The sequence below is a fragment of the Paenibacillus methanolicus genome (assembly GCF_008124765.1).
Taxonomy (GTDB): Bacteria; Bacillota; Bacilli; order Paenibacillales; family Paenibacillaceae; genus Paenibacillus_Z; species Paenibacillus_Z methanolicus.
Map to the genome: position 1 here is coordinate 1 of NZ_VNHS01000009.1, position 413,647 is coordinate 413,647.

Consider the following 413,647-nt stretch of genomic DNA (forward strand, 5'->3'; position numbering starts at 1 on the left):
TCGATCGCCCCATGATTATTGGGGATTAGCCAAGCGGTAAGGCAACGGACTTTGACTCCGTCATGCCAAGGTTCGAATCCTTGATCCCCAGCCATGTTTGCGGAAGTGGCTCAGCGGTAGAGCATCGCCTTGCCAAGGCGAGGGTCGCGGGTTCGATTCCCGTCTTCCGCTCCATTTATACGGCGCCATAGCCAAGTGGTAAGGCAGAGCTCTGCAAAAGCTTTACCCCCAGTTCGAGTCTGGGTGGCGCCTCCACCTTTTTAACACATGTGCCCTTAGCTCAGCTGGATAGAGCGTTTGACTACGAATCAAAAGGTCAGGAGTTCGAATCTCTTAGGGCACGCCAATTGTATATGCCGGTGTGGCGGAATGGCAGACGCGCGCGACTCAAAATCGTGAGGGAAACCGTGGAGGTTCGAGTCCTCTCACCGGCATAAAAAGTAGTACTTGAAAAGACGCTGATGGAGCACTTCCACAGCGTCTTTTTCTGTATTCAAAAATTCGTCTCAGTTTATTCTCACTTTAGCACGGAAGCTGCTAATGACTTATAATTGTTCCGTAGCAAAGATCAACTATTACCGTCATGAACGAAGCTGAAGAGGGACAGTTACAGACAATTTAGTTGGGGATTTTAAGCGTATGGCATTTACATCCGCACCAGATATGTTACTATGAAGGTGAATCTATACTTGGTGCATGGAGTTGGTTAAGATGCCAAATAAAGAGACTGTAAGTAGTGTAATCCGCGATTTAATAAAAAAGGAAGAAACACCTCGTGCTATCCTAAAAAAGAACGTCAGATTTTCTGTTACACTGACAGCATTACAAAATAAACGGCTTGAAATTCTTGCAGGAAAGATTGAGACGACAAAACAGGACTTGATATCCAAGGTGCTAGATGCAGCAATGGTAGAACTTGAGGATCAATTGGGGCTTATTGATATGAGCCATATGGATTCTCTCGGACTGACCACCTACCAATACCAATCGAGGTACGTTAGGGAAATTATTGAAGCTCTTGGCATCAGTGAGGGAGACTGGGATGATATTATTGATAAAGACTGGAATAGGCTATGAAAGAGATGACAGGACGTGCAGCGTATAGCATTCGAAATGCTCACTACCGCGCAGCACAATCGCCACGTATCCTTCTAATTGCACCCTAACCTTTTCACTACTCCACGCGGGGCTTTCGCGTAGCAGGTCGAAGGGGATGAGACGAGCATTGGTGTGATAGATCCGAACTGGGGCACGTGGCGGCAACAATCAGTACGTTCGAAGTTATCTCGCTGGTCGCCAATCAATAGCCCTAATTGCACCTTTGTAAGTAGGGTTGACCGCGCAATGCCTTATAAATAGCTATCGTGAGCTTTCGTGGTAGGGCGAAAGCTGAGAAAGACGCTAACGTAGATAATGCGACTTTATATGAAGAGAGAATGAAGGGTGCGCGCTATAAAGACAAAGCTGCGCTAAGGGAGACAACGGGTCATGGACTATGTCCTATTTGTTATTGGGGCGACGATTGAGTATTTCTCGTTATTCATTTTTATGTTAACTCTGTTTCGCTTTCGAATTAAAAAGCGTATTGTTCACGCGGCGCTAGTGTCGCTATTGATGAGCCAGGTATCGTATTTTACGCGAATTGATCCGGATATCGGCTCTATGTCATCGTTTTTGCAAATCGCTCTTTCCATCGTTGTCTTGTGCATAATATTTCGTACACCAATCCGTTGGTCGGTGGTGATGAATTTTGCGTCGGCGATTTTTGGCTTTGCCGTACAGGGAATTCTACTGCTGGTTCTATGGTTCGGTATGGGGCTGACACTCGAGACCGTTCAAAGTGATCGATTAACCGGAGCGGCTGCTCAGATCGCATCTTCAGTATTGTTTCTGGCCGCCAGTAGAACGGTTGTAACATTTAATCTTGGTTTCAACTACGTACCAATTGATGTCCGTTCGTATGAGCGAGTAACAAGGTCGAGTGCAATCATCATTTCGTCAGTCTCCGTAGCCATGGTCGCTGCGTGCATTACGGCCTATATGTTCCGAAATGATGTACAGGATTACTTTTTTATCGCGTTAGGCATTTTTGTTCTTACACTTCCGCTTTTCCTGTACTATTCGTTCCGGAAGGATGAGGAAGATGTTCGATAGAGCCGGAATTGCCTTACATTCCCGAATGGTCGCCGCCAAAGTTGATAACCCCCCCTCGGCGGACGTCTTGCGCTATTTCCTCGAGATAATCGCGAATACGGCCGGAGTTATTCTCCTATCGCTCGGAATCGGTTTATGTACGAGCCATTTTGCGGAAACAGTATTCGTTCTTGCGGCTTTTGCTACTATACGATTTATTAGCGGCGGATACCACTTAAAAGCATCCTGGGCATGCGTAATCATTTCGACATTTATTGTGAGTGTGATCCCTTTTGTGATCGTTAGTGATTTGTTGAATTACATAATTACGGCGGGATCATTAACGGCTATGCTCGTCTGGGCGCCGGCTAATTATGACTATTACGCGAGGATATCAAAACGGTACTATCCGCTGATGAAAACCCTAGCTTGCGCGGTTGTTGCGCTCAACTTCGTAATCGTATCGGATGTCCTGGCGATTACATACATTGTACAGGCCGCGCTTCTGTGTATTTTCGGAGGTGAACGTACATGAAACAACGTTTATACAAAGTTGTGGCTGCAGTTGCGATCGGCGTAACGTCTCTATTCTCGCTCACGGGCTCGTATCTTTGGATCAACCAGCCGCGCATTCCGGATGAATTAGCGAAAAAGGAAGTGGTCTAAACGTGTTACACGTCGTAAAGAGAATGGGAAGGAAAGAGTTTGAAATCGTGGCGATTGCGCTGAAAGAAATTGCGCATATCTATATCGAGGACGGCACGCTCCATTACCAGTCGCTTGACGGACAAGTCTATTCGCAGATTACGCGACTTGAGGAAATGGAACGGTTTGCGCAGATGAAGGGTTTCTGCAAGGTTGAACGCGGTTATTTGGCGCAGACCGATAAAATCGTATACTACAATCCGGAGACACATAATGCATACTACGAAGACCCGCCAGCGAGAAAGGGTGCTACGTATACGCCAATCGGCCGGCCATACGTGAAGTTGTTGGAAGAGAAGGGGATTATGTTTGCAACCAATGATTCTGTAAAAAGTAAACAAAAGTTCATACCATTCAATGCAACGATCAAGAAATGAAATGCACCGACATGGGTTTCGAATGTTTGCGAAAGACATTTCCGCAGTGATCATTTTTATTTCGTAAATGGTACAACCATCCCATCCCTAACGTGAATTCAGCCAAGCCATAACTCAAGTGAAAAGCATCCGTAATGGAACGGGTGCTTTTTGCCGTACCTTTGAATAAGTAAATTGTAAATTTTTTGTATAATGCTCGCCTAAATATATGCGATACCACCCTGTTATCATCTAAAGCACCATTCTACCCTTAATTTGTAATGCTAGCTTACGAAATCACTCGCACCTCATAAGCAAGGGCGGGTCACCTCTCCGCAAATGGTGTTGTGCATGGGTGTGTGGGAGGTAAGTACATTATGTAATTTTATCCGTATACCGCGTATGTTTAAATAGGATACGCTCCTCTGCGTCATCGATAACGAAGAAATTATACGAGTCCCGTCCGTACCATTCTCCGTTTAATTTTACGAAAATGCCCGTGAGTTCTTCGATGAAGCCGTCACCGACCGGTAGGCCACATTTATAAGCGATAACGTATTTCCCGTCATGGGCTGCGATATGTAGTTGGGTAGCGGAATTAGCCGGTTCCAAGCGTATTACACCTCTCCTAAACTGTATCCGGGAATATTCGACAATTATGGCGCATTTTCCTGCATAAATCAGCGAATAAATTAAAGAAAATGACTTTGGTATGGGAAAACCAAACGGGTAGTGACTGAATCCGTTTTATCTCGATCTACCTAACCTCAAGCTTGCTCCACCTTCGGTCCATCAAGGACTGGACCGAGGTCTAGGTGCAAAAACCGCCTGGGGTCCGTTTTGAAAACATCGCCAAACACCTAAACTATAAACATAAGCAAGGCAATGAAACAAAGCAGTGGTCAAGAACGTAATGAACAATATGAGCAAGCGGAGAGGCGGTGACAACAATATGAACGGTAAAACGGCACTGGGCGTCATTCTTGTTGTGGTCGGTGGATTGATGGTTTGGAACTTTTTCGGACACGGATTGTCCGGATTAATCGGGTTCCTGATGCCTTTCATTCTGATCGGACTCGGCGCAGTCGGACTCAAGAACAACAGCAAAGTAATCGGTTCGATTTTGGTGGCGGTGGGCGCATTGATGCTGCTCCCTAAACTGATGGGGATCGTAAGCTTGCTGATCGCGGTCGGCATCATCGTATGGGGCGTATCGATGTTCAGACGCAGAAGAGAATTTTAATCGAACACGAAATCATTATAGGAGGGGCAAATATGAGCATCATTCGTCGAGTCCGCGATATTACGGCCGCCACGTTGAACGAGCGGCTGGAGAAAGCGGAAGATCCGGTTAAGCTGATCGATCAGTTCCTTTGGTCGACTCGCGAGGAGATCATTAGCGCGGAGCGCTTGTATCAACAATACAGCGGCCACAGCAACCACTTGAAAATGCAATGGCTGCAGGCGGAGCAACAAAAGGAGAAGCGCGAGCAGCAAGCGCTGACGGCCCTCAAAGCGGGCGAAGAACATATGGCTCGCGTCGCGCTTCACGATAAAGCGGCTAGCGAAGAACGGGCGGCGCAGTACCGCGATTTGTATGAGCAGTCCAATACGAGTCTCGTCGAGCTGGAAGAGCAGCTTCGCGAACTGCGCAGCGAATACCAGACGGTCTATGACAAGCGCGAGTATTACTCGGCACGGATGGAATCGCTTCGGTTGCAGCAGCGGATGAACGCCAGGTATGCAGGCCAAGGCATCCATAACCAGGGACTTGGTCAACAGCCATCCGGGATGTTCCGTCGCTTGGACGATCGCATTTCGGATATGGAACTTGAAGCGAGAAGCTTGCGTGATCTTCGCCGGTCCGGTCAAGAGTTTCTGAGCGAGGCTGGAGCTGTCCTTCAATCCGCGATCGAACGCGAAATGGAACAGTTGAAGCGCAAATTACAGCAGGAAGGATGGAAGTCGCAATGAAGAAACTGTATCGGTCGCGCCGGGACAAGAAGCTCTTCGGTCTATGCGGAGGCATTGCCGAAGCGTTGAATGTGGATGCGACATTACTGCGGATTCTTCTGATCGTACTCACCGTATTTTCGGGCGGAGCCGTTATCATCGTGTACATTCTGGCCGGTTTGGTCGTTCCGAGCGAGCCGCCTAGCTACCCTAATTTCGATCCGCGGTATGGCCATGGTCCATATAACGGTTACCAAGGCGGTTATGGCGCAACGCCGCCGCGTCAGCCGCACAACTATGGCGGACCTTATGCCGGAACAACGCCGCCGCAGCCGGATTCTGGCGCGTTCAACGGCGGTTGGCAAAACCCGCCGCAGGCTCAGCCTGCAGCGCATCTTGATGGCGTGATGGACGATCTGGAGAAAAAAGTATTGCGCAGAGAAATCGAAGAACTGCGCGCTAAACTAGCCAAGTACGAGAAGGGAGAATAATACAATGAACATTTTCAAACGGATGAAGGACATGACGAAGGCATCGGTGCACGAACTGCTGGATAAAATGGAAGACCCTGTGGTAATGTTAAATCAGTACTTACGCGACATGGAGGCCGAGATCCATACGGCTGAGGTAACGGTCGCGAAACAAATGGCGAACGAGCGCCGCATGAAGCAGCGCCTGGACGAAGTTGCCCGCAATGCGGCTGACCGCCAAGCGAAAGCAGAGACGGCGATCCGTTCCGGCCAAGAAGAACTGGCGCGCAAATTGCTGGAAGAGAAGATTTATTTCGACCAAAAAACATCGGAATACCTTGAGCTGCACGGTCAAGCCAAAGGCCAAGCCGACGATCTGATGCACCAGCTGCACACGATGAAAGACGAGTTCTACCAGCTCCGCAACAAGCGCAACGAGCTTGCGGCCCGAGCCCAAATGGCGAAAGCGAAAAAGCAAATGGCTCAAGTGACCGCGGTTCATTCCTTGGAAAGCGGCAGCGCTTCGCGCGGATTCAGCCGCATGGAAGAGAAGATTATTCAACTGGAAGCGGAAGCCGATGTTGTTCGCGTGCCATACGGCTCCACGGGCGGAAGCTCTTCGCTGCACAGCACGGTGGACGTCTCGAAGCAGCTTCAAGTGGAAGAGCAGTTGCAGGCGCTTAAATCGAAGCTGCAAAAGCCTGCTGCCGAGGAAGAATAGTCGTAGGTTTAGACATCGCTAGGTAAATCGCGGTTTTTCTGCCGGCCGGTAAGTCTGGTTAGGGGATTGCGCTACTCAAGCTAGTCTGCGAGAATTAGGCTATACGCTTATAGGAATAGCATAGAGCGATCGTCTATGGTCGACCGTGACAGACGTCCCACACCGGGGCGTCTGTCTTCGGCTGTAGGCCGCTTACCTACATAAAATGGGAGGGCAATTAGTCGAATGGCAGATCAGTCGGATCCGAATCTTAGCAAGGATCGCGCGCAGCATCGGGGAGGGCCTTCGGGGGAACGGCGAAGAGGCGGCAATATCGCGGAAACGATCATTTGGCTCCTCGTCATCTTAGGACTGCTTGTGCTGGTCTTGCAGGGCACGGGTTATATCAAGCTGTTCCAGTTCCAGAGCAAAGCCGCCGCGATCGGACTCGGATTTATCGCGGTTGCATTGGCGCTCGCCGCGGCGTACAGTTATTTGCAGGGGATTAAACTGAAGACCGCGATTCAGCGCTTGACCGAAATGCAGCTTCGCGGCAAACCGAAGCCAAACGTGACGCTTCCTCCGGTTGCGACCGATGGCTCCGAGGACGTAGGCGAACAGGAAGCGGATGACCTCTATACGGAGCAAGTTCGTTTCTCCGCGGTCATCGAAGAACGTCAGCGGCTGGCGAGAGAGCTGCATGATGCGGTGAGCCAACAGTTGTTCGCGATCTCGATGACGGCTACGGCGGTCAGCCGGACGCTGGAGAAGGATTGGGAACGCGCCAAACGCCAAGTTCAGCTAATCGAAGAAATGGCGGCCGTGGCGCAATCCGAAATGCGCGCGCTGCTGCTGCATCTTCGCCCGGTTCATTTGGACGGCAAGAATTTCGCGCAGGCGCTTCACAGCTTAGTCGATGAACTCAAACAGAAGGTTCCGATGGCGATTACGCTGGATGTCGACGATTCGATCTGCTTGGACTCGGATGCGGAGGATCACTTGTTCCGCATCGCGCAGGAAGCATTGTCTAACACGCTTCGGCATTCGAAGGCGGATCAGATGGAGATTCGGCTTCAACGGATTGACGGCGTCGCTCAGCTGATGCTGCGAGATAACGGCGTCGGCTTTGATCTGGAATCCAAAAAGCAGGCGTCATACGGGCTGTTGACGATGGAGGAACGCGTCAATGTGCTTGGGGGATCGCTTAGAATCGTGACGGAGCCGGGGGCAGGCGTGACGATCGATATTCGGGTGCCGCTCGCGGCATAGAAGGAGGAGCAGCTGGAATGGAGGCTTTGGAGCAAATGGAAGCGTTGGAACAACCGATTAAAGTGCTGCTGGTGGACGATCACGAGATGGTGCGCATCGGCCTGGCGGCCGTGCTCAATACGGAGGATGGTATCGAAGTCGTCGGGGAAGCGAGCAATGGCATGGAAGGCATCCGATTGGCGACTGCTTATGAGCCTGACGTGGTGCTGATGGATTTGGTCATGGAAGGCATGGACGGCGTCGAGACGACCCGCAAAATCATGGAGCTCTATCCGGATTGCCGCGTTATTGTGCTGACGAGTTTTTTGGATGATAGCAAAATGTATCCGGTCATCGAGGCCGGGGCGTTCAGCTACTTGCTAAAAACGTCGCGGGCGACCGAAATCGCCGATGCGATCCGCGCCGCGGCCAGGGGACAATCCGTACTGGAGCAGCAGGTGGCGGCGAAAATGATGAACCGGTTCCGCCAGCCGAAGGTGGAGGCCAAAGCGGCGCTGCACGAGCAGCTGACTGAACGCGAAATGGAAGTGCTGCTGCGGCTTGCGCGCGGCATGTCCAATCAGGAGATCGCGGAGGATTTGTTCATCGGCATCAAGACGGTGAAATTCCACGTTACGAATATTTTCACGAAATTACACGTGGACGACCGGACGCAAGCGGCGATCTATGCGCATAAGCACGGTTTGGCCGAGTAGTATTCCCCGGCGACATGGGGAGATGGAAAGTTTACGCTAAGGTTCACGCTGACAACATGCTGATTGGCTTGCTTCCACGGAACGCGGATGCAGCATTCGGCTCCATAGAGAAATTTGGGGAGGTCGCGGCGCGCGGCCTTTTTGCGTTACGCGGATGATGGCGAGAGGAGAAACGACGGGAACCAATAGAGCAGCGTAGATAGGGAAACGAATACGTTGCGATGGCCTCTGTCGGAGCTGAAAGCGAATGATGAGGGAATGCGGAGGTTGGAAGCAGTCGGCAACGAGTTTGTAGGGAGTTTGCGGTGAGTCTAAAGGCAAGGCAGCCTGGCGCGAGGATACACGATGGATCGTATAAGTTGTGTTGCAGCGGATGAGGATGAAATCATAATGATGGGAACGAGAAGGCGGTAGTAGTTGATGGTGTGTATATAAAATTGAACAGGGCGGGGTTGTCCGAGCAGGCGTGCCGCTGAAATAAATCAAAGTTGTCATGATTGCGGCTGGCGTTGAAATCGAAGGGGTATCGAGTAATGGGGGAAGATCATACCGGATAAATCAACAGAAAGAACTGTCGTCGGACAAGAGGATGGCCGTATTGGAATACTACGGTTGGCGTGGTCCGTCGCCACGTTTGTTCGCGAGCAACGGATAGGCGGGAGTGTCGATATAGGCGGGATGATTAGTTACGGAACATAGGGACGTGTTCAGTCAAATCTCTTACGGGCGTGTGGCGTCCTCCAGTTGCTTCAGATAGGCGTATGCGTGCTCGTTCGTCGTGCCGCACATCTCGAGATTAGGCGTGAGACTCCCGCACACCTCGGGTCGATCTGGCTTGCCGAACAAGCGGCACAGGTTCTGGTCGGTCAATTGCAAGCAGCGAACGCCTGCTGGCTTGCCATCCGGCATGCCGGGGATGGCGGACGATATGGAAACGACGGTGCAGCAGGCTGCGCATCCTAATCGGCATTCCACGGCAATCAACTCCTCTCTAGTCGGGTCGCGCGAAGGATAGCGGCATAGATGGAGGCCGTTTCCTCGAGTCGAATTATGGGAATATCGTAGCTAGCGCCGGATGCCCATGCTTCCATCTCCGGCCATATGACGACGACGTGAATGTTCGCCAATAGATCGAGCAAAGGGAGGTCGTCTGCTTTTCGAATGAGGACGAGTTTCGGATACCGCTCTTGCTTAAAGCCTTCAACGAGCACGACATCCGTCTCAGCCATGTGCGCCATTAGCGTGTTTAGCGCCGCCGGTCTGTTCGTTAGCACCGCGGCGCGGCGGGAGGAGCTGATGGCCGTGACGTCGGCTCCCGCCTCCTGATGCTGCCACGTATCCGTGCCGGGGTAATCCATTGTAAAGTCGTGCGCGTCATGCTTGACCGTGCCTACTCGATAGCCCTCGGCTTTCAGCAGGCGGACGAGCGCCGCGACGAGCGTGGTTTTGCCGCTGTTTTTGTAGCCGATGATCTGAAGAACGGGCGGGGAATGCGACTGGGATGGCGTCATGGAACCCGGCCTCCTTGCTAGTGTTATAGGATTAGTATAACACAGGCCGGGAGAGGAGCGGATTTGACGGGGGCTGTGGAGCGGTCGGTGCTCTTCTGCTACAATGGAGATACATACAGAAGAGCGTCAGGACATAGAGAAAGCAGCAGGAGCAGCCGCATGGCGCAGGGGGAGAAACCAACGTGGAACAGCTTCAAGGAGCGTCGCGCTTCAACCGAAGGGCCATCAAAGTCGAAGAAGCGCAGCGCCGCATACTACATGCTAGCGAGAATGGCCGCGTCGAACACGTCCCGATCGGACAAGCTGCCGGGAGGAGAGTGGCCGCTTCGTTAACCGCGACGAGCGATTGGCCGCCTTTCGCGCGATCCGGATTGGACGGCTATGCGGTGATAGGCGCGGATACGGGCAGCGCCAGTCCTAACCAACCCGTCGAGCTGTCCGTCGTCGATCAGGTGGCCGCCGGCGGACAAGCGAAGCGCCGCGTGCTAGCGGGAACGGCCGTGCGAATCATGACCGGCGCCATGGTGCCGGAAGGCGCCGATGCGGTCGTCATGCTGGAGCAAACGTTAGAGCTGGAACGTGATGGCGAGATTCTGGTAGGCATCAAGCAGCCTGCGGTCGCCGGGCAGAACGTGGCCAAGGCCGGCCAGGAATTCCGCGAAGGAGACGCAATCGCCGCTAGCGGCGAGCTGCTCAGACCCGGCCATCTCGCGCTGCTGGCGACTTTCGGCTATGAGACGGTGCCAGTCTTCGCGCGTCCGCGCGTCGGTATCTTGTCGACGGGAACCGAGCTGCTGCCGATCGGCGCCGAGCTTGCGCCAGGGCTGATTCGCGACAGCAATAGCGTCATGATTGCGGCGCTGGTGCAGGAAGCGGGCGGCGAATCCTATTCGCTCGGGCGGATCACGGACGATATAACGGCCGTGAGAGAGGCCTTGCTTCAGGCGGCGTGCGAATATGACCTGCTGCTTACGACGGGCGGGGTATCCGTAGGCGATTATGACGTGATGGCGGCATTCATGCGAGAGCTTGGTAATGACGGTCAAGAGGATTGGGGAAATTCGCTCATCGGCGGGCAAAGTCGAGCGTTGGGCGATGAAGGGGACGCGAAATCGCCGCCAAGAAGCCTTACGGGTGACGAAGCCCTAGGAGAAGAACGAGAGGATCACGTCGTAAGCGAAGAGGCGGTCGGGCAAAGGGCAGCGGAATCGCCAGAGTCCGGGCGGAGCGATCGATCCGGCGGTGCACTGTTGTTCAACAAAGTCGCGATGCGTCCGGGCAGTCCGACGTCCGCCGCGACTGTCCTTGGCAAGCCGCTCATTGCGTTGTCGGGCAATCCGGGCGCGTGTTATGTAGGCTTCGAGCTGTTCGCGCGACCGGTCATCAAGCGGCTTCAAGGCGTAAGCGCGGATCGGGCGCTGCCTCAAGTAACAACGGCGACGCTGACGGCGGATTTTGAGAAGGGGAGTCCGCACGAACGGTTCGTCCGCACCCGCTTGTTCGTTAAGAACGGCGTTCAGTTCGCCGATCCGCTGGCGTTCAACAAGTCGAGCATGATGGCCTCGCTCCCGGCGTCGGATGGCTTCATCCGGATACCGGCCGGTCCTTCCGGAACGTCGGCGGGATCGCTCGTGGAAGTGGTCGTGCTGCGCGATTATACGTAGCGGTTCAGCCAGAAGCCGTTCCAAGGAACCGGGGAGTTCTGATAGGGCGTATCGTTGTAATAGTACTGGCGAAGATGGAACGAGAGCGTGCTCGATTGCAATAGATCGGAGAAAGGCAGGTTGCGAATCTCGTCGATCGCGTCGATCAGCTGACGTGCGATGCCTTCGCCGCCGGACCATGCGCGGATCGCCGCGAACGGATGCGAATCAAAGGCGGCCTGAAGCTGCTCCTCATCCAATGCCCACTCTCCGGCGGCTGTCCGGCGGGTTAAGCCCGTCCGCCAGGAAGCGCCCCGAGCGAAAGTCGCGTCGATCGCTTCTTGAAGCATGGGATGGAGCGAGCCATCCGCGGCCTTGAAGACGGCCTGAAGCGCGTTGGCCTCCTGGACGAGCGATTGGATGCTCCGAACCCATTGGGATTGAACGTCGGATTCGGCGCGTAAGGAAGTTACGCGGAGCTCGGCAACCGCCTGGGCGGCTTGGCGCGCGCGCAGGCTTTGTTTGAGCCAACGGTTCGTCTGTTCGATCGCGTCCTTGGCTGCATGAAGCATCTCGAGCGGCAGTCCCCCGCCATAGGGTTGTCGATCGGGATTCGCCGCCAAGTCTTGGCGCGCGATGGGGCGCACCGGCAAGATCGCATCGATACGGTCTACGATCGGTGGATGAATGGATGGAATACGCATGAAAAGACCTCCTTGAATATATCGTTTCCCTTAATTTTTTCGCGTGTCTATGTATACAGATTGTAACATTGATTGGTGATAAAAGGGAAGGATAATGACAGAAGACCTGCAAATTGGCAGGTCTTCCGCCCCGATAACTGCATTTCACGATACGTTTCGGAACGCATTATAGTGCTTTTACAGAAGCAGGAACAGGAACGCAATTAACGAGAGGTCGATGGCGAAGGTTTCGCCGAACGGGTTATACGGCCGATATGGAACGGGATAAGGACCTGGTCCCGGATACGGGTAGAACGGATCGAACGGATAGGCTTGTATCTCCGCCTTTGCCGGTACGGCGGCCGCTTTTTTCGTTTCGGCTTTTTTGCCTTTTTTCGCGTGTTTGTCTTTCGCTTTCTTCTCGTCGCCGACCGGCGTCTCCGAGCTGATGGCAGGGCCGGCTTGGTCGCCGTTCAGCGTGATTCGTCCGCCGCGGCAATGCGACAATATTCCGATATGGCGCGTGCCTTCCTTAGTGATGATGCATACGGGCATGCCGCAGAACATATTGATACGCTCCTCATGGAGCGGGAAGATAGGTTCCATCGTCTCTACGCACCTCCTGGGTTTCCTGCAAGCAGTATATTCACCTAGGGGCGGATGCGTATGGTTATTTACCCAGATCGTCGTTTCGTCGAACAGAAGGACACCGGGCGGGCGAACGGAAAACCGCTTGGCGCGGCGGATTGCGAGCATTTAGAGATCAGCTGTAAGGGGAGACACGAATGGTTGAACAAGGAGGCGCGATGACCTGATGCAGACGGCGGAGCAAAAGCGGGGATTGCGCACGGCAACCGGCGTCGTGTTGGCGCTGGTAGTCCTCGTATCGGCAGTGGGCTGGGCGTTATGGAGCAAACGTGCAGAGGGCGGTGCGAAAAACGGCGATCAAGCGAGCATCATGCGCGATTTTCGCGAGGTATGGACCTGGAGCGACGCGTCGTTTCAGGATGGGGCTGCTTCGGCGGCTTGGTCGTTCCGTTTCGACGGACGATGGACGCAAGTCCAAGCGAGGTGGATCGCGGAGGCGCTTGGGATCGAAACGGCATTCGCGGAGGACGAGCATACCTATTCCGGCGTCTCGACTACCATCGGTCCGAATCCGGGCAAGACGACGTTGTGGTACCGCCTGCCTGATACGGCTGACCTGGAGACGGGAAGCGAGGATGCCGGGAGCGTGGACGGAGGCGAAACGGATTCAGGCAGCGCTGTCTACGCGGATGTGGTACTAATGATCGAATTCGGCGCAGGGGTGGAGCTTGCGTCAATTGGCAATGCTGTAGTAGAGCTGGAGACGATGCTGGGGAAGGACGGGCTCGCTTACCGGGGCGGTTTCGTCGGTCGCGGCAAGAAGAGCGCTCTGGCGGAAGACGCGGCCGGCGCGATCGCGCTTCGGGCGGAGGCGGCGCGCAAAGAATCGTACGATGACGGGCATACGGCGAGCATCGCCTATTACACCTCGAAGTTGGAAAGCGGGGTGGAGAGCGGCGGCAAGCGGGTTAACCTTCAGATCGCGCACAACCGGGGGGCGAAGCCTGAATTGGTCGTCGGCGTACCGTTGATTACCGGGGATTACGCGTCGCAAAATTAGCAAAGATTAGGTAAGCGATCAGTATTTTTTATGTGCCAATGAATAGCAATTGGGCCCGGCAATATGCTAAACTACAATACATGATCGAGACAAAATGGATAGTGGAGTAGAAAAAATACATAGGAAAGAATGAGGCATATGACCGACGTGAGCAAGCAAGAATCGATTGCCGCCGCGGGAGCGGTATACTACTTATTCGGTGCAACAGGCGATTTGGCCCGGCGCAAGCTGTTCCCTGCGCTGTTCAGCTTATATAAGGAAGGCAAGTTGGCGGAGGATTTCGCGGTGGTGGGTCTTGCCCGCCGGCCGCGCACGAACGAAGAATTCCGCCAGGACGTCTACGAGTCCATCGTGGAATTCTGCCGCTACAAGGCGGACGACCAGCAGCTGTGGGAGAAGTTCGCGGAACACTTCGTCTATATGCCGCTGGACATCAACAACGTCGACGGTTTCCGCGAGCTCGGCAAGCTGACGCTTGAGCTGGACGCCAAGTTCGGCATACCGGGCAACCGGCTGTTCTACCTGGCGCTGGCGCCGAACTTGTTCGGACCGGTGTCGTTCAACCTGCGCGACGGCGGACTGCTCGAGACGAAGGGCTGGAGCCGTCTCGTCATCGAGAAACCGTTCGGCTACGATCTGGAATCGGCGAAGAAGCTGAACGATCAGCTGAGCCAAGTGTTCAACGAGGAGCAAATTTACCGCATCGACCACTATCTCGGCAAAGAGATGGTCCAGAACATTCAGGTGTTGCGTTTCTCCAACGCGTTCTTCGAGCCGCTGTGGAACAACAAGCACATCGCGAACGTGCAAATTACGCTGGCGGAGACCGTCGGCGTCGAGGAGCGCGGAGGCTATTACGATAAATCCGGCGCGCTGCGTGACATGGTGCAGAACCATCTCCTTCAGATGCTCTCGATGATCGCGATGGAGCCGCCGAGCCGCCTGCATCCTGAAGATATCCGGGACGAGAAGGTGAAGGCGCTGCGCTCGCTGCGTCCGTTCGCGTCCGACGAGGACGTCGCCCGCAATGTCGTTCGCGGCCAATATGGCGCCGGCGCGTTGAAGGGCAAAGAGCTTCCGGCGTATCGGCAGGAAGATTCCGTCGCGTTAGAATCGAAGACGGAGACGTACGTGGGCGCCCGCGTATTCGTCGACAATTTCCGCTGGGCCGGCGTGCCGTTCTACATTCGCACGGGCAAGCGGCTTCCGGTGAAGACGACCGAGGTCGTCATCGAGTTCAAGAACGTGCCGGACAACGTGCTGTTTGCGAACCGTCATGATTTGTCACCGAACTTGCTCGTCATTCGCGTCAACCCGATGGAAGGCATTTACATTAAGATCAATGCCAAGAAGCCGGGTTCGGACAACGCGATCCAGCCGGTCGTCATGGAATTCTGCCAAAGCTGCTTGATCGGCATCAATACGCCGGAAGCGTACGAGCGCCTGATCTACGACGCGGCGCGCGGCGAATCGACCTACTTCACCCGCTGGGATGAAGTCGCGCAGGCATGGGCGTTCGTCGACCGGATGGCGCAAGCGTGGAAGGAAGAGACGTCCGAATTGCACGGCTACGCGGCCGGTTCGTGGGGCCCTGCCCGCATGGATGAGCTGCTGGGCGAAGACGGCTTCTTCTGGTGGCCGGTCAACGGGCAGGACGAGGACAACGTCATTTGGATTTCCGGCAGTCCGAAGTAAGCAATCGCGGCAGAAATGTCGTATAATAGAGAAAACGCGAAGCCGATTCCATCGCCGGGCCACCCGCCCGGCGAAAGGAGCGGCGTTTTGCGTGTTAAAGGCCTGCACGCACTAATCGATAACCATACCGCTCAAGCGTTCACCCCGGGACCGGGCAATTCCCGGCCGTTCGCGAAGGGGCGGCATGTGGTCCACGAAGGGAATGTACCATGAGCAAACCGTTAACCGAAGAATTACAGCGCGAAGTCGATAAACGGCGCACGTTCGCCATTATCTCTCACCCGGATGCGGGTAAAACGACACTGACCGAGAAGCTGCTCCTGTTCGGGGGCGCGATCCGCGAAGCCGGTTCGGTCAAGGCGCGCAAAGCGAGCCGTCACGCGACAAGCGACTGGATGGAAATCGAGAAGCAGCGGGGCATCTCCGTTACGTCCTCGGTCATGCAGTTCGATTATAGCGGCCATCGCATCAACATTCTGGATACGCCGGGTCACCAAGACTTCAGCGAAGACACATACCGCACGTTGACCGCGGCCGACAGCGCGGTCATGCTGATCGACGTCGCCAAGGGCGTCGAGGCGCAGACGATCAAGCTGTTCCAAGTGTGCAGCCGGCGCGGCATTCCGATCTTCACGTTCATCAACAAGCTGGACCGCGAAGGTCAAAGCCCGTTCGACCTGATGGAAGAGCTGGAGCGCGTGCTCGGCATCCGTTCGGTGCCGATGAACTGGCCGATCGGCATGGGGCGCGAGCTGTGCGGCGTCTACGACCGGTTGAAAAACCAGGTCGAGCTGTTCCAAGGCAACGACCATTCGAAGATCGAAGTGCGCAAGGTCGCCGACTACCGCGACCCGATTATCCGCGAGATGGCGGGCGACTACTTGGCCGACCAGCTCATTAACGACCTGGAGCTGCTCGACGTGGCGGGCGATCCGTTCGATCTCGAGAAGATCGGCAATGGCGAGCTGACGCCGATCTTCTTCGGCAGCGCCGTCAACAATTTCGGCGTTCAGACGTTCCTGGAGAACTTCTTGGAGCTTGCGCCGAAGCCAACGACGCGCGTCAGCGTGAGCGGTCCGGTGGAGCCGACGAACGAGAAGTTCACGGGCTATGTGTTCAAGATTCAAGCGAACATGAACCCGGCGCACCGCGACCGGATCGCGTTCCTGCGCATCGTCTCCGGACGGTTCGACCGCGGGATGAGCGTGCGTCACGTGCGCGCCGGCAAGGAAATCAAGCTGTCCCAGCCGCAGCAGTTCCTCGCGCAGGATCGGGATATCGTCGAATCGGCGTATCCGGGCGACATTATCGGCCTGTTCGATCCGGGCATCTTCCGGATCGGGGATTCCTTGTCGCAGGGCGGCGAGATCGTCTTCGACGAGCTGCCGACGTTCTCGCCGGAGCTGTTCGCCAAAGTGACGGCCAAGAACGCGCTCAAGCATAAGCAGTACCAGAAGGGCATCGACCAGCTGACCGAGGAAGGCACGATACAAGTGTTCCGCACGACGAGCTTCGACGATACGATTCTCGGCGTCGTTGGCCAACTCCAGTTCGAGGTGTTCGAATACCGGATGCGAGCCGAATACGGCGTCGAAATTCAGCTGCAGCGGATGCCGTACCAATTCGCGCGCTGGATCGTCGACGAGAAGATCGATCCGTCCAAGTACCGCATCAACTCCACGCTCGTGAAGGACAAGAAGGACAACTACGTCGCCTTGTTCGAGAGCGAGTACGCGATGCGCACGGCGATGGAGAAGAACCCGACCTCCAAGTTCCTGGAGATGGCGCCTTAATAATAAACAAAACGCATGCTTTCCCATCGGGGGAGGCATGCGTTTTGTTTAGGTTGCCTATTGATGGTAAAGCTGCGACCGGGCCAGTCGGTATCGGCGTGCATAAGTTACCGTGCGTCCAATGAGCAGGAACATCTCCTTGCCAGCAGGCTGTCTACCGCACGAACGCATCCAGCAGCGGGTCGTACACGCCGTGCAGGAACAGATAAATCAGCGCGCCAAGCCCGGCCCCGACGAGCGAGCCGTTAATGCGGATCCGGTTCAAATCCTCGCCGACCTTATCCTCGATGAAGGCGATGAGCCTCTGCTCCGTAAAGGCGTTCAGCGTCTCGCGCGCGACTTGGCCGATCACGCGGTGCTCCGCGTCGACCAGTTTGCCGAGCAGCGATTTGATGAAGCCGTCGACCCAGGCTTTCTTCGCGGCATCTCGCTTGAAGGCTTCCCAATAGTCCGTCGCGAAACGCTCGGTCCATTCGCGCAACTCCGTCATGGCCGGCTGTTGGGCATGCGTGGCAGCGACGTTCCCGCCCTCGTCCTCGCCGGCCTGTGCCTGGCCTTCGTTCTGCGGCAGCGCCGTCAGTTCCTCGTCCAGCAGCTGCCGGAACGTGCGCAGGATGCCCTCGACCGACGGAGCGAACGAAAGGCGGGCAAGGACGTCGTTCTTCCAATTCTCCAGCGTCTCCGACAATGCGGTATCCGCTTCCAGCTGGTCGGCCACTTCGCCGAACATGCGCAGCAGCAGCAGACGCAGCTCGTGATCGTGCCGCTTCAGATCGTCGAGGAAGGCCAGCAGATCGGTATGGATGGCCCCCGCCGCATCCTTCAAATTAAGCGCGTCCGATTCTTCGGCGAAAATAAACGCGGCCTTCTTCAGAAATTGCATGAAGCCGCCGCCTTCATTCAGCTGCTTATCTTTCTCCTCCTCCAAAATGCGGAGGATGGCGTCCTTGGTTTCCGGCGACGCGGCGGCTTTCTCCGCCTCGGCCACGAGACGGTCGAGCAGCAGGTGAACGTCTTCGTTCTCGAGGAGCCAACGAAGCGACCTGCCGGCGTACGGCGTGATATCGGTTCGACGTAGAAGCTCCTTCAGTCGCTCGTCCCAGTCGGCGCTCATGCGCCCGAAGTCCATGCGGCTCAGCAGGCCGCCAAGCAGACGCCAGCCGGCGCGTGCGAGTTCGCCGCCCGGGAATCGCCGATCGATCCAGCCGATCGCGATCTCCGCGAGCGGCGCCTGCGCCAGCTTGAGCTTGAGCGTATCCGGCGGCAGCAGCTGCGTCTCGACCATGCGGACGACGCCGTCGATCAGTTTATCGCGGTTACGGGGAACGATCGCGGTGTGTTTGCCTTTCATCCCGAGCGGATGACGGAACAGCGCGGTCACCGCGTACCAATCGGCAAGCCCGCCGACCAGACCGGCTTCGGCCATATAGAAGAGCAGGCTGGACCACCACGCGTCCGGATAGGCATAGCGCAGCCAAGCGGCTGCAAGAAAGACGAGAAAGACGGCGGCGAGCACGACGTTCGCAATGCGTTTGTTGGACATGTCGCCGCTCACCTCCCCGTCCAGCCGGTCGCCAGAAATAGGAGCAGGCCGATCAGCCCGCCGACGACCGTGCCGTTCAGTCGGATGAATTGCAGATCGCGGCCGGCTTTCTCGTGGACGAAACGGATAAGTTCGGTTTCGGTGAACTGGTCCAACCCTTCGCGGACGAGCCGGCCGATGGCGCCGTGCTTTTGCTCGAAGCCCCGCATGGCGGCTTGCTTGAGCGCGCCGTCCAAGCTTTCGAGCGCGGCGCGGCTGCCGCTGAACTTGCGGACGAAATCGGCGATTCTGCGGTGCAACCAGTCGGCGCGTTCTTGTTCCGCGGAGCCGGGTTCGGCACCAGCTTCGGCGACAGCGGCCGGATCGGGCTTCAGCCGGCGCAGCCATTCCTCCAGCATGGCGCCGAAGTCCAGATGCTCCCGGGCGAAGGCGATGAGCTGCAGCTTGCCGCGTTCGACCTTCTCGCGCAGCGTAGCTTCTTCGCGCAGCCGGCGGGCGTATTCCGCAAGCATTTCCTTAATGCGCAGCCGCTTCGGATTATCCGGACGCAGCAGCTGCTGAAGCGCGAGCGCGAGCTTCATCTGGACGACGTGACTCATGCTGACCGGGTTGATCCCGGCGACGGAATTGACGAATTTGCGGTTGTTGCGGTCGCCTTCGTAAGTTTTCAAGGCCGAGGCGATTAATTGCTCCACCGCTTGGCGCAGCTCGCCGGTCTTGACCAGACGGATGCCTTCGCGAATGAGGAAGTCGAGCAGCTTATCGTCGTAGCCGTTGCGAATCGTCCAATCCGCGACATCCGCCAGCAAGTCGGAGGCTTGGAAGACGTGCGCATGGTCGAGAAGGAACGCTTGCACGTTGCGGGCCAGCTCGCCGACGTCGGCACCCTCCATCGCTTCGGACGCGAATCGCTGCAGCAGCCGGGTCAGATCCGCTTCGCCGCCGTGTTGGGACAAATACGTCTCCAGCATGTCGGCGACGTTGAAATGCTCGACTTTCCGCCGAATGCTCGGCAGCGACAGCAGCTCATGCTGCACCATATCCACGATCTCGTTAATAAGCCGGTCGCGGTTGCGCGCGATAATGCGGGTCCCCATGAAGCGGGGCCACGGAATGCCGAGCGGCTGCCGGAAAAGGGCGCTGACCGCGAACGTGTCGGCCAAGCCGCCGATGGTCGCCGCGCTGAAGCCGGAATAACACAGGCCGCCCCAGAACGTATGCTGAAAGGGATAGGCGGCTAGCGTGCCCACGAACGAGAGCGTGAGCGCGGAGTCGGCGTAACGCTTCACATGGTCTTTTTTGATCATAGGGTTGCTCCAATCCAGTATTGCCTTAGGGTCTGCAGGTTTGGTTCTAATTAAACAAGCTGGCGCCTGCCGCTAACAGAACCAAACTCGATTCGGGAGAAGAAAGAATAAACGTAACCAGTATAAGGGAAGGGGGATTTTTCCACAACCGGCCGAGGGCGGGCGTTCGGGTGCCGGAAGTCGGGGAAAAGCCGACGGGATAAGGAGCGGAAACGCGGTTGGCGCGCAAAAGGCGCGATTGGAGTGCTTGGAGTGCTTGGTAGATGCTTGAACGGATAGCATGGGCTGAAGCACAATTGCCAGGGCCTGTTTGACAGGACTGAAGAGGGATTGCAGGGGGCTGACTTTCCGAGGCTAGCGTGGGAATTGCTGGTCCGGAGTGTAATAGGCCGGCTCAAGCGCGTGGTTTGTTGACCGAGAGAAATAAGGCGGCGAGTAAGGAAACGATCGGAAAATAATTTGCCCGATGTTTGCGCAATGCGGTTCATCGTTCAAAGAAGGGCGTGCGGGGCGCTTGGTTCTAGAAAGGGAATGCTGTCCCAAGCGCTGGCCGTCTCAGGTCGTCTGGCGGCTAAAACGCTTGGAATCAGCGAACGCTACATACGGATGAATTTCATTATCTAAGCGGGAGTCCAATCAGCTCGGGCTAGGGTTCGCGACGCTCTCCGCCTGATGGATATGATCATAGAGCGTTTGCACCATTTTCTGCTTGTCCTCTTCGGCGCTTTGTTCCCAAATCACTTCGAACAGGACGCCAAGACCGGGCAGCGCCATTTCGTCGCCGCCGATCGAATCGGTGATGACGCCGCGCAGTTCATCGCCTGATTTATTTTGGACCCGGTTCATGATGGCTTGCCGCAAATCGAGCGTAACCTTCACACGTATCCCTCCATCATCGTTATCGCGTTTAATATGGCCTTGGCGGGAACCTTTCATGCTGGGCGCGGTTTCGGATCGAACGCCGATTTATGGTATAATGGGCAAGATGCAGGTTTATCCGAAGGGGGATTTCGGGCATGGCGAAAAAGCAATTCGCGGTCATCGGCATGGGGCGATTCGGCTCCAGCGTCGCGGGCGCATTGACGAATCTGGGGTTTGAAGTGCTTGCCATCGATCGGGATGAGCAAAAAATTCAGGACATCGCGGACCAGGTGACGCATGCCGTATCCGCGGATACGACGGACGAGGACGCGCTGCGCGCGATCGGCGTCCGGAACTTCGACGTCGTGGTCGTGGCGATCGGCGCCGATATTCAAGCGAGCATTCTGACGACGCTCATCTTAAAGGACCTCGGCGTGCCGAGGTTGATCGTCAAGGCGCAGAACGAGCTGCACGGCAAGGTGCTCGGCAAGATCGGCGCTGACAAGGTCATCTATCCCGAGCGGGACATGGGGCTTCGCGTGGCGCACCATCTAATCTCGCCGAACATTCTCGACTACATCGAACTGTCCGACGCCTACAGCATCGTCGAGATGAAGGCGCCTTCCCAGGCGATCGGACGCAACCTGAAGCAGCTGGACGTTCGCGCCAAATACAAGTGCAACGTGCTGGCGATCAAATCCGGGGAGCACATGAACATTTCCCCTTATGCAGAAGACATCATCCGGGAGCAGGACATCCTCGTCATCGTCGGCAAGAACGAGGATTTGGCGCTACTGGAAATCGAATTCGCGGAAGGCTGAGCAACGAACAGTGAGCATGGACCGAATTATAACCATTACCTCCGCGCAGAACGACAAAGTCAAAGCGATGGCGTCGCTGCTGGAGAAGAAGCACCGAGATCGAAGCGGGAAGTTTATTATAGAGGGCATTCATCTTATACATGAGGCGATAGAGGCCGGAGCGCAGCTCGAATCCGTCGTCTATGATATGGAGCGGGGCGTGCCGGACGAACTACGAGGCTCGCTGGCGCAGGCGAACGGCCGCTTCGAGATCATCGAGACGACGAGGGCGATCATCGCCAAATGCACCGGCACGGACTCGCCGCCGCCGGTGTTCGGGATCGTGCGCAAGCTAGAAGCCGATCCGGCGTCGCTATACCGGGCGAATGGTCTGGTCGTCGTGCTCGACGGCGTGCGCGACCCCGGCAACGTCGGCACGATCATCCGCAGCGCGGACGCGGCCTTTGCCGATGCGGTCGTGCTAGGCAAAGGCTGCGTGGATCTGTACAACCCGAAGACCGTGCGTTCGACGATGGGGTCGTTGTTTCACGTGCCGGTGGTGGAAGGGGATCTGAGCGAGCTGCTCCCGGCGGCGAAAGCCCGCGGCATGCGGCTGGTCGGGACAAGCCTCCAAGCATCCGCCAACTGCTATGCGCACGACTGGCGCGGGCCGACGTGGCTGCTCATGGGCAGCGAGTCGGACGGGTTGTCGGAAGCGGCGCTCGCGCAGCTGGACGATCACGTCATTATCCCGATGAAGGGACGGTCGGAGTCGCTGAACGTGGCGATGGCGGCGACGGTGCTGTTGTATGAGGCGCTAAGGCAGCGGGATTTTCAAACAACAATAATTCCTGACCCCCCTACGAAATAAGTGTCCAGGAATAAAAATTAGTGTCCAAGAGCGACCAAAGACTGGAAAAGGATCGGTGAATCCCTCGACCCTTATTCCAGTCTTTTTTACGCCGCGGCGGCGAAACAGAAGCGGGAAAATGATGTGAGTAAAGCAGGAAAAGACAGGGGGAAGGGAGAAGATATAGGGAGTGAAACCCAGAAGGGATAAGGGTTTGAGGCTTCTGGACGGGCTCAGAATCGATCCTAAACTCTAATCTTAACTCGATCCTTTCCTCGATGATTTCTTTGGTCTAAACCCTAACCCTGAGCTCTTTTAAGACCTTTACCCTCGATCGTGAGGACACTAATTATTATCTCGTTTCGTTCACAATTCGGCCGGTTTTAACCCTATTCTCTCGTCCCATTTTCCTGATCCAAGGACAGTAATTATTATCTCGATTTTTAACCGCAAATGCCTCTAATGCCTTGTGGGGCAAGGCTTTGAGGGACTTGGTTGGAGCGGGCGAGGGAGGACAGTAATTTTTATCGCTTTACAGGGATTTCGGGTAGGTAGAACAATGCCGAGTACATAGGTATCAAAGGTTGAGCAGAAAATCCGCCGTTATGGCGGATTTTTTTATTTCCCGGGGACGCAGGAGAGAATGGCCATATCATGCTACTTCTTGACTCTATTATCAAGGAGATGTCATCAAGGCGATCGATATAATGCTAAATGAACGGAGCAGCAAGAAATGACGAGGTAAACATGACGATGCTCGGACGGAGATTATCGAAACCGGTTACAACGACGATCGAGGAGGGGCTTGAACATGACCAAACAAAGAATGTGGCCGGGGCTGCTGTTGGCCGCGACGATAGTGGGCGGACTGCTGGCGGGCTGCAGCGGGGCGAACGACCCGAATACGGCCGGCAACGGAAATACGCCGAGTAACTCGAATGCGGCGGGCGGCGATACGGCCGGCGAAAATTCGCAACCGCTTACGCTCAGTTTCTACAGCGAGGATCCGAACCCGAACTGGTCGGATATGCAGGATGAAGTCGGCAAGGCCATCACGGCGAAAACGGGCATCGCGCTCGAAGCCGAGTTCGCGGTCGGCGACCCGGTGCAGAAGTCGGCCTTGATCGCGGCCAGCGGCGATTATCCCGACCTCATTAGCGCGAAGGGTAGCATCAACAAGTTCGTCGATGCCGGAGCGGTGCTGGATTTGACCGATCTGATCGAAGAGCATGCGCCCAATATCAAGAAAGTCTACGGCGAGCAGCTGAAGCGCGCGCGTTACAGCAACGAAGATCAGGCCATCTACGCGCTGCCGACCTACGCGGGCGTCAGGCAGACGAGCTTCAACGCCGGCGGCGGCTTCGGGCTGCAGCACCGGGTCGTCAAGGAACTCGGCTATCCGAAGATCCGCACCGTGAAGGATTTCGAGAACGCGATCAAGACGTACCTCGAGAAGCATCCGACGGACGAGAAAGGCAACCCGAACATCGGCTTGTCCTTGAACGCCGATGATTGGCGGATGTATATTTCCGTCACCGATCCGGCCCCGATGGCGACCGGCGCGCCGGGAGACGGCGAATATTTCATCGACTTCGACACGCAGGAGGTCACGTACCATTTTCGCCGTCCCGTCGAGAAGGAGTACTTCCGCTGGCTGAATCATATGAACGCCGAAGGGCTGCTCGATCCGGAGAGTTTCGTGCAGAAGTACGATCAATATAAAGCGAAGATCGCGTCCGGCCGCGTGCTCGGTCTCATCGATCAGGATTGGAACTACGGCGACGGCGAGAAGGCGCTCAAAGCCGAAGGGAAGTTCGAGTACGGCTACGGCCATTACCCGGCTACGCTATCGGAGGAATACAAGGATACGAGCTTCTGGCCGACTGGTTTCATGGGCGGTTACGGCATCGCGATCTCGGTCGATAACCCGGATCCGGTGCGCACGATCAAGTTCCTCGACTACCTCGCCTCCGACGAAGGCCAAGTGCTGATGAACTGGGGCATTGAAGGCAAGCACTACGAGGTCATAGACGGCAAACGCACGATTCCGCAAGACGTGAACGACCGGAAGATCAACGATGCCGCCGCGTTCCAGAAGGAGTCGGGCATCGGGCATTATTTGAATCTGGCCCCGCACTACGGAGATGGGGTGAAGGATCCGAGCGGCAACTACTACACGACCCAATTCCCGGAGCAGATCGCGGCCGATTTTAACGAAGTCGAGAAAGAAGTGCTGCAGGCGTACGGCGCGACGACATGGAAGGATCTGTTCCCGAAAGAAGAAGAGTTCCCGGTTCGTCCGTGGGGCGCGGCCTGGAATATCCCGGTTCCGGGGGACAGCGAAATTGTGGTGCTCGACGAAGAAGTTGAAAAGCATCACGTGGAAGCGAATTCCGGAGGCGATCCTCGCCAAGCCGGAAGACTTCGACCGGATCTGGACCGATTATATGGCGGAACTTGAGAAGGCGGGCGTCGAGAAAGTCGAGGAGCTGCGTCAATCGCTGGTGAAAGATCGCATCGAGCTGTGGAAATAGACTGGCGGAGGAGCCTGATCATCGCATCGGGCCCTCTCTTATTTGCGGGGGAATCCGCTTGATTATTAGCCGCCCTGGCTCGCGGCGACGTGCTGCGTTCGAAACAAGCGGGGAGAAACGCCGTACGCCTTCGTGAACTGGCGGGTGAAATAGTTGCTGTCGTTAAAGCCGCATTCGTACGAGATTTGCGTCACCGGCCGATTCGTCTGCTTCAACAGATGGAACGCGCGCTCCAAGCGAAGCCGCAGCAAATACGAGATCGGCGTCAACAGGTAATAGGACCGGAAAATCCGGTTCAGGTGCCGGACCGACACGTTGGCATGCTCGGCGACCGACTGGAGCGACAGCGGCTCCAAATAATGATCTTCAATATAGGAGATCGCGCTTGCCAGATGCAGCAGATTGTTGGCATGCCGATTCTCTTGGCCATCGTATTGCCGGGATAGATAGACGACGAGCTCCATGAAACGCGACAGCAGCATCGTCTGGTAGCCTTGCGCCCGCCCTTGATATTCTTCCATCAGTCCGGAGATGAGCGAAGCGACGTATTCCAGGCTGGGGATCGGCAGGCTGAGCTTGCTCTGGTAGGCTTGAATGCTGCGATAGTAAGGCTCCAAGACGAACAGCGCTTGATAGCCGTTGGACGTCCGCAGATCCGGACCGGCGAACCGGAGCATTTCCGCGCGGTACATGATGTTGCAAATTTTGAACTGATGCGGGTCCTTATAGCCGTGGGGCGTATCCCCGTTGATGACAAAGACGTCGCCTTTCTTGATGAACGAGGTCTCGTTGTTCACGATATGATCCGCATGGCCGTTCAGCACGATGACGAGCTCGGAGAAATCGACGTGCCGATGCAGCTCCGTATCCTCGTCGTGTCCGCCGTATTGGATGAAGAACGGGAATTGTTCGTCGGTCGTAAACCAGGTTAAATACACGTTGCTCAAAGGTATTCGCTCCCTTCGCCCAAATCTCATGATGCTATCATCTCTCTTCCTATCCGCAAGATCAAGACCAAATGCCGCGCGTTGGCAGCCGCTCGAACAGGTGCTAGCCATGATTGCGCGCAGCATCAAAATGAACAAGAGGAGCATGTCCATGCATTATCGCAATCCCGTCATCGGCGGCTTTCATCCGGACCCGAGCGTGTGCCGGTCGGGCGAGGACTATTACTTGGTTACGAGCTCGTTCGAGTATTCGCCGGGCGTGCCGTTGTTCCACAGCAAGGATCTCGTGCATTGGGAGCCGATCGGCCACTGTCTGACGCGGCCGGAGCAGCTCGATCTGAGCAAGGCGTGGACCTCGGGCGGCATCTATGCGCCGACGATCCGTGTCCATGAAAGAACCTTCTATATGACGACCACGAACGTGTCGGGCGGCGGCAATTTCATCGTATATACGGACAATCCCCGGGGAGGCTGGTCGGATCCGATCTACGTCGATCAACCCGGGATTGATCCTGATCTGTTCTTCGACGACGACGGGACCGTCTACTTCTCGACCTCTTGGGATCGGGACGGGCAGGGGATCTATCAAAGCCGGATCGATCCGAGAACGGGACGGCGGCTCTCGGACATCCAGCTCGTCTGGAAAGGAACGGGCGGACAATTCCCCGAGGCGCCGCATCTGTACCGGATCGGCGAGTGGTATTACCTGCTCATCGCCGAAGGCGGCACCGAGTACGGACATATGGCGACGGTGGCCAGGAGCAACCGGCCGGACGGTTCGTTCGAGAGCTGTCCGCATAATCCGATCTTGACGCATCGCAGCCTGCAGCGGCCGATCCAGGCGACGGGACACGCCGATTTCGTGCAGACGCCGGACGGACATTGGTGGGCGGTCTTCCTCGGCATTCGGCCGGCGGGTTATCCGATGCGCCACCATTTGGGCCGGGAGACGTTTCTGGCGCCCGTCTCGTGGACGGAGGATGGTTGGCCGATCATCGGCGAGGGCGGCACAGTCTCGGAAACGATGCGGGCGGATGGTCTCGCGCTAAGCCCGCTTCCCGCGCCTCCGGTCCGGGACGATTTCGAAGCGGCGTCGCTTGCGCCGGCATGGACGCTCTTGCGCACGCCGAGCTCGCCGCGCTGGACGCTTGCGGAGCAAGCGGGCTGCCTGACGCTTCGCGGTACATCGGCCACGCTGAACGACGGGGGCGCGCCGGCGTTCGTCGGCCGGAGACAGCAGCATTTCGCCTGCCGGGTTTCGGCGCGGTTGGCCTTCGATCCGCAGCGGGATGGAGAAGAGGCTGGACTAACCGTGTTTATGAACGAACGGTTTCACTACGAGATTGCGGTGACCCGAATAGGCGGGGAGCGCAAGGCGTTGTTCCGAAGAAGGATCGGCAGCTTGTGGAAGGTGGAGCACGAGGCGCCATGGGGCGAGGAATCGATCGTGCTGACCGTGCGGGCGGATCGGGAGCATTATGCATTCGGCTTCGCGAGCGGCGAGGATCGGGAACCGTTCTGGTTCGGCCGGGGGGGAATGCGCGATGCTGGCGACGGAATTGGCGGGCGGATTTACCGGCGTCATCCTAGCGATGTACGCGACCGGCAACGGCGCGGAGTCGCGAACGCCGGCGCATTTCGATTGGTTCGATTATGAAGCGTTGGAATAGAGCCGCGCGCAGATGAAAAGGGTTAGCGACCGCATCGAAAGATGCATCGCTAACCCTTGTTCGTCGTTATGCCCGAGCGTTAGGCAAGAGAATTAATGAGCCGCTTTCGGCCGCTCCGCCGGCTCCTTCGCCGTGACGAAGGAGGCGACCTCGGCGCGTTTGCTTTGATAGAACAGCCAGTTCAGCGCGATCGCCACGACGTAGAAGCCGATGAAGACGTAGAAGGCGGTCACGTAAGAGCCGGTGGCGTTGATCGACCAGCCGAACAGCTTCGGAATGAAGAAGGAGCCGTAGGCGGCGAAGGCCGCGGTGAAGCCGAGCACCGGCGCCGCTTCTTTCACCGGGAAGATGTACGGAATCATCTGGAAGGTCGAGCCGGAGCCCGTGCCGGCCGCCAGGAACAGCACCAGGAACGAGATCAGGAAGCCCGCGAAGCTGCCCTGCTGGATGAAATAGATGACCGCGAGCGAGCCGAGTCCCATGACGAACAGCGTAATTGAGGTCACCTTGGCGCCGCCGAATTTGTCCGAGATGAAGCCGCCGAACGGACGGGCCGCCGCGGCGATGAAAGCGCCCAGGAAGGCGAGCGAGACGTGCTCCGGAAATTGCGACTTGAGCAGCAGCGGGAACGCCGCGGAGAAGCCGATGAAGGAACCGAAAGTCGCGACGTACAGGTAGGTCATGATCCAGGTGTGCTTCCGCTTAACGATGGCGAACTGACTGGCGAACGACTGCTTGGCGCCCGGCAAATTGTCCATGCCGAAGAAGGCGATGACGGTCATGAGCACGATCGGGATGACCCAGATGAAGGCGGCGTTCTGCAGCCACATCTGCCCGCCGTCCTGCAGCGGCTGCCCGTCGCCGGACAGCGCGGCGAAGGTGCCGGTCGTGATAATGAGCGGCGTGACGAATTGGACGACCGAGACGCCCATGTTGCCGAGCCCGCCGTTGAGGCCGAGCGCCGTGCCTTTCTCTTTCTTCGGGAAGAAGAGCGAGATGTTGGACAGCGACGAGGAGAAGTTGCCGCCGCCGAGGCCGCACAGCGCGGCGAGCAGCAGCATGACGGAATACGGGGTGCCCGGATCTTGAACCGCCACGCCGATCCCGATCGCGGGGATGAGCAGGAGGGCGGTCGAGACGACCGTCCAGTTGCGCCCGCCGACGATGCCGACCGCGAACGTGTAGACGAACCGCATCGTTGCGCCTACCAGACCCGGAATCGCGGCGAGCGTGAACAGCTGGCTCTCCGTGAATTGGAAGCCGACATCGTTCAGCCGGACCGCCACGACGGACCAAATTTGCCAAACGATGAAGGCGAGCATGAGCGAGGGGACCGAAATCCACAGATTGCGCGTGGCGTGGCGCTTGCCTTCCCGAGCCCAGAATTCGGCGTTCTCGGGGTTCCATTGATTAATTCTTGCCATACGAGTGCCTCCCGTCGGATGCGGAACGTACCGTCGTCGTTCGCGTGCCGCATCGTGCTTTAATGGCCCCAGTGTAACAAAGGCGAACGGCGACGCTCTGTAAAATAGATCACAGTTCTTGTTGAAAATAAACAACCGGTATTGGCAATCGGTCGCAACGTGAGGCTTAGGTATCATCGGAAAGAGACGAAAAGGGCTGTGATTTACGTTACAGCGCCAATGGATGCGGGCGTAGTAGGATCGAGCCCATAAAGTAAGTAAAAATTTTCACGATTAAGGGCGGGACGAAGGGTTGTTTATACCGCTTACTGTTAACCTGCCTGGTTCATTTATGTATAAAAGCATTCTTCGCGTTATTCATTCACGTCGTTAAACGGAGGAGATTCCTTATGCTTCATCTATCGCTTACGGCCATTATCCTGCGGTTCGCGCTCGGCGGCGCGGCCGTCGCCGCGGCTTCGCTCTAATCGAAGCGGGTCGGCGGGGCCATCGGCGGCATCTTCGCCGCGTTCCCGGCCGTCATGATCGTGGCCGTCATGATGGCGGGCATCAGCCAAGGGTCGGACAAGGCCGCCGCGATCGCCCGCGGCTCGGTGTACGGCATGACGGGCTGCGCGGCCTGCGTCGTCACGGCGCTCGCCGTCCTGCGCGCTACGGGATCGTGGTGGTTCAGCCTGCTGCTCGGCCTGGCGGTCTGGTTCGCGAGCGGGTTCGCGCTTCAAGCTGCGCGATCGATTGCAGGCTGCCCGCTCCAAGACGTAAGGCGAGCTTCTCGCGAACGATCGCGATTCCGGGTGACATTAATCACAGCGGGCCCCCCGGGCGTTGTGGTCTACTACTTACAGAAACGTTGGAAGCGGGGGGCAGTGAACATGAATCGAGCTTTTGCTTCGAGATGGGCGAGAAACGTCTTCGCCGCGGTGTGCGCGTTGGCGGCGCTCATGTACATAGGATCGCGTTTTTTTACGCACTTGGATTTGGCTTTATACGGCTACATGGTCGGCACGGTCGTCTTCATCGGCGGCTTCTTCTACCGGTTCATGGCTTGGGCGGAGCGTCCGCCGACCCGTATCTTGCTGCGCAAGGGAATCCGGCTGATCTTCCGAAGGTCGACGCCCGCCGTGGCGGCGGATCATCTAGTCGTGCATCGGTTCATCTGGAACCGGGGCTGGTACCGCTGGCTGCAGCATATCCTGCTCGGCTGGGGCTGCATCCTGTCCGCGTTCGTGACGTTCCCGCTCGTGTTCGGATGGATGTATTTCACGATGGCGGACAACGGCACCTACACCGTCGTCGGGTTCGGCATCGACCTGTTGCGAGTTCCGGCGGACGGCTGGATCGCGTTCCTCTTCTACAATGCGCTTAATATTACGGCGTTCATGGTCATCGGCGGCGTCTGCATGGCGCTGTACCGGCGGATCCGCCATAAGCAGGCGCTGGCCGAGCAAAGCTTCGCGTACGATTTTCTCCCCTTATACTTGCTGCTGTTCATCTCGGTGACGGGGCTGCTGCTGACGTTCAGCAATATCTTTCTGCACGGTTTCGGCCATCCGGTCATGTCGCTCGTCCACCAGTGGGCTGTCATTCTGACGCTGCTCTATCTGCCGTTCGGCAAGCTTGCGCATATTCCGATGCGGCCGCTCAGCGTGCTGGCGAGGAATTATCGCGACCATTACGGCCAGGCGGAACCCAAAGCATGCAAAGTGTGCGGCACGGAATTCGTATCGGCGGAACAGTCGCGGGACGTCGTCGACGTGCTCAAACAGAACCGCCTGGAATTCAAGACGGAGGAAGGCGCGCACTTGGCGGAATTGTGCCTGCCCTGCCGCCGCAAATACCGGATGTCCCGGTTCACGGGCATACCCACCCATCAAATCCGCGCGAAGGAGGCGAACCAGGATGCCAAAGGATAACGGAGCCGTCAAGGCGCCCATTGCAAACAAACATCATCCGGGCGAAAAGCTCGTTCCGACTCACTGCTCCTATTGCGGCATGCAGTGCGGCATGAATCTGCGCGTCAACACGGCCACGAATACCATTATCGGCGTCGAGCCGCGCTACGACTGGCCCGTCACGCTGGGCAAAATGTGCCCGAAAGGCGTCACCGCCTACCAGCAGACGAATCACGGCGATCGCCTCATGACGCCGCTCATTCGCGACGACCGGTCGCTGCGGGGAACCAAGGAAGGATTCCGCCAAGCCTCCTGGGAGGAAGCGTACGACTTAATCGTGCGCAAGTTTAAATCGCTGCAGGACAGCTACGGTCGGGATGCGCTGTCGGTGTTCAGCGGCGTGTCCATGACGAACGAAAAATGCTATCTGACCGGCAAGTTTGCCCGCGTCGGCCTGCAAACCCGGTACATCGATTACAACGGGCGATTCTGCATGTCCAGCGCGGCCGCCGGCTTCTTGCGCACGTTCGGCATCGACCGGGGATCGACGCTGCCGTGGACGGATCTGAACGAGACGGACTGCCTGTTCATCGCCGGCAGCAATACCGCGGAATGCCACCCGACCTCGATGTTCCGCATCTGGGAGGTGCAGAACCGGGGCGGGTATCTGATCGTCGTCGATCCGCGGGAGACTCCGATAGCAAGGCGCGCGGACGTTCACCTGGATTTGCGGCCGGGAACGGATCTCGCGCTGGCCAACTGCATGGTGAATCTGTTGCTGGCGGGCGGCTACGCCGACGAGGCGTTCATCGGGGCGCATACGAACGGGATCGAGGAGCTGGCCGAGACGGTGAAGCTCTTCACCCCCGAATACACGAGCGAAATTACGGGCGTCGCGCCGGAGAAGCTGATCCGCGCCGCGGAGCTGTACGGCAAGGCGCCGAACGCGGTCGTCATGTTCGCGCGCGGCATCGAGCAGCAGCACAAAGGCTCGGACAACGTGTCCGCCTATACGAATATGTGCTTGGTGACGGGCAAGATCGGACGGCCCAAGTCCGGCGTGGCCACCTTCACGGGGCAAGGAAACGGTCAAGGCGGCAGGGAGCATGGGCAGAAAGCCGACGCGCTCCCCGGCTACCGTAAAATCGCGAATCCGAAGCACGTCGAGGACGTCGCCCGCGTATGGGGCATCCGGCCCGACGAGATGCCGCAGCCCGGCGTTTCGGCGTACGAAATGTTCGAGCTCATGACCAACAAGACGATCCGGAGCCTCTACCTGCTGTGCTCGAACCCGGCCGTCTCCGCGCCGAACCTGAACGAGGTGCGGGCCGCGCTCATGAGCCTCGATTTCATGGTGTGCTCGGATATTTATCTCTCCGAATCGGCGGAGTTCGCCGACGTCGTGCTGCCTTCCACGACCTGGAGCGAGGACGAGGGCACGGTGACGAATTTGGAGGGCCGCATCATCAAGATCAACAAGGCGCAAGAGCCGGTCGGGCAGTCGAAGCCGGATTGGCTCATGCAGGTCGAGCTGGCGGAGCGGCTCGGCAGAGGCGATTATTTCCGCCACCTGACCTCGGCGCGGGCGATCAACGACGAATTCCGTCTCGCGTCCAAAGGTGGCTACGCCGATTATTTCGGCGCGACGTGGGAGAAGATCGACCGGCAGCAGGGCGTGTTCTGGCCGTGCAAAGACGAGAAAGACCCCGGCACGCCCCATATGTTCCTGGATAAGACGTTCTATCATCCGGACGGCAAAGCGAAGCTGTGCGCGCTGCCGTACCGGCCGCCGGCGGAAGAGCCGTGCGAGCAATACCCGCTGCGCCTGACGACAGGAAGGGTCGTCTATCACTACTTATCCGGCAATCAGACGCGGCGCATTCCGTTCCTGCACGCGATGTGTCCGGAACCGTTCGTCGAGGTCCATCCGGAGACGGCGGCGAAGTACGGCATCGCGCATGAAGAGCTCGTGCGGCTTCATACCCGGCGGGGCGAGGCGCGCTTCAAAGTGAAGCTGACGGAGGCGATCCGCCCGGATACCGTGTTCGTGCCGTATCATTTCGGCCATGACGACTCGGTCAATCTGCTGACGATCGCCGCGCTCGATCCGATGTCCCGCATGCCGGAGTTCAAGGCGTGCGCCGCCCAGATCGAAAGGATCGCGATGGCATCACAATCATCGCCCGCGCAGACAGGAGGCTTCCGATGAAGCATTATCTCTATATCGAAATGGACAATTGCGTCGGCTGCCGCAGCTGCTTGGCGGCTTGCACGCAATGCGGCGGGCACGACGAGCGCAACCGCAACTACGTGCTCGACGTGAATCCGTTCGTAGACCGGCAGACGATCCCGCTCATGTGCCTGCACTGCATCGACCCGGCGTGCGCGCGCAGCTGCCCGGCGCAAGCGATTCAAGTGACGAAGGAAGGGGCGGTGCTCTCGGCGCTGACCGAGAAGTGCGTCGGCTGCCAGAATTGCACGATCGCCTGCCCGTACGGCATTCCGAAGTTCGACCGCGCGCAGAACCTGATGTACAAATGCGATCTGTGCTACGACCGGACCAAAGAAGGCATCCCGCCGATGTGCGCGTCGGTCTGTCCGACCAATACGCTGCAGTGGCTGACCGAGGAAGAATGGAAGACCAAGGAGCAGCGGCACGCCATCGGGCAGTGGAGCGCGAGCCGTTCCCCGGAGAGTCCGCTCGAAGGCGAGACGAACGTCAAAATCAGCCTGCCGGGCATTCTTCAAGGCATACAAAAGCTGTATTAAGGAGGCCACCAGCATGAGCGAGGACAACCAAAAGAAAACGCCGGCGCAAGGCGTGCCCCTGAACGAAGATAATTACACGCACAACATCCGCAAGTTCCATGAACGGAAGCTGGACCGCCGCAGCTTCCTGAAGACGATGGTCGGCGCAGCCGGCGTCTTCGCCGTCTCGACGCTGCCGTGGGGCGCGATCGCGGCGAAGCACCTGGCGGAGGGGAGCAAGCGCGTTTACCCGGAACGGGTCATCGGATCGGCTGCCGATCTGCCGGTAGGAGAGGCGCTGGAATTCGCGTATCCCGGCGAGCACGATACCGCCCTGCTGGTACGCTTAGGCGATGGCGAATACAAGGCGTACCACAATGCCTGCACGCATCTGAAATGCCCGGTATTCTGGGACAAGGCGGAAGGCGACCTGCTTTGCCCGTGCCATCACGGCGTCTTCGACGTGCGGACCGGGAGGCCGAAGGCGGGCCCGCCAAGGCGGCCGCTGCCGGAGATCGAGCTCGCTGTGAAGCAGGGGACGATCTACGCCACCGGGGTGAAGCGATATGAAACGTAGCTACCGGGGCGTCGTCTATTTGAGTCTTGTCCTGCTGCTGAGCATCGTGTGCACGCAGCAGGTCGTGAACGCGTTCTTTTATGAACGCTACGCGCTCACGCTCGTAGTCGCGGGCTTGAACGTGCTGCTGTTTCCCGCCGCGCTCTGGCTCTATCGCAGGGAACGCGATGCGGAGTAACGAGGGAAGGAAGTGGCGCGGATGACGTGCGAATACAACGCCGGTCTTTGCTTTATACGCCCGGCCGGATGGGGGGGACGCGTCTTGATCGACGACGTGGAGGCGCTGGCCCGGAAGCTGTTCGCCGGCGCGTCGATCGAGATCGAGACGAGTCTGGAGGACGGGCTCGACGTCGCCGTCGTCCGTGCGAACGGGCTGGCCGCATGGCGGTCGGAGGCGGAGCTGATGGATTGGCTCGACGACAAGCTGCCGGAATCGTGGTGGATTTGGCTGGCGGGCATCAAGGCGGCGGTCATTCCGAAGGCGGATTACGGGCCGTGCCGGTTGAAGAAGCGAACGCCTGGCGAAGGACGGACGCCTGCCGAACGACGAGCGCAAATATAGGTTCTCCCGCGTGATTTTCATCACAGGCAAGCCGAACCGCTTTCCTTATAATGAACCCAAGACCAAGAAGATTGGGAAGTGATGATCATGACCGGAACGAACAACAAGCGGCGCAAGCTGGTTCTCATCGGCAACGGCATGGCCGGCATCAACGCGCTGGAGCAAATTTTGAAGCTGACGAACGCCTTCGAGATTACCGTGTACGGCGAGGAGCCGTATCCCAACTATAATCGCATTCAGCTGTCCTACGTGCTGGAAGGCAGCAAGACGATCGACGACATTATTCTGAACAGCCGCGAGTGGTACGAAGAGAACGGGATCGCGCTGCATACGGGCACGAAAGTCGCGCGGATCGATACGGCGGCGAAGCGGGTGCATACCGAAGCGGGCGATAACGCGGCATACGACGTGCTGATCATCGCGACCGGCTCTAAGCCGTTCGTGCTCCCGATTCCGGGCGCGGACAAGAAGGGCGTTATCGGCTTCCGCGATATTGCGGACTGCGAGGCGATGATCGGCGCGGCCGGACGCGTGAAGCAAGCGGCGGTGATCGGCGGGGGCCTGCTGGGCCTCGAGGCGGCCAAAGGACTCGTGCAGCTGGGCATGGACACGACGGTCGTCCATCTGATGGATACGCTCATGGAGCGTCAATTGGATCAGACGGCGGCGGGGCTGCTGAAGGCGGAGCTGGAGCGCCAGGGCATCAAGTTTCGGATGGGCGCCAAGACCGTTGAAGTGCTGGGGGGGGCGGAGGCGAGCGGTCTGCGGTTCGAGGGCGGCGAAGAGCTGGACGCGCAGCTGGTCGTCATGTCCGCGGGCATCGTCCCGAACGCGGAGCTGGCGAAGGCGAGCGGCATCGAGACCGGACGCGGCATCAAGGTGAACGACTACATGCAGACGAGCGCGCCGGACGTGTACGCGGTAGGCGAATGCTGCGAGCATCGGGGCGTCTGCTACGGCCTGGTCGCGCCGCTGTTCGACCAAGGCGCGGTGCTCGCGAAGACGATCGCGGGCGCGAACACGGCGCCGTACGAAGGCTCTTCGGTATCGACCAAACTCAAAATATCCGGCGTGGACGTGTTCTCCGCCGGCGAATACCTCGATGCCCCCGATCACCGGGTGCTGCGCATCCACGACGATTGGCGCGGCGTCTACAAGAAGGTGCTGCTTCGCGGCAATCAGATCGTCGGCGCGGTCATGTACGGCGACGTGAAGGACGCGCCGCTGCTCACCCGTCTGGTGCGGGAGGGCGACGCGATGACCGACGAGCTGTACGCGGACTTGTTCGGCGGCGGCTCGGGCTGCTGCGGGGGCGGCGGTACCAAGAGCTCGGCCGTCCAGAGCATGGCCGACGAGGAGATCGTCTGCGGCTGCAACGGCGTCACGAAGGGAGACATCGTGCGGGTCATCCGCGAGGACGGTCTGTCGACCGTCGATCAGATCAAGGTCAAGACGGGCGCGACGCGCTCGTGCGGCGGATGCAAGCCGCTCGTCGAGCAGCTGCTGCAGTTCGTGCTCGGCGACGAGTTCCAAGCCAAGGAAGAGACCAAACAAGGCATCTGCGGCTGTACCGATTGCACCAGGGACGAGATCGTGGCGGCCATCAGGGAGAAGCATTTGACGAACGTGCGCGAAGTGATGGCGGTGCTGGATTGGCGGCAGCCGGAGGGCTGCTCGAAGTGCCGGCCGGCGCTCAACTACTATTTGGGCATGGCATGGCCGACGGAGCACGAGGATGAGCGCGATTCCCGGTTCGTCAACGAGCGGCTGCACGCCAACATTCAGAAGGACGGCACGTACAGCGTCATCCCGCGGATGTATGGCGGCGTCACGACGTCTGATCAGCTTCGCCAGATCGCCGACGCTGCGGACAAATACGGCGCCAAGATGGTGAAGGTCACCGGCGGACAGCGAATCGACTTGCTGGGCATCGCCAAGGAAGATCTGCCCGCGATCTGGGAAGAGCTCGGCATGCCGTCGGGATATGGCTACGCGAAGGCGCTGCGGACCGTCAAGACGTGCGTCGGCAATCGCTTCTGCCGTTTCGGCACGCAGGATTCGATCGGCATGGGCGTTCTGCTGGAACAGAAATTCGAGCGGCTCTGGATGCCGGCGAAGTTCAAGATGGCGGTCAACGGCTGTCCGCGCAACTGCGCCGAATCGGGCACGAAGGATCTCGGCATCGTCGGCAACGACGGCGGCTGGGAGGTCTACGTCGGCGGCAACGGCGGCATCCGGATGAAGGAAGCGGAGCTGTTGTGCAAAGTGAAGAGCGACGAAGAGCTGGTGGACATCTGCGGCGCGTTCATTCAGTACTACCGGGAGACCGGCAATTACGCGGAGCGTACCTCGGATTGGCTCGAGCGGATCGGTCTGGAGCAGGTGCGCAAGCTCGTCATCGAAGACGCCGAGAACCGGAAGGCGCTGATCGCGCGCGTGGAGACGGCGCTGGCGAAGCTGCAGGACCCGTGGCGCGAAGTCGTGGAGAGCGGCAAGCTGCAGCAGGCGTACTACCACCGGATCGAAGTGGCGAGAGACTGAGAGTGGTTAAAGGAGGCTGATGAACGATGAGCGTACAGACGCAACGCGCGTACAGGGCGGTCGGCCCGCTGCTCGCCTTTCCCGTGGGAGCGGGGAAGGAGGTGCGGATCGGTACTTTGGAGTTGGCGGTATTCCGCACGTCGGATGGAGGCGTATTCGCTCTCGAGAACCGTACGCCGCACCGCAAGGGCGGACCGCTCGCGGAGGCGATCGTAAGCGGGCATTACATCTATTGTCCGTTGCGGGATTTGAAGATCTCGCTCCGGGACGGCATGGTGCAGGAGCCGGACACCGGCCAAGCGCGGACGTACCCGGTCAAGATCGAGGATGGCTGCGTGCACATCGAGGTGCCCGAGTAAATTCGGGCGCGAAGGGGGATGCCGGAATGTACGGGCGCATCCTTCTTCTTGTCCAATACAACGATATGGGGGGAAGAGGATGCAAGCGATGGCAAACCTTCAACACACGCTAGAGAGGCTACGGGAGGATCACGGCAGGATTCGGGAGGCGGCCGCGCTGGCGTGCCGAATGGCCGAAGAGGTGAAGCGCTGCCCGGTAGAGGCGGCGCAGTCGCGGGTCCGGCAGGTGGAGCGTTGCGCGCGGACGCTCGGCGAGGAGCTTGTGCGGCATGGGCAATGGGAGGGCGAAGTGTTGTTCCCGCTGTTGTCCGACTTATATCCGATGGAGAGCAATCCCGATTTGCCGACGTCGCTCTGGATGCTGGAGAAGGAGCATCAGACCGCGGCCCAATGCTATCGCGCGTATCTTCACGACATGCAGTCGTACTTCGAGCTGCGAGACGAACAGCTGCTGCGGCTCGGCATGACGGAGCTTGCGCACGCGTGCCGCTTGATTCGCGGACATTTGGATTCGGAGACGGAACTGCTCGTGCCGCTGTGCGAATCGCGGGTAGATATGTGATTTATTTCACATTACGAAGGTTTCTCGGCCTTTGCGCGGAAGACAGCGAAATGCTAAAGCAAGGAGGCGTGTGGGGCATGAATCGGATCGAATTCGTTTACCGCCGGCTTGATGGCACATACGGACATCTCGATGCGGAATAAAGCGATCAAAGTGATTAAAGGACCGAAGCGGAGGCGAGAGACCATGCCGATGACGACGAGCAAGGCCGCGGCGTTCGAGCCGGGCGATTCGGCCCGCGCCAGCGGGTTCATGGAGATCGCGATGCGCCTGAAGCGCGAGCACGAACAATTGAAGCTTCAGTGCGACGCGCTGTGCGAGCTCAGCAGCCGGACGGCTTCCAGCACGAGTCTCGCCGGGGCAATCGCGATTCTTGCGGAGCTGCGGGCCCAAGCGGCGTCGCTGCTCGCGCTGCTTGAGCGCCACTCGGCTTGGGAGGACGAAGAGGTATTTCCCTTCTTCTCCCGTTATTACAAGCTGAAGATGGAGCCGACGATCATGCCCTCGCTATGGGTACTGGAGAAGGACCACGAGCTGGCGGTGCAGTTTTTCGAATCGTTCCTGCAGGCAAGCGACGCGCTGCTCGGCTTGATGGGCGTGGATGCACCGTGGACCGCGCTGACGGAGGTCAAGCAAAGCTGCGACGATTTGACGCAGGGCTGCTTGATTTTGACGAGTCATTTCGAGATGGAGGAAGAGCTGATCTATCCGATGGCGGAAGATATTTTGACGGATATGGATTATTTATTCTCGTAAAGGAGGCTAGAGGCGATGATCACCTGCGAACAATGCGGGCGGACGAGAGGAGACGGCGCGGCGCCGGGGACGAGCTGGATTTGCGCGGACTGCCGCGTGGAGTCCGGTCAACCGGGCGATGCGAACAAGGACGATGCATGAATGTGATACGAATACCGATTAACGGAAAGCCCGCCTGTGCGATAGATCGCAGCGGGCCTCTTTTGCTGAATCTCGAATGACTGCATGCGGCCGGCATCGGATATGGGGCTGGGTAGGTAATGCGCCGTGACGGATCTCACTGCGCGCCCGCACGAAGCGTGGTGATATGAAAGGGCAAGCGTACGTTGCCATTCGATAACGAAAGGATTGATTCCTATGCTGTCCGGCGTCATATTGGCTGGGGGCGGGCATGCCGCCACCCAGGGAGAAAACCGGGCCTTCTACGTGCTGGAAGGCCAAATGCTGATTCAAAAGCAAATCCGGGAAATGCAGGCTTGCTGCAGCGAGATCACGATCGTCACCGATCAGCCCGGGGCCTTCCTTCGCGCGGTCGACAGGAGCATACGGATCATCAGCGATTATTATCCGGGAAGCGGGCCCTTAAGCGGCATGCACGCCGGCCTCGCGCTCGCGAAGAACCGCTCCGTCTGGCTGCTCGGCTGCCATATGCCCTATCCTTCGGCCGTCGCCGCCAAGCTGCTCTGGGAGCGGCAGGAGCAGGGCATGGACGCGATACTTCCATGGGCGGAGGGCGGTCCCCATCCGCTGCACGGCATCTACAGCCGCGACTGCGCGGATCGGCTCGAAGCGTTGCTGAGCCAAGGCAGCACGACGAAGGCCGATCTGTTGGAGACGATTCGCTGGCAGCGGCTGGAGGAATCCGAGTTCCGGGCGCATGGCATCGGCAGCCGGTTCGTGAGCGCGATCCAGTCGCCGGCGGATTGGGCGCGCATCGCCGCGGAGCAGCCGGGGAACTTGGCCAGACGGGCCTTTCCGGCAAAATCCCGCCCCAGTGTGAGCAATGTCATAGTGAAGCGGCGCTAAAGCCTGTAATTTAGAGCTATAGAACAACGGAGGTGCGTAAATCATGGCGATGAAAGAACGAGAGGTTAAAGAAGCGTTGAATCGGCAGGAAGCATGGCGCGGATTCGCGGCGGGAAGCTGGCGGGAGCGGATCGACGTCAACGCCTTTATCGAGCTCAACCTCACGCCGTACGAAGGCGACGAGGCTTTCCTCGCCGGCCCGACGGCGGATACGGTTTCCTTGTGGGAGCGGGTCAGCGAGCTGTTGAAGGAGGAGCGCGAGCGGGGCGGCGTCCACGATATCGACGTTGATACGGTGTCCACGATCACCTCGCACGAACCGGGCTACATCAACGAGGCGCAAGAGCGCATCGTCGGCCTGCAGACCGACGCGCCGCTCAAGCGGGCCGTTCAGCCGTACGGCGGCATCCGGATGGCGGCGGACGCCTGCGAGGCGTACGGCTATAAGCTGAATCCCGAGTTGGACCGGCTCTTCACGGAAATCCGCAAGACCCACAACCAAGGGGTATTCGATGCTTACACGACGGAGATGAGGGCCGCGCGCAAGGCGGGCATCATCACCGGTCTGCCGGATGCCTACGGCCGCGGACGCATCATCGGCGACTACCGCCGGGTGGCGCTGTACGGCGTGGACCGGCTGATCGCCGGCAAGAAGGAAGAGCTGCTGGAGCTGGAGAAGGGCGCGATGACCGAGGACGTCATTCGTCTTCGCGAGGAGCTATCCGAGCAAATTCGCAGCCTCGCCGAGCTGAAGAAGATGGGCGCTTCCTACGGCTTCGACATCTCCGCGCCGGCCGGCAACGCCAAGGAAGCGGTGCAATGGCTGTACTTCGCCTATCTGGCGGCGGTCAAGGAGCAGAACGGCGCGGCGATGAGCCTTGGCCGGGTATCCAGCTTCCTCGATATCTTCATCGAGCGCGACCTGCAAGAAGGCGCGCTGACGGAGAGCGAAGCGCAGGAACTGGTCGACCACTTCGTCATGAAGCTGCGTATCGTGAAATTCCTGCGCACGCCGGATTACAACGAGCTGTTCAGCGGCGACCCGACTTGGGTGACCGAATCCGTCGGGGGCATGGGCTTGGACGGCCGGACGCGCGTGACGCGCAACTCCTTCCGGTTCCTGCACACGCTCTATAACCTGGGACCGGCGCCCGAGCCGAACCTGACGATCCTGTGGTCGACGAAGCTGCCGGACAACTTCAAGCAATATTGCGCCCGCGTATCGGCGGAGACGAGCTCCATCCAGTATGAGAACGACGACCTGATGCGTCCGTATTTCGGCGACGATTACGGCATCGCCTGCTGCGTCTCCGCGATGCGAATCGGCAAGCAAATGCAATTCTTCGGCGCCCGCGCCAATCTGGCCAAAGCGCTGTTGTACGCGATCAACGGCGGCGTGGACGAGAAGCTCGGCGCGCAGATCGGGCCGAAGCTTGCGCCGATCACGTCCGACGTGCTCGACTATGAGGAAGTTAAGGCTAGGTTCGACGAGGTGCAAGATTGGCTCGCCGGGCTCTACATGAACACGCTGAACGTCATCCACTATATGCACGACAAATACTGCTACGAACGCATCGAGATGGCGCTGCACGACCGGGACATCGTCCGGACGATGGCATGCGGCATCGCCGGCCTGTCGGTCGTCGCCGACAGCTTGAGCGCGATCCGCTACGCGAAGGTGCGTCCGATCCGCAACGAGCAGGGCATCGCGGTCGACTTCGAGATCGAGGGCGACTATCCGATGTACGGCAATAACGACGACCGCGTCGACGAGCTGGCCGTCGAGCTGGCCGAGGGCTTCATGAACCGGCTGCGCCGGCATAAGCCTTATCGCGACGCCGTTCCGACGATGTCGGTGCTGACGATTACGTCGAACGTCGTCTACGGGAAGAAGACCGGCAGCACGCCGGACGGCCGCAAAGCCGGCCAGCCGTTCGCGCCGGGCGCCAACCCGATGCACGGCCGCGACCGCAAAGGGGCGCTCGCTTCGCTCGCGTCGGTGGCGAAGCTGCCGTACGAGCATAGCCTGGACGGCATCTCGAACACGTTCTCGATCATTCCGAAGGCGCTCGGACGGGAAGACGCGGTCCGCTTCAATAATCTGGCAGCGCTGCTGGACGGTTATACCGCGAGCGGCGGGCACCATCTGAACGTCAACGTCTTCAACCGCGAGCAGCTGCTCGACGCCATGGAGCATCCGGAGAATTACCCGCAGCTGACCATCCGCGTCTCGGGCTATGCCGTCAACTTTATCAAGCTGACGAGAGAGCAGCAGCTCGACGTCATTAGCCGCACGTTCCACGGGGAAATTTGACAGCTAGACGTGCATCATGGAGAGGAGCATGGCCCGCATGAAAGGCCGCATACATTCGATGGAAACCTTCGGGACGGTGGACGGCCCCGGCATCCGCTTCGTCCTCTTCATGCAGGGCTGCGCGCTGCAATGCCGGTTCTGCCACAACCCGGACACGTGGGACACGGCGGGAGGGCGTCAAGTAACGGTCGAAGAGATCTTGGCCGAGATCGAACCGTATATCCCCTACTATAAAGGCTCGGGCGGCGGCATCACGGTGACGGGCGGGGAGCCGACGCTTCAGGCTCCCTTCGTCGCCGAACTGTTCAAAGCATGCAAGGAACGATTCGGGCTGCACACGGCGCTGGACAGTTCGGGATTCTGCGAGGCGGCCCACGCGGCGGCGCTGATGGCGCATACCGACCTGGTGCTGCTCGATTTGAAGCAGATGAACAAGAAGAAGCACGAATGGCTGACCGCCCAGCCGAACGATCGCATCCTCAAATTCGCGCGCTGGCTCTCTTCGCTCGGCAAGCCGACGTGGATCCGCCACGTGCTCATTCCCGGCATTACGGATAACGCGGAGGACCTAAGCGCCTTGGGCGAATTCATCTCGCTGCTGTCCAACGTCGAGAAGCTCGAGCTGCTACCCTACCATCGCATGGGGGTTTACAAGTGGCAGGCGCTGGGCCGCGAATACCCGCTCGAGGGCGTGCCGGCCCCGACGGATCGGGATGTTCGGCGGGCCAGGGAAGTCATCGACCGGGCCAAGAAACACATCGTGCGGTAATAAAAGGCGAAGAAGGCGCATTCCGCGCCTTTTTTTGCGTCGGCCGCAAATCGTTCAACCGCCGGGTCCGTCAGGGTTTACCCGCATAGAACCGGCCGGACGAGAAGACGAATGGGGGGAATTAACCGCCGAAATCGTGATTTCCCTCACAGCGGAGCGGGGGAAACCCCGCCGTAAAGATCAGGGGAGTCCCCGATGTTCGGCATTGGCCGCTTCGCGATATGATGAATGCAACAAGGAAGCCCGGTCGGGGCTCGGAAGGGGACGGACGAGAATGGGAACGACGGTCAATCGCGCGGAGGGCCTGGAGCCGATATTATCGAACGAAAGCTTCGAACTGCTTAAGAGTATCATGTATATCAAACATGCCGAGAAAGGCAGCAGCCTGTTCTGGGAAGGGGATAAGGCGGATAAATTGTTCTTCATTTTCGGCGGCCGGGTCAGAACGACCAAATCGTCGGACAGCGGACGGACGCTGACGCTGTACTTGCATCAGAAGGGCGATCTGGTCGGGCAAATGGATCCGTTTCACGACTCGGTGCACGGCTTCAGCGCGGAGGTGACCGAAGACGCGAAGGTCGGCGTCATTCAGCGCAAGGACCTGGAGGTGCTGTTGTGGCAGCATGGCGATCTGGCGGTGGAGTTCATGAAGTGGATGGGGCTGATGCATCGGCTGACGCAGACCAAATTCCGCGATTTGATGATGTTCGGCAAGACCGGCGCGCTGTGCTCGCTGCTCATCCGGCTTGGCAACTCCTACGGCAAAGACAAGGACGGGGGCATCTTCATCGATTTGAAGATCAACAATACCGAGATGGCCGACATGATCGGCGCCACGCGAGAGAGCGTTAACCGGATGCTGAGCGACCTGAAGAAAGAAGATGTCATTCAATACGCCGACGGGCACTTCACGATCAAGGATCTGCGCTACCTGCGCGAAATTTGCCATTGCGAGAACTGCCCGAAAGAAATTTGCCGCATGTAGGGACCGGAAGGCGCATGCCATAAGACGGGCAAAAGGCACGATCGGATCGGCAACCGCACGCGAGAAATTTCACAGCTCCTCCCCCGTCGGCGGGCGCGAATGGGGAGTCCCTTACATACAAGCCGCCGCGAACATTTTAAAATATTGAGAGCAACGAACCTGGGTCAACCGGCGGAAAGAAGGGTGAAAAACCAGTGAATGGTTCGTATATTAGAGAACGGCTCGCGCTGGAATTGGAACAGCTTCGGGCGAGCAGCCGCAGCGACTTCGCGGCGATCGCGCTGCCGGCGGCGGACGTCCGCGCCATGCGCTGGCAGATCGTGCTGGGCGGCCGCAAGGGCAAAGTCGAACAGATCCGGATTAAACCGGGGATCGGCCTTGGCGGTATGGTGCTGCGGCACGGAACGATATACACTGTTAACGACAGGGAGAACGCGGATCTGCTGGAAGCGTGTCCCGTCATGCTCGCCGAGGGGCTCGGGACGGGAATCGCCTGCCCGTTGCTCGAGAGCGCGACAGGCTCGGCAGCCGGCATTCTGCTATTCGGCAGGAGAGGGAATGAAGCCTACGCGAAGTTCGAGCTGTCGCGAAGGGGGGAGGACTCCCGCCTTTCGCTCCTGCTATCCGGCATCCAGGGCGGCGAGATCGGTTAGAGCAGGTTACGTTACATCGGAAAGAGGGATCGGAATGATAACAATCTTGATCGTGGACGATCACGCCATGGTCCGCTCCGGGATGCGGCTGCTGCTGGGCGGCAAGGACGATATCGAAGTCGTCGGCGAAGCGTCCGACGGCGATGAAGGCATTCGCGCGGCGGAATCGCTGCGTCCGAACGTCGTCTTGATGGATTTGAGCATGCCTCACGGCAAAGACGGCCTGACGGCCGCCGCGGAGTTGAAGGAGCGGATGCCGGAGACGGCCGTCCTCATCTTGACCATGCACGACGACGATGAATACTTATTCCGGGCGATCCATGCGGGCGCGGCGGGTTACGTGCTCAAGAGCGCGCCGCACGAGGAGCTGCTCACCGCGATTCGCTCCGTCGCCAAGGGCGACGCCTACCTGTATCCGACCGCAACGAAGCGGCTCATGAACGAATACGTGGAGCGGATGAAGCGCGGCGAGAGTACGGACGTGTTCGACACGCTGTCGGAGCGGGAGAAGGAAGTCCTGGCGTTGGCAGCCCAAGGCTACGCGAACAAAGAAATCGCGGAACAGCTCGTGATTAGCGTCAAGACTGTGGAAACCCATAAAAGCAACGTGATGGAGAAGCTCGGGCTGAAGACGCGGCCGGAGCTGATCAAATACGCGATGAAGAAGGGGCTGCTGCAATTTGACTAACGATCCGATGTACCCGGAACGCGACGTCATCGCCGAGCATGTCGAGGCGCTGCTCGCCCGGCTGGACGAGCAGCTGGAGGAGGGCGCGTTCCGCGCCGATTTGAGGCAGTCCCTCAAACAGCTCGCCGACGTCAAATCGGCGCTCGACGCGTCCTCGATCGTCGCCGTGACGGACCATAAAGGCAAGATTCAATACGTGAACGATAAATTTTGCGAGATATCGGGGTACTCGCGCCATGAGCTGCTCGGTCAGGACCATCGGATTCTCAACTCCGGCTATCACGGCAAAGCGTTCATGCGCGAGCTGTGGGAAACGATTCAGACCGGGAAAGTATGGAGGGGAGACATTCGCAACCGGGCGAAGGACGGCTCCCATTACTGGGTGAACACGACGATCGTTCCTTTCGTGAACGAGAACGGCAAGCCCTATCAGTATTTGGCTATCCGCAACGAGGTCACCCGGCTGAAGAAGGTGGAAGAAGAGCTGCAGGAGACGCTGGCTAAGGTCATGACGGTGCAGGAGGAGGAGCGGCGCAAATTCTCCCGCGAGCTGCACGACGGCATCGGGCAAAGTCTGTTCTCGATGCTGATCGGGCTGGATCGCGTCATCTCCGCCGTAGCGCCGGAGAAGCGGGAGCTCTCCATGATCCGCGAGCAGGTCGCGGGCATTATCGAAGAAGTGCGGGGGCTGGCATGGGAGCTGAGGCCGTCGGTGCTGGACGATCTCGGCATCGTGCCGGCCTTGCGCACCTATATCGATAATTACGCCTCGCATTATGGCATCAAGGTGGCGTTCGATTGCCGCCTGCGCGGCCGTCTCGGCATCGCCGCAGAGACGGTCATCTACCGGATCGTGCAGGAGGCGCTGACGAATATCGCCAAATACGCCGATGTCGATGTTGCCGAGGTAAGCGTCGAAGAGCGGGACGGAGCGGTTACCGCGCGCATCGTTGACCAGGGGAGAGGCTTCGATCCGAAAGCGGTCGCCAAGGGCGTCGGCCAGTCCAGCATGGCGGAGCGGGCGCGAATCGCGGGCGGAACGCTGTCCGTGGATACCGCCCCGGGGGAAGGATGCGTCGTCACGCTGCGGCTGCCGGACGGGCCGGCGAAGGTGTGACGCCGATCACGGCATAGTTTGCTGAAGCGGGTATAATAGTCATAAGGAGATGAGGCAGATGAGCGAGAAAGCATTCGTGATGATTAAGCCCGACGGCGTCAGACGCGGATTGATCGGCAAGATCGTCAATCGGTTCGAAGAGAAGGGGCTAACGCTTGCCTGGGCGGAAATGATGAATGTGTCGCGGGAAACCGCCGAGACGCACTACGGACATTTGAGGGACAAGCCTTTCTTCGGCGAGCTCGTGGACTACATTACATCGGGTCCCGTATTCGCGATGATCGTGGAAGGCAGAGGGGCCGTCAAAAACGCGAGATCGCTGATCGGACCGACCGATCCGGCGGCCGCGCCACCGGGAACGATACGCGGCGACTACGGATTGGATGTCGAAGAGAACGTCATTCACGGGTCCGATTCGCCCGATAACGCGACCCGGGAAATCGCTTTGTTTTTCAACCGGATGTGAGATGGATCACAGCGAATCGTGAGTTGATCGCGTAAAATAAAGACATAAAGAGGAAGCAGCGGCTGCCGGCAGCAAGCAAAGGCGAGCGTCATCGGCGGGCGGCTCCGCTTACTCTACCATACTATGTGAATTAATTCACGTAAATCGAGGGGTGAGTGTCATGATGAAATTTCTGCGCGAAAACGCGTACGCCGCCGGTCTGCTCGTACTTCTTCGGATCTATGTCGGCTGGCAATGGCTCGATGCGGGCTTCCACAAACTGAAAGACGGCTTCGACGCCGCGGGTTTCCTGAAAGGGGCGATCGCGAACCCCGTCGCGGACCGCGCAACGGGCGAACTGGTCTATCCGACCTTTACGACATTCATCGAGCACGGGGCGCTGCCGAACGTGAAGCTCGTCAACCTCGTCATACCGCTTGGCGAAGCGCTGGTCGGGCTGGGCTTGATCGTCGGCGGATTCACCGCCGCGGCCGCGTTCTTCGGCCTTCTGATGAACTTCATGTTCCTCTTCGCCGGCACGGTCAGCACGAACCCTTGGCTGATCTTGTTGGGCGGCATCGTGATGATTGCCGGCGCGAACGCCGGCCGCTTCGGTCTCGACTACTACCTGCTGCCTTTCATTCGCAAGCATGTCCGACGCCATCGCAAGGACGGGGGCGGAGAAACGCCGCCGGTCAAGCGAATCCCGCCGCAAGCCGCACATTAATGCGCGTGAAGGATATACCGGGCGGAATGGCATCGCATGCAGGCATGCGAACGGCATTGGGGAAGAAGCAGCGGAAGCCGAGCAGACGACGGAAGGCTGCTTGCCTTATATGCGCTATAGATTCAAGTAGGTCAATATTTGAACAGAATTAACGCGATGAATGGGGCTGGCGCCGAAATAAACGGTGCTGGCCTTTTCGATGCCGGGGGCTTTCCGTCTGCACGCTCAGCCTCGTGTGGGTATTTTGGACGCGGCCTAATATATGACAAATTTTCTAGTAATATAGTCGCATGGCGTCGGGATTTGGTATAATGGTAACATCTGTATGCGCATGACCTCATGACCACATGAAGAGAAGGGGATGCACGCACGCTTTGGGGGAATCGAGAATGGACAGCTTATTGGGACTCAAACTGAAGAACGACGTGACAACCGCATACGGACTAACGATTATACCGGCTCTCACGATTATGGAAGAAAGACATTTAGCCCTCTTGGCCAAACACGGGATCACCCCGGACTCGCTCGTTTACGTTGAACATTCGCGGGATTCGAAGCTTCGGCGGGAATCGGGAGCCGGCAAGCAAGACGCAGCGGTACGCCAGGCGGTAAAGGCTTCGAAGGCGCTATTCGCGAAGATGCAGGAAACGCGCAAAATCCCGGTTATGGAACTGCGGGACGAGGTGCTCCCGATCGTTCAACAAGCGGCGGAAGCACCGGATGTATTCGGACTGTTCGAATCGATCAAGGCCAAGGACGATTATACCTACGAACATAATATCGGCGTCGGCGTGCTTGCGACGCTCATTGGCAAGTGGATGAATCTGAACGAGACGGAATTGTCGGTGCTTGCCATGGCCGCTACGCTGCACGACGTCGGCAAAGTGAGAATCCCGACGGAAATTTTGAACAAGCCCGGCAAGCTTACGTCCGAGGAGTACGCGATCGTCAAGCAGCATACGGTGATTGGCTACGAGATGCTGAAAGGGGCGACCGGTCTAAATGGCAGAGTCGCGCTCGTGGCGCTGCAGCATCATGAACGCAGCGACGGCGGCGGCTATCCGCTGGGACTGACCGGGGAGCAAATCGATCCGCTTAGCCGAATCGTCGCCGTGGCCGACGTCTTTCATGCCATGTCTTCGCGAAGGCCCTATCATGAGCCGCTCCCGTTCTATGACACATTGAATCAAATGCGCCAAGGCAAGTTCGGATTTTTCGATCCCCAGATCGTGTCGATTTTTTTGGAAAACATGGTTGGGCGCATGGTTGGCCGGAAAGTCGTGCTGACGGATGGCAGGTCGGGAGAAGTGGTGTATTTAAATCCGCATTCGTTGGAGAGGCCGCTGGTACGACTTGAGGACGGGTTCATCGATTTAAGCAAGGTGATCGACGTGCATATTCTTAGAGTGAGCATCTAAATTTATGCAGAGGGAAGAAGAGGAGCGGCGGGGCTGCTCTTCTTGTAAAATTAAGTCTTTTCATGACGAAAAATATTGTGTACAATGAGAAGAGAATAGTCCGAAAGTAGGACATATGTCAGCTGAGGCGGATATTTACATTACTTGCTTCTCGGACGAAGCGGACGGATGTTGTTCCTCGGTTTGAAGATTCAATGTTTTCCAGGCCTCGAAGAACTTATTCGAAATGCCCAGGTGCTCGATGATTTTCTCCGCGGAAATAACGATTTTTTCATTCATGGTTATAATTCCTCCTGAAAAAAGATAGACCACCCCCATGTAAATGAGAGATGGTCGGTTGCACTACTAGCTCCACCGCATCCAAGTGCCCACATACAGATGACGGCTTCATAGCTCCCATATAATAAAGGCATGTACGACAGGTTCGACTGGATCTAGAATAGCACCCGTTTTTAATCGCTTTGTTAAGCGCGGCTCACTTATTGATAAAATTCGCCTAATCTTATGCAATTTCCTATCTTCTGGTCTGCTCAACCGAGAAGAATTCTCATCGCTTAATGGGATTAAACATCAGCACAGGAAGAGTGAACCGATCATGGTGATGTTTCACAAGTTGTTCAAGAGCATCCCTATTTTTGCAGGGCTCGATATGGAAGAGCTGAAAGCCATCGAACCGCTCTTCAAAAAAAGAACCTATACCCGAGGCACGATCCTATTCATGGAAGGTGACTTGGGGGACGAATGTTTTGTCATTGACAGCGGTCTAGTGAAGATCTTTAGGGTCGACGAATCGCGCGAAATTACGCTGGCTCTTCTGCATGAAGGCGACTATTTTGGGGAAATGGCCATGATTCGGAAAGGAATGCCGCGGTCTGCAACGGCTGAAGTAATTGAAACCGGGATGTTGTACTCGTTAAGCCGGACAGACTTTATGTATTTCTTGGAAAGTAACCCCAAAATGTGCCTGAAGCTGCTGGAAGAGACCATGGAGCGTCTCCGCAACGCCAATGAACAAATCTACGATTTAACCTTTCTGGATTTGAAAGCCAGACTTCATAAAGTGCTTGTCCGCATGGCGGACGAGAAAGGCGTTCCCGTCGACGGCGGCGTGATGATCCCGTTCAAGCTGACTCATCAGCAGCTGGCGAACATGGTAGGCTCCATACGAGAGTCGGTCTCCAAGATGTTGATCGAGCTTCAAGACGAACAATTAATTAGCGTCAAGAACAAACAGTTCACGATCTATCGCCGTTAATCGTTACCTAAACTCATTACCATTATTGTACATGACGGCCCTTTTTGAAACTGTATGCTGGCATACAAAATGAAACGAAACCTTGCAACGAGGGCGGATAAAGCTTCCAATGTCCCGTGGCTGCGCGGTTCTCATCGATTTACATCCAATGCTAAAGATTCGATAAAGTAGGCTCTTGCGAACTGAAGGCATATAAATAATTTACCATAAGAATCATTCGCTTACAAATAGTGGATGATTCTTTTTTGCCTTCCAGCGCTGCGGTCATGCACGTATAATATTCGGATAATTTCGTTTTTTGAGGGGGCGAGCTTCAAAATTTGGAGGAATTTTCCCGGAGCCGTCCCGCGCCGCCTAACGCGAGGGCTTCTTCTTTTTTGGACGGACCGTGCATAAGCTGTGATGGAGAGCGCGGACGAGATCTGATGAAAGGGGCCGCCGATCGTATGGCTAGGTGGGGAAGGCGAGGATGGCGCAGCAGACGGGTGAAGCGGGGCAAGCTGGGATTGCCGCGCCTTGGGCGCAAACAATTTTGGCTGATCATGCTTGCGCTTGCCGCGGTGCTGCTCTTTCAATTCTTTGTATTCGTGGAGCGCAACCTGAAGGGACCGCTCATGAATGTCGCCACGATTCGGGTGAAGCAGGTCGCGACGCAGGCGATTAATAAAGCGATCACCGAGCAGGTGGCGGGCGGGACGGAGACGGAGAAGCTGATCGACTGGAAAATGAACGCAGCCGGGAAAACGTCCGGTTTCATGATCAACTATGCCGAGCATATGCGGATTCGGTCGGAGACGACGCAGACGGTGCAAGATACGCTCGGCGAGCTGGGCGAAATTCCGGAGCACATCCCTGTCGGCCAAGCGCTAGGCAGCGCAATTATCGCGTCCTTCGGCCCGAGGGTGCCGGTGAAATTCGAACCGCTCGGCTCGGTTAAGGTCGATTTATTTACTCGGCAGAAGGAAGCGGGCATCAATAATATTCTCGTCGAAGTGTATATGCGGATCATCGCGGAAGTTTCGATTATCATTCCGTTCGACACGAAGCCGGAGATGGTCGAGACCGAGATTCCAATCTCGTATCTGCTCGTCGTGGGCGATGTGCCGATGTATTATTACGACAACAAGGGCAATCCGGTCGGCGACTCGGCCCAAGGGGCGCCGAGCATTACGCTACCTTCCGGCAATGCCGACGGCGTCACGACGACGGTGCCGGAACTTTCGGACGAGGAGCTGGACGCACAATCGGTCGAAGACGAAGCGGGAGCGGGCGAAGACGCGCAACCGGACGATGCCCACGCGCAGGAAGAAGATGCTTCCACCGAGAGCCCGACCGACGGGGGAGCGGAGTAAGGCAGGCGGCAAGATGAATCGGTAGGGTATGGTTATTACGCGATTATTCTAAGCAGCAAGCTAAGAGGCGCAGCCCGGCGTATTCGCGCCGGATTGCGCCTTTTTGCATTGCGGGGGCCACAGCCAATATTATTTTTTCTTGCGCAGACGCCGGGCTTCTTCCTTCTCCCACCGGTGGAGCAGCGGGTAAGGGTCGAACGACCATTCGATTAGCCCCCGGTCGCGGTAGACCCCGTAATGGAGATGCGGCGGGAATTTCCCTGACGTGCCGGGCTTGCCGTAGCCGGAGCTACCGACCCAACCCAGCGTCTGGCCGGGCTTGACGACGGTGCCGACCTGCACCGATTTATCGTAACCGGACAGATGGGCGTAATAGTGGTAAATGTTGTTCAGATCGCGTACGCCGATGCGCCAGCCGCCATAAGGGTTCCACCCTTTCGTTTCGACGATGCCGTATGTCGTGCTGCGTACCGGTAATCCATGATCGGCGAAAATATCGGTCCCTTCGTGGATCCGGTAGCCGCCCCAGCTGCGCTTGGTACCCCATGTGCCCCGGTAGGAGTAGTGGCTGCCGATCGGGAGCGGGAAGGCGTGTCCGTCCAAATCGAGCTTGCCGTACGTCTCGTAGATTTTGGCGAATTGGCCGATTCGCTGAACGGCTCTCGTATTGTGGTAGAACTGCCATAAAGCGATCGCGAAATCATCGTCGGACGGTCCGAATTGCATCATGTGGCTAGCGACCGCGTACAGCAAGTCCGCGTCGCTCGTCCGCTTGGCCAGCCCGTCGCCGTCGCCGTCCTTGCCGAGCCCATTGAACCATCGGATCGTGGCGGGCAGTTCATCTTCGATATTCGGGTTCATGGCGCCGGCCCAATCCGCGTCGGACATGTAAATGCCGATCCATTGGCCGAGCTGACCGCGCGACTTCGGTCTGGCTTTCGTGATGGTGCGCTCGTACTGGTCGATAGCGGCTAGTCTGTACCACGGAATATGGGTCGCCGCGCCCATCCATTCGTACAACTCGCGGCGTTTCTCGAACGGGTCGGCCGCTTCCTGCGCGACGCCGCCGCTATGGGCAGGGACCGGGGCCGCGACGGAACGCTCGGCCGGCGCGCGATTCACCTGGGGCTGGGGCTCTCCCGCCCAGGCCTGGGCGTTCGTCCAGGGCAGCAGGCAGAGCGCGCAGACCGCCGCCGTCAACCGGAACCGATTGCTTTTCAAAACGAGAGTCACCTCCTGGCTGCGAAAATGGAGTCAATTCATCATGCATGAGGATAGTCGATAGCATTTGCAATCAGCCGTTTTTTATCCGAAAACGAAAACGAAGACAGGCCAGAAGCGGCGCCGGCGATGGGCGCGCTTCTAGCCTTCGTCTACCAGGACGTATTGGTTGCGTCCTTTATGTTTGGCCGCGTACATGGCGGTATCCGCGAGCCGGAGCACGGCTTCGGGATCGTCGTAATTGACGGCGGTCCGGCTTAGGCCAATGCTTGCCGTGACCTGATGAGGGATGCCGGAGCGCTCGGATGGCTCATTGAACCGATCAAGCAGCTGCTGGGCGGATCGGCACGCCGCCGCGACATCCAGACGAGCGGGGAACAGCACCGCGAATTCGTCGCCGCCGAGCCTTGCGATGCACGCATCCGCCGGGACGGCTTCGCGAAGGAAGCCCGCGACGCGCGCGAGCAGGTCATCGCCGGCCGCGTGTCCGAGCGTATCGTTCACCGACTTGAAATGATCCAGGTCGATCAGCATGACGGTAATGGCCTCCGCGTCCATTGCGCTCTGTTGTACGGCGACAAGCGTCTCGTAGAACCGGCGGCGGTTGGCCAAACCGGTCAACGGATCGTTATAGGCCAGCACGGAGAGCATGTCTTCGTGCTTTTTTTGCACCGTGATGTCCTTGACGATCCAATAGGTCAGCAATTGGCCTTCCGCTTCGATGTAGGTCGTATGCACCTCGAGCGTGCGCTCGGCCTGACGGTAATTCTCGATGACGAGCTCTTGTTGGATCTTCCGGCGTTTCGCGTAGGCTTCGCCTAACCGCGCATAGGTTTGCGGGTCGAGCTTGATGTACCGAGCCGGATTTTTGCCCATCCATTGCTCTTTGGCAAAGCTGTTCATACCTAGGATACGAAGAAACTCCTCGTTAGCCTGCAGCATCCGGTTCTGCTCGTCAAGCAGCACGATGCCGAGCATGGAATTGTCGAACAGAATCTCGTACCGTTTGGAGGCGGTCGCCAGAAAGCCATGATTCATCACCACGTAGCGGATGAACAGAGCGAAGAATATGGCCGCGTACGCCGACGCGGTGGCGTTCGGCAGGAACGGCAGCCATTCGCTGGCCGATTGGCGGGTGAGGAACGCGAGAATCAGCCATGCGCTCGATACCAGGGCTCCGTACAGGATGAGCCGCAGCCGCTTCAACTCCAGCTTGGCGTCGCCATGGTGTCGGTTTGCGCGGATCGCTCTTATAAGGAAGAACAATAAACCCGTTAACGTGTAGGCTGCCATACCGGTGACATACCAGTGAAAACCGCTGCCGAACACCCCTTGCCGCCAATACGCGCCTTGTTCTATTTGCAGCTGCACCCAGGAAGGGAACAGCCATAGCACGAACGGTCCGCTAAGCGGGATGCCCACTAACAGCAATCTTATAGGGAGCGCGGTCGGCGTACGTCCGAGTTGGCTGAAGAACAGCAAAGCGGCCGACATTATGACAAAACCCGAAGGCAGCATCACATATCGAATGAGCGGCTCCGCTTCCGGATAGGGCACGATATTCGAGAGGAATTGTCCAAGGAACATAGCGCTCACGCTAAGCAGCAGCATCGACGTGGACCGATGAAGTCCGTTATGTTTATCGCGCGTGTAAATTTCCACCGCCATATAGAACAGGAACAGAAACGGCGGCAGCTGAAACAGATACGGCCATACCGTCATCCATGATCATCTCCAAATTCGGGGGTACAGGTAAAGCGTGTTCACAAATGATATCATAGACCTATGCGGAAAGGTGCTTTCGCATCTGGAAACGACGCCAGGGAGTTAAAGAGTATTGCGTCAGCGCCTGCAATGCCAAATCTATCTTTGCGCTGGAGGCCTTCGCTACCTTATAATAAAACGATGGAACAACCACGTAATGGACAAGAAAGCGGGTATGACAATGAAGACGAAACAGCAGGCGTTACCTAAGCCGGACTGGCTTCGGATCAAACTTACGACCGGCGGCAACTATGCCGAGATTAAAGATATGATGGGCTCCAAAAAACTGCATACCGTATGCGAAGAAGCGCGTTGTCCGAACATTTACGAATGCTGGGCGAACCGGACCGCAACGTTCATGATTCTGGGCGATATTTGCACGCGCGCTTGCCGCTTCTGCGCGGTGAAGACCGGCATGCCGACGGAGCTGGACTTGGAAGAGCCGAAGCGCGTCGCCGAAGCGGCCGAGCAGATGGGGCTTCGCCATTGCGTCGTCACCTCCGTCGCGCGCGACGACCTGAAGGACGGGGGCGCGATGATTTTCGCCGAGACGGTGAAGGCGATCCGCGCGCGCTTGCCGTTATGCAGCGTGGAAGTGTTGATTCCCGACTTCATGGGAAGCGAAGAATCGCTGCGCGTCGTCATGGATGCGAACCCGAATATACTTAACCACAATATCGAGACCGTGGCGCGGATGTCGGACCGGGTGCGCGCCAAGGCGAAGTACCCGCGCTCGCTCGAACTGTTGAAACGGGCAAAGCAAATGAAGCCGGACATTCCGACCAAGTCCAGCATTATGCTCGGCGTGGGCGAGACGTATGAAGAAATTTTGCAGGCGATGGACGATTTGCGCGCGGCGGACGTCGATATTCTGACGCTGGGCCAATACCTGCAGCCGACGCCGAACCATATGCCGATCGTGCGCTACGTCCACCCGGACGAGTTCGCCAAGCTGAAGGAAGAGGGCTTGAAGCGCGGCTTCAGCCACGTGGAATCGGGACCCCTCGTCCGCAGCTCGTATCATGCGCATGAACAGGTCAAGTCGGCAAGCGAAGCCAAGGCCCAGGCGGCTACCCTGTAAGAAGGAGTGACGAACAGCATTGATCCATATCGGCGGCAGAACCTATGAATTGGTTTACGATCACAAGAACGGATGGAATCCCGAGGCGTTCCGCAACCGGTACAGCGACGTGCTGGAGCGTTACGATTACGTCATCGGGGATTGGGGCTATAATCAGCTAAGGCTGAAAGGCTTCTTCCGAGACACGCATCCGAAAGTAACGGCCGGCAGCTCGTTCGCGAGCATGTCCGACTATATTAACGAATACTGCAATTTCGGCTGCGCGTATTTCGTGCTGCAGAAGCAGACCGGCGCGAAGCGCGAGGGCGAGAGCGAAGGCGACATCTATCTCGACGAGATCGATATGTCGGAGCGGTTGACGGGCACGGGAGATAACGCGGAATCGGCGTATCGTCAAGCGGTGCCGGCAGCGGCGGCTCAGACGGCAGCCGCATCCGAGGGCGGCGAAGCGCCAGCGCCGGTAAGACGGGAGCATGCGAGAGGGCCGCGCGGACCGCGAAACGATCACCGCCGCGACGGGCACCGCTCGTCGTATGCGAACCGACGGGACCAAGACCGCGATCAGGATCGCGGCGGCGAACAAGGATCGGCATCGGAACGCGGAGAGTCCGGCGTTCGTCCCGAGCGGGCGAATGAAGGGCGCAAGCCTTATAATAAGGATCGCGACCGCTCGCGCGGAGATCGCGAGCACAACCGCCAGCAAGGCGGGCACAGCTCGGGCGGCGACCGCAGCGGCGGCGGAGATCGTCCGCGGCAGAAGCGGCAGCATTTCCCCTCCAAGGCGCCGGTCGCGGCCGCGTCCGAAGGCCAGCAACCGCGCAGCCGCGACAACGCGGGCGGACCGAAGCCAAGTCCCAATGCGAATGCGAATGCAAACTCGAACGCGAACGCGAACAAGAGCGACGCCTAGTCGACAACAAAAGCCATCCGGCCCCTATTGCGGGCAGCGGATGGCTTTTGTTGATTTTGCTAGAAGGGGGCCAGTCGATGGGCGAGCTCGCGATTAGTCGAGATGCTGCACCCGATATAAGCGAGCATAAGCGCCATCCGCCTGCATCAGTTCATCGTGCGTGCCTTGTTCGATAATGGCGCCGTGCTCGAGTACGACGATTCGATCCGCATGCGTAATCGTGGACAGCCGATGCGCGACGATGAGCGTAGTTCGGTTATGGGCGAGCTCCCCGAGCGAGGCTTGGATCGCGTGTTCGGATTCCAGGTCCAGCGCGGACGTCGCTTCATCGAGTACGAGGATGGCCGGATCCTTGAGGAACACGCGGGCGATGGCGATCCGCTGCTTCTGCCCGCCGGACAGCTTCACCCCGCGTTCGCCGATCTCGGTGTCGTAGCCCGCCGACAATCCTTCGATGAACGCATGCGCGCTCGCTTGGACGGCGGCTGCTCGAATGTCCTCGTCCGAGGCGTCCGGCCGACCGAGTCGGATGTTATCGCGAACGGTGCCGCTGAATAGGATGTTATCCTGCAGCACCATGCCGATTTGGCCGCGAAGACTGCTCTGCGTCACGGTCCGAATATCGCGTCCGTCAATGGAGACGACGCCTTCCTGGACGTCGTAGAAGCGGGCGAGCAGGCTGACGATCGAGGATTTGCCGCCCCCGCTCATGCCGACGAGCGCGAACGTATGTCCGGCTGGGATATGAAGATTGATGTCGCGAAGCACCCTAGCTCCGTCGTCCAAGTATCGGAACGACACGTCGCGGAACTCAATGTCTCCTCTTACGCGGGCGAGCGGCTCGGCGCCTGGCCGATCCTTGATTTCGGGCTCCTCCTCGAGCAATTCCACGACCCGTTCAAGCGAAGCGGACGCTTGCGTCAGCTCGGTCGAAGCGTTCACGAGTCTGCGCAGCGGGGAATAGAGGCGGTCGAGATAGCCGTAGAAGGCTACGAAGCCCCCGAGCGACAGGTAATTCATTGCCACGAGATAGCCCCCATAAGCGAGCACGAGCAGCGGCGCGATCTCCGTCAGCGTATTCACGATCGATTGCGTGAGCGCGTTCCAGCGGGTCAGGGCGAGCGCGCGATCCAGGAACGCGCGGTTGCGTCGCCGGAACTGCTCCTCCTCGTAGGATTCCAGCGTGAAGCTCTTGACGACCGGGATGCCGTTCACGTGTTCGCCTAGATACCCCTGCATCTCCGCCAGCGCCTGGCTTCTGGCGCGCGAGTATTCGCGCAGCCGGCGGTACAGCTTCTTGACGGCCACGCCGTAGAAGGGGAGCACGGCGATCGAGACCAACGTGAGCGTCGCATCCATATGAAACATGACCGCCAGCGCCAGGATGAGCGTGAAGATGTCCAGCCAGACGTTCATCAAGCCCGTTTCGACGAGCGACTTCGTCTGTTCGGCATCGTTGATGATCCGGGAGATGATCTCGCCGGATTTACGGTTTTGGTAGAACCGCAGCGACAGCCGCTGCAGATGGCTCTGCAGCCGGGTGCGCAGGTCGAACAGAATGCGGCTGGTCGTCATTTGGGCAAAATATTGGCGGAAATATTCGATCGGATAGCGGAGGACGACGAAGACGAAGAAGGCGACCGCGATCGCCTTCATCAACCGGGCGGCCTTCTCCTCCGGCGCTTGACCCGATAACAGAATATCGTCGATTACGTATTTCAGGAAAAGCGGGAACGCAAGCGGAATCGCGAACTTCAAGGCCCCTATAAGCAGCGTCAGGCCGATCAGCCACTTATAAGGCTTCACGACCTGTAGATATACGGTAAATGGGGTAGACTCGCGCCTTTTCATTATTTCACGTCGTAGCCGAGGAACGCTTCTCGGACCCTTGTCCAGAACGGGAACGGTCGGTACCGGGCGAAGCTGATCTTGTGCGCGGCCACGCTGCATCTAATGGAGCGGATATCCGAGCTCATCATGTTGATATGGTCGAACGAGAGCTGTAGACGCTGCTGCTTGCGCGAGATGATATCGCAATGGTGATGCTGGGGCAGTATCGCGGACGAGCCCAGCGTCCGGTATACCCGGTTATTAATGGACGCGATCTCCGCGATCTGGATCGCTTCCAGCGACGGGTGAATGATTGCGCCGCCCAAGCTTTTGTTGTAGGCGGTGCTGCCCGATGGCGTCGAGACGACGATGCCGTCGCCGCGGAACATCTCGAACAGTTCGTCGTTAATATCGATCTGCGCGACGAGCGTGCCGTCCACGCCTTTGATCGTGAATTCGTTCAGCACGAGACGGTTCACGATTCCCTCCGCCGTGTCTAGTTCGATCTGCGCGAGCGGATAGCGGATGATGCGGGGCGCGGCCTCCGTCATCATGCGCACGAGCTCCTCTAGCTCGTCTGCTTTCCAATCGGCGAAAAAACCGAGATGGCCGGTATGGACGCCCACGAAGGCAACCTCGGCGATTCGGTCGCTGTAGGAATGGAACGCCTGCAGCAGCGTGCCGTCGCCGCCGATGGAGATGACCATCTCAGGTGCCTTCTCGTTCAGCGTCATGCCGCTTGCGCCAGCCAGCTCATGAAAACGCGCCGCCAGCTGCTTCGACAGCTGATCGCCTCTGTCCACTACGACGTAATTCAAAGCCCATTAGCCCCTTCCGGTCGGATATTACCTCGATCATAGCGGAAAATGCCGGCAAACACAACGTTAGCCGGCCGGGCCGAGATAGCTCCACAGCGCATATACCAAGAGGGCGGCTAGGCAGCCATGCGCGAGTCTGGCGATCAAGAAAGGCTTATATCGCAGGGCTGTCCGGCTGAGAAGACTGACGACCTGCGCATGGACCGATAGGCCTCCCCAGGAGAGAATGAAGGCCGCGATCGCCGTTTGATGGAGGAGTCCGCTGCCGGCGGCCGCGCCTGCCGTCTTGGCGCCAAGCGTCACTTCGAACAGGCCGTTCACGACCGCCTCGGCCAGCGCCGCCGGCATGCCGACCGCATGCATGAAGGCACTGATCCCCGAAGCGATAGCGTGCAGCAGACCGATGCTTGTGGCGAGCTCCATGACCACGGAGAAGAATACGACGAGCCCGCCGACGACGACCATCAGCTTGAGCGCGGATTGTACGGCATCCTGGAGCAGCGCGCCGACCGGACGTCCGTCTAGCAGGCGAGCGCGGTGCATGGCGGTGAAGGCTTGGGCCATGCGCGGTCTGCTGCGGGATTCGGAGCCGGCCTCGCGCACCGGGGTGCCCGTCTCCCGGCGGTCGTGAAACCGCATCAGCAGGCCGATAATCATCGCGCCGCCATAGTGCGCCGCGGCCAGCACCGGGGCGAGCGCGGCGTTGTGGAAGAAACCGACCGATACGGCGCCGATCAGGAAAATCGGGTCGGACGTCGTCGTGATCGCGACCAAACGTTCCCCCTCGGCACGGGAAATAAGACGCTGATCCCATAGCTGCGAGGTGAGCCGCGCGCCGACCGGATAGCCGGAAGCAAAGCCCATGGCGAATACGAACGCTCCGCTGCCGGGAATCCGGAAGAGCGGACGCATGAGCGGGTCGAGCAGGGTGCCGAAGAAATGGACAATGCCGAATCCGATCAGCACCTCGGAGATGACGAAGAACGGGAACAACGCCGGGAACAGCACCTCCCACCAAATCGACAGCCCCCGTACCGCGGCTTGCAGCGAAGCGGAAGGAAAGGCGGCCAGCAGAAGCGCCAAGAGGACGGCGGTCCAGGCGGGGATGACTTGAGGACGAAACAGAAAGCGGACATGCTGCACGGAAAGTCCCTCCACATCGGGTATTGGCGTACAAGCCGAGGCGAGTCTCTATCGTTATATGCGGGGAGCGGGACAATCCATGACAATTGTGAACCGAAGCAGGCATAAAATTCAATAAAATTGGGTAAAATGAAAGTAGTAAACGCTTGCAAAAAGTGCTGTTATTTCGCCATGTTTGTGGTAAAATATTGATACAACCAAACGTTGGGGTGATGAATGATGAGTTTTGTTGCAGGCATCCTCGTTTGCGCTTTCGTATATGTCATCCGCGAGTCGCTGTTAGCGCCGGGCGAAGAGGACTACGAGAGCTAGTCAATTATGACCGAAGTACCATATAGTCGCAGAATGCCCTTCACCGGAGGGCATTTTTTTTGTGCGGTAAATTGTTGCATCTCCGCACAGATAAGCTTTTTGTGTTATACTACAAAAGACCTAAAGAAAGAGGTTGTACTTACCGATGAACAACTATAGAACTATTTACGAAGCGGTTGGCGAATATGATGGAATAGGTCGGATTGTCGGGTTATTTTATCCTAAAGTTCAGCGGCATCCGCTGCTGGGGCCATTGTTTCCTGAAGATATAATTCCGGTTATGGAGAAACAGCAGCTGTTTCTCACTCAGTTTTTCGGCGGACCCACTTTATACTCCGATGCTTATGGACATCCGATGATGCGAGCGCGCCATCTGCCGTTCCCGATTACGCCCGAGCGAGCGGAAGCCTGGCTCTCGTGCATGCGCGAAGCGCTGGCGGAGACGGGAATGCCGGAGGAACTGCAAGAAATCGTGATCGAGCGGCTGTCCGGGCCGGCGCATCACTTTGTGAACACTACCAACGAACGGGAGACGTGACCGTCATGGAACCGCTTTACCAGTCCACGATAACGTGCATTTGCTGCCAAGCCCAATTTCAAACGTCGCGGGTTCGTCCAAGCTTCAAGCGGGTCGTGTCGCGGGATACGGACTTTTGCGCGTATTACAAGAACGGGATTAATCCGGACTTCTACGTCGTTCGGGTATGCCCTTCCTGCGGGTACGCGTCGACGGAGAACGGCACGCAGCAACTAACGGACGTAAAGCGGAGATATTACTACGAGCGGTTCGGCTCCTCTTGGGTTCACCGCGATTACGGCGGCGAGCGCACGGTGGAGCAGGCGCTCGATACGTACAAGCTCGCGCTCATTTGCGCCCAGGTGGCCGGCACGAGCGAACGCGTCATGGCCGGGCTGCTGCACCATATCGCTTGGCTGTACCGCTATATGGGCAATAAGGCGCAAGAAGAACGTTTCCTGCAGTTCGCGCTGCAGTCGTATACCGCGGTGTACGAGACGGAAGGCGGTTCGGTCAACGACGCGAAGCTGATGTTCTTGCTCGGCGAGCTGCACCGTCTGCTGGGCGACCGCAACACGGCCGTGCGCTGGTTCTCGCGCGTCGTGAACGACAAGCGCATCGTCGACGCGACGATGATCCGGGCCAGCCGCGAGCAGTGGCAGCTCCTGCGCGAAGAGATGAAGCGGGAAGGTTTGTACATGGAGGAAGAGCGGCTGAACGCGTAAGAGCGGAGGCCTGATGACCGTGCGGTCCCTTAGGGGCTGCACGGTTTTCTTTTTGCGAAAGGGCACCCGTATGCAACGTCAATCGTCGTTGGCCTACGCGGATGAATAACGAAACTCCGGTGCCGCGAAGGACCGGAGTTTGGAGTTTCATGCGATGAATTATTTGATATAAATGCTGCCGAACGGCAAGACTTCGCGCAAAATTCGCTTAATGACGCTGTCTCCGCGGAGCTGGTCCTCCAGCTGCGGGTCGCGGGAGCCGGTCTGGATCAGCACGGGGCCTTTGCCGGTTAGCTCCCATTGCACCTGCATATGCTGGCTGGCGAGCGGGTTCCCGTAGACGGTCAGCTTGACGTTGGCCTTCTCGGGATACGCGACGAGCGAGCTTTTCTCCACATACAGCGGGCGGTTCTCGTCCAGCTGCAGCACGGCCAGATCGCCGGTAACGAGGATGCCGAGCGTACCTGGACCGCTGAAGCGCATTCGTACCCATTCATGGGTGATCCAAGCGGTTTTGAATTTCTGGATGCGGCTCTTCATGCCCATGCCTTCCGAATAGAGGAGCACATGTCGAAAATCGAACATGAGGTCGCTGTCCGCCGGAATATCGATCGGCTCGAGGGTGCAGCCTGCGGGCAAGCCGAGCACGAATTGGGACGGTCCCTGCATGCGCGAACGAATCCATTTCTTCTTGCGGTACATGCCGGCCAGATCCATGAATTTGTCCTCGCGCAGCGTCGGCGCGCCCTGGAACGCGATAATCGAGCGGGGGTGCAGCACGTGGACGGCTTCTTCCTCCGTTAACTCCACCATGGCATGTCCGACGGGAGCCGGGGCGTTCACTTTCATTCGGAGCCACCTCCCGCGGAACGGTTGCTGCGCCACGCCCGGTATCGCCATATGCGAACCGAGACGATGTACAGCAGTCCGGCGCCGGCGAACACGAGGACGGATGCGGCGATTTTGCGGTAGAACCGTTTGCGCTCCGATTGATCGTTCTCCAGCTGTTCCATTCGCGTCAGCAGCGTTTCGTTTTGTTCCATGAGCGCCTCGTTCTGCTGCCGGTACGTTTCGTTCTCCCGCATCAGCTTCAGCTGCTGCTGCGCGTACTCGTCCGCTTTGCGGCGGGCTTCGTCGAGCTCTTCCTGGGTCTGGACGAATTGCTGCTGCAGCTCGTCCAGCTTCTCGGGCGCATTGTAAATATCTTTGAACCGGTCGATGACGCTGCCGTCGGCCGAAGGGGGCGCGCTCGCGAGCAGCCCGGCCGCAACCACGGCAGCCATCCCGATTCGCGCGTAACGTTTCATCGTCATCACCTCGGTTGCCTTGCGGAACGTTTGTTTCATTGTACCCCGCGGTTTCTCGTTTGAACAGCGGGGATGGACCGCGGGAGCAATTGGCATGTCGGCATATACGCTGCCGATTGCGGGCCGATCCGGCGGCTACCCTTTGCGCAGCTTCGTGTCCGTCAGCAAATAGTCGGCGTCCGCGTCCACCACCGTCACCCGGCCGTGGCAGCAGGGGAACACGAGCAACCGTTTCTTCCCGGTCTTGATGTCCTTCAGCTCGGCTGGCCGCAGCGGCAGCAGTACGTTGTCCGCGCCGCAGAAGGGGCAGGAGGGGACGTACACGTCCTTCATCTGGATATCGTAGGGCCAGGCCCGTTCGAACGGAATCAAGGCTTGTCCTCTCCTTTGGCGTCTAGACCTTCGGATGCTGCAGGCGAGGCGGATTTCGCGGCCAGTTCGGCCATTTTCTGCATCAAAATATGTTTGGGCATATGCATCAGATGCTCGATCGGCACATTTAATTCTTTCGACAGCCGGATTGCGGTCTCCGGCGAAATTTGAAGCGGTCTGGACATGGGGGTACAACTCCTTTGGTCGGCGGAGGCCGTCCCGGTTCTCGGGAAATGGGTGAAAAGGTTGGCAATGCGGCGCTCCGTTTCAGTATAATTCAGTTATACACCGCTTCGAGGGAGCGCGCAACGGAAGCGGCCGTTCCGGCGGGCGAAGATGCATGTACATATGGGTTTCCAATTCGATTTTGTTGCAGCAGGATTGTAGAAGCAATGCTACACCAAAACAAAACTTATGCTTCCGAAGCGATTTTTTGTTGCGCAGCAAAATCGAAGAAGCAATGCTCCACAAAAAATTTTAGGAGGTTCAATCATGACCTTTCCCCAAGTTTGGGATCTAGATGTCATCTACCCGGGCGGTTCGAAATCGTCTGCTTTCGTCCAGGAGCTGGACGGCATGGAGCGGGATATCCGCGCGCTGGAAGAGGAACTTCAAGCGGCTAAAGGCGATTCGCCTACGGCGGCGCAGCTGGCAGGCTGGACAGCCGTGGTGCAATCCGTGCTCGGTCGCGTTCATCAGGCGGATTCGTTCGTCGGCTGTCTGCTCGCCGAGCAAATGAAAGATACGGCGGCCGTCGCGCTGAACGATCGCGTTCGCACGATCGCGGCGCGGTTCAATACGGCGCTGACGAGCTTCGACGAGCAGCTGAGCGCGGCTTCTGACGCCGACTGGGCCGGGTTCCTGGCGCAGGATGCGATCGCGCCGGTCGCCTTCCGTCTGCAGGAGAGACGCGACGACGCGAAGGAGAAGCTGGCGCCGGCGCTGGAGGCGCTGGCGGGCGAGCTGGCCGTCGACGGTTACCACGGCTGGGGCGAGTTTTACAATACGGTCGTCTCGCGCACGCAGTTCCATACCGTGGACAAGGACGGGCAGGCGAAGACGCTGTCGGTCGGTCAAATGGCGAATAAGCTGTCCGACGGCGACCGCGCGGTTCGCGACGAGGCGTTCGCGCATTGGGAGCGCGTCTGGGGCGAACAGTCCGAACTTTGCGCCGAAGCGCTGAACCGGCTGTCGGGCTTCCGGCTGAAGCTGTACGAGAAACGGGGATGGGCTTCCGTGTTGAAGGAGCCGCTCGCGATTAACCGGATGAGCGAGGCCACGCTGAACGCCATGTGGTCGGCGGTGAACGAAGGCAAGCCGGCGCTGGCGCGATATCTCGACCGCAAGGCGAAGCTGCTTGGTCTGGAGAAGCTGGACTGGCACGACGTCGACGCGCCGCTCGGTTCGGCATCCCGTACGGTCTCTTATGACGAAGGGGCGGCTCTAATCTTGGATTCGTTCCGCAAGTTTAGCGCGGACCTGGCCGACTTCTCGGAGATGGCGTTCAAGGACGGCTGGATCGAGGCGGAGGACCGCGCCGGCAAGCGTCCCGGCGGGTTCTGCACGTCGTTCCCGCTCAGCGGGCAAACCCGGATTTTCATGACCTATTCCGGCACGATGAACAACATCTCCACGCTCGCGCACGAGCTAGGTCACGCGTACCATCAGCATGTGTTGAACGATCTCCAGCCGTTCGCCCACGAATACGCGATGAACGTCGCGGAGACGGCTTCCACGTTCGCGGAGCTTATTCTATCCGATGCGACGATGGCGATGGCGAAGGATCGGGACGAGAAACTCGGCATGCTCGACGATAAGCTGCAGCGCTCGGTGGCGTTTTTCATGAACATCCACGCGCGGTTCTTGTTCGAGACGCGGTTCTATGACAAGCGCCGCGAAGGCATGGTGACCGTCGAAGAGCTGAACGAGCTGATGACGGAAGCGCAGAACGTAGCCTACAGCGGCGCGCTCGGCAAGCTGCACCCGCATTTCTGGGCGGCGAAGCTGCATTTCTACGCGACGGACGTGCCGTTCTATAACTTCCCGTATACGTTCGGTTACTTATTCAGTTGCGGGCTGTACGCGATCGCCCAAAAGGAAGGGCCTTCGTTCGCGGATCGCTACGTCGCGCTGCTGCGCGATACGGGATTGATGACGGTCGAGGAGTTGGCGCAGAAGCATCTGGGCGTGCGCCTGGACGAACCGGGGTTCTGGCGCGGGGCGGTGGCGCTGACGACGGCGGACGTCGAAGCTTTCCTGACAATGACCGCCGAATAGTACATTCGAACCGCGCTCGTATCCTTAAGTGAGAGGAGTTCCGGATTTTCGTTAACCCCGTGAATGAATTGTGGGGATTAATGGAAAACTGGATAGTGAGACTGCGGCGGCGGCATCATGTTGTAGGGCTGCCGGCCGTATGGGAAACTCGAACTCTGCTTGAACGAAAGGGGACGACCGCATCATGGAACGCACGTTTGTCATGGTTAAGCCCGATGGCGTCAAAAGAGGATTGATTGGGGACATCGTGTCCCGATTCGAGCAAAAAGGCTTCACGTTAAGAGGCATTAAGCTGCTGCATATCGACCGTCCGCTTGCGGAACGGCATTACGGCGAGCACCGGGAGAAGCCGTTCTTCGGAGAGCTTGTCGATTATTTAACGTCGGGCGAAGCGTGCGCGATGATTTGGGAAGGACAGCACGCGGTCGCGAACGCCAGAAGTCTCATCGGCAAAACGAATCCGGTCGAGGCGGTGCCCGGCACGATCCGCGGGGATTTCGCGATGGACGTGGCGAGCAACGTCGTGCATGGCTCGGATTCGCCGGAAAGCGCGGAGCGCGAAATCTCGCTGTTCTTCGGCGAGAGCGCAGCCGTTTATATGTTCCCGAACCCGCCGATCACGCATTCCGCGAACGCAGCGCATTAAGATCGAGACGAGAAAACCGGATTGTCCGGACCGTCTGCTGGAGCGTAATGCTCGAGCGGGTTGGTCGGCATTCCGGTTTTTTTCTAGCAATCTGTCTGTTCGGTTGGTCGGTTATGCGTGAGAGAGTATAGCAAAAAGCCGTCTCCCGGCGGAAGACGGCTTGCAAGCGGCGATGCCGCAAACAATTTAGAACGATTCGTTGATGACGAGCTCGCTCAGCGGCAGACGACCGGACGCGCGAGCGGGTTTCGCCGCTTCGCCGATTGGAACGAGCATGACCGGGAAGAAACGGTCCGGGATGTTCAGTTCTTTCACGAGCGCTTCGGCGTTGAAGCCGCCCATTGGCACGGTGTCGTAGCCTTTCGCTTTCGCGGCCAGCATCAACTGCATCGAAGCGAGACCGGCATTCTTGTTGGCTTCGTCGCGCGCAACTTGGGCGGACGTATAAGCGCCGTCGATTTGGCCGACGAGCGTGTCGCGAACTTGCTGCGGTACGGCGCCCGCTGCAACCGCGGCGTCGTAAATTTGGTGGCCCGTCAGGTTGGCTTGGAGGTCACCCAGGACAACGACGACGACGGAAGCGTCGGAAACTTGCTTCTGGCCGTATGCGATCGGGAGAAGGCGGTCTTTGTTCGCTTGCTCCTTCACGACGAGGAAACGCCATTGCTGCAGGTTCCAAGAGGACGGCGCGCTCGCGGCCAGCGTCAAGATTTCGTTCAGCGTTTCTTCGGGAATAACGACGTCGCGGTTGTATTCGCGTACCGAATGGCGTTCGAGCATTACTTGTTCGGCGTTAAGAGCGGTGTTGGATTGAGTCATGATTTTCTCTCCTTTTATCTTCTGTGTTTTGTAAGCTAACGATAGTATAATCAACTATATTATTTTTAGCAACTGATTTTTCACGCAGAGCTTACGCAAGCGATCTGTAGAAAAAAGGTTGACCTGGTTAGACGGACCATGGTAAAGTATGGACAAATTTAACTGAGTAGCTGCGGCCAAACTTGGCCGTTGCTTATTACGGAAGCACCGTAAGTTACGCGTACTAAGCGTAGTTTATGGTGCTTTTTTGCGTTTTCTTTCATACATCGAACTTCAGGAAAGAGGTGGATGCGCATGCACAAGCAGCAGCTTGTCGCCGCCGTGAGGGAAGCGGATTATCTCGAGCGCCTGGCCGACTACATCCGGCATTCGGCATTCGGCGAGCGGTGGCAATTAACGGCGTTTACGAATCCGCAGGCGCTTCGCCAATATTTAAAATCCGGTTATCCGGTTGATCTGCTCGTCGCGCAGACGGCCTTCTCGTCGCAGATCGAAGAATCGGGCGTCTCCTGCCGAACGGGGCTGTTCGTTCCCCTCGGCCATGCGTGCGGCGAGCGGGAGATCGCGCAATTTCAACCGTTGCCAGCGCTGCTTCAGGCGTTCGAGGCGTTGTATTCTTCTGGCGCGCCGGGCGGGAATGGAGCGGTAAGGGGAACGAAAGAGAGCGCGGTGATCACGGTGTGCGGCGCGGGATCGGGGATCGGAAAGACGACGCTGGCCCTCCGGCTTGCTCAAGCCATGGGCGCGCGAGGCGGCAGCGCCTTCTACTTGAATCTCGAACAGTGGAACGCTTCCGAATCGTGGCTCGGCCGCGAAGGCAGGAAGGATGCGCTGTCGGAGCTGCTCTATACGCTGCAATCGGAGCCGGAACAGGCAGCCGGCCGGCTGAACGAGCTGAAGTGCCGGCACGCCGGATTGAAGATCGACTATATACCGCCGTGCCCGAATCCGGAGGAGCGGGAATCGATGACGGCCGAACTGTCGGAGCTGCTCATTCGAACTGTAAGGGAGAGCGGCCGCTACGACCTGCTTGTCATCGATACGGACGGACGGTTCGATTCCGTCGCGATCCGGGCGATGCAAGCATCGGATACGATGCTGTGGATGACGGAGCCTAATGCCGCTTCCCGAATCAAGACCGAGATGGCATGGGCTCATCTCAAAGGCAGGTGGGGAGAACGGGCCGCCGAACTAGCGCAGCGCATCAGCTGGATTGCCGTTCAGCCAGAAGGAGCTGGCGCCGAGCGATATGCGGAGACTAGGGTTCGAATCGACCACGTCCTGCCGCCGGCCAAGGAGGGAAGCCCAGGGGCGGGGGCAAGCGCGTCGCCCGCTTACCGGGCCGCTATCGAGCATATATTAGAGCGCCAGCTGACGCGGGCAAGGGGGCGGTAGCGGTGGAAGAAATGGTACAGCTGCTGAAAGCCGATATCCGGGGCGGCCTCGATATGGAACATGCGATGAGCGATCACGATTTCCATTTGCTGATCGAACAGTACGTATTCAAATGGAGTCAATCTCATCCGCTGACGGCGATCCAGAAGGTGCAGCTCGTCCGTAGACTATACCATGCATTTCGCGGATTGGATATTCTGCAGCCGCTCATGGACGATCCGGATATAACGGAAGTGATGATTAACGACTACGACGAGATTTTCGTCGAGCGGCGAGGTCGTCTCGTCAAGCTGGCCTTATCGTTCGAGAGCCGCGGCAAGCTCGAGGATTTGATCCAGCATATCGTGGCGGGCGTCAATCGGGTCGTGAACGAATCCTCGCCGATCGTGGACGCGAGGCTCAAGGACGGCTCGCGGGTCCATATCGTCCTCCCGCCGGTTGCCCTTAAGGGGCCTTGCGTGACGATCCGGAAGTTTCCCGAGCGTCCGCTGCGAATGGACTCGCTGGTCGAGCTCGACGCGCTGACGCAAGAAGCCGCGGACTTCTTGAAACGGTTGGTAACCGCCAAATACAACATTTTCATCAGCGGCGGCACCGGCTCGGGCAAAACGACGTTCCTGAACGCGCTGTCGGCGTTCATTCCGCCGGATGAACGGATCATTACGGTGGAAGACGCCGCCGAGCTGCAAATTCGCACGATCCCGAATCTGGTGTCGCTGGAGACGCGCAACGCGAACACGGAAGGCAAAGGCGCGATCTCCATACGCGAGTTGATCCGGGCCTCCCTCCGGATGCGGCCGAACCGCATTATCGTGGGCGAGGTGCGGGGCGGGGAGGCGATCGATATGTTGCAGGCGATGAATACCGGCCATGACGGGTCGCTCAGTACGGGCCATGCCAACTCGGCTCGCGACATGCTGACCCGGCTGGAGACGATGGCGCTTGGGGGCGCGGACCTGCCGGTGCCGGTCATTCGCCAGCAAATCGGCTCCGCGATCGATATGATCGTGCATCTGTCGCGGCTGCGCGACCGGAGCAGGCGGGTGACGGAGATTTCCGAGATTACGGGCGTAAGCGGCGGAGAAGTGCAGCTTTCGACGCTGTTCCGATTCGAGGAAGAAGGCGAGCGGGAGGGGCGCGTACTGGGGAGCCTTCGGCCGACGGGAACGAAGCTTGCGCGAACGTGGAAGCTGCGAATGGCGGGGCTCGCCGGTGAGGCGCCGTGAGCGGGTTGACCAGACGAAAGGATGAGCTGGCGGCGCGGCTGGGCTCGCCTGGACGGGAAGCAGGGGCGGCTGCCGGGGGCTTGCCGGATTATCGGAAGCTTGAGCTGACGAGGAGACAATTTGTCGGTGCCGCATCGCTCGGCGCGGCGATCGTTTTTGCGGCCGCTTACTTGTTCTATCATTCGTGGGCGTTGTCGCTCCTCTTATCCGTCGCGGGCATTGTCGCGCCGAGGTTCTATCGGCGATCGCTCTTGGCAAGGCGGCGCCTCCGGCTGACGCTTCAATTCAAGGAGGCGCTGTACTCGCTGACGGCTTCGCTCGCGGCGGGCCGGTCGGTGGAGAACGCCTTCGCGGCCGCGCTGGACGACCTGAAGCTGCTGTATCCGAATCCCGATGCCGAGATCCGGACCGAGTTCGAGATTATCCGCACCAGGCTCGCTTACGGCGAACCGATGGAGCAAGCGCTGCTCGACTTCAAGCAGCGGGCGGATATCGAGGACATTTCGCAATTCGTCGACGTATTCGTTATTTGCAAGCGGACGGGCGGCGACCTCGTCGAGGTCATCCGGCGCACGTCTCAGACGATCGGGGAGAAGCTGGACGTTCAGCAGGAGATCGCGGTCATGGTGGCCCAGAAGAAATTCGAATCGCGCATTATGATGAGCATTCCGTTCGTGTTTATGGCGTTCCTCAGCTTCGCGGCGCCGGATTATATGGAGCCGCTCTACGGCGGCATCGGGTATGTGCTGCTTACGGTCGGGCTTATCATGCTGGGCGGGTGCTATTGGCTGATGTCCAAGCTGATGAACATTCAGGTTTAGTTGGCTATGAGGCGGGTTGCGTTGCCGCCATGGGTACAATGCCGGCGAATGAATATGGGGGAGAACGGAATGGTGATCATCTGGGTTAGTTTGCTCGCGGTCGGATGGGCGGCATGCGCAATAATGGCGCGGCGGCTTCCGGCGGCATCCCGTGAAGCGGCCAAGATGCTGGAGGGCGGAGATGCCCAGCGGATTTTGTTGGCGCTGCCTTTCCGGTACGCGCTGGAGCGTCTGGGGATGTACGACCGGCTGCAGATGCAGCTCGGCGAACTGCATGGCAAGCTGCTAATCGTGAAGGGGAGTTCGTGGACGTTGGAGGCAACCCGCTTGCATGCCGCCTCGGCGGTCGGCATTGGGTATGCGGCGGCCTGCATCGGGGCGGGAGCAGGCGCGGCTGGCGAAGAACCGACGATCTGTCTAATGGGACTGCTGCTCGGCGTGCTGCTTCCGGTCGTCAAATGGCGGGAGCCCGCCAAGCTGGTCGAGCGGCGCAAGCAGGACATGCTCATCGCCCTCCCGGACGTGCTAAGCAAGCTGACGCTGCAGCTCGCCGCCGGCGAGACGATGCAGCGCGCGCTTACCCGCTGCATCGTTCGGGCGCCCGGCAAGCCGGCTCACCCGCTACATGAGGAGTTGGCGAAAGCGTGCGAGGCCGTTCGCAACGGGGAATCGTTCGCCGCGGCCATGGAAGGCTTCAGCCGGCGCTGCGCGCTGCAAGAGGTGTCCTTGTTTACGACGACGCTGCTGCTGAATTACCGGCGGGGCGGCGACAAACTCGTTCTGTCGCTGAAGGAGCTGACGTATTCGCTTTGGGAAAGGCGCAAAGCGATTGCCAGGTCGCGCGGGGAAGAAGCCTCTTCGAAGCTGGTTTTTCCGCTGGTCGGTATATTCGTAGTGCTCATGATTCTCGTAGCCTCGCCCGCCGTCCTGTTGATGGGCTGGTAGCGGGGGCGCAATACAATTTTGATAGAAGAGGAGCGTGTCCGTATATGTTGACGGTCATGAAGAAGAAGGCAGGCGCGTTTTGGCGCGAAGACGAAGGGCTTGGAACGCTCGAAATCATTCTTATTATCGCGGTGGTCATTATTATCGCCCTGCTGTTCAAGGATTGGATCATCCAGCTGCTGGAGAACTTGATGGGCAAAGCCGATGACCAAGCGAACGAAATTTTCGCCGATTAGTCGCCTCAAGGCTTGGATGCGCGGCGAAGAGGGGAGCTATGCGCTGGAGGCTTCCTTTGTTTTCCCTGCTTTGTTCACGGTCATGGTGGCGCTGTTGTTGTTTGGCCTATATGTGTACCAGCAGGTCGCGGTCTATTATGTCGCTTCGGTCTCTGCGGAACGGGCGGCTTTCGTCTGGAACAACAGCCATCGCGATCCGGATAGCGGCATCGCGCCGGTCGGGGCATACGACGGCTTGTACTGGCGCGTAGGCGACGACGGCGCGCTGCAGTCGATATTTAAGCTGGCCGGCGCTTCGGGCTCTAGCGTCGAGGTTCCTATCGGTAACATTGGAGGCGACGACCGAGAGCCGGAAGCAAGCGAATCGCTTCCGGCTCGCAAGCTGGTCCGGATCACGGCTGGCGTGCCCGCTTTTCGGGAAGGACAGCTCGCTTATCTGAACCGGCTGCTGACGAAGGAGGTTGAGAGCGGTTTGTCGCCGCCGATGAACATCCCCTTGCTCGATCAGCTCGGACATCGGGTTTCCTTGCAGACGGCTAGCCGTGCATCGATCGTAGATCCTGTCGAGCTCATTCGAAACGTCGATTTGGCTCGTTATTACGCCGCCAAATGGAACAACCGCGCGGATGCCGTTCTTACGCGGGCGAATGCGGCTGTGGTCATCCAGCAGAAGGCTGCGCCTTAACAGGAAGCGGGAAGGAGAGAGCTGGTTTGAAGCAAGCAGGCAGTAAGTTTCCGGCCCGGCGTGGATTTTTCGCGCGATCGGAAGGTTCGGTCTCCATCTATATGATCGCCGCTACGGCCGCGCTCGTGCTCGTCATGAGCGTGCTGATCGATTACGCGCGGATCGCCGCATTCCGCAAACAGACGGAGATCGCGGCGCATGCCGGCATCCGCTCGGCGCTCTCCGCTTACGACGGGGAGCTGTACATGCGATACGGCTTGTTCGGCGCGGGCGGCAGCGACCGGAACGAACTGTTCGCGCAGGCGGCGAAGGGGCAGTGGCCAACGGAGAAAACAACCGGAGCCTTTCGCCTCGTGAACGGGCGCTACGAGACGTCGAAGGTTAATCTGCACGAGACGCTTGGCCGTCACGATATTTTGAAGCGCCAGATCCTGGAGGAGATGAAATACAAGGCGCCGGTCGATTTTACGCTGGAGGTCGCTTCGCAGTTCGCGCCGGCCGCGTCCGCCATGAAGGAAGCCCATGCCGCGATGACGATGCTGGAGAACGTGCGCAAGCTATACGACAAGCGAGAAGCGCATTTGCAGGCGGTGCTGGATTTGCAGAAAGCGATGCGGGATGCCGCCGGAGACATAGGAGCGATCATACCGTTCCGGAACCGGGACCTCGCCCAATCGCAGACGGTATTGAATGTCGTTGCCCGCTACCCGCATTATGTGGCGATGATGGAGGCCGACGCTTATTTAGAGAAGGATGAATATCCCGCTTATACCGCTCAGATCGCTTCGTACCGGGACGAGGCCAGAACCGTAACAAGCGAGCTGTTTCGCCAAAGCATGCTGGCGCTTCGCCGCCATCAGAATTTGGAGCGCCGGGCGCTCGAAGAGCTGGGGAAGGCGGAACGATTGAACGAGGAGATGCGCGCGGTCATCGCGCAGAACGAGCAGCAGCTCAATTCGGGTTATGACCGGGTGCAGAAATCGAAGGTGCCCGGAACGGCGGCCGGTTCTCCATCCGCGGCGGAGGTATCGCAGTTGGAGCAAGCCGGGCAGTCCGCGCAGCAGCTGCCGATGGCGCGGGAGTGGTTCGCCCGCTATGCGGAAGAACTCTCGGCGCAAACCGCGAATTACGCGTCCTTCGACGCCGAAGCGGCGGGCTTCCAGTCGTCGATGAACGCCGCGCTTGCCGGCTCGGGCTCGGCGGCGCTGCTGACGGAGAACGCGGCGCAGCTGCGCATAGCCTACGAACAGTATGACGCGAAGTACGGATTGAACGGGACGGTGATGCTGGAGCGGACGCAAGAGCTCGAAGCCCGTCAAGCGTCCGATCGGGAGCGGAAGAAGCAGGAGGCGAAAGCGGAAGCCAAGTGGAACGATATCCGGCGGATGCTCCATAACCTAACGGCTGTTCCGCAAGTTGCGGAGCATCAAGAGCAATTCGACCGCGTCAAGAAGCGTGCCGAAGCAAGTTTGGCCTTTAACGCGCTGAGCAATGAAGCGGGCTCGGATGCAATCGGACAGCTGCTGGAAGAGCCGAATGACGCGGCCGAGCAATCGATGCATCAGACCGGGGGCGTCTTCGACGGTCTGGCCGACATGCTCGAAGGGACGCGCGACACGGTATATATGAATGAATACGTCATTAACCGCTTCTCCATGTTCGACCCGCAGAAAATGCAGGGCGCGCTGCTCAACGGGGATGCGAGCGAATATGCCCATGCGCTGAGCTTGAATAACCAGGAGACGGAGTATATCTTGTACGGCTTCCACAGCCCCGCCGCCAATGTGGCCGCGGCGGCCGGCGAGGTGTTCGCGATGAGGCTTGCCATCCGGACTATGGAAGGGCTGATCGAGTGCAGAACGATGATGCACCCGCTGCTCATTTTGGCGGGCGCGGTCCTTTACGGCCTCGAACATGCGGCGGCGGATATGATCCGACTCGTGCAGACCGGCACGACGCCATTGTCCAAGTATGCGCCCGTAGAGGTCGCTTACCGGGACTATATGCGTCTGTTTCTATTGCTGCATGACGATGGGCCGAAGCGATTGGCCCGCATGGCGGCCGTTATGGAGCAAAATACGGGATTGCAGCTGGCGCGGGTCGGAACGGGTTGGACGGGGGAGCTGCGCGCATCGGTCAACGTGTGGTTTCTTCCCGGCGTCATGAATCGGTTCGCCGAATGGGGACTGCTCGACGGGAAGGTGGCGGACGGACGCTATGAGATAGACCGAACGGTCGGCATGTCGTACAGCTAACGTTGCCTCGCTTTTGCGAAGCGGCGGGCGGGTCTCGAGGCGAATGAAGCGAAATCGGGACGGGATGGGGAACGAAGCGGGAGGAATCGTGGTCGAGGCCTCTTTGATCGCGCCGATCGTCATGATGGCGATCGTTCTCTTCATCTGTCTCGTTCGGCTGGCCGCCGTACAAATGGCCGTTCACGGCGCGGCCTCCCAGGTGGCGCGGCAGACGGCCGCCGGCATGTATCCGGTGTCGCTCGCCTCGGCCCATGCCGCGCAGGCGCTTCCCGCGCTGCCCGGGGGCGTGCAGCTGCCTGGAATGGAGCAAGCCGGCGTGGCGCTGAAAGAATGGCTGCCCGCTCCGGTAGGCCCGATGTTGGGCGCGATACTTCAGGGGAACTGGCAGGAGGCGGGCAATGCCGCCGGGTCGGAAGTAGCGAAGACCGCGTTATTGCCGCTGCTGCGTCAATCCGCGGACGAACGCGTGCTGGATCCCGGCCGGATGACGATATCGTATGTCGCGCTTCCGGATTTCTCGGGCGATTCCGGCTCGAACGTGGTCATTGAAGCTGAGTACCGTTTCCCGCTGCATATGCCGTTTACGAGGAAGAACATTATCTTGAAGGAGCGGGCGGTGGAGCGCGGTTGGTTGAGCGACTCGACGCCTGCCGCGCGGGTGGGCGATTCCGATTCCGAAGGGACATCCACGCTCCAGATCGCTTCCATCGAACCGGATCCGCTGCGGCCTGGCCGCAAAGCAACCGTCACGGCGGTCGCCGATCCGGGAACGGCGGTTTCGGTATCCGTCCGCTATAAGAGCGGCGCGAGCACGGCCAAGCATCTTGGCGACGCGACGGTGGGAGCGGACGGTACCGTGTCCTGGACCTGGCATGTATCGGGCAACACGACCCCAGGGGTATGGGAGCTCGTCGTGACGGCGGCGGACGGCACCCGTGTCGCGCGTCATTTCGTCGTGGAGAGAAAGGCCGCAGACAACGAGTAATGAAAGGAGATTGATATGATGACTATTACCGGCACGGGAGCTGCTATTGTACTAGCGTGCGCGTTCGCGACGGATATGCGCGCCATGCGCATTCCGAACCTGCTGACGGTCATCGGCTTTGCGTCCGGCGTGATCTGCCAGCTGCTAACGGCAGGCTGGCATGGCGGTCAGATTGCGCTCGTAGGCGCATTAGCCGGATTTTTGCCCTTCTTCCTCCTCTATCTGTTCAAGGGCATCGGCGCAGGTGACGTCAAGTTGTTCGCCGCGCTCGGCGCTTGGTTAGGGGCGGCGGCGGTGCTGAACGTCGCCATGTACGCGATTTTGTATGCTGGCGCCCTAGGACTGCTCTACATGCTTGCCTCGCGTCCGTTCTGCCGGCGGATGTTGGGCGGCATGGCTGTTCTGCTGAGTCCGGGGGCTGCTGGCAAACGGGAGGCGCTCCATGGCTGGGAAGCGGGAGCGAAGCGGTTTCCCTTCATGATCGCCGTGCTCCCGGCCGCTATATCCGTCTGGGCGATGGGAAGTTAACAGGAAGGAGAACGATAATGGACATGGACGAACTGCGCATCGATTTTGCAATGAACCATGAGCACGAGATGGTCATCGACCGTGCGGGAGGCATTGCTCGAGAGGAATTGGACGAAGTCGAGATCGCCATGCTTCAGGGCGGTCGGTCCATTCCGCGGTTGCTGCGCATGGAATGGAGCGATATGGACGGCAACGTCGTGTTCTGCTATCCCTTAACGGGCCGAAGACTGCTGACGCATCGGATGCGGACGCAGCCGGTCGGGATGATGGACTACTACGCGATCCTGTTGGCGCTTGTGGAGGCGATCGACGATTGTAAAGATTATATGCTTCGGCCGGAAGGCTTTCTGCTGCAGGAACAAGCGATTTTTACCGGCGACCGGCTTGACGATTTGGCGCTCTGCTACGTGCCGCTCCGCCAGTCGAAGGCAGGTTCGCAGCGCGTTTCCGAAATCGTGCTCGCGCTCGCCGTCAAGTGGCTGGGCTATGTCGGCCAGCCGGACGGGGAGGGAATGAAACAAATATTCCGGCATCTTCGCGAAGAGTATGTGGCTTGGCGGGAACTTCGCCAGACGCTGCTGCGATTAATTGGCGGCATCCCGACAGATGGACCAGGGCAGGCGGAAGCGTCAGCGCAAGTAGAAGGGCTCGTCGAACAGGCTCTAGAACCATGGCATGCCGAGCCAATTGCGAGAACGCCCGGTCATTCGGAAGGATGGAGGTCGTCCGGCGGCATGCTCGAGCAGCCTTGGCAGGCGCAGCCTTTCGCTGCCATGGGATCGCAATCGGCTCAAGTCGACTATCCGGAGCCGCAGCGCGTAAGAAGCGAACCGGCCGATACCGGCGGCACGAACGCTCCGCGCCAGCAATGGATGCTCGGGGCGGCTTTGATTGTCGGCCTCGCTTGCGCGTGGCGATTTGTTTATTTTGCCGGGCCTTCCTCTACGTCTCTGAAAATCTCGCTAGGCCTGACCGCGATCGCCGCGGCAGCCGGCATTATTGCCGGCAGAAGAATGATGGGCGGCGCTCAAGCGGGGCGGCTTGAAGAAGAGGAGGGGATTGCCGCGCCGGATGACCAGCCGGAACATCCTGCCTGGTCTTGGAGGGCGGAACAAGGCGCGACTCCAGATGCTTCCGTGGTCAGGCAGCAAAATGACCCGTTCGGCGATTCGGAGCGAAGGTTCGGGGAGGCATGGGAAGCGGATGTGAAGACGCGAAGCGACGGCGTTCTTTATGGAGGGGCAGGCCAGACGTTGCAAGCCGCGATGCCTAGCGGCCGGCTGCCGGCGGCCGCTTCCCCGGAAGCGACCGTTTGGCTTGGGCAACCCGGCGGCAATGAAGCGGCCGGCGGCCTCGTTGCGGGACAATGGCTGGAACGGCAAACGGAAGGCAAAACGGAACGAATCGACGTTGCGGGGAGTCTCGTGATCGGCCGTTCGGGCGACGGCGTACAGTATGTGGATGCGGCGCCCGGTATTTCTCGCGTACATCTGGAGATTCGGGCCAGCGGGGCGAGCTGGTCCGCCAAAGATGTCGGATCGCGAAACGGGAGCACGCTAAACGGCGTGATGATGATTCCCTACAAGGCTTATCCGCTGAACGCCGGCGATGTGATGCAATTGGCCGGGGATAAGGGACCCAGGTACATCTGCAAAGCTGGGTAGTTGGTGACGATGGCGGGACATTCTGGCGGATCCGAGCATTCATCCGCTCCGCCCATACGGCATACGAACAAAAAGACGCGCTCAACCTCATGCTGCGAGCATGCGATTGAGCGCGTCTTCTTTTGTCGCCAAGTAGGAGGGTAGCGGGATGCAAACAGCTGGCTGTTGCTTACGTCCGCGTCCTCTTTCCGACCAAATCGACCATGGCGCTCTCGATCGTCGGATAGCGGAAATCGAATCCGTTCTGCTGCAGCTTGGCGGGCAGGATGCGCTGCCCTTGAAGCAGCAGGGACGACATTTCGCCCAGCACCGTCTTAAGCAGGAAGGCGGGGACCGGGAACCAATGCGGTCTTCGCATCGCTTTGCCGAGCGCGCGGCCGAATTGGTCGTTCGTCACCGGCTGCGGCGCACATGCGTTCACCGGACCCGCAATATCGCGCTTGTCGATGCAGAAGAGCAGCATCCGGGTCATGTCCTCGGCATGAATCCAGGACATCCATTGGCGGCCGCTGCCGACTCTGCCTCCGCCGAACAAGCGATAGGGCAAGGCCATAAGCGGGAAGGCGCCGCCGCCATTGCCCAGCACGAGACTGACGCGCACGAGCACGAGCCGTTCCGCCGGAATGGTGCGCGCCGCCGCTTCCCACTGTTCCACCACGCTTCCGAGGAAATCGTTGATGTGCGCGGGACTCTCTTCGTCGAACGTCTTCGTGTCGGATGTGCCGTAGATCGAGATGCCGGAGGCGTTCACGACCGTATCCGGCTTCTGCCGGAGTTCGCCGACGAGCTTGGCGATGCGCGCGGCCGCGTCCGTGCGGGAATTCAAGATTCTCGTCTTGGCGTTGGCGCTCCAGCGCTGATTGATCGATTCGCCCGCTAAATTCACGATGCATTGGGTCCCTTCGAGAAGCGCAGGTTCCTGCTCCAGCTGCCGCCACGTCGCATAACGCAGCCGCTCCTGCCCGGGGCGAGCGTCAGCGGGTTTGCGGGAGATGATCCACACTTCGTCCCCTCGGGCGAGAAGCGCCAAGACGAGCGCTTGCCCGACGAAGCCGGTCCCCCCGGTTACGGCGATTTTCATGCTATGACTCCTTCCCGCCGTCAAAGCCGGGCGCGAATGCCCGGTTAACGTTCTTGGATGCCGGTTAACCAGCGTTCTACGTATTTCTCTCCGCCGGCTTCGATTTCCTTCCGCGTATAGGAGAACCTAACGGGCGTGCCGTCCGCATGATCGTCAATCTTGCTCAGCTTCTCTTCGATCGTCTCGTCGATTTGGAATACCGTCGGCACGCCGTTGATATTGATCTCGACCGAGTGGGAATCGATTTGGCCCATGTAGAGGCCGTTGCCTCTCAATTGCCCGGTTGGCAGCGCCGCCGCTTTCGTTTGGTCCGCGGCTTGGGCAGCGATGCCGGAGAGGGCCGTCTTGGGCGCGGAGGCTGCGGCCGTACGGGAGGTTTTGGCCGAAAGGGGCTGAACCTCTTCCGCTATTCCGGATGCCGGCTTGGGATGGATGGTTGAGGCGGTGCCGGCCGATGCCGTTTCCCGCTGACCCGGTTCTTCAATCATCCGCTCGGACCTGTCGCCCGCGGGCGTTGGCTTAAGCGTCGGCTTAAGCGTGGCCCGGTCGGCCGGATCGCCGTTTCGGGCGCTGGCCGTCAACCCGGAAGCGGGCGGAGCCTCGTCTAATTCCGCTTCTCCGGATTCGGAACCTAAGACGCTGGCCGTCGTGCCGGCCGGCGACAGCGCGGAGGCTTGTCCTTCTTCCTCGGTGGCTAATCTAGCGCCGCAACCAACCGTAGCGGCAAGCATGAAGCAGAGCAGGGCGAGTACGCCCGCGCGCGCTGTTTGTGGTTTTCTCGTCCGTCTCATTGTCATCGTCTCCTCCTGATGTACTTATCCTATGTATACCCATCGCGCATTCAGTACAACCCTGCCGAGACCGTGACAAATAGGAGAGAGACGCAATGAAATACATAGGAAAATAAATCAAGCAGGGCCTGCGTTTTCATCGTAGAGCGGCTAACGAGGAAGAAGTGTGGCAGCGGAAGAAGGCGCGGAATCATTCGTAACGAACGGCTGCGTATGTGTATATTCGCCTAGCGGGCGGATGGCGCGGGAAATCCGAGTGGCTTAGTATCGCGGCTCTATTTCATTCCGAACATCTCGATCTAACAAAAAACGCCGCCGGCTAGGCCGGCGGCGTTGATAGGCGCATGGTTAAGGCGCTATCGGTTGAACAAATGCTGATAGGGCTGATAATCGATGCCCCGCTTGTCCAAGAACGAGATTAAGCTGCGATAGTCGCGTTTGGGCGTCGCTTTAATATAACCGGCGATGCAGTGGTTGCGCGTGACTTCTTCCGCCCCGCTCTCGATGGCGTACTGCGCGATGCTGGCCGCGATCGAGTGCTTCGCGATATCGCGGAACGGTCCCGGTACCGGCTGAACCAGCTCGTCGAGGAATGCCTTGGAATCGTCCGGCCACATGTGACGGCTGCGGTCGACCCAGTAATTTTGCCAGTCGAGCTTGGACTTGCCGTCTCGCTTCGGCAGCACTTTCAAAAATTTGCGGAACATGAAATATCCGCCGATCGCCATGGCGCCGAGCATGACGAACGCCCAAAATACGATGAAAAACATAAACCAATCCGGAGCATTGCCCATTCGAGTCGTTCACCTCATTAACGATATGTTACGTTGACCGCCTAAAGCGGCACCGGAGCGTGCTTCATTCATGTACAATAATTTCTTTGCGAATCGGCCTCTGAATAGGAGCTGCCCGCGCCGCGCCGACATTGAACGGCGGGCGAGCGCTTGTCCGCGGCCGCGCGTCCATTTTGCCTGCATCCATTATAAGTCACCGGCGAGTCCAGCCGCAACCGCAAACAGCTGACTTTACCAGCGCCCGTACGCCTAGATTTATTTATCCGTTGCCTGTAAAATAAGGGGATACGCGTTTCAATACGAAAGGGGCGAATATCGTTGCTCAAAATCGGATCTCACGTTTCGTTTTCGGACAAGGGCTTGCTCACGGCGACCAAAGAAGCGGTTTCTTACGGTTCCAACTCGTTCATGATTTACACGGGCGCTCCGCAGAACACGCGGCGCAAGCCGATTGAAGATCTATATATCGAAGAAGGCAAAGCCGCGATGGCGGAAGCGGGCATCGAAGAGATCGTCGTCCATGCGCCGTACATTATCAACCTCGGCTCCTACAAGGAAGATACGTTCGACCTCGCGGTCAACTTCCTGCAGGAAGAGATTCGCCGCACCGATAAGATCGGCGTGCGCAACATCGTGCTTCATCCGGGCGCATACACGGATAAGGACGCGGAATACGGCATCGCGCGCATCGCCGAGGGCTTGAACCTCGTGCTCGAAGGCACGAAGGAGACGAAGGTCAACATCGCGCTCGAGACGATGGCGGGCAAAGGGACTGAGATCGGCCGCAGCTTCGAGGAGATCGCGGCGATCATCGACAAGGTGCAGGCCAATGAACGGCTCACCGTCTGCATGGACACCTGTCACATGCACGATGCCGGCTACGACCTGAACGACGACCTGGACGGCGTGCTGGAGCAATTCGATAAAATCGTCGGTTTGGACCGCGTCGCCGTCGTGCACGTGAACGACAGCAAAAATCCGCGCGGCGCCGGCAAAGACCGTCATGCTCCGGTAGGCGCGGGCTGGCTCGGATTCGATACGATCCGCAGCATCGTGCATCATGACGCGCTCAAGGGCCGCCCGTTCATCCTCGAGACGCCATGGATCGGACAGAACGACAAAACGGTCCGCCCGATGTACGAAGCCGAAATCGCGCTTCTGCGCGGCGATGCGGAGAACCGTTTCGGCGGCGAATTTTTCGAGGACGTGGAGCGCTTGGCCTTCTTCTTCAACAAGCAGGAGATCGATCGCCGCGCTTACGTGCTCTCGACATGGGACGTGCTCAAGTCGGATGCGAAAGCACGGAAAGCCGATCCGCGCGAGCCGATGGACAGGCTGTTCGATCTCGTCCAGGAGCACCGGGTGCTGCCCGAGCTCCCCGAAGAAGCGGTTAATCACCGCATTACGGCATGGTTTGCCGGCAAGGCGCTGCTCGTGAACGTCTAAGGCGTGTCGGATCAACCGGCCGGGAGCCTTGCGGCATTAACGTTTTATACAGCGAATCAATCGTTCAATGGGGAAGGAAGAAATCGTTTTTATGTCAAACACGTATCAAGCCAAACAACCCTCGCAGCGTCCGGATAACGCGAACCGCGCGCGCATGCTGATCTCGTGCCCGGACCGTCCGGGCATCGTGGCGGCCGTCTCGCAATTTCTGTACGAGCACGGCGCCAACATCGTGCAATCCGACCAATATTCGATGGATCCGGGGGGCGGCATGTTCTTCATCCGTTTCGAATTCGATCTGTCGGATCTGGAGAAGGAGCTGCCGGTGCTGCAGGAGGACTTCGCCCGCGTCGCCGACCGTTTCGAGATGAAATGGCACACGTTCCGCGCAAGCCGCCGGAAGCGCCTGGCCGTGTTCGTATCGAAGGAAGATCACTGTCTGCTGGAGCTGCTGTGGCAATGGCAGGCGGGCGATCTGGACGCGGACATCTCGATGGTCATCAGCAACCATCCGGACATGCGCGAGCTGGTCGAGTCGTTCGGCATCCCGTATCTGCACATCCCGGTTACCCCGGATACGAAGGCGGAAGCGGAGAAGCAGCAGCTTGAAGCGGTCGTCGGCAAAGCCGACCTGATCGTGCTGGCACGTTACATGCAGATCATCACGCCGAAATTCATCGAGCAGTTCCCGAACCGGATTATCAACATTCACCATTCCTTCCTTCCGGCGTTCGTCGGCGGCAAGCCGTATCAGCAGGCGTACCAACGCGGCGTCAAGATCATCGGCGCGACCGCGCACTACGTCACCGAAGAGCTGGATGGCGGACCGATCATCGAGCAGGACGTGCAGCGCGTCAGCCACCGGGACAACGTCGAGGATCTCAAGCGGATCGGACGGACGATCGAACGCGTCGTGCTCGCGCGCGGCGTGAAGTGGCACGTGGAAGACCGCATTCTCGTACATCAGAACAAGACGGTTGTCTTTAATTAAATCGGCATATTCTAGGGCGTCGGCGATAAGCCGGCGCTTTTGCTTTGTGCAGATACGCTCGGCTTGAATGGTTGTGAAAGAAGTTGTGAAAGATTCATAAGGGCTTCATGTTCTCTTCATCAACTCTTCATGAAAACGGCCGAAGCTGAATGGTATCATTTAAATACAAAATCGTACGATAATTGGCGAAATTGCGGAAATCCTTCGGTTTTTATAAGCGAATTTTGCATTCTGCTGGTTACGTGCGAGCATTTTGTCGCTTTACGGTTTAAAAGATGGAAATGGCCGGGGCGTAGTGGTACAATATTTCAAAGCCAGTGCGCGAAAAGCGCTATAGAGAAGAGAGAAAAACTAACGGAAGCAAGGAATAGGAGGAATTTTCTGTCATGACAGTCACGCAAAAATCGATCGACCAGCTTTCCATTGACACGATCCGCACGCTCGCGATCGATGCCATCGAGAAAGCGAATTCCGGACACCCGGGTATGCCGATGGGCGCAGCGCCTATGGGCTATCAGCTGTTCGCAAAAAGCATGAGACACAACCCGGCTAACCCTAGCTGGATTAACCGCGACCGCTTCGTGCTCTCCGCGGGCCATGGCTCGATGCTGCTGTACAGCTTGCTTCACCTGAGCGGCTACGATCTTCCGATCGAAGAGCTGCACAATTTCCGTCAATGGGGTTCCAAGACGCCGGGCCATCCGGAGTTCGGCCACACGGCGGGCGTAGACGCGACGACAGGTCCGCTCGGCCAAGGCGTAGCGATGGCAGTCGGCATGGCGATGGCGGAAACGCAACTCGGCGCGACTTATAACCAAGATAACTTCAACGTTATCGACCACTTCACATATGCAATCTGTGGCGACGGCGACTTGATGGAAGGCGTAGCAAGCGAAGCAGCTTCGCTCGCGGCGCACCTGAAGCTTGGCAAGCTCGTTGTTCTGTACGATTCGAACGACATCACCCTCGACGGCGAAGCGAATCTGTCGTTCTCCGAGAACGTGCAAGGCCGCTTCGAAGCTTACGGCTGGCAAGTCATCCGCGTGGAAGACGGCAACGATCTGGACGCGCTCGCGAAAGCGGTATCGGCCGCTCAAGCGGATCTGTCCCGCCCGACGCTGATCGAAGTGAAGACGGTTATCGGCTACGGCAGCCCGAACAAAGGCGGCAAAGGCGGACATGCAGGTCCTCACGGATCCCCGCTCGGCGTCGAAGAGACGAAGCTGACGAAGCAATTCTACGCGTGGGAGCATGACGAAGCCTTCACGGTTCCTGCCCAAGTGCGCGAGCATTTCGCGGCGGTTAAAGCAAGCGGCGAGCAAGCGAACGCGGCATGGGATTCAATGTTCGCTTCTTACAAAGAAGCTCACCCTGCGCTTGCGGCGCAATTCGAAACAGCGGTGAACGGCCAGCTCCCAGAAGGTTGGGATCGCGATCTGCCGGTCTACACGACGGAAGACAAACCGGTCTCGACTCGCGTAGCTTCCGGTAACGCGCTGAACGGTCTTGCGAAGAACGTGCCGAACCTCGTTGGCGGTTCCGCCGACCTTGAGAGCTCCACGATGACGCACCTGAAAGGCCTTCCGGTATACAAACCAGGCAACTACAGCGGTCGTAACATCTACTTCGGCGTACGCGAATTCGGCATGGCCGCGGCGATGAACGGGATCAGCCTCCATGGCGGTCTGCGCATCTACGGCGCGACGTTCTTCGTCTTCACGGACTATCTCCGTCCGGCAGTTCGTCTGTCCGCGCTGATGAAGCAACCGGTTGTTTATGTGCTGACGCATGACTCCATCGCGGTTGGCGAAGACGGCCCTACGCATGAGCCGATCGAGCAGCTGGCATCGCTTCGCATCATTCCGGATGTAACGGTTCTTCGTCCGGCCGACGCGAACGAGACGTCCGCGGCATGGGCATTCGCGCTCGAGAACCAATCGAAGCCGGTCGCGCTCGTTCTGACGCGTCAGAACTTGCCGATCCTCGAAGGCACGAACACGAACGCGCGCGAAGGCATCAAGAAAGGCGCTTACGTCGTATCCGAAGCGGCTGGCGACGTGCAAGCGCAAATCATCGCGACGGGTTCCGAGGTTCAATTGGCGGTTGACGCTCAGAAGGCGCTCGCGGCGGAAGGCATTCACGTTCGCGTTATCAGCATGCCAAGCTGGGATCTGTTCGAAGCGCAGCCGCAATCCTACAAGGATTCGGTTATCTTGCCTGAAGTTAAAGCCCGTCTTGCGGTCGAAATGGCTTCGCCGTTCGGCTGGGAGCGCTATGTAGGCGACAAAGGCGCGATCCTCGGCATCAACACGTTCGGCGCTTCGGCACCGGGCAACAAAGTAATCGCAGAGTACGGCTTTACGGTAGAGAACGTCGTCAGCAAAGTCAAAGGCTTGCTGTAATCGAAATTTTCGCCTAACCGCACCAGGTTGTTCATAGCGGGGCTGGCGCCGTCTTCGGGCGGTATCCAGTCCCGTTTTTTTGAAATTAGGATTCTTCCGCGCAGGAAAGCTTTAGATGATTAAAGCAATCATTCAACTTCGACGTTATGAAGGAGCTGTCAACAGACCATGTCCCAATTCGAGAACGTAACCGCAGTGAAGAAAGCCAACATCTATTTCGACGGCAAAGTGACGAGCCGTACGGTCGTTTTCCCCGACGGCACGAAGAAAACGCTGGGCATCATGCTGCCGGGCGAATATGAGTTCGGCACGGACGTGAAAGAAATCATGGAAATTCTCGCGGGCGAGCTGAAAGTGCTGCTCCCGGGCGATTCCGAGTGGATCACGATTTCCGGCGAAGGCGAGTTCACGGTGCCGGCGAACGCGAAGTTCAAGCTTCAAATCGAGACGGTTACCGACTACTGCTGCTCGTACATTCAAGAATAAGCCGATGACAAAAGGCTGCTTCCCGCTCGCGACCGGCTACGATGGCGAGATGGAAACAGCCTTTTTGACAAGGGCGTTGCACGCTAGCGATTAATCAGCCGTCGCGCCTTGCTTGCTAATGTAATCTTCCAGCTGCAGGCGCTGATAAGGCGCCAGTCCAGCGAGCAGGCAGCCGTAACGGAACTCGGCTCCGCTTGGTTCGATGCGGATGATGCGTCCCGTTACCGGCGGAAGCTGCGAATCTTGCGGGAAGTGGATGACGATGAACATGTCCCGCTCAAGCGGTCGGCTGCTGGCGATCTGAACGCCGCGGTCCGATAGATCGACCAGGACGCCATCGATAAAGTGGCCGGAGAACGAGCCTTCCTGCTCCCACTGGTAGACGGACAATTTGAGCGGAACATGCAGCGACAGACGCTCGCTTTTGCGGCGGTCCGAATTGTCCGAGACGACTTCCGCGGCGACGGGCGAAGGCGGCGCAATCGGCTCTTCCGACGAAGCGCCGGGACCGCTGAACCGCTTGTTCGTCCATTCCTCGTAGCAGTTCACGAGCGCGGCCATGTCCAGGTTGCCAAGTCCCATCGATTCGCCGACCTGGAACACGCTCTTGACCGCTTCTAGCACCGGCGTCGGCGTGCGCAGACTGTCCGACAAGGCGGAGGAGAGACGCAAGTCCTTCAACATGAGCGACAGCGAGAATTGCACGCTGAAGTCGCGGTCGAGCAATTTCGGCGTCTTCAATTCCGCGAAACGGCTGTTCGCCGCGCCGGCTTGCACGAGGTCGAGGAAAGCGGCGGCGTCGATTCCGCCGTTCGAGGCAATCGCGAGCCCTTCCGCGAAGGCGGCCGCGTGAATGCCGACCATCGTGTTGTGGGCAAGCTTAGCGGTCTGGCCGCTGCCGCTCGGACCCATGTAGATGATTTTGCGCGCCATTGCCATGATCACGTCATGGGTCTGGGCGAGAATATGCTCGTCCCCGCCGACCATGAACACGAGCGTGCCGCTCTCGGCGGCCGGCTTGCTGCCGGTTACCGGCGCATCGAGGAAGTCGCTGGATTTCGCGGCAATGTCCGCGTACAGCTGCTTGGCGAGCGAAGGCGAGATCGTGCTGCTGTCCATGACGATCGTGCCTGGCATAAGCGAGGCGATAATGCCGTCCTTGCCATAATAAACGTCGCGAATCGAGTCGTCGTTGCTCACCATCGTAATGACGAGTTCGCTTCCGCCGACGGCCTGCGCCGGCGTGTCGGCGAATTCGGCGCCGAGCGCGATCAGTTCGTCCGCTTTGCCCGGCGTGCGGTTGTACACCGTCACGACGTAGCCCTTGCGGAGCAGGTTGGCAGCCATGGGCGCACCCATGACGCCGAGTCCGATAAAGCCGATTTTGTTCATCGTATCTCATCTCCCAGAACGCGTTGGTCAAGCTTTTCCCATCTTACCACAAACTTTGTCGAATGCGGTAAATGGGACCGGGCTTGCTTGTCTTCGGCAGGGAAATCCATTATTCTTAGGTTGCGTTTTAAGAAGGGGACAGGCATCTTGTCTCTACGTTCGAGGGGAATCAATTACATTATTTTTAGGAGGATTCACGATGTCCAAACCCGTACAATTCGACTATAGCAAAGCGCTGGCCTTCCTGGGCCAACACGAAGTAGATTATTTCGCGGAGCAAGTTCGCGTCGCTCACGAGCAATTACATAACGGCACGGGCGCCGGCTCCGATTACCTCGGCTGGATCGACCTGCCGCACAACTACGACAAAGAAGAGTTCGCCCGCATCCAGCAAGCGGCGAAGAAGATCCAATCCGACTCCGAAGTGCTGATCGTCATCGGCATCGGCGGTTCGTACCTCGGCGCGCGCGCGGCGATCGAAGCGCTGTCGCATTCGTTCTACAACATCCTGCCGAACGGCCAGCGCAAGACGCCTCAAGTGCTGTTCGCGGGCAACAACATCAGCTCGACGTACGTGAACCACCTGCTGCAGGTGCTCGAAGGCCGCGACTGGTCGATCAACGTCATTTCCAAATCCGGCACGACGACCGAGCCGGCGCTCGCGTTCCGCGTGTTCCGCGAAGCGCTGGAAGCGAAATACGGCAAAGAAGAGTCCCGCAAACGCATCTACGCGACGACGGACAAAGCGAAAGGCGCCCTGAAGAAGCTGGCGACCGAAGAAGGCTACGAGTCCTTTATCATTCCGGACGACGTAGGCGGCCGTTACTCCGTCCTGACGGCGGTAGGCTTGCTGCCAATCGCCGTAGCCGGCATCGACATCGAGTCGATGATGAAAGGCGCGGCCGACGCGGCAACGGAATACAACAACCCGAACCTGGCGGAGAACGAAGCGTATCAATACGCGGCGGCGCGCAACGCCCTGTACCGCAAAGGCAAAGTAACGGAAATCCTCGTCAACTACGAGCCGTCGCTTCATTTCGTCTCCGAGTGGTGGAAGCAGCTGTTCGGCGAGAGCGAAGGCAAAGACTATAAAGGCATCTATCCGGCATCCGTGGACTTCTCGACGGACCTGCATTCGATGGGCCAATTCATCCAAGAGGGCAACCGGAACATCTTCGAGACGGTTATCCAAGTGGAGAACGTATCCGAGCAGATCACGATCGGCCATGACGCCGACGATCTGGACGGATTGAACTACCTGACGGGCAAGACGATGGACTTCGTCAACAAGAAAGCGTTCGAAGGCACGCTGCTCGCGCACACGGACGGCCAAGTACCGAACTTCATCGTGAACATCAAAGACCTGACGCCGTACACGTTCGGCTACCTCGTCTACTTCTTCGAGAAAGCATGCGGCATCAGCGGCTACCTGCTCGGCGTCAACCCGTTCGACCAACCGGGCGTCGAAGCGTACAAGCGCAACATGTTCGCGCTGCTCGGCAAACCGGGCTTCGAGAAGGAAAAAGCGGAGCTGGAAGCACGTCTGTAAGGCACGTTCGGCGCATGCCGCAAGGAGCGTGATAGCAGCATGTTGAACCGATACAAGACGCTGCGGAAGCAAGCACACCAAGAGATCGTCATCAAGAAGTCCCGTTTCATCGGCTACGGCAAGCCGGTCGAGTCCGAAGAAGAAGCGATCGCGTTCATCGAGGAGATCAAGAAGCTCAACTGGAACGCGACTCACAACTGCTCCGCGTACATGATCGGCGAGCGCGACGAGATTCAGAAGCAGTCCGATGACGGGGAACCGAGCGGCACGGCGGGCAAGCCGATCCTGGAAGTGATCAAGAACCAGGGGCTTAAGAACGTCGTGATCGTCGTGACCCGTTACTTCGGCGGCATTATGCTCGGCGCGGGCGGCCTGATTCGGGCGTACACCGACGGCGCCGTGGCGGCGTCGGAGGCGGCCGAAGCGATCACGCAGGTGCTGCACCGCGAAGTGATCGTCGACGTCGACTATACGTGGTATGGCAAGCTGGAGAACGAGCTGCACGGCAGAGGCGTTCGCGTCGGCGGGACGGCATTTACCGACCGCGTCATCGTGACGTGTCTGCCCGAAGCGCCGGAGGCGGAGCGGTTCGCGGCGTGGATGACGGATCTGACGCAAGGACAGGCGGTCATCGCGATCGGCGAAGAGCGGTATTTTATCGATGGCGAATAGCGTTTCGGCTAACTTCCGTTAGCGTAAGACCCCCGGTATGAACGAAAGACGTTCATGCCGGGGGTCTTTCCTATGCCGGATTTCCGGGCTTACCGGATAAAGGACTGGCTTGATATGGAAGAATACATGACAGTATATTTCGGGGCGTGGGCTTTTTCGCTATGGTCTAGCACCATTTATCAGCGATCGCTATAAACTGCATTAGTTTCGTTGATTTCAGGATTGACGGAACGTCCTTTATTCGGATAAAATAAACCAATACCTAGTAAGTTCATAGGAATTGATAGGTCGCATCCCGCCATTCCACGAGGAAAGCGTCAGGAGGTAAGCCGGTTTGAATATTAGGTTTCGCAGCCGTTGGTGGAGCTTCGGATTCCGGTCCACGATTATGCTCTACTTCGTCCTGCTCATCGTATTGCCGATTATCGGCATCTATACCCAGTCGTTCAAGCTGGGCTGGACGCCGTTCTGGGAAAGCATTAGCGATCCGCTTGCATGGAAAGCCGTGCTGCTGACCCTCAAACTCGCCATTATCGCGACCGTCATTAATATATTCCTGGGGACGATGATCGGATGGGTGCTGATCCGTTACCGATTCCCCGGACGAAGGCTGCTAAACAGCCTCGTCGATCTGCCGTTCGCGCTCCCGACCGCCGTCGGCGGCCTGATGATCTTGTTATTGCTCGGCCCGAATAGTCTCGTAGGCTCGATTGCCTCGGGAATGGGCTTCGATATCGTATTCCACGAACCCGCGATCGTCGTCGCGATGGTGTTCGTGACCTTCCCGTTCGTCATCCGCGCGGTGCAGCCGCTGCTGGAAGAGATGGACAAGTCGGAAGAGGAAGCGGCGTATACGCTCGGCGCTTCCAAGTCGCACACGTTCTTCAACGTGATTTTTCCCTCGATGCTGCCTGGCATCTCGAGCGGCGCGATGCTCGCGTTCTCCCGTGCGCTTGCGGAGTTCGGCGCGGTCGTGCTTGTCGCCGGCAACATCCCGGGCAAGACGCTGATCGCGTCGGTGTACATTTTCGGAGAAATCGAGAGCGACAACCCGCAGGGCGCGGCGGCCGTATCGGTTATGCTGCTGACGCTGTCGTTCCTCATTCTCTGGGCCGTTAACCTTGTGCAGACAAGGAGGCTCGGCAAATGAAAAAGGTATGGATTCCGCTCACGTATCTTGTCTTTATCGTACTGCTCATTATTCCGATTCTCAAAATTTTCACCGGCTCCTGGGCCGAAGGTTGGAGCGGTTTCATCGAGGCGCTGACGCGCAAGCAATCGCTGCACGCGCTCATGATGACGGGCATCATCGTCGTCGTCGTCACCGTGCTGAACACGATTTTCGGCGTCATGTTGGCGCTCTACCTCGTTCGGGCGACTTGGCTCGGACAGCGGATCAAGAATTTACTCAACAGCCTGGTCGACCTGCCGTACGCGGTATCGCCGGTCATCGGCGGCCTGATGATCGTTCTGATCCTCGGACCGAGCACGGCGCTCGGCGCGTTCTTCGAGGATATCGGGTTCAAAATCGTATACGCGCTGCCTGGCATGATACTGGCGACGCTGTTCGTCACCTTCCCGCTCATGGTACGCGAAGTCATGCCGGTGCTGCAGGAGATCGGCGCGCAGCAGGAGGAAGCGGCTTCGACGCTAGGCGCGTACTCGTGGTATACCTTCTGGCATGTCACGTGGCCTTCGATTCGATGGGGCGTTATTTACGGCGTGGTATTGACGGTCGCCCGCTCGCTGGGCGAATTCGGCGCGGTGCTGGTCGTATCGGGCAATATTATGAACAAGACGCAGACGGCGACGACGCTCGTCTATCAAGATGTGGAGAACTTCAACGTCGTGGCGGCCAACGGCGTGGCGCTCGTGCTGGCGGCGTTCTCGGTCGGCTTGCTGCTGCTGATGGAATGGGCGAAGAAAAGAAAGGAAGTGCATTAGACGATGCATATCGAGGTGCGCGGGTTAAACAAGCAATTCGGCGATTTTCATGCGGTGCGCGATGTCGGCTTCGAGATCGCCAAAGGCCATCTAATCGGCTTGCTCGGTCCTTCCGGGGGCGGCAAGACGTCCATTCTTCGGATGCTGGCGGGGCTGGAGAGCCCGACGTCGGGCGACATCATTTTCCACGGCAAACGGGTGAACGACCTGCCGCCGCAGGAGCGCGGCATCGGCTTCGTCTTCCAGAACTATGCGTTGTTCAAGCATATGACGGTATTCGATAACGTCGCGTTCGGCCTGAAGGTCAAGAAGCAGTCGAAGGATCAAATCCGCGACCGCGTCATGCAGTTGATCGAGCTGACGGGGCTGAAAGGCTTCGAGCATCGGTATCCGCATCAGCTCTCCGGCGGTCAGCGTCAACGCGTCGCGTTCGCTCGCGCCCTTGCGCCCGAGCCGCAGCTGCTGCTGCTCGACGAGCCGTTCGCGGCGATCGACGCGAAGATCCGGACCGAGCTGCGTACGTGGCTCAAAGAGATGATCGAGCGCGTCGGCATCACGTCGATCTTCGTCACGCACGACCAGGACGAGGCGATCGAGGTCGCGGACGAAATCATGATCATCAACAAAGGGCGGCTGGAGCAGAAGGGCTCGCCTTGGGATATTTATAAGAACCCCCAAACGCAATTCGTCGCCAGCTTCATCGGCGAATCGACGATGGTCGAACAGGTGGAACGGCTGCGCGGCTTCGAGGAAGCGGCCAACTGGCCGGGAACGCAAGCGCTTATCCGTCCGGAATATATCGAGATCGGCAAGCGGCATGAGTTCCGCATTCCGTCGGCGACCGTGCAAGGCCGCGTGAAACATCTTCACTTCCGCGGCAGCGAGTGGATGGTCGAGGTCGAGGTCGGCGACATCAAGCTGATTACGTACCGCTCCTTGGAGAAGGACGTGCTGCAGCCGGGCGAAGAGGTGCATGTTCTCATTCACCGCGCGTATCTGTTCAACGACAACGACACGTGGATTATGGAGAACAAGCTGAAGGAAGATCCGATGCCGGTGCATATTTGAAAATACAAGCATTGATATGCGGAATGCTGCATTCCAGGTCTTACGACCGTGAACGCAAACCAATCCGCTTCGTTTCACGCGTATCAATCATCTTGTATTTCGCTATCGCTCCTATCGAACCTTTTAATAGAAAGCGTTGTGTGCACGAATGAAACCTACCCTGACCAAAGGATGGAGAATGCTCGGCATCGCGCTCGCCGCGGCGGCACTGCTCGCGACGACTGCTTGCAGCGGGGGGAACGAGCCGGCGACGGAGGGCGATGTCCAGCCGAAGGGCGACGTGACGCTCGTCATCGGCGCCTACTCGGTCGCGAAGGACGCGTTCGCCGAGCTGCTGCCCAAGTTCCAGGCGAAGTGGCAAGCGGAGACCGGGCAGAAGCTCGTGTTCCAGGAGTCGTATGAAGCGTCCGGAACGCAGGCGAGAGCCATCGCGGGCGGCTTCGAGGCGGACGTGACCGTGCTCGCCATGGAGAGCGACGTCGACAAGATTCAGAAAGCCGGGTTTATTACGCACGACTGGCGCCAAGCGACGAACGGCGGCATGATAACGAACTCGATCGTCGTAATGGGCACGCGGGACGGCAATCCGAAGGGCATCCGCGACTGGGAAGACTTGACGAAGGACGGCATCAAGGTGCTGTACCCGAATCCGAAGACGTCCGGCGGCGCGCAGTGGGACATCAACGCGATGTACGGCGCGGGATTGATGAAGTCGGAGGAGGAGACCGGGACGATGGATCCGGCCTACGCCAAAGCATTCCTCGAAAAGATCCACGCTAACGTGGAGTCGCTGGATAAGAGCGGACGCGCGTCGATGGCCGCCTTCGAATACGGCGTCGGCGACGTCATCGTCACCTACGAGAACGAACTGCTGGCGCGCCTGAAGCAGGGCGTCAAGTATTCGATCGTCGTGCCCGAGTCGACGATTCTGATCGAGAATCCGGCGGCAGTCGTCGACGTCAATGCGGTTAAGCACGGCGTGCGCGAGGCGGCGCAGGCGTTCGTTGATTACATGCACGGCGAGGAAGCGCAGCGGATATTCGCGGATTACGGGTTCCGTCCGGTCAACGAGACGGTGGCGAAGGAAGTCGAAGGCAAGTTCGCGACGCCGCCGAAGCTGTTCGATATCGACTACCTCGGGGGCTGGCCCGAAGTGCGCGAGAAGCTGTATTCGCCCAAAGGCATCTGGTATCAAGTGCTGGCGGGATTGTAGCGGATGCGGCAGGGCCGTGGTAGCAGTCGTCTCCGACTCCTGGTCTGCTGCCGCACCGGACCCCCGAGTTTGCAAGGCAAGATATCAATAACCGTTTATGCTGACTCCTGGGACAGCATGAACGGTTTTTTTGCATTTGAATCGAGGTTGCAGGCATTCGCGCTGTAGGCGGCGGAACGCTGAATATCGCTTCCTATCCTACCGCATCTTCCGTTAAATGGAAGATGCGATATCCATATGAATCAGAATCGAGGGACATCCATTGAACGACGAATACGGCAATCGCCTGCGGACGGTGCTCGAATATATAGAGGCGAATTTGCAATCGGCTTTGAGCCTGGCCGAGCTGGCCGAGGCGTCCCATTTCTCCAAGTATCATTTCGTGCGACTGTTCTCGGCGCTGCAAGGGCAGGCGCCTATGGCTTATGTTACCGAGCGGCGTCTGCTCCGGGCGCGCGAATATTTGCGCACGACCGACAAAACGATGCTCGATATCGCCTCCTTATGCGGATTCGGCTCGCTCTCGCGATTTAACGCCGCGTTCAAGAAGCGCTACGATACGACGCCCAGCCAGATGAGACGGAAGATGAGGCAACCGAGCAATTTACGGCAAGCGGACGGCAAGATCCGAGAAGAAGCGGCTCCAATGGAATCGTATGATGGAACTAGCAACAACCATCGCGGTTTTATGAGGAGAGTGTGGGGCATGAACATTGAAGTTATGGAGCTGCCAAGCTGTAACGTGGCGTACGTCACCCATGTGGGCAGCTATCTGGATACGTACAAAGCATGGGGAACGCTCGGCGCATGGGCGGAGAACCATCGTTTGTTTCCGCCCGGGCAGCAATTTATCGGCATTTCGTTGGATAATCCCGGCGTTGTCGACGAGGATGGGTGCAGGTACGAGGCATGCGTCACCGTGCCGGACGAGCTTCTCGCGGCAGGCAGCGGCAATTCCCAGGTGGCGTACCAGATGCTGCCCGGCGGGTTATTTGCCCGCTACAAGTTCTACGACACGATCGATAAATTCGCGTTCGCGTATCAAAGCGTCTACGGGGGCTGGCTGCCCGATAGCGGATACGAGCCGGACGACCGGCATGCGCTCGAATTTTGCATGAACAATCCCGCGACTGATCCGGAAGGGAAGGCGAAGGTGGATTTGTACGTGCCGATTCGGCGCCTGGGCGGCTAGGCCGTACAATTTAATTAAAGCCGTTTTTTACGAATCGCACGCCGCGGATTTCGATTACACTGAGTCTAAATCAATGATGAAGACGGAAGTGGTGCGCGTGGATAAGAAGCTAAAACAGCTGTTCAACTCCGAGGTTCTGAGCGAAGCGGCGGAACGATTCGGCATTCGTCCAGACACGCTGCGCGAATTGAACGGTTTTCAAAATTTCGTCTATGCCGGCATTGCGGGAGAGCGGGAAATCATTCTTCGCATTGCCTTACGGGCACATCGGGACGCGGCGGCCACGCGGGCGGAGTTGGAGTTCGTGACGTATCTGTCGGAATCCGGCCTGCCCGTGCCGAAGCCGGTAAGATCTGTAACGGGCGAAGAGATTCATCTCGTTCACGATGAATTCGTCGCCACTGCATTCGAGAGGGTGCCGGGACGGCATGTCCGCATCGCCGAGGAGAGCAATGCTTACTACGAGGATCTGGGCCGATTGGTAGGGCGAATACATCAGATGTCGCGCCGCTATGCGCCCCGGCAGCCTCGACGGTATGAATGGCGCGAGAACGCCTTTTTGACCAGGTTCAAATCCTACTGCCCGCCGGCACTGCACGATTCGTTCGACCGCATCCTGAAGGAAGTGAGCCTGCTTCCTCAAGAGAACGATGCGTACGGCCTTATTCACGGCGATGTCAGCAGCGGCAATTATTTGAACGAGGGCGACAGGGTGCATTTGATCGATTTCGATCAAGCGGAATACAGCTGGTTTGTGTCGGATATCGCGACGCCGCTCTTCTACGAGATTCCGATTCCGTGGGTGGTCGATGGCGAGCGGCGGAAGGAGATCGCGAAGCGATTCTTCGTCAACTTCCTGAACGGTTACAGCGCCATAAGCGGCGCCGTGCCCGATGCGTGGTTGAAACAGATTCCGCTATTTCTGGCGCTCAAGCAAGCGATCGTGTTGTCCGCGCTGTATCGCAGCCGGGATTTTCAAGCCCCCGATTGGAGCGGATGGGACGAGCAAGCACGGCGTTTCTACTACGGGAACATGTTGAATAGCGCGCCTTACATTGACCTGGACTTCTCGCGGATTTGAGTAGAGACGATGCGCGGCCGCAAATAATTGACTAGCTTTGTGTTAGATATGGGTTTGGTGCGCGCGTTTACAGGGTGGTAATATTAAACCAGATATCATCTGCTAGACGCACTTCATTCCCATAGAGAAGAATGTGATCCCAGTGACTCAGCCTCAGATACGGGCGCGGACCCAAGGTCTGCTGAACAAGCATCTCTCCGGCGCCTCGATGGATTACCGGAAAGTGTTCGCTCTTTTTCTTCCGATCTTGATCGACCAGGCTTTTATCATCGGCTTCAACGTGATGAACACCGCCATGATCAGCTCGGCGGGGGTGGCCGCGGTCAGCGCGGTGAGCACGGTGGATTCGCTCAATATTTTTCTGATCAACGTGTTCGTCGCCGTGGCGACCGGCGGGACGGTCGTCGTGGCGCAATACAAGGGCAGCCGCAATGATGCGATGGTGTCCAAGGCGGCAAGCGCGAGCATTGCGTCAGTGGCTATGCTCGCGCTGGGCATCGGCGTCATCGTCATGGCGCTGTACGACCCGCTGCTTCATCTGCTCCTCGGATCGGCGTCGCCGGACGTGATGGCCCACTCGAAAGTGTATTTGATCGGCAGCTGCGCGTCTTTCCTGGGCATTGGCGTCGTCCAAGCGGTCAGCGGCATCATGCGCGGCATCGGGCGTTCCCGCGTATCGCTCGCGCTGTCGCTCATCATGAACGTGCTGTACGTGCTGCTCAACTTCGTGTTCATCGCCCTGCTCGACATGGGCGTGCTCGGCATGACGATCGCCGTTAATATCGCGCGGTATGCGGCGGCGATCTGCGCGCTGTGGTATATCATCCGGATGGACGCGACGCTTCATCTGCGGCTGACGGCGCTGCTCCGTGTCCCGTGGTCGATGCTGAAGAAGATTATGACGATCGGCATGCCATTCGCGGCCGAGCAAATGTTCTTCAACGGCGGTAAAATGCTCACCCAGGTGTTCATCGTCAGTCTGGGCACGCACGCGATCGCCACGAATGCCATCGGCGGGACGATCGCCATGCTGTACCAGATCCCGGCGGTGGCGTTGTCGATCACGCTCGTGACGGTGGTCGGCCAGTGCATCGGCGCGCGCAACGTCGAGGATGCCCGCAAATTTATCCGGTCGTTCCTCTGGCTGGGGTGCTGGTCGTTCGTCATCATGACGGCGATTCTGCTGCCGCTGTTCCATCCGCTCGTCGCGCTGTTCCAGCCGCCTGCCGAAATCGTCGACGATCTGTTCTGGGTGCTGCTCATCAACGCCATCGCGCAAATTCCGCTGTGGGCGATTAGTTTTATCCTGCCTGCGGGCTTGCGGGCGGCGGGCGATTCGCGCTTTACCTCGATCACGTCGATGCTGACAATGTGGCTGTTCCGCATCGTGCTGGGGTACGTGCTCGGCATTACGCTCGGCATGGGCATTATCGGCGTTTGGATCGCGATGAACTGCGAATGGGGCGTGCGGGGCGCGTTATTCTATTGGCGGTACCGGGGAAGCAAGTGGTATGCGCATAAGTTGGTGTGACGGCCGGCGGGAGAGCTTGACGATGAAATGCGAGTCTGCCGCGGAGATCCATAACCGTATAACGAAGCGTAAACAGCCGGCGAAGAGCCGGCTGTTTTTGTGTTCCTGGCGATCGCTGGGGAGCAGGAAGGGCAGGGCTTGACTTTGAGCTGAATGTCAGAGGTAATTGGCCGAGAAAAAACGCAGCGGGCTCCAGCCTGCTGCGCTCCCCTTGCCGTCTATGCTAGCTCTGCACCGGATTCAACACGAACTTCTCGATGACCTCCGCCACGCCGTCTTCGTTGTTGGAGGCGGTGACGTAGTCGGCGATCTCCTTCAGCTTCGGCAGCGCGTTGCCCATCGCCACGCCGAGGCCCGCGACTTCGATCATCTCGTGGTCGTTCCACGAGTCGCCGATCGCGATGACCTCGTCCAGCGTGCAGCCGATATGCTCCGCCATGAAGGAGATGGCGTGGCCCTTGGTGCCTTCTTTATGCGTGAACTCCAGGTAATGCGGTTTCGATTTCGTAATATGGACGCGATCGCCGATGATCGGGGCGAGCTTGGCCGCGACCTCGTCGAGGTAATCGGGATCGTCGATGATGAGCATTTTGGTCGAAGGCTGATCCAGCAGCTTGTCGTAATCCGGCTCGACGACGAACGGGATTTTGGATAGCGCGGAGTAGCGGCGTGCCTTCTCGTTGTCTTCTTGGACGATCAGCTCGTCGTTGATGTACAGCTGCAGGTGCAGATCGTGCTCCTTGCAGAACGCGAACAGCTCCTTCGCCGCGTCCTTGGGCACGCTGCGCTCGTACAGCACTTGCTCGTCGAACAGCGTCTTCACAAGCGACCCTTGGTAGGTGATGATCGGCACGTTCAGCTCGACTTGGGCCGCAATCTTCTTCGCCGACGGGAACATGCGCCCGGTCGCGAGCGTGACGAACACGCCTTGGGCAGCGGCTGCTTTCAGCGCCGATTTCGTGGCCTCGGTCACGATCAGCTCGTCGGAGAGCAGCGTATCGTCGATATCGATGGCGATTAACTTGTAAGGCATGGTTGTTCCGCTCCTTTGGTTGTCTATGTTTGCCTTTGATTGTAGCCCAAATCCAGGAGGGGAACAAGATTTATTCACCGTTTCGCCACGGCTGCCTCGGGCCTCGCCGCTTGCTTGGCGCGGTCCATGTGCGATAAAGTGAGAGAATCAGCATGCTGTTGAGAACGGAGAGAGATGCGATGAACAGATTTGGCGAAGAAGCGGTGGCGCAGCGCAAGCGCACGATCCGGGGGATCCTGCTGCTCGTGGCGGTCGCGGCCGTTTTCCTGGCGGGCCGGTATTCGATGGTGATGCAGCATCCGATTTTGAAGGCGGACAATTTCGAGAATTTAAGCTATGCCTACAATGAAATCATAAATGGTTACTTGGAAGGGGCCGAAGGGAAGAAGCTTATCGACGGCGCGGTCGAAGGGATGGTTGCGTCGCTGGAAGATCCGTACTCGGTTTATTTGACGGGCGAAGCGGGCAAGGCGTATATGGAATCGTACGAAGACCATTTCGTCGGCATCGGGGTGGAAGTGCGCGAGGAGGACGGCGCGTTTATTATCGAGAAAGTCATCGAAGGCGCGCCTGCCAAGAAGGCCGGAGTGAAGGATCATGATACGATCGTGGCGGTCGACGGCCAAGCGGCCAAGGGCATGGCGTCCGATAAGCTGCTCGGCATGGTCCGCGGCAAGGAAGGCACGACGGTCAAGCTTACGCTATTGCGGGCGGGGGCCGGTCAGCCGATCGAGCTGTCGGTGAAACGCGGTTCGGTGCCGATCAAGACGGTGGAGTACGACATGAAGGCGAACGGCATCGGCCAAATTACGATCGAGCGGTTCGCGGACAAGACGGGCGACGAGTTCGACAAGGCGTTGGAGGCGTTGACCGCCAAAGGCATGAAGGGGCTGCTGCTCGATCTGCGCGGCAACCCGGGCGGCCTGCTGGATCCGACCATCCAGATCGCAAGCCGGTTCCTACCGAAGGGCGAGAAAATCCTGCAAGTCGTCGGCAAAGACGGGAAGCATGTCGTTACGCATAAGTCGGAAGAGGAGAAGCCGCTGAAGCTGCCGATCTCCATTCTCGTGGACGGTCATACCGCCAGCTCCTCGGAAGTGTTGACCGCCGCGCTGAAGGAGAAGGCGGGGGCGACGGTAATCGGCGAGAAGACCTACGGGAAGGGCATCGTGCAGCAGTTTACCCAGTTGAACGATGGCTCGGTGCTCAAAATCACGAAGGCGCAGTGGCGTACGCCGGCTGGCAGCTGGATCCACAAGAAGGGCATCGAGCCGACGACGACGGTCGAGCCGCCCGCTTATACGCTGCTGCCTTCGCTGCCGACGGGACTGTCACTCCAGAACGGCGACTACGGCGATCAAGTGAAGACGGCCGAGCAAATGCTCAAGGTGCTCGGCTACTTGCCGGGCGAAGCAGGCGGCGTGTTCGATGACGCGATGGAGCTGGCGGTCGAGCGATTCCAACGCAGCCAGTCGCTGCCGGAGACCGGCATTGTGAACGACAAGACCGCGTATCGGATGACGACGCTGCTCGCCGAACGGTACAACAACGAAGATCCGCAGCGGAAGAAGGCGGAGGAAATGCTGAAGGCGGCCACTGCCGATACCGTGAAGTAGCGGCAGGCGATTCGCGATAGGTCGGGCGTGCAGCGATACGAGCCGCCCTGTGAGGACGAGCGCGGCATCACGGCGGACATAACTCGGTTCGGCACGGTAGGCCGGACTGCGAACCGTTCGCCGCGTGCGTCAACGCAAAAAGCAAAGCCCGCAGCCGCAAGTGCAAGTCTTCATGCCCGCGTTGCGCGCGTGGATGCTCCATATGCGAAGAAGCCGCTATTCGGCATGCCCTGGGGCATCCGCATCGCGGCTTCTTTCGCGTCTAACGTCCAGGCAAGTAGCCCAGAAAACGGCTGGCGGCGGACGATAGCGGTACGCCTTTCAACGTCGCGATCCCGATGTGACGGGCCGGAATAGGCGGGTGCAGCGGAATCTCGACGAGCTGGCCGGCGGCCAGTTGGTCCGCGACGTATTCGCGCGCGATGACCGTGAGACCGAAGCCGCTCTGCGCGAATTGCGCCAGCAGGTCGAGGCTGCCAAGCTCGAATTCGGGCGTTAGCTTCACGCCGCAGGCTAGCGCAAACTCGTCGAGGTACCGTCTGGTGCTCCCGCCGGATTCGAGCAGCAGAAGCGGGTACCGGTGCAGCTCTTCGATCGGCACCGGGCTCGCGGCAAGTTCTCGATAGGCAGGACCGCCGACGAGGCAGTCATGCAGCGGGGCGCTCGGGCGTAATTCCACCTTCGCATCGTTCGCCGGCAGGTTGACGAGGCCGAAGTCGATCCGTCCTTCCTTTAGCAGCGCGAGCGTCTCCGGGGTCGTCCGGTTCGTCACCTTCACCCGGATGTCCGGGTACTGCCGGTGGAACCGCTCCAGCTGCGGCAGGAGGAAGTGCCGGCACAACGTGTCGCTCGCTCCGATACTGATCTCCCCGTAATCCAGATTGTGCATTTCGGCAAGTTTCCGCTCCCCGACATCGATCAGCTGCATCCCCTGCTCCACGTAACGGAACAGCATCTCGCCCTCGCCGGTTAACGTAACGCCTTTCGCCGTCCGGAAAAACAACGGTCCGCCGAGCCCCGTCTCTAGCTGCTTGAGGGTATGGCTGACGGCCGGCTGCGTAATGTGCAGCTGCTCCGCGGCCTTCGTCAGACTGCCGAGCTTCGCGGTCCAATAGAATACGCGGTACCATTCCAAGCTGAATTCCATAGACATTACCTCATTTTATGACAGGTATTAGTTATATCCATTTTATTAATGACCTCTCCCGAAATTATAATAAGCCTTGAAGAGGAAAACAAGAGACTCGGGAGGCGAAGGGCATGACGGCGACGGCGATTGTAGGCGCCAATTGGGGCGACGAGGGCAAAGGGAAAATGACGGACGCGCTGGCGGCGAAATCCGATTACGCGGTGCGGTTCCAAGGGGGAAGCAACGCGGGTCATACGATCATCAACGAGTACGGGAAGTTCGCGCTGCGTACGCTGCCATCCGGCGTGTTCAATCCGGAGGTAACGAGCGTAATCGGCCCGGGGACGGCGTTGGACGCAGACATTCTCATGAAGGAGCTGGCCATGTTGGCCGAGCGGGGCGTTCCGGCGCCACTATTACGAATCTCCGATCGGGCACAGCTCGTGCTGCCCGTACACCGGCTGTTCGATGAGCTGGAGGAGCAGCGGCTTGGCGACCGGAGCTTCGGTTCGACGCGAATGGGCATCGCGCCGTTCTACGCGGACAAATACGCGAAGCTTGGGATCCAGATCGCCGATCTATTCGACGCGGATCGGCTTCGGGAGCGGCTCGCGCAATTGCTGGAGGCGAAGAACGTGCTGCTCGTCCATCTATACGGGCGCGATCCGATTGCAGCGGACGATCTGCTGCCGGAGTTGATGGAGACGGGAGAGCGGTTACGCCCCTATCTGTGCGATGTGTCGCACCTGCTGGCGGAAGCCCTCGAACGCGGCGAATCGATCCTTCTCGAAGGCCAGCTGGGCGCGCTTCGCGATCCGGATCATGGCATCTATCCGTATTCGACGTCGTCCTCGACGCTGGCCGGATTCGCGCCGGTCGGGGCCGGCCTGCCCCCGCATGCGATTCAGAACGTGTTAGCCGTCACCAAGGCGTATTCCAGCTGCGTCGGAGCGGGACCGTTCGTCACGGAGCTGGCAGGCGGCGAAGCGGAAGAGCTGCGCCGGCGCGGCGGCGACGCGGGCGAATACGGCGTCAATACGCGGCGTCCGCGCCGGGTGGGCTGGTTCGATGCGGTGGCGACTCGTTACGGTTGCGCCGTTCAAGGAGCGACGTCGGTCGCGCTCACGAATCTCGACGTGCTCGGGTATCTAGACGAGATTCCGGTCTGCATCGCTTACGAGCTGGCGGACGGTACGGTAACGGACCGGTTCCCGGCCGGAGCGAGGCTTGCGGGGGCGAAGCCGATCTGGCGGAAACTCGCGGGCTGGCGCGGTGACATCTCGGACGCTCGCGCGTTCGAAGAGCTGCCGCCGGAAGCTCGGAACTACGTTGCGTTCATGGAAGCAGCCATCGGCGTGCGCATCTCGTATGTTTCGGTCGGTCCTAGACGCGATCAATTAATCGTACGAGAAGAATAAAGCGGCGCGAAAGCGTCCGGAAGCGGAAAGAGCTTGATGACGATCAGGCTCTTTTTGACGTGCAAGGACGTTACGGCGAATGCGTATTCGGCGGACGGCGGATAGACGTAACCGGGGAGCCGCCGATATTGTCAGTTTGACGGTCGGGCCGGTGCATGCCTACATATCGTAGCATCGGCTTGGCTGTTCCATGGGCGCGGACTGAAGTATAATTTGGTAGAGGGGTATCGTCGCGTTTTTTGGGGAGGACATACAGATGAGATTCACGTTCAAAATAGGCAGCTTGGCTTTCATGACGGCGATGCTTCTGCTGGCGGCGCTGCACTGGCAGGTCGGAATAGCCCGGGCGGACTCGCCGCTCACGTCGACGGCTTTCCATGAAGCCTACGCGAATGTCGCGAAGGTGAACGAGGCTCGCAAGAGCGGATTGACGAAAAGCGTGGCGGCGTTTCTGGCGTCGGAGAAAACGGCGCTCGCCGAGAAGGCGGCCGCGATTCATGCGATCTACGCCGGCGCGGGCGCGTGGGAAGAGCGGGACCTCGCTTCGCAATATGCGAAGCTTGCTTACGGCAAGGCCTTATCGTCGCTCGCGGCGAAGACGCTCCGGCCGGACGAGGTGTTCGTCGTCGGCTATTTGAAGGCGATGGACCGCTACTTGGCGCCCGATACGGCATGGCTGGCGGCGGCCAAGGACGCCATGCCAGGCAGCATGACGGCCGCGCTCGTCTATGCGCTGGCGCAATCGCAGGCGCAGCCCGATTCGGCGTTGTACGGGTGGTGCGCGATCGAGCGCGTGCTGAACGACGCCTCGCTCAAGAAAGACATGCGCCAGGATGCGATCGACCGGATCAAGAACTATATGATGCTGTACAAGAACGGCGAGTGCAAGGACGAGCTCGCCTTGCTGTTGGAACAGTCGGTCGCCTTAACCATCGAAGGGCCGGCGGTGCTGATCTACGGCAAGCCGGGCACCGTCGACTCCGAGGACGCGGCCGCCAAGCCGCACGTGCAGGATGGCGTGACGCTGGTGCCGCTGCGATTCGTCGCGGGCGCCTTCGGGGCGAAAGTCGACTATGACGCGAAGAAGCGGGAAGTCGCGGTGGCGTACGCGGGAGAGCGGCTGATCTTCGTCGAGGGTGAAGGCGGAGAGCGCCCCCTTCGGGTACTGAACGGTCGGACGTTCGTCCCGCTGCGGACGATCGCTGAGGCGCTCGGGAAGCAGGTCTATTACGACCAAGGGTTGATTATCCTCTCGAATGGCATCAGCCTGAATCCGCAGGATGGGCATGACCGGGCGCTGGCGGAGCAAGTGCGGAAGCGGCTGGCCGAATTAAACACTGCTTGATGGCGTCATGAAGATCGGGTGCGAAGAAGCGCGGACGAATTGTCCGCGCTTCTTCGCGCATCGGGTTAGCGCGGTTGGCAAGAAGGCTCCTGATATCCGAGGGGAGCGCCAATCGCCGTGAGCTTAGAATTATGCATACGAACATCTTCGTTCCGTCTATCCCGGCATGCGTCGCGAACCTGTATGATCGTGTAGACCGGCCGTACTTATTCAGGAGGAGAGAGACGATGCTATCCAATCAACTAAGCGGGGAGATGCGCCCCGTCCGATTCTTGACCAGCGATTCGCGGACGAGGATGAGGAGTCTGCCGGACGATCGAAGGACCGGGGAGGGGGTCGAGCGATGACCGCCTTGCGAACGGTTAAGCCGGCCGAGGATACGACCACGTTCTTTCGCAGCCCCGCCATGGGCTGGGTTCTCTATATCGACGCCTTCTCCATGGGCGAAATTCAGAGCTTCCCGGAAGCGCGCGACTATTGGGCGATGCAGGACGGGAACGCGGAGATGGCGAGCATCTTCTACTTGCGCGTGCCCTGGTCGATCATGGAGCCGGAGGAGGGCCGGTATGCGTGGGAGGAAGACGAGAACTATCGCCTCATGATCCGCATGGCCTTGGATCGCGGATTGAAGCTCGCGTTCCGCGTCTACGTGGACAGCAAGGACGCCTTCGTGCAGGCGACGCCGCGTTATGTGTTCGACGCGGGCGCCAAGGGATTCGCGAACGACGATGAGCGGCCGAACTTTTTGACCCCTTACGTGCACGATCCCGTCTTTCAGCGCAAGCTGGCGAACTTCGTCCAAGCCTTCGCGGCCGAATACGACGATCCGGCCATCGTGGACTTCATCGACGCGCAGGGACTGGGCTGGTGGGGCGAGATGCACGGACTGGACTATCTGACGGATGATCAAGGCCGGCAGGTGTTCGAGTGGCTGACGAATATGTACGGCGATAGCTTCCGCCGGGTCCTGTTGGGCGCCCAATATGGGGAAGGCAATTTCCCGATCGCCTTGCAAGACTGGGCGCTGCGGGAGAAGGGCTACGTCATTCGGCGCGACAGCTTCGGCAGTCCGGTCTGGTTCGGTCGGTCGCACAAAGACAAGCTGCTTCCGCTGTGGCCGCGCGTGCCGATCTTCGCCGAGAATTGCTACCACGGGTTCAAATGGCGGGGCGAATGGTACCAAGAAGACGGCTTCCACACGCTGCGCGACATGATGCGCCAGGTCGTGGCGGACGCGGAGGAGCTGCATGCCAATACGCTGGACTTGCGTTACCCGCAGGATGCATCGCTATGGCTGCGGGAAGCGCCGGACCTGGTTCGCGATTTCGCGCTTCGGTGCGGATATCGGCTCGTGCCGACCGATGTCGAATACCCGGCGTCCGTCGTCGGCTCCGGTTCGTACAAGATCAGGCACGCGTGGAAAAATGCCGGATTCGGCGTGCTGCCGAACCATAACCCGAACTGGAAGCGAAAATACAAGCCGGCGTTCGCGCTGCTGGAGCCCGAGACGGGCAGCGTCGCGTATCAGTTGACCGACGTCGCGGAACCGTCGGATTGGATTTACGGCCATGCGTACGCGTACGAGACGCCGGCATCCTTCGACGGCGTATCCGCGGGCGAGTATCGCTTCGCGACGGCCATCGTCAACCGGGACAACGGGGGAGCGCCCGAGATCCGGCTGGCGATCGAGGGCGAGCGCACCGCGGAAGGTTGGCATATTCTCGGGACGATTACGGTCGATTGACCGAAGCAACTCGATGCAGACTGACTTGAAGCGGCAATGGGAAAAGGCAAGGCGTCACAGGTGCAGGCAAGCACCATGTGACGCCTTTTTGCTTCCTAAGGGCAATATTATCCAACGAAAGCCGCAAAGGACCTCCGCGGCGCTTCTCCCTTAGTGCGTATACGTATAATGCGGCGAGTCGTACTGCGGTCCGGATTTCTCGTAGGTGAACCACAGCTCGATCGTCTGGCCGGCGCTAAGGCCGCTAATCGTGTGTTCCCACGTGCCGTTGTTGTTGATCATCCGCACGTTCTGCTGGATCGCGCCGTTCACCGTGTAGTGGATATCCACGTACAGGGCGGCGGTCGTCGGCTTGAACGTGATTTTCTCCGAGGAGGAGGTCGGTTTCGTCACGGTAGCGGTGAAGTCCGCCGTCACGTATTGGCCGCTGCCCGCATTCGTCGTGACGCTGTGCGCCGCGCTCGCCGCCGAGACGTTGCCCGCCGCGTCCTTCGCGCGGACCGTGTAGCTGTAAGCCGTGCCCGCCGCAAGGCCGTTGTCGGTGTAGCTCGTCGACGCCGAAGAACCGATCAGAGCGCCCCCGCGATAAACGTCGTAGCCGGCCACGCCGACGTTGTCGGTCGATGCGTTCCAAGTGAGCGTGACGCTAGCGCTCGTCTTCGTGGAAGCGAGGTTCGTCGGCACGGAAGGCGCCTGCGTATCGCCGCCACCGCCGCCGCCGCCGTTGCCGGTGTTGAAGCTGTTCGCCGGGATGTTCACGACCGTGCCGTCGGAGAACGTGACCGTAATCGGCGAATTGGTCATGTTATAAGCGATATACGTCTTGACGCCGTTCTTGTTGAACACCGCGTAGAGCGGCGTATTCGCCGTGATCGTCGGATCGGCGTTGCCCATCGCGTCCAGGTTGTAGATCCAGTGGTAGGCATTCGCCTTGGAGTTGCCGGCTTCCGCGCCGAGCGCCGCGCCGCGGGCGTTCCAGAAGTTCTTCGCCTCGGTCGGGTTCGAGATGGCGCGGTACATATAGATCAGATCTTCCCACGCGTCGAAATTCGTGCCGCCGTTCTCGCTGACGAGCGCGTTGTAGTTCTTGTTCGTGTAAGCCGGATAATGGGTCAAGTACAGCGAAGCCGACGTGAACGGCAGCCAGTTGATGCCGTGCACTTCCTCCGGGTTGCCGGTCCACCACGTGCCGTCGCCTACCGTCTTGCCGCCCCATACCATGCTCGCGGTCGAACGGGTGAAGCTGGCCGGACGGTTCGTGTTCGCCACGTCGAACCAGTATTCGTTGATCGCGTTCATCTCCGTCGTGTAGAGCGCGATGCCGGCGTCGCGGACGGCCGCGTCGCCCGTCGCCTGACCCCACAGCACCATGCCGGCCCACGCGTTCATCCCCTCGGAGGACGATTCGTTGTTGTTGCCGTCGCCGAAGCGGGCGTGGCCGGAAGCCCAGGAGTGGCCGGCATACGGGTCGAAGTTTCGCAGGAACGGGAACATCGAATCGCCGCGGTTCGTATTGGCGATGTCGCGGATGAGCAGGTTGACCATCGGCCCCCAGCTTTGCGCCCACGATTTGTCGACGCGCGCGACTTCGGCCGCCGCCTTAATGAAGTAACCGTAGTGGAAATGATGGTCGTTCAATTCCTCGCTCGAGCCGTAGCTGGCCGGGTAGCCGATGACCGTTCCCCAGTTGCTGTTGTAGTAGAAGACGCTTTGGCTCTTCAAGTTGCCCGCCGCGTCGCTCGCTTTGAACCAATTTTGCAGGATGGATTTGATTTCATTGCGGAATTTCGTCGCGGCGACCGTATCGCCTACTTGATCGGCGATCGGCGCGAGCGTCGCGAGCTTGCCGAGCCGTTTGCCGACCCAGTACGTATCGGCCGTACCCGTGTAGGTCTCGGCTTCCGCCTCGTTGACGTATTGCTGCAGCGTCGTTTTGTTGTACGAGCCTTTGTCCGGCAGCGTCGGGAGGACGCCCGTGAATTTCATAGTCGTCTGGAACGAGGTGCCTTCCGCAGCTTTCATCGTGCCGCGTACCGAGTTGTACGTGTACGGGAGCAGAGCCTTGGAAGAGTTCTTCCATTGATGCGGGTAGAGGGCGAAAATCGTGCCGGTCTGCGAGCCTTGCTTCGCCTGCGTCGTGTACGTGTACGTCGTCGTCACTTGGCTTGCCGCCGCGTTGAACGCGTAGCTAACCTGCGTGCCCGTTACGTGCGAGTAGGCGTATTGCGCGAATTTGTTCAGCGTCGCCTGCGTGTTGTCCGGGAGGACGGCGACGGAGAAGTACGAGCTGCCGTTATTCGTCAGCGTTTTGGTGCCGATGCCGCTCCACGTACTGCCATTGGCGCCGAACAGGCCGTAATGCGCGCCTTCCATCGTAATGCCGAGCACCGGCGTCGAAGCGCTGCCCGACCATACCGTCGGCGCCGTGTAGAAGGAGAGCTTCGGATTGCCGCCCGCGAAATTAAAGTAGACGTAAGGCGAGCCGTGCCCGTACGAGACGTTCATCGCATTAGATCCGCTCTGGTAGTTCGCCTTGACGAACCAGTCGCTGTAGCCGTCGACTTTGGCATCCGGGAAGGTTGCGACGGCGGTGTGGCCGACCGTAAAGTCGTGGATGTCGTTAATCCACCCGCAGACGCAGGAGGAGTTCGCCGTGATCCGGCTGCCGGGATAGAAGATGCGGAAGCCGTCGGATTGATTCTTCACCGCGAGCGGGTGCGGGTATTGCGCTACGGAGTAGGTATCCCAGGCGAGGTTGCTCCACCAATCGTTGGTCGGCATGGGTCCGGAGACGTTGCCGGTCTTGTAGATCGTGCCTTGCGTATTCGTAGCCCCGGGCGGCAGCACGGTCGAGTACGAGCCCGAGCCGAGCGGGACCTCGCCGCTGAACGCGCCGGCTTGGGCCGGGAGCAGCGTCGCGATGAGCGTGACGAGCAGCAGATAGACGGATATTTTTTTCATTAGAACCTCCTAAAGTATATGATAACGCTTACAAAAAACGTGGTCCCTCCTTTCCATGCGACTTTCGAGGGCGACTGACGCGACGCGAGCGATGTCCAATCCTGGCGTGACCTTGCCGCGCGTACGATTAACCGCTTAAATGATTCGCAGCCCGAATGGTTCATGCCGTGAATACGGATACTGGACGAAGCCGTCGGCTTTCGCCGTGTTTCTATCGTATCAGCGGCGCGCAGGCGGCTGAATAGCCAAATTGTTGTGATCGATGCCAATTATTTGTGGGAAATCGAGGGAATCGCAAATGGTCAAGTGAATGGATGTCGAATTGGGGCGCGTAGCGAGATGCAAGTCGGAGAGAAATTCGGACGGCTAGAGCGAGACGTATCCAGATAAGAATCAGAACGTGAGATAAACAGATTGCATCAAAGGCGGGGTGCGAACAGTCCATGCGAAGCGGAGCAGCGGGCGCGGCGGGTCATCTTATTGCTAGTACGCCGTTTCTGTAAATTTGCAGGAATACATCTGCCCGTTGTACTAACCTCCGATAGGACGCCAGCCGCCGCCGTCGTACAGTCCTAGACGGAATATTCAAGTCTTGGTCCGCCGCTGTTTCAAGTTCCGTCCGAGACTTGTTGATTCGAACTGTCCTGGCTTCAGTCCCCGAAAGAGCTACGATAACGTCTCCCACTTCTCCCACATTTCACGAGGGTTGCGCTCGTAAATTTCGTTGTCCCGGAACAAATACGCATGCATGATGAATTCGCGGCGGATCGTGGCGAAGTCGGGGTGGAACGCTCCGATGAAGGCATTGATCTCCTTTTCGGTATAGCTTCGTCCCGGCTCGAGCTTCTCGGCGAGAAATTGGAGGACGATGCGTTTTTTCTTCAATTGCGAAGGGATGTGCTTCAACTTTCCGTCCGCGGTGAAGAAGTTTTTGATGACGGACAACTTCAGCCGATCGTTCTTGTCATCCGTCGGTTCCTGTTCTTCCGAAGCGGGACGCGTATGTCGGTCGGCGACGAGCTGCTGCATCGCTTTCGCGTACGCATCCATGAAGTAATGGTCGAGCGTAAAATAAATCGAATTCTTGTCGCGCCGTTCTTTCACGAGACTGACGGCCCGCAGCTTGGCGGCGTGGTGCGTGACGGTGGCGGGGGAGATGCACAGCTTCTCGGCCAGCTCTTGCCCGGTCAGCTCGCCCTCGGTCAGCAGAATGATCATCCGCATGCGCGTCGGGTCTCCGAGCGCTTTGTGGTAGCTGACGATTTTATCCAACTGTATCATATACGTTCACTCCTTTTGGAGTTAGGCTATCATCTAATTAGATGAGTGTCAAATGGAAGGCGGGTTAGAGGGGGAACTCAATGGGAATAACGTCATCGCGAAGAAAAGTAAGCTTTGTCGAAGGGACAAAAGCGTGCCTCGCTCGAAAGAAACCGCCAACCTCGATCCAACGAGCCGGCACGAACAGGGGAGTCCAGAGGGCCAAGCCCTTTGGGGCCTCCTCGGCGGAGGAGGTGGGAGGAGGGACCAAGTGAAAAGGGATTTCAATTGTCCGAAGACAACTGAAACCCCTGGCTGTACTTGATCGACCTATTCAATTGCCTTTGACACGCTCCGTTCGACAACTTGCGTTGCTTAAAATGGGTGATGTTAATCCGTTCAAAGCCGATTACCGATTAAACAAAGGTTCCGTTTCTGCTGCTCGACTTGAGTTCCCGCATGTCTTATGCCGTTCACAATGTAGGAGATGACTCCTTTCCGCATAATGCAGATAACCGCTAGCGCTGGCTGGGTTACCTATACGAAACCTGCGCGCCTCAGATGGGGAGGGCGAACCGGTTAGATTCAAGACATGCTTCGCTTGCTTACTTCAATGGACTATCCCCTTTCGCTGTGGATTCCATCCGATCCGGCCGCCATCCTTGGGAGAAGCTTGTCGCCGGTGTAGCTTGTACCGGATGTTATGGTTTTATTGTAAACGCGGATTATAATTTTGTAAATATTCAGAAAATTGAATTAAATGGCATCTAGGCAAATGAACACGTGGTTTTCTCGCCTATGCTGCCGTTTTGAAGGAATTTCGCTTGATTTCGCTCATTTTGATTACCCACCTTAACGATTAAGGTTGTGATCATCGGCTCGGGGGGGAGCGCAAGCGCATGAAAAAACCGGCTCCCCGAGAAGCCGGCCCGCGTGCATTCGTCAATCTTTCACTTGCTTGAACTTGCGGATCCATAATGCGATCGCATATGCGAGAAGCAATCCAGCCGCGATCAACGCCGCCGTCGCGACGGATCCATGAGACTGCTGCTTGTAGGCGATCGCGATATAAGCCCATACGAACACGAGTACATAATAAGGATCCGTATACATGCCGCCGATTACGAATGCCAAGATCGTTCCGAGCGCCAGCACGATAACGGTCCACGCGACATCGGAGAGACCGAACCCATCCCAGCCGGATTTGTAGATCGCGACGGAAATATTGACGATCGTGGCCACGCTGATCCAGCCCAAATAAATGCTAAAAGGAAGCCGGACGAGAAGGCTCTCGCCTACAGTCGGTCGATCCGTCGAGGTATGCGTCTTCACATAGAGCGCAATAAGCGAAAGAAGCAGCGCCAGCATGACCGCCACGCTCGCATAGACGTATTCGTAGTGCCACACGAGAATCCAACCGATGTTGAACGCGCAGCTGAGGATAAACCAAGGCCCGATACGCTGCACCGTCGGCCGTTCGATGGAGCGGGAGCGCGCCTGATAGATGACGAAGCCGGCAAGCAGCGCATAGATGAGCGACCAGATCGAAAAGGCGTACCCGGCCGGCGTGACGAGCACCGGATATTTGGCGGACAATTCGCCGGTCGTCAGGCCGTTGATCGGCAGCAAATTAGCCAGCGCGTTCACGGCGACGACCGCAACCAAGCCAATCACGTTCAGCCACCGGAAAGGATGGCGCGTTTGCATGGCAAAACCCCCTCGCAATGTCGGGCGGCCAAGCTGGCCGCCCCTTGTAATGGTATATATTCACCAAAGGGGTATTTGATTAAAACCCGCTGATTGGTTTGCACGCCTGGTAGGGCGGGCAGCATTCAGCGATCTACTTGGTTTGCACGCTTAGTAGGGCGGGCAGCATGTAGCGCAGAGATTGGTTTGACCACCCGGCACGGTGGTCAGCATTCAGCGATCAACTTGGTTTGCACGCCCGACAGGGCGGGCAGCATGTAGCGCCAGGATTGGTTTGACCACCCGGCACGGTGGTCAGCATTCAGCGGTCTACTTGGTTTGCCCGCCTACTCCGCCTCCACAGCCCTCGGACGCATTTCACTTTAGGAAAAGTGTGGTAACATATGGAGGATTAACGCCGTCTATGCGTAGAGAAGCGAATTTTGCGAAATGGAATCTGAAGGCGCTAGGAGGGGAAATAATGAGAAAGGTATGGCTGCTGGCGGTACTAGCCTGCACGCTTGCGGGCTGCAGCTCGAATAACGACCAAGCGGCGCAGCCGACGCCGCAACAGAATGGGCAGGCGGATAAGGCGACCGCCGATACCGGGAATGCGGCCGCCGATACCGGGAATGCGGCCGCCGAGGAGGAGACGAACGCCGGCGCGAAAGCGGACGAAGAAGAAGCGTCAGAATCGGCGATGAACCGGGAGAAGCTGGGCAAGGGCGCGTTCGCGTTCGCGGATGAGACCGGCAAGCGACTGATCACGATTGGGGATACCGAAGCGAAGAAGGATCATTACGATTTGGCGGTAGGCAGCAACGGCGCGGTGCTCAAGGTGAAGTTCGAGAAGAAGCAAGCTTCGGACGCGGAGGATACGAGCAGACAGAGCATGTACAATTTCGACCATATCGCCGGGCATGTCTATTCGGTGGCCGAAGGCGAAGCGCAGCCGGACGACACCTACCTGATGACGACGTCGGACGTATGGCTCCCGGGCGCGGCGCTGGCGATCGATGCGGCCGGGCATGGACAGCCCGTGGACGAGAAGGTCGTACAGGCGGTCGAGGCGAAAAAGCAGCGGGGCGTCCTGCAGGGCGGGAAAATCGCGGATATCGGAGCCGATAGCGCGTTGTATCTCATTCAGTTCGAGCGGCAGGAAGACGATATGCTGGCCAGTCTCGTGCTGGCGCGCGGCAACGAGCTGTTGTTTTGCGATTTTCCCGCGACGTATGAGCCAAGCTCGACGTGGCGAGTGGATGACGGCGGCGAGATCAGCGTCGATCAGTTCGAGCTCATGTTCGCGGCGAACACGGACAAAGGGCTTGTCCTATCGGTCAACTGGCTCGGCGCGGAAGGCATCACGAGCTTCTTCATCGGCGAAGAGGGTGAAAGCGGCTTGAAGCGTTTGGATATCGGCGTTGCGCGTTACACGGCACCGTTATAGTCCATCGAGCGTCCGCATACAAAGAAGGCTCGGCAGCGATCGACTGCCGAGCCTTTATCTATATACAAGAATTTATAAGTTACACGCTTATAAATGAATGAAACGCGCTTCGTCGCAAAGACGGCGTTAGCTGTTTCACCTGGATTCGCGGCGACTGGCGGCACGCCTGCTAAGCAAGTTCGCGCCCCTCGATCCAGTTGAGCCGGCCGATCTTCATGCTCGCCAGCTGCGATTCCGCCGCGGCGTGCGCCGTCTCGGTCCGGCCGACCATGCCGCGCACGACTTGGAGCGCGCGGTGAATGACTTCAACCGCGCTCAGCAGCCGGCCGTGATCGATCCAATCCGTAATCAAACCGTCGATCCACTCGTCCGTCAACCGCAGCAGACCATCCGGATCGAGACCGAGATCCGACGTGCGCTTCACCTCGGCCAGCTCGTCGCGGTAGGCGGCTAGCAGGTGCTGCGCATGATGGGTGTGGCTTTTGGCCTCGTCGATATCGTTGTAGGGGAGAGGTTTGCTGCCGAAACCGCCGCGAACGGGAGCATCCCAGCCGCCCCAACGCTCCGCCTTCCCGAGCATCCGAGTGACGTCCTCCAGCGAAGCGACCGCCCGGCGCCCGGCGGCGCAAGTCTCTTGCAGCTCCTTGGCCAGCGCGGCCTGGGTGGCGATCGACTCGTCCATCTCGGCCAAGTCGTACGTAAAAGTGGGCGAGGTGCGCAAGAGCGCCTCTTTCTCGGCCATCAGTTCGTCGTATTCGCGCGCGGCGTTGCGGTAGTGGCTTAAGTCGACGCCGACTTGGTGCAAATCCGTCTCCGTATCGGCATGCAGCTGCCTGGCGGCTTGAAGCTGCAGCGCGGCCGCCAACGCCTGCCGACGTTCCGGCTTCAGCTGCTCCTTTTCGCTGCGCAGCAGCGTTTGGAACAGATGCGCGACCGGCAGGCGCAGCAGCTTGCCGTAGTCGGGCGATTCGGCTTCGAGCGTCATTTCGTGCCGCATGATGAGCCGCTCCTGCTCCCGGAGCCGCTTCTGGAGCTCCTCTTTGCGACGCTGCGCCTTCTGCAGCCGAAAGACGCGTTCCTTCGCGCCGATCAACCGTTGATGCACGGAATCCGACATGATGATCCCTCCCACACTGGACTTGAATGAAGTTTTCCGAATTTCCGATCCATGTTTGTTTCTCCGGGCTTCGCAAAACCCGCATACATATAGTTTCCGCACGAGAATGCCGCTTTCCTTCTACCTGATGGCAAAATAGGAAGCATCTCCCGGTTACGGATTTCGGCACACGGGACTTGCCGCCTATTCTGCAGCGTCCGGCTGCATTCCGGCTCTCTTCATCTTTCGCTTGGGGCGGCGGAGAAGCTTAAGCGGGCGTACCTTTCGTAAGGAAAAGAATTAAGGCTAGAAAGCTTCGGGGCGAGTACGAAGCGCGGATGTTGTTCAACCGGAAATGGGAGTGCATTCTAAATACCGTTGTTGGAATGCCGCGCTTCTGTCATCGCGAAATCCTGCCGCCAATTTCGAACGAAAAATGCGCTGCGATGCTCACGAGCGCCTGATGCGGGGCGAGAAACCGGGCATCGTGCCGAAACGCGCCATTGCCGCTGCGGAGAGCGCGGAACGAATTTGTCATTTCGGGCATTATTTCCCCGGAAATAGACAGCGTTCGTTCATTTTATCTTCATCTTCGCGTGATACGATGGTGGCAATTCTATTTTCGACTCGAAGGGGACGGGGCATGAGACCGATCAAATTGCTCACAATCGACGACGACGAGCATGTATGCGAGCTGATCCGGCTGTACGCGGAGCTCGAGGGATATGAGGTATATGCGGCGCATGACGGCGCGGGCGGCCTGGAGCTCGTCTATGACGAGTCGCCCGACATGATCGTGCTCGACATCATGATGCCCGAGATGGACGGATGGGCGGCTTGCGAGCAAATTCGCAAAGAGTTCGCCACGCCGGTCATCATGCTTTCGGGCAAAGGCGAAAGCTACGACAAATTGCGGGGGTTCGAGCTGGGCGTCGACGATTATATCGTGAAGCCGTTCGACCCGAAGGAGCTGATGGCCCGCATTCGCGCGGTGCTGCGCCGGACGAACCCGTCGCTGTACCATGAGGAGATCGTCAAGCTGGACGAGCTGTTATTCGACATGCGCCATTTGCAGCTGACGGTGAACGGAGAGAACGCGATGTTCGCGCCGAAGGAGATCGAGCTGCTTTATTTTCTGGCGTCGAACCGCAACCGCGTCTTTACCCGACAGCAGCTGCTCGACCAGGTGTGGGGCTTCGATTACGACGGCGATCCGCGGACGGTGGACGTGCACGTGAAGCGAATCCGCGAGAAGCTGCGCCAATTCGGCATCGAATGCAAGGTCGAGACGATTCGGGGCATCGGCTACAAATACGGGGAGGGCGGCGGATGAAGATGAGGACGATTTTCGCCAAAATGTTTCTCAGCTTCCTGCTCATCACGTTCATCTCGTTCGGGTTGTCGAGCCTGTTGTCGGCGACGATCTTCAAAAGCAACCTGCGGAGTTTCATTCGCGCCGGGTCGGAGCAGATGCAAGACCGCGTCATCGAACGGATCAAATACGGCTACTCCAAAGGATGGGATCAAGAGACGCTTGTCGAATCGTTGCAGTGGGGCATGGGCGGGCCAGAACGGACGTATCAGCTGTACGGCGCCGACGGTCGGCTGCTGTATACGCTCGGTAATCACGGCAAAGCCATCCCGCTCGAAACCGAGATCGTTAGCGATGCGCTGGGCGGGAAACGAGTATCGGAGGAGACGTATTCCGACCAGACGCGCGTGCTGCTCACGGCCAAGGCGATTCCGGGAGCGACGAACATGGAGGAGAAAGCGATCGTAAGTCTCTCCTTCGAGTTCGAGCGCGACGTGAATCGGTTCGTGCAGCCGTATTTGCTCAGCATGCTGGTGACGATTCCGCTCGCGGTGGCGATCTACTTCGTGCTCGGCCGCAGGCTCGCAAGGCCCCTGCGCGAGATGAGCCAGACGGCGCTGCAATACGCCAAAGGCGACTTCTCCCGCAAGGTCGAGGTGCGGACGGAGGACGAGATCGGCCAGCTCGGGCAAGCGATCAACTACATGGCCGAGGAGTTGGGGTCGCTCGAGAACCAACGGCGGGAGTTTCTGGCCAACGTGTCGCATGATTTGCGCGCGCCGCTGACGTCGATCAACGGGTTCCTGACCGCGCTTACCGACGGGGCGATTCCGCCCGAGAAGCAGCGGCGCTACCTGGAGCTGATGAAGGAATCGTCGGACCGGATGATGAAGCTGGTCGGCGATCTGCTCGACATGGCGCGGATCGAGGCCGGACAATTCCGGCTGGAGAAGATCCGCTTCAATCTGTCGGAGCAGACGCGCAAGACGATCGCGCGCATGGAGCCGCTGTTCGCGCAGCATCGCGTGAGCGTCGGTCTCGACGGTCCGGCGGAGGATCTGTTCGTGATCGCGGATCCCGACCGGATCGACCAAGTGGTGGCCAATTTGCTGCAGAACGCGATCCTCTACTCGCCGGCGGCCAGCCGGGTGGACGTGTCGCTGCGGGAGGAGGATGGACTCGCGCGCATCATCGTCCGCGATTACGGCATCGGCATTGCGCCCGAGGAACTGACGCGGATTTGGGAGCGGTTCTACAAAGGCGACAAATCGCGCAGCCGCAAGGTGGGGACGGGCATTGGCCTGTCGATCGTCAAACATATTCTGGATCTTCACGGCGCTCAGATCGAGGTGGAGAGCGAAGTCGGGCAAGGCACGACGTTCGCGATTACGATCCGCGCCTGATGTCGAAGCAGGAAGCCGTCCCGCCGGGACAATGTCATTAAGCGAAGTCTAATCTTAATGACATTGCCCGCTGGGATGGCTTTTTTGGCATGCGCGCGCCTAGCCCGCTCGCCGCCGACAAGGCTGATGGACGCCTACTCGCACCGCTGTTCGGCATCCTCCGGCGCGGCGCGCATGTTCACCGATCGTTCATATTGCCCTGCTATGCTAAGAAACAGAATTCAGAGCGAGAGGTGGACATGCGCTAGTGGCGATACGAATGAAATGGACAAGCGTCGGGGCGGCGTTCGCGCTGACCGCCCTGCTAGCGGGCTGCGGTAGCGGAGACGGCCAGGGGGCCGCGACGAATACGGTGACCGAAGCCGGCGCGTCCGCGCAGTCGGCGAACGGAGCGGAGGGCGTGGGCATGCCGGAGCGGGCCGGCGATCTGATGGGCAAAATCGTCAGCGTAACGGCCGATTCGGTCGTGATTCAGAAGTCGAACGTGCAGCCTTCGGATATGCCGGGCGGCGACATGGGCGAGGGACGGCGGCCGAACGGGCAGGCACCGGAAGGTTCGGCTCCGCAAGCGGGCGGAGGATCGGGAGATGCGCTTCCCGCGCAAGACGGGAATCCCGGAGCCGATGCTCCGGCCGGAGACGGCGCGCAAGGCCAGCAAGGCGGCCCGGGCGGCGAACCGCCGGCGGACGGACAAGGCCAACGGCCGCAGGGCGGGCGCGGCGGGTTCGGCCAGATGGAATTTACGGACGAGCAGGTAACGGTAACATTGAACTCGGAGACTGCGATTTCCGCGATGAGTTTCGGGCAAGACGGCATGTCGAATACGCCGATGGAGGCTTCGGCGCTTAAGGCGGGCGATATCGTGACCGTATGGCTCAATCCGGACCAAACGACGGCGCAATCGCTGCAAGTCCGGTCGATGCCGGCCAATAATGGAGAGGCGGGAGAACAGCAATGAGAAAGTGGTGGCTGCTAGGCATCGGCGTCGTCCTGGTGGGCGGAGCGGTAACGGCCTATTTTGTCATGAATAAAGAAGAGCAGGTCGTGGCGGCGTCGGTGGCGACGACAAAGGTGTTCAAAGGCTCGATCGAAGTGACCGTATCGGGATCGGGCAGCATCTCGCTGGCGAACCGGGAGACGGTGAAGGCCGGCAAGTCCGGTACCGTTACCGAGGTTAAGGTGAAAGAAGGCGACACCGTCAAAGCCGGCGACGTGCTGGTCGTGCTGGCCGGCGAGGACAATGCCGATTCCATCAAGTCGAAGGAAGTCGACCTCGAGAAGAAGCTGATGGAGCTGACCAATCTGCAGGAGAGCTACAAGACGGCGGCGGATGAAGGCGCGCAGAAGAAAATCGATCTCCAGATGAAGCAGCAGAAGATGGACATCGAGCTCGCCCGCTCGACGATCGCCGAGCTGAAGGAGAAGAGCGCGTCGTCGACGATTACGGCGCCGATCGGCGGCACGGTCGCGACGATGAACGTGTCGGTGGACGACGAGTTGAACAATACGGCGGACATTGGCGAGATTGTCGATTACGACAACATGGAGCTGGTCGTCTCTGTCGACGAGCTGGATATTCCGCAGGTGGAGCTGGGACAGACCGCCGCGGTAGCGGTCGAGGCGCTGGAGGACGAGACCTTCACGGGTAAGGTAACGGATATTGCCAAAGAAGGCACGAGCAGCAACGGCGTTGCTTCGTTCGATGTCACCATCACGGTCGACAAAGGCGAGAGCAAGACCATTAAAGCGGGCATGTCGGCGGAAGCGAGCATTACGATCGACAAGAAAGACGACGCGCTGCTGCTCCCGATCGACGCCGTTCAATCGATGGGCGACCGATATATGGTCGTGCTACCGACGGCCGAGCAGACGGCGGCCGCGGATGCGGCTACGGCCGGACGCCGCCAGTGGGCGGGCCAAGCAGGCGGTCAAGGCGGAGAAGGGGGCGGCCAAGGCGGCACGGCGGGCGAAGCGCCAGCAGGCGGTCAAGGCGGCGCGACGGGCGAAACACCAGCAGGCGGTCAAGGCGGCGCGGCAGGCGGAACGCAGACGGGCCAGACAGGCAACGGGGGCCGAGGCGCCCAGCAAGGCGGTCGCGGCAACATGCAATTCATCGAAGTCGGTCTGCATAACGAAGACTATATCGAGATCGTATCCGGCTTAAGCGAAGGCGACGCGGTTGTCGTGCCGACCATGGTGACGAGCGCGTCTTCTAACCAGCAGCAAATGCAAGGCGGCATGGGGATGGGCATCATGGGCGGCATGACGGGCGGCTTCCCTAGCGGTGGCGGCGGTTTCCAAGGCGGAGCCGGCGGAGGCTTCCAACGTCCTTCTGGCGGTACAGGCGGAACTGGCGCTACGGGCGGCGGAGGCGGAGGAGGTCGGGACTAGATGGAAGCGGAGCAGAACGGGAACCAACCGCTCATTCGGATCGAACAGCTGAATAAGCAGTACAAAATGGGCGGCGAGATCGTCCACGCGCTCAGTGGTATTTCGCTGGAAATCGCGCATGGCGACATGCTCGCGATCATCGGGCCGTCGGGCTCGGGCAAATCGACGCTGATGAACGTCATCGGATGTCTCGACGGCCCGACCTCCGGCAGCTACTGGATGGACGGGGAAGAGGTTAGCCGGCTCCGGGAGAACCGGCTGGCCGAGATTCGCAATCGCAAGATCGGGTTTATCTTTCAAAATTTTAACCTGCTTAACAAACTGACCGCGCTCGAGAATGTCGAACTGCCGCTGATCTACCGGGGCGTGCCGGCGAAGCAACGGAAGGATGCGGCGATGGAGGCGCTGGCGAAAGTCGGTCTCGATTCGCGCAGCAAGCACCGGCCGAACGAGTTGTCCGGCGGCCAGCAGCAGCGGGTCGCCATCGCGCGGGCGCTGGCGGGCAATCCGCCGATTTTGCTCGCCGACGAACCGACGGGGGCGCTCGACACGAAGACGGGCGTCGAGGTGATGGGGCTGATCAAAGAACTGAACGCAGCGGGACATACGATTATTTTGATCACGCACGATTTGTCGATCGCCCAGCAAGCAGGGCGCGTCGTCCGCATCTCGGATGGGCGGATCAGCGAGGAAGGCGGTGGCGCGGGTGCATATCGGGCAAGCGTTTAGAATGGCCGCCAAGAGCATTCTTGGCAACAAGATGCGCGCGCTCCTGACGATGCTCGGCATCATCATCGGGGTGACGGCGGTCATTTCGCTCGTGTCGCTCGGGCAAGGGGCGACGAAGTCCGTCACGGATTCCGTCGCCGCGCTGGGCAGGAACTCGTTGACGGTCAACATCAGCGGGCGAGGCAGCACGACGACGATCGACTATAAGGAAGCGTCGGAATTCGCCGAGCTTGAAGGCGTGGAGGACTCCGCGCCGGCGAACCGCCAGAACGGCACGGTCAAATTCGGCACGACCAGCGTGAGCGTCAGCGTGCTCGGCGTGACGCCGGATTACACGAGCGCGCAGGATTATCAGCTGTCGGCGGGGCGTTTCGTCTCCCAGATCGACCTGGACTTCTATCAGCGCATCGCGGTTCTCGGCTCGAGCACGGCGGAGGAGTTGTTCGGCACCGAGAACGCGGTCGGCCAGCGGATACTCATCAACGGCATTCGGTATAAGGTCGTCGGGCTGCTCGCGTCGAAGGGTTCCTCGCTCAGCGGGTCGAACGACGACATCGTCATGATTCCGATTACGAACTCGGAGCGGCTGTTCAAGTCGAAGGGCGTCAGCACGGTCTATATCAAGGTCGAAGACGGCGCGGATATGGATGTAGTGACGCTGGAGCTTCAGAACGCGCTCTACAAAAAATTCCGCGGCAACGAGGACGCGTACAACGTGTTCAACCAGGCGGACGTGCTCGAGACGTTCAGCAGCATATCGGATACGCTGTCGATCGCGCTGGGCGGCATCGCGGGCATCTCGCTGCTCGTCGGCGGGATCGGCATCATGAACATCATGCTCGTATCGGTGACGGAGCGGACGCGCGAGATCGGCATTCGGAAGGCGATCGGCGCGAAGAAGAAGGATATCATGATCCAGTTTCTGATCGAATCGGTCGCGCTCAGCGGGTTGGGCGGGTTGCTCGGCGTCGGCTTCGGCGTCGGCATCGCGCTCATCGTCTCGAAGACGACGACGCTCGGCGTGGAGTTATCGTATCCGATCATGGGCTTGGCGTTCGGTTTCTCCGTCTTCATCGGCATCGTCTTCGGCATGTTCCCGGCCAACAAGGCCTCGAACTTGAAGCCGATCGACGCGCTGCGGTTCGAGTAGCGGCGGAGCGAGCATGGATTTTCAGCGACGTAGATATTGAACGACGTAGATATTGAATGACGCAGATATTGGATGGTATAGATATTCAATGATATAGGCAACGAATTGCACCCTGATTGCGTGATCAGGGTGTTTTTGTGTCGCCGTAATTGGGCTGTAGAAGGAGAGACTTGGAAGGCGAGCTGAATCTAGTGGGCTGTGCGCGACTATTGGAGAAGGTTCAATGGGTCTGGAGTTCAATAGTGGGCTGTGCGCGACTACTGGAGAAGGTTCGACGGGTCAGGAGTTCAATAGTGGGCTAGGTGCGACTACTGGAGATAGTGTGACGGTTCAGGGGCTCAATAGCGGGTGTGCACGACTATACGCATGGTTGCGGCTGCGAGGAGCAATTGCGGGTTGCGGCGCGGACGCCCAACGGACAGTCGCGGCACGAGCAATAGCCCCTAACGTTCGACCCGACGGGGACGTAACGATTAAGGGCTGCCGCGCGATGCTATACGCGCCTGCCGGGCTCGCGCCTACCGAGCCTACTGCGCTTCCGCCGCCACGGCGACGGTCTGGCGGGCGCGCTGGCGCTTCAGCACGATGGCGGCGCAGATGAGCAGGACGCCGTTGAGGATGAACACCCAGCGGATTGGGATGGAACGCCCGAGCACGCCGCCGATCATCGGGCCGAGCATGGTGCCGATCTGGTTGGCGGATTGGCCGAGGCTGAAGGCGCGGCCGCGGAACTGCGGCTCGGTCACCTTGACGATCGTGGCGTTCAGCGACGGATAGACGCCGGCGAAGAACAAGCCGTACACGAAGCGCAGCACGCCGAACTGGGCGTAATGCGTGACGAAGAACTGCAGCATGTTGCCGATGCCGCCGCCAAGCAAACCGATGTAGAGCACCTTCTGGTATCCGATCCGGCTGCCGATCTTGCCCCATTGCGGCGCGGCGATGAGCGTCGCGATGCCTACGGCCGAGAATACGATGCCGGAGGTGAGCGAAGCATCGCCCTGACCGACGCCGAGCTGCAGCATGTACACGGTGAGCAGCGGCTCGAGAATCATGACCGAGAACGTCGTGATGGCCAGCAGCGCGAGCGTGCTCATGAACAGACTGTTCTCCATGGCATGCCGCATGTCGCCGCGAATGCTCGAGCGCGCGGCGGAGCGGTTGAACGTCTGCTCCTTGGCGAAGAAGGTGGCGATGAGGGCCGCGACCAGCACGACGGCGCCCGAGATCAAGAACGATTCGCGGTTGCCCAAGTAGTGGCTGGCGACGCCGCCGACGAGCGGCCCGAGAATCCCTCCGGTCGCGCCGGCCGTCGCCATGATGCCGAGCGCGTAGCCGGTCTTGTTCTCCGGGGTGTTCGTGCCGATGAGCGCGATCGCGGCGGGAACATAGCCGGCCAGCAGCCCTTGGAAAATCCGCAGGATGAGAAACAGATACGGGTCGTGGATGAAATACGTTAGCACGTACAGTACCGCGAGCGAGTAGCCGGAACGGATGAGCATCGGCTTGCGCCCGTATTTGTCCGCGAGCGACCCCCAATAAGGCGCGATCAAGGCGCTGGCGAGAAAGGTAATGCCGAACGCGAAGCCGGACCAAAGCTCCAGATTCCGCTCGATGCCGAGGTCGTGATGCAGAAACAGCGGGATAAACGGGATGGAAATCGAATAAGCCGTACTGCAAAAGAACACGCCGGTCCATAACACGATCAGGTTGCGTTTCCACGAATATTCCATGCAGTCATCTCCTTATGTCCATCATACACCTTGAATGCAACCGGGAATAAAGGGGTTCTCTTCCGATTAGCGCCGTAAAATCCGGCGGATGCTCGTTTAAGCTGGGTCTGCTGCGGGATAATGATGCTTATGGAATCTTGCGCCGTTGTCGATTGGATGAACTGGAAACGAAAGGATGATTCGCATGACTTATGATTGCATTATCGTCGGCGGCGGATTGGCCGGTCTTCAAGCGGCGATCCAGCTGGGACGTTACAACCGCAGCACGCTCGTCGTGGATGCGGGCGACGGCAGGTCTACGCTGTGCAGACGGTACAACAATATTTTGGGCTGGTCGGAGGGCGTCAGCGGGAGAATGCTGCGGGAAGCGGGGAAGGAGCAGGCGCTGGCGCACGGCGTCCGGTTTCTAGAAGGAAAGGCGATCGGCGCGGAGACAACGGCAGTTGGTTTCGTCATTACGACGGCGAACGGGGATCGCGCCGCCGGCAGGCGGCTGTTGCTGGCGACGGGCGTCGTCGACCGGCTCCCCGAGCTGCCGGGGCTTGCGGCATGCTTGGGCACCAGCATCTACGTGTGCCCCGATTGCGACGGGTACGAAGCGACCGGCCAGCCGTCGCTCATTCTCGGCGCCGGCGATGCGGGGGCGCATATGGCGCTGACGGTCCGGTATTGGACGGACAAGCTAACGTACGTGAACCATGAACGGGCGCCGGTAGGCCCCGCGCTGCGCGAACGGATGGAAGAGCAGGGCATCCTCTACATCGAGGAGCCTATCGCGCGCGTCGAGATGGACGAAGGAAATGACGCGGCCATGACGGGAATCACGCTGCAGGACGGACGGCGGTTGCGAGCGGCGACCGGGTTCGCGGCTTTCGGGGGCAACGAGGTGCGGGCCGAGTTGGCCGAGCAGCTGGGCGTCCAGTTGTTCAAGAACCGGCATATTCTTGTCGACGCCCGGACGAAAATGACGAGCGTGCCCGGCGTCTGGGCCGCAGGCGATATCGTCGCCCATTCGGAGCAAACGGTCATCGCGATGGGCGACGGTTCGCAGGCCGCGATCTGGATGCACAAGACGCTTCTGCACGAAGAGCTGCTGGAGCGGATCCCGAAGCCGGAGCCGTTCGTCGACCTTCGCGCCTAAGGATATGAACCGGCTAAGAGGCTTCCATCCCTTCAGGGGAAGGAAGCCTCTTGCACGAGAATTCCGTTGCGGCGGATGCCGAAAGGTGCTAGGGTTGAAACCAACGACATTTTACAAATATAGAGAGAATCAGGAGGGCTTGACCGTGCTTCGGCGTTTTGCATCTTACTATTTGCCGTACAAGAAACTATTCCTGCTCGACTTCGGCTGCGCCGTCGTGGCCGCGCTGCTGGAGCTCGCTTACCCGCTCGCGGTGCAGTGGATGGTCGACGATCTGCTGCCGAAAGGCGACTGGTCGATGATCGCCGCGGCCGGCGCCGCGCTGCTGCTCGTGTATCTGATGAGCATGGGGCTGCAATTCATCGTCAACTACTGGGGGCACAAGCTGGGCATCAATATCGAGACGGACATGCGCCAGCAGCTGTTCAATCACGTGCAGAAGCTGTCGTTCCGCTTCTTCGACAACAACAAGACGGGCACGATCATGTCGCGGATGACGAACGACCTGTTCGAGATCGGCGAGATGTCCCACCACGGTCCGGAGGATGCGTTCATCGCGCTGATGACGTTCGCCGGCGCCTTCTCGATCATGCTGACGGTCAACTGGCAGCTGGCGCTCATCACGTTCATCGTGGTGCCGTTCCTCATCTGGATCATCGTGTACTTCAACCGGAAGCTGGACCGCGCCGCGACGAATATGTTCGAGCGGATCGCCGAGGTGAACAGCCGCGTCGAAGACAGCGTCTCGGGCATCCGCGTCGTCCAGTCGTTCACGAACGAGCCGCACGAGCAGGAGCAATTCCGCGTCAACAACCAGCTGTTCCGCGCGGCGAAGCTGCGCTCCTACTTGGCCATCTCCTTCAGTTCGTCGGGCATCTACATGATGACGAAGCTGATCTCGCTGATCGTGCTCGTCTGCGGCGCCTGGTTCGCGCACGAAGGGAAGCTGACCAGCGGGGAGTTGGTCGCCTTCTTGCTGTACGTCAACATTTTCTTGAAGCCGATCGACAAGATCAACGCCTTGATGGAGTCGTACCCGAAAGGGATGGCCGGCTTCAAACGGTTCCTTCAGCTGCTCGACACCGAGCCGGACGTGAAGGACGCCCCGAACGCCGTGCCCGTCAACGGGCTGCGCGGCGATATCGAATTCCGCAACGTGACCTTCAGCTACGAAGGCCATGCCGATGTGCTGAGCGGCATAAATTTGAACATTCGCGCAGGCGAGACGGTGGCGCTCGTCGGGCCGTCCGGCGCGGGCAAATCGACGCTGTGCAGCTTGATCCCGCGTTTCTATGAGGTGGATGGCGGAGACATCGCGATCGACGGCATCCGCATTCGCGACATGCAGCTGCGGTCGCTGCGGGCTCACATCGGGATCGTCCAGCAGGACGTGTTCCTGTTCGCCGGGACGATTCGCGAGAACATCGCATACGGCCGCTTGGGCGCCAGCGAAGAAGATATCCGCGACGCGGCGCGCCGGGCCCACCTGCTCGAGATGATCGAGGGATTGCCGGAAGGGATGGACACGGTCATCGGCGAGCGGGGGCTGAAGCTATCCGGCGGGCAGCGCCAGCGGCTGGCAATCGCGCGCATGTTCTTGAAGAACCCGCCGATCCTCATTCTCGACGAAGCGACGTCCGCGCTGGACACCGAGACCGAGACGATCATTCAGCAAGCGCTGACGGAGCTGGCGCATAACCGCACGACGCTCGTCATTGCCCACCGGCTGGCGACGATCCGCCATGCGGACCGCATTCTCGTCGTGAACGAGAACGGCATCGCCGAGAGCGGCAAGCACGAGGAGCTGTTGGCGAAGGACGGCGCTTACGCAAGGCTTCACCGCGCGCAGTTCGGTCAGGCCGTGACGGTATAAGAGGGTAGTTCGGCACGCAAGACGCATCATAACAGACCTGCACCGGCTGCCTGGCCGGGGCGGGTCTGTTTGGCGTTAACGCCGTCGAAATTCGCAGGGCGCGATTCATCGCCGTCCTGCATGCGAATTATCAAATATTGACATACTACCCATAACCAATGAACCTGTTCTTACCAAGCGTAGAAGGAATGATCTCGACTTGACCCGGACTACTGCCATTCGCCGGCCGCAGACGTTTATTACCGCCAACGGGATCACGATGCTTACCCGCCATAACCCCTACGTTATTTTGTGGTGGTCGGCGTCTTTTCCCGGCTTCGGTCACTTTGTGTTGAATATGTATCTGCGCGGCACGCTGCTATCCGTCGGCGAAGTCATTACCAATACGCTCGCCCATGTGAACGAGGCGATGGTGCTATCGTTCTGCGGACAGTTCGAACAGGCCAAGGCGGTCATCGATCCGACCTGGACGTACGGATATTTGATGATTTATTTCTGGGCCATGTACGACAGCTACCGCAGCGCCTCCGAGGTGAACAAGCTGACGCGCCTGGCGGAGCTCGAGAACGCGCCGATCCGGCCTTTCCATATCAGCCGGTGGTGCCTGCAATACATCGAGATCAAAAAACCGCGCGTGGCCGCGATTTGTTCGTTGATCTTCCCTGGATTGGGCCAGCTCTACAACCATCGGCTCGACCTGGGATTCTGGGGCATGATGTGGTGGTGGATATATATCGGGAAGTCGCATCTGTACGACGGGGTGCTCGCGCTTATTAACGGCAATCTGCGATATTCGACGGCAGTGCTAAATCCGCATTGGCTGTTATTTATGCCATCCGTGCTGGGCGGCGCCATCTACCATGCCCACCTGCAGGCCGGGGACCATAATCGGCTGTTCAGGCTGGAGCAGCGACAGTATATGACGAATCGATATCAGGAGGCCGATATCGAGCGAATATGGAAGGGGGAGTGAGCATGCTGGTGGTCGGCTCATTTCAAATTGCGACCGAGCTGGAACAGGTGCTTGCTCTGCTGGAGAATACGGGGATCGGGCGGGACCGGATCATGGCCGTGCCGATGGATATCGACGAGACGAACGACGCCTTGGAGCCGATACAATCCCGGGACCGGAAGGCGGGCGGCTTCGAGACGGGCATGGCCTGCGCGACCGCGTTGTCCGTCATCGGGACGAGCCGCGGCTTCATATGGCCTTGGGGACCGATCATTTGCGGCATCATATCCGCGATAATCGGCTTCGGCTTGGGCCTGCTCCTGCACGCAATCATCTCGCAGGCGAGAGGCGGCCGTCCGAGGAAGCCGGCAAGATTGCCGGAAGTGACGGTGCTGATCCGCTGTCAGCCGGACAGCGTGGAGGCGGTCAGAAGGTTGTTATGGCAGCATCAAGCGATCAGCGTAGGGGTCGTGCGTCGGCAGGATACATGAACGATCCCGCCGATCCGGCAAGACGGGCGTCCGACGCGCAGCGAACCTAGCCGCGACCGGCCAATTGATTGCCGCCGCGTCTGGCCGCATAATCGGTGAACGCTTTGAGCCCGCAAGCTAGCGCAATGTAACAAGGGAAGGAATAATAGTGTTCCCACGCGTAAGCATTATAGATGTTCAGCCAGATCAGCAGCGGTTCCAGGACGAAAGCGAACACGGCCGCGGCGCAGGTCGAAGCGGCGGCGAAGCCACTCCAAGATCGGAAATATTGATAAAGCAAGCTGAGTATGATGCCCAGCCCCAAATCCGCGCTGAACAACCTGGCTCCCCACGGCAGCACCATATATGGGTAATCCCAGAGCAGTAATTCGGCGCCGACCACGTCCAGCGTAACCGCGATCAGCAGCGTGATCAGCGCGTATAGCAGCAGCAACGGCTTCTCGTTCTTGCGCGCAAGTTTGAGCCAAACCCCGATCATGACGAGGGAGGCGGTGAGCAGCAGCCACCACCTCCAGGAGAAAACAACCTCCTGCTGCCAATACTGCCAGCGCAGATCGCTAAGCGTCTCCTGCGCGTCATAGATATCCGTCATCTTCGCGTCATCCACGGCTGGCCCCCCCACATTTCCGTATCCCTATTTGCCGATATCATTCCCTGGCGACGGTCCGACTAGCCGAAAATTCGCCAAAACCGCAAACGGCCGGCCGTTTTCCGTAACATGGATTGTCACCCTGCCCGGAGTGTGTTATCGTTGCTGGTATATTTTAGGGGTGCCTTCATGAGCGGCGATGCATGGAGGCGGGAAGGTGGCTGCCGTAATATGAATACGTCTTTATCTGCTGCAAAAGGAAACGCCATTCAGACCGGCATGGTTTACTCGGTGCTGCTGGCGATCAGTTCGGTGCATATGCTGAACGACACGATGCAGGCGGTCGTCACGGCGATGTTCCCGGTCGTGCGGGAGTCGCTGCATTTGACGCTCGGCCAGATCGGGTGGATCACGTTCGCGCTCAACATGACCTCTTCGATCATGCAGCCGGTCGTCGGATTGATCTCCGACAAACGTCCGGCGCCCTGGATGCTGCCGGCGGGCATGGGGCTCAGCCTGGCGGGAATCGCGGGCCTTAGTATCGCGCCATCATTCTTGACGCTTATGCTCGCGGTCGTATTCATCGGCCTTGGATCGGCGATTTTCCACCCGGAAGGGTCGCGCGTCGTCTATTTCGCGGCCGGCGGCCGGCGCGGCTTCGCGCAGTCGATCTATCAGGTCGGCGGCAACGCGGGCAGCGCGCTCGCGCCGCTCATGACGATCTTTATATTCGAGCCGCTCGGCCAGCCCGGCGCCATCTGGGGGACGCTGCTGGCGATTGCCGCCGTCCTCATTCTGCTGCGGGTCGTGCCTTGGTACCGGCAGCAGCTCGCGGCGAACGGCAAGCCGGTCAAGAAGAAGGCGGCCGCGGCAGCCAGCGCCGAGACGAAGCCGCTCACGAGGAACATGATCGTGTTCGCCATGACGGTGCTTGTCCTGCTCGTCTTCGCGCGTTCGTGGTACTTCTCGAGCCTCGGCACGTTCTATCAGATTTACTTGCACGACTTCAAGGGCATGTCGGTCAAAGCGGCGCAGCTGCCGATCTTCCTGTTCATGGCGGCCGGCGTGCTCGGCACGTTCTTCGGCGGCATGCTGGCCGACCGGTTCGGACGCAAGCGGATGATCCTGTTCTCCATCGCGGGGGCGGCGCCGTTCGCTCTCGCACTGCCGCACTTGCCGCTTGCGCTCGTGTATCCGATTATATTCATCCTCGGCTTCGTGCTGCTCTCCGGCTTCTCGGTCAGCGTCGTCTACGCGCAGGAGCTGGTGCCCGGCAAGGTGGGGATGGTGTCGGGTCTTATTACGGGACTTGCGTTCGGCATGGGCGCGCTCGGCGCGGTCGCGATCGGCAATGCCGGCGATCATTGGGGGCTGGACCGCGTGCTCGTCTGGGCTAGCTTCCTGCCGCTCGCCGGAGTGCTTGCGGTGCTGCTGCCCGCGGATCGCCGCGACTAGATCGCGACGTCGGCAAGAGTTGCCCGCGGGAGACTAGACGACGCGAGTCGCGCTGGGGCCGGGCGGCGACCGGAAAGCCGGCCTCGCGTTAGCGAACCAAGTAAGCGGGCTGCGGCAGACCGAGCCATTGCAGCGCGGACCATATACCATGTTCGGAGGAAGAAGCGGTGACATAGTTCGCCGCTTTTTTTGCTTCCGGGCATCCGTTGCCCATCGCGATCCCGATGCCGACGGCAGACAGCATCTCCAGATCGTTCAAGCCGTCTCCGAAAGCCGCGCAATCCTCGTAAGCGACGCCGAACGCCTGCAGCAGATGGACGAGGCCCGCCGCCTTGGAGCTTGCCGCCGGCAGGAAGTCGACCGCCTGCTCATGCCAACGGATGAACCGCAGCGAGGGGAATCGGCTAATATAAAGCGCTTCTTCCTCCGCTCTCATGAAAATGTTGCCTTGATAGACCGGCGAATGCCGATAATAATCGGGATCGACTTCCGGGTACGGCAGATTGACGGAGGCGAAGCCCGCCTCCAGGTGCGGCTCGGCCGGACGGCTGACGCAGACTTTGCCCGCGCCGCAGTAGGCGGTCATATGGCCGGCGTCGCCCGCGAACGCCGACAGCTCGCTCAGCAGATCGACAGGCATGCGATTTTCGTAGATCACGGCGCCTTCATGAACGACGTATTGGCCATTAATCGATACATAAGAGTGGATGCCGAGCTCTTCGCATACCCACGTGAAATCGGAGGGCGTACGGCCGGTCGCGATGGCGGTATGAACGCCGGCGGCTTGCAGCAGCGCGACCGCTTCTTTCGTCGAAGCGGGGATTTGGCTGGCGTGATCGAGCAGCGTGCCGTCAATGTCGAAGAGAACGAGCTTAGGTAGGGATTGCATGGGCGAAATCCGCCTTTCTGGTTGGAATCAGCAGCGTCACGCCCTCCGGTAGAGGTAACGCCGCTGCTGGTCGGCAAGCGCATGAAGCATGGCAAGGAGCGCTTGCAGAACCAAGCGTAAAGGATGAAACGCGTTTCAGGTCAAGCGCAGGCCGCGAAAAAAAATGTGGGAGGGATCGAACATGGCGAATATCCGGCAGATCGCCAAGCTGGCGGGCGTATCGGTGAGCACGGTGTCGAGGGTGCTGAACGGCCATCCGTACGTATCGGAGGACAAGCGCCGGGCGGTCGAGGACGTCATGGCGAAACTGAACTACTCGCGCAATATTAACGCCGTGCATCTGTTCCGGGGGCGGACCGATATGGTCGGGATTATGCTGCCGTCCATCAATCATCCGTATTTCTCCCGGCTGGTCGAAGGCATGTCGGACGAGGCGCTGGAACACGGCTTGCGGCTCGTTCTTTGCCAGACGGGGTACGACGAGAACGAGGAACGCCGCGCGCTTACGTTGGTGAAGGAGAAACAGATCGACGGCTTGATCGTCTGCTCCAAATCGCTCGGCTGGTCCGAAATCGCCGCCTATCGGGCGTTCGGAGCGATTGTTTCGTGCGGCGAACAGGCGGGAGAGCCGATTCCGTCCGTCTTTACCGACCATTACCGCTCATTCGAAACGGGGATCCGATATCTCGTGGACAAAGGCCACCGGAATATCGGACTATGTATGAGCCGGTACGTGAGCAGCAGCAGCGAGCGACGGCGTGCCGCGTATTTGGACGCGCTGCGGGAGGTCGGGGAACCGTATCGCGAAGCGTGGACGTTCTACGATTGTTACGGAATCGAGAGCGGCGCGGCGGTCATGCGTCGATTGCACGCGATGGAGGAGAGACCGACGGCGATGCTCGTAACGGGCGATCAGGTGGCCGTCGGCATGATGGCCGAAGCGGGAAAGCTCGGTTTGCGCGTCCCGGAGGATTTGGCGTTGATGGGGTTCGACAATCAACCGATCGCGGAGGTGCTGGGGCTGACGACGATCGATAATCATTTGTACGAAATGGGGCGCGAGGCGCTGCGGATGTTAAGAGGCGAGGTGACGGAGCCGGATGCCGAGGCGGATCGGCGCCGGGAGATCGTTTGTGAACTGATCGCCAGATCGACGGTTTGAGGGAAGATGAGTGGTTTGTTGTATATATTTAGACGATTATTAAATATGTTTGGTGTTCTGGTGAGATAAATATTAAAACTACAGCCGTCTGCCGTGTTGGCAGACGGTTTTTTCGTTATTTAGTAAAAGTGGTTGATAAAATAAAATAGATGTTTTATTATTACGTCTATAAATAAAACAAACGGAATTAGTCTTTGGCTAAATTATTGAGGAGGACTTATCGCGTTATGGACAGAAGAAAAGAGTTGCAGCATGAATACGGCATGAAGAAGCGACAGATGGGCGTTTATCAAATCATCAACTCGAATAATGGCAAACGATTTATTAATTCGTCTAATTCATTAAGTTCGGTTTGGCAACGCGATCGTTTCGTGTTAGACCTCGGTTCGCACATGAACAAATCTCTTCAGGCGGAGTATTCGGCCAGCGGCGGGGCGGGCTTCGAATTCGAGGTGCTGGAGGAGCTAAAGCTCGACGATACGGTGCGTCATGATTATAAGGATATCGCGGATCCGGACGGTACCGGCGCGAACCGACTGGTGGCGATGGGGTATAGGGACGCGCTGCGCAGGTTGGAGGAGAAGTGGTTGGCGCAATTGGCGAGCTACGAACCGGAAGGCTATAACCGAAGAAGAAGCACGTGAATCGATTCGGAAAGTTCATGATGAAGGGAGTTTATTACCGTGTCTAATCCAGCTGTATCGAAGAAAAGCCCTGGCATTCTGAGCAATCCGTTCATCCGCACGGCCATGCTGTCGCATATGATGCTGCAAATCGGCATTTGGGTGAGAAATTTCTCCGTCCTGCTCTATGTGACGGAGAGGACGGATCAAGATCCGGTCGCGGTCTCGCTTATTTCGGTGGCGGAATTCGCCCCCATCTTTATCTTCTCGTTCATCGGCGGCACGTTCGCCGATCGGTGGCGTCCCAAACGAACGATGGTCGGCTGCGATCTGCTGTCCGCCTTTTCCGTGTGCGCGGTGCTGCTCACCTTGGCGTTCGAAGTATGGGAGGCGGTGTACTTCGCCACTTTCGTCTCGGCGGTACTGTCGCAATTCTCGCAGCCGTCAATGATGAAATTGTTCAAGCGCCAAGTGCCGCCGGAGCAGCAGCAGGGCGCGATGGCAATGACGCAGACGCTGACCGGGGTGTTCATGGTGCTCGGACCCGCGATGGGCGGGGCGATCTACGGCGCATTCGGAATCGAGGCGTCGCTGGGCTTCACCGGCGCGGCATTCCTGGCCTCGGCCCTCATCCTGCTGCGTCTGCCGAAGGACGACGCGCCGGCGTCGGCGGGCGGGCAGCGGCGCCGGTTCTCGGCGGAACTGGGCGACGGGTTCCGGTACGTGCTGCGCAACAAGGTGCTCCGGACGCTTAGCATCACGTTCGCGATGGTCGGTCTATCGAGCGGCATCGCGAACACGCTCGGCATCTTCGTCGTGACCGATTTGCTCGGCAAGCCGGAATCGTTCGTTCAATACTTCCAGATGGCGAACGGCGCCGCGGTGCTGGCAGGCGGGATTTCCGTGGCATTCTTGGCGAAGAAAATGTCGCCGCCGCAAATGCTGTTGTTGGCGCTCGCGTTCGATGCGGCGGCCTTGATCGGCATGGGGTATTCGACGATCACGGGGCTTACGCTCGCTTTGAATGCCGTGGCGGGTTTCTTCTTCCCCGTCATTCAAGTGGCGATCAGCACGATGATGATTCGATGGACGGAAGGAGCTTTCATGGGGCGCGTCGGCGGGGTCATGATGCCGATGTTCACCGGCACGATGGTGCTGATGATGGCGGTCAGCGGGCCGCTGCTCCACGTGTTCTCGCTAGGCACGATGGCCATTATCTCTGGCGCGTTCATGTTGGCCGGCGGCATGCTGCAATTCGCGATCATGAAAGAGCGCGCGCCTTCGTCCGCGCAGCAGGGGCCGGCGTCGCCGACATCTTCGGCCGTTTAGCAGACGCCGATCTGCATCCATCGCAAAGGGCTATCCTCGGGGATAGCCCTTTTTTCTTTTTCATCTGGAAAAAACTGTTTCTTATCAGGGACCGGCGATCGTCCGATATTTTATCCATCATCTAGAACCTACATCCAGAGAAGGAGACAAGCGATTATGAAACGTGTACGCCCCTCGGTGTTAATGGCCGGCATCGCGCTGCTGATGCTAACGGCCGGGTGCTCGGGAGCCGCGAATACCCCGTCCACTGACGAACAGAAGCAGTTGATCGGTCTCTCGATCCACAATCTGATCGACGAACGCTGGCAGCGCGACCGCGACATGTTCGAAGGCAAGGCGTCCGGACTTGGAGCGGACGTGGTCACGGTCGAGGCGGGCGGCGACGAGCAGAAGCAGCTGAGTCAGATCGATGAGCTGCTCGAACAGAACATCGACGTGCTGGTGGTCGTAGCCCAGAATACGGAGAACATGAAGTCCGCCGTCGACAAGGCGCGCGCCAAAGGCGTGAAGGTGCTTTCCTACGCGCGCCTCATGAAGAACGCCGACGTTGATTTTTACGTGTCGATCGACAACGTGAAGGCCGGCGAGATGCAGGCGGAAGAGATCCTGAAGCTGGCGCCGACGGGGAATTACGCTTATATCGGCGGAGGCGATACGGATAACAACGCCGTGCTGCTGCGCGACGGATCGATGAACGTGCTGAAAGCAAACAGCGGCATTACGCTCGTTGGCGACGAATACTCGAAGGATTGGAACCCGGACGAAGCGCTCAAACATATGCGGGCGATGCTTGCGAAGACGGGCGGCAACATCCAAGGCGTCGTGGCGGCGAACGACGGCACGGCCGGCGCGGCGATTCAGGCGCTAGCCGAATACGGTCTGGACGGCAAAGTGCCGGTATCCGGCCAAGACGCCGAGCTGGCTGCGCTGCAGCGCGTCGCGGCCGGCAAACAGGCGATGACGATTTACTTGCCGATCGAGAACATGGTCACCGCGACGGTAGAGGCGGCGGTCGAGCTGTCGCAAGGCAAGGAACCGGCGGCGAATAACAAGGTGCCGAACGGGTTGAAGGACGTGCCGTCCAATCTGCTGGAGCCGGTCATCGTGACGAAGGCGAATTTGAAGGAAACGGTTATCGATTCCGGATTCGCGCAGCTAGAGGACGTCTACAAGGATATCCCGAAGGACCAGTGGCCGGCTTCCTAAACATCCGGATGCATCACAACACAGACAGGAGCTGACAACCTATGAGATTCACCATCCGGGCCAAATTGTTCAGCGGCTTCCTTGCCTGCGTCTGCTTGCTTCTGATCGGAAGCATAACGGGACTCTTGCAGATGAACGGTCTTGGCGCCACGGTTACGAACGTGACCGGCACGAATTTGCAAAGCGTAATTCTCATTAACGATATGGGATTGTCGATGAAAAGCATGGAGAACAGCCTTCTCCAAATGATGAGCAGTACCAAATACAGCGAGCTGCAGACGCTGAAGGCGTCCGTGCTCGAAGAGCAGAAGAAGATGGAAGCGCTGCAGAACCAGTATGCGGGGTTGGCGCAAGACGAGTCGATGAAGCGCGACTACTTCCAATTCGGCAGCGACTGGGAAGCATTCTCGGCGCAGCTGCCTTCGCTGGTGAAGAGCCTGGAGTCGACGAACAAGGCCGATATCCCGGTCAGAACCGTCAACTACATGAAATATTTGAGCAAAAAAGCGGGCGAATCGGTGAAAAGCCTCGTCGAGGTGAACCGCGCCCAAGCCACTTCCGAGGCGGCGAACGCCCAGAAGACGCTCAGTTCCGGCAAGACGATCGTCCTTGTGATGGCGGTAGCGGGCTTGGTGCTCGCCATGGTCGTCGCGACGTGGATCTCGATGCTGATCGGCGGCGCGATCGGGAAGATGAAGAGCTACGTTTCCCAGGTCGCGCTGGGCGATCTGACGGCGGTGCCGCCGGTGATCAAGACGCGCGACGAAATTAGCGATCTGGCCGAGCATATGAAGCTGCTCTCGGCGAGCTTGCGCGAGAAGCTGTCGAACGTGATCTTGGGCTCGCAGCAGCTGGCCGCCACGTCGGAGCAGCTGACCGCGTCCGCCGAGCAGACGGCCAAGTCGACCGAGACGATTACGCTCGCGGTGCAGGAGATCGCGCAGGGAGCCGAGCAGCAGGTGAGCACGATTCTGAAATCGATCGACTCGTCGGAGCAGCTGACCGCAAGCGTCGATCATGTCAACGAATCGCTCGGCGAAGTATCCGCTACCTCGAATCAAGCGATCAAGATGACCGAACGCGGCAATACCGTTATCGCGCAGTCGGTCGCCCAGATCGACGTTATCGCCAGCAAAGTGACGTCCTCCTCGGAGTACGTGTTCTCGCTCGGCCAGAAATCCGAGCAAATCGGCAGCATCGTCTCCGTGATCTCGGGCATCGCCGCCCAGACGAACATGCTCGCGCTGAACGCGGCGATCGAAGCGGCGCGCTCCGGCGTGCACGGCCGCGGCTTCGCGGTCGTCGCGGAGGAAGTGCGCAAGCTGGCGGTCCAGTCCAGCGGCGCCGCCAGCCAGATTTCGGGACTCATCCAAGATATTCAAAGCCAGATTCACCACGCGATTCACGCGATGGAGCAAGGCAACGACGCGGTGAGGGAAGGCATGGTCATCATCGGCGACGCCGGTTCCGCCTTCGAGCAGATCCGCGCATCCATCGTCGCGATGGACGGCCGCTCGCAGGGAGCGGTGCGCGACGCGCACGCGATCCGCGAGGAGACGAACCAAGTGGCGGCCGATCTGGCCACGATCTCCCGGGTGGCGCAGACCGCATCCCGCCATACGCAAGGCGTCGCGGCGTCCGCGCAAGAGCAGAACGCCACGATGGAGGAGATAGCGGCCGCCTCGGCGATGCTCGCGAGGTTGGCCGAAGATTTGCAGGACGCGCTCTCGACGTTCAAGCTGTAGATTGGACGCGGGTTGACGTCGCAGCCCGATAACCTCGCCAATCCGTAAAGAAGCCCTCTTGTCCGTCGGGACAGGAGGGCTTTTTTGGCGAGCGGCAGCATCTCGCCTCCTCTTCGCTTTCAGCGAACTTCAACTATACCCAAATTCTACCATGCAGCATCGCATCCGCCGTGTGATAATGGAATTCAAACGGAAGCGATCCCATGATAGAGGAGAAGATGAATGCCAACATTTACGATTCGAAAAATGCGCCAGCCCGAGGATTTCGCCGCCGCGGCGCAGCTGCTCAATTGCGTCAACTCGGAGCCGACGACGGCCGAGCGTCTGGAAGAAGAAGAGAAACAAATTCCGCCGGGTCAGCTCCATTACGACGATCAAGGCCGTCTGATGGGCTGGGACCGTCCGCAATGGGTGGCGGAAGACGAACGAGGAACGGTCATCGCGTACGCGATCGCATGGCGCGCGCCGTGGACGGAGCCGGGCGGGCTGATTCAGACGCTTGTCGTGCATCCGGACCATCGCGGCTCGGGCGTCGGCGGCGCGCTGCACGACGCGCTGCTCGGGTGGGCGGAGGAAGTGAAGGCTTCCCGGTTGATCGACTACGGCGTGCGGGAGACGGACGAGGCGTCGATCGCGTTCGCCGAACGCCGGGGATACGCGAAGGACCGGCATTCGTTCGAGTCCGTGCTGGAGCTGGCCTCGTTCGACGACGGCCGGTTCGAGGACGCGATCCAAGCGGCGGAGCAGAGCGGCATCCGATTCATAACGTTCGCCGATGAGCCGGCGGAAGAAGCGAGCGAGCGGAAGCTGCATGAGCTGTACAAGGCGACGCATCCGGACATTCCGGGCTACGCCGGGGACTACCCATGGTTCGAGGAATGGAAGAAGTGGAGCCTCGACCCGCCGGGCTTCCGTCCGGAATGGATCCACCTCGCCATGGACGGCGATCGCTACGTCGGCGTCGTCACGCTGCACCAGAATGAGCGGACAGGAGCGATGTATCACGACTACACGTGCGTGCTGCCGGAATATCGCGGCCGGCGGCTCGCGCTCGCGCTGAAGGTGCTTGCCGCCCGGACGGCCCGCGATCACGGCGTTCCTTACCTGCGGACGCACAACGATTCGATGAACGCGCCGATGCTGCGGATCAACCGGGATCTGCTGGGCTTCCGGGCGGAGCCCGGGCTGTACAAGATGATCCGGGAACTGCGCGCGTAGATTTGGCCGGATGACAGAGTCGGCGGAAGGCGAAAGCAGCCGCCGATGGCAGAGCGGATAGCACGGTCCAAGGGATTTCCGGCACGACGGCTAAATGGGGAAGCAATAGCCGGGAACGGATGGCGGTAATGGAACATAGGTAGGCAACGAACACGGGCTGCAGCCGCGAATGACGCGGATGGCGGTCCGTGTTTTTTTGTATTGTGCTCAGTTGGAATCGGAGGATAAAATGGAATTCGTGCCCAGATGAGAGATTCGGTGGAATCTATCGTTCGGATAAGTCTACAAAATATTTTCGGGAATAAGGGAACTATTTTCCAACGCTTCCGTCTACTTGCCGAGGTGAACGAGTTGCAATTCGAATTTTTGAAGCATGTCACGGGCGGACTGGACCGCGATGCGGTGCTGGGCGAGCTGATGCGGGAATACGGCAAGGACGTGTGGAATTTCTCGTTCTTCCTGACGCGCAGGCGCGAGCTGGCCGACGACATCGCGCAGGACGCGTTCGTGAAAGTATACGAGCGGCTGTACGATTTCCGCGGCCAATCCTCCGTCCGCACGTGGCTGCTGGCCATTACGCGCAATACGGCGATCGACGCGCTTCGTTCGTCGTGGCTGAAGCGGGTCATTCTGCAGCCGGGTCGGATCGAGCGATTCGCATCTCCGTCCGCCGAGCAGGAGACGATGCGGCGGCTGGAAGCGGACGAGTTATGGGATTCGGTGCTGGACCTGCCGCGCAAGCTGCGGGAGGTGCTGCTGCTAAGCTGCCACTACGGGCAATCGATGCGCGAGATCGCGGAGCTGCTCGGCATCTCCGAGGGCACGGTGAAGTCGCGTCTGCATCGGGCTCGGGCGGCGGTCAACCGGAAGCTGGCGCGCGGCGCCTTCGATGCCGCGGATCGCGCGGCCGACCTTTCAGTAGAGGAGACGTTGTCATGACCGAGCGGACGCAGGATTGGCAGAAGCGGCTCCGGGGAGAGCCGCCGATCGAGAACGGATTCACCTCGCAATTAGAACGAAAGGTGAGGGAGAGGATCCGAATGAAGACGAGAGGGCGGCGCGCGCCGCTGCGGATGGTTGCGGCCGCGATGAGCATCGCGGTGCTCGCCGGCGGCGGATGGTGGTTCAAGGACGATATACAGGGACTGATGGCGAAGGAAGCGCGGTCCGACGTGCCGGCCGCGCTGCGGAACGATCCGCTGGCGGATACGGCCGTGGAGCTGAAGGTACAGCAAGATTCGATGTCCAGTTTCCTGTTCGATCATTACGGCAAGAAGATGTTCATCATTCGCCATCCGTCGGTGAGCTTTCGGTCGCTAACCCCGCCCGCCATGGATGCATCGGGCGACATGGCGAAGTGGACGCAGGCCTTTGAGACGTGGATGGATGAAGCAAGGCCGGACGTGCTGCAGCTGCCGTACAACGTGTACGTCGAGTTGGCGGCCAAAGGAAAGCTGCTCTCGCTCGAATCGCGCATCAAGAGCGCGGACGTCGGTCTGGATGCTTATTACGAACCGGTCACCGAGCTGCTCCGGCTGGGCGGCGGGGGCGAGCTGTACGGACTGTCCGCCAGTTTCGATACGAGCGTCGTGTATATTAACCGGAAGCTGTTCGAGTCCCGGAACGTGGCGTTCTCTGCCGAGAGCGGCATGACGGTGGACGAAATCCTGGCGACGGCCGCTCGCTTCGCCGGTACGGGCACGGCCGGATTGTACGGGCAGAGCGGGGATCAGACGTACAAGATCGTCAATTTCATGGGCGAGACGTCGGGGCTGCAATCGGTCGCGTACCAAGACGGCGCTTGGCGGGCGACGGTCGGCACGGAGGGCTGGCAGGACATCTGGCGGAAGATGGCCGAAGGGACGAAGACGGGCTGGCTGCGGCATGCCAAGCCGCTCGGGAACAACTATACTTACGACGATCGGATGAAGCAGGACGCCTTCGCGCAAGGCGAAGCGGCGATGGCAATTGGCGGCGCGGCCTATGCGCATCTGTTGGAGGAATACAAGTCGTTGGGCCAAATCCAGGACGATTGGATCGCCGTGCCGATCAAGCCGGCCGACGGTGCGCCGAACCAAGACAGCTTCCTCGCGCCGGGCACCGTCTATGCCGTCAACGCGGCCTCCGCGAATCAAGAAGCGGCATGGGAGGTCGTGAAGTTCATGGCCGGGCGGGAGTTCGGCAAGAAGCTGCTGACGACCGGCGTCCAATCGGATCTGCTCAGCAGCCGGTTAGATGTGCTAGGCGCTGATGAACAGAAGCGGTGGGAGGCGTTCTATGCGGGAGCGGCGGATCCGGCGCAAGCCTACAAGCAGCTGACGGCCGCGAAGCCGAGTTACTGGAGAGCGACCGGCGTGCTCGCCGAAGCGGGCGCGAAGTATATGAAGGCCGTGACCGATGGCGAGCTGACGGCGGCGGAGGCGCTTGAGCGCATGCAGGCCGAGCTGGATAAAGCGCTTCCCTTTGTCGGATTGGAGGTTACTGACCAGTGACGTACGCGGGACGGAGAGGACCCGGCAGACGTGCGCTGCCGATGATGTTGCTGTTGCTAATCGCTGCTGCCCTGCTCGGCGGCTGCGCGGAAGAGAATACCGCGGCGGCGAAGAGGCCGCTCAAGATCGCGGTCGTGAACGAGGACTGGTATCGATATTTCTACGGGGACTACATCGAAGCCGCGTTTCCCGACCAGCCGATCGAGTTGATCGTGACGGAGACGGATGACCGGCAGCCGCCGACCTATGAGCAGTACAAGCGGCAGCTTGCGGAGACGCAGCCGGATTTGATTTTGGACGACCGGGATTTCTACCGGCGCTTGGCGGAGGACGGATTGCTCGCGGATTTGTCCGTTCGGATGAAGGCGGACGGCATGGACGAGAAGCGATATTTGCGCGGGATGCTCGAAGGGATGAAGGTCGGCGGTCAGCTGTACGGGCTGTCGCCGTGGTTCGATGCCTCGTTCCTGACGTATAACGAAGACCTGTTCCGCCGCTATGGCATCGATCCGCCGCGAAGCGGGATGACGATGGCGGAGGTGCTGGCGCTGGCGGACGAGTTCGCGCGGGCGGGCAGCGCGAAGGACGGCATCTACGGGTACCACGAGAATTTGCAAAGCATGCCCTACGATCACCTTTTCCTGTTCGCCTTCTGGGAAGGGATTCGGATGTATAATGCCGACTCGGGGAAGGTGACGCTGAATACCCCCGCATGGGAGCGGATCGCCAAGAGTATCATCGACGCCTACCGTTCGGGCACGTTCTACATGCAGAACATCGAGGGCCGGGTGGAGGACGGCCGGACGTATTTCGATAAAGAGATGATGGAGGCGGGCGATCTGTTCGGCCAAGGCAAGGCGGCGATGACGATCGGCGGCTATCGCGAGGACGGCGCGGCGTTCAAGATCGGGCAGGTTGCGGGGCCGGTCAGCTCGGCGAATCCCGGTCAATCGGCGACGGTAACGCTGCACCAGTTCATGGGCGTCTATTCATCGGCGGAGCAGCCGGATCGCGCTTGGGAGGTGATCCGGTTCATGATGAGCGACTACGTGGCCAAGGCGAGCGTCGCGGTCGACGAAGGACGATACACGACCAATCGGGCGTATTTGGACTATCGGCCGGATCCGATCGTGTCGGAGGCGTACGAGCTGCTGCCTATGCCGTATATCGAGACGAACCCGGAGACGATGGAACGCTACGATTGGGCCGTGTTCCACAAGTCGTTCGAGGACATGATCGACGCGGAGATGACGAAGGCGATCAACGGCGAGCGGACCGCCGCGCAGGCGATGTCGGCGATTCAGAAGGAAGGGCAGGCGCTGTTAGACGGGGCGCGGCGGGATTAGCGGGAAGGCGCTCGAATTAAGCGGATATAGCGGGTCAAGACCTTTTCATGTTGCGTCGGCTTCATATTGAATGGATACATAGCGGTTGTATAAGGAGTAACAGGGATGCGAACAAGATGGCAATGGAGTGAATTTTTTGGCTGGAGCGGCTCCGGGACACGTTCTTTCTTGCTTGCTCGAGCCGCGTTGGCGGCGGTCATGATCGTCATTCCGCTTATGCTCGCGACCGGGTGCGCCGAGCAAGCGGGGACGCGCGGGCAGCCCGTGCTTAAAGTAGTTGCCGCAAGCCAAGAGGAGTTCGACCGCAACTACGGCGATTATATCGCGGCGGCTTTCCCGGAGCTAAAGGTAACGGTGATCGAGACGAACGCGGCGAATCCGGTCGGCATCACCGCCGCTCAGTACGAGCAGCTTCTGCAGGCGGAGCAGCCGGATTTAATCTGCTTCTCGTACAATCCGAATTTGTACCGGGAGCTTGCCGCCAGCGGCTTCCTGACGGATTTGTCGGCGAGGATGCAGGCGGATGGATTTGCGGAATCGGATTACTATGCGGGCATGATCGAGGGACTGCGGATCGACGGGACGTTGTACGGACTCGCGCCGACGTTCCAGACCTCCTCGCTGGTGTACAATGAGGAGCTTTTTCGGAAGTATGGCATAACGCCGCCTCGGAACGGCATCACGTCGGAAGAGCTGTACGCGCTGGCGAACGAGTTCGCGCAGGCGGGGAGCGGACGGGACGACGTGGCAGGGCTGCATTTGGCTCATGTGGTGCGTCCGTTCGATCATCTGTGGAACTTCAGCATGCGGGAGGGCATGACGCTCTATAACATGAAGACCGGGAAGGTGACGATCGATACGCCGCTATGGGAGCGATTCGTCGGGACGCTGCTGCGCGGCTACAAGCTGGGGACGTTCGCGCTGCGCCCGGGCGAGAGCGATGGCGTGCTCGACCAGACCTTTAATACGGGGAAAGCCGCGATGTCGATCGAGGTGTTCAACACGTCGGAGCTGTTCGCGTTCGCCGGCGTGGGACAGGAGCGCGCCTTTCGGGTCGGGAAGGCTGTCGGGCCGCTCGGCATGGACAGTCCGAACCGCAGCGACGATATTTACTTCCCGGGCGTGGTGGCGATTCCGGCATCCGCGAAGGAGCCGGAGCAGGCCTGGACGGTGACGAAATTCCTCATGAGCGACTATATGGCGAAGGTGTGGAACGCCCTCTCGAACTCGAACCTGCCGGCGAATCGCGCCTATATGGACTATAACGACGATCCGGTGCTGCCGGGGTTGTACGAGCTGCTTCCGAAGCCGGCTTTCCCGCTGGATACGCTCAACGGCGACTACGGCCCGAAGTTCATGACGCGGTTCGGCGAATTGGTCAATCGCGTGTTCGAAGATGCGGTCGCGCATGGAACGGGCGCAAAGGAAGTCGTGCGGTCGCTCCAGTCGGAGGGGCAGAAGCTGATGGATGCGCATAAGCTGGCGCCCGGGGCGCGGAAGAGCGGGGGATGACCTCCGTTCTTTTTGGCGATGGCCTCCTTCCTACAACCAGCGGAGGCCATACAATGTGACAGATTGCCGAATATAGTCGAAATCACTGGGCGTAAGCGCCCGGGCGCGTTACTATTAGAGGATGGACAGATCATCTTCAGGAGAAGAAGCGCGGAGGCTGCAAATTTGAGAGAACGTGTATCGAGAAGACTTATGCATATCATGTTGGCGTTGTTGATCGGGACGGTTACCGTGCTCGGCGGCGCGTCGCCAAGCCGAACCGCGCATGCGGCGGCCGGCCAGCCTTTGCTGGGCGAGATCAAGCTTTTTCCCTATGGGATCGCGCCTACGGGGTGGATATATCTCGAAGGCCAGGAGTTGGATATGAGAAGCAATACGGCACTGTTCGCCTTGTTGGGCGATCGATTTGGCGGAGACGGAAAACTCACGTTTCGCGTGCCGAATTTAAAGGGGAAAGAACCGCTTCCGGGAACGGGCTACTATATGGCCACCGTTGGATCGTTCCCTAGCCGGGAGGGGGGCGGCAATCCGAACGCATCCATGTTGGGTGAAATTCGGATTTTGCCCTACGTGTTTGCGCCCGATCATACGCGGCGGGCCGATAACGCCATCTTGGAGAGCGCGGAGTACCCGGCGCTTTACGGACTTCTGGGCAATCGGTTCGGGGGCTCCGACCAGTTCGGGACGTTCGCGCTGCCGGGGCTCGACCCGCTTGCGGAAGGCGTGAATTATTATGTCACGACCATTGGTTCGATGCCGACCCCGGAAGGGACTGGTAATGAATTTTACGGGGAGCTGCTGTTATTCCCTTATGATCTCCCTGCCGTTGCGGGTAGCGGACGGATCGTGCGAGCCGACGGTTCCGATATGGCTATCGGTCAGAATCAGGCGCTTTTTTCGTTGCTCGGAATCAAGTTCGGGGGCGATGGCAGAACGACGTTCAAGCTTCCGAACTTATCGGGTGTTAATCGGCCGGAGCTGCAGGTTCACATCGTACAGAAAGGTTGGGAGTTCCCAAGGTACGAACAAGCCGACAACCCGGTCGCGGCCGATGATCGGTACGGCATCGAACCGAATTCCGCTTTGACCATCCCGGCGCCCGGCGTGCTGGCCAACGATCAGCGCGCGCTCACGGCGAAACTAATGGATTCGCCCTCGCATGGGACGCTAACGTTCTCGCCGGATGGATCATTCGAATATAAGCCTCATTCGAATTATGTCGGCCGGGACTTTTTCACCTACGTCGCCAGCAATGAATCCGGTTCAAGCGGTAATTTGGGGAGCGTCTATATTACGGTAGAACCGAAGACGGTCATTGGAGGCGTGGAGAACGACGCCCGCTATAACCGGGATGTAACGATCACCTTCACTGGCGGATTGGCAACCTTGAACGGCAGCGCGATCGCAAGCGGCGTCCAAGTCGGCGAGGAGCGAGACTATGAATTGATCGTGACCTCCGCCGTCAGCGGTACCGCGACGACGATTCGTTTCGCGATCGATAAGACGCCGCCCGTTGTAACGGGGGTGGAGGCAGGCCGGGAATATGAGACGCCGCCTACCGTGACGTTCAATGAAGGAACGGCCACGCTTGACGGGCGGCTAATTCCGAGCGAGACGGTCGTCGACGGCGAGGGGCCGCATACGCTGATCGTTACCGATTCGACAGGGAACGTCACAACGATCGACTTCTCGGTACATCTGGCCAGGACGGTGACGTTCGAGAGCAACGGCGGCTCGGCGGTAGGGAGCCGGACGGTGGCGTACAACGCGAGCGTTACCGCGCCAGTGGCGCCGACGCGCGAGGGGCATATGTTCGGCGGGTGGTACGCGGACAGCGGGCTGACGACGTCGTATGATTTTGCCGCGCCGGTGAAGTCGGACATTACGCTGTATGCGAAATGGACGGTCAACACGCATGCGGTGACGTTCGAGAGCAATGGCGGCTCGGCGGTCGCAAGCCGGACGGTGGCGTACAACGCGAGCGTTACCGCGCCAGTGGCGCCGACGCGCGAGGGGCATACGTTCGGCGGGTGGTACGCGGACAGCGGGCTGACGACGGCATATGATTTTGCCGCGTCGGTGAAGTCGGACATTACGCTGTATGCGAAATGGACGGTCAACACGCATGCGGTGACGTTCGAGAGCAATGGCGGCTCGGCGGTCGCAAGCCGGACGGTGGCGTACAACGCGAGCGTTACCGCGCCAGTGGCGCCAACTCGCGAGGGGCATACGTTCGGCGGGTGGTACGCGGACAGCGGGCTGACGACGGCATATGATTTCGACGCGCCGGTGAAGTCGGACATTACGCTGTATGCGAAATGGACGGCAATCCCGACGCCTTCGATTCCTTCGACGCCGGGTGCGACGCCGCCCTCGAATCCTTCTGAGCCGAACCCGAGTACCGCGGGCCAAACGAAGGTCACGGTCGGCGGCCTGGATGCGGGCGCGGTCATGACGAAGGGGACGACGGCTGACGGCCGCAAGATGATGAGCGTATCTTTCGATCCGGTTAAATTGGCGAAGGCTCTGGCTGCCATCGCGGGCACGGCGAAGCCGATCGCGATTGAAGGAAGCGAAGATGTCGTTCAAGTCGAACTGCCATCCCGCGTCCTGACGGATTTGGCCGGCATCGCGCCCGAGACCCGAATCGATGTCATCGTGGACGGGGCAAGCTACTTGCTCCCGGTCGGACTCATCGGAGCTGGCGGGCTGCCTGAGACGGTGACGCTCACGATCGGCAAAGCTTCCGAAGCCGCGAACCGCGAGCTTGAAGCGTCGGCCGCCAAGCAAGGGGCCAAGCTGCTGGTAGAACGTCCGATCGAGTTCGAACTGGAGATCGACGGACGAACCGTGAACGAATTCGGCGGCGTCTATGTCGAGCGCACGATCGTGCTCCGAGGAGAGACAAAAGGAGCCGTCGGCGTCTGGCTTGCCGCGGACGGGACGCTCCGCTTCGCGCCTTCCTTCGTATCGGAGCGGGGCGGCGTGCCGGTTCTCGTCATTCGGGCGCCGCATAACAGCGTCTATGCCGCGATCTCGTCCAGCTCGGCCTTTGGCGATATGCGGGGACATTGGGCGCAGCAAGAGGCGGATCTGCTGGCGGGTAGCTTCATTCTCCAAGGCACGTCGGCCGCGAAGTTCGCGCCGGATCAAGCCGTCACCCGCGCGGAATTCGCGGCGATGCTGACCCGGGCCTTGGGCTTGGCGGAGACGGCTTCGCGGGAAGCGTTCACGGATGTCGCCGCCGGAGCCTGGTATGCCGATGCGGTCGAAGCGGCGCGCCTAGCTGGCTTGGTCGCAGGCGGTCCGGACGGCGCTTTCCATCCGTCGGCGAACATCACCCGGGAGGAAATGGCCATGATGCTGCTTCGCGCATACCGGTTCGCAGGCGGCAAGGCCGTTGCGGCGGAGCCGAACGCGCTGGAGCGGTTCCGGGATCGCGAGGAGATCTCTCCTTGGGCGGCGGAAAGCGCGGGGCAAGCCGTATCGCTTGGACTGATCGGCGGAACGCCGGACGGTGCCTTCGAAGCGGACGAATCGGCCGACCGCGCGCAAGCGGCCGTCATGCTGACGCGTTTGCTGCAGGCGCTCGGCTATTTGGAAGCGTAAGTATGGGAAAGGGGTTGTCCGAGACGGCTTAGCCGTCTCGGACAACCCCTTTGGTGCATTCCCGTAAGCCTAGCAGCCAACCTGCCGAGCGCGCGGCATTGCGATTATCCGCCCGCATGCCCGCCCTTCATCCGCGCGATGAACCCGCTGATCGCGTAATAAGCGGCGCCGCGGACAGCCGATTGATCGCGCAGGTCCGCGAACAGGATGCGCATCCGCTCGCGATGGAACGAGAGCGTCCGGGCGTTGACAGTATTCGTCAGCGCATCCTCGATCCACCGCTGGGCTCGGCTCATCCGGTTGCCGATGATGACAGCTTCCGGATTGAACACGTTGACGATGTTGGCGATGCCGATGCCGAGCGATTCGCCGATCCCGCGGAATAGACGAAGCACGTCGGCGTCGCCCGCCTCAGCGGCGCGAAGCAGGGACCCTAAGTCGGCATGGCCGAGCGCGGCGGCCTGCTCGAGCAGCGCGTTCTCCGACGCGTACAGCTCCCAGCAGCCTTGGTTGCCGCAGCGGCAAGGTTTGCCCCCGCGTTCGATGGACAGATGACCGAGCTCGCCGGAGAAGCCGGAAGCGCCTTTATACAGATCCTTGCGCAAAATGATGCCCGTGCCGATTCCGATGCCGACGCTGACGTAAATCTGATGCGCGATGCCGCGGCCGGCGCCGTATTTCTGTTCGCCCTGCGCGCCGGCGTTCGCTTCGTTGTCGATCGTGACCGGCACGCCGAAGCGTCCCGCCAGCCGGCGCTGGAGCGGCATGTCCCGCCAGCCGAGATTCGGCGCGAACAAGATGGCGCCTTCGTCATCCACGACGCCGGGGACGCCGACGCCGATGCCGACCAGGCCGTATGGGCAGTCCGGGATTTGGCTTCGGAGGCTGTCGATGCAGTCCTCTAGCTGACGGACGACGACATCCTCTTCCTTCGCGGCGACCGTCTGCTCGTGTTCGGCGACCACCGTCCCTTCAAGATCGGTCAGCACGCCTCGAATATAGTTGACGCCGAGATCAATGCCGACGGCGAAGCCGGCCCGCGCGTTGAACAGCAGGATGACCGGTTTGCGGCCGCCGCTCGACTCGCCGGGACCGGTCTCCACGATGAGGCTCGCATCGATCAGATCTTGCACGAGGCTGGATACGGTCGCTTTGTTGAGACCGGTCCGCTCCGAGATTTGCGCCCGCGAGAGCGGCGCATGCTTAAGCACCGCTTCGAGCACAATAGCGGTATTGATTTTTTTGATCATGGCGAGATCGCCGGTAGCTTTGGCTTTCATAGTAAGTAACACGCTCCATAGTTATCACGCAAGGGTGGCTAATTTCGCTCATTGTATCATAGATCGGACATACAAGAAGTGTATCACAAACTTAGTTTGTTTAATAGACAAACTAAGTTGGTTCATGCTATGCTAGGTGCAGGTCAAGGTGAAACGGCCGACGACACCTCTTAGCTGCCCGGCGCGTTTCAAAGAAAGACAGCGGTTACAAGAAGAATTCATTCTATAATCCTAAGGAGGCATTCCCATTATGTCGTACTTCAAAAACATCAACAAAATTCAATTCGAAGGCAAAGGCACGGACAATCCGTTCGCATTCCAGCGCTACAATCCGAAAGAAGTCGTGCTCGGCAAAACAATGGAAGAGCATCTTCGTTTCGCGGTAGCCTACTGGCATACGTTCACGTACGGCGGCGCGGATCCGTTCGGCGTAAGCACGTCGGTGCGCGGCTGGGATTACAGCGACGCGATGGACCAAGCGAAAGCCCGCGTCGAAGCCAACTTCGAATTTCTCGAGAAAATCGACATTCCGTTCTACGCGTTCCATGACCGCGACATCGCTCCGGAAGGCGAGACGCTGCAAGAGACGAACAAGAACCTGGACGTCATCGCGGACCTGCTGGAATCTAATATGAAAGCAACGGGCAAAAAGCTGCTCTGGAACACGGCGAACATGTTCACCAATCCGCGTTTCGTTCATGGCGCTGGCACGTCTTCCAATGCCGACGTTTATGCTTATGCCGGTGCGCAATTGAAGAAGTCGCTTGAGATCGGCAAACGTCTGGGCGCCGAGAACTATGTATTCTGGGGCGGCCGCGAAGGCTACGAGACGCTGCTGAACACCGATATGGCGCTTGAGCTCGACAACCTGGCGCGTCTCTTCCATATGGCGGTTGCGTACTCGAAGGAAATCGGCTTCGATGCTCAATTCCTTATCGAGCCGAAGCCGAAAGAGCCGACGAAGCACCAGTATGACTTCGACGCCGCGACGACGATCGCGTTCCTGCAGAAGTACGGTCTGAAAGATTACTTCAAACTCAACCTCGAAGCGAACCATGCGACGCTCGCGGGTCACACGTTCGAGCATGAGATCCGGACGGCCGCGATCAACGGCATGCTCGGCTCGCTGGACGCGAATCAAGGCGACTTGCTGCTCGGCTGGGATACCGACGAGTTCCCGACCGATCTGTACTCGACGACCCTGACAATGTTCGAAGTGCTGAAGGCGGGCGGCATCGGTCGCGGCGGCGTCAACTTCGATGCCAAAGTTCGTCGCGGTTCGTTCGAGAACGAGGATCTGTTCCTGGCGCACATCGCGGGCATGGATTCGTACGCATGGGGCCTCAAAGCCGCTGCCAAGCTGATCGAAGAGAAAGTGCTCGACAACATCGTCGACAATCGTTACCGCAGCTTCAAGGATGGCATCGGCGCGGAGATCGTCTCCGGCAAGGCGACGCTGCACACGCTGGAGCAATACGCGCTGCAGAATAACCCGATCGTGAACGATTCCGGCCGCCAAGAGCGCATCAAACTGCAGCTGAACGAAGTTATCTTCAGCGTCTAAGAGGGGGCGAACGCGCATGTCTTACGTCATCGGCATCGACCTCGGCACAAGCGCGGTGAAGGCGCTGCTCCTCGATCGGAGCGGCGCGCTCGTCGCCGAAGCGTCGCGCAGCTACCCGCTCTTCCATGAGCACGCGGGGTGGAGCGAACAACGTCCAGACGACTGGGTGGAGGCGACGATCGCCGCCCTGGCGGAACTGTCGCAAGCCCCGGGCGTTCGGCCCGAGGCGATCGAGGGAATCAGCTTCTCCGGCCAGATGCACGGCCTCGTGCTGCTGGACGCGGAGGGCAACCCGGTGCGCAATGCAATTCTATGGAACGACACCCGCACGACGCCGCAGTGCCGCGAGATCGAAAGCGTGCTCGGGGAGAAGCTGCTGCGCATTACGCGCAATCCGGCGCTCGAAGGCTTCACGCTGCCGAAGATATTGTGGGTGAAGCAGCACGAGCCCGAGTCGTTCGCGAAGTCCGTCTCGTTCGTACTGCCGAAGGATTACGTCCGCTACCGGCTGACCGGCGCGCTGCATATGGATTACTCCGATGCGGCCGGCACGCTGCTGCTGGACGTGGAAGCGAAGACGTGGAGCAGCGACATCTTGGCGGCGTTCGAGCTGCCGGACGGCTTCTGCCCGCCGCTCGCGGAATCGCATGAGTTGGTCGGCACGCTGCTGCCCGAGCCGGCGCAGTCGACGGGGCTCCCGGCGGCGACCAAGGTATTCGCCGGCGGCGCGGACAACGCATGCGGCGCGATCGGCGCGGGCATTCTGTCCGAAGGGCTGACGATGTGCAGCATCGGCACCTCCGGCGTTATTCTCTCTTATGAGCCGGATGCCAGCGCCGATTATAAGGGTAAAGTGCATCTGTTTAACCACGGCAAGGAGAACGCGTATTACGCAATGGGCGTGACGCTTGCGGCCGGCTACAGCTTGAGCTGGTTCCGCGAGACGTTCGCCAAGGGCGAAGCGTTCGACTCGCTATTGGCGGGCATCGGCGAGCTTCCGCCAGGATCGGGCGGTCTCTTGTTCGCGCCGTATTTGGTCGGCGAACGGACGCCGCACGCGGATTCGCAGATCCGGGGCAGCTTCATCGGCATCGACGGTTCGCATACACGGGCGCATTTTGCCCGCGCTATTATGGAAGGGATCACGTTCTCGCTGCATGAGTCGGTCGATATGTTCCGGACCGCCGGCAAGACGATCGACAAGATCGTCTCCATCGGAGGCGGCGCGCAAAATCCGGTGTGGCTGCAAATGCAGGCGGACATTTTCGGCGCGGACGTGGTGGCTCTCACAAGCGAGCAAGGACCGGGTCTAGGCGCGGCGATGCTCGCGGCTTACGGATGCGGCTGGTTCGCCAGCCTGGACGCGTGCGCGGAGGCGTTCGTCTCGCATGCGGCCGTCTATCATCCGCAGCCGGAATCGTCGGCGCAATACGCCGGATTGTTCCGTCTCTATCAACAGATCTATGCCAGCACGCGCGATATCAATCATGCGTTGGGGCAGTACCGCTAACGTTTGTCAAGCCTCAACACCGCTTTGGGAACAGGGAAAACTTCCTGCCTCCGAAGCGGTTTTCTTTTTGTCCGAAACTCTAATCTCTGCGAGTCACTCTGTCGATATTCTCCCTATGAGATGAACAAGTCGCAACTAGATGGGAGCAGGAGGAGACTCATAATGAAGCGGATTAATATGAAAATGAAGGTCGGAACGAAGATTTCGCTGTCCTTCGTCGTCGTGATCGGACTCATGGGTACGATGGCGTACAGCGCGTATGACAGCAGCCAGAACACGGAAGATCAGATGATCCTGTTCGCGAATAACCGGGTGCAGGCCGTGGAGAGCGTGCACGAGATGAAATACGGTCTCGAGCGCCTGCAGGCGATCGGGATGATGGCCGCTACCGCCAAGGACGACTCGCAGGCGAAGCAGCTGATGGAAGAGCGCGGCGAGATGTTTGCCTGGATGGGCGAGCAGATCGAAACGTATAAGAAATACGCGATCGGCGATAATGAAATCGAACTCATCGGCCAAATCGAAGAGACGTATAAAAAGCTCGCGGAGATAGCGGCAAGCGGCACGTCGATCTCCGTTGAGGATAGCATGTCCCATTACAAAGCTTATCAGGAGATTATTCAACAGCTCGACGACGAGAACGGCACGAACACCGAAGCGATGCTCGCGGATGCGGTCGCCAGCTCGGATGACGGTCAAGTATCCACGATGGTGTTCGGCGGGATCGCGGTAGCCGTGGCGATTATCGTCGTGCTTATCTTGACGCGCAACTTGATCCGTCCGCTGCGCATCGTGCGCGACCGGATGCTCGAAGTCGGCGACGGCATGCTGACATCGGAGCCGCTGCAGCTCAAGCGCGCCGACGAATTCGGCGAGCTGGCGGAAGCCGCGGACAAGATGGTCGCGAACCTTCGTAATATCGTCCTGAAAACCGCCGATTATTCCAGCGAGCTGGCCGTCGCGGCAAGCATGCTGTCCGAGAGCGCGGAAGGCACGAACAAGTCCGCGGCCGGCATCAAGGATACGATCGGCCAAGCGGCGGCGGGCGCCGAGCAGCAAGGGCACAGCGCGGGCGAGACGGCGCGCGCGATGGAAGAGATGTCGCTGGGCGTGCAGCGCGTGGCGGAATCCGCGGGCGACGTCAGCGACAAGTCGACCGAGGCGAAGCAGGACGCCGAGCAAGGCCAGCGTTCGATCGTCAATGCCGGCGACCGCATGGACGCGGTCATCGCGGCGACCGACCACCTCTCTCAGCTGATCAAGCATCTGGAAGAGCGCAACGACCAAATCGGCAGCTTGGTCGATCAAATTAATAACATTGCCCGTCAGACCGGCGTCCTGGCGTTGAACGCGGGCATCGAGGCGGCGCGCGCGGGCGAGCATGGACGCGGATTCGCGGTCGTCGCGGGCGAAGTTCGCCAGCTGGCGGCGCAGTCGCAGACGGCGGCGACGTCGATCGTCGAAGTGATCGGCGAGATTCAACAGAGCACGAAAGCGGCAAGCGAAGCGATGGACAAGGAGCTTGGCGAAGTGAACGAGGCGAATCGCGCCGTGAAGCTCGCGGGCGCGCAATTCGCGAAGATCGTCAAGTCCGTGCAAGAGATGGGCGCGCAAGTCGAAGAGACGCTGGCGGTCGCGGAAGAGATGTCGGCCAGCTCGCAGGAGGTCAGCGCGTCGGTGAACGAGCAGGCTTCAATCGCGACGCAGCTGTCCCGTTCCTTCAAGTCCGTCACGGACCGCGCCGAGGCGCAGGTGTCCTCGATGACGCAGATCAGCGCGTACACGCAAGAGCTGACGCGCATCGCGAAGGAACTGCAGGCGACGGTTCAGCGTTTCCAACTGAAATAAGGAAAATTCCGGAACTTAATAGGCGCCGTCCTCGTTTAAGAATTATCTTGAACGATAGGGCGGGGATCGCGATGAACGTATTAACAGTAAACATCGCGGAGGCGGGCTACGAGCAAGATAAGCCTGTCATCCGCGATGTTTCTTTTTATGTTGGGGCAGGGGAACTGGTCGGATTGATCGGACCCAACGGGGCGGGCAAAAGCACGACGGTAAAGGCGCTCCTCGGCCTGCTGCGCAACGTGAAGGGGGATGTGGCGTTCGGCGGCGGAGAACGCCGCTGCGCTTACGTCCCGGAGCAGCCGGTGCTGTACGAATACATGACGCTGTGGGAGCACATGCAGCTGGCGGCCAGCGTGCACGAATTAGACGATCGCGTATTTCGAGAGCGAGCAGGCGAGCTGCTGCGTTTGTTCCGTATGGAGCAGGACCGCGACAGGCTGCCGACCGGGTTCTCCAAGGGCATGCAGCAGAAAATGATGCTTATTATCGGGTTTATGCCGAAGCCCAATCTTTACGTCGTCGACGAGCCGTTCGTCGGCTTGGACCCGCGCGCGACGAAGGACTTCTTGACGCTGCTGAACGAGGAGCGGAAGCGGGGGGCCGGCGTGCTGATGAGCACGCACGTATTGGATACCGCCGAGCGCATAAGCGACAGATTCGTGCTCATTAACGACGGCACGGTCGTCGCGGGCGGGACGCTTGCGGACGTGCGGGAGCAGGCGAGGTGCGGCGCGGATGCGCCGCTGTTCGACTGCTTCTATGCGCTTACGTAATCCGGAGAGGGGAGAGAAACGCATGACGTCTTCCGGTAATAATTCCGCGGCCCGCGCATGGACGATCCGGCGGCTGTTCCGCAAAAGAGTGGCGCGATTTTGGAAGGAGCAACGGCAGGTGTGGGGAACCGTCGTCGATTGGGTCGTGCTCTGTTACTTGCTGTTCCCTGCGCTGATCGGAGGCGTGGTATATGCGGGGTGGTGGGCGGACCCGCCGGCATGGATGGCCTCCGCGCCGCTCTGGGCCGCCCAGCTGCCGCCGATGCTGCTGGCGGTCGGCGCAAGATTCAGGACGTTCGCGGAAGACGCGGACATGCTGTTCCTGGTGCAGCGCGGCGAGTGGCGGCGCGGTCTGCTCCTGTACGGGTTCGCTTATACGGCAGCAGGATTGGCGGTGCCCGGATTATTGATCTACGCGCTCCTGCTGCCGGTTCTGATGGGCGTGCACGGCATGCAGCTGTCCCATGTTGCGCTGCTGCTGGCGGCCGCTTGGTCGGTATCGCTTGCAGGCGCGGTGTGGCGCAATCGCATCCACGGGCGGTTCCGCGGATGGAGGAAGGAAGCTTGCATCGGGGCCGTGAACGTGATGCTTATCTTGGCGCTGCTGCTCCCTTCCTTATTGTCAGCCGGCGCGCAGGCCGCTGCTTGGCTGGGTTGCGCGCTCGCAGGCGTTGGGGCCGCGCTCCTCTTGCTTCGCGGCAAACTAAGGCAAGACGGCGACTTCGCTTCCGACGTGCGGCTCGAGCATCTGGCAAGGCTCTCCGGCACGGCCTTGCTCGTACGCGACGTCGTGCAGCGCAAGCCGCTCATTCGTCTCGACAAGCCGCTAGTCTTCCGGCGCTCGCAGCGGCTGTTCCGATCGGGCGCGCCTTCGGTCGTGCTGGCGGAGAGCGCGCTCAAATCGTTCCTGCGTCAGTGGCTCATGATTCGTTACTGGATCAGCTTTCTGAGTCTGGGCCTCTTCGCCGTCAGCCAGTCTCCTCTATTCGCGCAGATTGCGCTGGCACTGGGGATTCCGCTGCTCGTCAACATGATGATTCAGAACCATATCTTGAATTTCGCGGGCGAAGCCTTCGTCCGGCAGTTCCGCTGGGAGGACGGCAACCTCCGCAAGGCAGGCGAGCGGCTGCGGCTATGGCTCGTGGCGCCGATCGCGCTCATGCTTGGCGCGGTCGCCGGCTATGATGCTTTCGGATTCCTCGGCTTGATGGCCGGCACTCTCCTTTCCGCGGCGTATCTATGGTTCGTCAATAATTTGACGTCTGCTTTCGGGCGGCTGCGGGCGACGCGGAGCGATTGAGCTCCAAGACGATCATGCATCGTTTGCCCTTGCGCGGGTACATTAAGGGAGATCGAGCAAGGCAAGGGACACCCACGCGGAAAGGAATTAGGTTCGCATGCAGCATGATACCGCTTTGTTGTTTCAATTCCCCGACGAGGCGATGGCCGCGATGGCGGCCGATACGTTGTCGGAGCTAGGCTACGAGCCGGACGTGAGCGGCGGGAGAGAGGTCCATATCCATCTCCACGGAAGCGATCTGACGTCCGCGCTCGAGATCGCGCAATCGCATGGCGGCGTCATGTGCGGCCAATCCAGGCTGGACGAGAACGCGATCACGGCGAGCGCTTATAGTCTCGACGCGATCACGATTCCGGCGCACCTCGTGAACGAGGATCTGATCGCCCGCGAGGAGTCGGAGATGGGACTGCGCAACCATGACGAGGACGCGGCCGACCCCGACGCGTTCACGCCGGATCCGGGCACGTACGATCATTTCTCGGGCGACGTGCATACGTAATCGAATTGCCGGCATAGATGCAAAACCCCGGAGAGGCGGATGCCTTCCGGGGTTTTGCTGCTGTTTAAGGAGCTATTTGCGTCTGACCGCGCGACGGCCCTTGGATTTGGATTTCGTCTTTGCTTTCTCGCCGGCCACGGTCGCGTGGCCGCCATGATGGTGGTGCGTACAGTCCTCTTCGCGCTCGACGACTTGGACGACCTTCTCATAGACCGGCACGCAGTGATGGCGGTTTACGACCTCCACAATCTGCACGACTTGGACGCGCTGAGGGTGAAAAAAGTCGCGAACGACGCGGATTGGCGGGTCATAGATCGTCTCGGTCGGACATAACGGATCGCAATGGCGATGGTCACACATCAAGCAGGGCTCCCTTCCATTTGGATTACTATACGATATGTAATCCCCATGGACAACGCTTGTGCGGCCGCCTTGATGGCTATTGGCGGAGCCGCGCCGCATGCAGGCCGGCCGCGTATCCGGTCGAGAACGCGGCGGTAATGTTATACCCGCCGGTGTATCCGTGGATGTCGAGCACTTCGCCGCAGAAGTACAGTCCATGCATCAGCTTGGAGCCCATCGTCTTCGGATCGATTTCCTTCAGATTCACGCCGCCGCCGGTCACGAACGCATCTTCGATCGACAGCGTGCCGTATGCGCGAAGCGGGAAGGCTTTGGCCAGTTTGGCCAGCTCCAACCACTGCTGCTTCGGAATATTGTCGTACGTGACCTGCTCGTCCAGACCGGACTGGGCGAGCAGGAGCGGTACGAGACGCTCGGGCAGATAGCTCTTGAGGACGTTCTTGACGGCTTTCTTCGACTCCGCTTGCGTAAGCGCGAGCGTCTCCTTGTAGATCTCGTCCGCGCTCTTGTCCGGCAGCAGATCGATCGTCATGTTGACGTTGCCGGTGCCGAATTGCTTGAGCGCCTTGACGACGAACTGGCTGCAGCGCAGCGCCGTCGGTCCGGATAGGCCGAAGTGGGTGAAAATCATGTCGCCGCGGTGCTCGATGATCCGCTTGCCCTTCGGATTCCAGACGGAGAGTCCGATATCCCGCAGCGACAGCCCTTGCAGCTCCTTCGTCTGGATGAACGGCTCGTTCGACGTAATCGGCACTTCCGTCGGGAACAGCTCCGTAATCGTGTGGCCGGCCTGCTCGGCCCACGCGTAGCCGTCGCCGGTCGAGCCGGTGTGCGGCACCGACTTGCCGCCCGAGGCGACGATGACGGCGGGGCTTGCGAACGTCTCGCCGCTCTTCAGCCGAACGCCCCGCACTTCGCCGCCTTGGTACAGCACTTCCTTCACCGGCGCGTTGACCTTAATCTGGACGCCTAGTTTGCGGACTTGGCCGATCAGCGCGTCGACGACGGTCTTCGCCCGGTCGGAGACGGGGAACATCCTCCCGTTGTCTTCTTCCTTGAGCGCGATGCCCAGCTTCTCGAAGAACGCGATAATCTCTTTATTGCCGAAGGCGTTCAGCGCGCTATGCAGAAACCTCCCGTTGCCGGGTATATGGCGGATCAGCTCGTCCAGCTCTTTGTTATTCGTCACGTTGCATCTGCCGCCGCCGGAGATGCCGAGCTTGCGCCCCAGCTTGTCCCCTTTGTCCAGCAGCAGGACGCGCGAGCCGCGGGCGCCCGCCGATACGGCGGCCATCAGCCCGGCCGAACCGCCTCCGATGATGATTACGTCATAGTCCATTTTGCTCACCTGCTTGTTTGAAATCCTACTCATCATACTATCCGGATTCGCTAGCGTCCACTCTTCTTAAACTTGAATAATTGTATTTATTTGTATGCCGATAGGTTGTATAGTAGGGGCATGGAGCAGCGGCGCGGCAGAGCGTCCATCCAACCGCCAATACGCATGGAGTGCAGGTCATGATGATGATTCCCGTTACGCGCGACCGGAACAACGAATCGCCGGTCGTCCTGCTGGAAGCGGCCGATATTCTGTATATCGAATCCGCGAACGGCGCGCTCGTTTTCCATACGTTGACTGATACCTTCTACCCCCTTGCCCCCTCGCTTACAACGTATGTCAAGCATCTTCAGTCTTATGGATTTCACAAGCTGGACCGGATCAACCTCGTCAACAAGCACCACATCGCCCGATACGACCACGAGCAAGGCAAAGTATTCTTCCAATCCCCCGGCGGCTCGCTCGGCAAGTCCACGACGGTCGCCTACATTCGGCGGGGACGGCTTCGGCACGAAATCGAACGTTGGATCGAACGCAACACGCATGGAATGGATGGGCCATACTGAACGTTTCGGAGGGAGAGACCTGATCTGACGTGTGGAAGCAAACCCTGTTGCAAATGATCGCAGCCGCGGTGCCTTACTTCGCCTTTCAAGTCTGGCATGACCGGGCAGCTACGCGAATAAGCAAACCGTTCTACCTGGCATTGTTCTCGATTTGCTCCCTGATCATCGGTTTCGTCGTCTGCGCGTCGGATAACCGGCTGGATATGGGCTTCATGTTCATTCCCTTGTTTATCGGCTCGCTCTATGGCGGTTATGGGGCAATGGCCGTCCTCGGGTCCGTATATGCGGCCGCAAGATTGCTGCATGACGGGTTAGCCGCGTGGTCGTTGCTGGAGCTCGCGGGCGTGACGGCGCTTGTTATGCCGCTGTTGTTCCATTGGATCGGACCGGAGTTCCAGGCCATGGACAGGCGCCGCAAGCAGCTTGTCCTCTTCGCTTTGATGACGGGGGTCATCTTCGTTCATCTCACGGTGTTCGCCTTGTATCCGGACGAAGCGGGGCTTTCGTTCCGGGCGCTTGCGGATTTGCAAGGGTGGACGTATATCTTCCTTTATTATGCAACCGCTTTCGTGGTCGTCTATCTAATCGAGAATTATATGGATCGGCTGCGGCTGAACGAAAATTTGTCGCAATGGATGACGCAGTACCGCATCGAGGCGCAGAAGCTCAAGCAGTTCGTCGAGGAGCACCCCTTCGGCGTTATTTTCGCGGAACGCGGCGGCGTCATCTCCCACTTGAACGAGCGGGCGCGGACGATGCTCCGGGCGGGGGAGACGGAAGACGAGCTGCTCGGCAAGCCCTATTCGATGCTTGGCGGTTATGCGGCGGGACGCGTGATGACCAAGCTGCTGGAGCAGGCGCTGGCCGGCCATGCGAGCGCAACCGAATACGCGCGGGAGCAGAGCAAAATTTACGCCTGCATGGGCATCAGCATCCGGGATCCCCGCGGCAGCGGCGTGATCGGCGCGGCCGTGCTTGCCCAGGACGTGACCGAGCTCAGTCTACTGCAGGGCGAAGCGGAGCGGATGGAGCGGCTCAGCCTGGTCGGACAAATGGCTGCCAGCATCACGCACGAAATCCGCAATCCGATGGCGGTCATACGCGGCTTCATCCAGCTGATGCGGGAGCGGAGTCCGGAGAATCAAAGGGAATACTTCCGCATCGTGATGGACGAGCTCGACCGGGCGAACGGCATCATCAACGACTTTCTCTCCATGGCCCAAACGCGGTTGAGCGAACGGTCCCCCGCGTCGCTGCACGATCTGATCGACGATCTGCTGCCGCTGCTGATGGCCGACGCCAACATGAGAGGGCTTACGATCGAGCTGGAGCTGGCGGACGAGATGCCGCTCTTGCTGCTGAACGCCAAGGAAATCAAGCAGCTCATCCTCAATTTGTGCCGCAACGGCCTGGAGGCGATGGAGGAGCGGAAGGGGACGCTGCGAATCCGCACGCGCGCGATGCCCGCCCATGTCGAACTGCAGGTAGCCGACGACGGACACGGCATACCGCGCGAGCGGTTGGAGCGGCTGTTCGAGCCGTTCTTCACGACGAAGACGCAAGGGACGGGCCTTGGGCTTGCGATGTGCCTCGGCATCGCCGAGCGGCATGGCGGCACGATCCGGGTCGAATCCGAACCCGGCGCCGGCACGACGTTCACGGTGCGCTTCGATCGGAGCGCGGGCGGATAGTTCCTCCTCGCGGCGCGCATAATAGCCGTTGGAAGGGGGTGCCAACCACCATGGCAAACAACGACAAGTCCCGCGCGCCGCAAGGCGCCGGCAGCGACGCGGCCGGCGCGGCATCGCAGCGCGGCCAGCAGAAACAGCCGGAACAAGAAGGGTACGACAAGAAGCTGGACGGCCCGAACCAGCCAGCCGAGTAAGGCGGGGATCGCATGACGGAAGAACCGAGACGGAAGACGGCCGCAACCGCGGCAGCCGAGGCCGATGAGAAGCCGTTTGCGGGCGGCGACGATCCGGCGCTCGATCCGTTCGAGATCAATTTCCGCTCCGAATTCAAGGAAGGCCGCGGACCGCGCGCGCCGTTCACGAATTCGCACGGCGTCGTCATCGGCGACCATGATTACGAGTCGGCGAACTCGCCGCTCGAACAGTGGACGGCGGACACCGACCCGGCCGTCATGGCCGGGGACGAGTGGGTGCACCCGTACAAGGACATCGGGTTCCTGACGGACGAGAACCGGGATTATTTCGAGCGGGGCATCGCGCCGGCGGCCGGCATTTTCATGCATCCGGACAAGAATGCGAGCTACGCCGCCGCGGAGGCGGACGAGCCGAGCGAAGCGGAATAACCGCTTCGCCGCGGCGCCACCATGAAGCAATCGGAGCGATGCGCGCCGGTTGCTTTTTCTTTGCTTTCATTTTAGACGGGCGGTATAATGGGTAATAAATGATTGTGATGAGGAGTGGTATTCTATGTCAATGTCGTTCGAAAGATATATGCTGGATATGGTGCAACCGATGAGAGACGATCTGACGCGTCTTGGGATCGAGGAGCTGCGCACGCCGGAGGATGTCGAGGCGAAGCTGCCGGACGCCAAGGGAACCGCTCTTGTCGTCGTCAACTCCGTATGCGGCTGCGCGGCCGGCCAATGCCGTCCGGGCGTGGCGCAAGCGCTCGAACACGATATTACGCCTGATCACTTGTACACCGTCTTCGCCGGTCAAGATAAGGAAGCAACGGCCAAAGCGCGCGAATATTTCGCTCCGTACCCGCCTTCGTCCCCATCGATCGCGCTTCTGAAAGACGGCGAACTCGTTCACTTTATCGAGCGCCACCAAATCGAGAACCGTTCGGCCGCCGACATCGCCGCAGATCTGACGTCTGCGTTCGACCGTTTCTGCCGTTAAGAGGTGACTTTGGATGAGCATGCAGCAGGAGATCATTGAACGTCTCGGCGTGAAGCCCGAGATCGATCCGGACCAGGAGATTCGCAAGCGCGTCGACTTCTTGAAGGATTACGTCCGCAAATCGGGCACGACCGGCCTCTTGATCGCGATCAGCGGCGGGATCGATAGCGCGGTCGCGACCGGCCTGTGCAAGAAAGCGACTGACGAGCTCTCCGAAGAGACCGGCAAGGAGTACATTACGCTCGGCGTGTTCCAGCCGTATGGCGAGCAGGTCGATATCTCCGACAGCTACGCGGTCGCCGAAGCGTTCAACCTGACGCACAAGGTCGAGACCAATATCCAGGAGGCGGTCGACGAGATCGCGCTGGAAGTGGAGCACAGCCTGAAGTCGATCGGCATCTCCCGCCACATCAGCCGCGGCGGCAAGGGCAACGTGAAGGCCCGCACGCGGATGGTGACGCAGTACGCGCTGGCATTCGAGCTCAACCTGCTCGTCGTCGGCACCGACCACGCTTCGGAAGCCATCACCGGCTTCTACACGAAGTGGGGCGACGGCGCGGTCGACATTACGCCGCTCAGCACGCTGAACAAACGTCAAGTGCGTCAGCTCGCCGCCAATCTGGGCGTGCCGCAGAGCGTCCTCGACAAAGCGCCGACCGCCGGCCTTTGGGAAGGTCAGACGGACGAAGCGGAACTGGGCATTACGTATGACGACAACAGCGCATACCTCGAAGGCAAGGAAGTGGGCGATGCGGCCCGCGAGAAGCTGGAGAAGCAATATGTGAAGACCGCTCATAAGCGCGAACCGATTCCGGGCATCTAACCGGCATCGGCGAGAGGGAAGACGGCCGGCCGGTTGGCCGGGGCTTCCCTCTTTTTGCGTAGAGAGGCGGCTGAAGGAGGCGGACGAGCATGATCATCGGCATCGGGCACGATATGGCGTCGCTGACGCGGATCGCGTCCATTCTGGACGGAGAGATCGGCGAGAAGTTTCTGCGGCGGATCTTGACGCCGGGCGAACGGGATACCCTCGCGGGGTTCGGCGGCCTGCGCCGGACGGAATACGCGGCAGGGCGGTTCGCGGCCAAGGAGGCGTTATCGAAGGCGCTCGGCTGCGGCATCGGCGGCGAGCTGTCGTTCCAGGACATGGAGATCGGCCGGGACGCGTCGGGCAAGCCATGCGCGACGCTCAGCGCGGCGGCGTGGGGCCGGCTGGGCAAGGATGCCGCGCGGACGCGCATTCACGTGACGATTACGCACGAGCAGCCTTTCGCATCGGCCTTCGTCGTTGTCGAAGAGGTTAAAGAGTCGGTAAATTAGGCGTTTGCCCGCCATTTTCTGAAAATACAAGCATATATAAGTGTTACGTATATCTATCGTCTTGTATTTCAATAGCTGAATGCTGCATGCCCAATCTTCGGATTGTGAACGCAAACCAATCAGCTCCCGGAATGAAACTTGCGTCGCCGTTAAAAGACGGCGTATCCGTTTCACCTTGTTTGGTTTTGTCACCAAACGCACATAATGTGAATACACCATTATGTATGCAATCAGGGAGAGGAGATGGAACAAGTGCCTAATGTTTTGACGATGCAAGAGTCTCGGGCGAAGTGGACGTTCATCAGCGGTCAGGAGGTAACTTACGACGGCATGTACACGAACGTGTGGGGAAGCAAGCTGCCGCTCATGCAGGGGGACCGTTTCCCGATGCATCCGCAGATGGGAGCCTGTCGCTGGACGTATTCCGGACCGCTGTCCTCGGGACTGCCGAAAGACGGGCGCAGCGCGAAGCGTCGTGATGATTATCGATAATTCGGATTGGAAACCAAAAGAGGATCTGCCCCCGCGCAGCTTGCCGTCGATCATACGGTAAGGCGCGTTGGCGGATCCTCTTTATTTTCGCTGCTTGCGATCGGCGGCGCGAAGCCGCGCTACTTGTGTCCGGCAAGCCAAGACGCAAGCGCCTTGATTTCCTCCTCGGTCAGCCGCTCGGCGAACGCGGGCATCGCGCCGGAACCGGATTTGATCTGAGCTTCGATCTCGGCTTCGGACATGCGGCTGCCGACTTCGGCCAAGTTCGTGACGGCGCCCATGCGGCCCTGCAGTTCGGCGCCGTGGCAGTTGACGCAGTTGTTCCGGTAGAGCGTCAGCGTCTCGGCGGGGCCGGTTAGTTCGGCGGAGGCCGCCCCTCCTTGGCCGCCCGAACCGCCGCCGCAGCCGGATGCGAGCAGCAGCGCCGCGGCGGCGGTTGCGGCAAGGGACAGGCGGGCAATCGGACGGGCGAGCGGGCGAAGGCGGGACGGATGGTTGCGGTCATTCATGGTAGGTGCTCCTTTCGAAAGCGGACGATAGACACAGTGCCAATTAGTAACATGTCCTTTTTATCCGATACGGCTTATAATAGTAGGTGGTATATAGATTTCGAGATAGTGGGAGTTTACATGAATTCTACCTATAAGACCATATTACAAAATAATTTTCATCGCTTTCAAGCTGATGTGTCTATGGCTACTATTTCGCAGATGCATACCGGATTCCACCGCGACGATACGCCGGATTATTATCGGCTCTGGTATGTGCGAAGCGGGATGGGATGGCTAATTCTGGACGGCGTATCGTATACGCTCGAACCTGGATATATGTACATGATTCCGGCCGGTCTATCGCAGCAGTTCGGCAACGACGGCGCGGAGCCGTGCGAGGTCTATTGGTGCCACTTCCGCCCGTCGGCGGGCACGCTGCCGCTCGATGAATTCCCGGTTGCGGTGGCGCCGTTCGAGCAAGCGGAGGCGGAGCAGGATTTCGCGCGTCTCGTGCAGGCGTTCGGATCGGAGCTGTTCACCCGGGAGCTGCGCGTGCGCGCGGCGTTCCTCGATTTGGTGGCGGCCTATCTGGAAGTATGCGACTTCTGCCAGACGACGCCGCTGCACGACCATGAGCTGATGGGGAAGCTGGAGCCGGTGCTCGCGTACATCGATAGTCATTTGGCATCGAACATCGGCGTGTACGATTTGGCGAAACTGGCGTTTCTGCATCCGAATTATTTCATTGGGTATTTCAAGTCCGTCACCGGATGTTCGCCGATTCAGTACGTGAACAACCGCAGGCTGGAGGAAGCGCGCCGGCTGCTCCAGGATACGGATGTGCGCGTGGCGGAGGTGGCGCGGGCGGTCGGGATGCAAAATCACTACTTGTCCCGCCTGTTCCGCCAGCACTATGGACTGACGCCGAGCCGTTACCGGCAAATCGCTCAACAGCAGAGAAGCAAAATCGGCGAGGAAGAGAAGAGCGAGGTGGAAGGATGACGGAGCGGACGAAGGCGATAGCCGAGGTGTCGGAGCCAGGCGAGAAGGCGGCGCGGGCAAACGTAAGCGAGCTGGCTGCCGCGAGCACGGAGGCTAAGGCATACTTCAGTCGCGAGTTGCTGGACTGGTACCGCGCGAACAAGCGCGTGCTTCCTTGGCGGATGAACCGGGACCCTTACAGGATCTGGGTTTCCGAGGTCATGCTGCAGCAGACGCGGGTCGATACGGTCATTCCGTATTATGAACGATTCATGGCGAAGTTCCCGACGATCACCGTTCTGGCCGAAGCGCCGGAGGAAGAAGTGCTCAAGCTGTGGGAAGGCTTGGGCTACTACTCCCGGGCGCGGAATCTGCAAGCCGGCGCGCAGGAGGTCGCGGAGCGTCATGGCGGCATCGTCCCGGATAACAAGGACATGGTCGCCGCGCTGCGCGGCGTCGGACCGTACACGACGGGCGCGATCATGAGCATCGCGTTCAATCGGCCGGAGCCGGCCGTCGACGGCAACGTCATGCGGGTGCTGTCGCGCTACTTCTGCCTCGAGGACGACATCGCTAAGCCGTCGACGCGCATCGGCATCGAGAAGCTGGCCGCTTCGCTCATTCCCGAAGGCGCGGCCGGCGATTTCAACCAAGCCTTGATGGAACTGGGCGCGCTCGTCTGCACGCCGAAGTCGCCGGGCTGTCTGACCTGTCCGGTCATGGCGCATTGCGAAGGCCGCGCGGAGGGCAAGGAGCATATCCTGCCGATCAAGACGAAGGCGAAGCCGCCGCGTCCGGAGACGCGTCTGGCCGCGCTCGTCGTCGGCACGGGCGAGCACGCGGGCAAGCTGCTCGTCCGCCAGCGTCCGGAGAGCGGGCTGCTCGCCCGCATGTGGGAGCTGCCGCATGTGCTGGCCGAAGGCGCGGAGCCGAAGAAGAAGCCGGCGCGCGGCGCGAAGGCGAAGGCGGACAAAGTGGCGCTCGAGGCCTCGCATGCGGGTGCGCTTGCGATCGGCGGAAGCGGGTTCGCGCAAGGCGTCGCTGCCGGAAAGGAAGCGCAGATGGACTTGCTGTGCCGGCAACTGGCGTCGGAGGACCGCGTATTGGTCCGCCCGGTAGGCTGGTGGGGCGAAGCCGAGCACGTGTTCAGTCACATCGTGTGGGACGTTCAGGTGTTCAAGGCGGCGTTCGGCTTCGCGTTGGCGGAATCCGAGACGCTGGCAGCGGCGGATGCCGCGGCGAGATTCAAGGTCGCGGAAGCCGGGGGAACGTACAGGGGCGCGGCCGAGGAGACGGCCGCGGCTAGCGAAGCGATGGCGGAGAACGCCGAGCTGCCGGCGAACTACCGTTGGATTAGCGAAGCCGACATGGCGGAACTGGCGTTCCCGAACGTGTTCCTGCGCATTCTTCGCGATTATTGGGAGATCGCGGCGGCGCGTTGACGATGACGAGAAGAATAGAAGACCTGACCTAATCGCTGCAACCAGCTGAGATCCGCACCGAGAGCAATACGCGCGATAGGAAGTGCAACGGATGGGGAGTTGGATTGCGATGAGCGAGATGTTGGAGAGGCTTACGCGCGAGCGGATCGTGGCGATCTTCCGCGGCGTCGAAGACCGCTATGCGGACGAAGCCGCGCGCGCGTTGATCGACGGCGGGATCGGGATGATGGAGATTACGATGAACACGGCGGGCGCGACCGGCTTGATCAGCCGCTGGCGGGAGAAGTTCGGCGCCGAGGCGGCGATCGGCGCGGGAACCGTGCTCGATCTCGACATGGCGAAGGAAGCGATCGCGGCGGGCGCGCAATATTTGATCTCGCCGAACCTCGACGAGTCGGTCGTCGTCTACGGCAACGAGCAGGGCGTGCCGGTCTGGCCGGGCTGCATGACGCCGACCGAGATCGTCCGGGCGTGGAAAGCCGGCGCCGAAGCGGTGAAGATCTTCCCGATGGCGTCGCTGGGCGTGAAGTATCTGGCCGAGATCCGTGCGCCGCTGGACCGAATTCCGATGATCGCGACCGGCGGCGTCGATCTGGACAACATCGCCGATTATTTCAACGCCGGCGCCTGCGCGGTCGGCATGGGCAGCAAGCTCGTCAACCTGACGTGGGCGCGCGAGGGCAAGTTCGATCTGATGACGGCCCGGGCGAAGCAGTTCGCGGAGGCGGCGCGGGGGTTGTAAGGTTGGCGCGGTCGCGCTTCGATGCGAGCAGGAATGTTACAAAACGAGGTTTGTAAGAAAACGCGGCGTGAGCCGCGTTTTTTGTTTTTGTTAAACGAATCTTACACAAAAAAAGAGGCCTGCGGCTAAAATCCGCAGGCTACAAGAGAGAATATATAATAAAGGGGGGTCATGAGTACATTATAGCGGGTTTAGATGAAAGAAACATGAAGAGTTTATTACAGTTTTATTACAATACAGAAAGCGGTTACATGGTTTTTTGTAAGGGGGCGGCACCACAAGGGTAAATTACGAATATCCCGATCAAGAACATGGAAACGTTCTCGCCTAGTTGGAGAGAGCACGCGCTCTTTCGAAAGACGCGACCATGATTCAGCAAGTAAATCGCCTCATTCGTTAACGTAGGAACGATAGCTGGGAGAATACAGCGGAGCCTAATGGTTGAGAGAGGGGCGACTACCGGTTTTTATTTCTCATAGGAGCCTAGAATGTTGCTTAAGAAGATTCGGCGACCTGGCGGTTTTAGAGGTGTCAGCACCTTTTGAAGATTGTTATTGAAACGTTTCCAAAATGATGCTAGTATATGGATATAAGGGAAAGAGGTATATGCATCAGGAGGAATCAGATTGTCCAATTTGAAAGATGTTGCAGAGTTGGCTGGCGTAGGGGTTGGGACCGTATCGCGTGTCATTAACAATCAGCCATCGGTCAAGCCGAAGACGCGGGAAAAGGTTCTGGCAGCGATTAAACAGTTAAATTATGTACCGAATGAAATCGCCAGAAACTTTAAAATGCAAAAATCGAATTTAGTCGCGCTATTGCTTCCGAGCATATGGAACCCGTTTTTCTCCGAACTAGCTTATTATATCGAAGATGAGCTGGATCGCGAAGGCTACAAATTGATTTTGTGCAATAGCGGAGGCAAACCGGCGAAGGAATTGTATTACTTTGATATGCTCAGCCAGAATAAGGTAGCCGGGGTTCTTGGGATTACTTACAACGATATCGAGAGCAGTCTCGATACAGAGATCCCGATTGTGAGTATCGACCGTCACTTTTCCAAATCGGTTCCATGCGTAACGTCGGATAATTACACCGGCGGCCGGATTGCGATGCGGGAGTTGTACAAGGCTGGTGTTCGTAAGCCTGCTTTCCTGGGCGTTGTCACATCCGTGTTCAGCGAGACCATGCTTCGGAAGAAAGGGTTCATCGACGAAGCGGAGTCGCTAGGTTTAGACTATATTGTCTATGAAGAGCCTGACCCGGTAATGGACGATCTGAAATACTTCGGCAATTTCTTCAAGGTTAGGGAGCGCCGCGAGGTGGACGGCGTATTCGCCATCACGGATCTATTTGCGGCCAAATACATTGATCAAGCCCAGAAATACGGTATACGGGTTCCGCAGGACGTGAAGGTCGTCGGTTTTGACGGCATTCAAGACAGCACGCTTTTTCATCCCATCCTATCGACGATTCGCCAGCCGGTAGAGGAGATGGCCCGCACCTCCGTGAGGCTGCTTTTGAACCAAATCGCCGGAGCGGCGGTCTCGCTGGAGACGATTCGAATTCCCGTACAGTTCAGGCCCGGAGAGACGACGTAGAACGTATTGCGTAGGGCCTGATTTTTTTCTCGGCAATTTGGAAACGTTTCAAAAAGATAGAAACAGATCATCCCGTGATCTGTAAAATGGAAACGTTTCAAAAATGAAAGATGTAACCGTTTCCTAGTTTAGAAAAAGGGGGCACCTGACCATGAAAATGGAAACGTTTCAAAATGATTTGAAAGTGAGGCAAATCCAATTGAAGTCTAGGCGTTTAAAAGCGATCGCGAACAATTATCAGCTTTATCTCTTTTTATTGCCCACGATTTTGTATTTTGCGATTTTCGCGTATTGGCCGATGTACGGGGTCATCATCGCGTTTAAAGATTTCTCCGTTACGAAAGGAATTTTAGGGAGTCCTTGGGTGGGGTTCGAACACTTTGAGCGTTTCTTTACGTCCTACAACTTCAAAGAAGTGGTTGGCAATACACTCGGACTCAGCGTATTTGGCCTGATTGTGACCTTTCCGTTGCCGATCATTCTTGCGTTGATGCTGAACCAAGTGTCGAACTTGCGATTTAAGAAGTTCGTTCAGACGACGGTCTATGCCCCGTTCTTTATTTCGACGGTCGTCTTGTCCGGCATGATTCTGGTGTTCCTTTCGCAGACCGGTATTATCAATCAGGCGATCGTGCATTTAACGGGTAATGATCCGATTCTGTTTATGTCTGAGCCGGGGTATTTCAAAGCCATTTACATTTTATCGGATGTGTGGCAAGGAACGGGATTCAGCGCCATCGTCTATCTGGCGGCCCTGGCGGGCGTGAACCCTGAAATTCACGAAGCGGCCATTGTCGATGGCGCGACGAAGTGGCAGCGCATTTTGAATGTCGATCTGCCTTCGATTATGCCTACGGCGATTATTCTATTGATTCTCGCGGTCGGTAATGTAATGGGCGTTGGTTTCGAGAAGGCCTATCTGCTGCAAACGCCGACGAATCTGCCGAGCTCCGAAATTATATCGACCTATGTGTACAAGGTGGGTCTGAAGCAATCTCAATATAGCTTCTCCGCCGCGGTGGGCTTATTCAACTCGGTGATCAATCTTGTCCTGCTCTTAGCCGTTAATAAAGCCGCCAAAAAACTGTCCAATACAAGCTTATTCTAGGAGGGACGAACCGTGTCCGTCGGTCAGACAAAATCAACGTTAAGGTCGCGAAACGATCTCGTATTCGACATCCTGAACTATTCGATTCTATCGGTCATCGCGCTTATTGTGCTGTACCCCTTGTATTTCGTCTTTATCGCTTCCATAAGCAATCCCACTACCGTCCTTAATGGCGAGATGTGGATTTGGCCGAAAGGCATCACGATGGAAGGTTACTCGCGCATTATTCAAGAGGGCAGCATCTGGAGAGGATATCAAAATACCATTTTGTACACGAGTGTTGGTACCGTTATCAACGTGCTGTTCACCGTCTTGGCAGGGTACGCCTTATCGCGCAGAGACTTATATGGGCGGAATACGATCATGGTGTACCTGCTCATTACGATGTTCTTCTCCGGCGGGTTGATTCCCACTTATCTCGTCATCAAGAAGCTGCACTTGATCAATACGATGTGGGCGTTAATTCTGCCCAAGGCTGTTTCCCTCTTTAATGTCATCATCGCGCGGTCGTTTTTCCAAGATACGATTCCGAACGAACTGCTCGAGCAAGCGAAGATCGATGGCTGTTCGGACATCACTTTCTTTGCCAAAATCGTGCTCCCGCTCTCGAAAGCCATTATCGCCGTATTGGCATTATTCTACGCCGTCGGCTACTGGAACTCGTTCTTCGATGCGCTCATCTATCTGGGAGACGAGAGCAAATATCCGCTGCAGCTGGTGTTGCGCAACATTCTGGTCATCCAAAATGAGCTGGCCAGCCAATTCGTAACCGATGTGGAATCGGCGGAAGTCCAGCAGCGGGTAGCCAGTTTGTTAAAGTATGGCGTCATCGTGATTGCCTCGCTGCCGCTTCTCATCGCCTATCCGTTTATCCAGCGTTATTTTGTCAAAGGCGTCATGATCGGAAGCGTGAAAGGATAATCGAGCGAGCAAGCCGACTTTATGAAAAAGGACATTGCACTAAAGGGGGTGGTCCGTACCGGATAACTGTGGCACGTGTAAATAGGGTGGTTGCTTGATCAAAGAAAAAACGGGAGGAATAGAAATGAAGAGAAGATACGCTTCGTCCTTATTGCTGTTGATTTCTGCAAGCTTAGTGTTTACGGCGTGTAGCAAGTCCTCAAATGATTCGGAATCTGTTTCGTCGAACGATGGCAGCTCGGCTGCGGCGAACGATATCAATTTGACCGGGTACCCGATCGTGAAGGATAAAGTCACGCTTACATTCGTATCTCCTAAAAATCCGTTGGCCCCAAGCTTCGAGGACATGACCTTTTTCAAAACGCTTGAAGCTCAATCCAATGTTCAAATTGAATGGAACAATATCGCAAGCGACGGCTATCAAGAGAAGAAGAACTTGCTCTTGGCGACGGACGATCTTCCCGATGCCTTCTATAATGCGCAATTCTCCGACTACGATTTGATTAAATACGGCAGCGAGGGAACGATTATCCCGCTGGAAGACCTGATCGACAAGTACATGCCGAACCTGAAGAAGTTGTTTGAAGCCCGTCCCGACTTGAAAGCGGTCGTAACGGCGCCCGACGGTCATATTTACTCGTTGCCATATGCGGAAGAGATGAATCTGATCGGCATGCCGAACCAGATGTTCATCAACAAGAAATGGCTGGATCAGTTGGGTCTTGCGGTACCGACCACGCTGGAAGAGTACCATGATGCGTTGAAAGCGTTCAAGGACAACAATGTGAACGGCAAGGGCACGGTTATCCCGCTCTCTTGGTGGTTCCAAGGCTGGTGCGGGAACGAAGGGGACCTGCTGGGCATGTTCGGCGCGCCGGACGTCACGACGGAAGATCATCGCATCGTCAAAGACGGCAAGGTTCAATACTCGCTGGCCCTTCCGGAATATAAAGAAGCGATCGCCTACTACCATAAATGGTATGAGGAAGGATTGATCGATCCGGAGATCGCCAGCATGGATGCCGAGAAGCTGAAGGCGAAAGGCAAGACGGCCGATGTGACGCTGGGCTCCTTCATTTGGTGGGAAGGACCCGAGATCGTCGGCGAAGAGCGCATGAAAGATTACGTCCTGATGCCGCCTCTCAAAAACAACAAAGGCGAGATCGTCATCGGCAAAACGAACTATTCCGAGTACTCCCGCGATTCGTTCGTCATTACGAAAGCGAACGAGCAGCCGGAAATTACCGCGCGCTGGGTCGACCAGTTGTATGATCCGAAGACGGCTATCCAAGCGCATTGGGGACCAATTGGCGAAGTGTACAAGGAAGAGAACGGCAAGCTCGTCAATCTGCCGGTTCCAGCTGGCACGACGGCCGGCGAATACCGTCTTAAAGTGGCGCCGGGCGGACCGACCGTGATCACGAAAGATGCATTCGGCACGCTCGTCGATATGGAGCCGCGCGCGAAGCAGCGTCTGGACGAATTGGAGAAGTATTACTTCCCGTATCAAGTGAAAGAAAACTATCCTTTCGTATTCTTCTCCGCGGAGGATTTGGACAAAATCAACCAAATCGAGACGCAGCTCAAAGAATATACGAAACAAATGAAGGCGAAATGGCTCATGACAGGCGGCGTCGAGGAAGAATGGGACGGCTACCTGAAGAAGCTGGACCAGATCGGATTGCAAGAGCTGCTCGAAATTTATCAAAAGGGTTATGACGAATTCAAGAAAAATAATACCTAAAGCAAGCCGAATGATGACCTGCACATAACGCACAACACAAACCGGAGCAATGTCGCAGCTGTTCCGGTTTGTTCCCCATGCAACAATAAGGCTTTGGCTTTCTAATGGAAGGATGAACACGCATTGACAACGACAATCATCGATGAAAAATACCGACCGCAATTTCACTTCACGCCTCCGGCCAACTGGATGAATGATCCGAACGGCATGGTTTACTTCGAAGGGGAGTATCATCTCTTTTATCAACACCACCCGAATGGAACCACCTGGGGGCCGATGCATTGGGGCCACGCCATCAGCCGGGATCTTGTCCATTGGGAGCACATGCCGATCGCATTGAAGCCGGATCACAACGGTTTTATTTTCTCCGGAAGCGTAGTCGTGGATTGGAAGGACAGCAGCGGTTTCTTCGGCGGTGGCCCGGGTCTCGTTGCGATCTTCACGCACGCGGACCAGTATCCAGACTCCGAACGCCCTAGACAGCGGCAAAGCTTGGCGTACAGTTCAGATAAAGGCAGAAGCTGGACGATGTACGAGAACAACCCCGTTCTGGTGAACGAGGCGCATACCGATTTCCGGGATCCGAAAGTATTCTGGCATGAACCGAAGCAGCATTGGGTCATGGTGCTGGCTGTCGGTGACCGTGCTCAGTTCTACGTCTCTTATGACATGAAGAATTGGACATTCGCCAGTGAATTCGGCATGACGGAAGGTTCCCATGAGGGTGTATGGGAATGCCCGGATCTCATTGAGCTGCCAATCGAGGGCTCAAATGACACGTGCAAGTGGGTGCTTATTGTCAGCATCGGAGATCATCCCGATTATCCGGAGGGCTCCAGAACCCAATATTTCGTTGGGGAGTTCGACGGAATTACATTTACAAACGAAAATGATGCCGCAAGCGTCTTGTGGCTTGATCACGGCCGCGATAATTATGCAGGCGTTACGTGGTCGGATGTACAGCGTCCGGATGGGGCGAAGTTATTTATTGGATGGATGAGCAACTGGAAGTATAGCAATTTGACGCCGACACAGGAATGGCGAAGCGCGATGACGCTTCCAAGAGAGTTGCGGGTGCGACGCACGCCTCTCGGCACACGACTTGTGCAGCAGCCGGTCCCGGAACTCCAGGCATTGAGGGAGCAGGGGCAGAACCTGCAATGGGAAGGGGTTACCATTCGTCCCGGCGATAATCTACTGGCAGGACTCCAAGGCGATCGATACGAGTTGGTCTGCGAATTTGAAGCTGGCCTCGCGGAGGAAATCGGGTTTCTTCTCCGAACCTCGGATACGGAGAAGACCGTGGTCGGATATCGCGCTGCGGAGAGAAAGCTATTCGTTTGTCGAAGCGACGCTGGCGAGAGCGAATTCCATCGTCAATTTGCGTGCAAACATGATGTGCAGCTGGAGCCGCTTGAAGGCCGTTTTCGCCTCCATATATTCGTCGACCATTCTTCGGTTGAGATATTTGCCAATGACGGGGAAGTGGTCATAACCGATCAAATTTTCCCGAACCCTTCAAGCGTAGGCTTGGAGCTGTATACCCGCGGCGGCGAAGCGATCATTCATCGATTAGACTTCCATCCGCTCCAATCCATCTACGCGTATGCGTCGATGCCTAGATAGGAGGGGGACGGGATATGCTGCTGGGAGCAATTGAAGGCGGGGGTACCAAGTTTGTTTGCGGAATCGGCACTTCGGACGGGCAAATCGTGGAACGAGTCTCCATTCCGACCACGACACCTGAGGCGACGTTGGATGAGGCTATGTCATTCTTTTCGAACAAAGGAATCGCGGCTTTGGGAATTGGTACGTTCGGGCCTATCGATGTAAATCCGCAAAGCCCCGCATATGGTTCGGTCACGAGCACGCCGAAACCGCATTGGAGCGGATATCGCATGTTGGATCATGTAAAGCGATTCCTGGATATCCCGGTTGGATTCGATACCGATGTGAATGCGGCAGCCTTGGGCGAATCTGTCTGGGGGGCGGCCAAAGGACTTCGCAATTGTTTATATATGACGGTCGGGACGGGGATTGGCGTCGGCGCGATTGTCGAAGGGAATCTGGTACACGGCTTGCTGCACCCGGAGATGGGGCATATCGTCGTGAAGCGGCATCTGCTGGACAGCTATGCGGGGAACTGTCCGTTTCACGGCGATTGTCTGGAGGGGATGGCGTCCGGCCCGGCGGTAGAGAAGAGGTGGGAGCGCAAAGCGAACGAATTGGAAGCCTCTCATACCGCTTGGGAATTGGAGAGCTATTACATTGGTCAGGCGCTGGCAAACTACATTCTTACTCTCTCTCCAGAGATCATTATTCTGGGGGGCGGCATCATGAATCAAGCGCATCTGTTCCCTCGAATACGAGAACAAGTGAAAAGTCATCTAAACCGTTATGTACAGCATCCTGTATTTTCCACCGACTTGGAAACGTATATCGTTCCACCTGCCCTGGCTGGGAATGCGGGGTTATGTGGCGCATTGGCTTTAGCAAAAGAAGCATTAATAAGGTAATACGCAGCGGTTATTCTCTCCAACTATACAGAGCAAGGTGCTCCTTGGTTTGCGTTCACGATCGTAAGATTGGGAATGCAGCATGGAGCAAGGTCAGTATAGTTGGGGGGAATGAACTCCGACAAAATGTAAGCGCTATATTTGGATAAATGGGGGATAGACGCGTGATAAAAAAGAAAGCTCGTTTAAGTCTGATCCAAGCCATCATTGTATCTCTAATTTTATCGACAGGGCTTGGGAGCGGTTTTGACAGTGCCTACGCTGAAGACGTCATACCTTCCAATACTAATGCCCCGGCATCCACATCTGTTATATCTTCGGTATATCCGAATACCGTCGAGAATCCCGGCTTCGAAAACGGCGATATGACGGGTTGGACGGTGATCGACGGGAGCGCATTCGGGCCTGACAGCGTATCGGATGAAACGATGTATTGGGCCGAAGGCATTCCCTATCAACACGAAGGCACCTACCACTTGAACGGGTGGAAATACGAAGAAGCGGCAACGGGAAGGGTACGATCGTCCACGTTCACGTTGAGCGGTTCCGGGTGGATTACGTTTATGCTCGGCGGAGGCAGACATACGGAGCGGGATTATGTTGAAATCCACAACGCGGATACGGGAGAAGTGTTGGCTCGTTACGGGAACACGGAGTGGAGCGCCGAGAATTTCCCAAACGTAGAGCTTGGATTGCGTTTAGCTAACTTGGTGAAGTACAAGGCGGATTTAAGCGCTTATGCGGGTCAAAATCTGTATATCGAACTCGTCGATAACGGAACTTCCGATTGGGGAGTATTGTTCGCGGATTCCTTCCATACCTACCATGAGACAAAACCAAGCGAGGGCGTTAGAGCCGATAATGTGTACGATCCAGACGTAAAGGAGATCGAAAACGCCGGATTTGAATCGGGTGATATGAGCGGGTGGACCTTAGTTGAAGGAGAAGCGTTCGGTCCCGATAGCGTATCGAATGAAACGACCTATTGGGATGAGAAGATCCCGTATAACCAGGAAGGTCAATATCATCTGAATGGTTGGAAATACCCGGAGGATAAGACGGGGAAACTGCGCTCGACCACGTTCAAACTGGGCGGAAGCGGGTGGATGACGTTCAAGCTGGGCGGCGGTAAGCATACGGATTTGGTACATATCGATGTCTATGATGCCACTACCGGCGAGTTAGTGGCGCGATACGGAAACACGGAATTCGCGGACGTTAACTTTCCGCATGTCGACCAAGGTCTGCGATTGGCTAATATGGTGCAGTATAAGGCCGATTTGCGGGCATATTTAGGCGAGAATCTCTATGTTGAAATTGTTGACGATGCAACGAGTGATTGGGGAGTCGTCTTCGCCGACGATATCCAGACCTATCTGACGGGCACGCCGACCGAAGGCATGCTGGCCGAGAATCTGCATCAGCCAGTTCGGTATGAGCTGCGCAATCCGGGCTTCGAATCAGGCCGTTTGTCGGGCTGGACGGTTGTTGCCGGCAATGCCTTTGGACCGGGCAGCGTCTCTGGCGATACGACCTGGTGGGACGAGAACATCCCATTCGACCAAGAAGGCAGCTATCATCTTGACGGCTGGATGTACGACGAGAAGAACACGGGCATCCTTCGCTCATCTACATTTACCTTGGGCGGATCGGGCTGGATGACCTTTAAGCTTGGCGGAGGTAAACGTACGGATCTTGTGCATGTGGACGTATACAATGCGGACACGGATGAGTTGATCGCCCGTTACGGAAACACGGAATTTAATGACGTCAATTTCCCAAATATCGACCAAGGGATGCGATTGGCCAACTTGGTCCAATACAAGGCGGACTTGTCCAAGCATCTTGACGAGAACCTCTACCTTGAAATCGTGGACAATGCCGATTCGGATTGGGGGATGATTTTTGCCGATGCCTTCTTCGCCTATCATGAAGCCGTTCCGACGGAGGGCGTATTGGCAACCAACTTATACACGTCAATCACGGATGCCATTGAGAATCCAAGCTTCGAATCCGGCGACTTAAGCGGTTGGACAGCGGAAGGCGATGCATTCCAAGGCGCGGTGACGAATCAAGCCAGTTTCGGCGACGATTCAACGCCATACGGTCAAGAAGGCACCTATCATGTCTCGGGCTACGTTCAAGCTAACGAACATACCGGCACGTTAACTTCCAATTCATTCCGATTGGGAGGAACCGGCTTCGTCCGTTTTCTCTTGGGAGGCGGAGCTAACGAAGACCAGCTCTACGTAGCTTTGGTACGTGCTTCGGATGGGGCCGTGCTGATGCGAGCGACCGGCAATCAGTCAGAAGCGTATACCCGGGTCAATTGGGACGCGACGCCTTATCTTGGCCAAGAGCTCTACATTCAAGTGGTGGATCAGGATCCGGCCGGTCATATCAATGTCGATGACTTTCAGGTGAAAGGGTCCGGTTTGGTCGGCTACTGGCCATTCAACGAGGGGCAAGGAACGACCGCCCATGACGAGGTTCGCAATAAGGATGACGCGGTTCATTACGTATTCAAAGATGCCAAGTATAAACCAAATAGCGAACCGCTATGGAGAGAAGGCATCGACGGTAAAGGGTTGCTCTTCGATGGCTACTCGACTTGGATAGCCAGGCCAGCGAACGAAATCGCCAAACCCGCGGATGAAATCACGATCGAAGCCTGGGTTTCCCCGAGGTCTTATGAGTGGGGCGACCAAGGGAAGTTGTCCGCGATTGTCAATCAATATGACAGCGATACCCGCACCGGTTACATCCTGGGCATGGGCCGTCATGGGAAATGGTCGTTCCAGGTCGGAATTAACGGCAAATGGGTGGGAGCATGGGCAGCGGATGACAAGCCGCTCCCCAAATCCGAGTGGTCCCACGTCGCGGCCACCTACAGTAAAACCGACGGGAAGTTGAAACTGTATTTGAATGGCGAACTAGCGGGCACGGCGACGGCGGAGAAGAAGCTGCCCATCACCCCGGCGAATACAGACTTCATGATCGGTAAAAACAACTCCGGCGCGCTGATTAACGGGGTCTTCACCGCCAATATGTTTAACGGCATGATCGATGAAGTGAAAGTGTTGAATCGGTCGCTCTCCCAAGCGGAAATTCAGAACGACTACCAGACCGTGACATCCGCGTATGAGGGAGGCATCCTCCCAACGCCTTCGATGGATTATGACCGCGGCGATTACGATGGAGACCGCTATCGGCCACAGTATCATCTGATCGCGCCCGGCCACTGGATGAACGAACCGCACGCGCCGCTCTACTTTGAGGGCAAGTACCACATCTTCTATCAGTTTAATCCGCAAGGTCCTTATTGGCATCAAATTCACTGGGGGCACGCGGTGAGCGAGGATATGGTGCACTGGCAGGACATGCCGGTTGCCCTTGCTCCGGATGGGGGTTCGGAAACGCCCGACGGCGTGTGGTCAGGCAGCGCGGTCGTCGACGATAATGGCAACCCGGCGTTGTTCTTTACGGCCGGGGATGACAAAGCGACGCCGAATCAGGCGACGGGACTTGCGAGAAGCACCTTTAAGGATGACGGCGACGTCAATTTGAAGAATTGGGTGTATAACGGAACTCCGGTAACCACCCAAGCGCCGAACTTACCGGCGGAGGAAGGCGAAGTGTGGTACGGCAACTTCCGTGACCCTTACGTATGGAAAGACGGCGATACCTGGTACCAATTGGTCGGCTCCGGAATTAAGGGCGTAGGCGGTACGGCATTGCTCTATACGTCGGATGATATGGTGAACTGGACCTACCAGCATCCGTTCTTCGTTGGCGATTATGAGAAATATCACCAAACCGGGCAAGTCTGGGAGCTTCCCGTACTGCTCCCGCTTGGTGAGGACAGCAAGGGAACGATGAAATACGCCTTCTTCATTAACCCGTGGTTCGACCACTACGACGCGGATAACGTGAAGTACGTCTTCCATTGGATCGGCACTTGGGATAAAACGAGCAACAAATTCGTCCCCGACCACGAGGACCCTCGTTTGTTCGATTTTGGCGAACACTTCACGGGACCGAGCGGCATGGTAGATGGCCAAGGTCGTTCGATCTTGTTCAGCATCGCGCAAGATCGTCGTTCCGAACAGCAGCATTATGATGCCGGTTGGGCGCATAATGGCGGGTTGCCGCTGGCGTTATCCCTGCGCGGCGACGATACGCTTGGCGTGGAGCCGATTCCCGAGCTGCAATCGCTCCGCGGCCAGAAGCTGGTCGATCTTGCTCAGACGACGGTTGGAGCGGCGAATGCCAAGCTGAAGCAAGTACAGGGCGATATGCTGGAGGTTGTACTGGAAGCCAAGATGAATTCGGCGACAACGTTCGGCCTGTCGCTGCGGAAGACCGCGGACGGCCGGGAGGAGACCAAGCTGATCTATGATGCGGAGAAACAGCTTCTGAATCTGGATCGATGGAAATCTTCCCTGGATCCGGATGTGCAGAAGGGTGTCCAAGGTGGCAAGATGGAGCTCGATGGGGATGTGCTCAAGCTGCATGTCTATCTGGATCGTTCGATGCTGGAGGCCTATGCCAACGGGAAGAATAGCATCACCTCCCGGATCAATCCGACGCGCGCCGATGCGCTCGGCCTTGAAGCGTGGAGCGAAGGCGGGTCAGCCTCCATTGAGAAATTGCAGGTGTGGGAAATGAACTCGGCTTATGGGGTCGCGGAGGAAGCCAGCTGGCCTGCCCCTCAAGCTCAAACCACCCCGGTTGGCGAGCTGCCGAATGCCGATTTTGAACAAGGCGATTTGTCCGGTTGGACGGTGGAAGGCCAATCCTTCGCGAATCAGAATGTCGTGAAGGCCAACGATTGGGGATGGGGCGGACCTTTCAGCCAGGCATGGGTTGCGAAAGACCCTGATCGTTATCATCTGTGGGGATTTACGCCCGAGCTCGGAGACCCTGCAACAGGATCCTTGAAATCTCAAACGTTCCAATTAGGAGGAGATGGCAAGATCAGCTTCCTGGTTGGCGGCGGCAAGGATATCGATAAGCTTTATGTTGCCCTTACTCGTGCTTCCGATCATCAAATTCTGATGAAAGAGACCGGAAACAACATCGAAGCTTACAGCCGAGTTACGTGGGATGCATCAGCCTACAAAGGCGAGCGCCTGTATATTCAGGTTGTCGATCAAGGAACAGGCGGATGGGGACATATCAATTTCGACAATCTGAGCGTTCCGGTCGCGATGAACGGAACGAGCAACCCAGGCAATAGGGGGACGGCGGTCGATCCGAAGCCGAATGTCGTGAACCTCCCGCAGGCCGATCGTGTTGGCAAAATCGCCGTTACGATCGCCAACGATGCGAAGCAGGTGCTTCTATCCGCTGATGCAGCCATCGACAACAAGCATGTTATCGAGTTGGCCAATGACAGTGTGACGATCCAAATTCCGGGCAGCGTCATGCTCAATCTGCAACGTCTCCTTCCGGAAGATCAACGGAAGGATGCGACGATTTCCCTTCAGATGGAGCCGGTGTCCCAAGCGGATCGCGTCGAACTGTTGAAGCAAGCGGAAGTCAAGTCGAATGCGGATCTGACGGTTGCCGGGGGTATGCTGGACTTCTCGCTTTCGATCAAGAATAAAGACGGCGTGGAGAAGAAGTTATCCCGGTTCGACGAGCGCATTACGATTGCGCTTCAAGTGTTGGATCATGCCAAGGAAGAACTGCTAGGCATCTATTATATGGCTGATGACGGTTCAATGGAGTATGTCGGCGGGAAGATAGAAAACGGAAAAATTGCTGCCAAACTAAATCATTTCAGCACCTACACGGTTCTCAGCTATGATAAATCCTTCACGGATGTGAGTCCTTCATACTGGGCGGCGGGAGCCATTAAGGAACTGGCTGCGAAACACATTATTGAAGGCATTAACCAAACGCAGTTTGCGCCTAGCAAGTCTGTGACTCGTGCTGAATTCACCGCATTGATCGTCCGTGCGCTTGATCTTCAAGCACAAGAAGGGACGACGACGTTCGCTGATGTGGCGTTAGCGAGCTGGTACGCCGATGAAGTTGCCGCAGCTAGCGAAGCCGGCATCGTGAGCGGGCTTTCCGAGACCCTATTTGCACCGGATGCGATCATCACTCGGGAAGAAATGGCCGTAATGCTCGTACGTGCTTATGAGCACCTGACAGGCACGAAGGCGGATGCTAGCCAAGCAGTAGGCTTTGCGGATGAAGGAACTGTCAGCAGTTGGGCGCTAGAGGCAGTAAGAAAGGCGCAAGCATGGGGTCTTATGAACGGACGCGGCAGCAATCTGTTCGCGCCCCAAGATGAGGTGACCCGCGCGGAAAGTGCACAGGTAATTGCGAACTTGATAGCCCAATAAGGGCGGTAATGTGTAAGGCGTCGGGGAAAATCGAACCTTTCAAAGCTTAGAAGCGGGAGGGCAAGCTGCAAGTGCAGCTTGCCTTCTAAGAAAGGTACGCATACAGAAGAGGCGAGGTGAGTTCGCTTGAAGATGAAAGTGGAAGACATGATTCGCGAGATCCCAGAGCTAGCGCGCGAATTGGTGGGTTATGAAGCTCTTGGCGGAGGCTTGTGCAACGAAACGTATAAGGTGCAAACCAAGCAGAAAGCCTATGTGCTTCGCATCAATAGCAGGCAAAATGAGTATTTAAATCTGACGCGCCGCTCGGAAATCGAAGTGATGAAGAAGGCCTATCGCGCGGGATTTGCTCCTCAAGTCATTGCCGATGATCGTCCCGAACACTATGTGGTCACCGAGTTTATCGAGGGTCGAATGCTAGAGAAAGCTGACCTGGCAGACGAGAACATCAAAACCATGATTATGGATCGGCTCAAAGTCATACATGGTATGGACGGTCAGGACCGAACTTGCACGCCTTACGACTTGATTCATGGTTATTTGAAGGGGGCGGATTCGTTCCAAGTCAAGCGCCCGGATGGCTTAAACCGACTATTGGACCGCGTAGACAAAATCGCGCATCAACGGAGCAACGACAAAGCCTATAACAACAAGTTCTGCCACAATGACTCCTTCCTTGTCAACATGATCTACACAGGTGACCAGCTGCAGATCATCGATTGGGAGCTGTCGGGAATAGGAGACGTGTTTTTCGAATTGACGCTCATTCCGTTCACCAACCAGTTCAGCGAAGCGGAAGAACGGGAATGGTTGAGGCTGTATTTCGGACACTTCGAAGAGGATGCATTCCGCATTTTTCAAGATATGAAATACGTATCGATGGTCCGCGAGGTGGCGTGGGGGTTGTTTTACAGCGGCCTTACGAAGGATAACGAACATCATGATTTCGACTACTACAAATTTGCCGAATACTGCATGGAACGAATCGATCAAGGGATTTATCAGTTATAGGATGTACCTTGTACAGGCAGGCGGTGATGAAATTGTTTAATTGGGCGGACATAACAGCACTGGCGCAAGCGGAGACAGACGTTCTTGTCGAAGCCTATCAAACGGCGATCACGCTGGGGCTCAGTAAGGATTTCATCCGCCTGCTGGAAGAGGAACTGTTACGAAGAGGCTTCATAAGCGGCAAGGATCGCAGGAAAGGATAAAACCCTCGGATTGCCAGGATTAAGGAAAAGCGTGCGGAGAAGCCACCCAGGGCTATAGTTGACAGGCTTAAGTCTTAGGATGGACCTCAAAACCCACTGAAGCTTTGTCCGTAAGGACAAAAGCGTGCCGAGCTCAGGCCCGATCGCATACCGCGAACAAGTGCGTCAGCACGAAAAAGGGAGTCGAGATGAAGCTTTGTCCGCGAAGACAAAAGCACCCTGCTGTACTACAAGAACAGTACGGATGAATACGGCGTGGACCGGACGAAGACGGTTGCGGGTACGAACAAGGGCATCCAAAAGGGCACCGTCGATATCGGAACGGAGAATGTGAAGCTGCGCATCTATCTGGACAAATCCATGGTAGAGTCCTATTTGAACGGCTTGAAGTCCATCACGACGCGCACGTATTCGACTCGTGAGGATGCCAAAGGGCTGCAGCTATGGGCGGATGCGAATACGAGCTCTATTGTCGTCAAGTCGTTGAAGGTCTGGAAGATGAATTCCGCGTATGTGCAGACTCCGGCAAGCGGCGTAACCCTGTCACCCGCAAACCTGCAGGTTACGGTAGGGGGTAATAAATCATTAACGGCAACGGTAGCTCCTTCGAACGCGACGAACAAAAACGTGATCTGGACGTCGAGTAATCCAAGCGTCGCAACGGTCGTGAACGGTGTCGTGACCGGTAAGGGGGCAGGTACGACCACCATTACGGCCACAACGCGCGATGGCGCGAAGACGGCTGCAAGCGCGATCACCGTTGTCGCTCCGGCGTCTTCCGGCAACATAACGAACGGCGGATTTGAAGCGGGCAATCTGAGCGGATGGATCGTTGAAAGCGGCGCGGCCTTTACAGATGCGGCCGTGTCGAATCAATCGGTCTTCTGGGACACGCAGCCATTCAACCAGAAAGGCGCGTACCATCTGTGGGGTCATCAGAACGGAGATGCGGCAACAGGCGTTCTGAAGTCGCAAAACTTCACGCTAGGCGGCAATGGGCAAATCAGCTTCCTGGTCGGCGGCGGTTCCGATATTGATAAGTTATATGTAGCGTTTATAAGAGCTGCCGATGGCAAAGAGTTGTTCCGATCGACAGGTCCCGGAACCTACTGGAACTGGCAAACCAGCAAAGGCGAAACGGAAAGCTACACCAGAAGATATTGGGATGCGACCGCCTATATCGGGACTTCCATGTACATTAAAGTGGTAGACGATCGTACGGATGCGTGGGGGCATATCAACCTCGATGACTTCCTCGTTCCCGTTCAAGGCGGCACGGCGGATACGCAAGCGCCGACCGCGCCGGCTAATTTGCAAGCGCCGTCTAAGACATCGAACTCCGTCACGCTGAGTTGGGGGGCATCCAGCGATAATGTTGGCGTTACCGGATATGTCATCTTCCGGAACGGGACCCAAGTGGGTACCAGCACAACAACCGGTTACACGGATACGGGATTAACGGCAAACACCGCCTATGCGTACACGGTCAAAGCATCCGATGCAGCCGGGAATCTATCCGCCGCAAGCAGCAGCTTACCGGTAACGACTAATGCTTCTTCGACCACCGGGATTACGAACCATGATTTCGAGAGCGGCAATCTGACAGGGTGGACCGTCGTAAGCGGTAACGAATTTAGTGCCGCGGATGTCGCGACAGATGTGTATTGGGGTTGGGGAGGACCGTTTAATCAGAGTGGTTCCTATCACTTGTGGGGGTTCAAAGATGGCGGGGATGCGCAGGTAGGCGTTCTTAAGTCCGAAACGTTCACGCTTGGCGGCAATGGCGCGATCGATTTCCTGATTGGCGGCGGAAACGATAGCAACAATCTATACGTTGCCTTAGTCCGCGCTTCCGATGGAGCGGAATTGATGAAGGCGACGGGCAATAACAACGAAGCGTACAGCCGGATCACGTGGAATGCTGCCTCTTATGTGGGAACGTCGTGCTATATCAAAATTGTCGATCATGCAACGGGAGGTTTCGGCCATATTAATGTGGATGATGTGAACGTCCCCGCGATGGAGTAGCTGTAAGGCTATAATTTCCTTAAATCCGGAAGCACCGGTCAAAGAAGAGTCGTTGGGAGTATCCAGCGACTCTTATTGTTTATCATGGATTCCATGTTGTAATCCCCTAAAGGTTAATTCCCCCAAACTCTAGGGAGACCGCATCAACTAGCGCTGTCGCCTCCAGCACTGCCTCGATCCTCTCTAGAACTGATTTTAAGTACAAAAAATCAGTCTCTGACGACGTCAAAGACTGATGCTGTGCTAGGAAATGAAGAAAATGAGATTGGTTGGGATGTCCAGCTTCCCGTTGGTTACGGTGACCTTATTGTCTAATTCGATGCTGGAGTAACCTCCGAAGAATTGCTCGTACCTAACGGTATAGACGCCGTCAGGCACGTAACAATTGAATTGGCCGTTCTCGACCCATGCTGAAAATTCCTGCCCTTTCCCATAGAAACCGATATATCCGCCTGATAGCGGACCGTCTTCGTTGGTGCTTGCCGTACCGTGGATATTAATCTGCGGCTTTGTCCACTGCATATCGGACTGCAACTTCTCGCCGTTCACAAGCACGGTGCGGTCTACCTTGAAATGCTGCCGGATCGATGAATCATAGTAGGAAGACCACAGGTATTCGCCATCAGGTAGATAGAACGCATAGTGCCCGTTTGGTGCGCCCTCTACATGGCAGTGGGCCGGCTCACGGGTAGAACAATAACTTAGATTCCCGTATACGCCAGGCGTCTCTTCCGAAATTTGACCGATGATATTAGGCGTATGGGCCACGATATCAAGCGAGCTTACGACTCCGTCTTCGTCAATCGTGAACGGATGGAAGATATCCAGATCTGTCAGTGATCCGTCTGCGCTGGACAACTCATCGAAGGTGAAGGTGCCTTGCTCCATGAAATCGAGATAGCCGACGCCGCCATGGATCTTAACGTCAACCCGGCCATGCGATGTATTGAAGGCAGCCGTTGCTTTGGCGATTGGCAGGCCGGCTTCATCGCGCAACGTGATTTTTAAGCCTGATTGGGAAGGAGAAAGCTTATGGAACGCCGTCTGTCCAGCATTCAGCGTGAATGCATGTTGCTGTTCGACTTTCTGGATGTTTACGCTGTTCCCTTCACGATAGCCAGAGAACCGATATGTATTCGGAGCTGCAGTGATCCGATAGAACCCGTTACGTATTGGCGCTAAATAGGGAGTTCCTGATTCCACATCGAGGAGTTCAACCGATCCTTGTTGAATGACTTCTCCTTCAACGTTGCGGACTATGCCATAGACAACGGCCTGGTTCCCTGGTGTGCGCAGCAAAACACGATTCGCGGATGGCTGATAGACTACCTCGTAACCGAACGCGTTGGCAACCAATCGCAGTGGAACGTAAGTGCTGTTTTTCACCACGATCGGCGGGGTTAGGATCGAAATCGTTTCGCCGTTAATGCTCACGCTGTTTTGACCAGGCGTCAGCATAACGTTCGTTTCCCCGCGTTGTATGAGAATCATTTTGCCTGATAAAGTGACTTTCGCCGCAAGGTGCTCCATAGCAGAGCGTAGCGGAAGATAGACGGAACCCTGATGAATAATCGGACTGACGGGAATCTTTCCCCCGTCAATATCGAGTGTTAGCGGCTGCGAGGCATTCGCGCGCGCCGCAGGCACTAGCAAGATCGTTAATGCGAGTAGTACACCAATTCTTTTAAGCCAGCTGGACATCTGTCTATGAACCTCACTTGTCTATATAATGCTTGCGATTACTATTATCATCAATAGATACATTTTATTCAATGGCCTTATAAATGTTATAGATTCTTCTAAATAAAGAACCGAATGTGCCCAACTTAAGGAGGAGTTACGCGACGAAATCAACTTGGCAATCCGATCTGCATAGTTGATCCTGGTTCAAAGAACGAACGATTAATGAATTTAATTCAAATAAGGTTCGGAAAAAACGAAGATAACGGATGAAAACAATTTGACTCTCCCGAATGATTCGCGTATTCTGGGAAAGTCGGTTTTCGCCAGTATATCCCCATTAAGACGGTTTGGGGGTCTCTACCAGGAGCCAATTAATCCTGACTACGGGTATGGAATGCACGGGAAACGTGTATCCCATATCTATAGTCGGGATTTTTTATTTTCAATCGGTTGAATGGAGGATGACGTAAGAGATGGAACGATGGTTCAAACTGAAGGAGCGGGGCACGACTCCGGGGGTGGAGGTGCTGGCCGGCATCACGACCTTTTTCACGATGGTCTATATCGTGATCGTCAATCCCGGGATTCTGAGCCAGGCTGGAATGGATTTCCATGGCGTATTCATCGCCACCGTACTTGCCAGTATCGTGGCGACGCTGATTATGGGACTCGGGGCAAATTATCCGATCGTCATTGCGCCGGGCATGGGATTAAACGCGTACTTTGCCTTCACCGTGGTCGCCGGTGGAGGCGTGCCGTGGCAGGCGGCGCTCGGCGCGGTGTTCATCGCGGGCGTCCTGTTCATCCTGCTGTCGCTCACGTCCTTCCGTTACATGCTGCTGGACGCGATCCCGCCAAGCCTGAAGCACGCCATCACGGCGGGTATCGGACTGTTCATCACGTTCATCGGGCTGCAGAACGCCAAGATTATCGTCGACTCGCCGTCGACGCTGCTGACGCTGGGCAAGCTGACCGAGCCGATGACGATGCTGACGATCATCGGGCTTGCGGTATCGCTGATCCTGATGTCCTACCGGGTGAAGGGTTACCTGTTCATCGGCATGCTCGTCACGGCGGTGATCGCCTGGTTCACGGGTCTTCTCGAGCTTCCGGACACGCTTGTTGCATGGCCGTCCGGCCTGTCCGCGACCGCGATGCAGATGGACGTGAGCGGCGTATTTACACACGGTCTGTATGCGGTTATTTTTACGTTCCTGCTGATCACGCTCTTCGACACGACCGGAACGATGCTCGGCGTGGCGGAGCAGGCGGGACTGCTCAAGGGCGGCAAATTCCCGCGCTCGCGCGGCGCGCTGCTGGCGGATGCCGTCGGCACGACGGCGGGTGCGGTGCTCGGCACTAGTCCGACGTCGGCGTACATCGAGTCGAGCGCAGGCGTTGCGATAGGCGGAAGAACGGGCCTGACCGCCGTCACCGTGAGCGTGCTGCTCGGGCTGACGCTGTTCTTCTCGCCGCTCGTCTCCGTACTGGCCGCCATTCCGGCGATTACGGCGCCGTCGCTCATTATCGTAGGCTTCCTGATGATCAGCGTGGTGCAGAAAATCGAGTGGAACGACTTCGAGGTCGTCTTTCCCGCGTTCCTGATCATCGTCCTGATGCCGCTGACGTACAGCATCGCAACCGGCATCGGCGTCGGCTTCATCGCGTATCCGGTGCTGAAGGCGGTACGCGGCAAGTGGCGCGACGTCCACCCGATCTTCTACCTGTTCGCCGTGCTGTTCTTTATCCAACTTGTGTTTTTCAGTCATTAACAAGATAGTCCGCTGCGCCGGGGCCGATGCCCCGGCGTTTTTGCTTGCCGTTCGGTGACGGCATTCACAATTCCTCGGTGCTGAATGAAAATCGGAGAGAACAAGTACAAAGATATCGTATCAACAAATGAACCAAAAGAACGATCCTTCGTGATATGGAAACATTGGGCTTATCCAATCTTCCCATCTATTCGATCCATCTGTATTGAGTATCCTCACACCTAAAATTGTTTCGTTAAAAACAATGTGGTTTGTATTGCGAATTTAGATATCTACTGTTATTATGTAATTGTTTCGTGCGAAACATAATTAATTTCCGATTATTTTGTTTTGTGGAAAACAAATTTGAACAGGAGGATGACCTATGGAGAAATTAAACCCCGATACCCTTACGCATACGGTGACGAGTCTGATTTCACAAATCGTCGTTGTTCCCGCTTCGCCGTTAGCCTTTATCTCCGGACAAGTCGCGTTAAACGAAAAAGGAGAGCTCATCGGAGAAGGGGACTACGGCCGGCAGGCCAAGCAAGTGTTTACGAACCTCCAACTCGCGTTGGACGCTATCGCGACCGGTCCGGAGAATATGGTTCAAATGAAAATTCATGTCGTGAACCATACTCCCGACTTGGTTGATTCGATCTTTAAAGCCGGCTTTGAAGTATTCGGCGACCGCTGGCCGCTTACGGCAAGCACCTTTATAGGCGTTCAGGCGCTTGCCTTTCAAGAATGGCTAATTGAAGTAGATGCGATCGTATGCATTTCTAAGTAAGAGAGGAGTCATGCAAAGTGAATTATGATGTGATTGTAGTCGGTGGAGGTCCAGTCGGGATGATGGTGGCCGGGGAATTAGCTCTGGCAGATGTTAAGGTTTGTGTATTGGAGAAGCTAGAAGCCACTACCCCCTATTCGAGAGCGCTTAGCATCCATCCTCGTACATTAGAGATGATGGACCTGCGAGGATTGAAATCGGAATTGCTCCAAATCGGAATGCCGCTCCCTACAGGCCATTTTGCAGGCTTGGCAACTCGGTTGGACTTTGCCGTCATTGACTCGTCCTCGAATTACTCCTTGTTTATCGCCCAGTCGGAAACGGAAAAGGTACTGGAACAGCGAGCTTGGGCACTTGGGGCCGATATTCGCCGCGGAATAGAAGTCCTGTCCGTGACGCAGAGCGCTGATTGCGTGGAGGTGACGGCTTCCGGAGCTGGCAGGCAAATGACATTAACGGCAGCCTATGTGGTTGGCGCCGACGGAGCGGGCAGTATGGTGCGAAAGCAGGCTAACATCCCTTTTAACGGGACGGATGCAACCATGACCGCGGTTCAAGGCGATGTCGTCTTCAAAAATCCACCGGCAACGAGCGTCGTTTCCAGCTTTAACGAGCAAGGAATGATTATGATTGTCCCGGTCTCGAAGGGGCTGCACCGCGTCGTCTTTATCGATCCGGAAACAAAAACAATCCCGAAGGACCAGCCCGTCACCTTGGAAGAGCTGCGCTCGGGAATGATCCGTATGCTCGGGGAGGATTACGGAATATCGGAACCCTATTGGATGACTCGTTTTGGCAATGCAACCCGTCAAGCCGAGCGTTACAGAGAAGGTAGACTTTTGCTCGCGGGGGATGCTGCCCATATTCATTTCCCGGCCGGTGGACAAGGAATGAACGTGGGCTTGCATGAAGCCATGAATCTGGGATGGAAACTTGCCGCCGAAGTGAAAGGGTGGGCTCCCGAGGGGTTGCTGGATAGTTACCATGCGGAACGCTTCCCCGTCAATACGGCATTGCTTCAGAATACAAGCGTACAAACACTGCTGTTTGGCACCGATTTTTCACCTGCAACGATCCACCTGCGACAAATGATCTCCGAATTATTGCAAAGCCCAGACGCTAATTATCGTTTAGCGAGTCAGATTGCGGCTGTGGATGTTCATTACGATGTTCGAGAGGATGTATCGTCACATCAACTAAATGGCCGCCGGCTTGCAGAAATTAGATTGCATTCGGAGAACGGCGATGTCTTCAGCAGCTATGAGCTATTCCGCGAGGGTAACTATGTCTTATTGAATCTGTCTTCGGACGAAAGCGTAGAAGAGATCGTTCGGAAGCAGCAGCGCGGGCGCATTAAAAACGTAAATGCGGCATTGGCTGAACCGGCCAAAGGTTGGGACGATGTACATACGGCGCTGGTTCGTCCGGACGGTTATATTGCATGGGCTATCGCTGGAACCGAGATTGATTTGTATAACCGAATTGAACAAGGAATCGAGCAAATCGGCAAAACGTAATCATTCTTTTAGTTGAATTGTTTCTTGCGAAATAAAATTATGTCCGGAAGCATGCTGTCCTAAGCTTTCCGGACTTTTTACTTGGGGGAGTACCGATGAAGAAACTTCCGGTTGTATATCTTACGCTTACGTTATCCGCCGTTTTTTGGGGAGCCAACTTTAACGCGGGTAAGATCGCGGTAGAAGTGATGAGCCCGACTCAAGTGGCGGCTTGGCGCTTTATTTTGGCAGGTGCGGTCATTCTTATTCTATACGGGGTAAAGGAGCGTCCCACCTGGTCGTCGATTAAGCCTTATGCGATCATTTATCTGCTAATGGGCATCGTCGGGATCTTCTTCATGAATATTTTCTTGTTTAAAGGGTTAGAGGCTACAAGTCCGATCAATACGTCATTCATAACAGCTACCCATCCGCTGCTTACGATTTGCCTGTCTGTCTTCTTCTTGAAGGAGAAGATTTATATTCGCCAGCTAGCGGGAATCGTGATTTCTTTGCTAGGCGTGTTATTAGTTCTTACAAATGGTTCCCTCATCGAACTTGGGGGGATTTCCAAAGGAGACGCATACGTTTTACTTGCCACTGGCCTCTGGTCCTTGTATGGAATCCTGGGCAAAAAATATGTTGGCAACAGCTCGCCTCTGGCAACAACCGCCATAACCATGACGGTAGGTTCATTGTTCTTTCTGCCTTACGCTTCACTTGCGACAGGGGGAGCGACCTCGGCAAAGGTCATGGAAGCATGGATAGCCGTGATCTTTATGGCTTTATTCTGTTCTGTACTGGCTTATTTGTGGTGGAATCAGGGAATAGCTCGGATCGGCGCCAATCAAACATCCTTATTCTTTAATATCGTTCCGATCTCAACGATGACCATATCCGCCTTATCAGGCGACAGCATAGGTATGGTTCAGTTAGTGGGTGCCCTTGTGACGATTAGCGGCATTATTTGGTCGACGCAGACACCAAACGTAAGCCGAAACGAATGTTTCCCGCGAAACAATCATGTATAATGGGAAGGAGAGGCTTTCGAAGAGGAGACGAACAGATGCAGCCAACGGATCTTTCTAAACAGTGGATATTCAAAAACTTTATTCATCTTGTCAGCCAACAGGAGACGAGGGAAAGTAAGTTTGCAGTTCGAATGCGCGAAGAGATGCTGAAATTCGAAAAGGAATTTGGCGAAAAGAGCAATCTGACGTTGTCGGATATTCATCTCATCGCGTGTATTGGAGATTTTTCCCCGATTAATGTGACCTCCATATCCGAGAAAACAGGATTGACTAAAGGCTCCATCACCAGGATCAGCAAAAAGCTACTGAAGCTTGAGTTGATAAAAAGACAGCAGATTAATGATAATAAAAAGGAAGTCTATTATAGCTTGACTCCAAAAGGCCAAAAAGTTCATCTCATTCATAATCGGCTCCATCATGAGATTGAAGAGAGGTTCATGAAGTTCCTAGATAAGTACACGGTGGAGCAGCTCGTTTTTGCGAGGAATTTAATGCAGGATTTGGCGGAATGGGAATATTAAAAACTACTGTTCCCGATTATTCCGCTTCTGCGAGGTTAGAAAAATAAGTGGATGGCATATTTAACGAATACGATGAGAAAGTGCAGCCCTTTCCTGCGTGGCTGCACTTTCTCCATAATTTTATTCCGATTCGGTCGGAGAGGAGGCAGGGGACGAGAGTTCCTCCACTAGTTGAAGATCGAGCTGTTGGCCGTCTTCCAACGTCTGCTGTCCCGACACGACAACGCGATCGCCCTGTTCCAGTCCGCTAAGTACTTCTTGATAGGTTTCTTTCACCCGACCGAGAGATATCGGTTGTTTCCGAACGGTATTCCCCACGAGACGATAAACAAAGGCCGACTCCCCCTCCCGCATGATGCTGAGAAAAGGAACCGCCGCCACCTTTTCTTCCTCTTCGGTGGTGAGCTGAACGTGAACCCGGGCCCCCGCTCTCAAGGAACCGTCGGGATTGGCGGCTTCAAGCTCGAGCGGATACAGTTTGGTTACCGGATCCGGGAGCTGTCCCAGATAAACCACCTGTGCTTTTTTGAGCTCGCCCGGTTGTTCGAAGGTATAGTACAACATGGCCGGCTTGCTCCCGACAAGCTGCAGCGCATGCTCGGCCAAATGGGCCTTTAACTTGATTCGATCCAGCTTCTGAAGCGTGCCGATCGGGCTCCCGGGATTGAGCTCCATCCCTTCTTGCAGGGTCAGATCGGACATAATGCCGTCAGATGGCGCCTTGACGATATAGGGTTCCAACGCGAGCTCCATGGACTGCAGCGTGAGCCGGGCCGAGTCGACTTGCGCCTGTGCTTCCGAAACCGGGTTTGCGGCCTCGAACGCGTCCAACTGCATCTTGGCGGCCTGCAGGTTTCTCCGCGTCTCCTCTGCCGGGAGCGTGTCCGCTTCCCGCATCTGCTGCTTAAGTTGATTCTCTAATTGCTTCACGGCGTCGACGGCCTTCTGCCGACTCAGCTTGGCTTCCGCCTTGGAGCTTGCAAGCGACTCTTTCGCGCGCTCCAAGGCAAGCGCCGCTCTCTCCCGCTCGAGCAGCGCGCCGCGTGCATCGAATTCGACGAGCACATCGCCTTTCTTGACCTGTTCGCCGTTCCGCGCGCGGACGGCGGTAACCTTCCCGCCGCTCTTGGCGATAACGTCCAGTTTCACCGCGGCGCTGACTTCCGCGATTTGTTCGCGCGGATCGCCCATGCTGCGAGCGGCAACCGTCGCGACCTGTACGGTCACTTGCGCGGCGGCTTCCGAATCCCCGTTGCCGGCAGTCATAGACGGATCCGAGCAGCCCGAGGCGATTGCCGCGGCAGCCAGCAGCACGACGGCGACTCTCCGCGTCTGATGTCCTGCAGCCCGCTGAATAAATTCACGCATCGTCCAAACCTCCCCATTTTATGGCATTTATCCTTGTTCCGTTTGATTGAGCGACGCTCGGCGCGCATCCCGATTGAACGCGCGGGAGAACCGTTCTTTGACGGCTTCGATCCATTCATAGACGACCGGCACCACGACCAGCGTCAGGAAAGTGGAGGTCAACAGCCCGCCTATGACGACCACGGCCAATCCCTTGGAAATGAGCGTGCCGTGCGAGAACCCGAGCGCGAGCGGAATCATCGCCGCGATCGTCGCTCCAGCGGTCATCAGGATCGGGCGCAAGCGGACTCTTCCGGACTCAAGCAGAGCTTCTCTTGCCGACAAGCCTTCTTTGCGGAGCTGCTCGGTACGTTCGAGCATGACGATCGCGTTGGTCACGACGATCCCGATCAGCATCATGAAGCCGATGAGCGACGTGATATTAATCGATTCGTTCGCGATCCATAAGCCTAACAAGCCGCCGATGACGGCAAGCGGCAGCGCGAATAGAATCGCGAAAGGCGTACCCGCGTTGCCGAAAGCGAGCACCATAATGAGATAGACGATTGCGGTCGCGGCCCCCATAGCCACGAACAGCTTGGAGAAGCTCGCGGCGATATCTTCCGAAGCGCCCTTCACGTCGGTACTGATGCCGGTTGGCAGTTTGACGGCACGCAGCGCTTCGGATACCTTGGCGCTTACGCCGGCCTTATCCGGCGAATCGATGACGGCCGTTATTTTGACCATAAGCTTCTGATCTTCCCGGTTCAGCTCGAGCGGAGCCTTAACTTTGGCCAGCGTCGCCACTTCGCCAAGTTTGACGATGCCGCCTGTCGCGGATTGCAGCGGGAGCTGCGCAAGCATCTCGATGGATGCTTTATCGGCCGGGTTGAGCTCGAGCTTGGTCTTATACACGATATTGTCGAAACGGACGTCGCCCAGGGGTTGGACCGCGATCCATTCGCCGACGGCTTGCCGGATGCCGGCCGGGCTGAGGCCGAACAATCGGGCATTGGATGGGTTGACGGCAATCTGCAGCTCGGATCTGGCCTCGCCGAGACTGGTTTTGACCTCGAGCAGCTCCGTGAATGACTTCAGCTGCCGCTCGATCAGGGCAGAGGCTTCTGCAAGCTGCAGCTGGTCCTCGCCATACAGCACGTAAGAGAAATCGGTCGTGACATACCCTGTTCCGCCCGCGAGGGAACCGGGGAGTACTTTGGAGCCTTCGGGCAATTGGGCGGCTATTATTTGCTCATATTCCGCCTTGATAGCCCGCGGGTCGGCCGATTCTTGTACTTCCGTCAGAATTTCCAACGCGTAGGGCACATTCTCGGTGCCCCAATCGTACCCGACGAGCGCTTCGACGAATGTGAACAGCGCCTCCCCGTTGTCGCCTTTCTTCTCCTTGAGGAGCGTCTCAACGCGCTGGGCGAGCAGGTTCGTGCTATCGAACGGCGTCTCGGTGGGCAGCTTGACGGTGAAATTCATCTGGCGGTCCGTGTTGCTCTCCGGTAATTCGGCGACGGCCAGATTGGGGATCGTAACCGCGAGGGTCACGACGAACATCAAGAGCGCGGTTAACATCGTCTTGACGCGATGCTTCAGACACCAGCGCAGCAGGCGGTCATAGGCTAGAGCCGTTCTGCCCGGCGCGTGCTCCTCGGTCGCAGGATGGCCTGAAGCGCCCCGCAGGACCATTAATTTGGCCATCATCGGAATGACGGTAAGCGCGACGAGCAGCGAGGCCATTAACGCGCAGGCGACCGTTATCGCGAATGGACGGAAAAAGTCGCCGACAAATCCGTCTACGAAAGCGATCGGCAGGAACACGCCGGCCGTGACAAAGGTCGAGGAGCTGATGGCCATGGCCACTTGACGGGTGGCCAGCAGGATGACGGATTCATTCCGCTCCTGAGCTCGCTGCAAATGGGTATATACGCTCTCGATCACGACGATGCTGTCGTCCACGATCCGGCCGACCGCAATGAACATCCCGCCGAGCGACATGACGTTAAGGGTGAGGTTCATGCCGTGCATCATCATGAGGGTTATGAGGATGGACAGCGGAATGGATACCAGGACGATGAGCGTCATTCGGAAATTACGCAGAAACACCAGGATCATGAGCGAGGCCAGCGCAATCCCGATCAATCCTTCGCGAAGAAGACCGCTGATCGATTCCGTAACTTCATCTGCGGCGTCATACACTTTTTTGAAATGAATGTCCGGATGCGTGCCGGCCCATTGTTCGAGCAGCGCATTGGTTTCGCTCGAGAATTGAACCGCGTTGGCCGCTTTTGTTTTGTAGAGATGAACGCCAATCGCCGGCTTCCCGTCGATTCTGGCGACGAATTCGGAAGCGTGGATCATTTTAATTTTGGCGATGTCGCGAAGCAGCAGCGTCTGACCGCCGGGCGCGGTTATCTCCAGATTATGTAGGTTAAAGGTGCTGTCCAGGTTACCGGTCACGCGTGCGGTTTGCGTATGGCCGTCCAGCTTCACGCTTCCGACGGATCCCCCATGGAGCGCGCCTTGTATCGTATCCGCTACGAGAGGAAGGGACATGCCGTAGGCGGTTACCGCGCCGGCATCGACCTGGATATCGAGCGAGGAGGACCGGCTCCCTATGGCGTCCAAATGGTCAATGCCGTCGATGGCTTCAAATCCCGGTTTGAGCTCCTCTTCAAAAATCCGGTCGAGCTCGAGCTGCGACATGCCTTCATCGGCGTACACGGCAAGATAATAAGCCGGTATGGAAGCAAAACCGAGGGAAGCCACTTTGGGTCTGCTTGCGGATGCCGGAAGCTCGACCTCCTGAACCAAGCTCTCCAGCTCTTGCTTTGTCTTATCCACATCGATGCCGTTCCGGAATTGAAGCGATATGGAAGACAGACCGTCGTTGGACGTGGAAGATATCAGTTCCAAGTCCGGTATATTCGCGATTTTCGTCTCAATCGGCGCCGTGACCAGCGTCATGACGTCCTGCGGCGATGCGGGATAAGCCGTTGTAATGAATAGATAAGGAAAGGATACATCCGGCATGTTTTCGACTTTGAGAGAGCTTCCGGCATACAGGCCGCCGCCGCACAAGATCGCGATCATGATCAGAATGGCGGCGATTTTGTTCATCGAAAAACGAATGAGCGCATTCACACGGTCAGCCTCCCCCGGATAATGGTCTGCGGGCATTCCCGGATGATGGCTTTGCTCCAATATTCCACTTCGGGCCGAATCGCCTTTCGGATTTCAACCGATCGTTTGCCGCGTATAAGCTCACGGGTACGGAACAATACCGCCTTGACCGTCGGAATGGTGGTTTTCATTTCTAAAGCAATCTCGCTCATCGAATAGCCGAAATAACTCGCCAGCAGCCATATGCTAAGATGGCGTTCCGGCAGTCGTTCCGCCAGCCACTCCAGCACGGCCGTCACCTCGCAATAATGCGTATCTACGTAACTGATCGGCGGCCGGGGGGCGATTAGCATGGCGGCATGCTGCTTTTTTTGACGGCGGAACTGATCGATCCACAAATTGCGCGCGATGCAAAAAAGCAAATTTTTCACATCCTTGATAAGCGGCTGGCGCAGCGAATAACGATAGAACTTGCAAAGCGTATCCTGCAGGAGGTCTTCGCCATCCCACGCGGACCGGGTAAGGAAGCAGCAGTAGCCGTGCAGTTCGTTCAGATAGGGAGTTACCAGCGCTTCATAGACGTGGTGTGAAACTTCCTCGCTCGGGACCTGTTGCGGTAAAGCGGTCATAGTACAATCTATACCTCCTAAAATTATTAATGGCAGAAAAGGAGCGATAAGACGGTCTGGTGGGAAGTTATTACAGTTTCTTTTTTATCCTACAGCAAATGGTCGCCGCAATAATCGGGCTCGGGTCGTGTCGTGCTCTCAGACTTGGGACGGAACCGCAGCGGCCGCTAGAGACAAATGAAGCTCTCTCGATCCCCGTCTGACTCATATCCCGATTCAAATGTGATTCCTGATGATGGATTTAAATGATATATCAACCATTGGTCGATAACATGCTTAGTAACGTCGGATCGCACCCGAAGTCGCGAAATATCTACTCGTTGTCCGGGGTGTTGTCGATGAGTTTGTTGGATTAAGCAATAAAATGACATAACAATTTAAATAATATAGTATATTGACATAATCACCGTATAACATTACATTGAAAATGTAAGCGCTTAAGGCGAAAATGATAAAATATCAACAATGGAGGTTATCTGATGTCCGTTATGAAGAAGAAGCTGCTCAGACTGGTCGCCGTGCCGCTGATCGCGGCGCTGTCGCTCACTGCGACGCCGGCGTTTGGCGCTTCAACCGCTCACGCCTTTACTTCATCCGATGCCGATACGGCGATCAAGGCGTTCAATGCGAAGTTCTGGGATCCGGGCGCCAAGATGTTCTGGAAAGACTCGAAACACGGCAATCATCAGGATTTCTGGGTGGAAGCCGAGCTGTGGGAACTTGTGATGGATGCCTACCTGCACACCTCCGACCCGGCGTTAAAAGCACAGCTTCGCGCGCAGATCGACGATCTCTATGAGGGCACCGTCGCCAAATACGGCCAGGATTGGACCAATAATCCGTTCAACGACGACATCATGTGGTGGGCCATGGGCTCAGCCCGAGCCTATCAAATCACCGGCGATACCAAGTATTTGGAACAAGCCAAATATCATTTTGACTTTGTCTACGATACGCAGTGGGACGATAGCTTTGCGAGCGGCGGGATTTGGTGGCTGAATAATGATCGTTCGACCAAGAATGCCTGCATCAATTTCCCGGCAGCGCAAGCGGCTGTCAATCTCTATACGATCACGGGCGATCAACGCTACCTCGATGCGGCGACCCGGATTTTTAAGTGGGGCAAAACGATGCTGTCCGATGGCAACGGCAAAATTTTCGACCGGATCGAAGTCGAGAATGGGCCTATTCCGGACGCTACGCATTACAATCAGGCCACATTCATCGGGGCAGCCGTCGGGTTGTATCAGGCAACGGGCAATACGGTTTATCTCGATGATGCGGTTGAAGCGGCTCAATTTACGATGACGCGTCTGGTCGACGCGAACGGACTGTTGAATTACGAGGGGCCGAATGGCGATCTGAAGGGCGGCAAGACCATATTGATGCGCAACCTGGGCTATCTCCAGGAAGCATTGGCTTCGCAAACGGACAGCAAATATGCGTCATTCCGCAGCGCCTTTAACGACTGGGCCGCGTTCAACACGGAGATGGCTTGGAGCCATAAGAACGGGGAGTCCATCGTCGACGGCAATTGGGCGGGGCAGCTGCTTGACGGCACGTACGAATCGTGGTCATCGGCAAGCGCCGTCGAAGCGTTAACGGCGATTACGCCGCAGGAAGCGCCGCTTCATTACGCAGCCAAGGATCCTTTCAACAAAATGGAAGCCGAACGTTATAACATCGGCACGGGTTTTGTTTTAGAAGGGGCTTTGGAAGGTTCGCTTCAGTTAGGCGGCATTCAGCCGGGTCATTTTGCAGCTTACAAGAATGTGAACTTCGGCTCTAATGGCGCGATCGGCTTTATTGCCCGCGCGGCTAGCGGTACCGGCGGAGGGAATATCGAGATTAGGCTGGACGCCTTGGACGGTCCGAAAGTCGGGACGCTCCGCGTAGAAGGGACCGGCGGCTGGAACAACTATATCGACGCGGTAACGCTGCTGAAGGATGATCAAGGCAACCAGAGCTCCATCACGGGCACCCATGATGTCTATCTTGTTTTTACGAGAGCGAATGACGACTATCTCTTCAACTTGAATTGGTTCAAATTTACGACGACGGACCCGACGGCAACGGATGCCTACGCGAACTTGAAAGCAGGGAATTTCAATACCGGCGAAGGGCTGAGTAAGAACGCAGCCGGCGGTTATTTGGAGGCCATTCATAACGGCGCTTATGCTTCATACGAGGGAATCGATTTCGGAACAGGCGCTGCCGGGGTGTCGGTTCGCGTAGCCAGCGGTAATCAAGGCGGTCAAATCGAGGTCAAGCTGGATAGCCTCCAGGGACCGACTGCTGGCGTCATCGATGTTCCGGCGCTTGGAAGCTGGAATAATTGGGTCGATATTATGGCGACGATCGACGATCAACTGGCTGTCGGCGTACATGACGTCTATCTGATTTTCCATGGGAAGGACGGCTCCGATTTCCCGTATAATGTGGACCGGTTCACCTTCTCCACCGTCAAAGGGAATCGACAGGATGCCGCGGGCAAGCTGGAAGGCGAGAATTATACCAGCGCCGTCGGCGTAGGCCGCGAGAATGGCGGAGGTCAAACCTACCTTGCCGGTATTTATGGTCCGAATAAACCGTACGCCATGTACAATTATATTGATTTTGGAACCAACAGCCCAACCCAATTACATCTTCAAGCGGCCAGCGATACGAGCGGGGGAGAGGTTGAAGTCAGAATCGACGGCATGAACGGGCCGGTTATCGCAACCGCTGCGATTACCAATACGGGCGGGTGGCAGAACTTCCAGCTGTTCTCGGCGGATGTTACGACACCGGTGACCGGTAAACATATCGTATTCCTGTTGTTCAAAGGGAACGACTGGCTGTACAATTTCGATAAGTTTACCTTCGGCGATGCGTCCGTATTGAGTGCCCCGACGCCTCCGCGCGAGCCGGTTAATGACGGGATCCCGCCTAGCGAAGTGGAGAATGTCCAGGTAAAACGCGATGACGAAGGGATCTCGCTGAATTGGGATGGACCTTACGATATGGATGGCGACAAGGTGCAAATCTCGTTGTACAAGAAAGGTCGGCAGGTGGGGAGCGCCGTAGAAGTGAAGCGAGGGGTGCAAACGGCTCGAATGGATGGCGCGGCTGCCGCTCAAAGCGATACCATCGTCATTCGAACCGTGGACAGATGGGGCGCTGCTTCGAATGGGATCCGGATAGAAGCTGCGAACCTGCCATCGTTCGCATTCACGGTAGACGGCAACGAAACGAAGGTTCAGAATGGAAGCGCGTATCAAGATGTTCAACCCTTCACGTTTCGGGTTGCCGCCAATGGTCATGTGATTAAAATCGCGACGATCTCGATTAACGGGGAAGTTTACGAGCTTGATCCACAAGCCGCCGACCAAGCACTCGAGCTCGATTTCGCCGGCCAATTAGGCAGCAAACAAGCAACCATCATCGTAGAAGATATTCGGGGCAATCGCATCCAACAATCGTTGCAATTTGAAATCACGACGAGCGTTGATTCCATGCGGCAGCTGATTACGCGGTTTGCGAAATCCGGCGAACTAGCCGGCCCGATTATAAAGAAGCTTAATAACGCGTTAGATCAGGTTCAGCATCAGCTGGATAAACATCATCCGGATCAAGCCGTTAAGCATATGCAAGATTTCGTGAAGCATCTGAATAAAGCGAACAAGGAAGTCAAAGAAGCGGCTAAACAAATATTATTTGCGGATGCGAATGCGGTAATTGAGGATTTGAACCCATAAATCGATAGATTGTGGCTAACGTAAGCAGCACTTCAAGGCAAGGGGGTTCCCGTGCCTTGAAGTGCTTTATTTTTTCGCGCGACAGGATATAGGTACGTTGGTTTAATATACAGTTGAAATGTATAGTTCGACTGTATATAATGAGAATAGAAAGTTCAACTGTATAGTTGAAAATGCAGGAGGGAAGGGGAGCGCTGCATGAAGCATCCGCTGCTGCCGCTGTCGGAAACGATGCACTATATCTTGCTCTCGCTCAAGGAGCCGCTTCACGGGTACGCGATCATGCAAACGGTCGAGCAGATTAGCGCGGGAACCGTCAGTTTGGCGGCCGGAACGTTGTACGGGGCCGTGGAGAACTTGAGCAAGCACCGCTGGATCGAGCCGGTGCCGGGCGAGACGGGCCGCCGAAAAGTGTACCGGATTACGCAGGAAGGACAACGTATCCTGGAAATTGAGCGAAGCAGGATAGAACATCTGCTATCACTTTATGAAACGAGGGATCCTCATGAAAAAACGTAGATGGTTCATTAACTTGTTGAAAGAGGAGAAGTGGCTAAACGACCGACTGGCCGAAGGGTACGCTTGTCAGCGGGTCGGCCGGCTCGGCGGGTATACCTTTGGGCCTTCCAGCCGCAAGATGGTTATCCGTCTCGACTATCGGAATCGAATGAGCGCCGAGAAATACGAGGAATATAAGCTAACCTACGCGGATTTCGGATGGACCCTCTTGAAAGGCAACCGATGGGGGAGCGTGCAATATTGGCAAAAGCCTTCCGACGGACGCGACGAGATTTTCTCCGATGCAGGCTCGCTAGTAGCCTTCTATAAGCGCTTGACCCAATATGCGCTGAGTACGGCATGTCTCTTTTTCATATACGCCTATGTCGTGTTCAAAGGCAATATTATAACCGCTCTGTTTAATATCAAAGCAAGCTATCTGACGGAAGGCTTATGGCAGATGGAGGGAAATTCCTTTTGGCGCGCCTTTTTGTTCGAGACCCCTTTCGCGATGCTTCGCTTTCTGCCGACCTGGATTTTTGCGATCTGCTTCCTCACGTTCCTCTACAGTTATTATCAATATGATAAGCAGAAGAAGAAATACGCATGACGAGCTTGAGGCGCATCCCTACGCTAATCCCTTCTTTCCAAGCGTCCAGCGTAGGGGTACGGTTTTAAGTTGGACGCTGTTTGAGTGCATCGAGTGGCGCTGAGCGCTTTGCGACAGATAGGGCTTCAGAACCCGGAGGACCGGAACTTAGAGGTTGAAAATTAGTTATTGACCAATCACTCACAACGGTGGTATAGTTTGTTTATTGATAATTGATTGACCAATTACAAGTTATAAGGGAGATGACGAAATATGAAAAAAGCGATTGTAATCGGGGCAACTGGCGGTACGGGTGCGGTTATTGTGTCTGAACTTGTGAAACGCGGGGTGCCGACGATAGCCTTCGGGCGTTCTCGTCAAAAGCTGGAGGAGCTTGCCGGTGGACTGGGGCAACCTGCTCACTTGTCGCTGGCGATCGGGGACGCATGCCGGCCGGATGATATTGCGGCTGCGGTGCAAGATGCGGATGTCATGTTCCATAGCGCGAACGTCCCTTACAACGAGATGGCGAGCAAGCTGATTCCACTAGGTGAATCCATTATGGAGGCGGCCGACCGACTGAGCTTGAAGGTGGTGGTCATCGACGGCATCTATCCGTACGGAAGAAGACAGAAGGATCTCGTAACCGAGGAGCATCCCAAACAGCCTCATACGAAGAAGGGCAAGGTACGGCTTGCTTTTGAGCAAATGATTTTTAGCAGCAGATGGAAAAAGGCGCGTCCGATGATTGTGCGGCTCCCGGATTATTATGGACCGACTGCCAATCAAGCTTCTTATCTAGGCGGAACGCTCGAAGCGATCGCGGCTGGCAAAATGGCCTTTTTCGTCGGAAATAAGAAGACCCCCCGCGAGTACGTGTATTTGCCTGACGCGGCCCATATGATCGTCGAGCTTGCGGGACGCGAGCAAGCCTATGGGGAGAACTGGAATATACCGGGTTCGGACATCATCTCCGGGCATGAGATCGTCCGCATCGCTCAACAGGCAAGCGGCGCGAAGAAGCCCGTGATCGCGCTGGGCAAAATCGGATTGTCGCTGCTAGGCATGTTCGTCCCCGTTATGAAAGAGGTTGTGGAAATGCTGTACTTAACGGAACAGCCGCTGCGCTTAAGCGGGGAGAAGTATAAGCGCCGTATCGGGGCCATTCCGTCAACCAAGCCGGAGGTAGGGATTGCGGCGACCATTCGTGAATTGCAGAAAAAAATAACGTTTAGTTAATTGTAATTGATCAATCAATTATAATTGAGAACACGCCTAAAAACTCTTCAATGTATAAAAGGAGATAAGTGTGATGACGATATTGGCTCCATCATTAAAAGCGACTCCCCTTGCAATACCCTATCGGTGGTGGGCGCTTATTGCACTGGCTTTGGCGCAATTCCTCGTCGTATTAGACGCTTCGATCGTAAATATCGCGCTGCCCGCCATTGGCTCCGAGCTCCGCTTGGGTACCCATATGTTGGGCTGGGTGATTACGGCTTATGTGCTGCCGTTTGGCGGTCTGCTTCTTTTAGGCGGCCGGTTGTCCGACCGGTTCGGGCATCGGAGATTGTTTATCGCCGGCGTCGCCGGGTTTTCCATCGCTTCGGCGGCAGCGGGCTTAGCCATGTCGGGAGAGTGGCTGTTAACGGCAAGAGCGCTTCAAGGCATATCGGCCGCGCTGCTGGCACCGGCCGCGCTTGCTCTTCTGACTAAGCTGTTCATTGATCCGCAAGACCGGGCGAAAGCGCTTGGCATCTGGGGGGCGGTCGCGGGCATCGGAAGCGCGGCAGGCGTTTTATTAGGCGGAATACTTACCTCCTCCTTAGGATGGTCATCGGTGTTCTACGTGAATGTTCCCGTCGGCGCTCTGATCATCGCAACGGTGCCCTTCCTCATTTCGAAAGATTCGCCCAGCGAACGCGCCGGATTGAATATGTCGGGAGCCGCTGCGGTTACAGCGGGTATAACCGCGCTGGTCGCCGCGCTCTCCGGAACGGAACGCGTCGGTTGGACATCGCCGCAGACGTTGACCTTAGCGGGCTTGGCTTTCCTACTGCTCTCTTCGTTCATCTTATTAGAGCGGCGAGCCGCTAATCCGCTCCTGCCGCTGACCCTTTTCCGTAATCGGTCGGTAACCGGCGGTAATCTGGCGATGTTTCTCATTGGGGGCGCGACAACGGCATTATTCTTCGCTCTCTCGGTTTACATGCAGCAGGTACTGCGGTATGACGCGATGAAGGCAGGTCTTACCCAGCTTCCGATGGCAGGTGCCTTGGTTGCGATTGCGGGAGCTGTTCCAGCAGTCGTCAAGGCATACGGAACGCGTCGCTCGCTGGCTGCCTCTCTTCTTCTGCTGGCCGCAGGTCTAATCTGGCTTTCCTTCGCGCCAAGCGATGCCGCATTCGCGATCCACCTGCTCGGTCCTTCCATTCTGATTGGAGTCGGGCTGGGCGGCGCATTCGTTTCCGGAACGGAAACCGCGGTCCACGGCGTGGCCGATGACGAAGCCGGGCTTGCGAGCGGCTTGGTCAATACGAGTCAGCAAATTGGCGGGGCAATCGGAATGGCGGTACTAACGGCGATATCCTCGGCTCGAACGAACGGCCTGCTTGAGCAGGCGGTAGCGGAACCGCAGGCGTTAACCAGCGGTTTTACCGCGGTGTTCTTGGGAGCTGCCGCATTCGCGATCTTGGGCGCGATCGTGATCCTCGCCGTCGTTCCGGGTCCCCAGATGCGCCGAATATGAGCAGCGATGTCAAGCGCGCTTTCGCCCGTAACCAGCTCGTCCGGATATGTGATGGATTGATCAATCAATATTGGGAGGTAAGACCATGCGAAGGATGACATGGAAAGGAAAGGCGGGAATCGCGGGTTTGGGAATGGCCATCCTGCTGGGTGCGGTCATAGGAACGTATTTTTGGCAAATGCGCATGCAAAAACCGTTTGACGTCAACATGGCTGCGATGCATCACACGGGCGGCATGGATGGGCATGAGCATGGCATGCATGAGCATGGCGAACACGGGGTAAGGACGGCGGATTCGCAGGCGTCCCGGTCATGCGAAGCAATCATGGCCAAAGCGGGAAAGGAGCCTGTGCGCGAGGTTCAACTTACGGTTGCGCAACAGGAAACGAAATTGGACAATGGGCAAACCAAGCAGACATGGACATTCAATGGCCTCACGCCTGGGCCGGAAATCCGAGTGACGGAGGGCGATCGAGTACGCATCGTCTTGAAGAATGCGGACATCAAGGAGGGCGTCACCGTCCATTGGCACGGGATCGTCCTTCCATGTTCGCAGGACGGCGTAGCCGGCGTCACGCAAGAAGCGGTAAAGCCCGGGGAGCGGTTCACGTATGAATTTATCGCCAACCATCCGGGGACCTATTGGTATCACTCCCACCAGGCCAGCTCGGTGCAAGTCGAGAAAGGCTTACTGGGAAAGCTCATTATCGAGCCCTTGACGAACGGCTTCGATTATGACCAAGAGGAGACGATTCTTATTCAGCAATTGAACGGCACGATGCTCATGAACGGTTCGACCAAAGGCGCGAATATTGAGGCCAGTCCCGGCCAGATGGTTCGTCTGCGGATGATTAATGCGGCGAACGAAACGGAAACGATTCGCGTGAACGGGGCGGCTTACCGCATTATCGCGATGGATGGCCACGATCTTCACGAGCCCGAGATGCTGGAAAATTATCAATTCCAAGTCGCGGCGGGGCAGCGCTACGATCTTCTCCTCCAGATGCCGCGGCAAGGCAAGGTGATTGTCGAGAGCGGATCGGGCTTGAGAGCGGCATTGGGATCAGGCAGCGAGCCTCAGCCTCGTTCCGACTACACCTTGTTCTCTTGGACGGATTATGGAACGCCGGACCCGCGCGCCCCCGTCGAGAACTTGACTTTCGATCAGAGCCAAACGCTCGAGCTCGGTCAAACGCTGTTCATCAAATCGATTAACGGCAAAAGCTTTCATGAAATCCCTTCGATCGTGGTCAAAGAAGGCCAGCGCGTGAAGCTCGCGATTGCCAATAACGGGGGAGGGGACCATCCTTTCCATCTGCATGGGCACATCTTTCAGGTGTTGAGCCGCAACGGCCAGCCGCTAAGCGGCAGTCCCGTCTTTCTGGATACGTTGGCCACGCAAGAAGGAGAAACCTATGAAGTCTACGTGAAGGCGGATAACCCAGGCTTGTGGATGATGCATTGCCACAATCTGATGCATGCTTCGATGGGGATGAGCATGATGTTCAATTATGAAGGGGTTTCAACGCCGTACCGGGTCGGGACCAAATCGGGTAATCTGCCGGATCTGTAAGGGAGGCTACTCGTTCAGAATGCTTTCTTCAAGTACGTCATATTTGTTTCCATGTACCTTGATAATATGAGTCTCGCCCCATTTGCATGTGCTGAGCGCCGTAAGACTTTCCCGTGCGTTCCTTCCCGGTATGATCGAGCGAGATTGGGGCCGAATCATCAATCTTGCCAGCGAGGCAGGGATCAAACCCTACCCGGAACTGGTGCCTTATGGCGTTTCCAAGATGTCCTTGTTTACGTTCTCTCGTGGATTGGCCGAATTGGCGAAAGGTACGGGCGTAACGGTTAACTCCGTGCTGCCAGGTCCGACGTGGACGGAAGGCTTCGCCAAGTTTATAACCGATTTGGCCCAAGAGAAAAGGGCAAGAGCTAGAACCTTTCATTCGCGAATATTTCCAAGATAGCACGCCTACTTCGCTGATTCAGCGCTTCGCCACCGTAGAAGAAGTAGCCGATACCATTGTCTTTCTGAGTTCCGTCAATGCGGGTGCCATCAATGGCCATGCGCAGCGCGTCGAAGGCGGAATTATTCAGTCCATCCTGTAAGGCGATTTCCTGATTGGCTGCTGAAACAATAGCAATAATCGATACGTTGCCCTAGTCCGTTTTTTATATTGGTCTGCTGCCAGAAGGATTGCCGGATTGCGTGCAGGTTTTGGTTGTGCGAGAGGATTGATTCAATTCCGTTTGGGGAGAATAAGGTTATATTTTCCACATTAACTCAAGACCAAAGGAATCGTACACATGCTCGAAAAAGGCAGGATTTCGGCACTACAGCTTGGCATGATGCTCTATTTGGCTATTGGCTCGACGGCACTGCTTATCGTCCCCGGCATTACAGCCCAATTCGCCAAACAGGATTTGTGGATTTCCCCGATTTGGGGGGCGTTGAGCGGGTATTTAATGCTGGTCGTCGCCTATTATCTCGGCCAATCGTATCCGAATAAAACGATAATCCAATACAGCGAGCAAATCGTGGGGCGGATTCCGGGTCAGATTCTCGGTGCGATCACGATGTTCTTTTTCTTGCACGATAACAGTATGGTCATTCGCGAGTTCGGCGAATTTTTGCATTTGACCTTTCTAAGCCGAACGCCGCTTGTGTTCATCATGGTCTGTATCGTCGTCTTATGCGCGTATGCCGTGAACGGCGGCATCGAGGTCATCGGGCGTTGCGGGCAAATATTTATGCCGGTCGTATTGATGCTATTCGTATGGATCGCCCTGATGTTAATCCCTCAGCTCGATCCGATGCATTTGTATCCGGTGCTGGAAAAGGGGCTTACCCCATCCCTAATGGGCTCTATCGTTCCGCACGCATGGTTCGTGTCCTATGGATCCATCGCGTATTTCCTGCCTTACGTCGAAGACAAGCGCAATGTACTGAAATGGGGAAGCCTCTCGATTATCGTATTGACGCTCACCATGGTCATGACCAATCTGGTCGTCTTCTTCTTGTTCGGGCATTCTACGCCGACGTATGTGTTCCCGGTGTTCTATGCATCCACATACATCAGCGTGCTTAATTTTTTCGAACATCTCGATGCGGTCGTGCTTGTCATCTGGGTGTCCGGCGGGTTTGTGCAAGTCGCGTACTTCTATTACGTGCTCGTGCTTGGCACCAGCCAACTTTTGCGTTTGTCCGATTACCGGCCGATGGTAATTCCCCTCGGCGTGCTGCTTGTTCTGTTCAGCATGTGGTCGGCGCCTAATTTGCAGAAATTGATTGACTTCTTTCGGACGACGGTCCCCTTCTACTTCTGGATCGTGCAAGGCGGGATTCCGTTGTTGCTGCTTGCCGTTCACTTCATACGCCGGAGGTTTACTTCCTGATCGTTTCGCCCAGCGGTCCAAGTACGGTTTGAACCCACTCGAGCGGTCCGGGGATCTCGGGAAATTTCATGAAGGTCAAGACCAACGCGTCGCCTGCACACGTGAGCAGGATAAAGGCGAGCCGATCCCGCCGCGGCAGCCGGGTGACCGACCGCCATTGCAAGAGAAACACAATAGTCATGACCAGCAGTATCCCGAGCAAGTGGATGAGCTGCACGCGCTATTTCACCTCTTGCTCGATTAATCCTGCCGGACTGATCAATTTACCCGGTCTGCGTACGACGACTTTGAGATCGTAGTCTACTTTCACGGTCGGATAAATGTCGTGCCACCGATCCTTTGCTTTTTGCCATTGCTTCGGATATTTACGATGGAAGGTTTCCCCGAAATCAAGCACGTCTGCGTTCATCTTGTGCTGTACTTGCTGCAGCAAGCGGTCCAATGTCCGTATCAGCTGCTGTTCGACCTCCTTTTCCAACTCCTTCACATAGACCGGATTCCCCATCTGCAGGTTCGTCGCGTTCATTACAATGTCATCTTCAGCGAATCCTTTTATGGTCATGGACCATTCGTTGCCTTTTATGCGGGGGATGAGGTTCGTTTTCATCTTGTATAAACGCACGGTTATCAGGCCGTCCGACTCGGGCAATTTGACGTTTAACAGCGCTTCTTTCATCTCGTTTTTCATCCAGAGCAATCCTTCCGTCTGTTTCTCATCGATATGGCCCACCATTTTGTCTTTTTTGAAAATCGCCGCGCCTACGGCGGACTGTACGAGCTTGCCTTTCGACATCGGCAGAGTACGGATCCAGGGGACGGTGCTGTCTCGCACATCGCTGATCATTCGGTTATTGATTCGGCCGATGGCCATTTTCAAGATGTTGCCGTTCTCGGAAAGTTTGTTCAGCAGCTCGGCCGAGTTGCGCTCCATGGAGGCCGACTGCTGCAGCATACTCTTCGCCTTGCCATGGCTGATGAACAAATGGGAGTTGCCGCGAACATAGATTTGCCGGAGAAGATAGTCCAGATTGCCTCGAATGCCCTCCTTGGCAACGGTTTCGCTCATAATGAACACATTGCACTGTCCCCAGAACATTTGGCGCGTCATTTGGCCCTGCAGGCGGAAAAAGGCTTCGGGAACCGTTTTTCCTTTAGCCGATTGCACGATCGCGGAGGAGCCGCTCGCCCCATTCCCGGCCTGACCTGCAACCTGCTGATTTCCTTGCTCCTTGGGAGCGAATATTTGAACGGATAATTCAACCAGGTTATCGTCGGACGCATCAATCCCGGCCGCCGTGATAACGGCGACATCATTCACTTCAATTCTGTCCCAGCATCCGGAGAGCAGAAGGGAGGGGAGGATGATCCAGCCATAACGGAATATCGTGCTGTATCGTCGCCATGCAAACATGAACAACCCTCCTGTGAATTTTTTATTCGTTGCCCTTGGACGGGTCCGGCTTCGAGATCGGGGTCTGCCGCCGCGAATTGTATTTGCCGGTCAAATGGGGACGGCTTGTCATTTTCCACCATGGCGCGCGAATGCCGACATCCTTCCACTGCTTGCGCTGGAAGGGGCCGATCGGCGACAAATAGGGAACCCCGAACGACCTGAGCGTACTGAGATGAATAACAAGCGCCAATACGCCGAGCATGGTCCCGAATAAACCAAGAATGCTGGAGAGGAGCATGATCGGAAATCGGAGCAGCCGCAGCGACATGCCAACCGAGTACTTCGGTAACATAAAAGAAGCGATCCCCGTTATCGCCACGACCATGACCATCGTTGCCGATACGATTCCGGCGGATACCGCGGCATCTCCGATAATCAGGGCGCCAACGATGCTGACTGCGGGGCCGATCTGCTTGGGCAGCTTTACCCCCGCTTCACGCAGCGCTTCGAAGGCAACCTCCATCATAAGCGCCTCTACGATAGCCGGGAAAGGGATCTCCTCCCTCGATCGGACAATCGTGAAAAACAGCAAGGAAGGCACCATCTCGTGATGGAAGGAAAGAACCGCGACGTAGACAGAGGGCAGTAGTAGTGAAATAAGGGCGGCGCCATAGCGGAGCCACCGGATCAACGTGGACATCAAAAAATGCTGATAATAGTCTTCCGGCGACTGAAGCAAGGAAAATAGCGTGATGGGAGCAACCATGGCGATCGGGGTTCCATCCATTAGTATCGCCACGCGTCCCTCGAATAAATTACCTGCAATTACATCAGGTCGTTCGGTTGTCAATACCTGCGGGAAAGGGGAGTAGGGCTTATCCAATATAAGCTCTTCGAGATAGGCGCTTTCCAATGCGCCATCGATGTCGATGCGGTCGATTCGTTCCTTCGTTTCACGAACCAGCGTCTCTTCCGCGATGCCTTCTAAATAAGCGATAGCGACCATGGATTTCGAATAGCGGCCAACCGTCGTCGTATGCAGCTTGAGCGCAGGCGATTTGATTTTTCGGCGGAGCATGGAAATATTAACCGCAAGGGTTTCCGTGAAGCCTTCGCGCGGCCCCCGCACTACGCTTTCTGCTTGGGGTTCTTCGACGCCGCGCTGCTCCCAGCCGGCTAATGGGATGGACAGAGCATGCGGCTCGTTGTCCAGGAAGAGGAGGGCGCTTCCCGAGAACGCATGATCCACGCATTCCGCAAAGGTCCGAACCCAACCCGTATTCGGCACGGTGAGCGCTTCGAGAGCAATCGTCTCAAGATCCGATGCCGACGTGTGCAGCAATGGCTGCAACACATGCTGGGAGAGAAAATGAAGGTCGCTTAGACCATCAATATACAGAAGCATCGCTTCTTTATCGTGGACACGCAATTGGCGATATTTGACGTCCGGGCAGCCCGAAAGTATCTCTTCGAGCTTACGTCGATTAACCGTAAGCGCCTGCGATATCGGTTCGTCTTTATCGTTCTGCTGATGAGAGTTGCCAGTTGAATCGGAGGGCGTCGCTTTGGACGAAAAAGGGTTTAGATTAAACGGCATTTTCTCTGCGTCCTCTTCGTGTTTGTCTTATTTTGTTAGTATGAGCCGACATACAGGAAGCTATTACCTGAAAGACGCAGGAGTACCCGTTATCGTGACGACTGTTACAGGGAAGGAACTCCTGGATCAACAATGTCTAGTCGTGCTAGGGATATCCGGAAGTCTTAGCAAGCAATCGACGAGTTCACGCATTCTCTCGTCCTTGGAAGGTATGCTGCCCGCGGATGTTGAACTCGTATGCACGATGCAAAGGCGGGTTAGGATTAGGCACTGGCGCCGGGTCCGGATTCGTCTGCGTCCCGCCGCCGGTCGATGGGGCTGGAATTGCTCAGAAGGCGTAGTCGGCGCTGTTGGTTGGGTCGGTTCGAGCTCCTCCGCCGCCTTATTCTCGGCATCAATAATCTGTTTGGTTTCATAAGCGCCCACGACAAGCAAATCGGCGGTCGCGTTGGTGCTACCACCGAACGTGCCGTCTTCGAGGCTAGGAAGGAGCTTCTTCTCAAGCGCCAGTTGGATGTAGCCTTTCGTACCTTTGTCTACCTCGGAATCTTTGCCCAGACCTCGTACAGGAACGTGGCAAGCTGCTCTTTGGTGACTTTACCCGCTGGATCAAAGGTCCCGTCTCCATTTCCTTCCGTGATGCCTGCTGCTTTGATCGCCCCGATATAAGGCAGCGCATAGCCGTAGGCGTGATCGTCCATTTTGACGCCAGCCGAAATCATAGCATCGAATTTCGCTTTTGTCGCTTGATCCAAATCCTTCAGGTCCGCAAAATCGGCCGATGTCTTCGCATACGCAGACCAACGACGCTGGACAAGCCCAGCAAGGATACAAGGCCGAAGATTAATACCTTCTTCTTCATCCCGCACATTCCCCCAATAAAGTTAAAAAAGCAACGCAATCTTTTATATTTCGACGAGAAAGGTAAGTACTCTCCCCTGCAGACGCGCTTTTAGTAGAATAGGCTGTTTTTCTCCGGCATGACATTCGACAGGCTAGTTGATTGGCCGAGCCATATATTGATGGCTCATGACTATGGTAAGCCGGTAACTCGGCGAGCCTATCGCTTGAAATGATACTTATCGTCCGTCGACTCTGCCGGGGGTTCACTTTAAAATTACGGATGGAAGTACGATGGCGGACTTGGTTGATAGCTTTTGTGGATCAAAATGGATGAAGTAGGTTGGAGGAGACGGTTAATGAGATTGCAAAGAGGTTATACCCCCGGTTTGCGGTGGATCGCTTGCCTGTTGATCGCCGCGATGCTGGGAAGCGTCCTGTCCGTAGGGTGGGGGCAGGCGCAGGTCGTCGAAGAAGCGTCCGTTCTGCCGGTAGATATGCCCAAGATCGATGGAGCGCTGCCGGCGGCGGAGGGAGACGCGATGTGGAGCCACCTCGTCAAGGTGCTCGACTTCACGGAGGCCGACATTATCGGGAATGTAAGGGTAACGCCCGACGGACGATACGTCGCATTCCTCGATTATAAAATGGCGGGCGGCGTGTTCCGTTCGCAGCTGAACGTGTTCGACAGAGAGTCGGGCGCCATGGAAGCGGTGCTGGAGGGCGTCGAAGGGCTGGAGGCTATCCACTTCGAGATGACGCCGGACGCGCGCTGGTTTGCGCTTGGCGGCAAGGAGAGTTTGATGACGATCGACAATACGCAGATGTATTTGTTCGATCGGACGACCCGAAATGTGCAGTTGCTAAGTAAACAATACAATGGCGCTGCTCCTGGAAACGGGATGAGCGAGAATCCGTCGATAAGCGCAGACGGCCGCTATGTCGCCTATGAGTCCAGTGCCACGGATCTCGTGGAGAGCGACACGGACAATCGCGATGTATTCGTGTATGACCGGGAGAGCGGCATGAACACGATGATTAGCGCGGCTAAGCTGCCGGGAGACCCCGAGAAGATCAGCCAGGGGTACAGCGAACTACCGTCGATCAGCGCGGACGGTCGGTACGTCGCCTTCGAATCCGACTCCGCCTTCCTCGCGGATAACGATGACGACGATAGTAAAGACGTCTTCATCCATGATCGCACGACAGGGACGAACCTGCTCGTCAGCGCAGCTGCCCCGGGAGCCTTGAGCGGGAACACGAGCGGGAGACCTTCGATCAGCGCCGACGGCACGGTCGTCGCGTTCGAGTCCTACGAGCCGCTCGCCAGCGGCGATACGAACGAAGAGATGGACATATACGTCTATCGCACGGCGAACTCGGCCTTGGAGCGGGTATCGGTCGGGATTACGGGGGCCGAGTTCCCGCATGCCAGCTATGAACCGCGCATAACCGCGGACGGCCGTTACGTGACGTTCTTGACCGAATCCGCTTCGACGGATCTCGAGCAGGCGTTGATCGCCGACCTGAGTGCGGGCGTCACGAGAGAAACATCCATCCTCTCTCCCGACCGGGAGCTGGAGCAGCCGTTTACGAACCTGTCGCTCAGCGACGGCGCGGATGTCGCCGCGTTTACGGCAGGGTATCGATTCGAGGATCCGGAATCGGGGGAACAGACGACGCTCGCGGGGCTGTTCGTCGCGTCGAAGAACGAACCCGACGGCGGAACGCCGACTTGGCCGGAGGGCAGCAAGCTCGAGGCAGCCGGGATTCAGCCGGATCGCGCGGTGCTGACCTGGACGCCGGCTTCCGCGCCCGGCGGGATTACGGCGTATCGGATCTATGCGAATAACGAGCAAATCGCGACCGTCGACGGCAGCACGTTGACGTACAAGGCCGAGGGACTTACGCCCGCCACGGCATATACCTTCCGCGTGGAAGCCGTGAACGGGGAGGGGCATGCAACGGCCGGCGGTCCGCTCGCCCGCGTCACGACGCCGGCGGACGACCGGACGCTTGAGCTCAGCCTATCGTTCGATCGGATAACGCCCGCTCGTCTGCCGAAGATCGACAGCAGCATGAAGATTGCGGCGAGGGCGGTAACCGGCCGCGCAATCTCGGCTAAGATCGCTTATGAGACTTGGCTGGACGAATCCGGCGCTCGGCTGCCTGCTCCCCGCTTGGCTGAAGCGTCGGTCGAACTGACCGAAACGCCGAGCGAAGCCGGGAATTATGCGGCATCGTTCAAGGTGCAAGAAGGCATTGCCCGGCTCGTCTCGGTGACGGCCGTCATGACGGGTGCTGCCGGCGGGCAGGTGGAGAAGACGGCGGCAGGCCTGCCGCTGACCGTCCCCGGGAACTTGAAGCTGACGTTCGACAATCCCGGAAGTCTCGAACTGGCCGGCGCCTATTTGACGGCGTCCAGCTTGGAAGGCGGGTATGCATCGACGAGGCTCGAGAGCGGGGAACCTATGGAGCTGGAAGGACTCCCGGCGTCGGAGGACTACATCGTCTCGCTGATTTCGATGGACGGCAAAGCGCTTGCGCGGCAATCATCCGTCCGCGTGGAGGCCGGATTGGCTGCCGAATTGACGGTGCCTGTCGCGCAGCCGGCGCGCTTCGCGTTCCAAGTCCGCGATCAGGACGGAAAGCCGGTCCCGGACATCCGCGTCGAGCTTTGGGATGAATCGGGCGAGAACTTCCTGTCGGCAGACGTGACGGATGCCGAAGGCCTCACGAGCGTGAACGAGGTGGATGACGCCTCCGTCAAATATACGGTCAAGACGCACCTGCAGGATACGGTCTATGACGAGATGACGCCCGTAACCTTCTCGATTCGCGGGGGAGATCAAGTGATCCCGCTGGCTCTCAAGCGTACGCCGGAGGGCAAATTGAAGGGGAGAGTGCTGGATCCGAAGGGCAATCCGGTGCCGAACGCGCTTGTATCCGTTACGCAAATCCATAAAGGCGAGCCGGTCGTCCGGAAGGCGCATACGGATCTTAAAGGCGCCTATGAACTGACGCTGTATGCGGGAGAGGCCGCTATCCAAGCCTCGCAATCTTCCTATAACTATAATTCCGAAGAAGGCCTGAAGGCGACCATCGTCCAGAACGCAACCAAGACGCTGGATATTCCGGTCGCGCCTTTCCCGACGGGCATGATCGCGGTGAAGGTCCATCTCAAGCCGATCGGCGGCGAATGGCAGGGGCCTATCGATATGGAGACGCTTCGCTTCTACGCGACGATGCAAGGGAGAAGCGGGAGCCGCACGAGTTATTACCATAATGCGACTTACTTCCAAGGATTGCCCGGGGACAGGGTGGAGGTGTGCGTATACGGTGCGATGACTCGCTCGTTCACCGCATGTACGCATGTCGTGCTGGACGAGAATGGCAATGCGACGGCGGAGCTGCGGGTCGAAGAGGAAGGGGCCTTCGTAAGCGGCGGCTATGATGCCAGCCTGAACGAATGGACCAATGCGACATTGTACGAAGTCGCGAGCAAAGAGCAGGTATTCGTGGATTCCCAGAGCTTCCGGGGCGGCACCTTCCTCGTGCATGCGCCGAAGGAAGGCAATTATCGGGTGGAGCTCACGCGCAGGGATTCGAACACGAACGTAGTATGGAAGGCCTCCTCGCAGGTGAGCGTCCGCGATCGCGAGATTGTCAATGTCGGCAAGCTTACGCTCGCGCCGGCGGCCATATTCGCTAATGCGACGTTGAACGGCTTCGTTGCCGAGCCGGGCGAAGCCTCGCCGGGCACGACCCTGAAGCTGCGAGCTTTCTATCGGAACAGCGGCAAGTCGGCGATCGCCGACGGCGTGCTTAAAGTGGATCTGCCGAACGGCGTGACGCCGGTTACCGCGGCGGACGGCAAAATCCATGTCCAAGTGAACGGCGAGGCCGGCACGGCCGTCCTGAAGGGGAGCGCGTTGGAAGTCCAACTTGGCGATATTACCCCTTATGCGAACGGGACCGTCGTTCTGCAGGTCAAATTGGCTGCGGACTACAGCCAAAGCCGTGCCAAGATGGCGGCCAGAATTACCGGGACATCCGAAGGGAAGGCAGTCGACGAAGCGATCGGGACGGCGATGATCGTCGTGCAAAGGCTGACGATCGAGGCCCCCGCTACGATCTCCTCGACCGTGGTGAAGGTAAACGGCCTCGCGCCTGCGTACAGCCGGGTCAAGATATTCGATGAGAACATGCTGCTGGCAAGCGTAGACGCTACTAGCGCGGGAACGTGGCAAAGCGAGATCCAACTTGCCAATAACGACGGCTCGAACATGCATTTGCTATGGATCGAGGCGGCGGGCGGCAGCCAAACGCTCCGTTCGGAACGCGCGATGGTGACGTACAGCGAGACGGAGCCGACGCTGCAGGAGATCCAGATGGTCCAGTATCCCGACGGCAGGTGGGTGCAGCTTGATGTCGCTAACGGCATCGCGCAAATTCCCTATACGGTCGTGCCGGGTAATCCTTTCGCGTTTGCCTTGAAGTTCGACAAGCCGGAATTCGTGAAGAACGTGAAGGTTTATTTGAGCGGTCAGATCGGGGAGCCCGTGATCGCGGAGAAGGACGCGGACGGTCTCTTCCGGGCTATTGTCCCCACCACGACGGGCTCGCTTGGCGGTATATATGTCGACTATGACACGGTGAAACCGAAAGCCGTCATCACCCGGGATATCCCGACCGAAGCGGAGACGAACGCGCTTATGCCGCCTCAATTCCGGAATTTCGAGATTGTTGACAAGGAGCCTTTCGCCATTGACGGCAATGTCTACAAGGGAAGCGCGGTTATCGAATTTCCGGATGTGCCGGATCTTCGGATCGAAGCGAGCGAACGCATCGATTTGACCCCGACGACGTATATGCCGACCGTCGAAGAGATCGTCCAGGCAGAAGGGGAAGGCATCCCGCTATATAACGTCAGCTTCGACGTGACGGAGACGGAGAACAGCATCGCGGTGAAGATGAACGCGTACATGCCGAAAGGGTATCTGTTCCCGGAGACCTCGAAAGAGTCGGGCATGCGCGCGATGGCGGCGTTCGACGGCGAGCTCGATCCGTTGGAGATTCTGGAGGAAATGGGCATCGAGACGACCCCTTACCAGAAGGGCATGATCCAGGTATCGACCGATTACGCGATGATCTCCAAAGACGCCTCCGGCCAGCTCTCTGCCATTAAGGAGCAGTATGAGGGCTACAAGGGCTACGCCGGCAAGGTTATGAAGATTATGGAGAACGTCGAATCGTCATCGTTATGTCCCGAGAACATCGAAGCGACCGGCACGCAGGCTAGCAAGGCGCTGCTCGCCACGGTCGGCGGCGAGATTGCCAAGACCGCGCTGGGAGCTTGGACGGGAGCGATGATGCTCGAAGGACCGGCAGGCTTCCTGGCCGGCTATGCGAGCAAATATGTGACCAACAAAATCGACAGCTACGTCGATGATCAGATCGGGATGGTCTCGTCGGTAGGACCTACGGATCCGTCCGCATGCAAGGACGACGAGTTCGACGATCTCGATGAAGAGAATATTTACAAGAAAAGACTGAAGCGCAAAGCCCGTTTGAAATGGATCTATGATCCAAGCGGTTACGTCTACGAAGCGGTTCCGGGCAACCGTCTTGCGGATGTGAAGGCGACCGTACTCTTCAAGGACGGGAAGACGGGCGTCTGGAAGGTATGGAACGACGCGCCGGATTACGGGCAGATCAATCCGCAGCTCACCGACGCCGACGGACGTTACGGCTGGGACGTTCCCGAGGGCTGGTGGAAGGTCGTCTGGGAGAAGCAAGGGTATAAAACAGCCTACAGCGAAGAGCTGCAGGTGCCGCCTCCGCATTTCGACGTCAATGCCGGTCTCGTCTCGATGGCGCCTCCGGTCGTGAGCGACATGCAGGCGATTGCCGATAAAGACGGAGGCTACATCGACATTACGTTCAGCAAGTACGTGAAGGCGGGGCTTGCTATCCCGGCCGATCAGATCGTCGTGACCGGTCCCGATGGCGTCGTAGAAGGTACGGCCGCTTATGCGGAGGCGCAAGAGGCGGACGGCGCGATGTTGGCGCGCAAGGCGAGATTCACGCCGAGCGGGCAAGCGTTGAAGGCGGGCGCCGAGTATAGCGTCAGCATCCAGCCGTCCTCGTTTGTCAGCTATGCGGACGTGAAGATGCCGGTCGGCGCGGAGCAGAAGATCCAAGCCGTTCTGCGCGACGAAGCGGGTCCGAAGCCGGTCTTTGCCTCGGCAACCGGCGGTAATGCGGCGATCCGTATCGTCTTCGATGAAGCGCTGTCGGCAGACGCGCTCCTCGAACCGGCCGCGTTCGCGCTGGAAGGGACGAACCGCACCGTGCTGTCGGCCGTCGTGGAAGCGGCGGCAGGAAGCGGGCAGCCGCAGGCGGCAATCCTAACGCTCGGCGGGCCGCTCTCCCAAGTGGAAACAATCACGGTTCACGCCGCGGCGGGCGCCGTTACCGACGCGAATGGCAATCCGTCCGCGGAAGGGGCGCTTGCGTTGTCCGGCGCGAACGCGAAGCTGCGCGGTCTGGAGATCGGAGGCGGAGCGCTCGTCGAGTCATTCTCCGCCGACAAGACCGACTATACGGTCAAGGTCGATGCCGGCGCGGCATCGATCGAGGTCAAAGCGACGCTGGCCCAAGCGGGCGGGAAGTTGTCCGTGCGAGACGTGCCGCTTGCCGACGGGGTGTTCCGTGCGATCGGAATCCCGAGCGACGGTCTCATTCCGGTGAAGGTCGAAGCTGCGAACCATCCGGATGCGAGTCAGATCTACACGCTGAAAGTGATTAGGGCTACCGATCCCGGTCCAGGACCAGGACCGGGGCCAGGACCGGGGCCAGGGCCAAACCCTCCTGGACCGGGAGCCGATCCGGGGAACGGTACCGGCGGATCGGGCGGTTCAACCGCCGGCGATAGCGCCGACATCGGCCGCGATGCCGATGTGACCGTCCGTGAGACGGGCGGCCGAAGAGAAGCGGTCGTCACGTTGAAGACCGCCGCGGTACTGGCGGCGATCGCGGAGAAGAGCGGCGCCGAGCTCTACATGAAGGCGCCGGCAGGATACGATTCGTATGACATTATCATCCCGGCAGAAGCATATGCCGCGTTGGCTGCTGCCAATGCGAAGGTGCGATTCAAGGGCGATTCGCTGTCCGTCGTCGTCCATACCAACGGATGGCAAGGGATTGGGGATAAGACGCAGGCCGTGCATCTGGTCATCGCGCGGGCCGATGCCGCGGCCGAGCGGGCGTGGCTGGAAGGACTGCACGCAGGATCGGCCGGGTTGGACGCTCGAACGGGATTGTACCGGATGGCGCTTATCGCGGCGAACGCGAACGGGACGAACACCGTTCCGCTCGAAGCGAAGCAGCCGGATGCGATAACGGCGCAATGGGACGTAACGGACAAAGGCGGGGATCTCGGCCTCTATCGGTACGACGCGTCCAGCCGGAGCTGGAGTTTCGTCTCCGAGGCTTCTGGATCTGCTTCATCTGCGCTTGGTATAAGAGCCGACGACGCTGCTTACTACGGAATAGCCGGCTATGCAAGTCCGTTCGCTGACATCGTTAAGCATTGGGCGAAGAAGGATATCGACTGGCTCGCGGCCCGCCTGTACGTTAATGGCATATCGGCTGACGCGTATCAGCCGAACCGCGGCGTGACTCGCGCCGAATTCGCGGCGATGCTCGCCCGCGCCGTCGGTGAAGGGGCGCAGAATACCGCAAGCGCGGCATTCAACGACGTGAAGCCGGGCGATTGGTTCTACGACGCGGTACGGCAGTCGGCCGCTCTAGGCTTGATCGCGGGCGATGGCGCAGGTAAGTTCCGTCCGAACGATCCGATTACGCGCGAGCAGATGGCCACGATGGCATGGCGAGCGTACGCCAAGCTCGTGCCGGACGCGGCTACGGCAGCGGATTCCGAGATCCCGGCGCTGCTGCAACCGTTCGCGGACAGAGACGCTATCGGCCGGTGGGCCCAAGCCGAGACGGCTTCGGCCATCCGGGTTGGACTCATGCGCGGCGTCGATGCCGGCCGCTTCGACGCGATCGGCGTGGCCAGCCGAGCGCAAGCCGCCGCGCTTCTGCGGCGTATCATCGAGCTGCGCGACAAGTAATTGAATAAGGCGAAGGCCGGTACGCCGTGCCGGCTCAGATGGACGAGAAACCCAGCTCTTTGTGGAGACGCTGGGTTTCTTTTTGTTGACGTATAGACGCCTGATCGTAATTGCATAGTAGTCCATCCTTAGGCGAGTTGACTGCGGTATACAACCGTGATATATTTAGCCTGCTAAACAATTTAAAGATAAAGGCTGAGAAAAGAGATATGGAGATTAATGTTGACTGCGAGATTCGTGAGTTGTTCGATAAACTTTCGGCTAAAATGAGACGAGATTACAGCGAAAGTCTTCGGGAACTAAATCTGTATGTCGGACAGGATAATCTGCTCTACCGTTTATGGTTAGGCGACGGCATCACGCAAATGCAACTAAGCGAACATTTGAATTGTGAACCTCCCACCATCACGAACATGGTTAAATCTCTTGAACATAACGGATTTATTTATCGTAAACGTGATGAGAAAGATGCACGAGTCATGCGCATTTTTCTAACCGACAAAGGGAAGGAACTTCAAGAGCCCGTCGATAGCATATGGAAAAAGCATCAAGAAAAGTTGCTTAAATCGATTTCTACGGATGAACGACTCCTATTAAGACGGCTTATGAAGCAGATGGAGAGTAATTTGTTTTAAGTCTCTCCTTTTCTTGGATATTATTTAGCAGGCTAAGTTAATAGTTAGCTCACTAAAAATTTAACCTTTTAAGAAATTAATTAACTGTTTAGCAGACTAAATTAATTTGTGGATTCCGTTCCTACAACCCGTAAAGGAGAAATTAAATTATAACGACGAAACAAAAAAATGGTGTTGGTATAAATCTAACAGTGGCAAGCAAACAGTCCTTCATGCTTGAGATTTAACAAACAAGGATCTGCGAAAAAAATAATCGGTTATCTTAATTTACAAGGAGTATATAGAAATGAAGAAGCAATACAATACGCGTGCCATCTTGGTATCGCTGCTTATCTGCGGTTTTGTCGGCATGTTTAGCGAGACCGCTCTAAACATAGCAATGACGAACTTAATGGAAGTGTTCCGAATTTCGGCCGCAACCGCACAGTGGTTAACAACGGGGTTCTTGCTGACGCTTGGCATTTTAATGCCCCTGAGCGGGCTGCTGCTGCAAATGTTTACGACGAGGCAGCTGTTCACGGGTTCGCTCATAAGCTTAATCGTGGGTACAGGGATTGCGGCGCTCGCGTTCAATTTCGAAATGTTGATGTTCGCCCGAGTTTTGCAGGCGGTTGGCATGGGATTGTTACTCCCGCTCATGTTCAACACTATTCTTGTCATCTATCCGCCGGAAAAGCGGGGGGCGGCGATGGGATTCGTCGGACTTGTTATCATGTTCGCGCCGGCAACCGGCCCGACCGTGGGCGGTCTCTTAATCGAATATTTAACATGGCATTATATCTTCTGGTTCTCGCTGCCGTTCCTGGTTATTGGGCTCGGAGTAGGGCTGAAATATTTGGAAAATGTCACCGAGGTTTCGAAGCCCCGGATAGACCTTCTGTCTATCGTATTGTCAACGATCGGCTTCGGAGGAGTTGTCTTCGGCTTCAGTAAGGCGGGCGAAGGAGCTGAAGGCTGGGGCAGCATGGTCGTGGTCACATCCATCGTCGTTGGGCTTGTCGCGCTGTTATTATTCATACTGCGGCAGAAATTTATGAACGATCCGATGATTAATCTGAACGTTTTCAAGCATCCGATGTACGTCGTTGGACTGCTTATGGTCCTGTCGTGTATGTTGATCATTATGGCAAGCATGATTATTTTGCCGATGTTTCTTCAGACGGGTACAGGTCTGTCTGTATTCATCACCGGACTCATGCTTTTGCCGGGCAGCGCGCTGAACGGTATCCTCTCGCCGCAAGTAGGGCGTTTATTCGATAGATATGGACCAAAATGGCTCGTTGTTCCCGGTCTCGTTATCGTTGCAATCATGTTATGGTTCTTTACTAATGTATCCCCGGCTTCTTCTGTAGCCTTTATTGTGGCTTTGCATATCGGGCTCATGGTTGGGATCGCCATGATATGGATGCCTGCTCAAACGAACGGGCTAAATCAATTGCCGCCGGAATTATACCCGCACGGCACGGCAGTCATGAACACGCTGCAGCAGGTCATAGGCGCGATTGGAACAGCGGTCGCAATCAGCATCCTTTCGGGCGGTATGGAGAAATACTTGAACGGTTCCGCTGCCCCTTCCGAACAAGCGGAAATTGCAAACGCGATAACGGCAGGATCGCAAAACGTATTCTTGTTTACGATGATCATCGCCGTGATTGGCGTCGTCATAGCGCTCTTCATCCGCCGCGTCGTCGTCAGCAGCAAAGCGATGAATTCGATGCATTGATAACCGTAGCGGATAGGATCGAGCACGGTGGCTGCAGCGGACTTACACGTTGAGAGGTAAGGCCGGTCTTCCTTGCCCGGTGCTATAAATTCGCCGAATATGGCATGGAACGAATCGAGCAAAGGATTTATCGGTTATAGGATGTACCTCGTACAGACAGGCAGTGATGAAATTGATTAATTGGGCGGACATAACAGCACTGGCGCGAGCGGAGACAGATGTTCTTGTCGATGCTTATCAAGACGCGATTGCATTGGGGCTCAGTAAGGATTTCATCCGCCTGCTGGACAAGGAACTGGACGAAGAGGCGCATGAAGCGACAAGGATCGTACGAAAGGTTCAGACCGGCGGATTGCAATCAACTTCGAGAATGATAAAAAACTTCGAAAACAATACTTGATCGATCGTTCCGGAATTGATATAGTAGTGTCATCAGGTGAGCGGCAATCGTAAGAGAAAGCCGCCTGGGGTAAAGTGACTACGAAGCAGTAAACATTTTTTTGTTAATTTCAGACCGATAGGTCAAAAAAAGACGGAGGTTGTAAACATGTCTACATTCACGCCGAAATTATCCGTGCTCGATCTCGCCCCGATATTGGCTGGCGGATCCGCCCGGGATGCTTATCGACGCACATTGGATCTTGCCCGTCACGCCGAGAAGCTGGGCTATCACCGGTTCTGGCTCGCCGAGCACCATAACATGCCGGGGATTGCCAGTTCGGCTACTGCTCTCCTGATCGGGCACGTCGCATCCGGAACCGAGAAGATTCGGGTCGGATCTGGCGGCGTTATGCTGCCGAATCACGCGCCGCTGGTCGTAGCGGAACAGTTCGGAATGTTGGAATCGCTGTTCCCGGGGCGCATCGATCTTGGCTTGGGCAGAGCTTCCGGCACGGATATGCGCACGACGCAGGCTCTTCGGAGAACGATGGGAGCGGGCGGAGCGGATTTCCCGGAACTGCTGAGCGAGCTGCGCGCCTACCTGGATCCGACGTTCGAACCGAATGATTCCGGCGTGCGCGCGGTTCCCGGCGAAGGACTGAATATTCCGGTTTGGCTGCTGGGTTCCAGCGATGTCAGCGCGCGGATGGCGGGACGCCTCGGTTTGCCGTTCGCCTTCGCCAGCCATTTTGCCCCGGATGGATTACATGGAGCGCTGAAGGCATATCGAAGTTCCTTCATCCCCTCGAGAGCGTTGAAAGAGCCCTACGTGATGATCGGATTGACCGTCATGGCGGCCGACGACGCAGATGAAGCGCGCTATCTTGCGACATCGGAAGCGCGGCAAGTGTTAAGCCTCCTGCGCGGTCGCCCGGACAAACTCCAGCCTCCGGTGGAAGATATGGATGCGTTGTGGAATTCACGGGAGAAGGCGCTTATTTCCAAACAGTTGGATTTCGGGCTTATTGGCGATCAGGCCACGATTCGAGAGAAGTTGCCTGCGATTTACGAAGCGACGCAAGCGGATGAATTCATCATTACGAGCCACTTACACGATCATCAGGCTCGCTTGCGGTCGTATGAGATTGTTGCGGAAACGGCGAAGGAAATGTGGCCGTAAACGAAGGGCGAAAAGAACGAAAATAGTTATTGACCGATCGTTCCGGAAATGGTATGATGATTCCAGATCGAATAGTCAAGAATGAAAGGGGGAAATAACCGGTGATGCTTCAAGAAGCAGATTTCATCCAAGAAAGTATTCGGGAACGAGCGCAAGTCACATTCCGGAATCATCTGAGACATATAGCCGGCGGGAATATAAAGGCTTGGGTAGAGCAGGATGATGGCATCCTCGAATTTCCATACGGACCGGCAGGCTCCCAGGAGAGGAAGTCCGGCAAGTCCGAGTTGTACGACTACATGAAGGATTTCCCGAAGCGGTTCGACGTGGATTTTACGGAATTGGTTTTTCATCCGATGGCCGATCCGGAGCTGGTAATTGCAGAGTTCAAGGCAGTAGGGCGGCATCGGGAGACCGGTCACCCGCACAAGCAGACGTACATTAGCGTCGTGGAGACGAGAGACGGCCTGATTACGCGCTACCGGGATTTTTGGTTCAACTTTAGTTCGCCGCTCGTACAGCCTTCGATTCGGCATTAGAGGTTGGAGGAGTTCATTACGCATAGGAGGTGTTGAAGCGGTAAGGCGTGAAAGACTATTTTTTTGACCATTTTGGACTGAATGATCTAATTATAAACCAATTAACTGGAGGAGCCAACCATGGCAAACCAAACGATGACCCAAGAAGTAGAAGTAGTACGTGAGAAAGCGCAGCAAGCCTTCCGCAACCACCTGAAACACCTGTCTGGCGGAGACATTAAGGCATGGGTGGAGCTGTGGGAAGAGAACGGCGTGCTGGAGTTCCCTTACGGACCGGCCGGATTCCCGGATCGCAAAGAAGGCAAGGCGGAGCTGTATGACTACATGCAGAACTTCCCGAAACATTTCGAAGTCGCCTTCACCGATTTGCAGTTCCATCTAACGATTGACCCTGAGCTGGTCGTTGCAGAGTTCAAATCGTTCGGCAAGCACCGGGAGACGGGCAACCCGTACAACCAAACCTACATCAGCGTCGTGGAAACGAAGGATGGCCTGATCACGCGGTACCGGGATTTCTGGAACCCGCTTGTGGCGATCGAATCGGTCGGCAGCGTGAATGACGCGGTGAAGTTCTCGGAGTAGTCCCGCGGGAGGAAAGACAATCATTTTCGTGAACAAATCAGATCGATCAGTCTAAATAAAAATAAACTAATTCATTGGAGGAATTAACCATGACAAACCAAACGATGACGCAAGAAGTAGAAGCCGTACGTGAGAGAGCGCAGCAAGCCTTCCGCAACCACCTGAAACACCTGTCCGGCGGAGACATTAAGGCATGGGTGGAGCTGTGGGAAGAGAACGGCGTGCTGGAGTTCCCTTACGGACCGGCCGGATTCCCGGATCGCAAAGAAGGCAAGGCGGAGCTGTATGACTACATGCAGAACTTCCCGAAACATTTCGAAGTCGCCTTCACCGATCTCGAATTCCATCTGACGGTTGATCCGGAGCTGGTGGTCGCAGAATTCAAGTCGTACGGCAAGCATCGCGAAACGGGCAATCCGTACAACCAAACGTACATCAGCGTCGTGGAAACGAAGGATGGCCTGATCACGCGGTACCGCGACTTCTGGAACCCGCTTGTCGCGATCGAATCAGTCGGCAGCGTGAACGATGCGGTTCGATTCTCGGAGTAATCCGCGGCAGGACGACTGGCAAACTCGCAAACGGCCATCATATGCCTCTTCTTGACTGAACGTTCTAAAATCGTTAGCATAAAGGAGGAGAAAGGGGTTATCCATTTGGCAAGAAGCAAGGAGTTCGATACGAATCTCGTGCTGCACAAGGCGATGGAGGTGTTCGGGCACTATGGCTATGAAGGCGCCTCCATGCAGCTGCTGCTCGATGGCTTGGGCATTGCCCGTCAAAGCATGTATGACACGTACGGGACGAAACGGGACCTGTTCCTGAAGGCGGTCAAGCACTACGTGGACGAGAAGTCCTCCGCGGTTGTCGCTTATTTGGCAGAGACGTCGCCGGTGAAGAAAGCCATCACGGATATATTCGTCGTCATCGGAGACACGTTAAGAGACGAGCAGCGCCGCAAGGAGTGCTTCATTCTCTACAGCGCGATCGACCAGGTCCCTCACGACCCGAAGATCGCCGAGCTGTTCGAACAGGACAAAATTCGGCTTGAAGAGGCGCTGTACGACGCGTTGGTACGCGGCCAGCGGCAAGGCGAATTCGGCCCGAACCGGGATATGCGAGCGCTGGCGCGGTACTTGTACCATGCGCGGTATGGGCTGACGCAAGTCGCCAAGTTAACGGACGACCCGCTCGTCATCGATCAGATTACCGCGGTTACGCTGTCCGTGCTGGAACATGAATGAAGCGTCGCAAGGTGCTTCATTCCTTTTTACCAATATTAGAACGAATGGTCAAAATAAAATCGGAACGCAGACCCGTTCGTCTGCATGAAAAGGGGAATCGATCATGAACGCAGCAAAATATAAAGGTGTGGCGCTATTCATTTTGGCGGTCTCGCAGTTGGTCATGGCGCTGGACTATACCATCATCTTCGTGGCCATGCCGTCGCTTGGCAATGAGCTCGGATTCTCGGCGAATCACCTGCAATGGGTCGTCAGCGCCTATTCGCTTGCCTTCGGGGGCTTCCTCCTCATAGGCGGCCGCTTATCCGATCTGATGGGGAGAAGGCGCATGTTTATGATCGCGATGGGTCTCTTCGGACTCGGCTCGCTGCTCGGTGGATTGGCAGAATCGCAGCTGATGCTCATCGCGGCCAGAGCGCTGCAAGGTCTGGGCGGCGCGCTGCTGTCGCCGGCAACCTTGTCGCTGATCATGTCTAACTTCAATGAAGGTCCGGAACGTAACCGGGCGATGGGCATCTGGGCATCGATGGGCGGCGTAGGCATGTCGCTTGGCCTGCTGCTCGGCGGCGTGCTCACGAGCTACATCGGATGGGAATCGACCTTCTTGGTCAACGTGCCGATCGCGCTTGCCGTCGTGGTTCTCGCGCCATTCGTATTGACGGAGAGCAAGTCGCCGGCAGGTGCCAAGCATTATGATGCGGCAGGAACCATCTCGGTAACGGCAGGTCTGCTGAGTGTGGTCTATTATCTCATTCAAGCGCCGGTCGAAGGCTGGGCTAGCGCATCGACTAGCACCATAAAGCAAATAGGTCAATACAGTAAATTATATATTTTTTCGTTTTGAAAAATAAGGGACAAGTCCCTCATTTCATATTCCGTTCTTCAGTTCTCATTCATCAATTTTAGTAGTTCATCTGCATTTTTCTTATGAGAGGGCTGATGCGAAAGCTCGGTCAATAGGTTGACTATTTCTTCTTTGTTGTTAATCAAACTACCAGTTGAGCGAAGGTTATTTAACAGTGTGACCATAACAGCTGGATAATTGGCCATATTAGCATCATTAAAAGAAGTGTATTTGCGCAAGGCATCTGCTTTACTTGCATGCTCTATTGCTAAATTAATATCGTTTTGGGAAATACCTGATGCGATCCGTCCAATCTCCGCCTTGAAATCATGATCAATTGAAGCGAATTCTTTATCAATATCCCCCTTCTCAATAAAACAATAAATGTTAAAAGCCAACGAACATATTAGCAGGAGCCAACTAACCACGTAGAGTTTATTTCTCACCTGTTTATCCACTCCTAAGCTAAAATAAATAAGGAGGGAGTTCTCCCTCCTAACTCAATTCATTATAACACATCAGAATGGACTTAATTGAGCATGCCGAATTAGGCCTGCGAACGCATGACAAAGACCAGAATGCTCTCTGCGAGCGTTTCTGGTCTTTGTTGTATACATTTGCTCGCGGGGGCGTACCCTTACGGCCCTGAAGTCAAAGGCGGGTTAGGATCAGGCGCCGGGCCCGGATTCGCCTGCGCTCCGCCGCCGCCTCATTCTCGGCATCGATAAGCTGTTTGGGTTCATAAGCGTCTACGACAAGCAAATAGCGGGTCGCGTTGCTATTAAACGCTATTGACTTATCCACTACTGCGTGTTACTTTGTAGTGGTAGTAAGTATCACAGGATACCAGCCATACAGAATAGCAAAGGGTGATCGAGCTGGAAAATTTAACGGAAATGCTCAAAGGCGTGCTCGAGGGCTGTGTCCTTGAAATTATAAGCCGCAATGAAACCTACGGCTACGAAATCACGCGGCGGCTGAATGCCCTCGGCTTCACGGACGTCGTGGAGGGAACGGTGTACATCATCTTGATCCGGCTTGAAAAAAACAAGTTGGTGGAGATCGCCAAGAAGCCCTCCGACATGGGACCTCCGCGAAAGTTCTTCGCGATCAACGACGCGGGACGCGAGGAGCTGCGGAGGTTCTGGGGAAAATGGGAGTTCGTATCCTTAAAAATTAACGAGCTAAAGGAGAGCAAATTATGAATTTTTGGGAAAAAATCACCGGCAGCGACATGACGAAAGAAATGAAAGCTTTTGACTCGCGAGTCCAAAAGCTGCCGGCTGATTATCAGTCGGCATGGAAAGAAATCAACGCCCATCTTTGGCCGCATTCGGATTTCAGCGGTCGCAACCTCATGCCCATTCTAGACGGCGCGCTCGGCCTGCTCGAAGAAACGGCGGCGGACGGTCAGCGTGTCCAAGAGGTATTGGGCGACGATATCAAAGGCCTCTGTTCGGCGCTGGCCGGCGAAGCCGGGGCGAAGTCATTTCGCGACAAGTGGCGCGATCAGCTCAACCATAATATCGCCAAAAAATTAGGCAAATAGGAGGGATACGATGAGTATTCGAGATATCATCGAAGGCAAAAGAGAATGGCGCGCGTCAAAGCGCTCCCGCATGATTATCAGATCGTTTATAAAGAGATCCAAAAATATTTCTTCAAAGTCGGCCCTGTCGAGTTGACCGAAGGGACGGGTTTGCTCTCGGGGATTGTCGATCTTTTCGAAGAGGGGGCGGCTATGAGGAAAGGCGTGCTCGAAGTGACGGGCCGTGACGTAGCGGCATTCTGCGACGATCTCATCAAGGATTCTAAAACTTACGCCGGCCTCTATCAAGAATCTGTTGGCCCGAAAAACAACAAGCCATGAAAAAGGTTGCGGATCAATCCACGTAAGGGCATATCGGGATGGAAGAACCTACTGAAATGAGAAGGCATAAGAAAACCGCGCAGTGGCGCGGTTTTCTTATGATCACTTGCAACTTTCATGGGCAAAGTAATTAATTCGAAACACTACCTTGACAGTCGAGGTAGTGTGGCGTATTATACAGACATGGAGGTGAGCAACATGAGCGAGAACAAAATCACATCCGACCTGTTGCGCGGCCATACGGACACGATGATTTTACGGCTCTTGTCCGAAGCGGACCGTTACGGCTACGAAATTACGAAGCTGATCGCCGAGCGTTCGGGCGGCGAGTATGAATTGAAAGAAGCGACGATGTACTCCAGTTTCCGCCGGCTTGAAGCGGACGGCGACATCGAGTGGTACTGGGGCGACGAATCACAGGGCGGACGACGCAAGTATTTTAGGATTACCGATAAGGGCAAGGAGACATACGCCCGCAACCTCAGCAATTGGGCGTATGCCAAGCGCGTATTAGAAAACTTACTTTAAAGGGGATGGGATGAAATGAATAAGAAACTGACGGATTATCTGGATAGCGTATTCGCGGCATACGACGGCGTGAAGAGCGTCAACGAATTAAAGTCCGACCTGCTCTCCGATCTGCAGGAGCGTTATCGCGAACTGAAGGCCGAGGGCAAGGACGACGACACCGCGTTCAAGCGGACGATCGAGACCATCGGCGACATCGAGGAGACGATCTTGGAGGTCGCCAACCTCTCCCGCTCGCTGGAGCGGCAGGTGGTGACGAACCTGAGCGCAAGCAACCTGGTAGACAGCGACTTCGCGGGTATAACTGCTCACAAAGGACAGTTCACCGGCAGCGCGCTGCACGGCTCCGACTTCTCGGGCGCGGATTTGACCGGCAGCTCGTTCAAGAGCAGCGACGTGCGCGAAGCCAATTTCGACGGCGCGAATTTGACCGACTGCAGCTTCACCACGCTGGATCTGAGGAATGCCAGCTTCAATAAGGCGATCCTCGTCCGGACGAATTTCAGCAAGTCGGGGCTGGATGGCGTCCGATTCACGGGCGCAAGAGTGACGGACGCGGCGTTCACGATGACGGATCTTCGCAAAACCAGCTTCGAAGGCTGCGCATTCGACGGCGTCGACTTTACCCTGTCCGACTTGAGCGGGCAACGGTTCGACGGGCAGACGTTCATCGGCGTGAAGTTTGATAAAGCGGGACTGCAAGGCGTGTCGTTCAAAGGCGCGACGCTGAAGAACGTCTCCTTCCAGTCGATGTCCATCTTCTCGAAGAAGTACTATCGCGCGATCAAGACGATCGACTTCGACGGCGCGACGATGGATAAACTGACCTACGCGCTGCTCAAAGGCATGGAAGCCAATCTGTCCAACGTGACCGTCGTTTAATTAAAAAGGAGGGATTCCGATGAAAACCGCGCAAGCCGTGCAAACCGCGCATGCCAAGTCCATTCAAGTGAAAGGTCTGCAAAAATCCTACAAGCAGCTCCAAGTGCTGAAGGGCGTCGATTTCGAGGTGGAGAAGGGCAGCATCTTCGCGCTCCTTGGTTCCAACGGCGCCGGCAAGACAACGGTCGTCAAAATCCTCACCACGCTGCTCAAGCAAGACGGCGGAACCGCCGCCATCAACGGATTCGATGTCGCGTCCAAACCGGATCATGTGCGCCAGGAGATCGGTCTGACCGGACAATTCGCCGCCGTGGACGAAATCTTGACCGGACGGGAAAATCTGATCATGATCGCCAAGCTGCGCTACCTCAAGAACCCGCGTCAGGTGGCGGATACCATGCTGCAGCGCTTCGGCCTGACAGAGGCTGCCGACCGCAAGGCGTCGACGTATTCGGGCGGCATGCGCCGCAGGCTCGACATCGCATTGAGCCTGGTCGGCAACCCGCAGATTATTTTCCTCGACGAGCCGACGACCGGACTTGACCCCGAATCGCGCATCGAGGTGTGGAAGATCGTCAAGGAGCTGGCCGACGGCGGCACGACGATCTTCCTGACCACGCAGTATCTGGAGGAGGCCGAACAGCTCGCCGATCGAATCGCCATTTTGCATGAAGGAAGGATTATCGCCAGCGGCACGCTCGCGGAGCTGAAGAAGCTGTTCCCAACCGGCAAGGTGGAGTACGTGGAGAAACAGCCGACCCTAGAGGAAATTTTCCTCGCGATCGTCGGCAATAAGGGGGAGAAATAATGGAAACGGTAAAAAACCACTTTTTCAGCGATCTGGGCGTCATGCTGGGACGTTCCATGCGGCATATTACGCGGAGTCTGGACACGATCATCTCCGTCACCATCATGCCGATCGCGATGATGCTGCTGTTCGTCTACGTATTCGGCGGGGCCATTCAAGCCGGAACGGATAACTATGTGAATTACCTGCTGCCAGGCATCCTCCTGATCGCGATCGCCAGCGGCGTCGCCTACACGTCATTCCGCCTGTTCACCGATATGCAGCGGGGCATCTTCCAGCGGTTTCACTCCATGCCGATATCCCGTTCGACCTTGCTGTGGGGCCATGTGCTGACCTCGCTCGTATCCAACGCGATATCCGTTGTCGTCATCATTGGCGTTGCGCTTATTATGGGCTTTCGGTCGTCGGCGGGGGTACTGCCTTGGCTTGCGGTAGCCGGCATTCTGGTCCTATTCACGCTGGCGTTGACGTGGGTCGCGGCGATCGCCGGCTTATCCGCCAAAACCGTGGATGGAGCGAGCGCTTTCTCTTATCCGATTATCTTCCTGCCGTTCATTAGCTCGGCGTTCGTGCCGACCGAGTCGATGCCAACCGCCGTTCGCGTCTTTGCCGAGAACCAGCCGGTGACCTCGATCGTGGAAGCGATCCGCGCGCTGCTGGCCGGCCAGCCGGTAGGGAACGAGATCTGGGTCGCGCTTGCATGGTGCGTCGGCGTTATGCTCGTAGCTTATTTCATTGCGATGCGGGTGCACAACAAGCGGGTGTAAGACAGACGCTCCAGCTCTTATTGCGGGTCCTCAATACTCCGACATTGCACTTCCTTCTAACCTGTACACAAGGTGGAGAACCCTAACCATATAGTGCTTCGACCATTGAGGTCCGCTGAATGAGCGGATCTTTTATTTTGGGCATAAAAAAATGACCCCTGCATTCAAGGGTCATCTCCGGGCAACTTCACCGCTTTCGGCTCAGTCGAAGTATAAATGAAAAAATGGATTGAACAAGAAATAACGCTATGATATAATCAGTAGCGCCATTGACATTTCAACAGAAAGAGTGTATTCGATTTTATTCCCACTTTAATCTTACCTCTCGAGCTTTGATTTGTCAATGCCCTTTTTTATAAAGGAAAAAGGAGTGTGTTCAAAGCCATGGACGCGAAGGATTGGCAGCAGGAACGGGAACGGCTCGAACAAGTCGGAAGCAAGCTGCAGGCGAGAATCGCCGAGCTGGAGCCAGAGGTCGAGGGGCTGCATGATCAGGCCTCGGACATCCGCAGGCGCTTCTGGGAAGAAGTGACGATCAACACGGCCACGGACGAGGATTTCGAAGAAACGTTCCACACGATTAACCAGCAGTCGGCGGTGCTGGCCGAGCGGGAGCGCGTTCACAAGTTGTTGACGCAGCAGTGGAAAAGCATGAAACGGCTGCTCCCGTCGCCTTATTTCGGACGGATCGATTTCGAGGAAGACGGCATGGATTTCCGCGAGCAGGTCTACATCGGCGTCTCTTCCTTCGTCGACGATGACGGCTTGAGCTTCCTGATCTATGACTGGCGCACGCCGATCGCGAGCCTGTATTACGACTACTCCCCGGGGCCGGCGTCCTATGTCACGCCGACGGGGCCGATCGAAGGGGCGATGGCGCTCAAACGTCAGTTTCAAATTCAAGACGGGCAGATTCGCAGCATGTTCGACGCCAGCGAGACGATCGGGGACGAATTGCTGCAGCACGTGCTCGGCCAAGGCGCGGACTCGCAAATGAAAACGATCGTGGCCACGATCCAGAAGGAGCAAAACGCCATTATCCGCGATGACGCGAGCCGCATGCTGATCGTGCAAGGGGCGGCCGGCAGCGGCAAGACGTCCGCGGCGCTTCAGCGGGTAGCCTACTTGCTGTACAAACACCGCCAGACGATCAAGGCCGATCAGATCGTGCTGTTCTCGCCGAATCCGATGTTCGCCAGCTACGTCTCCACCGTCCTGCCGGAGCTCGGCGAAGAGAACATGCAGCAGACGACGTTCCAGGAATATCTCGACTATTGGGCCGGCGCCGCGCTGCGGCCGGAGGACCCTTTCGACCAGATCGAATACGTCCAGACCGCGCATGGCGAGCCGGGCTATGAAGCTCGTCTTCAAGGGATCGCCTACAAATCCTCCGAAGCGTTCCTGCGGGCCTTGCAGAACTACGGCGCATGGCTGGGGCAAGAGGGCATGCAATTCCACGAGATCCGGTTCCAGAATCGCGTGGTGATTGCCGCCAAGCGCATGCGCGCGCAATTTTACGGCTATGACCGAACGCTTCCGCTCTACAATCGCGTCGTTCTGCTGCAGGAATGGCTGCTCGGCGAGCTGGCCGCGCGAGAACGCCGGGAACGGGAAGCGCCTTGGGTCGAGGAAGAGATGAATTATCTCGACGCGGATCAGTACGCCGAAGCGTTCGGCATGCTGCATAAGGAGAAGGAGCTGTTCGATCTTGCGGAGCATTACGCCTCCGTCCGCGAACGCATCACCAAGAAGCGCCGGGAGGACGAAGCCGACTTCGACTTCGCGCTGAAGGAGGAAGAACTGCTCCGCCGCAGCATCGTGAAGGAGCGGTTCAAGCCGCTGCGGAAGATCGTGAAGACGTTCGCGTTCGTCGACGTTCGCGCCATCTACGGCCAACTGTTCGAGAGCGAAGACGGTTACCGGGCGAAGACGAACGAGTCCTTCATACCTCCGCTTTGGCCGGAAATCTGCAGGCAAACGAACGAGAAGCTGCAGCGGAACGAGCTGTTCTACGAGGATGCGACGCCTTATTTGTACGTCAAAGAGCTGGTCGAGGGCGTTCGCACGAATACGGAAATCCGGCATGTGTTCGTCGACGAGGGGCAGGACTATTCGATGTTCCAATTTGAATATATGAAGAAGCTGTTCCCCCGCGCCCGGATGACGGTGCTCGGCGATTTCGGCCAGGCGATCTTCCTGCAGGCGACGAGTCTAGCCGCGGCCGATTCGCCGCTGCTCCGCCTCTACGGCGAGGCCGACACGAGGCTGATCCGCCTGGTGCGCAGCTATCGTTCGACGAAGGAGATCGTCGAGTTCACGAGAGCGATGCTGCCGGGCGGGGACGAGATCGTCCCCTTCGAGCGAAGAGGCGCCAAGCCCGTTCTGACAAGAATGGACGACGGGGAGAAGCGGGATGCGCGGCTGCTGGCGGACATCGCGGCGCTCCGGGACGAGGGCTTCGATTCCATCGCCGTCATTACGAAGACCGCGGCCGAGAGCCGGGAGGCCCATGAAGCGCTGCGTGTTCATCTAGGCGAGGCGCTGCGCTTGATTACGAAGGAGACGCCGGACTTCGAGAAGGGCGTGATGGTCATTCCCGTCTATCTGGCCAAAGGCGTCGAGTTCGATGCCGTCTTGGTCTACGAGGCTTCGGCTGACGCCTACGGGCGAGAGAACGAACGCAAGCTTCTGTACACGGCGTGCACGCGGGCGATGCACCGGCTCCATCTCTATGCGACGGGCGAATGGTCGCCGTTCGTGCGGGCATTGCCTGCGGATTTGTACGAGGAAGCGTCATACTGACGTAGCAAGGCGATGTCGGGCCGTCATAAGCCGCCGCCGCTCACGATGCCGTCCATCACCGACGCTGCCTGTTGCCCGTCCTCAAGACGAAGCGCATTCATCTTATGCTCACGATGAGCAGAAAGCAGGAATCTATGTCCGCTACTAAGCAAACTCAACCTTCGGCAGCCGCCGGGGACGACTTCTCGCTGAAAGCCATTCTACCGCCGCTCCTGGCGATTATCGTCGGCATGATCATGGTCATCCTGGACAGTACCGTCGTCAATAACGCCATACCGAAGTTGGTGGACTACTTCGATACGGATCTGAAGACGATCCAATGGACCGTTACCGGCTATACGCTGGCGTTATCCGCCGTTATCCCGCTTGCGGGCTGGATGACCGATCGATTCGGCGCCAAGCGAATTTTCCTCATTACGATCGCCTTGTTCACGATCGGCTCCGTGCTGTGCGGTATCGCCCAGACGCCGGAGCAGCTCATCTTGTTCCGCGTCATTCAAGGCCTGGGAGGCGGCATGATGGCCCCGATCGGGATGGCGATGGTGTTCAAGCTTGCGCCGCCGGAGCGCCGCGGCTCCATCATGGGCATGCTCGGCATCCCGATGCTGATGGCGCCGGCGTTCGGACCCGTGCTGTCCGGCTGGCTGGTCGATTCCGTCAGCTGGCACTGGATTTTCATCATCAATCTCCCGATCGGCATCATCGCCATGATACTAGGGGCCAAGTATTTGCCGAAAGCTGATCGTCAGGCCGCCCCGCATCTGGACGTCATCGGCATGTGCCTCGCGCCGATCGCCTTCTCCATGTTGGCATACGGCGTGAGCGAAGGCGGCACGAGCTGGTCCCAGACGTCGACGATTACGGGCCTGGCCGTCGGCGGCATCGCGCTCCTCCTGTTCATCTTCGTGGAGCTGCGGCAGAAGCAGCCGCTGCTCGAGCTTCGCGTGTTCCGGTCATCCGACTTCACGCGAGGCATCATCTTGACGTGGGTCGTGCAGCTCGCGCTGTTCGGCGCCATGCTGATCGTGCCGCTGTACTTGCAAGGCGTCATGGGCTATTCCGCGCTGGAGACGGGCTGGATCCTGATGCCGCAGGCGATATGCTCGGGCATCGGCATGCCGATCAGCGGCCGGTTGTTCGACAAGATCGGCGCGCGTCCGCTCGCCTTCGGCGGTCTAACCGTCATCTCCGTTGCCTTGTTCATCTTGTCCGGCATATCGGTGGATACGTCGCTGTGGGTGATCATTCCGTGCATCTGTATCATGGGTCTGGGCATGGGCTTCGCGATGATGCCGCTCAACACGCACGTGCTGAATTCGGCGCCTCGCGCGCTGGTGAGCCGCGTCACGCCGCTGACGACGGCCGCGCAGCAAGTCATCGTCTCGTTCGCGGCCGCGGGCTTGACGGGTTACCTGACGTCGCAGATCGCTTCTCATGCCGCGAGCGCGGGAGCGGACGCGAATCCGCTGAGCGCCGTCGTCGCGGGCTACGGCGACACGTTCTTCCTGTCCGCGTGCATCGTAACCACGGGCGTCGCGCTGTCGCTCCTGCTGCGCAAGCCGAAGCGGCAGGAAGTAGGCGGCACAGCCGGCGGGGAACAGCCGGACCCGGCGATGATGGCCGGTCACTGATCGTCGCGCCTCGTTCCTCGGAATCGATTCGCCAGTTTGCCAATAGCCTTGGCCGTTCATCGGCCAAGGCTATTTGTTCTTTTATTCTTAGGTCGCTTGTCCTTCCTCCCAGCAGCGCGTTCCTGTTGATTCCCGCCTCGGCCCCATGAATATACTGGAAATTCTCCTAGAGGAAAATCCCCCGGGAGATAAGCATCTTCAAAATCGACTTTTTCAGGAACAACTAATTAGTCCAAGCAGTCATTCATTTCTAGCAATATATTATATTAAATCAAGTGCTAGCTTGGTTTTATATCAAAGATTGAGAGGAAGTGGTGTTATTGCCGGGATTTGAAAGAAAAATATGGGGTTTTAGGTATCACGAATTAGTAAGAGGTGAATGTTGTAGAAAAGTTTTTGGACGGAAAGTATGCGTCCCTTGTCCAGTAAGCAGGTACGTTGATTATTCCATTTACCTGGGATTTAACCATCCATCTGTAACACCATCATGGCAGGCATCAATCTACTCTTGTGCTAGTGCAGCAGTTGCGGCTGCTTATTCGATTTTAGCTCCAGCTATTGCTTCATGCTCAGCTGGTCCAGGATGTATTGCCGCCATTGCTCTTGCAATTCCACTCGCCAATAACGCGGCAAGAGAGGCATTCCGAAAATGCATAGCTAATACTGATGTTCCAGAGTCAATATACAGGCAAGTTAATTTGGGAATCTACACCAGAAAATCTGTTCTTAGTTCGACAAGGCTAAAAAGACCCATAAAGAAGAAAAGAGCAAAAAATAATGCGCCTTTAAGAAAGAATACGTCTGCAAGAAAGGGCATGTCTGCAAGAAAGGGTATGCCTGTAAGAAAGAATAGTTCTATCACGATGAAGAAGAAAGTATGCGGCTGCAAGAAATTGCGGAAGCGATAATATTTAATGATATTAAGTAACTTTTTTGCTTCAACAAAACACCATTCAAGTCTAAGCAGCCAGTCGTCGGGAATCAACCGGCGACTGGTTATTTAGTTTCGTTTGAAGGCATTGCCACCGAGCAAGAGCTCCTGGACGTCATCGTTGGCATGGAGCCGACGGGTCATTACTGGATGAACCTGGCCCATTTTCTAAGCGAACAGCATGTTACGTGCGCTGTGGTTAATCCGCTCCACGTGAAGAAAAGCAAAGAATTGGATGACAGATCGAGGCGTCTTCTTAAGGAGGTCCAGAATTAAGCCCGTCAACAAAAAATGGCCCAAATGATTCGTCCCAAAGTGAGTCTCGAAACCTTGTTTTGATCACGAACGGCCATGATCACGTTGGCGCTTAGAACTCTTTCCGGAATTCCATCCACCATTCCCCATCTTATCTCCTCATTCGGTGCGCAACTTCACCTTAGTATATCGAAATTGCCCAAAGGGCCGGATAACCGAATCCCTGCAAGTTGTAGCAAGAATGAGTAACGGCCGTAAAGTTCGTAGGATATGACCTCATCTTCGTAACAAAACCCATAACCTTCATGATTTGATCGAGATATAATGGGCCAATAGCTCAAGCGTCGACTACTTCTGCTCTGGGGGCGGGCCCGATGATGCATCGTCTGTACAAGCTGAATCTTAAGCAGCAATTCGTCCTGTTCTTTATTTCCTTGATCGTGCTGCCCATTCTAGTGGCCTATTGGCTCGTATCCGTCAAGGTGACCTCGATTACGGAGAAGCAGATGGGCGATACGCTATTCCAATTGGTGAAGACGAGTCATCTGACGTTGGACGAAGTGATTGCCTCGGTGGACGGCACGTCGGAGAAGCTGCTGATCTCGCCGGAGATCAGACGTCTGTTGGACGCTCCGCCGCACACGGATTACGACCGCCTCAAAGAATACTTGGCGTTGGACCAGCTCCTCACGAGCTATTCGTCGCCCAACGCCATCAATTATTCCGTCTGTATCCCCGACCTTGCGATGCGGTATACGTTCGCGCCGACCTCGGACGTGAAACCGAACGGGGTTTTCTTCTCGTGCGACACCTTGCCCGGCGGCTGGTTCCAGGATGCGGTGAACGAACGGGGTTCCGGCATTATTCGAATTCTGATCAAGCCCGGCGATAACGTCAGCAGCGAGAAGACGGCCGCCTATGTACGAGGCATGAACAGCAACCACGATAAAGACCGGCCGGCGGGCGTGCTCGTGATCACGGGCTTAAACATCCTCCTTCAGAAAAATATCCAATCGCTGCGCATCCCGAGCGGCGGCCAAATCGTGCTCCTCGATAAGTCCAATACGATCCTGGCCGAGAATGCCGCCAATCTTGCGGTCGGCGATCGTCTGCCCGTGCCGGAATCCGTGAGCAGCCTTGAGCAGGGCGTGATCTTGGAGCGGAACGGGCGGGATTCCTCGATGTACGCCTTTCATGCCAGCGCGGACAGCGAGACGAAGCTGCTCTTCAAGATTCCGCGTCAATCCATCGTCGGCGAGCATGAAGGGATTCGGCAGCTGTTCAATACGCTGATGATCGTCTACTTCTTCATTTTGCTGCTCGCCAGCCTCTACTTTATCCGCCATATTCTAAGCCCGTTGTCGCGATTGACGCGGCTGACGCGTTCGTTCGAACCGGGAAGGACGCTGGGCAACGAAATGCTCCTGAACCGCAACGACGAGATCGGAATGCTCAATCAGTCCTTCATCGACATGACCAAGCGCCTCAACCAAACCGTTCACGACAAGTACGTCCTGGAGCTCAAGCACAAGGAATCGGAACTCGCCCTGCTGCATTCCCAGATTAATCCGCATTTGCTCTACAACACCTTGGAATCGATCCATTGGCGGATCATGCTGGAGGGCGGGCAGGAATCGGCGGAGATGGTCCGCGATCTGTCGCTGCTCATGCGCATCGGTCTTAGCCGGGGGGAGAAGCTGATCCCCGTCCAGGAGGAGATCAAGCATGTCGAGGCTTATATTCGCCTGCAGCTGAAACGGTACAACTACGCGTTCGTCGTCGACTGGGACATCGTGGAGGAAGCGAAGTCCGTCTTGATTCCGAAGGTCATTCTGCAGCCGTTGGTGGAGAACGCGATCAATCATGGCATTCGCAAAATGGGCAGCGACGGAAGATTAAGCATCTCGCTGCGCGCGCAAGGGGATACCTTGTGTGTCGCGATCGCGGACAACGGCTATCAAGCCGTGGATCTCGCGAAGCTCCATTCGATTCTGGAAGGCAAGCTGCCGCATGAAGGGTACGGGATCTTGAACGTGCACCGCCGCATCCGGCTTCATTTTGGCGATGAATACGGGCTGTTCTACAAGAAGATGCCGACCGGCGGCACGCAGGCTATTATTGTGATGCCCCTTGCGGGAGAAACCGTCGCGGCGGGCGATAGCAGGAGGTAGCGATGTACAACATATTGGTCGTGGACGACGAACCGATGATCGGCGAAGGCGTGGCCATGGCGCTGCGCGGCGCAGACCTGCGGCTGGGCGATATCTATATCGCGCGCAACGGGTATGAGGCGTTGGACTATATCCGTCTGGAACGAGTCGATCTGCTCATTACGGATATCCAGATGGATCGCATGTCGGGCTTGGAACTGATCGAGACGATGTTCGCCGAGAATTGGACGATTCCCGTCATTGTGCTGTCGGCGCACGGGGAGTTCAATTATGCGCAGAAAGCGCTGCGTCTGGGCGTCAAAGAATACATCATCAAACCGGTGGTGCCGAGCGAGCTCATTCGGATTACGCGCCAATTGATCCAAGAGCGGGATCAGCATCTGAGGGACCGGTCGGAAGCGGCGTTTCGGCAGAAATACTCGCTGGAAGCATTGCCTGCGAACTATGACCAGGTCTTGACCGAGTTACTGGCGGAAGGGATGCGGGAGTCGGAAGTGGAGGCCATACTCGAGCATTGGGGCCGGAGCATGCGCGGTCCTTTTTTCGCCATGCTCGTCATGAAGCTTCATATCTCGGGCTCCGGCTTTCAGGGGAAGGCGGCGTCTTTGCGAGACCGCAATCTGCTGCGTTATGCGGCAAGGAACGTCGTGGAGGAAACTTTGGATGGCTGGTCTCCGCTCGTCTTCGCGAGCAGCAATCAGCACATTGCCGTCGTGCTCCAATATGACCAAGAAGCGCGGAACGACCCGGAGAGTCTCCGGGAGCGCATGATGATCGCCCAACTCGTGCACCGTAATTTGCTCCAATATCTCAATATGGACAGCGCGATCGGACTGAGCCGCGTAAAGGAAGGCACGTCGAGCTGGCCGGCGCTCTCGCGGGAGGCGCATGAGGCGTTAGGCTGGAGCGACGATCATCCGGGCTATGCCGTGTTCGCCATCGAGGAAGCAGAACGGCTTGCGAAGCAACGCGCGGGGCGGGAGACGGACGGGGGTGACCCGGCGCTCCAAGACAACAACGCCGTCATTTTGCAGGCCAAACAATACATTGAAACCCACTACCGGCGCAAAGGGTTGAAGCTGCAGGAGATCGCCTCGTCCGTCTACGTGACGCCCAATTATTTGAGCTACTTGTTCAAGAAGTCGCTCGGCTGCAACCTGTGGGATTACGTGACGCAGCTTCGGATGGAAGAAGCCAAGACGCTGTTGAAGACGACGGACATGCGGAGATACGAGGTGTCGGACTACGTGGGGTATGACTCGCCGGAGCACTTCGGGAAGCTGTTCAAGAAATATTTCGGCGTCAATCCGACCGAATCAAGGTGAAACGGCTGTCGCCGCTTGTATTTTAAAATAAGGACCGCGCCTTGCGAAAACGAAAAACGTAAGTTTACACCTCACGCCCGTTATATCGCACCTCGAAGGGAAGGGCTGACCTATCCTACAATAAAGGTGCAAGTAAATATAGGGAAATGCGAGGGGTTAGACCATGAATAAAGGTAGAAGCAAACGCATGCTGGCGTACGGCAGCTTGGCGATGTTCGTCCTCTTGGCCGGATGCGCGAGCAAGACGAACACCGCCGACAATAAGGAGACGAACGCGAACGCGAACGCGAAGACGGAGAATGCCGCCGGAGCGTCCAACGGAGCGGGTACCGAAGAAGCAACCGCCGAGAAAGTCAGCATCGTCGCGTATGCGTACCCGCCGGACAAGACGGCGGAGAACGCGGCGCTGGATGCGAGGATCAAACGGTTCACGGAAGAGAATCCGAACGTCTCGATTACGCCGAAATACTGGAAATACGAAAACTCGGAAATCGCGATCAAAATGGCGTCGAATAGCGCGCAAACCGAATTTACGACGTGGGCGACGGAAGGCAAGCTGCTGACCGACAAGAAGTGGATCGCCGATCTGACCGATTACATGGCGACTTGGCCGTATGCGAAGGACTTGAACGCGTTCGCCACCAAGCCTTACGTGATCGAAGGCAAGACGTATGGTATTCCGATCGATGCATACGGCATGACGATTACGGTCAACAAGAAGATTTTCGAGGATAAAGGCGTGCCGCTCCCGCCGATGGATTGGACGATGGAGGAGTTCATCGCGGCGGCCAAAGCCGTGAACGATCCGGAGAAGGGTATCGCGGGCTTCATCCCGATGGGCAAAGGCACGGAGGCCGGCTGGAACTGGACGAACTTCCTCTATACGGCGGGCGGCGACATTCAAACGGTGGCCGATGGCAAGGTGACCGCGGCGTTCAATAGCGAAGCTGGTTTGAAAGCGCTTCAGTTCTACAACGATCTGAAGGTCGCGAACGTCATTCCGAAGCAATGGGCGCTCGGATACGGCGATGCGCTGTCGATGTTCAACCAAGGACGCGGCGCGATGGTCATGTGCGGCAGCGGCAACGCTTTGGACGGCGCGATCAATCAAGGGGGCATCTCCAAGGATGACGTCCTGATCTATCCGATTCCTTCCGTGACCAAAGGCGGCAAGCACATCGGCGTGGCCGGCGGCAACTACAAAGTCATCAACGGTCTGGCCGACAAAGCGCAGCAGAAAGCCGCGTTCGACTTCGTGGTCGACGAATACTTCACGCAAGATTACCTGGACGCGATCGATCAGCAAATCGTGGATCAGAAATCCAAAAAGCAAGTGTACGTGCCGCAATTGATCAACTACTGGAACGACGATTCCGAATACGGCAAGCAATACCAAGCTATTCTGGACAAGCACGACAACGTCTATAAGTATTCCCCGGAACTGATCAAGCTTATGGAATCGAAGCCGGAAGCGACGTACGAGACGCAAGCCTTCTATGCGGAGATGGCGAACGTCATTCAGAAGGTATTGATCAGCAAAGGCGACCTGGATCTGCAAAAGCTGCTGGACGAAGCCGCGGCCAAAGTGCAGAAGGAAAACTTCGATAAAGTGAAAGTGCAATAATACCGGTACACAAGGGGGGACCGAGCGGATAAGGCTAGGGCGTCCCCCTTTATATTGCCCGAATGGGCGAATGCGGCGGAAAGGGATGGGGAGGTTTATGGCGACGCAAATTCAAGCACAGGCGCCGGCGAAAGCAGCGCCGCTTGCGAACGCGAGCCTGAGCAGGCGAGCGAAAAAATATATATGGGGAAGTTTGTTTCTTCTGCCGGCGGTATTGATCTTCCTATTATTCTTGTGGGTTCCGATCGCCAAAGGGATCGGGTACAGCTTCTATCAGGTCGATTTCGTAAGCGGGAACACGTTCATCGGACTGCAAAATTATAAAGAAGTGCTCGGCAATCCGGACTTCTATATTGCGATCAAAAACACGCTGTATTACATGGGATTGGCGCTCGTCGTCGGGTTCTGGGTGCCGATCGCGATGGCGATCGGGGTCTCCGAGCTGAAGTGGTTCCAGGGACCGGCCCGCATCATCGGGTATTTGCCCAGCATCATCCCGGCCATCGTGCTCTACGGCATGTGGCAATGGTTTTACGATCCGATCGGCCCGATCAATTCCTTCCTGAATTTCGTGGGATTGCCGAGCTTTGATTTCTACAGCAAAGAACACGCCATGTTCTCTCTCGTCATCTTGGAAACTTGGCAAAATTTCGGGAGCGCAACATTGATCTATATTGCGGGACTGTCCGCGATTCCGAAGGATACGTACGAAGCGGCGGAGCTGGACGGCGCCGGCGTATGGGGACGGATCCGGTACGTGACCCTGCCGGGCATCAAAAATCTCATTCTGCTGCTGCTCGTGCTTCAGCTGATCTCCACCTCGCAAGCGTTCCAATCCCAGCTGCTCATGTTCGGCGGCGGTCCGGATAACGGCACGTTAACGTATTTGCTGCTGACGACGCGAGAAGCGTTCACGTACTTCAACTTCGGCAAGGCGAGCGCGATGGGCGTATTGATGTTCATCTTCCTGGTCGGCTTCTCGCTGCTCACGATGAAACTCAGGAAAGGAGGCGACGAAGAATGAAGGCCGATCAAGAGCGGGCCATTATGTCCCGCTATGATTTTCGCAAGCCCGTCGTCAAGCTCGTCTACGGATTCGTGGTGCTGGCGATCGCGCTCGTCTCGTTGTCGATGCTCTATCCGTTCGTCAATACCGTGCTCAACTCGCTCAAATCGACGGAAGAGTTCTTCGAATTCCCCGCGCCGTTCTTCCCGAGCGAGTGGCAGTGGAGCAACTATACGGAATCGTTCTCGTACTTGAACATCCTGCTGTATTTCAAGAATACCGTGCTGATCTTCGTCGGCAACACCGTGTTCTCGATGGTGGTTCTCGGCTTGGCCGCCTATAGTTTGTCGCATATGCAGGTGCCGTTCAAAAAAGGGGTGACGTTGTATTTCATGTGCACCCTGCTCATTCCCGCCGCGTCGTACTTGATTCCCAACTTCTTGAACCTGAAGGATCTGGGTCTCCTCAATCAATATTGGGCGTTCTGGCTGCCGGCGGGCGCCAATGCGTTCTATCTGATGCTGCTGAAAAACTTCTTCGACGGCATCCACAAGGAAATGCTGGAGGCGGCCCGGATCGACGGCGCTTCCGAGCTGCGCTGCTTCGCGACGATCGCGGTGCCGCTGTCCGTGCCGATTCTCATTACGATTACGCTGCTCGGCTTCTCCACGACCTGGAACGACTTCTACTGGTCCAGCCTGGTCATGCAGGAGGACAAACAGCCGCTCGCCGCGGCGATCTATACGAAGATCATCTATGCCGGTTCCACGATCAACTGGAACGTGCGATTCGCGATTCTGTCGATGACGCTGCTGCCGCCGGCCGTGCTCTTCCTCTTCTTCCAGAAGTATATCGTCGGCGGACTTAGCGCCGGCGCCGTCAAAGGATAACGAGTGACCGCATAGACAAGGAGCCCTAAACAAGACGTTTAGAGGCTCTCGCCCGGCTTCCGGTTTCACGCGGTTCAATTTGTTCATGTTCGGCTGCGTCGTCACGACGCAGCCTTTTGCGATACAAGAATTTATATGCGGAATGCTGCAGCCGACGCCGAGCCCGGAGGAAGCGAATTTCGCCAATGCCATTATGGTATAATGGGACTCATTCAACGCGACGCGAGCGGGGGGAAATCATGAAACTGGAGCGGCTGATCTCGATCGTCTATATGCTGCTGAATAACGAGGTGGTATCGGCTTCCGAGCTGGCCGAGAAATACGAGGTGTCCCCGCGCACGATCTACCGGGATATCGACGCGATCTGCGCCGCCGGGATCCCCGTCGTATCGTATCAAGGCGCGAACGGCGGGTACGGCATTATCGAGTCGTACAAAATGGATCGCAGCTTGCTCGGATCGTTCGACGTGGCTTCGCTCATTACGGTGCTGCACAGCATGTCGTCCATCTTCGACGACGAGCGGGCGATGGAGACCGTCCGTCGCTTGCAAACGATCCAGAAAAACGATCAACTTCCCCACCTGTCCATGGATATGGGGAGCCATCGCGTCACGTACAACGAGTCGCTGCGCAAGCTGCGAGACGCGATCACGGCGAAACAGGTCGTCCGGTTCGACTACATCAACGGCAAGAACGAGAGAGTCGCGCGGTCGGTCGAGCCGGTCAGCCTTCGTTACCAGCATGATGCTTGGTATCTATTCAGCTATTGCCGGACGCGCGGCGATTACCGGGAGTTCAAAATATCGAGAATGACGGACCTGCTCCTCCAGCCGGAGCGGTACGAGCGCCGCCACGAGGCATCGCCCCAGCGATCGGCCTTCGAGCAATACCGGTGGAACGATCACAAGGAGGTCGTGCTGCAGTTCTCGAGCGAAGCGCTGGCCAGAGCGATGGATCTCTTCTATGAGTCGGACAGAAGCTTCAATCCGGACGGTTCGCTGACCGTGACGCTGAAGCTCGACAATGCCGCAAGCGAGCAATGGCTGCTTGGCGTCATGATGAGCTTCGGGGACGAGGCGGAGATCGTGGCGCCGATCGAGCTGCGACAAGCCTTGAGGCGGAAGCTCGAGAAGATGCTGCAGCGGTATCGGGAAGCCTGATAATAAGCGGAGAACGCAGAGCGTCTAATCGCTGACGGTCGGGTTTCTCTTTGTTTTACTCCTCCGGCTCATGCGCATCATACAGTCGCTTTAATTCCTCGAACCACGATACGGCGCTTCCCTTCATAACGAACGCTCTCGCAAAGGCGTCGCCGCCTTTACGAACCTCAACGCGGCCTTCCGAAGTCAATCGATATTCCATGATGTGTTTGTCCGCGGACGTGAGCGCGATCGTCAGCTCAAGGAAGTCCGTGGAATTGAAGTCGACCGTCCCCATCTCCTCCCGGCGGTCATGAACAATCAGACGTTGGAATTGGAAATAAGTTGCAATGTATTCGGGGCGATGGGAACCTAAAGAGACGCAGGTGCAAATTGGAAAGCGATATTCGCATCAAATACGCGGATAATAGATTGAAGTACGCCAATCGCTGTGGTAAACTAACAATCGTTAGTCAACTAACGACCGGTAGTTAGTGATAGGAGGATCTCCATGACTGCGCAGAAAATCAGGGATATCGCGCTTCGTCATTTTGCGCGTAACGGGTATGAGGGCGCTTCGCTCGCGGACATCGCCGCCGAGGTCGGCATCAAGAAACCGTCTATTTATAATCACTTCAAGGGCAAAGACGAGCTATTCATGGCGGTCTATCAAGAGGCGGCGACGAGGGAGCTGCATTTTGTGGAAGCCGATCTGAAGCCGAACCGTTCATCGTCGTTGGAGCATCAGCTGCTCGGATTTTTGTCCGGATATAAAGTTCGGTACGAGAAGGAAGAGAACACGAAGTTTTTTTTGCGGATGTCCTTTTTCCCTCCCGTCCATTTGCAGCGGCAATCGATGGAGCTGAGCTTGCATTACATCGACCGGATGGCCGACGCGGCCAATCTGCTGTTCCAATCCGCGAAGCAAGACGGACTCATCCATGCCGACGTGACCGTCGAACAGGCGACGAGCTCGTACATGGCCGTATTGGATAGTTTATTCGTCGAGATGCTCTATGGCGATCACGATCATTATAAGAGAAGGCTGGATGCCGCATGGCATGTGTTCTGGCGGGGCGTAAGAAGCAACTAGAGGAGGAGCAGCTATGAATCGCAGCTGGATGTTTATAATTATCGGCGCGTTGTTCGAGGTCATGTGGGTCATTGGCTTCAAGCACGCCGACAACGCGTTGGCTTGGACCGGGACGGTCGCGGCCGTCATCATCTCGTTCTATTTAATTATCGTGGCATCGACTAAATTACCGGTTGGCACGGTGTATGCGGTGTTCACGGGCCTTGGAACCGCGGGTACCGTGCTCGCGGAGATGATGTTGTTCGACGAACCCGTCAAAATGGTCAAACTACTGCTGATCGCCTTGCTCCTCGCGGGCGTACTGGGCTTGAAATTAGTCGGCGGCGCATCCAAAACCAAGGAGGTATCGGAATAATGGCTTGGGTAACGTTGCTGATCGCCGGCCTCTTCGAGGTCGTCGGCGTGCTTGGGATGAACCGGATCAAGCGCGACAATAACGCTGCGGCGTATATGCTCTTTATCGCGGGCATCGTGATAAGCTTCGGGTGTTTGAGCATCGCCATGCGAAGTCTTCCGATGGGGACGGCGTACGCGATATGGACGGGGATCGGCACGGTCGGCGGCGCGCTGGTCGGCATGTTGTTCTTCGGCGAATCGAAGGAATGGCGCCGAATGCTGTTCATTGCGATGGTATTGGCCGCGGCGGTAGGACTGAAGCTCATCGCTTAGGATGAGGAGTACGTGGTTGCCGTCGCAAGTTGGAATTTCAAGAAACCCGGTCGCGTGGACCGGGTTTCTTTGCCGTCGGTTTCGTTTGGGCGAGTATCCGTTTTACTTTTGCGTTTTTTGCACGTTCTTTTTGCCTTGGTCGCTCGGATCGTTCGATCGCGCCGGCTTATGTTTCGGCGTGTTGTCGTTGCTCATCTGTCATTCACCTCCCGTCTCCTTCCACCAGAGAGTATGCGTCCAAGCCGCGCTCCTTATGAGCGATAAGCTTATTTGACGCTGCCCTTCCTCCGACTGAACAGCGACGGACTCGTATACAGCACGTGGATCTCGCGCTCATGCGGGTCCCGGTGCTCGTTGCTTTCGCGGCTTTGCTGGCGGACGAACCAATCCACGACCAGCTTCGAGATGGCGGCCATCGCCACGAGGCTCAATAACGACCAATGGCCATTCCAGGCGTTATCCGTGTAGATCTTGACCTGCTTCATCAGCGGGAGCGCCATGTAAGAGACCAACACCGCGAAGGCGCCGATCGCAATCGAATACGATTTCCAATCGGAGTAACGTTCGTACAAGATCGTCAGCGCGCCGGGGATAATAAAAAGATTGGCCGGCAGCATCGTCGGGATGATCGGCTCCAGCTGCATGCGGTAATCGTACCAGTTCATCGCGGTGGCGACATCGTCGAGGTTTTTATTGAACAAATAAATCATCCCGAGAAAAGCGAACGACTTGAGCAGATTTCCCCTGCGTACGAGCACGACGAAAAGCACGACCATCCCCGCGCACGCCAGGACAAGCATCCACCACTGCCACGTGAAGAGCGTATATTTCGTCCATATTTCCCATCTCATATTCGTCAGCTTGTTCGACAGCTGGTCGATTCGCTTGCCTAACTCCTCCATGCGCAGCCCCCATTTCATGTAGACTCTGTCTATTTTGGCATTGCAGCGGGGTTTCATGCATGCGCGGTATTTGCGTCGATTTCGTCACCATTCTCGTTAGCCTCAGAATGAAAGGAAGGACGAACTTATTTCCATCCGTTCGCGTCTTTTCATTAGCAGTAAATATGACGTGAGTCCGGAGGAATCGACATGGCGACGATTGTTCTAATCAGAGGAAAAGCCGGTACCGGTAAATCGACGGTAGCGAGGGCGTTGGCCAGAAGGAATCGCTTCAACGTGCTGCACAAAGACGATCTCTATGATTCCGTTGCCGAATTCGTGCCCGAACATGCGCGGCGAAATCAAATATGCTTCGCATTTCTGTATCGATTTTTGCAGGGGGTGATCGAGTCGAATAGTCCCGTACTACTCGACTTTGGCTTCAATCATGCCGACGACGTGAAGAAACTGGAACACTGGGTTGCAGAACGGGGCGGAGCGTTAAAAGCGGTGCGCTGCATCTGTAGCGACGAGGCGATCTGGTCCGAGCGGCTGTCCAGCCGGAGCCGCAATCCGCTGCCCAACCAGCTGATCACGGATTTAACGAAGCTTAAAGAGCACTACAGCGATATAAAGAATGAAGATTACGAGAATGAGTTCGTCATTGATACTGTTCTGGACGTCGAGTCGAATGTGCATCGGATATTATCGTATATGAACGGGTTTCGGCGAGGTAGCGAGCCATGCGAGTGGTAGGAAGACGTGACAGCGGCCGAGCGATCGGGGGAAGCAGGCGATCTAGTCGCTGATTCTATTCCACGGCAAAAGACCAGAGGGGACGTACCCCATCTGGCTTTTTGTGCGTTCATTGCCATGACGGCGTAACACCGGAGCAGCGCTTGCTTACGATGGTTCCGTCGGCAGCTCCTCGCCGCGTTCATTTACGCCGAGGGCATTTTGCGCCATCGCCTTGTATTCCGCTAATCCGCTCTTCATGGCGAAGATTGCGATCAGTACGGGATAAGCGGCCATCCTCTCGACGATATGCTCATGCATCCGAGGCCACACCCGGCCGCCCGCTTGCTCGTATCGCTTCAGCAGATCCGCCAGTCCCTCATCGCCGAATAGGGTATGATAGATCGTAAAATCCGTCGCGGGATCGGAGACCTCTCCCTCCGTCCAATCCAACAAACCGGTTACGTTCCCTTGCGGATCTACGAGGATGTGCCCCGGATGCAGATCGCCATGGACTAGTCCGGAGTGCTGCGGCCAGTAAGATTCGTCGGCCAGCCAGCGCTGCCAGCGTTCCCATAGCGCGCGGGATACCCCGAAGCTGCGCTTGACTTCATCCATGTGCACGGCAAGGGCTTCCCGCACTTGATTCGGCTGTTTCACGCGAACACCGGCCTGCAGCGCTAGCTCGGGGGCGATTCCGTGAAGGGAGGCCAGCGTTTCCGCGAGGGATTGAATGAAGCCGTCCGGTATATTTTGCGGATCCAAGTACCAATCGTAACCGCTCGCTTCGGGATTGATCGTGCCCATCGGCGTCCCTTGCAGCTTCCGATAGGCGATCAGCTCAGGCGTATATACTTCCCATGCCGGCACCGACACCGACATATGGTTCGCTGCCAGCTGCAAGACCTTATGTTCATAGCCGGCGGATTCGATAACGTCCTCGCGACGGGGGGAACGCAATACCCAAGGCATGCCGTCCTTGTCGTCCGCGAATACCGCCAGGAAATCCAGGCCCGATTCATTGATTTTGACCGTGGCGGCATCAACCTCGATGCCATGCTTAATTGCCAGGTCGAGCATGCGCTCGACGGTAGCGGATGTCTTGTTAGGGGTCTTCATGGATACACCTCGTTTTCCGTAATAAACACGCTTATATAAATGGTCCCGTATTACTCCATCGTTAGATGATGCATGCACAATCCTCAGATTGTAAACGCAAACTAATCAGCTTATCCGGAATGAAACGCGCATCGCCGCAAAAGACGGCGTAGCCGTTACGCTTTTCTTAAACGAATGTATCCGATCCCCATGACCAAGTTCCTCCTTCGCTAAATTCCCCTTTATTGTATCATCGACAGCTTGCCCGTCCCAAGGTACAGTTCGGTTATGATCGTTCTTTCCATTCGCGTACTGAGCTTTCGCCGTACGATCGCAACAGTTAACGTCGATACGGCTGTCTTGCCCAACCAACCGGGAGCAGGTCGCCGCGGCGTATTCGCCTTAATCGCCGACCGTAACCCGCTCCACCTTCATGCCGTATCCTTCCGGCGCTACGGTCGCAAGCTCCACATGCGCGGGCGCTTCGACGCGCAGTTCGAGCTCGCCTTCGCCCGTCAGGCGCCATGCGACGTCGATCCGGCCTTCATGCGGCAGCGGCACGGACCCTTCCGCCCATTCCAAGCCGCATGGCTGCGGCGCAATGCGCACCTTGGTCCAGCCGGGCGTCAGTCCTTGCACGCCAAGGATATGAGCGCCGAGGAAATAGACGGGACCGGCGGACCACGCATGGCAATGGCTGCGCGTCAAGATGCGCGGATCATCGCTAAAGCCGCTCCAAGGGTACATCTCCCAGCAAGAGGTCGCGCCGCTGGCGATCATGAACCCGTAATTGCGCCGCATGTCGGCAAGCAGCAAATCGAACCGCCCGATCGCGGCCAGCGCCTCGTAGTAGAAGAAAGACATGAACGGACTGCCGACCTGGACGAAGGCGGGAGGCGGGCTCGCGATATAACGTTCGACCAGCCGGTTGCGTTCGCCCTCGGCGATACCGCATAAGGAAGCGACGATCTGCGTCTGCATGCTGATCGTGGCCGATAGCTGGCCGTCCGCGTGGATGCAGTCGACGTAAGCCGCCCGCTCCGAATCCCATAGATGATCGTCGATGGCCTTACGCAGTTTGCCGGCTTCCCGAACGAACAAATCCGCTTCATCCCCAAAACCGGCGATCGCGCCAAGCTCGGCCGCATCCCGCAGCGCCTTGACGAGGAACATGTTCTGCGGCGTAACGATTCCCGCTTCCGGCTGTTCGAATGGAGCCCAGTCCAGCAGGTTCCAGCCTTCATTTTCGAATAAGCCGTTGTCGTTCAGCAACGACAAGTACTTGTCGAGCGTGAGCTTCACGTGCGGCCAAATGTCGGCGACGAAGGCGGAGTTGCCGTCATAGCGGTAATATTCGAGACAAGCGCCGACCCAGAAGAAGGTCCAGTTCGGGATGACGCTGCTCCAGCCGCTGGGCACCTGATCCGCGTATAGCGGGGTCTGGAAGGAAGAGCCCGGCACAAGCTTCAGACACCGTTCCACGATTTCGCGCGCGCCGAACGCGTAATAATTGACAAGCGCTTCGTTGCGCGCGTCGCCGACCCAGTACGCCTGCTCGTAGGCGGGACAATCGACGAACGTATCTTCCATGCAGATCCGCGTCGTATCCCGGCTAATTTTCCATATGTCGCTCAATAGCGGATCGCTGCTTCGGAATCGTCCCGTATCGGCAACCGGGTAATTGCTTTGTAGCAGCTTCAATTCGTACAGCTTCACGGGCCGCGCCGCGCCGCGTATCGTCAGCACCAAATACCGGAGCCCCCGGCGAACGTAGGATTCATACGACTGCCTGCCCTCGCGGCATACGTAGCGGAACGTGTTGTCCAGCTGGTACGTATGCTGCATCCAACCGTTCTTCATATATTCCAACCCGTACCCGTCCACGATCGTTCCTTCCGCGGCATCGAGCTCGAAGGCGATATAACCGGACAGTTCGCGTCCGAAATCGATGACCAGCTCGGTATCCCTTCCGGCATAGACGGGAATGACCGCCGGATCGGCGCCGGCTATAACGGCGTGCTGCATGGCGGCCGGTACGGAATGCCGGGTCTCGGCCTTCTTCCAGACAGACAGGGCAAATACGTCATCCGGATGAACCAGCTGCGGATCGACCGTGCGAATCCACGCCGAAAAATGCATCAACTCATCCGCGGAAGACACGTCCTGCATGCGCAAATAGTCGGGATGGCTGCGGTCCAATGAGCGGACCGGCCGATGGTCGATGATCTCGACATGGTCGAACGGACCCGCCGCGCAGAACGGAACCGAACCGGCCTGGCCGGGCACGGGCGAATAGACGTCGAACGATACGTCGCAGTCGAAGCCGAGATGGAAGCCGTGTCCATGGCTTCGCCCGGTGACGTCCAGCAGCAGCAGATGTTCGCCGGCTTGCAGCTCGACGGCAGCGTGCCGCCTGCTCTCGATCTCGGCATAGTCGCCGCCCTCGAGCCACCGGCCGTCAATACTGACCCGGCAGGGGATTCGCCCGTCGTCCACGATACCGATCGTGAAGACGGCCGCTTCGTCCAAGCGCACCACGGTGGCCACATACCCGCTGAACTCGACGTTGTTCGCGTGATCGGCGCTCTCGGGAACGAGCAGATTGCGAAGGTCGATCACCGCGTTCCAAGGGATCGGCTGTACGGAGGCAAGCTGCTCCACGCGCGCCGGATAGACGGGTTCTTCCGTTAAGTGGGGGATGCCGCGTTCGACCAGGCGCGTCCACGGCTTCATGCCGACGGCCCCGATGACGGTTGCGGGCTCCCAGCCGGAGTCGTCATACCGGGGCCCGTTCCACCCGGAATCCCATGCGCGCGCGTCGACCGATTCCGTAAAGCCAAGCTGGCAGGAGATGCGCGACGTGCGGGGGTCATGTCCGCGGTGGACGGCGGTTAGCCAGGAATCGTCCGTTGCGAGCAACGGACCGGAGAAGCCCGGGATGTCGAGCTGGAGCAGAAGTCCGCCTCTCCCCCGCAAATATTGAAACGTGGAAACGCCGTAATGAATGACCAGCACGGCGATGACGTTCTCGGCGCCCGGCCGCAGCAGATGCCCGATCGCGTATTCGTCGTACGCAAGCTCGAACGGCCAGGATCGTACCGGCCCCCGGCCAACCCGCGCGCCATTCACGAACAGCACGTAGCGGGAATCCGCCGTAAGGCGGACGACGGCTTGCTCCGCGTTAGTAGGCGCGACGAAGCAGCGCCTGAAGCAGCGCCACTCGTTCCTCGGACTTTCGGTGCCGGAGCCCCATATCCAGGATGCTTCCCAATCTGGCCGAATTGACATGTCCATCATCGTTATCCCCTCTATCGATCGTTTTGTCCCCATCATAGTCCAACTATGGAGAAATAAAAGGGGGGATCCGGACACGATACAGGGGCGATCCGGATATCGTGCCGCGTGCAGTCCGAATACTTTTTCACGACACGGGCTTTACTGTTTACGATTCGGGAGACATGCACAAGGCGGCGGTATAATTCCAATATTGTTTGGTGCGTCCATTATGGTAAAATCCACTAAATAGGATAAGCTGGGAGAAAAAAGTGTTTGAGTTAATAGAAAAACAACGGTTTTCATTGATTAGTAAAATGGGTGAGGGACACTCGACTCAGAGTTCATCGCATTGGCTACATTCGATAGCAGAGCATGGGTTTTACCGCATGATGAAGTGTGCAACTACTTTCTGTGGAGGCAGCAAGATGCGACAAAGAACAGTATCTCGATGGTTGCTCAAGCAACTTTTCCTCACAAGCAGCTTCAAGGTCTGGACGGAAAGAAACTTCAGGATAAGCTATTCTTAGAGAAAGGCATTAATTGGAACGACCTTCCGGTTTGGCATAAGCGTGGAGCTTGCATCACGAAGCAGTTTTACAAGAAAGGCGAGGCTACGAGAAGTAAGTGGGACGTTGATATCGATACACCAATCTTTAGTCAGAATCGAGACTACATAAACCGATATGTCTATTCGGACAAGGAGGAGTAGCGTGGAATGTATAATCTTTATAGGGATACAAGCGTCCGGGAAATCTACATTTTATAAAGAAAAATTCTTTAAGACGCATGTGCGAATAAACCTCGATATGTTAAAAACAAGAAACCGTGAGGATATTTATATAGCAGCATCTATTAAGGCCATGCAGTCGTTTGTTGTTGACAATACGAATCCAACAATCAATGACAGGAAGAAGTATATCGAAATCGCAAGAGAAAATAAGTTCAAGATTAAAGGCTATTACTTTAAATCTGACTATAATGTATCTTTTTCTAGAAATGAAAAAAGACATGATAAAGAAAAGGTTCCGGAAATAGCGATAAAGAGCACATTGAAGAAGTTGCAATTACCTACAGCCACGGAAGGATTCGATGAACTTTACCAAGTAATATCATCCGGTGGAGAGTTTGCGATTAGTAAAATGGAATAAAACGAGTCGTTTTAATGGGGGAACTACGGGTACGACTTCTTCTCTAATTTAGCAATGGATAAGAAATGATCCAGGTCATCCAATGCTATCCTTTAGAGTGTAGGAAAACAATCGCCGCAGGAGGGATTCAATTGAGTCAGAGCCGTGCAGCACTTCCAGAAGTCGTGTCCCATGAAGAATGGTTATCCGCCCGTGATGAATTGCTTCGCAAGGAAAAGGAAGCTACCCGCGCGCTGGATGCGCTAGCCGCAGAGCGTCGCAGGCTGCCGATGGTCCAGATCGACAAGGATTATTCGCTTGAAGGGAAGAACGGGAAGACGAGCCTGCTTGAACTATTCGAGGGGCGCAGGCAGCTCGTTGTGTATCACTTCATGTTCGATCCCAGTTGGGAAGAGGGCTGTGTCGGTTGCTCGATGCTGGTCGATAGCATGGGTCATCCCGCTCATTTGCATACCCGCGATACCGCGCTGGTCCTTGTTTCGCGCGCGCCGTTAGAGCGAATCGAGCAATTCCGGAAGCGCATGGGGTGGACGATCCCATGGGTCTCTTCAGCGGAGAGCGACTTTAATCATGATCTGGGAGCATCGACGGACAATGGGGAGATTCCGGGATTTAGCGTCTTTCTCCGAGATGGCGATCGCATCTATCGGACGTACTATACGACGGCTCGCGGTACCGATAGACTTAACAACCAGTTTAATCTTCTCGACCTGACGCCGTTCGGCAGACAAGAGGAGTGGGAGGATTCGCCTGCAGGATGGCCGCAAACCAAGCCGTACATGTGGTGGCGCCACCACGATAAGTACGAACATGCGAATCATTCAGACTCGTGCTGCCGCTAGTATGAATGCAGTGGACGCATATAGCGGTGTGAATCGTTAGGTTAGCAGCGAATATGAAGTGAGCAGACCTTCACGGGACTGCTCGCTTTTTTTATTGAAGAACTGGTCAGTGTTGCGATAATATTTACTCCGGTCATCAAACGTTCGAAGTGCTATAATTGTAAAAAATAGGGGTGTGAGTTCAATGTTGTAAGGTTAAGGAAAAACGTCCATTGAAGCCGCCTGAAGCCTATAGTTGACAGGCTTGTGTCTTAGGAGGGACCTCAACACCCACTGAAGCTTTGTCCGCTAGGACAAAAGCGTGCCAGCTCGAAGCAATCCGCCGACCGGGAAAAAACGTGCAAGCACGAAAAAGGGAGTCCAGAGGGCGAAGTCCTTTGGTTCCCCTCAGCGGAGGGGGAAGGGGGAGGGAGCAACAAAAGTGGAGTCAAAGGGGCGGAGCCCCCTTAACCTGACAGCATTGGGTGTGAGTTAGGGGGGAGAGAGAACTATACTTACATTCATCGGGGCTATGATCGGCATTGTAATTGCCGTAGTTCTGAACGTGGTAGCGGGGACGATCGGAGGCGTAATTGCGCTTGGGCTTGCCTTCGGGTTAATATTCAGTACACATCAGAGAAGCAAAATGATCTATGATGATTTACAACGCATAAAAAAGAAGTTAGAGATCGATGAAAGCGAATATGCCTCACAAGTATTTCGAGTGGATGAAGAAGCCGAAGATGACATTCATCGCGATCATGAAAAAGGTCTAACCGAAATAAATGAAGAGATTGAAAAGGAACTAGAGAAATATATCGACCAGCAAAAGACGAAGAAAGAAGAACCCTAAGTTTCGATGAGTCCATGCGAGCGCATCGAAACTTTCGGGTTCGGTCGAGCGTATTGAATTTCGGCAAACTTTCTAGAATCTGGTTGACGCGCGCATGTCCGGGTCCGGCTCTTGCAGGCCGCGGACGTAGATGACGTAGCAGCCACGATTTTCATCCACTTCCGCGGAGGTGGTGTACATCTGGCCGTGGCCGGGGACCTCGACGACGTCTTTGAGCAGATAGCGAATGACGTCGAAGTGGGTTGCGCAGGGCAGCGTGGCGAGCAACATCCCGGATCGGCTCGGTTGACGGAATTCGATGAAGATTCCTTGGCCCCGGTAATGATTCTCGTCCGGATACGCTGCATTCGCGCCGATCTCCTCGAGGATAAGGAGCTCGGTATCGCCGTCCATCTCGTTGGCCAGCAGCTTGAATTGCCGCTCTCCGGCGACGAGATAGGTGCACAGCTGCCGGGCGTAGCACTCGTCGGGCGCAATTTCGTAAGACATGAACGGATCGTACCGGCCGCTGCCGCGGTCGATGAAGTACGAGAAGGCTTGCATCCATCGTCACGCTCCTGTTCTATCGCCAGTACGGCGTCGGTATGATGGAAGACAGGGATTACAAATCAACTTGGAGGTTACGATGTCTTCAAAAATCAGTTTAACACAAAAGGTCATGCTGGGCATTTCCGGTGCCGCGCTCGCCGCGACCGCGGCGGGATGCTCCGGCACGGGGCACGCGATACCGCCAGCGCCGACGGACGGCTCCTGCCGGGATTGGGAATACGATGCCTCGGAAGGCGTCTACGAATGCGATGATTCTTCCTCCTCGCACCGTGGTTCTTATTACTATAACGGGAAGTACTATAAGTCCAAGAGCGCGCTCAAGAGCAGCAACGAGTTTCAAAGCTATCATGCCCAGTATATTAAAAGCAAAAGCAGCTCCGGCTTCGGATCGGGCAGCTCGAGCAGCGGAGGCTAGCTCGCCATGCGACATGACGTTCGTCGAAGCCGATTTTACGAGCGGATCGACCGGTATTGGGCGGATCTGTACGGCGAAGAGTATTCGCTGTTCGATGTCCATATCGTGAAGCACGAGGAGATCGAAGCGATCCGGGAAGCTACCGCGCGAGTCGGCCGTATTTATCGGAAAATCGGAGATCTGCTCCAGTCTGTGGACGAACAGACGCTGCTCGATCTCGGGTTTCCCGTAAGCTCGGTTCCGTATCTGCAAGCCGCCGGTTCGAGTCTGCCGGTCATTGCACGCCTGGACTTGGTTCCGGAAGGCGGTACGTACCGGGTCCTGGAGATCAATGCGGATACCCCAACCTTCATCAAAGAGTTGTATCGCGTGAACGGTCTGGTATGCGAACAGTTTGGCGTTCAGGACCCGAATGCGGGCTTGGAAGCGCAGTTGGCGGAAGCCGTTAAGCGACGGATTTTCGATGCCTGGGAGGCGCTCGGGCGGGAAGGGTTCCCGGCTATCGCGTTCACGGCGCACGAGGACAACGTCGAAGATGCGAATACGGCGTTATATTTGCAGGAGCTGTCCGGGCTTCCTTCTCGATTCGTTCCGCTGCACAAGCTGCAAATCGTGCAAGGAGAAGGCTTGTTCGACGAAGAAGGGATGCGAATCGACATCCTGTATCGGCAAACGTATCCGATCGAGCAGATGATCGAGGATACCGATGCGGAGGGCCGTCCGGTCGGACTGTGGCTGCTCGAGCTGGCGATCGAAGGGAAATTGGCTATTCTGAATCCGCTGTCGGCGTTCATGCTGCAGGCGAAATCGGTGCAGGCCGCGATCTGGGGACTTCATGAAGAGGGGAGCGCTTATTTTACGGCAGAGGAGCATGGTTGGATCCGAGACCATTTTCTGCCGACCTATCTGGAGCCCGACCCGTTTCTGGATCGCATGGAGAGATACGTGATGAAGCCGTCGTTCGGCCGGGAAGGCAATTCGGTCAAAATCTTCGACGGCGCCGGTAAGCTCGAGCTCGCCGATCCGCAGGCCAGCTATGCGCATTATCTCCCGGTCTACCAACGCTGTCTCGACATGCCGGCCGTTTCGTTCCAGACCGTGCAGGGAGCGCGCGAAGGGTCCTATATGATCGGCAGCTTCCTGATCGACGGCATGCCGGGCGCGATCGGCCTTCGAGCAGGGAATACCATTACGGACAATCTGTCGTACTTCTTGCCTGTGGGCCTGGAGAAAAAATAGGAAAGCAAGGGTGAATGTCTGGTTATGAATAATTTGTATGTGGATTTTATTTCGTATTCGACGCTCGGATTCGCAATATTGATCGTCGGCTTAATATTGTTCGAATTGACGACGAAGAACAAGGAGTTCCGGTTGATCTTCAGCGGTAATGTCGCGGCCGGACTGTCGCTTGGCGGAAGACTGGCGGGACTGGCGATCGTCGTTCGCGCGGCCGCCGAGAATTCGATTTCGTTATCCGATATGCTGCTGTGGGGCGTCATCGGCATCGTCTCGCTCATTATCTTATTCTATCTCGCCGAATTGTTGGCCCTGGTGTTCGGCAGAGCGATCGGCATACCGGCGACGATTACGAAGGCGGTCGACCAGAATAATATTGCGGTGGGGATTATGATTCTGCTGCTCTCGGTCAGCGTCGGGCTAGTCATCGCCGGTTGTCTCTCGTATGACCCTGCTGTCGCGGCAGGCTAAACAACGATTCGCAAGGGATTGAGCAACGGGCAACGATCATTCAACCTTAACAGGGAGCAGACCTTCGCGGCGCTGCTCCTTGTTTTATTTGCGGCGCGCACTTACTCCGCCATCGCTTTCAGCGCTTCCGAAGCAATAGTCTTCACTGCCTCGTTGTCTTGCGCGGCGCTATCCGCAATCGTTTGGAGCGTTTTCTGAGCGATCTCCAGCCGTGCGGTTAACTGATCTGCGATTCTGGCGATATCGATGGTAAAGTCCTCTGTCAGCTCTCCATTGCCGATCATGACGATCGCCGTAAATTCAAATGTATGGTTCACCTGTGTTCATCTCCTTCGGCTTGGACGAATGGTTAAATCATAGGCTACCATATGTTCTATTGTAAATATTTCCTTACGTTCGCATGGGCAGATTACCTTCGCGGCAGCGGCTCCTTTTGTCGCTAACGAATGGGCAGGGTAATGCAACAATAACGTTATCGGGCACGTTATTTTGTATGGGCATATTTCCAATGAAAGGAATGGATTTATGAAATTAAGTCGAATTCTCATTTTATTGTCTTCGGTTATTATCATTCGCTCCTTAGTATCGGGCTGAAGCAATCTTTAGTACAATCTAGAGTTGAAGAAAAACTTCACGTTATGGTAAACTTTGCTACCCAAGACTCAAGATTGATCCACCAAACCATTCTAAAATTCAATAGGTATGAAAAGCACGATAAATTACGTAGCCGGAGGAATCATTTTGTGAGAAAGCTATCATTCTTAATTGTCATTATCGCGTTAGGCGTCATGTTGGCCGCATGTTCTTCCATTTCATCCACCGTGGATCAAGCGGCTGCAGGCATTACGCCCGGCGAGAGCAAAGAAATCGAGAAATACAACGCGTATGTGGGGCTCAATAACTTGATGACGGGCCGAATCAGCGAGGTGCTGGATCATTATTTCGAGAAGTTCGGAGCCGATCAACAGCCTGTAATCGAGAAAAACCTGGCCTTCATCATGATCGGCGTTGCCGAGACGGAGCGGAAAGTGATTGATCAAGCGAACGGCTATACCGCAAGCCAACCTGCTTTCGCGAGCGCGGATCCTGTCGTGATCAAACTGACGCCGGTTATCAAAGATCTATTGTCCGTCCTGGACGAGATGAAAGCCTACTATGATAGTAGAGGCTACGTGGATGATGATTTCGCGAAAGGAAAACAGCTGCATACCAAGCTCGTAACCGCTAATGTCGCTTACGAGACTGTCGCCAAACAGTACTTCACCGCTTTGCAAAAAATGGATAACGAGCAGCGTCAGGCCGAACTGCTAAAACGCAAGGATGCCGACCAGCAGATCATGTATAATGCCCTGAAGTTCATGATAGATGCCGAGGCTGTGGCCATCGAAATGCAAGAGCAGGGAATCAACGCCGGCAATGTGCTGCAGCTGGATATGGCGAAGTTTAAAGCCAAATACGATATGATGACGGAAGATTTGAATGCACTGGCGACAATCGCGAAAGATAAGGAGCGAATACAAAAAGAAGGGGTTAACAGCTTCAGCATCGAGAACTATGTTCATGCAGCTACCGAGGCCAAAGCGGCCGCTTCGAAAATCATTGAACGCATCAATAAGAAGCAACCCGTATCGGATTCTGACCTGAACGGTCAGTTCCTGAGCACGACGGACGGTACGCCTGAGAATTTCTATTATCTGCTAGGCAAGGCAGTCGAAAGATATAATGAAATAAATTAAGTGCCAATAACGAACAAGCCTTATCCGCGTGCCATTCGCGGATAAGGCTTGTTACGTTGAGCGCGCCGCGCTCGGCTATGTAGGTGCTCCTAGTTGATTGTTGTCAACCGCGGCAAAACTGCCGGACGATCTTCTCTTGGATTTCATCGACCGGGAAACGATCGGGGTAGGTGGAAATCATCAGCATGGCGCCATGCAGCGTAGACGAAAAATAAAGCGATCGCATTCGCTCATCTTGGCCCTCGAGTTTGGCGAACATTTCGCACTGTACTTCGAATTGTTCGGCCATTGCCTCGTTTAGCATCTGGCTGTACCTGGCTAGGACTTTGTCCGCTTCAGGCTGCGTTTGCAAGTGCAAGTAGAATCGATATACTTTGGGATGTTGTTTGACGTTGTTTAGCGCGCCTTCGACAATGTGCCTCAGTTGTTCGGATGGCGCATCGAGAGCGGCAGCGGTCTGCATGACATGAGTAATGTCTTCGATTCGCGTCTTGACCATTTCCGCGAGCAGTTCTTCTTTCCCTTTGTAGTAATTATAAATCAGGCCCTTGGAAACGCCGGCCCTCTTCGCAATATCGTCGATCGCCGCGTCGTGGTAGCCCTTCTCGATAAAAATCTCGATTGCGGCCGAACGAATATTTTCTTTGGCAGCGTGTCGAATGCGATCATTTTCTTGCGGCGTTCGCGGCATCGTCGAGTTCTCCCTTTACAAAAAGCCGGATGTGATCGACGAGTTGCTGCGCGTGAGTCAGAATAAGCATATGATCCGCCTCTTGAATGACGGCATGTTGGATCGCGGGGACGCGCGAGTAGCACTCGGCAATGTTGTCCATGTCCGGCCACTCTATCGTACCCCGTATAAATAAAGTTCTCGCTGTAATCTCCTCTAATCGTTCAATCGCGGGCGGCTCTGGCCACAGGACCTCGAAGCTCTTCCACTCGGTGAACACCCTTGTCATATAACTCGCAGTCATTTCGCGCAGAAAATCCCGATGCGGGCTCGCCATCGTGGCGCGATAGATCGGTCCGGCCAACGACAACTCCACGAGTTTGGCGATATCGGGAGCGGCTGCGTTCACCGATGCCATGTAGGCCGCGAATTCCGGCGAAAATGTATATCCCGTTAGCGAAGGGGCGATGACCACAAGACATTCCACCATGGAAGGATAGGACAACGTAAAGTCTGTCGCGACCTGCCCGCCCATGGAATGGCCGACGAGGGTGACGCGATCCAATTCCAAATGTTCGAGCAGCGCACGCAAATCCTCCACCAGCGAGATCGGTTGCTGCGGTGCAGGCGAACGCCCGGTTCCTCGACCATCGAAGGTGATGACCTGGAAGGATTGCGCCAGATCCGCAGCCATATACTTCCATACCCTTGAGTCGACGCCTCCGCTATGAATCATGACAATCGGCGATCCGTTCCCTTGAACTTCATAATATAGACGCACCTCGATCTCCTCCTTAACGAAGAAACACTTTTTTCTTCCATTGTATTTATGACTGAACGTACAGTCAATGAAAAAGTTGCCTTTTGGCATGCTAACGAACCGTCTAGGATTATTAATGAGCGGTCTCTACAAGAAAGATTGTAGAACGATCCGGTTCTATGTTAAAATCAAATTAGTTAATATTGATTGTGGTTACCTAATTCAATTAGAGGAGCCGGTAGCCTAGTGAGCGACAAGGAAATTAAAGTCAGCGTCTCCAATAAAGACGGTCAATTAGGCTTCTCGTTCTCGAGAGGCGGCCTGCGGGAGGGAGCCGGACGAAAAGGCATCGGCGTGACGAAGAAAGTATCCTTAACGTTGACGGAAGAATTGTGGGACAAAATCGAGAAGCAGAGTGCCGAGCATCAACAATCCCGCTCGGAGGTAATCCGCAACATGATCGAGTACTTTTATTCCCAATGACGGACTCTTAAGATAGGTGATGACGTTGTTAGTCCAGATCAAGAAAGCTTCGCTAATCCACGCGTTGCAGCATGTATCAAGAGCGGTATCGGTTAACAGCCCCACTTCCGTACTTGCCGGAATTTATCTGGAGGTCAAGCAAGACGAACTCGTTCTTATGGCCAGCGATGCAAGCCTGACCATTAAGGTGGCGTTGCGCGAGGCTGCTCATGCGTTGCGCATCCACCGGGCAGGCCGTATTGTTGTACCGGCACGGTATATGAACGAGATCATTCGGAAACTTAGCGCGGACGTCATCACGATCGATATGGACGAGCCCCTCATCCTCCGTATTACAGCAGCAGATTCACACGTTCGGTTATGCGGCGTGGGGCCGGAACTATTCCCCCCCATGGATCATAGGGAAGCCCATCCGCCTATTAAGTTCCGGATCAATAACGGCGTATTAAAGGCTTCCATTGCGCAAGTAGCAGCCTCGGCTTCGCTGTCGGACATGAGACCCGTATTGACCGGGGTTTCCTTCGACTACAGTCAACAGTCGCTGAAACTCATGGCGAGCGACGGCATTCGCCTTGCTTCCAGAACGATATGGACCGGTACGAATCTTGGACCCGCTGCCCGAATCGTGATACCCGCCCGAAATCTACACGAGCTATCCAAACTCCTTAAGAACGATCACGATGAAACCGAGATTGCGGTCATGAACAATCGTGTCCGATTTACGACACATGAGCTGCAGGTCGAATCGGCTCTGCTTGATGGCGCGTTTCCCTCCCTATCGCATGTCATTCCACGCGACTATCTTTCAGAACTGTTCATTGAGAAAACCCTTTTGCTACGTGCCGTTGAATGTGTTTCCGTCTTCGCCGGCGATCGAATCATCAAGCTGGAAGCGACCGAAGGTACTTTGGCGTTATCGTCTCGAACCGCGGAGATCGGGGATGTTCAAGATCGCGTTCCTTTACGTACAATGAAGGGGGAGGCGTTTCGCATTTCCGTTAACGGAAGGTTCTTAATTGATATTATTCGTGGCGTGGACAGTGAACGGGTCCGATTGAGATTCACGGGAAAAACAAGTCCGCTTGTCATACTACCGGAGGATGAAGCATCGCCTATGTTGTTCTTAATCACGCCTATTCGTACGCACGACAGTTGAATAAATCGGATATCGGACCAGCGGGGGACCATAGCATGAACAAAACAGACCGACAACTCGCCATCATGCTCGAACTGCAGCGGAACAAGCTCTTGCGAGCGGAAGATCTGGCTGCCCGATTCGAGACGAGCGTGCGGACCATCTATCGAGACATTCAAGCTTTGAGCGAAATGGGGATCCCTATCATGGGCGCGCCCGGTCACGGGTATTCCTTGATGGAAGGGTATTTTCTGCCGCCGATCGGGTTTTCCGCCGAAGAGGCGGTCACGCTGCTTATGGGAGCGGATTTTATCGAGCAGCGGTTGGATGGGGATTACGGGCAGGTCGCGAAGGCCGTCAGGCGCAAAATCGAAGCGATTTTGCCCGAGCCCGTGCGCGAGGAGTCGAGGCGCGTACGCGCAACGATGCGGCTACTGCACGCAAGCGAACCGATCACGGGCTTGAAGGAAAAGGAGTATCTCGGGCAAGCGCGGCGCGCGATCATGGAGCGGCGCACGATAAGGATGGCGTATCGGAAAAAACTCGCGGAATCGGACGGCAATCGGAAAAGTACGCGTGAGGTCGATCCGTACGGATTGGCGCTGGTGCAAGGTCATTGGATGTTGATCGGACGCTGCGGCCTGCGGCAGGATATCCGACATTTCCGGTTGTCGCGCATCTCGGAGCTCGCCGTGTTGGAAGAACGCTTCGTTATGCCGCAAGACTTTAACTTAGGCGGTTACCGTCCGCCGGACGACCGCAACGAACGCGTGTTGGTTCGAGCCCTTTCCGATATGGTCGACAAAATCGCGGAGCAGGCTGATTTCTATATGGAATCGGTCGAGGAACGAGTCGACGGCGCATGGGTCCGCTTTCGCGTACGCACGCCGGATGAGCTGCTGCATCATATCCTTAGCTGGGGAGGAGACGTCGAGGTTCTAGAGCCGGAGTCGTTGCGCCGCCGGGTGCGGGAAGAGGTTGAGAAAATGTTAAAACGCTACTGACACGCTGTTGTCAGGAGCGTTTTTTTATACTTGGCTTATCCGAACGAAACGAGGAGTGTTGGTTATATGAGAAATACAGCGGAAGCCTTGTTGGCGTTTGAAGCGACGGTTGGACGTTACTTGGTTGAATTGGAGCAACTCGATATGGAGCAATTGCGCGCCAAGCCAAGCGAGGAGGAATGGTCGATCGGCCAAATGGCGATGCATTTGATTCAGTCGGCGCAATTCATGCATCTGCGTAATGTCGACCAGTGTCTGGCAGGGGATGAGGCGACGTTTGGGAACGCGGGAGAGAAGACGGCGGGTGGTACGGACATCTTTGAGCGTGGAAGTTTTCCGCCCATTCGGATACAGGTCCCCGCTTCGCCGCAGTATACGCCGCAGCAACCGGAGTGTGTAGAACAGCTCGCGGAAGGACTTCGTGCCGTGGTAGAGCGGATGAAACGGACGGAAGTCGCGCTGAGTCAGGTACATGAAGGGAATCGAGTCCCTCATCCGCGCTTCGGCGCATTAAATGCCAGAGAGTGGTTTCTGCTTATCGAGATGCATTACCGTCATCACCTATTGCAGCTTGAACGGTTGCGGGACTTCTTGGGAAAGAATGGTTAATGAGTCGCCAGATGCCGAATGCCACGGATCGGCAGCAATGTCGGTACTGGATTGGCGTTGTGTCTGCCTCGCATGTAGAGAGAGCGGCGCAGGGGGGATTCGCGCAACTCTGTCATGGCAAAGCCGCGCCTTTACGTCGGATGCGTCAAGGGGATTGGCTCATCTACTATTCTCCGCGGACGGACATGGCGAAAGGAAAGCCTCTCCAATCCTTTACCGCCATCGGACAAGTCGTGGATGACCGCATCTACGAATACCGGATGTCGGAAACCTTTGTCCCCCTCCGCCGGGATGTGCGCTTCCTCCCCTGTCAGGCAGTGAAGATTGCCGATCTGTTAGGGCAGCTAACGTTCACCCGCGGGAAGCTCAATTGGGGGTATGCCTTTCGCTTCGGCCAATTTGAGATCGGAATCGAAGACTTCCAGACCATTGCTCGTTCCATGCTTGGCGATGCGGGGTATACGAATGAGCAATCGGAGAGAAATCCACACCAGGCCAATTTGCTATAATGGCCAAAAGGAGTGGAGTGAATATAGAACCCAACTAACAAGGCCAACCACCAGGCAGCGCAAGTAGGCGAGCGGGAGATTGCGATCATCCGACTATTGGAAGCGCCGCGAGATCTAGCGTTCGAGGCATGGACGAAACCGGAGCATCTATCGAAGTGGTGGGGGCCGCAAGGATTTACGTCGACGTTCCAGAAGTTCGAGCTGCAACCGGGCGGCACCTGGGAATTCGTTATGCATAGCCCGGATGGCGTGGATTTCCCGAACACCAATGTCTTCGACGAGATCGTGCAGCCCGAGCGCATCGTCTTTCGGCATACCGTGTTTCCGCATTTCGTCGCGAAGGCCACCTTCGAGGAGATAAACGGCCAGACGAAGCTCACGTATCGCACGGTATTCGAAGAAACCGAGGCCGTATTCGAAAAGGTGAAAACCTACGCGGCCCCCGGCGCCGAACAGACGCTGGATCGGCTGGAGGAGCTGCTGGCTCAGTTGGTAAATCGGACATCAGGACATTCTCAGCAATAAGCACCGATTAGCAAGAGCCGCAGAATCTACGAATTGCCGTTTCTCTCTCGCTGCCGCTTTCATAGAATGCTATGAAGCCAAGTAGAGGAGGGATGCGGCATGGTGACGAGCAAGCAACTGAAAGCGTTCATTCTGAATGCGGAACTAGCCTGGGAGAGAGTCGTCTTTTCGTATGACCGAAACACGACGCCGATAACGATTGGCGAGTTTGACTACTACAAACTGCCTTCCCGATTCTCGACCCGTGGCAAAATTTTCCGGCATTATCGTCAATATTGGAGCGCCGTGTATGCCAATCGTATGATTTGTTCCGCGGAGTTCCGGTCTATTCGGGGATGGCTGTACGCGCCGGATGCGGATACGGGCGGCTTGCCCTACCAAGTGTTGGGCGTGAAGATCGTGAAGCAAACGTGCAGCCGAATCATCGTGGACGCCGTTCTCGCCGATCCGGCCGTTGAGCGGATGACCGTCCGCTATATCATCTCTCGTAACCCGGGCACGGGCGCGATGACGATTATATTGCGCAAAAGCCCGTATGACGATTACCGGTACGCGCCGTGTAACCGAACGAGCGCGAAGTCCCCGCGCTAACCGCCCAAGGTACTGACTATTGTTGGTACTAGGCTAAGCCAATGCAATCCTGAAATAGCCAAGAACCGTAGGCGGGTCATTCCGCTACGGTTCTTTTTGCGCTCCTTGACCGCTAGCCCCGCCTACCCCCGATGCCGCTGCCGATAATCGTTCGGCGTCATGCCGGTATGCTTCTGGAACACTTTCCCGAAATACTTCGAGTCGATGTAGCCGACGCGCTCGCAAATTTCATAGATGCGGAGGTCCGTCTGCACGAGCAGGCTGCACGCCTTCTCCATCCGCACCTGCGTCAAGTACGTGTTGAACAGCATGCCGCAGCCGTTCTTGAAAATTTGCCCGAGATAGTGCGGGGTGAGATGCACGGTCTCCGCGACGTCCGACAGGGAGAGCGGGGCATGCAGATGGGCCTGAATGTACTGCTTCGCCCGCTGTACGATGTCCGCATGGTAGGGAAGCTCGGGCATCGGCGCTTCCGGCTGAGCTTCCGACATCGCCTCCGGCGGCGCATCCAGCTGCGCCACGGCCGTATCGGCTTTGGGCGGCTTCAGCTGCGCCAGTACCCGATCGACCGCCTCGAGCAGCTCGTCCGTGTCGATCGGCTTGAGCAGGTAGCCTTTCGCCCCGTATTTGAGCGCCGTCCTCGCATAGGCGAAGTCTTCGTACCCGCTGACGAGAATGACTTGCGTGTCCGGCTTCTCCTCATAGATGTACTGCAGCAGCTGCAGCCCGTCCATGTCCGGCATCCGGATATCGGAGATGACGAGCCGGATCTCGGCGTCGTCCTCCAGCATGCGGATCGCTTCATACCCGTTGTGGGCGATCCCGGCCACGCCCAATCCCCGTTCGCTCCATTCCTCCATCGTGCTCAAGCTATCCGCGATAATCCATTCGTCGTCCACGATGAGCAGTTTCATGCGGTTACGGTCGCTCCCTTCTCGGTAGTCTGAACAGCACGCTGAAGCCTTCCGCGGCCGGCTCGATCCGAATGCCGTACGGCGCGCCGAAATGCAATCGGATGCGCGACTGCACGTTGAACAGGCCGACTTTGCCATGATGCTTGGTCAGCTCGAGCGCCCGGTGCTCGAGATCGTCGCTCAGCTTCATCGCCGCGTCCTCGGCCATGCCCGCGCCTTGATCGGTCACGCGGATGTAGACGTCCTCGCCCTCGCACCAGCCGCGAATGTCGATCGCGCCGCCGCGCTGCTCGGCACCGAGCCCGTGGATGACGGCGTTCTCGATGACCGGCTGCAGGATCCATTTGATCGTGTACAGCCGCTCCATGCCGTCCGCGAGCCGAATGTCGTACCGGAAGCCTTCCTTCATCCGAAGCGCATGGATCTCCAAGTAATTGCGAAGGTAGGCAATCTCCTTGTCCAGCGGGATCATGTCGTCGAAGCTGCCGATGCTCATCCGCAGCAGCCTGCCGAGCAGCACGATCATCCGGCTGATTTCGGTCTGCTTGCTTTTGCGGGCGAGCGAGTTGATCGATTCCAGCGTGTTGTACAGAAAATGCGGATTGATCTGCGACTGCATGGCCGTAATCTCGGCGCGGCGCTTCTGCTCCTGCTCGTCGTACACCTGGCCCATCAAATCCTGAATTCGCCCGACCATCGTGTTGAAGCCGTGGCCCAAGGCGCCGATCTCGTCGCTGGACTTGCCCTGATAGCGCACGTCGAAGTCGCCCCGTCCGACCTGGCGCATCATGCGCCGAAGGGCGGTGATCGGCTTGGCGATCACATTGGACAGCAGGAGCGAGGCGAGCAGGCAGAAGGCGACGCTGATCAGGGCGATCGTGAACGCCGCTTGGCGCACCTTGTAGATCGGCTTGTACAGCTCGCTTTTCAGAAAATAGGCGGTGAAATGCCAGTCGGTCGTCCCGTCGTAACGCTGAATGAGAAAATAGTGCTCGCGCATGCGCTCGAAATCCTCCGGGGCGAAGGAGCCTGCGGCGTAAGGGTACAGCATTTGACCCGCCTGATCGGTCACGATGACGCCCGAGGCATAGTCGTTATAAATATCGCCGAGCAGGAAAATGTTCTTCAGCAAGTCGCGCAGTACCTCAAGCTTGAAGTCGATGACGAGCGTCCCCGCGGCGCCCGCGCTCGTGCCGCCCGTCTGCCCGCCGATGCGCTCCAAATAGGAGAAGACGAGCTCGTCCGGTTCGGCTTGGCTGTAGGTACGCTCGTGCGCCATCGAGATCATGTAAGGCTGGGCGAGTTGGTCAGCCGGTGGCAGCCAAGCGAAGTCTGCCGAAGCAGCTCCTTGCAGGCGAGGCGCGTAGCCATATGCATGTACGAGGCCGTTGTCGCCGATCAGCGTCATGCCGACGTTCTCAGGGCGGATCGCCTTCGCCGCGGCGAGCATCCGGTCGATCTCGGGCAGGAACGCCTGTCCCTGCGCGGCGGTCGCAGCACCTAGATAGGAGGTGACGTTCGGATCGGCCGCGATCGCGTCGCCCATCCGGCCGACGTCGGCGATAAAGAATGAAAGCGTCTTCAATTTCTGGTCCAGCACGTTCGTCGTTTCCCGGTTCAGCTTCTCGTCGAGCGTGCTCTCGGAGTTCGTGAGGACGAACCAGCCGGCGAGCATCAGCGGAATGATCGAGAGCAGCAGGAAGGAGACGAGCAGCTTGGAGAAGATCGATTGCCGTATGAAAGGGCGCATGCCCGCCTACCTCCGAACTCGCGTGGAATGTTATGTAGCCTACCTTATCAAATCGGGCTCCCCCGAAGCAAGCGCCAAAATGAATCCACGATTTATCCACCCTGGTTCGACGATCTGTCTCCTGTTGCCCCCCGCATAAGTCATGGTACATTGAGTTCTGTAATCGCTTCCACGACGTGATTCGGCAAAAAGCGAGAGCGGGCGAAGGCGACCGTGGATCCATTTTCCAGCCTGGGGGTTAGGAAGAGCCGGAGAGCAAACAATAACGCAAGGCAAGGTGTGGCAAATGCGGCGAATGGCCGACAGACCGCCGGCGTCCGGCGCTGGCGGAGGACATGGCGATTCGACATCATGCAGCGGCGAGGGGGGGCGGCGAAACCACGATGCGAGGACAACGGCTGGGCATGGCGCTCGCGGTATTGGCATTGTGCGCAACGGTAGGTTGTTCCGGCGCGAACGATGCGCAAGGGATCACGGAAGAGAAGAAGGCGGCCAACGCGTCGCCGGATGCGCCGGGGACGGGACGGCTAACGGGCAAGGTGCTGCACTTCGTCAACGGCAATCTCGGCGACAAAGGCTTCTACGATTCGGCCGAACGCGGACTCCGGAAGGCGTCGTACGTCTACGGCTTCAAGACGGAGACCGTGGAGGGCGGGACCGATCCAGACGCATGGGAGCCGCGGCTCGCGGAACTCATCGCGTCGAACGCCTACGAGGTGATCGTCGTCGGAACGTCCACGATCCGGGACGTGTTCGAGAAGCTGGCGCTTCAATATCCGAAGCAGCAATTCGTGTTCTACGACGACAAGATCGAAGGACTGCCGAACGTGTACGCGATGGTGTACTCGCAGAGCGAGGGTTCCTTCCTGGCCGGCGCGTTCGCCGCGATGGCCACGACGGACGAGTCGCTGAAGAACGCCAATCCGGAGAAGGCGATCGGCTTCATCGGCGGCATCGACGCGGCGATCATCCATGATTTTCAGTCCGGCTACGAGCAGGGCGCGGCGTATATCGATCCTCAGGTGCGCGTGGTATCCGCTTACGTGGGGGATTTCACGAATCAAGCTAAGGCCGAAGCGCTGGCCCGCGAGCAGTACGAGAGCGGCAAGGTCGACATTATTTACAACGCGGCGGGCGGCGCGGGCTTAGGGATGCTGAAGGAAGGCGACGAGCAGCGGCGGTACTCGATCGGCGTGGACAGCAATCAGAACGGCTATTATCCGGGCAGCGTGCTCGCCTCCATCCTGAAGAACGTGGACGAGTCCGTCTTCCGGGCGCTGAGCGAATATCGCGGCGGACGGCTGCCGTTCGGCAAGACGGAAGAGCTCGGCGTTAGGGAGGGCGGCGTCGGCATCGCGCGGGACGAGTTGTACGAGAAACACGTGCCGGAAGCGATCAAAGCGAAGATGAAGGAGATCGAAGCGAAAATCGCCAGCGGCGAAATTCGGGTGCGGTCATCGTTAAAGAACGAGGCGACATGAGGGGAGAGTTCGGCGAAGTGAGTGCGGACATTGTAGTCGTAGGCAGCTTGAATATGGACATGGTCATGGGCGTGGAGCGCCGGCCGGCGAAGGGAGAGACGGTGCTCGGGTCGGGTTTCTTCCTCAATCCCGGCGGCAAGGGCGCGAACCAGGCGTACGCCGCGCGGCGCCTTGGCGCCAACGTCGCCATGATCGGCAAGGTAGGAGACGACTTGTTCGGCGGCCAATTGCTGGCGCATCTGGAGGCGGCCGGCGTGGACGTATCGAACATCGGGCATGTGGCGGAGGCGGCGACCGGCGTCGCGGCGATCGCGGTCGATCCGGAAGGCGACAACAGCATCGTGGTTGCCCAAGGCGCGAATCAGGCGCTTCGTCCCGAGGATGTGCGGTATTGCGAATCGGTCATCGGCGGGGCCAAGCTGCTCATGCTCCAACTAGAGGTTCCGCTCGAGACTGTCGTCGAAGCGGCGATCATCGCCAAGCGGCATCACGTACCGGTCCTGCTGGACCCGGCGCCGGCGCGCGAGCTGCCCAGAGAACTGCTGCGGCTCGTCGATTATATCGTGCCGAACCAGAGCGAGATCGAAGAGCTGACCGGCGTCGCCGTCTCGAATGCGTCGACCGCCGTGGTCGCGGCCGAGCGGCTGATGGGACAAGGCGTGGCGACGGTATTCGCCAAGCTCGGGAGCAAGGGCGTCGCGGTGGTTGGCCGTGACGAGGCGTTCACGGTAAGCAATTACGAGGTCGAAGCGGTCGATACGACGGCCGCCGGCGATGCGTTCGCCGGGGCGTTGGCCGCGGCGCTCGTATCGGGCCAGTCGTTGAGAGAGGCCGCCGGCTTCGCCAACGCGGTCGGCGCGATCACGGTGACGCGAAGAGGCGCGCAGTCTTCGATGCCGGACCGGCAGGAGACCGAGCAGTTTATGCAATCCGCTCGACAGGGCGACTAAACCAAACAGAAAGAGGAATGATCCATGAACAAGAACAAACGTAAACTCGCCGGGGGACTCGCCCTTTCGATTCTAATGCTGGCCTTGTCCGCGTGCGGCAATAGCAATTCGTCCGAGCCGGCGTCCGGAGCGGCGGATGCCGATGCCAATGGCAAGAAAGTAAAAGCGGTGTTCTACGTGGACGGCGCGCTCGGCGACAAGGGTTTCTTCGATTCGGCCCAGCGCGGGATGGATCGGGCCGCCAAGGAGCTCGGCATGGACGTGAAGACGGTCGAGGGCGGCACGAACCAAGCCGACTGGGCGGCCGGACTGGAATCGCTCGTCGCCGGCAACCAGTATGACGTCGTCGTCGTCGGCACGAGCAACATGACGGATATCGTCAAGGAGCTGGCGCCGCGATACCCGGACGAGAAGTTCATCTACTTCGACGATAACCTCGGCGATATTCCGAACGTGTACTCGATGCTGTATGCCCAGAGCGAGGGTTCGTTCCTGGCGGGCGCTTTCGCGGCGCTGGTGACGGAGAGCAAGGAACTTCCGGCGGCCAATCCGGACAAGACGATCGGCTTCATCGGCGGGATGGACATTCCGATCATTAACGATTTCAAGTCCGGTTACGAGCAAGGCGCGAAATACGTAACTCCCGACGTGAAGGTCGTCTCCTCGTATATCGGCGATTTTGCAAACGCTCCCAAAGGCAAAGAGCTCGCCTTGGCGCAGATCAACGGGCAGAAAGCGGACATCGTCTATCAAGTCGCCGGCGGCGCGGGTCTCGGCTCGCTGGAAGCAGGCAACGAAACCGGCAAATATACGATCGGGGTCGACGCGAACCAGAACGGCCTCTATCCGGGCAGCGTGCTCACCTCGATGATGAAGAACATCGATGCCTCCGTCTTCCGGGCGCTGGAGCTGTTCCAGCAGGGCAAGCTCGAATTCGGCAAGAACGAAGTGCTCGGCATTCAAGAAGGCGGCGTCGGCTTGGCCAAGGACGACCTGTACGCGAGCCATGTGCCGCAGGCGATCCGCGACAAAATGGCCGAGATCGAGGCAAAAGTGGTCAGCGGCGAAATTAAGATCGATTCCATCCTGAACTAACGGGGGACTAGCCATGTCAGTCTTGCTGGAAATGAAAAATATCCACAAAGTGTACCCGAACGGAACGGCGGCGAGCCGCGGCGTCGACCTGCAAATTTACGAGGGCGAGATCCATGCCCTCGTCGGGGAGAACGGCGCGGGCAAGTCGACGCTGATGAAAATGCTGTTCGGCCTCGAGATGCCGACAAGCGGCACGATCTTATATAAAGGCGAGCCGATCGCGCTGAGCGGGCCGCGCGACGCGATCAAGTACGGACTCGGCATGGTGCACCAGCATTTCATGCTCGTCCCTTCCTTGACCGTCTCCGAGAACATCGTCTTGGGCGAAGAGCCGAAGCAAGGCCCGCTCTCGCTGTTCCGGGACCGGGGGACGGAGGAGAAGCAGATCGCGCAATTGATGGCCACCTACGGATTGAAGGTGGAGCCGCAGGCGAAGGTCGAGACGATCCCGGTCGGGCAGAAGCAGCGGGTGGAAATCTTGAAAGTGCTCTACCGCGGCGCGCGCATCATCATTCTGGACGAGCCGACGGCGGTGCTGACGCCGCAGGAGACGGACGAGCTGTTCGATTCGATCAAAGCGCTGGTCGCGGAAGGCTACACGATCATATTCATTACGCACAAGCTGCGCGAGGTGATGGAAATCTCCGACCGGGTGACCGTGCTGAAGGCGGGCAAGACGATCACGACGCTCATGACCAAGGCGACCAATCCCGAGGAAATCTCGCGCCTCATGGTCGGCCGGGAAGTGCTGTTCCGGGTGAACAAGCGGCCGGCGGAGCCGAAGGACGCCGTGCTGTCCGTGAAGGATCTCCAGGCGGCCGACGACAAAGGCGCGCCCGCGCTGCGCGGCGTCTCGCTGGAGATTCGCGCCGGCGAAGTGCTCGGAATCGCTGGCGTGGAAGGCAACGGCCAGACGGAATTGGTCGAGACGATTACGGGGCTTCGGCGATCGACGGGCGGTCAGATCCGTTACTTGGGCGAGGAGCTCGCGGGCCGCAGCGCCGGCCGGATCCGCGCGATGAAGGTCGGCCATGTGCCGGAGGATCGCCAGACGGCCGGGGCGAGCTTGACCTCGACGATCGCGGAGAACCTCATCCTCGACCATTACCGCAATCCGGCGTTCCGGCGCGGGCCGTTCCTGAACGCGCGCAAAATCAAGGAATTCGCGCGGACGATGATGCAAATCTTCGACGTGCGCGCCGCGCACGAGCAGGTGGCGGCGGGATCGCTCTCCGGCGGGAATTTGCAGAAAGTCGTCATCGCGCGGGAGCTGTCCAAGAACCCGAAGCTGCTCATCGTCTCGCAGCCGACGCGCGGCGTCGATATCGGGGCGATCGAATTCATCCATAGCGAAATTATTAAGCGACGCGACGGGGGCGCGGCCGTCATGGTCGTCTCCGCGGAGCTGTCCGAGGTGATGGCGCTCAGCGACCGGATCGCCGTCATGTACGAAGGAGAGATCGTCGCCGTGCTGGACAACACGGAGGCGCTGACGGAGGAAGAGATCGGCCGCTACATGCTGGGGCTGGGCACCAAGACAGAACATCCAGAACGTAAGGAGCAAGAGGCGATATGAAATCGGTCAAGGACATCTATTTGGAGCTATCGGGCATCGCGATCGCGGTTCTCCTCGCGCTGGCGTGCGGCTTCGCCGTCATTCTGGCCACGAGCAGCGAGCCGCTGACGGCGCTGTCTTCGCTGATCATCGATCCGGTTACGAACCCGTTCAATATCGGAACCGTGATCAACAAGGCCGTGCCGCTCATGCTGACGGGCTTGGCGCTGGCGGTCGTTTTCCAGGCCGGGGTATTCAGCATGGGGGCGGAAGGCCAGCTGTATATGGGCGGCTTCGCCGGCGCGATCGCGGGCATTTATTTCGACGCGCTTCCGTTCTGGCTTCATTTCGTCGTCATTATCGGATGCGCCATGGCGGCGGGGGCTCTATACGCGGCGATCGCGGGACTGCTCAAGACGTACGCGAACGCCAACGAAATCGTGACGACGCTGATGCTGAATTTCGTAGCCATTCTAACGACTTCTTATTTCGTCAACAACGTCTTCAAAGATCCGACTAGCGGCGGCGCGGCCCGCATGGCCTATCTGTCGCCGGAAGTGCTGCTGAGCAAATTGATCCCGGGCTTCTCCGCCCATGGCGGCATCGTCATCGCGCTTGCGGCCGTCGTCATCGTCTACTTGCTGCTCTATAAGAGCCCCGTCGGCTACGAGCTGCGGCTCGTCGGCAAGAACGGCAAATTCGCGACCTACGGCGGGATTTCGAAGAACCGCGTCCTCCTGACCAGCATCATGATCAGCGGCGCGCTCGCGGGCCTTGCCGGCATCGTCGAGATTCTGGGCATCCACGGCACGTTCAAGGAGAACTTCTCGGCCGGACTCGGCTTCGACGGCATCATCATCGCGCTGCTGGCGCGCAACCATCCGATCGGCATCGTCGTCGCGTCCTTCTTCTACGCGTACATTCAGGTCGGCGCGCAGACGATGCAGGCGGGCAGCGACATGCCCCGCGAAGTCGCGGTCATCATCCAAGTCATGCTCGTGCTGCTCGTGTCCGCGCAAGGCATCTTCAACTTCATGAAGCACAACATGCGCAAGAAAGGCGGTGTCGTCTAATGTGGCAAAGCATCTGGTCGCAGCTGGTGGATATGACGCTCGTCGTCGTGCTGCTGCGCTATATGACGCCGATTCTGCTCGCCGCGCTGGGCGGACTGATCTCCGATATCGGGGGCGTGCTCAACATCGGCTTGGAAGGCTTGATGCTCATCTCCGCCTTCACGTCCATCGCCGTCGGTTCGGCATCGGGCCATTGGCTCGTCGGCGTAGCGGCGGGGATGACCGCCGCCGTGCTGACCTGCCTCGGCATGGGATTCTTCTCCATTAAGCTGGGCGTCGACATCATCATCGCGGGCTTCGCGGTCAATATATTCGGATCGGGCATTACGATCTTCTTAATGAGCAAAATCTTCCACGTCACCGGGAACTATACGCCGGACCAACGAACGCCGATCCCGACCGTGAACCTGCCATTCTTACAAGACATTCCGGTGCTCGGCAAACTGCTGAGCGGCCACAGCCTCATGATCTGGATCGCCTTGCTGGCCGTGCTGTTCTGCGTCGCCCTCATCTACCGCACGCCGTACGGCGTCCATCTGCGGGCGGTCGGCGAAGCGCCGTCCGCGGCGAAGTCGCTCGGCATCCCGGTGAACCGGATTCGCTACTCGGCGCTCGCATGGAGCGGGGCGTTCGCGGGCCTGGCCGGCGCCTACCTGTCCATGGGCATGACGAGCATGTTCGTCAAAGACATGACCGCAGGAACGGGCTTCCTCGCGCTCGCGGTCGTGCTGCTGGGCAAACGCAACCCGGTCGGCATCCTGATCGGCTCGCTCATCTTCGGCCTGGCAAGCGCCATCACTACGATCGTGCAGACGACCGAAGGCACGGCCATCCCGAGCCAATTCGTGCAGATGATTCCGTATCTCGTCACCATCGGCTCGCTCGTGGTGTTCGAAGCGAGAAAGCGCAAAGGTGCTGCTGTTCCTGCTACCCACACTATATAAGTTGAACTTGGCTGTCCCCCAAACGAGCGGAGCGAGAGTGATGCATCTGGAGAAGCGCAGCGTTCGCCTTTGTGAACGGATATCTACCTTGTTCAGCTAAATTCAAAGATATCCGTGAACAACAGCGATCGGAAGAGCATCACTCTCGCGCAGCAAGTTTATGGGGAGCTTAGGTTTCTACTTATATTCCACCACTCTACGAAATGAAGGTGCCCTCCATGACAACCCGCATCATCCTCGACGTCGACACCGGAATCGACGACGCGCTGGCATTGCTCTACGCCGTCAAAGCCGATGGCATTCAACTCGAAGGCATTACGACCGGCATGGGCAACGTAAGCCTCGCCCAAGCGACCTTGAACACGCTGCAGGTGCTGGACCTGGCGAACGCGCCGGCCGAGCTGCCGGTGGCGATGGGGGCGGAGCGTCCGCTCTTCCGCCGCATGCCGCATACCGCCGAATTCATCCATGGGCCGAACGGGCTGGGCGGCTTCGAGCTGCCGGCCACGACGCGCAAGCCGATCGACGAGCACGCGGCGGATTTCATCGTCCGCAAGGCCAATGAACTCGGGCGGGAGCTGACGCTCGTGTTCGTCGGCAGACTGACGAATCTGGCGCTTGCCCTGGCGAAGGACCCGTCCATCGCGGGCAAAGTAGGCCGTCTCGTCCTCATGGGCGGCGCGCTCGATGCGCCGGGCAACGTGACGCCGGTCGCGGAAGCGAATATATGGGGCGATCCGGATGCCGCCCATATCGTGTTCGAATCGGGCATGCCGATTACGATGGTCGGACTCGACGTCACGATGAAGACCGTCATGCTCGAGCGGCATATCGAGCAACTGAAGCGTCAAGCTGCCGACGGCGCGGAAGCGCAGGCGGCGTTCATAGAAGCGATACTCCAGTTCTACTTCCGGGCGTACGAGCGGCAGAACGGCTTCTACGGCTCGCCGCTGCACGATCCGCTCGCGGTGGCCGTCGCGCTGGACCCGACGCTTGTCCGCACGGAATCGCACTACATTCGCGTTGAGACGCGGGGCGAATTGAGCGCGGGGGCGACGCTTAGCGATAGAAGGCGCGCGCCGTCCGCGACCAATACCGACGTGTGCGTCGACGTCGAGTCGGAGCGATTCATCGAGCAATTTATCCGGGTGTTAGCCCAGGCGTAGCGCCGCGGTTCGCGGGCAGAGGAGGAGTAGCAATGAAGAAAATTATTTTGGACGTCGATACCGGCATTGATGATTCGCTGGCGATCGCCTATGCCGTTCATTCGCCGGAGCTGGATATTCTGGGCGTCACCACATGCTTCGGGAACGTGTCGGTGGAGGAAGCGACGCGTAACACGCTCGTCGTGCTGGAGAAGCTGGACAGTACAGCGCTCGTCATTCCCGGCGCGGGAAAGCCGCTATTCCGCGGACCGACCAAAGGAAGCACCGTCGAGGTGCATGGGGAAGACGGGCTCGGAGGCGTGCTCGAGTCGGAACCGACGCGGCAAGCCGAGCGCGGCCATGCGGCCCGGTTCATGCGCGAACAGGCGCGGAAGCATCCGAAGCAGGTGAGGATCGTTACCGTCGGCCCGCTCACCAATCTGGCGATGGCCATTATGCAGGACCCGGAATTCGCCGGTCTAGTGGACAACGTCATCGTCATGGGCGGCGCGGTCACCGTGCCCGGCAACGTCACCCCGCATGCGGAAGCGAATATTTTCGCCGATCCGGAAGCGGCGGAGTATGTGTTCCGGTCCGGAATTCCGATCACCTTGGTCGGCCTCGACGTGACGATGCAGACGCTGCTGCCGCTCACGGAAGTCCGCGCTTGGCGCAATAGCGGCACGCAGCTCGCCGATTTCCTGGCCGGCATGACGGAATTCTACATCGGCGCGTACCAGCAGATGTATCCGGGCATCGAAGGCTGCGCGCTGCACGACCCGCTCGCCGTCGGGGTGGCCATCGATCCGAGCTTCGTCAGCGCGGTGCCGATGCATGTCCAGGTCGACGTCGAAGGGATTCTGTCCTACGCCAGGACGGTCGGAGATCTAAGAAGCAAGCCGGCCGCGGAGCCGAACGTGAAGGTGTGCATCGGCGTCGATGCCGAGCGGTTCCGGAAGCATTTTCTAAGCCGCGTTCTTGGAGTTGGCGCGCAGATGAGAACCGTGTAGGCGATCAATGGGACGTCACCATCCGCGCATCAACCTGTAATGATAGATGCGCTCCTCCGCTGAAAAGGCGTTGGGCGCGGATATTGGGCATTGATTCCGGACGGGCCGCGCGATACGATTCTAGTAAAATCATCTACTAGGAGAATCGCCCATGACGAATCATACTGCCGTGCCGTGGAGAGAAGCGCTGAACGACGACACGATCCATACCATTACCGGCGACGTTAGGGTGATCGAATCATTCCCGATTCCGCAGCTGCAGATCGCGCGCAGAGTGTGGATTTACTTGCCAAGAAGCTATCGCGAAGGCACGCGCCGTTATCCCGTTCTCTATATGCACGATGGTCAGAACGTGTTCAATCAAGCGACGTCGTGGGGAAGCGAGTGGGGCGTCGACGAGACGCTGGAGCGATTGGCGCCGGAAGACCCCGCGATGGAGGCGATCGTGGTCGCGATCGATCATGGGGGCAAAGAGCGCAACAACGAATACAACTTCACGATCAATGCCGAGTATGGCTTCGGAGGGAAAGGCGAGGCTTACGCCGCGTTCCTGGCGGAGACGCTCAAGCCGTATATCGACGGCAGCTACCGGACGCTCCCCGAACCGGAGCATACGATGATTGGCGGAAGCTCGTTCGGCGCGTACATCTCGCTCTACGCCGCCATCCGTTATCCAGCGCAGTTCGGCCGCGTGGGCGCTATCTCGTTCGTGATGTGGCAGGATAACGGCGCGATCGTCCAATTGATCCGGCAGTCGGCGCTTTCTCCCGCGCTGCGTGTTTACTTAAGCATCGGAGGACGGGAGACCGACAATCCCGATTTTAACCGGACCGCCCTCGAGCACGTCGCGTTGGCCCGCCAGACGCTGATCGAGACAGGGCTGCCGGAGAGCAGGATTCGGTTCGACTACCTTGCGGACGGCACGCACCACGAATCGACGTGGAGTCCGCTGTTCGCCGAGGCTTACCGCTGGCTGCTCCAGCCCTGATCTGACGCTTCGCGCTAACGATCAAGCGGCTGCAGCCTTCGCTTCCCGTGCCTCATATCCAACAAGCCGCACATCCAATGGATGTGCGGCTGTTTGCGTTTGAACGGCAACAAAGCTGGTCGCTTCCGACGGTGCAATCGCTTCAGCTCCGATGCCGATTCATAAGATATGACACATTAACCGTTGAATCACACCTTAAGCGGCGGAAGGGCGGATTATATAATCGTAGTACCCTGGAAGTTCGGGGGAAATACGAGGACGAGAGAGGGGAGAGACGGGCGGCACTCGGAACGGAAGAACGGATTCAGCTTCGAGCACGTTTGTGAGCGTTATCATTCATGGGCTGGCCATACAAGCTAAGCCAATATTTTCGAGGAGGTTCATTATGCGAAGCAAGTTCATCGCGATGTCGATGATCGTAAGTTTGATCGCGAGTTTGTTGATGACGGTCGGTCCGCAAAGTCCGGTATCGGCGGCGGGCGGTACGAACCTTGCCCTGGGCAAGACGGTGACGGCGAGCGGGCAGGCCGACGTCTACGCGGCAGGCCGCGCCAACGACGGCAATGCGAGCACGTACTGGGAGAGCGCGAACAACGCGTTCCCGCAATGGATTCAGGTCGACCTTGGCGCGAGCGCGAGCATTGACCAGGTCGTGCTGAAGCTGCCGGCCGGCTGGGAGACAAGAACGCAGACGCTGGCGGTGCAGGGCAGCGCGAACGGGTCGACGTTCACGAACCTGGTCGCCTCCGCGGGTTATACGTTCAATCCGGCGAACGGCAATGCGGTCACGATCAATTTCTCGGCGGCGAGCACCCGTTATGTGCGGTTGAATGTGACGGCCAATACGGCTTGGCCGGCCGGTCAAATTTCCGAATTCGAAATTTACGGCGCGGGCGGGACGACGAATCCGGACCCGAACCCGAATCCGACGGGCACGAATGTCGCCCCGGGCAAGCCGATCACGGCCTCTTCGACGACGCAGTCCTTCGTCGCGGCGAACGCCAATGACGGCAATACGGCCACGTACTGGGAAGGCAGCGCCAATCCGAGCCAGCTGACGCTGGATCTGGGGTCGAATCACAGCCTGACCTCGGTCGTCGTCATGCTGAATCCGGACGCGGCGTGGGGCACGCGCACGCAGACGATCCAAGTGCTCGGCCATGATCAGAACACGACGACGTTCGGCAATCTCGTCGCCGCGCAGTCGTATACGTTCAATCCGGCGACGGGCAACAAGGTTACGATTCCGGTGAGCGCCACGGCGAAGCGCGTGCAGCTGAACATCACGTCCAACTCCGGCGCGCCTGCCGGCCAGGTGGCGGAGTTCGAAGTCTACGGCACGCCTGCGGCGAACCCCGATCTGACGATTACCGGCATGTCCTGGTCGCCGGCATCGCCGATCGAGACGAGCAGCATTACGCTGCAAGCGACGGTGAAGAACAACGGCACGGCGAATTCCCCGGCCTCTACGGTCAATTTCTACCTGAACAACGCGCTGGCGGGGTCGGCTCCGGTAGCCGCCTTGACGGCAGGCGCTTCCGCGACCGTATCGTTGAACGCCGGCGCGAAGAGCGCGGCTTCGTACACGGTCGGCGCGAAGGTCGACGAGAGCAACGCGGTCATCGAACAGAACGAGGCGAACAACAGCTATAGTCACGCTTCCGCGCTCGTCGTCGGCCAAGTATCCAGCTCCGATCTCATCGTGACGCCGGCATGGAATCCAAGCAACCCGAGCGCGGGCAATACGGTCACGTTCACGGCGAACGTGAAGAACCAAGGCAATACGGCGACCGCCGCCGGACCGCATGCCGTTACGCTGACCCTTAAGAACGCGCAGGGCGCGACCGTCCAGACGTTGAACGGTTCTTACAGCGGCGCGCTGGCTGCCGGTCAATCCGTCGCCGTCAACCTGGGCACATGGACCGCGGCGAACGGCAGCTACACGATCGCGACGAGCGTATCCGCGGACGCCAACGAAATTACCGCGAAGCGGGATAACAACGCGAGCTCCGCGAGTCTGTATGTCGGACGCGGCGCGAACATGCCGTTCACGATTCTCGAAGCCGAGGCGGCAGGCAACGGCACGAACGGCACGAAGCTGGCGCCGAACTTCAAGCCCGGCGACTATGCGGGCGAAGCTTCCGGCCGCTCGGCTGTCCATCTGGATGCCAATGGCGAGTACGTGGAATTCACCCTGACTTCTCCGGCTAACGCGTTCGTCCTGCGCAACGCGGTAGCGGAGAATACGACGGGCACGGTCAGCATCTACGCGAACGGCGCAAGCGTCGGCAAATTCACGGTATCGTCCAAATTCTCTTATCTGTATGCGACGCCGAGCACGCTCGGACGTCTTGGCTACGACAATGCGCCGGGTGCCGGTCTGACCGCATACTGGCTCTATGAAGATGCCCAGCTGCTGCTGAACCAGGTGTATCCGGCGGGTACGAAAATCAAGATTCAGAAGGATGCCGGCGACGTGCCTTGGATATACGTCGACATGATCGAGACGGAGAACGTCGCCCCTGCCGCCTCCAATCCCGATCCGTCCAAATACGTGCAAGTGTCGGAAAGCAAATCGATCGAGCAAGCGCTCAACGAATTCCGGCAGGACAACACGAAGAAGGGCATATTCATCCCGGCGGGCGAATGGACGATGAACGGCAAAATCTACGTCTACGGGCGCGCAACCGAGATTCTCGGCGCCGGTCCGTGGCATACGAAGCTGGTCGCGCCGCAGAGCCAGACCAATACGGACATCGGCTTCAACATCGCGTCGACCGCCAATGGCTCCTCCATTAAGAATTTGTCCGCTTGGGGCAACTACGTCTACCGGTCAGACGGACCGGGCAAATTCATCGACGGCAACGGCATGCAGAACGTCACGATTCAGAACATTTGGGCAGAGCACTTCGTATGCCTGTACTGGGGCGTGAACTCTTCGTACAACACGTTCAAGGACAACCGAATTAAGAACACGTTCGCCGACGGCATCAACATGACGAACGGTTCCTCGTACAACGTCATCGACAACAACTATGCCCGCGGCAACGGCGACGATGCGTTCGCCCTGTTCAGCGCCGTGGATGCAGGCGGTTCATACAACGTGGGGAACAAATACACGAACCTGACGGCGACGAACGTCAGACGCGCGGCCGCGTTCGCGATCTATGGCGGTTCGAACAACCTGTTCCAGAACCTTTACGGCGCGGACACGCTGACCTATCCGGGCATTACGATCAGCAGCTATAGCTTCGGCTATAACACGCTGGGCTTCGGCGATCAGGATACGGTATTCGAGGGCATCACGCTTGATCGGACCGGCGGCGACTTCTGGACCAGCGTCGGCGCGGACGACAAAATCAACGAATATCAGAACTTCGGGGCTATTTGGTTCTACTCCGGCGACCGGGCGCTGAAGAATATCGTGGTCAAGAACGTCGACATCAACAACCCGGTCTACTTCGGCCTGATGTTCCAGACGATGTACCCGAACGCGCTGCCGATGCAGAACGTTCGCCTGGAGAACATCAACATTAACAACCCGACCCGCTATGGCATCAAGCTTGTCGCAAGCGCCGAGCAAGGGCAAGGACCGGCGGTCGGATCGGCCAGCTTCACGAACGTGAAGGTGAACAATCCGGGCATCCAAGCGATTTACGGCGAGAACAAGAGTCCGAATTTCACCGTGAACCGCGTGTCGGGCAACAATTGGTAATGCGTTAAATGTTCAAAGAGCTTACCGGAATTTCCATTTCCGGTGAGCTTTTTGGACTTCTAATGAAGTTTGAATCGAATACACTGCCATAATGATGTCAGTAAATGGGCATATAATGGACTCAAGTTCAATATTTTACTTAGGGGGATAATAACGATGAATACCCAACCAACTTTGCGTGGATTCGCAACCATTAGTTATTGGGCGGAGGATATGGAGGCGGCCAAAGGTTGGTACTCCGAGCTGCTCGGCATCACGCCTTATTTTGAACGTTCCGGTCCGGACGGGAAGTTAGCTTATGTCGAGTTTCGTATTGGGGACTATCAACATGAGCTGGGGTTGATCAATCGGCGGTTCGCGCCGGCCCATGCTTCCACGCTCCCAGGCGGTGCGATCATGTACTGGCATGTGGATGATATCGAAGCCACGCTTCATAAGTTGAAAGCCATGGGCGCCGAAGAGTATGAACCGCTCGTGCACCGCGGAGAAGGATTCATCACCGCTTCCGTCACGGATCCGTTCGGCAACGTGCTTGGCATTATGTACAACGCGCATTATTTGGAGATGCTGCATCGGGTGATGGCAGCTGAATAAAATGCAGTGGACAGCCGATATGACGATCGGCTGTTTTGTTGTACGTGACCACGAGAAAATTCTACTTTTCCCAATAAGAACGATTGTCACCATAATTCCAGTATATGGTACAATTGACTCCATCATCGTCATTTCATTCATGCACATGAAGAGGAGGAATCAAGTGATTAGAAAGATGCTAGGTATGGCAGCGGCAGCGATTCTCCTATCGAGTTACCCCGCGGGTCTTGCCGCTAGCGCTGAACTGTCCGTCCTGGAAAAGTATAAGGAGTTCAAGCAGGCTGGGATTTTTCAGGGAGGCTCGGACGGCGAGGTCGACTTGGAACGAACAATTACGAGAGCCGAACTGGCCGTCGTCCTGACGCGTCTGATGAAGCTGGACACCAGCGAAGATAAACAATCGGGGTTTGCTGATCTGGAAGGACATTGGGTGGCCAAGACCTCGGCCGTTAGTAATATGGTTCACTACAAAATAATGAATGGTAAAGGCTATAATCGCTTCGACCCCAATGGTCTGGTCACCGTCGAAGAGCTATCCGCCGTCTTGACGCGTACGTTGAAGCTTGAAACGAGCCAAACTACGATTGCCGATGCCATCGTCTCCGATTGGGCACGCGCGTATGTCGCAATAGCCGTAGATGCAGGCCTTATTGATCCACGGGAAGATTATACGGTTCCTGTTACTCGGGGCATGCTGGTCGATGCGATCTTTATAGAATATCAGACTATGCCATTGCCTGTTTCATAAGGCGAGCATAGCGGAGCGTCGCTTACATTGGGCGTGCGTTCTACCAAGTCCAATTCTTTCTTTCCGGGAGGATCAATGTCGTGTATAACGAGCCAATCGAGCGTATTCTTGCCAAGCTGCAAGCACTCAAACAGGAGGACGAAACGTATGAGATTTTCGGAGCGGAAGGTCATCTTTACGAGTTGGATGAAGTCTGGAATCCGGAAGAGGTGCTGCGTTTCGAGCAGAAGTGGAACGTGAAGTTGCCCGAGGAGTACCGGGCATTTCTGATGCTTGCGGGCAGCGGAGGGGCTGGTCCCTATTATGGATTGGAGCGTCCGGAAGAAGGCGTGTACACCGATCTGGATTATAAAAGCGAGCTTAACGACGTCTCGGGCTGCTTCTCGTATACGGAAGCATGGAACGCGGAGACGGACTGGGACGACGAGCGCTTGAGCGAAGAGGAACAGGAAGCGCTGGAGAACGATTATTTCGGTCCGGACAAGTCGGCCGGACTGCTGCGCATCAGCAATTTTGGCTGCGGCGTGTCCATCAATCTTGTCGTGAATGGCCCATCCTACGGCCAAATTTGGATCGATGACCGAGTCAACCAAGGCGGCATATACCCGGACCATTATTTCGATAATACGGAGCGGTTGACGTTTCTGACCTGGTACGAGACTTGGCTGGATCGTTCGCTCGATGAAATCAGGACATGACGTCTGAATGGGGAACGCTGGCAGCCGCTATACCGATCGGAGGTCTACCCGTTAACGAACCGCCGTGTCCAATAGATAGCGTAATCTCATAATAGGAGAGTCGAAGAATGGCGCGATCCTCGAAAGCACGCAGACTGTTGGCTGTTCCGCTGCTAATCGTGCTAACGGCTTGTACCGCTAACCAAGCCGAGCCGGTTGAACGGAATAACCCTGCTGCGACATCCACGACGGTTACCGAGACGGCCAACCTCGGCACGGAGCCGCCTACGCAGCATGATGAAGACAATGCCTCCAATCTGGAATTCGACCGGCAGCTTCAACCTTTCCTTCAGGCCGTTCGAGCGCAGGACGGCAAGAAGCTGACCGATATTCTGGTGGACATGAATCCGGACTATTATCGCGATTATTTAAAAATTGACTCGACCTTCATGAACCAGTTCCTGAAGATGCTCAGCGCGGAGATCGATCCGGGCGCGATTCAGGCCGAGCTTCACGAGCCCGGGGAGCGGCAAGCGACCTACAGGATAACGGGAACGAAGAATGGCGGCGATCCCGTCGAGATCGAAGATAGGCTATACGTTAGCCTGTCGCAAGGCGCCGAGCAGCCGTCGTTGGACTGGTCCTACATCCGGTATTTGCCGTATGCGGAAGACTTGGCGACCGAATACATTCGCCTGATCCAGGCGGGCAATGCGGACCAGCTGGCGCGTTTCTCGGTCGTGGATGATATCGCGTTGACGACGGCCAATGCGAAGAAGCTCATCTCGATCTATGCCATTTATTTCGACAATTTGAAACAAGCCGAGTTGATCTACATGGGCGGCTTTCAGTTCGAGGTGCGCGATGGGTCGGACAATCGACACACCTTCCGAATCGTATACGGAGATGGGCTGATGGGCATCGAAGACTCCTTCGCGCCGGCGATGACGACGTTGTAAGCCACGCTCCCATGCGCAGCCCCGTACCGATCTGCGATCGGTACGGGGCTCTTCGTGGCAGTCGCCTAAGCTTGCGACCGACATAATTCGGTTACTGCACCGCAATGGAATAAGCTTTGGCGATCGCCATCTTTATCGTAGGTATAATGGGTATAGACGACCATCCGATGAAGATCGAGAATTTGGCTAACGGTATAGACCTCTTCCAACCAATACATAAAGTAAACGCAAGGGGCGATCTCGACGTAATTGAATGAATAATACCCTTTGTATCCTTTATGCTGACCGGCAATTCCTTCATCATGACGATGCGTGGCGTCGAAGAATTGAATGATGAAGACATTCCCATCTACATAATCGTAGCGATAGGTCTTTCCCGCATAAGCCGGGAGATCATGATGCTGCTCTACATAATGAAAATGCGGATGATGCATACCATACGCCTCCTTTTGTGAGCAGTATATGCAACATCTAGGCGTATGCGCTAATACGAGCTTTTTGGCCGCCGCTCCAAACTCGGGTAAATGATGCTGCATATGAACTAACAGGGAGCAGGCCGCCGTGGCGCTGCTCCCTGTTGCATTGAAACGACTTGCCTGCTTTATTCGGCGCCATATATTGCGAGATACAGCGGATAGGCTTGCAGATGAATCGCCTTGGCTTTGCGTTGGGCTTCCTCACGATGCTCCGGCACCTGCTCTGCCTCCACATAATCGGCTAGCACGTCGATGACATCGTCGAGCAGTTTCGCCCGACTATACAGCTCCAGTCGGTCGACGACCGCATCTCCTGCTACGGTCAACACTTTGTCCCTCCATAGGGGCCATGACGAATCATGTCTTAGCGGTCCGAGGAGTACCGAGTAATCCATCGCCGCGTCGCCTTGACCGGATAGGTCGTCCCAGTCGATGATCCGGAAGCCGTCTATGCCGCAGGTCAGCACGTTATTGCCGTTCAGGTCGTTATGCACGACATCGCCCGCAGGGAGCAGGAATGCAGGCGTCTGGCGGACGGTCTCCCGCAATCGCTCGATCTCTTCGCCGAACCAGGTTATCGTCTCGTCCGAGACGAAATCTCGGAGCAGCTCCCGCGACTTCCGTATGCCGTCGAGATCCTCCGTGAACCTCTCCATGTATTCGTCCTCGAATGCCTCCGCATACGTGCGAGTCTCTGCCTTAGGCAGCATTTCGCGAAGAACCTCGTCGCGATGGAGCTTCGCTGCCGTCTCGATGACGGCCGTCAGCGGGCCTTTCGGATCACGGGCTTCCGCAAGCGGGATCGCATCCCCGATATAGGCGAACACAAGGCCGTATGGATAGCCCGGGACGATCTCGCGATCAATCGTAGAGACCAGCCGGGGCGCGGCGTAGCGCTCGGCGAGATACTCGCTGACATCCGCCCACTGACGCAAGCGAGCGGCATTGTCCGGGGGAGCCAACTTGACGTGCAGCCGCGTACGGCCGTCCGTCAAACGGATCGACAAGTTACAGAAGCCTCCGGGATTATAGATATATGACGCTTGGATCTGGTTCGGGTCCAAGCCAAGCGCGGCGGCGTTCGCCGATGCCCATTCCGCGACGATTCGTTCCGCTTGTCGTACCTCCATATCTACCTTCATCCTCTCGCTATATTTGGTTTATTCTGGATATTCTAGCATGGAATCGATTATTATTGTAGGTAAAGGACGGTTATAGCGATTTGCCGCGGCAATGGCCATAGACATGTGGTCATATGTAGGGAGTGAGAGACTTGAGGAGATATAAAGTTGCTTTTTATGTTAGCCTCCTGGCACTGATAGGTTTATTCATCGTGCAAGCCTCTCGTGAGTCGAGCGGCTATGCGCAGGCGTTCAGGACGAACCTGAACGAAGCGATTCAAGCGAACTCCACGTTTCGGATGACGGATGTGGCGAATTTCGAGTGGGATCGGATGTATAGGATAGATCCGTATATGCCGAGAGAAGCCATAGAAGAGATCATCGGCACGAAGTTGAAAGGCAGCGCCGAGCTAACGGATGAACTCTTCTATCAGCTTATCTTCGTCAAGGAAGACGAGGTCGTCCTCAATATAATCATGGACGGAATAACGGCCGATTTTTCGTCCAGCAAGAGAATGACGGAACGAGCGGCGTCTCTATTCAGGATTGAGAAGATACCGGACGCTTATGCTGCGGATCGGGAGACGGTTCTCATACACAATGTGATGGAGGGAGACTTGGCGGCGAAAGAATAGTCGACGCGATCTTTCTATCAGCGGGGAAAGCGAATATTCGTGGAGGTGGAGTTATGGTGGTTGCGGTTGAGGTTCGTCAAATGGTGGCGTCCGATGTGGAGCTTGTGTATCGCGTGTTCCACGAAAGCGGCATCGGAAAACCGATGGCCTACATCAGGGAATGTTGGGAGCAGAACGAAGCTGGAGATCGAATTACGTTATTGGCGTTCTATCAGGGAGCGTTTGCCGGGAGCTTGCATCTTCTTCATCGCTCGCATTATCCGTACTTCGCGCAAAATGGCATTCCGGAAATCAACGATTTCAACGTGATTCCGGCCTTGCGCAAACATGGAATCGGCACCGCGTTAATGGACGAGGCGGAGAAAATAGCTCTCGGGCAGCATAGCATCGTCGGGATCGGCGTAGGGCTCTACCGAGATTATGGCAGCGCGCAGCGCATGTATGCCAAAAGAGGCTATGTGCCGGACGGCCGGGGCGTGATGGTTCACAATCAACCGGTTGTACCCGGCAGCTCGGTATGCGTGGACGATGATTTGGTTCTGTATTTTACGAAGGTTAAAGCATAGGACGGCAGTAATTGGTAGAGAAACCAAAATGCTTTGTAGCTGTGGGAAGTTCTTGCAATTTGGGACAGTCCTCCCCCTGTTGAAAACCGATTGATGAATTCAAATAGGGAGGCTGTGGTATTATTAATGTTTAAGAAATCGAATGCTAGAGGTGGAGCGACATGAGTGAGTTTACATATGGGAATATAATTCGAACCGAAGATAAGGCAATTATTTTTAAACACCTCTCCTCAGGTACTCCATACATCGAACTGAATGATCGGTGGCTAGCTTTTTTTACTAAAGAGGATGGCGAACAAAGGTCTTCTGATTTAGTTGAAGAACTCTCCATTCATTGTCCTGTTTTATATTTTTATAATTTAGAAGACCATTTTTGGGGATTTGAAATACTGAATCAAGGTGAGTTTATATCCTCGTTCCATTTTTCCTATGAACTTGAAGGCGAGCTTGAGTATGACATTGCGAGTGAGAGATATCCGGATGTAGACCTCTTTGGAAGCGTAGAAGGTGAAAAAGTCTTTGAAGAAGTGCAAACTGAGCTACAAAATCCAGATGTATTGGAACGTGAAATCAGGAAACATTTCGAATCAGTGAATGCAGAAGATTTTCAGTTATTTGGGGTTAATGAAGAGGCCATCAGAGGTTTAAAACAGTTATTAACAGCTGAAACTTTCTTAAACAGCCAATGGGATGCAGTTGACCGTTTCAAGGAATTTCTCGATTTAACTCAGATGAGTTGGATTCGTTACGATAGAACCGAGAATAGAGAGAACATTCAATATGTGTAGTAGGCTTTACGAGGCTCTGTTCAGTTTTTTGTGTAATGACGAATCCGGTCGGGAATAAGGCGGCGCTTTTTGGGGGGCGCGTTCGTAACAAGCACTAACATCTACATTTCGAGGAGGCGTGATGTCGTTGGGCGGAATATTGCCATTCTTGCTGATCATTGTTGACGGGCTCTTTGCACTACTTGGCTTATATAGTCTATATTTATTTATCAAGTTAGCGACGCGCGGAATAGAAGCGTTAGATATCTATCTGGATGAAAAGCGTAACAGACGTTTGTAGCATGCAGCTCTAAAGAACAACAGTACAGTTAAGAAACGACTGCAGCCGAGTGATCGGCTGCTTTTTGGCGTTAAGCTAACCGGCAGTTTAAGGCAGTGTATCTGTCTGAAGGGAATCATAACCATTGTGAAGAATTTAGAAATTGTGAGAAAACGGAGTTGAATTAACGTCAATAATTTAAGGAGCAGATAAATGAACATTGTTGAGGCGTTGGGTCTTCTTGAGGAAAAAGGGGACATTCCATTCATAATTCCAAGTAGGAGGAAAATTGCTTTTAAAAGTAAGAGTGCTTTAGACCAGCAGACAATTTTGCTACCCAGAACAATAGAATTAATTCATTTTTATCACTATCAAAGTTTAGATATACTTGAATCTGATAAGGGAAGTATTCTACAGAGAGCGAAAAAAGACTGTTTTGATAAAGCTCCAGTGGAGATTATTGCTGGGAATTTATACATCCTATACTTTAAGTCTGCCACAAAAGGTGAATCGAAAATTGAGTTGATGTTAAAAGAGCTCTTTGTTCATTAATTATTCTGGATAAAAACGAACGGGAGAGTAATACCCGTTTTTGATCATATCTGCGATGACAAAAAAGAAATAAGTCCACCCGCGGCTAATGCAGGTGGACTTATTGATTGTGGCTACCAGGCTGATGCATTCATCCTGGCGATTTCATCGGTCAGACCGAGGCGGGTCATTTCTTCCACTATGATTTCTCTGAGATCCTCGCTGTGAAAGTCCTTGGCATTGAAGGAACGGAGCAAGGCCAACTTGCCAGCATAGGTAGCGCGCTCCAAATAGGCCTGCAGCTCCTCAGCTTCCAGATCATCATCAACCAACAGCGCTTCATGCTGCCTTCCCTCATCTTGCGGGTGGACATTGGTAACTCCCAGTCCATCAGGCGTAGCTACGACGATCCGATTCTCCCGCTCCGCCTTAACTCGGTCTAGGTATGTGTAGTATGGCTGGCTAATTTCTGGAAGGTTAAGCGCTTCGACCATTCTGGTCATGACCTGCCGTCTGACAGACTTGTCCTCTTTGGTTGGCGCCCACTCACCCAGATCGGCCTCTTCTTGCTGTTTCTCGGCTTTATACGCCTCTTCATCTTCGTATGAAAAATACAGCAGAGATTCATCTAACGCTATCATTCGTAAGAACTCTCTAATATTATTGGCGATAACCTCTCCTGCTTCGTCCCCGCCCATGGGCGAAACCCTTACAATGGGCGCTTCATTCAGATCCGCTATCGAACCAAATTCGGTCAGAAAACCGTAATGCTCGCCGTCGCCCCCCGTCCAACCAAAGGTGATGACATCCCAAGGCGTATTCCCGTATTCGCTTTGGTAGTATCCGCCGTAGAATCCGAGCTCGTCCCATAGCGACAGCCCCTCTTCTTCGAGCTGATCACCTAACGTATACAGTTCGTTAAGGATGTCAGGTGGTGTATATTTCCCGTAGTTGATCTGTTCGCTTTCTTCGGCGCTCCTCGTCTCTTCAGCGGTCGCCTCCTGCTTCGCCTGCATGGCGAGGTACTCCTCTTGTTCGGCTTCCGTGACCTCACCCGGATTTGGATTGGATTTCACCTCGATGGTTCCTGCAGCTGTATTAATCGTAACCTCTGCATCGGTCACTTCGCTGAATCGCTTAGAATGGATATAGATGTGTTCGTCAACCATTCGGAGAGCATCCTCCCATTCGTCATGCAGCCAGGTTGTTGAGCTCTCTGTCGACCATGTTGATTTCGGGTTCGACCGGCTGTAGGAGAGCGCAAGGGAGTTATCCGCTTCATGTTTGTATGTCCATCCCATAGCAGTAAGAATCGGGTCGAGGGGCAGGTACCACCTTCTTCCGTCCTTAATTGGTTCTAGATCCGAATCAACTTTAGCTCCATCAACAATCATGTTCACTTGCTCTCCTGATTTCTGATTCTGTTCTGAGGAAGGAATTTTATCTCCGCATCCACCCAATACAACAACGACAAACCCAAGGAAGGCTATAAATCCTGCAAGCTTGTGTAGTCTAGTCCAGTTCTCATTCTGTTCGCTCAAGATGTTCCCCCATTTTCCTGTTACATCGTGTAACCCTATATGAAAATATAGCAGATTCATAGATTCGTCAACGGACGAAAATGGATTCACGCCTGGTTTTACAGGAATTCTAACGGGAGGTTATTCAATGTATAGCACGGGCAGCATTCGCTAACGGGGATCGAATATTGTTGTTCCACTCGCAATACAATGTAATGAGTAAAATTTCATTCATTAAAAGGAGCGAATGGTTTGCCGCGCAGCAAGGAACAGTTTGAAGAAATGCGCAATGCCACTAGGGAAAAAATCCATTCAGCCGCGATGCAGTTATTTGTTCATCAAGGTTTTGGCTCGACGAATGTTCAAGATATCGCGGATACGGCGGGCATTAGTATTGGGCTGCTATATCGTCATTACAAAACGAAAGATCAGTTATTTAATGAATTGGTTGCCTACGCGGTTGAAGGCTTGAAACGTAATATTACTTTCTTTGAATCCAACCAATCTCCTAAAAAGTTAATCGCACAGTTCGTCGACGAGGTCTACGCGGACATGGTCAACGGGGAGGAACTAGCCCATCTGCTGATCCTTATTAATCAATCGCTATTAGTTGGAGCTGCCACAGCCTCACCACATGTTGAGGAGATTCTCCAGGTAAATGCCAGGCTGCTTGATACTACGGCACAACTCATTCGCAAGGGTCAGCGGGATGGGGAATTTTGCTCGGGTGATGCGCAAGAAATGGCTGCCCTTTTTTATGCATCGATTCAGGGGTTGGCTCAGATGAAAGTATTACTAATGAGCAACTTCACCATGCCCTCGCCATCTGTCCTCACCGCATTTCTATTGAAGAAAAGGGAGTGACCGGACTATGCTTCACGTGGTTAGAGCTGATCAAGCCGGGAATGATGTGAGGCGAGGAATATCTGAAATATTCGCAGAGGGCTTTACGCAGTGGCTTGGTTTTTTCTCCAAGAATCCCCAAAAGATTGCTGAAGCGTTCGCTCATATGTTCGTTCTGGATCAATTTTATGTGGCTTTGTCCAACGGACGGGTGATCGGTATGGCTGCCTGCACGAATGGAATTTCACTTTCGGTAAAACTTGATACAAGGGAGCTTCGCAAACATCTCGGCTTTTACAAAGGCAGTATGGCTGGTATTTTCCTGAAAAAAGAATTCGAATCTCCCTTTGTCGATCCTTCACCTGGCGTAGGTTCAATCGAATTTGTAGGCACAGCGGCTGAATCCAGGGGGCAAGGGGTTGCTTCGCAAATGATTCGTCATATTATTGAGGCTACGCCTTACGAAACTTACTTAATTGAAGAAGTTGCCGATACCAATATTCCGGCCATGAAACTCTATAATAAATTAGGTTTTCAAGAATACAAACGCAGGCAAATACCAATTAAACGATCAAAGAAAATCGGGATCAATTATGTTGTATCATTGAGATATTCGAAACCAACGAATTCTAGTCTTCTGAAATGAAAGATGCTCCTTAAGCAATCTGGGAGCGAAAGTTGAATGCAGTGACAGCCGGTCAGCACGATCGGCTGTCTTTGTTGAACTTACGGGATAGCGTAGTTCCAGTATGTGGTGGTATATTAGGGCTGTTAATTTTAAACAACGAGGGTACAGATGAAAGGAGATCCATTATAATCATGTGGAAAAATGTCGTGAGTAACCTGTCATCGGATTATCAATTTTCTGTCCCTGCGACAGAGGCAGAGCTTCTGGAAATAGAAGAAAAATTAAATGCGAGCTTGCCTGAGGCGTTGTTGACGTTATACCAGGAGACAAATGGAATCTTCGGCGATTATGGCATTTCATTAGTATGGTCTACGGAAAGAGCGATTAAGGAAAATCTGTATTTTCGCTCGCTTCCGGAAACCCTGGATTATTTAAAGCCTCTTGATGAGTTTCTATTTTTCTCTGATGCAGGAAATGGCGATTTATTTGGATATAAACTAACGAACGGAAATATTCAACGTGAAGACATCTATGTGTGGAACCATGAAAATGATCAACGAACCGTAATCGCTTCGTCCTTAGAGGAATTTATCACAGGCTGGGCAACGGGAGTAATATCGGTTTAAGCAAGTATTAGTGAAAATTTGGGTGGTGTGCTATGAGTCAAGCCGTTGAAGCTTCGTTAGCCTTACGCGTGGAGTCCGCTGAAACAAACACCGTTCTTTCTCGTTTAAGTGGCATGCGAGATCTGGAAGGGAACCCCGAGCAAGTTTATATCGAGCGCTTTGGCAATGCTAGGGCTTTCGTGGTGAAGGGGATACCTGATCCGTATTTCAATGCCGTACGAGGATTAACGAGCGATGATATCGATCGGTTGGATGACATTCTTGCGTTTTATCAAGAACATCAGGTGTCGTGTAGATTCGATATCCCGCCTTTCGTATGTCCGGATGTATTGTTGAAGTTAGCTGAGCGAGGCTACTATCAGAGCGGGTTCCATTCCGCATTGTATCGCTTAGCAGATGGAGACCTTCCTGCGGCACGTCAGAATGAGGGGATAGTAGTCAGAGAGATGGAGGACAACGAGTTTAACCATTTCGGCGAGATCTATGCGAAGGCATTTCAAATGCCCGAATTTTTGGCGCCTGCCGTCACGAAAAATAATCGAATGCTTAAGGATAAGTTAGGTTGGCATTATTTTCTCGCGACTGATCATAACGTTCCTGCTGCAGTGGCGGTCTTGTCGGTTCAGTGAGCCAGATGAATATGCAACGGTTCGGGTTACAACTTGCTTACACCAAGTCGATCTGGAAAGCGATGCCGAAATGAGTTGGCCGGTGAGTGCGCGGTTCCGATAGGCGGCACTTTCACCGAATGGATGGACAGACTGGTAAAATGCCAAGGCGTGGTCGTGGTATATTGGGCCAAGTCAGACGAAATAGGATGAGACGAGCGGAATGATACCCAAACGAAACGAACCGGCCATCTGGCCGGTTCATTGTCCATATTTGCGAGTTGCACGGACGAGCAGGAACGTCTCTATGCCCTTAGGGATGTTCATCGACTGTACGCTAGCCCGCTCCCTCGCAATCAAACAGCATGTGTCCGTTCGCCTTATTTTTTACGCTTGCTAGAGACGATTCTCTTCTTAAGGACGGTTCTACGGCCAAATCGAAGAATTCGGTTGAGTTGATCGTAAGAAACGAAAAACGCGCCCTGCTGGTTTCCAAGCCCGAATAATTTGAAATTTTGGGGATTGAGCCGGATTTCGTATCGGAACAGCTCGTCGAAGCCCGGTTCGATCGTCTTTACGCGCAGCTGCTTGCTCGCGCCTCCGCCTCGTACCGAAATCGCGACTTGGTCGGCCAAGTAGTAACCAAGCCTTTCTTTCAGTCCGTCGCCGATGCCGATCTGATTGGCCGGATAAGTCTGGTCGGGAATGACGAGAACGCGCTCCGTCGAAACCGGTTTCCTGAGAATTCGGATGATCTTCGTTACGCTGTCATAAGCGAATAAGTATCTCGCTCCGCTCCTAAGCTGCAGCTTTTGAGCTACATTCGGGCTGACATTAAACGCATTGTAGTTGCACTCGAACGATCCCTCGGGCTCGCGTACAGTGACCTTCACGCTGGCGGTCCCCCGAACCAAAGTCACTTGGGTAAGATTCGGAATGGCGAACACGTCGAAGCTGGATGTCGGAGCCCCTCCGCAAGACAAGAGCTCTATTTCATTACTAGCGCTAGACGGCTCAGCAAAATCAATCCCGCCTCGCACGATAGCCTTTATACCTTTTTTCAAGCTGCTCACTCCCCACTTAATAGATAGGATATGCTATGAAAATCGAGGGATATAAGCATGGTTGCTTAACTAGAATCGATCGCCCAATTCGAACTAATCGTTAGGCGTCCCTTCATGACGTATATTCATGCTGGCAATGGACAACGCTTAAACTTAACTATGGTTTTTATGCGGGAGGTCATCGCTTCTTGAAATATGAACTAGGACGTTGCTTACTGAATGAATGCTTGAAGGAATCCGGAAAGTCAGCGGAATGGCTGGCAAAAGACCTGCTATATAAACCGGAACGAGTTTACGACTATATGGAAAACAAAAGAGTGATGCCGCTCAAAACTGCCATATCGATCGCGGATTCCATCGGTTGTGATGTTCGCGCCTTGTATGAATTAATTCCGAACGAGAATGAAGTGAAGCGTGATTAACGGAATAAGCGGTAGGTTGCCTTTAGACGAATGTGATCCAGCAAGCTAACAGGAGAAGATAGCTTAATAAAGTCAGCAGCAGCCGGCCATGGGGACCGGCTGCTTTGTCGTTACGCTAAAGGGGGAGTTAGGTATGGAGGTCGTAGTGCTTCTGTGTGTTACCTGTATGGGGAGTATACGGTTCGACCAAGGTTTATAGATCGACTCTTAAGGTGCCCAACATCTTGACGAATTTCGGGTCATGGTAGGATAAGAAAAGAGTTTCCCGCGTATCGAGCGCGGAAATTTGTTCGATATCGTCCGTGCTCAACTCAAAATCGAAAATGTCGAAGTTTTCAACGATCCGCTCTTTTCTCGCTGATTTTGGAATGACAACGACTTCACGCTGAACAAGCCAGCGCAACACGACCTGGGCGACGGACTTGGAATGTTTTGCCGCGACCGCGGCCAGCACTTCGTTGCCGAACATGTTGTTAAGTCCTTCAGCGAACGGCGCCCACGACTGGTGCTGCACGCCCTGTTCTTTCATAAAAGCGGCGCTCTCGATCTGTTGGTAGAACGGGTGCGTTTCGACCTGGTTGACGGCGGGGACGATCTCGTTATGCACGATCAGGTCCATCAGACGGTCAGGCAGGAAGTTGCTGACACCGATTGCCCTGATCTTGCCTTCGCGGTACAGGTCTTCCATCGCACGCCAAGCGCCGTAGTAATCGCCGAACGGCTGGTGAATCAGATACAGGTCGAGATAGTCGAGCTGCAGCTTCTTGAGCGACTTGGCAAACGCCAGCTTGGCACTCTCGTAGCCGGCATCCTGAACCCAGAGCTTGGTTGTGATGAACAGCTCTTCACGCGGTACGCCGCTGCGCTTAATCGCGCGTCCGACCGCTTCCTCGTTCAGGTAACCGGCGGCGGTGTCGATCAGGCGGTAACCGGTCATCAGCGCTTCATATACCGCATTCTCGCATTCATTCGCATCGGGAATTTGATAGACGCCGAAGCCGATGATCGGCATTTGTACTCCATTGTTCAAGGTTACGGTTTGCATGGCCATTCCTCCCATTGTTCAAATGTAATACAGCAAACGGCGCGTATCCCGGGAACCGGGCATTTCAGCGAGGGTTCGCTTACGGCTGGATTTGTATTACACTAAGCTTAGAACCTTCGTGTTACACGAAGGCAAGTCTTCTTCAATAATTTATTTTCCGGGGAGGATTTCATATCCATACGGTCAAAGAAGCAGCCCGGCTAACGGGACTCACCGAGCACGCGGTGCGCTTTTACACGGATAAAGGCCTCGTGCCCAGCGTGCAGCGCAATGAGAATAATATCCGGATGTTCGACGAAGAATCGATTAACTGGCTGCATGGCGTCAAATGCCTCAAACAATCCGGGATGCCGATTGAAGCCATTAAAACGTACGTCGATCTCTGTCTCGAAGGGGATTCGACCATTGCGCAACGCTTCGCGCTCATGATGGGGCATAAAGAGGCGGCGATCGTAAAGCTCGAAGAAGCCAAACGGCACATCGCCCATTTGGAACAAAAAACTGCCCTATATCTGGCCATTCTGGAGCACGGTGCGCCAGACACGACCAATCCCGGCAACTGGGACGACATTTTGCATATGCATGGTGACGTATTTTACTCGCCCTCTGCTCGTAAGGCGTAAGAGCTATTTGTGAGTTGGACAAAAATCGTTAGTGGGAGGTCGTAAGTTGGCAACTATTGATGATTTTGCAGCGCTTGATATCCGTGTCGGAACGGTTAAGGAAGCGGAGTTTTTTGGAGAAGCCAAAATCCCCGCGATAAAGCTTAAGATCGATTTTGGACCGGAGATCGGGATGAAATCATCTAGCGCACAAATTACGAAGCGCTACAAGGCGGAGGAAATGATAGGAAAGCAAATAATCGCAATCGTCAATTTTCCTCCTCGTCGCATAGCGGGATTCCAATCGGATGTATTGGTTCTTGGAGGAGTCCCGGAAAAGGGGGATGTCATACTATTGAAACCAGAGATTGAAATACCTAATGGTACTCCTATTGGTTAAAAATGTTCGACATCTCTAGAAGGAGCCTATTATGCTTTGAAGATCATACGATTTATCCAAAAGCGTATCATAGCACGTCGAAAGAATTCGTGGAGATAAATGCCAATCAAGTATCCATTGCCAAATTAATCGAGAAAGAATGAAAGTTCAGCTAACGCCATTCTACGCTTCGGCACATAAAACACGCTTGACATTATCATCCAAACCACTATACTGTAAATAATATCCAAAAGCCATGGAAGGAACGAGTACCCTGAAGTTCATTGTCAAAGCGAGCCGGCGGGCGGTGAAAGGTCCGGCACAATGAAGCAGGCGAATGGCTCCTTTCGCTTCAATCCGAACGTTGCGCGCGCAATCAGTAGGCGTTGACGGGATGTCCCTCCGTTATCTTGGGGACGCGTGTTAGTCGTTGTGACACGTGTGAGTGCGATCGATGGATCGAATTCGGGTGGTATCGCGGAGTGAACGCTTCGTCCCTTTGGGGATGAGGTGTTTTTTTTTATTTTCATTAAAAGGGGCTGAGCGAATGAAACGCGTGTTGTCGGGCATCAAACCTAGCGGCGAACTGAATATCGGCGGATTTGGAGGGGCGCTGAATCCATTTGTCGCCATGCAGGAGGAGTACGAGTGTTACTTCTTTATTCCGGATCTTCATGCCGTAACGGTATCGCAAGACCCGAGGGAGCTGTTCCAGCGTTCGAAGGATATCGCGGCGTTCTACTTGGCGGCCGGCATCGATCCGCGTAAAGCGGTCATTTTCATTCAATCCCAAGTCGCTGCGCATGCCGAACTCGGATGGCTGATGGAGACGCAAGCGCATGTCGGCGAGCTGAATCGCATGACGCAATTCAAGGAGAAGTCGGACGGGAGGGAGGCGGTCAGTTCGGCGTTGTTCACGTACCCGGCCTTAATGGCCGCGGATATCCTGCTATACCAGGCGACCCATGTTCCGGTGGGGGACGATCAGAAGCAGCACTTGGAGCTGACGAGAGACCTGGCGGAGCGTTTCAATAACCGATTCGGTCCGACATTCGCGATGCCCGAGCCGATCATACAGACGATTGGTTCCCGCATTATGGGCTTAGACGATCCCGCGAAAAAAATGAGCAAGAGCAACCCGAACGTAAGCAGCTATGTGCTGATGCTGGACTCGCCCGAAACCATCCGCAAGAAATTTGCCCGCGCGGTGACGGATTCCGAGATGAGCGTTCGTTACGACTGGGAACTCAAACCCGCGGTGAGCAACCTAATCGAGATCTACGCCGTGTTCTCGGGTGAACCGATCGAGACGATCGAGCGACGATATGAAGGGCAAGGTTATGGCGGGTTCAAAAAGGATCTCGCGGAGGTCGTCATCGAGAAGCTCATTCCGATTCAGCAGCGCTATCATGAAATCGTGCACTCGGAGGAATTGACCCGCGTGCTGAAAGAGGGCGCCGCACGAGCGGCAGAGGTGGCGAGCGAGACGCTCGTGAAGGCGAAGAAGGCGATGGGTTTCGTTACGTTTGAATGAAGAAGCCGCGGCAGCCGATCACAGCGATCGGCTTTTCGTCATTCGTCATCCGTCATCCGTCAGCAGGAAAATATTTACAAGCGAACAAGTGATCGCTATAATGTGGTGGTAATGATCATGATTTGACTGCGGTCTCGATCAACTAGCTTTGCTGAGGGAGGGCGTTACGGATGAAGGACATGACGAAACGATTGCCGGAGCACGAAGAGAAATATATTGGCGAGCATGATTTGTTTTTGGAAATATTCGAGGGGGACAATCTCTCGGGTTCAGCGCATGAAAGACCGCCTCTGCTGTTTGTGCACGGCGCCTTCACGGGAAGTTGGATGTGGAGCAAATACCTCCCTCACTTTATCCGTGAAGGGTGGAAATGTTATGCGATGAATATGAGAAGCCATTACAAAAGCAGAGTGCTGGACATGACGCAGGTTACGTTCGACGATTACTTGGCGGACATCAAAGAGGTGATTGCCGAGTGCGGCGTTCCGCCGATCGTGGTCGGGTTTAGCATGGGCGGGATTTTAAGCCAGAAGTTGGCGGAGACCGTCGAGATCGCCGGGCTCGTATTGATCGACTCGGTCATTAGCAGAGAAGTGTATGAAGCCGTCCCTTACGAGGAATTGGGCCATCCGACGACGGATTCTGTTGTGGCCGCGCCGACCCGTGAAGAGCTTGTATCGATGGATGAATCCGCGGAGGATATTGCCTTTCAGCGCAAGTATTTGACCATGGAGTCGGCGAAGGCATTCAACGCGTTCGTCTTCTCGGCCGAGTCGAAGGGGATACCGGTGGACAGCGGATCGATCACGTGTCCATGTCTGGTGATCAAGGCCGTGAACAATGAGGGGGACGACCGCCGGGGCCGCGCGATGGCCGAACAACTGCGTGCTGATTATACCGGGTTGTGGAAGACCACGCATACCGGGGTGCTCGTCGGGCAGCGATATACGGAAGCCGTAGATGCCGTCTTGGATTGGCTAAGGAAGTCGTTCCACTGATTTAAGCATGACGATTAATAACGTGGATAGCCAATGGAAAAGAGAGGGACCCGTCATCATCGACGAGTCCCTTACTGCTATCCTGCGCTGGTATGCGCTCGTTAACAGTCGCTGCCGCAACGCAGGACTATTCGTTCTTGTAATCGATCTCGAGAAACTTCTCGACCTCGGGCACCCAGCGCTCCTGCACGAAGCGGACGTGATTCGGATGATCGTTGTATGCCTCGTAGTCGGCTTGATTGGCGAATTCCATCGCGAAACCGTAGTCGTACTCGTTCTTCGGGCTCACTTGGCGGTACACCTTGAAATGGCGAACGACGGGAATGGAGGTCAGTTCGGCGCGGGCGTCTTGCAGGAACCGCTGCTCCTCCTCCGAGCCCGGGGCATGCTTCAAGCTGAAAATAACGGAATGCAAAATCCAGTCTTTCTCCTGCGTCATGGTATTCGCTCCTTCTACTAGAATGGGAAAATCTTCTGTCGCTGTTTCTATTCTAGCAAAGCAATCAACCGAAAGGAACGCCGACGTCGGGGCTAGCGAGAAAAGAGACATGAATTTTCGCCTAATCTCAGGGGTTTCATTCATCCCGTTTTCCGATTACATTGGGACTAGGTACGACAAAGCATGCTGACGGACATTCTCTCGGTTCTTCATCTCGCGGGAAATGGTCATTCAGCGCAATCGGAGGTTAGCTGGAATGGGAGATCAAACGTTGACAACAACCAAGAAGCAGATCGGCGTTCCGTTGGAAGGCTTTGCGGCATTCAGCCGGAGAGCGGCCGCGGAAGGCGCCGTGCTATTGAAGAATGACGGAAACGCGCTTCCGCTGCTGGAGGGGGACCGCGTGGCGGTATTCGGCCGCACGCAGTTCAACTATTACCGAAGCGGGACCGGCTCCGGCGGGAGCGTTCATGTGGCATATACGACGAACCTGATCGACGGCCTGCGCGCCAAGCCGCAGATCGCGGTCAATGAGCGGTTGGCGGCCGCCTACGAACAATGGCTGGCGGAGCATCCGTTCGATAACGGCGGCGGCGGCTGGGCGGCGGAGCCGTGGCATCAGCAAGAGATGCCGCTGACGGACGAGCTGGTGTCCGCGGCTCGCATGCAATCGAACAAAGCGATCGTCGTCATCGGCCGAACGGCCGGAGAAGATCAGGATAACGCGAATACGCCGGGCAGCTACCAGCTGACGCCGGACGAGAAAGCGGTCCTGAAGCTCGTCGCCGCGCGCTTCGAGCAGACGGTCGTCGTGCTGAACGTCGCCAATATTATCGACATGGGCTGGATGCTGGAGGAAGGCTGCGCCGTTCCATGCGTCATTTATGCGTGGCAGGGCGGCATGGAAGGCGGCAATGCGATTGCGGACGTGCTCGTCGGCGAGGTAACCCCGAGCGGCAAATTAACCGACACGATCGCCTACTCGATCGACGATTATCCGTCGACGGCGAATTACGGCAGCGACAGCAAGAACCTGTACCAAGAGGATATTTACGTCGGATACCGTTATTTCGAGACCTTCCGTCCCGATCGCGTCATGTACGAGTTCGGGTTCGGGCTGTCCTACACCGAGTTCAAGCTGGTGTCTTCGGAAGCGCAACGAACGGTTCGCGAGGGTCAAGTCTATCTCGAGCTTGCAGTTGACGTAACCAACGCCGGCCGCGTCTATGCGGGCAAGGAGGTCGTCCAAGCGTACGTCGAGGCGCCGCAAGGCAACCTCGGCAAGCCGGCTAGAGCGCTTGTCGCGTTCGCGAAGACGGACGAGCTGCAGCCCGGACAGTCGCAGCGGCTCGTGCTGCGGATTCCGGTCGCGGCCTTAGCCTCGTATGACGACGCGGGCAGCACGGGACATCCGTCCGCCTATGTGTTGGAGCCTGGCATGTACCGTCTCTATATCGGAACCAGCGTGAAGAAGCTCGTGCCGGTTGCCGTCGAGGGGCAGGAGGGGTATGCGGTAGAGACGCTGCGGGTGGTCGAGCAGCTGGAGGAGGCGATGGCGCCGACGGAAGCTTATACGCGCATGAAGCCGGGGGCGCGCAAGCCGGACGGCACCTATGAACTTCTTTATGCCGAGGCGCCGCGCCGGACGGTATCGATGGCCGAGCGGATCGAACGGAACCTTCCGCCAAGCTTGGAGCAGACGGGAGACCGCGGGCTTACCTTGCAGGATGTGGCGGCTGGTAATATCGGCATGGACGCGTTCGTCGCACAATTGAGCGACGAGGATCTGGCCACCCTCGCCCGGGGCGAAGGGATGGGCAGCCCGCTCGTGACGCCGGGTACCGCGTCGGCTTTCGGCGGCTTGAGCGAAGGGCTGCTGCGCTTCGGGATTCCGACCGCCTGCACAGCGGACGGACCGTCCGGTATCCGGATGGACAGCGGCCATAAAGCGACGCAGGTTCCGATCGGCACGCTGCTCGCGGCGACGTGGGATACGGCGCTCGTCGAACAGCTGTACGAGATGGAAGGCAGGGAGCTTCTGCGCAATGAGATCGATACGCTGCTCGGACCGGGCATGAACATTCGGCGCAGTCCGCTTAACGGACGGAATTTCGAGTATTTCTCGGAGGATCCGCTCGTGACGGGGGCGTTCGCGGCCGCATGCGTGCGCGGGATCATGAAGGGCGGCTCGAACGCCACCTTGAAGCACTTCGCCTGCAACAACCAGGAGAAGCACCGGCATCAGGTCGATGCGGTCGTCTCCGAGCGCGCCTTGCGCGAAATTTATTTGAAGGGATTCGAGATCGCGGTGAAGCAAGGCGGCGCCAATTGCATTATGACCGCCTATAATCCGATCAATGGGCATTGGTCGGCTTCGAACTACGATCTGAATACGACGATTCTGCGCAAGGAATGGAGCTTCCAAGGCATCGTCATGACGGACTGGTGGGCGAGAATGAACGATCCCGTAACAGGCGGCCCGTCGGACATCAAGAACACGGCCGCGATGATCCGCGCGCAGAACGATCTGTACATGGTGGTCCCGAACTACGGGGCCGAAGTGAACGTCATGGATGACAATACGCTGCAATCGCTGGCAAACGGAACCTTAACCCGCGGCGAGCTGCAGCGTAATGCGATGAATATTTGCCGCTTCATCATGGGGGCGCCGGTATTCGCTAGAGAACCGGAGCAGGAAGAATCCGTTCCCTGGTTCGCGGGCAATCCGAATCTAAGCGCGGATGGCGCGCAATCGATTGAGGGAGACCCGAACGTGAAGATCGCCGTTGGCGGCACCGCTTGTTTCGCGGTAGAGGAAGCCGGTCGTTACCGCATGGTCGTCGAGCTGATGTCCGCCGATAACCTATGGGCGCAAAGCGCATGCAGCGCCAGCTTGAACGGGCAGCTGATCACGACCATCCAGACGAACGGAACGGAAGGCAAATGGGTGAAGCAGCGCCTGCTCACCATCGAGCTGGAAGCCGGGCAATACGAATTGTCGGTGGAAGCCGTCAAGCCGGGCATGCAGATCGAGTCGATCGCGTTCAAACGCGTAAATTAGCAGTCTCAGAAGACCAAGCCGTATAGATTGCGGCTTGGTTTTTTTGAGTGGGAACTCACGCGCGTATGAAGCTTTGTCCGCAAGGACAAAAGCGTGCAGAGCTCGAACTTCCCGCCGACCGCGAACAAGCGAACCAGCACGAACAAGGGAGTCCAGAGGGCAAAGCCCTTTGGAGCCTCCTCGGCGGAGGAGGTGGGAGGAGGGAGCAACAAAAGTGGGGCCAACGGGGCGCAGCCCCCTTAACCTGACAGCATTGCAGCGGAGGGGGAGGGGAGCGGAAGGTTGTTATTGTCGTAAGCGGTTGCGCTGTTCATAATGGAAGAAGATTGAACGAGCGGCGCGGGGCGTCGGCCAATGGCGGAGCACGCTGCAGAGCCGTTCATTCGAGATGAGAGGAAAGAAGGCGGGGCGGATGATATCCGCGATAAGGACGGCTATCGAGAGGACGCTGATCTTTTCGATAGCCGCCGTTTATATTGTGCTGCAGGCGGCTGGACTTGATGAGCTGGTATTTCTGATGGGCGGGTTGGTGTTCGCCGCGATCCTCCTCCTGTTGCCGAGACTGAAAGGGATGACGCGCTGGCTCACGGTTTTCTTCCTGGCTGCCGGCGTCATGCTGCTGTCGATTCAGCAAGCGGATGCGCGAACCTGGTTCGAGTCGGCCGGCATTAACGTGACGATCGTGACGCTGTTCTTATTCGCCCCCTTGTTCGGGATTCCGGTTCGCATTCCCCGGTACGTGGAAGCGTTGAAGCGGTTTTACGAAGCGAGCCTGCGCAGCAAGACGGCTTTGTTCTTGGGCACGCAGCTGCTAACGCAGATCATGGGCGTCTTTATTAACGTGGGCTCGATTCCGGTCGTGTATCAAATGGTGTTCGTGAGGCCGCTGCCGGGCATGAGCCAGCTGCTCGCCAACGCGATGAACCGGGGCTTTGCGGGGGCCATTCTGTGGTCGCCCTATTTTGCCGCGATGACGCTCGTCACCTCGTCGCTTGGGCTGTCTTGGTCGTCCGTCCTGCCATATATGCTGGGATTGGCGGTGCTGAGCCTTGCCATCAGCTGGGCCGTCGATTGGCGCGAGCTGCGTCAAGCCGAGGTGGAAGATGCCGAACCCGGGCAGTCGGCGGACGCGAAGGAGCGCGCGGCGTTCCCGTACGGCCTCGCGCTGTATCTAGCGGCGGCCATTATCGTGATTCTGGTCTTGGAACGCTTGATCGAGCTGCCCATGGTCCTCTTGATCTGCTTGGCCGCGGCCGCTTTCCCGCTGTGCTGGTGCTTAACGCTAGGGGCTTGGCGCGTCTATCGGGAAGGGTTAAGGAACCATGTCGCGGTCACGCTGCCTGCTCTGCAAAAGGAGATCACGCTCTTTCTGGCGGCCGGCTTCTTCAGCGGTTCGATCGGGGCGACGGACTTCGGCTCCAAGGTTCCGGGCTGGCTGGAGATCGTCCCGCTGCCGATGGCGATCACGTTCTCGCTGCTCGCCATTCTGTTGATCGCGGGAACGTCGCTAATCGGGCTTCATCCGATCGTGCCCGTGACGCTGCTGGCCGGGGGCATAGACCCTGCGAGCGTCGGGATCGGTCCGGTCTATTTCGCGGTGCTGCTGCTCGGCGGCTGGGCATTGTCCAACCCGATATCGCCGGCTTCGGCCGTCAATAATCTACTGTCCGGTCTGCTCGGGAAATCCGTCTTCGAGATGGCTGCGCCGAATTACAAGTACGCCGCCTTCATGGGGCTGGGGCTGATCGTGTATCTGCTGGTTGCGCTCGGCGGATGACGGGGATTTATTTTAGCCGGGCTGCAACTATTTGTTCGATCTCGCGTCTGATTGGATAGGATTGGATATTTTAGGATAATCACGAAAGAGGAAGGGGAATGAACGCTTGAGCAAGTCGAAGCCGCAACCCGCTCCAGCCGCCAAGAAAGGCGTATTCCGGGAAATCCGGGATTGGACCATCACGTTGTCGATCGCGATCGCAGGCAGTCTGTTGATCCAAAATTACGCGATTGCCCAGACGGAGGTTCAAAACGTATCGATGCAGGGCACGCTCTACGAAGGTCAACGGCTCGTCGAGGATAAACTGTCGTACCGGTTCAATGCCCCCGATCGCGGCGATATCGTCATCATTAACGGCCCCGAATATGAACTGCGCCTCGTGAAAAGACTGATCGGCCTGCCGGGCGATGTCATCGACGTCCAGGCGGGGCGGTTGTATATCAACGGAGAGCTGCAGGAAGAGCCGTACGCGAAAGGCAGTACCTATGCGGGAAGCGTGTCCCTGCCGTATACGGTGCCGTCGGGGCATGTGTTCGTGATGGGCGATAACCGCGAGCACAGCATCGACAGCCGCGAGCTCGGGCCGATCGCCATCTCGAGCTTGGAAGGCCGAGCGATCTTCCGGCTCTGGCCGCCCGGCGTGTTCGGGCAATTGGATTAGCAGCAAAAAACGAGCCCTAGAAGCGATTCTAGCGGCTCGTTTTGATTTGTAGATTTAATTAGCACCAGCCGCGTTCAGGCCAATCTTCTCCGTACACCTTCGGACCTGGATAATCGCTCGCGCTGGCTGCGCCGGAGAACGCAAACACCATGCAGACGGCCAAACAACCGGCAATGAAGCCGAATTTCAATTTTTTCATCGTTAAAATTGCCTCCTTTTATGTGTAAGGATAAGGGACGAGTGTTGCGATACATATTTTAACAGAAGTTGGCGAAGGTTGGAGAGGGTTGAACGGACCAATACTTTGTACCCGGATTGGATGCGACTCACCGATCCGGCTAATAAAAGAGCGACGGACAAGTTGATTCAGCTGGCCGAAGACACGTTCTTTAGTCCATGACCGGCTCGGCACGTAAGTCGCCCGTTAAGGTAAGCAATCGCCCGGCGCTGGAAACTTATTCTTTGTTCGCCGCGTCTAATGGTGTGGAACGTGGCTTCAAGATACCGACCAAGGAGTTGACCGCATGAAAAAAGTGCTGTACGTGCCGCTCGACGACCGCCCCGTTAATCTGGATGACGTCATCAAGCAGGGGGAAACGGCCGGCATTCGCGTGCTGACGCCCCCCGCCGAAGATGTGAAGAACCGCATGGACACGCGGAAGACCGACTCGGGTTCGACGCTCCTGACGACCCATTCGCCCGTCTTCGGCAAGCCGATCCGCATTCGGAAGTTCATTCTGGACCATGCCGCGGACGCGGATGGCTTTATTATTTCGGCCGACATGCTCGTATACGGCGGCCTGATCGGAAGCCGCCGCCTGCGGACGAGCCCCGTGGCCGCGTACCCCGATTATGATTCAGAAGCGACGCAGCTGCTGGACGTGATCCGTCAATTGAAGCAAATGTACCCGGAAAAGCCCGTGTATGTGCTGGATACGATTATGCGCATGGCGGCGAATACGTTCGTCGAAGGGACGTCCTTGGACGTCTACAACGAGACGCGGTCATTCGCGCAGCAGCCGCGCCAGAGCGCCGCGGATCTGGCCGGCGTGCTGACCAGCTATGACGTCAAGCCGGACGGCACGAAGTTCCCGGCCGCCGTCGCGTTCGACAAGACGCATTACTACCAGGCGCGGCAGCACAAGCTGCAGACCAACTATTATATCTTGGAGCAGCTGGCCCGCGCAGGCTATATCGATTTCCTCGCGATCGGCGTGGACGATTCCTATATCCAAGGCATTCAGGCGAACGAAATCGCGCTGGCGGAGAGGTGCATCGACGACTGGCTCGGCGGCGCCGGCGGCCAAAATCCGGAGCGCGCCATACTGCTGCCCGAGGCGGACGGGTTAGGTCATTCGCTCCTAGCTCGGATGGCCGATCGCTTCTATCGCCGCGGCGACAAGACCGGTTATGCCATCCGCTACTACGGACCGCACGGCTCGACGATCATTAACGTTTACGAGTACATGAATTTGCATCAGAATATATTGCGCCACATCGACATCGTCGGCGGTCGATACGAGGAAGAGTCGCCGGATGCCGAGATTCTCGTCATTACCGCCGCCGGTCAAGCGGCCGGCGCGGTCAGCCAGCTGGAAGCGAACGGCCAAGGCCGCATCCCGACCGTCGTCATCGACTGCATAGGCTTCGTGGCGGACCGGACCGTAACCGAAGCGCTGCTAGCGAGTCGATATGCCGGCAGACTGCTCGGCTACAGTTCATGGAATACGTACGGCAATCGGACCGGACTTGCTCTCGGGATGGCGCATGCGCGGTATATGTATGTGCGGACCGAGAGCCGCCCTTCTTCGCTGGATCAGGCCGTGAATGCCCATGGCTCGCTCTTGTTCAAGCGGTTCCTGAAGGACTACTACTACAAGGTGCTTGCGATTGCCGAGGTGCGCGCATACTCCAACGAACACTCGCTGTATAAGGATGTCACGGCGAATCAGCATATGCGGTTGTTTAACGCGCCGGCGGATTATGCGTATCTGGTCGAGCTGCTGCGGGAGCGGATGCAGACGCATACGTCCGCGCTCGCGATGACGAACGCCTTCGGCATCGGCGCCGGGCAGCCTTCCTCGAACGTCAGCCGAGTAGACGAGGAGGAGTGGACGTATGCCGATTATGCGCGCGCGTCGCTAGCTCCGCACAACCCGGACTTTATCTGGGGGCGGGCGTTCGAGATTACCCTTGCGCCGAAGGTCAAATTGGACGATTGAACCGGCTAGCCTCATAGGAAAGCAAGCCTCGTACCGTCGCTGCGGCTCGGTACGGGGCTTGTTTGTTTGCTCTCTTGCACCCGAGGCTGCAACATGCCGGCCCATTAGGACGTCTAATGGATGTCTCGCATCGAGAAGGACGCACAATGGGAATCGAGAGGGGTTCTATGAGAACAAGAAAAATGGTGGCCATGCTGGCCTTCGTCGTTGCGATTGCCGTCAGCACGCCCGTTGCGATGAGTTACATGGATTACCGCCAGACCCGAGTCGCGAATGGCCATGCGGACGCGTTCGTCCAGCATTTACAAACGGCGGTTCAAGAGAAACGGACGTTTCGGATGACGGAAGTGGCCGACTTTGCGTGGGACCGGATGTATATGTTTCAGCCCTACACGCCGCGAGACGTGATGGAGCAAACCGTTGGGTCGACATGGAATACGAGCGATTCGTATCTCGGCTATCTGATCGACCAGACCAGCGTAGGCGATCATCCGTTAATTTATGACCACCTGCATAAGCTCGTCTTCGTCAAAGACGATCAGGTCGTCCTCGACCTGACCTTGGACCGGATTACGGCGGATTTTACGGAAAGCCGGGAGATGGTTGAACGCGGCGATGCGTGGTTTGCCGTTGAGCGGAAAGACGAGCTGGATGGGTATGGTCAGCCGATCGAGAAGAAGCGGATTATGATTCGGAACGCGTCCGAATGACCCGCGCCGCCTATCGCTAGGAGCAGACCCTTTATAAAAGCGAAAAACGGATATTCCGTGAGATCGGATATCCGTTCGCCGTTTGCAACTGTTTGCAACCTATTTATCTTCCCGCAATAAGTATTCGTTGCCGTCTTGATCTTTGAAGGTGAACATGGATCCGTACGGCATTTTCATTAAATCCCCGACTTCTACCCCGTTGTGCTTCATGCCCTCATACGCCGCATCGATATCCGTCGTGCTGAAGAGAACGGACGGATGCGCGACGGCGGATGGGTTCTGCTGCTGCATGGCCGCCTTGGAATAGAGCACCAGCGTCGTAAATTCGCTGTCGCTAGGCCCAACCTCCAGCCAGGTCGCATTCGGCCCCATCGGCTGCTCCGCTTTTAAGACGAATCCGATCTTGTTTAACCAGAACGCCTTCGCCTGTTCTTGATCGTTGACATAGACGGTGATCTTGCCGATTTTGTTAATCATCGTGGCACCCTTTTCTTCGGTTGATGGATGGACGACCTCAATTTATCAGAGCGGGTGGGGAAAATCAATTCTGCGGGTGTAATGAGCATCCTTAAATTTCCTCGATGGTTGCGTTATGAATCTTGAAACTTTCGTCGTAATCCAACCTAACGCTCATGGCATAGGTCGTTGTCGACACGGCGCCGAGCGCGGTGGCGGTCAACTGATTGTCGGTTACCGCATACGTAATCATGGGGCCGAAATAAATCGCATCGGGCCAGTCCGGAAGCAAGGTTTCGTTGTATTGTTTCTCGTACTTCTTCTCGCCAAGCTCAAGCGTAATGCGGACCATTCCGTCACCGTGAACGAGAACGGATTTCGCGGTATTTTTGATATAGGCAATGTGGTCTTCTACGGCTACTTCCGAGAGGTCGTTGGCATTCAGTACATGGAGTTCCTGCTGCATTACGCCTGGTCGTTTGGCCTTCAGGAGAATCACGACAACCTCATTCGTTCCGTCATGATTGAGATCCGCTTCTTCCAAGACGGGCGGATATTGCTCGTCCATCATCGTGGCCCAGTCGAAGGACTTTTCCATACCGTTATGTGCGAGCAGCAGGGCCGAATAATTTTCGATTCCCTTATTTCCGTAAAGAATCGTGGAATCCCTTTTGACGAGTTCGACCTTGGTGATATTCGTTGAGGGTTCTTTGTCAGGCGCCGTGCAGCCGCATACCGATAATGCGAGGATAATAAACGCAATAGTCTTCTTTACTAGCATCGACACGATCTCCTTTTGGCTGGGGCCCGGGAGGAGCGATAAATCGCTTCTAATGGATCAATCCAGCAAATAATACATCCCCTTCAATGTCCAGCTAAGCCGGTCATCGTCCTCGTTCCCGCTCTTGTAATAGTAGACCGCTTTTTCTCCCAGACTGCTGACTTCGTACTGGTTGGTGGGCATCTCCTCCGCGCTGAATCCGATCATGGCGGCGGCCATGATTTTGGAGACCGAGAACCGGCGCCTCGGCAGCCGGTCTTCCGGCAACTCGGCTAGCTCCGGGACCTGATCCAAGCCACCCGAAGGGAATGAGATCAGCTCCCTTGCTTCTTCAAGGCGATCAGCCGGCACGTAGAGTTCGATCGGGGACGGCGCGCTTGCCATGTAGAGGCGCATAAAACGTCCTAGCCCCGGTTCGATCCGATAGAACGGAATGCCTGCGTTCTCCAATAGGGGCTCCGCGAACACAATCTCCAGCTCGCTAAAGCCGCGTAAATGCACATATTCAATTCGGGCCATGCGTATAATCTCCATTCTGAAAGACCGAATCTTAATTGCCTATCCATTTTACTATAGATGGATGTACCGGGATAGGTTGGTTAATATCGGCATGACAGCCGCCGACGTGATATTTGGCCGGGGATTAGGTAAAATTAGGAGGAGCTATGGATAACCGAAATGAGGTCATGAAATGAACAAAACGCACAAAGAACCTGCCGTACTAAAGAAAGGGTTACGCGGACTGTTGGTGGTCCTCGGCGCATTCATCACCGCGTATGGACTCGAAGCCGTCTTAATTCCGAACAACGTATCGGATGGCGGCGTTACCGGTCTGAGTATCGTCGGCTCGAAGGTGTTCGACCTGCCGCTGGGCGTGCTGATCGCGGTGCTGAATCTTCCGTTCATCTTCCTGGGCTACAAGCAGATTGGCAAAAGCTTCGCGATCTATTCCGTGCTTGGCATTGCCTCGCTGGCCATCGGTACGATCGTCATGCACCATGTCTCGCCCATCATCGAAGGCGATACGCTCCTGATTACCGTCGTCGGCGGGATTATTATCGGCTTCGGCATGGGTCTGGCGCTGCGGAACGGCGGCGCCCTGGACGGCATCGATATGCTGGCCGTGCTGCTGTCCCGCAAGCTTCCGTTCGGCACAAGCGATCTCATCTTATTCCTGAACATGTTCGTGTTTATCGTCGTCTCGACGGTATTCGGCCTGCAAGGGGCGATCCTGTCGGCCATCGCGTATTACATCGCGGCCAAAGTCATCCATATCGTGGAAGAAGGGTTGAGCGGCGCCAAAACGTTCAAGATTATTACGCGGCATCCCGAAACGATGGTGGAGACGATTCGCGACCGGCTCGGGCGCAGCGCGACCTACAATCTCGTGCAGGGCGGCTATTCCAACGAACAATTCCGAGAAATTACGTGCGTCATCAACCGCTTGGAAGAAAGCAAAATGAAGGAAATTATACACGAGATCGATTCCGGCGCGTTCGTGATGGTCTACGACGTGGCGGAGGTTAGAGGCGGCAACTTCAAGAAGCGCGATATTCACTAAGCGCGTCGGCGTCAACGCAATACAGGGGACAGTTTGCAATCTGCAACTGTCCTTTTTTCATGCGTGGATGGGAATGTTCGCGCGCAGGCGGTTACGAAACAGGCTATAAGGGCAGTAGGATTAGGGGGGGGGAGATGCTACAATTTGGTAAAGGGTTGCCATACATTACAGCGAAGGAGGCGAGCGACAATGCTCTATATTTTCGGCGGATTGCCGGGCGCCGGGAAGTCTACGCTATCTGCGGCGTTAGCCCGGGAAATCCGGGCGGCGTATCTCCGGGTCGACGTCGTAGAGCATGCGATGCGGGCCGCGGGGCGTACGGTTAACGGACCTGAAGGGTATGTCGTCTGTTACGAGCTGGCCTCGCATAATCTTCGGTTAGGTCTTCCCGTCGTAGCCGAGACGGTCAATCCCATTCGCGAGACGCGCCAAGCTTGGCGCGACGTGGCGGAATCGCTCGATATTCCGTACCTGGAGATCGAAGTGATCTGCTCGGACGAAGAGGAGCACAAGAATCGGGTCGAGACGCGCGTCATCGATATTCCGGGCTTCGCGCCGCCGACGTGGGCGGAGGTCAAGCGCCGTCATTATGAAAGCTGGGACCGGGAACGCATCGTGATCGATACCGCTCATCAGACCGTGGCCGAGAGTATAGCGACGCTGCGCGAGAGGGTGGAGCGGGAGCGGCGGCAGCGGGGCTGGTAGGCTAAATAAGGTCATGCCTTCGAGCGCCAAAATATTGGATGTCGGCGCGGGAACCGGCGCGTATTCGCTCTACTATGCCGAGCGGCAGCATGAGGTAGCGGCGGTCGATATTACGCCGAAGCATATTGAGCTCATCAAAGAAAAGTCCAGCAAGCGAGCGCTGCCCCTGGAAGCCTACGTTGCGGATGCCATGGACTTAAGCCGTTTCGCCTCGGGCACGTTTGATTTCGTTTTGTGCTTCGGACCCATGTACCACATTACCGCGCAAGAAGACCGGGTGCGATGCATACGGGAATGCCTGAGAGTGCTCCGAAGCGGCGGTCATCTGGCGATTGCGTATATCAATAAATTTTCCATCCTGCCGATGCTGGCGACGAGGGATCGCGCGTTCATACGCGATAGCGTGATCGATAAAGTGATTCAGGATGGCGTGATCCAGGACGGAGACGAGGATTGCTTCTGGACGGACTGGGGATGAGCAGCCATGGTTTAGTCATCGTTCAGAAGAAGTCATGAGGTTGGCGCGTACGGCCGCGTCTTATTAGGGGGAGATTGCATTGAAACGGAGCGGAATGCTCGTCTTTCTGGCCGTCTTGCTGTTCGCGGGCGGCTGCGAGACGGATACGATTACGGACGCTGTGACCAAGGAAGAATTGGACATTATTCGCGAACCGGTCCCCGCCTGGACGAAAGTGACGATCAACTCCGATGCCATGCTGAATTACTCCTCCTACAATCCCATGCTTGCGGGCAATAGCGTCTACGTGGATAAAGCCTATTATCGGGAGCGCGCGATCGCCCGGGGAGATATCGTCATGTTTCGGACGGAGGACGCGCGCGGCGATTTCGGACGAATTATCGGGCTGCCGACGGAAGAAGTAGATTTGAAGAACGGCTTTATTTACATCGACGGGAACAAGCTCGACGCGTTCTACGGCAGCGAATTCCGCGGGAAGCCGAACGCCGAGAAGGAGCCGACTTCCTTAGATCAGCCTGTCGCATTAGGCGACAACGAATATTTTGTGCTCGGCGATTATTGGCGGCGTAGTTTGAATGACAGTCAAACCGCCGGTCCATTCCGAAGCGACGTCATCATGGGCAAAGTCGTAGGCTGGGACGGACCGAAGACCGCATGGGATTACCAGCAAGGCGTCATTGTCGGCATAGCGTCCGACCGCGTCGCGATCGTTAGGGACGTTAGCGCCAATGCCCTGCGCGTGCGAAGCACGGAGGAGATCATGAACATCGCTTACCCGGAGGCGCTATGGGCTTATGTCGAGTCTCGGCAGGAGCTGCAGTCGCTGAAGATCGGGGATATCGTGAAGTACGAGCTGATCGGGAACTTCAAGCTGACCACGCCGCTTCAAGCGAGAGCGGGGCATTTCGAACGGATCGGCAGTCTTCTCGAATAACGTGATGCGTGATGTATGTGCAGGTATATTAATTCACGCCAAGAAAGAAATGGATTAGCCCGAAGATGGCAGAGGGGGGATCGCGTGAGTTCCAAATCGATGCTTCCGGTGGAGGATGCTCATGCAGCCGAGATGCTTCAAGCGCTGCTGTCCGGCGTTCGGCAAGTCATGGGAGACAACCTCGCGGGGATGTACGTGCGGGGTTCGCTCGCGTTAGGCGATTTTCATCCAGGTTCAAGCGACATTGATTTCTTGGTGGCAACGCGATCCCCAGTGTCGGGCAAGACGTTAGCGGACTTAGAAGATTTTCACGATCGACTTGCCAAGATGTCCAATCCTTACGCGGAGGAGTTAGAAGGGGCGTACATCGATCTGGCGGAACTGAGATCTTATCAAGCAGGCCGGCGATTCCCGACGCTCTCCCGTGGCGAGGCGTTAAAGCTGGCCGCGCACGGATCGAACTGGGTGTTGGAACGTTGGACGGTTCGCGAGCACGGAATTATCCTTACGGGTCCGGAGCCCAAGACGCTGATCGCCCCGATCTCGAAGGAACAGATCCGCTCGGCGGTCACAGACCGATTGCGCGATTGGCTGGACTGGTGCGATCAACCGGAAGACCCGGCGTGGCGAAAGCCGCTTAACCACCTCGCGTATGTGGTGGAGACGATGTGCCGAGCCTTGTATACGCTAGCTTGCGGGGAGGTGTGCAGTAAACCGCGTGCGGTGGAATGGGCATTAGGGGCGCTGCCGGAACCGTGGCATACCCTAGTGGAACAGTCGCGGGGCTGGCGTGCCGACAATCGGACAACGCCCGACGACGCGACCATCGCCGAAGTGAGGCGGTTCCTGGCCTGGGTTGCGCGGTGAAAGGCTACATCACGAACCCGATAATCGCGAGCACCGCGAGCGCGGGAACCGTCTGCACGAACAGGATCGAACGCTTGGCTGTCACACTGCCATAAAGACCGGCAACCGCCACGCACAGCAAGAAGAAGACGAGAATATGTTTGCTCACCGTTGGTTCGGGATAGAAGAGCCCCCAGAACAATCCTGCAGCCAAGAACCCATTATACAAGCCTTGATTGCCGGCCAACGAGCGCGAAGCGTCGGCGAATTCTTGCGTCAACCCGAATGCTTTCAACCCTCTCGGCGTGGTCCACATAAACATCTCCAGCACCAAAATATACACGTGTAATAGCCCGATCAACCCTGCGCCTATATAAACGGCGATCATCCGCGTCACCTTCCCGATTCAGAATGAGGTTCAATAACTTTCCAAGTTTACTACGTTTGGTCGGCTTGTACAAACGGGGTGCGCGGCGTATTACGCCAGAATGACCAAAAAAACTGCAGCTAGAAAGCGGCTGCAGCCTAAGGTTCGTTCGACTAGAGATCAAGCTTCCGGGTGCCGATCCATTTCACCATCTCGGGATCGCGATGCGAGAAGAACAGGCTCTGTTTCGTATCTAATGTACGAATCTGTTCCATATCCGCTTGCCCCAATTCAAAATCGAAGATGTTGAAGTTCTCGATCATGCGTTCCTTGCGAACGGATTTCGGAATCACGACGACTTCCCGTTGGGTCAACCAGCGCAGAACGACCTGGGCGACGGATTTGTGATACTTCTCCGCGATCGAGACCAATACCTCGTTCTGAAACAAGTTGTTTTTTCCTTCGGCAAAAGGAGCCCAAGATTCGATCTGAACGTCATTCGCTCGCATGAATGCGGCATTGTCGATTTGCTGGTGGAACGGGTGGGTTTCCACTTGGTTCACGGCGGGCACGATTTTATTGTGAAGAATCAGATCGATCAGACGATCCTCATGGAAGTTGCTCACCCCTATGGTGCGAACTTTTCCTTCGCGATACAACTCCTCCATCGCGCGCCAAGAGCCGTGCACATCGCCATAGGGCTGATGAATCAAATACAAATCCAAATAATCCAACTGCAATTTTTGGAGGGATTTCTCAAACGCGCTCTTCGTGCGCTCGTAACCCGTATCCTGCACCCAAAGTTTCGTCGTGATAAATAGATCTTCTCGTGCCGCGTCGCTGCGCTGGATGGCTTTACCAACCGCTACTTCATTCAGATAGGATGCGGCGGTATCGATCAACCGATAGCCGGCGGAGATCGCGTCATAAACGCTTTGTTCACACTCGGTTGGATCCGGAATCTGAAAAACGCCAAAACCGAGTATTGGCATCTTAACGCCATTGTTCAACGTGACGTGCTGCATAGCATCCTCCATATTCGTTCCTAAATTAGTTGATCTTATCGTCCATTCAATGGCCGCGTGTCCTGATATCGGGGGCTTTCTTTTCACAACTTCATTATGCACCAAATGACAATGCGGCCGTTATCCCATTCATGCCAGATGTTTGCCTAATCCTCTCACGACCACTTATGTAATTGGCCATAATGGGCTATAGTGAACGATAAATACGAAGGAAGGCGGAGAGCCAATGGCGGGAATGATCGCGGCCCAACAACAGAAGCTCGCCGAGCGGATTGCACGCTATGCCGAACAGGACGGTGTCCATGAGACGTCAGTTCCACCCGTTTAGTTGCGCGGTTGACCCGGCGGCCTAAAGGGCACGTAAATGGAACGATAGTGGCGATGGAATCGATCCGTCGCTTCTTTTTGTTACCCTGTACTCGCTCCACTAACGGATAGGATAGTTCCAATATGAACGCAACAATAGGAGACGATAGCTGAATAAAGTCACAGCGGCAGCCGGTCAATACGATCGGTTGTTATTGTTGTTGAACTAACAGGCAGGGCACCAAAGCTTGAATTAAGAAATTTTGTTTTGAAAGCAAAAAAGTGGACACCTTAAGAATAAAATTTTTTCAGAGGTGCGACATGAGGAGGATTCTCGCGAGCGGACTTTCAATGGTTATGCCTGGTGGAGGGCAAATTTACAACAGGCAAATTATTAAAGGTTTCGCTTTCTTCTTTTGGGAACATACGCTCAACTACTTAGGTTGTATAAACAAAGCAATCTATTTAGATCTTAATGGCCACCATAGTGAAGCCTTAAGCATGCTTGATTACCAATTCGCGCTCTTTTATCCGGCTGTTTATGTACTTGGCGTATTTGATGCTTTTCATGATGCCAAAGTTGAAAATCCAAATAGTAACGCGGGGTCTTTTTTTATTCTAGGAGGAATACTTGGGACCCTTTCACTTGTTTTTTTAAAGTACTTCCCATATCCCTTACTAGTAGGTGGTTTATGCATGATAGTACCGATTATGATAGGGGTTATATTGTTTCGTCGGTAGTCCAACTGTAGCCGTAGTTTTAGTTACCAAACAGCGTTTCTCATAATGAGGTTTTGGCGTAGAAGATGCACTAACCTAATGATAATGGATAATGGGTGGGTTAAAATGCTAAACAAGGATGAAATGATTGAAGAGATAGCACAGGTTCATAAGCAACTGACGGAACTCAGGCACCAATATTGGCTGCATTATGATTTGTTCACCCTACAATGGTGGTTGCTTCTCGCTCTATTAGTAATCCCTTGGGTTATATGGTGGAGACTAGTCGATAAAAAAAGGCTTAAGGATATCGTTTTGTTCGGCATATCAATAAGCTATCTAATCTTTCTATTAGACCACATAGGTTATGAATTGAATCTTTGGTTATACCCGCATAAATTATTTCGGTTTATACCAGAGTCTTCAGCTTTTGATTTAGGAATATTGCCTGTTTTGCATATGTTACTTTTTCAGTATTTTATAAGGTGGCGTTCGTACCTAATTGCAAATACACTGATGGCTACAGTTTTCGTATTTATATTGGAACCATTAAGCGTTTGGATTGGACTGTACAAACTACTCCATTGGGAATTTGTTTATTCTTTGCCGTTATATATTTTGAAAGCGGTAATGATTAAAGGTCTCTTCGAAACAGTAAAAAGAAAACAAATTTCATTAAGGTAACGATGAACGTTAGCTCAAACATCAACAGCGGCAGCCGGCCACAGATCGGTTGCCGTTCGTCGTTGAAGTAACGGGCAGCATTCCTATATTGAAGAAATACGAGGTTTGAGAAACAAAAAGACCCCTTGGTATGATGTTAATGGGGCCTACCTCTAAACAAAAAAAATGCGAAACTGCAGTATTGAATATTCTCAAACATGATGACTAAATAAAAAACAGCGAGGTAAGAAAGACCTGTGATAAACACTCGATAAGAACAATCGATTCAGCTAACGGGTAACGTTAGCTGAACAAACACCGCGGCGGCCGGCCATAGATCGGCTGCTGTTTTCTCAACTAACGGGCTGGATAATGCAAAGGCAGGGTGGGTAAACTTGGATATAACGCTTTCTAGGTGGGGTTGGTTTGCACATTGCATTAACAGTCTGGGGATTAATTGCTGCTATGAGGTGGGCTGATTGGCAACGTTGGAGGGAGTTTTTACCAACTATTTACTACATGGTAAGCATGAGCATTTTATATCAATATATTTCGCATAGCTCGTATCATCTTTGGCATTTTGAGCAACACATCCCTAACGAATTCATTACTGATAATTTATACAGTTTTATTATTTTTCCATGTACCGTTATGCTCTTCCTGTCTAACTTCCCAAATAAAAAAGTATTGATTTTATGGCACTTTGTAAAATGGATACTTATCTACTCATTTTTAGAGTGGATTGGAAAAGAGAATGGTTTTATATCCTACCACCATGGTTGGTCGTTGATGTTGTCATTCTTATTTAATTGCATGATGTTCCCCGTGCTTCGCCTACATCATGTACGGCCACTGTACGCAATTGGGATCTCTCCCGTAATTATACTGGTAATGTTAATGGGTTTTTATTTATAGCGCAGCAGTGACACATGGTTAATTGACCTAGCGTACGAACATAGTCTCAATACAGACAGCAGCAGCAGGCCATCAGGACTGACTGCTTTTTCGTACGCTAACGGGAGGATAGTGCTTTTAAGGTTACACCGAAAGGCTGCGAAGGAAGTGATTTTGTTATCGAGAGTCGTGAATTTGTCGGTAATTTTTTTTCATGTCAAGGATATATTTAGTTCAGGATAAACTCTTGTGTTAAAGGGGTACGGGAATCCTTGGAGAGTAAGGCGGTGCAATAAATGCCCAATTTCGATGTGTTTGGTAATATCAACAGCCCGGTGGTAACCGAGGGTATCGGTGGTAATGGGATTCGAAGCGGTGTTTTATATTACGCGAATACAAATCCTCAGAATACGTCGGGGTCAACCTCCTTTTTGGCTCTACAATTGTCGAATCCAACTACAGCTGTTCGCCAAGCGCGTATCGTAAGAGTATTTGGCGGTGCATTCACGAATACAATATTGCATTATATTCGAAATGGAACTCTAAACGGAGGGGTAACTTTAAACGCATATAACGGCAACTTCTCGTATCCGGATATAAGCCAGATGATTCCGACCTTCATCGCTACAAATAGTGGAAACCCTGTAACTGGCGGCGTAACATTAGCGTCGTTTATTCAAGTCGGTGGCCCCGTGACCAATGAGGTAGATGGCAGGGTTATGCTTTCACCCGGGGACCGTTTTATAGTTCTTCTACAAAATGCGGTCGCAGGGAACAACATTCAAAGTATTGCAATTAACTGGATCGAGAAATAAAATGACACAGCGGCGGCCGGCCACTCGATCGGCCGCCGCTCGTCGTTGAACTAAAGGGCAGCATTGCTTAACCAGCTCAACCGCTCTATGAGGTTTTAAATAACAGGATTGTGATTTGGATTTTAGGACCAACCATCCAGGATCACGATAGGGTGTTGATTCGGGTGCGTAATGCTTCGGTCAATACATTTGATTATCTGTGTCGTAAAGGATATTTACCAACACGGTTAGAGCATGGTCTTACGAAACCTAAAAATCCCATATTGGGCATAGACGTTGCGGGAACGGTACGAGGCTGTTGGTAATAACGTGAATAAATTCAAGGTCGGCGATGATGTGTTTGGAGGTTGTATGAAGCTGACAAACGTATTCAGGGCTTCAGTTAAAGAACATTAAAGGCGTACGCCCTTCAGCACAAAATGTTGATGCTGGAGCTAGGCGATCTGGGCATAACGGAAGTGACACTAACTATGCTGAAGGAATACTTGGCAAAGCAGGCAGATCGGTTGAAGCCAAGCAACCCTGGCCATAGAATTCGGTTTGTTGGTTCTCTTTTCCGTTACGCTTATGAAGAGACGTATCTAACATCGAATCCCTATCTAAAATTGAGGGAACCAAAATTAGATAAGCGTATTCCTAAGTTCTTAATTGAGGAAGACGATGAGTTCTTTGAAGGGTACAGAATACATCTCAGCGATATTGGAATCAATGCGAAGACAGTTAAAGAGGTCAATGTTGAAAATTGGATAAATTCAGGAAATTCAAATTTAATTAAAGACAATCAAACAATCATTATGTCGGAAGAAGGAAACTTTTATGAATTAGTAAGGAATAACTGAGCGTTAACTAACGGAGAACGATAGTTCCACCATAACAGGGAACAGTCCCTGGTCCATTGAAGTAATGTGCGGGAACTTGAAGAATGGCTGGTCATTTTCAATTCACAATAAACGAGGTAACAATGAGATTAAAATCAAGACCACAAACAGAGCTAAGGCAGGTTTCCAAAATTTTCAGGCTACTATATCCGCTTGAAGACCGATTAAATGACTACATTCAAGCGTACACATCTTCAAATAGCTTTGGAACCGTACAAGTATTTTTTTATACAGATTTAACTGATGATAATAAAGTAGTTAATTTCCTGAGTTTCAAGGATAACATATTACAAGTCGAAACCTCTTTAAACTGGAACGTGTTTTCAAAGTTAGAGAGAATAGAAAAAGAAATTCATTTTATCAATCAGTTAAAGACTGTGGCGATTGAAGTAGCTAAGAAGTATGGGTTAGATATAAGTGGAATCGAATGCGCATTTAAAAAGTTATTGAACTAACGGACAATCGAATACTTCCGCAACAGCCACGGTGTATATTGATCTATACACGACCAAACGGTAGCCGGGAACAATCATTCGGCTACCGTTTGGCTTCATATATCGCTTCGTTCAATCACGGGCGTAACCCGCCGATCGTGTAACCGCCATCTACGAGTATGCTTTGACCAGTAACAAAACGAGCGTCCTCGGAGAGAAGCCAGACCACGACATCCGCCACGTCTTCGGATTGGCCCACCCGCTGTAAAGGAGTTTGCTTGGCGAAGGGACGCGCCGTCGTTTCGTCGCTTAGAACCTCTTGCGACATCGGGGTTGCAATCATTCCAGGACTGACATTGTTAACTCGAATGTTACTAGGACCAACCTCCAACGCCACGGTTCTCATCATTGCATCGAGTGCTCCCTTGGAGGCTGCGTAGCCAGAAGTGCCCGGCATTGCTCCATGCGCCGTCCACGAGGAAGTGTTAACGATCGACCCCCGGTTTCCACATTCGAGCATCGCTGCGACCTCGTATTTTAGACAGGCGAACACACCACGCAGATTGACCGACATCAGAGTATCGAAATCTTCAAAGGATAATGTGTGTATCGGTGAGAAAGCACCAAGAATGCCGGCGTTGTTCCAAGCTATATCCAGACTTCCAAATGTATCCAGCGTCTTATTTACAAGCGCTTCGACCTGACGAGGATCGGCAACGTCAGTCTGAACGGCGAGGGCTCTGCCTCCCTGAGAGACAATTTCTTCATAAACTTCTTGAAGTTCTTTCGTTCGTCGACCAGCTATGACGACATTGGCGCCTTCCCTGCCGAGCCTTAGCGCTGCAGCACGGCCCATCCCGGTGCCGCCTCCAGTGACAATCGCTGTCTGGCCTTCAAATCGCTTCATTTCTTCTGCTTTCCCCATTGTAATCATACCCTTCACATATTAGATTCCGTCGGCTATTTCATTATATTTTGGAAAGTAATACACTTAAAGTACGCAAATTAATAATACTTAGTAACAAAAATAATACTATGTAGGGGGATAACGGGGTGGCAAATACACCAGAAAAAAAGTGTCCAGTCGAAACGACATTTGATGTTATTGGAGGGAAGTGGAAAGGAGTGATTCTTTATCACTTAATGAGCGGAACGAAGCGATTCGGCGAGCTTCGCAAAACTTACCCTCAGGTCACGCATCATATTCTTACGTTACAACTGCGGGAACTCGAACGTGAAGGAATCATAGCGCGTAAGACGTACAATCAGGTACCGCCAAAGGTCGAATACTCGCTAACCGAATTCGGTAAAACCTTGAACCCAATTATTTTGCTGATGAAAGAATGGGGAGAGCTTTACAATGAGCGAGCGAACCAGCATCCTTATTCCTCGGGCGACTGACCTGGCGGGTCTGGACATTCAGTTCTGCACCATGACATTACGGCAGCCGGCCACGTGACCGGCTGCCGTTGCTCGTTGAAGTATCGGGCAGGTTGGTTCCAATATGTGGTATTATTCTTGTTAGAATTGTGTGTCCTAATATGATATATCGGGAGGAAGAGAATATGAGTAGGATGAAAGAGTTTCAAAGGCTACACGAATTGAATGATTTGCTGGTGCTTGGGAACGCTTGGGATTTACCCTCGGCACATGTTCTCGAAAAGGCCGGTTTCAAAGCGATCGGGACAACGAGCTGGGGGATAGCCGCTAGCTTGGGGTATTCGGACGGGGAAGCGATTGACTTCGAATTGCAGCTTGCCGTGATTAAACGAATTGTTAATCATGTACAAGTCCCTGTCTCAGCTGATATTGAGTCTGGCTATGGACCTAACGATGAGGCAATTGTCAGCAACGTCTTGAAGGTGGCGAATCTCGGAGGAGTGGGAATCAATATAGAGGACTCGTTGAAAGCTTCTACGGGGCTGAAACCACTGTCGGAACAATGCGGTCTTCTTGCCAAAATAAGAAGCGCCCTAGATAATAGCGGTTTCGGGGACTTTTTTATTAACGCAAGGACCGACCCCTATCTTCTCCATCATCATGATCCGCTTAACGAGACAATGACCCGATCTAAACATTATGTAGAGAGTGGTGCATCCGGAATCTTCGTACCCGGACTAAAGAATAAGGAAGAAATTAGAATGATTGCCTCCTCCGCGTCTGCACCGCTCAATGTCATGGCACTTCCTGACCTTACGGATTACGACATGTTAAAGGAACTGGGAGTTCGACGGTTAAGTTTAGGTGGATCGTTGTATCGTAAAATGACTGCGTTATTTGAGCAATGTGCAGTAGAAATCCTTGATTCTCATCATGCCGCAATCTTATTCGAATGAAACAAATACTGTGATTTTTAGGACGGCAAGATCCTGCAGCAGCTGGTCATACGTTCTTAGGCTGTCTTGTAACCACTTTTTCCAAGGAGAGGAATTACAATGAACAATTACTTGTTTAAACAATTGAGATTTGTTCGAGACAGTACAATAAAACAGGTTAAAGAGATGAGCGAGGAAGAAGCGCGAACCGTACCTCGAGGATTCAACAACAATATTCTGTGGAACCTTGGGCACATTCTTCTTGTTCATGAAAAGTTCTCTTTTGCACTGGCGAACGAAAAAATGGAGTTGCCTAAGCACTTTGCAGAAGTGTTTGCTCCAGGTACTAAGCCGGAGCACTGGGGAACGCAAGTACCTAGCTTGGCTGAAATTCTGCTATTGCTATCTATGCAAATCGAACGGACTGGTCAAACCTTGGAACACCGTCTAGAAGAAAAACTTGAGGAACCATTTGTTACCTCGGCTGGTCTTGAATTGTTGGCAGTTAAGGAATGCCTCAGTTTTTGCATATATCATGAAGGCATGCATTTTGCGGCGATTAAAGCCATAAAGCAGCAGTTATAGTATCATGAAACATTTGTCATAGCCCAGGCCCTTCATAGTAGAGCAAGATTGAACTAACGAGAGACGTTAGCTCAATACAGACAGCAAGCAGCCGGCCAAAGACCGGCTGCTTTTGCATTACACTAATACGCTAATGAATGATTTTTCCGATTGTGGGATAAGGTAGCCCAAAAGGGATGAGGAGATGGGATAGATCGGGACGTTAGCTCTCGTTGCCGGGGTACGCTTCTTGGAACCCTCGCAAAACTATAACGGAAACAAAAGAGGCGATTGAGCGAGTACTTGTTCAGTGGGAGAATAAGTCCTTGGTTCATTGGGGTATTGAATATAAAGAAAATAGCAGGTTGATTGGTACAATAGAGTTCGCCACATGGGATAGACAGCATAAAATTGCCGAAATCGGATATGCTTTATCGCCGGATTATTGGGGAAAGGGTATCGCATTGGAAGCCGTGAGAGAAGTAATCAAATTCGGTTTTACTAATATGGACTTGGTTCGTATTCACGCCAAATGCTACTTAGAAAATATCGATTCTGCACGAGTTATGGAAAAGGCGAAAATGTCATTTGAAGGAATTATTAGAAAGGGCTCTTTATAAAAGGGAGACATCAGGATTCTGAAAATGTACTCCATACTAGAGGAAGAGTTTCAATCTATACGTGGTCTTTCCGGATCGCTCTAAATGGTCTTGCAGCGCCCTCTCTATATTGGTACTTCAAGAGCATTCGAGTTCGGCTTGAACCTGATTCTATTTGGGATCGAGCAGGTGATTCGGCAGGCAGGACAGCACCAACATTTGATACGGACAGGGGATAGCGCATATGATAAAAAGTTTCGGCGGCATCTTTTGGCGAACGAAAAATATTGAAGTTGTGAAGACGTGGTACCGTGACGTGTTGAAGCTTGAAATCGGAGAATGGAATGGGACGATGATTAAATCCGAATCCGGCAACGAGACGATCTTTTCGTTCTTTTCCGAGGATGACGGTTATTTTCCCGCCGACCAGCAAGTGATGTTGAATTTCCAAGTCCATAGTATGGATGAGACGATCAAGCATCTTGAACATATGGGCGTCCCCCTTGCCAAGCCACAAGAGAGCGGCGAATATGGAACGTTTATTTGGATTGCAGATCCCGAAGGTCGACTGATCGAGCTTTGGGAGAAGGGATGAGTGCTTGAGGATGGAGGTGCTAACGGTGGATGCAACGCCTAACGCGCAGCTTTACGTGATGACAGCGAGAATTCCGGCAGAAGGAGTAGATAAATTCAATGCGTATGAAAGTCATGTACTCCCACTGCTTGGTGAACACGGCGCGAGATTAGAAAGAAGACTCCAAAGCCGTGATCGTCTCAACGAGGTTCACATTATCTGGTTCCCGTCTCCCAAGTCGTTCGAGAATTATCGTACGGATCCTAGACGCACCGAGTATGCCTATCTGCTTGTTGAATCAGGCGCTGCAATTGAGTTACGTGTGATGAAAGACGTGTCGGATTCCGCAACTAATCAACCCGAAACTTATTGAAGCGCGCCCTCGTCTACTAGTTGGAAGCGATTGACAAAAATGCGCAGGGGGAATGCGGAAGTGTCGACCAAACCAGTAGGAGCCGCCGCGGTCATTACGGATTCGGAAGGGCGCGTGCTTCTCGTCAAGCATAACTATGGGAAATTCAATTGGGAGCTGCCCGGCGGGTTATCCGAACAACGGGAGTCGGCGGAGCAGACGGCGAAGCGCGAGGTGTTGGAGGAGACGGGGCTTGACGTGACGGTTGGGCGATTGACCGGCGTGTACTATGAGCCCGACCACGACATGCACCACTTCGCGTTCGTGTGCGAGGCAAACGTCAATCAGCCGCCGCGGCCGGATGCGCGGGAAGTAACGGAGTGCCGTTTTTTCCATGTCGACGACTTGCCTAGGCCGATGAGCGATTTCACGGTTTCGCGCATACAGCATGCGTTACATACGGACCCTCGTCAGCTATTCCATGTAATCGGACCGAGACAATGGCATGAATAAAGCAACGTCGGATGGAGAACGAAGCGCAGCGGGAGGTCGTAGGATGTACAGCGTAAAATCGCCTGGAGGCTCGCTATATCCCTATTATTATAAAGGCGGGGAGATCCACTGCCTGAAATACGGGAGCTTTTATCGAAACAAGGATTCCTTGGTCGCGCTCATGAAAGAGGAAGAAGATTTTATTCTCGGTAAAAAGCGACGCATGCGCATTTGGGTGGATTTCTATAAAACCAATGTGACCAACGAGGTCATCGCGGAGTTTGTGGAGAGCATCTGCCGGATCGCGCCATCCATAAGCAAGTTATCGATCGTAGGATGTCCGGCCTTCACAACGTGGAAAATACGCAGCCGGTTAAGAAAAGTCCGAAAGTCGCTCCCGCTCAAGTTCTTCGTCGACCCGGAAGATGCGAAAACTTGGCTTGTATCGGAAAGCATGTAGCAACCGTCGGCCATGGATTCCGGCCAAGCGCGATCGCTTCATGCAGCCCCGCCGGCAGCCAGCCCGCACGATCGTGTACGTTTGGGAGAAGGCGGCATAAACTATACCATCCAACGCCAAGAGGGGTGCTGCCGGATGGGCTACACGGTGCAATATATACCTCTGCACAAAATCAAGGCCGGGTTGAGCGCCAAAACCACGAAACGCGGCAAGGAGCTTCATAAAGTCGCGCAGGATTGCATGCAGCTGTTGGTCGTCCGCAAAAGCCGGAAAGACGGCGGTTACGTCATTCTGAGCGGCAATACCCACCTGGACTATTACAAGCGATTCACGAAGAAGAACGCCGTACCCTGCCTGGTCGACGAGGGCAAGATCGCGACGGCTTGGGCCGCGCTCGTCGACCGTTATCGCAAACGCCATCGCCCCCAAGATCTGCCCTACGCGAACGCGGATCGGATCGCCGGCAACGGCTTGGCCATCATCCGTTCGTACTTGAAGCAGGATGCCCGGTTCAAGAAGCTGTCCCGGCGCGAGCAGCTACGGGTGCTTCGGCTGGGTTGGCAATATAAGAAGACGACGATCCGCGCCATGAAAGCGAAGGTAGATGAGCTGATGAAGAGATAAACTTGCTCAGCCGTCTCTAGAGGGTCGATGAACATGTCTTCTACCTTCACCTTCAAATGGCCTCTAATCGCACAAAAAAGGCGTTACAGGGACTTGCTCCTGTGACGCCTTTTTCAATTGGGAGCACTCCCGTTACATAGCCGCGTTCTTCGAGGAGGAGGCGGCAACGGGACTTCGCCGGCGCCAGACGAACCAATTGGCCGCGAGCAGGAGGAGCGCGTAGCCCCATGCGCCGAACGGGATGAACGTGATGGCCACATGCGCCAGCGCGAAGGCGACAATCAGCAGCACCAACCCGAACATGGCGACGCCGCCCCCGCCCGTCGCGCCTTCGAAGGCATGGGAGAACGGCAGCTCCCGGTTGAAGACGTTGAAGCACAAGTAAGCATACAGCAGCATCGCCAGCAGCACGGCAACCAAATCCGGCAGAATGCGCAGCCCGAACAGCGCCGCGAAGATCACTGCCAGCGCCGCGAAGACCGGGGCGAACAACCGAAGCAAGGCGGCCTTCAGGACGCCGGTGACGATGACCTGCCGATGCGAGACCGGCGCCACGCCATAGATCCACGCTCCCTTGTATGTCCCGGAGAACTTCATCATATAGGCGACGGTCGGAATGAGCATCCCGCTGAAATAGATGGTGATGTAAGAACGGCTGCCGGAGAAATCCTCCCAGGACATATCCGAGAAAGCCGAATACAGGAAGATGAACGGGAAGATGATCGAGAACCCGACCGAAGGATACGTCTTCAGCTTGAATTCCCGCTCGCCCTTCAACATATTCAGCGTGAACCGGAAGAAGGTCCGTTCCTCGCTTGTGCGGCAGAGCAGCCGCGCGGCGCGATCCGCGAAGCGGCTCTTGCGGGAGGCGCGCATGGCGCCCTGGTCCGCCAGCTTCTGCAAGTTACGCTCGAAGACGGGGATCAGCTTGCCGTACAGCAGCATGGCCAGCACGGGGATCAGGACGGCAAGCACCGTCAGAAGCAGCGTCGGCGCCGATCGATCCCCGTGCAGCAGCAGCTCGAACGGCGCGGCGAACCAGATCGGAGGCACGAAGACATGCCACCATTGGAACAGGAAGTTGACTTGCAGCTCCATCCACTCGAACGAGCGCGCCACGACCTGATAGCCGACCGCGATGACGAGCGACAGGAGAATCTGGACGTAATTGATCATATCCTTCAGTTTCTCGCCGTCGAACAAGCGGAGCAGAACAATATACAGCAGCGCCGTCAACACGACGATGAGCATATTGGCGAGGACGACCTCGATCAGGAAGAGCAGCAGGAACGCTAGTCCGTGCCGGATCGCGCCGGCTAGGAGCGACGGCCCCGCGAGCGCAGCCGTCAGGAAGGATAAGTAGATCAGAATATGAACCGTTCGGGCCGCATGAATCGTGCGCGGATGGACGGGCTTCGTATGCAGGATGCTCTTATCCCGCAGATCGAGCAGCACGGAGGAGAAGTCCGAGATCATCGACGTCGCGATCAGGAACATGAACATGCCGAATACGATCGCCGCTTGAAACATGTAGTTGTCGCCCATGACGACGAACGGGACCAATATAAGACCTAGCAGCGCGTATAACCAGAGCGAGCGGATGAAATAATTGACGTCCGGCAGCGGCCCGCCGGTGTCGGCTTCTTTCTTCTTGTTCGAGGTCTGCGCGATCACGGTCGGCACCCGCCGGCTGTCCATCGTCAGCTTGACCTGCAGCATGCGGCGCATTATCGGGTAGTCCACGCCGAATGCCGCGAACAGGCGCTTCGTCCGATCCAGCAGCTTGAGCGAGGCGAAATCTCTCATCGGTCACCCCTCCCGCACGATGGACACGAACTGCTCGGCCAGCTGCTTGTAAGCGTGAAATCCGGTCAGCTGGTTGAAAATTTGCTCCAGCGACCCTTCCTGGCTCTGCGCCTTCAGCTCTTCGAAGGAACCGTCCGCAACGATGCGCCCGCCGTCGATCAGAATGATGCGGCTGCTGATTTTCTCGACGACCTCCATAATATGCGAAGAGTAGAAAATCGTCTTGCCCTGCGCGGCCAGCTGGGTCATGATCTCCTTGACGACCATGACGCTGTTCGCGTCCAGACCGCTCAGCGGCTCATCGAGGAAGAGGACGTCCGGGTTATGCAGCAGGCTCGCGATGAGCATCACCTTCTGGCGCATGCCCTTCGAGAACGAATTGATTCGGGCATGGTAGACGGATTCCAGCTCGAACATCGCCATCAGACGGAGCGCCTTGGAGTCGGCTTCTTCATAGGTTAAGCCGTACAGCTCGCCGACGAAGGTCAAATATTCGCAGGCGGTCAGGTTATCGAACAACTCCACGACTTCCGGCACGTAGCCGATTCGCCGCTTGTACGCATAGGCTTCTTCGGACAGGTCCTGACCGAACAGCTTCACCTCCCCGGTGTAGCCTCTCACGAGGCCGAGCATGATTTTGACGGTCGTGCTCTTGCCGGCGCCGTTCGGTCCGATATAGCCGATAATTTGACCCGGATAAGCTTCCAGATCGATCCCTTGCAGCACATACCTGTCGCCATATCGCATGCGCAGATCGCGCGTGACGATAACAGGCTCGGTCGCATGGTGCACGATGGTTCCTCCCTTCAGAAAGTAGGCTTCTATATTTTACCATGGGCAACCGCGTAATGGAGGCGACGACCAGACGAATGACATGAAAAAAGGAGAGCCAATGGCTCCCCTCTCCCTTACACCGCGTGCATCTTCTGCGCGGAGTATAGCTTATGATACCGGCCTTGCAGCGCCATCAGCTCGTCGTGCGAACCGCATTCGGCGACGCCTTTGTCGGCGACGTACATGATCTTGTCGCAGTTCTTTACCGTGGACAGGCGGTGGGCGATGATGAACGACGTTCGTCCTTTGAGCAGTTCGTTCAACCCCCGCTGCAGCAGCCGCTCGGTCTGCGCGTCGATGGACGAGGTCGCTTCGTCCAGGATGAGGATGCGCGGGTCGGCGAGCAGCGTCCGGGCGAAGGAGATGAGCTGCCGCTGGCCTTGGGACAGCTTGGAGCCGCGCTCGTTAACCTCCGTCATGTAGCCGTGCTCGAATTCGCGGATGAACTCGTCGGCGCACACCGTCTTGGCGGCGGCGATAATCTCCTCCTCGGTGGCATCCAGCCGGCCGTAGCGGATATTGTCCATAATCGTGCCGGAGAAGATGAAGCTGTCCTGCAGCATGATGCCCATCTGGCTGCGCAGCGACTTCAGCTGCACCTGGGCGATGTCGTGACCGTCGATCCGGATTTGGCCGCCCGTAATGTTATAGAAGCGGGAGATCAGGTTGACGACCGTCGTCTTGCCGGCGCCCGTCGGTCCGACGAGCGCGATGCTCTCGCCCGCCTTTACCTGGAAGGACAGGTGCTCGAGAATGTTGTGCCCCGGGTCGTAGGCGAAGGTCACGTCGTCGAACGTCACCTGGCCTTGGATCGGCGGCAGCGCCTTCGCGCCCGGCACGTCGCTGACGGTGACCGGCTCGTCGAGCGTCTCGAAGATCCGCTCCAGATAGGCGACCGCGTTGATGAAGCTGTTGTACAAGTTCGAGATGTTCAGAATCGGCTGCCAGAAGCGCGCCGCATAGCTGCTCATCGCGAGGATGACGCCGAAGGTGATCTCCTCCGGCCCGAGCGCCAGCAAGCCGACCAAATAGATCGACGTCGTGACGATCGTCGCCAGATTGTCGACCGAGAACGGGATGAGGAAGTTCAAGTACATCGTTCTCATCCACTCCTGGCGGAAGCTGGTCGACAAGCGGGTGAAGAGCCCTTCGTTATGGTTCTCGCGTGTGAAGATCTGGGTGACGCGAATGCCGCTGATGCTCTCCTGCAGATAGGCGTTCAAGTTGGAGCTCTTGTTCGAGACGGCCTGCCACGCCCGGCGCTGACGCGTCTTGATGAGCATGATGACGCCCAGGAACACCGGAAGTCCCGCAAGAATGACGAACGACAGCTTGACGTCCACGGCGAACATGAAGATCGCGATGAAGAGCAGGTTCAAGATCTCCAGAATAAAGTTGATGATCCCGTTGGACAGCACATCCGAGACGGAGTTGACGTAGTTGACGACCCGGATGAGAATCTTGCCCTGCGGCCGGTCGTCGTAATACTGGAAGGGCAGCTCCTGCAGATGTTTGAACAGATCGGTCCGGATATCGAAAATGATGTCCTGGCCGACCCGCGTCATCATGCGCGAGCGGATCGTTGCCAGGATGACGCTGACCATGATCGTGGCGAGCAGCAGAGCGGACCAGCCGATCAGCCCGCCTTTATCCTTGGCCGGAATCGTGACGTCGACGACATGCTGCATGATCAGCGGCGCCGACAGCGCGATCCCGGCCGACAAGGCGCTCAGGACGAAGGCGATGATCATCGGCTTCTGCTGACGTTTGATGTAGACGAGCGCGCGACGGAAATGCTTGATATTAAACGGACTCTCGAGATTCTCGTCGATATCGAATTTATTCCTGGCCACTGACTTTCGCCTCCCTTCCGATGCCTTCGTTCTGCAGCATGAATACGTCGTAATAGTAGCCGCGCTTCTTCAGCAGCTCGGCATGCGTGCCTTCCTCCACGATCTTGCCGCCATCGAGAATGAGGATGCGGTCGGCTTCGGCCGTCGTGGACACGCGCTGGGCGATGATGATTTTGGTACAGGGGAACTCAAGCTCCCGCAAGCTCTTCTGAATATGCTCCTCCGTCTCGAGATCGACGGCGGAAGTCGTGTCGTCGAGAATGAGGATCGGCGGCTGCACGGCGAGCGCCCGGGCGAGCGCAATCCGCTGCTTCTGCCCGCCGGAGAGGCCGACGCCGCGTTCGCCGACGATGGTGTCGTAACCTTCCGGCATCTTCTCGATGAAGTTGTGGGCGGCGGCCAGCCGGGCGAACTCGACGACGTCTTCTTCCGGCATGTCGGGATCGCCGTAGGCGATATTGCCGTCGATCGTATCCGAGAACAGCAGGACGTCCTGGGTCGCCACGCCGATATTGCCGCGCAGCTCATTCAGCGCAAGCTTGCGGACGTCGGTGCCGTCCACGAGGACGCAGCCCTTCGTGACGTCGTAGAAGCGCGGAATGAGATTAATCAGCGTCGTCTTGCCGGAGCCGGTCGCGCCCATGATGGCGATCGTCTCGCCGGGCTCCACTATGAAGCTGACGTTGTCGAGGACGGTAGCGCTGTCATATTTGAAGCTGACGTTCTCGAACTGGATGCGGCCTTGGTAGCGGCGTTTGGCGCGATCGCCGTGCGCGTTGACGATGTCCGGTTCCGCGTAGTACACATCCATGATTTTGGTCAAGCTGGCGAAGAAGCGCTGAATATCGTTAATGATGATGCCAATGCTGCGCATCGGGTTGGATAGTCCCCAGATGAGCGCGGTGAACGCGGCGAATTCCCCGAAGGTGAGGCGTCCGTCCATAACGTAGAGACCTCCGGCCACCATCAGGATGACGGTGAAGCCCTGCGAGAAAATCTCGAGGTACGGGAAGTAGTCCAGCCAGACCAAGGCGGCCGCCTTATTGGCTTTGGAGTAGTTCACGCTCTTGTCCGTAAACTTCTCGATCTCGTACTCCTCGCGCGCGAACGCTTTCACGACGCGATTGCCGGCGATGTTCTCCTGCGTGATCGTATTGAGCTGCGACAGCCGCTCGCGCAGATCGACGTACATCGGGCGCACGCGTCTGGCGAAGATGAACGCCACGAGGAAGATCGGCGGCGACAAGATGAGCAGCCACAGCGTCAGCTCGACGTCGATGTAGAAGAAGTAGACGACGGCCGCCAAGAAGACGGTGAGCGATTCGATGATCGTCTTGATGATCCACGACAAGGTGTGCCGCACCATATCGAGGTCGCCTGTCATCTTGGTCATGAGGTCGCCGGTGCGGTTGCGGTCGTAATACCGCATGTCCTGGCCCTGAATCTTGTTGTACAGGAAGATCCGCACCCGGTAGAGCATGTTCTGCGAGGCGCGTTCGTACAACATCGTCGTGAAATACGCCAGGCCCGTGCGAAGCAGCGAGAAGCCGATCATCCCGAGGCCCAGGGCGATCAAGAGCCCTCGTCCGTCCGCCAAATTCCGAGCCGCATCCGGTCCCGCGATGAACTCGTCGACGATGCGCTGGCTGAGATACGGGTTGATAATGGTGAGCGAGCAGCCCGCCACCGAGAGGCAGAGCGCGAAAATATATCGAACCCGGTCTCCCTTCAAGTTGTGCCAAAGCCACTTGAATTGAAACATGCGATCACCAGTTTCCATTGTAGTGTGGTAGTGCTTCATGGCAATAAAGGCAATAAAGAAACAATGGAATTATATCACATGTAGAAGAGGGCGCTAGCGGTTTTCTGCGTCGGCGGTCCTATTTTCGTCATTGGTTACTTTTCTGCAAATTTTAAAAAAGTCCGGCTGGACCGGCGGGATACAATCGGGCGGAGAATACGGCCGAACAATTTGTTATAATTCAGATACATATGTAACAACATTAATTGGCTCAGGTCCGAGGGAGGTTGGACATGATATCGAATCCGGATGAGAAGAAGACGCACACCTATCAAGACTGGTTATCCTGGGACGGCGCATGGGAATTAATTAACGGCAAAGCCTACAAAATGTCGCCCGCACCGAATACGCTGCATCAGTTCGTGGTCGGCGAGCTGCATTTTGCCTTGCGAACGTACTTTCAGAATCAAGGTAGCTACGTGTTTGTGGCGCCGTTCGACGTGTTCTTCAGCGAGAGCGATCAATACGATCGGCCTGATCATGTCATACAGCCAGACCTCTCCGTCGTCTGCGCCAAAAATCAGATAGCCCAAAACGGCTGCCACGGAGCTCCGACGATGATTATCGAGGTACTGTCGCCTTCTACCGCGTTAAAAGATTTCAACGAAAAGTTCAACCTCTATCAACGGTATGGCGTTCAAGAATATTGGATCGTCGATCCCGGAAACCGCACGATCCATGTATATGGCCTGCAGGACGGCTTGTATCAGGTGAGGGAGTTATCTACGGAACAGGAGACCGTGCATTCCTACGTGTTCAAGGACTTTCAAATATCCAGAAGCAAGCTGTTCAGCCTGGACGCTTAATATTATGATGACCGATTCCGGCAGAGATCGGTTTTTTTGACGTTGTCTGGGAACGAACGGGGAGGGCTAAAGGGGCGATGAATGTTGAGGAATATATTAACAATTGCGGATAATATGAGAATAGAGTAAGGACGCTTCATAAGACGATGAAAGCGGTGAAGGAATGTCGGATAATTGGGATACCTATTTTACGTACCTTGAGGATAAGCCAGCCTCATTTTTACTAGATCTCGAGCCTTGGAGCGATGGCGCGAATGAAGAGTTAGATCGCTTGTACCGGCTCCGCGTCATCTTGAAAGAACCGACCGACAACGGATTGACGAATCAGGACGAAGCCTCCCTTCTGAACGGCATCGAAGATTCGATACACGACTCTTTAGATGAGGGTTATTTGTTTGTCGGGCGGTTGACCACCAACGGCAGGAGAGACTTCTTCTACTACGCGAATGCCGAGGATGGCAGCGAAATAGAGCGGCTTGCCGTTCGCTTTCTAGAAGGTTATCGGTTTGACCTCGAACGCCTAGAGGAGGATAAGCCGCGGAGCTTTTATTATGAATCGATCTATCCGAACAAAGCGAATCGGCACCGCATGACCAACCGGCATATCGTCGATAAACTGAAGCAACTGGGCGATCAATTGGCGAAGCCAAGAGACGTCAATCATTGGCTCTATTTCAACTCCGCGGCGTCACGCAACCAATTCAAAGCGCGCGTTCAACAAGACGGATTTCAGATTGTAGATCAAAATGACCGAGAGAATAAGTATGCACTGAAGATTGCCAGAGCGGAAGTGATGGAACTGCTCGCTATCGGTGACGTCACCGACTATTTGGTTCGGACGACTTAACAATATGCTGGAGAGTATGACGGCTGGGAGACGATGGTCATCAAGCAAGGACGTTTCTTGAAATACAAGAATTTATAAGTTTCACTTTTATTCATTCACCTTGTATTTCTCCGGAACGATACTCGTCTCGCCGCAAAGGACGGCGAAAGCCGTTTCGCCTTGAACGGATTGAAGCGGGTGCTGGGACGAGCTTAATCGCAATTTGCCAAAAACCCGCAAGCGAAACCGCTTGCGGGTATCTTTTTACTTACGCCAAGCATTCGTCGCGCAGCTGCGCGAGACGCTCGGCCGTCAGGCCGAACTCCTCGGCGAAGAACGCGTCGACGGAGCCGTACGTCTCCTCGAGCTTCGCGAACACCGCCTCTAGGAAGGCCGGCTGCAGCGCCATGTTGCGCGCGATCTCCGCCGCCTTCTCCGCGCCGAGCACGTCCTTTAGCTGATCGGCCATCTTGTCGAACATGGGCAGGAGCAGCTCGTTCGAGAGCAGGTAATCGGCGATGATCGTTTCCTTCGGCACGCCGAGCGCGAGCAGGATGAACGACGAGCCGACGCCGGTGCGGTCGCGGCCGCCCGCGCAGTGGTGCAGCACGCCGCGGCGGCCCGGATCGGCGATCGCCTCGAACAGCTGCTTGTACGCCGGATTGCCGATGGCCATTTCGGTATACATCCGCGTGAACGTCTCCAGCGTCATTTTGCTGAAATAGTCGTCCTTGATCAGCTCGCGCATATCCGCCTGCACGTCGTGCTTGATTGCCGGGACGCGCACGTTCGCGGCGCCCTCGAGCGCTGGACTCGGCTTCTGCTCCGCTTCGTTGTCGCTTCGGTAATCGATGATGGTGCGGATGCCGAGCGATGCGAACAGCGCCTTATCCTGCTCGGTCATGCCGGTCAGCTCCGCCGAACGGAAGAACAGGCCGTGTTTGACTTTCCGGCCGTCCGCCGTCTCATACCCGCCCATATCTCGGAAATTCAGCACGCCTTCAAAGGGGAGAATCCGTGGACCGTTCTCCAATTGTCGTTGATCAATGCTCATGCGCTTATTCCCTCCGTATTCGTAATCGAAAACTGTTCATGTTCCTTGCCTTCGTAAATATGCTCGATGTACCCTTCGTGCAGCTCGGACGGCGGTCCGTCGAACACGACCTTGCCGGCCTTGATGCCGACGATCCGGGTTGCGTACCGCTTCGCCACGTCGACTTGGTGGAGATTGACGAGGCAGGTGATGCCCTGCTCTTCGCAGTTGGCGCGAAGGGCGTCCATGACGATCTTCGACGACCTCGGGTCGAGCGAGGCGATCGGCTCGTCGGCGAGGATGAGCGACGGCTTCTGCGCCAGCGCCCGGCAGATGCCGACGCGCTGCTTCTGTCCGCCGGACAATTCGTCCGCGCGCTTGTAGATCTCGTTCTCCAGGCCGACCTTGCGCAGCAGCCGGATCGCTTCCTCCTTATCCGCCTCGCTATAGCGGCTGAACATGCCGGCGAAGGAGCTCATATGGCCGAGCCGGCCATGCAGCACGTTCTCCAGCACGCTTAACCGATAGACGAGATTGTAGTGCTGAAAGATCATGCCGATGTTGGCGCGCACTTGGCGCAGCTCCTTCTTCCGGGCTTGCTCGACGCGTACGCCTTCGAAGGCGATGCTGCCGGACGTCGGTTCGGCGAGCCGGTTGATCGACCGCAGCAGGGTCGATTTGCCCGCGCCGCTCGGACCGATGACGGCGACGAATTCGCCGCGGCTCACGTCCAGGCTGATGCCGGCAAGCGCCGTGTGCTGCTTATTATACTGCTTGGTCAACTGCTGTATGGACAATAAAGGTTCCATCGTCGTTTCTCCTTTCGTAGGGCAGATTGGTTTGCGTGTACAACCGGGAGGTTGGACATGCAGCATTCTGCCGCTTTCCTCCCTAGTGCCCTTACTTGCTCCCCTTGCCTGCCAGCTTGGTGCGGATCAGATTCGTGCCCATCTCGAGCAGGAACAGCGTGATGAACACGAGCAGCATGCCGAGCATGAGCGGCGCGAATTCATAGAAGCTGATATACCCCTGCAGCAGGACGCCGATGCCGCCCGCGCCGACGATGCCCAGGATGACCGTCTCCGCTACCGTAATCTCGAACTTGAAGGCGATCAGGGCAAGGAAGCCGGTGAGCAGCGTCGGCAGGAGGCCGTTGCAGACGACATGCCACCACGTGCCGCCGACGGAGCGGATCGCCTCGGCCGTATCCCGGCCGGCTTCGTCGATCTGGTCGGAGAAGACGCGGATGAGGAAGGCGATCGTCGGCAGCAGGAGCCCCACGACGCCGGCCATCGGGCCGAAGCCCATGCTGGCGACGGCCAGCAGCACCCAGATCGTCGTCGGAATCGTCCGGATGATGACGATCATCGCCCGCAGCGCGGCCGAGACGTACCGGTTCGGCGTCGTCGCCCGGGCCACGACGAACGCCAGCAGCAGCGAGATCAGCACGCTGAGGACGACGCAGAGGAACGCGATAATGATCGACGTCAGCAGCTCGCGGAGCATTTTCGGCAGCTCCTCGAACGACAGATGCATCATCTGGCGCGCCATGTCGGGTATGCGTTCAAGCCCGGACGCGAACTGGCCGTAGCTCAGATCCAGATAGAACAGGCAGGGGATGAACAAGACGAGCATGCCGAGGAAAAAAAGCCGCTGCTGCCGCTGGGTCGATCGGTGGCTAATCGGAATCTTCATCTTAGATCAATCGCTCCCTAATTTTCTGGGTGACCAGCTCGACCGCCAGGATCATGACGATCAAGATGGTGATGACCGTCGCGGTCTTGCCATATTGGAACAAATCCATCGTTTGCTTGATTTTGCTGCCGATGCCGCCCGCGCCGACCAAGCCGAGGACGGCCGACGCGCGGATCGTCAGCTCGAACATGAACAGCGTCCACGTAATAAAGCCGGGCATGAACTGCGGGAATACGCCGTGCTTGAGCCGCTGCCAATAAGTCGCGCCGCACGCGTCCAGCGCCTCGAGCGTGTCGGGGTCGATCTCCTCGATCGATTCCGCGTAGACGCGGGCGAGGAAGCCGCTGCCGAACAGAATGAGCGCGAGGATGCCCGGCAAGCTGCCGACGCCGAAGAGGACGACGAGGAGCGAGGCCCACAGCAGGAACGGGACGTTGCGCAGGAAGGAGACGATCCCCCGCAGCGCGACCCGTACCTTCCCGCTGGGCGTCGTCGGCCGTGCCATCATCAGTCCGACGGCGGAGCCGATCAGCGCCGAGAAGCAGGTGGCGACGATTCCGAACGCCAGTGTATCGAGCACCGGCTTGGCGTAGTCCGAGACGCTCGAGAGGTTCGGCGGGAAGAAGTCGGTCGCCAGGAAACGGATGAAGATCGGAATGCCGGTGACGAAGGCGATCCAATCGAACCGGATGTACCAAATCGAGAACAAGAAGGCGATGAGGAGCAAGGCAACAGACGCGAGTCTCTTGGCCTTGCGTTGTCGGGTTGCTGCTTCGGCATGCATGAACGCGGCATCTCCTTTAGGCGGATGTTATTGCTCCAGCAAGTCTTCCGGACTGAGATTCAGCATCTTGGCCGTGTCGCGCAGCTTGTCGTAATTGCCGTCGTTCGCCTCGATGAATTTGGCGCCCGGCATGCCGAGCAGGCCTTCGAAGAAAGCGGGATTGTCATAGGAGAGCAGGAATTCCTTGACGCTGTCCTTGAGCGTCTGCGGCAGATCGCCGCGGATGCCGATGGCCGTGCCCGGCAGCGATTCGGAGCCGGCGATGATGCGGTAGGAATCCTTCTCGATGACGCCCTTCTCCTCGAGCATGGCCGGGATCATCGCCGATACGCCGGCCGCGTCGTATTGGCCGCGGACCACGCCGAGCATCGCTTTGTCATGGCCGCCCGCGAACTGGACGTCCTTGAAGAAGTCGTTCTCGAGTTCCTCCGGCGTAATGCCCAGCTCCTTGACGATAGTCGCCTTCGGCATGAGGTGACCCGTCGTCGACACCGGATCGACGAAGCCGAACGTCTTTCCTTTCAGATCGGCAACCGTCTGGATCGGCGAATCCTTCGGCACGACGATGACCGAAGCGGGCTTGTCCGCCATGGCCGGCATCGTAATCTCGGCGATCGGTTCCACGCCGGCGCGTTCCACGGCGACGATGTACGAGAACGGACCGAACAGCGCGTAGTCGGCTTTGCCGTTCTTCATCGCTTCGATGGCGGCGTTATAGCTGGTCGCCTGATACGATTCGACCGGGAGGCCGATCTTCTCCGACAGCTTCGTCTCGAAATCCTTGTTCAGCTCCTGCGTCTTCGTGTCGGTCTCCTGCGGCAGGTAGGCGATGACGAACTTCTCGGGTTCGCCGCTTGCGCTGCAACCGGCAAGCATGATAACGACGAGCATAAAGGCCAATACGGACAGCAATCTCTTTTTCAACTGACTCTCCTCCATTTGGTTAGGTGGGGATCACCTTGATATGCACCTAATATACAAGTTGTATGTAAATGAAGTGTCAGCGGAATGTAGAGGTTTTGCGAAGTTGCGCTTTTGGAGGGGGACTTGTAAGATAGGGAAAGATTGGAGATTTACAAGCTTCGAAGACGGCTGTGAGAAAAAGGTGGTTTATCCATGTCCAATGCAGATACGGCCTATGCGGCCATTCGCGGCAAGCTCTTGCACGGCGAATATATGGCGGAAACGCTGCTCTCGGAGAACGTGCTCGCCGAGGAGCTTCAGATGAGCCGGACGCCGGTCCGGGACGCGATCTTGCGTCTCGTGAACGAAGGGTTCCTCGTGTCGCTGCGCAATCGGGGCATTCTCGTGCGGCGTATCCCGATCAAAGAAATCTACGATTATATGCAAGTGTTGAACCTGTTCCAGAAGCATGCGATCGAGGCGGCGGTCGAACAGGGGCTATCGTTCCCGATCGAGGAGCTGCGGCGGTATTTGGAGGAAGAGAAGCAGGGGGCCGCGAATAAAGACTACTATCGGTATGTCGTGCACTCCTTGCGGTTCACCCGCTGCTTCATGAGCGTGGCCGGCAACGAGGCGATGATCAAGGTCGTCGATTCGTATCACGACCGGATGATTTTCGTCTCGATCACGAACTACAACCGGACGCCGCACACGCCGCATTATTCTTCGATTCCGCTGCACGAGGATATTCTGGCGTCGCTGGAGGCGAGTGATTACGAGCGGACCAAGCACTTATTCGATGACTTCTTGCGCAAGTCGAAGTACCGGATGTTCGAGCTGGGGTATTAACGCGATCGAAGGCGGGCAGGGATGCTTGGCGATGTCGTTCATCGCATGTGAGGTCGTAATATTGCCCAAGACCTCCGCATACAATTCAGAGGTAAGAAAATCAAGAGGCGAAAAGACGCGGGAGCGCCTCGGAATGCCCTCGCGTCTGGACTGCGCCGCGTAATCAGCCTCGGAACTGATTATGCAGGTTCGTAATCGTTGCCGCCTCTTCGTCGGAGGAAACCGCTGGCTGCCCGTTAGCGGTTTTTTCGTCTTGGCGCGCACGCGCGCTCTTCGCGTTCTTCGCGGTCTTCAAATACTCCAACAAGGCGGTAGCAAAACCAAAGGCTGCGGTAAGAAGCGAAATAAGGGCTGTAAACACGTTCATGGTCATGTTCACCTCCGTCTCCAAACTTACCTTTCCTGCTTGCCTTTCTCCTCTCCAAACCGGCTGTCCGCAAGGGAAGAAACCTACTTACCCTCACTAATTTATAATCCCGAACATATGTTTATATGCCTAATCGGTAATAAAACTGTAATAATTTCGCTGGCCGCTACTCTTTCATTCGACGGCGGTATGTCAGAGGCGTGACGCCCGTCAGCTTTCGGAATTGGTGGTAGAAATGGCGCATGCCCTGAAAGCCGCAGACGAGCGCGATCGTCTCGATGTTATCGTCGGTGGTCAGCAGCAATTCTTTGGCCCGGACAAGCCGCTTGGCATTGACGTAATCGGTCACGTTCATCCCGGTCAGCTGCTTGAAGACGCGCGAGAAGTGGCCCGGGCTGACGCAGGCTGCGGCCGATAAGGACGCGAGTCCTCCGCACCGGACCGGGTCGCGGTCAATGTCGCGCAGCGCTTGTTGGACCCACCGGGGAGCGAACGCCGATTCCGGCGAAGGGGCCGGAGCCGTCGCGATCGGAAGCCGGGAGAGCTCCAGCAGCACCTGGTGCGCTTGCAGCCACATCGCATGACGATAGCCGGGTGCCTTCGCGTGCCATTCGCTCGCCATGGCGGCGATATTGGCTTCGATTCGCGTCCGGACCGGTTCGGACAGCGTGAATTTATACTGCTGTCGCTGACGCGCGATCTCGAAACTCCGAAGCGGACGATAGTCTTCGCCGGGCAGAACGGGCTGCGCGAACGAAGGCGCGAAGAACAAGGCGGTCGACATAATCGGTTCGTCCGCGGACGGGAACGCGCGGTGAACGGTATTCCCGGGGATCAGGAACAGATCGCCGGGGCCTTTGTCATAGAGCGCCTGGTCGATGAAGAACGTCCCCTTGCCTTCGTGAATGTACACCAATTCGTACAAGTCGTGCACATGATCGGGCAGTTCGTTCTCCGAATATCGGATGCCGCGATGGACCAGCTCGAACGGGAAGAGCGGATCGAGACGGAAGGGTTTGCGGATTGGTTGCATGCCGGCTGCCTCCTTGGAGGAATGGATACGATACCGCTAGCGTAACAGAATCGGCTCCGAAATTGCAGGGGTTGTGGCTGCCATTCTCCTAGACTTTCCGCCGCTTCTGTCCGATTCGCCGCTGGACGGCGAAGAGGCCGAGCGCCAGGAGGACGCCGAAGAGCGTCATCGTCATGTCCTTCTGGGCGTCGAACGGATCGCCTTGCATCCCGAGATACTTCGCGGCCAACTTCGGGTCGAACAAGACCGCTGCCCACATTTCGAGCAGCTCGAACAACCCGCTGGCCGCGACGATGAAGGCGAAGGTGACGGCATATTGTCCGGCATGGCGCAGCTTCAACCGGAATAATACCGCTTCCCGCGCCGGGAAGGCGAGGAACAGCCCGAACGCGAAATGGACGATGCGGTCGTAGATGCCGCGCTTCAGATGGAACAAGGACTTCAGCCAATCGTCGAGCGGCGTCAACTGATAGGTGAAATGCGCGCCGTATGTATGCAGCGCGAGGAATGCCGCGATCAACAGGTAGCTGACGTTGGTCAACGGGAGTAGGCGGTGCGTCCAGATCAGCAGGATGATGAAGCTGATCGACAGCGCGTTTTCTACAAGCCAGATCTTCCAGTCGAGCGGCCGAATCGCCATGCATACCCAGAAGACCGCGAACGCGACGATCGTAACTTGAAGCAGTCCGTTGGCTTTAAACCGGATCTGATGGCTCCTCAGCAGCTTGGACCAATTGACGGATCGCGACTGCTTCCCGGATGGATAAGCCACCGCGCTTCCCCCTTTCTACATCGCCGAAATGGACAAACGTTCCAATATCCATAGCGTTCCCAATCACGGCCCAAGCATAAACTTCCATCGCTTCGTCTCGTGGTCTTGCTGTTGCCGATGGGCTACAATGGAGTCATCCATTGGGGTGCGTATACCACGCGAACCACGACTATGACCATGGAGGCACCCTGCCTCGGGGAGCCGTTGGGCTAAAGGAGATCCATTGATATGAACACTACGAATTTCCCGGAAGCGATTCGAATTCCGCCCGGCTTCTGGGAAGGGCTGCGGCAATTGGGTATCGTCCCATCGGCTCTCGCCCGTCAAGCGCGGCTGCCGCTCGACATCGACGCGGCGCCCTTCGTCACGACCGCCCAATATTTCGCGATCTGGCAGGCGTATGCCGAGCTCGCCGGCGATATCGCGCAGGGAATCGTCAAGCTTGCGACGGCGTTCGAGACCGCTCAATATCCGCCGACCGTCCTGGCGCCTTACCATGCGCGCGATTACCGCGAAGCGCTGGTCCGCATGGCGCGCTACAAGCAGCTATGCCCGCCCGAGAGCTTGAGCATCGCCGAGGAAGGCGAGCGCTGCGTAATCGATTTGAACTGGCAATGCGCCGGGGAGTCAGGTCCGCCGCTGCTGGCCGGCATTACGCTGGCCTTCCTGTTGGAGCTCGGGCGACGCGGCACGGGGAAGCCGTTGACCGCGCGGCTCGTTGAATTCTCGCAATCGATGGGCGATACGCGGGTGCTGGAAGCTTACTTCGGCTGCCCGGTTCGAACCGGCGCGTCCCGTAACCGGCTGACGCTGCGACGGCGGGATTTGGAACTTCCTTTCAGCTCCTATAATGAAGAACTGCTGGACATTCTGACGCCGGCGTTGGACCATTTGCTGGTCGAACGGCGGAGCGGCCGCACCGTGGCCGAGACGGTTATACGAATCATGAAGCGCCGCTTGTCCGAAGGGGGACTCGATATTCGATCCGTCGCGAAGGAGCTCGGCATGAGCGATCGGACTTTGCAGCGCCGCCTTGCGGACGAGCAGGCGAGCTTCAAGCAGCTGCTAACGCAAGCCAGACGCGAGCAGGCGCGGGCTTTCTTGGCCGACCCGTCGCTCGACATCAAGGAAGTGGCGTTCTTGATCGGCTATGAAGATCAGAATTCGTTCTACCGCGCCTTCCGCCTCTGGGAAGGCGATACGCCCGCCAACTGGCGGCTGGCGCATGCGGGGCGAACTAGCATCGGGCGCGGCGGTATCGTGGCGAGGCGAGTCGGCGCGGCGGATGGCGCGCGAAGCAAGAACGTTGGCGGAGGCGGCTAGTTACCGCGCGATGCGGACCGCGTAATATATTCCCTATCCGATAGTCACAGAAGGAGACATGCAGCATGGATATGGGTTTAAGCAACAAAACCGCTTTGGTTACGGGTTCTACGAGAGGGATCGGGAAAGCGATCGCGACGGAGCTTGCCAGAGAGGGCGTTCACGTTCTCGTGAACGGGCGCAGCGTCGAAGAGGCCGAGCAGACCGTGCGGGAATTGAAGGCCGCCTTCCCGGCGACCTCGCCTCGCAATGCCGCCGCCGACCTAGCGGATGCCGGGCAACGCGCCGCTTTGTTCGACAGGTTCCCGCAGATCGAAATCCTGGTCAACAATGCGGGGATCTACGAAATCATGCGTTACGAGGACGTGGGCGACGACGATTGGGACCGCTACTTCCAAGCGAACGTGCTTGCCGCGAACGCCTTATGCCAATTTTATTTGCCCGCGATGTTGAAGCAGGGAGAAGGCCGGATCATGTTCATTGCGAGCGAAGAGGCCGTCATGCCTTCCGGACTGATGCCGCAGTATGCGATGACGAAGTCCATGCTGTTGTCGTTGTCGCGAAGCTTGTCCAAATTAACCGCCGGCACGGATGTGACGGTCAATACGATTATGCCAGGACCGACGCTCTCCGAGAAGGTGCGGCAGATCATCGAAGGAATGTACCCGAACGAAGAGATGACGTTCGCGGAGAAGGAGTCTGCGTTCATGGCGGCCAGCCTTCCGCAATCCGAACTGCGGCGATTCATTCGGCCTGCCGAGATCGGCCGACTGGCGGCGTTCGTCGGCAGTCCGTTCGCCTCCGCCTTCAAGGGCTCGCCGATCCGCATGGACGGGGGCATGGTGCCGACGATCTATTAACGAAGGCGCGCCCGAACGCTCGAATTACCCGATCGGCTGCAAGCACCAGATTTGGGACGGCGACCTGCGCCGGATTGCGGCGTTCTCCGCTTCATAACGTTCCATTTTGCTTGAGGAAGGGCTGTCCCGAACGGGACGGCTCTTTTACTTTATGGATGGTCCGATGAGAAACTGTGGTATAATTACCCACACGATGAGCGGGAAGAATGATTAAATGACATCGGTCGGAGGGGGAAACATGAGGGACGGTATCCTTCAACGCAATTTTGTTCAACTGTTCGGACAGGGCGAGAAAACGATGATTCTGGCGCACGGCTTCGGCTGCGACCAAACGATGTGGCGCTATATCGTGCCGGCCTTTACTAATGAGTATCGCGTGGTCGTCTTCGATTTCGTCGGTTCCGGAAGGTCGGATTGGAGCGCCTATTCGCCCGAACGTTACCGCGACCTGAACGGGTATGCCCAAGACGTGCTGGATATTTGCGCATGCTTGAACATTAGGGACGCCGTATATGTCGGGCATTCCGCGGCGGCGATGATCGGCATGCTCGCTTCGATCCGGCAGCCGGATTATTTCGAGAAACTGGTTCTGATCGGCCCTTCGCCGCGGTATATCGACGAGCGGCCGGATTATATCGGCGGGTTCGACGCGGCGGACATCGAGGGATTGCTTCAATTGATGCAGGATAACCATCAAGGGTGGGCTCAGTATCTCGCGCCGCTGGTCATGTCGAACGCGGATCGGCCGGAGCTGGCTCGGGAACTCGGGGAAAGCTTCTGCGCCATGGATCCCGATATCGCGCAGCGTTTTGCCCGGGCGGTCTTCCTGGCGGATAACCGGGCAGACCTCAAGCATGTCGCGCGACCCGCTTTAATCTTGCAATGCGCCCAGGACGTGATCGCTCCGCTTGAAGTCGGCGCTTACGTCCATCATCGCCTTCCGAACAGCACGCTGCGATTCATGGAAGCAACGGGTCACTGCCCGCACCTTAGCCACCCCGATGAAACGATCGGACTCATTCAAGACTATCTCCGACATGGAGCCTGACTAGCTGCTGCTAACGCTGAAAGGTGGCCGCCATGGGTTATGAACAGACGCACGCCGGGGAGAGCTGCACTCTTTGCATCTCGAACGAAGGGCTGATCCTGGATGCGAATGAACGGTTATTGAACTTGGTCGGATACGACCGGTTTGGCTTGATCGGCTGTCAATTCGAATCCGTGCTGACCAGAGCAAGCTCGCTCTTCTTTCATCTTTATTTTCATGCCTTTACGAGATTGAAGGGCAATATCCGGGAGCTGCATCTCATGCTCCGGGCGTCGGACGGAAGCGAAATTCCGGTTCTGCTGAAGCTGGAACAGACGGATCGAGACGGGGAACCGATATTTAGCTGCGACATTCAAGTCAAGGCGCAAGGGAATCCGGTCTAATGATCGATGAAGGAAAGAAAGGCGTAGGCACGCATGTGCTTGCGTCTTTTGTTGTTCCGGCCGTCCGATTCTATGCGATAATAGAGGGATGAGAGTAGAAATAGGGAACGAACCGGCAGTTGGGGGTATGAAGACAAGTATGCGAAAAGCCTATGCCAAAGTAACGCTGCTATTGACGATCGCCTTGATCGCGCTGCTCATCGCGAACAATCTGATCTACTATTTCATAAGTAAAGACAAGCTCGAGCGGCAAGAGGTCGACAATCTGAAGTCGCAAGCGCAAGCGATCAACAACATTCTCGAACATTCGCGGGAAGGGGCGGCCTACGTCGAACGGCTCGTCGGCGAGAAGCTGCGGGCGGACGCGCTGGCGATCCGATCCCGACTCGATCCGGATATTCGCGGCGTGACCAACGAGGAGCTGGACGCGCTGGCCCGGGAGCTTGCGATCGACGCCGTCACGCTGCTGATTAGAGAAGGGGATGCCTTCGTGCTCGCCCGATCGTCGAAACGCGAAGAGATCGGGCTGTCGACGAAGAACTGGGGGCTATGGAACAAGGCGTTCCTGGAGCTGTACGAGAAGAAGAACGTCTCGGCGATTGAATGGGGCGATTCGCTCGACCATTATTGGACAGGACCGTACTCCGTATCGGATACGAACGCGGAGGAGTTTTTCAAATACGGCTACTATTATGACGGGACCACGAATTATATCATCAACCCGTTCGTATCGAACGCGTCCATTCGGCAGTATGAGCAATCGGTCGGCATCGCGTCCATCATCGCCTCCATCACCGCTTCCGATCCGAGCATACTCGAGATTGCCGGCTTCAACCCGAGCGCCTTCGGGAGAGAGAAGGTCGTGGCCAAGAACAGCTCCGGCCAGACGTATACGCCCCGGTACTATGCTCCGGTCTTCTTCGGCACGAACGCGTACGCGCGCGACGAACTGGATAAGCGGGAGATCCGGCGGGCGATCGAGACGAAGGCCATCACCAGCTACAAAGCCGACGTGAACGGGCGAACGATCCTGAAGACGTTCATTCCGGTCTTCACGGATAAGATCAACGAGCTGGGCTTGGTGACGGACAACTCGGTCCGCGAGCTCGAACAGAATCTGAATTATTACGTCATCGGCATCGCGATCGATTACCGCGACATCCAGGATCGGCTCAACGGCATTTTGCTGGAAATGGGCATGATCATCCTGCTCGTCACCGTGATCTGCATGGCGCTCCTGCTCCTGTTGAATCATTACTTCGGCCGGTCCAAAGATCAAACGGCCATCGACGCGCAAACCACCTACGTGGATGAGATGAACCTGCTGTTCAACAACATCCGGGAGCAGCGTCACGACTTCGTCAACCACATCAACACCATCCATGCGTTGGCTCAAGTCCAGAAGTATGACGAGCTTCGCGCGTATACCCAAGAAGTCGTCGGCGAAATTCACGACATCAACCAAATGCTCAATATCGGCAATCCTCCGCTGGCGGCTTTGATCCAAAGCAAGCTCGTGCAGGCGCAGCGGAAGGAGATCCGGTTCACGTACGCCTTCTCGAATATGAGCGCATTCCCGGAAGGGGTGCGGTCCGTCGATTTCGTGCGCATGCTCGGCAATTTGATCGATAACGCGTTCGACGAGGTCGCGAAGGTCGAACCGGAACGAAGAACGGTCGAGCTGACGGGCGCGATCGAAGCCGGCCGGCTCCGCTTCGTCGTCCGGAACGCCGGATCGATCGATGCGGCGGTCATGGACCGGATGTTCGAAGCGGGCGTCACCTCCAAGCCGGAGGGCCGCAATTCGGGGCTCGGCCTGCCGATTACGTTAGCCATCGTGAAGCGGTATAAGGGCACCATCAAGGTCGAGAATGACGACGGCGTCACATTCACGATCGAGATTCCGGTCGCGTCATGAGATTGGGGTAGCGCACGGCGCGGCATCTGGCTTAATAGCATGGCAACTATCATTCATCGTCAAGGAGCCTGATTATGCAAATTAATGTAGGCATTATCGGAACGGAAGCCATCGTAAGCCTCATCTTGCGGGTCATCCGGACGTTCCCGACGTTTCGTCCGCTGGCGCGCGTCGTCCGTAACGAAGAAGAAGCGATCGAAGCGGCGCGGGAGCTCGAGGGGGAGGCCGAGGCGCTCGTCCTCTCCGGGGCGCTCTCCCATCGGGAAGTGAAGCTGAGGGCGGCGCTCAGGGTGCCGGCGTTCTACGTTCCGCTCAACGGCGCGGGGCTATACAAGACGATCTTCGCGGCGTTCCGCGCGGGCAACTTGGAGAAGGGGGTCTCCGTCGACTCGCTGACGAAGGCGATGGTCGACCGGACGCTCGCCGATCTCGGGCTGAAGCAGACGAAGGTCGTCGTCTACGACGGGCCTGCCTACGATTCGACGGGGAAGCTGGCCGAGTTTCACCGCCGTCTTGCCGAGACGGGCGCCTGCGGAACGGCCTTCACCGGCGATCCGCAGGCGGCCGAGCGGCTGCGCGAGCTCGCGATCCCGTGCGAGGTCATCGTCCCTTCGGACCAGGACATCATCGTCACGCTGGAGCGGGCGCTGCTGTCGACGGAATCGCGCAGGAGCAAGGAATCGCAGATCGTCGTCGGCATCATCAACGTGGACGATTTCGGCAAGATGGCGACCAAGCGCTCGAGCGAGCACGAGGTGCAGAAGCTGAAGCTGGATATTCATCGCATGGCGCTCAATTACGTGGAGCTGTTCGACGGTTATCTGACGACGCTCGGCGGGGACGAATACTTATTCTTCACGACCCGGGGCATCTTCGAGAAGGAGACCGGCGGCTACAAGACGATCCCGTTGTCCAAGGACGTGTACAAATCGTTCGGGCTGTCGCTCAGCGTCGGCATCGGCTTCGGGACGACGGCCGGCGAGGCCGGCACGAACGCGCGGAGCGCTCTGCGCAAGGCGAAGGAGGCGGGCGGCGACGCGTGCTACATCGTCCGCGAGGACGGTACGCTGATCGGACCGCTTGAGATGGCCGATCCGGTGCAGACGATATTGGCGCCGACCGACGCGGCGCTTATCCGGCACGCGGAGGAAGCGGGGATGACGAGCGCGTATTTGAGCAAGCTGCTCTACCATATGGCCAAGCACGACAAGTACGAATACAAGGTGCAGGAGCTGGCGGATTTGCTGGGTATTACGACCCGCAGCGCGCATCGGCTGCTGAACCAATGGATCGACGGCGGCCTGGTCGACGTCGTCGCTTATGAGAAGGTTCCCCGCGGCCGGCCGAGGCAAATTTACCGGTTCACGTTCCTGATGGGCCGCCAAGCGTAGCCTCGTCAGGTCGATTTAAAGACGAATTTATCTCCTGTCTTTATATATATCGCTAGCGTATGCTTAAGGCGAAGCAAGGAAGAAGACAGGAGAGGGGCGAAGGCGATGCTGCGAACGCTGGAACAATTGGAGCAGAAGCTGGCCGAGCCGAACGAGGCGCTCGTGCGGGACTTGGCGCGCGTGGACGGCGATATTATCCTGCTGGGCGTCGGCGGCAAAATGGGGCCGAGCCTGGCGAAGCTGGCAATGAACGCGATTCGGGAGGGGGGCTTGAACAAACGGGTCATCGGCGTATCGCGCTTCTCGAACGCCGCGGCCCGCGAAGAGCTGGAGCAGGCGGGCGTCGCGACCATCTCGTGCGAGCTGTTGGACGACGAGGCGCTGCGCGCGCTCCCGCACGCGGACAACGTCATCTATATGGCGGGCAATAAGTTCGGGACGAAGGGCCGGGAGCATTTCACGTGGGCGATGAACGCGTATTTGCCCGGACGGGTGGCAGAGAAGTTCAAGGATTCGCGTATCGTGGCTTTCTCGTCGGGCAATATTTATCCGTTCCTGCCGACGGCGAGCGGCGGCGCGAGCGAGCATGTGGCGCCGGAGCCGCTCGGGGAATACGCCCAATCGACGCTGGGCCGTGAGCGCATCTTCGAATACCATTCCCATAAGAACGGAACGCCGATGGTCATGTACCGGCTCAACTACGCGATCGATATGCGGTACGGCGTGCTGCTCGAGCTGGCTCGGGCGATCCACGAAGGCCGGGAGATCGACCTGACGATGGGCTTCGCGAACGTCATCTGGCAGGGGGACGCGAACGCGATGGCGCTGCGCTGCCTGCTGCACTGTAGTACGCCGCCTAATACCGTAAATATTACGGGTCCGGAAACGATGTCGATCCGCTGGGCGGCGCGGGAGCTTGCGAGCCGTCTAGGCAAGGAAGCAAGGTTCACGGGCAGCGAATCGGAGACGGCACTGCTGAACAACGCGTCCAAATCGCATCAATTATTCGGGTATCCGACCGTATCGCAGCTGCAGATGCTCGACTGGACGGCAGGATGGGTGCAAGAGGGCGGCATGACGTGGAACAAGCCGACCCACTTCCAGGAACGAAAGGGGAACTTCTAGATGGCTGCGGAACTAGAGTCTGCCAAGTTATTGTCGTCCGAGCTCGGCGCGGCGCTGCACGACGGTCTCGTCATCCCGGCCCATCCGCTGGCGCTCGATGAGCACCGCAAGCTCGACGAGGCGAGCCAGCGGGCGCTGACCCGCTACTATATCGCGTCGGGCGCCGGCGGCATCGCGGTAGGCGTCCACTCGACCCAATTCGAGATCCGCGATCCCGAGCACGATCTGTTCGAGACGGTGCTGCGGATGGCGGCCGAGGAGATCGACCGGGCGCGGCTGGACCGTCCGTTCATCCGGGTGGCGGGCGTATGCGGCCCCACGGAGCAGGCGCTCCGGGAGACGGAGCTCGCCCTGTCGCTCGGCTACGACGCGGCGCTGCTCAGCATGGGCGGGCTAGCGGACTGGGGTGAGGAAGCGCTGCTCGAGCGGACGCGGCGGATCGCCGCGCGCATGCCGGTCATCGGCTTCTATCTGCAGCCGTCGGTCGGCGGCAGAACCTTCACCTACGAGTTCTGGCGCGCCTTCGCGGATATTCCGAACGTCGTCGCGATTAAGCTGGCTCCGTTCAACCGGTACCAGACGCTGGACGTGGTTCGGGCGGTCTGCGCATCCGATCGTCGGGACGACATCGCCCTGTACACTGGCAACGACGATAACATCGTCGCGGATCTGCTGACGACGTACCGGTTCGCGATCGACGGCCAGCTTGTGGAGAAACCGATCGTCGGCGGCTTGCTCGGCCACTGGGCCGTATGGACGCATCGGGCGGTCGAGCAGCTCGCCGCCATCAAGGTAGCGCGCCGCGGCGAGAAGATCGATAGGGAATGGCTGACGAAGGCGGTCGAGGTGACCGACGCGAACGCGGCGTTCTTCGATCCGGCGCATGGCTTCCATGGCTGCATCCCGGGCATTCACGAGGTGCTGCGCCGTCAAGGGCTCATGCGCGGCATCTGGTGCCTGAATCCGGACGAGACGCTGTCGCCGGGACAGCTGGAGGAGATCGACCGGATCTATGCGGACTATCCGCATCTGAACGACGACGATTTCGTCCGCGCGAACCTGGCGCGGTGGCTCGCGGCAGATTAGCGCCATGCGGTTCAAAGACGTGTTCGCCATTATCGGGCCGGTCATGATCGGCCCATCCAGCTCGCATACGGCCGGCGCCGCTCGCATCGGCCGGGCGGCCAGGCAAGCGCTCGGCGAGCCGCCGCTTGTCGCCGACATCGTCCTGTACGGCTCCTTCGCCGACACCGGGCAGGGACACGGCACCGATACGGCGATCGTCGCCGGACTGCTGGATATGGACACCGACGACGCGCGCATCCCGGATGCGTTCGGCGAGGCGGAGCGGAGCGGGCTTGAGGTCTCGCTTCGCATGAGCGATGAGACGCAGCCGCATCCGAACACGGCCGCGATCGTCCTGCGCGGACCGTCCCGGCGGATATCGCTCCTCGGCCGCTCCATCGGCGGGGGCAGCGTGGAGATCGCCCGAATCGACCGGTTCGCCGTCAAATTCACGGCCGTCTATCCGACGCTGCTCATATTCCACGAGGACCGGGCCGGCGTCATCGCGGACGTTAGCGGCATTCTCCGATGCGCGCATGTGAACATCGGTTACATGACCGTCGATCGCGCCTCGCGCAGCGGCTCGGTCTTGACGGTGATCGAGTGCGATCAGGCCGTCCCGGCGGACGCGCTGCCCTTGATCCGCGGCCTGGCCGGCGTAAGCGATGTGAGCGTCGTCGATCTCGCGGCCAAGGAGGTACGTTAACCCGATGAGATTCGCGACATTGACGCAACTGAAGGAACTATGCGGCGAGCTAGGGGTGCCCATCTCGCAAGCGATGATGATCGAGCAGGCGCGGGAGACGGGCCAGACGGGGGCGCACATCTTCGAGCAAATGGCTGCTTACTATCAGATAATGAAGGAAGCGGTCGCTCGCGGGCTCGGCCCCGGCGTCCGGTCCCGCAGCGGATTGACCGGCGGGGATGCCAAGCGGGTCAAGGACTACGCGGAACATGAGATGCCGTCGCTAGGCGGCGAAGCGGCCAAGGCGATGGCTTACGCGCTGGCGGTGTCCGAGGTGAACGCATCGATGGGCAGGATTATCGCGACGCCGACGGCCGGCTCGTGCGGCATCATCCCCGGCGTGTTCGTCAGCGCCCAGGAACGGTTCGGCTGGGAAGACGACGTACTCGTTCGCGGGTTGTTCGCGGCCGGCGCGATCGGGTACGTCATCGCGAACAATTCGTTCGTATCCGGGGCGGAGGGCGGCTGCCAGGCCGAGGTCGGCTCCGCGATCGGGATGGCGGCCGGCGCGCTGACCGAGCTGCGCGGCGGCACCCCGGAGCAAGCCGTGCATGCCGTCGGGCTGGCGCTGAAGAATTCGCTCGGCCTCATCTGCGATCCCGTCGCCGGGCTGGTCGAGATTCCGTGCATCGTCCGCAACGGCTTCGGCGCCGTCACCGCGCTCGCCGCGGCCGATATGGCGCTGGCCGGCGTCGTCAGCGCCATCCCGTCCGACGAGGTAATCGGCGTCATGCTCGAGGTCGGCACGGCAATGCCGGCGAAGCACCGGGAGACGGCCAAGGGCGGTCTCGCCCAGACGCCGACGGGCCGGCGCATCATGAAGGAGCTGTACGAGAAGGACGGGAAGGAGGGACGGACGTGAAGCTGCTTGAACGGGCCCATGAGTTGGCGCCCGAATGGATCGCGTTCCGCCGCGAGCTCCACCGTTATCCGGAGCTGAGCTTCGCGGAGAGCGAGACGGCGGAGCGCGTCGCGCGGGAGCTTGCGCGACTAGGCATCTCCTATCGCAAGGGGATAGGCGGGCATGGCATCGTCGCCGAGATCGTCGGCGAACGGCCGGGACCCTTGATCGCCCTGCGCGCCGACATGGACGCGCTGCCGATCGCCGAGGAGGCGGAGCTTCCGTTCGCCTCGGAGAAGCCCGGCGTCATGCACGCTTGCGGGCATGACGCCCATACGGCCATGCTGCTCGGCGCGGCCGAACTGCTCGCCGAGACGCGGGCATCGTTCGCCGGGCGGGTGAGGCTGCTGTTTCAGCCGGCGGAGGAGATGAACGCCGGCGCGAAGGCGATGGTCGCGGATGGCGCCTTGGAAGGCGTATCGGCTATATACGGGCTTCACAATCTGCCGACGCTCGCGGCCGGATGCGCGGCGGTCGCCGCCGGTCCGATGATGGGCTCCGTCGACCGCATCGAGATCGCGATCGAGGGTAAGGGAGCGCACGGGGCGATACCCGATCAAGGCATTGACCCGATCGTGTGCGCGGCCGCGCTCGTGCAGTCGCTCCAGACGATCGTCAGCCGCGAGGTGTCCCCGTTCGCGAACGTCGTCGTGACGATCGGCAGCATTCGCGGAGGCGAGGCGAACAACGTCATTCCGAAGACGTGCATGCTAACCGGCACCGTCCGCGCGTTCGACGCGGACGTGCAGCGGCGGCTGCCCGCCATCGTGGAGCGCATCGTCGCCGGCATCGCGGCCAGCTATCGATGCGCCGCGCGCCTGGACTATATCCCGCAAGTGCCCGTACTGGTCAATGAAGCGCAGTCTGCCGAGCTTGTCCAGGGCGTCATCGACGAGACGATCGGGGCGGGGCGCCGCGCTCCGCTTCGCCCGACGCTCGCGGGGGAAGACTTCTCGCTCTACCTCGGCGAGGTGCCGGGCTGCTTCTTCTGGCTCGGATCGGGTCCGCTCCAGGACGCGGAGCTGGCGTACGGCCTGCATCATCCGAAATTCACGTTGAACGAAGACTGCATCCCCGTCGGCATGGCGCTGCTGGCCGGCATCGCCCTGCGCGGGCTGCAGCGCCATCGAGAGCCATCGGCGGAGCGCGATAGCGGCGCTGCAAGCGGCTATGGGAATGAGGAGGCGCCATGATGATCGAATTGCTGCAAGAGAAGCATATCGACGAGGCGGTATCGCTATGGAACGCGGAGCTCGCCGGATCGTATCCGCTTCGCTCCCGGCTGCTGCGCCAGAATGTGCTGGCGGATCCGCACGTCGTGCCGGAAGGGACGCTGGCGGCGATCGATTCGCGTACCGGCGAGCTGGTCGGCTTCGTCGTCGCCAAGGCATCCCGCCGGGAGGACGAGTCCTATGGACTCGCCCGCGGGAACGGCTGGATTCACGCGCTGTTCGTCGCGCCGGAGCGCAGAGGGCAGGGCATCGGCACCGCCTTGCTATATCAAGCCGCCTTGGTGCTGCGGCATAAGGGCGTCGACCGGGTTGCCCTGGGCAACGATTTGCACCGCCGCCTGTTCCCCGGCATTCCGGACGAGCTGGCCGAGACGCAACGGTGGTTCGAACGAAGAGGGTTCCGTTACCGCGAGACCGCCTTCGACATGATCAAGACGTACGGGCAGGAGGAGCTGGTGCCCATGCCCGCGCTAGGCGAGGCGGCGTGCAGAGTCGCGGAACCTCAGGACCAAGCCGAGCTGGAAGCGTTCATGAGCCGCTGCTTCCCCGGCGCGTGGGATCTCCAGCACCGCGACTATTGGCGGCAAGGAGGAACCGGACGGGAATACGTGCTGCTGGAGCATGGCGGCAAGCTGATCGGCTTCTGCCGCATCAACGACTCGGCCTCCCCGTTATTGGCGCAGAACGTGTACTGGTCGCCGCTGTTCGAGGAGGAACTGGGCGGGATCGGCCCGCTCGGCATCGACGAGGCGTACCGGGGACGCCGATACGGTCTCTCCATCGTGCAGGCGGCCATCCATACGCTGCAGGCGCGCGGCATTCGCCGGATCGTCATCGACACGACGCCGTTCGTCGACTTTTACGGGAAGCTTGGTTATGAAGTGTGGAAGACGTATGCGAAGTATGACAAGACGCTGGCGTGACGCGAACATGCGGCCGGTCCGGCATTGCACGCGAGGAACCTTTCCTTCACGGATCGAGGCGATGAAGCGCCTCCTCCGGGATGGAGAGGTTTTTTTGCGTTTTAATAAAACGCTATTGACTGGACACCGAATGGTGTCCTATAATTAAACCAGACACCAAATGGTGTCCAATTAAAAAAATCAGTTGAACATGCTCAACCAGAATAAACGCGACTCAACCACAATGAGGAGGAATTGAGATGAACAAAGTGATCGGCACGGCAACGACCGCGACAACGGCAACCCAGGTTCGAGGAAAGGCGATCGCGTATTGGACCGTCACGCTGCTGTTCGCGGCGTCGATGACGATGAGCGGGATCGGACAATTGCTGCAATGGGAAGGAAATCTCGAATTGGTGGCGAATCTTGGATATCCTGTATACGTTTTGACCATTCTTGGGATATGGAAGGTGCTCGGCGCGATCGCGATCGTCGTGCCCGGGCTTGCCCGGCTGAAGGAATGGACGTACGCCGGCTTTTTCTTCCTCCTGACGGGGGCGGCGTTCTCCCATGCGTTCGGCAGCGAGACCGGCGTCGATGCGTTCTCCATTATCCTGCCGCTTGTCTATGCCGCGCTGAATATCGCTTCGTGGGCGCTGCGTCCGAAGAGCCGGACGCTGTAAGAGACGCCCGTAATGACCGGTCTCCCTTCGTGCCAACATGAGTGCAGCTGCGGTAAATTAATTTATTGGAGGGACTGTCGTGAGCGAGAACAACCAGTTGCGGGACGTGTTTGATGCGATCGCAGATCCGACGAGGCGCCGACTGGTTCGTCTGTTAGCAGAGGCCGAGGAGGTTCCGCTGCATGAATTGACGGCACAGTTCGATATGGGCCGCACGGCGGTATCCAAGCATTTGACCATCCTGAAGGAAGCCGGACTGGTCCATGACCGCAAAGTCGGCCGCGAAACGCGATATCGGTTAAACGCCGCTCCGCTTCGAGAAGTGCAGGATTGGGTGGCTTACTATAACAAATTCTGGCATGCAAATTTGCTGCGCTTGCAGCACCTATTAGAGGAGGATGAAGAATGAGTTTAACGTTAAATTTGGATTTTCAGTACACGACGACGATCGAGAAGCTGTGGACCGCCTTGACCGATTCGGGCAAGCTTGCGAAGTGGATCGCCAACATCCACACCGGCCAGCCGATGGAGAACGATTTTCAACCCGTCGTCGGCTATAAATTTCAATTCCGCACCCAGCCGAGCGAGTGGTGGGACGGCATTATTAACGGCGAGGTGCTGCTCGTGGAACAACCGAATCGGTTGTCCTATACGTGGGGCAGCGGCGATGAGGTCCACACGATTACCTGGACGCTGCAGGAGCTGGAAGACGGCAAGGTGAACCTGCATCTCGAACAGACCGGGATCTCCAACGCGCCAGCGTTGAACGGTGCCAAGTATGGCTGGACCAAATGGTGCGGCGATCTGGAACAGGCGCTGACGCAATAGTTCAAGCCGATGCGAACGCGGCAAGCCCATAAAATGAAGAGGAGCGCTCATGGATGACGACTCGCGTAACCAATCCCAAGGTGGATGGATTCATAAGGAAAGCCAAAACGTGGAAGGAAGAATTCGAGAAGCTGCGCGAGATCGTGCTGAACTGCGGGCTGAGCGAGGATATCAAGTGGATGCATCCTTGCTACACGCTCGAGGACAAGAATATCGTGCTTATCCATGGTTTCAAAGACTATTGCGCGCTTCTGTTTCATAAAGGCGCCTTGCTGCGCGATCCCCACGGCATCTTGATCCAACAGACGGAGAACGTGCAGGCCGCGCGCCAGCTTCGGTTCACGGGCTTGCAGCAGATCATCGAGATGGAAGCGACCATCGAAGCGTATATTAACGAAGCGATCGAGGTGGAGAAATCCGGCTTGGCCATCGAATTCAAGAAGAGCGAGCAATATGCCGTTCCGGAAGAGTTCCAAGCGAAGCTGGATGAGCGCGCCGACTTGAAGACGGCTTTCGAAGCGTTGACGCCGGGGCGGCAAAGAGCGTACCTGCTGCATTTTTCGGCGCCCAAACAAGCCAAGACCCGGGAGGCGCGGGTGGAGAAATACATGCAGCAGATTCTCGACGGCAAGGGATTGAATGATTAGCGACGAATGGTCTTGCGTGCAGCTGGAGGTTGCCGGCAACAGTTCGTCAAGCCACGCGTCGATGCGAACATAGCGTAACCCGGCGGCCGGTCCATGCGATCGGCTGCTTTTTTGGCGTTGGATGCATGTGCGGGTAGTGTGCAAAAGTAGGAAAAAGCGGTAATCTAGTGATATTCATTTTATAAAAGGAGGGCGATGCAGTGGCTCCCAAACATATCGTATCCGCGGCGGCGATCGTCGTGAACGAGCGTAACGAGATTCTATTGATCAGAGGGCCTAAACGAGGCTGGGAGATGCCGGGCGGGCAGGTGGAAGAAGGAGAATCAATGAGAGACGCCGCGATCCGGGAAACCAAGGAAGAGAGCGGCATCGACATCGAAGTGACGAAGTTCTGCGGCGTTTTTCAAAATGTAGGCGCTAGTATCTGCAACACGCTGTTCTTGGGCAGGCCCGTCGGAGGTGAATTAACGACGACTCCGGAATCGCTGGAAGTCGGGTTTTTCCCAATCGACACCGCATTGGAGATGGTCAGCTGGGGCAATTTTAAGGAAAGAATCGAGCTTTGCTTGGATGAGGCTAGTCATCCGATCTATGTGGAGTTTTCCATTCCGCTTAAGGAGTGCTAGTGCGCATTCAACCTGGCATTGCTAGCGGGAGAATACTGCTCGACCTTTTCTCTCGATGGCAGTCGCGCAAGAAAATTCGGATTCGCGAAAAAGCCGCCAGACCGACCTCGGCAGAGGAGTCCGACGGCTTTTTTCCATGACAGGGGAGAACCGTCAATACTGCTCTTGTATAAGACCGGCGGCGATAATTGTGCCAAGCGCTTCGTCGGCCGCGGCCACCCGGATCACATTGTCGGTGCTGATTCGCTCGCGCTGCAGCGCCTCGATCATGGCCGGACTGGCCTGTTCAGGCGCGAGCATGGCGGCGGACCAAGAGGCCCAGAAGCGCGACAGTCCCTCGCTGCATTCGATCCTCTCCTTCAGGTGGGGAAGGCTGAGCGGACCGATCCGCATGAGCGTGAGCGCTGCCGCCATCTGCGTCTCGTGCTTGTCGTCGCCAAGCAGTTCGGCCAGTGCAGGAATGGCTTCCGCGGCATCCGCGCCGAGCTCGCCGAGGACGACCGCCGCCATCGTGCGCAGATCGCCGTCGTTTTTGAGTACCCGTATGAGCGCCGGAACCGCTTCTTTGCCAGTCCGTTTCATCGCGATTACATCCTGAAGCAAAGCGTCCGGTTTGTCCATCGGGGGCATGAGATCGCGCCGCTCATTCCTTTGATTAACGTCCAACATTCCACTTCCTTTCGCCTTCTGACCCTCTAGGGTTACCCTTAGTTTCAATTCGCCGCCCGTAGAATCCTTCGTTCAATCCAAATCTTAACAAAACTTAATCATTGCACTGAACCGAGACTCGGCGTTAAGTTGGAGTTCCAAGTTATGGTATAGTTTAGGGGCATTCACAACGTGCTGGAGGTGGAGGATATGAAAAAGGTCTGTTTAGAATCCAACTGGTATGTTGTAAGCGAGGATGGAACGGAATTCAATTCTGAACAGCTATACAGGACCGGCGGAAGTAGTTTGCAGGCAGAACTTATAAACTCATTTGATGGAGAAATTCTTCGACGCATACGGCTTGAATCGGACTGTAACGATTTAACATTGGTATTCAATAAGCTTGTTCTAAAAACAAAGGTTAGTAATCCATCCGTTTCTCAATCCTGGTTTATTATTGACGACAGATTGAATAGGAAATTTAGTGCAAAACCGAATAGTATTTCACTGATGCAACTATAGGTCGGTTAACCAAACATAAAGGGAGCAGATCGGCGCTGCTCCCTTTCACAGTTTCTGGCGGCGACCGGTGGCTTCAGCCAATCGGTCATACGGCGATTTTCTCAATGCTAGCAAATTCGCTACATAGTTGCCGTCTCGGAGCATAGTCTGAATGGAAGGAATACTAGGCGAGGTGAAATGATGACGAAGAGGATTGGCATTATCGGGAACGGCGTGGCCGGATTGCAGCTGGCCTATGCCTTGAAGCAGGAATTTGACGTGACGTTACATCATTACGAGGACCCGGCGGACATTCGCCAAGGACGAATTCGATCGACGCAAGTTCATTTTCATCCGGCGGTGGAACGGGCGCAGCGCATGCCTGCCGTGGATGAAGCGCCGTTGATCCAAACGATCCATTTCAGCATGGGCGCGCAAAAGTTATTCGTAGGCCGACTCGCCGGCCCGGCCAAGTCCGTTGACCAGCGTCTGGCTTTCGCCGCGGGCATGTCCGATCTAATGCGGCAAGGCGTGGTTTTCCGCAAAGACCGGGTGATGCCGAATGAAATCGGGTCGTTGGCCGAGACCTACGATCTACTCATCGACGCGACGGGCAAGGCCGGACCGTTGTTCCCGTTCCCCGTCGAACAAGAGCTGACGCCGCTTCAATCGCCGCAGCGGAAGTGTATCGTCGGCTATTTCACGGGCGTATCTCCCGTTGCGCCTGCGGGAGTTTCGATCACTGTTCTGCCCGGAGCCGGCGAACTATTCGAAATTCCGGCCTATACGGAAAAGGGCCCGGTTACCATTTTATTTATTGAAGCGGTGCCCGAAGGACCATTGGACGCATTCAAAGGGATCAAGTCTGCTCCGGATTTCGAGGAACGCATGCGGGCAACGGTTCAGCAGCATTTTCCCGCGATTGAAGCGCGCATCCATGCGGAGCATTTTGCGCTGGTGGATCATGGCGCCTATCTCCAGACGGCGATTACGCCCGTAGTCCGGCGGCCGTATGCGATGCACGACGATAAACTCATCCTAGGGTGCGGAGATAGCGTCATACTGGCGGATCCGATTACAGGTCAGGGGTGTAATACCGCCTCCTATTGCGCGGAACAGCTCGTAGCCACTCTCTTGGAACATCAGGAGTCTCCTTGGGATGAACAAGTCGGCCTGGCGTATTGGAGCCGTATCCGTCCCTACGTGGCGGCGGTGACGGACTGGACGAATGCGATGCTCGGTCCCATGCCGGGGCATATCGTCCAGCTGTTGATGCAAGCGGCCGGCGACCAGGAGACGGCTGATCGCATTGCCCATTGGTTCGAGCAGCCTTCAAGCGCTTACGCGGCTTTTTTTCAATCGTCCGAGAGGTCGTGAAGCTTCCAGGCGAACCGTGTCGAGGCCTCACTTACTTTTACTGTCCGTCAACGCCTACCGCTGAATCGTTTGATCGCTTCCTCGGTCACCGGCGCGAAGAGGTTAATCAGATTGCCGTCGGGATCGCGAAACAGGGCAGCGCGGTTCCCCCACGGCATCGTGGTAGGTTCCTTTACCCACTCGTCGACAAACGGCTTCAAGCGCTCGTATTCGGCATCGACATCGTGGACGCGGAACTCGATGATGACTGTGCGATTGTCGGCCGCCGCTGCGGAACCGGCGCCGAACAGTTGCACCGTCTGGGAGTGGCCGATCGCCAAGGTGCACGATGGCACAACGAGTTCGGCAAAGACGGGCGCGGGGCGTTCCGCCGCAACCCCCAGGACTTTCTCGTAGAACGAGACGAGACGATCCACGTCGTCGGTAATGATGCGTACAGAAGCGAAATTCACAAGATATCATCCTTCCTATATTTAATCAAACCGTACCGTATCCTATCATTTTGACCCAGCATATTTCGCATGTATTTCCCTCTCCTTCATGTTTGCTTACTCGGATTATAAAGAAACGCTACTGACAATAGGATGTCAGTAGCGTTTTAATATTTTCTGGGCTTACGCCCGCATTCGATTTCGGAATGCGTCAGCACAGTCTAAGATTAGAGAAATTATAGCTAGTGAGTACCACCGAACCATACAAGCACAGCTACTCCCAATAGACCGACCCACCCAGGATGTTTCGCCTTTGTACCAATCAAAATCAAAACCGCCCCAACAAGCATGGAGGCTGCCACGGTGTTTTCAAGTACTCTGAATGTACCGCTGACCAATGACTGTTGGGCAAGCCATAACAAAAGGATGGCCATGCCCCACCCAAAGACAGTCAGCACATGCCAGCTGGCCCAAAGAATGCGCACGTTGGATTCTCTCAGTACGTTTCCGCCATCTGTCGGTATGAAACCACCGCGCCTCATTCTTCGAAATATCAGGATCTCGCCTAGTACGGAGTGGATAAGTCCAACTACAAAAGCGAGGACTGAAGCGGATAAAAGGTACCCGTTCATTTTTTGAATACACCTCCTATAAAACCCATTTGATTACATCTTATCATTACGCAGCTAATACGGATCAAGGAAATTCGATATCGTAAACTCCCTTGGTGGGTTCGCTCACGTTTGGGCGAGCAGACGGGTTCAGGTGTGCTGCACGCACGTAATGGATGTATCTGTTTGCAAAGGTGATAAGGTAAAGGCTGGGATGTGATTGCAAAGTCGTAAACAACGGATACGCAAGACACCAGTACATTTATATCGGCGTATGGAATGATGAAAGGGGCCGCTGCGGATACGTTTTGATCTGAAGGCTATAGGAGACTATCTAAAAGCACTTGGTGATGAGGGATAATATCTTTAGTTGGCATTGAACTATTGGGAAACGAGTTGAATAAATCCTCCGTGGCAGCTGGTCGACGATCGGCTCCCTTTTTGTTACGTTAAAGGGCAGGACACTTCCAATACATGGTATTATTTATTTGGTGGGTTAAGATAAATTTCTTGAAGATAGGGGGAGGACAAAGTAGAAAGATGGATTTCGTTATTCTTCTTCATCCCGGGATTAATTGGGTTGTTTTTCCCTTCCTTCGGCTGGTATTTAAGAGAAGGTTGGAAAGTTGATGGCGACTCAGAACCCAGTGATGCCTATATCTTTTGGTCTCGTTTTGGAGCAACTATTGCCATTTTGCTTGGTCTATACGTTCTCATTACAAGGAATATCGGTCCAATATTTAAATACTAATTGACCATAATCCTTTGAGCTATCGGAGATGTTAGTTCGGAGACGGAAGGAGTAATTCGGGTGTTATGGATAGTGGTGTTAATGATTGCCGTAATAATTAGAATACAAATTCGCCTTAACAATTTGGAGAAAGAAGTGAAGAAATTAAAGGGTGAAAAGAATTAATTAACTGCATGCTGTTTTGGGTGTAACCAGATACGATTATATGTCGTTCAACTACCGGGAGACGTTAGTTCAGCAATCAGGGAGCAGTCTGCCGCCGCGACAGCTACTCTTTCTATTGTTAAGCTATCAGGAGAAAAACGCAAAGAACAGAAGTTGCTAGCGTCCAATAACTGGTTGGTGAAATACAAAGGGAGTTGAATGAGAAGGATGACAGCATTTTCCCATTTTGTTGTGTTTGGGGTATCGAGCGAGCTAATCAGGGAACAAAACAAAAGGATATCATCTATCAGAATGAATATGTAACGGCATTTATAGCGAGCAAATGGTGGCCAAACAATAAAGGACATGTTCTTGTTATACCTAATCAACATTTTGAAAACATCTTTGACCTCCCCGTGGATTACGCTGGTGAAATTCATCGTGCCGCTCAGCTTGCAGCGTCAGCAATGAAAAGTACATATGGATGTGACGGGATTTCTACGCGGCAACATAATGAGCCTGCTGGCAACCAAGACGTGTGGCATTATCATCTTCATGTTTACCCAAGATATGTGAACGATCAACTATATCTAACAAAGGGTACTCAGTCCGATCCAGATGAACGCTCTTTCTATGCTGAAAAGTTGCGTTCTTGGATAAAGGAAAACGTTTAAGTTCTAGAAGGATTGAATGATAGCACTAAGGCAAATATTCAGTTGCCTTTCTCATTCACGAAGCAATCAAATTTCGTGTAGATTGTCCCCTAAAATAAAGCTGCAATAGAGGAGTGACAAGTATGAAAAAACACGTTGCCTTATTCATCGGGCAAGAATACCCGGGGTGCCAGTTAGAATGGGCGAGGATGATATCAAGCTTGAGAAGTTCGAAAATCACAATCCTGCAAAAGCGTATGATATCTATGTCCGGCTGAATCGGGGCGACATCACGAAGCGGCAATATTTGGAGGAGATGATAGAGGTTGAGTATCAGCAACTCCGGGAACTGTATCAAGCTGCTGAAGACATGGGTGGTCTTGAAATGGACTTTGTCCGTCATTCGCTGATGAAGTTGTTCTACGTCTACGTTGAAGGCACGCGACGAGATGAAATGCCGGATGTGATTCTAGAGCACTTGCAAGAAAACCAGGGAGACAAAGAGTCGAGAAATTGGCTAATCGATTGGATTCTGGCCGAAGGCGAGCATGCCGAAGAGCTGGGCATGGATGGCTAACGGGTGTGTTCACGCCCTTACTGAAAAAAATGTTTAGGGGGGAAGATATGCATGATACTTAAGAGAAATGCTGCTTTGCTAATCATCATCTTGGCAATGAGTATTCTTTCAACTGGTTGCAATATATTTTCAGGACCACCAGAATCTGAAGAATCGGTTAAACAGAAAGCGGTCGCTCATCTTATTACAAAAGGCTACAAAGAAAATGAGTTTAATATCGAAGTTAAATATAATAAATTAGGAGAAGGCAAGTTCGGAGGTCCTTACGCCATTAATGTAGTTTTTAACGATGAGCCGAACGTAATTTATACTTATAAATATAACTATAAATCAGAAAACAAAGATATAACTCAAAATGGCGTTGCTCCTATGGAAGGTAAGGATGATAAAAATTTTAAACATGCGGAGTAATTCCTTGTTACGTCATCCACCTAACGAAATACGATAACTTATTAAACCGCCCTTTACGGGGCGTTTATTTTTGGCTAATAATCAACATGGAGATTAACATATCCATATTTATCAAACCAGTTAAACGGTGAGATTAAGCTCTAACGGTAAACTATAGCTCAAAAATTGACACGACGGCAGCCGGCACCTGATGCTCGGCTGCCGTTCTCTTAACAAAGCAGCATTAGTTCGTGTGTGCGACGGCGCTGATTTCGATCAGTTGCTCGGGAGCCGCGAGGTAGTTCACGCCGATGCAGCTGCCGGCCGGCCTATGTTGTCCGATGTATTCCTTGAAAAGACGAATGCATGGCTCGAAATGCTCTTGCGCGTTTGTCAGATAGACCTCTACATAAGCGAGGTTCGACTTCGTGACACCAAATCCCGCCAGCACGCGATCGAGATTTTCCAGTGTCTGCCGGGTCTGCGCCTCGATATCTCCCCCGCCAACAAACGCTCCTTCTGTATCGTGGGAAAACTGTCCCGAAATGTAAATGGTGCCATTGACGTTATAGCCCTGGGTGATGCCGTGATCCCAGAGATCGTGATTGTAAGTTTTAACATTAATCATATTTTTCGCTCCTTTACTTCAAAGTAAGGCTAGTATAAGATGAGCGAGAATATAAATATAGTACGCACTTTATTGATAGGTACTATCAGAAAGGATAGTGGAACTATGGGTATGGCTGAGTATAAAGGCAAAGTTAAAAATATTCAGGATACGCCTTTTGGCTACACGTTGTCAGTTATCGGCGGCAAATGGAAAATGGTTATTATGTACCTCCTAGCAGAAAACCAACCGGTTCGCTTTAATGATCTGAAAAGACAGATCGGCTCTATTACGTATAAAACTTTGAGTGCACACCTTAAAGAATTAGAAGCGGACGGTATGGTGAAACGGAAAGAGTATCCTCAAGTCCCCCCTAAAGTCGAGTATAGTCTTACAGATAAAGCGGAAACACTCTTACCTGTTTTGGAACAGTTATGTGAGTGGGGAGTTAAATATCAACCATAGACATGATTGGATTTCACTATCGCGGAACGACAGTTGAATAACTACCCCGCCTTATATGGAGCTAAATGAATGACTTGAGTAAGGGCGCAGGCACATTTAATTGTGCCTGCGCCCTTGATGGTTTTTCACTCCAGATATGCCTCCGGATATAAGTACCGATGCAGCCTTGCTAAGATCGTGCTAGCTTGCTCGCGGGTCAACGTCTGCTTGGGGTAGAACTTTCCTTCGACTCCGACCATCACCTCGAATTCGCTCACGGCTTGAATCGCCTTCAGGCTTGCTTGGGATAGGCCCGCAGTGTCGGCGTAGGCGATACGATCAGCGCTTCCGAATACAGGGAGAGTGCCGGCATGCGCCGACATGACGGCTGCTTCTTCCCGCGTGATCGCCCGATCCGGCTCGAATCGCCCAGAGGGGCGGTCCGTTAGGCCAAGCTCTGCCGCTTGGATGATGGCGCTGCCGTACCATTTGCCGGGCGGAACGTCTTGGAAAGGAGATTTGGCAGTCGATCGATCATTCGCTCCATGCACGAGACGAAGCAGCATCGTAACAAATTCAGCGCGCGTCAGCGCTTTTTTTGGTGCTAGTATGCTGCTTTGCGTGCTCCCGCCTTGAATTAATCCGAACGTAAGCGCATTCGACATTCCGTCTGTTGCCCACTCGGATACCTGCGCACGATCCTTATAGGAAGATAGCTCGGGTGCGGATACGGTCAAATAATACAGACGTTTGGCTGCTGCAGGTACGGTGCCGTTCCGGTATCCGATCATGGTTACGACATGAACGCCAGGTGCCAAACCGTTCCAAGCGGTTACCCCCTTCGCATCGGTTATTTTCTTCTTGCCGTCGATGATCACAGTTATGCCGGAAGCAGGTAATCCGCCCATCGTGGGATTCGACATATTAACCGTTAGCTTGAACGGTGTATGGGCGGATGGCCGCCCTGTAGCCGTCTGTCCGTTATAGATCCACTCCTCTTGAATTTGGCCGATAAGCTCGGTTTTATCGTTGCCGTAGTACAGCAGCAGCGTCTCGCCTTCCTCGATGTAGAGAGGGCCCGCCGCATTTTCTTCAAACATCCAACCGCCGAACCGGCCATATACGGCGGACCGCCAGCTATCCTTGCCTCCATAATGCCCGTCTTTAATTCCGGCAATTGAGGTCAGTACCTGCTGTCCCGAAGAATCCGTCTTCGTCTCATAGGCAATACCGGCATTCTTCAAATAGGAGATCGCGCCATCGAGGGCCAAGGAGCCGCTCGGGATACGGCCATGCGCGACCGTTCCTTGCGGCCCTTCAATCTGGATGTTCGCACTTCCGACGGATGGATTCGAAAGATCGGTCAGCCTGCCTTCCCCGTTGATGTAGAGCTTGTAAGCCGTTAGCGCAAGATACGCCTGCAGCGTAGCCGCCATGTGGAGCGGACCGTTTGCTTTCTCGGAGAAGCCGCCCCCATCAAGTTGCCTAGACAGGAGATGATGCAGAACCGATTCTCCGCCGATGCGCGCGAACTGTGCCGCATCGATGCGCAGCGAGGAAAGGGCGATGATAACTTGTGCCGCCGCTTGCGTGCTGCCATGGAAACTGCCGTCATTCGATTGCTGCGCTTGCAGCCAATCGAGCGCACGCTGTACGGAAGAAGACGGAACCGTCTCTTGCTCGGACTGCACTGGAGATAGAGCGATTAACGCTAATGCGGTCGATTGGACGCCTCCTTCCTTGCTGCCTTCATCAGGCCAGCTGCCATTAGCGAGCTGCTCCTTCTGGATGCGATCGAACAACCTGTCCGAGTACCATGACGTTCTGGCGAAAGGCGAATACGAGCGGGAAAGCGTCGACACGAGATAGGCGGATACTAGTCCTGCCATCCCTTCTTCGGTCATGGCCGTGTGATTCATCGCCTTCGTATACAGATCGATGCCGGCGATATCGTTGATGCTGCTTCCGCCTGCCGCCGCGTAGGCAATCGTAGTGCGCGTCAGATCTATCAGCTTGTCGAATTGGCCGCGGTTGTTTAGAATCAAGTCTGCTTTCGCTTCCTTGAACCCTTCCGGTAAAGCGTGTCCGTTCTTAGCAAAACCAATTGCTGCCCAATCGGGAAACGGCTTTTGGTTGTACAAGAGCTGCTTCGCTTTTTGTAACGCGGACTCCATGTCCACAGTAAATGCCGATGAAGGGGTTGAACTACTGCTCTTCACTGCCGTACCGACGATTGGAGCGGGCTCCCCGGCAGAGGCCGCTGCAAGGGTACCGCTTTGCAGAATCATGATGCTAATGGTCAAAAGGGCGCTTAACCCTGCAGCCAGCTTGTTTAATTTGAATCGGGTCATTCCTTTCTTCCCCCTTTCTGAACACGCATGCTTTGGTCATATTAACGCGCCGCTGGAAGAAATTGTTGCAGCGCATGCTGCATAGTACGACGTGCAAAGCAAGAAGCTCTCCAACGTCATCAATCGCTTAAAGTCTTACTAGCGAAAGAGATAAGCGTTGACAGATGCAATATCTTCCATTATATTTTTACATAATGATAACGATAATCATTATCAATATTCGCTAAGGAGCAAATCATCCATGAGACAATTTTACTTACCCTGTATTTTTGCACTTGTTCTTATCCTCTCCGCTTGCGGCAGCAACGCCACAAATTCAGCCTCTACCGCCACAAATTCAGCCTCTAATGAGGCCGAGTCGGCGACCATTACATACCAATCCGAGTCCGGGCCAATCGAAGTTCCCGCTAATCCGCAGCGAGTCATCGCGCTTTCCGGTTTTCCTGGCGATGTCCTTAAATTAGGAGTGAATGTCGTTGGCGTAGATTCATGGTCGAAGGCCAATCCCACTTTCGAAGAACAGTTAAAAGATGTCCAAGAAGTATCCGCCGAGAATCTGGAGACGATCATCGAATTGAAGCCGGATCTTATTATTGGATTATCCTCGATTAAAAATATCGATAAATTAAACGAGATTGCGCCTACCGTAACGTATACATGGGGCAAATTGGACTATTTAACCCAACACCTGGAGATCGGCAAGCTCTTAAATAAAGAACAAGAGGCACAAGCGTGGATCGATGATTTTAAACAACGCGCACAAACAATCGGTGAGGATGTTCGCGCAAAGGTTGGAGAAGATGCGACCATCTCTGTATTTGAAACCTATGAGAAGGAAATCTTCGCATTCGGGGATCACTTTGGCCGTGGAACTGAAATCCTGTACCATGAGATGGGATTGAAGATGCCCGAGAAGCTGAAAGCATTCATCTCGGAAACAGGCTACAATACCATATCGGCAGAGGTGCTCCCGGAGTATGCGGGGGATTTTATCGTCATCAGTAAATACTCGACCGCCGATAATTCATTCCAGCAAACCGAGACGTACAAGAATATTCCCGCGGTAAAAAACAATCGCGTATTCGAGCTTGACGGGAGAAGCTCCTCCTACACCGATCCCATCACGTTAGAAATGCAACTGGAATTTTTCAAGAAGTCATTTTTAGACAACTAAACCCGGCGGAAGCTGAAACCCCTTGATTGTCGGCGATGGACTCGATCCATCGCTTTTTTTGTTACCCTGCGTTCGCTCATCTATCGGATCGGTTTGGAGTAAAATGGAAGGGATTGGGGATCGGCACACAAGCAATAGGGTTGGCTAATCGCGGATTTAACGTAACGGGTACGGATTTAAGTTCGGCTTCCATAGAAAGAGCAACCAAAGAGGCAGAAGCTTTCGGGGTTAAGATACACTTTGGGGTAGCTGATTTTCGTGCATTAGATGAAGATGTTTCCGGCCTGTATGATGTCGTACTTTCCGCAGACAATGCAATCCCACACTTACTGACAGATGATGATTTATATCAGGCTTTTTTCACCTGTGGCTAAGCAAGTCGCGGGTATCATACGGAGAACGGAGCGAAACCCATGCGCGTGACAAGTGAGAAGTTCACCGAGAAAGGCGTCGGATTACGGAATGAGGACGCGATTATTTCCCATCCCGGCGCCCGAATATTCGGAGTCTTGGACGGCGTATCTTCCTTGGTCCCTTATCTGAATGCCGAACAGGAAACGGGCGGCTATATAGCGGCGAATCTGGTGCGAAATTATTTCGAATCTGTGGACCGCCCAGGCAGCTTAAAGGACCGCCTCATGGAAGCGAATGATCGGCTGAGGGAACAGATGGTGCTCGCTCATATTGATATGGAGAAAAAGGAAGAGCTTTGGGGAACCGCATTGGCAATCGTTCATATTCAAGACGATGGCATGGAGTTCATCCAGACCGGTGATTGCATGATACTCGCGGTATATGCGGACGGTGAGGTTCGCCCGTTAACCTGGAGACAGGTTGCCCACTTAGAAGCACCTGCTTTCACCCAATGGGAGGAAGGAATAGCGAAAGGCTTGAAGACCCAGAAGCGGCTTCATGAGACGGTCATCGATACGATAATCCAGAACCGCTATCGGTCGAATACGGACGGCGGCTACGGGGTTTTGAATGGGGAGATGGATGCCGCCCGCTATTTCGAATATGGGAAAATCAATCTAACCGGCCTCCAACATCTGATCCTGCTGACCGACGGGATGTTCTGGCCAACCGCGATCGTCCCCGAACATGTCTCGTATTGGACGTTTGTGGCGCATCGCATCTTGAACAAAGGCCTGCAGCCGTATGCGAGGGAGTTGATCGAGCTCGAAGAAGCCGATCCCGAGTGTATTCGCCATATCCGCTTTAAAAAATCGGACGATAAGACGGCGGTCGTAATTCGTTTGTAGGTGTCGATGCGCCAACCACTAGTCCCCATTCAGGGATAATGAACACGGTGACGATGATAGGTATATGGCGGAAAGCGGGTTCATTGCCCTTCACTTGGGCAGGGAGCCGGCTATTCGCAAAACGGACCTAGAAGGAGCGCATCGAGTTGAGCCAAAAGAGATCGAGAAGGAAGCATGCCGCATTGTCGAGCGTCGTCGCCGTTATGGTTGGGCTGTCGGGGATCATTCCTGTATATGCCGCGGAAGACGAAATGGGAGGCAGCGTTCTCGCCGTGCCCGAGTTTCGGTTCGCAATGTTAGCCGATGGCGGAGTCAAGGCGGATCTCAGCTGGGGCAAGATCAATTCAGCCGTGCAATATAAAATTTATCGTTCGGATACGCCTTTCGGGGAATATGCCGAAGTGGGCGTTCTCAATGAGGATGACCTCAACGAGGATGACAAAGAAGATATGATGCGTCGTTATACGGATCAGGTCAGCGTGAGCGTAGGCGGCCAAACTTATTATTACCGCGTGTCGGCCCTCTATTCAACCGATGACGAACAGCTGATCGAATCGCCGTTGTCGAAATATCCGGTTGCCGTCACGATCGTCAAGCCGGTTACCGAAGCAGATCCGTTCCCGGTCTATACCGTTGACGCCACCGCATTCGTCAACACGGACTTGAAGCATCTGTCCCAAGACTATACGTTCGTGCTGTCGCTGCCGGGCACGGTCGAAGAGTCGATTCCCGAGGATGCCGTCACCTTGACAGGATTGCCGGCAGGGTTCGCCTACACGGTTCAAAAAGGGCAAATGGACAATCATCTCGAGGTCGTCCTCAGCGGCGAAGGCGCGAATGGGCTCGTGACGCCGGTCTATCCCGTCGTGTCGGTGTCGCCGAGCGTCGTCGGCGAAACAGGCGAGAGCGTGGAAGCAACGGTCAACCTGCTGCCGCTCGACGAGCAGCCGGGTCAGCAATACTACGGGGAAGGCGACAAAGGCTTCCATATCGGCATCGACGGCTCGTTCCCATCCTCGTTCGCGGACGCGGAGGACGTGCCGGTTGACCTGCCGGCCATCTGGCTCGAACTTCATGATGCGGACTTCGATGCGGAACAGCTGGAGCAGCTGAAAGCCGACGGTATCGTGAAGTTCAGCAGGAAGGGCGAAAACGGCGAGACCGTCGATGTGCCGCTCAACGTGGAGCAATTCGCGTCCGTGGAGTACGAGGCGAACATCCAGGAGATTCGCGTCACATTCGAAGGCTTGCTCGATTCCTCCGCTACGTATGAACTTACGCTTGCGGGCGGCGAGGCCGGTATCAAGGATTATGCGGGAACGCCGCTGACGAACAACTTCACAGTCTCTTTTGATGTTAACAGCTACATGAATAACAATGGGAAGCCGGCGATTATGAAGACGGACGTCTATCCGTTCGCTGCCAGGTTAGCGTTCTCGGATACGGTCAATCGCGCGGACGTGTTGAATAAGAGCAACTACGTGCTCGAGGTGGACGGACAACCCGTGGACGCTTCGCGGCTGATGCTCAAGTACTACCCTTTCGACAACGCGGTCATGATCGATGGCCTCATGCTGGATAAGGACGCGATCGGCAAGGCGAACTATTCGCTCAAGGTCAGCGGCATTCGTAACCGTTCCGGAATGGCGATGGACGAAATCACCTTGAACGGCGTCATCCAGGATCCGTCCGAACATAAGGGGCCTTCACCATCGGAAGATCAGGAGGAAGCTTCGAACGGATACGGCATTCATGGCGTCGTTCGGGCAAACGACGAAGATCTGCGGCTCGCCGGCGTGAAAGTGAAGATCACATCCCTGGAGACCGGGGATTTCAAGATGGACACGACCAATGAACAAGGCGAATATAATTTCCCGGATGTGCCGTTCGGCGACTACTCGCTGGAGACCGAGCTCGTCGTCACGGTCGGAGAGCAGCAGTATACCGGCGTGCTGAAGGAGTCCGTAACCTTGGATCCCTCGGACGAGAATCTCGAAGAAGATAAGGGCATGACGGTGGATCTGTTCCTGGAGAAAGCCGGGGCGAACGCGTCGGGCTCAGGCAGTAAATCCGGTTCGAGTTCCGCTTCCGGTTCGCAAGTCAGCTCGAGTTCGCCTTCGTCGGCAACGACGCCGACAGACGATATGAAGCAGCCGACAACGACGCAGCCGGCAATAGCCGCATCGCAAGAGCAGGTTAAGCCGGCAGCCGTACCGGTCCAGCTGGATTCGGCCGCGGTGAAAGTGGTGCAAGCCGCCAATGGCGAGAAACGGGTAGAAGCCGCGGTGAACGCGAATCAACTGGCCGCCGCGTTCGAAGCCGCGCGCGTCGCTCCGGGCGGAGGGAATCAGCCGACGATCGCGATTAAGCTGGGCACGGACGAGCCAAGCGTCAAGGCGGCGCTCCCGGCACAGGCGCTGCTGCAAGGGGCAAGCCAAGCCGGCGGTCAAGCGGTCGTCGCGCTCGAAACGTCCTTCGCCAGCTACGATCTGCCCGTACAGGCGCTGCAGCTGGACGCGCTTGCGAAGCAGCTGGGCGTCCCGATGGGCGACATGAACGTATCGATAACGATGGAGAAGCTGAGCGGCGAAGATTCGTCCAAGGTCGCGGAGCAAGTGAAGGCGCTTGGCGGGGAGCAGTTGGCGGACCCGATCGATTTCGGCATTAAGGTCGAAGCGGGCGGCAAAGCGCTCGACATCCACGACTTCGACAAAACCTTCGTATCGCGTACCGTTCATCTAAACAAATCGGTTGATGCCAGCCGGGCAACCGCCGTCATGTACAATCCCGAGACGGGCAAAATGACGTTCGTGCCGGCCGTCTTCGAGGAGAAGGATGGCGTAATGACCGCCACGATGAAGCGGACGGGCAACAGCATCTATACGGTGATCGAGGCGGACAAGCAGTTCGCGGATACGGCTTCGCATTGGGCGAAACAAGAGATCGGCCTGCTGGCTACGAAGCAGATTCTAAGCGGGGATGCGGACGAGCGGTTCAACCCGGATACGATCGTAACGCGGGCCGAATTCGCGGCGATGCTCGCCCGCAGCTTCGGCTTGAACGGCCAGCCGGAAGCGGCCGGCAAGTTCAAGGACGTGACCGGCGCGAATTGGTATGCATCCGAGCTCGGCGCCGTCGTCAAATTCGGCCTCGTCCAAGGCGGCGCCGACGAGACGTTCTCGCCGCAATCGCCGGTGACGCGCGAACAGATGGCGGTCATGATCAGCCGGGCGATGGAAGCGGCGGGACATAAGCCGGACGCAGACGGCGGCGTCATTGCCGGCGCGTCCGACGCCGACGAGATCAGCGCATGGGCGAAGACGTCCGTCGCGCAAGCGGTCAACGCGGGCATTATCCGCGCGGATGCGGGGGGCAACCTGACGCCGGCTTCGCCGGCCACGCGCGCGCAAGCAGCGGTCATGATTACGCGCGTGCTGCAGCAGATCCATTTTATCAACTAAGCAGCAGGCAAGGATAACAACGAGCCGGACAGCCCATAGGGCGTCCGGCTTTCTTGTATTTGCGGGGAGAAGGATAATTTTGGGAGGATGTAGAACTACTCTCATAGATATTCTATTCCAACAGGGGACCTCCTTTCATGGCCTACTTACCGATTCTGCACGAGAAGAGCAAGCAGTATTATTGGCGAGGTTCCGGGGCGCTATCGATCAAAACCTTCCGCAACGGCTGGGCTTACTACAATACCGGACGCGGCCATTATCGGGTCGAAGAAGGAACGTATTTACTGCTTAATCGCGGCCAAGAATACGCCATCACGATCGATTGGGAGACGGAAGTCGAGTCGTTTTGCGTGTTTTTTCCCGAGGGGATGGCGGAGGAAGTACTCCGAACTTGCATCACTTCGAGTGCCGCGCTGCTGGACAACCCTTTCGAGCAGCGGTCTCCCTCGTCGTTCGAATTTGTAGAGAAGACGTATCCAACCGATAATGCCGCGTTATCTCCTCTGCTTCAATCGCTGCGGGTTTGTTCGGGGGATGACTTATGGGTAGAAGAGCTGATGCATGCCATTCTGCAAGGACTTCTCACGATTCATGGGCAAGTCTGCCACGACATGCGGAAGCTGCCGGCGTTACGCGCTTCGACAAGAGAGGAACTTTACAGACGCATACAGACGGGTCATGAATATATGTCGGCCTATTTCGATCAAGAGATCGGGTTATCGGACATCGCGCGCGCGGCCTGCTTGTCACCCAATCATTTTCTGCGTAATTATAAACTTCTGTTCGGGTATTCCCCGCACCGGTTTATTGTAGAGAGGCGTCTGCGCGAGGCGAAAAAATTGCTCCTATCCACCAACGAGACGGTGACGGAAGTGTGTATGCGCGTCGGCTTTCAAAGTCACGGAACCTTTACTAATTTATTCGCAAGACGATTTGGCGTTTCGCCTGCAGTATTCCGCAAAAAAGGTGATATTGAATAAGTCGAGGCACGCCGATATCGATTACACTGGAATAGTAATCCAACTGTCAATGGAAGGTGGAGTAAACGTGATCCAGGAATTTTTCGCCGCGGCCCGTTCGGGCGATCGGGAGCAATTACAGCTGTTGTTGGAGCAGGATGTTACGCTGGCCAAAACGGAGAATGAAGACGGCTTGACGCCATTGGGCTTCGCCGCGCACTACGGGCAGGCGGGGGCCGTGAAGGTGCTGTTGGCGCATGGCGCCGAGGTTAATGCGGTCTCCCATTCGAAAGTTGCCTACATCCCCTCGAATACCGCCCTTCACGCCGCGATCGCCGGCAAACGGGATATGGAAGTCATCCGCGTGCTGTTGATGAACGGCGCCAACCCGAACATATTCGATAGTAACGGACATACGAGCTTACATACGGCAGCCTTCCATGATGACAATGCGGAGCTGATCGAATTATTGCGGGAGCACGGTGCCGATGTGGAGGCGAGGATAGAAGGCGGCGTAGACGCCGGTGCCCTTGCGAAGGAGAGAGGCAATCTTCGCGTCGCGGCGGCACTGGAGCGCGTCGAGTAATTTTGGCGCGATGGCTTCATGCCATTGGCTGCGCTTTTAGGGAGGGATGAGGTCGCATGGGGATATTCGATCGATTCAAGAAAAAAGAGGAAGAGCGTGACCCGCTCCGAGCGATCATAGCTAACTTGGATTGCGAATGTCGGATCATTCATGAGAACGATGCGCAAGGCGTCATGGCGAAATACCGTCAAGCTTTGCTAGAAGGAGAGAAAGAAGGATATACCCCGCTTATCATCGTCCCTTCGGAGACGATCGCTGACCACATCGAGATGATGACGAGTAAGCATGATCGGGAATCCATCCTTGCCCGAGCGAATGAGTTGGATGCCGCAGTGTTACTAAAGAGACTCGTTGCGGAGTCTATGCCCGATGAGGAGGAGGACGAAGAGTTTGATCTCGCCGGCGAGTTTGAGATCGAGGAAGCAAAGTTGAATCATTTTGTCTCCATCCCCGAGGTGCTCAATCAGAGCATCATCCTTGCCAAAATCCCTACGACTAAACCTTGGGAAGCAGCCGCTTGGATCCCGATGGGCGGGTTCAATGCTTGTCCGATGCCGGAGGAACAAGTCGCCGTGTTCAAATACTGGTATGAGAAATACGGAGCCAGTCCGGGATTAGTCACGCGCGATGTTTGGGAACTGGTTGTCGAGCACCCGCCTGGCACGCAGGAAGAAGCCGAGAAACTAGCATGGGAGCATTTTGGATTTTGCGGCGACATTGTGTGGCAAGGCGTGGGGACGGTCAACTTGCTGGCTGGTTCGCTTCTGGATTCTCCGTACTGGTATTTTTGGTGGGATTAAATCGGATAGCGGAAATAAAGAAGTTAGATGATCCAAGCAGGGAGCAGGTCGCCTAGGCGCTGCTCCCTGTTTCAATCAAGTAACGGGCCGGCTCAACGATTCTCAAGCCGTCGGCCTGACGACGAGCTCGCTCACGTCTACCCCCGCCGGCTGCTCGATCGCGTAAGCGATAGCCCGGGCGATGGCGGATGCAGGAAGCGCATGGCGACGGTATGTCCTCATCAGCTCCCTGGCTTCGCCGTCCGAAATGCTGTCCGCGAGCTCGGATTCAGTCACGCCCGGCGACACGAGCGTCACTTGGATGTCGCGTCCCGTCTCTTGCCGCAAGCCTTCGGTGATCGCGCGCACGGCATACTTGGTGGCGCAATAGACCGCTGCCGTCGGCGAGACTTCATAGGCCCCGATGGAAGCGACGTTGATCATGTGGCCGAATCCCTGCTTCTTCATGACGGGCAGCCCGGCGGCAATGCCATGCAGCACGCCCCGGATGTTCACGTCGATCATCCGGTTCCACTCGTCGATCTTCAATGCTTCTAGTGGGGAGAGCGGCATCACGCCGGCATTGTTCACGACGACATCGACGCGGCCGAACCTGCTTTGGGCCAACCGAATCATAGTCCGCATCTGATCAAGCTCGGTGACGTCCAGCTGTTGATAGACCGCCGAACCGCCATCCGCCTGAATAGCGGCTGCCAGCGACTCCAACCGCTCGACCCGTCTTGCGCCTAGGACGACATGCGCACCTAGGCTCGCGAGCAGCCTCGCCGTCGCTTCGCCGATCCCGCTGCTCGCCCCCGTAATGACCACTACTTTCCCTTTTACCGCTGACATTGCCATCTCTCCTTTTTGTTCGATCCGCTTCAAGCATGCTACTGCGGCTACTTCTCCCGATAGAGCACCATGCCCGCGTGGTAGAGCACATCGTCGCGAAAATCGCCGTCGGCCGTGAAGCCGGTATCATCCACGTATTCGATATGATCGCCTTCCAGGGAATAGCGGCCTTGGTAGGCGCTCTTGCGATTGCCGCGGGCTTCGTCATACCGGCCGTCCGGCAGCAGTTCATGCCGGATGTATCCATCCTTCGTCACCCACATGCCGACATAGCGATGCGATTGGGGATTGCCGTTGTTCATGTCCGCCTCTCCTTTCATAGATAGGAACCGATGCGGTCGCTCTTATGCATACCGCTTGTTACAATTTCATTATGGCTCCGATCGCGGAAGCGGCGGTAGCCGGATATTACGTTGGTCTTGCCTAATCCTCCAATGGATTTTATTGTTAAAGGTAAGCAATAACAAGGAGGAGAAGTACGACCGTATGGATGAATTGTCCTTTAAACGGCGTGGGGAACTGGTGCGGCTGATCGATCGGTTCGCCGAGCAAGACGGTACGCAGGAGACGCGGATTCCCGCCTTGCGGTTGATTCGCGCGTCGCGATTATCCGAGCCGGTCTATTCCGTCTATGAGCCGTCCCTATGCATCGTGGCGCAGGGCGCGAAGGTCGTCATGTTGGGGCAAGAGAGCTACCGGTATGATCCGGACAGCTATCTGACGGCTTCCGTGCATTTGCCCATCGCGGGTCAAATCATCGAGGCTTCGCCGGAAGCGCCGTATCTTAGCCTTCAGCTGCAGTTCGATATGCCCCGGATTCTCGAGGTCATCCAAGCCTCCGAACCCATCGGCCATCGCAAGAACGATACCGGCCGAGGCCTAGTCGTAAGCCGCATGAACGAGATGCTCTACGATGCCGTGCTGCGCCTGGTCCGCCTGCTGGAGACGCCGCAAGATATTCCGGTGATGGCGCCGTATGTCATCCGGGAGATCATTTACCGGGTACTGCAACATGAGCAACACAATGCCCTGAGGCAGTTTGCGTTGATCGGCAGCCACGCCCAGCGGATCGCGAAGGTCATCGAGCGGCTGGGCCGCGACTTCGCCCTGCCGCTGCGTATCGAGGAATTGGCGGAGGAGGCCAGGATGAGCGTTTCTTCCTTGTACGGCTACTTCAAGGAAGTGACGGGCATGAGCCCGATCCAGTACCAGAAACAGATTCGGCTGCAAGCGGCGCGCCGGCTCCTGATAAGCGAGACGACCACGGCGGCCGAGGCGGCTTTCCAGGTCGGCTACGAAAGCCCCTCGCATTTTAGCCGCGAATATGCTCGCATGTTCGGTCTTCCCCCGGTTCGAGATATTCGCCGGATGCGGGATACGCTGCTGAGTGGTGGTGGCATGTTGCATGGGAGCGAAGATCCCTCAGGATCTAAAATTGCATTGGAGGTTATGCATGGGAATCGAGTGGTACGATATGATAGCAAGAAGGAACGGCGGGTATAAAAGCAGAGCCGTGTACACGGTTGAAGGCAAATCTGCCGAAGATATTTTTGAAGAACGCTTAATGACCATGTTGCCTCGCTATAAATCAGTGATGGACGCGGGGTGCGGCCACGGTGAATTCACGTTAAAGATGTCTACGTATGCCAGTCGAATCATCGGGTTTGATAACTCCAAGGAATTAATCAAAATCGCGCAGTCGTTATTGAGTTCCAGCAAGATCCGCAATGTAGACTTCATCTATGCGACGACAAAAGCCCCCATGCCCTTTGAAGACGAGGAATTTGATTTAATCTATGACCGCAGAGGACCAACTTCGATCCTTAACCACGGCAGACTGTTATCTCCGGGGGGAGTTATTTTTGGAATTCACACGAGCATAGAGGCCGTAAGGGAACGCTTATTGGCAAACGGCTTTAAGGACATCGTCATTGAGGAGTTCAATGAATCCGTTACTTACTTCCCGAATGAGTTGGAGTTTGCCAAATTTCTAGCAGATGTACCTGGGAATCCAGACTACATGTTACCTGAATATAGACCCGAATTGGATGTAAAGATTCGCGAACATCATATTGGAGGAAAACTTGGAATAAAAGAACACAAGTTTATATGGAAAGCTGTTAAACCTTAAGTTTCATACGAAGGCGGTCGACTAGTAAGACGGCACCTTCCTCACGATAATGGGGAGGTTAGCGCGGTAACAATGTTCAAATTGTAAGAATTAATAAGGAGGAATAACTATTTCTAATCTAAGAACAGAATATGACTTTAGGATTTACTCCGATGATAGAGATTCATACATAACTTTCTCCTTAGAACAGTACACACATAGTAACCATCCTAGCTTATCTTGTTCCATTGAGGTGCTCGATAATAAATTCACAGGTTGGAATATAGATATATGGTTCTCAATAGATGATCTGGTTAAGTTTATTAGACGACTCGAACAAGGGGATTTATCAGAAAAATGCAGCATTAGTGCGATCTCTCCAGAAGACTTCACCATGTCGCTTGAACATATAAATCGAAAGGGCCATTTATTTCTAACATATACAATTTCAACTTCAAAATATATAGACGCTGTAATCAAGAGAACGGCCCTTAATGGCGGCTTTATTTATGATCGGGAATACCTCCAATCGGGCATTAAAGATCTGAAACGGTTTGTTTCTGTCGCTAAATTACAAATTGATATAGACTTTAGATTTGATTAATCGACAGCAGCAACCAGCCATGGGGACGTTTAACGGGATGGTACCGTATATTTATACGGTGAGGAAATAGGGAGGCTAAGCCAATTGTTAAAGAAGGTTACATGAAAAATATTGTGAGGAATATAAGATGCAGACACTGTTGCTGATAATATTTGTTGCCGTTCTTCTCACTGGAATTATACTGGGCGTTATTTTCAGAAAAAAGAAAGGTGCATTTATATTGATAATCTTGTCAATATTCTTGATTAATGTGCCAGTAATGCTGCTGATGACATCTCTTCACGAGAGAGCGTTAAAGAAGGAGATGGCTGAGGTGATAAATCAACATGGTGGAGAGCTGAAAAGTATTGATCATATCCAAAACGAAGATACGCCATTCGGTAACGAATATAATAAATACAATGACATCTACAGAGTTTCGTATTATAAAAATAATGTTCTATATATAGCTTGGTATAGGGCTGTGAAAACTGTAAATAACATTCATGATCAAGATCCAAGCCCATCAGGCGGCGGATACGGGGAAAAGTGGCTGTTTAACGAGTAATTATTAATTAGGCTAAAGGATAAAGTTCACATATACGAAGGCAGCCGTCACACTAGTCGGCTGCCTTCGCCGCGATAACGAGCAGAATGCTTATAATCTTAAATTACCATACGCCTACCTGAATTCCTTGGTTATAATTACGAGAAGCATCTAAAAAATGGAGGTGTTTCTATGCGAAATATGGATTACAGCAATTACTTTTGGCAAGACGAGGCGATTAGATTACGTGCGATTGCGCTAGAGGATTGGGAAAGTTGCTATGAGAGCGCGTATGACACTCCGGCGCGTCGGTTCTTGGAATGTGCGATCGAGCTGCCTCCTACCATCTCGGAAGCGAAAAAATTCACGGAAGAAAACGCGGATTTTTCTTCAACGAACAGAAGGATCATGTTTACGATTGAAACTTTGAATGGTGACATTGTAGGCGGTATTAATCTTAACAGCATCGATGAACGAAACGGCACGTTTAGTATAGGCATCGTGATTGATCATCCCTATCGAGGGAAGGGGCATGGGACCAGAGCATTGCACATCCTCTTAAACTATGCGTTCTTCGAGCGTAGACTTCATAAATTCAATGATTATGTTCTGGAAGGGAACGAGGCATCAGCTGCCATGCTCAGAAAGGTAGGATGCGTTCAAGAAGGAATTCGACGCCAAGTGTTCTACACGAACGGAAGATATCATGATTCGATCTTGTACGGTTTAACCAAAGATGAATACCACGATTATCTTTCCAAAAACCATCAGACGAAAAAGGAGTGAAAGTTATGAAAAAGATCCTCCCGGCAATTCTCTTGGCCCTACTATTCATCCTGACGGCCTCTTCAGTTGGTTACGCGGCGGACATCCAAATGAAAGTGGACGGGGTTACCATTCTTGCCGAGGTTAAGCCCGAAATGAAGAATAATCGCATGATGGTCCCTTTGCGGGTGATCAGCGAGAATGTGGGAGCTAACGTGCATTGGTCGGGTACGGAGGTCGCGCTTACGAAAAATGACCGGAAGATCGTCCTAACCTTGAACAGCGATAAAGCGGTCTTCAACGGTAAAACGGTGCTGCTCGATGCAAAGCCATACCTGAAAGACAATCGTCTATTCGTTCCGCTTCGCTTTCTCGCGCAGTCGTTCGGCTGTACGGTGAATTATTCCCATACAACCGTGAGCGTCGACACCAAGCCATTCTATATAGATGGCGTCCAGGTAGCAGCGGTACAGGAAGAAATTCAAATGACGATGGGCAGCATAGTCGATGAACTCCAAGGACATGCCTATATCGAAACGATGTATAACCTTCTCATGCAAAACAAAGGCAACGAGGTGGAGGCTCCCGCCAGGATCTCGCTGAATGTACATAATCGATTGCCCGGAGATTATGATCAAGTGGTGCAGATTGATTTTGTAGGTGAGAACGGGGACAGCATAACAAGTTTCGGTCTCTACGCTGAAGTCCCATCTGAAGGAGAAGACGAGGGAGAACCCAAGGTTGTGATTTATGCAGAGACTGAAAAGCGATGGTACGCCTTTTCCTCCAAAGCCAGTCAAGAAATCTGGGAATTAAATGCTATCGCCGGTAAGAACGGTTTTCTAACGATGATCAGTAACACAACACCTTAACGTAATACAACGGCCATCACAGCGGCGCCAGAAAATTGGCTGCTGCTGTTTTGTTATATGTGCATGCCAGGTGATATCGAGGTGCCGATAAAATTTGAATGGACCCGCAAAATGAAGCAACAAGTTGCCTCCCCGTGCGTCTAATTGGTATAAATTTACCAAAGAGGGTGCGGCTATGAATAAGAAAGCAATCCTGCTCGTAATCTCTACGCTAATGCTTCTGGCTACTGTAACTCCGGTTCGTGCGGCATCCACGGGAAAAGCGATTACCCCTATAGTCGACGGGAAAGTCGTCCAATCGGATGTAGACCCCATAATTGAAAAAGGGCGCGTGCTGGTTCCGCTTCGCGCGCTCGCCTCCCTCGATCTCGAATTCCTGTGGGACGGAACCAATAAGATTGCGACCGTCAAAAACAAAGAGGGGAAATATGCCATGCTGCGTCTCCGCGAAAAGATGGCTCGGGTAAACGGCCAAGAGGTGAAGCTTGATGCACCTCTTACCGTTGTGAAAGGGCGCGTTTTAGTGCCTCTACGATTTATTGGCGAAGCCTTCGGCTTTCAAGTGAACTATGAGGCTGAACGATCTGCGGTCATAATTAGCAACTCGGCGACCGAACAACAAGAAGAAGCGTTCTCGTCCGGTGTCTTCATAGATTGGAAGTCTGGCGACGACCCGCTGCTTAATGAAGTCATAATCGAGAACCTCAAGACAGCTTTGGCGTCGATGGCGGAAAAGGACATCGATACGTTTAAAAGTGTCTTCATAAACAGCACTACGCCCAGCGCATTCATATACTTACTTGAAAATGAATACCGATTTGAAGCGTTAGGGACAGTCATGGATGACAGGAGCGGAAGGATTGAGATTACGATTATCGGCAAAGTAAAAACTAGCGACGGTATCGTCAACGAAACGAATCTCGCTTTCTACTACATGAAGGATAAGCAAGGGGAGTGGAAGCTCGCTTCTATTGATTAACCGAAGCCGCGGCGGCCACTATATCGACTTGTCGGAGGAATGAAATGAACAATCTTAACGGATATACCTGTAGTTGCTGCGGCGAATACCACGATGAACTTCCAACCAGTTATGGGACCGAGGCTCCGGTATATTATGAACTCGCCTCTCCCGAGGAACGAGAACAACGCTTTGAGCTGAGCGAAGACTTATGCGTTATGGACAACGAGCATTTTTTCATTCGAGGGTGTCTCGAAATCCCAATCATTGGGACAGATGAGCAATTTATTTGGGGCGCGTGGGTATCGTTAAGCGAAGCGAATTATAGGAAAGTACATGACCATGGGGATGAACCGGAACAATTAGAGGCCATGCTTGGATGGTTCTCTACTGTTCTGCCGGACTACCCGGATACCTTGAATTTGAAAGCAAAGGTTCACCACAGACTAGGCGGAATGAGACCCTACATTGAGCTCGAACCCACCGAACATCCGCTGGCGGTAGAATCACGAGAGGGAATGACCGTCGAACGAGTTCAAGAGATAGCTGAAGCGTATTGTGAAAGGTTGAAGGAGCAGCTATGGCCCTTTGAAAATCCGGAACATGCGGCTGTCCTTACCTTAGAGAAAATCATGCGGCGAGAAAGCCCGGTGCTATATGTAACCCATGACGAAGAAGATGGCATGTGGCAATTTCTCGATGGCGAAGAGGTAATCGAAGAAGAAGCGCGACTGTTATCGTTGAAACAAATGGTCGATCTCGATCCAAGTTTGATGCAGCTCTCCGATCTTCCGCCGGGTTGGATTGCATGGCGGGATAACTCAGATGATGAATGGCGCAGAGCGCCAAGATAAGATATATTCAACAGGAATAGTCGGGAGAAGCTTATGTGGGAATATGAAAATCGCAACAACCAAATTGTCCCATCTGATATAATAAAATGGTCGTATCTTTATGAAATGGAGGATTGAAGTCATGATGAACGCATCGAACGAAAAAAGAACTGACTCAGCTTCGAGACTCATCAAGGCATCAACGCAAACGATTTATAAGGCATTCGTGGACGCGGGCGCTCTGGTTTCGTGGCTTCCGCCGAAGGATATGAAGGGTCATATCCACGAATTCGACGCACGAGCCGGTGGAGTCTATCGAATGTCCCTAACTTATGTCGGAACGGGCCATTCCACGCAAGGAAAAACTTCAGAACATGTTGACGTCGTAAAAGGGAGATTCTTGGAGCTCACCCCAAACGAGCGAATTGTACAATTAGTAGAATTCGATTCCGAAGACCCCGTTTTCGCAGGAGAGATGATCATGACATGGACCTTGGCAGCCGTTACGGATGGCACCACGGTTACTATTGTTTGTGAGAACGTGCCCGAAGGAATACGGAAGGAAGATCACGATAGTGGTCTGAGGTCCTCCCTAGAGAATCTCGCCGTCTACACAGAAAGAACGGCCTAGACTAGATTGTTAGGACATTGATCCCTAACGGGGAACGATAGGTTAATGATGTCCCGAAGGCAGCCGGCCACAAAGATCGGCTGCCTTCGCTGCGCTAACGGGAGGATAGCTAAAAAGCTTTCGTGAATACCCTACATGGATTTACGAGTATACAAAATAAGTACCCATCTAGGTACACGGAGGAGAAATATGCTATACGGACAACGAGTAACATTAAGGCGTGTTGTTGAAGAAGATTGGGAAAAACGATATGAATGGCTGTCCGATCCTGTAGTTAACCGAACGTTACCATCAGGAAGCGGTATGCCCCTAACACCGGAAGTGGTCAGAGAACGTACACGGAAGTACGCGCAAACAGATCTATCATCTGTCTATTTTACCATAATAAAAGAAGACGGCATCCCGATTGGCAATACCCAATTGTTTAATATCCATCCTTGGTCCAAGCATGCTGAATTTGGTATTTGGATTGGGGACAAAATGGTATGGGGGCAAGGTTATGCTACAGAAGTGACAGGTGTTGTCCTGGATTTTGCATTCGAGCGTTTAAACCTTCATAAAGTGTATTTGACGGTAGATGCTGATAATCCTGGTGCTATTCGGAGTTATGAAAAGGCTGGTTTCAATAAGGATGGCATACTAAGAGACGAAGTCTATAAAAATGGTCAATATGTCGATCGTATAATGATGAGTATTTTGAAGCATGAATACTTAAAACGATCTAGTTGTTCCAAATAACAAAGCATATAGGAAAACCATTCTGGAAGAAACTACGAAAGATAGTGTGCTTTCTTGAAAAATTGAATGTTAAGCTCTAACTGGGAACTATAGCTCAATGAATGCTACACGACGGCAGCCGCTGGCTGCCGTGGCAATATTATTCGGGCAATTGACAAGCCCAAGCTTATCGAGCAACTTCCATCCGGTACGCCAATTCTACAGTTGAGCGAGGATTGGGTTGCATTCTTTACACCAGACGACGGGGAGTTCGTAGCATCGGAGAAACTTGAGACGTTATCAGAACATTGTCCGATCTTGTATTTTACTAACTTGGAGGATCACGGTTGGGGAATTGAAATCTTTCATAAGGGAGAGATTGTGACCAACCTTCAAGTGTTGTACGAATTAATGGAAGGTGATCTTGAAGGACTGCCGGATGAATATGAAGAAGATGATGCCTTAGTATTGGATGGAAACATAAGGAAAGAAGCTAGCGCCGAGGCATTTAAGGTATTCGAGCTGAAGGAGGAGCAGTTGAAATCCATTGAAGAACTATTTGCTGGTAATCTAACGTACGATGAGGATGAATTCGTCGCTGTAGAGAAGTTTAAGGAGATACTCGGTATTGAAGAAATGAGTTGGATCCGATACGAGCGTACAGAAGGCCGAGAAGAGATTCTTTACGTTTAGGTCGGCTTGGAGAAAAGCGAGGGAAACTATGAACATCGTTCTCGTAGGCATGTCGGGTGCCGGCAAAAGCACGTTAGGCGTACTGCTCGCCAAAGCGATTGGGATGGATTTCGTGGACACGGATATTATCATCCAGCAGCGTGAAGGCCGGTTGTTGCAAGAGATCATCGATCGTGACGGCATGGAGGAATTTATGTGGATCGAAGAAGAAGCCGTGTCGGAACTGCAACTAACCAATTGCGTTATATCGACAGGCGGAAGCGTCATCTACTCCGAAGTGGCGATGGCGGCCCTTCGACAACGCGGTCAGGTCCTATATTTGCACGTCACATTCGAAGAGATCGCGAAGAGGCTAGGCAACATATCGACCAGAGGGATTGTCATGAGGAAAGATAACAGTCTTCAGGACGTTTACGAGGAAAGGGTGCCTCTATACAAGAAATACAGCGATACGACGATCGATTGCTCAAGCAAGGATATCGAACAATGCGTAGGCGAAATGATGGAACTCATACATAAGACATGAATAGATCGAACAGGGAGCAGGCCATCGCGGCGCTGCTCCTTTTCCATATAAGTCCGTCACAACGTAAAATGAAAATGTTCCCAAATCGTTCACGGGTACGACGAAATTGGTCATTGCGTAAACGGGGGGTGCGGCGCTAGAATTATACTAAACAGTTAGTCTAAATTTGGGGAGGTTGGTTGTATGAAGAAAGTGGGCATTGTAGGAGCGGGTCTTGGCGGTTTGGTAACGGCGGCTTTATTAGCGAAGAGAGGACACCAGGTTGTCGTGATGGAACGCTCGCCGATCGCGGGCGGCAGAAGCCATGTCGTGACCAAGAATGGGTTCACGATGAGTTATGGCGCCCATGCGGTATTGGCCCCTAAACAGGAACCGTTGCGTTCCATCGTTCGCGAACTCGAACTGCCTATGGCGTATCGGAAGGCGAGCTTGGCCAAATTCAAGCTGTTGATGAACGGCCGCGTCATCTCGAGCCCGCTTGGCTTCGGCGCGCTGACCTCTCCCGCCATTTCGGGATTGTTTAATCATATGAAATGCGTGAAGCAATTTTACCAAATGGTGAAGCAAGCGCCGGTTTTTCCGCCGACGCTGTCGGTTGGCCAATGGATCCGGGACAATGTGAGCAATCCCGAGATCGCCAAAGTGCTGACCGCTTATGCGTCGCTGTCTGTCTATGACGGCGCGCTTGATTTGTTTTCGATGAACCGTTTCGTTGAGTTGACCGGGCCCGAGTACGAGAAGAATGAGCCGCTAAGCTATATGGGGTATGACGTTCTATTAGAAGAGCTGCAAAAAGCGGTTACGAACAACGGGGGCCGCATCCTGTTCGGGAAGCCGGTCTCGGATCTTATCGTGGAAGCTGACCGCGTGAAAGGCGTCGTATGCGGGGATGAACGGATCGCATTCGATGAAGTGGTGCTGAACGCTCCGACGAAAGAGTTAGGCAAGCTTCTCGGTTATCCATCCCTTGCAGAGGAGTTCGGCGGGTATTTCAATCAACCGGCTCATTATGTGTTCGTGTATGATCTGATGCTCTCCAAGCGGCTGCGCGGCGATATCGGGAATTTGCTGGATCTCGACGGAGGCTTCTACATCAATGATTACGGCTTAAACAATCCTTCTTCCGTCCCCCCGGGCGGACAGATGATCAACGGGCTGAAATTCCTGACCGCGCAGGAGCAGTCGGACGACGGCCACGCGAAGGGATCGCAAGCCGCATTTGAATCTTTGCTCCATAACGTTTATCCTGGATGGGAAAAGCACGTCGTACACAAACGGATGATTAACCGGGCGATGGTGAACGGAATCGCCAGAAGGACGGATGCGAAACTTTTGCCGCTGCAAAGCCAATCCGTTCGGGGATTATACTTGGTTGGCGATTCTACGCAAGGGTCGGGGGCGCTGGGCATGCCATGTTATGATAGCGCGAAGAAGGTTGCGGATCTGTTGTCCGGAACCGTATAAGAAGCTGGAACTCGTAGACGGGGGAATGAATGCAATGAGTCAGGGGAAAGAAAAAATTCTGCAAACCGCTTTAGAGGCATTTGCGGAGAAAGGGTACGATGGAGCCAGAATCGATACGATTGCCAAAACAGCCGGCGTGAACAAAGCCTTAATCTATTATCATTTTAAGAGCAAGGAAGAGTTGTTCACGGCGGTCATTAACGACTTATTCGAAAAAGCGGCGTCCGTCTCCATCGAACCTACGGGGACATCCGTTCGCGACAACTTGATTCAAGTCATGGAACATTTCATCGATTTCCTTCACGGCAACCCGTATTTCGTGAAAATTATGGACCAAAGCGTTGCGCAGGACCGAGACATCTTTCATCAGCTTCATCACCAAAATTTCTTCTTCGAGGCGGTGATGGGGATGTATCAACTGGGCGTCCGGACCGGCGAATGCCGGAAGGTCGATCATCCGGAAGAGTACGTGGTCAGTTTGCTGGGCGCGGTGTATTTTTATTTCTCTCACCATAGGGCGATTCGGAAGTTCTATGGGACGATCTCCGAAGAGGAAGTCATCTCGATTCGGAAGAGAACGATGCGGGATATTATCGCAAGGCTGATTTTCGTGTGATAGACCTTAATCCTAAAGCGTCATTCCGGATGATGGTAGCGGGCTTTGCCCGCTGCGCATGCCCATCGTCCGGCGGCGCTTTTTTGGCCTTATTCCCCGCTAATCCTCGCTCATCTCCTCGCTAAGCCCCATCCCCTGATACAGCCGATCCTCCAATAAATCATACAGATAAAACCGCGACGCGACGTACAGCACTTTCGACTTCATCGCTAGAATGATTAAGATTGGAGCGCCCACGAACGCCGTGACGACGCCGACTTCAAGCTCTCCGGGACTGCCCAGCAGCCTGCCGATCACATCGGATACCGTCAAGACGATCGCTCCCGTAATCGCGGACATGGGAATAATAAAGCGCAGGTCGGCGCCGAGAAGCAGGCGCACGATGTGCGTCGCGAGCAGGCCGATGAAGCCGATCGGACCGGCCAGCGCGGTAACCGCGCCGCATAGAATGACGCCGGCAATGGCGGCGACTAGCCGCAGCAATCCTGTTCGAACGCCTAGTCCGGTCGCGGCCTCGTCACCGAGCGCCGGCGCATTGAGCGCAGGGCCGGTCACGATCGCGATGAGGACCCCAGCGATGAGAAAAGGAGCAAAGGTCGAAACGGATTCCCAGCTTGCCGAACCGACGCTGCCGACTTGCCAGTAGCGGAATTGATCCATGACATTGACGCGCGGGATCATAATGGCGCTCACAAGCGACGAAAGGGCGGCGCTTGTCGCCGCCCCCGCCAGTATCAGCTTAATCGGCGTAGGTCCGCCTCGGCCCATGGAGCCGACGCCGAATACGAAGACGGCCGTAATCCCGGCCCCTGCCAAAGCCAGCCAAATATATTGACCGGCCGTATTAATGTTCAGGAACGCGATGCCGCAGACGACGAACAAGGCAGCGCCCGTGTTCACGCCCAGTATGCTGGGGTCGGCGATCGGGTTGCGGGTTACCGCCTGCATAAGCGCTCCGGATACGCCAAGCGCGGCGCCGCAGAGCAAGCTGAAGACGGTTCGGGATATTCGCTTGTGAATGACGCTCGACCCGTAGGAGTCTACGCCGGGGTGCAATAATGCGTTAATCAGCTCGCTCCACGTCACGCCCCGAGATCCGAGGATGAGCGAGGCGAGCACGCTCAAGCCGAGCAGAACGATCGAGATGACGAGCACCTTCGAGAAGTGCTTCGGCTTGTGCGCGTGAAGCGGGATGTTCTTCGGGATCGACGGACTATTCATTGACCTTGCCGGCAGCTTCGGCGACCTTGGTCAAGTACTCGTCAATGGTATACGCGATCGAGAGCGGACTTGGCGTGCCGGCAGCCGCGAGAGGCGTGCTGTTGCCGATCAGCGCGACGGCGCCCTTTTGGAAGGCCGGTACCTTGCCCAGCAGCGGGTCGGCTTGAAGCGTCTTCAGGAAGTTGTCGTCGCCGTAGGCAACCAACATGTCCGCGCCGTTCAGGGCATCGGCATTCTCGGCGCTCAGCTCAATGTAGAAGGCTTTGTCGTCGGTTACTTTCTCTTGGACGCTCGCCGGGAATTCCATGCCAAGCTCCAGCAGGAACCCGCCGCGCGGATCTGCAGGCGTGTACACGTAAACTTTCGACAGATCTTCAGGCGAGAGGCTGATCGCCGTGTCTCGCGAGGACCGAGAAATTCGCTTCAACGGAGCCGAACTGACGCCCGTGACGGTGCAAGCCTCCAAGGCGATAAAGGGCGATGAATTGATCTACAGCCTATTGGGGGCGCAGGGTCAGTTGTCCGCATGGCCGGCCATAGCCGCGTTCGGGGATAATCACCAGGCCAAGCTGTACGTGCAGACCGAGAATGATTTGACGATGCAGGCGAAACTATATGATTCCGTAACCGAAACCGGGTATTTCCTGAGCGGAACCGTCGATCCTTCGGCCAATCCGGCCGTGCTGGATTTGGGCGCAAATATGGCAGAGCTGCAAGTAGCGTCCGGAATGCAAGGAGCCCAACTGGACGTGCAAGGCGATTTGAAACAAGAAGATCGTTACGCCAAGCGTTATTTCGTAAGCAAGGGTGCGAACGTAACGGCTGCTTGTTACGTAGAGTCGGACGGTTATCGTTATACGTTCACGAATCAAGTGGGCAAAGTTGAGCGGGATGTCACGCTCGGGATCGGTCATGACTTCCGAAATATGCGGACGAAGAATCAAGTCTTTGAGGCAGGCGAAGTGAACAAGCGAGTCTATACCGATTACCGTGATGAGATGAATAACGCGCTAGCGGACATCTCGAACGTCGAGATCGCCAAGATCGGGGACAGGGTAGAGACGACCGGGATCGTGTTCACGGTTGAGGACGCGATGAAGGAAGAGGCGATGACAGTTCAAACGAACGGGGAGGGTGAGGTTGCCTATGAACCCGCGGACCCGAATGTCTCCACGTTAGCTGCTGGTTCGATACTCGACTACCAGATTTACGATTCGTCCAATCAAGCCGTAGGCGATTCTCTTCAAGCGGACACTCCCGAGCTCGTCGAAGTCGGTACTCCTTTGCTAGAAGGTGACTATGCGCTGAAGCTTGCGAAGCAGAATTTTCTAACTAATGTCGTCCGGCTGTCGGGGCAGTCGAATATATCGATCTATGAGGACAAAACTTCTTACAGCGAAATTTCGGTTGAACTGCCGCCCGGCTATGCGCCCGAGGATCTCGCATACGGACAAGCGGAATTACAATCGCAGAAAGACGGCTCGCTGCCAGGCTACGTATGGTTCAATCGCGGCAAATTGATCATCCCGAACGATATCGACCTCTCGAAGGATCGGAAGTATGTCCTGCACTTGGCTCTATATCTGGATTCGACCAGCGGAGAACGTGATCTTTACTATAATCAAGCGATCTTGACAGGCGAAGAGCTCATGAATCTCAAGGAAGTGAGCTATCCTTCGTCCGCGGTCGCGATCGAACCGGAAGCAGACGATTTGCCGGTTGATTATTATGTCGCATTTGTGCAAGCGGATTTCCCGGTCGCGGGCTTCGATAACAGCTATCGTGCTTATGTCCAAGCATATGGCGCGAACGGCAGCATTAAGGTCGGCAAAGTAATATTCAAGCCGCAACAGTTCGATATGTTGTTCCAAGGGAGCAACGGAGCATCCACCGCCTACGCGTTGAAAAGGAACGTTCGGATGGCCGACGCGACCGGGAAATGGAGCATGCAAAATCCGGGCATACATCACGTGCAGCTGCAAGGGAAGCAATCGTTCGTAGGTTTCAATGCGCAAAACGCCGGAAGTGACGAAACCTCCATTTATTTTGAATCTGGCACCGGTGTTTTGTTTAACGAGGCGTACGTCAGTCCTGGCAACTATCGCTTATTCATAACGACGGAATCGGGCAGTTCCGATGATGAGCCATGGAGCTTGTATTGGCGCTCCAGAAGCGCGTACCGGATCGACAAAGATACGGTGGTCCCTTTCACCGGGAGCGCGGATCCAGCCAGTTCCTCGCTGCGCGTTACCCAGCGCCTGGAAGAAGGCCGAGTCGTGCTAACCGTCGATCCGACGATACGGAGCGGCGACTTGGAACTGCAAGAAGTGCTTGCTTCGCACAAGGGGTACTATAACTACGTCCCTGGCATCGTTACAGTAAGGGACAGCGGACAGCGCAAGGTATACGAAGCACTGGCCATGGATTCGAACGAAGGGTTCGAAATTTCCAAGACGCTAGCTGATGGTACGTATTCCATCAGCTTCAGCCAGCCCGTAGGTCCGAATAAGGATATCGCTGTGAGCAATTCCTTTACCGTCGTCAGCACCGGCGTAGTTCCAGGTGGCGGCGGAGGTGGAGGTGGAGGTGGCTTCCCGGGCGGCGGCATCCCTCCAGTCGGCGGCAACCCCGCACAACCCGAATCGCCAACTACTATGGTCTTCAAGACTGCGGATATTCCGGCACCGAGGAATGGCATTGTATCGCTTCAAATCAAGGCGAGCGAAGCCGCGGTGCTGCCAGCAAGCATATTAGGTGGGGAAGGCGCGAAGAACGCGATTCAACTTGAGGGGGAGCACGGGGCGGTTACCATCCCGGCGGCAGTGCTGCAACAGCTGTCCGGGCTAGTAGGAAGAGAGCAGCTGGATAATGCGCAAGTCTCGATGTCGCTCATGCCGGTCACCGATAGCGAACTGTCCGCGGCTCTCAATACGACGACTGGCACGGCTGTTCAATCAGCAGGCAAGGTTTATGATTTCAAGTTGTCGATCACGGGCAAAGACGGTATTTCGAACACGCTTGCATTGTTCGACGAGCCGATCACGCTGTCATTCGACGTAAACCCGGAAGCTGATAAACGCTTGACTAACGTCTACTACATTGCGGAGGCTGGCACGCTAACCTACGTGCCTGCGCAGCGGGTAGGTGATCGGCTGGTCGCCAAAGTATCGCACTTCAGCAAGTACGGCGTTCTTGAAGTGCGCCGGGCATTCGTGGATGTCAACGCGGCGCATTGGGCGCGCGGGGCTATCGAAGAGCTCGCATCCAAGCAAATCGTATCGGGCGTATCGTCGAATGCGTTCGCGCCGAACAAGTCAGTATCGCGTGCCGAGTTCACAGCGATGCTCGTTCAAGCGCTCGGATTGACGGCAGATCCGACTTCGGAATTCAAGGATGTTCCCGCGTCGGCATGGTACGGGGCAACAGTCGCCGCTGCCTACAAGCATGGGCTCGTACAAGGCGTCAGCGCCGATTCATTCGCGCCGAACAAGCCTGTCACAAGGGAGGAAATGGCTGTTATCCTAGTCAACGCCCGGAAGAAACTCGATCTCGGTTCTTTATCATCCAGCGCCGCAAGCTTCCGTGATTCCGCCAAAATCAGCGGTTGGGCAGCAGAGGCCGTGGATATCGCGAATGCCAACGGATTAATCAGAGGCGATGCGAGAGGATTCTTTAACCCGAAAGGGATGGCGACCCGAGCCGAAGCCGCTCAGGTACTTGCAAATATGTTGCATGAGAATGCCTGAACATCTCTTTCCCGACGCTTCCGTGACTGATTCTTGTAAGTAGCTGCAGATATTGATGTTATCATTTTTTCGATATTCTAAGGGCCGGCGCTCGAGCGCCGGCCCTTTCCGCACGTTTCAAAACGCGCGAACCATTAAAATTAACCGGAAGCGAGCTTTCGTACCAATCGCGGCACATACAGCGCAAGAAAGACGGATCTTGCGAACGCGAACACGAGGAACGCGATCCACAGCCCGTTGTTCTCGTATGCCGGCACCAGAACGAAGGCGGCTAGCAGGAACAGCGCCAGCGAGAGGAGCATGGAATCGCGGATCGGGCGCGTCTCGGTCATCCCGGTGAAGACGCCGTAGAACACGAGACCGATGCCGGCGCTGACCGGAAAACCAAGCAGCCAGCCGCTATACGACGTTGCCAGCTCCCGAATGCCGGCATGCTCGGTGAACAGTCCGATCGCCGGTCGCTTGACCAGGCCGTAGATGACCGTCAGCGTGAGCGCGACGATGACCGTCCACATCCAGGAGAGGCGGAGCGTTCTTCGCAGCAGCGGCGCGCTTCGGGCGCCATGGGCTTGTCCGGCGTAGATGCTGCCGGCATTGCCGAATCCGTCGAAGAAGTAGGCCATGATGTAGTGCAGCTGCAGCAGAATGGCGTTGGCCGCCAGCATCTCCGTGCCGAGACCGGCGCTACGCGAGGTGAACAGATTGAACATGGCCAGCAGGCAGGCGGTCCGGATCATCAGGTCCCTGTTAGCGGACAGAATCGTCCGCCATTTCGAAGCCCGGAACCACGCCTTCCACCTCGAATTCCGATCCGCGCGCCACTGCTTCCACATCGGGGATCGAACGACCAGCGCCAAACCGGCCGCGCAGGCCAGCCCTTCGGCGATCAGCGTCGCCGCGGCCACGCCGGCCACGCTCCAATCCAGCGCGCGCACGAACAGCACGTCCAGCGCGATGTTCGCGACGTTCATCGCGATCTGCACGAACAAGGTCGCCTTCAGGCGCGACAACCCCATGAGCCAGCCGATCAGCACGTAATTGAGCAGCGTGAGCGGCGCGCCCCATATGCGGATCTCGTAATACAGGGCGGCTTGGGCTGCCACGTCCGGCGCGGGATCGATCAGGCGGAGCGCCGCGCTTAAGATCGGGTTCTGCAGGCCGATGAACGCCAGCCCGATCGCAAGCGCGAGGAGCGCCGGGCGCGCGAACGCCGCGATGCCTTCGTCCTTGTCGCCCGCGCCGACGGCCTGCGCCGCGAAGGCGGACGTGCTCACGCGCAGGAAGCCGAACAGCCAATACAACGTGTTGAAGATGAGCGTCCCCACGGCGACGCCGCCTAGATAGGCTGGGTTGTTCAATTGGCCGATGATCGCCGTATCCGCGGCGCCGAGCAGCGGCGTCGTAATCGTCGACAAGGTGAGCGGCAGCGCCAAAGCGAGATAAGCGCGGTGGGACGGCAGCGTGATCGTCGAGTTCTTCATTCGAACATCGCCACGAGCTCTTGCGTATACGGATGGCGTTCCGAGTCGAAGAGTTCTTCCTTCCGAAAATGGTCGACGATCGCGCCGTCTTGCATGACCATGATCGCCTGGCTCATCGCATGCACCGCTGCGAGATCGTGCGAGATGAACAGATAAGCGATGCCCAGCTGCTCCCGAAGGCGGTCGAGCAAGCCGAGCACCGCGGCTTGCGACAGTACGTCTAGGCTTGCGGTCGGCTCGTCCAGAATGATGACCGAAGGCTCGATGCTGATCGCCCGCGCAATCGTCGCGCGCTGCTTCTGGCCGCCGCTCAGCTCGTGCGGATAACGATCGGCGAGGGCCGCGGGAAGCTCGACGGCTTCGAGCAGCTGCCGCGCGAAATCGTGTCGGTTCGCGTATTGAAAATGCCGCAAGCGGACTTGATCGCCGAATTGCAAATAAGGGTCCAGCAGCGAGTCCTTGATCGTCAGCTTGGGATTGAGCGCCGCGGACGGGTTTTGCAGCACCGCCTGAATATGCTTCCGATACGGTCGAAGCCGGCGTTCGCTCAAGCCGTGAATCGGAACGCCTTCGAATAGCAGGCTTCCGTCGTCGATATGCTCGATGCCGAGCAGACAGCGTGCCAGCGTGCTCTTGCCGCACCCGCTCTCGCCGACCAGCCCGAGACATTGCCCTTTCTCCAGCGCGAAGCTCACGTCAAGAAGGACCGGCGTTCCGGTCGTATAGGATTTGTGGATGCGCTGCGCGCGTAGCAGACTCATGATGTCACCTCTGAAGAAGATAGTCGGTTGAAGCGGCTAAGCGATGGCGAAGATTGGATGAGCAGCTCCGTATACGGATGCCGCGGCCGATGGAGCACCTCTTGCGCATCTCCGGCCTCGACGATGCGGCCGTCTTTCATGACCGCGATGCGATCCGCATACTTCCGGACGTGACGCCAATCGTGGGTAATGAACAGAATCGCGCAGCCGCTCTCCTTCTGCAGCCGGGACAACAGCTCCAGCACGCGGAACGACGAGACGCTGTCCAGCGCGGTGGTCGGCTCGTCGGCGATCAGCAAGTCGGGCTTCGGCAGGAGCGCGATCGCGATGGCCGCCCGCTGCAGCTGGCCGCCGCTGAGCTGGGACGGGTAGCGGTCATAGACTTCCTCGGACAAGCCGACGAAGACGAGCGACGACTCCGCTTGCTGCCGGCGTTCATCCTTGGACAGCGACAGATGCAGCCGCTGCACGTCGTCGAAGTGCCGCCCGATCGTATGGAACGGGGTAAAGGCGCCTTGGTAATCCTGGAAAATATACGCGATCTGCCGGCCGCGGATGCGGCGCATGTCCGCAGGAGATAAGGCGAGCAGATTGCGGCCGTCGTATCGGATCTCGCCCGTTGCCTTCAGATTGGATGGCAGCAGCTGCCCGATCGCCGACGCGGCGACGCTCTTGCCGCTGCCGCTCTGGCCGACGACCGCGAACCATTCTCCCGCCCGGATGTCGAACGACAGCTCATGGACGATCGGCTGCCGCGGTCCGGCGATAGAAAGGCGATTGACCGTCAGCAGGCTCATGGCCGCACCTCTTTCCGGACATCGAATTTGTCGCGCCAATAGTCGCCGAGCAGCCCCATGAGCAGCACGACGAACACGATCATGAGGCCGGGATAGACCATGAGCGACGGCTGGGCTTGAAAATACGGGCGGGCTTCGTTCAGCATCGCGCCCCACTCCGGCGCGGGCGGCTGGGCGCCGAGTCCGATATATGACAGCGAGGAGATGAGCAGAATGATTTTGCCCACATCCAGGCTGGCGAGCACGAGCACGTGGCCGATCAGATGGGGAAACAGATGCTTGGACATGATCCGTCCGGGCCGCAGACCGTTGATGCGGGCCATTAAGACGTAGTCTTTGCCGCGCTCGGTCAGGACGGTGCTGCGCGCGAGGCGGGCATAGCTCACCCATTTCACGACGAGGATCGCCAGCAGCAGATTCTCGAGCCCCGCGCCGAGCAGTCCGGTCAGGACGATCGCGACGATCGTATCCGGGAACGAGAGGAACGCATCGGCGATGCGCATGAGAATCCGGTCGGCGAGACCGCCTTTGAACCCGGCCCAGATGCCCAGCGGCACGCCGATCGCCACCGCGGCAATCAGCGCCAGCAGGCCGTAGCCGACCGTCTGCCGGGCGCCGAGCAGCAGCCGCGTCAAGACGTCGCGTCCGAGATGATCGGTGCCGAGCGGATGCGCGAAGCTCGGCGGCAATAGGCGATCGGCCAAACTAACGAGCGAAGGATCATAGTTCAAGACGAGGAAGGCGTAGACGGCGGCCGCCGCCGGCCATGCGAGCATGAAGAGCAGCGCCGCGGTTCTTAGCCGCTTCCTGAGTGTCGAGGTGTTGCCGGCGAGCGCGAGCTCCATTAGCTTCTCTTCCTTTCCTGTAGTCTGAGCGCCGGGTTGAGATAGCGGTAGGAGAGATCCACCGCGCTGTTCACGACGAATACGATGATGGCCATTACCAGCATGTACCCTTGGATGACGGGGTAATCGCGCGCGCGGATCGAATCGACCACGAGCTTGCCGATGCCGGGATAGGCGAAGATGACTTCGATGACGACGACGCCGCCGATGAGGCTGCCCAAGCTGACGCCGAAGACGGTCACGACGGGCGGGAGGCTGTGGCGGAAGGCATGCGCGAAGAAGAGCCGCGTCTCCGTCAAACCTCTGGCGCGGCCCGCGCGAATGAACTCCTGGCTTAGCGATTCGAGCAGGCTAGAGCGCAGCAAGCGCACATACACGCTGGAGATGGCAAGGCCCAGCGTCAGGGACGGGAGGATGGCCGAGATCAGCCCGTCCCGCCCCATGGGAGGAAGAATCCCCCAACGTACGGCGAACAAGTCGATGAAGATAAGCGCCAGCCAAAAGCTCGGGATCGCCGCGCCCAACAGCGACACCCCGCGGCCGACCTGGTCGATCCAGCGGCCGGGGCGCAGCGCCCCGAGCGAGCCGAGCGGGATGGCGACCATCAGCATGAATAGCAGCGAACCGGCCGTCAATTCGAGCGTGGCGGGCAAGCCGCCCAAGATCATCGCAATGACCGGCTGATTCGTCATGTACGAGTTCCCGAAATCCAGGCGCGCGAAGTCGGCGAGCCAGCGGCCGTATTGGACGAGCAGCGGGTCATGGAACCCGAGTTCCTCGCGCAGCGTCTCGACCTGCTCGTTCGTCACGGAGACGTCCTCCACGCGAAGGATGGCGAGTACTGGATCGCCCGGAGCAAGTCGCACGAACAGGAAGCTGATGAACGAAATCGCCAGCAGGAAAATCGCGACCTCGAGGAATCGCCGTCTTAAAATTCGAAACAATCACTTCACATCCAGTTCGTTCGTAAGCATGTAATATTCGCTCCGGGACGTTACCCAGTTCGCGACCTTATCGGACTTGTAGGCGACGAGCGTGTTCGGGTGCAGCACGAACGAGTTATACGCTTGTTCGTCGACGTAGACCGCGATCTGCTCCGCCAGCTCCGAGCGAGCCTGCTGCCCGATGGCGCCGTTCAGCATGTCGATGAGCGCCGTTAACGCGGCGTCTTGCACGCCGCTGAAGTTCAAGGCGCCCTTCGGATGGAACGTCGCGTTCAAATAATAACCGGCGTCGCCGCGCGGCGCCGTCAAATTGCTGTAGGTGGCCAAATCCCAATCGCGGTTCGCCGCCATATATTCTTCCGGCTTCTCGATCTGTTCGATCTGCACGTCGATGCCGAGCTTCCCGGCATCGGACTGCATAATTTGCGCGATGAGCGGCAGATCGGCGCGCGAGCTGTACGTCAGGAGTTTCAGGACGAGCGGTTCGCCGTTCTTCTGCATGACGCCGTCCGCTTCCATATAACCGGCTTCTCGCAGGTACGATCTGGCCGCATCCAGTCCGCTCTGCTTCCCGGCATATTCCGGCGCGAAGGAGAAGCTGGACGGAAACGGACCCTTGGCCGCTTCGGCGTGACCGTACAGAATCGTATCCACGATCGCTTGGCGGTCGATCAGCGCGTCGATGGCTTTGCGGACATGGACGTCCTGAAGCGGCTTGCGGTCCAGGTTCATCGTAATTTGGTGCACGCGGAACGTGGACGTGGAATCGACCGTGACGCCGCTTAGCGCCTTCAACGTATCCAACGTTTCGACCGCTGGCCGGAACACGATGTCGGCGTCGCCCGATTGCAGGGCGAGGGAGCGGGCGTTGGCATCTTCATTGAACGAGAACCGGGCCGCCGCAAGCTTGGCGGGTCCATTCCAGTAGCCGTCGTAGCGGATCAGATCGACCGAGGCGCCCGGCGTGAAGGCGGAGACGGCGAAGGGGCCCGTCCCGATCGGCTTGTTGATGTAGTCCGTCTCCGTCACGTCGATGATGGAGGTGTTCGGATGGACGAGCTCCGACGGGAATTCGGGGAACGGAACGGTCGTCTTGATGGTCAACGTATGCCCGCTCGCGTCGATCGATTCGATGCGCAGGGCGTTCTGGATCGCGACGCTGTCCGTCATGGCCCGCTCGAGCGAAGCTTTCACCGCCGCGGCATCCATCTTATTCCCATTGTGGAACATCACGTCATCGCGTAGTTGGAACGTCCAGTTCTGGCCGTCCTTGCTGTCCCAGCTCTCGGCGAGCCATGGCTCGATCTCGAGGCTCTCGTCATTGAGGTGACTCAACGTTTCGGTAATGCCGGCGCGAAGCGAGACGTAGCTGGAATCGACGTTCGGATCGAGCGAGCTCGTGGCGAAATTGAAGAGCAGGTTAACGCTCTTCTTCGGCTCCGCATGGCCGGCCGGTTCGGAAGCGCAGGCGGTCAACATCAGAACCGATAGGAGAATTAAGGCTAGCAAACTGCTTCGAGTGCGAGTACGTGTGCGTTTGGTCATCTGTTTTATTCCTCCGATAGTGTAGTTAGTTTGCGAGATTAGGGTGTAATCATTACGATTTGATGAAGTGAAAACGCGTAATCATTACGATTAGAATGCGCGGTCGTGTGTAATCATTACGATTTGTATCGTATGAACAAGCCGGACTCGAAGTCCGGCTACTTACATGAGGGTTGGGCATGCTATCAATCTGTCGGGCGCGAAATGATATATTCGTAAACTTTACATTAAAGAAGTATAGCAACCGGCATAGAGGACGTCAATCCCGCACGCGAATAAGTTTTTGACCGGATTGTGACGATGGGGGTGGCGGGCGCCAGGTCCTTCTTAGGAAGGGAGCATCTACCACGCGAAAATCTCGCCTTGGCGCCGGATGGGGTTTGCCAGTTCACCGTTTATCGTCTATACTGAATAAATCTTCAGTATTATGAAACGGGACGCGGCGGCGCGCTTCGAGCGGCCGCTTAGGCGACGAGGTGAGACCGATTTGAACAAAAAGCAGCAGCAAACCGAGCAGACGAAGAAACGAATCGCCGACGCGGCGCGCGCGTTGTTCGTGCAGAAAGGTTACAAAGCGACGGCGATCGAAGAAATCGTGAAGGCGACGGGATGCAGCGCCGGCAATATCTATTATCATTTCAAGAGCAAGGAAGGGCTGTTCCTCCATCTGATCGAAGAGTGGAACAGGGAATGGGAGGACAATTGGCTCGTCAAGGAATCGCTCTACCCGACGACGATCGAGAAATTGTACGGCATCGCCGAGCATCTGGCCCACGATCAGCTGAACCACCCGCTCACCAAGGCCGTCGACGAGTTTTTCAATAACGCGGAGAAGGCGTCGGACATCGAGGAACGGCTGAACGAGATGGTCCAGGGCTATATTGATTTCAATCGGCAGCTGCTGCAGCGAGGCGTCGACGGCGGCGAGTTCAAAGTGACGAACGTGAACGGGCTCGCCATTATATTGGACGCGCTGATGCTGGGGCTCAATCAGCATACGCGCCGGATGGAACGAGAGGAAGCGCTGGCGACATATCGGCTGGCCATGGATGTGTTTTTGCATGGCATCGCCTAAGCTGATTGGTTTGCGTTCCCTGTCGGAAAGACAGGGAACGCAGCATTCAGCGGTTGTAAGCTGATTGGTTTGCGTTCCCTGTCGACAGACAGGGAATGCAGCATTCAGCGGTAAGTAAGCTGATTGATTTGCGTTCCCTGTCGGAAAGACAGGGAATGCAGCATTCAGCGGTAAGTAAGCTGATTGGTTTGCGTTCCCTGTCGGAAAGACAGGGAACGCAGCATTCAGCGGTTGTAAGCTGATTGGTTTGCGTTCCCTGTCGACAGACAGGGAATGCAGCATTCAGCGGTAAGTAAGCTGATTGGTTTGCGTTCCCTGTCGGAAAGACAGGGAATGCAGCATTCAGCGGCAAGTAAGCTGATTGGTTTGCGTTCCCTGTCGGAAAGACAGGGAATTCAACATTCAGCGACAAGTTGTTATGCTTTTTTTTGCCCACATCTAGAACGAAAATTCAGTATTATGCAATCGGAGGTACCAACGCATGACCTTATTACTCAAAAACCGGGGCGCCGTCCTCATCCTCATGTTCAATCTGTTCCTCGTCTTCACCGGCATCGGCCTTGTCATTCCGATTATGCCGAAGTTCATGGAGAGCCTCGATATTACCGGCGGGATCGTCGGCCTGCTGGTGGCCGCCTTCTCCCTGACGCAGCTGCTGGCTTCGCCGCTGGCGGGCCGCTTGTCGGATACGTTCGGACGGAAGAGAATGATCGTCCTCGGCATGCTGCTGTTCGCGTTCTCGGAAGGGTTGTTCGGCTACGCCAGCTCGACGACGGTGCTGTTCATCGCGCGGATGCTCGGAGGTATTAGCGCGGCCATGATCATGCCGGCCGTCATGGCGTACGCGGCGGACGTGACGACCACGGAGGAGCGCGCGGCGGGGATGGGATACGTTAACGCAGCCATCACGACCGGTTTCATTATCGGCCCTGGCATCGGCGGCTATATCGCCGAGTTCGGCATCCGGGTGCCGTTCTACTTCGCGGCCGTCGCGGGCGTGCTCGCGGCGCTCATCAATATGTTCATCCTGCCGGAGTCGCGGCCCGCGAGAGAGGCGGCATCCGCGCCAGCCGACGGAGCGTCTAAGCCTCGCGTCGGTATGCTCACCCAATTGCGGTACGCCTACCGGGAGCCGTATTTCTTAAGCTTGATCATCGTCTTCGTCTTATCGTTCGGCTTGGCGAATTTCGAGACGGTGTTCGGTCTGTTCGTGGATCACAAGTTCGGCTTCGAGCCGAAGGATATCGCCTTTATCATCACGTTCGGCTCGATCGCCGGCGCGGTCGTTCAGTTGACAGCGTTCAGTTGGATCTTGAAGCGCTTCGGCGAGAAACGCGTCATCTCGATCTGCCTTCTCTTCGCGGGCGTGTTCATTCTGCTGACGTTGTTCGTGCACAAGTTCTGGATGATTTTCGCGGTCACCTTCATCGTGTTCCTGGCCATCGATATTTTGCGTCCGGCGATCGGCACCCAGATGTCCATGGTCGCCGAGGATCAGCAGGGCTACGTCGCCGGCCTGAACTCGGCCTTCACGAGCCTGGGCAATATTATCGGACCGATCGTTGCGGGATTTTTGTTCGACGTCGATATCAACTTCCCGTACGCGCTCGCCTTTGTCGTCTTGTTCTTATGCTTCATGCTGAGCATGCGCGATCGTTCGCGCAGCGATCAGGGGGCAGGCGCGGCGGCAAGCCAACAATAGACACTATGCATGAAAGCCGGTCGGCGACGACCGGCTTTTTCGTATGCGTGGCCACTGTTACCGGCGAATAAAAGGATACGCAATAATAACGAACGGTTAGTCTTCATTTTCTAGGCGAGCGCCTAAGATGGGGCGCGGGCGCCGCTGATCGGCATGCTGTTCCTTGAAGGCGTTCCGATGAGGGGCGGAATCGTGGCGCTGCCGAGGTGAAACGTCTACTGGGGTGGGCTATGCGGTAGGGTCGTCTATGATCCCAATTTCGAGGAGAGGAAATCCCGACATGCGGGACTTCCATCGCGCGAAGGGATGTGGTAGCATATGGTTTGTGCAAATGATGGATATTCCTCTGCAAGAAACCACTTCGGCAAGACTCCAACCGATCCAAGTTTCCAACCGATCCTATTTTTTGACTCTTTTCAATTAGGCCATCCGCAACTACAAGCAATGAAGCCAATCCTCTTTGAGTTGTGCCTCTACGAGCATCATCAACCCGCATACCCGCTTACGTGTTTGCATTCCCGCTATGATCCGCAGACTCTGTTTCCTTATTCCCGCAGGTTTTCGTTAAGCATGTCATCCCGGCGATTCTAGAGCGTCATCGGCGAGTCGGTCGGCATGAATGCCGCCGCGATTGGTTCCGCTAACGCAACACTCCCTCGTATGTTCTGCCCATTCGCTTACCCGGCCCCTCGCGACTCTTGCATCCATACGCGATGGCGGAATAACGCTAACGCTCATTGCTTTCTTGATGCCGAACCATAGAAGGACTGTTAGCGACGCGTAGAAAAGCAACTTGCAATCACCCATTAGGAAATGCCATCAACAAGGCGCGACAATCGAGATTGCGGCGACAAGCTCTCGTGCCGGATCGCCTGACCAACCAATTAACGCGCCCAGACGATTCGATTCTGCGAAGGAGGTGAAGGAACATCTCGGGCGCGCTACCGTTGGTTGTTATCTTGCAGCAAAGGATACACGAATGAACAAGCATTATAGGAGGCTCAAAATGAGAAAGCAGGCACACTACAACCTGGGCATGCGCATGATCGCCTTCCTGCTATCCGTTGCCTTATTAGGCGGCGGTCTATTCGCGGGATGGGGAACGGCGGAAGCCGAAGAATCGCTGCCGGGCTTCCCGGGTCTGATCGTCCCGATGGACGACGGGAACGGGGGAGAAGGGGCGATGTGGAATCATCTCCATCAAGTTTATGACGATCTGACGCCCGTGGTCGCGGACAATGTCCGCGTCACGCCGGACGGCAGATTCGCCGGCTTCATCTCGTATCGATACGTAAGCGATCCGGCCGGAGGCGAGCTGCATTCGCAGCTTATGCTTTTCGACCGCGAGAGCGGGTCCTTGGAATCCGTCCTGCAGCTGCAGCCGTCGGAAACCAAAGAGCCGGTTCGCTTCTCGATGTCGGATGACGCGCGCTGGTTCGCCTTCTCGGGCAAGAAGCGCATGATGGAAGACGCATATCCGCAAATTTACCTGTACGACCGGAAGGAAGACGCGCTTACGCTCGTCAGCAAGCAAGCGAGCGGCCTTCCCGTGAACGGCATGAGCGACAATCCGTCGATCAGCGCCGACGGACGGTTCGTCGCCTTCGAATCCAGCGCGGACGATCTAGCGGACGGGGACGAAAGCAACTTCGACATCTTCGTCTACGATCGCGACCGCGATGCGAGCGAGCTGGTCAGCATCCCGGCGCATGCGGAGAATCCGGACGACGCGGCGGGCGGCAACAGCGAGAAGCCGTCGATCAGCGCGGACGGGCGATACGTCGCCTTCGAGTCGAGCTCGCCTTATCTGGTCGAGGGCGACGAGAACGGCAACAACGACGTGTTCGTCTTCGACCGCCAGACGAAGCTGGCGAAGTTGATCAGCGCTCCTGCCGCAGGAGGCGAAGCGGATCGCTCCAGCGGCGCGCCGTCGATGAGCGCCGACGGCGCGATCGTCGCTTTCGAATCGTACGCGCCGTTAGTTGCGGACGACACGAACGACGAGAAGGATATTTACGTATACCGGGAATCGAGTCCCGCGGTCGAGCGCGTATCCGTCGACGAGAACGGAGCGCAGAACGCGTTCGAGAGCTATCAGCCGCTGCTTAGCGCGGACGGCAAGTTCCTCTCGTTCCAGACGTGGCCGACAACGGCGGATTTCGAGCGCGCGTGGATCGCCGACTTGGAGGCGGGCACCGTGCGGAACGTGAGCGTGGCCGGCTCCGAGAAGGAGCTGACCGATCCGCTCACGGAGCTGGCGATCAGCGGCGAAGGCGCCGTCGCGGCCTTCAATGCCGGTTACCCGGTCAAGGACCCGACAACGGGCGAAGACATAACGATGGTCGGCCTGTTCATCGCGTCCAAGACGAGCGGCGGCGGTCAGGCGCCGACCTGGCCGGCCGGCAGCAAGCTGGAAGCGGCCGACGTGAAGACGGATTCGATCGCGCTTACGTGGACGCCGGCCTCCCATCCGCAAGGAATCAAGACTTATCGCGTCTACAAGGACGGCGAACGGCTGGAGGACGTGAACGGTACGGCCCTGTCCTATTTGGCAACGGGGCTGACACCCGCGACGGAGTACGCGTTCCGGATCGAAGCCGTAGGCGCGGACGACGTCGCGACGGCCGGCGGACCGAGCCTTCGCGTCGCGACGGCGGCCGATGACCGGACGCTCGACGTGAGCCTGAAGTTCGATCGGCTCTCGCCGAAGCGGATGCCCATGCTCGGCGGCAAGCTGATGATCGAAGCGAAAGCGAAGACCGGCCGGACGATTGCGGCGAAGATCGTCTATGCCGATTGGCTGGACGAAGCGGGAGAGCGGCTTCCCGCCCCGCGCGCGGCCGAAGCTTCCGTGAATCTGATCGAGACGATTCCGGGCACCGGCACCTATTCGGCCGTCTTTCCGATTCGTGAGGGCATCGCCGAACTAACCTCGGTGAGCGCGTCGATGACGGGCGCGGCGGGCGGACCGGTCGAGCAGCCGGCGGAAGGGCTGCCGGTCGCGGTGGCCGGCAGCGTGAAGGTCGCGTTCGTCAATCCGGGCGAGATCGATCTAAGCGGCGCCTATCTCTTGGCCGTTAATCAGCAGGACGGCGGTTCGACGACGGTGGCGCTGAAGAACGGCGATCCGATCGTCATGGAAGGCGTGACGCCCGGAGACAAATACAATTTGACGCTCTACGCGAGCAGCGGCAGGGGGCTTGGCCAACTGACCGACTTCCGGGTTGCGGCAGGTCTATCAACGGAGTTGACCTTGGAGGTACTGCGTACCGCGCGCTACCGGTTCAAGGTGACGGATCAAGACAATAAGCCGGTGTCCGGTATCGGCGTGGAAGTCTGGAACGAGGCGGGCGACGATTATTTGGCCGGCTTCCAGTCGGAAGCGGAAGGCTTCACGGGCTGGACCGAGACCGAGAATGTCACGAAAAAGCTGACGGCGAAGATCGACGTGAGCGGCACCCAGTACGAGCAGCCGGCGAACCTGCCGTTCACGCTGAAGCCGGGGGATACCGAAATTCCGATCACCGTTACCCGCTCGCCGCAAGGCAAGCTGCAGGGCAAGGTGGTGACCAGCGGCGGCGAGCCGGTGTTCAACGCGCTCGTCACGACGACCCAGACGTACAAGGGCGAACCGATCGTGCAGAAGGCGTTCACCGACATGAACGGCGCTTACGAATTTACGCTGTACGCGGGCGAGGTCGCCATCCAGGCTGCCCAGACGGCCTATCACTATAATTCGGAAGAAGGCCTGAAGGCCGTCGTGGAGAAAGATAAGACCACCACCTTGAATATTCCGGTTCGCATGGCCGAGTCCGGAATGGTCACGTTCAAGGTTTATGTCAAAATGGTGGGCGGACAATGGCAAGGCCCGGTCGACATGGAGCAAATGCGCTTCCGCACGGATCTTCGCACGAAGTTTGGAGGCCGCTCAGGTTATTATCAGAACGCGATCCAGCTTCAGGGGCAACCCGGCGAAGAAGTTCAAGCCTGCGTATCGGGCATGCTGAACGGACCGTTCGACGCGTGCAGGACGATCGCGTTGGACGATAAGGCCAACGGCACGGTCGAGCTGCGCATCGAGGAGAACGGCGGCGTGCTGACCGGCACGGTCGAAGCCTCCGGCAACGCGCGGATTAACGCGAATCTGTACGAAGTCGTCGGCGATGAACTGGTCTACGCGAACTCGGACAGCTTCAATAACGGCCGATTCGAGCTGTACGCCAAGAAGGCGGGCACGTACCGGCTGGAGTTCAACCGCAGGGACCCGGTCACGAACAAAATGGCGACGGCGTTCAAGCAAGTGGTCATCCGGGAGCAAGAGACGCTGGACGTCGGGACGATCACGCTGCAGCCGGCGGGGTACTTCTTCCATGTGACGGCGAACGGCTTCTTGGCCCAACCGAACGAAGTCTCCCCTGGCGCGACGGTTAATCTGCGCGCGTTCTACCAGAACCACGGATCGGATGCGGTCACCGGGGCGACGCTCAAGATCGTGCTGCCCGAAGGGGTCTCGCCCGTCACGGAGCCTGGCGGCACGCGCATCCCGGTGAAGCTGAACGGCGCTGCCGCGACGGCCGTACTAAACGGCAATACGGTCGATGTGCCGCTAGGCAACGTGGAGAAGCGGGCGCAAGGCACGGTCGTGCTGCAGGCGAAGTTGGCCGCCGGCTACGAGCAAGGCAAGACGCAGTTGTCCGCGCGAATCGAAGGCACGGCGGGAGGCGCGAATATCAACGAGTCGCTCGGTCTCGTGCAGCTTGCGGTGCCGCGCGTGTCGATCGAAGCGCCGGCGCAGACGGCGTCCTCGACCCTTCAAGTGCTCGGCACGGCGCCGGCCGGCAGCGACGTTCGGATCTACGACGACAACCAGCTGCTCGGGACGGCGCATGCGAACGTGTCCGGCATCTGGAAGAGCACGATCGAGCTGACGAATTCGGACGGCTCGGACATTCACCTGCTCTGGGCGGAAGCCGAGAACGGGGGACGCAAGCTCCGCACGGATCGCAAGGTGGTCACGTATCGCCAGAATGAGCCGGTGCTGCAGCAGATCGCTCTGGCGCAGCATCCGAACGGCAAGTGGCTGCAGATGAACGTGGAGCAGGGCGTCGCCCAGCTGCCGTACACGGTCGTGCCGGGCAATCCGTTCGCCTTCATTTTGAAATTCAGCGAGCCGGATAAGGTGAAGAACGCCCGGATTTATTTGGGCGGCCAGATCGGCGGGCCGGTCACGGCGGAGAAAGGCGCGGACGGCTTGTTCCGCGCGACGGTGCCGACGACGTCGGGCGCCCTTGGCGGACTGTACGTCGATTTCGATACCGTCAAACCAAAAGTCATCGTCAGCCGCGATATCCCGACGGAAGAGGAAACCCGGAATTCGCTGCCCGCGAAGATGAAAAACTTCGACATCGTGGAGAAAACGCCGTTCGAACGGGATGGCGACGTATACACGGGCAGCGCCGTCATAGAATTCCCGGATCTTCCGGGCTATCGCCTGGAGGCGAAGCAGACGATCGGCGCGACGAAGACGTCCTACCGCCCGACAGTGGAGGAGATCGTCGAAGCCGAAGCGACCGGTCTGCTGATGTACAACGTCAGCATGGACGTGGAGGAAGATGGCGACCGCGTCAACGTGAAGGTTAAAGGATATGTGCCGGGGTCGGTCATCTTCCCGGATTTCGCAGCGGCGAGCCGCTCGGCATCCTTCGCGACGCTGGACGACGGCGGCGGATTCGATCCGCTGGAAGTGCTCGACGAGCTCGACATCGATGCGACGCCTTATCAGAAGGGCATGGTCGAAGTGACCCACGAGTATTCCATGCTCGCCAAGGAAGCGTCCGCCCCGCTATCCGATATTAAGGAGCAGTACCAAGGCTACCGCGACTACGCGGGCAAAATCACGAAAATCATGGACAACGTCGAAGCCGCGACGCTGTGTCCGGAGAATATCGAGGCGACCGGAGAGCAAGCGGGCAAAGCGCTGCTCGTGACGGTCGGCGGCGAAATCGCGAAGACGGCGATCGGGGCCTGGACGGGCGCGATGATGCTCGAAGGTCCGGTCGGCGTAGTCGGCGGCTTCGCCGGCAAATACGTTTCCAATAAGATCGACAGCTACGTCGACGAGCAGATCGACAAGGTGAAGTCGGTCGGTCCGACAGACCCGCAGAGCTGCGAGGAAGACGAGAACTACGACGATCTCGATCCGGAGAACATTTATAAGAAAAGATTGAAACGCGTCTACGCCAAGCTGAAATGGATCTACGATCCGAGTGGCTATGTGTACGAAGCGGTGCCATCGAACCGTCTGACGGGCGTGAAGGCAACGGTACTGTACCAAGACAAGGTCACCGGTGAATGGAAGGTCTGGACCGACGCCCCGGAGTACGGCCAGATCAATCCGCAGCTCACCGACGGCGAAGGCCGCTACGGCTGGGACGTGCCGGAAGGCAAATGGAAGGTCGTCTGGGAGAAGAACGGTTATCAAACGGCGAGCAGCGCGGAGCTGATCGTGCCGCCGCCTCATTTCGACGTGAACGCGGGGTTGATCTCCATGGCGCCGCCGATCGTCGCCGGCGTGGAAGCCGTCATCGGCAAGGATGGCAGCTACATCGACATTGATTTTAGCAAATACGTGAAGACGGCGGGTCCGATCGCGGCTGGCGGTATTACCGTTACCGGTCCGGATGGCGCCGCCTTGGAAGGCGCCGCGGCTTACGCGGAGATTCAAGAAGGCGAGCAAGGCCCGCTCTCGCGCAAGGCGAGATTCACGCCGAGCGGAGACGGCTTGCAGGAAGGCGTCGATTATACGGTCACTGTCCAGCCTCAATCGTTCACCAGCTATGCGGGCGTCAAAATGCTGGCCGGCGACGAGCGCATCGCGCGCGCCGTCCGCCGGGATGCGGAAGGCCCCGTGCCGGCGAGCGCCGAGCTGATCGGAGGCAATCGCGTCGTGCGCCTCGCGTTCAACGAGCCGCTCGCCACGGACGCGTTACTGAATCCGGAGTCGTTCGAATTGACCGGCGCGCATGCATCCATCTTGTCGGCGGTCGTCGAACTGCCGGAAGGCGAAGAGAAGCCGACCGCGGTCGTCCTGACGCTGGGCGGCGCGCTGCCGGAAGGCGCCGGTATAGCGGTTCGCGCCGCGGCGGGGGCCGCGGCCGATCTGGCCGGCAATCCGTCCGAAGCGAAGACGATAGCGGTCGGCGGTCCGGATGCGACGCTCGGCGCGCTCGTCATTGAAGACGGCACGCTGACCGAGCCGTTCGCGAAGGACAAAACCGACTATACGATCAAAGTCTCGGAGAAAGCCGTCTCGTTCCGCCTGAAGGCGACGGCGGCGGCCGGCGGCAAGATGTCCATCCGCGGCGTGCCGCTTGCGGGCGATACGTTCAAGACGATCGAAATCCCGAGCGACGGCATCATCCCGATCTTGGTCGAAGCCGCGAACCATCCTGGCGTGACTAAGACGTTTACGCTGACCATCGCGCGCACGGCGCAGCCTGGACCAGGTCCGGGCGGCGGCTCTGGCGGCGGTTCCGGCGGAGGGGTTCCAATCCCGTCCGAAGGCGATGTCGCCGATATCGGCCGCGATGCCGAGGTCGCGACCAAGACGACCGAACAAGGACGCAAGCAGGCGGTCGTCAGCCTGAAGAGCAAGACCGTCCTTGACGCGCTGAAAGCCGCGGTGGGCGGCGAGCTATATGTTCAACTCCCGTCCGGCGCCGATGCGTACGACGTGGCGCTTCCGGCCGACGCGTTCCGCGCCTTGGCCGAAGCCAAAGTCAAACTGAGACTGAAGACCGATTCGATGTCGGTCGTCATCCACGCGGATGCTTGGGTATCCGGCATGAGCGGCAAGGCGACGGCGGTGCACTTCGCACTCGACCGTGCCTCCGCGCAAGAGGAGCAAGCATGGCTGGATACCTTGCGAGCGAAGTTCGGCGGATTGACCGCGGCATCGGGCTTGTACCGATTAACGGCAACCGCCGCGGAGGGCGAAAGCCGTGTTCAGCTGTCCGCATCCCGTGCCGACGCCGCTATGGCGCATTGGCCGGAAGCAGGCAAGGCTACCGCTATCTATCGTTATAACCAAGCGGCGCAGGAATGGAAGTACGCGTCGGACCTTCCGAACGCGAAGGGACTGCCGCTTGATGCGGACTACTTCGCCGCAATGATCTACGCGAGCGTCTTCGCGGACATCGGCGGGCATTGGGCGAAGGATGCCATCGACTGGATGGCGGCCCGCTTGTTCGTCGGCGGCGTGACGGCGAAGTCGTTCGAACCGGACCGTCAAGTCACGCGGGCCGAATTCGCGGCGATGCTCGCCCGCATCGTCGGCGGCCAGCCGGCTAGCGGCGGCGCTTCGCCATTCGAAGACGTGCAGCCGGGCGCCTGGTATTACGACGCGGTTCGCGTCGCTTACGACCGGAAGCTGATCACCGGTGACGGAAGCGGGAAGTTCAACCCGAACGAATACGTCACCCGGGAGCAAATGACGGCCATGGCTTGGCGCGTATATCGCCAGCTTGCCGAGGGGGCTTCCGATGCGTCGGCAGCAGAAGCGAAGCAGCTGCTCCAACCGTTCTACGATGCGGCGGCCATCGACGGCTGGGCGAGAGGCGACGTCGCCTCCTCCATCAAGGCCGGTTTGGTGCAAGGCGTCAGCGAGACGCGGTTCGAGCCGGATCTCGTAGCCACTCGAGCGCAAGCGGCAACGGTACTGCGCCGTCTGGCGGAGAAGCTGGGGCTTACGCAAGAATAAGGTTTACGGACGAAAGGGCCGGCGCGAGCGCCGGCCTTTTTGCCTTTTTGCGTCTTCTGCTCTGTATCTTGGTTAGAACATCTGTGTTTAGCTTTGAATGGGAGAGAATATACTTTTCGCCTGAGGAGGAAAATAAAGTTTTAGACTGGCAAAGGGCATTAAGCTCTAACGGGCAGCGTGGTGGCTAATTCAAAAAGTGGATTATAATAATGGTCAGACGAAAAAAAGCGGGGACGACAAAATTGGGTGTTAATACAAAGGGAAAAAGAAAGCTCGTTCATTGCGAAAGAAGCTATTTTTGGTATGTCAAAGAAGATGATGAAGACTACGGGCGAATCAAACTTTTTATTGTTTCGGATGATAAAAAGTTTATCGTTTCCTATGAAGTTGGACAATCCAAACAAGTGCGAATCCCGTTCATTGTAGTTATGGGCTTGGAATTTGGCGGATTGAAAAATGGCGGTCGTAGCAGTTGGGTTAGGGTACAGACGCCTTTGTGGGATGACGAGGTTATAACGCCGGGTCTTGTGAAAACCATTATTGAATGGAGTTTGATGGGAAAAGAAAGTCTCGTTTTCGTGGATTGGAATGGAAATGTAATTTGCTAATATTAATCCCGTCATCATCGTCAGCAACTGTCATTGCTTTAGTGCGAACTCGGAGGAGGATCGGGTTATGAGAGCAAGCAGCAATTATGAACCGGCTACGTCATATAGGTTATATTGATGCGAAGTTAAAAACGCCATCATATGACCATGAATCACATGGGGTACGTATGTTGTATGGTGACCCGACTAGTGAAGATACTGATACAATCGTTATTTTCAAAGACTGCAATGGACATAGCGGCAGCCGTCCAGTTGATCGGCAGCCGCTCGTCGTTGAACTATCGGGCAGTTTAGCGCAACTTTCCAGTGTTTGGAAACGTATTAATGCTTATTGGAATTAGCAAAATTCTTCGATGAGAGGAGAAATTAATGAAGCTGAAGCTAATTACATATCTTTTGGTTTTAATTGTTTTCACAGGATGCTCTAAAGAGCCTGCTTTGAATTACTCTGCACCAACCAACGAACAGATAACAACATATGTAGCAGAAAACAATTTAGAGATTCTGGATAGCATTTGGATAAAGGACTGTGCTCTAATATTGCTGAAGAACTCATTAATAACACTGTATTCTGACCAGCATGAAGAGTTATATGATCATAAGTTAACCTGGGGATCAAACGATAAAGACTTGATAACTGTGGGGAATGGAGTACCCTACATTGCGATTATTTTACATGATGATTTAAAGAATAAAGGAGCCACGTATATTAATGTGAAATATTCAGATGGAACAATTGAATCAAGGGGAATCACTCACAAAAAGGGTTTAATAATATCCAACTTCAGTAAAACCACGGTACAAAATATTTCAGTTACTAATGCCAAAGGCGAAGAAATATACAGTAAATGAAGATGAAGTAGCGCAAGTTAAACACGACGAGGAATTAAACTATCGGCGAACGTTACTTTCCAGGTATAAAGCCGTATTAGCTGGTTAAGGGCAGTAATTTAGAGGGGAGAGAAAGCGAACATTTATATCTCAACATTGATTTACGTTATCCTAAGTGTACTTATGGTTATATTGTTCGTCATGTTTGTAATAAAGAGCTTTAGAAGAAAATGAACTAAAGTAAGCCCTACAAATTGAACTAACGGAGAACGATAGTTCAATGAATATTGCGGCAGTCGGTCAGTCGATCGGCTGCCGTTCGTCATTGAACTAACGGGCAGATTACATCAATGAACCATGAGAAACTTCTAAGAAGATAGGGCGTAATATTAGAAAAACAAAGCGAGGAAAAGTACGTGGAAGATAGGTTACTAGCGGCATTAGCCTGTTTGATTCCGGTTGTGTGGGGTCTTTTATTCATTTTATTTCCAGTATTTATGTATCGAACTACCGCTACGAATACATTAAAGAAAAAACCATCTCGCTCTGATATTAGGCGTTGCAAAGCAAGTGGATATGTTTTTGTAGCTGTGGGGATTACATTGGTAATTGTTGTAGTTTCGGGGGGATTTACTAAGTAATACATATATCGCCCCAGTGCTGCAAGCGGTACGGTTGGTGGCCCCCTCCACCTCTACTGAACTAACTGGGAACGATACTGTAAAATACGGGTTAACTAGGGGGATGTAGATAATGTTCAAATTACTATGGCGAAGAAGATACTACTATTTTGCGGGCTATATTTTAGGGGGTCTTATTGGATTATTGAATATTTTATTGGGGGGGGAAATCGAAACAAATGAACTAATTACTTTTCCGTTGGGAAGTTGCATTATTTTTGGTTATTTATTTTATGTCCTACACAAACAACGTGAATTGCTTAAGGAAAAAGGTAGGATGATAATCTTTTCAAAAGACGGGTTGTTCCATCTATCTCTGAATTTTGGTGTTTTGTTTATGGTGCTACAAGATGTCAAGACAGCTTTTTTGATATTTTAAGGTGTGAAATAATGCACAATGGACTGCTCTTTTATCCTTCAGCTCTGCT

The 413,647-nt window shown here is 56.5% G+C and carries 380 protein-coding genes, 5 tRNA genes, 10 pseudogenes, 2 riboswitches and 1 other annotated feature; of the genes and pseudogenes, 299 read left to right on the top strand and 96 right to left on the bottom strand.

Going from position 1 to position 413,647, the window contains the following annotated elements; all coding sequences use genetic code 11:
* Positions 1-19 precede the first annotated feature (19 nt).
* From BCM02_RS22355 to BCM02_RS22425, 16 genes are all read left to right on the top strand, one after another.
* Positions 20-94, top strand: a tRNA-Gln gene (locus BCM02_RS22355).
* Between the two features lie 5 nt (positions 95-99).
* Positions 100-174 (top strand) — tRNA-Gly (locus BCM02_RS22360).
* A 7-nt stretch (positions 175-181) separates the two neighbouring features.
* A tRNA-Cys gene (locus tag BCM02_RS22365) sits at positions 182-255 on the top strand.
* Positions 256-269: 14 nt separating this feature from the next.
* A tRNA-Arg gene (locus tag BCM02_RS22370) sits at positions 270-346 on the top strand.
* Between the two features lie 9 nt (positions 347-355).
* Positions 356-434, top strand: a tRNA-Leu gene (locus BCM02_RS22375).
* A 277-nt stretch (positions 435-711) separates the two neighbouring features.
* Positions 712-1,077, top strand: coding sequence for a hypothetical protein (locus tag BCM02_RS22380; protein WP_148931371.1), 366 nt, complete (start codon positions 712-714; stop codon positions 1,075-1,077).
* 411 nt (positions 1,078-1,488) lie between these two features.
* Positions 1,489-2,154 carry a hypothetical protein gene (locus tag BCM02_RS22385; protein WP_148931372.1) on the top strand — a complete coding sequence of 222 codons (666 nt, stop codon included), beginning with the start codon at positions 1,489-1,491 and terminating at the stop codon, positions 2,152-2,154.
* Positions 2,155-2,179: 25 nt separating this feature from the next.
* A complete protein-coding gene (locus BCM02_RS36655) occupies positions 2,180-2,668 on the top strand; it encodes an accessory gene regulator B family protein (protein WP_425466201.1) in 489 nt (162 codons plus the stop codon).
* Positions 2,665-2,799: a hypothetical protein gene (locus tag BCM02_RS36365; protein ID WP_281288220.1), complete on the top strand. Its 135-nt coding sequence runs from the start codon at positions 2,665-2,667 to the stop codon at positions 2,797-2,799. The genes BCM02_RS36655 and BCM02_RS36365 overlap by 4 nt, the downstream gene beginning before the upstream one ends.
* A 47-nt stretch (positions 2,800-2,846) precedes the next feature.
* Positions 2,847-3,215, top strand: coding sequence for a LytTR family transcriptional regulator DNA-binding domain-containing protein (locus BCM02_RS22395; RefSeq protein ID WP_187434357.1), 369 nt, complete (start codon positions 2,847-2,849; stop codon positions 3,213-3,215).
* 931 nt (positions 3,216-4,146) lie between these two features.
* Complete coding sequence (locus BCM02_RS22400) at positions 4,147-4,437, top strand: LiaF transmembrane domain-containing protein (protein WP_148931375.1); 291 nt, start codon at positions 4,147-4,149, stop codon at positions 4,435-4,437.
* A 32-nt stretch (positions 4,438-4,469) separates the two neighbouring features.
* Complete coding sequence (locus tag BCM02_RS22405; RefSeq protein ID WP_148931376.1) at positions 4,470-5,168, top strand: PspA/IM30 family protein; 699 nt, start codon at positions 4,470-4,472, stop codon at positions 5,166-5,168.
* Positions 5,165-5,638: a PspC domain-containing protein gene (locus BCM02_RS22410; protein ID WP_148931377.1), complete on the top strand. Its 474-nt coding sequence runs from the start codon at positions 5,165-5,167 to the stop codon at positions 5,636-5,638. Before BCM02_RS22405 ends, BCM02_RS22410 begins: the two co-directional genes overlap by 4 nt.
* Before the next feature lie 4 nt (positions 5,639-5,642).
* Positions 5,643-6,338 (top strand): PspA/IM30 family protein, encoded by a 696-nt coding sequence (locus BCM02_RS22415; RefSeq protein ID WP_148931378.1) that lies wholly within the window; start codon positions 5,643-5,645, stop codon positions 6,336-6,338.
* Positions 6,339-6,563: 225 nt separating this feature from the next.
* Entirely contained in the window at positions 6,564-7,586 is a 1,023-nt protein-coding gene (locus BCM02_RS22420) for a sensor histidine kinase (protein ID WP_148931379.1), read from the top strand.
* A gap of 17 nt (positions 7,587-7,603) precedes the next feature.
* Positions 7,604-8,281 carry a response regulator gene (locus BCM02_RS22425; protein WP_148931380.1) on the top strand — a complete coding sequence of 226 codons (678 nt, stop codon included), beginning with the start codon at positions 7,604-7,606 and terminating at the stop codon, positions 8,279-8,281.
* A 720-nt stretch (positions 8,282-9,001) separates the two neighbouring features.
* Here BCM02_RS22425 and BCM02_RS22430 read toward each other — a convergent pair.
* Both BCM02_RS22430 and mobB read right to left on the bottom strand, forming a co-directional pair.
* Positions 9,002-9,256, bottom strand: a complete 255-nt coding sequence (locus BCM02_RS22430) for a YkgJ family cysteine cluster protein (RefSeq protein ID WP_148931381.1) — start codon at positions 9,254-9,256, stop codon at positions 9,002-9,004.
* Between the two features lie 5 nt (positions 9,257-9,261).
* Positions 9,262-9,792: a molybdopterin-guanine dinucleotide biosynthesis protein B gene (mobB, locus tag BCM02_RS22435; RefSeq protein ID WP_148931382.1), complete on the bottom strand. Its 531-nt coding sequence runs from the start codon at positions 9,790-9,792 to the stop codon at positions 9,262-9,264.
* Positions 9,793-9,974: 182 nt separating this feature from the next.
* On the opposite strand from mobB, the gene BCM02_RS22440 reads away from it, so the two are divergent.
* Positions 9,975-11,456: a molybdopterin molybdotransferase MoeA gene (locus BCM02_RS22440; protein ID WP_148931383.1), complete on the top strand. Its 1,482-nt coding sequence runs from the start codon at positions 9,975-9,977 to the stop codon at positions 11,454-11,456.
* Here BCM02_RS22440 and BCM02_RS22445 read toward each other — a convergent pair.
* Both BCM02_RS22445 and BCM02_RS22450 read right to left on the bottom strand, forming a co-directional pair.
* A complete protein-coding gene (locus tag BCM02_RS22445) occupies positions 11,447-12,139 on the bottom strand; it encodes a hypothetical protein (protein ID WP_148931384.1) in 693 nt (230 codons plus the stop codon). The genes BCM02_RS22440 and BCM02_RS22445 overlap by 10 nt on opposite strands.
* A 177-nt stretch (positions 12,140-12,316) precedes the next feature.
* Positions 12,317-12,724 carry a hypothetical protein gene (locus tag BCM02_RS22450; protein WP_148931385.1) on the bottom strand — a complete coding sequence of 136 codons (408 nt, stop codon included), beginning with the start codon at positions 12,722-12,724 and terminating at the stop codon, positions 12,317-12,319.
* A 208-nt stretch (positions 12,725-12,932) separates the two neighbouring features.
* Here BCM02_RS22450 and BCM02_RS22455 point away from each other — a divergent pair, with 208 nt between their 5' ends.
* The 3 genes from BCM02_RS22455 (at position 12,933) to BCM02_RS22465 (ending at position 17,254) form a co-directional block, all read left to right on the top strand.
* Complete coding sequence (locus BCM02_RS22455) at positions 12,933-13,766, top strand: YwmB family TATA-box binding protein (RefSeq protein WP_148931386.1); 834 nt, start codon at positions 12,933-12,935, stop codon at positions 13,764-13,766.
* Positions 13,767-13,913: 147 nt separating this feature from the next.
* Positions 13,914-15,461, top strand: a complete 1,548-nt coding sequence (gene zwf, locus BCM02_RS22460; protein WP_246183506.1) for a glucose-6-phosphate dehydrogenase — start codon at positions 13,914-13,916, stop codon at positions 15,459-15,461.
* Between the two features lie 209 nt (positions 15,462-15,670).
* Positions 15,671-17,254 (top strand): peptide chain release factor 3, encoded by a 1,584-nt coding sequence (locus BCM02_RS22465; protein WP_148931388.1) that lies wholly within the window; start codon positions 15,671-15,673, stop codon positions 17,252-17,254.
* 154 nt (positions 17,255-17,408) lie between these two features.
* On the opposite strand, the gene BCM02_RS22470 is transcribed toward BCM02_RS22465, so the two are convergent.
* The 3 genes from BCM02_RS22470 to sspI form a co-directional block, all read right to left on the bottom strand.
* Complete coding sequence (locus BCM02_RS22470; RefSeq protein ID WP_148931389.1) at positions 17,409-18,797, bottom strand: DUF445 domain-containing protein; 1,389 nt, start codon at positions 18,795-18,797, stop codon at positions 17,409-17,411.
* Positions 18,798-18,805: 8 nt separating this feature from the next.
* The gene (locus tag BCM02_RS22475; RefSeq protein ID WP_148931390.1) at positions 18,806-20,104 is read right to left on the bottom strand and encodes a DUF445 domain-containing protein; all 1,299 of its coding nucleotides are present in this window, start codon (positions 20,102-20,104) and stop codon (positions 18,806-18,808) included.
* A 636-nt stretch (positions 20,105-20,740) separates the two neighbouring features.
* Positions 20,741-20,983, bottom strand: coding sequence for a small acid-soluble spore protein SspI (sspI, locus tag BCM02_RS22480; protein ID WP_281288221.1), 243 nt, complete (start codon positions 20,981-20,983; stop codon positions 20,741-20,743).
* A gap of 137 nt (positions 20,984-21,120) precedes the next feature.
* Between sspI and BCM02_RS22485 the strand changes: the two genes are divergently transcribed.
* The 3 genes and pseudogenes from BCM02_RS22485 (at position 21,121) to BCM02_RS22495 (ending at position 25,149) form a co-directional block, all read left to right on the top strand.
* The gene (locus BCM02_RS22485) at positions 21,121-21,786 is read left to right on the top strand and encodes a potassium channel family protein (RefSeq protein ID WP_148931392.1); all 666 of its coding nucleotides are present in this window, start codon (positions 21,121-21,123) and stop codon (positions 21,784-21,786) included.
* A gap of 16 nt (positions 21,787-21,802) precedes the next feature.
* A complete protein-coding gene (locus BCM02_RS22490) occupies positions 21,803-22,636 on the top strand; it encodes a TrmH family RNA methyltransferase (protein WP_148931393.1) in 834 nt (277 codons plus the stop codon).
* A gap of 790 nt (positions 22,637-23,426) precedes the next feature.
* A pseudogene (locus tag BCM02_RS22495) lies at positions 23,427-25,149 on the top strand (ABC transporter substrate-binding protein).
* A gap of 65 nt (positions 25,150-25,214) precedes the next feature.
* Here the strand turns inward: BCM02_RS22495 and BCM02_RS22500 are convergent.
* On the bottom strand, positions 25,215-26,096 hold the full coding sequence (locus BCM02_RS22500) for a helix-turn-helix domain-containing protein (protein ID WP_148931394.1): 882 nt from the start codon (positions 26,094-26,096) through the stop codon (positions 25,215-25,217).
* A 151-nt stretch (positions 26,097-26,247) separates the two neighbouring features.
* On the opposite strand from BCM02_RS22500, the pseudogene BCM02_RS22505 reads away from it, so the two are divergent.
* Together BCM02_RS22505 and BCM02_RS36660 are read left to right on the top strand one after the other, a co-directional pair.
* Positions 26,248-27,540 (top strand): annotated as a pseudogene (locus BCM02_RS22505) (glycoside hydrolase family 43 protein); the annotation flags it as partial.
* 148 nt (positions 27,541-27,688) lie between these two features.
* Positions 27,689-27,766: a beta-xylosidase family glycoside hydrolase gene (locus BCM02_RS36660; RefSeq protein WP_281288229.1), complete on the top strand. Its 78-nt coding sequence runs from the start codon at positions 27,689-27,691 to the stop codon at positions 27,764-27,766.
* Between the two features lie 92 nt (positions 27,767-27,858).
* Here BCM02_RS36660 and BCM02_RS22510 read toward each other — a convergent pair whose 3' ends face one another.
* On the bottom strand, positions 27,859-29,190 hold the full coding sequence (locus tag BCM02_RS22510; protein ID WP_148931395.1) for a NarK family nitrate/nitrite MFS transporter: 1,332 nt from the start codon (positions 29,188-29,190) through the stop codon (positions 27,859-27,861).
* Between the two features lie 482 nt (positions 29,191-29,672).
* On the opposite strand from BCM02_RS22510, the pseudogene BCM02_RS36375 reads away from it, so the two are divergent.
* The 22 genes and pseudogenes from BCM02_RS36375 to BCM02_RS22615 all read left to right on the top strand — a co-directional run.
* Positions 29,673-29,891: pseudogene (locus BCM02_RS36375) on the top strand (DUF3147 family protein); the annotation flags it as partial.
* 171 nt (positions 29,892-30,062) lie between these two features.
* Positions 30,063-31,103: a YfhO family protein gene (locus tag BCM02_RS22520; RefSeq protein ID WP_148931705.1), complete on the top strand. Its 1,041-nt coding sequence runs from the start codon at positions 30,063-30,065 to the stop codon at positions 31,101-31,103.
* On the top strand, positions 31,090-33,291 hold the full coding sequence (locus BCM02_RS22525; protein WP_148931396.1) for a molybdopterin oxidoreductase family protein: 2,202 nt from the start codon (positions 31,090-31,092) through the stop codon (positions 33,289-33,291). Before BCM02_RS22520 ends, BCM02_RS22525 begins: the two co-directional genes overlap by 14 nt.
* The gene (locus BCM02_RS22530; RefSeq protein ID WP_148931397.1) at positions 33,288-33,851 is read left to right on the top strand and encodes a 4Fe-4S dicluster domain-containing protein; all 564 of its coding nucleotides are present in this window, start codon (positions 33,288-33,290) and stop codon (positions 33,849-33,851) included. Before BCM02_RS22525 ends, BCM02_RS22530 begins: the two co-directional genes overlap by 4 nt.
* Before the next feature lie 13 nt (positions 33,852-33,864).
* Positions 33,865-34,407, top strand: coding sequence for a Rieske (2Fe-2S) protein (locus tag BCM02_RS22535; protein ID WP_148931398.1), 543 nt, complete (start codon positions 33,865-33,867; stop codon positions 34,405-34,407).
* A complete protein-coding gene (locus BCM02_RS22540; protein WP_148931399.1) occupies positions 34,397-34,585 on the top strand; it encodes a hypothetical protein in 189 nt (62 codons plus the stop codon). Before BCM02_RS22535 ends, BCM02_RS22540 begins: the two co-directional genes overlap by 11 nt.
* 12 nt (positions 34,586-34,597) lie before the next feature.
* Positions 34,598-34,969 carry a hypothetical protein gene (locus BCM02_RS22545; protein ID WP_148931400.1) on the top strand — a complete coding sequence of 124 codons (372 nt, stop codon included), beginning with the start codon at positions 34,598-34,600 and terminating at the stop codon, positions 34,967-34,969.
* Positions 34,970-35,056: 87 nt separating this feature from the next.
* On the top strand, positions 35,057-37,510 hold the full coding sequence (gene nirB, locus BCM02_RS22550; protein WP_148931401.1) for a nitrite reductase large subunit NirB: 2,454 nt from the start codon (positions 35,057-35,059) through the stop codon (positions 37,508-37,510).
* A 26-nt stretch (positions 37,511-37,536) separates the two neighbouring features.
* Complete coding sequence (gene nirD / locus BCM02_RS22555; protein ID WP_148931402.1) at positions 37,537-37,869, top strand: nitrite reductase small subunit NirD; 333 nt, start codon at positions 37,537-37,539, stop codon at positions 37,867-37,869.
* Positions 37,870-37,957: 88 nt separating this feature from the next.
* Positions 37,958-38,431: a hemerythrin domain-containing protein gene (locus BCM02_RS22560; RefSeq protein ID WP_187434358.1), complete on the top strand. Its 474-nt coding sequence runs from the start codon at positions 37,958-37,960 to the stop codon at positions 38,429-38,431.
* A gap of 186 nt (positions 38,432-38,617) precedes the next feature.
* Complete coding sequence (locus tag BCM02_RS22565; RefSeq protein ID WP_148931404.1) at positions 38,618-39,187, top strand: hemerythrin domain-containing protein; 570 nt, start codon at positions 38,618-38,620, stop codon at positions 39,185-39,187.
* 15 nt (positions 39,188-39,202) lie between these two features.
* Positions 39,203-39,328, top strand: coding sequence for a hypothetical protein (locus BCM02_RS36380; RefSeq protein WP_281288222.1), 126 nt, complete (start codon positions 39,203-39,205; stop codon positions 39,326-39,328).
* A 216-nt stretch (positions 39,329-39,544) separates the two neighbouring features.
* Positions 39,545-40,213 carry a molybdenum cofactor guanylyltransferase gene (gene mobA, locus BCM02_RS22570; RefSeq protein WP_148931405.1) on the top strand — a complete coding sequence of 223 codons (669 nt, stop codon included), beginning with the start codon at positions 39,545-39,547 and terminating at the stop codon, positions 40,211-40,213.
* Between the two features lie 43 nt (positions 40,214-40,256).
* Entirely contained in the window at positions 40,257-42,527 is a 2,271-nt protein-coding gene (pflB, locus tag BCM02_RS22575; RefSeq protein WP_148931406.1) for a formate C-acetyltransferase, read from the top strand.
* A 37-nt stretch (positions 42,528-42,564) separates the two neighbouring features.
* Entirely contained in the window at positions 42,565-43,296 is a 732-nt protein-coding gene (gene pflA, locus BCM02_RS22580) for a pyruvate formate-lyase-activating protein (protein WP_148931407.1), read from the top strand.
* Between the two features lie 274 nt (positions 43,297-43,570).
* Complete coding sequence (locus BCM02_RS22585) at positions 43,571-44,281, top strand: Crp/Fnr family transcriptional regulator (RefSeq protein WP_148931408.1); 711 nt, start codon at positions 43,571-43,573, stop codon at positions 44,279-44,281.
* 194 nt (positions 44,282-44,475) lie between these two features.
* A complete protein-coding gene (locus BCM02_RS22590) occupies positions 44,476-44,934 on the top strand; it encodes a hypothetical protein (protein WP_148931409.1) in 459 nt (152 codons plus the stop codon).
* Positions 44,935-44,968: 34 nt separating this feature from the next.
* Complete coding sequence (locus BCM02_RS22595) at positions 44,969-45,622, top strand: response regulator transcription factor (RefSeq protein WP_148931410.1); 654 nt, start codon at positions 44,969-44,971, stop codon at positions 45,620-45,622.
* Positions 45,623-45,629: 7 nt separating this feature from the next.
* Positions 45,630-46,739 (top strand): sensor histidine kinase, encoded by a 1,110-nt coding sequence (locus BCM02_RS22600; RefSeq protein WP_148931706.1) that lies wholly within the window; start codon positions 45,630-45,632, stop codon positions 46,737-46,739.
* Between the two features lie 58 nt (positions 46,740-46,797).
* On the top strand, positions 46,798-47,205 hold the full coding sequence (ndk, locus tag BCM02_RS22605) for a nucleoside-diphosphate kinase (RefSeq protein ID WP_148931411.1): 408 nt from the start codon (positions 46,798-46,800) through the stop codon (positions 47,203-47,205).
* Between the two features lie 160 nt (positions 47,206-47,365).
* Positions 47,366-47,911 carry a TQO small subunit DoxD gene (locus tag BCM02_RS22610; RefSeq protein WP_187434359.1) on the top strand — a complete coding sequence of 182 codons (546 nt, stop codon included), beginning with the start codon at positions 47,366-47,368 and terminating at the stop codon, positions 47,909-47,911.
* 389 nt (positions 47,912-48,300) lie between these two features.
* The gene (locus tag BCM02_RS22615) at positions 48,301-49,329 is read left to right on the top strand and encodes an HD-GYP domain-containing protein (protein WP_148931412.1); all 1,029 of its coding nucleotides are present in this window, start codon (positions 48,301-48,303) and stop codon (positions 49,327-49,329) included.
* Positions 49,330-49,464: 135 nt separating this feature from the next.
* Here BCM02_RS22615 and BCM02_RS35395 read toward each other — a convergent pair whose 3' ends face one another.
* Positions 49,465-49,608 carry a hypothetical protein gene (locus BCM02_RS35395; RefSeq protein WP_187434360.1) on the bottom strand — a complete coding sequence of 48 codons (144 nt, stop codon included), beginning with the start codon at positions 49,606-49,608 and terminating at the stop codon, positions 49,465-49,467.
* Positions 49,609-49,651: 43 nt separating this feature from the next.
* Positions 49,652-49,736, bottom strand: a riboswitch (cyclic di-GMP riboswitch).
* A 242-nt stretch (positions 49,737-49,978) separates the two neighbouring features.
* On the opposite strand from BCM02_RS35395, the gene BCM02_RS22620 reads away from it, so the two are divergent.
* Together BCM02_RS22620 and yunB are read left to right on the top strand one after the other, a co-directional pair.
* Positions 49,979-50,584: a Crp/Fnr family transcriptional regulator gene (locus BCM02_RS22620; RefSeq protein ID WP_246183507.1), complete on the top strand. Its 606-nt coding sequence runs from the start codon at positions 49,979-49,981 to the stop codon at positions 50,582-50,584.
* A 446-nt stretch (positions 50,585-51,030) separates the two neighbouring features.
* The gene (gene yunB, locus BCM02_RS22625) at positions 51,031-51,936 is read left to right on the top strand and encodes a sporulation protein YunB (RefSeq protein WP_148931414.1); all 906 of its coding nucleotides are present in this window, start codon (positions 51,031-51,033) and stop codon (positions 51,934-51,936) included.
* 129 nt (positions 51,937-52,065) lie between these two features.
* On the opposite strand, the gene BCM02_RS22630 is transcribed toward yunB, so the two are convergent.
* On the bottom strand, positions 52,066-53,157 hold the full coding sequence (locus BCM02_RS22630; protein ID WP_281288223.1) for a M23 family metallopeptidase: 1,092 nt from the start codon (positions 53,155-53,157) through the stop codon (positions 52,066-52,068).
* A gap of 141 nt (positions 53,158-53,298) precedes the next feature.
* Positions 53,299-54,879, bottom strand: coding sequence for a sensor domain-containing diguanylate cyclase (locus tag BCM02_RS22635; protein ID WP_148931415.1), 1,581 nt, complete (start codon positions 54,877-54,879; stop codon positions 53,299-53,301).
* Between the two features lie 217 nt (positions 54,880-55,096).
* On the opposite strand from BCM02_RS22635, the gene lipA reads away from it, so the two are divergent.
* Positions 55,097-56,002 (top strand): lipoyl synthase, encoded by a 906-nt coding sequence (lipA, locus tag BCM02_RS22640; protein ID WP_148931709.1) that lies wholly within the window; start codon positions 55,097-55,099, stop codon positions 56,000-56,002.
* A 19-nt stretch (positions 56,003-56,021) separates the two neighbouring features.
* Positions 56,022-56,912, top strand: a complete 891-nt coding sequence (locus tag BCM02_RS22645; protein WP_148931416.1) for a YutD family protein — start codon at positions 56,022-56,024, stop codon at positions 56,910-56,912.
* A 93-nt stretch (positions 56,913-57,005) separates the two neighbouring features.
* Here BCM02_RS22645 and BCM02_RS22650 read toward each other — a convergent pair whose 3' ends face one another.
* The 3 genes from BCM02_RS22650 to ylbJ all read right to left on the bottom strand — a co-directional run bounded on the left by BCM02_RS22650 (position 57,006) and on the right by ylbJ (position 60,703).
* On the bottom strand, positions 57,006-58,763 hold the full coding sequence (locus BCM02_RS22650) for an ABC transporter ATP-binding protein (RefSeq protein WP_148931417.1): 1,758 nt from the start codon (positions 58,761-58,763) through the stop codon (positions 57,006-57,008).
* Complete coding sequence (locus BCM02_RS22655; protein ID WP_148931418.1) at positions 58,763-59,560, bottom strand: NAD kinase; 798 nt, start codon at positions 59,558-59,560, stop codon at positions 58,763-58,765. Before BCM02_RS22655 ends, BCM02_RS22650 begins: the two co-directional genes overlap by 1 nt.
* A 66-nt stretch (positions 59,561-59,626) precedes the next feature.
* On the bottom strand, positions 59,627-60,703 hold the full coding sequence (gene ylbJ / locus BCM02_RS22660; protein WP_246183509.1) for a sporulation integral membrane protein YlbJ: 1,077 nt from the start codon (positions 60,701-60,703) through the stop codon (positions 59,627-59,629).
* A gap of 457 nt (positions 60,704-61,160) precedes the next feature.
* Between ylbJ and BCM02_RS22665 the strand changes: the two genes are divergently transcribed.
* The gene (locus BCM02_RS22665; protein WP_148931711.1) at positions 61,161-61,553 is read left to right on the top strand and encodes a globin domain-containing protein; all 393 of its coding nucleotides are present in this window, start codon (positions 61,161-61,163) and stop codon (positions 61,551-61,553) included.
* 5 nt (positions 61,554-61,558) lie between these two features.
* The gene (locus BCM02_RS22670) at positions 61,559-62,257 is read left to right on the top strand and encodes a DUF2225 domain-containing protein (RefSeq protein ID WP_148931419.1); all 699 of its coding nucleotides are present in this window, start codon (positions 61,559-61,561) and stop codon (positions 62,255-62,257) included.
* A gap of 159 nt (positions 62,258-62,416) precedes the next feature.
* Here BCM02_RS22670 and BCM02_RS22675 read toward each other — a convergent pair whose 3' ends face one another.
* The 4 genes from BCM02_RS22675 to BCM02_RS22690 all read right to left on the bottom strand — a co-directional run bounded on the left by BCM02_RS22675 (position 62,417) and on the right by BCM02_RS22690 (position 64,121).
* Entirely contained in the window at positions 62,417-63,106 is a 690-nt protein-coding gene (locus BCM02_RS22675) for an AIM24 family protein (protein ID WP_148931420.1), read from the bottom strand.
* Entirely contained in the window at positions 63,103-63,603 is a 501-nt protein-coding gene (locus BCM02_RS22680; protein ID WP_148931421.1) for a hypothetical protein, read from the bottom strand. The genes BCM02_RS22675 and BCM02_RS22680 overlap by 4 nt, the downstream gene beginning before the upstream one ends.
* Before the next feature lie 96 nt (positions 63,604-63,699).
* Entirely contained in the window at positions 63,700-63,936 is a 237-nt protein-coding gene (locus BCM02_RS22685; RefSeq protein WP_148931422.1) for a hypothetical protein, read from the bottom strand.
* A complete protein-coding gene (locus BCM02_RS22690; RefSeq protein WP_148931423.1) occupies positions 63,933-64,121 on the bottom strand; it encodes a YycC family protein in 189 nt (62 codons plus the stop codon). The genes BCM02_RS22685 and BCM02_RS22690 overlap by 4 nt, the downstream gene beginning before the upstream one ends.
* Positions 64,122-64,428: 307 nt before the next feature.
* Between BCM02_RS22690 and BCM02_RS22695 the strand changes: the two genes are divergently transcribed.
* Together BCM02_RS22695 and ndk (BCM02_RS22700) are read left to right on the top strand one after the other, a co-directional pair.
* Entirely contained in the window at positions 64,429-66,213 is a 1,785-nt protein-coding gene (locus tag BCM02_RS22695; protein ID WP_148931424.1) for a M3 family oligoendopeptidase, read from the top strand.
* Positions 66,214-66,397: 184 nt separating this feature from the next.
* Positions 66,398-66,859, top strand: a complete 462-nt coding sequence (gene ndk, locus BCM02_RS22700) for a nucleoside-diphosphate kinase (RefSeq protein WP_148931425.1) — start codon at positions 66,398-66,400, stop codon at positions 66,857-66,859.
* A gap of 186 nt (positions 66,860-67,045) precedes the next feature.
* Here ndk (BCM02_RS22700) and BCM02_RS22705 read toward each other — a convergent pair whose 3' ends face one another.
* Positions 67,046-67,678 (bottom strand): nitroreductase family protein, encoded by a 633-nt coding sequence (locus tag BCM02_RS22705; RefSeq protein ID WP_148931426.1) that lies wholly within the window; start codon positions 67,676-67,678, stop codon positions 67,046-67,048.
* A gap of 294 nt (positions 67,679-67,972) precedes the next feature.
* Here BCM02_RS22705 and BCM02_RS22710 point away from each other — a divergent pair, with 294 nt between their 5' ends.
* The 10 genes from BCM02_RS22710 to BCM02_RS22755 all read left to right on the top strand — a co-directional run bounded on the left by BCM02_RS22710 (position 67,973) and on the right by BCM02_RS22755 (position 78,418).
* Complete coding sequence (locus BCM02_RS22710) at positions 67,973-69,073, top strand: P-loop NTPase family protein (RefSeq protein ID WP_148931427.1); 1,101 nt, start codon at positions 67,973-67,975, stop codon at positions 69,071-69,073.
* An 11-nt stretch (positions 69,074-69,084) separates the two neighbouring features.
* Positions 69,085-70,299, top strand: coding sequence for a TadA family conjugal transfer-associated ATPase (locus tag BCM02_RS22715; protein WP_148931712.1), 1,215 nt, complete (start codon positions 69,085-69,087; stop codon positions 70,297-70,299).
* On the top strand, positions 70,296-71,120 hold the full coding sequence (locus BCM02_RS22720; RefSeq protein WP_425466198.1) for a type II secretion system F family protein: 825 nt from the start codon (positions 70,296-70,298) through the stop codon (positions 71,118-71,120). Before BCM02_RS22715 ends, BCM02_RS22720 begins: the two co-directional genes overlap by 4 nt.
* Positions 71,121-71,189: 69 nt before the next feature.
* Positions 71,190-72,065 (top strand): type II secretion system F family protein, encoded by an 876-nt coding sequence (locus BCM02_RS22725; protein WP_187434361.1) that lies wholly within the window; start codon positions 71,190-71,192, stop codon positions 72,063-72,065.
* A gap of 44 nt (positions 72,066-72,109) precedes the next feature.
* Positions 72,110-72,301: a Flp1 family type IVb pilin gene (locus BCM02_RS22730; RefSeq protein WP_148931429.1), complete on the top strand. Its 192-nt coding sequence runs from the start codon at positions 72,110-72,112 to the stop codon at positions 72,299-72,301.
* Positions 72,270-72,986 carry a TadE/TadG family type IV pilus assembly protein gene (locus tag BCM02_RS22735; RefSeq protein WP_148931430.1) on the top strand — a complete coding sequence of 239 codons (717 nt, stop codon included), beginning with the start codon at positions 72,270-72,272 and terminating at the stop codon, positions 72,984-72,986. Before BCM02_RS22730 ends, BCM02_RS22735 begins: the two co-directional genes overlap by 32 nt.
* 26 nt (positions 72,987-73,012) lie before the next feature.
* On the top strand, positions 73,013-75,241 hold the full coding sequence (locus BCM02_RS22740; protein WP_148931431.1) for a hypothetical protein: 2,229 nt from the start codon (positions 73,013-73,015) through the stop codon (positions 75,239-75,241).
* A 43-nt stretch (positions 75,242-75,284) separates the two neighbouring features.
* The gene (locus BCM02_RS22745) at positions 75,285-76,226 is read left to right on the top strand and encodes a pilus assembly protein (RefSeq protein ID WP_148931432.1); all 942 of its coding nucleotides are present in this window, start codon (positions 75,285-75,287) and stop codon (positions 76,224-76,226) included.
* 15 nt (positions 76,227-76,241) lie between these two features.
* On the top strand, positions 76,242-76,754 hold the full coding sequence (locus BCM02_RS36385; protein WP_148931433.1) for a prepilin peptidase: 513 nt from the start codon (positions 76,242-76,244) through the stop codon (positions 76,752-76,754).
* 17 nt (positions 76,755-76,771) lie between these two features.
* A complete protein-coding gene (locus BCM02_RS22755) occupies positions 76,772-78,418 on the top strand; it encodes a DUF6382 domain-containing protein (protein ID WP_148931434.1) in 1,647 nt (548 codons plus the stop codon).
* A gap of 169 nt (positions 78,419-78,587) precedes the next feature.
* Here the strand turns inward: BCM02_RS22755 and BCM02_RS22760 are convergent, their stop codons facing one another.
* The 3 genes from BCM02_RS22760 to BCM02_RS22770 form a co-directional block, all read right to left on the bottom strand.
* Positions 78,588-79,499, bottom strand: coding sequence for a TIGR01777 family oxidoreductase (locus tag BCM02_RS22760; RefSeq protein ID WP_148931435.1), 912 nt, complete (start codon positions 79,497-79,499; stop codon positions 78,588-78,590).
* Positions 79,500-79,543: 44 nt separating this feature from the next.
* Positions 79,544-80,290 carry a hypothetical protein gene (locus BCM02_RS22765; protein WP_148931436.1) on the bottom strand — a complete coding sequence of 249 codons (747 nt, stop codon included), beginning with the start codon at positions 80,288-80,290 and terminating at the stop codon, positions 79,544-79,546.
* 356 nt (positions 80,291-80,646) lie between these two features.
* Complete coding sequence (locus BCM02_RS22770) at positions 80,647-81,084, bottom strand: DUF2621 domain-containing protein (protein WP_148931437.1); 438 nt, start codon at positions 81,082-81,084, stop codon at positions 80,647-80,649.
* A gap of 318 nt (positions 81,085-81,402) precedes the next feature.
* Between BCM02_RS22770 and BCM02_RS22775 the strand changes: the two genes are divergently transcribed.
* The 4 genes from BCM02_RS22775 (at position 81,403) to ppnP (ending at position 86,409) form a co-directional block, all read left to right on the top strand.
* Positions 81,403-82,530, top strand: coding sequence for a deoxyribonuclease IV (locus tag BCM02_RS22775; RefSeq protein WP_148931438.1), 1,128 nt, complete (start codon positions 81,403-81,405; stop codon positions 82,528-82,530).
* Between the two features lie 91 nt (positions 82,531-82,621).
* Complete coding sequence (purU, locus tag BCM02_RS22780; RefSeq protein WP_148931439.1) at positions 82,622-83,521, top strand: formyltetrahydrofolate deformylase; 900 nt, start codon at positions 82,622-82,624, stop codon at positions 83,519-83,521.
* 386 nt (positions 83,522-83,907) lie between these two features.
* Entirely contained in the window at positions 83,908-85,923 is a 2,016-nt protein-coding gene (gene tkt / locus BCM02_RS22785; protein WP_148931440.1) for a transketolase, read from the top strand.
* Positions 85,924-86,091: 168 nt separating this feature from the next.
* Positions 86,092-86,409, top strand: a complete 318-nt coding sequence (ppnP, locus tag BCM02_RS22790; RefSeq protein ID WP_148931441.1) for a pyrimidine/purine nucleoside phosphorylase — start codon at positions 86,092-86,094, stop codon at positions 86,407-86,409.
* A 90-nt stretch (positions 86,410-86,499) separates the two neighbouring features.
* Here ppnP and BCM02_RS22795 read toward each other — a convergent pair whose 3' ends face one another.
* The gene (locus BCM02_RS22795; protein ID WP_148931442.1) at positions 86,500-87,801 is read right to left on the bottom strand and encodes an NAD(P)-binding domain-containing protein; all 1,302 of its coding nucleotides are present in this window, start codon (positions 87,799-87,801) and stop codon (positions 86,500-86,502) included.
* Between the two features lie 199 nt (positions 87,802-88,000).
* Between BCM02_RS22795 and BCM02_RS22800 the strand changes: the two genes are divergently transcribed.
* From BCM02_RS22800 to BCM02_RS22840, 9 genes are all read left to right on the top strand, one after another.
* A complete protein-coding gene (locus BCM02_RS22800; RefSeq protein ID WP_148931443.1) occupies positions 88,001-89,350 on the top strand; it encodes a glucose-6-phosphate isomerase in 1,350 nt (449 codons plus the stop codon).
* Between the two features lie 39 nt (positions 89,351-89,389).
* Positions 89,390-90,022 carry a YigZ family protein gene (locus BCM02_RS22805; RefSeq protein ID WP_148931444.1) on the top strand — a complete coding sequence of 211 codons (633 nt, stop codon included), beginning with the start codon at positions 89,390-89,392 and terminating at the stop codon, positions 90,020-90,022.
* A 334-nt stretch (positions 90,023-90,356) separates the two neighbouring features.
* Complete coding sequence (cysT, locus tag BCM02_RS22810) at positions 90,357-91,172, top strand: sulfate ABC transporter permease subunit CysT (protein ID WP_246183511.1); 816 nt, start codon at positions 90,357-90,359, stop codon at positions 91,170-91,172.
* The gene (locus BCM02_RS22815) at positions 91,169-91,966 is read left to right on the top strand and encodes a sulfate ABC transporter permease subunit (RefSeq protein WP_148931445.1); all 798 of its coding nucleotides are present in this window, start codon (positions 91,169-91,171) and stop codon (positions 91,964-91,966) included. Before cysT ends, BCM02_RS22815 begins: the two co-directional genes overlap by 4 nt.
* A 3-nt stretch (positions 91,967-91,969) precedes the next feature.
* A complete protein-coding gene (locus tag BCM02_RS22820) occupies positions 91,970-93,034 on the top strand; it encodes a sulfate/molybdate ABC transporter ATP-binding protein (protein ID WP_148931446.1) in 1,065 nt (354 codons plus the stop codon).
* 148 nt (positions 93,035-93,182) lie between these two features.
* Positions 93,183-94,247 (top strand): sulfate ABC transporter substrate-binding protein, encoded by a 1,065-nt coding sequence (locus BCM02_RS22825; RefSeq protein ID WP_148931447.1) that lies wholly within the window; start codon positions 93,183-93,185, stop codon positions 94,245-94,247.
* Positions 94,248-94,509: 262 nt separating this feature from the next.
* On the top strand, positions 94,510-95,439 hold the full coding sequence (locus BCM02_RS22830; protein ID WP_148931448.1) for an AraC family transcriptional regulator: 930 nt from the start codon (positions 94,510-94,512) through the stop codon (positions 95,437-95,439).
* Positions 95,440-95,512: 73 nt separating this feature from the next.
* Positions 95,513-96,520, top strand: a complete 1,008-nt coding sequence (locus tag BCM02_RS22835) for a phosphotransferase enzyme family protein (protein ID WP_148931449.1) — start codon at positions 95,513-95,515, stop codon at positions 96,518-96,520.
* Between the two features lie 208 nt (positions 96,521-96,728).
* Positions 96,729-98,051 (top strand): MATE family efflux transporter, encoded by a 1,323-nt coding sequence (locus BCM02_RS22840; RefSeq protein WP_148931715.1) that lies wholly within the window; start codon positions 96,729-96,731, stop codon positions 98,049-98,051.
* 223 nt (positions 98,052-98,274) lie between these two features.
* On the opposite strand, the gene BCM02_RS22845 is transcribed toward BCM02_RS22840, so the two are convergent.
* Positions 98,275-99,084, bottom strand: coding sequence for a Cof-type HAD-IIB family hydrolase (locus tag BCM02_RS22845; RefSeq protein ID WP_148931450.1), 810 nt, complete (start codon positions 99,082-99,084; stop codon positions 98,275-98,277).
* A gap of 179 nt (positions 99,085-99,263) precedes the next feature.
* Between BCM02_RS22845 and BCM02_RS22850 the strand changes: the two genes are divergently transcribed.
* Positions 99,264-100,700 (top strand): S41 family peptidase, encoded by a 1,437-nt coding sequence (locus BCM02_RS22850; RefSeq protein ID WP_187434363.1) that lies wholly within the window; start codon positions 99,264-99,266, stop codon positions 100,698-100,700.
* 262 nt (positions 100,701-100,962) lie between these two features.
* Here the strand turns inward: BCM02_RS22850 and BCM02_RS22855 are convergent, their stop codons facing one another.
* Positions 100,963-101,847 carry a LysR family transcriptional regulator gene (locus BCM02_RS22855; protein ID WP_148931452.1) on the bottom strand — a complete coding sequence of 295 codons (885 nt, stop codon included), beginning with the start codon at positions 101,845-101,847 and terminating at the stop codon, positions 100,963-100,965.
* Positions 101,848-101,960: 113 nt separating this feature from the next.
* On the opposite strand from BCM02_RS22855, the gene BCM02_RS22860 reads away from it, so the two are divergent.
* The 3 genes from BCM02_RS22860 (at position 101,961) to BCM02_RS22870 (ending at position 106,336) form a co-directional block, all read left to right on the top strand.
* Positions 101,961-103,247, top strand: coding sequence for an adenylosuccinate synthase (locus BCM02_RS22860; RefSeq protein WP_148931453.1), 1,287 nt, complete (start codon positions 101,961-101,963; stop codon positions 103,245-103,247).
* 256 nt (positions 103,248-103,503) lie between these two features.
* Complete coding sequence (locus tag BCM02_RS22865) at positions 103,504-104,592, top strand: copper amine oxidase N-terminal domain-containing protein (RefSeq protein ID WP_148931454.1); 1,089 nt, start codon at positions 103,504-103,506, stop codon at positions 104,590-104,592.
* Positions 104,593-104,935: 343 nt separating this feature from the next.
* The gene (locus BCM02_RS22870; protein ID WP_148931455.1) at positions 104,936-106,336 is read left to right on the top strand and encodes a hypothetical protein; all 1,401 of its coding nucleotides are present in this window, start codon (positions 104,936-104,938) and stop codon (positions 106,334-106,336) included.
* 150 nt (positions 106,337-106,486) lie between these two features.
* On the opposite strand, the gene BCM02_RS22875 is transcribed toward BCM02_RS22870, so the two are convergent.
* The 3 genes from BCM02_RS22875 to BCM02_RS22885 form a co-directional block, all read right to left on the bottom strand.
* Positions 106,487-109,297, bottom strand: coding sequence for a glycosyl hydrolase (locus BCM02_RS22875; RefSeq protein ID WP_148931456.1), 2,811 nt, complete (start codon positions 109,295-109,297; stop codon positions 106,487-106,489).
* 666 nt (positions 109,298-109,963) lie between these two features.
* Positions 109,964-110,575: a DUF2087 domain-containing protein gene (locus BCM02_RS22880; protein WP_148931716.1), complete on the bottom strand. Its 612-nt coding sequence runs from the start codon at positions 110,573-110,575 to the stop codon at positions 109,964-109,966.
* A 924-nt stretch (positions 110,576-111,499) separates the two neighbouring features.
* Complete coding sequence (locus tag BCM02_RS22885; protein ID WP_148931457.1) at positions 111,500-112,264, bottom strand: tryptophan-rich sensory protein; 765 nt, start codon at positions 112,262-112,264, stop codon at positions 111,500-111,502.
* Between the two features lie 460 nt (positions 112,265-112,724).
* Between BCM02_RS22885 and BCM02_RS22890 the strand changes: the two genes are divergently transcribed.
* Positions 112,725-113,690: a hypothetical protein gene (locus tag BCM02_RS22890; RefSeq protein WP_148931458.1), complete on the top strand. Its 966-nt coding sequence runs from the start codon at positions 112,725-112,727 to the stop codon at positions 113,688-113,690.
* A 169-nt stretch (positions 113,691-113,859) separates the two neighbouring features.
* Here the strand turns inward: BCM02_RS22890 and BCM02_RS22895 are convergent, their stop codons facing one another.
* A complete protein-coding gene (locus tag BCM02_RS22895; protein WP_148931459.1) occupies positions 113,860-114,807 on the bottom strand; it encodes a hypothetical protein in 948 nt (315 codons plus the stop codon).
* 622 nt (positions 114,808-115,429) lie between these two features.
* Between BCM02_RS22895 and BCM02_RS22900 the strand changes: the two genes are divergently transcribed.
* The 6 genes from BCM02_RS22900 to BCM02_RS22925 all read left to right on the top strand — a co-directional run bounded on the left by BCM02_RS22900 (position 115,430) and on the right by BCM02_RS22925 (position 121,771).
* Positions 115,430-116,119: a response regulator transcription factor gene (locus BCM02_RS22900; protein WP_148931460.1), complete on the top strand. Its 690-nt coding sequence runs from the start codon at positions 115,430-115,432 to the stop codon at positions 116,117-116,119.
* Positions 116,116-117,501, top strand: coding sequence for a sensor histidine kinase (locus tag BCM02_RS22905; RefSeq protein WP_187434364.1), 1,386 nt, complete (start codon positions 116,116-116,118; stop codon positions 117,499-117,501). Before BCM02_RS22900 ends, BCM02_RS22905 begins: the two co-directional genes overlap by 4 nt.
* A gap of 247 nt (positions 117,502-117,748) precedes the next feature.
* The gene (locus tag BCM02_RS22910) at positions 117,749-118,459 is read left to right on the top strand and encodes a hypothetical protein (protein ID WP_148931462.1); all 711 of its coding nucleotides are present in this window, start codon (positions 117,749-117,751) and stop codon (positions 118,457-118,459) included.
* Complete coding sequence (locus BCM02_RS22915) at positions 118,456-119,892, top strand: efflux RND transporter periplasmic adaptor subunit (RefSeq protein ID WP_148931463.1); 1,437 nt, start codon at positions 118,456-118,458, stop codon at positions 119,890-119,892. Before BCM02_RS22910 ends, BCM02_RS22915 begins: the two co-directional genes overlap by 4 nt.
* Entirely contained in the window at positions 119,893-120,621 is a 729-nt protein-coding gene (locus BCM02_RS22920) for an ABC transporter ATP-binding protein (RefSeq protein WP_148931464.1), read from the top strand.
* Positions 120,599-121,771, top strand: a complete 1,173-nt coding sequence (locus BCM02_RS22925; RefSeq protein WP_148931465.1) for an ABC transporter permease — start codon at positions 120,599-120,601, stop codon at positions 121,769-121,771. The genes BCM02_RS22920 and BCM02_RS22925 overlap by 23 nt, the downstream gene beginning before the upstream one ends.
* A gap of 527 nt (positions 121,772-122,298) precedes the next feature.
* On the opposite strand, the gene BCM02_RS22930 is transcribed toward BCM02_RS22925, so the two are convergent.
* Positions 122,299-123,504, bottom strand: a complete 1,206-nt coding sequence (locus BCM02_RS22930) for an MFS transporter (RefSeq protein WP_148931466.1) — start codon at positions 123,502-123,504, stop codon at positions 122,299-122,301.
* A gap of 184 nt (positions 123,505-123,688) precedes the next feature.
* Here BCM02_RS22930 and BCM02_RS22935 point away from each other — a divergent pair, with 184 nt between their 5' ends.
* The 4 genes from BCM02_RS22935 to BCM02_RS22950 all read left to right on the top strand — a co-directional run bounded on the left by BCM02_RS22935 (position 123,689) and on the right by BCM02_RS22950 (position 127,961).
* On the top strand, positions 123,689-124,645 hold the full coding sequence (locus tag BCM02_RS22935; RefSeq protein ID WP_148931467.1) for an NAD(P)/FAD-dependent oxidoreductase: 957 nt from the start codon (positions 123,689-123,691) through the stop codon (positions 124,643-124,645).
* Between the two features lie 145 nt (positions 124,646-124,790).
* Entirely contained in the window at positions 124,791-126,518 is a 1,728-nt protein-coding gene (locus BCM02_RS22940) for an ABC transporter ATP-binding protein (protein WP_148931468.1), read from the top strand.
* Positions 126,519-126,717: 199 nt separating this feature from the next.
* Entirely contained in the window at positions 126,718-127,491 is a 774-nt protein-coding gene (locus BCM02_RS22945; protein ID WP_148931469.1) for a hypothetical protein, read from the top strand.
* A gap of 2 nt (positions 127,492-127,493) precedes the next feature.
* On the top strand, positions 127,494-127,961 hold the full coding sequence (locus BCM02_RS22950) for a hypothetical protein (RefSeq protein WP_148931470.1): 468 nt from the start codon (positions 127,494-127,496) through the stop codon (positions 127,959-127,961).
* A 46-nt stretch (positions 127,962-128,007) separates the two neighbouring features.
* Here BCM02_RS22950 and BCM02_RS22955 read toward each other — a convergent pair whose 3' ends face one another.
* On the bottom strand, positions 128,008-128,568 hold the full coding sequence (locus BCM02_RS22955; protein WP_148931471.1) for a CBO0543 family protein: 561 nt from the start codon (positions 128,566-128,568) through the stop codon (positions 128,008-128,010).
* A 213-nt stretch (positions 128,569-128,781) separates the two neighbouring features.
* On the opposite strand from BCM02_RS22955, the gene BCM02_RS22960 reads away from it, so the two are divergent.
* Positions 128,782-130,005, top strand: a complete 1,224-nt coding sequence (locus tag BCM02_RS22960) for an MFS transporter (protein ID WP_148931472.1) — start codon at positions 128,782-128,784, stop codon at positions 130,003-130,005.
* An 88-nt stretch (positions 130,006-130,093) separates the two neighbouring features.
* On the opposite strand, the gene BCM02_RS22965 is transcribed toward BCM02_RS22960, so the two are convergent.
* Positions 130,094-130,894: a Cof-type HAD-IIB family hydrolase gene (locus BCM02_RS22965; protein WP_148931473.1), complete on the bottom strand. Its 801-nt coding sequence runs from the start codon at positions 130,892-130,894 to the stop codon at positions 130,094-130,096.
* 181 nt (positions 130,895-131,075) lie between these two features.
* Between BCM02_RS22965 and BCM02_RS22970 the strand changes: the two genes are divergently transcribed.
* The 11 genes from BCM02_RS22970 to BCM02_RS23020 all read left to right on the top strand — a co-directional run bounded on the left by BCM02_RS22970 (position 131,076) and on the right by BCM02_RS23020 (position 147,136).
* The gene (locus BCM02_RS22970; protein WP_148931474.1) at positions 131,076-132,056 is read left to right on the top strand and encodes a LacI family DNA-binding transcriptional regulator; all 981 of its coding nucleotides are present in this window, start codon (positions 131,076-131,078) and stop codon (positions 132,054-132,056) included.
* A 227-nt stretch (positions 132,057-132,283) separates the two neighbouring features.
* Entirely contained in the window at positions 132,284-132,700 is a 417-nt protein-coding gene (locus BCM02_RS22975; protein ID WP_148931475.1) for a GIY-YIG nuclease family protein, read from the top strand.
* A gap of 39 nt (positions 132,701-132,739) precedes the next feature.
* Complete coding sequence (locus tag BCM02_RS22980; protein ID WP_246183512.1) at positions 132,740-134,008, top strand: MFS transporter; 1,269 nt, start codon at positions 132,740-132,742, stop codon at positions 134,006-134,008.
* Between the two features lie 156 nt (positions 134,009-134,164).
* Positions 134,165-135,214 carry a sugar ABC transporter substrate-binding protein gene (locus BCM02_RS22985; protein WP_222871028.1) on the top strand — a complete coding sequence of 350 codons (1,050 nt, stop codon included), beginning with the start codon at positions 134,165-134,167 and terminating at the stop codon, positions 135,212-135,214.
* A 41-nt stretch (positions 135,215-135,255) separates the two neighbouring features.
* Positions 135,256-136,959 carry a methyl-accepting chemotaxis protein gene (locus tag BCM02_RS22990; protein WP_148931476.1) on the top strand — a complete coding sequence of 568 codons (1,704 nt, stop codon included), beginning with the start codon at positions 135,256-135,258 and terminating at the stop codon, positions 136,957-136,959.
* Positions 136,960-137,181: 222 nt separating this feature from the next.
* Positions 137,182-138,177, top strand: coding sequence for a GNAT family N-acetyltransferase (locus BCM02_RS22995; protein ID WP_148931477.1), 996 nt, complete (start codon positions 137,182-137,184; stop codon positions 138,175-138,177).
* A 342-nt stretch (positions 138,178-138,519) separates the two neighbouring features.
* Positions 138,520-139,116, top strand: a complete 597-nt coding sequence (locus BCM02_RS23000) for an RNA polymerase sigma factor (RefSeq protein WP_342791333.1) — start codon at positions 138,520-138,522, stop codon at positions 139,114-139,116.
* Positions 139,113-140,669 (top strand): ABC transporter substrate-binding protein, encoded by a 1,557-nt coding sequence (locus BCM02_RS23005; RefSeq protein WP_148931479.1) that lies wholly within the window; start codon positions 139,113-139,115, stop codon positions 140,667-140,669. Before BCM02_RS23000 ends, BCM02_RS23005 begins: the two co-directional genes overlap by 4 nt.
* Entirely contained in the window at positions 140,666-142,015 is a 1,350-nt protein-coding gene (locus BCM02_RS23010; protein ID WP_148931480.1) for an extracellular solute-binding protein, read from the top strand. The genes BCM02_RS23005 and BCM02_RS23010 overlap by 4 nt, the downstream gene beginning before the upstream one ends.
* Positions 142,016-142,120: 105 nt before the next feature.
* Positions 142,121-143,527 (top strand): ABC transporter substrate-binding protein, encoded by a 1,407-nt coding sequence (locus BCM02_RS23015; protein WP_148931481.1) that lies wholly within the window; start codon positions 142,121-142,123, stop codon positions 143,525-143,527.
* A gap of 165 nt (positions 143,528-143,692) precedes the next feature.
* Complete coding sequence (locus BCM02_RS23020; RefSeq protein ID WP_187434365.1) at positions 143,693-147,136, top strand: InlB B-repeat-containing protein; 3,444 nt, start codon at positions 143,693-143,695, stop codon at positions 147,134-147,136.
* 104 nt (positions 147,137-147,240) lie between these two features.
* On the opposite strand, the gene BCM02_RS23025 is transcribed toward BCM02_RS23020, so the two are convergent.
* Positions 147,241-148,416, bottom strand: coding sequence for an ROK family transcriptional regulator (locus BCM02_RS23025; protein WP_148931483.1), 1,176 nt, complete (start codon positions 148,414-148,416; stop codon positions 147,241-147,243).
* Between the two features lie 250 nt (positions 148,417-148,666).
* Between BCM02_RS23025 and xylA the strand changes: the two genes are divergently transcribed.
* From xylA to BCM02_RS23055, 6 genes are all read left to right on the top strand, one after another.
* Positions 148,667-149,980, top strand: a complete 1,314-nt coding sequence (gene xylA / locus BCM02_RS23030) for a xylose isomerase (RefSeq protein ID WP_148931484.1) — start codon at positions 148,667-148,669, stop codon at positions 149,978-149,980.
* A gap of 16 nt (positions 149,981-149,996) precedes the next feature.
* A complete protein-coding gene (gene xylB, locus BCM02_RS23035; protein WP_148931485.1) occupies positions 149,997-151,490 on the top strand; it encodes a xylulokinase in 1,494 nt (497 codons plus the stop codon).
* 162 nt (positions 151,491-151,652) lie between these two features.
* Positions 151,653-153,338, top strand: coding sequence for a methyl-accepting chemotaxis protein (locus BCM02_RS23040; RefSeq protein ID WP_187434366.1), 1,686 nt, complete (start codon positions 151,653-151,655; stop codon positions 153,336-153,338).
* Between the two features lie 71 nt (positions 153,339-153,409).
* Complete coding sequence (locus BCM02_RS23045; protein WP_148931487.1) at positions 153,410-154,111, top strand: ABC transporter ATP-binding protein; 702 nt, start codon at positions 153,410-153,412, stop codon at positions 154,109-154,111.
* 22 nt (positions 154,112-154,133) lie between these two features.
* Entirely contained in the window at positions 154,134-155,411 is a 1,278-nt protein-coding gene (locus BCM02_RS23050) for an ABC transporter permease (protein ID WP_187434367.1), read from the top strand.
* A gap of 97 nt (positions 155,412-155,508) precedes the next feature.
* Positions 155,509-155,910 (top strand): hypothetical protein, encoded by a 402-nt coding sequence (locus BCM02_RS23055; protein ID WP_148931489.1) that lies wholly within the window; start codon positions 155,509-155,511, stop codon positions 155,908-155,910.
* 72 nt (positions 155,911-155,982) lie between these two features.
* Here BCM02_RS23055 and BCM02_RS23060 read toward each other — a convergent pair whose 3' ends face one another.
* On the bottom strand, positions 155,983-156,270 hold the full coding sequence (locus tag BCM02_RS23060) for a hypothetical protein (RefSeq protein ID WP_148931490.1): 288 nt from the start codon (positions 156,268-156,270) through the stop codon (positions 155,983-155,985).
* Between the two features lie 79 nt (positions 156,271-156,349).
* Positions 156,350-157,612 carry a BaiN/RdsA family NAD(P)/FAD-dependent oxidoreductase gene (locus tag BCM02_RS23065; RefSeq protein WP_148931491.1) on the bottom strand — a complete coding sequence of 421 codons (1,263 nt, stop codon included), beginning with the start codon at positions 157,610-157,612 and terminating at the stop codon, positions 156,350-156,352.
* A gap of 179 nt (positions 157,613-157,791) precedes the next feature.
* On the opposite strand from BCM02_RS23065, the gene BCM02_RS23070 reads away from it, so the two are divergent.
* From BCM02_RS23070 to BCM02_RS23100, 8 genes are all read left to right on the top strand, one after another.
* Positions 157,792-158,178 (top strand): LytTR family transcriptional regulator DNA-binding domain-containing protein, encoded by a 387-nt coding sequence (locus BCM02_RS23070; RefSeq protein WP_148931492.1) that lies wholly within the window; start codon positions 157,792-157,794, stop codon positions 158,176-158,178.
* Positions 158,179-158,207: 29 nt separating this feature from the next.
* Positions 158,208-159,869 (top strand): two-component system sensor histidine kinase NtrB, encoded by a 1,662-nt coding sequence (locus tag BCM02_RS23075; protein WP_148931493.1) that lies wholly within the window; start codon positions 158,208-158,210, stop codon positions 159,867-159,869.
* 50 nt (positions 159,870-159,919) lie between these two features.
* Complete coding sequence (locus BCM02_RS35400; RefSeq protein WP_187434368.1) at positions 159,920-160,063, top strand: hypothetical protein; 144 nt, start codon at positions 159,920-159,922, stop codon at positions 160,061-160,063.
* Positions 160,064-160,075: 12 nt separating this feature from the next.
* Positions 160,076-160,492 (top strand): DUF3905 domain-containing protein, encoded by a 417-nt coding sequence (locus BCM02_RS23080; protein ID WP_148931494.1) that lies wholly within the window; start codon positions 160,076-160,078, stop codon positions 160,490-160,492.
* 124 nt (positions 160,493-160,616) lie between these two features.
* Entirely contained in the window at positions 160,617-161,051 is a 435-nt protein-coding gene (locus BCM02_RS23085; RefSeq protein ID WP_148931495.1) for a BrxA/BrxB family bacilliredoxin, read from the top strand.
* Between the two features lie 13 nt (positions 161,052-161,064).
* The gene (gene nadE, locus BCM02_RS23090) at positions 161,065-161,874 is read left to right on the top strand and encodes an ammonia-dependent NAD(+) synthetase (RefSeq protein WP_148931496.1); all 810 of its coding nucleotides are present in this window, start codon (positions 161,065-161,067) and stop codon (positions 161,872-161,874) included.
* 89 nt (positions 161,875-161,963) lie between these two features.
* Positions 161,964-162,371, top strand: coding sequence for a holo-ACP synthase (gene acpS / locus BCM02_RS23095; RefSeq protein WP_148931497.1), 408 nt, complete (start codon positions 161,964-161,966; stop codon positions 162,369-162,371).
* 252 nt (positions 162,372-162,623) lie between these two features.
* Entirely contained in the window at positions 162,624-162,863 is a 240-nt protein-coding gene (locus tag BCM02_RS23100; protein ID WP_148931498.1) for a hypothetical protein, read from the top strand.
* Positions 162,864-162,982: 119 nt separating this feature from the next.
* On the opposite strand, the gene BCM02_RS23105 is transcribed toward BCM02_RS23100, so the two are convergent.
* Entirely contained in the window at positions 162,983-163,372 is a 390-nt protein-coding gene (locus tag BCM02_RS23105; protein WP_148931499.1) for a c-type cytochrome, read from the bottom strand.
* A gap of 183 nt (positions 163,373-163,555) precedes the next feature.
* On the opposite strand from BCM02_RS23105, the gene BCM02_RS23110 reads away from it, so the two are divergent.
* The 13 genes and pseudogenes from BCM02_RS23110 to BCM02_RS23170 all read left to right on the top strand — a co-directional run.
* A complete protein-coding gene (locus tag BCM02_RS23110; protein WP_187434369.1) occupies positions 163,556-164,356 on the top strand; it encodes a helix-turn-helix domain-containing protein in 801 nt (266 codons plus the stop codon).
* Positions 164,357-164,427: 71 nt separating this feature from the next.
* Entirely contained in the window at positions 164,428-165,777 is a 1,350-nt protein-coding gene (gene mutY / locus BCM02_RS23115) for an A/G-specific adenine glycosylase (RefSeq protein ID WP_148931719.1), read from the top strand.
* Positions 165,778-165,886: 109 nt separating this feature from the next.
* The gene (locus BCM02_RS23120; RefSeq protein ID WP_148931720.1) at positions 165,887-166,519 is read left to right on the top strand and encodes a bifunctional 4-hydroxy-2-oxoglutarate aldolase/2-dehydro-3-deoxy-phosphogluconate aldolase; all 633 of its coding nucleotides are present in this window, start codon (positions 165,887-165,889) and stop codon (positions 166,517-166,519) included.
* Between the two features lie 626 nt (positions 166,520-167,145).
* Positions 167,146-168,120 carry a LacI family DNA-binding transcriptional regulator gene (locus tag BCM02_RS23125; protein WP_148931501.1) on the top strand — a complete coding sequence of 325 codons (975 nt, stop codon included), beginning with the start codon at positions 167,146-167,148 and terminating at the stop codon, positions 168,118-168,120.
* A gap of 157 nt (positions 168,121-168,277) precedes the next feature.
* Positions 168,278-169,228 (top strand): ABC transporter permease, encoded by a 951-nt coding sequence (locus tag BCM02_RS23130; protein ID WP_246183535.1) that lies wholly within the window; start codon positions 168,278-168,280, stop codon positions 169,226-169,228.
* Positions 169,229-169,240: 12 nt separating this feature from the next.
* The gene (locus tag BCM02_RS23135; protein ID WP_148931502.1) at positions 169,241-170,149 is read left to right on the top strand and encodes a carbohydrate ABC transporter permease; all 909 of its coding nucleotides are present in this window, start codon (positions 169,241-169,243) and stop codon (positions 170,147-170,149) included.
* A 124-nt stretch (positions 170,150-170,273) separates the two neighbouring features.
* Positions 170,274-171,893: an ABC transporter substrate-binding protein gene (locus BCM02_RS23140; protein ID WP_148931503.1), complete on the top strand. Its 1,620-nt coding sequence runs from the start codon at positions 170,274-170,276 to the stop codon at positions 171,891-171,893.
* Between the two features lie 123 nt (positions 171,894-172,016).
* Positions 172,017-173,519 carry a glycoside hydrolase family 32 protein gene (locus BCM02_RS23145; protein ID WP_246183514.1) on the top strand — a complete coding sequence of 501 codons (1,503 nt, stop codon included), beginning with the start codon at positions 172,017-172,019 and terminating at the stop codon, positions 173,517-173,519.
* Between the two features lie 14 nt (positions 173,520-173,533).
* A complete protein-coding gene (locus tag BCM02_RS23150) occupies positions 173,534-174,409 on the top strand; it encodes an ROK family protein (RefSeq protein ID WP_281288225.1) in 876 nt (291 codons plus the stop codon).
* 365 nt (positions 174,410-174,774) lie between these two features.
* Positions 174,775-180,765 (top strand): S-layer homology domain-containing protein, encoded by a 5,991-nt coding sequence (locus BCM02_RS23155; RefSeq protein ID WP_246183515.1) that lies wholly within the window; start codon positions 174,775-174,777, stop codon positions 180,763-180,765.
* A gap of 132 nt (positions 180,766-180,897) precedes the next feature.
* A complete protein-coding gene (locus BCM02_RS23160) occupies positions 180,898-181,776 on the top strand; it encodes a choline/ethanolamine kinase family protein (RefSeq protein WP_246183536.1) in 879 nt (292 codons plus the stop codon).
* Between the two features lie 26 nt (positions 181,777-181,802).
* The gene (gene sda, locus BCM02_RS23165) at positions 181,803-181,979 is read left to right on the top strand and encodes a sporulation histidine kinase inhibitor Sda (RefSeq protein ID WP_148931506.1); all 177 of its coding nucleotides are present in this window, start codon (positions 181,803-181,805) and stop codon (positions 181,977-181,979) included.
* A gap of 207 nt (positions 181,980-182,186) precedes the next feature.
* A pseudogene (locus tag BCM02_RS23170) lies at positions 182,187-184,007 on the top strand (GH32 C-terminal domain-containing protein); the annotation flags it as partial.
* Between the two features lie 243 nt (positions 184,008-184,250).
* On the opposite strand, the gene BCM02_RS23175 reads toward BCM02_RS23170, so the two are convergent.
* On the bottom strand, positions 184,251-185,708 hold the full coding sequence (locus tag BCM02_RS23175) for a copper amine oxidase N-terminal domain-containing protein (RefSeq protein ID WP_148931507.1): 1,458 nt from the start codon (positions 185,706-185,708) through the stop codon (positions 184,251-184,253).
* Between the two features lie 286 nt (positions 185,709-185,994).
* A riboswitch (purine riboswitch) is annotated at positions 185,995-186,094 on the top strand.
* A 69-nt stretch (positions 186,095-186,163) separates the two neighbouring features.
* On the opposite strand from BCM02_RS23175, the gene BCM02_RS23180 reads away from it, so the two are divergent.
* From BCM02_RS23180 to BCM02_RS23200, 5 genes are all read left to right on the top strand, one after another.
* Positions 186,164-187,462 carry an NCS2 family permease gene (locus BCM02_RS23180; protein ID WP_148931508.1) on the top strand — a complete coding sequence of 433 codons (1,299 nt, stop codon included), beginning with the start codon at positions 186,164-186,166 and terminating at the stop codon, positions 187,460-187,462.
* A 364-nt stretch (positions 187,463-187,826) separates the two neighbouring features.
* Entirely contained in the window at positions 187,827-188,231 is a 405-nt protein-coding gene (locus BCM02_RS23185; protein WP_148931509.1) for a RidA family protein, read from the top strand.
* 17 nt (positions 188,232-188,248) lie between these two features.
* The gene (locus BCM02_RS23190) at positions 188,249-189,748 is read left to right on the top strand and encodes a monooxygenase (protein ID WP_148931510.1); all 1,500 of its coding nucleotides are present in this window, start codon (positions 188,249-188,251) and stop codon (positions 189,746-189,748) included.
* A gap of 95 nt (positions 189,749-189,843) precedes the next feature.
* Positions 189,844-190,758 carry a DMT family transporter gene (locus BCM02_RS23195; protein ID WP_148931511.1) on the top strand — a complete coding sequence of 305 codons (915 nt, stop codon included), beginning with the start codon at positions 189,844-189,846 and terminating at the stop codon, positions 190,756-190,758.
* Positions 190,759-190,793: 35 nt separating this feature from the next.
* Positions 190,794-191,279, top strand: coding sequence for a MarR family transcriptional regulator (locus BCM02_RS23200; RefSeq protein WP_148931512.1), 486 nt, complete (start codon positions 190,794-190,796; stop codon positions 191,277-191,279).
* Positions 191,280-191,399: 120 nt separating this feature from the next.
* Here BCM02_RS23200 and BCM02_RS23205 read toward each other — a convergent pair whose 3' ends face one another.
* From BCM02_RS23205 to BCM02_RS23215, 3 genes are read right to left on the bottom strand one after another with little or no spacing between them, the layout of a single operon-like run.
* A complete protein-coding gene (locus BCM02_RS23205; RefSeq protein WP_148931513.1) occupies positions 191,400-192,647 on the bottom strand; it encodes an efflux RND transporter periplasmic adaptor subunit in 1,248 nt (415 codons plus the stop codon).
* Between the two features lie 27 nt (positions 192,648-192,674).
* A complete protein-coding gene (locus tag BCM02_RS23210) occupies positions 192,675-195,779 on the bottom strand; it encodes an efflux RND transporter permease subunit (RefSeq protein WP_148931514.1) in 3,105 nt (1,034 codons plus the stop codon).
* The gene (locus BCM02_RS23215) at positions 195,776-196,387 is read right to left on the bottom strand and encodes an RNA polymerase sigma factor (protein WP_148931515.1); all 612 of its coding nucleotides are present in this window, start codon (positions 196,385-196,387) and stop codon (positions 195,776-195,778) included. The genes BCM02_RS23210 and BCM02_RS23215 overlap by 4 nt, the downstream gene beginning before the upstream one ends.
* Before the next feature lie 479 nt (positions 196,388-196,866).
* Here BCM02_RS23215 and BCM02_RS23220 point away from each other — a divergent pair, with 479 nt between their 5' ends.
* From BCM02_RS23220 to BCM02_RS23245, 6 genes are all read left to right on the top strand, one after another.
* Positions 196,867-200,124 carry a carbohydrate-binding protein gene (locus tag BCM02_RS23220; protein ID WP_148931516.1) on the top strand — a complete coding sequence of 1,086 codons (3,258 nt, stop codon included), beginning with the start codon at positions 196,867-196,869 and terminating at the stop codon, positions 200,122-200,124.
* Positions 200,125-200,322: 198 nt separating this feature from the next.
* Entirely contained in the window at positions 200,323-200,643 is a 321-nt protein-coding gene (locus BCM02_RS23225) for a PadR family transcriptional regulator (RefSeq protein WP_148931517.1), read from the top strand.
* Entirely contained in the window at positions 200,630-201,232 is a 603-nt protein-coding gene (locus BCM02_RS23230) for a DUF2812 domain-containing protein (protein WP_148931518.1), read from the top strand. Before BCM02_RS23225 ends, BCM02_RS23230 begins: the two co-directional genes overlap by 14 nt.
* Positions 201,233-201,484: 252 nt before the next feature.
* Positions 201,485-202,450 carry an NAD-dependent epimerase/dehydratase family protein gene (locus BCM02_RS23235; RefSeq protein WP_148931519.1) on the top strand — a complete coding sequence of 322 codons (966 nt, stop codon included), beginning with the start codon at positions 201,485-201,487 and terminating at the stop codon, positions 202,448-202,450.
* 73 nt (positions 202,451-202,523) lie between these two features.
* Positions 202,524-203,960 carry an MFS transporter gene (locus BCM02_RS23240; protein WP_148931520.1) on the top strand — a complete coding sequence of 479 codons (1,437 nt, stop codon included), beginning with the start codon at positions 202,524-202,526 and terminating at the stop codon, positions 203,958-203,960.
* Positions 203,961-204,045: 85 nt separating this feature from the next.
* Positions 204,046-205,533, top strand: coding sequence for a multicopper oxidase family protein (locus tag BCM02_RS23245; protein WP_148931521.1), 1,488 nt, complete (start codon positions 204,046-204,048; stop codon positions 205,531-205,533).
* A 6-nt stretch (positions 205,534-205,539) separates the two neighbouring features.
* On the opposite strand, the pseudogene BCM02_RS36665 reads toward BCM02_RS23245, so the two are convergent.
* A pseudogene (locus BCM02_RS36665) lies at positions 205,540-205,626 on the bottom strand (winged helix-turn-helix transcriptional regulator); the annotation flags it as partial.
* On the opposite strand from BCM02_RS36665, the pseudogene BCM02_RS23255 reads away from it, so the two are divergent.
* A pseudogene (locus BCM02_RS23255) lies at positions 205,616-206,078 on the top strand (SDR family NAD(P)-dependent oxidoreductase); the annotation flags it as partial. The pseudogenes BCM02_RS36665 and BCM02_RS23255 sit on opposite strands and share 11 nt — an antisense overlap.
* A gap of 198 nt (positions 206,079-206,276) precedes the next feature.
* A complete protein-coding gene (locus BCM02_RS23260; protein ID WP_148931522.1) occupies positions 206,277-207,365 on the top strand; it encodes a GerAB/ArcD/ProY family transporter in 1,089 nt (362 codons plus the stop codon).
* Here BCM02_RS23260 and BCM02_RS23265 read toward each other — a convergent pair.
* The 4 genes from BCM02_RS23265 to BCM02_RS36065 all read right to left on the bottom strand — a co-directional run bounded on the left by BCM02_RS23265 (position 207,355) and on the right by BCM02_RS36065 (position 211,224).
* Complete coding sequence (locus BCM02_RS23265) at positions 207,355-207,546, bottom strand: hypothetical protein (RefSeq protein WP_148931523.1); 192 nt, start codon at positions 207,544-207,546, stop codon at positions 207,355-207,357. The two genes, BCM02_RS23260 and BCM02_RS23265, sit on opposite strands and share 11 nt — an antisense overlap.
* A 39-nt stretch (positions 207,547-207,585) precedes the next feature.
* Complete coding sequence (locus BCM02_RS23270; protein ID WP_148931524.1) at positions 207,586-208,776, bottom strand: Ger(x)C family spore germination protein; 1,191 nt, start codon at positions 208,774-208,776, stop codon at positions 207,586-207,588.
* Between the two features lie 22 nt (positions 208,777-208,798).
* The gene (locus tag BCM02_RS23275; protein WP_148931525.1) at positions 208,799-210,355 is read right to left on the bottom strand and encodes a spore germination protein; all 1,557 of its coding nucleotides are present in this window, start codon (positions 210,353-210,355) and stop codon (positions 208,799-208,801) included.
* Positions 210,356-210,891: 536 nt separating this feature from the next.
* On the bottom strand, positions 210,892-211,224 hold the full coding sequence (locus BCM02_RS36065) for an S-layer homology domain-containing protein (protein ID WP_246183517.1): 333 nt from the start codon (positions 211,222-211,224) through the stop codon (positions 210,892-210,894).
* 330 nt (positions 211,225-211,554) lie between these two features.
* Between BCM02_RS36065 and BCM02_RS23285 the strand changes: the two genes are divergently transcribed.
* The 10 genes from BCM02_RS23285 to BCM02_RS23330 all read left to right on the top strand — a co-directional run bounded on the left by BCM02_RS23285 (position 211,555) and on the right by BCM02_RS23330 (position 226,461).
* On the top strand, positions 211,555-219,333 hold the full coding sequence (locus BCM02_RS23285) for an S-layer homology domain-containing protein (protein WP_187434371.1): 7,779 nt from the start codon (positions 211,555-211,557) through the stop codon (positions 219,331-219,333).
* A 209-nt stretch (positions 219,334-219,542) separates the two neighbouring features.
* A complete protein-coding gene (locus BCM02_RS23290; protein ID WP_148931527.1) occupies positions 219,543-219,968 on the top strand; it encodes a MarR family winged helix-turn-helix transcriptional regulator in 426 nt (141 codons plus the stop codon).
* A 286-nt stretch (positions 219,969-220,254) separates the two neighbouring features.
* Entirely contained in the window at positions 220,255-221,691 is a 1,437-nt protein-coding gene (locus BCM02_RS23295; RefSeq protein WP_148931528.1) for a DHA2 family efflux MFS transporter permease subunit, read from the top strand.
* A gap of 166 nt (positions 221,692-221,857) precedes the next feature.
* Positions 221,858-222,091: a sporulation histidine kinase inhibitor Sda gene (gene sda / locus BCM02_RS23300; RefSeq protein ID WP_148931529.1), complete on the top strand. Its 234-nt coding sequence runs from the start codon at positions 221,858-221,860 to the stop codon at positions 222,089-222,091.
* A gap of 147 nt (positions 222,092-222,238) precedes the next feature.
* Positions 222,239-223,252 (top strand): LLM class flavin-dependent oxidoreductase, encoded by a 1,014-nt coding sequence (locus tag BCM02_RS23305; protein ID WP_148931530.1) that lies wholly within the window; start codon positions 222,239-222,241, stop codon positions 223,250-223,252.
* A 104-nt stretch (positions 223,253-223,356) separates the two neighbouring features.
* On the top strand, positions 223,357-223,791 hold the full coding sequence (locus tag BCM02_RS23310; RefSeq protein WP_148931724.1) for a nuclear transport factor 2 family protein: 435 nt from the start codon (positions 223,357-223,359) through the stop codon (positions 223,789-223,791).
* A 120-nt stretch (positions 223,792-223,911) separates the two neighbouring features.
* On the top strand, positions 223,912-224,373 hold the full coding sequence (locus BCM02_RS23315; RefSeq protein ID WP_148931531.1) for a nuclear transport factor 2 family protein: 462 nt from the start codon (positions 223,912-223,914) through the stop codon (positions 224,371-224,373).
* Between the two features lie 89 nt (positions 224,374-224,462).
* Entirely contained in the window at positions 224,463-224,924 is a 462-nt protein-coding gene (locus tag BCM02_RS23320; RefSeq protein ID WP_148931532.1) for a nuclear transport factor 2 family protein, read from the top strand.
* A 105-nt stretch (positions 224,925-225,029) separates the two neighbouring features.
* The gene (locus tag BCM02_RS23325) at positions 225,030-225,617 is read left to right on the top strand and encodes a TetR/AcrR family transcriptional regulator (RefSeq protein ID WP_148931533.1); all 588 of its coding nucleotides are present in this window, start codon (positions 225,030-225,032) and stop codon (positions 225,615-225,617) included.
* Positions 225,618-225,720: 103 nt separating this feature from the next.
* Positions 225,721-226,461 carry an MFS transporter gene (locus tag BCM02_RS23330; RefSeq protein ID WP_246183518.1) on the top strand — a complete coding sequence of 247 codons (741 nt, stop codon included), beginning with the start codon at positions 225,721-225,723 and terminating at the stop codon, positions 226,459-226,461.
* Positions 226,462-226,499: 38 nt separating this feature from the next.
* Here BCM02_RS23330 and BCM02_RS23335 read toward each other — a convergent pair whose 3' ends face one another.
* Complete coding sequence (locus BCM02_RS23335) at positions 226,500-226,907, bottom strand: hypothetical protein (protein WP_148931534.1); 408 nt, start codon at positions 226,905-226,907, stop codon at positions 226,500-226,502.
* 450 nt (positions 226,908-227,357) lie between these two features.
* On the opposite strand from BCM02_RS23335, the gene BCM02_RS23340 reads away from it, so the two are divergent.
* From BCM02_RS23340 to BCM02_RS23420, 17 genes and pseudogenes are all read left to right on the top strand, one after another.
* On the top strand, positions 227,358-227,666 hold the full coding sequence (locus BCM02_RS23340) for a PadR family transcriptional regulator (RefSeq protein WP_148931725.1): 309 nt from the start codon (positions 227,358-227,360) through the stop codon (positions 227,664-227,666).
* On the top strand, positions 227,663-228,010 hold the full coding sequence (locus BCM02_RS23345) for a DUF1048 domain-containing protein (protein WP_148931535.1): 348 nt from the start codon (positions 227,663-227,665) through the stop codon (positions 228,008-228,010). Before BCM02_RS23340 ends, BCM02_RS23345 begins: the two co-directional genes overlap by 4 nt.
* Positions 228,011-228,020: 10 nt before the next feature.
* A pseudogene (locus BCM02_RS23350) lies at positions 228,021-228,331 on the top strand (DUF1048 domain-containing protein).
* A 198-nt stretch (positions 228,332-228,529) separates the two neighbouring features.
* Complete coding sequence (locus tag BCM02_RS23355; RefSeq protein WP_148931536.1) at positions 228,530-228,859, top strand: PadR family transcriptional regulator; 330 nt, start codon at positions 228,530-228,532, stop codon at positions 228,857-228,859.
* A 15-nt stretch (positions 228,860-228,874) separates the two neighbouring features.
* Entirely contained in the window at positions 228,875-229,741 is an 867-nt protein-coding gene (locus BCM02_RS23360) for a pentapeptide repeat-containing protein (RefSeq protein WP_148931537.1), read from the top strand.
* Between the two features lie 19 nt (positions 229,742-229,760).
* Positions 229,761-230,549, top strand: a complete 789-nt coding sequence (locus tag BCM02_RS23365; RefSeq protein ID WP_148931538.1) for an ABC transporter ATP-binding protein — start codon at positions 229,761-229,763, stop codon at positions 230,547-230,549.
* Positions 230,549-231,316: an ABC transporter permease gene (locus BCM02_RS23370; protein WP_148931539.1), complete on the top strand. Its 768-nt coding sequence runs from the start codon at positions 230,549-230,551 to the stop codon at positions 231,314-231,316. Before BCM02_RS23365 ends, BCM02_RS23370 begins: the two co-directional genes overlap by 1 nt.
* 384 nt (positions 231,317-231,700) lie before the next feature.
* The gene (helD, locus tag BCM02_RS23375; protein ID WP_148931540.1) at positions 231,701-234,118 is read left to right on the top strand and encodes an RNA polymerase recycling motor HelD; all 2,418 of its coding nucleotides are present in this window, start codon (positions 231,701-231,703) and stop codon (positions 234,116-234,118) included.
* Positions 234,119-234,231: 113 nt separating this feature from the next.
* The gene (locus BCM02_RS23380) at positions 234,232-235,749 is read left to right on the top strand and encodes an MDR family MFS transporter (RefSeq protein ID WP_148931726.1); all 1,518 of its coding nucleotides are present in this window, start codon (positions 234,232-234,234) and stop codon (positions 235,747-235,749) included.
* Positions 235,750-236,069: 320 nt separating this feature from the next.
* Complete coding sequence (locus tag BCM02_RS23385) at positions 236,070-236,657, top strand: hypothetical protein (RefSeq protein WP_148931541.1); 588 nt, start codon at positions 236,070-236,072, stop codon at positions 236,655-236,657.
* Positions 236,658-236,794: 137 nt separating this feature from the next.
* Positions 236,795-236,926, top strand: a pseudogene (locus tag BCM02_RS23390) (IS110 family transposase); the annotation flags it as partial.
* A 383-nt stretch (positions 236,927-237,309) separates the two neighbouring features.
* A complete protein-coding gene (locus BCM02_RS23395) occupies positions 237,310-239,106 on the top strand; it encodes a sensor histidine kinase (protein WP_148931543.1) in 1,797 nt (598 codons plus the stop codon).
* Between the two features lie 2 nt (positions 239,107-239,108).
* Positions 239,109-240,431, top strand: coding sequence for a response regulator transcription factor (locus tag BCM02_RS23400; protein ID WP_148931544.1), 1,323 nt, complete (start codon positions 239,109-239,111; stop codon positions 240,429-240,431).
* 163 nt (positions 240,432-240,594) lie between these two features.
* Positions 240,595-242,055, top strand: a complete 1,461-nt coding sequence (locus tag BCM02_RS23405; RefSeq protein WP_148931545.1) for an ABC transporter substrate-binding protein — start codon at positions 240,595-240,597, stop codon at positions 242,053-242,055.
* Between the two features lie 97 nt (positions 242,056-242,152).
* Positions 242,153-243,079 (top strand): carbohydrate ABC transporter permease, encoded by a 927-nt coding sequence (locus tag BCM02_RS23410; RefSeq protein ID WP_246183520.1) that lies wholly within the window; start codon positions 242,153-242,155, stop codon positions 243,077-243,079.
* Entirely contained in the window at positions 243,076-243,951 is an 876-nt protein-coding gene (locus tag BCM02_RS23415; protein WP_148931547.1) for a carbohydrate ABC transporter permease, read from the top strand. The genes BCM02_RS23410 and BCM02_RS23415 overlap by 4 nt, the downstream gene beginning before the upstream one ends.
* 239 nt (positions 243,952-244,190) lie before the next feature.
* A complete protein-coding gene (locus tag BCM02_RS23420) occupies positions 244,191-245,111 on the top strand; it encodes a helix-turn-helix transcriptional regulator (RefSeq protein WP_148931548.1) in 921 nt (306 codons plus the stop codon).
* Positions 245,112-245,166: 55 nt separating this feature from the next.
* Here the strand turns inward: BCM02_RS23420 and BCM02_RS23425 are convergent, their stop codons facing one another.
* The gene (locus BCM02_RS23425) at positions 245,167-245,388 is read right to left on the bottom strand and encodes a hypothetical protein (protein ID WP_148931549.1); all 222 of its coding nucleotides are present in this window, start codon (positions 245,386-245,388) and stop codon (positions 245,167-245,169) included.
* Between the two features lie 213 nt (positions 245,389-245,601).
* On the opposite strand from BCM02_RS23425, the gene BCM02_RS23430 reads away from it, so the two are divergent.
* The 3 genes from BCM02_RS23430 to BCM02_RS23440 are packed head-to-tail and all read left to right on the top strand — an operon-like array spanning position 245,602 to position 246,852.
* Positions 245,602-246,183, top strand: coding sequence for a TetR/AcrR family transcriptional regulator (locus BCM02_RS23430; protein ID WP_148931550.1), 582 nt, complete (start codon positions 245,602-245,604; stop codon positions 246,181-246,183).
* Positions 246,184-246,196: 13 nt separating this feature from the next.
* Positions 246,197-246,538 carry a DMT family transporter gene (locus BCM02_RS23435; protein WP_148931551.1) on the top strand — a complete coding sequence of 114 codons (342 nt, stop codon included), beginning with the start codon at positions 246,197-246,199 and terminating at the stop codon, positions 246,536-246,538.
* Positions 246,538-246,852: a DMT family transporter gene (locus BCM02_RS23440; protein WP_148931552.1), complete on the top strand. Its 315-nt coding sequence runs from the start codon at positions 246,538-246,540 to the stop codon at positions 246,850-246,852. The genes BCM02_RS23435 and BCM02_RS23440 overlap by 1 nt, the downstream gene beginning before the upstream one ends.
* Before the next feature lie 266 nt (positions 246,853-247,118).
* Here BCM02_RS23440 and BCM02_RS23445 read toward each other — a convergent pair whose 3' ends face one another.
* Entirely contained in the window at positions 247,119-247,754 is a 636-nt protein-coding gene (locus BCM02_RS23445) for a hypothetical protein (RefSeq protein ID WP_187434372.1), read from the bottom strand.
* 189 nt (positions 247,755-247,943) lie between these two features.
* Here BCM02_RS23445 and BCM02_RS23450 point away from each other — a divergent pair, with 189 nt between their 5' ends.
* On the top strand, positions 247,944-248,489 hold the full coding sequence (locus tag BCM02_RS23450) for a P-loop nucleotide/nucleoside kinase family protein (RefSeq protein WP_148931553.1): 546 nt from the start codon (positions 247,944-247,946) through the stop codon (positions 248,487-248,489).
* 147 nt (positions 248,490-248,636) lie between these two features.
* On the opposite strand, the gene BCM02_RS23455 is transcribed toward BCM02_RS23450, so the two are convergent.
* Entirely contained in the window at positions 248,637-249,587 is a 951-nt protein-coding gene (locus BCM02_RS23455) for a macrolide 2'-phosphotransferase (protein WP_148931554.1), read from the bottom strand.
* A 381-nt stretch (positions 249,588-249,968) separates the two neighbouring features.
* Entirely contained in the window at positions 249,969-252,863 is a 2,895-nt protein-coding gene (locus BCM02_RS23460; protein WP_246183521.1) for a family 78 glycoside hydrolase catalytic domain, read from the bottom strand.
* Positions 252,864-253,191: 328 nt separating this feature from the next.
* Here BCM02_RS23460 and BCM02_RS36075 point away from each other — a divergent pair.
* From BCM02_RS36075 to BCM02_RS23480, 4 genes and pseudogenes are all read left to right on the top strand, one after another.
* Positions 253,192-253,551, top strand: a pseudogene (locus BCM02_RS36075) (tRNA(His) guanylyltransferase Thg1 family protein); the annotation flags it as partial.
* 1 nt (position 253,552) lies between these two features.
* The gene (locus BCM02_RS23470) at positions 253,553-253,990 is read left to right on the top strand and encodes an AAA family ATPase (RefSeq protein WP_148931555.1); all 438 of its coding nucleotides are present in this window, start codon (positions 253,553-253,555) and stop codon (positions 253,988-253,990) included.
* Between the two features lie 131 nt (positions 253,991-254,121).
* Positions 254,122-254,832, top strand: coding sequence for a DUF899 domain-containing protein (locus tag BCM02_RS23475; RefSeq protein ID WP_148931556.1), 711 nt, complete (start codon positions 254,122-254,124; stop codon positions 254,830-254,832).
* Between the two features lie 511 nt (positions 254,833-255,343).
* Entirely contained in the window at positions 255,344-255,664 is a 321-nt protein-coding gene (locus tag BCM02_RS23480; RefSeq protein ID WP_148931557.1) for a hypothetical protein, read from the top strand.
* Positions 255,665-255,736: 72 nt separating this feature from the next.
* Here the strand turns inward: BCM02_RS23480 and BCM02_RS23485 are convergent, their stop codons facing one another.
* Complete coding sequence (locus BCM02_RS23485) at positions 255,737-256,207, bottom strand: RNA helicase (protein ID WP_148931558.1); 471 nt, start codon at positions 256,205-256,207, stop codon at positions 255,737-255,739.
* Between the two features lie 82 nt (positions 256,208-256,289).
* On the opposite strand from BCM02_RS23485, the gene BCM02_RS23490 reads away from it, so the two are divergent.
* The 3 genes from BCM02_RS23490 to BCM02_RS23500 are packed head-to-tail and all read left to right on the top strand — an operon-like array spanning position 256,290 to position 258,335.
* A complete protein-coding gene (locus BCM02_RS23490; protein ID WP_148931559.1) occupies positions 256,290-256,628 on the top strand; it encodes an aminotransferase yhxA in 339 nt (112 codons plus the stop codon).
* Positions 256,629-256,634: 6 nt separating this feature from the next.
* Positions 256,635-257,867, top strand: coding sequence for a glutathionylspermidine synthase family protein (locus BCM02_RS23495; protein ID WP_148931560.1), 1,233 nt, complete (start codon positions 256,635-256,637; stop codon positions 257,865-257,867).
* 24 nt (positions 257,868-257,891) lie between these two features.
* Positions 257,892-258,335 carry a DUF350 domain-containing protein gene (locus BCM02_RS23500; RefSeq protein ID WP_148931561.1) on the top strand — a complete coding sequence of 148 codons (444 nt, stop codon included), beginning with the start codon at positions 257,892-257,894 and terminating at the stop codon, positions 258,333-258,335.
* Positions 258,336-258,436: 101 nt separating this feature from the next.
* Here the strand turns inward: BCM02_RS23500 and BCM02_RS23505 are convergent, their stop codons facing one another.
* Positions 258,437-258,652, bottom strand: coding sequence for a hypothetical protein (locus tag BCM02_RS23505; RefSeq protein ID WP_148931562.1), 216 nt, complete (start codon positions 258,650-258,652; stop codon positions 258,437-258,439).
* Positions 258,653-259,078: 426 nt separating this feature from the next.
* On the opposite strand from BCM02_RS23505, the gene BCM02_RS23510 reads away from it, so the two are divergent.
* A complete protein-coding gene (locus BCM02_RS23510) occupies positions 259,079-260,071 on the top strand; it encodes a YiiG family protein (RefSeq protein ID WP_148931563.1) in 993 nt (330 codons plus the stop codon).
* 103 nt (positions 260,072-260,174) lie between these two features.
* On the opposite strand, the gene BCM02_RS23515 is transcribed toward BCM02_RS23510, so the two are convergent.
* Both BCM02_RS23515 and BCM02_RS23520 read right to left on the bottom strand, forming a co-directional pair.
* Entirely contained in the window at positions 260,175-260,762 is a 588-nt protein-coding gene (locus BCM02_RS23515) for a TetR/AcrR family transcriptional regulator (RefSeq protein ID WP_148931564.1), read from the bottom strand.
* Positions 260,737-261,522 carry an alpha/beta fold hydrolase gene (locus BCM02_RS23520; protein WP_148931565.1) on the bottom strand — a complete coding sequence of 262 codons (786 nt, stop codon included), beginning with the start codon at positions 261,520-261,522 and terminating at the stop codon, positions 260,737-260,739. The genes BCM02_RS23515 and BCM02_RS23520 overlap by 26 nt, the downstream gene beginning before the upstream one ends.
* A 225-nt stretch (positions 261,523-261,747) precedes the next feature.
* Here BCM02_RS23520 and BCM02_RS23525 point away from each other — a divergent pair, with 225 nt between their 5' ends.
* From BCM02_RS23525 to BCM02_RS23555, 7 genes are all read left to right on the top strand, one after another.
* The gene (locus tag BCM02_RS23525) at positions 261,748-261,984 is read left to right on the top strand and encodes a ribbon-helix-helix domain-containing protein (RefSeq protein WP_148931566.1); all 237 of its coding nucleotides are present in this window, start codon (positions 261,748-261,750) and stop codon (positions 261,982-261,984) included.
* A 25-nt stretch (positions 261,985-262,009) separates the two neighbouring features.
* The gene (gene dnaN, locus BCM02_RS23530) at positions 262,010-263,140 is read left to right on the top strand and encodes a DNA polymerase III subunit beta (protein ID WP_187434374.1); all 1,131 of its coding nucleotides are present in this window, start codon (positions 262,010-262,012) and stop codon (positions 263,138-263,140) included.
* Between the two features lie 35 nt (positions 263,141-263,175).
* Positions 263,176-264,123, top strand: coding sequence for a helix-turn-helix transcriptional regulator (locus BCM02_RS23535; protein ID WP_148931568.1), 948 nt, complete (start codon positions 263,176-263,178; stop codon positions 264,121-264,123).
* A gap of 66 nt (positions 264,124-264,189) precedes the next feature.
* Positions 264,190-264,732, top strand: a complete 543-nt coding sequence (locus tag BCM02_RS23540) for a DinB family protein (protein ID WP_148931569.1) — start codon at positions 264,190-264,192, stop codon at positions 264,730-264,732.
* A gap of 11 nt (positions 264,733-264,743) precedes the next feature.
* Complete coding sequence (locus tag BCM02_RS23545) at positions 264,744-265,241, top strand: EVE domain-containing protein (protein ID WP_148931728.1); 498 nt, start codon at positions 264,744-264,746, stop codon at positions 265,239-265,241.
* A gap of 87 nt (positions 265,242-265,328) precedes the next feature.
* Positions 265,329-265,766, top strand: a complete 438-nt coding sequence (locus BCM02_RS23550; RefSeq protein WP_425466202.1) for an SRPBCC family protein — start codon at positions 265,329-265,331, stop codon at positions 265,764-265,766.
* 99 nt (positions 265,767-265,865) lie between these two features.
* Entirely contained in the window at positions 265,866-266,357 is a 492-nt protein-coding gene (locus tag BCM02_RS23555) for a DL-endopeptidase inhibitor IseA family protein (RefSeq protein WP_148931571.1), read from the top strand.
* Between the two features lie 122 nt (positions 266,358-266,479).
* Here the strand turns inward: BCM02_RS23555 and BCM02_RS23560 are convergent, their stop codons facing one another.
* Positions 266,480-267,271: a response regulator transcription factor gene (locus BCM02_RS23560; protein ID WP_187434375.1), complete on the bottom strand. Its 792-nt coding sequence runs from the start codon at positions 267,269-267,271 to the stop codon at positions 266,480-266,482.
* Between the two features lie 4 nt (positions 267,272-267,275).
* Positions 267,276-269,021, bottom strand: a complete 1,746-nt coding sequence (locus BCM02_RS23565) for a cache domain-containing sensor histidine kinase (protein ID WP_148931573.1) — start codon at positions 269,019-269,021, stop codon at positions 267,276-267,278.
* 383 nt (positions 269,022-269,404) lie between these two features.
* Here BCM02_RS23565 and BCM02_RS23570 point away from each other — a divergent pair, with 383 nt between their 5' ends.
* From BCM02_RS23570 to BCM02_RS23635, 14 genes are all read left to right on the top strand, one after another.
* A complete protein-coding gene (locus tag BCM02_RS23570) occupies positions 269,405-270,502 on the top strand; it encodes a BMP family lipoprotein (RefSeq protein WP_187434376.1) in 1,098 nt (365 codons plus the stop codon).
* A 17-nt stretch (positions 270,503-270,519) separates the two neighbouring features.
* Entirely contained in the window at positions 270,520-271,452 is a 933-nt protein-coding gene (gene rbsK / locus BCM02_RS23575) for a ribokinase (protein WP_148931575.1), read from the top strand.
* Between the two features lie 24 nt (positions 271,453-271,476).
* Positions 271,477-272,547: a BMP family lipoprotein gene (locus BCM02_RS23580; protein ID WP_148931576.1), complete on the top strand. Its 1,071-nt coding sequence runs from the start codon at positions 271,477-271,479 to the stop codon at positions 272,545-272,547.
* Positions 272,548-272,560: 13 nt separating this feature from the next.
* On the top strand, positions 272,561-274,123 hold the full coding sequence (locus tag BCM02_RS23585; protein WP_148931577.1) for an ABC transporter ATP-binding protein: 1,563 nt from the start codon (positions 272,561-272,563) through the stop codon (positions 274,121-274,123).
* The gene (locus BCM02_RS23590) at positions 274,120-275,175 is read left to right on the top strand and encodes an ABC transporter permease (protein WP_148931578.1); all 1,056 of its coding nucleotides are present in this window, start codon (positions 274,120-274,122) and stop codon (positions 275,173-275,175) included. Before BCM02_RS23585 ends, BCM02_RS23590 begins: the two co-directional genes overlap by 4 nt.
* Positions 275,175-276,119 (top strand): ABC transporter permease, encoded by a 945-nt coding sequence (locus tag BCM02_RS23595; protein WP_148931579.1) that lies wholly within the window; start codon positions 275,175-275,177, stop codon positions 276,117-276,119. The genes BCM02_RS23590 and BCM02_RS23595 overlap by 1 nt, the downstream gene beginning before the upstream one ends.
* A 218-nt stretch (positions 276,120-276,337) precedes the next feature.
* Positions 276,338-277,285 carry a nucleoside hydrolase gene (locus tag BCM02_RS23600; RefSeq protein WP_187434377.1) on the top strand — a complete coding sequence of 316 codons (948 nt, stop codon included), beginning with the start codon at positions 276,338-276,340 and terminating at the stop codon, positions 277,283-277,285.
* A gap of 32 nt (positions 277,286-277,317) precedes the next feature.
* On the top strand, positions 277,318-278,274 hold the full coding sequence (locus tag BCM02_RS23605; RefSeq protein WP_148931581.1) for a nucleoside hydrolase: 957 nt from the start codon (positions 277,318-277,320) through the stop codon (positions 278,272-278,274).
* Between the two features lie 151 nt (positions 278,275-278,425).
* Complete coding sequence (locus BCM02_RS23610) at positions 278,426-279,262, top strand: alpha/beta hydrolase (RefSeq protein ID WP_148931582.1); 837 nt, start codon at positions 278,426-278,428, stop codon at positions 279,260-279,262.
* Positions 279,263-279,647: 385 nt separating this feature from the next.
* Positions 279,648-282,977 (top strand): galactose-binding domain-containing protein, encoded by a 3,330-nt coding sequence (locus tag BCM02_RS23615; protein ID WP_148931583.1) that lies wholly within the window; start codon positions 279,648-279,650, stop codon positions 282,975-282,977.
* Between the two features lie 156 nt (positions 282,978-283,133).
* Positions 283,134-283,571: a VOC family protein gene (locus BCM02_RS23620; protein ID WP_148931584.1), complete on the top strand. Its 438-nt coding sequence runs from the start codon at positions 283,134-283,136 to the stop codon at positions 283,569-283,571.
* Between the two features lies 1 nt (position 283,572).
* Positions 283,573-284,319, top strand: coding sequence for an S-layer homology domain-containing protein (locus tag BCM02_RS23625; RefSeq protein WP_148931585.1), 747 nt, complete (start codon positions 283,573-283,575; stop codon positions 284,317-284,319).
* A gap of 80 nt (positions 284,320-284,399) precedes the next feature.
* On the top strand, positions 284,400-285,017 hold the full coding sequence (locus tag BCM02_RS23630) for an SMI1/KNR4 family protein (RefSeq protein WP_148931586.1): 618 nt from the start codon (positions 284,400-284,402) through the stop codon (positions 285,015-285,017).
* Between the two features lie 107 nt (positions 285,018-285,124).
* A complete protein-coding gene (locus BCM02_RS23635) occupies positions 285,125-285,955 on the top strand; it encodes a hypothetical protein (protein WP_148931587.1) in 831 nt (276 codons plus the stop codon).
* Positions 285,956-286,020: 65 nt separating this feature from the next.
* Here BCM02_RS23635 and BCM02_RS23640 read toward each other — a convergent pair whose 3' ends face one another.
* The gene (locus tag BCM02_RS23640) at positions 286,021-286,389 is read right to left on the bottom strand and encodes a MoaF-related domain-containing protein (RefSeq protein ID WP_148931588.1); all 369 of its coding nucleotides are present in this window, start codon (positions 286,387-286,389) and stop codon (positions 286,021-286,023) included.
* Positions 286,390-286,556: 167 nt separating this feature from the next.
* Positions 286,557-287,561, bottom strand: a complete 1,005-nt coding sequence (locus BCM02_RS23645) for an aminoglycoside phosphotransferase family protein (RefSeq protein ID WP_148931589.1) — start codon at positions 287,559-287,561, stop codon at positions 286,557-286,559.
* Between the two features lie 203 nt (positions 287,562-287,764).
* On the opposite strand from BCM02_RS23645, the gene BCM02_RS23650 reads away from it, so the two are divergent.
* The 4 genes from BCM02_RS23650 to BCM02_RS23665 all read left to right on the top strand — a co-directional run bounded on the left by BCM02_RS23650 (position 287,765) and on the right by BCM02_RS23665 (position 290,352).
* Positions 287,765-288,187, top strand: coding sequence for a hypothetical protein (locus BCM02_RS23650; RefSeq protein WP_148931590.1), 423 nt, complete (start codon positions 287,765-287,767; stop codon positions 288,185-288,187).
* 53 nt (positions 288,188-288,240) lie between these two features.
* Positions 288,241-288,753, top strand: coding sequence for a GNAT family N-acetyltransferase (locus tag BCM02_RS23655; RefSeq protein WP_246183524.1), 513 nt, complete (start codon positions 288,241-288,243; stop codon positions 288,751-288,753).
* A 161-nt stretch (positions 288,754-288,914) separates the two neighbouring features.
* Positions 288,915-289,541: a hypothetical protein gene (locus BCM02_RS23660; protein ID WP_148931591.1), complete on the top strand. Its 627-nt coding sequence runs from the start codon at positions 288,915-288,917 to the stop codon at positions 289,539-289,541.
* 472 nt (positions 289,542-290,013) lie between these two features.
* Complete coding sequence (locus BCM02_RS23665) at positions 290,014-290,352, top strand: hypothetical protein (protein WP_148931592.1); 339 nt, start codon at positions 290,014-290,016, stop codon at positions 290,350-290,352.
* Positions 290,353-290,465: 113 nt separating this feature from the next.
* On the opposite strand, the gene BCM02_RS23670 is transcribed toward BCM02_RS23665, so the two are convergent.
* Positions 290,466-291,872, bottom strand: coding sequence for a hypothetical protein (locus BCM02_RS23670; protein ID WP_148931593.1), 1,407 nt, complete (start codon positions 291,870-291,872; stop codon positions 290,466-290,468).
* 231 nt (positions 291,873-292,103) lie between these two features.
* Between BCM02_RS23670 and BCM02_RS23675 the strand changes: the two genes are divergently transcribed.
* The 4 genes from BCM02_RS23675 (at position 292,104) to BCM02_RS23690 (ending at position 294,577) form a co-directional block, all read left to right on the top strand.
* On the top strand, positions 292,104-292,715 hold the full coding sequence (locus BCM02_RS23675) for a TetR/AcrR family transcriptional regulator (RefSeq protein WP_148931594.1): 612 nt from the start codon (positions 292,104-292,106) through the stop codon (positions 292,713-292,715).
* 7 nt (positions 292,716-292,722) lie between these two features.
* Entirely contained in the window at positions 292,723-293,340 is a 618-nt protein-coding gene (locus tag BCM02_RS23680) for a GNAT family N-acetyltransferase (protein ID WP_148931595.1), read from the top strand.
* Positions 293,341-293,513: 173 nt separating this feature from the next.
* Positions 293,514-293,948, top strand: coding sequence for an SMI1/KNR4 family protein (locus tag BCM02_RS23685; protein WP_148931596.1), 435 nt, complete (start codon positions 293,514-293,516; stop codon positions 293,946-293,948).
* A 32-nt stretch (positions 293,949-293,980) separates the two neighbouring features.
* Positions 293,981-294,577 carry an acetyltransferase gene (locus BCM02_RS23690; RefSeq protein ID WP_246183525.1) on the top strand — a complete coding sequence of 199 codons (597 nt, stop codon included), beginning with the start codon at positions 293,981-293,983 and terminating at the stop codon, positions 294,575-294,577.
* A 359-nt stretch (positions 294,578-294,936) separates the two neighbouring features.
* On the opposite strand, the gene BCM02_RS23695 is transcribed toward BCM02_RS23690, so the two are convergent.
* On the bottom strand, positions 294,937-295,449 hold the full coding sequence (locus tag BCM02_RS23695) for a hypothetical protein (protein ID WP_148931597.1): 513 nt from the start codon (positions 295,447-295,449) through the stop codon (positions 294,937-294,939).
* 359 nt (positions 295,450-295,808) lie between these two features.
* On the opposite strand from BCM02_RS23695, the gene BCM02_RS23700 reads away from it, so the two are divergent.
* On the top strand, positions 295,809-296,042 hold the full coding sequence (locus BCM02_RS23700; protein WP_148931598.1) for an XRE family transcriptional regulator: 234 nt from the start codon (positions 295,809-295,811) through the stop codon (positions 296,040-296,042).
* A 193-nt stretch (positions 296,043-296,235) separates the two neighbouring features.
* Here the strand turns inward: BCM02_RS23700 and BCM02_RS23705 are convergent, their stop codons facing one another.
* A complete protein-coding gene (locus BCM02_RS23705; protein ID WP_148931599.1) occupies positions 296,236-297,087 on the bottom strand; it encodes an aldo/keto reductase in 852 nt (283 codons plus the stop codon).
* Positions 297,088-297,260: 173 nt separating this feature from the next.
* Between BCM02_RS23705 and BCM02_RS23710 the strand changes: the two genes are divergently transcribed.
* The 4 genes from BCM02_RS23710 to BCM02_RS23725 all read left to right on the top strand — a co-directional run bounded on the left by BCM02_RS23710 (position 297,261) and on the right by BCM02_RS23725 (position 300,600).
* The gene (locus tag BCM02_RS23710; RefSeq protein WP_148931600.1) at positions 297,261-297,710 is read left to right on the top strand and encodes a MerR family transcriptional regulator; all 450 of its coding nucleotides are present in this window, start codon (positions 297,261-297,263) and stop codon (positions 297,708-297,710) included.
* Between the two features lie 46 nt (positions 297,711-297,756).
* Complete coding sequence (csaA, locus tag BCM02_RS23715) at positions 297,757-298,089, top strand: chaperone CsaA (protein WP_148931601.1); 333 nt, start codon at positions 297,757-297,759, stop codon at positions 298,087-298,089.
* 226 nt (positions 298,090-298,315) lie between these two features.
* Positions 298,316-298,570 (top strand) — a binding site (T-box leader).
* Between the two features lie 45 nt (positions 298,571-298,615).
* Positions 298,616-299,602 carry a tryptophan--tRNA ligase gene (gene trpS / locus BCM02_RS23720; RefSeq protein WP_148931602.1) on the top strand — a complete coding sequence of 329 codons (987 nt, stop codon included), beginning with the start codon at positions 298,616-298,618 and terminating at the stop codon, positions 299,600-299,602.
* A gap of 170 nt (positions 299,603-299,772) precedes the next feature.
* Entirely contained in the window at positions 299,773-300,600 is an 828-nt protein-coding gene (locus BCM02_RS23725) for an alpha/beta fold hydrolase (RefSeq protein WP_148931603.1), read from the top strand.
* 127 nt (positions 300,601-300,727) lie between these two features.
* On the opposite strand, the gene BCM02_RS23730 is transcribed toward BCM02_RS23725, so the two are convergent.
* Positions 300,728-301,039, bottom strand: coding sequence for a Dabb family protein (locus BCM02_RS23730; RefSeq protein ID WP_148931604.1), 312 nt, complete (start codon positions 301,037-301,039; stop codon positions 300,728-300,730).
* Positions 301,040-301,310: 271 nt separating this feature from the next.
* Here BCM02_RS23730 and BCM02_RS23735 point away from each other — a divergent pair, with 271 nt between their 5' ends.
* The 3 genes from BCM02_RS23735 (at position 301,311) to lepB (BCM02_RS23745) (ending at position 306,538) form a co-directional block, all read left to right on the top strand.
* Positions 301,311-304,100 (top strand): glycoside hydrolase family 3 protein, encoded by a 2,790-nt coding sequence (locus tag BCM02_RS23735; RefSeq protein WP_246183526.1) that lies wholly within the window; start codon positions 301,311-301,313, stop codon positions 304,098-304,100.
* Positions 304,101-304,512: 412 nt separating this feature from the next.
* Positions 304,513-305,877 carry a hypothetical protein gene (locus tag BCM02_RS23740; RefSeq protein WP_148931606.1) on the top strand — a complete coding sequence of 455 codons (1,365 nt, stop codon included), beginning with the start codon at positions 304,513-304,515 and terminating at the stop codon, positions 305,875-305,877.
* Between the two features lie 106 nt (positions 305,878-305,983).
* A complete protein-coding gene (gene lepB / locus BCM02_RS23745; protein ID WP_148931607.1) occupies positions 305,984-306,538 on the top strand; it encodes a signal peptidase I in 555 nt (184 codons plus the stop codon).
* Between the two features lie 58 nt (positions 306,539-306,596).
* Here the strand turns inward: lepB (BCM02_RS23745) and BCM02_RS35405 are convergent, their stop codons facing one another.
* On the bottom strand, positions 306,597-306,737 hold the full coding sequence (locus tag BCM02_RS35405) for a hypothetical protein (RefSeq protein ID WP_187434378.1): 141 nt from the start codon (positions 306,735-306,737) through the stop codon (positions 306,597-306,599).
* A 325-nt stretch (positions 306,738-307,062) separates the two neighbouring features.
* Here BCM02_RS35405 and BCM02_RS23750 point away from each other — a divergent pair, with 325 nt between their 5' ends.
* Positions 307,063-308,760: a DUF4127 family protein gene (locus tag BCM02_RS23750; protein ID WP_148931608.1), complete on the top strand. Its 1,698-nt coding sequence runs from the start codon at positions 307,063-307,065 to the stop codon at positions 308,758-308,760.
* A 167-nt stretch (positions 308,761-308,927) separates the two neighbouring features.
* A complete protein-coding gene (locus BCM02_RS23755) occupies positions 308,928-309,470 on the top strand; it encodes a hypothetical protein (RefSeq protein WP_148931609.1) in 543 nt (180 codons plus the stop codon).
* A gap of 99 nt (positions 309,471-309,569) precedes the next feature.
* Here BCM02_RS23755 and BCM02_RS23760 read toward each other — a convergent pair whose 3' ends face one another.
* From BCM02_RS23760 to BCM02_RS23770, 3 genes are all read right to left on the bottom strand, one after another.
* Positions 309,570-309,947 carry a VOC family protein gene (locus BCM02_RS23760; RefSeq protein ID WP_148931610.1) on the bottom strand — a complete coding sequence of 126 codons (378 nt, stop codon included), beginning with the start codon at positions 309,945-309,947 and terminating at the stop codon, positions 309,570-309,572.
* Between the two features lie 91 nt (positions 309,948-310,038).
* Positions 310,039-310,707: a hypothetical protein gene (locus tag BCM02_RS23765; RefSeq protein ID WP_148931611.1), complete on the bottom strand. Its 669-nt coding sequence runs from the start codon at positions 310,705-310,707 to the stop codon at positions 310,039-310,041.
* A gap of 57 nt (positions 310,708-310,764) precedes the next feature.
* Complete coding sequence (locus BCM02_RS23770; protein ID WP_187434379.1) at positions 310,765-311,226, bottom strand: putative signal transducing protein; 462 nt, start codon at positions 311,224-311,226, stop codon at positions 310,765-310,767.
* A 172-nt stretch (positions 311,227-311,398) separates the two neighbouring features.
* Here BCM02_RS23770 and BCM02_RS23775 point away from each other — a divergent pair, with 172 nt between their 5' ends.
* The 5 genes from BCM02_RS23775 to BCM02_RS23795 all read left to right on the top strand — a co-directional run bounded on the left by BCM02_RS23775 (position 311,399) and on the right by BCM02_RS23795 (position 315,252).
* Positions 311,399-312,268 carry a YitT family protein gene (locus BCM02_RS23775; protein WP_148931613.1) on the top strand — a complete coding sequence of 290 codons (870 nt, stop codon included), beginning with the start codon at positions 311,399-311,401 and terminating at the stop codon, positions 312,266-312,268.
* Between the two features lie 189 nt (positions 312,269-312,457).
* A complete protein-coding gene (locus BCM02_RS23780) occupies positions 312,458-312,973 on the top strand; it encodes a P-loop nucleotide/nucleoside kinase family protein (RefSeq protein WP_148931614.1) in 516 nt (171 codons plus the stop codon).
* A gap of 13 nt (positions 312,974-312,986) precedes the next feature.
* Positions 312,987-313,451, top strand: coding sequence for a class I SAM-dependent methyltransferase (locus BCM02_RS23785; RefSeq protein WP_148931615.1), 465 nt, complete (start codon positions 312,987-312,989; stop codon positions 313,449-313,451).
* Positions 313,452-313,530: 79 nt separating this feature from the next.
* The gene (gene lepB / locus BCM02_RS23790) at positions 313,531-314,385 is read left to right on the top strand and encodes a signal peptidase I (protein ID WP_148931616.1); all 855 of its coding nucleotides are present in this window, start codon (positions 313,531-313,533) and stop codon (positions 314,383-314,385) included.
* An 84-nt stretch (positions 314,386-314,469) separates the two neighbouring features.
* Positions 314,470-315,252, top strand: a complete 783-nt coding sequence (locus BCM02_RS23795; protein ID WP_187434380.1) for an aminoglycoside adenylyltransferase domain-containing protein — start codon at positions 314,470-314,472, stop codon at positions 315,250-315,252.
* Between the two features lie 4 nt (positions 315,253-315,256).
* Here the strand turns inward: BCM02_RS23795 and BCM02_RS23800 are convergent, their stop codons facing one another.
* Both BCM02_RS23800 and BCM02_RS23805 read right to left on the bottom strand, forming a co-directional pair.
* Positions 315,257-315,619 (bottom strand): DUF1304 domain-containing protein, encoded by a 363-nt coding sequence (locus BCM02_RS23800; RefSeq protein ID WP_148931618.1) that lies wholly within the window; start codon positions 315,617-315,619, stop codon positions 315,257-315,259.
* Between the two features lie 152 nt (positions 315,620-315,771).
* On the bottom strand, positions 315,772-316,623 hold the full coding sequence (locus BCM02_RS23805) for an aldo/keto reductase (RefSeq protein WP_148931730.1): 852 nt from the start codon (positions 316,621-316,623) through the stop codon (positions 315,772-315,774).
* Between the two features lie 657 nt (positions 316,624-317,280).
* On the opposite strand from BCM02_RS23805, the gene BCM02_RS23810 reads away from it, so the two are divergent.
* From BCM02_RS23810 to BCM02_RS23830, 7 genes are all read left to right on the top strand, one after another.
* On the top strand, positions 317,281-317,670 hold the full coding sequence (locus BCM02_RS23810) for a hypothetical protein (RefSeq protein ID WP_148931619.1): 390 nt from the start codon (positions 317,281-317,283) through the stop codon (positions 317,668-317,670).
* A gap of 105 nt (positions 317,671-317,775) precedes the next feature.
* Complete coding sequence (locus tag BCM02_RS23815; protein WP_148931620.1) at positions 317,776-318,333, top strand: CBO0543 family protein; 558 nt, start codon at positions 317,776-317,778, stop codon at positions 318,331-318,333.
* Positions 318,334-318,777: 444 nt separating this feature from the next.
* Complete coding sequence (locus BCM02_RS36670) at positions 318,778-319,227, top strand: CBO0543 family protein (protein ID WP_425466203.1); 450 nt, start codon at positions 318,778-318,780, stop codon at positions 319,225-319,227.
* A 275-nt stretch (positions 319,228-319,502) separates the two neighbouring features.
* On the top strand, positions 319,503-320,021 hold the full coding sequence (locus BCM02_RS23820; RefSeq protein ID WP_148931621.1) for a hypothetical protein: 519 nt from the start codon (positions 319,503-319,505) through the stop codon (positions 320,019-320,021).
* Positions 320,022-320,185: 164 nt separating this feature from the next.
* Positions 320,186-320,326 carry a hypothetical protein gene (locus BCM02_RS36675; protein WP_425466204.1) on the top strand — a complete coding sequence of 47 codons (141 nt, stop codon included), beginning with the start codon at positions 320,186-320,188 and terminating at the stop codon, positions 320,324-320,326.
* Between the two features lie 120 nt (positions 320,327-320,446).
* Positions 320,447-320,860, top strand: coding sequence for a site-specific integrase (locus tag BCM02_RS36080; protein ID WP_246183527.1), 414 nt, complete (start codon positions 320,447-320,449; stop codon positions 320,858-320,860).
* Between the two features lie 122 nt (positions 320,861-320,982).
* Positions 320,983-321,354: a hypothetical protein gene (locus BCM02_RS23830; RefSeq protein WP_148931622.1), complete on the top strand. Its 372-nt coding sequence runs from the start codon at positions 320,983-320,985 to the stop codon at positions 321,352-321,354.
* A gap of 115 nt (positions 321,355-321,469) precedes the next feature.
* On the opposite strand, the gene BCM02_RS23835 is transcribed toward BCM02_RS23830, so the two are convergent.
* Positions 321,470-322,258 carry an SDR family NAD(P)-dependent oxidoreductase gene (locus tag BCM02_RS23835; RefSeq protein ID WP_148931623.1) on the bottom strand — a complete coding sequence of 263 codons (789 nt, stop codon included), beginning with the start codon at positions 322,256-322,258 and terminating at the stop codon, positions 321,470-321,472.
* Positions 322,259-322,386: 128 nt separating this feature from the next.
* Here BCM02_RS23835 and BCM02_RS23840 point away from each other — a divergent pair, with 128 nt between their 5' ends.
* From BCM02_RS23840 to BCM02_RS23880, 9 genes are all read left to right on the top strand, one after another.
* Complete coding sequence (locus BCM02_RS23840) at positions 322,387-322,734, top strand: winged helix-turn-helix transcriptional regulator (protein WP_148931624.1); 348 nt, start codon at positions 322,387-322,389, stop codon at positions 322,732-322,734.
* 164 nt (positions 322,735-322,898) lie between these two features.
* Positions 322,899-323,669 (top strand): isocitrate lyase/PEP mutase family protein, encoded by a 771-nt coding sequence (locus BCM02_RS23845; protein ID WP_148931625.1) that lies wholly within the window; start codon positions 322,899-322,901, stop codon positions 323,667-323,669.
* 99 nt (positions 323,670-323,768) lie between these two features.
* Positions 323,769-324,233, top strand: coding sequence for a DinB family protein (locus BCM02_RS23850; protein ID WP_148931626.1), 465 nt, complete (start codon positions 323,769-323,771; stop codon positions 324,231-324,233).
* Between the two features lie 212 nt (positions 324,234-324,445).
* The gene (locus BCM02_RS23855; RefSeq protein ID WP_246183528.1) at positions 324,446-324,832 is read left to right on the top strand and encodes a GNAT family N-acetyltransferase; all 387 of its coding nucleotides are present in this window, start codon (positions 324,446-324,448) and stop codon (positions 324,830-324,832) included.
* Between the two features lie 223 nt (positions 324,833-325,055).
* Positions 325,056-325,406: a VOC family protein gene (locus tag BCM02_RS23860; RefSeq protein WP_148931627.1), complete on the top strand. Its 351-nt coding sequence runs from the start codon at positions 325,056-325,058 to the stop codon at positions 325,404-325,406.
* 10 nt (positions 325,407-325,416) lie between these two features.
* Positions 325,417-325,758 (top strand): hypothetical protein, encoded by a 342-nt coding sequence (locus tag BCM02_RS23865; RefSeq protein ID WP_148931628.1) that lies wholly within the window; start codon positions 325,417-325,419, stop codon positions 325,756-325,758.
* Positions 325,759-325,818: 60 nt separating this feature from the next.
* Positions 325,819-326,250 (top strand): NUDIX hydrolase, encoded by a 432-nt coding sequence (locus tag BCM02_RS23870; RefSeq protein WP_222871029.1) that lies wholly within the window; start codon positions 325,819-325,821, stop codon positions 326,248-326,250.
* A gap of 43 nt (positions 326,251-326,293) precedes the next feature.
* Positions 326,294-326,689 (top strand): hypothetical protein, encoded by a 396-nt coding sequence (locus BCM02_RS23875; protein ID WP_148931630.1) that lies wholly within the window; start codon positions 326,294-326,296, stop codon positions 326,687-326,689.
* A gap of 135 nt (positions 326,690-326,824) precedes the next feature.
* The gene (locus BCM02_RS23880; protein WP_148931631.1) at positions 326,825-327,313 is read left to right on the top strand and encodes a hypothetical protein; all 489 of its coding nucleotides are present in this window, start codon (positions 326,825-326,827) and stop codon (positions 327,311-327,313) included.
* 132 nt (positions 327,314-327,445) lie between these two features.
* Here BCM02_RS23880 and BCM02_RS23885 read toward each other — a convergent pair whose 3' ends face one another.
* The 4 genes from BCM02_RS23885 to BCM02_RS23900 form a co-directional block, all read right to left on the bottom strand.
* On the bottom strand, positions 327,446-329,119 hold the full coding sequence (locus BCM02_RS23885) for a hypothetical protein (protein WP_148931632.1): 1,674 nt from the start codon (positions 329,117-329,119) through the stop codon (positions 327,446-327,448).
* A gap of 3 nt (positions 329,120-329,122) precedes the next feature.
* Positions 329,123-329,866 (bottom strand): ABC transporter ATP-binding protein, encoded by a 744-nt coding sequence (locus BCM02_RS23890; protein ID WP_148931731.1) that lies wholly within the window; start codon positions 329,864-329,866, stop codon positions 329,123-329,125.
* Between the two features lie 161 nt (positions 329,867-330,027).
* Positions 330,028-331,806, bottom strand: a complete 1,779-nt coding sequence (locus tag BCM02_RS23895; RefSeq protein ID WP_148931633.1) for an ABC transporter ATP-binding protein — start codon at positions 331,804-331,806, stop codon at positions 330,028-330,030.
* Positions 331,793-333,568 (bottom strand): ABC transporter ATP-binding protein, encoded by a 1,776-nt coding sequence (locus BCM02_RS23900; RefSeq protein ID WP_148931634.1) that lies wholly within the window; start codon positions 333,566-333,568, stop codon positions 331,793-331,795. The genes BCM02_RS23895 and BCM02_RS23900 overlap by 14 nt, the downstream gene beginning before the upstream one ends.
* Before the next feature lie 272 nt (positions 333,569-333,840).
* Between BCM02_RS23900 and BCM02_RS23905 the strand changes: the two genes are divergently transcribed.
* Together BCM02_RS23905 and BCM02_RS23910 are read left to right on the top strand one after the other, a co-directional pair.
* Positions 333,841-334,413 (top strand): Uma2 family endonuclease, encoded by a 573-nt coding sequence (locus tag BCM02_RS23905; protein ID WP_148931635.1) that lies wholly within the window; start codon positions 333,841-333,843, stop codon positions 334,411-334,413.
* A 163-nt stretch (positions 334,414-334,576) separates the two neighbouring features.
* Positions 334,577-335,260 (top strand): DUF695 domain-containing protein, encoded by a 684-nt coding sequence (locus BCM02_RS23910; RefSeq protein WP_148931636.1) that lies wholly within the window; start codon positions 334,577-334,579, stop codon positions 335,258-335,260.
* 247 nt (positions 335,261-335,507) lie between these two features.
* Here BCM02_RS23910 and BCM02_RS23915 read toward each other — a convergent pair whose 3' ends face one another.
* From BCM02_RS23915 to BCM02_RS23935, 5 genes are all read right to left on the bottom strand, one after another.
* Positions 335,508-336,293 carry a tyrosine-protein phosphatase gene (locus tag BCM02_RS23915; protein WP_148931637.1) on the bottom strand — a complete coding sequence of 262 codons (786 nt, stop codon included), beginning with the start codon at positions 336,291-336,293 and terminating at the stop codon, positions 335,508-335,510.
* Positions 336,290-337,081 carry a phosphonate ABC transporter ATP-binding protein gene (phnC, locus tag BCM02_RS23920; protein WP_148931638.1) on the bottom strand — a complete coding sequence of 264 codons (792 nt, stop codon included), beginning with the start codon at positions 337,079-337,081 and terminating at the stop codon, positions 336,290-336,292. Before phnC ends, BCM02_RS23915 begins: the two co-directional genes overlap by 4 nt.
* Positions 337,082-337,172: 91 nt before the next feature.
* On the bottom strand, positions 337,173-337,967 hold the full coding sequence (locus BCM02_RS23925) for a PhnE/PtxC family ABC transporter permease (protein ID WP_148931639.1): 795 nt from the start codon (positions 337,965-337,967) through the stop codon (positions 337,173-337,175).
* A 1-nt stretch (position 337,968) separates the two neighbouring features.
* Positions 337,969-338,751, bottom strand: coding sequence for a phosphonate ABC transporter, permease protein PhnE (gene phnE / locus BCM02_RS23930; protein ID WP_148931640.1), 783 nt, complete (start codon positions 338,749-338,751; stop codon positions 337,969-337,971).
* A gap of 27 nt (positions 338,752-338,778) precedes the next feature.
* Positions 338,779-339,675, bottom strand: coding sequence for a phosphate/phosphite/phosphonate ABC transporter substrate-binding protein (locus BCM02_RS23935; RefSeq protein ID WP_148931641.1), 897 nt, complete (start codon positions 339,673-339,675; stop codon positions 338,779-338,781).
* Between the two features lie 192 nt (positions 339,676-339,867).
* On the opposite strand from BCM02_RS23935, the gene BCM02_RS23940 reads away from it, so the two are divergent.
* Positions 339,868-340,503: a GntR family transcriptional regulator gene (locus BCM02_RS23940; protein ID WP_148931642.1), complete on the top strand. Its 636-nt coding sequence runs from the start codon at positions 339,868-339,870 to the stop codon at positions 340,501-340,503.
* 163 nt (positions 340,504-340,666) lie between these two features.
* Here BCM02_RS23940 and BCM02_RS23945 read toward each other — a convergent pair whose 3' ends face one another.
* The 3 genes from BCM02_RS23945 to BCM02_RS23955 all read right to left on the bottom strand — a co-directional run bounded on the left by BCM02_RS23945 (position 340,667) and on the right by BCM02_RS23955 (position 342,675).
* On the bottom strand, positions 340,667-340,870 hold the full coding sequence (locus tag BCM02_RS23945) for a hypothetical protein (protein ID WP_148931643.1): 204 nt from the start codon (positions 340,868-340,870) through the stop codon (positions 340,667-340,669).
* A 166-nt stretch (positions 340,871-341,036) separates the two neighbouring features.
* Positions 341,037-341,903, bottom strand: a complete 867-nt coding sequence (locus BCM02_RS23950) for an AraC family transcriptional regulator (RefSeq protein ID WP_148931644.1) — start codon at positions 341,901-341,903, stop codon at positions 341,037-341,039.
* 88 nt (positions 341,904-341,991) lie between these two features.
* Complete coding sequence (locus tag BCM02_RS23955) at positions 341,992-342,675, bottom strand: DUF2238 domain-containing protein (protein ID WP_148931645.1); 684 nt, start codon at positions 342,673-342,675, stop codon at positions 341,992-341,994.
* 228 nt (positions 342,676-342,903) lie between these two features.
* On the opposite strand from BCM02_RS23955, the gene BCM02_RS23960 reads away from it, so the two are divergent.
* The 17 genes from BCM02_RS23960 to BCM02_RS24040 all read left to right on the top strand — a co-directional run bounded on the left by BCM02_RS23960 (position 342,904) and on the right by BCM02_RS24040 (position 358,352).
* A complete protein-coding gene (locus BCM02_RS23960) occupies positions 342,904-343,998 on the top strand; it encodes an AraC family transcriptional regulator (RefSeq protein WP_148931646.1) in 1,095 nt (364 codons plus the stop codon).
* A 65-nt stretch (positions 343,999-344,063) separates the two neighbouring features.
* Positions 344,064-344,858, top strand: coding sequence for an SDR family NAD(P)-dependent oxidoreductase (locus BCM02_RS23965; protein ID WP_148931647.1), 795 nt, complete (start codon positions 344,064-344,066; stop codon positions 344,856-344,858).
* A 238-nt stretch (positions 344,859-345,096) separates the two neighbouring features.
* Complete coding sequence (locus BCM02_RS23970) at positions 345,097-345,906, top strand: alpha/beta fold hydrolase (RefSeq protein WP_148931648.1); 810 nt, start codon at positions 345,097-345,099, stop codon at positions 345,904-345,906.
* Positions 345,907-345,938: 32 nt separating this feature from the next.
* Entirely contained in the window at positions 345,939-346,289 is a 351-nt protein-coding gene (locus BCM02_RS23975) for a PAS domain-containing protein (protein ID WP_148931649.1), read from the top strand.
* Between the two features lie 127 nt (positions 346,290-346,416).
* Entirely contained in the window at positions 346,417-348,207 is a 1,791-nt protein-coding gene (locus BCM02_RS23980) for a sensor histidine kinase (RefSeq protein WP_187434381.1), read from the top strand.
* A 74-nt stretch (positions 348,208-348,281) separates the two neighbouring features.
* Complete coding sequence (locus tag BCM02_RS23985) at positions 348,282-349,598, top strand: GGDEF domain-containing protein (protein ID WP_148931651.1); 1,317 nt, start codon at positions 348,282-348,284, stop codon at positions 349,596-349,598.
* Between the two features lie 105 nt (positions 349,599-349,703).
* Complete coding sequence (locus BCM02_RS23990; RefSeq protein ID WP_425466199.1) at positions 349,704-350,723, top strand: NAD-dependent epimerase/dehydratase family protein; 1,020 nt, start codon at positions 349,704-349,706, stop codon at positions 350,721-350,723.
* Positions 350,724-351,809 (top strand): dihydrodipicolinate synthase family protein, encoded by a 1,086-nt coding sequence (locus tag BCM02_RS23995; RefSeq protein ID WP_148931652.1) that lies wholly within the window; start codon positions 350,724-350,726, stop codon positions 351,807-351,809. It abuts the gene before it with no gap.
* Between the two features lie 4 nt (positions 351,810-351,813).
* Positions 351,814-352,494: an L-serine ammonia-lyase, iron-sulfur-dependent subunit beta gene (sdaAB, locus tag BCM02_RS24000; protein ID WP_148931653.1), complete on the top strand. Its 681-nt coding sequence runs from the start codon at positions 351,814-351,816 to the stop codon at positions 352,492-352,494.
* A 4-nt stretch (positions 352,495-352,498) separates the two neighbouring features.
* Entirely contained in the window at positions 352,499-353,395 is an 897-nt protein-coding gene (gene sdaAA / locus BCM02_RS24005) for an L-serine ammonia-lyase, iron-sulfur-dependent, subunit alpha (RefSeq protein ID WP_148931654.1), read from the top strand.
* The gene (locus BCM02_RS24010; protein WP_148931655.1) at positions 353,392-354,627 is read left to right on the top strand and encodes a M20 metallopeptidase family protein; all 1,236 of its coding nucleotides are present in this window, start codon (positions 353,392-353,394) and stop codon (positions 354,625-354,627) included. The genes sdaAA and BCM02_RS24010 overlap by 4 nt, the downstream gene beginning before the upstream one ends.
* Entirely contained in the window at positions 354,624-355,589 is a 966-nt protein-coding gene (locus tag BCM02_RS24015; protein WP_148931656.1) for a GNAT family N-acetyltransferase, read from the top strand. The genes BCM02_RS24010 and BCM02_RS24015 overlap by 4 nt, the downstream gene beginning before the upstream one ends.
* Before the next feature lie 239 nt (positions 355,590-355,828).
* Entirely contained in the window at positions 355,829-356,251 is a 423-nt protein-coding gene (locus BCM02_RS24020) for a DoxX family protein (protein WP_148931657.1), read from the top strand.
* 79 nt (positions 356,252-356,330) lie between these two features.
* The gene (locus BCM02_RS24025; protein ID WP_148931658.1) at positions 356,331-356,660 is read left to right on the top strand and encodes an ArsR/SmtB family transcription factor; all 330 of its coding nucleotides are present in this window, start codon (positions 356,331-356,333) and stop codon (positions 356,658-356,660) included.
* Complete coding sequence (locus BCM02_RS24030) at positions 356,657-357,079, top strand: SRPBCC family protein (protein WP_148931659.1); 423 nt, start codon at positions 356,657-356,659, stop codon at positions 357,077-357,079. The genes BCM02_RS24025 and BCM02_RS24030 overlap by 4 nt, the downstream gene beginning before the upstream one ends.
* 53 nt (positions 357,080-357,132) lie before the next feature.
* Positions 357,133-357,726, top strand: a complete 594-nt coding sequence (locus BCM02_RS24035; protein WP_148931660.1) for a YdeI/OmpD-associated family protein — start codon at positions 357,133-357,135, stop codon at positions 357,724-357,726.
* Between the two features lie 200 nt (positions 357,727-357,926).
* The gene (locus tag BCM02_RS24040) at positions 357,927-358,352 is read left to right on the top strand and encodes an NUDIX hydrolase (protein ID WP_148931661.1); all 426 of its coding nucleotides are present in this window, start codon (positions 357,927-357,929) and stop codon (positions 358,350-358,352) included.
* Between the two features lie 153 nt (positions 358,353-358,505).
* On the opposite strand, the gene BCM02_RS24045 is transcribed toward BCM02_RS24040, so the two are convergent.
* Entirely contained in the window at positions 358,506-358,934 is a 429-nt protein-coding gene (locus BCM02_RS24045) for a HEAT repeat domain-containing protein (RefSeq protein WP_187434382.1), read from the bottom strand.
* Positions 358,935-359,702: 768 nt separating this feature from the next.
* Here BCM02_RS24045 and BCM02_RS24050 point away from each other — a divergent pair.
* Positions 359,703-360,878, top strand: a complete 1,176-nt coding sequence (locus tag BCM02_RS24050; RefSeq protein WP_148931663.1) for a styrene monooxygenase/indole monooxygenase family protein — start codon at positions 359,703-359,705, stop codon at positions 360,876-360,878.
* A 47-nt stretch (positions 360,879-360,925) separates the two neighbouring features.
* Here the strand turns inward: BCM02_RS24050 and BCM02_RS24055 are convergent, their stop codons facing one another.
* On the bottom strand, positions 360,926-361,330 hold the full coding sequence (locus BCM02_RS24055) for a VOC family protein (RefSeq protein ID WP_148931664.1): 405 nt from the start codon (positions 361,328-361,330) through the stop codon (positions 360,926-360,928).
* Positions 361,331-362,500: 1,170 nt separating this feature from the next.
* Here BCM02_RS24055 and BCM02_RS36500 point away from each other — a divergent pair.
* The 4 genes from BCM02_RS36500 (at position 362,501) to BCM02_RS24080 (ending at position 364,456) form a co-directional block, all read left to right on the top strand.
* Entirely contained in the window at positions 362,501-362,671 is a 171-nt protein-coding gene (locus BCM02_RS36500; protein WP_425466200.1) for a DUF6199 family natural product biosynthesis protein, read from the top strand.
* A gap of 359 nt (positions 362,672-363,030) precedes the next feature.
* On the top strand, positions 363,031-363,489 hold the full coding sequence (locus BCM02_RS24070; protein ID WP_246183529.1) for an HIT family protein: 459 nt from the start codon (positions 363,031-363,033) through the stop codon (positions 363,487-363,489).
* 178 nt (positions 363,490-363,667) lie between these two features.
* The gene (locus BCM02_RS24075; RefSeq protein WP_148931667.1) at positions 363,668-364,045 is read left to right on the top strand and encodes a hypothetical protein; all 378 of its coding nucleotides are present in this window, start codon (positions 363,668-363,670) and stop codon (positions 364,043-364,045) included.
* Positions 364,046-364,096: 51 nt separating this feature from the next.
* On the top strand, positions 364,097-364,456 hold the full coding sequence (locus BCM02_RS24080) for a DUF3139 domain-containing protein (RefSeq protein ID WP_148931668.1): 360 nt from the start codon (positions 364,097-364,099) through the stop codon (positions 364,454-364,456).
* Positions 364,457-364,679: 223 nt separating this feature from the next.
* On the opposite strand, the gene BCM02_RS24085 is transcribed toward BCM02_RS24080, so the two are convergent.
* A complete protein-coding gene (locus BCM02_RS24085) occupies positions 364,680-365,063 on the bottom strand; it encodes a RidA family protein (protein WP_148931669.1) in 384 nt (127 codons plus the stop codon).
* A gap of 105 nt (positions 365,064-365,168) precedes the next feature.
* On the opposite strand from BCM02_RS24085, the gene BCM02_RS24090 reads away from it, so the two are divergent.
* Positions 365,169-365,507 carry a winged helix-turn-helix transcriptional regulator gene (locus BCM02_RS24090; protein ID WP_148931734.1) on the top strand — a complete coding sequence of 113 codons (339 nt, stop codon included), beginning with the start codon at positions 365,169-365,171 and terminating at the stop codon, positions 365,505-365,507.
* A 125-nt stretch (positions 365,508-365,632) separates the two neighbouring features.
* On the opposite strand, the gene BCM02_RS24095 is transcribed toward BCM02_RS24090, so the two are convergent.
* Positions 365,633-367,531 (bottom strand): S-layer homology domain-containing protein, encoded by a 1,899-nt coding sequence (locus tag BCM02_RS24095; protein ID WP_187434383.1) that lies wholly within the window; start codon positions 367,529-367,531, stop codon positions 365,633-365,635.
* Between the two features lie 127 nt (positions 367,532-367,658).
* Here BCM02_RS24095 and BCM02_RS35410 point away from each other — a divergent pair, with 127 nt between their 5' ends.
* The 8 genes from BCM02_RS35410 (at position 367,659) to BCM02_RS24130 (ending at position 376,079) form a co-directional block, all read left to right on the top strand.
* On the top strand, positions 367,659-367,922 hold the full coding sequence (locus BCM02_RS35410; protein ID WP_187434384.1) for a hypothetical protein: 264 nt from the start codon (positions 367,659-367,661) through the stop codon (positions 367,920-367,922).
* Positions 367,923-368,078: 156 nt separating this feature from the next.
* Positions 368,079-369,011, top strand: a complete 933-nt coding sequence (locus BCM02_RS24100; RefSeq protein WP_148931671.1) for an iron-hydroxamate ABC transporter substrate-binding protein — start codon at positions 368,079-368,081, stop codon at positions 369,009-369,011.
* A gap of 113 nt (positions 369,012-369,124) precedes the next feature.
* Positions 369,125-369,385: a class I SAM-dependent methyltransferase gene (locus BCM02_RS24105; RefSeq protein ID WP_246183530.1), complete on the top strand. Its 261-nt coding sequence runs from the start codon at positions 369,125-369,127 to the stop codon at positions 369,383-369,385.
* 39 nt (positions 369,386-369,424) lie between these two features.
* Entirely contained in the window at positions 369,425-370,273 is an 849-nt protein-coding gene (locus BCM02_RS24110; protein ID WP_148931672.1) for a protein phosphatase 2C domain-containing protein, read from the top strand.
* A gap of 146 nt (positions 370,274-370,419) precedes the next feature.
* Positions 370,420-373,734, top strand: coding sequence for an S-layer homology domain-containing protein (locus BCM02_RS24115; protein WP_148931673.1), 3,315 nt, complete (start codon positions 370,420-370,422; stop codon positions 373,732-373,734).
* Between the two features lie 137 nt (positions 373,735-373,871).
* Positions 373,872-374,714, top strand: a complete 843-nt coding sequence (locus tag BCM02_RS24120; RefSeq protein WP_148931674.1) for a helix-turn-helix domain-containing protein — start codon at positions 373,872-373,874, stop codon at positions 374,712-374,714.
* A gap of 67 nt (positions 374,715-374,781) precedes the next feature.
* Entirely contained in the window at positions 374,782-375,279 is a 498-nt protein-coding gene (locus tag BCM02_RS24125; RefSeq protein ID WP_342791332.1) for an ankyrin repeat domain-containing protein, read from the top strand.
* Between the two features lie 56 nt (positions 375,280-375,335).
* On the top strand, positions 375,336-376,079 hold the full coding sequence (locus tag BCM02_RS24130; RefSeq protein WP_148931676.1) for a DUF4253 domain-containing protein: 744 nt from the start codon (positions 375,336-375,338) through the stop codon (positions 376,077-376,079).
* A gap of 102 nt (positions 376,080-376,181) precedes the next feature.
* On the opposite strand, the gene BCM02_RS24135 is transcribed toward BCM02_RS24130, so the two are convergent.
* The gene (locus BCM02_RS24135; protein ID WP_148931677.1) at positions 376,182-376,910 is read right to left on the bottom strand and encodes an SDR family oxidoreductase; all 729 of its coding nucleotides are present in this window, start codon (positions 376,908-376,910) and stop codon (positions 376,182-376,184) included.
* Between the two features lie 47 nt (positions 376,911-376,957).
* Entirely contained in the window at positions 376,958-377,212 is a 255-nt protein-coding gene (locus BCM02_RS24140; RefSeq protein ID WP_148931678.1) for an Atu4866 domain-containing protein, read from the bottom strand.
* A gap of 184 nt (positions 377,213-377,396) precedes the next feature.
* Between BCM02_RS24140 and BCM02_RS24145 the strand changes: the two genes are divergently transcribed.
* The 13 genes and pseudogenes from BCM02_RS24145 (at position 377,397) to BCM02_RS24205 (ending at position 388,225) form a co-directional block, all read left to right on the top strand.
* A complete protein-coding gene (locus tag BCM02_RS24145; RefSeq protein WP_148931679.1) occupies positions 377,397-378,413 on the top strand; it encodes an AraC family transcriptional regulator in 1,017 nt (338 codons plus the stop codon).
* The gene (locus BCM02_RS24150) at positions 378,364-379,041 is read left to right on the top strand and encodes a class I SAM-dependent methyltransferase (protein ID WP_148931680.1); all 678 of its coding nucleotides are present in this window, start codon (positions 378,364-378,366) and stop codon (positions 379,039-379,041) included. The genes BCM02_RS24145 and BCM02_RS24150 overlap by 50 nt, the downstream gene beginning before the upstream one ends.
* A 710-nt stretch (positions 379,042-379,751) precedes the next feature.
* Positions 379,752-380,171, top strand: coding sequence for a hypothetical protein (locus BCM02_RS24155; protein ID WP_148931681.1), 420 nt, complete (start codon positions 379,752-379,754; stop codon positions 380,169-380,171).
* A 171-nt stretch (positions 380,172-380,342) separates the two neighbouring features.
* Entirely contained in the window at positions 380,343-380,936 is a 594-nt protein-coding gene (locus BCM02_RS24160) for a GNAT family N-acetyltransferase (protein WP_148931682.1), read from the top strand.
* Positions 380,937-380,941: 5 nt separating this feature from the next.
* Positions 380,942-381,787 (top strand): copper amine oxidase N-terminal domain-containing protein, encoded by an 846-nt coding sequence (locus BCM02_RS24165; RefSeq protein ID WP_148931683.1) that lies wholly within the window; start codon positions 380,942-380,944, stop codon positions 381,785-381,787.
* A 175-nt stretch (positions 381,788-381,962) separates the two neighbouring features.
* Positions 381,963-382,766 (top strand): copper amine oxidase N-terminal domain-containing protein, encoded by an 804-nt coding sequence (locus BCM02_RS24170; protein ID WP_148931684.1) that lies wholly within the window; start codon positions 381,963-381,965, stop codon positions 382,764-382,766.
* Positions 382,767-382,810: 44 nt separating this feature from the next.
* A pseudogene (locus BCM02_RS36085) lies at positions 382,811-383,296 on the top strand (DUF2199 domain-containing protein); the annotation flags it as partial.
* Between the two features lie 424 nt (positions 383,297-383,720).
* Complete coding sequence (locus BCM02_RS24180; protein ID WP_148931686.1) at positions 383,721-384,209, top strand: SRPBCC family protein; 489 nt, start codon at positions 383,721-383,723, stop codon at positions 384,207-384,209.
* Between the two features lie 189 nt (positions 384,210-384,398).
* Positions 384,399-384,947 (top strand): GNAT family N-acetyltransferase, encoded by a 549-nt coding sequence (locus BCM02_RS24185; RefSeq protein WP_148931687.1) that lies wholly within the window; start codon positions 384,399-384,401, stop codon positions 384,945-384,947.
* A gap of 360 nt (positions 384,948-385,307) precedes the next feature.
* Complete coding sequence (locus BCM02_RS24190) at positions 385,308-385,619, top strand: hypothetical protein (protein ID WP_148931688.1); 312 nt, start codon at positions 385,308-385,310, stop codon at positions 385,617-385,619.
* 28 nt (positions 385,620-385,647) lie between these two features.
* Positions 385,648-386,145, top strand: a complete 498-nt coding sequence (locus tag BCM02_RS24195; protein ID WP_148931689.1) for a shikimate kinase — start codon at positions 385,648-385,650, stop codon at positions 386,143-386,145.
* A 183-nt stretch (positions 386,146-386,328) separates the two neighbouring features.
* Positions 386,329-387,609: a phytoene desaturase family protein gene (locus BCM02_RS24200; protein WP_148931690.1), complete on the top strand. Its 1,281-nt coding sequence runs from the start codon at positions 386,329-386,331 to the stop codon at positions 387,607-387,609.
* 34 nt (positions 387,610-387,643) lie between these two features.
* Positions 387,644-388,225, top strand: coding sequence for a TetR/AcrR family transcriptional regulator (locus BCM02_RS24205; RefSeq protein ID WP_187434385.1), 582 nt, complete (start codon positions 387,644-387,646; stop codon positions 388,223-388,225).
* A 99-nt stretch (positions 388,226-388,324) separates the two neighbouring features.
* Here BCM02_RS24205 and BCM02_RS24210 read toward each other — a convergent pair whose 3' ends face one another.
* Both BCM02_RS24210 and BCM02_RS24215 read right to left on the bottom strand, forming a co-directional pair.
* Positions 388,325-389,446: a FecCD family ABC transporter permease gene (locus BCM02_RS24210; RefSeq protein WP_148931692.1), complete on the bottom strand. Its 1,122-nt coding sequence runs from the start codon at positions 389,444-389,446 to the stop codon at positions 388,325-388,327.
* Positions 389,439-389,873, bottom strand: a complete 435-nt coding sequence (locus BCM02_RS24215; protein ID WP_148931693.1) for a TroA family protein — start codon at positions 389,871-389,873, stop codon at positions 389,439-389,441. Before BCM02_RS24215 ends, BCM02_RS24210 begins: the two co-directional genes overlap by 8 nt.
* On the opposite strand from BCM02_RS24215, the gene BCM02_RS24220 reads away from it, so the two are divergent.
* On the top strand, positions 389,842-393,192 hold the full coding sequence (locus BCM02_RS24220) for an S-layer homology domain-containing protein (protein WP_148931694.1): 3,351 nt from the start codon (positions 389,842-389,844) through the stop codon (positions 393,190-393,192). The two genes, BCM02_RS24215 and BCM02_RS24220, sit on opposite strands and share 32 nt — an antisense overlap.
* Before the next feature lie 140 nt (positions 393,193-393,332).
* Here the strand turns inward: BCM02_RS24220 and BCM02_RS24225 are convergent, their stop codons facing one another.
* The 6 genes from BCM02_RS24225 to nikA are packed head-to-tail and all read right to left on the bottom strand — an operon-like array spanning position 393,333 to position 399,565.
* Complete coding sequence (locus BCM02_RS24225; protein WP_148931695.1) at positions 393,333-394,673, bottom strand: MATE family efflux transporter; 1,341 nt, start codon at positions 394,671-394,673, stop codon at positions 393,333-393,335.
* A complete protein-coding gene (locus tag BCM02_RS24230) occupies positions 394,670-395,434 on the bottom strand; it encodes an ABC transporter ATP-binding protein (RefSeq protein ID WP_148931696.1) in 765 nt (254 codons plus the stop codon). Before BCM02_RS24230 ends, BCM02_RS24225 begins: the two co-directional genes overlap by 4 nt.
* The gene (locus BCM02_RS24235) at positions 395,431-396,231 is read right to left on the bottom strand and encodes an ABC transporter ATP-binding protein (protein WP_148931697.1); all 801 of its coding nucleotides are present in this window, start codon (positions 396,229-396,231) and stop codon (positions 395,431-395,433) included. The genes BCM02_RS24230 and BCM02_RS24235 overlap by 4 nt, the downstream gene beginning before the upstream one ends.
* On the bottom strand, positions 396,228-397,076 hold the full coding sequence (nikC, locus tag BCM02_RS24240; protein ID WP_187434386.1) for a nickel transporter permease: 849 nt from the start codon (positions 397,074-397,076) through the stop codon (positions 396,228-396,230). The genes BCM02_RS24235 and nikC overlap by 4 nt, the downstream gene beginning before the upstream one ends.
* Positions 397,076-398,020, bottom strand: a complete 945-nt coding sequence (gene nikB / locus BCM02_RS24245; RefSeq protein WP_148931698.1) for a nickel ABC transporter permease — start codon at positions 398,018-398,020, stop codon at positions 397,076-397,078. The genes nikC and nikB overlap by 1 nt, the downstream gene beginning before the upstream one ends.
* Complete coding sequence (gene nikA / locus BCM02_RS24250) at positions 398,021-399,565, bottom strand: nickel ABC transporter substrate-binding protein (RefSeq protein ID WP_148931699.1); 1,545 nt, start codon at positions 399,563-399,565, stop codon at positions 398,021-398,023.
* Positions 399,566-400,052: 487 nt separating this feature from the next.
* Here nikA and BCM02_RS24255 point away from each other — a divergent pair, with 487 nt between their 5' ends.
* The 7 genes from BCM02_RS24255 (at position 400,053) to BCM02_RS24280 (ending at position 413,598) form a co-directional block, all read left to right on the top strand.
* The gene (locus tag BCM02_RS24255; protein ID WP_148931700.1) at positions 400,053-400,640 is read left to right on the top strand and encodes a TetR/AcrR family transcriptional regulator; all 588 of its coding nucleotides are present in this window, start codon (positions 400,053-400,055) and stop codon (positions 400,638-400,640) included.
* A gap of 481 nt (positions 400,641-401,121) precedes the next feature.
* The gene (locus BCM02_RS24260; RefSeq protein WP_148931701.1) at positions 401,122-402,342 is read left to right on the top strand and encodes an MFS transporter; all 1,221 of its coding nucleotides are present in this window, start codon (positions 401,122-401,124) and stop codon (positions 402,340-402,342) included.
* Positions 402,343-403,348: 1,006 nt separating this feature from the next.
* Positions 403,349-411,100 (top strand): S-layer homology domain-containing protein, encoded by a 7,752-nt coding sequence (locus tag BCM02_RS24265; protein WP_187434387.1) that lies wholly within the window; start codon positions 403,349-403,351, stop codon positions 411,098-411,100.
* Between the two features lie 209 nt (positions 411,101-411,309).
* Positions 411,310-411,708, top strand: coding sequence for a hypothetical protein (locus tag BCM02_RS24270; protein ID WP_246183531.1), 399 nt, complete (start codon positions 411,310-411,312; stop codon positions 411,706-411,708).
* Positions 411,709-412,077: 369 nt separating this feature from the next.
* The gene (locus tag BCM02_RS24275) at positions 412,078-412,560 is read left to right on the top strand and encodes a hypothetical protein (protein ID WP_148931703.1); all 483 of its coding nucleotides are present in this window, start codon (positions 412,078-412,080) and stop codon (positions 412,558-412,560) included.
* Between the two features lie 395 nt (positions 412,561-412,955).
* A complete protein-coding gene (locus BCM02_RS36725) occupies positions 412,956-413,180 on the top strand; it encodes a DUF6199 family natural product biosynthesis protein (RefSeq protein ID WP_484217501.1) in 225 nt (74 codons plus the stop codon).
* A 112-nt stretch (positions 413,181-413,292) separates the two neighbouring features.
* Positions 413,293-413,598 (top strand): hypothetical protein, encoded by a 306-nt coding sequence (locus tag BCM02_RS24280; RefSeq protein ID WP_148931704.1) that lies wholly within the window; start codon positions 413,293-413,295, stop codon positions 413,596-413,598.
* Positions 413,599-413,647: the final 49 nt, after the last annotated feature.

Excerpts from the sequence above, each read along its gene's own strand:
- BCM02_RS23905 (WP_148931635.1), top strand. The coding sequence starts at position 333,841 with ATGATATCGAATCCGGATGAGAAGAAGACGCACACCTATCAAGACTGG.
- BCM02_RS23235 (WP_148931519.1), top strand. The coding sequence starts at position 201,485 with ATGAAAAAAGCGATTGTAATCGGGGCAACTGGCGGTACGGGTGCGGTT.
- BCM02_RS23890 (WP_148931731.1), bottom strand. The coding sequence starts at position 329,866 with ATGCGATATGGCGACAGGTATGTGCTGCAAGGGATCGATCTGGAAGCT.
- BCM02_RS22415 (WP_148931378.1), top strand. The coding sequence starts at position 5,643 with ATGAACATTTTCAAACGGATGAAGGACATGACGAAGGCATCGGTGCAC.
- BCM02_RS24090 (WP_148931734.1), top strand. The coding sequence starts at position 365,169 with ATGGGTATGGCTGAGTATAAAGGCAAAGTTAAAAATATTCAGGATACG.
- BCM02_RS24165 (WP_148931683.1), top strand. The coding sequence starts at position 380,942 with ATGAAAAAGATCCTCCCGGCAATTCTCTTGGCCCTACTATTCATCCTG.
- BCM02_RS23775 (WP_148931613.1), top strand. The coding sequence starts at position 311,399 with ATGAACAAAACGCACAAAGAACCTGCCGTACTAAAGAAAGGGTTACGC.
- BCM02_RS23590 (WP_148931578.1), top strand. The coding sequence starts at position 274,120 with ATGAAATCGGTCAAGGACATCTATTTGGAGCTATCGGGCATCGCGATC.
- BCM02_RS24260 (WP_148931701.1), top strand. The coding sequence starts at position 401,122 with ATGACCTTATTACTCAAAAACCGGGGCGCCGTCCTCATCCTCATGTTC.
- BCM02_RS23620 (WP_148931584.1), top strand. The coding sequence starts at position 283,134 with ATGAATACCCAACCAACTTTGCGTGGATTCGCAACCATTAGTTATTGG.
- BCM02_RS22410 (WP_148931377.1), top strand. The coding sequence starts at position 5,165 with ATGAAGAAACTGTATCGGTCGCGCCGGGACAAGAAGCTCTTCGGTCTA.
- BCM02_RS23835 (WP_148931623.1), bottom strand. The coding sequence starts at position 322,258 with ATGGGGAAAGCAGAAGAAATGAAGCGATTTGAAGGCCAGACAGCGATT.
- BCM02_RS22680 (WP_148931421.1), bottom strand. The coding sequence starts at position 63,603 with ATGAAACAAACGTTCCGCAAGGCAACCGAGGTGATGACGATGAAACGT.
- BCM02_RS23270 (WP_148931524.1), bottom strand. The coding sequence starts at position 208,776 with ATGTTTGCATGGCGACGATACAGCACGATATTCCGTTATGGCTGGATC.
- BCM02_RS22485 (WP_148931392.1), top strand. The coding sequence starts at position 21,121 with ATGGCGAAAAAGCAATTCGCGGTCATCGGCATGGGGCGATTCGGCTCC.
- BCM02_RS23585 (WP_148931577.1), top strand. The coding sequence starts at position 272,561 with ATGTCAGTCTTGCTGGAAATGAAAAATATCCACAAAGTGTACCCGAAC.
- BCM02_RS24170 (WP_148931684.1), top strand. The coding sequence starts at position 381,963 with ATGAATAAGAAAGCAATCCTGCTCGTAATCTCTACGCTAATGCTTCTG.
- ndk (WP_148931411.1), top strand. The coding sequence starts at position 46,798 with ATGAGCGAGAAAGCATTCGTGATGATTAAGCCCGACGGCGTCAGACGC.
- ppnP (WP_148931441.1), top strand. The coding sequence starts at position 86,092 with ATGTCCCAATTCGAGAACGTAACCGCAGTGAAGAAAGCCAACATCTAT.
- BCM02_RS23195 (WP_148931511.1), top strand. The coding sequence starts at position 189,844 with ATGAAGAAACTTCCGGTTGTATATCTTACGCTTACGTTATCCGCCGTT.
- BCM02_RS22885 (WP_148931457.1), bottom strand. The coding sequence starts at position 112,264 with ATGCAAACGCGCCATCCTTTCCGGTGGCTGAACGTGATTGGCTTGGTT.
- BCM02_RS22760 (WP_148931435.1), bottom strand. The coding sequence starts at position 79,499 with ATGAAAATCGCCGTAACCGGGGGGACCGGCTTCGTCGGGCAAGCGCTC.
- BCM02_RS23770 (WP_187434379.1), bottom strand. The coding sequence starts at position 311,226 with ATGGCCCGAATTGAATATGTGCATTTACGCGGCTTTAGCGAGCTGGAG.
- BCM02_RS23580 (WP_148931576.1), top strand. The coding sequence starts at position 271,477 with ATGAACAAGAACAAACGTAAACTCGCCGGGGGACTCGCCCTTTCGATT.
- BCM02_RS23180 (WP_148931508.1), top strand. The coding sequence starts at position 186,164 with ATGGAACGATGGTTCAAACTGAAGGAGCGGGGCACGACTCCGGGGGTG.
- BCM02_RS23215 (WP_148931515.1), bottom strand. The coding sequence starts at position 196,387 with ATGACCGCTTTACCGCAACAGGTCCCGAGCGAGGAAGTTTCACACCAC.
- BCM02_RS23785 (WP_148931615.1), top strand. The coding sequence starts at position 312,987 with ATGCCTTCGAGCGCCAAAATATTGGATGTCGGCGCGGGAACCGGCGCG.
- BCM02_RS22745 (WP_148931432.1), top strand. The coding sequence starts at position 75,285 with ATGAAGCGAAATCGGGACGGGATGGGGAACGAAGCGGGAGGAATCGTG.
- BCM02_RS24280 (WP_148931704.1), top strand. The coding sequence starts at position 413,293 with ATGTTCAAATTACTATGGCGAAGAAGATACTACTATTTTGCGGGCTAT.
- BCM02_RS23965 (WP_148931647.1), top strand. The coding sequence starts at position 344,064 with ATGGATATGGGTTTAAGCAACAAAACCGCTTTGGTTACGGGTTCTACG.
- BCM02_RS23600 (WP_187434377.1), top strand. The coding sequence starts at position 276,338 with ATGACAACCCGCATCATCCTCGACGTCGACACCGGAATCGACGACGCG.
- BCM02_RS22895 (WP_148931459.1), bottom strand. The coding sequence starts at position 114,807 with ATGTCGGATTCCGTGCATCAACGGTTGATCGGCGCGAAGGAACGCGTC.
- BCM02_RS22705 (WP_148931426.1), bottom strand. The coding sequence starts at position 67,678 with ATGACTCAATCCAACACCGCTCTTAACGCCGAACAAGTAATGCTCGAA.
- BCM02_RS23555 (WP_148931571.1), top strand. The coding sequence starts at position 265,866 with ATGGTGACGAGCAAGCAACTGAAAGCGTTCATTCTGAATGCGGAACTA.
- nadE (WP_148931496.1), top strand. The coding sequence starts at position 161,065 with ATGAGCATGCAGCAGGAGATCATTGAACGTCTCGGCGTGAAGCCCGAG.
- BCM02_RS23490 (WP_148931559.1), top strand. The coding sequence starts at position 256,290 with ATGTCTTCAAAAATCAGTTTAACACAAAAGGTCATGCTGGGCATTTCC.
- BCM02_RS24235 (WP_148931697.1), bottom strand. The coding sequence starts at position 396,231 with ATGAGCCTGCTGACGGTCAATCGCCTTTCTATCGCCGGACCGCGGCAG.
- BCM02_RS23995 (WP_148931652.1), top strand. The coding sequence starts at position 350,724 with ATGGCTGCGGAACTAGAGTCTGCCAAGTTATTGTCGTCCGAGCTCGGC.
- BCM02_RS23875 (WP_148931630.1), top strand. The coding sequence starts at position 326,294 with ATGTACAGCGTAAAATCGCCTGGAGGCTCGCTATATCCCTATTATTAT.
- BCM02_RS23380 (WP_148931726.1), top strand. The coding sequence starts at position 234,232 with ATGAGCAGAAAGCAGGAATCTATGTCCGCTACTAAGCAAACTCAACCT.
- BCM02_RS23285 (WP_187434371.1), top strand. The coding sequence starts at position 211,555 with ATGAGATTGCAAAGAGGTTATACCCCCGGTTTGCGGTGGATCGCTTGC.
- BCM02_RS23275 (WP_148931525.1), bottom strand. The coding sequence starts at position 210,355 with ATGCCGTTTAATCTAAACCCTTTTTCGTCCAAAGCGACGCCCTCCGAT.
- BCM02_RS23025 (WP_148931483.1), bottom strand. The coding sequence starts at position 148,416 with ATGAAAGCCAAAGCTACCGGCGATCTCGCCATGATCAAAAAAATCAAT.
- BCM02_RS23305 (WP_148931530.1), top strand. The coding sequence starts at position 222,239 with ATGTCTACATTCACGCCGAAATTATCCGTGCTCGATCTCGCCCCGATA.
- BCM02_RS22965 (WP_148931473.1), bottom strand. The coding sequence starts at position 130,894 with ATGCAATCCCTACCTAAGCTCGTTCTCTTCGACATTGACGGCACGCTG.
- BCM02_RS23615 (WP_148931583.1), top strand. The coding sequence starts at position 279,648 with ATGCGAAGCAAGTTCATCGCGATGTCGATGATCGTAAGTTTGATCGCG.
- BCM02_RS22875 (WP_148931456.1), bottom strand. The coding sequence starts at position 109,297 with ATGAAAAAAATATCCGTCTATCTGCTGCTCGTCACGCTCATCGCGACG.
- BCM02_RS22845 (WP_148931450.1), bottom strand. The coding sequence starts at position 99,084 with ATGCCTTACAAGTTAATCGCCATCGATATCGACGATACGCTGCTCTCC.
- BCM02_RS23690 (WP_246183525.1), top strand. The coding sequence starts at position 293,981 with ATGAGTCAAGCCGTTGAAGCTTCGTTAGCCTTACGCGTGGAGTCCGCT.
- BCM02_RS23940 (WP_148931642.1), top strand. The coding sequence starts at position 339,868 with ATGTCCAATGCAGATACGGCCTATGCGGCCATTCGCGGCAAGCTCTTG.
- BCM02_RS23725 (WP_148931603.1), top strand. The coding sequence starts at position 299,773 with ATGAAGGACATGACGAAACGATTGCCGGAGCACGAAGAGAAATATATT.
- BCM02_RS22915 (WP_148931463.1), top strand. The coding sequence starts at position 118,456 with ATGAGAAAGTGGTGGCTGCTAGGCATCGGCGTCGTCCTGGTGGGCGGA.
- BCM02_RS23945 (WP_148931643.1), bottom strand. The coding sequence starts at position 340,870 with ATGAACGTGTTTACAGCCCTTATTTCGCTTCTTACCGCAGCCTTTGGT.
- nirD (WP_148931402.1), top strand. The coding sequence starts at position 37,537 with ATGAGCGTACAGACGCAACGCGCGTACAGGGCGGTCGGCCCGCTGCTC.
- BCM02_RS23440 (WP_148931552.1), top strand. The coding sequence starts at position 246,538 with ATGGCTTGGGTAACGTTGCTGATCGCCGGCCTCTTCGAGGTCGTCGGC.
- BCM02_RS22995 (WP_148931477.1), top strand. The coding sequence starts at position 137,182 with ATGCCAACATTTACGATTCGAAAAATGCGCCAGCCCGAGGATTTCGCC.
- BCM02_RS22825 (WP_148931447.1), top strand. The coding sequence starts at position 93,183 with ATGAAACCTACCCTGACCAAAGGATGGAGAATGCTCGGCATCGCGCTC.
- sdaAA (WP_148931654.1), top strand. The coding sequence starts at position 352,499 with ATGAGATTCGCGACATTGACGCAACTGAAGGAACTATGCGGCGAGCTA.
- BCM02_RS23120 (WP_148931720.1), top strand. The coding sequence starts at position 165,887 with ATGAGCGAGATGTTGGAGAGGCTTACGCGCGAGCGGATCGTGGCGATC.
- BCM02_RS23750 (WP_148931608.1), top strand. The coding sequence starts at position 307,063 with ATGAAAAAAGTGCTGTACGTGCCGCTCGACGACCGCCCCGTTAATCTG.
- BCM02_RS23060 (WP_148931490.1), bottom strand. The coding sequence starts at position 156,270 with ATGTGTGACCATCGCCATTGCGATCCGTTATGTCCGACCGAGACGATC.
- BCM02_RS23860 (WP_148931627.1), top strand. The coding sequence starts at position 325,056 with ATGATAAAAAGTTTCGGCGGCATCTTTTGGCGAACGAAAAATATTGAA.
- BCM02_RS23450 (WP_148931553.1), top strand. The coding sequence starts at position 247,944 with ATGGCGACGATTGTTCTAATCAGAGGAAAAGCCGGTACCGGTAAATCG.
- BCM02_RS23315 (WP_148931531.1), top strand. The coding sequence starts at position 223,912 with ATGGCAAACCAAACGATGACCCAAGAAGTAGAAGTAGTACGTGAGAAA.
- BCM02_RS23915 (WP_148931637.1), bottom strand. The coding sequence starts at position 336,293 with ATGAGCATTGATCAACGACAATTGGAGAACGGTCCACGGATTCTCCCC.
- BCM02_RS22525 (WP_148931396.1), top strand. The coding sequence starts at position 31,090 with ATGCCAAAGGATAACGGAGCCGTCAAGGCGCCCATTGCAAACAAACAT.
- BCM02_RS24200 (WP_148931690.1), top strand. The coding sequence starts at position 386,329 with ATGAAGAAAGTGGGCATTGTAGGAGCGGGTCTTGGCGGTTTGGTAACG.
- BCM02_RS22610 (WP_187434359.1), top strand. The coding sequence starts at position 47,366 with ATGATGAAATTTCTGCGCGAAAACGCGTACGCCGCCGGTCTGCTCGTA.
- BCM02_RS23015 (WP_148931481.1), top strand. The coding sequence starts at position 142,121 with ATGCGAACAAGATGGCAATGGAGTGAATTTTTTGGCTGGAGCGGCTCC.
- BCM02_RS22490 (WP_148931393.1), top strand. The coding sequence starts at position 21,803 with ATGGACCGAATTATAACCATTACCTCCGCGCAGAACGACAAAGTCAAA.
- BCM02_RS24045 (WP_187434382.1), bottom strand. The coding sequence starts at position 358,934 with ATGAAACGGACTGGCAAAGAAGCGGTTCCGGCGCTCATACGGGTACTC.
- BCM02_RS22890 (WP_148931458.1), top strand. The coding sequence starts at position 112,725 with ATGAGAAAGGTATGGCTGCTGGCGGTACTAGCCTGCACGCTTGCGGGC.
- BCM02_RS23105 (WP_148931499.1), bottom strand. The coding sequence starts at position 163,372 with ATGAATGACCGCAACCATCCGTCCCGCCTTCGCCCGCTCGCCCGTCCG.
- BCM02_RS23830 (WP_148931622.1), top strand. The coding sequence starts at position 320,983 with ATGAGATTAAAATCAAGACCACAAACAGAGCTAAGGCAGGTTTCCAAA.
- BCM02_RS23430 (WP_148931550.1), top strand. The coding sequence starts at position 245,602 with ATGACTGCGCAGAAAATCAGGGATATCGCGCTTCGTCATTTTGCGCGT.
- BCM02_RS23370 (WP_148931539.1), top strand. The coding sequence starts at position 230,549 with ATGGAAACGGTAAAAAACCACTTTTTCAGCGATCTGGGCGTCATGCTG.
- BCM02_RS22730 (WP_148931429.1), top strand. The coding sequence starts at position 72,110 with ATGTTGACGGTCATGAAGAAGAAGGCAGGCGCGTTTTGGCGCGAAGAC.
- BCM02_RS22670 (WP_148931419.1), top strand. The coding sequence starts at position 61,559 with ATGGAACCGCTTTACCAGTCCACGATAACGTGCATTTGCTGCCAAGCC.
- BCM02_RS23705 (WP_148931599.1), bottom strand. The coding sequence starts at position 297,087 with ATGCAAACCGTAACCTTGAACAATGGAGTACAAATGCCGATCATCGGC.
- BCM02_RS23220 (WP_148931516.1), top strand. The coding sequence starts at position 196,867 with ATGTCCGTTATGAAGAAGAAGCTGCTCAGACTGGTCGCCGTGCCGCTG.
- BCM02_RS23395 (WP_148931543.1), top strand. The coding sequence starts at position 237,310 with ATGATGCATCGTCTGTACAAGCTGAATCTTAAGCAGCAATTCGTCCTG.
- BCM02_RS22535 (WP_148931398.1), top strand. The coding sequence starts at position 33,865 with ATGAGCGAGGACAACCAAAAGAAAACGCCGGCGCAAGGCGTGCCCCTG.
- BCM02_RS23900 (WP_148931634.1), bottom strand. The coding sequence starts at position 333,568 with ATGTTTCAATTCAAGTGGCTTTGGCACAACTTGAAGGGAGACCGGGTT.
- BCM02_RS24145 (WP_148931679.1), top strand. The coding sequence starts at position 377,397 with ATGGATGAATTGTCCTTTAAACGGCGTGGGGAACTGGTGCGGCTGATC.
- BCM02_RS22420 (WP_148931379.1), top strand. The coding sequence starts at position 6,564 with ATGGCAGATCAGTCGGATCCGAATCTTAGCAAGGATCGCGCGCAGCAT.
- sda (WP_148931506.1), top strand. The coding sequence starts at position 181,803 with ATGAAATTGTTTAATTGGGCGGACATAACAGCACTGGCGCAAGCGGAG.
- BCM02_RS22520 (WP_148931705.1), top strand. The coding sequence starts at position 30,063 with ATGAATCGAGCTTTTGCTTCGAGATGGGCGAGAAACGTCTTCGCCGCG.
- nikA (WP_148931699.1), bottom strand. The coding sequence starts at position 399,565 with ATGACCAAACGCACACGTACTCGCACTCGAAGCAGTTTGCTAGCCTTA.
- mobA (WP_148931405.1), top strand. The coding sequence starts at position 39,545 with ATGCTGTCCGGCGTCATATTGGCTGGGGGCGGGCATGCCGCCACCCAG.
- BCM02_RS22795 (WP_148931442.1), bottom strand. The coding sequence starts at position 87,801 with ATGAACAAAATCGGCTTTATCGGACTCGGCGTCATGGGTGCGCCCATG.
- BCM02_RS23455 (WP_148931554.1), bottom strand. The coding sequence starts at position 249,587 with ATGAAGACCCCTAACAAGACATCCGCTACCGTCGAGCGCATGCTCGAC.
- BCM02_RS23845 (WP_148931625.1), top strand. The coding sequence starts at position 322,899 with ATGAGTAGGATGAAAGAGTTTCAAAGGCTACACGAATTGAATGATTTG.
- BCM02_RS22855 (WP_148931452.1), bottom strand. The coding sequence starts at position 101,847 with ATGGAATTCAGCTTGGAATGGTACCGCGTATTCTATTGGACCGCGAAG.
- BCM02_RS23080 (WP_148931494.1), top strand. The coding sequence starts at position 160,076 with ATGACGGAAGAACCGAGACGGAAGACGGCCGCAACCGCGGCAGCCGAG.
- BCM02_RS23085 (WP_148931495.1), top strand. The coding sequence starts at position 160,617 with ATGTCAATGTCGTTCGAAAGATATATGCTGGATATGGTGCAACCGATG.
- BCM02_RS22665 (WP_148931711.1), top strand. The coding sequence starts at position 61,161 with ATGAACAACTATAGAACTATTTACGAAGCGGTTGGCGAATATGATGGA.
- BCM02_RS22475 (WP_148931390.1), bottom strand. The coding sequence starts at position 20,104 with ATGATCAAAAAAGACCATGTGAAGCGTTACGCCGACTCCGCGCTCACG.
- BCM02_RS24100 (WP_148931671.1), top strand. The coding sequence starts at position 368,079 with ATGAGACAATTTTACTTACCCTGTATTTTTGCACTTGTTCTTATCCTC.
- xylA (WP_148931484.1), top strand. The coding sequence starts at position 148,667 with ATGTCGTACTTCAAAAACATCAACAAAATTCAATTCGAAGGCAAAGGC.
- BCM02_RS23410 (WP_246183520.1), top strand. The coding sequence starts at position 242,153 with ATGGCGACGCAAATTCAAGCACAGGCGCCGGCGAAAGCAGCGCCGCTT.
- BCM02_RS23560 (WP_187434375.1), bottom strand. The coding sequence starts at position 267,271 with ATGAAACTGCTCATCGTGGACGACGAATGGATTATCGCGGATAGCTTG.
- BCM02_RS23595 (WP_148931579.1), top strand. The coding sequence starts at position 275,175 with ATGTGGCAAAGCATCTGGTCGCAGCTGGTGGATATGACGCTCGTCGTC.
- BCM02_RS22400 (WP_148931375.1), top strand. The coding sequence starts at position 4,147 with ATGAACGGTAAAACGGCACTGGGCGTCATTCTTGTTGTGGTCGGTGGA.
- BCM02_RS23160 (WP_246183536.1), top strand. The coding sequence starts at position 180,898 with ATGAAAGTGGAAGACATGATTCGCGAGATCCCAGAGCTAGCGCGCGAA.
- BCM02_RS23005 (WP_148931479.1), top strand. The coding sequence starts at position 139,113 with ATGACCGAGCGGACGCAGGATTGGCAGAAGCGGCTCCGGGGAGAGCCG.
- lipA (WP_148931709.1), top strand. The coding sequence starts at position 55,097 with ATGACAATGAAGACGAAACAGCAGGCGTTACCTAAGCCGGACTGGCTT.
- BCM02_RS22695 (WP_148931424.1), top strand. The coding sequence starts at position 64,429 with ATGACCTTTCCCCAAGTTTGGGATCTAGATGTCATCTACCCGGGCGGT.
- BCM02_RS23310 (WP_148931724.1), top strand. The coding sequence starts at position 223,357 with ATGCTTCAAGAAGCAGATTTCATCCAAGAAAGTATTCGGGAACGAGCG.
- BCM02_RS22860 (WP_148931453.1), top strand. The coding sequence starts at position 101,961 with ATGACGGCGACGGCGATTGTAGGCGCCAATTGGGGCGACGAGGGCAAA.
- BCM02_RS23205 (WP_148931513.1), bottom strand. The coding sequence starts at position 192,647 with ATGCGTGAATTTATTCAGCGGGCTGCAGGACATCAGACGCGGAGAGTC.
- BCM02_RS23435 (WP_148931551.1), top strand. The coding sequence starts at position 246,197 with ATGAATCGCAGCTGGATGTTTATAATTATCGGCGCGTTGTTCGAGGTC.
- tkt (WP_148931440.1), top strand. The coding sequence starts at position 83,908 with ATGACAGTCACGCAAAAATCGATCGACCAGCTTTCCATTGACACGATC.
- BCM02_RS22710 (WP_148931427.1), top strand. The coding sequence starts at position 67,973 with ATGCACAAGCAGCAGCTTGTCGCCGCCGTGAGGGAAGCGGATTATCTC.
- BCM02_RS24195 (WP_148931689.1), top strand. The coding sequence starts at position 385,648 with ATGAACATCGTTCTCGTAGGCATGTCGGGTGCCGGCAAAAGCACGTTA.
- BCM02_RS23625 (WP_148931585.1), top strand. The coding sequence starts at position 283,573 with ATGCAGTGGACAGCCGATATGACGATCGGCTGTTTTGTTGTACGTGAC.
- BCM02_RS24185 (WP_148931687.1), top strand. The coding sequence starts at position 384,399 with ATGCTATACGGACAACGAGTAACATTAAGGCGTGTTGTTGAAGAAGAT.
- pflA (WP_148931407.1), top strand. The coding sequence starts at position 42,565 with ATGAAAGGCCGCATACATTCGATGGAAACCTTCGGGACGGTGGACGGC.
- BCM02_RS23445 (WP_187434372.1), bottom strand. The coding sequence starts at position 247,754 with ATGGAGGAGTTAGGCAAGCGAATCGACCAGCTGTCGAACAAGCTGACG.
- BCM02_RS22650 (WP_148931417.1), bottom strand. The coding sequence starts at position 58,763 with ATGAAAAGGCGCGAGTCTACCCCATTTACCGTATATCTACAGGTCGTG.
- BCM02_RS22445 (WP_148931384.1), bottom strand. The coding sequence starts at position 12,139 with ATGCGTATTCCATCCATTCATCCACCGATCGTAGACCGTATCGATGCG.
- BCM02_RS36080 (WP_246183527.1), top strand. The coding sequence starts at position 320,447 with ATGCTGGAGCTAGGCGATCTGGGCATAACGGAAGTGACACTAACTATG.
- BCM02_RS23980 (WP_187434381.1), top strand. The coding sequence starts at position 346,417 with ATGAAGACAAGTATGCGAAAAGCCTATGCCAAAGTAACGCTGCTATTG.
- BCM02_RS22690 (WP_148931423.1), bottom strand. The coding sequence starts at position 64,121 with ATGTCCAGACCGCTTCAAATTTCGCCGGAGACCGCAATCCGGCTGTCG.
- BCM02_RS23740 (WP_148931606.1), top strand. The coding sequence starts at position 304,513 with ATGATATCCGCGATAAGGACGGCTATCGAGAGGACGCTGATCTTTTCG.
- BCM02_RS22950 (WP_148931470.1), top strand. The coding sequence starts at position 127,494 with ATGCTGGTGGTCGGCTCATTTCAAATTGCGACCGAGCTGGAACAGGTG.
- BCM02_RS22870 (WP_148931455.1), top strand. The coding sequence starts at position 104,936 with ATGACCGCCTTGCGAACGGTTAAGCCGGCCGAGGATACGACCACGTTC.
- mobB (WP_148931382.1), bottom strand. The coding sequence starts at position 9,792 with ATGACGCCATCCCAGTCGCATTCCCCGCCCGTTCTTCAGATCATCGGC.
- BCM02_RS23050 (WP_187434367.1), top strand. The coding sequence starts at position 154,134 with ATGACGTCTTCCGGTAATAATTCCGCGGCCCGCGCATGGACGATCCGG.
- BCM02_RS23200 (WP_148931512.1), top strand. The coding sequence starts at position 190,794 with ATGCAGCCAACGGATCTTTCTAAACAGTGGATATTCAAAAACTTTATT.
- BCM02_RS23535 (WP_148931568.1), top strand. The coding sequence starts at position 263,176 with ATGAACAAAACAGACCGACAACTCGCCATCATGCTCGAACTGCAGCGG.
- BCM02_RS23800 (WP_148931618.1), bottom strand. The coding sequence starts at position 315,619 with ATGATCGCCGTTTATATAGGCGCAGGGTTGATCGGGCTATTACACGTG.
- BCM02_RS22600 (WP_148931706.1), top strand. The coding sequence starts at position 45,630 with ATGTACCCGGAACGCGACGTCATCGCCGAGCATGTCGAGGCGCTGCTC.
- BCM02_RS22975 (WP_148931475.1), top strand. The coding sequence starts at position 132,284 with ATGGACAGAAGAAAAGAGTTGCAGCATGAATACGGCATGAAGAAGCGA.
- BCM02_RS22905 (WP_187434364.1), top strand. The coding sequence starts at position 116,116 with ATGAAGATGAGGACGATTTTCGCCAAAATGTTTCTCAGCTTCCTGCTC.
- BCM02_RS23985 (WP_148931651.1), top strand. The coding sequence starts at position 348,282 with ATGCAAATTAATGTAGGCATTATCGGAACGGAAGCCATCGTAAGCCTC.
- BCM02_RS24150 (WP_148931680.1), top strand. The coding sequence starts at position 378,364 with ATGGGAATCGAGTGGTACGATATGATAGCAAGAAGGAACGGCGGGTAT.
- BCM02_RS24020 (WP_148931657.1), top strand. The coding sequence starts at position 355,829 with ATGAACAAAGTGATCGGCACGGCAACGACCGCGACAACGGCAACCCAG.
- BCM02_RS22935 (WP_148931467.1), top strand. The coding sequence starts at position 123,689 with ATGACTTATGATTGCATTATCGTCGGCGGCGGATTGGCCGGTCTTCAA.
- BCM02_RS23295 (WP_148931528.1), top strand. The coding sequence starts at position 220,255 with ATGAAGAAGCAATACAATACGCGTGCCATCTTGGTATCGCTGCTTATC.
- BCM02_RS24275 (WP_148931703.1), top strand. The coding sequence starts at position 412,078 with ATGAAGCTGAAGCTAATTACATATCTTTTGGTTTTAATTGTTTTCACA.
- BCM02_RS22735 (WP_148931430.1), top strand. The coding sequence starts at position 72,270 with ATGACCAAGCGAACGAAATTTTCGCCGATTAGTCGCCTCAAGGCTTGG.
- BCM02_RS23155 (WP_246183515.1), top strand. The coding sequence starts at position 174,775 with ATGACGGGTTGGACGGTGATCGACGGGAGCGCATTCGGGCCTGACAGC.
- BCM02_RS22900 (WP_148931460.1), top strand. The coding sequence starts at position 115,430 with ATGAGACCGATCAAATTGCTCACAATCGACGACGACGAGCATGTATGC.
- BCM02_RS35400 (WP_187434368.1), top strand. The coding sequence starts at position 159,920 with ATGGCAAACAACGACAAGTCCCGCGCGCCGCAAGGCGCCGGCAGCGAC.
- BCM02_RS35405 (WP_187434378.1), bottom strand. The coding sequence starts at position 306,737 with ATGAAAAAATTGAAATTCGGCTTCATTGCCGGTTGTTTGGCCGTCTGC.
- BCM02_RS23760 (WP_148931610.1), bottom strand. The coding sequence starts at position 309,947 with ATGATTAACAAAATCGGCAAGATCACCGTCTATGTCAACGATCAAGAA.
- BCM02_RS23605 (WP_148931581.1), top strand. The coding sequence starts at position 277,318 with ATGAAGAAAATTATTTTGGACGTCGATACCGGCATTGATGATTCGCTG.
- BCM02_RS22405 (WP_148931376.1), top strand. The coding sequence starts at position 4,470 with ATGAGCATCATTCGTCGAGTCCGCGATATTACGGCCGCCACGTTGAAC.
- acpS (WP_148931497.1), top strand. The coding sequence starts at position 161,964 with ATGATCATCGGCATCGGGCACGATATGGCGTCGCTGACGCGGATCGCG.
- BCM02_RS24110 (WP_148931672.1), top strand. The coding sequence starts at position 369,425 with ATGCGCGTGACAAGTGAGAAGTTCACCGAGAAAGGCGTCGGATTACGG.
- BCM02_RS23230 (WP_148931518.1), top strand. The coding sequence starts at position 200,630 with ATGAAAAAACGTAGATGGTTCATTAACTTGTTGAAAGAGGAGAAGTGG.
- BCM02_RS23645 (WP_148931589.1), bottom strand. The coding sequence starts at position 287,561 with ATGGAGGTACGACAAGCGGAACGAATCGTCGCGGAATGGGCATCGGCG.
- BCM02_RS23405 (WP_148931545.1), top strand. The coding sequence starts at position 240,595 with ATGAATAAAGGTAGAAGCAAACGCATGCTGGCGTACGGCAGCTTGGCG.
- BCM02_RS22585 (WP_148931408.1), top strand. The coding sequence starts at position 43,571 with ATGGGAACGACGGTCAATCGCGCGGAGGGCCTGGAGCCGATATTATCG.
- BCM02_RS23355 (WP_148931536.1), top strand. The coding sequence starts at position 228,530 with ATGAGCGAGAACAAAATCACATCCGACCTGTTGCGCGGCCATACGGAC.
- BCM02_RS22635 (WP_148931415.1), bottom strand. The coding sequence starts at position 54,879 with ATGACGGTATGGCCGTATCTGTTTCAGCTGCCGCCGTTTCTGTTCCTG.
- BCM02_RS22620 (WP_246183507.1), top strand. The coding sequence starts at position 49,979 with ATGGAAGAGCTGAAAGCCATCGAACCGCTCTTCAAAAAAAGAACCTAT.
- BCM02_RS36660 (WP_281288229.1), top strand. The coding sequence starts at position 27,689 with ATGTACGCGACCGGCAACGGCGCGGAGTCGCGAACGCCGGCGCATTTC.
- BCM02_RS22380 (WP_148931371.1), top strand. The coding sequence starts at position 712 with ATGCCAAATAAAGAGACTGTAAGTAGTGTAATCCGCGATTTAATAAAA.
- BCM02_RS22805 (WP_148931444.1), top strand. The coding sequence starts at position 89,390 with ATGTTGAACCGATACAAGACGCTGCGGAAGCAAGCACACCAAGAGATC.
- BCM02_RS22835 (WP_148931449.1), top strand. The coding sequence starts at position 95,513 with ATGATGAAGACGGAAGTGGTGCGCGTGGATAAGAAGCTAAAACAGCTG.
- BCM02_RS23225 (WP_148931517.1), top strand. The coding sequence starts at position 200,323 with ATGAAGCATCCGCTGCTGCCGCTGTCGGAAACGATGCACTATATCTTG.
- BCM02_RS35395 (WP_187434360.1), bottom strand. The coding sequence starts at position 49,608 with ATGAATGAAAAAATCGTTATTTCCGCGGAGAAAATCATCGAGCACCTG.
- BCM02_RS23175 (WP_148931507.1), bottom strand. The coding sequence starts at position 185,708 with ATGTCCAGCTGGCTTAAAAGAATTGGTGTACTACTCGCATTAACGATC.
- BCM02_RS23415 (WP_148931547.1), top strand. The coding sequence starts at position 243,076 with ATGAAGGCCGATCAAGAGCGGGCCATTATGTCCCGCTATGATTTTCGC.
- BCM02_RS23865 (WP_148931628.1), top strand. The coding sequence starts at position 325,417 with ATGGAGGTGCTAACGGTGGATGCAACGCCTAACGCGCAGCTTTACGTG.
- BCM02_RS22800 (WP_148931443.1), top strand. The coding sequence starts at position 88,001 with ATGTCCAAACCCGTACAATTCGACTATAGCAAAGCGCTGGCCTTCCTG.
- BCM02_RS23420 (WP_148931548.1), top strand. The coding sequence starts at position 244,191 with ATGAAACTGGAGCGGCTGATCTCGATCGTCTATATGCTGCTGAATAAC.
- BCM02_RS22510 (WP_148931395.1), bottom strand. The coding sequence starts at position 29,190 with ATGGCAAGAATTAATCAATGGAACCCCGAGAACGCCGAATTCTGGGCT.
- BCM02_RS22970 (WP_148931474.1), top strand. The coding sequence starts at position 131,076 with ATGGCGAATATCCGGCAGATCGCCAAGCTGGCGGGCGTATCGGTGAGC.
- BCM02_RS22930 (WP_148931466.1), bottom strand. The coding sequence starts at position 123,504 with ATGGAATATTCGTGGAAACGCAACCTGATCGTGTTATGGACCGGCGTG.
- BCM02_RS24135 (WP_148931677.1), bottom strand. The coding sequence starts at position 376,910 with ATGTCAGCGGTAAAAGGGAAAGTAGTGGTCATTACGGGGGCGAGCAGC.
- purU (WP_148931439.1), top strand. The coding sequence starts at position 82,622 with ATGTCAAACACGTATCAAGCCAAACAACCCTCGCAGCGTCCGGATAAC.
- BCM02_RS22865 (WP_148931454.1), top strand. The coding sequence starts at position 103,504 with ATGAGATTCACGTTCAAAATAGGCAGCTTGGCTTTCATGACGGCGATG.
- BCM02_RS24075 (WP_148931667.1), top strand. The coding sequence starts at position 363,668 with ATGGGCGAGGATGATATCAAGCTTGAGAAGTTCGAAAATCACAATCCT.
- BCM02_RS23685 (WP_148931596.1), top strand. The coding sequence starts at position 293,514 with ATGTGGAAAAATGTCGTGAGTAACCTGTCATCGGATTATCAATTTTCT.
- BCM02_RS23480 (WP_148931557.1), top strand. The coding sequence starts at position 255,344 with ATGATCGGCATTGTAATTGCCGTAGTTCTGAACGTGGTAGCGGGGACG.
- trpS (WP_148931602.1), top strand. The coding sequence starts at position 298,616 with ATGAAACGCGTGTTGTCGGGCATCAAACCTAGCGGCGAACTGAATATC.
- BCM02_RS23500 (WP_148931561.1), top strand. The coding sequence starts at position 257,892 with ATGAATAATTTGTATGTGGATTTTATTTCGTATTCGACGCTCGGATTC.
- BCM02_RS23970 (WP_148931648.1), top strand. The coding sequence starts at position 345,097 with ATGAGGGACGGTATCCTTCAACGCAATTTTGTTCAACTGTTCGGACAG.
- BCM02_RS24265 (WP_187434387.1), top strand. The coding sequence starts at position 403,349 with ATGAGAAAGCAGGCACACTACAACCTGGGCATGCGCATGATCGCCTTC.
- BCM02_RS23885 (WP_148931632.1), bottom strand. The coding sequence starts at position 329,119 with ATGAGAGATTTCGCCTCGCTCAAGCTGCTGGATCGGACGAAGCGCCTG.
- BCM02_RS24120 (WP_148931674.1), top strand. The coding sequence starts at position 373,872 with ATGGCCTACTTACCGATTCTGCACGAGAAGAGCAAGCAGTATTATTGG.
- pflB (WP_148931406.1), top strand. The coding sequence starts at position 40,257 with ATGGCGATGAAAGAACGAGAGGTTAAAGAAGCGTTGAATCGGCAGGAA.
- BCM02_RS22425 (WP_148931380.1), top strand. The coding sequence starts at position 7,604 with ATGGAGGCTTTGGAGCAAATGGAAGCGTTGGAACAACCGATTAAAGTG.
- BCM02_RS22960 (WP_148931472.1), top strand. The coding sequence starts at position 128,782 with ATGAATACGTCTTTATCTGCTGCAAAAGGAAACGCCATTCAGACCGGC.
- BCM02_RS23045 (WP_148931487.1), top strand. The coding sequence starts at position 153,410 with ATGAACGTATTAACAGTAAACATCGCGGAGGCGGGCTACGAGCAAGAT.
- BCM02_RS22985 (WP_222871028.1), top strand. The coding sequence starts at position 134,165 with ATGAAACGTGTACGCCCCTCGGTGTTAATGGCCGGCATCGCGCTGCTG.
- BCM02_RS23990 (WP_425466199.1), top strand. The coding sequence starts at position 349,704 with ATGCTGCGAACGCTGGAACAATTGGAGCAGAAGCTGGCCGAGCCGAAC.
- helD (WP_148931540.1), top strand. The coding sequence starts at position 231,701 with ATGGACGCGAAGGATTGGCAGCAGGAACGGGAACGGCTCGAACAAGTC.
- BCM02_RS24130 (WP_148931676.1), top strand. The coding sequence starts at position 375,336 with ATGGGGATATTCGATCGATTCAAGAAAAAAGAGGAAGAGCGTGACCCG.
- BCM02_RS22595 (WP_148931410.1), top strand. The coding sequence starts at position 44,969 with ATGATAACAATCTTGATCGTGGACGATCACGCCATGGTCCGCTCCGGG.
- sdaAB (WP_148931653.1), top strand. The coding sequence starts at position 351,814 with ATGCGGTTCAAAGACGTGTTCGCCATTATCGGGCCGGTCATGATCGGC.
- ndk (WP_148931425.1), top strand. The coding sequence starts at position 66,398 with ATGGAACGCACGTTTGTCATGGTTAAGCCCGATGGCGTCAAAAGAGGA.
- nikC (WP_187434386.1), bottom strand. The coding sequence starts at position 397,076 with ATGGAGCTCGCGCTCGCCGGCAACACCTCGACACTCAGGAAGCGGCTA.
- BCM02_RS23660 (WP_148931591.1), top strand. The coding sequence starts at position 288,915 with ATGAGTGAGTTTACATATGGGAATATAATTCGAACCGAAGATAAGGCA.
- BCM02_RS23425 (WP_148931549.1), bottom strand. The coding sequence starts at position 245,388 with ATGGGGACGGTCGACTTCAATTCCACGGACTTCCTTGAGCTGACGATC.
- BCM02_RS23925 (WP_148931639.1), bottom strand. The coding sequence starts at position 337,967 with ATGAAGATTCCGATTAGCCACCGATCGACCCAGCGGCAGCAGCGGCTT.
- BCM02_RS23570 (WP_187434376.1), top strand. The coding sequence starts at position 269,405 with ATGCGAGGACAACGGCTGGGCATGGCGCTCGCGGTATTGGCATTGTGC.
- BCM02_RS36380 (WP_281288222.1), top strand. The coding sequence starts at position 39,203 with ATGATCACCTGCGAACAATGCGGGCGGACGAGAGGAGACGGCGCGGCG.
- BCM02_RS23910 (WP_148931636.1), top strand. The coding sequence starts at position 334,577 with ATGTCGGATAATTGGGATACCTATTTTACGTACCTTGAGGATAAGCCA.
- BCM02_RS23820 (WP_148931621.1), top strand. The coding sequence starts at position 319,503 with ATGCCCAATTTCGATGTGTTTGGTAATATCAACAGCCCGGTGGTAACC.
- BCM02_RS22540 (WP_148931399.1), top strand. The coding sequence starts at position 34,397 with ATGAAACGTAGCTACCGGGGCGTCGTCTATTTGAGTCTTGTCCTGCTG.
- BCM02_RS24035 (WP_148931660.1), top strand. The coding sequence starts at position 357,133 with ATGACGACTCGCGTAACCAATCCCAAGGTGGATGGATTCATAAGGAAA.
- BCM02_RS23540 (WP_148931569.1), top strand. The coding sequence starts at position 264,190 with ATGAGAAATACAGCGGAAGCCTTGTTGGCGTTTGAAGCGACGGTTGGA.
- BCM02_RS24210 (WP_148931692.1), bottom strand. The coding sequence starts at position 389,446 with ATGAATAGTCCGTCGATCCCGAAGAACATCCCGCTTCACGCGCACAAG.
- BCM02_RS23240 (WP_148931520.1), top strand. The coding sequence starts at position 202,524 with ATGACGATATTGGCTCCATCATTAAAAGCGACTCCCCTTGCAATACCC.
- BCM02_RS22530 (WP_148931397.1), top strand. The coding sequence starts at position 33,288 with ATGAAGCATTATCTCTATATCGAAATGGACAATTGCGTCGGCTGCCGC.
- BCM02_RS23460 (WP_246183521.1), bottom strand. The coding sequence starts at position 252,863 with ATGATGGACATGTCAATTCGGCCAGATTGGGAAGCATCCTGGATATGG.
- BCM02_RS22755 (WP_148931434.1), top strand. The coding sequence starts at position 76,772 with ATGGACATGGACGAACTGCGCATCGATTTTGCAATGAACCATGAGCAC.
- BCM02_RS23665 (WP_148931592.1), top strand. The coding sequence starts at position 290,014 with ATGAACATTGTTGAGGCGTTGGGTCTTCTTGAGGAAAAAGGGGACATT.
- BCM02_RS36670 (WP_425466203.1), top strand. The coding sequence starts at position 318,778 with ATGAGGTGGGCTGATTGGCAACGTTGGAGGGAGTTTTTACCAACTATT.
- BCM02_RS23185 (WP_148931509.1), top strand. The coding sequence starts at position 187,827 with ATGGAGAAATTAAACCCCGATACCCTTACGCATACGGTGACGAGTCTG.
- BCM02_RS23780 (WP_148931614.1), top strand. The coding sequence starts at position 312,458 with ATGCTCTATATTTTCGGCGGATTGCCGGGCGCCGGGAAGTCTACGCTA.
- BCM02_RS35410 (WP_187434384.1), top strand. The coding sequence starts at position 367,659 with ATGTCCACAGTAAATGCCGATGAAGGGGTTGAACTACTGCTCTTCACT.
- BCM02_RS23140 (WP_148931503.1), top strand. The coding sequence starts at position 170,274 with ATGAAGAGAAGATACGCTTCGTCCTTATTGCTGTTGATTTCTGCAAGC.
- BCM02_RS22820 (WP_148931446.1), top strand. The coding sequence starts at position 91,970 with ATGCATATCGAGGTGCGCGGGTTAAACAAGCAATTCGGCGATTTTCAT.
- BCM02_RS22770 (WP_148931437.1), bottom strand. The coding sequence starts at position 81,084 with ATGGGCAATGCTCCGGATTGGTTTATGTTTTTCATCGTATTTTGGGCG.
- BCM02_RS23515 (WP_148931564.1), bottom strand. The coding sequence starts at position 260,762 with ATGCCGCGAACGCCGCAAGAAAATGATCGCATTCGACACGCTGCCAAA.
- BCM02_RS23810 (WP_148931619.1), top strand. The coding sequence starts at position 317,281 with ATGGTTATGCCTGGTGGAGGGCAAATTTACAACAGGCAAATTATTAAA.
- phnC (WP_148931638.1), bottom strand. The coding sequence starts at position 337,081 with ATGGAACCTTTATTGTCCATACAGCAGTTGACCAAGCAGTATAATAAG.
- BCM02_RS24180 (WP_148931686.1), top strand. The coding sequence starts at position 383,721 with ATGATGAACGCATCGAACGAAAAAAGAACTGACTCAGCTTCGAGACTC.
- BCM02_RS23680 (WP_148931595.1), top strand. The coding sequence starts at position 292,723 with ATGCTTCACGTGGTTAGAGCTGATCAAGCCGGGAATGATGTGAGGCGA.
- BCM02_RS23565 (WP_148931573.1), bottom strand. The coding sequence starts at position 269,021 with ATGCGCCCTTTCATACGGCAATCGATCTTCTCCAAGCTGCTCGTCTCC.
- BCM02_RS23040 (WP_187434366.1), top strand. The coding sequence starts at position 151,653 with ATGAAGCGGATTAATATGAAAATGAAGGTCGGAACGAAGATTTCGCTG.
- BCM02_RS22840 (WP_148931715.1), top strand. The coding sequence starts at position 96,729 with ATGGATTACCGGAAAGTGTTCGCTCTTTTTCTTCCGATCTTGATCGAC.
- BCM02_RS23290 (WP_148931527.1), top strand. The coding sequence starts at position 219,543 with ATGGAGATTAATGTTGACTGCGAGATTCGTGAGTTGTTCGATAAACTT.
- BCM02_RS24230 (WP_148931696.1), bottom strand. The coding sequence starts at position 395,434 with ATGAGTCTGCTACGCGCGCAGCGCATCCACAAATCCTATACGACCGGA.
- BCM02_RS23150 (WP_281288225.1), top strand. The coding sequence starts at position 173,534 with ATGCTGCTGGGAGCAATTGAAGGCGGGGGTACCAAGTTTGTTTGCGGA.
- BCM02_RS23975 (WP_148931649.1), top strand. The coding sequence starts at position 345,939 with ATGGGTTATGAACAGACGCACGCCGGGGAGAGCTGCACTCTTTGCATC.
- BCM02_RS23950 (WP_148931644.1), bottom strand. The coding sequence starts at position 341,903 with ATGCAACCAATCCGCAAACCCTTCCGTCTCGATCCGCTCTTCCCGTTC.
- BCM02_RS23495 (WP_148931560.1), top strand. The coding sequence starts at position 256,635 with ATGCGACATGACGTTCGTCGAAGCCGATTTTACGAGCGGATCGACCGG.
- BCM02_RS22615 (WP_148931412.1), top strand. The coding sequence starts at position 48,301 with ATGGACAGCTTATTGGGACTCAAACTGAAGAACGACGTGACAACCGCA.
- BCM02_RS23110 (WP_187434369.1), top strand. The coding sequence starts at position 163,556 with ATGGCTACTATTTCGCAGATGCATACCGGATTCCACCGCGACGATACG.
- nirB (WP_148931401.1), top strand. The coding sequence starts at position 35,057 with ATGACCGGAACGAACAACAAGCGGCGCAAGCTGGTTCTCATCGGCAAC.
- BCM02_RS24140 (WP_148931678.1), bottom strand. The coding sequence starts at position 377,212 with ATGAACAACGGCAATCCCCAATCGCATCGCTATGTCGGCATGTGGGTG.
- BCM02_RS24155 (WP_148931681.1), top strand. The coding sequence starts at position 379,752 with ATGCAGACACTGTTGCTGATAATATTTGTTGCCGTTCTTCTCACTGGA.
- BCM02_RS23655 (WP_246183524.1), top strand. The coding sequence starts at position 288,241 with ATGGTGGTTGCGGTTGAGGTTCGTCAAATGGTGGCGTCCGATGTGGAG.
- yunB (WP_148931414.1), top strand. The coding sequence starts at position 51,031 with ATGGCTAGGTGGGGAAGGCGAGGATGGCGCAGCAGACGGGTGAAGCGG.
- BCM02_RS24015 (WP_148931656.1), top strand. The coding sequence starts at position 354,624 with ATGATGATCGAATTGCTGCAAGAGAAGCATATCGACGAGGCGGTATCG.
- BCM02_RS24030 (WP_148931659.1), top strand. The coding sequence starts at position 356,657 with ATGAGTTTAACGTTAAATTTGGATTTTCAGTACACGACGACGATCGAG.
- BCM02_RS23345 (WP_148931535.1), top strand. The coding sequence starts at position 227,663 with ATGAATTTTTGGGAAAAAATCACCGGCAGCGACATGACGAAAGAAATG.
- BCM02_RS22560 (WP_187434358.1), top strand. The coding sequence starts at position 37,958 with ATGGCAAACCTTCAACACACGCTAGAGAGGCTACGGGAGGATCACGGC.
- BCM02_RS23545 (WP_148931728.1), top strand. The coding sequence starts at position 264,744 with ATGCCGAATGCCACGGATCGGCAGCAATGTCGGTACTGGATTGGCGTT.
- BCM02_RS23260 (WP_148931522.1), top strand. The coding sequence starts at position 206,277 with ATGCTCGAAAAAGGCAGGATTTCGGCACTACAGCTTGGCATGATGCTC.
- BCM02_RS23320 (WP_148931532.1), top strand. The coding sequence starts at position 224,463 with ATGACAAACCAAACGATGACGCAAGAAGTAGAAGCCGTACGTGAGAGA.
- BCM02_RS23805 (WP_148931730.1), bottom strand. The coding sequence starts at position 316,623 with ATGCAGCACGTCACGTTGAACAATGGCGTTAAGATGCCAATACTCGGT.
- BCM02_RS22675 (WP_148931420.1), bottom strand. The coding sequence starts at position 63,106 with ATGAAAGTGAACGCCCCGGCTCCCGTCGGACATGCCATGGTGGAGTTA.
- BCM02_RS22850 (WP_187434363.1), top strand. The coding sequence starts at position 99,264 with ATGAACAGATTTGGCGAAGAAGCGGTGGCGCAGCGCAAGCGCACGATC.
- BCM02_RS22455 (WP_148931386.1), top strand. The coding sequence starts at position 12,933 with ATGCAGACGGCGGAGCAAAAGCGGGGATTGCGCACGGCAACCGGCGTC.
- BCM02_RS23400 (WP_148931544.1), top strand. The coding sequence starts at position 239,109 with ATGTACAACATATTGGTCGTGGACGACGAACCGATGATCGGCGAAGGC.
- BCM02_RS23815 (WP_148931620.1), top strand. The coding sequence starts at position 317,776 with ATGCTAAACAAGGATGAAATGATTGAAGAGATAGCACAGGTTCATAAG.
- BCM02_RS23365 (WP_148931538.1), top strand. The coding sequence starts at position 229,761 with ATGAAAACCGCGCAAGCCGTGCAAACCGCGCATGCCAAGTCCATTCAA.
- BCM02_RS22765 (WP_148931436.1), bottom strand. The coding sequence starts at position 80,290 with ATGAGACGGACGAGAAAACCACAAACAGCGCGCGCGGGCGTACTCGCC.
- BCM02_RS22715 (WP_148931712.1), top strand. The coding sequence starts at position 69,085 with ATGGTACAGCTGCTGAAAGCCGATATCCGGGGCGGCCTCGATATGGAA.
- BCM02_RS24080 (WP_148931668.1), top strand. The coding sequence starts at position 364,097 with ATGATACTTAAGAGAAATGCTGCTTTGCTAATCATCATCTTGGCAATG.
- BCM02_RS23635 (WP_148931587.1), top strand. The coding sequence starts at position 285,125 with ATGGCGCGATCCTCGAAAGCACGCAGACTGTTGGCTGTTCCGCTGCTA.
- BCM02_RS24160 (WP_148931682.1), top strand. The coding sequence starts at position 380,343 with ATGCGAAATATGGATTACAGCAATTACTTTTGGCAAGACGAGGCGATT.
- BCM02_RS23055 (WP_148931489.1), top strand. The coding sequence starts at position 155,509 with ATGCAGCATGATACCGCTTTGTTGTTTCAATTCCCCGACGAGGCGATG.
- BCM02_RS22565 (WP_148931404.1), top strand. The coding sequence starts at position 38,618 with ATGCCGATGACGACGAGCAAGGCCGCGGCGTTCGAGCCGGGCGATTCG.
- BCM02_RS22920 (WP_148931464.1), top strand. The coding sequence starts at position 119,893 with ATGGAAGCGGAGCAGAACGGGAACCAACCGCTCATTCGGATCGAACAG.
- sda (WP_148931529.1), top strand. The coding sequence starts at position 221,858 with ATGAAATTGATTAATTGGGCGGACATAACAGCACTGGCGCGAGCGGAG.
- phnE (WP_148931640.1), bottom strand. The coding sequence starts at position 338,751 with ATGCATGCCGAAGCAGCAACCCGACAACGCAAGGCCAAGAGACTCGCG.
- BCM02_RS23755 (WP_148931609.1), top strand. The coding sequence starts at position 308,928 with ATGAGAACAAGAAAAATGGTGGCCATGCTGGCCTTCGTCGTTGCGATT.
- BCM02_RS23340 (WP_148931725.1), top strand. The coding sequence starts at position 227,358 with ATGCTCAAAGGCGTGCTCGAGGGCTGTGTCCTTGAAATTATAAGCCGC.
- BCM02_RS24205 (WP_187434385.1), top strand. The coding sequence starts at position 387,644 with ATGAGTCAGGGGAAAGAAAAAATTCTGCAAACCGCTTTAGAGGCATTT.
- BCM02_RS24225 (WP_148931695.1), bottom strand. The coding sequence starts at position 394,673 with ATGAAGAACTCGACGATCACGCTGCCGTCCCACCGCGCTTATCTCGCT.
- BCM02_RS24270 (WP_246183531.1), top strand. The coding sequence starts at position 411,310 with ATGGTCAGACGAAAAAAAGCGGGGACGACAAAATTGGGTGTTAATACA.
- BCM02_RS23880 (WP_148931631.1), top strand. The coding sequence starts at position 326,825 with ATGGGCTACACGGTGCAATATATACCTCTGCACAAAATCAAGGCCGGG.
- BCM02_RS23730 (WP_148931604.1), bottom strand. The coding sequence starts at position 301,039 with ATGACGCAGGAGAAAGACTGGATTTTGCATTCCGTTATTTTCAGCTTG.
- BCM02_RS23360 (WP_148931537.1), top strand. The coding sequence starts at position 228,875 with ATGAATAAGAAACTGACGGATTATCTGGATAGCGTATTCGCGGCATAC.
- BCM02_RS24085 (WP_148931669.1), bottom strand. The coding sequence starts at position 365,063 with ATGATTAATGTTAAAACTTACAATCACGATCTCTGGGATCACGGCATC.
- BCM02_RS23485 (WP_148931558.1), bottom strand. The coding sequence starts at position 256,207 with ATGCAAGCCTTCTCGTACTTCATCGACCGCGGCAGCGGCCGGTACGAT.
- BCM02_RS23610 (WP_148931582.1), top strand. The coding sequence starts at position 278,426 with ATGACGAATCATACTGCCGTGCCGTGGAGAGAAGCGCTGAACGACGAC.
- xylB (WP_148931485.1), top strand. The coding sequence starts at position 149,997 with ATGTCTTACGTCATCGGCATCGACCTCGGCACAAGCGCGGTGAAGGCG.
- BCM02_RS36385 (WP_148931433.1), top strand. The coding sequence starts at position 76,242 with ATGATGACTATTACCGGCACGGGAGCTGCTATTGTACTAGCGTGCGCG.
- BCM02_RS22470 (WP_148931389.1), bottom strand. The coding sequence starts at position 18,797 with ATGTCCAACAAACGCATTGCGAACGTCGTGCTCGCCGCCGTCTTTCTC.
- BCM02_RS23850 (WP_148931626.1), top strand. The coding sequence starts at position 323,769 with ATGAACAATTACTTGTTTAAACAATTGAGATTTGTTCGAGACAGTACA.
- BCM02_RS23960 (WP_148931646.1), top strand. The coding sequence starts at position 342,904 with ATGAACACTACGAATTTCCCGGAAGCGATTCGAATTCCGCCCGGCTTC.
- BCM02_RS23330 (WP_246183518.1), top strand. The coding sequence starts at position 225,721 with ATGAACGCAGCAAAATATAAAGGTGTGGCGCTATTCATTTTGGCGGTC.
- BCM02_RS23130 (WP_246183535.1), top strand. The coding sequence starts at position 168,278 with ATGGAAACGTTTCAAAATGATTTGAAAGTGAGGCAAATCCAATTGAAG.
- BCM02_RS36655 (WP_425466201.1), top strand. The coding sequence starts at position 2,180 with ATGGTCGCCGCCAAAGTTGATAACCCCCCCTCGGCGGACGTCTTGCGC.
- BCM02_RS36365 (WP_281288220.1), top strand. The coding sequence starts at position 2,665 with ATGAAACAACGTTTATACAAAGTTGTGGCTGCAGTTGCGATCGGCGTA.
- BCM02_RS23265 (WP_148931523.1), bottom strand. The coding sequence starts at position 207,546 with ATGACTATTGTGTTTCTCTTGCAATGGCGGTCGGTCACCCGGCTGCCG.
- BCM02_RS22450 (WP_148931385.1), bottom strand. The coding sequence starts at position 12,724 with ATGGAACCTATCTTCCCGCTCCATGAGGAGCGTATCAATATGTTCTGC.
- BCM02_RS22385 (WP_148931372.1), top strand. The coding sequence starts at position 1,489 with ATGGACTATGTCCTATTTGTTATTGGGGCGACGATTGAGTATTTCTCG.
- BCM02_RS23245 (WP_148931521.1), top strand. The coding sequence starts at position 204,046 with ATGCGAAGGATGACATGGAAAGGAAAGGCGGGAATCGCGGGTTTGGGA.
- BCM02_RS23765 (WP_148931611.1), bottom strand. The coding sequence starts at position 310,707 with ATGCTAGTAAAGAAGACTATTGCGTTTATTATCCTCGCATTATCGGTA.
- BCM02_RS24050 (WP_148931663.1), top strand. The coding sequence starts at position 359,703 with ATGACGAAGAGGATTGGCATTATCGGGAACGGCGTGGCCGGATTGCAG.
- BCM02_RS22465 (WP_148931388.1), top strand. The coding sequence starts at position 15,671 with ATGAGCAAACCGTTAACCGAAGAATTACAGCGCGAAGTCGATAAACGG.
- BCM02_RS22725 (WP_187434361.1), top strand. The coding sequence starts at position 71,190 with ATGGTGATCATCTGGGTTAGTTTGCTCGCGGTCGGATGGGCGGCATGC.
- BCM02_RS23065 (WP_148931491.1), bottom strand. The coding sequence starts at position 157,612 with ATGGACTATGACGTAATCATCATCGGAGGCGGTTCGGCCGGGCTGATG.
- BCM02_RS22815 (WP_148931445.1), top strand. The coding sequence starts at position 91,169 with ATGAAAAAGGTATGGATTCCGCTCACGTATCTTGTCTTTATCGTACTG.
- BCM02_RS23640 (WP_148931588.1), bottom strand. The coding sequence starts at position 286,389 with ATGCATCATCCGCATTTTCATTATGTAGAGCAGCATCATGATCTCCCG.
- BCM02_RS22990 (WP_148931476.1), top strand. The coding sequence starts at position 135,256 with ATGAGATTCACCATCCGGGCCAAATTGTTCAGCGGCTTCCTTGCCTGC.
- BCM02_RS23070 (WP_148931492.1), top strand. The coding sequence starts at position 157,792 with ATGATGATGATTCCCGTTACGCGCGACCGGAACAACGAATCGCCGGTC.